This is a genomic window from Modestobacter sp. L9-4 (assembly GCF_019112525.1).
Lineage (GTDB): Bacteria > Actinomycetota > Actinomycetes > Mycobacteriales > Geodermatophilaceae > Modestobacter.
The window spans coordinates 3,593,791-4,051,565 of record NZ_CP077800.1 but is presented as its reverse complement, the minus strand read 5'-3'; the positions used below and the strand labels follow the sequence as shown (position 1 = coordinate 4,051,565).

Annotated in this window: 430 protein-coding genes, 9 tRNA genes, 1 other RNA gene and 3 pseudogenes (1 of these 443 running past the window's edge); 164 read left to right on the top strand and 279 right to left on the bottom strand. The window is 74.6% G+C overall.

What is annotated here, in order from left to right:
- The 18 genes from KUM42_RS19225 to KUM42_RS19140 form a co-directional block, all read right to left on the bottom strand.
- Nucleotides 1-562, bottom strand: the 5' portion of a protein-coding gene (locus KUM42_RS19225) for an adenine phosphoribosyltransferase (protein ID WP_304610774.1). Its footprint begins 2 nt before the window's first position; the window shows 562 of its 564 coding nt (coding positions 1-562); it begins with the start codon at nt 560-562; only part of the stop codon is in view: it crosses the left edge, with 1 base visible at nt 1.
- A 14-nt stretch (nt 563-576) separates the two neighbouring features.
- A complete protein-coding gene (gene secF / locus KUM42_RS19220; RefSeq protein ID WP_237494116.1) occupies nt 577-2,037 on the bottom strand; it encodes a protein translocase subunit SecF in 1,461 nt (486 codons plus the stop codon).
- Nucleotides 2,034-3,746 carry a protein translocase subunit SecD gene (gene secD, locus KUM42_RS19215; protein ID WP_237494115.1) on the bottom strand — a complete coding sequence of 571 codons (1,713 nt, stop codon included), beginning with the start codon at nt 3,744-3,746 and terminating at the stop codon, nt 2,034-2,036. Before secD ends, secF begins: the two co-directional genes overlap by 4 nt.
- A 13-nt stretch (nt 3,747-3,759) precedes the next feature.
- Nucleotides 3,760-4,098 carry a preprotein translocase subunit YajC gene (gene yajC, locus KUM42_RS19210; protein WP_237494114.1) on the bottom strand — a complete coding sequence of 113 codons (339 nt, stop codon included), beginning with the start codon at nt 4,096-4,098 and terminating at the stop codon, nt 3,760-3,762.
- 145 nt (nt 4,099-4,243) lie between these two features.
- Nucleotides 4,244-5,380, bottom strand: a complete 1,137-nt coding sequence (gene ruvB / locus KUM42_RS19205; RefSeq protein WP_237494113.1) for a Holliday junction branch migration DNA helicase RuvB — start codon at nt 5,378-5,380, stop codon at nt 4,244-4,246.
- Entirely contained in the window at nt 5,377-6,006 is a 630-nt protein-coding gene (ruvA, locus tag KUM42_RS19200; protein ID WP_237494112.1) for a Holliday junction branch migration protein RuvA, read from the bottom strand. Before ruvA ends, ruvB begins: the two co-directional genes overlap by 4 nt.
- The gene (gene ruvC, locus KUM42_RS19195) at nt 6,003-6,599 is read right to left on the bottom strand and encodes a crossover junction endodeoxyribonuclease RuvC (protein ID WP_237494111.1); all 597 of its coding nucleotides are present in this window, start codon (nt 6,597-6,599) and stop codon (nt 6,003-6,005) included. Before ruvC ends, ruvA begins: the two co-directional genes overlap by 4 nt.
- Nucleotides 6,600-6,727: 128 nt before the next feature.
- Complete coding sequence (locus KUM42_RS19190; RefSeq protein WP_237494110.1) at nt 6,728-7,480, bottom strand: YebC/PmpR family DNA-binding transcriptional regulator; 753 nt, start codon at nt 7,478-7,480, stop codon at nt 6,728-6,730.
- Nucleotides 7,477-8,139 carry a pyridoxal 5'-phosphate synthase glutaminase subunit PdxT gene (gene pdxT / locus KUM42_RS19185; RefSeq protein ID WP_237494109.1) on the bottom strand — a complete coding sequence of 221 codons (663 nt, stop codon included), beginning with the start codon at nt 8,137-8,139 and terminating at the stop codon, nt 7,477-7,479. The genes KUM42_RS19190 and pdxT overlap by 4 nt, the downstream gene beginning before the upstream one ends.
- Nucleotides 8,136-9,047 carry a pyridoxal 5'-phosphate synthase lyase subunit PdxS gene (gene pdxS / locus KUM42_RS19180; protein ID WP_255557521.1) on the bottom strand — a complete coding sequence of 304 codons (912 nt, stop codon included), beginning with the start codon at nt 9,045-9,047 and terminating at the stop codon, nt 8,136-8,138. Before pdxS ends, pdxT begins: the two co-directional genes overlap by 4 nt.
- Before the next feature lie 52 nt (nt 9,048-9,099).
- Nucleotides 9,100-9,624 (bottom strand): hypothetical protein, encoded by a 525-nt coding sequence (locus tag KUM42_RS19175; RefSeq protein ID WP_237494108.1) that lies wholly within the window; start codon nt 9,622-9,624, stop codon nt 9,100-9,102.
- A 63-nt stretch (nt 9,625-9,687) separates the two neighbouring features.
- Entirely contained in the window at nt 9,688-10,899 is a 1,212-nt protein-coding gene (locus KUM42_RS19170; protein WP_237494107.1) for a glycosyltransferase family 4 protein, read from the bottom strand.
- Nucleotides 10,899-11,828 carry a phosphatidylinositol mannoside acyltransferase gene (locus KUM42_RS19165; RefSeq protein ID WP_237494106.1) on the bottom strand — a complete coding sequence of 310 codons (930 nt, stop codon included), beginning with the start codon at nt 11,826-11,828 and terminating at the stop codon, nt 10,899-10,901. Before KUM42_RS19165 ends, KUM42_RS19170 begins: the two co-directional genes overlap by 1 nt.
- Complete coding sequence (gene pgsA, locus KUM42_RS19160) at nt 11,825-12,478, bottom strand: phosphatidylinositol phosphate synthase (protein ID WP_237494105.1); 654 nt, start codon at nt 12,476-12,478, stop codon at nt 11,825-11,827. Before pgsA ends, KUM42_RS19165 begins: the two co-directional genes overlap by 4 nt.
- Nucleotides 12,479-13,048, bottom strand: a complete 570-nt coding sequence (locus tag KUM42_RS19155; protein WP_237494104.1) for an HIT domain-containing protein — start codon at nt 13,046-13,048, stop codon at nt 12,479-12,481.
- Nucleotides 13,045-15,063 (bottom strand): threonine--tRNA ligase, encoded by a 2,019-nt coding sequence (gene thrS / locus KUM42_RS19150; protein ID WP_237494103.1) that lies wholly within the window; start codon nt 15,061-15,063, stop codon nt 13,045-13,047. Before thrS ends, KUM42_RS19155 begins: the two co-directional genes overlap by 4 nt.
- A gap of 79 nt (nt 15,064-15,142) precedes the next feature.
- A complete protein-coding gene (locus KUM42_RS19145) occupies nt 15,143-16,360 on the bottom strand; it encodes a CapA family protein (RefSeq protein ID WP_237494102.1) in 1,218 nt (405 codons plus the stop codon).
- Nucleotides 16,361-16,404: 44 nt separating this feature from the next.
- Nucleotides 16,405-16,992, bottom strand: a complete 588-nt coding sequence (locus KUM42_RS19140) for an MOSC N-terminal beta barrel domain-containing protein (protein WP_237494101.1) — start codon at nt 16,990-16,992, stop codon at nt 16,405-16,407.
- A gap of 71 nt (nt 16,993-17,063) precedes the next feature.
- Here KUM42_RS19140 and KUM42_RS20465 point away from each other — a divergent pair, with 71 nt between their 5' ends.
- The 3 genes from KUM42_RS20465 (at nt 17,064) to KUM42_RS19130 (ending at nt 19,800) form a co-directional block, all read left to right on the top strand.
- Nucleotides 17,064-17,171 (top strand): putative leader peptide, encoded by a 108-nt coding sequence (locus tag KUM42_RS20465; protein ID WP_370629324.1) that lies wholly within the window; start codon nt 17,064-17,066, stop codon nt 17,169-17,171.
- Nucleotides 17,172-17,263: 92 nt separating this feature from the next.
- Nucleotides 17,264-18,490, top strand: coding sequence for an LLM class flavin-dependent oxidoreductase (locus KUM42_RS19135; protein ID WP_237494100.1), 1,227 nt, complete (start codon nt 17,264-17,266; stop codon nt 18,488-18,490).
- Entirely contained in the window at nt 18,487-19,800 is a 1,314-nt protein-coding gene (locus tag KUM42_RS19130; protein ID WP_237494099.1) for an MFS transporter, read from the top strand. The genes KUM42_RS19135 and KUM42_RS19130 overlap by 4 nt, the downstream gene beginning before the upstream one ends.
- A gap of 3 nt (nt 19,801-19,803) precedes the next feature.
- On the opposite strand, the gene KUM42_RS19125 is transcribed toward KUM42_RS19130, so the two are convergent.
- The 5 genes from KUM42_RS19125 to KUM42_RS19105 all read right to left on the bottom strand — a co-directional run bounded on the left by KUM42_RS19125 (nt 19,804) and on the right by KUM42_RS19105 (nt 22,379).
- Nucleotides 19,804-20,196, bottom strand: a complete 393-nt coding sequence (locus tag KUM42_RS19125; RefSeq protein ID WP_237494098.1) for an HNH endonuclease — start codon at nt 20,194-20,196, stop codon at nt 19,804-19,806.
- A gap of 95 nt (nt 20,197-20,291) precedes the next feature.
- A tRNA-Val gene (locus KUM42_RS19120) sits at nt 20,292-20,363 on the bottom strand.
- Between the two features lie 26 nt (nt 20,364-20,389).
- On the bottom strand, nt 20,390-20,740 hold the full coding sequence (locus tag KUM42_RS19115) for a TIGR02611 family protein (RefSeq protein WP_255557600.1): 351 nt from the start codon (nt 20,738-20,740) through the stop codon (nt 20,390-20,392).
- 128 nt (nt 20,741-20,868) lie between these two features.
- Entirely contained in the window at nt 20,869-21,756 is an 888-nt protein-coding gene (locus tag KUM42_RS19110; RefSeq protein WP_237494096.1) for an anti-sigma factor domain-containing protein, read from the bottom strand.
- The gene (locus tag KUM42_RS19105; RefSeq protein WP_237494095.1) at nt 21,753-22,379 is read right to left on the bottom strand and encodes a sigma-70 family RNA polymerase sigma factor; all 627 of its coding nucleotides are present in this window, start codon (nt 22,377-22,379) and stop codon (nt 21,753-21,755) included. Before KUM42_RS19105 ends, KUM42_RS19110 begins: the two co-directional genes overlap by 4 nt.
- 248 nt (nt 22,380-22,627) lie before the next feature.
- On the opposite strand from KUM42_RS19105, the gene KUM42_RS19100 reads away from it, so the two are divergent.
- From KUM42_RS19100 to KUM42_RS19085, 4 genes are all read left to right on the top strand, one after another.
- Nucleotides 22,628-23,056: an SsgA family sporulation/cell division regulator gene (locus KUM42_RS19100; protein WP_237494094.1), complete on the top strand. Its 429-nt coding sequence runs from the start codon at nt 22,628-22,630 to the stop codon at nt 23,054-23,056.
- A 132-nt stretch (nt 23,057-23,188) separates the two neighbouring features.
- A tRNA-Gly gene (locus KUM42_RS19095) sits at nt 23,189-23,260 on the top strand.
- Nucleotides 23,261-23,301: 41 nt separating this feature from the next.
- Nucleotides 23,302-23,372, top strand: a tRNA-Cys gene (locus tag KUM42_RS19090).
- Nucleotides 23,373-23,426: 54 nt separating this feature from the next.
- A tRNA-Val gene (locus tag KUM42_RS19085) sits at nt 23,427-23,501 on the top strand.
- 232 nt (nt 23,502-23,733) lie between these two features.
- Here the strand turns inward: KUM42_RS19085 and coaE are convergent.
- Nucleotides 23,734-24,330 carry a dephospho-CoA kinase gene (gene coaE / locus KUM42_RS19080; RefSeq protein ID WP_237494093.1) on the bottom strand — a complete coding sequence of 199 codons (597 nt, stop codon included), beginning with the start codon at nt 24,328-24,330 and terminating at the stop codon, nt 23,734-23,736.
- 190 nt (nt 24,331-24,520) lie between these two features.
- Between coaE and KUM42_RS19075 the strand changes: the two genes are divergently transcribed.
- Nucleotides 24,521-24,778: a hypothetical protein gene (locus KUM42_RS19075; RefSeq protein ID WP_237494092.1), complete on the top strand. Its 258-nt coding sequence runs from the start codon at nt 24,521-24,523 to the stop codon at nt 24,776-24,778.
- An 88-nt stretch (nt 24,779-24,866) separates the two neighbouring features.
- Here the strand turns inward: KUM42_RS19075 and KUM42_RS19070 are convergent, their stop codons facing one another.
- Both KUM42_RS19070 and rpsA read right to left on the bottom strand, forming a co-directional pair.
- Nucleotides 24,867-25,565, bottom strand: a complete 699-nt coding sequence (locus KUM42_RS19070; protein WP_237494091.1) for a hypothetical protein — start codon at nt 25,563-25,565, stop codon at nt 24,867-24,869.
- A 24-nt stretch (nt 25,566-25,589) separates the two neighbouring features.
- Nucleotides 25,590-27,062 carry a 30S ribosomal protein S1 gene (rpsA, locus tag KUM42_RS19065; protein ID WP_163612929.1) on the bottom strand — a complete coding sequence of 491 codons (1,473 nt, stop codon included), beginning with the start codon at nt 27,060-27,062 and terminating at the stop codon, nt 25,590-25,592.
- 222 nt (nt 27,063-27,284) lie between these two features.
- On the opposite strand from rpsA, the gene KUM42_RS19060 reads away from it, so the two are divergent.
- Nucleotides 27,285-28,154: a class I SAM-dependent methyltransferase gene (locus KUM42_RS19060; protein ID WP_237494090.1), complete on the top strand. Its 870-nt coding sequence runs from the start codon at nt 27,285-27,287 to the stop codon at nt 28,152-28,154.
- Nucleotides 28,155-28,196: 42 nt separating this feature from the next.
- On the opposite strand, the gene KUM42_RS19055 is transcribed toward KUM42_RS19060, so the two are convergent.
- From KUM42_RS19055 to KUM42_RS19030, 6 genes are read right to left on the bottom strand one after another with little or no spacing between them, the layout of a single operon-like run.
- The gene (locus KUM42_RS19055) at nt 28,197-28,874 is read right to left on the bottom strand and encodes a zinc-binding dehydrogenase (RefSeq protein ID WP_237494089.1); all 678 of its coding nucleotides are present in this window, start codon (nt 28,872-28,874) and stop codon (nt 28,197-28,199) included.
- Nucleotides 28,875-28,880: 6 nt separating this feature from the next.
- Complete coding sequence (locus tag KUM42_RS19050) at nt 28,881-29,201, bottom strand: hypothetical protein (protein WP_237494088.1); 321 nt, start codon at nt 29,199-29,201, stop codon at nt 28,881-28,883.
- Complete coding sequence (locus KUM42_RS19045) at nt 29,201-29,560, bottom strand: hypothetical protein (RefSeq protein WP_237494087.1); 360 nt, start codon at nt 29,558-29,560, stop codon at nt 29,201-29,203. The genes KUM42_RS19050 and KUM42_RS19045 overlap by 1 nt, the downstream gene beginning before the upstream one ends.
- Before the next feature lie 37 nt (nt 29,561-29,597).
- Nucleotides 29,598-30,461 (bottom strand): extradiol ring-cleavage dioxygenase, encoded by an 864-nt coding sequence (locus KUM42_RS19040; protein ID WP_237494086.1) that lies wholly within the window; start codon nt 30,459-30,461, stop codon nt 29,598-29,600.
- A complete protein-coding gene (locus KUM42_RS19035; protein ID WP_237494085.1) occupies nt 30,454-31,287 on the bottom strand; it encodes a citryl-CoA lyase in 834 nt (277 codons plus the stop codon). Before KUM42_RS19035 ends, KUM42_RS19040 begins: the two co-directional genes overlap by 8 nt.
- On the bottom strand, nt 31,284-32,471 hold the full coding sequence (locus tag KUM42_RS19030; protein WP_237494084.1) for a CaiB/BaiF CoA-transferase family protein: 1,188 nt from the start codon (nt 32,469-32,471) through the stop codon (nt 31,284-31,286). The genes KUM42_RS19035 and KUM42_RS19030 overlap by 4 nt, the downstream gene beginning before the upstream one ends.
- 220 nt (nt 32,472-32,691) lie before the next feature.
- On the opposite strand from KUM42_RS19030, the gene KUM42_RS19025 reads away from it, so the two are divergent.
- Nucleotides 32,692-34,182: an amidohydrolase family protein gene (locus KUM42_RS19025; RefSeq protein ID WP_237494083.1), complete on the top strand. Its 1,491-nt coding sequence runs from the start codon at nt 32,692-32,694 to the stop codon at nt 34,180-34,182.
- Between the two features lie 72 nt (nt 34,183-34,254).
- Nucleotides 34,255-35,082 (top strand): IclR family transcriptional regulator C-terminal domain-containing protein, encoded by an 828-nt coding sequence (locus KUM42_RS19020; RefSeq protein ID WP_237494082.1) that lies wholly within the window; start codon nt 34,255-34,257, stop codon nt 35,080-35,082.
- 220 nt (nt 35,083-35,302) lie between these two features.
- Here the strand turns inward: KUM42_RS19020 and polA are convergent, their stop codons facing one another.
- Nucleotides 35,303-38,044: a DNA polymerase I gene (gene polA, locus KUM42_RS19015; protein ID WP_237494081.1), complete on the bottom strand. Its 2,742-nt coding sequence runs from the start codon at nt 38,042-38,044 to the stop codon at nt 35,303-35,305.
- Nucleotides 38,045-38,115: 71 nt separating this feature from the next.
- Here polA and KUM42_RS19010 point away from each other — a divergent pair, with 71 nt between their 5' ends.
- The 5 genes from KUM42_RS19010 to KUM42_RS18990 all read left to right on the top strand — a co-directional run bounded on the left by KUM42_RS19010 (nt 38,116) and on the right by KUM42_RS18990 (nt 42,920).
- Nucleotides 38,116-38,520, top strand: coding sequence for a PaaI family thioesterase (locus KUM42_RS19010; RefSeq protein ID WP_237494080.1), 405 nt, complete (start codon nt 38,116-38,118; stop codon nt 38,518-38,520).
- A 196-nt stretch (nt 38,521-38,716) separates the two neighbouring features.
- Complete coding sequence (locus tag KUM42_RS19005) at nt 38,717-40,021, top strand: branched-chain amino acid ABC transporter permease (RefSeq protein ID WP_237494079.1); 1,305 nt, start codon at nt 38,717-38,719, stop codon at nt 40,019-40,021.
- A 4-nt stretch (nt 40,022-40,025) separates the two neighbouring features.
- Nucleotides 40,026-41,024 carry a branched-chain amino acid ABC transporter permease gene (locus KUM42_RS19000; RefSeq protein WP_237494078.1) on the top strand — a complete coding sequence of 333 codons (999 nt, stop codon included), beginning with the start codon at nt 40,026-40,028 and terminating at the stop codon, nt 41,022-41,024.
- Complete coding sequence (locus tag KUM42_RS18995; RefSeq protein ID WP_237494077.1) at nt 41,014-42,072, top strand: ABC transporter ATP-binding protein; 1,059 nt, start codon at nt 41,014-41,016, stop codon at nt 42,070-42,072. Before KUM42_RS19000 ends, KUM42_RS18995 begins: the two co-directional genes overlap by 11 nt.
- Nucleotides 42,069-42,920, top strand: a complete 852-nt coding sequence (locus KUM42_RS18990) for an ABC transporter ATP-binding protein (protein ID WP_237494076.1) — start codon at nt 42,069-42,071, stop codon at nt 42,918-42,920. Before KUM42_RS18995 ends, KUM42_RS18990 begins: the two co-directional genes overlap by 4 nt.
- Nucleotides 42,921-43,114: 194 nt before the next feature.
- Here KUM42_RS18990 and KUM42_RS18985 read toward each other — a convergent pair whose 3' ends face one another.
- From KUM42_RS18985 to KUM42_RS18970, 4 genes are all read right to left on the bottom strand, one after another.
- Complete coding sequence (locus KUM42_RS18985; RefSeq protein WP_237494075.1) at nt 43,115-43,525, bottom strand: DUF1772 domain-containing protein; 411 nt, start codon at nt 43,523-43,525, stop codon at nt 43,115-43,117.
- Nucleotides 43,526-43,542: 17 nt separating this feature from the next.
- Nucleotides 43,543-43,971 (bottom strand): hypothetical protein, encoded by a 429-nt coding sequence (locus KUM42_RS18980; RefSeq protein WP_237494074.1) that lies wholly within the window; start codon nt 43,969-43,971, stop codon nt 43,543-43,545.
- 83 nt (nt 43,972-44,054) lie between these two features.
- Entirely contained in the window at nt 44,055-45,416 is a 1,362-nt protein-coding gene (locus tag KUM42_RS18975; RefSeq protein ID WP_237494073.1) for an ABC transporter substrate-binding protein, read from the bottom strand.
- A 228-nt stretch (nt 45,417-45,644) separates the two neighbouring features.
- Nucleotides 45,645-46,265 (bottom strand): ANTAR domain-containing response regulator, encoded by a 621-nt coding sequence (locus tag KUM42_RS18970; RefSeq protein ID WP_255557520.1) that lies wholly within the window; start codon nt 46,263-46,265, stop codon nt 45,645-45,647.
- Nucleotides 46,266-46,334: 69 nt separating this feature from the next.
- Between KUM42_RS18970 and KUM42_RS18965 the strand changes: the two genes are divergently transcribed.
- A tRNA-Leu gene (locus KUM42_RS18965) sits at nt 46,335-46,408 on the top strand.
- A 147-nt stretch (nt 46,409-46,555) separates the two neighbouring features.
- Nucleotides 46,556-48,406 (top strand): aminotransferase class V-fold PLP-dependent enzyme, encoded by a 1,851-nt coding sequence (locus KUM42_RS18960; RefSeq protein WP_237494072.1) that lies wholly within the window; start codon nt 46,556-46,558, stop codon nt 48,404-48,406.
- Nucleotides 48,407-48,482: 76 nt separating this feature from the next.
- Here the strand turns inward: KUM42_RS18960 and KUM42_RS18955 are convergent, their stop codons facing one another.
- From KUM42_RS18955 to KUM42_RS18870, 18 genes are all read right to left on the bottom strand, one after another.
- On the bottom strand, nt 48,483-49,382 hold the full coding sequence (locus tag KUM42_RS18955; protein WP_237494071.1) for an acyl-CoA thioesterase II: 900 nt from the start codon (nt 49,380-49,382) through the stop codon (nt 48,483-48,485).
- Nucleotides 49,379-50,794, bottom strand: a complete 1,416-nt coding sequence (gene pyk, locus KUM42_RS18950) for a pyruvate kinase (protein ID WP_237494070.1) — start codon at nt 50,792-50,794, stop codon at nt 49,379-49,381. The genes KUM42_RS18955 and pyk overlap by 4 nt, the downstream gene beginning before the upstream one ends.
- A 159-nt stretch (nt 50,795-50,953) precedes the next feature.
- Nucleotides 50,954-52,441 carry a glutamate synthase subunit beta gene (locus KUM42_RS18945; RefSeq protein ID WP_237494069.1) on the bottom strand — a complete coding sequence of 496 codons (1,488 nt, stop codon included), beginning with the start codon at nt 52,439-52,441 and terminating at the stop codon, nt 50,954-50,956.
- Nucleotides 52,434-57,107, bottom strand: a complete 4,674-nt coding sequence (gene gltB, locus KUM42_RS18940; protein WP_237494068.1) for a glutamate synthase large subunit — start codon at nt 57,105-57,107, stop codon at nt 52,434-52,436. The genes KUM42_RS18945 and gltB overlap by 8 nt, the downstream gene beginning before the upstream one ends.
- 405 nt (nt 57,108-57,512) lie before the next feature.
- Nucleotides 57,513-58,532, bottom strand: a complete 1,020-nt coding sequence (gene lgt / locus KUM42_RS18935) for a prolipoprotein diacylglyceryl transferase (protein WP_237494067.1) — start codon at nt 58,530-58,532, stop codon at nt 57,513-57,515.
- Entirely contained in the window at nt 58,529-59,329 is an 801-nt protein-coding gene (trpA, locus tag KUM42_RS18930) for a tryptophan synthase subunit alpha (protein ID WP_237494066.1), read from the bottom strand. Before trpA ends, lgt begins: the two co-directional genes overlap by 4 nt.
- Entirely contained in the window at nt 59,326-60,717 is a 1,392-nt protein-coding gene (gene trpB / locus KUM42_RS18925) for a tryptophan synthase subunit beta (protein ID WP_237494065.1), read from the bottom strand. The genes trpA and trpB overlap by 4 nt, the downstream gene beginning before the upstream one ends.
- A gap of 119 nt (nt 60,718-60,836) precedes the next feature.
- Nucleotides 60,837-61,646, bottom strand: a complete 810-nt coding sequence (trpC, locus tag KUM42_RS18920) for an indole-3-glycerol phosphate synthase TrpC (protein WP_237494064.1) — start codon at nt 61,644-61,646, stop codon at nt 60,837-60,839.
- A gap of 158 nt (nt 61,647-61,804) precedes the next feature.
- Nucleotides 61,805-62,431: a Trp biosynthesis-associated membrane protein gene (locus KUM42_RS18915; protein WP_237494063.1), complete on the bottom strand. Its 627-nt coding sequence runs from the start codon at nt 62,429-62,431 to the stop codon at nt 61,805-61,807.
- Nucleotides 62,428-63,942, bottom strand: coding sequence for an anthranilate synthase component I (locus KUM42_RS18910; RefSeq protein ID WP_237494062.1), 1,515 nt, complete (start codon nt 63,940-63,942; stop codon nt 62,428-62,430). The genes KUM42_RS18915 and KUM42_RS18910 overlap by 4 nt, the downstream gene beginning before the upstream one ends.
- Complete coding sequence (hisI, locus tag KUM42_RS18905) at nt 63,929-64,294, bottom strand: phosphoribosyl-AMP cyclohydrolase (RefSeq protein WP_237494061.1); 366 nt, start codon at nt 64,292-64,294, stop codon at nt 63,929-63,931. The genes KUM42_RS18910 and hisI overlap by 14 nt, the downstream gene beginning before the upstream one ends.
- Nucleotides 64,295-64,327: 33 nt before the next feature.
- A complete protein-coding gene (locus KUM42_RS18900; protein WP_237494060.1) occupies nt 64,328-65,059 on the bottom strand; it encodes a hypothetical protein in 732 nt (243 codons plus the stop codon).
- Nucleotides 65,056-66,726 (bottom strand): FAD-binding dehydrogenase, encoded by a 1,671-nt coding sequence (locus KUM42_RS18895; RefSeq protein WP_237494059.1) that lies wholly within the window; start codon nt 66,724-66,726, stop codon nt 65,056-65,058. Before KUM42_RS18895 ends, KUM42_RS18900 begins: the two co-directional genes overlap by 4 nt.
- Complete coding sequence (locus tag KUM42_RS18890; RefSeq protein ID WP_237494058.1) at nt 66,695-67,246, bottom strand: hypothetical protein; 552 nt, start codon at nt 67,244-67,246, stop codon at nt 66,695-66,697. The genes KUM42_RS18895 and KUM42_RS18890 overlap by 32 nt, the downstream gene beginning before the upstream one ends.
- A 10-nt stretch (nt 67,247-67,256) precedes the next feature.
- Entirely contained in the window at nt 67,257-67,700 is a 444-nt protein-coding gene (locus KUM42_RS18885) for a hypothetical protein (protein ID WP_237494057.1), read from the bottom strand.
- Nucleotides 67,701-67,797: 97 nt separating this feature from the next.
- The gene (locus KUM42_RS18880; RefSeq protein ID WP_237494056.1) at nt 67,798-68,217 is read right to left on the bottom strand and encodes a hypothetical protein; all 420 of its coding nucleotides are present in this window, start codon (nt 68,215-68,217) and stop codon (nt 67,798-67,800) included.
- A gap of 42 nt (nt 68,218-68,259) precedes the next feature.
- Nucleotides 68,260-70,068 carry an ABC transporter ATP-binding protein gene (locus KUM42_RS18875; protein WP_237494055.1) on the bottom strand — a complete coding sequence of 603 codons (1,809 nt, stop codon included), beginning with the start codon at nt 70,066-70,068 and terminating at the stop codon, nt 68,260-68,262.
- Nucleotides 70,065-71,858 (bottom strand): ABC transporter ATP-binding protein, encoded by a 1,794-nt coding sequence (locus KUM42_RS18870; protein ID WP_237494054.1) that lies wholly within the window; start codon nt 71,856-71,858, stop codon nt 70,065-70,067. The genes KUM42_RS18875 and KUM42_RS18870 overlap by 4 nt, the downstream gene beginning before the upstream one ends.
- Nucleotides 71,859-71,963: 105 nt before the next feature.
- Between KUM42_RS18870 and KUM42_RS18865 the strand changes: the two genes are divergently transcribed.
- Nucleotides 71,964-72,590 (top strand): TIGR03085 family metal-binding protein, encoded by a 627-nt coding sequence (locus KUM42_RS18865; protein ID WP_237494053.1) that lies wholly within the window; start codon nt 71,964-71,966, stop codon nt 72,588-72,590.
- Between the two features lie 172 nt (nt 72,591-72,762).
- The gene (locus KUM42_RS18860; RefSeq protein WP_237494052.1) at nt 72,763-73,374 is read left to right on the top strand and encodes a bifunctional 2-polyprenyl-6-hydroxyphenol methylase/3-demethylubiquinol 3-O-methyltransferase UbiG; all 612 of its coding nucleotides are present in this window, start codon (nt 72,763-72,765) and stop codon (nt 73,372-73,374) included.
- A gap of 53 nt (nt 73,375-73,427) precedes the next feature.
- On the opposite strand, the pseudogene KUM42_RS20460 reads toward KUM42_RS18860, so the two are convergent.
- The 5 genes and pseudogenes from KUM42_RS20460 to KUM42_RS18835 all read right to left on the bottom strand — a co-directional run bounded on the left by KUM42_RS20460 (nt 73,428) and on the right by KUM42_RS18835 (nt 77,072).
- Nucleotides 73,428-74,000: pseudogene (locus KUM42_RS20460) on the bottom strand (DUF4253 domain-containing protein).
- Nucleotides 74,001-74,281: 281 nt separating this feature from the next.
- The gene (hisF, locus tag KUM42_RS18850) at nt 74,282-75,076 is read right to left on the bottom strand and encodes an imidazole glycerol phosphate synthase subunit HisF (RefSeq protein ID WP_237494051.1); all 795 of its coding nucleotides are present in this window, start codon (nt 75,074-75,076) and stop codon (nt 74,282-74,284) included.
- Nucleotides 75,073-75,468 carry a RidA family protein gene (locus tag KUM42_RS18845; RefSeq protein WP_237494050.1) on the bottom strand — a complete coding sequence of 132 codons (396 nt, stop codon included), beginning with the start codon at nt 75,466-75,468 and terminating at the stop codon, nt 75,073-75,075. Before KUM42_RS18845 ends, hisF begins: the two co-directional genes overlap by 4 nt.
- Entirely contained in the window at nt 75,465-76,196 is a 732-nt protein-coding gene (gene priA / locus KUM42_RS18840) for a bifunctional 1-(5-phosphoribosyl)-5-((5-phosphoribosylamino)methylideneamino)imidazole-4-carboxamide isomerase/phosphoribosylanthranilate isomerase PriA (RefSeq protein ID WP_237494049.1), read from the bottom strand. Before priA ends, KUM42_RS18845 begins: the two co-directional genes overlap by 4 nt.
- 36 nt (nt 76,197-76,232) lie before the next feature.
- Entirely contained in the window at nt 76,233-77,072 is an 840-nt protein-coding gene (locus tag KUM42_RS18835; protein ID WP_237494048.1) for an AraC family transcriptional regulator, read from the bottom strand.
- A gap of 37 nt (nt 77,073-77,109) precedes the next feature.
- On the opposite strand from KUM42_RS18835, the gene KUM42_RS18830 reads away from it, so the two are divergent.
- From KUM42_RS18830 to KUM42_RS18820, 3 genes are read left to right on the top strand one after another with little or no spacing between them, the layout of a single operon-like run.
- Complete coding sequence (locus KUM42_RS18830; protein WP_237494047.1) at nt 77,110-77,658, top strand: TIGR03086 family metal-binding protein; 549 nt, start codon at nt 77,110-77,112, stop codon at nt 77,656-77,658.
- Nucleotides 77,659-77,688: 30 nt separating this feature from the next.
- Nucleotides 77,689-78,288 carry a nitroreductase family protein gene (locus KUM42_RS18825; protein ID WP_237494046.1) on the top strand — a complete coding sequence of 200 codons (600 nt, stop codon included), beginning with the start codon at nt 77,689-77,691 and terminating at the stop codon, nt 78,286-78,288.
- 16 nt (nt 78,289-78,304) lie between these two features.
- A complete protein-coding gene (locus KUM42_RS18820) occupies nt 78,305-79,069 on the top strand; it encodes an SDR family NAD(P)-dependent oxidoreductase (protein ID WP_237494045.1) in 765 nt (254 codons plus the stop codon).
- Nucleotides 79,070-79,176: 107 nt separating this feature from the next.
- Here the strand turns inward: KUM42_RS18820 and hisH are convergent, their stop codons facing one another.
- Both hisH and KUM42_RS18810 read right to left on the bottom strand, forming a co-directional pair.
- Nucleotides 79,177-79,815, bottom strand: coding sequence for an imidazole glycerol phosphate synthase subunit HisH (hisH, locus tag KUM42_RS18815; RefSeq protein ID WP_237494044.1), 639 nt, complete (start codon nt 79,813-79,815; stop codon nt 79,177-79,179).
- Nucleotides 79,816-79,832: 17 nt separating this feature from the next.
- On the bottom strand, nt 79,833-80,429 hold the full coding sequence (locus KUM42_RS18810; RefSeq protein WP_237494043.1) for a nucleotidyltransferase family protein: 597 nt from the start codon (nt 80,427-80,429) through the stop codon (nt 79,833-79,835).
- 123 nt (nt 80,430-80,552) lie between these two features.
- Here KUM42_RS18810 and KUM42_RS18805 point away from each other — a divergent pair, with 123 nt between their 5' ends.
- A complete protein-coding gene (locus KUM42_RS18805; protein WP_237494042.1) occupies nt 80,553-82,043 on the top strand; it encodes a SulP family inorganic anion transporter in 1,491 nt (496 codons plus the stop codon).
- Nucleotides 82,040-82,390, top strand: a complete 351-nt coding sequence (locus KUM42_RS18800) for a MerR family transcriptional regulator (protein WP_237494041.1) — start codon at nt 82,040-82,042, stop codon at nt 82,388-82,390. Before KUM42_RS18805 ends, KUM42_RS18800 begins: the two co-directional genes overlap by 4 nt.
- Nucleotides 82,391-82,435: 45 nt before the next feature.
- On the opposite strand, the gene KUM42_RS18795 is transcribed toward KUM42_RS18800, so the two are convergent.
- The 4 genes from KUM42_RS18795 to hisD are packed head-to-tail and all read right to left on the bottom strand — an operon-like array spanning nt 82,436 to nt 85,620.
- Nucleotides 82,436-82,615 (bottom strand): hypothetical protein, encoded by a 180-nt coding sequence (locus tag KUM42_RS18795; RefSeq protein ID WP_237494040.1) that lies wholly within the window; start codon nt 82,613-82,615, stop codon nt 82,436-82,438.
- A complete protein-coding gene (gene hisB / locus KUM42_RS18790) occupies nt 82,612-83,208 on the bottom strand; it encodes an imidazoleglycerol-phosphate dehydratase HisB (protein ID WP_237494039.1) in 597 nt (198 codons plus the stop codon). The genes KUM42_RS18795 and hisB overlap by 4 nt, the downstream gene beginning before the upstream one ends.
- 4 nt (nt 83,209-83,212) lie before the next feature.
- Nucleotides 83,213-84,319, bottom strand: coding sequence for a histidinol-phosphate transaminase (locus tag KUM42_RS18785; protein ID WP_237494038.1), 1,107 nt, complete (start codon nt 84,317-84,319; stop codon nt 83,213-83,215).
- A complete protein-coding gene (hisD, locus tag KUM42_RS18780; RefSeq protein ID WP_237494037.1) occupies nt 84,316-85,620 on the bottom strand; it encodes a histidinol dehydrogenase in 1,305 nt (434 codons plus the stop codon). Before hisD ends, KUM42_RS18785 begins: the two co-directional genes overlap by 4 nt.
- Nucleotides 85,621-85,702: 82 nt before the next feature.
- On the opposite strand from hisD, the gene KUM42_RS18775 reads away from it, so the two are divergent.
- Complete coding sequence (locus tag KUM42_RS18775; protein WP_237494036.1) at nt 85,703-86,614, top strand: LON peptidase substrate-binding domain-containing protein; 912 nt, start codon at nt 85,703-85,705, stop codon at nt 86,612-86,614.
- Nucleotides 86,615-86,698: 84 nt separating this feature from the next.
- Here KUM42_RS18775 and KUM42_RS18770 read toward each other — a convergent pair whose 3' ends face one another.
- The 6 genes from KUM42_RS18770 to lspA form a co-directional block, all read right to left on the bottom strand.
- Nucleotides 86,699-87,733 carry a DUF2567 domain-containing protein gene (locus tag KUM42_RS18770; RefSeq protein WP_237494035.1) on the bottom strand — a complete coding sequence of 345 codons (1,035 nt, stop codon included), beginning with the start codon at nt 87,731-87,733 and terminating at the stop codon, nt 86,699-86,701.
- A 109-nt stretch (nt 87,734-87,842) separates the two neighbouring features.
- A complete protein-coding gene (gene dnaE / locus KUM42_RS18765; protein ID WP_237494034.1) occupies nt 87,843-91,412 on the bottom strand; it encodes a DNA polymerase III subunit alpha in 3,570 nt (1,189 codons plus the stop codon).
- A gap of 267 nt (nt 91,413-91,679) precedes the next feature.
- Entirely contained in the window at nt 91,680-92,129 is a 450-nt protein-coding gene (locus tag KUM42_RS18760) for a GNAT family N-acetyltransferase (RefSeq protein WP_237494033.1), read from the bottom strand.
- 94 nt (nt 92,130-92,223) lie between these two features.
- The gene (locus tag KUM42_RS18755) at nt 92,224-93,027 is read right to left on the bottom strand and encodes a CPBP family intramembrane glutamic endopeptidase (protein ID WP_237494032.1); all 804 of its coding nucleotides are present in this window, start codon (nt 93,025-93,027) and stop codon (nt 92,224-92,226) included.
- A 12-nt stretch (nt 93,028-93,039) separates the two neighbouring features.
- A complete protein-coding gene (locus tag KUM42_RS18750) occupies nt 93,040-94,005 on the bottom strand; it encodes an RluA family pseudouridine synthase (RefSeq protein ID WP_237494031.1) in 966 nt (321 codons plus the stop codon).
- Nucleotides 94,006-94,073: 68 nt separating this feature from the next.
- Entirely contained in the window at nt 94,074-94,700 is a 627-nt protein-coding gene (lspA, locus tag KUM42_RS18745) for a signal peptidase II (protein ID WP_237494030.1), read from the bottom strand.
- 260 nt (nt 94,701-94,960) lie between these two features.
- Between lspA and mqo the strand changes: the two genes are divergently transcribed.
- Nucleotides 94,961-96,445, top strand: a complete 1,485-nt coding sequence (gene mqo, locus KUM42_RS18740; protein ID WP_237494029.1) for a malate dehydrogenase (quinone) — start codon at nt 94,961-94,963, stop codon at nt 96,443-96,445.
- Between the two features lie 94 nt (nt 96,446-96,539).
- Here the strand turns inward: mqo and KUM42_RS18735 are convergent, their stop codons facing one another.
- A complete protein-coding gene (locus tag KUM42_RS18735) occupies nt 96,540-98,051 on the bottom strand; it encodes a potassium/proton antiporter (protein ID WP_237494028.1) in 1,512 nt (503 codons plus the stop codon).
- Nucleotides 98,052-98,148: 97 nt separating this feature from the next.
- On the opposite strand from KUM42_RS18735, the gene ileS reads away from it, so the two are divergent.
- Complete coding sequence (gene ileS / locus KUM42_RS18730) at nt 98,149-101,304, top strand: isoleucine--tRNA ligase (protein WP_237494027.1); 3,156 nt, start codon at nt 98,149-98,151, stop codon at nt 101,302-101,304.
- 72 nt (nt 101,305-101,376) lie between these two features.
- On the opposite strand, the gene KUM42_RS18725 is transcribed toward ileS, so the two are convergent.
- From KUM42_RS18725 to mraZ, 18 genes are all read right to left on the bottom strand, one after another.
- On the bottom strand, nt 101,377-101,928 hold the full coding sequence (locus tag KUM42_RS18725; protein WP_237494026.1) for a hypothetical protein: 552 nt from the start codon (nt 101,926-101,928) through the stop codon (nt 101,377-101,379).
- A 97-nt stretch (nt 101,929-102,025) separates the two neighbouring features.
- A complete protein-coding gene (locus tag KUM42_RS18720; RefSeq protein ID WP_237494025.1) occupies nt 102,026-102,745 on the bottom strand; it encodes a DivIVA domain-containing protein in 720 nt (239 codons plus the stop codon).
- A gap of 103 nt (nt 102,746-102,848) precedes the next feature.
- Nucleotides 102,849-103,145 carry a YggT family protein gene (locus KUM42_RS18715; protein ID WP_237494024.1) on the bottom strand — a complete coding sequence of 99 codons (297 nt, stop codon included), beginning with the start codon at nt 103,143-103,145 and terminating at the stop codon, nt 102,849-102,851.
- 53 nt (nt 103,146-103,198) lie between these two features.
- The gene (locus KUM42_RS20455; RefSeq protein ID WP_370629322.1) at nt 103,199-104,071 is read right to left on the bottom strand and encodes a cell division protein SepF; all 873 of its coding nucleotides are present in this window, start codon (nt 104,069-104,071) and stop codon (nt 103,199-103,201) included.
- Nucleotides 104,072-104,165: 94 nt separating this feature from the next.
- A complete protein-coding gene (locus KUM42_RS18705; protein WP_237494023.1) occupies nt 104,166-105,011 on the bottom strand; it encodes a YggS family pyridoxal phosphate-dependent enzyme in 846 nt (281 codons plus the stop codon).
- On the bottom strand, nt 105,008-105,739 hold the full coding sequence (gene pgeF, locus KUM42_RS18700) for a peptidoglycan editing factor PgeF (protein WP_237494022.1): 732 nt from the start codon (nt 105,737-105,739) through the stop codon (nt 105,008-105,010). The genes KUM42_RS18705 and pgeF overlap by 4 nt, the downstream gene beginning before the upstream one ends.
- A gap of 13 nt (nt 105,740-105,752) precedes the next feature.
- Complete coding sequence (gene ftsZ / locus KUM42_RS18695) at nt 105,753-107,036, bottom strand: cell division protein FtsZ (protein WP_237494021.1); 1,284 nt, start codon at nt 107,034-107,036, stop codon at nt 105,753-105,755.
- Between the two features lie 339 nt (nt 107,037-107,375).
- Nucleotides 107,376-108,119: a cell division protein FtsQ/DivIB gene (locus KUM42_RS18690; RefSeq protein ID WP_237494020.1), complete on the bottom strand. Its 744-nt coding sequence runs from the start codon at nt 108,117-108,119 to the stop codon at nt 107,376-107,378.
- Nucleotides 108,120-108,214: 95 nt separating this feature from the next.
- Nucleotides 108,215-109,672 carry a UDP-N-acetylmuramate--L-alanine ligase gene (murC, locus tag KUM42_RS18685; RefSeq protein ID WP_237494019.1) on the bottom strand — a complete coding sequence of 486 codons (1,458 nt, stop codon included), beginning with the start codon at nt 109,670-109,672 and terminating at the stop codon, nt 108,215-108,217.
- Nucleotides 109,669-110,823 carry an undecaprenyldiphospho-muramoylpentapeptide beta-N-acetylglucosaminyltransferase gene (murG, locus tag KUM42_RS18680; RefSeq protein ID WP_237494018.1) on the bottom strand — a complete coding sequence of 385 codons (1,155 nt, stop codon included), beginning with the start codon at nt 110,821-110,823 and terminating at the stop codon, nt 109,669-109,671. Before murG ends, murC begins: the two co-directional genes overlap by 4 nt.
- Nucleotides 110,820-112,418 (bottom strand): putative lipid II flippase FtsW, encoded by a 1,599-nt coding sequence (gene ftsW, locus KUM42_RS18675; RefSeq protein ID WP_237494017.1) that lies wholly within the window; start codon nt 112,416-112,418, stop codon nt 110,820-110,822. The genes murG and ftsW overlap by 4 nt, the downstream gene beginning before the upstream one ends.
- Before the next feature lie 131 nt (nt 112,419-112,549).
- On the bottom strand, nt 112,550-113,953 hold the full coding sequence (gene murD, locus KUM42_RS18670; protein WP_237494016.1) for a UDP-N-acetylmuramoyl-L-alanine--D-glutamate ligase: 1,404 nt from the start codon (nt 113,951-113,953) through the stop codon (nt 112,550-112,552).
- On the bottom strand, nt 113,953-115,035 hold the full coding sequence (mraY, locus tag KUM42_RS18665) for a phospho-N-acetylmuramoyl-pentapeptide-transferase (protein WP_237494015.1): 1,083 nt from the start codon (nt 115,033-115,035) through the stop codon (nt 113,953-113,955). Before mraY ends, murD begins: the two co-directional genes overlap by 1 nt.
- Complete coding sequence (locus KUM42_RS18660) at nt 115,032-116,588, bottom strand: UDP-N-acetylmuramoyl-L-alanyl-D-glutamate--2,6-diaminopimelate ligase (protein WP_237494014.1); 1,557 nt, start codon at nt 116,586-116,588, stop codon at nt 115,032-115,034. The genes mraY and KUM42_RS18660 overlap by 4 nt, the downstream gene beginning before the upstream one ends.
- 92 nt (nt 116,589-116,680) lie before the next feature.
- Entirely contained in the window at nt 116,681-118,552 is a 1,872-nt protein-coding gene (locus KUM42_RS18655; RefSeq protein ID WP_237494013.1) for a penicillin-binding protein 2, read from the bottom strand.
- Nucleotides 118,553-118,556: 4 nt separating this feature from the next.
- Nucleotides 118,557-119,288: a hypothetical protein gene (locus KUM42_RS18650; protein ID WP_237494012.1), complete on the bottom strand. Its 732-nt coding sequence runs from the start codon at nt 119,286-119,288 to the stop codon at nt 118,557-118,559.
- Between the two features lie 286 nt (nt 119,289-119,574).
- Nucleotides 119,575-120,552 carry a 16S rRNA (cytosine(1402)-N(4))-methyltransferase RsmH gene (gene rsmH, locus KUM42_RS18645; protein ID WP_237494011.1) on the bottom strand — a complete coding sequence of 326 codons (978 nt, stop codon included), beginning with the start codon at nt 120,550-120,552 and terminating at the stop codon, nt 119,575-119,577.
- A 369-nt stretch (nt 120,553-120,921) separates the two neighbouring features.
- Nucleotides 120,922-121,356 carry a division/cell wall cluster transcriptional repressor MraZ gene (mraZ, locus tag KUM42_RS18640; protein WP_237494010.1) on the bottom strand — a complete coding sequence of 145 codons (435 nt, stop codon included), beginning with the start codon at nt 121,354-121,356 and terminating at the stop codon, nt 120,922-120,924.
- Nucleotides 121,357-121,623: 267 nt separating this feature from the next.
- On the opposite strand from mraZ, the gene KUM42_RS18635 reads away from it, so the two are divergent.
- The 4 genes from KUM42_RS18635 to KUM42_RS18620 all read left to right on the top strand — a co-directional run bounded on the left by KUM42_RS18635 (nt 121,624) and on the right by KUM42_RS18620 (nt 127,421).
- A complete protein-coding gene (locus KUM42_RS18635) occupies nt 121,624-122,664 on the top strand; it encodes a MoxR family ATPase (protein WP_237494009.1) in 1,041 nt (346 codons plus the stop codon).
- Nucleotides 122,665-122,681: 17 nt separating this feature from the next.
- On the top strand, nt 122,682-124,046 hold the full coding sequence (locus KUM42_RS18630; RefSeq protein ID WP_237494008.1) for a DUF58 domain-containing protein: 1,365 nt from the start codon (nt 122,682-122,684) through the stop codon (nt 124,044-124,046).
- Nucleotides 124,043-126,394 (top strand): DUF3488 and transglutaminase-like domain-containing protein, encoded by a 2,352-nt coding sequence (locus tag KUM42_RS18625; RefSeq protein ID WP_237494007.1) that lies wholly within the window; start codon nt 124,043-124,045, stop codon nt 126,392-126,394. The genes KUM42_RS18630 and KUM42_RS18625 overlap by 4 nt, the downstream gene beginning before the upstream one ends.
- Nucleotides 126,395-126,470: 76 nt before the next feature.
- Entirely contained in the window at nt 126,471-127,421 is a 951-nt protein-coding gene (locus KUM42_RS18620) for a ribose-phosphate pyrophosphokinase (RefSeq protein WP_237494006.1), read from the top strand.
- Between the two features lie 119 nt (nt 127,422-127,540).
- On the opposite strand, the gene KUM42_RS18615 is transcribed toward KUM42_RS18620, so the two are convergent.
- The 6 genes from KUM42_RS18615 to KUM42_RS20350 form a co-directional block, all read right to left on the bottom strand.
- Nucleotides 127,541-127,990, bottom strand: a complete 450-nt coding sequence (locus KUM42_RS18615; RefSeq protein WP_237494005.1) for a DUF3040 domain-containing protein — start codon at nt 127,988-127,990, stop codon at nt 127,541-127,543.
- A 154-nt stretch (nt 127,991-128,144) separates the two neighbouring features.
- Nucleotides 128,145-129,371 (bottom strand): DNA polymerase IV, encoded by a 1,227-nt coding sequence (dinB, locus tag KUM42_RS18610; protein ID WP_237494004.1) that lies wholly within the window; start codon nt 129,369-129,371, stop codon nt 128,145-128,147.
- Between the two features lie 128 nt (nt 129,372-129,499).
- A complete protein-coding gene (locus KUM42_RS18605; RefSeq protein WP_237494003.1) occupies nt 129,500-130,237 on the bottom strand; it encodes a glycosyltransferase family 2 protein in 738 nt (245 codons plus the stop codon).
- Nucleotides 130,234-130,848, bottom strand: coding sequence for a class I SAM-dependent methyltransferase (locus tag KUM42_RS18600; RefSeq protein WP_237494002.1), 615 nt, complete (start codon nt 130,846-130,848; stop codon nt 130,234-130,236). The genes KUM42_RS18605 and KUM42_RS18600 overlap by 4 nt, the downstream gene beginning before the upstream one ends.
- The gene (locus tag KUM42_RS18595) at nt 130,845-131,588 is read right to left on the bottom strand and encodes a PIG-L deacetylase family protein (protein ID WP_237496704.1); all 744 of its coding nucleotides are present in this window, start codon (nt 131,586-131,588) and stop codon (nt 130,845-130,847) included. The genes KUM42_RS18600 and KUM42_RS18595 overlap by 4 nt, the downstream gene beginning before the upstream one ends.
- Entirely contained in the window at nt 131,585-132,586 is a 1,002-nt protein-coding gene (locus KUM42_RS20350; protein ID WP_304610716.1) for an acyl-CoA dehydrogenase family protein, read from the bottom strand. The genes KUM42_RS18595 and KUM42_RS20350 overlap by 4 nt, the downstream gene beginning before the upstream one ends.
- A 138-nt stretch (nt 132,587-132,724) precedes the next feature.
- On the opposite strand from KUM42_RS20350, the gene KUM42_RS18585 reads away from it, so the two are divergent.
- From KUM42_RS18585 to KUM42_RS18575, 3 genes are read left to right on the top strand one after another with little or no spacing between them, the layout of a single operon-like run.
- Nucleotides 132,725-133,096, top strand: coding sequence for a hypothetical protein (locus KUM42_RS18585; protein WP_237494001.1), 372 nt, complete (start codon nt 132,725-132,727; stop codon nt 133,094-133,096).
- Nucleotides 133,097-133,098: 2 nt separating this feature from the next.
- Nucleotides 133,099-134,427, top strand: coding sequence for a cupin domain-containing protein (locus KUM42_RS18580; RefSeq protein ID WP_237494000.1), 1,329 nt, complete (start codon nt 133,099-133,101; stop codon nt 134,425-134,427).
- Nucleotides 134,396-135,406 (top strand): sucrase ferredoxin, encoded by a 1,011-nt coding sequence (locus KUM42_RS18575; protein ID WP_370629321.1) that lies wholly within the window; start codon nt 134,396-134,398, stop codon nt 135,404-135,406. Before KUM42_RS18580 ends, KUM42_RS18575 begins: the two co-directional genes overlap by 32 nt.
- A gap of 1 nt (nt 135,407) precedes the next feature.
- Here KUM42_RS18575 and KUM42_RS18570 read toward each other — a convergent pair whose 3' ends face one another.
- From KUM42_RS18570 to KUM42_RS18550, 5 genes are all read right to left on the bottom strand, one after another.
- Nucleotides 135,408-136,616, bottom strand: coding sequence for an alkaline phosphatase family protein (locus KUM42_RS18570; RefSeq protein WP_237493998.1), 1,209 nt, complete (start codon nt 136,614-136,616; stop codon nt 135,408-135,410).
- Nucleotides 136,613-137,347: a bifunctional 2-polyprenyl-6-hydroxyphenol methylase/3-demethylubiquinol 3-O-methyltransferase UbiG gene (locus KUM42_RS18565; RefSeq protein ID WP_237493997.1), complete on the bottom strand. Its 735-nt coding sequence runs from the start codon at nt 137,345-137,347 to the stop codon at nt 136,613-136,615. Before KUM42_RS18565 ends, KUM42_RS18570 begins: the two co-directional genes overlap by 4 nt.
- Nucleotides 137,348-137,559: 212 nt before the next feature.
- On the bottom strand, nt 137,560-141,345 hold the full coding sequence (locus KUM42_RS18560; protein ID WP_237493996.1) for a DNA polymerase III subunit alpha: 3,786 nt from the start codon (nt 141,343-141,345) through the stop codon (nt 137,560-137,562).
- On the bottom strand, nt 141,342-141,842 hold the full coding sequence (locus tag KUM42_RS18555) for an SAV_6107 family HEPN domain-containing protein (RefSeq protein ID WP_237493995.1): 501 nt from the start codon (nt 141,840-141,842) through the stop codon (nt 141,342-141,344). The genes KUM42_RS18560 and KUM42_RS18555 overlap by 4 nt, the downstream gene beginning before the upstream one ends.
- The gene (locus KUM42_RS18550; protein ID WP_237493994.1) at nt 141,842-142,165 is read right to left on the bottom strand and encodes a DUF6504 family protein; all 324 of its coding nucleotides are present in this window, start codon (nt 142,163-142,165) and stop codon (nt 141,842-141,844) included. The genes KUM42_RS18555 and KUM42_RS18550 overlap by 1 nt, the downstream gene beginning before the upstream one ends.
- A gap of 267 nt (nt 142,166-142,432) precedes the next feature.
- On the opposite strand from KUM42_RS18550, the gene KUM42_RS18545 reads away from it, so the two are divergent.
- The 7 genes from KUM42_RS18545 to KUM42_RS18515 all read left to right on the top strand — a co-directional run bounded on the left by KUM42_RS18545 (nt 142,433) and on the right by KUM42_RS18515 (nt 149,274).
- Entirely contained in the window at nt 142,433-143,779 is a 1,347-nt protein-coding gene (locus KUM42_RS18545; RefSeq protein WP_237493993.1) for an MFS transporter, read from the top strand.
- A gap of 49 nt (nt 143,780-143,828) precedes the next feature.
- Complete coding sequence (locus tag KUM42_RS18540; RefSeq protein WP_237493992.1) at nt 143,829-144,374, top strand: GNAT family N-acetyltransferase; 546 nt, start codon at nt 143,829-143,831, stop codon at nt 144,372-144,374.
- Nucleotides 144,375-144,523: 149 nt separating this feature from the next.
- Nucleotides 144,524-145,048 (top strand): YbaK/EbsC family protein, encoded by a 525-nt coding sequence (locus KUM42_RS18535; RefSeq protein ID WP_237493991.1) that lies wholly within the window; start codon nt 144,524-144,526, stop codon nt 145,046-145,048.
- The gene (locus tag KUM42_RS18530) at nt 145,045-145,638 is read left to right on the top strand and encodes an N-acetyltransferase (RefSeq protein WP_237493990.1); all 594 of its coding nucleotides are present in this window, start codon (nt 145,045-145,047) and stop codon (nt 145,636-145,638) included. Before KUM42_RS18535 ends, KUM42_RS18530 begins: the two co-directional genes overlap by 4 nt.
- Before the next feature lie 95 nt (nt 145,639-145,733).
- On the top strand, nt 145,734-147,338 hold the full coding sequence (locus KUM42_RS18525) for an NAD(P)/FAD-dependent oxidoreductase (protein WP_237493989.1): 1,605 nt from the start codon (nt 145,734-145,736) through the stop codon (nt 147,336-147,338).
- On the top strand, nt 147,335-148,159 hold the full coding sequence (locus tag KUM42_RS18520) for a carotenoid biosynthesis protein (RefSeq protein WP_237493988.1): 825 nt from the start codon (nt 147,335-147,337) through the stop codon (nt 148,157-148,159). Before KUM42_RS18525 ends, KUM42_RS18520 begins: the two co-directional genes overlap by 4 nt.
- On the top strand, nt 148,156-149,274 hold the full coding sequence (locus tag KUM42_RS18515) for a glycosyltransferase family 2 protein (RefSeq protein ID WP_237493987.1): 1,119 nt from the start codon (nt 148,156-148,158) through the stop codon (nt 149,272-149,274). Before KUM42_RS18520 ends, KUM42_RS18515 begins: the two co-directional genes overlap by 4 nt.
- Here the strand turns inward: KUM42_RS18515 and KUM42_RS18510 are convergent.
- Nucleotides 149,268-149,690, bottom strand: coding sequence for a hypothetical protein (locus tag KUM42_RS18510; RefSeq protein WP_237493986.1), 423 nt, complete (start codon nt 149,688-149,690; stop codon nt 149,268-149,270). The genes KUM42_RS18515 and KUM42_RS18510 overlap by 7 nt on opposite strands.
- 77 nt (nt 149,691-149,767) lie before the next feature.
- Between KUM42_RS18510 and KUM42_RS18505 the strand changes: the two genes are divergently transcribed.
- Both KUM42_RS18505 and KUM42_RS18500 read left to right on the top strand, forming a co-directional pair.
- Nucleotides 149,768-150,412, top strand: coding sequence for a flavin reductase family protein (locus KUM42_RS18505; protein ID WP_237493985.1), 645 nt, complete (start codon nt 149,768-149,770; stop codon nt 150,410-150,412).
- Between the two features lies 1 nt (nt 150,413).
- Nucleotides 150,414-150,929: a putative immunity protein gene (locus KUM42_RS18500; protein WP_237493984.1), complete on the top strand. Its 516-nt coding sequence runs from the start codon at nt 150,414-150,416 to the stop codon at nt 150,927-150,929.
- Between the two features lie 81 nt (nt 150,930-151,010).
- Here the strand turns inward: KUM42_RS18500 and KUM42_RS18495 are convergent, their stop codons facing one another.
- Together KUM42_RS18495 and KUM42_RS18490 are read right to left on the bottom strand one after the other, a co-directional pair.
- Complete coding sequence (locus KUM42_RS18495) at nt 151,011-151,988, bottom strand: carbohydrate kinase family protein (RefSeq protein ID WP_237493983.1); 978 nt, start codon at nt 151,986-151,988, stop codon at nt 151,011-151,013.
- Nucleotides 151,989-152,101: 113 nt separating this feature from the next.
- Nucleotides 152,102-152,794 (bottom strand): CDP-alcohol phosphatidyltransferase family protein, encoded by a 693-nt coding sequence (locus tag KUM42_RS18490; protein WP_237493982.1) that lies wholly within the window; start codon nt 152,792-152,794, stop codon nt 152,102-152,104.
- Nucleotides 152,795-152,850: 56 nt separating this feature from the next.
- On the opposite strand from KUM42_RS18490, the gene KUM42_RS18485 reads away from it, so the two are divergent.
- A complete protein-coding gene (locus KUM42_RS18485) occupies nt 152,851-153,669 on the top strand; it encodes a triacylglycerol lipase (RefSeq protein WP_237493981.1) in 819 nt (272 codons plus the stop codon).
- Nucleotides 153,670-153,671: 2 nt separating this feature from the next.
- Here KUM42_RS18485 and KUM42_RS18480 read toward each other — a convergent pair whose 3' ends face one another.
- On the bottom strand, nt 153,672-154,403 hold the full coding sequence (locus tag KUM42_RS18480) for an SDR family oxidoreductase (RefSeq protein WP_237493980.1): 732 nt from the start codon (nt 154,401-154,403) through the stop codon (nt 153,672-153,674).
- 204 nt (nt 154,404-154,607) lie between these two features.
- On the opposite strand from KUM42_RS18480, the gene KUM42_RS18475 reads away from it, so the two are divergent.
- Nucleotides 154,608-156,278, top strand: coding sequence for a methyl-accepting chemotaxis protein (locus tag KUM42_RS18475; RefSeq protein ID WP_237493979.1), 1,671 nt, complete (start codon nt 154,608-154,610; stop codon nt 156,276-156,278).
- On the opposite strand, the gene KUM42_RS18470 is transcribed toward KUM42_RS18475, so the two are convergent.
- From KUM42_RS18470 to KUM42_RS18460, 3 genes are read right to left on the bottom strand one after another with little or no spacing between them, the layout of a single operon-like run.
- Nucleotides 156,268-157,077 carry an ABC transporter permease gene (locus KUM42_RS18470; RefSeq protein WP_237493978.1) on the bottom strand — a complete coding sequence of 270 codons (810 nt, stop codon included), beginning with the start codon at nt 157,075-157,077 and terminating at the stop codon, nt 156,268-156,270. The genes KUM42_RS18475 and KUM42_RS18470 overlap by 11 nt on opposite strands.
- On the bottom strand, nt 157,074-157,961 hold the full coding sequence (locus KUM42_RS18465; RefSeq protein ID WP_255557597.1) for an ABC transporter ATP-binding protein: 888 nt from the start codon (nt 157,959-157,961) through the stop codon (nt 157,074-157,076). Before KUM42_RS18465 ends, KUM42_RS18470 begins: the two co-directional genes overlap by 4 nt.
- Before the next feature lie 44 nt (nt 157,962-158,005).
- Complete coding sequence (locus tag KUM42_RS18460; RefSeq protein WP_237493976.1) at nt 158,006-159,109, bottom strand: sigma-E factor regulatory protein RseB domain-containing protein; 1,104 nt, start codon at nt 159,107-159,109, stop codon at nt 158,006-158,008.
- Nucleotides 159,110-159,184: 75 nt separating this feature from the next.
- Between KUM42_RS18460 and KUM42_RS18455 the strand changes: the two genes are divergently transcribed.
- Entirely contained in the window at nt 159,185-159,802 is a 618-nt protein-coding gene (locus KUM42_RS18455) for a hypothetical protein (protein ID WP_237493975.1), read from the top strand.
- 1 nt (nt 159,803) lies between these two features.
- On the opposite strand, the gene metF is transcribed toward KUM42_RS18455, so the two are convergent.
- Nucleotides 159,804-160,733 (bottom strand): methylenetetrahydrofolate reductase [NAD(P)H], encoded by a 930-nt coding sequence (metF, locus tag KUM42_RS18450; RefSeq protein WP_237493974.1) that lies wholly within the window; start codon nt 160,731-160,733, stop codon nt 159,804-159,806.
- 92 nt (nt 160,734-160,825) lie between these two features.
- Here metF and KUM42_RS18445 point away from each other — a divergent pair, with 92 nt between their 5' ends.
- The 3 genes from KUM42_RS18445 to KUM42_RS18435 are packed head-to-tail and all read left to right on the top strand — an operon-like array spanning nt 160,826 to nt 164,414.
- Nucleotides 160,826-161,974 (top strand): polyprenyl synthetase family protein, encoded by a 1,149-nt coding sequence (locus KUM42_RS18445; protein ID WP_237493973.1) that lies wholly within the window; start codon nt 160,826-160,828, stop codon nt 161,972-161,974.
- The gene (gene crtI, locus KUM42_RS18440) at nt 161,971-163,488 is read left to right on the top strand and encodes a phytoene desaturase family protein (protein WP_237493972.1); all 1,518 of its coding nucleotides are present in this window, start codon (nt 161,971-161,973) and stop codon (nt 163,486-163,488) included. Before KUM42_RS18445 ends, crtI begins: the two co-directional genes overlap by 4 nt.
- A complete protein-coding gene (locus KUM42_RS18435) occupies nt 163,485-164,414 on the top strand; it encodes a phytoene/squalene synthase family protein (RefSeq protein ID WP_237493971.1) in 930 nt (309 codons plus the stop codon). The genes crtI and KUM42_RS18435 overlap by 4 nt, the downstream gene beginning before the upstream one ends.
- Before the next feature lie 66 nt (nt 164,415-164,480).
- Here KUM42_RS18435 and KUM42_RS18430 read toward each other — a convergent pair whose 3' ends face one another.
- The gene (locus KUM42_RS18430) at nt 164,481-164,804 is read right to left on the bottom strand and encodes an Rv2175c family DNA-binding protein (protein ID WP_237493970.1); all 324 of its coding nucleotides are present in this window, start codon (nt 164,802-164,804) and stop codon (nt 164,481-164,483) included.
- Nucleotides 164,805-165,167: 363 nt separating this feature from the next.
- On the opposite strand from KUM42_RS18430, the gene pknB reads away from it, so the two are divergent.
- The 4 genes from pknB (at nt 165,168) to KUM42_RS18415 (ending at nt 169,256) form a co-directional block, all read left to right on the top strand.
- The gene (pknB, locus tag KUM42_RS18425; protein WP_237493969.1) at nt 165,168-167,186 is read left to right on the top strand and encodes a Stk1 family PASTA domain-containing Ser/Thr kinase; all 2,019 of its coding nucleotides are present in this window, start codon (nt 165,168-165,170) and stop codon (nt 167,184-167,186) included.
- A gap of 193 nt (nt 167,187-167,379) precedes the next feature.
- A complete protein-coding gene (locus KUM42_RS20200; protein ID WP_255557519.1) occupies nt 167,380-167,502 on the top strand; it encodes a hypothetical protein in 123 nt (40 codons plus the stop codon).
- Nucleotides 167,503-167,626: 124 nt separating this feature from the next.
- Nucleotides 167,627-168,784 carry a S8 family peptidase gene (locus KUM42_RS18420; RefSeq protein ID WP_237493968.1) on the top strand — a complete coding sequence of 386 codons (1,158 nt, stop codon included), beginning with the start codon at nt 167,627-167,629 and terminating at the stop codon, nt 168,782-168,784.
- Between the two features lie 178 nt (nt 168,785-168,962).
- Nucleotides 168,963-169,256, top strand: coding sequence for a hypothetical protein (locus KUM42_RS18415; protein ID WP_237493967.1), 294 nt, complete (start codon nt 168,963-168,965; stop codon nt 169,254-169,256).
- On the opposite strand, the gene KUM42_RS18410 is transcribed toward KUM42_RS18415, so the two are convergent.
- Both KUM42_RS18410 and KUM42_RS18405 read right to left on the bottom strand, forming a co-directional pair.
- The gene (locus KUM42_RS18410; RefSeq protein WP_237493966.1) at nt 169,243-170,289 is read right to left on the bottom strand and encodes a low specificity L-threonine aldolase; all 1,047 of its coding nucleotides are present in this window, start codon (nt 170,287-170,289) and stop codon (nt 169,243-169,245) included. The genes KUM42_RS18415 and KUM42_RS18410 overlap by 14 nt on opposite strands.
- Nucleotides 170,286-171,623, bottom strand: a complete 1,338-nt coding sequence (locus tag KUM42_RS18405; RefSeq protein WP_237493965.1) for a class II 3-deoxy-7-phosphoheptulonate synthase — start codon at nt 171,621-171,623, stop codon at nt 170,286-170,288. The genes KUM42_RS18410 and KUM42_RS18405 overlap by 4 nt, the downstream gene beginning before the upstream one ends.
- 172 nt (nt 171,624-171,795) lie before the next feature.
- On the opposite strand from KUM42_RS18405, the gene KUM42_RS20345 reads away from it, so the two are divergent.
- On the top strand, nt 171,796-173,886 hold the full coding sequence (locus KUM42_RS20345) for a methyl-accepting chemotaxis protein (protein ID WP_304610715.1): 2,091 nt from the start codon (nt 171,796-171,798) through the stop codon (nt 173,884-173,886).
- 234 nt (nt 173,887-174,120) lie between these two features.
- On the opposite strand, the gene KUM42_RS18390 is transcribed toward KUM42_RS20345, so the two are convergent.
- On the bottom strand, nt 174,121-174,612 hold the full coding sequence (locus tag KUM42_RS18390) for a polyadenylate-specific 3'-exoribonuclease AS (RefSeq protein ID WP_237493964.1): 492 nt from the start codon (nt 174,610-174,612) through the stop codon (nt 174,121-174,123).
- Nucleotides 174,613-174,814: 202 nt separating this feature from the next.
- On the opposite strand from KUM42_RS18390, the gene KUM42_RS18385 reads away from it, so the two are divergent.
- Entirely contained in the window at nt 174,815-176,104 is a 1,290-nt protein-coding gene (locus tag KUM42_RS18385; RefSeq protein ID WP_237493963.1) for a sodium:proton antiporter, read from the top strand.
- Nucleotides 176,105-176,110: 6 nt separating this feature from the next.
- On the opposite strand, the gene KUM42_RS18380 is transcribed toward KUM42_RS18385, so the two are convergent.
- The gene (locus tag KUM42_RS18380) at nt 176,111-176,893 is read right to left on the bottom strand and encodes a 1-acyl-sn-glycerol-3-phosphate acyltransferase (RefSeq protein ID WP_237493962.1); all 783 of its coding nucleotides are present in this window, start codon (nt 176,891-176,893) and stop codon (nt 176,111-176,113) included.
- A gap of 116 nt (nt 176,894-177,009) precedes the next feature.
- Here KUM42_RS18380 and KUM42_RS18375 point away from each other — a divergent pair, with 116 nt between their 5' ends.
- Both KUM42_RS18375 and KUM42_RS18370 read left to right on the top strand, forming a co-directional pair.
- On the top strand, nt 177,010-177,789 hold the full coding sequence (locus KUM42_RS18375; protein ID WP_237493961.1) for a carboxylesterase: 780 nt from the start codon (nt 177,010-177,012) through the stop codon (nt 177,787-177,789).
- Nucleotides 177,786-178,469 carry a hypothetical protein gene (locus KUM42_RS18370; protein WP_237493960.1) on the top strand — a complete coding sequence of 228 codons (684 nt, stop codon included), beginning with the start codon at nt 177,786-177,788 and terminating at the stop codon, nt 178,467-178,469. Before KUM42_RS18375 ends, KUM42_RS18370 begins: the two co-directional genes overlap by 4 nt.
- Before the next feature lie 104 nt (nt 178,470-178,573).
- On the opposite strand, the gene KUM42_RS18365 is transcribed toward KUM42_RS18370, so the two are convergent.
- From KUM42_RS18365 to KUM42_RS18350, 4 genes are read right to left on the bottom strand one after another with little or no spacing between them, the layout of a single operon-like run.
- Nucleotides 178,574-179,581, bottom strand: coding sequence for an ROK family glucokinase (locus tag KUM42_RS18365; protein WP_237493959.1), 1,008 nt, complete (start codon nt 179,579-179,581; stop codon nt 178,574-178,576).
- Between the two features lie 17 nt (nt 179,582-179,598).
- Nucleotides 179,599-180,009, bottom strand: a complete 411-nt coding sequence (locus KUM42_RS18360) for a hypothetical protein (RefSeq protein ID WP_237493958.1) — start codon at nt 180,007-180,009, stop codon at nt 179,599-179,601.
- Nucleotides 180,006-181,175 (bottom strand): ArsA-related P-loop ATPase, encoded by a 1,170-nt coding sequence (locus tag KUM42_RS18355; RefSeq protein WP_237493957.1) that lies wholly within the window; start codon nt 181,173-181,175, stop codon nt 180,006-180,008. Before KUM42_RS18355 ends, KUM42_RS18360 begins: the two co-directional genes overlap by 4 nt.
- Entirely contained in the window at nt 181,175-181,606 is a 432-nt protein-coding gene (locus tag KUM42_RS18350; RefSeq protein ID WP_237493956.1) for an SRPBCC family protein, read from the bottom strand. The genes KUM42_RS18355 and KUM42_RS18350 overlap by 1 nt, the downstream gene beginning before the upstream one ends.
- Nucleotides 181,607-181,781: 175 nt before the next feature.
- Here KUM42_RS18350 and KUM42_RS18345 point away from each other — a divergent pair, with 175 nt between their 5' ends.
- A complete protein-coding gene (locus KUM42_RS18345; RefSeq protein ID WP_237493955.1) occupies nt 181,782-183,596 on the top strand; it encodes a long-chain fatty acid--CoA ligase in 1,815 nt (604 codons plus the stop codon).
- Nucleotides 183,597-183,661: 65 nt separating this feature from the next.
- Here KUM42_RS18345 and KUM42_RS18340 read toward each other — a convergent pair whose 3' ends face one another.
- The 4 genes from KUM42_RS18340 to KUM42_RS18325 form a co-directional block, all read right to left on the bottom strand.
- On the bottom strand, nt 183,662-184,783 hold the full coding sequence (locus KUM42_RS18340; protein WP_237493954.1) for a glycosyltransferase family 4 protein: 1,122 nt from the start codon (nt 184,781-184,783) through the stop codon (nt 183,662-183,664).
- Nucleotides 184,780-186,069, bottom strand: coding sequence for a M48 family metallopeptidase (locus KUM42_RS18335; protein ID WP_237493953.1), 1,290 nt, complete (start codon nt 186,067-186,069; stop codon nt 184,780-184,782). The genes KUM42_RS18340 and KUM42_RS18335 overlap by 4 nt, the downstream gene beginning before the upstream one ends.
- Before the next feature lie 82 nt (nt 186,070-186,151).
- Entirely contained in the window at nt 186,152-187,303 is a 1,152-nt protein-coding gene (locus KUM42_RS20195) for a C40 family peptidase (RefSeq protein ID WP_255557518.1), read from the bottom strand.
- 347 nt (nt 187,304-187,650) lie between these two features.
- Nucleotides 187,651-187,971 carry a hypothetical protein gene (locus tag KUM42_RS18325; protein ID WP_237496701.1) on the bottom strand — a complete coding sequence of 107 codons (321 nt, stop codon included), beginning with the start codon at nt 187,969-187,971 and terminating at the stop codon, nt 187,651-187,653.
- A gap of 286 nt (nt 187,972-188,257) precedes the next feature.
- On the opposite strand from KUM42_RS18325, the gene KUM42_RS18320 reads away from it, so the two are divergent.
- Complete coding sequence (locus tag KUM42_RS18320; protein ID WP_237493952.1) at nt 188,258-190,165, top strand: DEDD exonuclease domain-containing protein; 1,908 nt, start codon at nt 188,258-188,260, stop codon at nt 190,163-190,165.
- Nucleotides 190,162-190,449 (top strand): Lrp/AsnC ligand binding domain-containing protein, encoded by a 288-nt coding sequence (locus KUM42_RS18315; RefSeq protein ID WP_237493951.1) that lies wholly within the window; start codon nt 190,162-190,164, stop codon nt 190,447-190,449. The genes KUM42_RS18320 and KUM42_RS18315 overlap by 4 nt, the downstream gene beginning before the upstream one ends.
- 487 nt (nt 190,450-190,936) lie before the next feature.
- Here the strand turns inward: KUM42_RS18315 and KUM42_RS18310 are convergent, their stop codons facing one another.
- From KUM42_RS18310 to KUM42_RS18295, 4 genes are all read right to left on the bottom strand, one after another.
- Nucleotides 190,937-192,640, bottom strand: a complete 1,704-nt coding sequence (locus KUM42_RS18310; protein ID WP_237493950.1) for a cytochrome bc complex cytochrome b subunit — start codon at nt 192,638-192,640, stop codon at nt 190,937-190,939.
- Nucleotides 192,640-193,755 (bottom strand): ubiquinol-cytochrome c reductase iron-sulfur subunit, encoded by a 1,116-nt coding sequence (locus KUM42_RS18305; protein WP_237493949.1) that lies wholly within the window; start codon nt 193,753-193,755, stop codon nt 192,640-192,642. Before KUM42_RS18305 ends, KUM42_RS18310 begins: the two co-directional genes overlap by 1 nt.
- Entirely contained in the window at nt 193,752-194,480 is a 729-nt protein-coding gene (locus KUM42_RS18300) for a c-type cytochrome (protein WP_237493948.1), read from the bottom strand. Before KUM42_RS18300 ends, KUM42_RS18305 begins: the two co-directional genes overlap by 4 nt.
- Before the next feature lie 158 nt (nt 194,481-194,638).
- On the bottom strand, nt 194,639-195,253 hold the full coding sequence (locus tag KUM42_RS18295) for a heme-copper oxidase subunit III (RefSeq protein ID WP_370629320.1): 615 nt from the start codon (nt 195,251-195,253) through the stop codon (nt 194,639-194,641).
- Nucleotides 195,254-195,398: 145 nt separating this feature from the next.
- Between KUM42_RS18295 and KUM42_RS18290 the strand changes: the two genes are divergently transcribed.
- Together KUM42_RS18290 and trpD are read left to right on the top strand one after the other, a co-directional pair.
- On the top strand, nt 195,399-195,821 hold the full coding sequence (locus KUM42_RS18290; RefSeq protein ID WP_237493947.1) for a hypothetical protein: 423 nt from the start codon (nt 195,399-195,401) through the stop codon (nt 195,819-195,821).
- Nucleotides 195,822-195,825: 4 nt separating this feature from the next.
- Entirely contained in the window at nt 195,826-196,884 is a 1,059-nt protein-coding gene (gene trpD / locus KUM42_RS18285) for an anthranilate phosphoribosyltransferase (protein WP_237493946.1), read from the top strand.
- A gap of 339 nt (nt 196,885-197,223) precedes the next feature.
- Here the strand turns inward: trpD and KUM42_RS18280 are convergent, their stop codons facing one another.
- Both KUM42_RS18280 and coxB read right to left on the bottom strand, forming a co-directional pair.
- Nucleotides 197,224-197,625: a cytochrome c oxidase subunit 4 gene (locus KUM42_RS18280; RefSeq protein WP_237493945.1), complete on the bottom strand. Its 402-nt coding sequence runs from the start codon at nt 197,623-197,625 to the stop codon at nt 197,224-197,226.
- A gap of 33 nt (nt 197,626-197,658) precedes the next feature.
- A complete protein-coding gene (coxB, locus tag KUM42_RS18275; protein WP_237493944.1) occupies nt 197,659-198,540 on the bottom strand; it encodes a cytochrome c oxidase subunit II in 882 nt (293 codons plus the stop codon).
- A gap of 366 nt (nt 198,541-198,906) precedes the next feature.
- Here coxB and KUM42_RS18270 point away from each other — a divergent pair, with 366 nt between their 5' ends.
- Genes KUM42_RS18270 through KUM42_RS18255 form a run of 4 tightly spaced genes read left to right on the top strand, consistent with a single transcriptional unit; the run spans nt 198,907 to nt 201,907 of the window.
- Nucleotides 198,907-199,272 carry a metalloprotease gene (locus tag KUM42_RS18270; RefSeq protein WP_237493943.1) on the top strand — a complete coding sequence of 122 codons (366 nt, stop codon included), beginning with the start codon at nt 198,907-198,909 and terminating at the stop codon, nt 199,270-199,272.
- On the top strand, nt 199,262-199,600 hold the full coding sequence (locus tag KUM42_RS18265; protein ID WP_237493942.1) for a DUF3817 domain-containing protein: 339 nt from the start codon (nt 199,262-199,264) through the stop codon (nt 199,598-199,600). The genes KUM42_RS18270 and KUM42_RS18265 overlap by 11 nt, the downstream gene beginning before the upstream one ends.
- Nucleotides 199,601-199,643: 43 nt before the next feature.
- Entirely contained in the window at nt 199,644-201,578 is a 1,935-nt protein-coding gene (gene asnB, locus KUM42_RS18260; RefSeq protein WP_237493941.1) for an asparagine synthase (glutamine-hydrolyzing), read from the top strand.
- Nucleotides 201,575-201,907, top strand: a complete 333-nt coding sequence (locus tag KUM42_RS18255) for a hypothetical protein (protein ID WP_237493940.1) — start codon at nt 201,575-201,577, stop codon at nt 201,905-201,907. The genes asnB and KUM42_RS18255 overlap by 4 nt, the downstream gene beginning before the upstream one ends.
- Before the next feature lie 85 nt (nt 201,908-201,992).
- Here KUM42_RS18255 and KUM42_RS18250 read toward each other — a convergent pair whose 3' ends face one another.
- The gene (locus KUM42_RS18250) at nt 201,993-202,355 is read right to left on the bottom strand and encodes an iron-sulfur cluster assembly accessory protein (RefSeq protein ID WP_237493939.1); all 363 of its coding nucleotides are present in this window, start codon (nt 202,353-202,355) and stop codon (nt 201,993-201,995) included.
- Nucleotides 202,356-202,573: 218 nt separating this feature from the next.
- Here KUM42_RS18250 and KUM42_RS18245 point away from each other — a divergent pair, with 218 nt between their 5' ends.
- Nucleotides 202,574-203,182 (top strand): DUF3043 domain-containing protein, encoded by a 609-nt coding sequence (locus tag KUM42_RS18245; RefSeq protein WP_237493938.1) that lies wholly within the window; start codon nt 202,574-202,576, stop codon nt 203,180-203,182.
- 46 nt (nt 203,183-203,228) lie between these two features.
- Here the strand turns inward: KUM42_RS18245 and KUM42_RS18240 are convergent, their stop codons facing one another.
- Nucleotides 203,229-203,441: a hypothetical protein gene (locus tag KUM42_RS18240; protein WP_237493937.1), complete on the bottom strand. Its 213-nt coding sequence runs from the start codon at nt 203,439-203,441 to the stop codon at nt 203,229-203,231.
- A gap of 134 nt (nt 203,442-203,575) precedes the next feature.
- Here KUM42_RS18240 and KUM42_RS18235 point away from each other — a divergent pair, with 134 nt between their 5' ends.
- The 3 genes from KUM42_RS18235 to KUM42_RS18225 are packed head-to-tail and all read left to right on the top strand — an operon-like array spanning nt 203,576 to nt 205,319.
- Entirely contained in the window at nt 203,576-203,830 is a 255-nt protein-coding gene (locus KUM42_RS18235; protein WP_237493936.1) for a DUF3618 domain-containing protein, read from the top strand.
- A complete protein-coding gene (locus KUM42_RS18230; protein ID WP_237493935.1) occupies nt 203,827-204,099 on the top strand; it encodes a DUF4235 domain-containing protein in 273 nt (90 codons plus the stop codon). The genes KUM42_RS18235 and KUM42_RS18230 overlap by 4 nt, the downstream gene beginning before the upstream one ends.
- Before the next feature lie 32 nt (nt 204,100-204,131).
- Nucleotides 204,132-205,319 carry a YihY/virulence factor BrkB family protein gene (locus tag KUM42_RS18225; protein WP_237493934.1) on the top strand — a complete coding sequence of 396 codons (1,188 nt, stop codon included), beginning with the start codon at nt 204,132-204,134 and terminating at the stop codon, nt 205,317-205,319.
- A 59-nt stretch (nt 205,320-205,378) separates the two neighbouring features.
- Here KUM42_RS18225 and gcvT read toward each other — a convergent pair whose 3' ends face one another.
- Complete coding sequence (gcvT, locus tag KUM42_RS18220; RefSeq protein ID WP_237493933.1) at nt 205,379-206,497, bottom strand: glycine cleavage system aminomethyltransferase GcvT; 1,119 nt, start codon at nt 206,495-206,497, stop codon at nt 205,379-205,381.
- Between the two features lie 70 nt (nt 206,498-206,567).
- Here gcvT and KUM42_RS18215 point away from each other — a divergent pair, with 70 nt between their 5' ends.
- Nucleotides 206,568-208,082 carry a leucyl aminopeptidase gene (locus KUM42_RS18215; RefSeq protein WP_237493932.1) on the top strand — a complete coding sequence of 505 codons (1,515 nt, stop codon included), beginning with the start codon at nt 206,568-206,570 and terminating at the stop codon, nt 208,080-208,082.
- A gap of 38 nt (nt 208,083-208,120) precedes the next feature.
- Here the strand turns inward: KUM42_RS18215 and KUM42_RS18210 are convergent, their stop codons facing one another.
- Nucleotides 208,121-208,471: an oxidoreductase gene (locus KUM42_RS18210; RefSeq protein ID WP_237493931.1), complete on the bottom strand. Its 351-nt coding sequence runs from the start codon at nt 208,469-208,471 to the stop codon at nt 208,121-208,123.
- A gap of 157 nt (nt 208,472-208,628) precedes the next feature.
- On the opposite strand from KUM42_RS18210, the gene lpdA reads away from it, so the two are divergent.
- The 3 genes from lpdA to KUM42_RS18195 all read left to right on the top strand — a co-directional run bounded on the left by lpdA (nt 208,629) and on the right by KUM42_RS18195 (nt 212,962).
- Nucleotides 208,629-210,011, top strand: a complete 1,383-nt coding sequence (lpdA, locus tag KUM42_RS18205; protein WP_237493930.1) for a dihydrolipoyl dehydrogenase — start codon at nt 208,629-208,631, stop codon at nt 210,009-210,011.
- Between the two features lie 60 nt (nt 210,012-210,071).
- Nucleotides 210,072-211,928: a 2-oxoglutarate dehydrogenase, E2 component, dihydrolipoamide succinyltransferase gene (gene sucB, locus KUM42_RS18200; RefSeq protein ID WP_237493929.1), complete on the top strand. Its 1,857-nt coding sequence runs from the start codon at nt 210,072-210,074 to the stop codon at nt 211,926-211,928.
- A gap of 128 nt (nt 211,929-212,056) precedes the next feature.
- Nucleotides 212,057-212,962 (top strand): TIGR01777 family oxidoreductase, encoded by a 906-nt coding sequence (locus KUM42_RS18195; RefSeq protein ID WP_237493928.1) that lies wholly within the window; start codon nt 212,057-212,059, stop codon nt 212,960-212,962.
- A gap of 202 nt (nt 212,963-213,164) precedes the next feature.
- On the opposite strand, the gene KUM42_RS18190 is transcribed toward KUM42_RS18195, so the two are convergent.
- Nucleotides 213,165-215,150, bottom strand: coding sequence for a serine/threonine-protein kinase (locus KUM42_RS18190; RefSeq protein WP_237493927.1), 1,986 nt, complete (start codon nt 215,148-215,150; stop codon nt 213,165-213,167).
- Between the two features lie 118 nt (nt 215,151-215,268).
- Here KUM42_RS18190 and KUM42_RS18185 point away from each other — a divergent pair, with 118 nt between their 5' ends.
- From KUM42_RS18185 to lipB, 3 genes are all read left to right on the top strand, one after another.
- Nucleotides 215,269-216,528: an FAD-dependent oxidoreductase gene (locus KUM42_RS18185; RefSeq protein ID WP_237493926.1), complete on the top strand. Its 1,260-nt coding sequence runs from the start codon at nt 215,269-215,271 to the stop codon at nt 216,526-216,528.
- Nucleotides 216,529-216,602: 74 nt separating this feature from the next.
- Entirely contained in the window at nt 216,603-217,337 is a 735-nt protein-coding gene (locus KUM42_RS18180) for a peptidase E (protein ID WP_237493925.1), read from the top strand.
- Nucleotides 217,338-217,358: 21 nt separating this feature from the next.
- Nucleotides 217,359-218,003, top strand: coding sequence for a lipoyl(octanoyl) transferase LipB (lipB, locus tag KUM42_RS18175; protein WP_237493924.1), 645 nt, complete (start codon nt 217,359-217,361; stop codon nt 218,001-218,003).
- A 171-nt stretch (nt 218,004-218,174) separates the two neighbouring features.
- On the opposite strand, the gene leuS is transcribed toward lipB, so the two are convergent.
- On the bottom strand, nt 218,175-221,075 hold the full coding sequence (gene leuS, locus KUM42_RS18170) for a leucine--tRNA ligase (RefSeq protein WP_237493923.1): 2,901 nt from the start codon (nt 221,073-221,075) through the stop codon (nt 218,175-218,177).
- A 519-nt stretch (nt 221,076-221,594) separates the two neighbouring features.
- On the opposite strand from leuS, the gene KUM42_RS18165 reads away from it, so the two are divergent.
- The 7 genes from KUM42_RS18165 to KUM42_RS18135 all read left to right on the top strand — a co-directional run bounded on the left by KUM42_RS18165 (nt 221,595) and on the right by KUM42_RS18135 (nt 229,717).
- A complete protein-coding gene (locus tag KUM42_RS18165) occupies nt 221,595-223,169 on the top strand; it encodes a mannitol dehydrogenase family protein (protein ID WP_237493922.1) in 1,575 nt (524 codons plus the stop codon).
- The gene (locus tag KUM42_RS18160) at nt 223,166-223,978 is read left to right on the top strand and encodes an HAD family phosphatase (protein WP_237493921.1); all 813 of its coding nucleotides are present in this window, start codon (nt 223,166-223,168) and stop codon (nt 223,976-223,978) included. Before KUM42_RS18165 ends, KUM42_RS18160 begins: the two co-directional genes overlap by 4 nt.
- Entirely contained in the window at nt 223,975-225,096 is a 1,122-nt protein-coding gene (locus KUM42_RS18155; protein WP_237493920.1) for a CDP-glycerol glycerophosphotransferase family protein, read from the top strand. Before KUM42_RS18160 ends, KUM42_RS18155 begins: the two co-directional genes overlap by 4 nt.
- Before the next feature lie 2 nt (nt 225,097-225,098).
- Entirely contained in the window at nt 225,099-225,920 is an 822-nt protein-coding gene (locus tag KUM42_RS18150) for an NTP transferase domain-containing protein (protein WP_237493919.1), read from the top strand.
- A 256-nt stretch (nt 225,921-226,176) separates the two neighbouring features.
- Nucleotides 226,177-227,667 carry a hypothetical protein gene (locus KUM42_RS18145; protein ID WP_237493918.1) on the top strand — a complete coding sequence of 497 codons (1,491 nt, stop codon included), beginning with the start codon at nt 226,177-226,179 and terminating at the stop codon, nt 227,665-227,667.
- Between the two features lie 98 nt (nt 227,668-227,765).
- A complete protein-coding gene (gene lipA, locus KUM42_RS18140) occupies nt 227,766-228,764 on the top strand; it encodes a lipoyl synthase (RefSeq protein ID WP_237493917.1) in 999 nt (332 codons plus the stop codon).
- 92 nt (nt 228,765-228,856) lie between these two features.
- Nucleotides 228,857-229,717 carry a DUF4191 domain-containing protein gene (locus KUM42_RS18135; RefSeq protein WP_237493916.1) on the top strand — a complete coding sequence of 287 codons (861 nt, stop codon included), beginning with the start codon at nt 228,857-228,859 and terminating at the stop codon, nt 229,715-229,717.
- Between the two features lie 154 nt (nt 229,718-229,871).
- Here KUM42_RS18135 and KUM42_RS18130 read toward each other — a convergent pair whose 3' ends face one another.
- Nucleotides 229,872-230,297, bottom strand: a complete 426-nt coding sequence (locus tag KUM42_RS18130) for an RDD family protein (protein ID WP_237493915.1) — start codon at nt 230,295-230,297, stop codon at nt 229,872-229,874.
- 166 nt (nt 230,298-230,463) lie between these two features.
- Here KUM42_RS18130 and glnA point away from each other — a divergent pair, with 166 nt between their 5' ends.
- The gene (gene glnA, locus KUM42_RS18125) at nt 230,464-231,897 is read left to right on the top strand and encodes a type I glutamate--ammonia ligase (RefSeq protein ID WP_237493914.1); all 1,434 of its coding nucleotides are present in this window, start codon (nt 230,464-230,466) and stop codon (nt 231,895-231,897) included.
- An 84-nt stretch (nt 231,898-231,981) separates the two neighbouring features.
- On the opposite strand, the gene KUM42_RS18120 is transcribed toward glnA, so the two are convergent.
- Together KUM42_RS18120 and KUM42_RS18115 are read right to left on the bottom strand one after the other, a co-directional pair.
- A complete protein-coding gene (locus KUM42_RS18120; protein ID WP_237493913.1) occupies nt 231,982-232,380 on the bottom strand; it encodes a hypothetical protein in 399 nt (132 codons plus the stop codon).
- 225 nt (nt 232,381-232,605) lie between these two features.
- Complete coding sequence (locus tag KUM42_RS18115) at nt 232,606-234,006, bottom strand: MFS transporter (protein ID WP_237493912.1); 1,401 nt, start codon at nt 234,004-234,006, stop codon at nt 232,606-232,608.
- 299 nt (nt 234,007-234,305) lie between these two features.
- On the opposite strand from KUM42_RS18115, the gene KUM42_RS18110 reads away from it, so the two are divergent.
- Nucleotides 234,306-235,856 carry a methyl-accepting chemotaxis protein gene (locus KUM42_RS18110; protein WP_237493911.1) on the top strand — a complete coding sequence of 517 codons (1,551 nt, stop codon included), beginning with the start codon at nt 234,306-234,308 and terminating at the stop codon, nt 235,854-235,856.
- A gap of 89 nt (nt 235,857-235,945) precedes the next feature.
- The gene (locus tag KUM42_RS18105; RefSeq protein ID WP_237493910.1) at nt 235,946-236,959 is read left to right on the top strand and encodes an iron-containing redox enzyme family protein; all 1,014 of its coding nucleotides are present in this window, start codon (nt 235,946-235,948) and stop codon (nt 236,957-236,959) included.
- A 73-nt stretch (nt 236,960-237,032) separates the two neighbouring features.
- Here KUM42_RS18105 and KUM42_RS18100 read toward each other — a convergent pair whose 3' ends face one another.
- From KUM42_RS18100 to KUM42_RS18085, 4 genes are all read right to left on the bottom strand, one after another.
- A complete protein-coding gene (locus KUM42_RS18100; protein WP_237493909.1) occupies nt 237,033-238,277 on the bottom strand; it encodes a hypothetical protein in 1,245 nt (414 codons plus the stop codon).
- 165 nt (nt 238,278-238,442) lie between these two features.
- A complete protein-coding gene (locus tag KUM42_RS18095) occupies nt 238,443-238,787 on the bottom strand; it encodes a CDGSH iron-sulfur domain-containing protein (RefSeq protein ID WP_237493908.1) in 345 nt (114 codons plus the stop codon).
- Nucleotides 238,788-238,834: 47 nt separating this feature from the next.
- Nucleotides 238,835-241,939, bottom strand: coding sequence for a bifunctional [glutamine synthetase] adenylyltransferase/[glutamine synthetase]-adenylyl-L-tyrosine phosphorylase (locus KUM42_RS18090; protein ID WP_237493907.1), 3,105 nt, complete (start codon nt 241,937-241,939; stop codon nt 238,835-238,837).
- A 3-nt stretch (nt 241,940-241,942) separates the two neighbouring features.
- Entirely contained in the window at nt 241,943-242,674 is a 732-nt protein-coding gene (locus KUM42_RS18085; RefSeq protein WP_237493906.1) for a type 1 glutamine amidotransferase, read from the bottom strand.
- A 124-nt stretch (nt 242,675-242,798) separates the two neighbouring features.
- Here KUM42_RS18085 and KUM42_RS18080 point away from each other — a divergent pair, with 124 nt between their 5' ends.
- Nucleotides 242,799-243,236 carry a hypothetical protein gene (locus KUM42_RS18080; protein WP_237493905.1) on the top strand — a complete coding sequence of 146 codons (438 nt, stop codon included), beginning with the start codon at nt 242,799-242,801 and terminating at the stop codon, nt 243,234-243,236.
- A 4-nt stretch (nt 243,237-243,240) separates the two neighbouring features.
- On the opposite strand, the gene KUM42_RS18075 is transcribed toward KUM42_RS18080, so the two are convergent.
- A complete protein-coding gene (locus KUM42_RS18075; RefSeq protein ID WP_237493904.1) occupies nt 243,241-244,020 on the bottom strand; it encodes an SDR family NAD(P)-dependent oxidoreductase in 780 nt (259 codons plus the stop codon).
- Nucleotides 244,021-244,105: 85 nt separating this feature from the next.
- Between KUM42_RS18075 and KUM42_RS18070 the strand changes: the two genes are divergently transcribed.
- Nucleotides 244,106-244,960 (top strand): helix-turn-helix transcriptional regulator, encoded by an 855-nt coding sequence (locus KUM42_RS18070; protein ID WP_237493903.1) that lies wholly within the window; start codon nt 244,106-244,108, stop codon nt 244,958-244,960.
- Nucleotides 244,961-244,976: 16 nt separating this feature from the next.
- Here the strand turns inward: KUM42_RS18070 and KUM42_RS18065 are convergent, their stop codons facing one another.
- The gene (locus tag KUM42_RS18065) at nt 244,977-246,317 is read right to left on the bottom strand and encodes a glutamine synthetase family protein (RefSeq protein WP_237493902.1); all 1,341 of its coding nucleotides are present in this window, start codon (nt 246,315-246,317) and stop codon (nt 244,977-244,979) included.
- A gap of 148 nt (nt 246,318-246,465) precedes the next feature.
- Between KUM42_RS18065 and KUM42_RS18060 the strand changes: the two genes are divergently transcribed.
- Complete coding sequence (locus tag KUM42_RS18060; RefSeq protein WP_237493901.1) at nt 246,466-248,298, top strand: NAD+ synthase; 1,833 nt, start codon at nt 246,466-246,468, stop codon at nt 248,296-248,298.
- The gene (gene panB, locus KUM42_RS18055) at nt 248,295-249,125 is read left to right on the top strand and encodes a 3-methyl-2-oxobutanoate hydroxymethyltransferase (protein WP_255557517.1); all 831 of its coding nucleotides are present in this window, start codon (nt 248,295-248,297) and stop codon (nt 249,123-249,125) included. Before KUM42_RS18060 ends, panB begins: the two co-directional genes overlap by 4 nt.
- Before the next feature lie 44 nt (nt 249,126-249,169).
- On the opposite strand, the gene KUM42_RS18050 is transcribed toward panB, so the two are convergent.
- From KUM42_RS18050 to KUM42_RS18040, 3 genes are all read right to left on the bottom strand, one after another.
- The gene (locus tag KUM42_RS18050; protein WP_237493900.1) at nt 249,170-249,502 is read right to left on the bottom strand and encodes a DivIVA domain-containing protein; all 333 of its coding nucleotides are present in this window, start codon (nt 249,500-249,502) and stop codon (nt 249,170-249,172) included.
- A complete protein-coding gene (npdG, locus tag KUM42_RS18045; RefSeq protein ID WP_237493899.1) occupies nt 249,502-250,197 on the bottom strand; it encodes an NADPH-dependent F420 reductase in 696 nt (231 codons plus the stop codon). Before npdG ends, KUM42_RS18050 begins: the two co-directional genes overlap by 1 nt.
- Before the next feature lie 88 nt (nt 250,198-250,285).
- Nucleotides 250,286-250,468, bottom strand: coding sequence for a hypothetical protein (locus tag KUM42_RS18040; RefSeq protein WP_237493898.1), 183 nt, complete (start codon nt 250,466-250,468; stop codon nt 250,286-250,288).
- A gap of 140 nt (nt 250,469-250,608) precedes the next feature.
- Between KUM42_RS18040 and KUM42_RS18035 the strand changes: the two genes are divergently transcribed.
- Nucleotides 250,609-251,781 (top strand): diguanylate cyclase, encoded by a 1,173-nt coding sequence (locus KUM42_RS18035; RefSeq protein WP_237493897.1) that lies wholly within the window; start codon nt 250,609-250,611, stop codon nt 251,779-251,781.
- Nucleotides 251,782-251,831: 50 nt separating this feature from the next.
- The gene (locus KUM42_RS18030; protein ID WP_237493896.1) at nt 251,832-253,169 is read left to right on the top strand and encodes a M24 family metallopeptidase; all 1,338 of its coding nucleotides are present in this window, start codon (nt 251,832-251,834) and stop codon (nt 253,167-253,169) included.
- Here the strand turns inward: KUM42_RS18030 and KUM42_RS18025 are convergent.
- From KUM42_RS18025 to KUM42_RS18015, 3 genes are all read right to left on the bottom strand, one after another.
- A complete protein-coding gene (locus KUM42_RS18025; RefSeq protein ID WP_237493895.1) occupies nt 253,153-253,935 on the bottom strand; it encodes a potassium channel family protein in 783 nt (260 codons plus the stop codon). The genes KUM42_RS18030 and KUM42_RS18025 overlap by 17 nt on opposite strands.
- 18 nt (nt 253,936-253,953) lie before the next feature.
- Nucleotides 253,954-254,385 carry a ChaB family protein gene (locus KUM42_RS18020; protein ID WP_237493894.1) on the bottom strand — a complete coding sequence of 144 codons (432 nt, stop codon included), beginning with the start codon at nt 254,383-254,385 and terminating at the stop codon, nt 253,954-253,956.
- A gap of 75 nt (nt 254,386-254,460) precedes the next feature.
- Nucleotides 254,461-255,198, bottom strand: a complete 738-nt coding sequence (locus KUM42_RS18015) for a polysaccharide deacetylase family protein (RefSeq protein WP_237493893.1) — start codon at nt 255,196-255,198, stop codon at nt 254,461-254,463.
- A gap of 246 nt (nt 255,199-255,444) precedes the next feature.
- Here KUM42_RS18015 and KUM42_RS18010 point away from each other — a divergent pair, with 246 nt between their 5' ends.
- Entirely contained in the window at nt 255,445-256,464 is a 1,020-nt protein-coding gene (locus tag KUM42_RS18010) for a LacI family DNA-binding transcriptional regulator (RefSeq protein ID WP_237493892.1), read from the top strand.
- Between the two features lie 27 nt (nt 256,465-256,491).
- Here the strand turns inward: KUM42_RS18010 and KUM42_RS18005 are convergent, their stop codons facing one another.
- The 3 genes from KUM42_RS18005 to KUM42_RS17995 form a co-directional block, all read right to left on the bottom strand.
- Nucleotides 256,492-256,722, bottom strand: coding sequence for a hypothetical protein (locus tag KUM42_RS18005; protein ID WP_237493891.1), 231 nt, complete (start codon nt 256,720-256,722; stop codon nt 256,492-256,494).
- A 159-nt stretch (nt 256,723-256,881) separates the two neighbouring features.
- Nucleotides 256,882-257,139, bottom strand: coding sequence for a DUF2795 domain-containing protein (locus KUM42_RS18000; protein ID WP_237493890.1), 258 nt, complete (start codon nt 257,137-257,139; stop codon nt 256,882-256,884).
- A 54-nt stretch (nt 257,140-257,193) separates the two neighbouring features.
- Entirely contained in the window at nt 257,194-258,321 is a 1,128-nt protein-coding gene (locus KUM42_RS17995) for a Vms1/Ankzf1 family peptidyl-tRNA hydrolase (protein ID WP_237493889.1), read from the bottom strand.
- 184 nt (nt 258,322-258,505) lie between these two features.
- On the opposite strand from KUM42_RS17995, the gene KUM42_RS17990 reads away from it, so the two are divergent.
- Together KUM42_RS17990 and KUM42_RS17985 are read left to right on the top strand one after the other, a co-directional pair.
- On the top strand, nt 258,506-258,841 hold the full coding sequence (locus tag KUM42_RS17990; protein WP_237493888.1) for a hypothetical protein: 336 nt from the start codon (nt 258,506-258,508) through the stop codon (nt 258,839-258,841).
- 114 nt (nt 258,842-258,955) lie between these two features.
- On the top strand, nt 258,956-261,229 hold the full coding sequence (locus tag KUM42_RS17985) for a bifunctional diguanylate cyclase/phosphodiesterase (protein WP_237493887.1): 2,274 nt from the start codon (nt 258,956-258,958) through the stop codon (nt 261,227-261,229).
- 3 nt (nt 261,230-261,232) lie between these two features.
- On the opposite strand, the gene KUM42_RS17980 is transcribed toward KUM42_RS17985, so the two are convergent.
- Nucleotides 261,233-262,393: an AI-2E family transporter gene (locus KUM42_RS17980; RefSeq protein WP_237493886.1), complete on the bottom strand. Its 1,161-nt coding sequence runs from the start codon at nt 262,391-262,393 to the stop codon at nt 261,233-261,235.
- Nucleotides 262,394-262,614: 221 nt separating this feature from the next.
- On the opposite strand from KUM42_RS17980, the gene KUM42_RS17975 reads away from it, so the two are divergent.
- Nucleotides 262,615-262,833, top strand: a complete 219-nt coding sequence (locus KUM42_RS17975; protein ID WP_237493885.1) for a hypothetical protein — start codon at nt 262,615-262,617, stop codon at nt 262,831-262,833.
- Nucleotides 262,834-262,879: 46 nt separating this feature from the next.
- Here KUM42_RS17975 and KUM42_RS17970 read toward each other — a convergent pair whose 3' ends face one another.
- A complete protein-coding gene (locus KUM42_RS17970) occupies nt 262,880-264,646 on the bottom strand; it encodes a hypothetical protein (protein ID WP_237493884.1) in 1,767 nt (588 codons plus the stop codon).
- A gap of 258 nt (nt 264,647-264,904) precedes the next feature.
- On the opposite strand from KUM42_RS17970, the gene KUM42_RS17965 reads away from it, so the two are divergent.
- Nucleotides 264,905-265,183 carry a hypothetical protein gene (locus tag KUM42_RS17965; RefSeq protein WP_237493883.1) on the top strand — a complete coding sequence of 93 codons (279 nt, stop codon included), beginning with the start codon at nt 264,905-264,907 and terminating at the stop codon, nt 265,181-265,183.
- Nucleotides 265,184-265,214: 31 nt separating this feature from the next.
- On the opposite strand, the gene rnpB is transcribed toward KUM42_RS17965, so the two are convergent.
- The 3 genes from rnpB to KUM42_RS17950 all read right to left on the bottom strand — a co-directional run bounded on the left by rnpB (nt 265,215) and on the right by KUM42_RS17950 (nt 267,928).
- Nucleotides 265,215-265,614, bottom strand: an RNA gene (rnpB, locus tag KUM42_RS17960) — RNase P RNA component class A.
- Nucleotides 265,615-265,647: 33 nt separating this feature from the next.
- Nucleotides 265,648-266,370, bottom strand: a complete 723-nt coding sequence (locus KUM42_RS17955; protein WP_237493882.1) for a PIG-L deacetylase family protein — start codon at nt 266,368-266,370, stop codon at nt 265,648-265,650.
- A gap of 31 nt (nt 266,371-266,401) precedes the next feature.
- A complete protein-coding gene (locus KUM42_RS17950; RefSeq protein WP_237493881.1) occupies nt 266,402-267,928 on the bottom strand; it encodes an MFS transporter in 1,527 nt (508 codons plus the stop codon).
- Nucleotides 267,929-268,026: 98 nt separating this feature from the next.
- Between KUM42_RS17950 and KUM42_RS17945 the strand changes: the two genes are divergently transcribed.
- A complete protein-coding gene (locus KUM42_RS17945) occupies nt 268,027-269,025 on the top strand; it encodes an Lrp/AsnC family transcriptional regulator (protein ID WP_237493880.1) in 999 nt (332 codons plus the stop codon).
- Nucleotides 269,026-269,230: 205 nt separating this feature from the next.
- On the top strand, nt 269,231-271,999 hold the full coding sequence (locus KUM42_RS17935; protein WP_304610713.1) for a DUF11 domain-containing protein: 2,769 nt from the start codon (nt 269,231-269,233) through the stop codon (nt 271,997-271,999).
- A 1,039-nt stretch (nt 272,000-273,038) separates the two neighbouring features.
- On the opposite strand, the gene KUM42_RS17930 is transcribed toward KUM42_RS17935, so the two are convergent.
- The 10 genes from KUM42_RS17930 to KUM42_RS17885 form a co-directional block, all read right to left on the bottom strand.
- The gene (locus KUM42_RS17930; protein ID WP_237493879.1) at nt 273,039-273,929 is read right to left on the bottom strand and encodes a type II secretion system F family protein; all 891 of its coding nucleotides are present in this window, start codon (nt 273,927-273,929) and stop codon (nt 273,039-273,041) included.
- On the bottom strand, nt 273,929-274,870 hold the full coding sequence (locus tag KUM42_RS17925) for a type II secretion system F family protein (protein WP_237493878.1): 942 nt from the start codon (nt 274,868-274,870) through the stop codon (nt 273,929-273,931). The genes KUM42_RS17930 and KUM42_RS17925 overlap by 1 nt, the downstream gene beginning before the upstream one ends.
- Nucleotides 274,870-276,339: a CpaF family protein gene (locus tag KUM42_RS17920; protein ID WP_237493877.1), complete on the bottom strand. Its 1,470-nt coding sequence runs from the start codon at nt 276,337-276,339 to the stop codon at nt 274,870-274,872. Before KUM42_RS17920 ends, KUM42_RS17925 begins: the two co-directional genes overlap by 1 nt.
- Nucleotides 276,336-277,508 (bottom strand): AAA family ATPase, encoded by a 1,173-nt coding sequence (locus KUM42_RS17915; protein ID WP_237493876.1) that lies wholly within the window; start codon nt 277,506-277,508, stop codon nt 276,336-276,338. The genes KUM42_RS17920 and KUM42_RS17915 overlap by 4 nt, the downstream gene beginning before the upstream one ends.
- Nucleotides 277,505-278,203, bottom strand: a complete 699-nt coding sequence (locus tag KUM42_RS17910; RefSeq protein ID WP_237493875.1) for a hypothetical protein — start codon at nt 278,201-278,203, stop codon at nt 277,505-277,507. Before KUM42_RS17910 ends, KUM42_RS17915 begins: the two co-directional genes overlap by 4 nt.
- A 62-nt stretch (nt 278,204-278,265) precedes the next feature.
- Nucleotides 278,266-279,240 (bottom strand): pilus assembly protein TadG-related protein, encoded by a 975-nt coding sequence (locus tag KUM42_RS17905; RefSeq protein WP_237493874.1) that lies wholly within the window; start codon nt 279,238-279,240, stop codon nt 278,266-278,268.
- Complete coding sequence (locus KUM42_RS17900; RefSeq protein WP_237493873.1) at nt 279,228-279,713, bottom strand: TadE/TadG family type IV pilus assembly protein; 486 nt, start codon at nt 279,711-279,713, stop codon at nt 279,228-279,230. Before KUM42_RS17900 ends, KUM42_RS17905 begins: the two co-directional genes overlap by 13 nt.
- A 128-nt stretch (nt 279,714-279,841) precedes the next feature.
- Nucleotides 279,842-280,078 carry a Flp family type IVb pilin gene (locus tag KUM42_RS17895; RefSeq protein WP_237493872.1) on the bottom strand — a complete coding sequence of 79 codons (237 nt, stop codon included), beginning with the start codon at nt 280,076-280,078 and terminating at the stop codon, nt 279,842-279,844.
- 190 nt (nt 280,079-280,268) lie between these two features.
- Nucleotides 280,269-280,985: a prepilin peptidase gene (locus KUM42_RS17890; RefSeq protein ID WP_237493871.1), complete on the bottom strand. Its 717-nt coding sequence runs from the start codon at nt 280,983-280,985 to the stop codon at nt 280,269-280,271.
- A gap of 241 nt (nt 280,986-281,226) precedes the next feature.
- Nucleotides 281,227-281,586, bottom strand: coding sequence for a hypothetical protein (locus KUM42_RS17885; RefSeq protein ID WP_237493870.1), 360 nt, complete (start codon nt 281,584-281,586; stop codon nt 281,227-281,229).
- Between the two features lie 26 nt (nt 281,587-281,612).
- On the opposite strand from KUM42_RS17885, the gene KUM42_RS17880 reads away from it, so the two are divergent.
- Together KUM42_RS17880 and KUM42_RS17875 are read left to right on the top strand one after the other, a co-directional pair.
- Nucleotides 281,613-282,368: a sulfite exporter TauE/SafE family protein gene (locus tag KUM42_RS17880; RefSeq protein ID WP_237493869.1), complete on the top strand. Its 756-nt coding sequence runs from the start codon at nt 281,613-281,615 to the stop codon at nt 282,366-282,368.
- 8 nt (nt 282,369-282,376) lie between these two features.
- Nucleotides 282,377-283,615 carry an SLC13 family permease gene (locus KUM42_RS17875; RefSeq protein WP_237493868.1) on the top strand — a complete coding sequence of 413 codons (1,239 nt, stop codon included), beginning with the start codon at nt 282,377-282,379 and terminating at the stop codon, nt 283,613-283,615.
- 60 nt (nt 283,616-283,675) lie between these two features.
- Here KUM42_RS17875 and nadA read toward each other — a convergent pair whose 3' ends face one another.
- The 6 genes from nadA to KUM42_RS17845 form a co-directional block, all read right to left on the bottom strand.
- On the bottom strand, nt 283,676-284,701 hold the full coding sequence (gene nadA / locus KUM42_RS17870) for a quinolinate synthase NadA (RefSeq protein WP_237493867.1): 1,026 nt from the start codon (nt 284,699-284,701) through the stop codon (nt 283,676-283,678).
- Nucleotides 284,702-284,771: 70 nt separating this feature from the next.
- The gene (locus tag KUM42_RS17865; protein ID WP_237493866.1) at nt 284,772-285,866 is read right to left on the bottom strand and encodes a bifunctional RNase H/acid phosphatase; all 1,095 of its coding nucleotides are present in this window, start codon (nt 285,864-285,866) and stop codon (nt 284,772-284,774) included.
- Nucleotides 285,863-286,603 (bottom strand): zinc ribbon domain-containing protein, encoded by a 741-nt coding sequence (locus KUM42_RS17860; RefSeq protein WP_237493865.1) that lies wholly within the window; start codon nt 286,601-286,603, stop codon nt 285,863-285,865. Before KUM42_RS17860 ends, KUM42_RS17865 begins: the two co-directional genes overlap by 4 nt.
- 251 nt (nt 286,604-286,854) lie before the next feature.
- Entirely contained in the window at nt 286,855-288,501 is a 1,647-nt protein-coding gene (mctP, locus tag KUM42_RS17855; RefSeq protein WP_237493864.1) for a monocarboxylate uptake permease MctP, read from the bottom strand.
- Between the two features lie 3 nt (nt 288,502-288,504).
- A complete protein-coding gene (locus KUM42_RS17850; RefSeq protein WP_237493863.1) occupies nt 288,505-288,792 on the bottom strand; it encodes a DUF3311 domain-containing protein in 288 nt (95 codons plus the stop codon).
- Nucleotides 288,793-289,212: 420 nt separating this feature from the next.
- A complete protein-coding gene (locus KUM42_RS17845) occupies nt 289,213-290,334 on the bottom strand; it encodes a major royal jelly family protein (RefSeq protein ID WP_237493862.1) in 1,122 nt (373 codons plus the stop codon).
- Between the two features lie 103 nt (nt 290,335-290,437).
- Between KUM42_RS17845 and KUM42_RS17840 the strand changes: the two genes are divergently transcribed.
- On the top strand, nt 290,438-291,973 hold the full coding sequence (locus tag KUM42_RS17840; protein ID WP_237493861.1) for an MFS transporter: 1,536 nt from the start codon (nt 290,438-290,440) through the stop codon (nt 291,971-291,973).
- Here KUM42_RS17840 and KUM42_RS17835 read toward each other — a convergent pair.
- Together KUM42_RS17835 and KUM42_RS17830 are read right to left on the bottom strand one after the other, a co-directional pair.
- A complete protein-coding gene (locus KUM42_RS17835; protein ID WP_237493860.1) occupies nt 291,966-292,460 on the bottom strand; it encodes a GNAT family N-acetyltransferase in 495 nt (164 codons plus the stop codon). The two genes, KUM42_RS17840 and KUM42_RS17835, sit on opposite strands and share 8 nt — an antisense overlap.
- A gap of 178 nt (nt 292,461-292,638) precedes the next feature.
- On the bottom strand, nt 292,639-296,364 hold the full coding sequence (locus tag KUM42_RS17830; protein WP_237493859.1) for an ABC transporter ATP-binding protein: 3,726 nt from the start codon (nt 296,362-296,364) through the stop codon (nt 292,639-292,641).
- Between the two features lie 86 nt (nt 296,365-296,450).
- On the opposite strand from KUM42_RS17830, the gene KUM42_RS17825 reads away from it, so the two are divergent.
- On the top strand, nt 296,451-298,409 hold the full coding sequence (locus KUM42_RS17825; RefSeq protein WP_237493858.1) for an FUSC family protein: 1,959 nt from the start codon (nt 296,451-296,453) through the stop codon (nt 298,407-298,409).
- 4 nt (nt 298,410-298,413) lie between these two features.
- On the opposite strand, the gene KUM42_RS17820 is transcribed toward KUM42_RS17825, so the two are convergent.
- Nucleotides 298,414-298,809, bottom strand: a complete 396-nt coding sequence (locus KUM42_RS17820) for a rhodanese-like domain-containing protein (RefSeq protein ID WP_237493857.1) — start codon at nt 298,807-298,809, stop codon at nt 298,414-298,416.
- A gap of 98 nt (nt 298,810-298,907) precedes the next feature.
- Between KUM42_RS17820 and KUM42_RS17815 the strand changes: the two genes are divergently transcribed.
- From KUM42_RS17815 to KUM42_RS17805, 3 genes are all read left to right on the top strand, one after another.
- The gene (locus tag KUM42_RS17815) at nt 298,908-299,141 is read left to right on the top strand and encodes a hypothetical protein (protein ID WP_237493856.1); all 234 of its coding nucleotides are present in this window, start codon (nt 298,908-298,910) and stop codon (nt 299,139-299,141) included.
- A 56-nt stretch (nt 299,142-299,197) separates the two neighbouring features.
- On the top strand, nt 299,198-300,241 hold the full coding sequence (locus KUM42_RS17810; protein WP_237493855.1) for a DUF695 domain-containing protein: 1,044 nt from the start codon (nt 299,198-299,200) through the stop codon (nt 300,239-300,241).
- A 280-nt stretch (nt 300,242-300,521) separates the two neighbouring features.
- The gene (locus tag KUM42_RS17805; RefSeq protein ID WP_237493854.1) at nt 300,522-301,196 is read left to right on the top strand and encodes an SPFH domain-containing protein; all 675 of its coding nucleotides are present in this window, start codon (nt 300,522-300,524) and stop codon (nt 301,194-301,196) included.
- A gap of 35 nt (nt 301,197-301,231) precedes the next feature.
- Here KUM42_RS17805 and KUM42_RS20450 read toward each other — a convergent pair whose 3' ends face one another.
- The 4 genes from KUM42_RS20450 to KUM42_RS17775 all read right to left on the bottom strand — a co-directional run bounded on the left by KUM42_RS20450 (nt 301,232) and on the right by KUM42_RS17775 (nt 305,078).
- Nucleotides 301,232-303,883 (bottom strand): putative bifunctional diguanylate cyclase/phosphodiesterase, encoded by a 2,652-nt coding sequence (locus KUM42_RS20450; protein ID WP_370629319.1) that lies wholly within the window; start codon nt 303,881-303,883, stop codon nt 301,232-301,234.
- Between the two features lie 67 nt (nt 303,884-303,950).
- A tRNA-Val gene (locus KUM42_RS17785) sits at nt 303,951-304,022 on the bottom strand.
- 37 nt (nt 304,023-304,059) lie between these two features.
- Nucleotides 304,060-304,527 (bottom strand): peroxiredoxin, encoded by a 468-nt coding sequence (locus KUM42_RS17780; protein ID WP_237493853.1) that lies wholly within the window; start codon nt 304,525-304,527, stop codon nt 304,060-304,062.
- Between the two features lie 125 nt (nt 304,528-304,652).
- The gene (locus KUM42_RS17775) at nt 304,653-305,078 is read right to left on the bottom strand and encodes a DUF3052 domain-containing protein (RefSeq protein WP_237493852.1); all 426 of its coding nucleotides are present in this window, start codon (nt 305,076-305,078) and stop codon (nt 304,653-304,655) included.
- Between the two features lie 371 nt (nt 305,079-305,449).
- On the opposite strand from KUM42_RS17775, the gene aceE reads away from it, so the two are divergent.
- Complete coding sequence (gene aceE, locus KUM42_RS17770) at nt 305,450-308,287, top strand: pyruvate dehydrogenase (acetyl-transferring), homodimeric type (protein WP_237493851.1); 2,838 nt, start codon at nt 305,450-305,452, stop codon at nt 308,285-308,287.
- A gap of 60 nt (nt 308,288-308,347) precedes the next feature.
- On the opposite strand, the gene KUM42_RS17765 is transcribed toward aceE, so the two are convergent.
- Entirely contained in the window at nt 308,348-309,559 is a 1,212-nt protein-coding gene (locus KUM42_RS17765; protein ID WP_237493850.1) for a M20 family metallopeptidase, read from the bottom strand.
- 54 nt (nt 309,560-309,613) lie between these two features.
- On the opposite strand from KUM42_RS17765, the gene KUM42_RS17760 reads away from it, so the two are divergent.
- Complete coding sequence (locus KUM42_RS17760) at nt 309,614-310,213, top strand: maleylpyruvate isomerase N-terminal domain-containing protein (protein WP_237493849.1); 600 nt, start codon at nt 309,614-309,616, stop codon at nt 310,211-310,213.
- Here KUM42_RS17760 and KUM42_RS17755 read toward each other — a convergent pair.
- Both KUM42_RS17755 and KUM42_RS20340 read right to left on the bottom strand, forming a co-directional pair.
- Nucleotides 310,202-310,720, bottom strand: a complete 519-nt coding sequence (locus tag KUM42_RS17755; protein ID WP_237493848.1) for a pirin family protein — start codon at nt 310,718-310,720, stop codon at nt 310,202-310,204. The two genes, KUM42_RS17760 and KUM42_RS17755, sit on opposite strands and share 12 nt — an antisense overlap.
- The gene (locus KUM42_RS20340) at nt 310,717-311,373 is read right to left on the bottom strand and encodes a phosphatase PAP2 family protein (RefSeq protein ID WP_304610712.1); all 657 of its coding nucleotides are present in this window, start codon (nt 311,371-311,373) and stop codon (nt 310,717-310,719) included. Before KUM42_RS20340 ends, KUM42_RS17755 begins: the two co-directional genes overlap by 4 nt.
- Before the next feature lie 45 nt (nt 311,374-311,418).
- On the opposite strand from KUM42_RS20340, the gene KUM42_RS17745 reads away from it, so the two are divergent.
- The 6 genes from KUM42_RS17745 (at nt 311,419) to KUM42_RS17720 (ending at nt 318,112) form a co-directional block, all read left to right on the top strand.
- Nucleotides 311,419-312,606 (top strand): CdaR family transcriptional regulator, encoded by a 1,188-nt coding sequence (locus KUM42_RS17745; RefSeq protein ID WP_237493847.1) that lies wholly within the window; start codon nt 311,419-311,421, stop codon nt 312,604-312,606.
- 139 nt (nt 312,607-312,745) lie between these two features.
- Nucleotides 312,746-313,948: an acyltransferase domain-containing protein gene (locus KUM42_RS17740; protein ID WP_237493846.1), complete on the top strand. Its 1,203-nt coding sequence runs from the start codon at nt 312,746-312,748 to the stop codon at nt 313,946-313,948.
- Nucleotides 313,945-314,913 carry a beta-ketoacyl-ACP synthase III gene (locus KUM42_RS17735; RefSeq protein ID WP_237493845.1) on the top strand — a complete coding sequence of 323 codons (969 nt, stop codon included), beginning with the start codon at nt 313,945-313,947 and terminating at the stop codon, nt 314,911-314,913. Before KUM42_RS17740 ends, KUM42_RS17735 begins: the two co-directional genes overlap by 4 nt.
- A gap of 113 nt (nt 314,914-315,026) precedes the next feature.
- Nucleotides 315,027-315,269, top strand: a complete 243-nt coding sequence (locus KUM42_RS17730) for an acyl carrier protein (RefSeq protein ID WP_237493844.1) — start codon at nt 315,027-315,029, stop codon at nt 315,267-315,269.
- A gap of 112 nt (nt 315,270-315,381) precedes the next feature.
- Nucleotides 315,382-316,623, top strand: coding sequence for a beta-ketoacyl synthase (locus tag KUM42_RS17725; protein WP_237493843.1), 1,242 nt, complete (start codon nt 315,382-315,384; stop codon nt 316,621-316,623).
- A gap of 76 nt (nt 316,624-316,699) precedes the next feature.
- Nucleotides 316,700-318,112 (top strand): acyl-CoA carboxylase subunit beta, encoded by a 1,413-nt coding sequence (locus KUM42_RS17720; protein WP_237493842.1) that lies wholly within the window; start codon nt 316,700-316,702, stop codon nt 318,110-318,112.
- A 171-nt stretch (nt 318,113-318,283) separates the two neighbouring features.
- On the opposite strand, the gene KUM42_RS17715 is transcribed toward KUM42_RS17720, so the two are convergent.
- Complete coding sequence (locus KUM42_RS17715; protein WP_237496695.1) at nt 318,284-318,751, bottom strand: DUF3145 domain-containing protein; 468 nt, start codon at nt 318,749-318,751, stop codon at nt 318,284-318,286.
- 343 nt (nt 318,752-319,094) lie between these two features.
- Here KUM42_RS17715 and KUM42_RS17710 point away from each other — a divergent pair.
- A tRNA-Ile gene (locus tag KUM42_RS17710) sits at nt 319,095-319,168 on the top strand.
- Between the two features lie 314 nt (nt 319,169-319,482).
- Here the strand turns inward: KUM42_RS17710 and KUM42_RS20445 are convergent.
- The 3 genes and pseudogenes from KUM42_RS20445 to KUM42_RS17700 form a co-directional block, all read right to left on the bottom strand.
- A pseudogene (locus tag KUM42_RS20445) lies at nt 319,483-319,806 on the bottom strand (STAS domain-containing protein); the annotation flags it as partial.
- Between the two features lie 127 nt (nt 319,807-319,933).
- Nucleotides 319,934-320,650 (bottom strand): GAF and ANTAR domain-containing protein, encoded by a 717-nt coding sequence (locus tag KUM42_RS17705; protein WP_237493841.1) that lies wholly within the window; start codon nt 320,648-320,650, stop codon nt 319,934-319,936.
- Nucleotides 320,647-321,435: an ANTAR domain-containing protein gene (locus tag KUM42_RS17700; RefSeq protein WP_237493840.1), complete on the bottom strand. Its 789-nt coding sequence runs from the start codon at nt 321,433-321,435 to the stop codon at nt 320,647-320,649. The genes KUM42_RS17705 and KUM42_RS17700 overlap by 4 nt, the downstream gene beginning before the upstream one ends.
- A 250-nt stretch (nt 321,436-321,685) precedes the next feature.
- Between KUM42_RS17700 and KUM42_RS17695 the strand changes: the two genes are divergently transcribed.
- The 4 genes from KUM42_RS17695 to KUM42_RS17680 all read left to right on the top strand — a co-directional run bounded on the left by KUM42_RS17695 (nt 321,686) and on the right by KUM42_RS17680 (nt 323,495).
- On the top strand, nt 321,686-322,201 hold the full coding sequence (locus KUM42_RS17695; RefSeq protein WP_237493839.1) for a hypothetical protein: 516 nt from the start codon (nt 321,686-321,688) through the stop codon (nt 322,199-322,201).
- Between the two features lie 107 nt (nt 322,202-322,308).
- On the top strand, nt 322,309-322,566 hold the full coding sequence (locus KUM42_RS17690; RefSeq protein ID WP_237493838.1) for a hypothetical protein: 258 nt from the start codon (nt 322,309-322,311) through the stop codon (nt 322,564-322,566).
- Nucleotides 322,567-322,602: 36 nt separating this feature from the next.
- Nucleotides 322,603-323,082 (top strand): DUF2505 domain-containing protein, encoded by a 480-nt coding sequence (locus tag KUM42_RS17685; protein WP_237493837.1) that lies wholly within the window; start codon nt 322,603-322,605, stop codon nt 323,080-323,082.
- Nucleotides 323,083-323,117: 35 nt separating this feature from the next.
- A complete protein-coding gene (locus KUM42_RS17680) occupies nt 323,118-323,495 on the top strand; it encodes a hypothetical protein (protein ID WP_237493836.1) in 378 nt (125 codons plus the stop codon).
- A gap of 1 nt (nt 323,496) precedes the next feature.
- On the opposite strand, the gene KUM42_RS17675 is transcribed toward KUM42_RS17680, so the two are convergent.
- Nucleotides 323,497-323,955 carry a DUF5313 family protein gene (locus KUM42_RS17675; protein ID WP_237493835.1) on the bottom strand — a complete coding sequence of 153 codons (459 nt, stop codon included), beginning with the start codon at nt 323,953-323,955 and terminating at the stop codon, nt 323,497-323,499.
- A 94-nt stretch (nt 323,956-324,049) separates the two neighbouring features.
- Here KUM42_RS17675 and KUM42_RS17670 point away from each other — a divergent pair, with 94 nt between their 5' ends.
- Nucleotides 324,050-324,508, top strand: a complete 459-nt coding sequence (locus KUM42_RS17670) for a GAF domain-containing protein (RefSeq protein ID WP_237493834.1) — start codon at nt 324,050-324,052, stop codon at nt 324,506-324,508.
- Nucleotides 324,509-324,511: 3 nt separating this feature from the next.
- Here the strand turns inward: KUM42_RS17670 and KUM42_RS17665 are convergent, their stop codons facing one another.
- Complete coding sequence (locus KUM42_RS17665; RefSeq protein WP_237493833.1) at nt 324,512-325,546, bottom strand: ion channel; 1,035 nt, start codon at nt 325,544-325,546, stop codon at nt 324,512-324,514.
- Between the two features lie 91 nt (nt 325,547-325,637).
- Between KUM42_RS17665 and KUM42_RS17660 the strand changes: the two genes are divergently transcribed.
- Both KUM42_RS17660 and KUM42_RS17655 read left to right on the top strand, forming a co-directional pair.
- Entirely contained in the window at nt 325,638-326,822 is a 1,185-nt protein-coding gene (locus KUM42_RS17660) for a serine/threonine-protein kinase (RefSeq protein WP_237493832.1), read from the top strand.
- Nucleotides 326,823-326,863: 41 nt separating this feature from the next.
- A complete protein-coding gene (locus KUM42_RS17655; protein ID WP_237493831.1) occupies nt 326,864-327,373 on the top strand; it encodes a DUF664 domain-containing protein in 510 nt (169 codons plus the stop codon).
- Between the two features lie 48 nt (nt 327,374-327,421).
- Here the strand turns inward: KUM42_RS17655 and KUM42_RS17650 are convergent, their stop codons facing one another.
- Both KUM42_RS17650 and KUM42_RS17645 read right to left on the bottom strand, forming a co-directional pair.
- Nucleotides 327,422-327,682 (bottom strand): hypothetical protein, encoded by a 261-nt coding sequence (locus KUM42_RS17650; protein WP_237493830.1) that lies wholly within the window; start codon nt 327,680-327,682, stop codon nt 327,422-327,424.
- A gap of 66 nt (nt 327,683-327,748) precedes the next feature.
- Nucleotides 327,749-328,207 (bottom strand): MarR family winged helix-turn-helix transcriptional regulator, encoded by a 459-nt coding sequence (locus KUM42_RS17645; RefSeq protein ID WP_237493829.1) that lies wholly within the window; start codon nt 328,205-328,207, stop codon nt 327,749-327,751.
- A 22-nt stretch (nt 328,208-328,229) separates the two neighbouring features.
- Here KUM42_RS17645 and KUM42_RS17640 point away from each other — a divergent pair, with 22 nt between their 5' ends.
- The 3 genes from KUM42_RS17640 to KUM42_RS17630 all read left to right on the top strand — a co-directional run bounded on the left by KUM42_RS17640 (nt 328,230) and on the right by KUM42_RS17630 (nt 331,813).
- Nucleotides 328,230-329,270, top strand: coding sequence for an ABC transporter substrate-binding protein (locus KUM42_RS17640; protein ID WP_237493828.1), 1,041 nt, complete (start codon nt 328,230-328,232; stop codon nt 329,268-329,270).
- A 90-nt stretch (nt 329,271-329,360) separates the two neighbouring features.
- Nucleotides 329,361-330,791: an APC family permease gene (locus KUM42_RS17635; RefSeq protein WP_237493827.1), complete on the top strand. Its 1,431-nt coding sequence runs from the start codon at nt 329,361-329,363 to the stop codon at nt 330,789-330,791.
- Nucleotides 330,788-331,813: an acetamidase/formamidase family protein gene (locus KUM42_RS17630; RefSeq protein ID WP_237493826.1), complete on the top strand. Its 1,026-nt coding sequence runs from the start codon at nt 330,788-330,790 to the stop codon at nt 331,811-331,813. Before KUM42_RS17635 ends, KUM42_RS17630 begins: the two co-directional genes overlap by 4 nt.
- 36 nt (nt 331,814-331,849) lie before the next feature.
- On the opposite strand, the gene KUM42_RS17625 is transcribed toward KUM42_RS17630, so the two are convergent.
- Nucleotides 331,850-332,011: a hypothetical protein gene (locus KUM42_RS17625; RefSeq protein WP_237493825.1), complete on the bottom strand. Its 162-nt coding sequence runs from the start codon at nt 332,009-332,011 to the stop codon at nt 331,850-331,852.
- A gap of 124 nt (nt 332,012-332,135) precedes the next feature.
- On the opposite strand from KUM42_RS17625, the gene KUM42_RS17620 reads away from it, so the two are divergent.
- Both KUM42_RS17620 and KUM42_RS17615 read left to right on the top strand, forming a co-directional pair.
- Nucleotides 332,136-332,798, top strand: a complete 663-nt coding sequence (locus tag KUM42_RS17620) for a response regulator transcription factor (protein WP_237493824.1) — start codon at nt 332,136-332,138, stop codon at nt 332,796-332,798.
- Between the two features lie 2 nt (nt 332,799-332,800).
- Nucleotides 332,801-333,886, top strand: a complete 1,086-nt coding sequence (locus KUM42_RS17615) for an ATP-binding protein (RefSeq protein ID WP_237493823.1) — start codon at nt 332,801-332,803, stop codon at nt 333,884-333,886.
- 20 nt (nt 333,887-333,906) lie between these two features.
- Here the strand turns inward: KUM42_RS17615 and KUM42_RS17610 are convergent, their stop codons facing one another.
- A complete protein-coding gene (locus KUM42_RS17610; RefSeq protein ID WP_237493822.1) occupies nt 333,907-334,383 on the bottom strand; it encodes a DUF4396 domain-containing protein in 477 nt (158 codons plus the stop codon).
- A gap of 177 nt (nt 334,384-334,560) precedes the next feature.
- On the opposite strand from KUM42_RS17610, the gene KUM42_RS17605 reads away from it, so the two are divergent.
- A complete protein-coding gene (locus KUM42_RS17605; protein WP_237493821.1) occupies nt 334,561-336,171 on the top strand; it encodes a glycoside hydrolase family 13 protein in 1,611 nt (536 codons plus the stop codon).
- A 19-nt stretch (nt 336,172-336,190) separates the two neighbouring features.
- Here KUM42_RS17605 and KUM42_RS17600 read toward each other — a convergent pair whose 3' ends face one another.
- From KUM42_RS17600 to KUM42_RS17570, 7 genes are read right to left on the bottom strand one after another with little or no spacing between them, the layout of a single operon-like run.
- On the bottom strand, nt 336,191-336,967 hold the full coding sequence (locus KUM42_RS17600; RefSeq protein ID WP_237493820.1) for an alpha/beta fold hydrolase: 777 nt from the start codon (nt 336,965-336,967) through the stop codon (nt 336,191-336,193).
- A gap of 28 nt (nt 336,968-336,995) precedes the next feature.
- Nucleotides 336,996-337,640 carry a bifunctional 4-hydroxy-2-oxoglutarate aldolase/2-dehydro-3-deoxy-phosphogluconate aldolase gene (locus KUM42_RS17595; protein ID WP_237493819.1) on the bottom strand — a complete coding sequence of 215 codons (645 nt, stop codon included), beginning with the start codon at nt 337,638-337,640 and terminating at the stop codon, nt 336,996-336,998.
- The gene (locus KUM42_RS17590) at nt 337,637-338,533 is read right to left on the bottom strand and encodes an SMP-30/gluconolactonase/LRE family protein (protein WP_237493818.1); all 897 of its coding nucleotides are present in this window, start codon (nt 338,531-338,533) and stop codon (nt 337,637-337,639) included. The genes KUM42_RS17595 and KUM42_RS17590 overlap by 4 nt, the downstream gene beginning before the upstream one ends.
- On the bottom strand, nt 338,530-339,543 hold the full coding sequence (locus KUM42_RS17585) for an NAD-dependent epimerase/dehydratase family protein (RefSeq protein WP_237493817.1): 1,014 nt from the start codon (nt 339,541-339,543) through the stop codon (nt 338,530-338,532). Before KUM42_RS17585 ends, KUM42_RS17590 begins: the two co-directional genes overlap by 4 nt.
- A 16-nt stretch (nt 339,544-339,559) precedes the next feature.
- Nucleotides 339,560-341,296: an IlvD/Edd family dehydratase gene (locus KUM42_RS17580; protein WP_237493816.1), complete on the bottom strand. Its 1,737-nt coding sequence runs from the start codon at nt 341,294-341,296 to the stop codon at nt 339,560-339,562.
- Between the two features lie 14 nt (nt 341,297-341,310).
- Nucleotides 341,311-342,081 (bottom strand): SDR family NAD(P)-dependent oxidoreductase, encoded by a 771-nt coding sequence (locus tag KUM42_RS17575; protein ID WP_237493815.1) that lies wholly within the window; start codon nt 342,079-342,081, stop codon nt 341,311-341,313.
- Nucleotides 342,078-343,193 (bottom strand): alcohol dehydrogenase catalytic domain-containing protein, encoded by a 1,116-nt coding sequence (locus KUM42_RS17570; protein WP_237493814.1) that lies wholly within the window; start codon nt 343,191-343,193, stop codon nt 342,078-342,080. The genes KUM42_RS17575 and KUM42_RS17570 overlap by 4 nt, the downstream gene beginning before the upstream one ends.
- 277 nt (nt 343,194-343,470) lie before the next feature.
- On the opposite strand from KUM42_RS17570, the gene KUM42_RS17565 reads away from it, so the two are divergent.
- A complete protein-coding gene (locus KUM42_RS17565; RefSeq protein ID WP_237493813.1) occupies nt 343,471-344,511 on the top strand; it encodes a LacI family DNA-binding transcriptional regulator in 1,041 nt (346 codons plus the stop codon).
- 43 nt (nt 344,512-344,554) lie between these two features.
- Here the strand turns inward: KUM42_RS17565 and KUM42_RS17560 are convergent, their stop codons facing one another.
- From KUM42_RS17560 to KUM42_RS17545, 4 genes are read right to left on the bottom strand one after another with little or no spacing between them, the layout of a single operon-like run.
- A complete protein-coding gene (locus KUM42_RS17560) occupies nt 344,555-345,535 on the bottom strand; it encodes an ABC transporter ATP-binding protein (protein WP_237493812.1) in 981 nt (326 codons plus the stop codon).
- A complete protein-coding gene (locus tag KUM42_RS17555) occupies nt 345,532-347,508 on the bottom strand; it encodes a dipeptide/oligopeptide/nickel ABC transporter permease/ATP-binding protein (protein WP_237493811.1) in 1,977 nt (658 codons plus the stop codon). Before KUM42_RS17555 ends, KUM42_RS17560 begins: the two co-directional genes overlap by 4 nt.
- A complete protein-coding gene (locus tag KUM42_RS17550; protein WP_237493810.1) occupies nt 347,505-348,542 on the bottom strand; it encodes an ABC transporter permease in 1,038 nt (345 codons plus the stop codon). The genes KUM42_RS17555 and KUM42_RS17550 overlap by 4 nt, the downstream gene beginning before the upstream one ends.
- A 28-nt stretch (nt 348,543-348,570) precedes the next feature.
- A complete protein-coding gene (locus KUM42_RS17545; RefSeq protein ID WP_237493809.1) occupies nt 348,571-350,079 on the bottom strand; it encodes an ABC transporter substrate-binding protein in 1,509 nt (502 codons plus the stop codon).
- A 595-nt stretch (nt 350,080-350,674) separates the two neighbouring features.
- Here KUM42_RS17545 and KUM42_RS17540 point away from each other — a divergent pair.
- Genes KUM42_RS17540 through KUM42_RS17505 form a run of 8 tightly spaced genes read left to right on the top strand, consistent with a single transcriptional unit; the run spans nt 350,675 to nt 359,032 of the window.
- On the top strand, nt 350,675-351,520 hold the full coding sequence (locus KUM42_RS17540; RefSeq protein ID WP_237493808.1) for a ribonuclease activity regulator RraA: 846 nt from the start codon (nt 350,675-350,677) through the stop codon (nt 351,518-351,520).
- Nucleotides 351,517-352,674 carry a mandelate racemase/muconate lactonizing enzyme family protein gene (locus KUM42_RS17535; RefSeq protein WP_237493807.1) on the top strand — a complete coding sequence of 386 codons (1,158 nt, stop codon included), beginning with the start codon at nt 351,517-351,519 and terminating at the stop codon, nt 352,672-352,674. Before KUM42_RS17540 ends, KUM42_RS17535 begins: the two co-directional genes overlap by 4 nt.
- A 5-nt stretch (nt 352,675-352,679) precedes the next feature.
- Nucleotides 352,680-353,573, top strand: coding sequence for a fumarylacetoacetate hydrolase family protein (locus tag KUM42_RS17530; protein ID WP_237493806.1), 894 nt, complete (start codon nt 352,680-352,682; stop codon nt 353,571-353,573).
- Complete coding sequence (locus KUM42_RS17525; protein ID WP_237493805.1) at nt 353,570-355,084, top strand: aldehyde dehydrogenase (NADP(+)); 1,515 nt, start codon at nt 353,570-353,572, stop codon at nt 355,082-355,084. Before KUM42_RS17530 ends, KUM42_RS17525 begins: the two co-directional genes overlap by 4 nt.
- Before the next feature lie 6 nt (nt 355,085-355,090).
- Nucleotides 355,091-356,047 carry an NAD(P)-dependent oxidoreductase gene (locus tag KUM42_RS17520; protein WP_237493804.1) on the top strand — a complete coding sequence of 319 codons (957 nt, stop codon included), beginning with the start codon at nt 355,091-355,093 and terminating at the stop codon, nt 356,045-356,047.
- Entirely contained in the window at nt 356,044-357,006 is a 963-nt protein-coding gene (locus KUM42_RS17515) for an aldo/keto reductase (RefSeq protein ID WP_237493803.1), read from the top strand. Before KUM42_RS17520 ends, KUM42_RS17515 begins: the two co-directional genes overlap by 4 nt.
- Nucleotides 357,003-358,085, top strand: a complete 1,083-nt coding sequence (locus tag KUM42_RS17510) for a Gfo/Idh/MocA family protein (protein ID WP_237493802.1) — start codon at nt 357,003-357,005, stop codon at nt 358,083-358,085. The genes KUM42_RS17515 and KUM42_RS17510 overlap by 4 nt, the downstream gene beginning before the upstream one ends.
- Nucleotides 358,082-359,032: a sugar kinase gene (locus KUM42_RS17505; protein WP_237493801.1), complete on the top strand. Its 951-nt coding sequence runs from the start codon at nt 358,082-358,084 to the stop codon at nt 359,030-359,032. The genes KUM42_RS17510 and KUM42_RS17505 overlap by 4 nt, the downstream gene beginning before the upstream one ends.
- A gap of 37 nt (nt 359,033-359,069) precedes the next feature.
- On the opposite strand, the gene KUM42_RS17500 is transcribed toward KUM42_RS17505, so the two are convergent.
- The 5 genes from KUM42_RS17500 to KUM42_RS17480 are packed head-to-tail and all read right to left on the bottom strand — an operon-like array spanning nt 359,070 to nt 364,757.
- Nucleotides 359,070-360,395: a hypothetical protein gene (locus tag KUM42_RS17500; protein WP_237493800.1), complete on the bottom strand. Its 1,326-nt coding sequence runs from the start codon at nt 360,393-360,395 to the stop codon at nt 359,070-359,072.
- Nucleotides 360,392-361,597 (bottom strand): mandelate racemase/muconate lactonizing enzyme family protein, encoded by a 1,206-nt coding sequence (locus KUM42_RS17495; protein ID WP_237493799.1) that lies wholly within the window; start codon nt 361,595-361,597, stop codon nt 360,392-360,394. Before KUM42_RS17495 ends, KUM42_RS17500 begins: the two co-directional genes overlap by 4 nt.
- On the bottom strand, nt 361,594-362,982 hold the full coding sequence (locus tag KUM42_RS17490; RefSeq protein WP_237493798.1) for a GH1 family beta-glucosidase: 1,389 nt from the start codon (nt 362,980-362,982) through the stop codon (nt 361,594-361,596). The genes KUM42_RS17495 and KUM42_RS17490 overlap by 4 nt, the downstream gene beginning before the upstream one ends.
- Nucleotides 362,983-362,997: 15 nt before the next feature.
- The gene (locus tag KUM42_RS17485) at nt 362,998-363,951 is read right to left on the bottom strand and encodes an aldo/keto reductase (RefSeq protein WP_237493797.1); all 954 of its coding nucleotides are present in this window, start codon (nt 363,949-363,951) and stop codon (nt 362,998-363,000) included.
- Nucleotides 363,948-364,757, bottom strand: coding sequence for a VOC family protein (locus tag KUM42_RS17480; RefSeq protein ID WP_237493796.1), 810 nt, complete (start codon nt 364,755-364,757; stop codon nt 363,948-363,950). The genes KUM42_RS17485 and KUM42_RS17480 overlap by 4 nt, the downstream gene beginning before the upstream one ends.
- A gap of 185 nt (nt 364,758-364,942) precedes the next feature.
- Here KUM42_RS17480 and KUM42_RS17475 point away from each other — a divergent pair, with 185 nt between their 5' ends.
- On the top strand, nt 364,943-365,743 hold the full coding sequence (locus KUM42_RS17475) for an IclR family transcriptional regulator (RefSeq protein ID WP_237493795.1): 801 nt from the start codon (nt 364,943-364,945) through the stop codon (nt 365,741-365,743).
- Nucleotides 365,744-365,750: 7 nt separating this feature from the next.
- Here the strand turns inward: KUM42_RS17475 and KUM42_RS17470 are convergent, their stop codons facing one another.
- Together KUM42_RS17470 and KUM42_RS17465 are read right to left on the bottom strand one after the other, a co-directional pair.
- The gene (locus tag KUM42_RS17470; RefSeq protein WP_237493794.1) at nt 365,751-368,192 is read right to left on the bottom strand and encodes an excinuclease ABC subunit UvrA; all 2,442 of its coding nucleotides are present in this window, start codon (nt 368,190-368,192) and stop codon (nt 365,751-365,753) included.
- Nucleotides 368,193-368,247: 55 nt separating this feature from the next.
- The gene (locus KUM42_RS17465; RefSeq protein ID WP_237493793.1) at nt 368,248-369,018 is read right to left on the bottom strand and encodes a hypothetical protein; all 771 of its coding nucleotides are present in this window, start codon (nt 369,016-369,018) and stop codon (nt 368,248-368,250) included.
- A gap of 216 nt (nt 369,019-369,234) precedes the next feature.
- On the opposite strand from KUM42_RS17465, the gene KUM42_RS17460 reads away from it, so the two are divergent.
- Nucleotides 369,235-369,690: a VOC family protein gene (locus KUM42_RS17460; protein ID WP_237493792.1), complete on the top strand. Its 456-nt coding sequence runs from the start codon at nt 369,235-369,237 to the stop codon at nt 369,688-369,690.
- A 247-nt stretch (nt 369,691-369,937) separates the two neighbouring features.
- On the top strand, nt 369,938-370,801 hold the full coding sequence (locus KUM42_RS17455) for a GGDEF domain-containing protein (RefSeq protein ID WP_237493791.1): 864 nt from the start codon (nt 369,938-369,940) through the stop codon (nt 370,799-370,801).
- Nucleotides 370,802-370,898: 97 nt separating this feature from the next.
- Here KUM42_RS17455 and KUM42_RS17450 read toward each other — a convergent pair whose 3' ends face one another.
- From KUM42_RS17450 to KUM42_RS17440, 3 genes are all read right to left on the bottom strand, one after another.
- The gene (locus KUM42_RS17450) at nt 370,899-371,300 is read right to left on the bottom strand and encodes a DUF3224 domain-containing protein (protein WP_237493790.1); all 402 of its coding nucleotides are present in this window, start codon (nt 371,298-371,300) and stop codon (nt 370,899-370,901) included.
- 185 nt (nt 371,301-371,485) lie between these two features.
- The gene (locus KUM42_RS17445; RefSeq protein WP_237493789.1) at nt 371,486-371,890 is read right to left on the bottom strand and encodes a hypothetical protein; all 405 of its coding nucleotides are present in this window, start codon (nt 371,888-371,890) and stop codon (nt 371,486-371,488) included.
- A gap of 94 nt (nt 371,891-371,984) precedes the next feature.
- On the bottom strand, nt 371,985-372,839 hold the full coding sequence (locus KUM42_RS17440; RefSeq protein ID WP_237493788.1) for a helix-turn-helix transcriptional regulator: 855 nt from the start codon (nt 372,837-372,839) through the stop codon (nt 371,985-371,987).
- Between the two features lie 103 nt (nt 372,840-372,942).
- Here KUM42_RS17440 and KUM42_RS17435 point away from each other — a divergent pair, with 103 nt between their 5' ends.
- Nucleotides 372,943-374,352 (top strand): MFS transporter, encoded by a 1,410-nt coding sequence (locus KUM42_RS17435; RefSeq protein WP_237493787.1) that lies wholly within the window; start codon nt 372,943-372,945, stop codon nt 374,350-374,352.
- Between the two features lie 15 nt (nt 374,353-374,367).
- Here KUM42_RS17435 and KUM42_RS17430 read toward each other — a convergent pair whose 3' ends face one another.
- Nucleotides 374,368-375,093, bottom strand: a complete 726-nt coding sequence (locus KUM42_RS17430) for a YoaK family protein (protein WP_237493786.1) — start codon at nt 375,091-375,093, stop codon at nt 374,368-374,370.
- Nucleotides 375,094-375,174: 81 nt separating this feature from the next.
- Nucleotides 375,175-376,158 (bottom strand): AAA family ATPase, encoded by a 984-nt coding sequence (locus tag KUM42_RS17425; RefSeq protein ID WP_237493785.1) that lies wholly within the window; start codon nt 376,156-376,158, stop codon nt 375,175-375,177.
- A gap of 508 nt (nt 376,159-376,666) precedes the next feature.
- On the opposite strand from KUM42_RS17425, the gene KUM42_RS17420 reads away from it, so the two are divergent.
- Nucleotides 376,667-377,518, top strand: a complete 852-nt coding sequence (locus tag KUM42_RS17420) for a nuclease-related domain-containing protein (RefSeq protein WP_237493784.1) — start codon at nt 376,667-376,669, stop codon at nt 377,516-377,518.
- Between the two features lie 161 nt (nt 377,519-377,679).
- On the opposite strand, the gene KUM42_RS17415 is transcribed toward KUM42_RS17420, so the two are convergent.
- Nucleotides 377,680-377,755 (bottom strand) — tRNA-Asn (locus tag KUM42_RS17415).
- 135 nt (nt 377,756-377,890) lie between these two features.
- Here KUM42_RS17415 and KUM42_RS17410 point away from each other — a divergent pair.
- Nucleotides 377,891-378,100 (top strand): hypothetical protein, encoded by a 210-nt coding sequence (locus KUM42_RS17410; protein ID WP_163610675.1) that lies wholly within the window; start codon nt 377,891-377,893, stop codon nt 378,098-378,100.
- A gap of 7 nt (nt 378,101-378,107) precedes the next feature.
- Here the strand turns inward: KUM42_RS17410 and KUM42_RS17405 are convergent, their stop codons facing one another.
- The 7 genes from KUM42_RS17405 to KUM42_RS17375 all read right to left on the bottom strand — a co-directional run bounded on the left by KUM42_RS17405 (nt 378,108) and on the right by KUM42_RS17375 (nt 384,920).
- Nucleotides 378,108-378,593, bottom strand: coding sequence for a hypothetical protein (locus KUM42_RS17405; protein WP_237493783.1), 486 nt, complete (start codon nt 378,591-378,593; stop codon nt 378,108-378,110).
- 47 nt (nt 378,594-378,640) lie between these two features.
- A complete protein-coding gene (gene dnaG, locus KUM42_RS17400; protein ID WP_237493782.1) occupies nt 378,641-380,527 on the bottom strand; it encodes a DNA primase in 1,887 nt (628 codons plus the stop codon).
- Nucleotides 380,527-381,003 carry a hypothetical protein gene (locus KUM42_RS17395; RefSeq protein ID WP_237493781.1) on the bottom strand — a complete coding sequence of 159 codons (477 nt, stop codon included), beginning with the start codon at nt 381,001-381,003 and terminating at the stop codon, nt 380,527-380,529. Before KUM42_RS17395 ends, dnaG begins: the two co-directional genes overlap by 1 nt.
- Before the next feature lie 11 nt (nt 381,004-381,014).
- Complete coding sequence (locus KUM42_RS17390) at nt 381,015-381,644, bottom strand: YdcF family protein (protein WP_237493780.1); 630 nt, start codon at nt 381,642-381,644, stop codon at nt 381,015-381,017.
- A gap of 59 nt (nt 381,645-381,703) precedes the next feature.
- Entirely contained in the window at nt 381,704-382,162 is a 459-nt protein-coding gene (locus KUM42_RS17385; RefSeq protein ID WP_237493779.1) for a hypothetical protein, read from the bottom strand.
- A gap of 82 nt (nt 382,163-382,244) precedes the next feature.
- The gene (gene dusB / locus KUM42_RS17380) at nt 382,245-383,405 is read right to left on the bottom strand and encodes a tRNA dihydrouridine synthase DusB (RefSeq protein WP_237493778.1); all 1,161 of its coding nucleotides are present in this window, start codon (nt 383,403-383,405) and stop codon (nt 382,245-382,247) included.
- Between the two features lie 99 nt (nt 383,406-383,504).
- Nucleotides 383,505-384,920: a glycine--tRNA ligase gene (locus KUM42_RS17375; RefSeq protein ID WP_237493777.1), complete on the bottom strand. Its 1,416-nt coding sequence runs from the start codon at nt 384,918-384,920 to the stop codon at nt 383,505-383,507.
- Between the two features lie 147 nt (nt 384,921-385,067).
- On the opposite strand from KUM42_RS17375, the gene KUM42_RS17370 reads away from it, so the two are divergent.
- Together KUM42_RS17370 and KUM42_RS17365 are read left to right on the top strand one after the other, a co-directional pair.
- Nucleotides 385,068-385,589, top strand: coding sequence for a hypothetical protein (locus tag KUM42_RS17370; protein WP_237493776.1), 522 nt, complete (start codon nt 385,068-385,070; stop codon nt 385,587-385,589).
- Nucleotides 385,590-385,738: 149 nt separating this feature from the next.
- Complete coding sequence (locus KUM42_RS17365) at nt 385,739-387,712, top strand: methyl-accepting chemotaxis protein (protein ID WP_237493775.1); 1,974 nt, start codon at nt 385,739-385,741, stop codon at nt 387,710-387,712.
- Between the two features lie 63 nt (nt 387,713-387,775).
- Here the strand turns inward: KUM42_RS17365 and KUM42_RS17360 are convergent, their stop codons facing one another.
- The 5 genes from KUM42_RS17360 to era all read right to left on the bottom strand — a co-directional run bounded on the left by KUM42_RS17360 (nt 387,776) and on the right by era (nt 391,410).
- Nucleotides 387,776-388,531, bottom strand: coding sequence for an isoprenyl transferase (locus KUM42_RS17360; protein WP_237493774.1), 756 nt, complete (start codon nt 388,529-388,531; stop codon nt 387,776-387,778).
- Entirely contained in the window at nt 388,528-389,274 is a 747-nt protein-coding gene (recO, locus tag KUM42_RS17355) for a DNA repair protein RecO (RefSeq protein WP_237493773.1), read from the bottom strand. Before recO ends, KUM42_RS17360 begins: the two co-directional genes overlap by 4 nt.
- 61 nt (nt 389,275-389,335) lie before the next feature.
- On the bottom strand, nt 389,336-389,689 hold the full coding sequence (locus KUM42_RS17350) for a hypothetical protein (RefSeq protein ID WP_237493772.1): 354 nt from the start codon (nt 389,687-389,689) through the stop codon (nt 389,336-389,338).
- Entirely contained in the window at nt 389,686-390,438 is a 753-nt protein-coding gene (locus KUM42_RS17345) for a toll/interleukin-1 receptor domain-containing protein (RefSeq protein WP_237493771.1), read from the bottom strand. Before KUM42_RS17345 ends, KUM42_RS17350 begins: the two co-directional genes overlap by 4 nt.
- A 54-nt stretch (nt 390,439-390,492) precedes the next feature.
- Nucleotides 390,493-391,410, bottom strand: coding sequence for a GTPase Era (gene era / locus KUM42_RS17340; RefSeq protein ID WP_237493770.1), 918 nt, complete (start codon nt 391,408-391,410; stop codon nt 390,493-390,495).
- Between the two features lie 71 nt (nt 391,411-391,481).
- On the opposite strand from era, the gene KUM42_RS17335 reads away from it, so the two are divergent.
- The gene (locus KUM42_RS17335) at nt 391,482-392,078 is read left to right on the top strand and encodes a hypothetical protein (RefSeq protein WP_237493769.1); all 597 of its coding nucleotides are present in this window, start codon (nt 391,482-391,484) and stop codon (nt 392,076-392,078) included.
- Between the two features lie 73 nt (nt 392,079-392,151).
- Here KUM42_RS17335 and KUM42_RS17330 read toward each other — a convergent pair whose 3' ends face one another.
- The 7 genes from KUM42_RS17330 to KUM42_RS17300 all read right to left on the bottom strand — a co-directional run bounded on the left by KUM42_RS17330 (nt 392,152) and on the right by KUM42_RS17300 (nt 398,011).
- A complete protein-coding gene (locus tag KUM42_RS17330; protein WP_237493768.1) occupies nt 392,152-392,811 on the bottom strand; it encodes a response regulator transcription factor in 660 nt (219 codons plus the stop codon).
- Nucleotides 392,808-393,932 (bottom strand): sensor histidine kinase, encoded by a 1,125-nt coding sequence (locus KUM42_RS17325; RefSeq protein ID WP_237493767.1) that lies wholly within the window; start codon nt 393,930-393,932, stop codon nt 392,808-392,810. The genes KUM42_RS17330 and KUM42_RS17325 overlap by 4 nt, the downstream gene beginning before the upstream one ends.
- Nucleotides 393,933-394,162: 230 nt before the next feature.
- On the bottom strand, nt 394,163-394,495 hold the full coding sequence (locus KUM42_RS17320; protein WP_237493766.1) for a cytidine deaminase: 333 nt from the start codon (nt 394,493-394,495) through the stop codon (nt 394,163-394,165).
- An 82-nt stretch (nt 394,496-394,577) separates the two neighbouring features.
- Entirely contained in the window at nt 394,578-395,915 is a 1,338-nt protein-coding gene (locus KUM42_RS17315) for a hemolysin family protein (RefSeq protein WP_237493765.1), read from the bottom strand.
- Nucleotides 395,912-396,409 carry an rRNA maturation RNase YbeY gene (gene ybeY, locus KUM42_RS17310; protein WP_237493764.1) on the bottom strand — a complete coding sequence of 166 codons (498 nt, stop codon included), beginning with the start codon at nt 396,407-396,409 and terminating at the stop codon, nt 395,912-395,914. Before ybeY ends, KUM42_RS17315 begins: the two co-directional genes overlap by 4 nt.
- Nucleotides 396,410-396,414: 5 nt before the next feature.
- The gene (locus KUM42_RS17305) at nt 396,415-397,398 is read right to left on the bottom strand and encodes a PhoH family protein (RefSeq protein WP_370629367.1); all 984 of its coding nucleotides are present in this window, start codon (nt 397,396-397,398) and stop codon (nt 396,415-396,417) included.
- Between the two features lie 241 nt (nt 397,399-397,639).
- Nucleotides 397,640-398,011, bottom strand: a complete 372-nt coding sequence (locus tag KUM42_RS17300) for an HIT domain-containing protein (protein WP_237493762.1) — start codon at nt 398,009-398,011, stop codon at nt 397,640-397,642.
- Between the two features lie 148 nt (nt 398,012-398,159).
- Here KUM42_RS17300 and KUM42_RS20335 point away from each other — a divergent pair, with 148 nt between their 5' ends.
- On the top strand, nt 398,160-399,716 hold the full coding sequence (locus KUM42_RS20335) for a GAF domain-containing protein (RefSeq protein WP_304610711.1): 1,557 nt from the start codon (nt 398,160-398,162) through the stop codon (nt 399,714-399,716).
- Between the two features lie 41 nt (nt 399,717-399,757).
- Here the strand turns inward: KUM42_RS20335 and KUM42_RS17285 are convergent, their stop codons facing one another.
- The gene (locus KUM42_RS17285; protein ID WP_237493761.1) at nt 399,758-400,537 is read right to left on the bottom strand and encodes an SDR family NAD(P)-dependent oxidoreductase; all 780 of its coding nucleotides are present in this window, start codon (nt 400,535-400,537) and stop codon (nt 399,758-399,760) included.
- A 101-nt stretch (nt 400,538-400,638) separates the two neighbouring features.
- Here KUM42_RS17285 and KUM42_RS17280 point away from each other — a divergent pair, with 101 nt between their 5' ends.
- The 4 genes from KUM42_RS17280 (at nt 400,639) to KUM42_RS17265 (ending at nt 404,876) form a co-directional block, all read left to right on the top strand.
- Nucleotides 400,639-401,487 carry a helix-turn-helix domain-containing protein gene (locus tag KUM42_RS17280; RefSeq protein WP_237493760.1) on the top strand — a complete coding sequence of 283 codons (849 nt, stop codon included), beginning with the start codon at nt 400,639-400,641 and terminating at the stop codon, nt 401,485-401,487.
- 112 nt (nt 401,488-401,599) lie between these two features.
- Nucleotides 401,600-402,547: a putative selenate ABC transporter substrate-binding protein gene (locus KUM42_RS17275; protein ID WP_237493759.1), complete on the top strand. Its 948-nt coding sequence runs from the start codon at nt 401,600-401,602 to the stop codon at nt 402,545-402,547.
- Complete coding sequence (locus KUM42_RS17270) at nt 402,544-403,278, top strand: phosphonate ABC transporter ATP-binding protein (protein WP_255557593.1); 735 nt, start codon at nt 402,544-402,546, stop codon at nt 403,276-403,278. The genes KUM42_RS17275 and KUM42_RS17270 overlap by 4 nt, the downstream gene beginning before the upstream one ends.
- Nucleotides 403,279-403,283: 5 nt before the next feature.
- On the top strand, nt 403,284-404,876 hold the full coding sequence (locus tag KUM42_RS17265; protein WP_237493757.1) for an ABC transporter permease: 1,593 nt from the start codon (nt 403,284-403,286) through the stop codon (nt 404,874-404,876).
- Nucleotides 404,877-404,954: 78 nt separating this feature from the next.
- Here the strand turns inward: KUM42_RS17265 and KUM42_RS17260 are convergent, their stop codons facing one another.
- The 3 genes from KUM42_RS17260 to hrcA are packed head-to-tail and all read right to left on the bottom strand — an operon-like array spanning nt 404,955 to nt 407,887.
- Nucleotides 404,955-405,710 (bottom strand): 16S rRNA (uracil(1498)-N(3))-methyltransferase, encoded by a 756-nt coding sequence (locus KUM42_RS17260; protein WP_237493756.1) that lies wholly within the window; start codon nt 405,708-405,710, stop codon nt 404,955-404,957.
- Nucleotides 405,707-406,849, bottom strand: coding sequence for a molecular chaperone DnaJ (gene dnaJ / locus KUM42_RS17255; RefSeq protein ID WP_237493755.1), 1,143 nt, complete (start codon nt 406,847-406,849; stop codon nt 405,707-405,709). The genes KUM42_RS17260 and dnaJ overlap by 4 nt, the downstream gene beginning before the upstream one ends.
- A 15-nt stretch (nt 406,850-406,864) precedes the next feature.
- Nucleotides 406,865-407,887 carry a heat-inducible transcriptional repressor HrcA gene (hrcA, locus tag KUM42_RS17250; RefSeq protein ID WP_237493754.1) on the bottom strand — a complete coding sequence of 341 codons (1,023 nt, stop codon included), beginning with the start codon at nt 407,885-407,887 and terminating at the stop codon, nt 406,865-406,867.
- A gap of 237 nt (nt 407,888-408,124) precedes the next feature.
- Here hrcA and KUM42_RS17245 point away from each other — a divergent pair, with 237 nt between their 5' ends.
- Nucleotides 408,125-408,460 (top strand): type II toxin-antitoxin system VapB family antitoxin, encoded by a 336-nt coding sequence (locus tag KUM42_RS17245; protein ID WP_237496693.1) that lies wholly within the window; start codon nt 408,125-408,127, stop codon nt 408,458-408,460.
- Between the two features lie 125 nt (nt 408,461-408,585).
- On the opposite strand, the gene KUM42_RS17240 is transcribed toward KUM42_RS17245, so the two are convergent.
- From KUM42_RS17240 to KUM42_RS17225, 4 genes are read right to left on the bottom strand one after another with little or no spacing between them, the layout of a single operon-like run.
- Nucleotides 408,586-409,194 carry a DNA-binding response regulator gene (locus tag KUM42_RS17240; protein WP_237493753.1) on the bottom strand — a complete coding sequence of 203 codons (609 nt, stop codon included), beginning with the start codon at nt 409,192-409,194 and terminating at the stop codon, nt 408,586-408,588.
- A gap of 37 nt (nt 409,195-409,231) precedes the next feature.
- Nucleotides 409,232-410,359, bottom strand: a complete 1,128-nt coding sequence (locus tag KUM42_RS17235; RefSeq protein WP_237493752.1) for a sensor histidine kinase — start codon at nt 410,357-410,359, stop codon at nt 409,232-409,234.
- Nucleotides 410,360-410,362: 3 nt separating this feature from the next.
- Nucleotides 410,363-411,103 (bottom strand): ABC transporter permease, encoded by a 741-nt coding sequence (locus tag KUM42_RS17230; RefSeq protein WP_237493751.1) that lies wholly within the window; start codon nt 411,101-411,103, stop codon nt 410,363-410,365.
- On the bottom strand, nt 411,100-412,002 hold the full coding sequence (locus tag KUM42_RS17225) for an ATP-binding cassette domain-containing protein (RefSeq protein ID WP_237493750.1): 903 nt from the start codon (nt 412,000-412,002) through the stop codon (nt 411,100-411,102). The genes KUM42_RS17230 and KUM42_RS17225 overlap by 4 nt, the downstream gene beginning before the upstream one ends.
- 104 nt (nt 412,003-412,106) lie before the next feature.
- On the opposite strand from KUM42_RS17225, the gene recQ reads away from it, so the two are divergent.
- Nucleotides 412,107-413,951: a DNA helicase RecQ gene (gene recQ, locus KUM42_RS17220; RefSeq protein ID WP_237493749.1), complete on the top strand. Its 1,845-nt coding sequence runs from the start codon at nt 412,107-412,109 to the stop codon at nt 413,949-413,951.
- Between the two features lie 87 nt (nt 413,952-414,038).
- Here the strand turns inward: recQ and hemW are convergent, their stop codons facing one another.
- Entirely contained in the window at nt 414,039-415,271 is a 1,233-nt protein-coding gene (gene hemW, locus KUM42_RS17215; protein WP_237493748.1) for a radical SAM family heme chaperone HemW, read from the bottom strand.
- Nucleotides 415,272-415,436: 165 nt separating this feature from the next.
- On the opposite strand from hemW, the gene KUM42_RS17210 reads away from it, so the two are divergent.
- Entirely contained in the window at nt 415,437-415,586 is a 150-nt protein-coding gene (locus KUM42_RS17210; protein ID WP_237493747.1) for a hypothetical protein, read from the top strand.
- 7 nt (nt 415,587-415,593) lie between these two features.
- Here KUM42_RS17210 and KUM42_RS17205 read toward each other — a convergent pair whose 3' ends face one another.
- From KUM42_RS17205 to KUM42_RS17180, 6 genes are all read right to left on the bottom strand, one after another.
- Nucleotides 415,594-415,968 carry a PH domain-containing protein gene (locus tag KUM42_RS17205; RefSeq protein WP_237493746.1) on the bottom strand — a complete coding sequence of 125 codons (375 nt, stop codon included), beginning with the start codon at nt 415,966-415,968 and terminating at the stop codon, nt 415,594-415,596.
- A 48-nt stretch (nt 415,969-416,016) separates the two neighbouring features.
- Nucleotides 416,017-417,762: a selenocysteine-specific translation elongation factor gene (gene selB, locus KUM42_RS17200; RefSeq protein WP_237493745.1), complete on the bottom strand. Its 1,746-nt coding sequence runs from the start codon at nt 417,760-417,762 to the stop codon at nt 416,017-416,019.
- The gene (gene selA / locus KUM42_RS17195; RefSeq protein WP_237493744.1) at nt 417,753-419,063 is read right to left on the bottom strand and encodes an L-seryl-tRNA(Sec) selenium transferase; all 1,311 of its coding nucleotides are present in this window, start codon (nt 419,061-419,063) and stop codon (nt 417,753-417,755) included. The genes selB and selA overlap by 10 nt, the downstream gene beginning before the upstream one ends.
- Nucleotides 419,064-419,123: 60 nt before the next feature.
- Nucleotides 419,124-419,219 (bottom strand) — tRNA-OTHER (locus KUM42_RS17190).
- Nucleotides 419,220-419,274: 55 nt separating this feature from the next.
- A complete protein-coding gene (locus tag KUM42_RS17185) occupies nt 419,275-419,580 on the bottom strand; it encodes a hypothetical protein (protein WP_237493743.1) in 306 nt (101 codons plus the stop codon).
- 51 nt (nt 419,581-419,631) lie between these two features.
- Nucleotides 419,632-419,880, bottom strand: coding sequence for a carboxymuconolactone decarboxylase family protein (locus KUM42_RS17180; RefSeq protein WP_237493742.1), 249 nt, complete (start codon nt 419,878-419,880; stop codon nt 419,632-419,634).
- Between the two features lie 169 nt (nt 419,881-420,049).
- Here KUM42_RS17180 and selD point away from each other — a divergent pair, with 169 nt between their 5' ends.
- The 3 genes from selD to KUM42_RS17165 all read left to right on the top strand — a co-directional run bounded on the left by selD (nt 420,050) and on the right by KUM42_RS17165 (nt 422,831).
- A complete protein-coding gene (gene selD, locus KUM42_RS17175; protein ID WP_237493741.1) occupies nt 420,050-421,051 on the top strand; it encodes a selenide, water dikinase SelD in 1,002 nt (333 codons plus the stop codon).
- Nucleotides 421,052-421,218: 167 nt separating this feature from the next.
- Nucleotides 421,219-421,797, top strand: coding sequence for a hypothetical protein (locus KUM42_RS17170; protein WP_237493740.1), 579 nt, complete (start codon nt 421,219-421,221; stop codon nt 421,795-421,797).
- 68 nt (nt 421,798-421,865) lie between these two features.
- Nucleotides 421,866-422,831, top strand: coding sequence for a zinc-binding dehydrogenase (locus KUM42_RS17165; RefSeq protein WP_237493739.1), 966 nt, complete (start codon nt 421,866-421,868; stop codon nt 422,829-422,831).
- Nucleotide 422,832: 1 nt separating this feature from the next.
- Here KUM42_RS17165 and KUM42_RS17160 read toward each other — a convergent pair whose 3' ends face one another.
- Both KUM42_RS17160 and lepA read right to left on the bottom strand, forming a co-directional pair.
- Nucleotides 422,833-423,486 (bottom strand): MOSC domain-containing protein, encoded by a 654-nt coding sequence (locus tag KUM42_RS17160; protein ID WP_237493738.1) that lies wholly within the window; start codon nt 423,484-423,486, stop codon nt 422,833-422,835.
- On the bottom strand, nt 423,483-425,312 hold the full coding sequence (lepA, locus tag KUM42_RS17155) for a translation elongation factor 4 (protein ID WP_237493737.1): 1,830 nt from the start codon (nt 425,310-425,312) through the stop codon (nt 423,483-423,485). The genes KUM42_RS17160 and lepA overlap by 4 nt, the downstream gene beginning before the upstream one ends.
- A 76-nt stretch (nt 425,313-425,388) precedes the next feature.
- On the opposite strand from lepA, the gene KUM42_RS17150 reads away from it, so the two are divergent.
- Both KUM42_RS17150 and rpsT read left to right on the top strand, forming a co-directional pair.
- Nucleotides 425,389-426,354: a phosphotransferase gene (locus KUM42_RS17150; RefSeq protein ID WP_237493736.1), complete on the top strand. Its 966-nt coding sequence runs from the start codon at nt 425,389-425,391 to the stop codon at nt 426,352-426,354.
- 134 nt (nt 426,355-426,488) lie between these two features.
- The gene (gene rpsT / locus KUM42_RS17145; protein ID WP_237493735.1) at nt 426,489-426,749 is read left to right on the top strand and encodes a 30S ribosomal protein S20; all 261 of its coding nucleotides are present in this window, start codon (nt 426,489-426,491) and stop codon (nt 426,747-426,749) included.
- Between the two features lie 347 nt (nt 426,750-427,096).
- Here the strand turns inward: rpsT and holA are convergent, their stop codons facing one another.
- From holA to ndk, 18 genes and pseudogenes are all read right to left on the bottom strand, one after another.
- Complete coding sequence (holA, locus tag KUM42_RS17140; RefSeq protein WP_237493734.1) at nt 427,097-428,101, bottom strand: DNA polymerase III subunit delta; 1,005 nt, start codon at nt 428,099-428,101, stop codon at nt 427,097-427,099.
- 358 nt (nt 428,102-428,459) lie between these two features.
- Nucleotides 428,460-429,824: pseudogene (locus KUM42_RS17135) on the bottom strand (ComEC/Rec2 family competence protein); the annotation flags it as partial.
- Nucleotides 429,825-430,557: 733 nt separating this feature from the next.
- Complete coding sequence (locus KUM42_RS17130) at nt 430,558-431,433, bottom strand: ComEA family DNA-binding protein (protein WP_237493733.1); 876 nt, start codon at nt 431,431-431,433, stop codon at nt 430,558-430,560.
- A 134-nt stretch (nt 431,434-431,567) separates the two neighbouring features.
- Nucleotides 431,568-432,431: a DegV family protein gene (locus KUM42_RS17125; RefSeq protein ID WP_237493732.1), complete on the bottom strand. Its 864-nt coding sequence runs from the start codon at nt 432,429-432,431 to the stop codon at nt 431,568-431,570.
- 60 nt (nt 432,432-432,491) lie between these two features.
- Nucleotides 432,492-433,247, bottom strand: coding sequence for a histidine phosphatase family protein (locus KUM42_RS17120; RefSeq protein ID WP_237493731.1), 756 nt, complete (start codon nt 433,245-433,247; stop codon nt 432,492-432,494).
- Nucleotides 433,244-433,741, bottom strand: a complete 498-nt coding sequence (gene rsfS, locus KUM42_RS17115) for a ribosome silencing factor (protein WP_237493730.1) — start codon at nt 433,739-433,741, stop codon at nt 433,244-433,246. The genes KUM42_RS17120 and rsfS overlap by 4 nt, the downstream gene beginning before the upstream one ends.
- Nucleotides 433,738-434,484: a nicotinate-nucleotide adenylyltransferase gene (nadD, locus tag KUM42_RS17110; protein ID WP_237493729.1), complete on the bottom strand. Its 747-nt coding sequence runs from the start codon at nt 434,482-434,484 to the stop codon at nt 433,738-433,740. The genes rsfS and nadD overlap by 4 nt, the downstream gene beginning before the upstream one ends.
- Before the next feature lie 261 nt (nt 434,485-434,745).
- Nucleotides 434,746-435,996 carry a glutamate-5-semialdehyde dehydrogenase gene (locus KUM42_RS17105; protein WP_237493728.1) on the bottom strand — a complete coding sequence of 417 codons (1,251 nt, stop codon included), beginning with the start codon at nt 435,994-435,996 and terminating at the stop codon, nt 434,746-434,748.
- A gap of 33 nt (nt 435,997-436,029) precedes the next feature.
- Nucleotides 436,030-436,761, bottom strand: a complete 732-nt coding sequence (locus tag KUM42_RS17100) for an ABC transporter permease (RefSeq protein ID WP_237493727.1) — start codon at nt 436,759-436,761, stop codon at nt 436,030-436,032.
- Nucleotides 436,762-436,799: 38 nt separating this feature from the next.
- A complete protein-coding gene (def, locus tag KUM42_RS17095) occupies nt 436,800-437,279 on the bottom strand; it encodes a peptide deformylase (protein ID WP_237493726.1) in 480 nt (159 codons plus the stop codon).
- Nucleotides 437,280-437,308: 29 nt separating this feature from the next.
- On the bottom strand, nt 437,309-438,415 hold the full coding sequence (proB, locus tag KUM42_RS17090) for a glutamate 5-kinase (protein WP_237493725.1): 1,107 nt from the start codon (nt 438,413-438,415) through the stop codon (nt 437,309-437,311).
- Complete coding sequence (gene obgE, locus KUM42_RS17085; RefSeq protein ID WP_255557516.1) at nt 438,412-439,902, bottom strand: GTPase ObgE; 1,491 nt, start codon at nt 439,900-439,902, stop codon at nt 438,412-438,414. Before obgE ends, proB begins: the two co-directional genes overlap by 4 nt.
- Nucleotides 439,903-440,066: 164 nt before the next feature.
- On the bottom strand, nt 440,067-440,357 hold the full coding sequence (gene rpmA / locus KUM42_RS17080; RefSeq protein WP_237493723.1) for a 50S ribosomal protein L27: 291 nt from the start codon (nt 440,355-440,357) through the stop codon (nt 440,067-440,069).
- Nucleotides 440,358-440,361: 4 nt separating this feature from the next.
- Nucleotides 440,362-440,673: a 50S ribosomal protein L21 gene (gene rplU / locus KUM42_RS17075; protein WP_163610748.1), complete on the bottom strand. Its 312-nt coding sequence runs from the start codon at nt 440,671-440,673 to the stop codon at nt 440,362-440,364.
- A gap of 215 nt (nt 440,674-440,888) precedes the next feature.
- Nucleotides 440,889-444,272: an Rne/Rng family ribonuclease gene (locus KUM42_RS17070; RefSeq protein WP_237493722.1), complete on the bottom strand. Its 3,384-nt coding sequence runs from the start codon at nt 444,270-444,272 to the stop codon at nt 440,889-440,891.
- Between the two features lie 304 nt (nt 444,273-444,576).
- Entirely contained in the window at nt 444,577-445,344 is a 768-nt protein-coding gene (locus tag KUM42_RS17065; protein ID WP_237493721.1) for a TIGR03936 family radical SAM-associated protein, read from the bottom strand.
- Complete coding sequence (locus KUM42_RS17060) at nt 445,344-447,329, bottom strand: TIGR03960 family B12-binding radical SAM protein (RefSeq protein WP_237493720.1); 1,986 nt, start codon at nt 447,327-447,329, stop codon at nt 445,344-445,346. The genes KUM42_RS17065 and KUM42_RS17060 overlap by 1 nt, the downstream gene beginning before the upstream one ends.
- A 101-nt stretch (nt 447,330-447,430) precedes the next feature.
- The gene (ndk, locus tag KUM42_RS17055; RefSeq protein ID WP_237493719.1) at nt 447,431-447,850 is read right to left on the bottom strand and encodes a nucleoside-diphosphate kinase; all 420 of its coding nucleotides are present in this window, start codon (nt 447,848-447,850) and stop codon (nt 447,431-447,433) included.
- 72 nt (nt 447,851-447,922) lie between these two features.
- Between ndk and KUM42_RS17050 the strand changes: the two genes are divergently transcribed.
- Nucleotides 447,923-448,144: a helix-turn-helix domain-containing protein gene (locus tag KUM42_RS17050; RefSeq protein WP_237493718.1), complete on the top strand. Its 222-nt coding sequence runs from the start codon at nt 447,923-447,925 to the stop codon at nt 448,142-448,144.
- 1 nt (nt 448,145) lies between these two features.
- Nucleotides 448,146-448,700, top strand: a complete 555-nt coding sequence (locus KUM42_RS17045; protein ID WP_237493717.1) for a Clp protease N-terminal domain-containing protein — start codon at nt 448,146-448,148, stop codon at nt 448,698-448,700.
- Here the strand turns inward: KUM42_RS17045 and KUM42_RS17040 are convergent.
- From KUM42_RS17040 to KUM42_RS17030, 3 genes are all read right to left on the bottom strand, one after another.
- Nucleotides 448,697-448,894 carry a hypothetical protein gene (locus tag KUM42_RS17040; protein ID WP_237493716.1) on the bottom strand — a complete coding sequence of 66 codons (198 nt, stop codon included), beginning with the start codon at nt 448,892-448,894 and terminating at the stop codon, nt 448,697-448,699. The genes KUM42_RS17045 and KUM42_RS17040 overlap by 4 nt on opposite strands.
- A gap of 201 nt (nt 448,895-449,095) precedes the next feature.
- Nucleotides 449,096-449,485 carry a DUF4233 domain-containing protein gene (locus tag KUM42_RS17035; RefSeq protein ID WP_237493715.1) on the bottom strand — a complete coding sequence of 130 codons (390 nt, stop codon included), beginning with the start codon at nt 449,483-449,485 and terminating at the stop codon, nt 449,096-449,098.
- Nucleotides 449,482-450,870, bottom strand: a complete 1,389-nt coding sequence (locus KUM42_RS17030; protein ID WP_237493714.1) for a folylpolyglutamate synthase/dihydrofolate synthase family protein — start codon at nt 450,868-450,870, stop codon at nt 449,482-449,484. Before KUM42_RS17030 ends, KUM42_RS17035 begins: the two co-directional genes overlap by 4 nt.
- A gap of 19 nt (nt 450,871-450,889) precedes the next feature.
- Between KUM42_RS17030 and valS the strand changes: the two genes are divergently transcribed.
- Nucleotides 450,890-453,481 (top strand): valine--tRNA ligase, encoded by a 2,592-nt coding sequence (valS, locus tag KUM42_RS17025; protein ID WP_237493713.1) that lies wholly within the window; start codon nt 450,890-450,892, stop codon nt 453,479-453,481.
- Nucleotides 453,482-453,614: 133 nt separating this feature from the next.
- Here the strand turns inward: valS and KUM42_RS17020 are convergent, their stop codons facing one another.
- The 4 genes from KUM42_RS17020 to KUM42_RS17005 all read right to left on the bottom strand — a co-directional run bounded on the left by KUM42_RS17020 (nt 453,615) and on the right by KUM42_RS17005 (nt 457,527).
- Nucleotides 453,615-454,325 carry a DUF4230 domain-containing protein gene (locus KUM42_RS17020; protein ID WP_237493712.1) on the bottom strand — a complete coding sequence of 237 codons (711 nt, stop codon included), beginning with the start codon at nt 454,323-454,325 and terminating at the stop codon, nt 453,615-453,617.
- Nucleotides 454,326-454,614: 289 nt separating this feature from the next.
- Nucleotides 454,615-455,889 (bottom strand): ATP-dependent Clp protease ATP-binding subunit ClpX, encoded by a 1,275-nt coding sequence (clpX, locus tag KUM42_RS17015; protein WP_237493711.1) that lies wholly within the window; start codon nt 455,887-455,889, stop codon nt 454,615-454,617.
- Nucleotides 455,890-456,235: 346 nt separating this feature from the next.
- On the bottom strand, nt 456,236-456,874 hold the full coding sequence (locus KUM42_RS17010; RefSeq protein ID WP_237493710.1) for an ATP-dependent Clp protease proteolytic subunit: 639 nt from the start codon (nt 456,872-456,874) through the stop codon (nt 456,236-456,238).
- 2 nt (nt 456,875-456,876) lie between these two features.
- Nucleotides 456,877-457,527 (bottom strand): ATP-dependent Clp protease proteolytic subunit, encoded by a 651-nt coding sequence (locus KUM42_RS17005; RefSeq protein ID WP_370629318.1) that lies wholly within the window; start codon nt 457,525-457,527, stop codon nt 456,877-456,879.
- Between the last annotated feature and the right edge of the window lie 248 nt (nt 457,528-457,775).

The following is a 457,775-nucleotide window of genomic DNA, read 5'->3' as shown; positions in this document are numbered from 1 at the left end:
ACGTCCGCCAGAGCGCGTGGACCGGGTGCGGGGCGACCCGCTGCCGGCCGCCGAGGGCCGCCAGCTCGACGACCACCGCCACCGACGTGACCACACCGCCGAGCCGCTCGACGAGGGCGACCGCCGCCTGCAGCGTGCCGCCGCTGGCCAGCACGTCGTCGACGACCATCACCCGCTGGCCGGGCCGGATCGAGTCGGTGTGCAGCTGCAGCGTGGCGGTGCCGTACTCCAGGTCGTAGTCGGCGGAGACGACCTCGCGGGGCAGCTTGCCGGCCTTGCGCACCGGGACGACGCCGGTGCCGGCGTCCAGCGCCACGGCGGCGGCCAGCAGGAAACCGCGGGCCTCCACGCCGGCGACGACGTCGAACCCGGGACCGCCGCCGGCACCGCTGAGCGCGGCGACCCGGGGATCGACGTCGGCGGGCCGGGTCAGCGCGTCGACGACCCGGCGGAAGGCCCCGGCGTCGGCGAACACCGGGGTCAGGTCACGGAAGACCACCCCGGGCTCGGGGAAGTCCGGGACGTCGACCGACAGCGCCGCGATGAGCTCGTCGACCGGCATCTCGTCCAGCGACGTCACCGGCGCTTCTTGCCCGTCGGGCGGGTGGTGGGACGCTGCCCCGGCCGCGGGGGCGTCGTCCCGCCGCGGGCGGCGCCGCTGTCGCGCTGGACCGACGCCGGGGACTCGATGACCACGTCGGCCTCCGGGCGCTCGGGCAGGGAGTCCGGGCGCTCGGCGACGGCGACGCCGGACCGCCGGACCGCCGTCGCGCCGCCACCACGCCGGGCGCTTGCGACCGGGCCGGCCGGGCGGGCACCACCGGTGCGCGCCTCGGCGGCGCGCCGGGCGAGCACCCGCTTGTGCAGCGCGACGTTCTCCGGCTTGCGCTCCTCGATCTCGGCCAGCACCGGGGTGGCCAGGAAGATCGAGCTGTAGGTGCCGGCCGCCAGGCCGATGAAGAGCACCAGCGCGAGGTCCTTGAGCGTGCCGGCGCCCAGGAGGCCGGCGCCGACGAACAGCAGCCCGGCCACCGGCAGCAGCGCGATGACCGAGGTGTTGATCGAGCGCATCAGCGTCTGGTTGACGGCCAGGTCGGCCGCCTCGCCGTAGGTGGAGCGCGCGCTCTTGGTGAGGTCCTTGGTGTTCTCGTCGACCTTGTCGAAGACCACGACGGTGTCGTAGAGGGAGAACCCGAGGATGGTCAGCAGGCCGATGACCGTGGAGGGGGTGACCTCGAAGCCGATCAGCGCGTAGACCCCGGCGGTGACCACGATGTCGTGGACCAGCGCCACGATCGCGGCGACGGCCATCGAGGGCCGGAAGCGGATCGCCAGGAAGGCCACGACGGCGACGAGGAAGACGACCAGCGCGAGCAGCGCCTTGTTGGTGACGTCACCGCCCCAGTCGGCGCTCACCGCCTGCGGGCTGACCTCGGTCTCCGCGACGCCGGCGGCCTGGGCCACGGCGGTGACCACGGCCTCCTCGGCGGCGGGGTCGAGGGCCTCGGTGCGCAGCAGCACGGAGTTGCCGCCGACGACCTGGGCGCTGGAGACCTGCGCCCCGGCGTCCTCGGCGGCCTGCCGGATGTCGCTGAGCTGCTCGCTGGAGGCCGGCACCCGCAGGCTGTTGCCACCGGCGAACTCGATGCCGAAGTTGAAGCCGCGCACGACCATCAGCAGGACGCACAGCAGGACGACGACCCCGGTCACCTTGAACCACAGCCGGCGCTTGCCGATGACGTCCAGCCCGGCCTCGCCGTTGTAGAGCCGGTGGGCCAGGGACGCGCGCGAGGGCGCCCGGCGGGTGGGCTCCCCCTCGACGGGCAGCCCCGCGTCGGCCAGCGCCTGGTCGCCGGTGCTGTCGTCGGCGGCCTCCTCGCGCACCTCGGCCTCGTCGACGACCTCGTCGGCCTCGGTGCCGACGGGGACGGCGGTCTCCTCGGCCGTGACGTCCTGAGCAGCGGTGTCCGGTGCGGTCCGGTCACCGGCGCCGTGGGCGGTGGACCCGGTCGAGCCGGGCTCGCGGGGGGTGGTCATCGCTTGCTCCCGTTCGTGCTGCTGCCGGTGCCGGCGCCGACCAGCTGGCGGTCACCCCGGGTCGGTGACCCCGGACGACGGCTGTGATCGACCTGTCCCAGGCCGGAGAAGCGGTTGGTGCCGAAGCTCTTGACCCGGCTGAGCACCGCCATGAGCGGGTGGGTGAAGAGGAAGACGACGACGAGGTCGAGCACCGTGGACATGCCCAGGGTGAAGGCGAAGCCCTTGACGTCGCCGATGGCCAGCCAGTACAGGATGGCCGCGGCCAGGAAGCTGACCGCGTCGGCGGAGAGGATCGTGCGCCGTGCCCGCACCCACGCGCGGGGGGTGGCGCTGCGCAGGCTGCGCCCCTCCCGGATCTCGTCCTTGAGCCGCTCGAAGTACACGACGAAGGAGTCGGCGGTGATGCCGATGGACACGATGAACCCGGCGATGCCGGCCAGGCTCAGCGCGAAGCCGATCTGCCGGCCCAGCAGCACCAGGCAGGCGTAGACCACCACCGCCGACAGGATCAGGCTGGCGATCATCACCAGGCCGAGCAGCCGGTAGTAGAGCAGGGCGTAGACGAAGACCAGCGCGACGCCGATGGCACCGGCGATCAGGCCCGCCTTCAGCTGCTCGCTGCCCAGCTCGGTGGAGATCGACTGCGCGGTCGCCTGGCTGAAGGTCAGCGGCAGGGCGCCGTACTTGAGCTGGTTGGCCAGCTCCGTGGCCGACTGCTGGTTGAAGCTGCCCGAGATCTGGGTCGTGCCGCCGTTGATCGCGGAGTTGATCCGCGGTGCGGAGACGACCCGGCCGTCGAGGGTGATCGCCACGTTGTTGCCGACGTTGGCCGCGGTGTAGACCGCCCACGCGGTCTGGCCGCCACCGGTGAAGTCCAGGTTGACGATCCACTCGCCGGTGGCCTGCTCGGTGCCCGCGGTCGCGTCGGCGACGTCGGTGCCCTCGATGACGGACTGGCCGAGCAGGTACTTCGTCGTGCCGTCGTCGGAGCAGGCGGCGATGAAGTCGTCGGGCCGGTCGACCTCGGTGGTGGTGGTGTCGCAGGTCAGCGTCGCGTACTCGGCCTGCGCCTGCTCCTGGGTGACGGCCGGGGCGTTCGGGTCCGGGACGGCGGGGTCGCTGACGGCGGCGGTACCGGTCGCTGCGGCGTCCGTGGGGGCTGCCGACTGGCTGGGGGCCGCCGAGTCCGTCGGCGCAGCAGAGTCAGTGGGCGCAGCCGAGTCGGTCGGCGCAGCAGAGTCCGTCGGGGCGGCGGAGTCCGTCGGCGCAGCGGAGTCGGTGGGTGCGGCCGAGTCGGTGGGCGCGGCCGAGGGGTCGGCGGCCGGCGTCGCCGCCTCGGGGCCGGCCACGACCGGGCGGAAGCGCAGCTGTGCGGTGGCGCCGAGCTCGCGGGCGCGCTCGCCGTTGTCGCCGGGCACCGAGATGACGATGTTGCTGCTGCCCTCGGTGACGACCTCGGCCTCGGCGACGCCGAGGCCGTTGACCCGCTGCTCGATGATCTGGCGGGCCAGCTCCAGGTCCTCGCGGGCCGGTGCCTGGCCGTTGGGCGTGCGGGCGGTGAGCGTGACCGTCGTCCCGCCCTGGAGGTCCAGGCCGAGCTGCGGGGTGCGCCGGTCACCGGTGAGGAAGATCAGCGCGTAGAGGCCGACGACGATGAGGGCGAAGACGGCGAAGTAGCGCCGGGCGGGAGCCTGTCGGGTTGCCATGGGGGTCGCCGGCTCAGTGGGTGCGGTCGGTCGGGTCGCCGTCGCCGTCGACGAAGCCGGTGGCCTTCGTGCTGCCCCCGGTGGTCTCGGCGTCGAGGGGCTTGCGCACCTCGAGCACGGCCGGGCGGGCGACGGTGATGACGACGCCCGGGGCGACCTCGAGGTCGACGGTGCCCTCACCGAGGGCGGCGACGGTGCCGTGGATGCCGCTGGTGAGCATCACCGGGGTGCCCGGGGTGAGCGCGGCCTGCATCGCCGCGGCGTTGGCCTGCATCTTCTTGCGCTGCCGGGCGGGCAGCACGATGAGCAGGCCGAACAGCAGGACGAGCACGAGCAACGGCAGTAGTTCCACGACTGGTGAGCCTCTCTACCGCAGCAGGTCGCGCGGTGGGTGCGACCCGCGATCGGGCCGCTCGGGTACATCGGCGCCGGCGCACGTCCTCGGGCTCCACCGGGGCGGACCCCGGTGCGAGCCGGTCGCGCCAGCGCGGTGGAGTCTAGGCGTCGAAGAGCGTGGCAGCGGAAGACCCGTCCGAGGGAGCGTCACCTGTGCCCCCGCTGAGCGGCACCCCGCCGCGCGGGACGGCGTGCCCCAGGTGGCGGAACGCGGCCTCGGTGGCCACCCGCCCGCGAGGGGTGCGGGCGAGCAGCCCGGCACGGACCAGGAACGGCTCGCACACCTCCTCGACGGTGTGCGGCTCCTCCCCCACGGCGACCGCCAGCGTCGAGACGCCGACCGGCCCGCCGCCGAACTTGGTCACCAGGGCGTCGAGCACCGACCGGTCCAGCCGGTCCAGGCCCAGGTCGTCGACGTCGTAGAGGGTCAGCGCGGCCCGGGCCACCTCCAGGGTGACCCGGCCGTCGGCCTTGACCTCGGCGAAGTCGCGCACCCGGCGCAGCAGCCGGTTGGCGATGCGGGGCGTGCCGCGGGACCGGCCGGCGATCTCGGCCGAGCCGTCGGCGGTCAGCTCGACGCCCAGCAGGCCGGCGCTGCGCGCGAGCACCTTCTGCAGGTCGGCGGTCTCGTAGAACTCCATCTGCCCGACGAAGCCGAACCGGTCGCGCAGCGGGCCGGTGAGCAGCCCGGCGCGGGTGGTGGCACCGACGAGGGTGAACGGGTTGATCTCCAGCGGGATCGCCGTGGCACCGGGGCCCTTGCCCACCACGACGTCGACGCGGAAGTCCTCCATCGCCATGTACAGCAGCTCTTCGGCCGGCCGGGCGATCCGGTGGATCTCGTCGATGAACAGGACGTCACCGGGGGCCAGGTTCGACAGCATCGCGGCGAGGTCGCCGGAGCGCTCGATCGCCGGGCCGCTGGTGATCTTCACGCCGGTGCCCAGCTCGGAGCCGATGATCAGCGCCAGGCTGGTCTTGCCCAGCCCGGGCGGGCCGGACAGCAGCACGTGGTCCGGCGGCCGGCCGCGGCGCTTGGCGCCCTCGAGCACCAGGTCCAGCTGGCGGGCGACCTTCGGCTGGCCGATGAAGTCGGCCAGCGAGTTCGGCCGCAGCGCGGACTCGACGACCCGCTCCTCGTCACCGGCCCGGGGGTCGACGGCGTCGTCCCAGTCGGGTGCGGTGTAGCGGCCGGTGCCCGCGTCGGCGGCGGACAGCCCGCGGTCGAAGGCGCTCATGAGCGGCCCAGCATCCGCAGGGCCTGCCGCAGCAGCACGGCGACCTCGACACCGCCGGTCTCGGCGATCTGCGCGTCGGCGACCGGGACCAGCTCGAGGACGGCGATGTCGGCCTCCCGGGTGCTCCAGCCCAGCCCGACCAGCGCCTGGCCCAGCTGGTCGCGCCACGGGGAGACCGGGGCGATGCCGGGCAGCGCGGGACCGTCGAGGGAGGTGTCGGACGTGGTGACACCGAGGCGGTCGCGCAGCTCCAGCACCAGGCGCTCGGCGCCCTTCTTGCCGATGCCCGGCACCTGCATCAGCGCCTTGAGGTCGCCCATCGACACCGCACGGCGCACCTCGCGCGGCGGGTGGATGGCCAGCACCGCCTGAGCGACCCGCGGGCCGACGCCGTTGGCGGTCTGCAGCAGCTCGAACAGCTGGCGCTCGTCGTCGTCGGCGAAGCCGTAGAGGGTCAGGGAGTCCTCGCGGACCACCAGCGAGGTGGCCAGCCGGGCCTGCTCCCCCACCTGCAGCCGGGCGATGGTGCCCGGGGTGCACTGCACCGCCAGGCCGATGCCCCCGACCTCGACCACCGCGCCGTCGGGCGAGACCGCGGCCACCCGGCCGCTCACCGAGGCGATCACCGGCTGATCCCCTGCCAGCGCGGCAGCGTCCGGGACGCCGGCACGGGTGCGCCGATGCCGCCGGCCAGCGCGGCGACCCGCAGCCGGGCCTGCGCCGGGGCGCGCCACACGTGGCAGACGGCCAGCGCGAGCGCGTCGGCGGCGTCGGCGGGCTTGGGTGCCTCGGTGAGCCCGAGCACGCGGGTGACCATCATCGTCACCTGGTCCTTGTCGGCGCGGCCGTTGCCGGAGATGGCGGCCTTGACCTCGCTCGGGGTGTGCCAGGCGACCGGCAGGTCGGCCTGGGCCGCGGCCAGGGCGGCGACGCCGGCGGCCTGGGCGGTGCCGGTCGCCGTCCCCTTGTTGTTCTGGGTGAAGACGCGCTCGATGGCGACGGCCTCGGGGCGGTGCTCCCGCAGCAGGGCGGTCACGGCGGTGTGCACCTCCAGCAGTCGCAGTTCCAGGTCCAGGTCGGGGTGGGTGCGCACGACGCCGACCCCGATCGCCGTGGGCCGGGCGCCGGGACGCCCCTCGACCACACCCCATCCGCACCGGGTCAGTCCCGGGTCGATGCCGAGCACCCGCATGAGACCTCCACCGATCAGCGCGAACACGTGTTCGAACCAACGCTAACCGGCGTCCCTGACGGAACGAGCCCCGACACGCGGACGACGTGCTGGAACGGCCCCCTTGCAGCGCCCCGCCGCGAGCTCGCTCGTGGCGGGGGCAAGGGGGTCCTTCGTCAGGCGTCGATCTTCTCCATGACCTCGTCGGAGACGTCGTAGTTGGCGTACACGTTCTGCACGTCGTCGAGGTCCTCGAGGGCGTCGATGAGCTTGAAGACCTTCGCGGCGCCGTCCTCGTCGAGCTCGACCTGGACGCTGGGGACGAAGCCCATGTCCGCGGAGTCGTACTCGATGCCGGCCTCCTGCAGGGCGGTGCGCACGGCGACCATGTCGCCGGGCTCGCTGACCACCTCGAAGGTGTCGCCGAGGTCGCGGACCTCCTCGGCCCCGGCGTCCAGGACGGCCATCAGCACGTCGTCCTCGGTGTGGCCGGCGGCCGGTGCGACGACGACGCCCTTGCGGGAGAAGAGGTAGGACACCGAGCCCGGGTCGGCCATGGTGCCGCCGTTGCGGGTCATCGCGGTGCGCACCTCCATCGCCGACCGGTTCTTGTTGTCGGTGAGGCACTCGATGAGCACCGCGACCCCGGCCGCGGCGTAGCCCTCGTAGGTGATGCTCTGGTAGTCGACGCCGCCGGCCTCGGCACCGGACCCGCGCTTGACCGCGCGGTCGATGTTGTCGTTGGGGACCGAGCTCTTCTTCGCCTTCTGGACGGCGTCGTAGAGCGTCGGGTTGCCCGACAGGTCACCGCCGCCGGTGCGGGCCGCGACCTCGATGTTCTTGATCAGCTTGGCGAAGAGCTTGCCCCGCTTGGCGTCGATCCCGGCCTTCTTGTGCTTGGTCGTCGCCCACTTGGAATGGCCGCTCACGACACTCTCCCCTCACTGTCGGCGCCAGCAGTGGCGCCGTCGGAACCCTGGCGGGCGCGGACTGCCCGCACCAGCTCCACGAACACCGCGTGCACCCGGGGGTCGCCGGTGAGCTCGGGGTGGAAGCTGGTGGCCACCAGGGACCCCTGGCGGACGGCGACGATCTTACCGTCGGCCGGCCCGCCCACGACCCGGCCGAGCACCTCGACCCCGGGACCGACCTCCTCCACCCACGGCGCGCGGATGAACACCGCGTGCACCGGGCCGCCGGCGACCCCGGCGATCTCGACCTCGGTCTCGAAGGAGTCGACCTGCCGGCCGAAGGCGTTGCGCCGCACGGTGACGTCGAGACCGCCGATGGTCTGCTGGCCGGGCGGGGCGTCGAGCACCGTGTCGGCCAGCATGATCATCCCCGCGCACGACCCGTAGGTGGGCAGCCCGGCCGCGACGGCGTCGCGCAGCGGCTGCAGGAGGCCGAACCGCTGGGCGAGGTTGGCCATGGTGGTGGACTCACCACCCGGGACCACGAGCCCGTCGACGGCGGCGAGCTCCTCGGGGCGGCGGACGGTGACCGCCGCCGCCCCGAGGCCGCGGAGCACGGCCAGGTGCTCCCGGACGTCGCCCTGCAGCGCGAGCACCCCGATGGTGGGCGCGCTCACCAGCCGCGGGTCGCGTAGCGCTCGGTCTCCGGGAGGGTGCTGACGTTGATGCCGACCATGGCCTCGCCGAGCCCGCGGGAGACCTTGGCGATGACGTCGGCGTCATCGTGGAAGGTGGTCGCCTGCACGATCGCGGCCGCCCGCTGCGCCGGGTCGCCGGCCTTGAAGATGCCCGAGCCGACGAACACGCCCTCGGCGCCGAGCTGCATCATCATCGCGGCGTCGGCCGGGGTGGCGATCCCACCGGCGGTGAAGAGGACGACGGGCAGCTTGCCGGTGCGGGCGACCTCGACGACCAGGTCGTGCGGCGCGCGCAGCTCCTTGGCCGCCACGAACAGCTCGGTGTCGTCGAGGGTGCCCAGCCGCTTGATGCCGGCGCGCAGCGCCCGCATGTGCCGGGTGGCCTCGACGACGTTGCCGGTGCCGGCCTCGCCCTTGGAGCGGATCATCGCCGCGCCCTCGGAGATGCGCCGCAGCGCCTCGCCCAGGTCGGTCGCGCCGCAGACGAAGGGCACGGTGAAGTCGGTCTTGACGATGTGGTGCGCCTCGTCGGCGGGGGTGAGCACCTCGGACTCGTCGATGTAGTCGACACCGAGGGCCTGGAGCACCTGCGCCTCGACGAAGTGCCCGATCCGCGCCTTGGCCATCACCGGGATGGAGACCGCGTCGATGATGCCCTGGACCATGTCGGGGTCGCTCATCCGCGCGATGCCGCCCTGGGCGCGGATGTCGGCGGGCACCCGCTCCAGTGCCATCACCGCGACGGCGCCGGCGTCCTCGGCGATCCTGGCCTGCTCGGGGGTGACGACGTCCATGATGACGCCGCCCTTGAGCTGCTCGGCCATGCCGCGCTTGACCCGCACGGTGCCGGTGGAGGTGTCGCTGGACGCGCTCTGCTGCTGGGTCACGGGGTGCTGCCTCGCTGCTCGTGGTTGGGGAACGCCCCAGCCTACGACCGGCTCAGCCGCCGGCGGCCGGGCCACCGGAGAGGACGGCGTCCTGCCCGTCGTCGATGTCGAAGTAACGGGGCAACGGACGACGGGCGTGCAGGCGCAGCAGCCGGGTCAGCCGGCGGCGGCGCAGCGCGCGGGTGTCGCGGACCGCGTCGTTGTAGAACCGCCGGGCCAGCCCGACCCGCACGGCCGCCTCGTCGAGCTCGGGCACCAGCGCCGGCTGCGGCACCTGTGCCAGCAGCCGCCCCAGCTGGTTCTCCGCGGCCTCGCGGTCGCCGGCCGCCGGGGCGCGGGAGGCCGCCGCCGCGGCGGCCAGCCCGGCGGCGAGCGGTGACCCGAGGACGTCGGCGTGCTCCCGGGCCAGTGCCGCGGCCAGCTCGGCCCGGCGGAGCAGTGCGGCGTCCAGCACCTCACGGGCCCGGCGCACGCGGCCACCGAGCCGGCGCAGCCGGGTCAGCGTCCAGGTGCTCCACAGCACCAGCAGGACGACCAGCACTGCCGCAGCGAGCAGCAGCCAGGCACCGGTGGTCATCACCGACCAGGCTAGCCAGGCCGGTCGCCTGCGTGTGCCACGCCGCCCGTGCGACGGGGTGGGTCAGCGGCGCACGCGCCGGCGGAACGGACCCGCCGTGTCCGGGCCGGCCTCGCCCAGCAGCGCGGCGTCGTCCGCGGCGGAGGCGGTGACCCCGGCGCCACCGGGTGGGGCCACGGTCTCGTACACGGCGAGCACCCGGTGGGCCACCACCGACCAGTCGTACTCGGCGACCGCCTCCCGGCCGGCAGCGGTCAGCTGCGCCCGGCGGTCGGGGTCGGCGAGCAGCCCGGTGAGCGCGGCGGCGAGCGCCCCGGCGTCACCCCGCCGCACCAGCACCCCGGCGGCTCCGTCGGCGAGCACCCGGGCGAAGGCGTCCAGGTCGCTGGCCACGACCGGCGCCCCGGCGGCCATCGCCTCCAGCAGGATCACGCCGAAGGACTCACCCAGCAGGTTCGGCGCACAGTAGACGTCGACCGAGCGCAGGAACGCCGCCTTGTCCGGCTCGCTGAGCTCGCCGAGCAGGGTGACGTGCGGTCGCAGGTCCTCCCCCACCAGCTCGGCCAGCGCGCCCGGGTCGCCGCGCCCGGCCACCAGCAGCCGTACACCGGGGTGCTCACCGACCACCTGGCGCAGCGCCTCCAGCAGCACCGGCAGGCCCTTGCGCGGTTCGTTGTAGCGGCCGAGGAAGCCGATCGTGGGGGCGTCCGCGCTGCGCTCGAACCCGGGGAGCAGGGGCCCCTCGGCGAAGGCCGGCACGTGCACGCCGTTGGGCACGACGACGGCGTCCCCGCCCAGGTGCTCCACCTGCACCCGGCGGGCGAAGTCCGACACCGCGATCCGGCCGCTGATCCGCTCCAGCCACGGACGCACCCACGGCCCCCACGCCGCCAGCCACCGCGAGCGGGTGGTGGCCGCGTGGAAGGTGGCCACGATGGGCCCCTTGGCGATCATGCAGACCAGCAGCGAGACCGACGGCGGCGCGGGCTCGTGCACGTGGACGACGTCGAAGGCCCCCTCGCGCAGCCAGCGGCGCACCCGCGCGGCCGACACCAGGCCGAACTGCACGCTGGCCATCGAGCCGTTGTACGGGATCGGCACCGCCCGGCCGGCCCAGGTGACGTGCTCGGCGGGCAGGTTCTCCTCGTGCTCGGCAGGGGTGAGCACCTCGACGTGGTGGCCGAGCCCGCGCAGGGTCTCGGCCAGGTCGCGCACGTGGTACTGAACGCCGCCGGGCACGTCCCACTGGTAGGGGCAGACCAGGCCGATGCGCATCAGCGCGCTCCCGCCCGGTCGCCGGGGCCGACCTCGGGCCAGATCCGGCCCAGCACGTGCCAGTCCTCGGGCTGCTCGGCGATCGTGGTGGCGAAGGCGTCGGCGACCTGCTGCATCGCCGCGGTGACGCGGTCCCGCAGCCGGCCCGGGCCGTCGACGGGCACCGGCGGGTGGACGACGAAGCGCCAGCCGTCGCCGTCGAACTGGCACACCGCCGGCAGCAGGGCGGCCCCGGTCTGAGCCGCCAGCAGGGCGGGACCGCCGGGCATCGTCGTCCGGCGGCCGAAGAAGGTGACCGGGATGCCGGCGCCGGAGAGGTCCCGGTCGACCAGCAGGCACGTCGTCCCGCCGGCGGACAGCCACTCCTTCAGCATGGTGGAGCTGGGCCGCTCGCCACCGGTCAGCGGCACCACGCGCATGCCCAGCCCCTCGCGGAAGGCCACGAAGCGGCGGAACAGCGACTCCGGCCGCAGCCGCTCGGCGACGGTGAGGAAGGGGCCGCCGAGGAAGTCGACGAGCCACACCCCGGCGGTGTCCCAGTTGCCGCTGTGCGGCAGGGCGAACACGACGCCGCGCCCCTGCGCCAGGGCCTGCTCGAAGTGCTCCTGACCGGGCATGTGCGAGGCGGCGACCAGCCGCTCGGTGCGCATGGACGGCAGCCGGAAGGCCTCCATCCAGTACCGGGCGTAGGACTGCATCGCCCGCCGGGTGAGCTCGGCCAGCGCGTCGTCCTCCAGCCGGCCGGCGGTGACGACGTCGAGGTTGGCCCGCAGCTGCTGCACGCCCCGGCCGCCGCGGCGGGCGGCGAGGGCGCCCCCGGCGGCGAAGGCGGCCCGGGCCACCGGCTCCGGCAGCACCCGGACGGCCCGCCAGCCGGCCGCGTAGCCGCCGTCGGTCAGCCGGTCGCGCAGCTGCCCGGCGCGGCTCACGACGCGGGTCGGCCGGTCGTCCCGCCGGGGATGCGGGAGGGCAGCGCCATGCCCTGCGACTCGCGCCGGACGGCGGCGAACCGCTGCGCGACGGTCACCGCGCTGCCCACCAGCAGCACCCACAGGGCGACGTGCACCGCGTACGGGATGCCCAGGCCGCTGAACCCGGTGCCGACCAGCACCAGGATCAGCCGCTCGGTGCGCTCGACGATGCCCACGTCGGCGGAGAGACCGACGCCCTCGGCACGGGCCTTGATGTAGGAGGTGAGCACGCCGAGCACCAGGCAGAGCAGGGCGAGCAGCACCAGCAGCCGGTTGTCCCCGGCGCCGGAGAACCACCAGACGAGGCCGCCGAAGATCGCGGCGTCGGCGGCGCGGTCACCGGTCGAGTCCAGCACCGCGCCGAACACCGAGCCGCCCCCGCGGGCACGGGCCAGCGCGCCGTCGAGCATGTCCAGCAGCACGAAGACGGTGACCGCGAAGGCGCCCCAGAACAGGTGCCCGGTACCGATGCCGAAGACGGCGGACAGGACGGCCCCGACCGTGCCGGTCAGGGTGACCGCGTTGGCGGTGACCCCGACCTTGAGCAGACCGCCCACGACCGGCGCCCAGAAGCGGGCGACGGCCGGTCGCAGGTTGGCCCCGAGCACTCAGGCCTCCGGACCGGGAGCCGGCCACGCCGCGGCCAGCAGCGCCCGGGTCTCGCTCAGCACCTGGGGCAGCACCCGGGTGAGCCCGACGACCGGCATGAAGTTGGTGTCGCCGCCCCAGCGGGGCACCGCGTGCTGGTGCAGGTGGTCAGCGATGCCGGCGCCGGCCACCGAGCCCTGGTTCATGCCGATGTTGAACCCGTGCGCGCCGGTCACCTGGCGCACCACCCGCATCGCCGTCTGGGTGTACGCGCCCAGCTCGGCGACCTCGGCAACGGTCAGGTCGGTGTAGTCGGGCACGTGCCGGTACGGCACCACCATCAGGTGCCCGGCGTTGTAGGGGTACAGGTTGAGGACGACGAACACCGTCTCCCCGCGGGCCACGATCAGCCCGTCGGTGTCGCTCATCGCCGGGATCAGGCAGAACGGGCAGTCGTGGTCGCCGGTGGGCTTGTTCTCCCCGCGGATGTAGGCCATCCGGTAGGGCGTCCACAGGTGCTCGAACACCGAGGTCGGGCCGCCCTCGTCGTTGACGACGGGCACCCGCACCTCACCCGGCCCCTCGCTCACTGGGCCTGCTCGGCGGTCGGGTCGGTGTTGTGCCGGGCAGCGACCCACGCGGCGACCTGCTCGACGGCCTCGGCCACCGGGACGCCGTTGCGCTGCGAGCCGTCGCGGTAGCGGAAGGACACCGCGCCGGCCTCGGCGTCGGTGGCCCCGGCGATGAGCACGAAGGGCACCTTCTGCTTGCTGGCGGTGCGGATCTTCTTCTGCATGCGGTCGTCGGAGTCGTCGATCTCCACCCGGATGCCCCGCGCCCGCAGCTGCAGGGCGACGTCGGTCAGGTAGGGCACCTGCTCGTCGGTGATCGGGATGCCGACGACCTGGACCGGGGCGAGCCAGGCCGGGAAGGCGCCGGCGTAGTGCTCGGTCAGCACGCCGAAGAACCGCTCCAGCGAGCCGAACTTGGCCGAGTGGATCATCACCGGCTGCTGGCGGGTGCCGTCGGCGGCGCTGAACTCCAGGCCGAAGCGGGCCGGCTGGTTGAAGTCGTACTGGATGGTCGACATCTGCCAGGTGCGGCCGATGGCGTCCCGCGCCTGCACAGAGATCTTCGGGCCGTAGAAGGCCGCGCCGCCGGGGTCGGCGACGAGCTCCAGGCCGGTCTCCCGGGCGGCGTCCTCCAGCACCTGGGTGGCCAGCGCCCACTCCTCGTCGGAGCCGATGAACTTCTCCGACTCCCCGCGGGTGGACAGCTCCAGGTAGTAGTCGTCCAGACCGAAGTCGCGCAGCAGCCCCAGCACGAAGGCCAGCAGGTGCCGGATCTCGCCGGGCGCCTGCTCGGGGGTGACGTAGCTGTGCGAGTCGTCCTGGGTCAGGCCGCGCACCCGGGTCAGGCCGTGCACCACACCGGACTTCTCGTACCGGTAGACCGAGCCGAACTCGAAGAACCGCAGCGGCAGCTCACGGTAGGACCGCCCGCGCGACCGGAAGATCAGGTTGTGCATCGGGCAGTTCATGGCCTTGAGGTAGTACTCCGCGTTCTCCAGCTCCATCGGCGGGAACATGGTGTCGGCGTAGTACGGCAGGTGCCCCGAGGTCTCGAACAGCTGCGCCTTGCTGATGTGCGGGGTCCCGACGTAGTCGAAGCCCTCCTCGATGTGCCGGCGGCGGACGTAGTCCTCCATCTCGCGCTTCACGACCCCGCCCTTGGGGTGGAAGACCACCAGGCCCGAGCCGATCTCGTCGGGGAAGCTGAACAGGTCCAGCTCCGCGCCGAGCTTGCGGTGGTCGCGGCGCTCGGCCTCGGCCTGCTGCTCCTGGTACGCCTTCAGGGCGTCCTTGCTCTCCCACGCGGTGCCGTAGACGCGCTGCAGCTGCGGGTTCTTCTCGCTCCCCCGCCAGTAGGCGGCGGCACTGCGGGTCAGGGCGAAGGCCGGGATGTTCGAGGTGCGCGGCAGGTGCGGCCCGCGGCACAGGTCGGTCCAGACCAGGTCGCCGGAGCGGGCGTCGACGTTGTCGTACATGGTCAGCTGCGCGCCGCCCACCTCGACGTCGGCTCCGTCGGCGGCCTCGCCGGCGCCGCCCTTGAGGCCGATGAGCTCCAGCTTGTACGGCTCGTGGGCCAGCTCGGCCCGCGCGGCGTCGTCGTCGATCTCCCGGCGGCGGAAGTGCTGCCCGGCCCGCACGATCTCGGTCATCTTCTTCTCGAGGGCGCTGAGATCCTCGGGGGTGAAGGGCCGCTCGGGGTCGAAGTCGTAGTAGAAGCCGTTCTCCACCGGCGGGCCGATGCCCAGCCGGGTGCCCGGGAACAGCTCCTGCACGGCCTGGGCGAGCACGTGCGCGGCGGAGTGCCGGATGACCGCGCGGCCGGCCGCGCTGGCGGCGGGCACCAGCTCGACGTCGGTGTCCGCGTCGGGGGTCCAGGCCAGGTCCCTGAGGTCACCGGTGGCCAGCTCACGGACGACGACCGCGCCGTCGGGGCCCTTCAGCGGCAGCCCGGCGTCCTTGAGCGCCTGCAGGGCCGTCGTCCCGGCCGGCACCCGGACGGGGGCGGCGGAGGACGGCTCGGGAGCGCTGGGCATGCGGGGACTCCTTGTCGTACGGCCGGTGGGGCCGCGGGGTTGGTCACCGCAGACTAATGGGCGCCGACGACGGGGCGGGTCAGCCGGGGACGATGCCCAGCCCCGCGGCCACCGCACCCCGGGCGTCCAGCACGGCGGCCACCCGCCCAGCGGTGGCCGGGTCGGCGGGCACCAGCCGGACGGCGTCCTCGCCCAGCTCGATCGCGACCGGGACCGCCTCGGCCCGGGAGACGGTGAACCGGCCGTCGGGGCCCTGGGTGAAGGTGAACCGGGCGATGACCGAGTCCTCGGTGTCGTGGCCGCGGGTCGAGTGCTGGGCCAGCGCGTTGCCCAGGCCGTAGGCGACCCACTCGCCGTCGATGCGCTCGAAGGGCTGCACGACGTGCGCGTGGTGGCCGAGCACCAGGTCGACGTCGGGCGAGGCGAGCAGGGTGCGCACGGCCTGCACCTGGCCGGCGGTGGGCTCGTGGTCGTACTCGGCGCAGCAGTGCACGCTGGCCACCACGACCTCCGCACCCGCGGCCCGGGCGGCGGCCGCGTCGGCTAGCACCCCGCTGACGTCGGGCACCGCGAACGTGTCGACGGCGAACGGCTCCCCCGCCGGCAGCGGGACGCCGTTGAGGGAGAACGTCGCGGCCACGTGCCCGACCCGCACGCCGTTCACGTCGACGATCCGGGGGGTGTCGGCCTCGGCCTGGCTGCGGTACGTGCCGGTGTGCGCGATGCCGGCGGCGTCGAGGGTGCCCAGCGTGCGCACCAGCCCGTCGAACCCGTCGTCCAGGGAGTGGTTGGACGCCGTCGAGCACAGGTCGTACCCGGCACCGGCCAGCGCGCCGACGACCTCGGGCTGGACGGCGAAGCTCGGGTAGCCGGAGTACGGGCCGCCGGCCGGTGCGACCGGGGTCTCCAGGTGGCAGATCGCCAGGTCGGCGGCCCGGACGACCGGTGCGACCCCGGCGAACACGTCCGAGAAGTCGTAGCTGCCGTCGGGACGCCGGGCGCCCTCGGTCAGCGAGGAGCCCTGGTGCACCAGCACGTCCCCGGTGGCCACCAGCGTGAACGAGCGCGGTGCGCCAGCGGCGGACGTCGGTGCGGTGCCTGAGGGGGCCGTGTCCGCCGGCGCCGTGGCCGACGGGGCCGTGCCCGCGGGCGCCGCGGCCGTCGGGGTCGGGCCGGCCGCCGGTGCCGGGTCGCTGCCGCAGCCGGCCAGCACCAGGGCGGCGAGCAGCCCCGCCGCCCGCAGCCGGCGCGGTGTGGGGGTCCGCCGGCCGGTGTACCACGCGGAGGACCCCCACACCGCGGGGCTCGACCCCCCGGCCCGCGTGCCGGCCACGGCGGGGGTCAGCCCAGCAGCCGGACGGCGTCCCCGGCGGCGACCCGGCCGGGGGTGCGCACCTCGGCGTAGACGCCCAGGCAGTGCTTGGGGGTGCGGACGACCTCGAGCTCCGCGCCGCCCACCTGCAGCCGCCGGCCCACCCAGTCGCGCTCGTCGCCGCCGCCGGACAGCTGCAGCAGCAGGTTCGCCCGGGGGTCGTCGGCCGAGCACCCCTCGGGGACGTCGCCGGCGGCCGCCCGGTCGATCGCCCCGCGGGAGACCAGGTGCACCGCCGCGGCGTCGACCTGGGGGCCACCGGCGGAGCGGGCCAGCCGCACCGGGCGGCCCAGCACCTGGGTGACGGTGATCGTGTCGGCCTCGGGATCGCCGGTGGGGACGATCCCGTGCAGCTGCGGGGTGGTCTTCACCGTGACCCGCTCGCCGGAGTCCGCGTCCACCACCGCGTACGCCCGGTCGCCGCGCAGCCCGGCGTCGTCGACCTCGACGGCGGCCAGCGTGCGGCCGGCCAGGGACTTCACCGGGTAGACCGAGATCTCCTCGACCACGCCCACGACGTCCTGTCCTGCCCCGCCCGTGCCTGCGTCCTGGCTCACGCCCGGCACGCTACCGGCAGCGACCCCGAGGGCATCTGCACCAGATCGATCGGGTTTGCGACACTTGCGACGTGACGGGAGCAGGGACGGCCGGCGGCACGCTGACCCGCCGGCTCCACGTCGACCTGCTCCGGGTCGGCAGCGCGGTCTGTCCGCGCCCCCGCACCGCCCTGCGCTGACGCCCCGCGCCCCCTCCCGACCGCACGCCGGTCACCCCCTCCCCCGACGCCCACCTCCCCGGTGGGCGGTCCCCGTCTGCCCTGGAGACGTCATGACCGAAGCCCCTGCCCTCACCTCCCCCGCCGACCCGTTCACCGGCGACGACGCCGGCGCGCGCCCGCCGCTGGTCGCGCACTGGTTCCTGCCCACCTACGGCGACTCCCGCGGCCTGGTCGGCGGCGGCCACGGCATGGCCGCCACGGCCGCCGGCGGCTCCCGGCCGGCGTCGCTGGGCTACCTGACCCAGGTCGTGCGGGCCGCGGAGACCGTGGGCTTCGAGGCCGCACTGACCCCGGCCGGCCTGTGGTGCGAGGACGCGTGGCTGACCACCGCCATGCTCGCCGGGGCCAGCGAGCGGCTGAAGTTCCTCGTCGCCTTCCGCCCCGGCCTGTTGTCCCCCACCCTCGCCGCGCAGATGGCCGCCACCTTCCAGCGGCACTCCGGTGGCCGGCTGCTGCTCAACGTCGTCACCGGCGGCGAGCCGGCCGAGCAGCGCGCCTACGGCGACTTCCTGGGCAAGGACGACCGCTACCGCCGCTGCGGGGAGTTCCTGCAGGTCGTGCGCGGGCTGTGGCGCGGGGAGACCGTCGACCTGGCCGGCGAGCACGTGCAGGTGGAGGGCGCGAAGCTCGAGACCGTGCCGGACCCGGTCCCGCCGGTCTACTTCGGTGGTTCCTCCCCGCTGGCCGGCGAGGTCGCCGCCGAGCACTCCGACGTCTACCTGACCTGGGGCGAGCCGCCGGCGCAGGTGGCGGAGAAGATCGAGTGGATCCGCGGCCTCGCCGCCGCGCGCGGGCGCACCGTGCGCTTCGGCATCCGGCTGCACGTCATCACCCGGGACACCTCCGACGCCGCGTGGGCGCAGGCGGAGACCCTGCTGGCCGGCATCCCGCAGGGGATGATCGACAAGGTGCAGGCGAACCTCGCCCGCAGCGAGTCCGAGGGCCAGCGGCGGATGCGCGCGCTGCACTCCGGCGGCACCGCCCGCGCCGCCGACCTCGAGGTCTCCCCCAACCTGTGGGCCGGCGTCGGCCTGGTCCGCGGCGGTGCCGGGACGGCGCTCGTCGGCAGCCACACCGAGGTCGCCGACCGCATCGCGGAGTACCACGCGCTGGGCATCGACGAGTTCGTGCTGTCGGGCCACCCGCACCTGGAGGAGGCGTACTGGGTCGGCGAGGGCGTGCTGCCCGAGCTCGGCCGCCGCGGCCTGTGGGTGCCCCCGGCCGGGTCGCCGGCCGCCGCGTCCGCACCCGCGTCGATCCCCTTCACCGGCCGATGAGCGCCGCGGCGGTGGCCGCCGACCGGCCGGAGGACCAGCGGCAGGCCGACGGGCGGACGGTGCTCACCGCGTCGCTGATCGGCACCACGATCGAGTGGTACGACTTCTTCCTCTTCGCCACCGCCGCCGGGATCGTCTTCCCGAAGGTCTTCTACGGCGACAACGACCCGACGGTGGCCTCGCTGCTGTCCTTCGCGACCTTCGCGGTGGGCTTCCTGGCCCGCCCGATCGGCGGGCTGGTCTTCGGCCACATCGGCGACCGGGTCGGGCGGCGGACCACGCTGATCGTGACGATGGCCATGACCGGCGTCTCGACCGCGCTGATCGGCCTGCTGCCCAGTCACGACTCGATCGGCATCTGGGCACCGGTGCTGCTCGTGGTGCTGCGGGTCCTGCAGGGCATCGCGGTCGGCGGTGAGTGGGGCGGCGCCGTCCTGCTCGCCGTCGAGTACGCCCCGCCCGGCCGCCGCGGCCTCTACGGCGCCACCCCGCAGGTCGGCCTCGGCCTGGGGCTGGCGCTGGGCACGGGTGCCTTCGCGCTCCTCGGCTCCCTGATGGACGACGACGACTTCCTCCGCTGGGGCTGGCGGATCGCCTTCGTGTCCAGTCTCGTGCTGGTGCTGGTCGGCCTGGTCGTGCGGCTGAAGGTGCTGGAGACCCCGGCCTTCCGGCGGGTCCAGGAGCAGGCCGACGTCGCCCGGGTGCCGGTGGTCGAGGTGTTCCGCGACCGGCCGTCCCGGCGCAACCTCGGCTGGGCGCTGCTGGCCCGCTGGGCGGAGGGCGCGTCGTTCAACTGCTGGGGCGTGTTCGTCCTGACCTACACCGTCACCCGGGTCGGCATGGACCGCAATGACGTGCTGGTCGCGGTGACGGTCGCCGCGCTCGTGGAGGCAGCCGTCGTCCCCCTCGCCGGCGCGTGGAGCGACCGGATCGGCCGGGGACGGGTGTTCGCCGTGGGCTGTGCGCTGCTCGCGGTCGGGGTCTTCCCCGCCTTCGCCGGGCTGCGCACCGGTCACGTGGTGGTGGTCGGGATCGTGCTGGTGGTGATGCTCGGGATCAGCTACGGGCTCACCAGCGGCGCGGAGTCCACCCTGTTCGCCGAGCTGTTCCCCACCCGCACCCGCTACACCGGGATGTCGCTGGCCTTCCAGGGCGGCGGCATCTACGCCAGCGGCTTCACCCCGCTGATCCTCACCGCGCTCATCGCGGCCACCGACGGCGCGCCCTGGCTGGCGGCCGGCTACCTGCTGCTGCTGGCGGTCGTCAGCGGCATCTCAGCGCTGCGGGCCCGCCCGCTCGAGCACCTCTAGGGGTCAGCCCGCCTGCTGCCCGGTCGCGCCGCCCCGGCGGCGCAACCGGCGCAGTTGCGCGTCCAGGTACGGCCGGGCGCGGCGCTGACCGCCGCGCTCGGCGATCGCCGCCTCCAGCGCGGTCAGCACCCGGGCCAGCCGGGGCTCGTCGGGGTGCCAGCCGCGGCGCAGGCACTCCTCCAGCCACTCCACCGGGGCGACGTGCCCGCGGTCGGAGTTGCACCGGCGGCAGGCGGCGACCTCGTTCTCCAGCCACGACGGCCCGCCCTTGACCCGGGGGACGACGTGCTCGGTGCTGGGCTCGACGTGCTCGCCGAACTCCCGGGCGCACCAGATGCAGGTGGGCCCGTCGCGGTCGACGGCGGCCCGCAGGCGGGCGGCGCGGTCCAGTGCCATCGCCGTCCATGGTGCGCCCGTACCGGCCGCCCGGCACGGGAACGCAGAGAGGGCCAGGTCACCCGTTCCCGGGATGACCTGGCCCTCGCGCACGGTGGGCGATACTGGGATCGAACCAGTGACCTCTTCGGTGTGAACGAAGCGCTCTACCGCTGAGCCAATCGCCCGTGCTGACAACGATTGTGCCAGACGCTCAGTGCCACAGCGGCACCCACCCCGGCACCCAGTGCGGGACGCCCGTCACGTGCAGGGTCAGCACCACCACGCCGTAGACGAACGCGGCGGTCAGCACGGCCACCGCCACCCGGACGACGACGGGCTGGCGGCCCAGCCAGTCGGTCCAGCCCTGCACCTGGCGGCGGGCGTACTCCAGGAGCCGCTCGGCCCAGAGGAACTCCGTGGCCAGCACGAACAGACCGGCGAAGACGATCAGCCACCCCGGTCCGGGCAGCGGGATCGCCACGATGCCCACCGCCACGATCAGCCCGCCGACGAGCCCCACGCCCAGCCGGTAGGGCGCCTCGAGGCTCTTGCGGGCCGCGATGCGACGGCGCCAACCGCTGTCGGCGACGCGCTCGCGCAGGCTGCGGTCCTTCTCGTGCCCGGGCCGGTCGTCGTACGGGCGGCCCGAGGGGGCCCGCTCCCCCGACGCCGTCCGGGTGTCCTGTCCGCTCAGCTGGTCACCTGCCCGGTCGCGACGATCTCCGACGGTGTCGTCGGAGCCTGTCGACCGGGCTCGATGCTGATGCCGTAGGCGGAGTAGTCGTCCAGCCCGGTTGCCGCCGAGCCTACGGTCCGCAGGTCCATCTGGGGAGTGACCACGTCGAAGGTGCCGAGGGCCACCGGGGAGTCGGCACGCATCCCCCACACGACGTAGGTCTGGGCGGCGGCGTCGTTGACCGGCAGGCCGTCGGTGAGCACCTGCACCTGACCGTCGCGGGCGACCACGGTGGCGACGGCGCGCCCGTTCTCGGTCATCGGGGCGATGGTGGCCCGGCCCGGCTGCAGCAGGGAGTCGATCACCCGGCTCTGCTCCTCCGCCTGGGTGCGGGCGGTGTCCCGGTCACCGGTGACCACCACGTTCCATGCCCCGAGCGCGAGCACCGCGGCCAGGGCCGCGGCGACGAGGGCCGTCGGCAGCACCCGACGCCAGGCCGGCCGCCGGTCGAGGTGCCGGGGCGGCAGCGGTGCACGGAGGTTGCCGTAGGGGCTGGCCCCCAGCGGGACACGGGTGGGGCGCTCGAGGGCCCGCGGGGTGGCCGGCACCTCGGGAGCGGGTGCGGGGAGCTCGGCGGGCGGCACCTGCTCGGTCTCCTCGACCGCGGCCCGCAGCCGGTCCCGCAGCGCGTCGGAGGGCTCGGCCGGGGGCAGGTCGCCGGCCAGGGCGGCCATCACCTCGGCGGTGTCGGCCACGGTCTGGGCACAGCGGTCACAGGTGCGCAGGTGGGCGGCGAAGAGCGTCTCGTCCTCGGGCTCGAGGGCGTGCAGCGCCCAGCCGACGGCGAGCTCGTCCCAGGTCCGGTGCGCGTCCTCGCGGCCGGGCTGGCCGGGGGCGGTCATCGGGTCGTCCCGTCGGCCGGGGTGATGCCGGGCATGCCGGTGCCGAGCGTGTCCTTCAGCCGGCGCATCCCGGCGAGCATGCGGGTCTTGACGGTGCCCAGTGGGGTGCCGGTCAGCGCCGCCACCTCCCGCTGCGTGTAGCCCCCGTAGTAGGCCAGGGTCAGCGCCTCGCGCTGCGGCTCGGGCAGTGCCCGCAGCGCGCTGCGCACGCGGCCGGCCTCCATCCGCTCCCAGGCGTCGTCCTCGACGTCGCTGGTCTGCACCGGCGCCGACAGCGCCAGGTCGTCCTCGGCGCGCGCGGTGCGGCGGCGGTGGGACTCCTCGCGCCGGACGGCGTCGACGGCCTTGTGGTGCACCATCGTCAGCAGCCAGGAGGCCACGCTGCCGCGGGCGCCGTCGAAGGCCCCCGGGTCGCGCCAGATGCCCAGGAACACGTCCTGCAGCACGTCCTCGGCCAGCACGTCGTCGGCCAGCACCCGGCGCGCCAGCGCGAAGGCCGGACGGCGGAACCGCTGGTACAGGTCGTCGATGGCGCCACGGTCGCCCGCAGCGACCCGCCGCAGCAGTTCGAGGTCGGCAGCGCCGTCCTCGGTGCTGCGCGCAGGTCGAGTCACGAGGCCCATGGTCACACGACACGTTCGGCGCGTGGCCCCGGATCGGTTCACTCACATCGACCGGGCCGGCGACCTCCCACTCCCGGGTGACGGGTGTGCACTCGTGTGACTCGTGAGGCGCCAGGGGCGCGACACGCCGAGAGCATGCGTGACCGGGGCCCGTTCTGGGTCGTTACAGGGACATGGCGCGCTACCCGAGCTCTGGTTGCACTGCACGGACCACCCTCCACCTGGTCGGCCCCCAGTCGTGGACGGCGGTGCCGGCGGCACTGGTCTACGACGCGCAGGACCCCTTCGCCGTCCGGGTCCGCTTCGGCGACGGCGGCGAGGACGAGTTCGACCGCGGGCTGGACGACGGCGCCCTGCACGGCCTGGAGGACGGCCCGGACGAGGACGGCGGCGTCGAGTGGCTGCTGAGCCGCGACCTGCTGCGCTCCGGGCTCACCGGGCCGGCCGGCGAGGGCGACGTGCGGCTGTGGCCGGCCCGCGGTGGGCTCGACGTGCTCTTCCTGCAGCTGCGTGCACCCTCGGGCGAGGCGCTGTTCGAGCTGTCGGCCGCCGTCGTGGGCGATTTCCTGCGCGAGACGGAGCAGCTGGTGGCCGTCGGACAGGAGAGCGAGGCGCTCCGCGTCGACGACGAGCTGCTGGCGCTGCTGCAGGGCGGCTCGGACCCCTCGGGCGCCTGAACCGCCTCCTGCAGGCCCGCGTACGCCGCTGACCTGCAGGAACGCCCTCGGGGACACCCCGGGTACCCCCCCGGTTCAACCCCCAGAACCGGGTCGGTTAGAGTTCTCCACGCACCGCGAGAGCGGGGCACTGCGGATGTGGCTCAGTGGTAGAGCATCACCTTGCCAAGGTGAGGGTCGCGGGTTCGAATCCCGTCATCCGCTCGGAACCCCGGGCGCTGGTCTCAGACCGGCGCCTGGCGTGCGGTGGAGTGGCCGAGAGGCGAGGCAACGGCCTGCAAAGCCGTCTACACGGGTTCAAATCCCGTCTCCACCTCGTCTCCTCCGCGGAGCACGAGCGTGGAGGTGGGTCCGGTCGCGAGACCGGGACGGGCGATTGGCGCAGCGGTAGCGCGCTTCCCTGACACGGAAGAGGTCACTGGTTCGATCCCAGTATCGCCCACCACACGAAGGCCCCCAGGTCACCGACCCGGGGGCCTTCGTCATGCCAGGAGCCGGTCACGGCCACCCGCGCCGCTGAGGCACCGCGCCGCGCCGCACAGCGGCCGCCGCACGACCGAGGCGCACCGCGCCGCACGCCGCCGCTGCCTCGCCCACTGTGCGCTCGGCGGGGTCGGCGGCTTGCGCACGCCCCGCTGAGCGCACAGGCCCCGGGCGCCTGCTGGACCGGACGGCGGTCAGCCGAGGGTCGGGGCCACCCGCTCGTCCCAGAACCGGTCCACCGCCGCGGCCAGCGCCGCCCGGTCGCCGTCGTTGCGCAGCACCACGTCGGCGACGGCCCGCCGCTGCCCGTCGGTCGCCTGGCTGGCCATCCGTGCCCGGGCGTCGTCCGCGGACAGCCCGCGGCCGACCAGCCGCGCCAGCCGGGTGCCGGCGTCGGCCTCCACCACGAGCACCAGGTCGAAGCTGCCCGCCTGCCCGGTCTCCACGAGCAGGGGGACGTCCTGCACCACGACCGCGTCCGCGGGGGCGGCAGCGACCGCCTCAGCGGCCCGGGCACGCACCAGTGGGTGGACGATGCCGTCGAGGCGCGCCCGGGCCGCGGGGTCGCCGAAGACGATCGACGCCAGGGCGGCCCGGTCCAGCGCGCCGTCCGCGCCGATGACCCCGGGCCCGAACTCCGCGACGACTGCCGCCAGCCCCGGTGTGCCGGGCTCCAGCACCTCGCGGGCGATCCGGTCGGCGTCCACCACCTGCGCCCCGCGCCCGGCCAGCAGCGCGGCGACCGTGCTCTTGCCCGACCCGATCCCACCGGTCAACCCGATCCTCAGCACCCGGCGACCGTAGACCGGGCCCGCGCAGGCCCTGCCGCGAGCTCGCGAGAGGTGCGGGCGAGGGGGTCCTCCGTCTCGGTGAGGTCACGGCGCGTCGCGCCCGGCGCGTCGTCGCTCGTCACACCAGTCACAGGACTTACCTTTCGTCCCGGTGGAACTCCCCCGCCACAGCAGAGAGGCAGGACCGACCATGACCCGCTCCACGCTCGAAGGCGCACCGTCGACCGTCGGCACCCTCCCCCGCGGTCGGCACCGCATCGAGAACCCCGCCGGCCTCCGGGTGGCCGACCTGCCCGGCGTGCGTGAGCGCCTGCCGCAGACCCGCCGTGGGACCGCGCTCTTCCGCGCGCTGATGCCGAGTGTCTCCGCCGGCCGGCACACGTGGGACTTCCTTGCCAACGCCGGTGGCCGCCCGCGCACCGCGTTCGCGATCATCCTCAGCCTCTGACCCGTCGCAGGACCCCCGGGACGCCGCCGTGCGGCACCGGGTGGGCCGTCGTCCCGCACGGGCCGCTCACGGCCCGCTGGACGGCGCGTCAGCCCGTCGGTGAGGCCGTGGCCGTGCCGGCCGGGGTGCCCGTGGGCACGGGGGTGTCCGCGGTGAGCACGTCACCCATCAGCTGCTGCAGCGCCGGCAGCGTGCCCGGCCCGTCGAGGATGCCGGGCACGATCGACAGCGAGTAGGTGCGGGACCCGACCGTGGCGATCAGCGTCGCCTCCTCGGGCCCGGTGAGCAGGACGGCGGAGGCGCCGGGCACGACGGCCTCGTCGAACCGCACCCCCTTGGCCTGCTGCGCGTCGACGGTGGCGTCGACCCGGTCGGCAGCGGACTGCTCGTCGGTGTAGGTGAAGACCGACAGCTCCAGCAGCGGGTCACCCGCGCCGGTGTCGGCGGTGGCCGGGACCACGCCGAAGCCGCAGGTGATCCGGCCGGTGCGGCCGATCTCGGGCTGCGGGGTGCCGACCGTGTAGGTGGTCTGCCCGGGCAGCGCCGTCCCGAGGGCCTGGTCGAGCTGGCGGAGCGACAGCAGCCCCGAGCAGGACGTCGGGAGCTGGTACGCCGGCGCCGCCGTCGTGGCGGGGGCCGACGTGGACGGCGGCGGCGCACTGCTGCTGGGCGCGGCGACGTCGGCGCCGTCCGGGCTGCCGGTGCACCCCGCGAGCACCACCAGCCCCACCAGCCCCACGAACGACCGTGCGCCGCCCACCCGGGTGGGTGGACGGCGCACGGTCATGTGCTGATCAGCTCAGCGGTGCGGTCACTCGCCGCCGGCGAGCTTGGCGCGCAGCGCGGCGAGCGCCTCGTCGGAGGCCAGGGTGCCACCGGTCGAGGCACCGCTCTCGTCGTCGTCGACCTCGGCGGCGCTGGAGTAGCTGCCACCGGCAGCTGCCTCGGCGTCGGCCGCCTTGGCCTCGGCGATCTGCTTGCGGTGCGCCTCGAAGCGGGCCTGGGCGTCGGCGTACTGCTTCTCCCAGCGCTCGCGGGCCTCGTCGTAGCCCTCGAGCCACTCGCCGGTCTCCGGGTCGAAGCCCTCCGGGTAGATGTAGTTGCCCTGCTCGTCGTAGGACGCGGACATGCCGTAGGCGGCGGGGTCGAACTGCTCCTCGTCGCCGATGACGCCCTCGTTGGCCTGCTTGAGCGACAGCGAGATGCGGCGGCGGTCCAGGTCGATGTCGATGACCTTGACCAGGATCTCGTCGCCGACCTGCACGACCTGCTCCGGGATCTCCACGTGGCGCTCGGCCAGCTCGGAGATGTGGACCAGGCCCTCGATGCCCTCGTCGACGCGCACGAACGCACCGAAGGGCACCAGCTTGGTGACCTTGCCGGGCACGACCTGCCCGATCTGGTGCGTGCGGGCGAACTGACGCCACGGGTCCTCCTGCGTCGCCTTCAGCGACAGGGAGACCCGCTCACGGTCCAGGTCGACGTCGAGGACCTCGACGGTGACCTCCTGGCCGACCTCGACGACCTCGGACGGGTGGTCGATGTGCTTCCAGGACAGCTCGGAGACGTGCACCAGGCCGTCGACGCCACCCAGGTCCACGAAGGCACCGAAGTTGACGATCGAGGAGACGACGCCCGTGCGGACCTGGCCCTTGGCGAGCTTGTTGAGGAACTCGCTGCGGACCTCGGACTGGGTCTGCTCCAGCCACTGCCGGCGGGAGAGGACGACGTTGTTGCGGTTCTTGTCGAGCTCGATGATCTTGGCCTCGAGCTCGCGGCCCACGTAGGGCTGCAGGTCGCGGACGCGACGCATCTCGACCAGCGAGGCGGGGAGGAACCCGCGCAGGCCGATGTCGAGGATGAGGCCGCCCTTGACGACCTCGATGACGATGCCGGTGACGACCTCGTCGGCCTCCTTCTTGGCCTCGATCGTGCCCCAGGCGCGCTCGTACTGTGCGCGCTTCTTGGACAGGATCAGCCGGCCCTCCTTGTCCTCCTTCTGGAGGACGAGGGCTTCCACCTCGTCGCCGACCTTGACGACCTCGGTGGGGTCGACGTCGTGCTTGATGGACAGCTCACGCGAGGGGATGACGCCCTCGGTCTTGTAGCCGATGTCCAGCAGCACCTCGTCCCGGTCGACCTTGACGATCACGCCTTCGACGATGTCGCCGTCGTTGAAGTACTTGATGGTCTGGTCGATGGCGGCGAGGAAGTCCTCGGCGGTGCCGATGTCGTTCACCGCGACCTGGGGGGTGCTGTCGGGACGGACCTGGGTGGAGGTCATGAAGTCGAGTGCTCCGGACGGGGGATGCGAAGGGACAGGACACCCGCGGCCCAGGTGGACCACGGGGAAGATCACGGGAGAGGGCCGTGCCGAGCACCCCGGACAGGGGGTCGTCGCCACAGACCTCAGGCGTGGTCCTCCATGGTACGTACCTGTGGGAGGCGGGTCCATCCGGGTCCGGCACCGGATCGGCGACACCGGGCGTGCCACCATCGCCGGGTCATGGACCCCACCCCCGGCCCCCGCCCCCCGGCCGTCCTGCCGCTCGCCGAGGACGGCTACCCGGCCGCCGGCGGCGTCACCCGGCGGCCCACCGGCCCGGCCGAGTCGGCCCGCGCCAACCGCGGCTGGTGGGACGCCGCGGCCCCGGCCTATCTCGCCGAGCACGGCTCCGACCTCGGCGACACCGACTTCCTGTGGTGCCCCGAGGGCCTGCGGGAGGCCGACGCGCACCTGCTCGGGGACGTCGCCGGACGCCGGGTGCTGGAGATCGGCTGCGGGTCGGCGCCGTGCTCCCGCTGGCTGCGGCTGGCCGGCGCCTCCCCGGTCGCCCTCGACGTCTCCGGCGGGATGCTCGCCCGGGCCGCGGAGCTCAACGGCAGCACCGGTGTCGCCGTCCCGCTGCTGCAGGCCGACGCCGGGGCGCTGCCGCTGGCCGACGCCAGCGTCGACCTGGCCTGCTCGGCCTTCGGCGGGCTGCCCTTCGTCAGTGACGCCCGGGCGGTGCTCACCGAGGTGGCCCGGGTGCTCGTGCCCGGCGGCCGCCTCGTGGCCTCGGTCAACCACCCGATGCGCTGGCCGATGCCGGACTCCCCCGACCCCGACGACCTGCGCGTGGTGGCCTCCTACTTCGACCGGACGCCGTACGTCGAGACCGACGACCGCGGCCGCACCGTCTACGTGGAGCACCACCGCACGATCGGCGACTGGGTGCGCGCGGTGGTGGGCGCGGGCTTCGTGCTCACCGACCTGGTCGAGCCGGAGTGGACGCCGGGCCGCACGCAGACGTGGGGCCAGTGGTCGCCCGAGCGCGGCGCACTGGTGCCCGGCACGCTCGTCCTGGTCTGCGACCTGCCCGGCCAGACGGTGTGACCTCCTCGTCCACGCAGTCGCACCGCCCAGCCGGACGGGTGCTCAGTCGGGGACGAGGACGAGCCGGTCGCCGGAGCCGGCCGCTGCCCGTTCCCACGCCCGCCGGACGTCGCGCAGCGGCAGCGTCTCGTGGGCGACGGTGAGCTCCCCGGCCGCGGCGCGGGCCAGGACGGCGCGCAGTGCGGTGGCGCGCTCGTCGGGGCCGAGAGCGTTGTTGGTGTACCCGAGCACGGAGGCGCTCCGGCTGCGCAGCAGTGCCGAGGCGAACTCCGCGGTGTCCCCCGCGACGCTGCCCAGGTTGACCAGCCGCCCGCCCGGGGCGAGCACCCGGCTCGCGGCGGTCGCCACGGCACCGAACACCGGGTCGAGCACCACGTCGGCGGCGCCGCCGACGGCCTCGGCCAGCAGCGTGACCAGCTCGTCGGCGTCCGGTCCCAGCTCCACGACGGCGTCGGCACCGGCCTGCCGTGCGCGCGTCACCGCGGCGCCGGGCCGGCACACCGCGACCACCCGGCCGGCCCCCATGGCGCGGGCCGCGCCGATGCCCGCCTGGCCGACCGCTCCCCCAGCACCCAGCACCAGGACGCACTCGCCGGGCTGCAGCTGCGCCCGGCTGCCCAGCGCCGCCCAGGCGGCGACCCCGGAGAGGCCGATCGCGGCGACCGCGGCGTCGGCCAGCCCGTCGTCGGGGTCCAGGACCACGACGTCGGCGTCCGGCACGCTGCATCACTGCGCCTGACTGCCGTCCCCCGGCGCCATCCCCGCGGAGGTGGCGACGAAGACGCGGGCGCCCACCGGGTGGGCCGCGGAGTCCGCGACGACCCCCACGCCCTGCACGCCGGGCACGTACGGGACGGCGGGCCGACCGAAGTACGACGTCCCGGAGGCGCAGAGCAGGTCCAGCGGGACGACGGGGGCGGCCGTCACCCGGACCAGCGTGCGGCCCGGCCGGGGCCCCGGAGCCGGGTGCCGGGCGTGCTCGGGCGGCTGCCCGGGCTCGGTGACCAATGCCGCCCCGGCCAGGTCACCGGCCGCCGGCGGCGTCATCAGGTGGTGATGTCGGGGTAGGGCAGGGTCACGTGGTCCATGGCCCGGGCGTAGGCGAGCTGGTACTCCATCGGCCCGTGGTCGCGCTCGAACATGGCGATGAACAGGGTGAGCGTGAGGAAAGGGTGGGCGCCCATCGCGAACAGCGTGACGTGGTCGTGCTCGGCCAGCGCCCGGCGCTCCTCGTCGGTGAAGGCCAGCCACGTCGTCCGCTCGGCGGTGGTGGAGTTGAGCAGCGTGTTCGCCACCTCCGCCTCCCACCAGGTCACCGTGCCGGCCGGGTCCTCGCGGTAGCGCTCGGTGAGCTCGGGGTCCCGGTCGACGGTGAACAGGAACTTGTCCAGCAGGTACTTGCTCACGAGTCCTCCTCGCCGGCGCTCGTCGCGCATGCCGTGCTCATCGCGGGTCCCCCTGCGGGTACCAGGTGAAGTAGGCCTCCATGGTGTGGAACAGGTCCAGGGTGTCGACGTGGTCGGCCTTCTGCCCCGCCCCGGCCACGCCCATCATCAGCATGAAGTCCATGAACCCGTGGGTGGCGTTGCCCGGGTGGTGGAGGCTGTCGAGCGTCACCTCGGCCAGGCAGCCCTCGATGTCGCCGTTGGCGATCCACTCCACGGCCTTGCGGTCGAAGTCCGGGTCGGGCCCGTGCTCACCGAACTGGCGGGGGCCGCCGAGCTCGAGGGAGAGGTGGCCGGTGCCGATGACCGCCACCCGCTTGTCGCTGGGCCAGGACTCCACCATCTCCCGCAGCGCCGCACCCAGCTGCACGAAGCGCTGGGGCCGGGGCATCGGCGGGGCGAAGATGTTGGTGTAGACCGGCACGATCGGCAGGTCGGCCTCGGGCCGCAGCGTGATGATCGGGCAGGTGATGCTGTGGTCGATCCGCAGCTCGTTGCTGAAGGCCAGGTCGAAGTCCCGGTCCAGCCCGTCGCGCAGGATGTGCGCGGCCAGCTCCTCCTCCCCGCGCAGCGTCATCTTCGGCAGCCCGAACTCGCGCTCCTCGTTGTGCCAGTTGGCGTCGAAGAACGGGGCCTTGCCCACCAGGAACTGGGGCATGTTGTCCAGCCACAGCTGGTGGAAGTGGTCGCTGCCCACCATCACCAGGACGTCGGGCCGCGCGGCGGTCAGCGTCTCCCGGAACCGCTCGATCTTCGCCACCCACTCGTCGGCGAACGGGGGCCGGTCCGCACCGGTCGCGGTGCTGGCGCGGTAGTAGAAGGGGTGGTGGGTGGACGCGACGACCGCGACCAGTTCAGCCATGGGGACCTCCGGTGGTCTCGGCGGGCAGCGCAGGAGGGACGTAGGGGTCCGGGTCGACCGACCGGTTGTTGAGGTCGACGGAGAGGAAGACCTCGTTGGCGACCGGGTGCCGGATCTCCTCGGCGAGCTGGCCGATCAGCCCGGCGGTGCGGGCCAGCAGCGCGAAGCCGCGCAGCAGCTCCAGCGGCAGCCCGAGGTCGGCCAGTGCGGCGCCGCAGACGCCGGCGCCGTTGAGCGGCAGCGTCCGGCCGAGGACCTGCGGGTGCACCCGGCCGATCGCGGCGAACAGCGACAGGTGCGGCCCGACCAGGCCCTCCTCGCCGGCGATCTGGAACAGCCGCGGGGTGCGCGGGTCGCCGTCCTTGTGCACGTGGTGGCCCAGGCCCGGCACGAACCGGCGGGCCGCACGCTGGGCGGTGACGGTCTCCAGGGCCAGGGCGTCCCAGCCGGCGTCGTCGGTGGGCAGGTCGCCCTCGACGCCGGTGAGCACGTCGTGCAGGAACCGGCCGCAGTCCTCGGTGACGCCGAGGAAGCGGCTGCCCCCGCCCAGCAGACCGGCGGCGAGCGCGCCCTGCACCGAGTCCGGTGCCGACAGGTAGGTCAGCCGGGTGACGATCGCGGTCGGGGTGAACCCGTGGTCGGCCAGCGCGGCCAGCACCGACTCGAACACCCGGGTCTCCCCCGGCGTGGGACGGCGCTGCGTGGCCAGCCAGAAGGCGAGCTCGCCGAAGCCGACGGTGCCCATCACGTCCCGGGCGAGGTCGGAGCCCAGCAGGGTGATCGACTCCCGGCTCGAGGCGCCCAGCGCGGTGGGGTACTCGGTCATGCCTGCTCCTCGGTGGCCAACCAGCGGCGGATCTCCGCACCGTGCTCGTCGAGCCCGGGCGGGGGCAGCCGGTAGCCGACCGGCGTCCCGGAGAAGGTGATCGGGTTCCGCACCATCGGGACCCCCGTCCCGCCCTCCCCCACCTCGACCACCGGGTCCAGGCCGATGCCCTCGGCGAAGGCGACGCCCTGGTCGACGGTGTTGATCGGCCCGCAGGGCACGCCCGCGGCGATGATGTCGGTGAACCAGTCGAGCTTGGACCGGGTCTGCAGCCGCTCGACCAGCAGCGGGCGGAGCTGCTCGCGGTTGGCCGTGCGGTCCTCGTTGCGCGCGAAGCGGGGGTCCTCGGCCAGCTCGGGGACGCCGAGCACCTCGGCCAGCTTGCGGAACTGGCCGTTGTTGCCGGCGGTGATGATCAGGTCGCCGTCGGCGCAGGGCAGCGGTTCGTAGGGGAACAGGCTCGGGTGGCTGTTGCCCATCCGGAACGGCACGACGCCTCCGGCGACCACGGCGCTGGCGTGGTTGACCAGCCCGGACAGCGCCGAGGACAGCAGGTTGACCTCGACGTGCTGGCCGCGGCCGGTCTCGTGCCGGGAGCTCAGCGCGGCCAGGACGCCGATGGTGGCGTGCAGCCCGGCCATCACGTCGAACACGGAGATGCCGGCCCGGTAGGGCTCGCCGTGCGGGTCGCCGGTGAGGCTCATCAGCCCGGAGATCGCCTGCACGATGAGGTCGTAGCCGGGGAGCTCCGCGCCGCCGGGCTGGCTGCCGAAGCCGGTGATGGAGGCGTAGACGACGCGGGGGTTGGTCGCGGCGACGGTGTCGAAGTCCAGCCCGAAGCGGGCCAGGCCGCCGCTCTTGAAGTTCTCGATGACGACGTCGGCGCGTCGGGCCAGCTCACGGGCGGCGGCGAGGTCGCCGGCGTCCTTCAGGTCCAGGACGACCGAGCGCTTGTTGCGGTTGACGCCCAGGTAGTAGGTCGAGACGTCGCCGCGGACCGGCGGCTGCCAGCTGCGGGTGTCGTCACCGGCCGGGCCCTCCACCTTGACCACCTCCGCGCCCATGTCGGCCAGCAGCATGGTCGCGTAGGGGCCGGCGAGGATGCGGGAGAAGTCGGCGACCAGCAGGCCGGCCAGCGGTCCCCCGGCGGGCTCGGCGCCCGGCGCGGGTGGTGACTCGGTCACGGGGCTCCTCCTGCTGCGGGCCGCACGACGGACGAGCGTCCGTGGCTGGGTGACCGGGAGTCTCAGCCGCTCCGGTCGGCCGTGTCAAGGCGTTCGAGCCAACTGGGTCACCGCCTCTTCCGCCCTTGACAGAGTGGGACAGGTCACTCCAGGGTGACCCGCGACGGCGACGCGGCCGCCAGACGGACAGTCGTCCGTCACTGTCCCGAGGAGATCCCCGATGTCCCAGTCCGACAACGGCGTCGGCCACCCGGCGCCCGGCCAGGCGGTCGTGCTGCGCAACGGCACCGTGCTGACCATGGACGCTGCGCACACCGTCCTCACCGACGCCGACGTCCTGGTCGTGGGCGACCGCATCGCCGCGGTGGGCCACCGGCTCGACGTCCCCGAGGGCACCGCCGAGATCGACGCGGCCGGCGGCATCGTGATGCCCGGGATGATCGACACCCACCGGCACATGTGGCAGACCACGATGCGCGGCTACGGCGCCGACTGGACCCTGACCCAGTACTTCGTCTGGTACTACCTCGAGCACGGCACGGCCTTCCGCCCCGAGGACGTGCACGCCGGCAACCTGCTCTCGGCCTGGGACGCGCTGGAGGCCGGGGTCACCACCACCGTCGACTGGTCGCACGGGCTGCAGACCGTCGACCACGCCGAGGCCGCCGCCGACGCGCTGCTCGCCGTCCCCGGCCGATTCGTGCTCGCCTACGGCAACATCCAGGCCGGCCCCTGGGAGTGGGCCACCGACCCGGGCGTCCAGGCCTTCCTCCGCCGTCGGCGCGACGAGGGCAAGCTGGGGCTGCAGCTGGCCTTCGACGTCACCGGCGACCCGGCGTTCCCGGAGAAGGCCGCGTTCGAGGCCGCCCGCGAGCTGGACCTGCCGGTCACCACCCACGCCGGCGTGTGGGGCGCGACCAACGACGACGGCATCCGGCTGATGCACGAGCACGGGTTCATGACCCCCGAGACGGTCTACGTGCACGCCGCGACGCTCAGCACCGACTCCTACCACCGGATCGCGGCCACCGGCGGCTCGGTCTCGGTGTCGACGGAGTCCGAGCAGAGCGCCGGGCAGGGCTACCCGCCCACCTGGCAGGTGCGCCGGCACGGCATCCCGGTCTCGCTGTCGATGGACACCAGCGTGTGGTGGAGCAGCGACCTGTTCTCCGCGATGCGGACGACGCTGGGCGCCGACCGGTCCCGCGAGCACCTGGAGGCCCACGTCAAGGGCGAGACCGTCACCTCGGTGCACCTGCGCGCCGAGCAGGTCGTCGACTGGGCCACCCGCGGCGGCGCTGCGGCGCTGGGCCGCGACGACCTGGGCAGCCTGGAGGTCGGCAAGAAGGCCGACGTCGTGCTGGTCAAGAACGACCGCTCACCGGTGTCCTTCCCGCTGCTGAACCCCTACGGCCACATCGCCTTCCAGGCCCAGCGCGGCGACGTGCACACCGTCCTGGTCGACGGCCGGGTGGTGAAGAGCGACCACCAGCTCGTCGGGGTCGACCTGCCCGCCGTGCGCCGCACGGTCGACGCCACCGTCGAGCACCTGCGGTCCACGATGGGCGAGGAGGCGTGGACGGCCGGGATGAACCCGCAGCTGCCCAGCGACGAGCTGCTGGACAACCCGTACTCCTACACCGAGTACAAGTCGGCCAGCACGCACGACGCCCGCGGCAGCCTCTTCGGCGACGAGGTCACCACCAGCTGACCGCGGTGCCGTCCCGCCACCGGGCGGGACGGCACGCAGGCACCGGACGACGGACGGCGGGAGGAGGCGGACATGGCGGGTCGGGGAACCGGGCCGGACTTCGTGGAGGCGCTGGCCCGCGGGCTGGACGTGCTGGCCTGCTTCGACGCCGAGCGGCCGGTGATGTCGCTGTCGGACGTGGCGGCGGCCGCCGACCTGGCCCGGCCGACCGCGCGCCGGCTGCTGCTCACCCTGGAGGAGCTGGGCTTCGTGCGCAGCTCCGGCGGGGAGTTCCGGCTGACCCCCAAGGTGCTCACCCTGGGCATGGCCTACGTCGGGTCGCTGGGCCTGTGGGACATCGCCCGGCCACACCTGGAGTCCCTCGTCGCGCGCAGCGGCGAGTCCTCCTCGATGGCCCAGCTGGACGGCTCGGACATCGTCTACGTCGCCCGGGTCGCGGTGCCGAAGCTGATCGCGCTGCGGGTCGAGATCGGGACGCGGTTCCCGGCCGTGCAGACCTCGCAGGGCAAGGTGCTGCTGGCCGCGCTGTCGGCGGCGGAGCTCGACGCCGCCCTCGCCGAGCCCAGCAGGTCGGGGTTGCCGCCCTACATCGGCCGCTCCAGGGAGCAGCTGGGCACCGAGCTCACCGAGGTGCGAGCTCGCGGGTGGGCGCTGGCCGACGAGGAGCTGGCGCCGGGGGTGCGGTCGGTCGCGGTCCCGGTGCGCGATGCGACCGGTGCGGTGCGGGCGGCGATGAACGTGACCGTGCACGCCGCGGAGACCTCCGTCGAGACCCTGCTCGCCGACCACCTGCCGCTGCTGCTGCGCACCGCCGGCGACGTCAGCGCCGAGTGGGCGCTGTGGCAGTCCCGGCCGTACACCGAGGTGGCCCGCCGCACGGATCGCCCCGCCACCGCCTGAGCCGGCGCGCCGACGTCGACGGACGCCCTCGTCGGACTGCTGACGTCGTCGCCCCGCCGACCGTCGCCCGCCGTCGTCCGACCGCCGACGTCGTCCTCCCGCACCGATGTCCGTCCCACCGCATCAGCACTGCAGCGGTGGGACGGACGGTGGTCAGCCGGAGGACCTCGTCCCCCTCACGAGCCCGGGGCGAGCTGTTCGACGAGGCCGGACGGGTCCGTCAGTGGGCGGCGTCGTTCCAGGTCTTCCCGAAGCCGACGGAGACCTCCATGGCCACCGACAGCTGCGCGGCACCCGCCATCTCGCGGCGGACCAGGGTCTCCAGGGCCTCGTGCTCGCCCTCGGCAACCTCGAGCACCAGTTCGTCGTGGACCTGCAGCAGCATCCGCGACCGGAGCCCCTCGTCCTCGATCGCCTTCTCCACCTTCAGCATGGCGACCTTGATGATGTCGGCGGCCGAGCCCTGGATCGGTGCGTTGAGCGCCATCCGCTCGGCCATCTGCCGCCGCTGCCCGTTGTCGCTGGTCAGGTCGGGCAGGTAGCGCCGCCGCCCCAGCGTCGTCTCGGTGTAGCCGGTCTGCCGGGCGTCGTCGACCACGCCGTCCAGGTAGTCACGGATGCCGCCGAAGCGCTCGAAGTAGGCGTGCATCTGCTCCCGGGCCTCCTCGACGGAGATGTTCAGCTGCCCCGACAGCCCGTAGGCGCTCAGCCCGTAGGCCAGCCCGTAGCTCATCGCCTTGATCCGCCGGCGCATCTCCGGGTCGACCTGCTCGATCGGGATGCCGAATGCCCGCGACGCGACGAAGGAGTGCAGGTCCTCCCCCGAGCTGAAGGCCTCGATCAGGCCGGCGTCCTCGGACAGGTGGGCCATGATCCGCATCTCGATCTGGCTGTAGTCGGCGGTCATCAGCGACTCGTGGCCGGCGCCCACGACGAACGCCTGCCGGATGCGGCGGCCCTCGGCACTGCGGATCGGGATGTTCTGCAGGTTCGGGTCGGTGGAGGACAGCCGCCCGGTCGCCGCGATCGTCTGCTGGAACGTGGTGTGGATGCGGCTGTTGTCGTCGACCATCGGGATGAGCCCGTCGATGACGGTGCGCAGCCGGGTGACGTCGCGGTGCCGCAGCAGGTGCTCGAGGAACGGGTGGCCGGTGGAGGCCAGCAGCGAGGTCAGCGCGTCGGCGTCGGTGGTGTAGCCGGTCTTGTTCTTCTTCGTCTTCGGCAGGCCCAGCTCGTCGAAGAGCACTGCCTGCAGCTGCTTGGGGGAGCCGAGGTTGATCTCCTTGCCGATGACCGCGTAGGCCTCCTGCGCGGCGTCGGCGACCGCGGCGGCGAACTCCTGCTGCAGCTCGTGCAGGAACGCCAGGTCCACGGCGATCCCGCGGTGCTCCATCGACGCGAGCACCCGGGTCAGCGGCAGCTCGATGTCGGTGAGCAGGTGGTCCCCGCCCTTCTGGCCGAGCACCTGCTCCAGGGCGTCGGAGAGGTCGTTGACCGCGACCGCCTTGAGGACGTCGGCGTGCGCGGCCTCCGCGGCCACGTCCTCCTCGGTGGGGCCGAGCCCGTCCAGGGTCAGCTGGGCGGGCTGCGCCTCCTGGTCCCGGATCTCGCGCTTGAGGTAGCGGACGGCGAGGTCGGGGAGGTCGAAGGACCGCTGACCCGGCGCGGCCAGGTAGGCGGCCAGCGCCGTGTCACTGGCGATGCCCTGCAGGTCCCAGCCGCGCTCGAACACCGCCAGCAGCGGGCCCTTGACGTCGTGCACGATCTTCGGCCGGGCCGGGTCCCGCAGCCAGGCGGCCAGCGCCTGCTCGTCGGCGGGGTCCAGTGTCGGCCCCAGGTCGACGAAGGTGGCGTGGTCGTCGGCGGCGGCCAGCGCCAGGCCGGTCAGCTCGCCCACCCCGCGGCCCCACGTGCCGCGGAAGACCACGCCGGTGTGCCCGGTGCGGGCGTGCGCGTCCAGCCACTCCCCCAGCCCGCCGGCGGCCAGCACGTCGGCGGTGACGTCGAAGCCGCCGTCCACCTCCGGCTCCGGGGTGGCCAGGGTGGCGAACAGCCGGTCGCGGAGCACCCGGAACTGCAGGTTGTCGAAGAGGGTGTGCACCTCGTTGCGGTCCCAGGGCTGCACGGCGAGGTCGGCCGGGCCCAGCTCCAGCGGCACTGCTCGGTCCAGCTCGGTGAGCCGGCGGTTCTGCATCACCTGGGACAGGTGCTCGCGCAGCTTCTCCCCGACCTTGCCCTTGACCGTGTCGACCTGGTCGACCAGCGCGTCCAGCGACCCGTACTCCCGGATCCACTTGGCGGCGGTCTTCTCCCCCACGCTCGGGATCGACGGCAGGTTGTCGCTGGGGTCGCCACGCAGCGCGGCGAAGTCCGGGTACTGCGTCGGGGTCAGGCCGTACTTGGTCTCGACCTCCTCCGGGGTGAACCGGGTCAGGTCCGAGACGCCCTTGCGGGGGTAGAGCACGGTGACGTGGTCGTTGACCAGCTGCAGCGCGTCGCGGTCACCGGTGCAGATCGCGACGTCCATGCCCTGCTCGACCGCCTGCACGGTGAGGGTGGCGATGACGTCGTCGGCCTCGTAGTTCTCCGCGGTGATCACCGGGACGTGCAGCGCGCCCAGGACCTCCTGCACCAGGCTGACCTGGCCGCGGAAGTCGGTGGGGCTCTCGGACCGGTTCGCCTTGTACTCCGCGAAGATCTCGCTGCGGAAGGTCTTGCGGCTGACGTCGAAGGCGACCGCGAGGTGCGTGGGCTGCTCGTCGCGCAGCACGTTGATCAGCATCGACGTGAAGCCGTAGACGGCGTTCGTCGGCTGACCGGTGGTGGTCGAGAAGTTCTCCACCGGCAGGGCGAAGAAGGCCCGGTAGGCCAGCGAGTGGCCGTCGAGCAGCAGCAGCCGGGGGCGGGCGCCGTCGGCGCTCGCAGCGGCGGTGGACTGGGGGGCGGCGACCGGAGCTGACATCGCCGTCGATCCTATGTCCGGGGTACGACCGTCCGGACCCCGCGCGCTCCCCCGCTGGCTACGGTGCCCCGGTGACCACACCCCGCCCGGACTGGCTGCCCCCGCTGACCGGCCCGCTGGACGCCAAGCTCGGCATCGAGATCGTCGACTGGGACCCCGACCGCCTGGTCGGCACGATGCCCGTGGCCGGCAACGAGCAGCCCTTCGGCCTCCTGCACGGCGGGGCGACCTGCACCCTGGCGGAGTCCCTCGGGTCGGTGGCCGGCCTGCTGCACGCGGGGCCCGGGGCCGGCGTCGTGGGCATCGAGCTGTCGGCCAGCCACCTGGGCGCGGCGCGGTCGGGCACCGTCACCGCCGTCTGCACCCCGGTGCACCGCGGCCGGACGCTGGCCACCTTCCTGATCGCGGTCTCCGACGACACCGGCCGGCCCACCGCCAGCGTCCGGCTGACCTGCCTGCTGCGCCCCGCCCGCTGAGGGCCGGTCGTGCACGACCGTTCGGTAGCACGTCGGCGTGTCGCAGAAAGGTCACGGTGTGTCCCTGCAGGTCGTTCCGCGTAACAGGCGTGGGTTACTGTCCCGGCTCAATCAACGGCTGGGAGGTCGAGTGACGCACGCGCCACAGCGCGCCCGAGAGCACGGTCAGAGCCGCACGGCAGACCGCGGCCAGGCGGTGGTCCCCACCCGCCGACGTCGGTCCCGGGGCCTCCCCGGCCGCCGTCCACTGGTCCTGACCCTGCTGCTCGCCGCCTTCACCATGGCGCTGGCCATGCTCGTGCCGGGCGTCGCCTCGGCCGCGAACGAGTCGGTCACCGGCACCCTGCAGACGAGCAAGAGCGGGCCCATCGCCGGGGTCCCGGTCACGGTCGAGACCGCCGCCGGCGCCGCGGTCGACACCGCCGAGACCGACGCCAACGGGCGCTTCGCCGTCCCGGTCCCCGGTCCGGGCGACTACAAGGTCTCCATCGACCCGAAGGCCCTGCCCGACGGCGTCGAGCTGGGGTCCAAGGGCGAGACGCTGACCGTCACCGTCGGCCCCAACCGCGCCCAGCCGGTGCTCTTCGGCCTGGCCGACGGCACCTCCAACGGCGGCGGCGGGTCGGTCGAGGCCGTCCAGCTGCTCGTCGACGGCATCCGCTTCGGCCTGCTCATCGCCGTCTGCGCGGTCGGCCTGTCGCTGATCTACGGCACGACGGGCCTGACCAACTTCGCCCACGGTGAGCTCGTCACCATCGGCGCGGTCGTCGCCTGGTACGTCAACGTCAAGGCCGGCGTCCCGCTGATCCCGGCCACGCTGATCGCGATGGTGGTCGGTGCGGCCGTGGGCGCGCTCAACGAGCTGGCCATCTGGCGGCCGCTGCGCCGCCGCGGCACCGGCCTGGTCGCGGCGCTGGTCGTCTCCATCGGCCTGTCGATGCTGCTGCGCTACCTGGTCCAGATCGTCTACGGCGGCTTCTCCAGCCCGTATGCGGACTTCCAGACCCAGCGGGCCGTCGACTACGGCGTCTTCACCATGACCAACCGGTCGCTGGCCTCGATCGTCATCTCGGTCGTCGTCCTGGTGCTCGTGGCCCTGATGCTGCAGCGCACCAAGATCGGCAAGGCCATGCGGGCGGTCGCGGACAACCGCGACCTGGCCGCCTCCTCGGGCATCGACGTGAACCGCGTGATCCTCGTGGTCTGGATGATGGGCGGGGCACTGGCCACCCTCGGTGGCGTGCTGCTCGGCCTGTCCGACCAGGTCCAGTGGGACATGGGCTTCCGCCTGCTGCTCCTCATGTTCGCCGGCGTCACCCTCGGCGGTCTCGGCACCGCCTACGGCGCCCTCGTCGGCAGCCTCATCGTCGGTGTGTTCGTGCAGATGTCCACCCTCGTCATCCCCAGTGACGTGAAGTACGTCGGAGGGCTCCTTCTGTTGATCGTCATCCTCGTTCTGCGGCCCCAGGGCATCCTGGGCAGCCGGGCCCGGATCGGCTGACGCCATGTCCGAGCTCCTCGACGCGTTCGCGATCGCCGGCAAGGCGTTCTTCGGCTTCCAGGCGATCTTCTTCGCCCTGCTGGCCATCGGCATCAACGTGCACTTCGGCTACACCGGGCTGCTGAACTTCGGGCAGATCGCCTTCGCGATGCTCGGCGGCTTCGGCATCGCCATCTCCGTCAGCATGTGGGGCCTGCCCTTCTGGGTCGGCGTCATCGTCGGTGTGGCCGCCGCCGTGGTCCTGGCGCTGCTGCTGGGTCTGCCGACCCTGCGGTTGCGCGCGGACTACCTCAGCATCGTCACCATCGCCGCCGCGGAGGGCCTGCGCCTGCTCTTCCGCTCGGTCTCGGCCACGCCGGTGACCGGTGGCACCCGGGGCCTGTCGGCCTTCAACGCCGACTTCATCAACCTGGCCCCCTGGGACCCGGCCGGCCGCCACCAGATCCTGGGCACGTCCTGGAGCGGTGGCGAGCTGTGGGTGGCGCTGATCGGCTGGATCCTGGTGATCCTCTCCAGCCTGCTGGTCTGGCAGCTCATGCGCAGCCCCTGGGGCCGGGTGGTCAAGGCCATCCGTGAGGACGAGGACGCCGTCCGGGCGCTGGGCAAGAACGTCTACGCCTACAAGATGCAGGCCCTGGTGCTGGGCGGTGTGATCGGCGCCTTCGGCGGCATGGTCTACGCCGTCGCCACCGGGTCGGCGATCCCCGACCAGTACCAGAACGCCAACACGTTCCTGGCCTACGCGGCGCTCATCCTCGGCGGTGCGGCCCGCGTGCTCGGCCCGGTCATCGGGTCGATGCTGCTGCTGTTCATCCTGCAGTTCGCCGACACGGGCCTGCGGGCGCTGATCGACAACGGCGTCATCCCGGAGAGCCTGCTGTCCTCCACCGACGTCGCCCAGATCCGCTTCGTCCTCGTCGGCCTGGGGCTCATGCTGTTGCTGGTGTTCCGACCGCAGGGCATCTTCGGTGACCGACGAGAGGTGATGCTCGATGCCCGCTGACCCGTCCGCACACGGCGCCCACGCAGCGAAGCCCGAGGAGCTGTCCACCGCCCAGGCCGCGGCTGTCGGCGGTGCCACCACGACCGGCCGGCCCGCCCCCCAGCGGCTGGCCCAGGCTGCGCTCGCCGACCTGCCCTGGCAGGTCGGGGTGGCCAAGCCCGACCCGGCGATCGTCGTCGACGGCGTCACCCGCGTCTTCGGTGGCCTCACCGCGGTCTCGGTCGACCACCTCGAGATCCAGCGCGGTGGCATCACCGGCCTGATCGGACCGAACGGCGCCGGCAAGACCACGCTGTTCAACCTGATGACCGGCTTCGACCAGCCCAACACCGGCACGTGGTCCTTCGACGGCAAGGACCTCGGCAAGCTGGCCCCCCACCAGGTGGCCCGGCTCGGCGTGGTGCGCACCTTCCAGCTGACCAAGGCGCTGTCCCGGCTCACCGTGCTGCAGAACATGCTGCTCGGCGCCCAGGGCCAGCGCGGCGAGAGCTTCCTGCGGGCCCTCGTGCCCGGCGGGTGGCGCGCCCAGGAGAGGGAGAACACCGAGAAGGCGATGGACCTGCTCCGGCGGTTCAAGCTCGACGCCAAGAAGGACGACTTCGCCGGCATCCTCTCCGGCGGTCAGCGCAAGCTCCTGGAGATGGCCCGCGCGCTGATGAGCGACCCCAAGGTCGTCATGCTCGACGAGCCGATGGCCGGGGTGAACCCGGCGCTGACCCAGAGCCTGCTCGGGCACGTCAAGGACCTCCGCGAGGAGGGCATGACGGTCATCTTCGTCGAGCACGACATGGACGTCGTCCGCGACATCAGCGACTGGGTCGTGGTCATGGCCGCCGGCAAGGTCATCGCCGAGGGCCCGCCGGAGTCCATCTCGCAGAACCAGGCGGTCGTCGACGCCTACCTGGGCGCGCACCACGACGCCCCGCTCACCGTCGAGGAGGAGGACCGGGTCCTCGCCGAGGTGGAGGCGGAGATCGCCCGCGAGGAGCACGGCGCACCGCACGTCCCGAATGCCGAGCGCAGTGACGAGAAGGGTGGTCTGGTGTGAGCGAGCCGCTGTTCGAGGTCGACGAGACCGGCGAGGACGTCACCCGCGCGCAGACCGTCGCCACCGGCGAGCTGTCCCCCGCGGAGAAGGCCGCCACCCGCGAGGAGCACCTGAAGCTCGCCGAGGGCGCCCTGGTGCGGGCCGACGACCTGGTCGCCGGCTACGTGCCCGGGGTCAACATCCTGCGTGGCTGTGACTTCTACCTGCAGGACGGCGAGCTCGTCGGCATCATCGGGCCCAACGGTGCCGGCAAGTCGACGCTGCTGAAGACGCTGTTCGGGCTCATCCCGGTGCGCTCGGGTGGGGTGACGCTGCGCGGTGAGTCGATCACCGGTGCACCGGCGCACCAGCTGGTGTCGATGGGCGTGGGCTACGTGCCGCAGAACAACAACGTGTTCCCCTCGCTGTCCATCGAGGAGAACATGCAGATGGGCGTGTACCTGCGGCCCAAGTCGTTCAAGGAGCGCTTCGACTACGTCGTCGACCTGTTCCCGCTGCTCGGTGAGCGGCGCAAGGGCAAGGCCGGGTCGCTGTCCGGCGGTGAGCGGCAGATGGTCGCGATGGGCCGCGCGCTGATGATGGACCCGTCGGTGCTGCTGCTCGACGAGCCGTCGGCGGGCCTGTCCCCCGCCTACCAGGACGAGGTGTTCATCCGCTGCCGGCGGATCAACGCCACCGGCGTCTCGATCATCATGGTCGAGCAGAACGCCCGCCGGTGCCTGCAGATCTGCGACCGCGGCTACGTGCTGGACCAGGGCCGCAACGCCTACACCGACACCGGCCAGTCGCTGATGAACGACCCGAAGGTCATCGAGCTGTACCTGGGCACCCTGGCCAAGGCCAAGTAGCTCCACCCGCTCGCTTCGAACGGCGTCGTCCCTGCCCCGGGACGACGCCGTTCGTCGTCCCGGGCCCGACACGAGGCCCGAGCCGGTCCGGCCTCGGCCGGTCGCCTGGCCCGGACGACCTCACCCCGGACGACCTGGGCCCGGACGGCGTCATCCCCACGTCCACAACCCGATCAGCGGCGGCCGGGACGGTCTCAGCCCAGCACGGCCCAGGCGCTGACGGCTGCGTTGGCGGTGGCCGCGGCGACCCGCAGCGAGTCGGCGCGCAGCAGCCCGGCGTAGGCGGCGGCGTCGAAGCCGTCGGTGAGCTGCCGGTGCCGGGGCACGGCCAGCAGCGCGGTGACCGCCAGCACCGCCGCCAGGCAGACCGCGCTGGCCACCACCCCCAGCAGCCGGACTCCCTCGGGCCGGTCGAGCAGCAGCCAGCCGGTGGTGACCAGCTGCCCGGCGAACAGCGGCCCGACCACCCGGGAGATGCGCTGGGAGTGGCTGCGCTCGTAGGCGGCCGAGGCGTCCGCCGGGACCGCGGTGAACTGCGGGTAGACCAGCGCCCGAACGGTCCACTGGAAGCCCGCGTAGGCGCCCACCAGGAGCAGGTGCGCCACCGCGACGACGCTCACCGTCACGGGGCCGGCTCAGCGGCCGTGCCGCGCGAGGCCTGCTCGGCGGCCGTGCCGCGCGGAGTCGCCCCGGCGGCCTTGCCACGCGGGGCCTGCTCGACGGCCGTGCCGCGGGGCGCGGGCTTGGCGGCCTTGCCGCGCCAGCGCAGGCTCTGCGCGTCGAGCTGGCGCAGCAGCGGGTCACCCTCGGCCGAGATCCGCTCGGCCACGTCCACCGCCGCGCGCAGCTGCGCGTCGTCCAGCTGCGTGAAGGCCGGTGAGCGGCCGCGGTCCAGGACGTCGTACCAGCGGCCCCCGACGGCGTGGTCGAGCACGATCCGCCCGAAGCAGTGGTCGGCGGTCACGACCCACCGCTCGGCGCGGGCCCGGCGGGGCAGCTCGTCGAGCACCAGCTCGCGGTAGCGGGCCAGCAGGGGCGCACGGTCGTCCACGGAGACGAGTCTGCCCCCTGGACAGCACTGCGGCCCGGCACCCCGAGGGGTGCCGGGCCGCAGCCAGGAGCGGGTTCAGCGCATCAGCGCTGCGGGCCCACGCCGTTCGTGTTCAGACCCTGGATGATCCGGGAGGACTCCTCGAACCCGATGACGACGATGCCGTCGGGGGCGAAGGTGGTCATCTGCTGGACCTCGGCGTCGTAGTTCGCGGCCTGCGGGTCGTAGATGACCGTCTGGATCGAGTCCTCGGAGAGACCACCGGCGATCAGGTTGTTCTTGGTGTTCTCCGCCAGGCCCGTGCCGTACGGGTCGTTGGTGGCGAGGATGCCGACGGTGTTGTTGCCGTCCTGCAGGATCAGGTCCGACAGGGCGGTGGCCTGCAGGGTGTCCGGGGGCGCGGTGCGGAAGTACAGCCCCTGGTCGGCGTAGTCGGTGAACTGGTCGGACGTGTTCGCCGGGGAGATCTGCATGACGCCGGCCTGCGTGATCGTGTCGATCACGGTCAGGCTGACACCGGAGGACGCGGCACCGACGATCGCGTTGACGCCGGACTGCAGGAGGCGGTCGACGGTCTGGGTGGCGGTGTCGGTGGAGGCGTCACCGGAGTCACCGGTCACCAGCGTGATCGGCTGGCCGAGGACACCGCCCGCGGCGTTGATGTCGTTGATCGCCAGCTGGACGCCGGCGACCTCCGGCGGGCCGAGGAAGGCGAGGTTGCCGGTCTCGGGCAGCAGGGTGCCGATGGTGAGCGGCTTGTCGGTGGTGGCGCCCGCCGCGACCGGCGCAGGGCCGGCCTCGGTGGTGGCGTTGGCCTCGTCACCGGCGATGACGAAGTTGGTCTTGCTGTCGTCGAGGGCGTTGTCGGTGCCGAACTGCAGCAGACCGAAGCTGGCCTGGGCCGGCTCCCCGGCCTCGGCGAAGCTCAGCGGACCGGAGATGCCGTCGTAGTCGACGTTCCCGCCGGCCTTGATGATCTCCACGCAGGCGGCGAAGTCGGAGCACTTGTCGCCACCCACGGTGAGGGCGTTGACGTAGGGCCCGAAGGTGCGCGCGTCCGTGCTGCCGGCCGACTGCGAGGCCATGGCGATCAGCATCACGGCGTCGTAGGACTCACCGGCGTAGTTGAAGTCCTTGAGGTTCGGGTCGACCTTCTTGAGCCGGTCGGTGAAGTCCGGCCCGAGCTTCGTGAGGGGCGTGGTGCCCTTCATGCCGGCCAGTGCGCCCTGGGCCTGGAAGTCCTCGCCGAGGGCGTTGCCCATGTTGCCGTCGGTGCCGTAGACGTTGACCTGCTTGGCCCCGCCGCCGGTGGCAGCGGACGAGCCGCCGGCGGAGGCTCCGGCGGAGCTGCCGGCCGCGTCGTCGCTGCTGCCGCCGCAGGCGCTCAGGGCGAGCAGTGCCGCGCCGGAGAGGGCGGTGGCGCGGGCGATCGTGCCTGTGCGCATCAAGAAACTCCCGAGGGGTGTGAGTACGTCTCCATCGCCCCGCGGCAGGCCAGGTGCGCCTGCCGGGGCCCGATCAGTGGGGAGAAACCTAACCGCCACCGATCGGGTGGAGAGCACTGCTGTGTGCACCGTGATGAGGTCGTGACCTCCGCGTCGCACCGGTGCCACACGGCGGACACGCCGACACATCGGCGCAACACGCCGGGGTCGTCACCCCGGCGTCACCGGTCAGACCCCGGCGGGACCCGTCACCGACGCACTGTCGCCCGCCGGCGTCTCCGTGGCGAGGATCGCCTCGGAGAGCGCGCGCATCGACGTGCGCTCGTTCATGGCGGTGCGCTGGATCCAGCGGAACGCCTCGGCCTCGGTGATGCCGCGCTCGGCCATCAGGCGGCCCTTGGCCTGCTCGACGACCTTGCGCGCCTCCAGCCGCTCCTTGAGGTCGGTGACCTCGGCGTCGAGGGCGTGCATCTCCTGGAAGCGGCCCACGGCGACCTCGATCGCCGGGACGAGGTCGTTCTTGTTGAACGGCTTGACGAGGTAGGCCATCGCGCCGGCGTCGCGGGCGCGCTCCACCAGCTCGCGCTGGCTGAAGGCGGTCAGCACGATCACCGGGGCGATCCGGGCGGAGGCGATCTGCTCGGCGGCGGCGATACCGTCCAGCACGGGCATCTGGACGTCGAGGATGACGAGGTCGGGTCGCAGCTGCTGGGCCTGGTCGACGGCCGCCTGGCCGTCACCGACCTCGGCGACGACGACGTAGCCCTCCTCCTCCAGCATCTCCTTGAGGTCGAGACGGATGAGAGCCTCGTCCTCGGCGATGAGGACCCTGGTCGGTGCGTTGGTCACGCGGTGATCCTATCGGCCGACGAGCCGGGCGCAGGGCCCGATAGGCTGCCAGCTCACCCGGTCGTGCCGGCCCCCGTACCCCAATCGGCAGAGGGAGCGGATTCAAAACCCGCGCAGTGTGCGTTCGAGTCGCACCGGGGGCACCCCAGGACGAGCGCGGTCCGCCGTGGAGCGGCCGCCTCGCACGTGCAGGCCGGGTCGCCCCTGCCGTCGGTGCCGCAGGAGGACGTGGGCCCGCGGCCCGGCGCCCCACCGCCACGACCTCGGCCCCCGGCCAATACCGTGACCGCGTGACCGGACACATGACCCCCGAGGAGTTCCGCCAGCACGGCCACGAGGTCGTCGACTGGATCGCCGACTACTGGGGCCGCGTCGGCGAGTTCCCCGTCCGGTCGCAGGTCTCCCCCGGCGACGTGCGGGCCGCGCTGCCCGACTCCGCGCCGGAGCAGGGCGAGCCGTTCTCGGCGGTCATGGCCGACCTCGACCGGGTCGTGATGCCGGGCATCACCCACTGGCAGCACCCGGGGTTCTTCGGCTACTTCCCGGCCAACACCTCCGGGCCCTCCGTCCTCGGTGACCTGCTGAGCGCGGGCCTGGGCGTGCAGGGCATGTCCTGGGTGACCAGCCCCGCGGCCACCGAGCTCGAGCAGCAGGTCATGGACTGGCTGGCCGAGCTGCTCGACCTGCCCGCGAGCTTCCGTTCCACCGGCACCGGCGGCGGCGTCGTCCAGGACTCCAGCTCCGGGGCGAACCTGATCGCGCTGCTGGCCGCGCTGCACCGGGTGAGCAGGGGCGCCACGCTGCGGCACGGGGTGCGCCCGGAGGACCAGACGGTCTACGTCTCCGCGCAGACCCACAGCTCGATGGAGAAGGCCGCCCGCATCGCGGGCCTGGGCACCGAGGCGATCCGGGTCGTCGAGGTCGACGCCGACCTGGCCATGAGCCCGCGCGCGCTCGCCGCCCGGATCGAGCGCGACGTCGCCCGCGGGTTCACCCCCGTGCTGGTCTGCGCCACGGTCGGCACCACCTCCACCACCGCGATCGACCCGCTGGCCGAGATCGGCCCGATCTGCCAGGAGCACGGCGTGTGGCTGCACGTCGACGCCGCCTACGCCGGGGTCGCGGCCGTGGTGCCGGAGCTGCGGCAGCTGCAGGCCGGCGTCGAGTGGGCCGACAGCTACACCACCGACGCGCACAAGTGGCTGCTCACCGGCTTCGACGCCACGCTGTTCTGGGTGGCAGACCGGGCGGCGCTGACCGGCGCGCTGGCGATCCTCCCCGAGTACCTCCGCAACGCCGCCACCGACGCCGGTGCGGTCGTCGACTACCGCGACTGGCAGATCGAGCTGGGGCGGCGCTTCCGGGCGCTCAAGCTGTGGTTCGTCGTCCGCTGGTACGGGGCCGAGGGCCTGCGCGCGCACATCCGCGAGCACGTCGCGCTGGCCCAGGAGCTGGCCGGCTGGGCCGCGGCGGACGAGCGGTTCGACGTCGCCGCCCCGCACCCGCTGTCGCTGGTCTGCCTGCAGCCGCGCTGGGCACGCGGCGTGGACGCCGACGTGGCCACGATGACGCTGCTGGAGCGGCTCAACGACGGCGGCGAGGTCTTCCTGACCCACACGACCGTCGACGGCGCTGCGGTGCTGCGGGTGGCCATCGGTGCCCCGGCGACCACCCGGGCGCACGTCGAGCGGCTGTGGGCGCTGCTGTGCGAGGGCCACGACTGGCTGGCCAACGACTTCGAGGAGCAGGCGCGCGAGCAGCGGGAGGCCGAGGCCGCCGAGCGCGCCCGGGCCGAGCAGGAGCGGGCGGAGCGCGAGCAGGCCGCACGCGAGCAGGCAGCGCAGGACCAGGCAGCGCAGGAGCAGGCGGCGCAGGAGGGGGCACCGGAGCAGGCAGCGCCGGACGAGGCAGGTCAGGAGCAGCCCGACGAGGTCGCAGATGTCACGCCGGCACCGCAGACCGCGTCGGCCGACCAGCCCGCACCGACGACGGTCACCAGCGAGGTCCCCGTCCCGGCCGCCGAGACCCCGGATCTCGAGACTGCGCACGCCGAGACCCCGCACCTCGAGGCCCCCGCCGTCGAGACCCCCGCCGACTGGGACGAGTCCCGGGCCCAGGCGGAGGCCCAGCAGACGGACTGACGCCCACCGTGCCCTCAGCGGGCTCGCCGGGTCCCGGTGACCCCGCTGGGCGCACACCCGGCGCACTCGGCCGGGCTCACTCCAGGGAGCGGATGAGCCCCTCCTGGACGGCGGTGGCCACGTGGGTCCCATCGGCGGCCCAGATCTGCCCGAAGCACAGCGCCCGGCCGCTGGCGGCCGCGGGGCTGTCGGTCTCGTAGAGGAACCACTCGTCGGCCCGCACCGGCCGGTGGAACCAGACGGCGTGGTCCAGGCTCGCGCCGATCGTCGTCCCGCTCCAGCCGCCACCGATCCGGGCGAGCCCGGCCGACAGCAGCGTCAGGTCGCTGACGAAGGTCAGCGCCGCGGCGTGGACGGCGTCGTCGTCGGGCAGCCGGCCGGCGACCCGGAACCAGACCCGCGAGGCGGTGTTCGGGGGCAGCCGCGGCTGGGGGTCGAACGGGTCGGCCAGGTAGCGCTGCTCCACCGCCCGCTCCAGCACGCGGAGCACCGCACCCTGCTCGGGGTGGGCGGCGGCGACCTCGGCCAGCCCGGGCAGCGACTCCGGTCCGGGCACCTCGGGCATCGGCAGCGAGTGCTCGACCAGCGGCCGCTCACCGGCGGTGAAGTCCGCGGTCAGCGCGAAGATGGCGACGTCGGAGCCCTTGCGGGTCTGGCGGGCCACCACGCGCCGGGTGCTGAACGACCGGCCCTCGCGGATCCGGTCCACCTCGTAGCGGATCTCCTCGTGCGGGTCACCGGGCCGCAGGAAGTAGGAGTGCAGCGAGTGCACCACCCGCTCGGCGGACACCGTGGCGTTGGCCGCGGCCAGTGCCTGCGCCGCGACCTGCCCACCGAAGATCCGCTGCAGGGGCGTGCGGGGCGTGGTGCCGACGTAGAGGTCCGGACCCCGTTCCTCCAGGTCCAGCACCACCATCAGCCCGGCGGCCGGGGTGTCCCCCGGCGCGCCGCCGTCCCGCACGTCCCCGGCGGTCACGCCTCGGAACCCACCTCGTGCACCCGCACCAGGTTGGTGGTACCGGCCATGTTGGGCGGGCTGCCGGCGACGATGACGACCTGGTCGCCCTCGTTGAGCCGGCCGATGGACAGCAGCGAGAAGTCGACCTGACCGACCATGTCGTCGGTGTGGGTGACCTCGGGGACCAGGAAGGTCTCCACGCCCCACGACAGCGCCAGCCGGCTGCGCACCCGCGGGTCGGTGGTGAAGGCGAGGATCGGCAGCCGGGTCTTCACCGACGCCAGGCGCTGCGCGCTGCGGCCGGTGGAGGTGAACGCCGCGAGCGCCGCCACGTTCAGCGCCTCGCCGACGTCCTTGGCCGCGCGGACCATGGCGCCGGGGCGGGAGTGGGTGGCGTGCTTGAGCGGCGGGGCGAGGATCTCGTCGGTCTCGACGGCGGCGATGATGCGCTCCATCGTCTTGACCGCCACGATCGGGAACTTGCCGACCGAGGTCTCCCCGGACAGCATCACCGCGTCGGCACCGTCGAGGACGGCGTTGGCGACGTCGGAGGCCTCGGCGCGGGTCGGCCGGGAGTTCTCGATCATCGACTCGAGCATCTGCGTGGCCACGATGACCGGCTTGTTGCGCTCGCGGGCGGCCTGGACGGCGCGCTTCTGCACCATCGGCACCTGCTCGAGCGGCAGCTCCACGCCCAGGTCGCCGCGGGCGACCATGACGCCGTCGAACGCGTCGCAGATGGCGTCGAGGTTCTCGATGGCCTCGGGCTTCTCCAGCTTGGCGATCACCGGGACCTCGACGTCCTCCTGGCGCATGACCTCGCGCACCAGCTCGACGTCCTTGGCGTGCCGGACGAAGGACAGGGCGATGAAGTCGACGCCGAGGGAGAGCGCGAAGCGCAGGTCGGCGGTGTCCTTGTCGGACATGGCCGGGACGCTGACGGCGACACCGGGCAGCGACAGGCCCTTGTTGTTCGACACCGGCCCGCCCTCGAGGACCAGGCAGAACACGTCGGGCCCGGAGACCTCGACGACGGTGAGGGCGATCTTGCCGTCGTCGACGAGCAGCCGGTCACCGACGCGGGCGTCGTTGGCCAGGTCCTTGTAGGTGGTCGAGACGCGCTCGGCGGTGCCGGGGACGTCCTCGACGGTGACGCAGACCCGGCTGCCGGTCTCCCAGACCACCGGCCCGTTCTCGAAGGTGCCGAGGCGGATCTTGGGGCCCTGCAGGTCGGCGAGGATCGCCACTGCGCGGCCGACCTTGTCGCTGGCCTGGCGCACGAGGCGGTAGGCCGTCTCGTGGTCGGCGTGCTTGCCGTGGCTGAAGTTGAGGCGGGCGACGTCCATGCCGGCCTCGACGAGGGCGGTGATCTGCTCCAGCGAGGCGGTGGCCGGGCCCAGCGTGCAGACGATCTTCGCGCGACGTGACATGGGGCAGAAACTAGTCGCCCCTCCGAGGGAGACGGCGGACCGGGTCCGCCGTGTCCCCCGGAGGGGCGGGAGTCGTTCCAGACGTCCTGAGGGGCGGGGAGGACCCCGCCGCCCGTCGCGGCGTGCGGAGCACGTCACGGGGGGCGGCGGGACCCTGCCTCAGGACAGCGGGGCGGCGGTCGGCGTGACCGGCCGGGGCAGCATCGAGTCGCCGGTCAGCCAGTTGTCGACCGCACCCGCGGCGGCGCGGCCCTCGGCGATCGCCCAGACGATGAGCGACTGGCCGCGGCCCATGTCACCGGCCACGAAGACCCCGGGGACGGTGGACATGTACTCGTCGTCCCGAGCCACCCGGCCGCGCTCGTCGACGCCGCAGCCCAGCTGCTCCACCAGGCCCACGGTCTCCGGGCCGGTGTAGCCCAGCGCCAGCAGCACCAGGTCGGCCGGCAGCTCGCGGGTGCTGCCCGGCCTGGGCTGCCGCTTGCCGTCGACGACCTCGATCTCGACGACCTCCAGCGCGCGGACGTTGCCCTCGCCGTCGTCGAGGAAGCGCTCGGTGTTGACCGCGAAGAGGCGGTCGCCGCCCTCCTCGTGGGCCGGGGAGACCCGCAGGATCATCTCGTAGGTCGGCCACGGGTTGTCCTGCGGACGGCTGCCGGCCGGGGCCGGCTTGTAGTCCAGCTGGGCCACCGTCGCCGCGCCCTGGCGCAGCGCGGTGCCGAGGCAGTCCGCGCCGGTGTCGCCGCCGCCGATGATGACCACGTTCTTGCCGCGGGCGTTGATCGGCGGGTCGTCGAGCTCGCCGAGTGCCTCGAGGTTGCCCCCGGGCAGGAACTCCATGGCGAAGTGGACGCCGGCCAGGTCACGGCCGGGCAGCGGCAGGTCCCGCGCCACCGGCGTGCCGATGGCCAGGACGACGGCGTCGAACTCCTCGCGCAGCTGCTCGGTGGTCACCGCGCCCTCGCCGGTGCCGCCGACGTTGACGTCGGTGACGAAGCGGGTGCCCTCGGCGCGCATCTGGTCCAGCCGCCGGTCCAGGTGGCGCTTCTCCATCTTGAACTCGGGGATGCCGTAGCGGATGAGCCCGCCGATCCGGTCGTCCCGCTCGAAGACGGTGACCTCGTGCCCGGCCCGGGTGAGCTGCTGCGCGGCAGCCAGGCCGGCCGGCCCGGACCCGACGACGGCGACCTTGCGACCGGTGAGCTCCGCCGGCGGCTGCGGGGTGACCCAGCCGTTGACGAAGGCCTGGTCGATGATCTCCCACTCGATGTTCTTGATGGTGACCGGCGCGTTGTCCAGGTTGAGCACGCACGCGGACTCGCAGGGTGCGGGGCAGAGCTTCCCGGTGAACTCCGGGAAGTTGTTCGTCGCGTGCAGCCGCTCGATCGCCTCCCGCCAGTCGTCCCGGCGAGCGAGGTCGTTCCACTCCGGGATCAGGTTGCCCAGCGGGCAGCCGTGGTGGCAGAACGGGATGCCGCAGTCCATGCAGCGCGCCGCCTGCTCGCGGACGGCCTGCACCGGGAAGACGGCGTCCTCCCCGGTGTCGCGGGTGAGGTACACCTCCTTCCAGTCCAGCAGGCGCAGGTCGACCGGGCGCCGCGGCGGCGTCTGCCGGTCGAACTTCAGGAACCCCGTTGCATCAACCACGTGCGGCCTCCATGACAGCTCGGTCCACGTCGTGCCCGGCGGCCTCGGCGGCCCGTCGGGCCTCCAGGGCGCGCCGGTAGTCACGCGGCATGATCACGCTGAACCGCTCGGACCAGCGGCCCCAGTCGGCGAGCAGGCTGCTGGCCACGGTCGAGCCGGTGGCCGCGCGGTAGCGCACCAGCACCTCCCGCAGCCACTGCGACGCCTCGGCGTCGAGCGTCTCGACCTCCACCATCTCCCGGTTGACCCGGTGGTGGGCGAGGTCGAGGACGTAGGCGACGCCACCGGACATGCCGGCGGCGATGTTGCGCCCGGTCTCGCCCAGGATCACCGCGCTCCCGCCGGTCATGTACTCGAGCGCGTGGTCGCCCACGCCCTCGACGACGGCCAGGGCACCGGAGTTGCGGACGCAGAACCGCTCCCCCACCCGGCCGCGCAGGAACAGCTCGCCGGAGGTCGCGCCGTAGCCGATGACGTTGCCGGCGATGACGTTGTCCTCCGCGGCGAAGGTCGCCTCCGGGGCCGGGCGGACGACGATGTGCCCGCCGGACAGCCCCTTGCCGACGTAGTCGTTGGCGTCGCCGACCAGGGTCATGGTGATCCCGCGCGGCAGGAAGGCGCCGAAGGACTGACCGGCCGACCCGGTGAAGGTCAGGTCGATCGTGCCGTCGGGCAGCCCCTCGCCACCGAAGCGGCGGGTGACCATCGAGCCCAGCATCGTGCCGACGGTGCGGTTGACGTTGCGCACCGGCAGCTCCAGGTGCACCGGGCGGGCGTCGAGCAGCGCGCCCTCGCAGAGCTGGATCAACGTCTGGTCCAGGGCGACGTCCAGCCCGTGGTCCTGGTCGCGCACCTTGCGCCGCGGGGTGCCCTCGGGCATGTCCGGGACGGCGACGATCGGGCTCAGGTCGATGCCCGAGGCCTTCCAGTGGTCGACCGCCGGGGCGACGTCGAGCAGCTCGGCGTGCCCGACGGCCTCGTCGATCGAGCGGAAGCCGAGGGCCGCGAGGTACTCGCGCACCTGCTGGGCGATGAACTCGAAGAACGTCACGACGAACTCCGGCTGCCCGGTGAACCGCTTGCGCAGCTCCGGGTTCTGCGTCGCGACGCCGACCGGGCAGGTGTCGAGGTGGCAGACGCGCATCATCACGCAGCCCTCGACCACCAGCGGTGCGGTGGCGAAGCCGAACTCCTCGGCACCCAGCAGCGCGGCGACGATGACGTCGCGGCCGGTCTTCATCTGCCCGTCGACCTGCACCACGATCCGGTCGCGCAGCCCGTTGGCCAGCAGCGTCTGCTGGGTCTCGGCCAGGCCGATCTCCCACGGGGTGCCGGCGTGCTTGAGCGAGGTCAGCGGTGCTGCACCGGTGCCCCCGTCGAAGCCGGAGACCAGGACGACGTCGGCCTTGGCCTTGCTGACCCCGGCCGCCACCGTGCCGATCCCGGACTCCGAGACCAGCTTGACGTGCACCCGCGCCTCGTTGTTGGCGTTCTTGAGGTCGTGGATGAGCTGCTTGAGGTCCTCGATCGAGTAGATGTCGTGGTGCGGCGGCGGGCTGATCAGGCCGACGCCGGGCGTGGAGTGCCGGGTGCGGGCGATCCAGGGGTAGACCTTGCTGCCGGGCAGCTGGCCGCCCTCGCCGGGCTTGGCCCCCTGGGCCATCTTGATCTGGATGTCGTCGGCGTTGACCAGGAACTCGCTGGTCACCCCGAAGCGGCCGCTGGCCACCTGCTTGATGCCCGAGCGCCGCAGGTCGCCGTTGGCGTCGGGGACGAAGCGCGCCGCGTCCTCGCCGCCCTCACCGCTGTTGGACCGCCCACCCAGCCGGTTCATCGCGATGGCCAGCGTCTCGTGTGCCTCGGCGGAGATCGAGCCGTAGCTCATCGCCCCGGTCTGGAAGCGCTTGACGATCTCGCTGATCGGCTGCACCTCCTCGATCGGCAGCGCGGGGCGCTCGCCGGTCTTGAGCGCGAACAGCCCGCGCAGCGTGGCGGCCTTGGCCGACAGCCCGTCGACGGCCTCGGTGTACCGCTGGAAGACGTCGTACTGCCGCGACCGGGTGGCGTGCTGGAGCAGGAACACCGTCTCGGGGTTGAACAGGTGCACCTCGCCCTCGCGGCGCCACTGGTACTCCCCACCGGTCTCCAGCCGGCGGTGGGCGGTCTCGGTGGCGTTCGGCGGCCAGGCCCGGCGGTGGCGCATGGCCACCTCCTCGGCGAGGACGTCGAGCCCGACGCCGTCCAGGGTGGCCGGGGTGCCGGTGAAGTACTCCTCGACGACGGCCTTGCTCAGGCCGACGGTCTCGAAGATCTGCGCCATCGTGTACGAGCCGACGGTGCTGATGCCCATCTTGCTCATCACCTTCAGCACGCCCTTGCCCATGGCCTTGACCACGTTGCGGACGGCCTGCGCCGGCTGCACCCCGGTGAGGGTGCCGGTGCGGATCAGGTCCTCGACGCTCTCGAAGGCCAGGTAGGGGTTGACCGCGGCCGCGCCGTAGCCCAGCAGCAGCGCGACGTGGTGCACCTCGCGGCAGTCGCCGGTCTCCACGACCAGGCCGACCTCCATCCGGGTGCGCTCGCGCACCAGGTGGTGGTGGACGGCGGCGGTCATCAACAGCGACGGGATCGGCGCGCGCTTCTCGTCGCTGTCGCGGTCGGACAGCACGATGACCCGGGCACCGGCGGCGATGGCCTTGCTGACCTTGGTGCGCAGGTCGGTGATCGCCTGGGCCAGCGCCGCTCCCCCACCGGTGACGTCGAAGTGGCCGGTGATCCGCACGGCGGCGAAGCCGGGCAGGTCGCCGTCGTCGTCGATGTGCAGGATCTTGGCCAGCTCGTCGTTGTCGATGACCGGGTAGGGCAGGAACACCTGCCGGCAGGACGCCGGGGTGGCGCCCAGCAGGCTCTGCTCCGGGCCGAAGGTGCGGCCCAGGCTGGTCACCAGCTCCTCGCGGATGGCGTCCAGCGGCGGGTTGGTGACCTGGGCGAAGAGCTGGCTGAAGTAGTCGTAGAGCTGCCGGGAGCGGTCCGACAGCGACGCGATCGGGGTGTCGCTGCCCATCGAGCCGATCGGCTCGGCACCGCTGGCCGCCATCGGCTGCACCAGGATGCGCAGCTCCTCCTCGGTGTAGCCGAAGAGCTGCTGCCGGCGCACGACGGACTCGTGGCTGGGCCGCGCGCGGCGGCGGTCGGGCAGCGTGGGCAGGTGCACCAGGCCGGCGTGCAGCCAGTCCTCGTAGGGCTCGGCGGTGGCCAGGTCGCCCTTGACCTCCTCGTCGCCGACGATCCGCCCGGCGGCGGTGTCGACGAGGAACATCCGGCCCGGCTGCAGCCGGCCCTTGGCCACGACGTCGCCGGCGGGGATGTCGAGCACCCCGGCCTCGCTGGCCAGCACGACCAGGTCGTCCTTGGTGCGCCACCAGCGGCCCGGGCGCAGGCCGTTGCGGTCCAGGACGGCGCCGATCAGCGTGCCGTCGGTGAACGCGACGCAGGCCGGACCGTCCCAGGGCTCCATGATCGAGGAGTGGAAGCGGTAGAACGCGCGGCGGGCGGCGTCCATCTCGGCGTGGTTCTCCCACGCCTCCGGGATCATCATCAGCACCGCGTGCGGCAGTGAACGCCCGGACAGGTGCAGCAGCTCGAGCACCTCGTCGAAGGTGGCCGAGTCGCTGAAGTCGCTGGCGGTGACCGGGAAGATGCGCTCCAGGCCGAGCTCGCTGGCCGGGCCGGCCGGGCCGTCGAACAGCCCGGTCTCCAGCTTCGCCTCACGGGCCCGCATGCGGTTGCGGTTGCCCTTGATGGTGTTGATCTCGCCGTTGTGGGCGATGAACCGGAACGGGTGCGCCAGCGGCCAGCTCGGGAAGGTGTTGGTGGAGAACCGGCTGTGCACCAGGGCGATCGCCGACTCGTAGCGCTCGTCTCGCAGGTCGGGGAAGAACGCCGGCAGCTGGTCGGTGGTCAGCATGCCCTTGTAGGTGAGGGTGCGCGAGGACAGCGAGGCGACGTAGCAGCTGCTGCCGGCCTCGCGGGCGGCCCGCTCGACCCGCTTGCGCAGCACGAACGCCCGGCGCTCCAGCCGGGTGACGCCGTTCGGGGCCGTGGTGCCACCGAAGGCGGCCGCGTCGGCGCGGGCGCCGGTGGTCTCGGCGACGAACAGCTGGGCGAAGTGCGGCATGACCGCGCGCGCGGTGGGGCCGAGGTCGGCACCGTCGGGGTCGACCGGCAGCTCGCGCCAGCCGAGGACGGTGAGCCCCTCCTCCGCGGCGATCGCGGTGACGGTGTCGACGACCGACGCCCGCTCGTCGGCGTCCGTCGGCAGGAACGCGATGCCGACGGCGTACTCGCCGGCCGGGGGCAGGTCGAAGCCGACACTGGCCCGCAGCAGCCCGTCGGGCACCTGGGTGAGGATGCCCGCGCCGTCACCGGAGTTCGGCTCGGAGCCGGCGGCGCCGCGGTGGTCGAGGTTGTGCAGCGCGGTCAGCCCGGCGGCCACGATCGACCGGGAGCGGCGTCCGCGGGCGTCGGCCACGAAGGCGACACCGCAGGCGTCGTGCTCCCGCGCCGGGTCGTAGAGACCCGAGGCGGCCGGGAGGCTGGAGAACGGGACCGGCGAGGGGGCAGCCGGCAGCGGCTGTCCTGCGGTGGGGGCGGCGAGGTCGGACATGTGTCACTCCCGTCGTCGGCTGGCCGCGGCGCCGGGTCCGGACCGTCGGCGAGGACGGCCCGGGGGCGCTGGTGCGGGGGGTCACGTCGACCCCGCCGGGTGGTCAGAGCGGTGGGGTGGTGCAGGGAGGTCGAACGGTGCGGTCCGTCGGGTGGGGCAGCGGGGCCGGTGGCGGAGCCAGGCCTCGTGGTACCGCGCAGCCCACGGCGTGGTGGCCGTGAGGTGGTCGTGCGCGGGGCAGCGCTGGCCCGGTTCCGACGTCGCCGGCCGGCCCAGGATCACTGGTCGGCCGAAAGTCAGCGTACACAGCGAGGACACGTGCGCGACATGTCGCGCACGTCTCAGCGCGGTCTCGGCGGCGCGTCGGCGGCGACTGCCCGGACGCGTGTGCCGGCCACCCGGCCCTCAGCCGTCGGCCGGCCGCTCCCGGTCGGCGGCGGTGCTGCCGGTGCGGGGCGCCTCCGCCGTGTCGACCGGGGTCGCGGGGGCGTCGGGGCCCTCGGCCTCGGTCGACGCGGACACCGACGCGGGTGCCGCCGGACGCTCGGCCGCAGCCGCAGCCGCAGCCGCAGCCGCGTCCCGACCGCGGGTGACCACCTCGCGGGGCCGGCCGCGCTGGGCGATCAGGTAGGCCAGCGCCAGCAGCCCGACGACGACGGAGGTGAATACGTTGAGCCGCAGGCCCAGGAAGTGCTCGGCGGTGTCGATGCGCAGCGCCTCGATCCAGCCGCGGCCGGCGCAGTAGGCCAGGACGTAGAGCGCGAAGGCCCGCCCGTGCGAGAGCTTGAAGCGGCGGTCGGCCCAGATGACCAGCACGGCGACGCCGACGTCCCACAGCAGCTCGTAGAGGAACGTCGGGTGGAAGGTGCCCAGCACCTCGGCGGTGCCGTCGGCGCCGGTGACCGCACGGCCCGCGGAGGAGTCCCAGCGGTGGATCGTCAGCGCCCAGGGCAGGTCGGTGGCCCGCCCGTACAGCTCGTTGTTGAACCAGTTGCCCAGCCGCCCGACGGCCTGGGCGAGCACGATGCCCGGGGCGATCGCGTCGGCGAAGGCCGGCAGCTTGATGCCGCGCCGGCGGCAGCCGATCCAGGCGCCGACCGCACCCAGGGCGATCGCGCCCCAGATGCCGAGCCCGCCCTCCCAGATGGCGAAGGCCCGGACCGGGTCGCCGCCCTTGCCGAAGTACGGCTCGGGGGTGGTGATCACGTGGTAGATGCGGCCGCCGACTATGCCGAAGGGCACCATCCAGACGGCGATGTCGAGCACGTCGCCCTTGGCGCCGCCGCGGGCGACCCAGCGGCGCTCGCCGAGCCAGCAGGCCAGCACGATGCCGGCGATGATGCACAGCGCGTAGCCACGCAGCGGGAAGGGCCCGATCTCCCAGACCCCCTGGGTCGGGCTCGGGAGGGCGGCGAGCACGGTCATGGGAGCACCTTGGCACGCCGGATGCCGGCCGCGAGCTCCTCGGACAGGACACGCACACCCTCGGGGCCGGCGCCGTCGAGCATCAGGCGCACGTAGGCGGAACCGACGATGACCCCGTCGGCGAAGCCGGCGACCTCGGCGGCCTGGTCCCCGGTGGAGACCCCGAGGCCGACGCAGACCGGCAGCTCCCCGGAGACCTCACGCGTCCGCCCGACGAGACGCTCGGCGGCGTCGCCCACGACGGCGCGGGTGCCCGTGACGCCCATCGTGGAGGCGGCGTAGACGAAGCCGCGGCAGGCGTCGACGGTGGCGGCCAGCCGGGTGTCGGTCGAGGACGGCGCGACGAGGAAGACCCGGTCCAGCCCGGTCCGCTCGCTGGCCGACAGCCACGCACCGGCCTCGTCGGGGATCAGGTCGGGGGTGATGGCCCCCGCTCCCCCGGCCGCGGCCAGGTCGTCGGCGAACCGGTCGACGCCGTAGCGCTCGATGGGGTTCCAGTAGCTCATCACCACCGGCACCGCCCCGGCTGCGGCGACGGCGGCGACCGCCTTGAGCACGTCGGGCATGCCGACGCCGGCCTGGACGGCGACCTCGACCGCCTCCTGGATCACCGGCCCGTCCATGCCCGGGTCGGAGTAGGGGACGCCGATCTCGACCACGTCCGCGCCGCCCTCGACCGCGGCGACCATGGCCGCGATGGAGGTGTCGACGTCGGGGTAGCCGACCGGCAGGTAGGCGACCAGCGCGGCCCGCCCCTCGGCGTTGGCGGCGGAGATCGCGGTCTGCAGCGCGCTCACGCCTGCTCCCCCGCGTCCTGGCCGGCGACGGCCTCATGGTTGGTGACCGCACCCTCGGTGGCGTGCTGCTCGTCGTCCAGGCCCGGGCCCGGGTCCGCGCCCCGGCCGGCCTCGACCGCGCGCGCGTCGGAGTCGGTGGGGGCGCCGTGCTCGCCGAGCCCGAACCAGGCGCTGGCGGTCTCGACGTCCTTGTCCCCGCGGCCGGACAGGTTGACCAGCAGCAGCGCGTCCGGGCCCAGCTCCTGGCCGACCTTCATCGCCCCGGCCAGGGCGTGCGCGGACTCGATCGCCGGGATGATGCCCTCGGTGCGGCAGAGCAGCGCGAAGGCCTCCATGGCCTCGGCGTCGGTGATCGGCCGGTACTCCGCGCGCCCCATGTCGTGCAGGTAGGCGTGCTCCGGGCCGACGCCGGGGTAGTCCAGCCCGGCGGAGATCGAGTGCGACTCGATGGTCTGGCCGTTGGCGTCCTGCAGCAGGTAGGACCGGGCGCCGTGCAGCACGCCCGGGTCGCCGCCGGTGATGGAGGAGGCGTGCCGGCCGGTCTCGACGCCGTCGCCGCCGGCCTCCAGGCCGACCAGCCGGACACCGGCGTCGGGCACGAAGGCGGTGAAGATGCCGATCGCGTTCGAGCCACCGCCCACGCAGGCCAGGACGACGTCGGGCAGCCGGCCCTCGCGCTCGAGCACCTGCGCGCGGGCCTCGTCGCCGATCACCCGCTGGAAGTCCCGGACCATCGCCGGGAACGGGTGCGGGCCGGCGACGGTGCCGAAGACGTAGTTGGTGGTCTCGACGTTGGTGACCCAGTCGCGGAAGGCCTCGTTGATGGCGTCCTTGAGGGTGCGCGAGCCGGTGGTCACCGGGATGACCTCGGCGCCCAGCAGCCGCATCCGGGCGACGTTGAGCGCCTGGCGGCGGGTGTCCTCCTCGCCCATGTAGACGGTGCAGGACAACCCCATCAGCGCGGCGGCGGTGGCGGTGGCGACGCCGTGCTGGCCGGCGCCGGTCTCGGCGATGACCCGGGTCTTGCCGATGCGCTTGGTCAGCAGCGCCTGGCCCAGCACGTTGTTGATCTTGTGCGAGCCGGTGTGGTTGAGGTCCTCGCGCTTGAGCAGCACCCGGGCGCCGCCGCAGTGCTCGGCGAACTTGGGCACCTCGGTGACCGGGTTGGGCCGCCCGGTGTAGTCGCGCTGGAGGCGGGCGAACTCGGCGATGAACACCGGGTCGACGCGCATGGCCTCGTAGGCCGCGCTGAGCTCGTCGAGGGCGGCGATCAGCGCCTCGGGCACGAACCGGCCGCCGTAGGGGCCGAAGTGCCCGGTGGCGTCCGGCCACTCCGGACGCGCGGTGAGGTCGCGGACGTCAGGGGCGGCGGGATGGAGAGCGGTCACCCCTACAGGGTAGGGACTCCGGTGCGCTCCCCCGACCCGCAGGTCCCGCCCGTCCCCGGCCCTCCTGCAGGGCCCCCGCCGCGAGCCTGCGAGTGGTGGGGGGCAGGAGGGTCCTTCTGCTAGCGGGAGGTGCGCGGGGTGGCGGGGTGCGAGCCGGCGGTGACCAGGTCGGCGACGGCCTGCCGCGGGTCGCCCGCGGTGACCAGGCCCTCCCCCACCAGCACGGCGTCGGCACCCGCGCCGGCGTAGCTGATCAGGTCGTGCGGGCCACGGACGCCGGACTCGGCGATCTTGACGACCTCGCTGGGCAGCCCCGGGGCGATCCGCTCGAAGGTGCTGCGGTCGACCGACAGGGTGGTGAGGTCGCGGGCGTTGACCCCGATGACGGAGGCGCCGGCGGCCAGGGCGCGGTCGGCCTCGGCCTCGCTGTGCACCTCGACGAGGGCGGTCATGCCCAGGGACTCGATGCGCTCCAGCAGGCCCACGAGCACCGGCTGGTCGAGCGCGGCGACGATGAGCAGCACCAGGTCGGCGCCGTGGGCACGAGCCTCGTGCACCTGGTAGCTGCTGACCACGAAGTCCTTGTTGAGCACCGGGACGTCGACGGCGGCCCGGACGGCGGCCAGGTCGGCGTGCGAGCCGCCGAAGCGGCGGCGCTCGGTGAGCACGCTGATCACGCGGGCGCCACCGGCGGCGTACTGGGCGGCGAGCGCGGCCGGATCGGTGATCTCGGCCAGCGCGCCCTTGCTGGGGCTCTTCCGCTTGACCTCGGCGATCACGCCGACACCGGGGGCGCGGAGCGCGGCGAGGGCGTCCAGCGCCGGGCGGGTGTCGCGGGCGACCGCCTGCACCTCGGCCAGCGGGGTCGCGGCCTGGCGTGCTGCGACGTCCTCCCGGACGCCGGCGACGATGTCGTCGAGGACGCTCATGACCCCTCCTCCGAACCCGAGAGACCGTGCCGCTGGACCGGCCTGGTCGACTGCGGCCACTCTAGAGACGTCCCGGTCCCGTTCCGCCGGGGGGCCGGGGCCGGCCCCGGTGCAGGGGCCCACGACGAGCTCGCGAGTCGTGGAGGGCACCGGGGTCCTTACACTGTCGGGTCGTCCCCGCGGTCGAGGGCCTTCCAGGCGGCCTGGTGCCGGTCCTCGGGCGTCTCCGGCCGGGCCCGGCGGGCGGGCGCGGGCGCCGGGGCGGCACCGGCGACGACCGGGGTCCGCTCGTAGCGGCGGCTCATCCCGGGCCAACGGCGACCGCGGACCACGACCAGCGCACCGGCGAGCACCCCGAGCAGGCCGGCGAGCAGGGCCAGCAGCGGCCAGGTCACCGCGGCGTCGGTGTCCACCCGCGCACCGCCGAGGGCCACCGTGCCGGTGACGTCGGCGAGGTCGACGCCCAGCCGGCCGGTCAGCCCGCGCAGCCCCGACCAGGCGAGCACCCCGCCGGCCACGGCCACCAGCAGGCCGACGACCACCCGCCCGGCGCCGCGCACCGCGATGACCGCCAGCGCCGCGGCCAGCAGCAGCAGCCCGCACGCGCTCACCAGCGGCGCGGCCTGGCCGCCGGTGAGGACCTCCACGGTGGGGGGCAGCGGCGCCTGCCGGGTGATCGTGACGTGCGCCCACGGCGAGGACGACGACGTCAGTGCCAGCCCCCCGGCCGCCGCGCACACCAGGACGGCGACGGTGAGCTCCCGCCGGGCGGAGGCGACGCTCACGGCAGCTCCCGCAGCCCCTCGGCGGTGGCGATGGCCGAGAGCACCGCCCGGGCCTTGTGCCGGGTCTCGGCCTCCTCGCTGGCCGGGTCGCTGTCGGCGACGACCCCCGCACCGGCCTGCACGTAGGCGCGCCCGCCGTGCAGGACGGCGGTGCGGATGGCGATGGCCATGTCCATGTCGCCCCCGGCGTCGAGGTAGCCGACGGTGCCGGCGTACAGCGCGCGCCGGGTGGGCTCGATCGCCTCGATGACCTCCATCGCCCGGGGCTTCGGGGCGCCGGAGACGGTGCCCGCCGGGAACGTCGCGTCGAACACGTCGAGCGCGTCGCGGCCCGGGCTGACCTGCCCGGACACCGTGGAGACCATGTGCATGACGTGGCTGTACCGCTCGATGCGCATGAAGTCGGCGACCTCCACGGTGCCCGGCACGCAGACCCGGCCCAGGTCGTTGCGGGCCAGGTCGACCAGCATCACGTGCTCGGCCCGCTCCTTGGGGTCGGCCAGCAGCTCCTCGGTGAGCCGGACGTCGTCCTCGGGGGTGGCCCCGCGCGGGCGGGTGCCGGCCGGCGGGTGCACCACGGCCCGGTCGCCGGTGACGGTGACCAGCGCCTCGGGCGAGGACCCGACGACGTCGAAGGGCGTCTGCCGCCCGGCGAAGCGCAGCAGGTACATGTACGGCGAGGGGTTGGACGCCCGCAGCACCCGGTAGAGGTCCAGCGCCTCGACGTCGGTGGCCAGCTCGAAGCGCTGGCTGAGCACGGTCTGGAACACGTCGCCCGCGCGTACGTGCTCGCGCACCCGCTCGACGCCGTCCTCGTAGACGCCCGGCGCCATGTTGCTGCTCACCGGCGGCGCGTCGCGGGTCTCCAGGGTGGCCACGCCCGGGGGCACGGCCTTGGTCAGGTCAGCGGCCATCGCGTCGAGGCGGGTGACCGCGTCGTCGTACGCCGCCGGGCTGGAGTCCAGTGCGTTGGCGATGAGCAGCACGGTGCCGTCGGTGTGGTCGAGCACGGCCAGGTCGGTGACCAGCATCAGCGCCAGCTCGGGCATGCCCAGGTCGTCGGTGGCGGTCTGCGGCAGCCGCTCCAGCCGCCGGACGACGTCGTAGCCGAGGTACCCGACCAGCCCACCGGTCAGCGGCGGCAGGCCCTGCGGGTCGGCGAGCGCGCTGCGGGGTGAGCGCAGCCGGCGGGCCAGGGTGCGCACCGCGTCCAGCGGGTCGGCGGGCAGGTCGTCGGTGAGCCCGGGCAGCGGGTCGCCCAGCCACGCCGTCGTGCCGTCGATCTCGGTCAGCACCCCGGCGCTGCGCACGCCGACGAAGCTGTAGCGCGACCACTGCTTGCCCTGCTCGGCGGACTCCAGCAGCACGGTGCCGGGACGGTTGCCGGCGAGCTTGCGGTAGATGCCGACGGCGGTCTCGCTGTCGGCGAGCAGCCGGCGGGTGACCGGCACGACGGGGGCGTCGAGCGCGGCGAACCCCGCCGCCGAGGGGGTCGTCTCACCGAGTCGCACGGGTGGCCTCCAGCGGACGGTGGAAGCAGCTGCGCTCGCCGGTGTGGCAGGCCGGCCCCTCCTGGTCGACGAGCAGCAGCAGGGCGTCGCCGTCGCAGTCCAGCCGGACGTCGCGCACCCACTGCCGGTGCCCCGACGTCTCGCCCTTGACCCAGTACTCCTCGCGGCTGCGCGACCAGTAGGTGGCCCGGCCGCTGGTCAGCGTGCGGTGCAGCGCCTCGTCGTCCATCCAGGCGACCATGAGCACCTCACCGGTGTCGTGCTGCTGGACGACGGCGGCGACCAGGCCGGCCGGGTCGCGGCGCAGCAGCTCGGCGACGGCGGGGTCGAGCGGGGAGACGGGGGCGGACATGCCCCTGATCGTCCCACCCCGCGCCGGTGCGGCTCAGGCCCAGGGCGGCCGGGCGGGCTCGGGCTGCGGCTGCGGTCCCTCCGGCGCCCGGTGGGTGCGCCGCTGCAGCCACCGCCGCACCTCGGGCAGGAACGGCAGCCCACCGGCCAGCAGGGCCAGCCCGCCGAACAGCGCCGGCAGCACGAACACCCCGTCGCTGATCGTGGACGGCGCGATGTCGTCGAGGACGGCGACCCAGTAGAGGCTCAGCGCCAGCTGCAGGGCCGCTGCCCCCAGCAGCCACCACCGGCTGCCCGACAGCACCCGCACCCCGCCGGCCACCAGCAGCCCGGCCAGCGCGAGCTGGAGGAACGCCGTCCACCCGCCGACCCCCGACGAGGGGCCTCGGGCCAGGCTGAGCAGGGCGCTGAACGCCATCGCGTACACGGTCCCGATCAGCACCAGCAGCGTCGAGACGAACGCCAGCACCGCGCCGGCGACGTCCAGTCCGGAGCGCTGCGGCCGGGGCGGCGGACCCCACGGCTGCGGCAGACCCCACGCGGGCTGCCCCCAGGGCGGCTGGCCCCAGGCCGGCGCGGGCGCCCACGGCTGCGGCGGCGGCCACTGCTGCTGACCCCACGGTTGGGGCTGCCCGTACGGCTGGGGCTGCCCGTACGGCGCGGGCTGCCCGTACGGCTGCGCCGGCGGCCAGGACGGCGGGGGCTGCTGCGGGCCGTTGGCCGGCGGCCCGGCGTACGGGACGGCGTCCCAGTCCTGGGTGCTCACAGCGCGGCCGCCACGGCCCGGCCGGCCACGCGGCCGGAGAACAGGCAGCCGCCGAGGAAGGTGCCCTCCAGCGAGCGGTAGCCGTGCATGCCGCCGCCGCCGAACCCGGCGACCTCCCCCGCCGCGTACAGCCCGGGGACGGCCGCACCGCCGTGACGCAGCACCCGGGCGGACAGGTCGGTCTCCAGCCCGCCGAGGCTCTTGCGGGTGAGCAGGTTGAGCCGGACGGCGATCAGCGGGCCGGCGTCGGGGTCCAGCAGCCGGTGCGGGCGGGCGACCCGGATCAGCTTGTCGCCGAGGAAGGTGCGGGCCTGACGCAGCGCGGTGACCTGCTGGTCCTTGCTGAACGTGTGCGCGATCTCGCGGTCGCGGGCGACGACCTCGCGCTCGACGGCGGCCAGCTCCAGGTGCGGTGTGTCGCCGGTGACGCGGTTCATGCCGGCGACGAGCTCGGGCAGGGTGTCGGCGACCACGAAGTCCTCGCCGTCGTCCATGAACCGCTGCACCGGTGCCGCGGCGCCGGAGCGCACGCGGGTGAGCAGCAGCCCGAGGTCCTTGTTCGTCAGGTCGGGGTTCTGCTCGGAGCCCGACAGCGTGAACTCCTTCTCGATGATCTTCTGCGTCAGCACGAACCAGGTGTGCTCGTGGCCGGTCGTGCCGATGTGGGCCAGCGTGCCGAGGGTGTCGAACCCGGGGAACAGCGGGGCGGGCAGCCGGGTGCCGGTCGCGTCCAGCCACAGCGAGGACGGGCCGGGCAGGATCCGGATGCCGTGCCGGGCCCAGACCGGCGAGTGGTTCACGATGCCCTCGGTGTAGTGCCACATCCGGTCGGGGTTGATGACCCGCCCGCCGGCATCGGCGGTGATCTGCAGCATCCGGCCGTCGACGTGCGCCGGGACGCCGGACAGCAGCCGCTGCGGTACGGGGCCGAGCCGGGCGGGCCAGTTCTGCCGCACCAGGTCGTGGTTGCCGCCGATGCCGCCGGCGGTGACGACGACGGCCTGCGCGGAGAGCTCGAAGTCGCCGACCTCCGTGCGGGAGCTGGCCGCCCCCCGCTCGGCGTCGCTGGGCTCGAGGACCGCGCCCCGGACGCCGGTGACCGCACCGTCGGTGACGACCAGTCCGTCGACCCGGTGCCGGTGCCGGACCTCGACCAGACCGGCGTCGACCGCCGCCCGGACCCGGGCGAGGAAGGGGGCGAGCAGGCCGGGGCCGGTGCCCCAGGTGACGTGGAAGCGGGGCACGGAGTTGCCGTGCCCGGTGGCGGTGTAGCCGCCGCGCTCGGCCCAGCCGACGACCGGGAAGAAGCGGACGCCCTGGTCGTGCAGCCAGGCGCGCTTCTCCCCCGCGGCGAACTGCAGGTAGGCCTCGGCCCACTTCCCCGGCCAGTGGTCCTCGGGGCGGTCGAAGCCGGCGGTGCCCGCCCAGTCCTGGCGGGCGAGCTCGAGGGAGTCGTGCACCCGCAGCCGGCGCTGCTCGGGTGAGTCGATGAGGAAGAGCCCGCCGAAGGACCAGAACGCCTGGCCACCCAGCGAGGCGGCCGGTTCCTGGTCCAGCAGCAGGACCCGCCTGCCCGCGTCGGCGAGCTCGGCGGTGGCCACCAGCCCGGCGAGGCCGGCTCCCACCACGACGACGTCAGCGTCCGCGCGCACTCCTGGTCGGCCCACGGCCCGACGCTAGACCGCGCGCGGCCCCCTGGCCCCGCGCCCGGCCGCGGCGGGTCCACTCCCGCACCGGAGCGCGCAGCGCCAGGACCAGTCCGCCGAGCGGGCCGACGAGGAGGACCAGCGACATGGACGCGGACTCGCCGTCGGCGAACGCGGCGAAGAAGACCGCGAGCGCGAGCAGGCCCAGCAACGGCAGCACACAGCTCCAGGCCAGCACCGCCGAACCGCTGACCCGGCCGAGCGACCGCCCGCGCAGCACGAGCACCGCGCCGGCCAGCGCCGCGACGAGGAGCAGCAGCGGGACGAGCAGGTACCAGCTCCAGCTGCGGTCGGCGTCCCAGAGCAGCCAGCCCAGGTAGGCGTCCTCGAGGGCGACGAGCCCGCCGAAGACGGCGGCGAACGGCGCCTGCAGGGGCCGGACCGGCTCGGGGGGCGCGACGGCGAAGCCGCGGCCGAGGGGACGACGGGGACGCTGCTGGGTCGCCGCCGCGCCCGGGCGGCGACTGGAGGTGGACGGCATGCCGGGCAGGTTAGGGGTCCTGGCCAGGGGCCGGCTGGCGAACTGCTGGCAGCCGCCTGGGAGGGCTCCCCCACCGACGCGCACCGGGCTGGGAGGCGAGCGACACGGTGAGGACGGGCCCGGCCAGGAGGAACGCCAGGCTGCCGACGGTCTCGGCCACCGGCTCGCTGCTGCCGGCGGAGGTCGCGACGACGGCCACGGGCACCGCCACCACGACGCCCAGCGACGCGCCCACCAGCACCTGCCAGCTCCGCCGGTCGCGCAGCAGGACCACGCCGGCGACCTGGGCCACGGTCAGCGCGAGGAGCACCACCGCGAGCACCGGGCCGCCGGCGAGCTCACCGGCGTATGCCCAGGCCACCGCGGTGACGAACAGCAGCGGCACCGCACTGGCCCCACCCACCACCAGCGCCAGCACCGCCGACCACGGCAGGGGCTCCTCGTCTCCGGTCACGTCGGCGACCGTAGGGAACCGGCGGCCTCCGCGGTCGTCTGCGCGGGGACCTGTGGACAGGGGCGCAGCGCTCGCCCTCACCGGGGCGGTCGCCGCCTCAGGCGGCCGGGAGGACGACGAACGACGCGCCGTACAGGGCACAGCTGGACGAGTCGTCGCACGGCTCGTCGTACCGGCTGCCGCGGATCGACACCGCCGAGCTCCCGGGGGACGCGGTCGAGGGCACCGTCACGGTCACCGTGAACGAGCCGTCGGCCGCGACGTCGACGTCCCCGACGTCGACCGGCTCGGCGCGGCCCTCGAACCCCATCTGCAGCGAGTACTGCCGCTCGTCGTCGTAGCGGGCGTCGCAGGTGAAGCCGGTGGAGGCGACCGTCACCTCGGCCCCGGCCGCGACGGCGGCCGGCTCGACGGTGGGCAGCTCCGGGAGGCAGTCCCCGCCGGACACCCCGTCACCGCAGCCGCAGAGGCCGGCGACGAGCAGGACGGCAGTGAGGCCGAGGGACCAGGGGCGCATGCGGGCAGAGCATGCCGCCCCCAGGTCACGACCCGGCCTCGGTCACGCCACCGGTTCGGCCTGCCGCCCCGAGCTGCGCCGCCACGAGGCGTGCAGCCGGCCGTAGGGGCCCTCGACGTCGACCAGCTCGGCGTGCGTGCCGCGCTGGACCACCCGGCCCGCGTCGACGACCAGCACCTCGTCGGCCCGCTCCGCGGTGGACAGCCGGTGGGCGATCGTCAGCGTCGTCCGGCCGTCGGTGAGGGCGTCCAGGGCGCGGGTCAGCCGCTGCTCGGTGGCCGGGTCGACCGCACTGGTGGCCTCGTCGAGCACCAGCAGGTCGGGGTCGGCGACGTAGGCGCGGGCCACGGCGACCAGCTGCCGCTCCCCCGCCGACAGCGACTCCCCGCGCTGGCCCACCGGGGTCGCCACGCCGTCGGACAGGCTCTCCAGCCAGTCGCCGAGCCCGAGCTCGTCGAAGGCCGCCGCGACGTGCGCGTCGGTCATGCCGGGCTTGCCGTAGCGGACGTTGTCGGCGACGGAGGCGTCGAAGAGGAAGCCGTCCTGCGGCACCATCACCACCCGCTGGCGCAGCGAGGCGAAGGACACCTCGTCCAGCGGGACGCCCCCGATGAGCACCTGGCCCTCGGTGGGGTCCATCAGCCGGGTGACGAGCTTGGCGAACGTCGTCTTGCCCGAGCCGGTCTCCCCGACGATCGCCACCCGGGTGCGGGCGGCGATGGCCAGGTCGACGTCGGTGAGCGCCTTGCGGCCGCCCGCGGAGTAGGCGAAGCCGACGTGCGAGAAGGCGACGTCGAGCGGGCCGGGCGGGAGGGCGCGGCCGCACGGCGGGTCCTGCACGTCGGGGGCGGTGTCGAGCACGTCGAGCACCCGGCGGAACCCGGCGACGGCGTTCTGTGCCTCGTTGAGCACCTCGCTGGCCGTCTGCACCGGCGCGACGAAGAGCGTGACCAGGAAGAGGAAGGCGACCAGGGTGCCGGCGGAGATGTGCCCACCGATGCCCAGCAGGACGCCGACCACCACGACCGCGGCGTTGGCGATCGCGGCGACCAGCTCACCGCTGACGAAGACCGCCGCGGTGGTGCGCTGGGCCTGCACCGAGGCGCGGTAGTGCCGGTCGATGGCGGTGTCGATGCGCGCCGCCGTCCGTCCGCGGATGCCGTAGGCGCGCACCGTGGAGGCGCCGACGACGGACTCGGCGACCGCGCCCAGGACGTCACCGACCCGCTCGCGGACGACGCCGTAGACGGCGGCGAGCCTGCGGGAGAAGTACTTGACCGCGACCGCGAGCGGGACGAAGCAGACCAGCACCAGCAGGGTGAGCTGCCAGGAGTAGACGGCCATGACGATCGTGGCGACGACGAGCTGGCCGACGCTGATGAGGCCGAGCACCCCGCCCCACTGCATGAAGACCGACAGCTGGTCGACGTCGCTGGTGACCCGGGAGACCAGCGAGCCGCGGCGCTGCCCCTGCTGGTGCAGCACCGACAGGTCGTGCACGTGCCGGAAGGCCCGGACCCGGAGGTTGGCCAGCGCGGTCTCGGTGGTGCGGAACAGCCGGACGTTCATCCGGTAGACGGCGATGCCGGTGACCACGACGATGACGGCGCTGATCGCGATGAGCGTGCGGACGAGCCCGATGTCGGGGCCGCCGGGGGCGCCGAGGCCGCGGTCGAGGGTCTGCTGGACGGCGATCGGGACGACGACCCGGCCGGCGGTGGCGATGAGCGCCAGCAGGAACGTGACGGGCAGGCCCTGGCGGAACTCCGGCATCATCCGCAGTCCCCGGCGCAGGGTCTGCAGCGCGCCCTCCTCCCGCTCGTCGGCGGGCAGCAACGGCTCGTCGGTCACGCCGGCACCTCCACGGGCTCGGCCGCGACGGGTTCCGGGGGCTGGTAGGCCTGCACCAGGCGCCCGTAGCCGGGGACGTCGGCGAGCAGCTCGGCGTGCGTGCCGCGGGCGACGAGGCGGCCCCGCTCGATCCAGACGACCTCGTCGGCCAGCGCGATGGTGGCCTGGCGGTAGGCGACGACGACCACGGTGGCCGGGCGGTCGCTGGCGCGCAGGGCGTCGAGGATGCGGGCCTCCACCGAGGGGTCGACGGCGCTGGTGGCGTCGTCCAGGACGAGGAGGCGGGGGCGCCGGACGACGGCGCGGGCCAGCGCGAGCCGCTGCCGCTGCCCACCGGACAGCGACGCACCGCGCTCACCGACCCGGGTGTCGAGGCCCTCCGGCAGCCGGTCGACGAAGTCGTCGGCGGCGGCCGTGCGCAGGGCCTCGCGCACCTGCTCGTCGCTGAGGTCCGCACCGAGGGTGACGTTGTCGCGGACGGTGTCGTCGAAGAGGAACGTCGACTGCGGGACGAAGGCGACCTGGCTGCTGACCTCGCCCTCGCGCAGGGTGCGCAGGTCGACGCCGTCGAGCAGCACCGAGCCGTCGTGCGGGTCGACCAGGCGCACCAGCAGGCCGGCGAGGGTGGACTTGCCGGCGCCGGTGGGACCGACGACGGCGATCGTGCGCCCGGCGGTGACCTCGAAGGTGACCCCGGAGAGGGTCGGGCGGGCGTCCGCGTCGTGCCGGAAGTCGACGTCCCGGACGGCGACGGCGGCACCGCCGGGTCCCGCGGGGGCGGTGCCGGGTCCGTGCGGGGTCTCCCCCGTGGCCTCCAGGACCGGGGTGACGCGGTCGAAGCCGGCCATCGCCCGCGGCAGGTCGGCGAGCACCCAGCCGATCGCGCGGATGGGCAGCGTCAGCAGGGTGAACAGGTAGGCGATGGAGACCAGGGCACCGGCCTCGGTGGCGCCGGAGGCGACCCGCTCGGCGCCGATCAGCAGCACGGCGAGGGTGCCCAGGTTGGGCAGCGCCTCCATCATCGGGTCGAACAGGCCGCGGACCCGGCCCACCGCGACCAGGCCGTCGCGCAGCTCGTCGGCCTTGACCGCGAAGCGGGTGGTCTCGTCGGTCTCCCGGCCCAGGGTCTTGACCACCAGAGCGGCGTCGAAGCTCTCGTGGGCGATCTCGCTGACCTCGGCGCGCAGCTGCTGCGCCCGCTCCATCCGCGGGCTCATAGCCTGGCTGTAGAAGGCGTTGAGCACGAACACCAGCGGGAAGACGACCACCCCGACGACCGCCAGCAGCGCGTCGGTGAGGAACAGCGCGACGACGGTGATGGCCACCATCACCAGGGCGCCGCAGGCGAAGGGCAGCGGCATGACGAAGAACCAGGCGGACTCGACGTCGCTGTTGGCGTTGGACAGCAGCTGGCCGGTGGGGTGGCGCTGGTGCCAGGACAGCGGGAGGCGCAGGTACTGACCCGTCACCCGGCGGCGGTACTCGGCCTGCAGCCGGTAGGCCATCACACCGGCGAACAGCCGGCGGCCGATGATGCCCAGGATCTTCAGGACGGCGACGCCGATGATCGCCACGGCCGCGAGGGTGAGCGCGGCGGCGGTGGTGGCGCCCCGGTCGAAGGCGGGCAGCAGCACCCGGTCGGTGATGCCGCCGATGACGTAGGCGCTGGCCACGGTCATGCCCGCGTAGAGGCTGCTGCCCAGGAACGCCAGGGTGAACATGCCCGGCTGCTCACGGATGGCCCGGACGACGTGGCGCAGGCCGCGCCGGACGACGGCGTCTCGCGGCACAGCTGTCCTCCAGGTGGTCGTGCGGACGGTGGCCCGAGCGTACCCGCGCTCGTTACCCGCCCTAACGGATCGGCCGGGCACCGCCGGACTGGCTAGCCTCGGGGCATGCCGACCGCCGCCCAGCCCGTGTCGCAGTCGGAGCGAGCGGCGCTGGCCGACCTGCTGGAGCAGCTGGGTCCCGACCAGCCCACCCGCTGCGAGGGCTGGACCACCCGCGACCTGGCCACCCACCTGGTGGTCCGGGACCGCCGCCCCGACACCATGCCCGGCGTCGTGCTGGGCGGCCCGTTCGCCGGGTGGACGGCGAAGGTGTCGGCCCGCACGGCACGGCGGCCGTTCGGCGAGCTGGTCGCCGAGGTGCGCTCGGGCCCGCCGGCGTGGGTGCCCACGTCCTGGCCGGCGGTGGACCGGCTGCTCAACACCGTGGAGATGGTGGTCCACCACGAGGACGTGCGGCGGGCCCAGCCGGACTGGTCGCCGCGCGAGCTGCCGACCGCGGTGCAGGACCAGCTGTGGTCCAGCGTGCCGCTGTTGGCCCGCGGCGGCGGCCTGCCGGAGACCGCCGGAGGGCTGGTCGTGCGGCGCAGCGACGTCCCGGACGGGTCGACCGGCAGCGAGCGCCGGCTGCGGAAGGGCACCCCGGCGACGATCGTGACCGGGGCGCCGCTGGAGGTGCTGCTCTGGGTGAGCGGCCGCCCCGACGTCGCCTGCGTCGACCTCGTCGTCGACTGACCCGGGGCCGGGAGACCGGCTGGGCAGCCGGACCGGGGGCGCCTACGGTCCCCCGCGTGGTGGACCCGATCTACGCCGACCAGCGGCTCGCGGACGTGTACGACCCACTGGACCCCGACCGCTCCGACCTCGACCCCTACGTGGCGCTCGTCGACGAGTCCGGGCGCGGGCGGTGCTCGACATCGGGTGCGGCACCGGCACGCTCGCCTGTCTGCTCGCCGGCCGTGGCGTCGCGGTGACGGCGCTCGACCCGGCGGCGGCGTCGATCGCGGTGGCGCGCCGCAAGGCCGGCGCCGACCTGGTCGACTGGGTGGTCGGCGACGTCGCGGCCCTGCCGGCGCTGGCCGTGGACCTGGTCACCATGACCGCGAACGTGGCCGAGGTGTTCTGCGCCGACGCCGACTGGGACGCGGTGCTGCGGGCGGCCCACGACGCCCTGCGGCCGGGCGGCCGACTCGTGTTCGAGAGCCGTGACCCGGCGCGACGGGCGTGGGAGGAGTGGGACCGGGCGCGATCTGACACGACCGCCGACGTCCCGGGGACCGGCCCGGTGCAGACGTGGGTCGACGTCCTGGACGTGCGCGGGGACCTGGTCACCTTCCGCTGGACGTTCGTCTTCGGCAGCGACGGTGCGGTGCTGACCTCGGACTCGACGCTGAGGTTCCGGAGCCGCGCCGAGCTGGTCGCGTCGGTGACCGCGGCCGGGCTGGTCGTCGAGGAGGTCCGGGACGCCCCCGACCGGCCGGGCCGCGAGCTCGTCGTCCTCGCCCGCCGCCCCGGCTGACCGCCCCGGGCACCGGGTGGCCCCGCTCGCGGGTCAGCGCCCGGCGGGCGGGATCAGTCCCACCAGAACTGCCAGGCCGGCTGGGTCAGGTGCTCGGCGAGCGCGTCGAGGGTCTCGGTCCCCTGCTCGACCGCGTCGGGGCAGTAGACGTAGGCCTCGACCGCCGCCGCGAGCGCCTGCTACGGGGTGACCGGCGGGGTGTGCACCCGCAGGGTGAGCACGTCGAGCTCCAGCGCGAGCAGCTCGGCCTGCCACGCGCCGGCCCAGCGCCGCAGCACCGTGGCGTGCTCGTGGCCCAGCACGTCGTGGTTCACCGCACCGCTCCAGCCCAGCAGCCCGGGCACGAGCCAGCCGGCCGGTGCGGGCACCAGCCACAACCGGTCGAGCCCGCCGGTGAGGGCGGGCAGCAACTCGGCCGGCTCCACCACCGCCCGCTGCACGTACGGCCCGCGGGTGACCCCGGCCGGCGCGAGCTCGGGGTCGGCCGCCCGTGCGGTGAGCCAGGCGGCGCCGTCGGAGGCCAGCGGCGGGTCCGGGGTCTCCTCCAGCGAGGCGGCCACGGTCTCCTCGGTGGACGGCCCGGCGAGCACCGGCCAGAGCCCGGTGGCCGGGTGCGCCGCACGCACGCGGCTCCACAGCTCCAGGGCGGCGGCGCCGGCCACCGGGACGGTCCAGACCGACAGGCCGGGCGCGGGCTGCACGGCGGCACCACTCCCGGGCAGCGCGACACCGGCCGCGGCCAGGGCCGCCACCGGGTCGGCGGGCGCCGGGACGACCGCCGGGGCCGGGACGGGCCGGTCGGGCGCGAACGGCGGGACGGGCAGTGGCCGGGGCGCATCGGGCCGGCGGCGGCGTCCGAGGATCACCGGGCGATCATGCCCGCCCTCGGCGGCCCGCTCCCCGGCACTCAGTCGAGCGGGCGGTCGGCCTCCTGGCGGACCGGGACGCCGGCGGCGGCCAGCCCGGCCTTGACGTCCCCGACGCGCAGCTGCCCGAAGTGGAAGACGCTGGCGGCGAGCACCGCGTCGGCGCCGGCCTCGACCGCGGGCGGGAAGTGGTCGACCGCGCCGGCTCCCCCGCTGGCGATCAGCGGCACGGTGACCTCGCGGCGCACGGCCCGGATCAGCTCGGTGTCGAAGCCGGCCCGCGTGCCGTCGGCGTCCATCGAGTTGAGCAGCACCTCGCCGACGCCGAGCGCGGCGGCCTGCACGACCCACTCGACGGCGTCCCGGCCGGTGCCCTGGCGCCCGCCGTGCGTGGTGATCTCGAAGCCGGAGTCGGTGTGCGCGCCGCCCTGGACCCGGCGGGCGTCGAGGCTCAGCACGAGCACCTGGTTGCCGAACCGGTCGGCGATCTCGGCGATGAGCTCGGGCCGGGCGACGGCGGCGGTGTTGACCGCGACCTTGTCCGCACCGGCGCGGAGCAGCTTGTCGACGTCGGCCACGCTGCGCACGCCGCCGCCGACGGTCAGCGGGATGAACACGCTCTCCGCCGTCCGCCGGACGACGTCGTAGGTGGTCTCCCGGCTGCCCGAGCTCGCGGTGATGTCGAGGAAGGTCAGCTCGTCGGCGCCCTCGGCGTCGTAGACCCGGGCCATCTCCACCGGGTCACCGGCGTCCACGAGGTCGACGAAGTTGACGCCCTTGACGACCCGACCGGCGTCGACGTCCAGGCACGGGATGACCCGCACGGACAGGCTCACGCCCCCGCCCCCCGGACCGCGTCGGCCTCGATCTCCACCAGCATCGTCGGGTCGATCAGGGCCGCCACCTGCACCATCGTCGTGGCCGGCCGGATCTCGCTGAAGACCTCGCCGTGCGCGCGCCCGACCTCCTCCCAGCGGCTGATGTCGGTCACGTAGATGCGCGTGCGCACGACGTCGCCCAGGTCGAACCCGGCGTCGGTCAGGGCCCGCGCGACCGTCTGCAGCGCCACCCGGGTCTGACCCCCGGCGTCCCCGGGGTGCGCGACGGTGCCCTCGACGGTCGCGGCCGTGCAGCCGCTCACCCAGGCCTGCTCGCCGACGGCGACGACCCGGCTGTAGCCGACGATGCCCTCCCAGGGCCCGCCCGAGCCCAGCCGCACGACGCTCACGCGAGCTCCTCGGTGACCTGCAGCGCCTCGGGCAGGGTGAACTGGCCGGCGTAGAGCGCCTTGCCGACGATCGCGCCCTCGACGCCGATGCCGGCCAGCCCGGCCAGCGCCCGGATGTCCTCCAGCGAGCTGACCCCGCCGGAGGCGATCACCGGCCGCGGGGTGGCGGCGCAGACCTCGCGCAGCAGCTCCAGGTTCGGGCCGCGCAGCGTGCCGTCCTTGGTGATGTCGGTGACCACGTAGCGGGCGCAGCCCTCGTCGTCCAGGCGGGCGAGGGTCTCGTAGAGCTCGCCGCCCTCCTTGGTCCAGCCGCGGGCGGCCAGCCGGGTGCCGCGCACGTCCAGGCCGACGGCGATGCGGTCACCGTGCTCGGCGATCGCCCGCGCGCACCACTCCGGCGACTCCAGCGCGGCGGTGCCGAGGTTGACCCGGCGGCAACCGGTGGCCAGCGCGGCGGCCAGCGACTCGTCGTCGCGGATGCCGCCGGACAGCTCCACGTCGACGTCGAGCTGCCCGACCACCTCCGCCAGCAGCTCGCGGTTCGAGCCGCGGCCGAACGCGGCGTCGAGGTCGACCAGGTGCACCCACTCGGCGCCGTCGCGCTGCCAGGCGAGGGCGGCCTCGAGGGGGTCGCCGTAGGAGGTCTCGCTCCCGGCCTCCCCCTGCACCAGGCGGACGGCGAGGCCGTCGGCGACGTCGACGGCGGGGAGCAGCTGCAGCTTCGGCACGCCACCAGCCTAGGGACTGCGTGGGGGCGGCCCGCGTCACGTCCCGGGCGCGTGCCGGTCGGCGAACTGGCGGGGCGTCATGCCGGTCACCTGGCCGAAGTCGCGGGTCAGGTGCGGCTGGTCGGCGTAGCCCAGCTGCACGGCGAGCTCGGCCAGGTCGACCGGGCCGGTCCGCAGCCGTTCGGCGGCCTCCTGCAGCCGCCGGCGCTGGATCAGCCACTTGGGCGTCAGGCCGAGCCGGCGGTGCACCAGCCGCTGCAGCGCCCGCTCGGGCAGGTCGAACTCCGCGCACACCTGGGCCACCCGGACGACGTCCCGGTCGGACTCGACGAACGCCACGACCCGGTTGACCAGCAGCCCCTCCTCGTCCACGGGCAGCAGCGGCCGCAGCGCGTCCTCGAAGGCGGCCATGGCGGCGGCGTGCGCCACCGGGTCGGACGGGGCGGGGGCCATCGCGGAGCGCACCCGGGTGACCAGCTCCTCCCCCGCGGGGCCCAGCACCTCGCGGACGTCGACGTGCCGGTCGGTGTAGCGGGTCATCGAGCCGCGGGCCAGCAGCGTCCCGGCGGCCGGTGCGCACAGCACGCCGACCGCCCACCCGGTGCCGGTCAGCGTGGTCGTCGACAGCCCGGAGACGACGCCGTAGAAGCGGGCGTAGTCGTGGGCGACCACGATCAGCGACACGGGGTACTGCAGGACCCGCTGCGGCGCCTCCTGCCCCGGCGGCAGCGACCACACCGGGATCCAGAAGCGCTGGAGGAGGTCGGCGAACTCCGGGGCGGCCGGATAGCGGTACATCACGTGGGAGGCGTCGCCGGGGTCCTTGAGGTGGGCACGCTCGACCGCGTCGGTCGAGGGGGTGCTGTCGGGTTTCATCAAGACCCAGCCTGCCGCAGGCTCCTACGTTCTGGCCGTGAACCCGACCGCGGAACTGCACGCCACAGCAGATGCTCCCCTGAGCCGGCTCCTGGACGCCGTCCCGCCGTCGGGGTGGGGCGCACCGTCACCCTGCCCGGGCTGGACCGCCGCCGACGTGGTCGCCCACCTGGTCTCGACCCAGCGGGACTTCCTGGGCACCCACGGCGTCGACCTGGGCGAGGCGCCCGACGTCGCCGCCGACCCGGCCGGCGCCTGGCGCGAGCACAGCGCCCGGGTGGCGGCCGCGCTCGCCGACGACGACGTGCCCGCCCGGGCCTTCGACGGCTTCTTCGGGCCGACCACCGTGGGCGAGGCGTTCGCCCGGTTCTACGTCTGGGACATGGTCGTGCACCGGTGGGACCTCGCCCGGGCCGTCGGTGCCGACCCCGCCCTCACCGACGCCGAGCTGGACCTCGTCGAGGCCGGCGCCGACGGCTTCGGACCGGCGCTGCACATGGAGGGCATCTGCGGCCCGGCGCTCGCGGTCCCGGACTCGGCGGCCCGCTCCACCCGCGTGCTCGCCCGGCTCGGCCGCGCCGGCTGACCCGTCGCACCCGGGTGACAGGGTGGCGGGATGGAGTTCCGGGACGTCGTCCGCCGCCGGCGGATGGTGCGCGACTACGACCCCGACCGGCCCGTGCCCGCCGAGGTGCGGGAACGGCTGCTGGAGCACGCGATCCGTGCCCCCTCGGCCGGGTTCAGCCAGGGCTGGGCGTTCCTGGTGCTGGAGACCGCCGAGGAACGCGACCGGTTCTGGGCGGCGACCACCGACGGCGGGACGCCGGACGGCTGGCTCACCCGGATGCGCCGCGCTCCCCTGCTGGTCGTCCCGCTGTCGCACAAGGCCGCCTACCTGGACCGCTACGCCGAGCCCGACAAGGGCTGGACCGACCGCGACGAGGCCCGCTGGCCGGTCCCGTACTGGGACGTCGACACCGGCATGGCCTCGCTGCTGATGCTGCTCACCGCGGTCGACGAGGGGCTGGCCGCGGCGTTCTTCGGCGTCCCGCCCGAGCGGGTCGAGGGGTTCCGGGCGGCGTTCGGCGTCCCGGGGGCCTACCGGCCGGTGGGCTGCCTGTCGATCGGCTACGCCGGCGCGGAGGACCGGAGGTCGCCCTCGCTCAAGCGCGGGCGCCGCGGTGTCGAGGAGGTCGTGCACCGCGGTCGGTGGTGACTGGTTGACTCCCCGCGTGCCCGACGAGAAGACGTCCCGAGCTGTCCTGGTCACCGGTGCCTCCCGCGGGATCGGCCGCGCCATCGCGCTGGCCTTCGCCGCACGTGGTGACCGGGTCGCGGTCCACTTCGGTGGCTCGCGGGAGCGGGCCGAGGCGGTGCTGGCCGAGCTCCCCGGCGCCGGGCACGTGCTCGTTCAGGCCGACCTCGCCGATCCCGAGGCCGTCGGGGCGATGGTCGACGAGGCGGCGGCAGGCCTGGGCGGGCTGGACGTGCTGGTCAACAACGCCGGGGTCTTCACCGCCCACCCGCCGCTGGAGACCGACTACGCCGACTGGCAGGCCGCCTGGCAGCAGACCCTGGCGGTGAACCTGCTCGGCCCGGCCAACGCCACGTTCCGGGCGCTGCCGCACCTCATCGCCGCCGGCGGCGGCGCGGTCGTGAACGTCTCCAGCCGGGGCGCGTTCCGGGGCGAGCCGAACAACCCCGCCTACGGGGCGAGCAAGGCCGGGCTCAACGCCTTCGGGCAGTCGATGGCGCTGGCACTCGCGCCGCACGGCATCTCCGTCGGGACCGTGGCGCCGGGCTTCGTGCAGACCGAGATGGCCCGCGAGGTGCTCGACGGCCCCGGCGGGGACGCCGTCCGCGCGCAGTCGCCCTACGGCCGGGTGGCGCGGCCGGAGGAGGTCGCCGCGGCGGTGCTGTGGCTGGCCTCGCCGGAGGCGGCGTTCTCCACCGGCACGATCATCGACGTCAACGGCGCCAGCTACCTGCGCAGCTGAGGCCCGCGCCGGCCGTGCCGGGGGTACAGCCACCTGGGCGACCGTCAGGCCGCGTCGGGGCACGGCGGGACGGTCGCGGAGGTGGCTGGACCTCGTGACGGAGGTCGTCAGTCCAGGGTGTTGAGCCAGTTGGTGAGCAGCTGGGCACCGGCGTCGCCGCTCTTCTCCGGGTGGAACTGGGTCGCCGACAGCGGCCCGTTCTCGACCCCGGCGACGAAGCGGTCGCCGTGCTCGGCCCAGGTGACCGCCGGCGGGGTGAGCCGTCCGGTCACACCCGGCTCGGCGAGCGGGAACCGGCGCACGCCGTAGGAGTGCACGAAGTAGAAGCGCTGGTCGTCCAGGCCCGCGAACAGCGTCGACCCGGCGGGTGCCTCGACGGTGTTCCAGCCCATGTGCGGCAGCACCGGCGACTCGAGCTTCTCCACCACGCCCGGCCACTCGCCGCAGCCCTCGGTGTCCTGGCCGTGCTCGACGCCGCGCTCGAACAGCACCTGCATGCCCACGCAGATGCCGAGCACCGGGCGCCCGCCGGCCAGCCGCCGTCCGATCACCTTCGGTCCGTCGACGGCGCGCAGCCCGTCCATGCAGGCGGCGTAGGCGCCCACACCGGGGACGACGAGGCCGTCGGCCTCCATCGCGGCGTCGGCGTCCGCGGTGACGGTGACGTCGGCACCCACGCGGGTCAGCGCACGCTCCGCCGACCGCAGGTTGCCCGATCCGTAGTCCAGCACGACGACCTTCTTCACAGCTGCCACGCTACCCATCAGCCGCGCGGGGGCCCGGGGTGTTCCCAGGGCAGGACTGTGAGCTGCGGCCACTCCGAGCGCCAGCGGGCGGCCTTGCCCTCGTAGACGTCCCGGGGGGCCGGGCCGCCGCCCGGCCGCACCACCATGCCGAACAGGTCGGCGTAGCCGTACGGCGCGTAGACCACCGGCTGCCCGTCGGCGCCGGCCGTCACCCCATAGCTGCAGCAGACCGCGGCGAAGGCGTCGATCGCCGCACGGCAGTCCCGGAACGGCGCCGCCGCCGGGACGCCGAAGCGCTCGGCGTACCAGAGGTGGACCCGGGCCTGGTTGCGGATCTCCACCGGCACCGGCAGGTCGGCGAACAGCTCCCCGCCCCGGCGGATGACGGCGTCCTCGGCCTCCCAGGAGGTGTCCGGGTCGACGTAGAAGAGGTCGGCGTCGCGGACGCCGGCACCCGGGTCACGGCCGGTGAGCCCGTTCCAGACCGACTGGAACAGCACGCCGGCGGTCAGCCACCAGTCCGACACCCCCAGGGACGGCGCCCGCTCCAGCACCGCGGCGACCGTCGGGTTGGCCAGGACCAGGTCGAGGAACCGCTGCTCGTCGGTGGGCACGCACCCGAGCCTGCCCGATGCCTGCGACGCCCCCGACGGCCGGCAACCCTCCTCTCACGTGAGGGTAGGGTCGGCGGCGAGCCCGCAGCGTCGCGGTCGGACCACCGCGACCGAACGGCCTCCATGAGCACCGCACTGCCTGCCCGACTCCCCCGCCCGGCCCTGCGCCGGCCCGCCTGGGCATCCCCGCGGGTCGCCCGCGTCGAGGTGCTCGCCGGCCTGGTCACCGCCCTCGCGCTGATCCCCGAGGTCATCTCGTTCTCGATCATCGCCGGTCTCGACCCCCGCGTCGGGCTCTTCACCTCCTTCGTGATGGCCGTGACCATCGCGTTCACCGGTGGCCGCCCGGCCATGGTGTCGGCCGCCGCCGGCGCCGTCGCGCTGGTCATCGCGCCGCTGGTCCGCGACCACGGGCTGCAGCACCTCATCGCCGCCGTGCTGCTGGGCGGGGTGTTCCAGGTGGTCCTCGGGCTGCTCGGGGTCGCGAAGGTCATGCGGTTCGTGCCGCGCAGCGTGATGGTCGGCTTCGTCAACGCGCTGGCGATCCTCATCTTCACCGCGCAGCTGCCGCAGCTCACCGACGTCCCGTGGCCGGTCTACCCGCTGGCCGCCGCCGGCCTGGCGCTGATCGTGCTGCTGCCCCGGCTGACCACCGCCGTCCCGGCGCCGCTCATCGCGATCGTGGTGCTGACCGTGGTGACCGTCGTCGCGCACGTCGACGTCCCCACCGTCGGCGACCAGGGCGAGCTGCCCGACAGCCTCCCCGGCCTGGGCCTGCCCGACGTCCCGTTCACCCTGGAGACGCTGCGCATCATCGCGCCCTACGCCCTGGCCATCGCCTTCGTCGGGCTGATGGAGTCGCTGATGACCGCCAAGCTGGTCGACGAGCTCACCGACTCCCCCTCGGACAAGACCCGCGAGTCGATCGGGCAGGGCGTCGCCAACCTGGCCGCCGGGTTCTTCGGCGGGATGGGCGGCTGCGCCATGATCGGCCAGACGATGATCAACGTCCGGGCCGGCGCCCGCACCCGGCTGTCGACCTTCCTCGCCGGCGTCTTCCTGCTGGTCCTGGTCCTGGTGCTCAGCCCGGTCGTCGCGGCCATCCCGATGGCGGCGCTGGTGGCGGTGATGGTGTTCGTCGCGCTCACCACCTTCGACTGGCACAGCCTGCGCACCGCGCGGTCGATGCCGCGCAGCGAGACCGCCGTCATGGTCGTCACCGTCGTGGTCGTGGTGGTCACCGGCAACCTGGCGATCGGCGTGGGGGTCGGTGTGGTCGTCGCCTGCGTGCTCTTCGCCCGCCGGGTGGCCCACCTGGTCACCCTCACGCCCACCGACGGCCCCGACGGCGAGCGCGTCTACGCCGTCCGCGGGGCGCTGTTCTTCGCCTCGGCCAACGAGCTGGTCGACCGCTTCGACTACGCCGGCGACCCCGACCACGTCGTCCTGGACCTCTCCGCGGCGCACGTGTGGGACGCCTCGTCGGTCGCCGTGCTCGACGCGGTGGGTCAGAAGTACGCCGCCCGCGGCAAGACCCTGGAGATCACCGGGCTCACCGACGTCACCGGCCACTACCACCAGCGGCTCGCCGGCAGGCTCGGCGGCGCGCAGTGACCACCGCCGGGCGGATGCAGATCGGTGAGGTGGCCGAGCGGATCGGGCTGTCGCTGCGCACGATCCGGTACTACGAGGAGGTCGGCCTCGCCGTCCCGTCGGCGCGCTCGGACGGCGGCTTCCGGCTCTACGTCGAGGACGACGTGGAACGGCTGCGGGTGATCATGCAGATGAAGCCGCTGGGGTTCAGCCTCGAGGAGATGCGCGAGCTGCTGGACCTGCTCGACGCCGGCCCGGGGGCCGACCCGGCCCGGCTGGCCGCCTTCCGCGAGCAGGCCGCCGAGCGGGTGGCGACGCTGCGCCGGCAGCTGCGCACCGCCGAGGACTTCGCCGCCCGCCTCGGGTGACCGTCCACGACTCGCACGTCGCTGGTGGACCGTGCGGAGAGGCCGTCAGCCCGCCAGGTAGAGGATGCCGCTGACCGTGGCCAGCAGGGCCGCGACCAGCAGGATGCCGGCGAAGACCAGCTGCGCCGTGGTGCGGCCCTTGGTGTCGGAGTCGGCCCGGAAGATGCTGAAGGCACCGCCGAGGAAGAACCCGCCGACCACCAGCAGGGCGATGCCGAAGTTCACAGCGCGCCCTTGGTGGAGGGGACGTCGGTGACCCGCGGGTCCAGCGCGACGGCGGTGCGCAGCGCCCGGGCGAGCGCCTTGAACTGGCCCTCGACGATGTGGTGGGCGTCGCGGCCGGCGTAGAGCACCCGCACGTGCAGGCTGATCTTGGCGTTGAACGCGAAGGACTCGAGCACGTGCTTGGTCAGCGACGTCGGGTAGTCCGGCCCGATCATCGGCGTCATGTTCTCGGGCTCGGCGTGCACGAAGTAGGGCCGGCCGGACAGGTCGACCGCGGCCTGCACCAGCACCTCGTCCATCGGGATGGTCGCGTCGCCGTAACGGGTGATGCCGCGCTTGTCGCCGAGGGCCTCGGCGAAGGCCTGGCCCAGCGCGATGGCGACGTCCTCGACGGTGTGGTGGGCGTCGATGTGCAGGTCGCCGTCGGCGCGCACGGTGAGGTCGATGCCACTGTGCTTGCTCAGCGCGGTGAGCATGTGGTCGTAGAACCCGACCCCGGTGGCGATGTCCGAGGTGCCCGTGCCGTCCAGGTCGACCTCGACGACGAGGGTGGTCTCCTTGGTGGCCCGCTCGATGCGTGCAGTCCTGCTCATGGCCTCAGTCTCCCAGGCGGTGGCTCGGGGCCACCTCACCCAGGGCGGTGAGGAAGGCGTCGGTCTCCTCCGGCGTGCCGGCGGTCACCCGCAGCCAGCCGGGCAGGCCGACGTCGCGGACCAGGACGCCGCGGTCGAGCAGCGCCTGCCAGGCCGCGGGGGCATCGGCGAAGTGGCCGAACAGCACGAAGTTGGCGTCGCTGGGCACGCTGGTCAGGCCGAGCAAGGGCAGTGCGGCGACGATCCGGTCGCGCTGGGCCTTCACCGCCTCGACGGTGGCCAGCAGCTCGTCGGTGTGTGCCAGCGCGGCCCGGGCGGCGGCCTGGGTGAGCGAGCTCAGGTGGTAGGGCAGGCGCACCAGCTGCACGGCCTGGACCACCGCGGGGTCGGCGGCCAGGTAGCCCAGCCGGAGCCCGGCCATGCCGAACGCCTTGCTCATCGTGCGGCTGACCACCAGGCGCGGACGCCCGGGCAGCAGCGACAGCGCGGACACGGTGCCCGTGCGGGCGAACTCGGTGTAGGCCTCGTCGACCACGAGCACGCCGTCGGTCGCGTCGTAGAGCGCGGCGATGGTGTCCAGGTCGACCGCGGTGCCGGTCGGGTTGTTCGGGCTGGTCACGAAGACGACGTCCGGGCGCACCTCGCGCACCTGGGCGACCGCCGCGGCGGTGTCGATCGTGAAGTCCGCCCGCCGGTGCCCGTCGACCCAGGCGGTGCTCGTGCTGCCGGCGATGATCGGGTGCATCGAGTAGGACGGCGTGAAGCCCAGCGCCGTGCGGTCCGCGCCGCCGAAGGTCTGCAGCAGCTGCTGGAGCACCTCGTTGGAGCCGTTGGCCGCCCACACCTGGTCGACGCCGACCTGCTCCCCGCTGGTGTGGGTCAGGTAGGTGGCGAGGTCGGTGCGCAGCGCGACTGCGTCGCGGTCGGGGTACCGGTTGAGCCCGCGGGAGGCCTCGGCCAGCGCCGTGCCGAGGTCGGCCAGCAGCCCGCCGGGCAGCGGGTAGGGGTTCTCGTTGGTGTTGAGCTGGTGTGCGACCGCCAGCTGGGGCGCCCCGTAGGCGGTCTTGCCCCGCAGCTCCGGGCGCAGCGGCAGCTCCTCCAGGCCGGTCACGGCCGCTGCCGGACGCGGACGGCGGCCGCGTGCCCGGGCAGGTCCTCGGCGTGGGCCAGGGCGTCGATGTGCCCGGCGACCTCGGCGAGGGCCTGCTCGTCGTACTCCACGAGGTGGATGCCGCGCAGGAAGGTCTGCACGCTCAGCCCGCTGGAGTGCCGGGCGCAGCCGCCGGTGGGCAGCACGTGGTTGGACCCGGCGATGTAGTCGCCCAGCGACACCGGCGCCCATGGCCCGACGAAGACCGCACCGGCGTTGCGCACCCGCATCGCCACCTCGCGCGGGTCGCGGGTCTGGATCTCCAGGTGCTCGGCGGCGTAGGCGTCGACCACGGCCAGGCCGGCGTCGAGGTCGTCGACCAGCACGATGCCGGACTGGGTGCCGTTGAGGGCGGTGGTGATCCGCTCGGTGTGCTTGGTGGCCGCGACCTGGGCGGGCACCTGCGCGAGCACGGCGTCGGCGAGCTCCTCGCTGGTGGTGACCAGGACGGCGCCGGCCAGCGGGTCGTGCTCGGCCTGGCTGATCAGGTCCGCGGCCACGTGCCCGGGGTCGGCGGTGTCGTCGGCGAGGACGGCGACCTCGGTCGGGCCGGCCTCGGAGTCGATGCCGATCAGGCCGCGCAGCAGCCGCTTGGCCGCGGTGACGTAGACGTTGCCCGGGCCGGTGACCAGGTCGACCGGCTCGCAGGCACCGGCGCCGTAGCCGAAGACGGCGATCGCCTGCGCACCGCCGACGGCGTAGACCTCGGTGACGCCGAGCAGCGCGCACGCCGCCAGGACGCCGGGGTCGGGCAGGCCGCCGTTGTCGCGCTGCGGCGGGCTGGCCACGGCGATGGACTCCACGCCGGCGATCTGGGCCGGGACGACGTTCATCACCACCGAGCTCAGCAGCGGGGCGAGGCCACCGGGCACGTACAGCCCGACGCGGCGCACCGGGAGCCAGCGCTCGGTGACGGTGCCGCCGCGGGCGACCTGGGTGGTGACGTCGGTGCGGCGCTGGTCGGAGTGCACGATCCGCACCCGGCGGATCGACTCCTCCAGCGCGGCGCGCACGGTCGGGTCGATGCCGGCCAGCGCCTCGTCGAGGGCGGCCTGGGGCACGGCCATGTCGGGGACGTCGACGCGGTCGAGGCGCGCGGTGATCTCCCGGACCGCCTCCGCACCGCGCAGCCGCACGTCCTCGCAGATCGGCCGGACCGTGGCGAGCACCGCGTCGATGTCGGTGCCGGCACGCGGCAGCAGATGGGCGAGCTCACGGGGCCCGGGCAGAGCGGACCCTCGCAGGTCGATGCGGGACAGCACGGAGCACCTCCGGGTACGGGCAGCAGAACGACCAAACGGTAGACGCCCGGTACGACGGTCCTGCTGGCCGTAGGCTCCCGGCGTGACGGCGAGCGGGAACGGTGAGGGCGCAGGCGGCCGCGAGGTCATCCCGCTCTTCCCGCTGGAGACCCCGCTGTTCCCCGGCGTGGTCCTGCCGCTGCAGATCTTCGAGCCCCGCTACCGGCGGCTCGTCGCCGACCTCACCGACCTGCCCGAGGGCCAGCCGCGCCACTTCGGGGTGGTGGCCATCCGGCAGGGCTGGGAGGTCGAGCAGGTCTCCCCCGCCGAGGCGCTGTACGACGTCGGCTGCACCGCGGTGGTGCGGGTGATCGCCCCGCAGCGCGACGGCGGGTACCAGCTGGTCGCCGTCGGCGGTGAGCGGTTCCGGCTGCTCGACGTCCTGGTGCCCTCCGGCCCCGGTGAGCCGCCCTACCTGCAGGCGCTGGTCGAGTGGCTGGGCGAGGAGGAGGCGGCCGAGGACGCCGCCGGGGACGCCGACGGGCTCACCGGCCCGGACACCGGGGCCGGGATCGTGCCGGAGGACGTGCTCAGCGAGGTGGCCCGCGGGTCGCTGGGGGTGCTCGCCGGCAACGTCCGCGAGCTGTTCGCCCGGTACGTCGCCGACGTGGCGATCCGCCAGTCGGGGGACGTCGGCGGGCTGCCGGAGGAGGTGCTCGAGGCGCTCACCCCCGACGAGCTGCTCGGCGACGACGACGAGGACGGCGGGGAGCTCGGCGGCACGGCGGCGCTGCTGCGCGAGGTCGCCGACGACGCCCGGGGGCTGTCCTACCTGGTCGCCTCCGCGGCGCTGCTGACCACCGAGGACCGGCAGGCGCTGCTGGCGGAGTCGGCCACCCGCCGCCGGCTGGCCCTGGAGTCCCGGCTGCTGCGCCGGGAGCTCACGCTGCTGCGCACGCTGGGCGCCGTCCCGGTACCGCTGCGGCAGTTCGCCACCCCGATGACCTCGAACTGAGGAGGGACCCCCTCGCCCCCACCACTCGCGGGCTCGCGGCGGGGCCCTGCGAGGGGGCCGGCAGAGGGGCCAGGGCCTCGGCTGTCAGGTGGCCGGCGGCGGGACCGGCGGGAGCGGGAGACGCAGCGGCTGGTCGTCGGGCTCGGGGCGGCCCAGGTCCTGACGCGAGGTGTAGGTGGCGGCCACCAGGTAGACCACCACCGCCAGGAACGGCCCGACCGCGAGCGCGGCGGTGGCCCGCAGCCCCAGCCCGGTGGTGACCGTGCGGCCCACCTCGGTCAGGTCGGCCTCTGTGGGACCGGCGCCCAGCCACGCGCCCAGCTGCCAGGCGACCACCCCGGCGGCGAGCACCCCGGTGGCCAGCGCGGTCAGCAGCAGTGCGCCCCGCCGGCTGCGCAGCCGCCAGACCACCAGCCCGGCCAGCAGCCCGAGCGCGGCCAGGACGAGCACGAAGACGCCGTCGTCGGACATGAACAGCTCGGAGTTGGGCAGCCCGCTGACCGGGACGACGTCGGTCTCGGTCACCCGGTAGTCCGCCCGCGGCGCCAGCCACAGCCACAGCGCGCCCGCGGGCAGCCCGGACAGGGCGAGCACCAGCACGGTGAGCAGCCCGGTCCGCAGGTCCTGCCGGCTCCCCCGCAGCCCCGGGACGCCCGCCCGGCGGGCCTGCGCCCACGGCGGGACCGGCGGCCCCGGCTCACCGACCGGCTCGACCCCGCCGGGCTGACCGCCCGGGGACTCGGCACCTGACGGAGCACCCGGCAGCGGGACCCCTGACGGGTGGGCACCGAACGGCTCCGCCGAGGCCGGCTGCCCGGGCCCGGACACGGGCTGCGGCCCGGACGCCGGGAACGGCTGCGGACCCGAGGCCGGGAACGGCTGCGGACCCGAGGCCGAGGACGGCTGCGGACCCGAGGCCGAGGACGGCTGCGGACCCGACGCCGGGAACGGCTGCGGACCCGACGCCGGGAACGGCTGCGGACCGGAGGCCGGGAACGGCTGCGGGTCGCCGGTGGGGATCTGCTCGGTGTCGGTCCCCGGAGCGGGGTCCGGACCGCCCGCGGAGCCGGGACGCGCCGGGAAGGGGGGCAGCGGCCCGGCGGATCGGGGGTCGGTCACCGGGCCATTGTCGACACAGCCACCGGGGAACTCCCTGGCAGGTCGCCCGGGCCCCGGTCCGGACGCCCTCGCGAGGCGCCCGGACCGGGCACGGGGACCGGCCGCGGGCTCACAGCAGGGCGACGCTGGTGGGGCCCAGCAGCGCCTTGATGTCGCCCATCAGCGCCGTGCTCGGCCGCACCCGCAGCCCCTGGTCCAGCCGCAGCACCGTCTCCCGGCCGCCGTTGAGCAGCTTGAGCTGCACCTCGGTCGTGCCCGGGTGGCTGCCCAGCACCTCGCGCAGCCGCTCCACCACCGGCGGCGTGCACCGTGCCGCCGGCAGGCTGACCAGCACCGGGCCGCGGGGGCCCTCGGTGATCTCCGGGATGGTGACCTCGGCGGCGAACAGCGACGGGGTGTCGTCGCGGCGGCTGATCCGGCCCTTGACCGCGATGACCTGGTCGCGGACGACCTTCTCCGACACCTCGGCCCACGTCTTGGGGAAGAACAGCACCTCGATGCCGGCCTCGAGGTCCTCGAGCGTGGCGATCGCCCACGGCGCGCCCTGCTTGTTGGTGCGCGGCCCGACCGCGGTGAGGATGCCGGCGATGGTCACGTTGGCGCCGTCCTCCACGCCGCCGGACAGGATCTCGGCCAGCGAGGTGTCGGCGTGCGAGGTGAGGACGTGCTCGATGCCGTGCAGCGGGTGGTCGGAGACGTAGAGGCCGAGCATGTCGCGCTCGAAGACCAGCTTCTCCGACTTCGACCAGTCCGCGGTGGGGATCGGGATGTCCAGCGCGGCGCTGAGCGGGTCACCGATGCCCGCTCCGTCGTCCTCACCGAAGCTGCCGAAGAGGTCGAACTGGCCCTCGGCCTCCCGGCGCTTGAGGCTCATCGCCGAGTCGACGGCCTGCGCGTGGATCGCTGCGATGCCCTGCCGCGAGTGGCCCAGGGAGTCGAAGCCACCGGCCTTGGCCAGCGACTCGATGACCTTCTTGTTGCAGGCCACCGTGTCGATCTTGCGCATGAAGTCGGCGAAGTCCTTGAACGCGCCCTTCTCCTCGCGCGCCTTGACGATCGAGGCGACGACGTTGTGCCCGACGTTGCGCACCGAGGCCAGGCCGAAGCGGATGTCGCCACCGACGGCGGTGAAGTCCCAGGAGGACTGGTTGACGTCGGGCGGGAGGACCTTGATGCCCATCCGGCGGCACTCGGCCAGGTAGACCGGCCGCCGTTCCTTGTCGTCCTGGACGCTGGTGAGCAGCCCGGCCATGTACTCGGCCGGGTAGTTGGCCTTGAGGTAGGCCGTCCAGTAGGAGATCAGGCCGTAGGCCGCCGAGTGCGCCTTGTTGAACGCGTAGTCGGCGAAGGGCACCAGGATGTCCCAGAGCGTCTTGACCGCCGCGGCGGAGAAGCCGTTGGCCTTCATGCCGGCCTCGAAGCCGACGTACTCGGCGTCCAGGACCGACTTCTTCTTCTTGCCCATCGCGCGGCGCAGCAGGTCGGCCTTGCCGAGGGAGTACCCGGCGACCTTCTGCGCGATCGACATGACCTGCTCCTGGTACACGATCAGGCCGTAGGTGCCGCCCAGGATCTCCGCGAGCGGCTCGGCCAGCTCCGGGTGGATCGGGGTGATCTCCTGCTGGCCGTTCTTGCGCAGCGCGTAGTTGGTGTGCGAGTTGGCACCCATCGGGCCGGGCCGGTAGAGGGCACCGACGGCGGAGATGTCCTCGAAGTTGTCCGGGCGCATCAGCCGCAGCAGCGACCGCATCGGGCCGCCGTCGAACTGGAAGACGCCCAGGGTGTCGCCGCGGGAGAGCAGGGCGTACGTGGCCGGGTCGGTGAGGTCCTTGCTGATCTCGTCGAGGTCGACCGGGTCCTTGCCGTTGATCACGATGTTGCGCAGCGCGTCGTCGAGGACGGTGAGGTTGCGCAGGCCCAGGAAGTCCATCTTGAGCAGGCCGAGCGTCTCGCAGGTCGGGTAGTCGAACTGCGTGATGATCGCGCCGTCGGCCTCGCGCCGCATGATCGGGATGCTGTCGATCAGCGGGTAGCGGCCGATGATGACGCCGGCGGCGTGCACGCCCCACTGGCGCTTCAGGCCCTCGAGCTTGCGGGCCTGGTCGACGACCTCGGCGGCACCGGGGTCGGACTCGTAGCGGGCGCGGAACTCCGCGGCCTCCTTGTAGCGGTCGTGCTTGGGGTCGAAGATCCCCGACAGCGGGATGTCCTTGCCCATGACGCCCGGGGGCATGAGCTTGGTCAGCTCGTCACCGACGGAGTAGGGCCGGTCGAGCACCCGGGCGGCGTCCTTGATCGCGGCCTTGGCCTTGATCGTGCCGTAGGTGACGATCTGGCTGACCCGCTCCTCGCCGTACTTCTGCGAGACGTACTGGATGACCTCGCCGCGGCGCCGGTCGTCGAAGTCGATGTCGACGTCGGGCATGGACACGCGCTCGGGGTTGAGGAACCGCTCGAAGAACAGCCCGTGCGCCAGCGGGTCCAGGTCGGTGATGCCCATGGCGTAGGCGGCCATGGAGCCGGCGGCCGAGCCACGGCCGGGGCCGACCCGGATGCCGTTGTCCTTGGCCCAGTTGATGAAGTCCGCGACCACGAGGAAGTACCCCGGGAAGCCCATCTGGGCGATGATCCCGGTCTCGTAGTCGGCCTGCTTGCGCACGGCGTCCGGGATGCCGGCGGGGTACCGCTTGTGCAGCCCGGCCTCGACCTCCTTGATGAACCAGGAGGTCTCGTCCTCCCCCTCGGGCAGCGGGAAGCGCGGCATGAGGTCCGCACCCTCGGTGAACTGGACCTCGCACTGCTCGGCGACGACCAGGGTGTTGTCGCAGGCCTCGGGGAGCTCGCTGAACAGCGCGCGCATCTCGGCCGAGGACTTCAGGTAGTAGCCGTCGCCGTTGAACTTGAAGCGGTTGGGCTCGTTGAGCCGCGACCCGGTCTGGATGCACAGCAGCGCATCATGGGCCTGGGCGTCCTCACGGTGGGTGTAGTGCAGGTCGTTGGTGGCCAGCAGCGGGATGCCGAGGTCCTTGGCGATCTTGAGCAGGTCCGGCCGGGTCTTCTTCTCGATGTTCAGGCCGTGGTCCATGACCTCGGCGTAGAAGTTCTCCTTGCCGAAGATGTCCTGGAAGTCGGCCGCGGCGGCGACGGCCTTGTCGTACTTGCCGGCGCGCAGCCACATGTTCACCTCGCCCGACGGGCAGCCGGTGGTGGCGATCAGGCCCTTGCCGTGCTTCTCCAGCAGGTCGCGGTCGAAGCGCGGCTTGCGGTACTGGCCCTCGAGGCTGGCCATGGAGGAGATGCGGAAGAGGTTGTGCATCCCCTCGGTGGTGCGGGCCAGCATCGTCATGTGCGTGTAGGCGGCCTTGCCGCGGTTGTTGCCGCCGTCGCCCTCTTCGTCGATGAGCTTGTCGCCGAAGTCGTACGGTGCGCGGTCGAAGCGCGAGCCGGGCGTGTAGTAGCCCTCCATGCCGATGATCGGCTTGACCCCGGCGGCGTTCGCCTGCTTGTAGAAGTCGTAGGCGCCGAACACGTTGCCGTGGTCGGTCATCGCCAGCGCCGGCATGCCCTCGGCGGCCGCCGCCTTCGTCACCTCACCCAGCTTCGCCGCCCCGTCGAGCATCGAGTACTCGGTGTGCACGTGCAGGTGTGCGAACGAGTCGGACGAGGGGGTGCTGCTCACGGTGGGTGGTGCTCCTCACGGTCGTGCGGCCGACTGACCACCGGCGGGTGGTCAGGGGCGGCGGGTCGTTCTGGGTGACCGGCGGGGAAGGCCGTTCGGTGCTGGCGCGGTGTGCGGACGCGAGGTCGGCACCTGTCGATCCTCGCACCTGGACAGTCCTACGCCGAGGGTCCGACAGGACGTGTCTCCGCGATCCGGACCACTCCGTCACGGCCCGGTCGCGCCTCCTGGCCGATCGTCACCCCGGTCTCGCGGCCGGCGTGCCCGTCAGCGCGCCGGGAGCTCCTTGACCATCGTCACGTGGGTGATCCCGGCCTCCTCGTACTGCTCCCCCACCGCCGTGTAGCCGGCCCGGTCGTAGAAGCCGCGGGCGCTCACCTGGGCGTGCAGCTCGACCGCCCGCTGCCCCCGAGCGGCGGCCTCGGCCTCCAGGACGGCGAGCACCGCGGACCCGTGCCCACGGCCCCGGACGCTGGCGTCGGCGGCCATCCGTCCCACGATCGCCCGCCCCGGGCCGGCGGCGTCGGGCAGCAGCCGGCCGGTGGCGGCCACCCGACCGGCGTCGTCCCGGCTCAGGGCGTGGACGGCGGCCGCGTCGCGCTCGTCGAGCTCCAGCTCGGCCGGCACGCCCTGCTCGGCGACGAAGACCCGCTGCCGGAGCGCGGACACCTCCGGCCAGTCGGCGGGCGTGGCGAGGCGGGCGGCCGGGGTGCTCACGCGGTCCATTCTCATCGGCGCCGCTCGCGCACCGGCCGTGGGTCGTCGTCCGCGACGTGGTGCACCGCGACGTCCCGGAGCCCGCCCGGCCCGCTCACCGGACCGGGACGACGGAGGCGGACGGCAGCGCGGAGGAGGGGACGAGCAGGAAGCGCAGGTCGATCGCGGCGTGCAGCAGCACCGGCAGCAACAGCGACCCGGTGGACAGGTACACGCCGGCCAGCAGCGCGCCGAGCACGCCGGTGGTCAGCACCCCGGTCGGCCCCTGGTAGGCGTGCGCCAGGCCGAAGGCCACCCCGGCGACCAGCACGAGCACGAGGGCGGGGAGCCCCGGGGCCAGCGCGGCGACCACGGCCAGGAAGAAGCCGCGGTACAGCCACTCCTCGCACACCCCGGCGGTGACGCCGACGAGCGCGAACAGCCGGCGCTCACCGGTGCTGCGCGGCAGCAGCGCGAGCGCGGCGTGGCCGGGCGGCTCGGCGTGCCGGGCGTCACCGGGGCGGGTGCGGCGCAGCGCCTCCGGCGGGGGCCCGGCCAGCGCCCCGGACCGCAGCGCCCGGACCGACAGCACCGCCAGCACCAGCAGCGCGACGACGACGACCGAGGTGAGCGGGCCCGGCAGACCGGTCGGCAGCCGGAGACCCACGTCGGCGGCACCGACGTGGGGGGCGGCCAGCCACACCACCAGCGTCACCGCCGCCAGGCCCCACTCGAGCACCAGCAGCCGCCGGTAGAACGACCGCCGGGCGGCCGGGTCGGACCGCAGCCGCCCCTCGAAGCGCCGGTGCAGGACGTACCCGACGAACGGCTCCCCCACGACCAGGTAGACGGCGATCACCGCCGCGGCCAGCTGCGCCGGACCGAGGTCGGCGAAGGAGGTGAGGTCGGGGGCGGACACGAGGGGCGCGGCTCAGTTCTCGCTGCGCAGCAGCGCCAGGGCACCGGCGAGGTCGGCCGGGTACTCGCTGGTGAACTGCACCCAGCGACCGTCGGCCGGGTGGGCGAACCCGAGCCGGACGGCGTGCAGCCACTGCCGGCCCACGCCCAGCCGGGCGGCCAGCGCCGGGTCGGCGCCGTAGGTCAGGTCGCCGACGCAGGGGTGCTTCAGCGCGGAGAAGTGCACCCGGATCTGGTGGGTGCGCCCGGTCTCCAGGTGGATGTCGACCAGGCTGGCCGACGGGAAGGCCTCCATGACCTCGTAGTGGGTGACCGACGGGCGCCCACCGGTGACGACGGCGAAGCGCCAGTCGTGCTTGGGGTGCCGGTCGATGGGGGCGTCGATGGTGCCCTTGGACGGGTCGGGGTGGCCCTGCACCAGGGCGTGGTAGCCCTTGTCGACGGTGCGCTCCTTGAAGGCGGCCTTGAGCAGCGTGTAGGCGCGCTCGCTCTTGGCCACCACCATCAGCCCGGTGGTGGCGGCGTCCAGCCGGTGCACGATGCCCTGCCGCTCGGCCGCACCGCTGGTGGAGATGCGGTACCCGGCCGCGGCCAGCCCGCCGGTGACGGTGGGCCCGGTCCAGCCCGGGCTGCCGTGCGCGGCGACGCCGACCGGCTTGTCGATCACCACGACGTCGTCGTCGTCGTACACGACGGTCATGCCGGCCACCGGCTGCGGTGCGGCCGGCTCGCCCGGGGGCGGGGGCAGCTCGACCTCCAGCCAGCTGCCGCCGGTCAGCCGGTCGCCCTTGCCGCGCGGCCGGCCGTCGACGACCACGGCCCCGGCGTCGGCGAGGTCGGCGGCCACACCGCGGCTGATGCCGAACATCCGCGCCAGCGCCTGGTCGACCCGCTGGCCCTCCAGGCCGTCGGGCACCGGGACGGAGCGCAGCTCACCGCGCCGTCCGCCGGTGGTGGTCGGTCCAGAGTGGCTCGTCACCGGTTCATTGTGGCCCCTCCGCAGGGGCCCGCCGCGAGCTCCCGACTGGTGGGCAGAGGGGTCCTCCATCAGCCGGCGGCGGTCCCGGCGTCCCGTTCGGCGTCGGCCGCGGCCGTGCGCGCGGCCTCCTTGTCCTTCGTCCGGCCGCCGTCGAACTCGATGCCGCGGAAGGCCAGCAGCGCACCCAGCACGCCGCCGCAGACGATCGCGGAGTCGGCCACGTTGAAGATCGGGTAGTGCTCGCCGTTCGGCCCGAACACCGAGATCCAGTCGACGACGCCGCCGCGCAGGAACCCCGGGTCGCGGAAGACCCGGTCGACCAGGTTGCCGACCGCGCCACCGAGGACCAGGGCCAGCGCGACCGCCCAGCCGGTGGAGAACAGCCGGCGGGCGCTGCGCACGATGACCACCGCCACCGCCAGGGCGATGAGGGTGAACACCACGGTGGCGCCCTCGGCGAAGGCGAACGCCGCGCCGGTGTTGCGCGCCTGGGTCAGGTAGACGGCCCCGCCCAGCGTGCGGATGTTCTCGCCGCGGTCGATGGTGGCGACGACCAGCAGCTTCGTGCCGAGGTCCAGGACGAGCACGGCGAGGGCCAGCCCGAGCAGCAACCGGGCCCGGGAGCGGCGCGGCGGAGGGGTGGCGGCGGAGGACCCGCTCACCGGCCCCGGGGTGGGGTGGGACTGCTCGGACACCGCGCCGTCCTCCTGTCCGCGACCCCGGCGGCCACGTCGGCGACGACGATAGCGGCGAGGGCCGGACGGCCCGTCTGCCACGCTGGAGCCCTCCCGGCTGCCGGGCTGCGCGCGGGCCCGGCGCAGGGCACCCTCGGCAGGAGGTCCGCTGTGAGCCAACTCATCCCCCTGTTCGCCGGAGACCGTCCGGTCCGGGGCGTGCAGCAGGCGGGCGCGGACGACGATGGGACGGGAATCCACTCGATGCACGGAGGAAGATCGTGACCAGCGACGCTCACAACCCCGACGTCGTCCTCGTCGGCGGCGGCATCATGAGCGCCACGCTCGCCGCCCTGCTGGGGATCGTCGCGCCGGACTGGACCGTCCAGGTGTTCGAGTCCGGCACCGCGGTGGCCGGGGAGAGCTCCGGGCCGTGGAACAACGCCGGCACCGGGCACTCCGCGCTGTGCGAGCTGAACTACACCCCGGCCCGCCCCGACGGCACGGTCGACCCGACCAAGGCCATCGGGATCAACGAGCAGTTCCAGGTGTCCCGGCAGTTCTGGTCGCACCTGGTGCGCAGCGGGCTGACCGACTCGCCCAAGTCCTTCATCACCTCCGTGCCGCACATCAGCTTCGTCACCGGCCCCGACGGCCACCGCTACATGCGCAACCGCTACGAGGCGCTGGCACCGCAGCCGCTGTTCGCCGGACTGGAGCACACCGACTCCCCCGGTGAGCTGACCGACTGGGTCCCGCTGATGATGGAGCGCCGCGACCCCACCGAGGCCGTCGCCGCCACCCGGTCCCTCTCCGGCACCGACGTGAACTTCGGCGCGCTCACCGGGCTGCTCGTCGACGCGGCCGTCGCCCGCGGCGTGCAGCTGCACCTGCGGCACCGGGTGGCCAAGGTGCGCCGGGAGACCGACGGGCGCTGGGCCACCACCGTCACCGACCTGGACACCGGCGCCAAGCGGACCGTGCGCAGCAGGTTCTTGTTCGTCGGCGCCGGCGGTGGCGCGCTGCCCCTGCTGCAGGGCTCGGGCATCCCGGAGATCCGCCGGTTCGGTGGCTTCCCGGTCAGTGGCCAGTTCCTGCGCAGCCGCAACCCCGAGCTGGTCGCCCGGCACCAGGCCAAGGTCTACGGCCAGGCCAAGGTCGGGGCGCCGCCGATGTCGGTGCCGCACCTGGACCTGCGGCTCATCGACGGCGAGCAGTCGCTGCTGTTCGGGCCCTACGCCGGCTTCTCGCCCAAGTTCCTGAAGTCCGGGTCGATGTGGGACCTGCCGCGCTCGGTGCGCAGCGGCAACCTCGGCTCGATGCTGGGCGCGGGCATCGCCAACATCCCGCTGACGAGGTACCTGATCGGGCAGGTGCTGCAGTCGACCGGCTCGCGGTTCAAGGCGCTGGAGGAGTTCGTGCCCACCGCCGAGTCCGGCGACTGGGAGCTGATCACCGCCGGCCAGCGCGTGCAGGTCATCAAGCAGGACCCGAACACCAAGCGCGGCGTCCTGCAGTTCGGCACAGAGCTCATCGTGGGTGCCGAGGGCACCATCGCCGGCCTGTTGGGCGCCTCCCCGGGCGCCTCGACCGCGACGGCGGCCATGCTCACGCTGCTGGAGCGGGCCTTCCCCGACCGGATCGACGGCTGGCGCCCGCTGCTGCAGGAGGCCATCCCCTCCTACGGCCACCAGCTCTCGGACAACCCCGAGCTGCTGGCCGAGGTCCGCGCCGACACGACGAAGACCCTGGAACTGCGGGGCTGAGGCCGGGTACAGCCACCTCGGCGACCGTCCGGCCGTGTCCCGCACCGGCTCGACGGTCGCCCCGGTGGCCAGACCGCCGTCGACGCAGGGGGGGTCAGTCGGTCTCGCTGGGCTCGCCGAACTCGCCGCGCCAGGTGGCCAGGCGGCCGCCGCGGCTGACGGCGCGCAGCCGGCGCTCGGCCTCCAGCCGGGAGCCGCGGGCGGTCACCAGCAGCGCCTGGTCCCCGCGCATCAGCCGCGTGGTGCGGTCGGGGACGAACGGCTGGCCGTCGCGGACGACGAGCACCACCGAGGCGTTCTCCGGCAGCCGGAGCTCGGGCAGGTAGACGCCGTGCAGCCGGGAGGTCTCCGGCACCCGCAGCTGCATGAGCTCGGCACCGAGCTCGTCCAGCGGGGCGGACTCCACGTCGATGTCGCGCGGGGTGACCGGGGTGGCGATCCGCAGCCACCGGGCGACGGTGGGCAGGGACCACCCCTGCACCAGGGTGAAGACGACGACGAGCACGAAGACCGTGTCGAACACGCGGGTGGCGCCGGGCACCTGGGCGGCGATCGGGAAGGTCGCCAGCACGATCGGGACCGCACCTCGCAGGCCCGCCCAGGAGACGAACACCTGCTGGGAGACCGGCATCCGGAAGCCGACGAGGCTCACCGCCACCGACAGCGGGCGGGCCAGCAGCAGCAGCGCCCCGCCGATCAGCAGCGCGGGCAGCAGCGCCCCGGGCAGCCGGGACGGCGAGACGAGCAGCCCCAGCAGCACGAACAGCCCGATCTGGGCCAGGCTCGCCATGCCCTCGGCGAAGCCGATCGTGCCGGCCCGGTGCGGGAGCGCGGAGTTGCCCAGCACCAGCCCGCACAGGTAGACGGCCACGAAGCCCGAGGTGTGCGCCAGGTCGGCGGAGGAGAACGCCAGCACACACAGCGCCAGCGTCGCCAGCGGGTAGAAGCCGACCAGGGGCAGCGCGGCCCGGCGCAGCAGCCAGGCGCCGCCGAAGCCCAGGCCGACGCCGATCACCGCTCCCCCGGCCAGCTCGCCGAGCACCTCGGCCAGCACCAGGTACCAGGGGTGGGTGTGCCCGCCGGTGAGCTGTTCGGACAGGGCGAGCACCAGCAGGATCACCGGGGCGTCGTTGAGCCCGGACTCCAGCTCCAGGGTGGCCACCATCCGCCGCGGCAGCGGCAGCCGGCGCAGCGTGGAGAACACCGCGGCGGCGTCGGTGGAGGTCACCACCGCGCCCAGCAGCAGGGCGAAGGCCCAGGAGTAGTCGAGCAGCCAGACCGCGACCACGGCGACCACGGCGACGCTGACCACCACCCCGACCGTGGACAGCGCGATGCCCGGGCCCACCGCCCGGCGGACGTCGGCCCAGCGGGTGGTCAGCCCGCCCTCGGCCAGGATGACCACCAGGGCGGCGACCCCGAGGGTCTGGGTGAGGGCGACGTCCTCGAACTCGACGCCCACGCCGCTCTCGCCCAGGGCGACGCCGAGGGCGAGGTAGAGCAGCAGCGAGGGCAGCCCGATCCGGTCGGCCAGCCGCAGCGCGACGGCGGCGACGAGGACCACCAGGGCGCCGACGGCGAGCGCCGCGGTGACCGTGGTGTTCATCGCCGGGCCCCCATGCGGGGCAGTGTCCCGTACCGGTGTGCCGCCCGGATGACGCCGGTTGCGTCGGGGCGGTGGCGGGGTCGGGGATGATGGGGACGTGAGTGCACCCTCCGGCCCCTTCCAGGCCCTCCCGCCCCAGGTCGACCTGCCGGCCCTCGAGCACGAGGTGCTGGCGCAGTGGGCGACCGACGAGGTCTTCGCCCGCACCCTGGAGGGCTCCACCGACCGCCCCCAGTGGGTGTTCTACGAGGGCCCGCCGACGGCGAACGGGCGGCCGGGCACCCACCACATCGAGGCGCGCGCGTTCAAGGACGTCTTCCCCCGGTTCAAGACGATGCAGGGCTACCACGTGCCCCGCCGCGCCGGCTGGGACTGCCACGGCCTGCCCGTGGAGATCGCCGTCGAGCAGGAGCTGGGCTTCGCCGGCAAGCCCGACATCGAGGCCTACGGCATCGCGGAGTTCAACGCCCGCTGCCGGGAGTCCGTCGAGCGGCACGTCGGTGCCTTCGCCGAGCTCACCGAGCGGATGGGCTACTGGGTCGACATGTCGACCGCCTACCGCACGATGGACGCCAGCTACATCGAGAGCGTCTGGTGGTCGCTGAAGCAGGTGTTCGACAAGGGCCTGCTGGTGGAGTCCCACCGGGTCGCCCCCTACTGCCCGCGCTGCGGCACCGGCCTCTCCGACCACGAGGTGGCCCAGGGCTACGAGACGCTGGTCGACCCCTCGGTCTACGTGCGGATGCCGGTCACCACCGGCGAGTGGGCCGAGAAGGCCGACCTGCTGGTCTGGACGACGACGCCGTGGACGCTGCCGAGCAACACCGCCGTCGCGGTGCACCCCGACGTCACCTACGTCGTGGCCCGCCCGGCCGGTGACGAGCAGGGCCGCCCGCTGGTCGTGGCCGAGCCGCTGCTGACCGCAGCACTCGGCGAGGGCGCGCAGGTCCTGGCCCGCACCACCGGCCGCGACTGGGAGCGCACCCGCTACCAGCGCCCGTTCACCCTCGTCGACTTCCCCGAGGACGTCGAGACGCACTACGTCGTCCTGGCCGAGTACGTCACCACCGAGGACGGCACCGGGCTGGTGCACCAGTCGCCGGCCTTCGGCGCCGACGACTTCGCCGTGGGCCGGGCCTACGGGCTGCCGGTCGTGAACCCGATCGACCCGACCGGGCACTTCACCGCCGACGTCCCGCTGGTGGGCGGCCACTTCTTCAAGGCCGCCGACCCGACGCTCGTGCAGGACATGCAGGACCGGGGCGTGCTGTACCGGGAGCTGCGCTACGAGCACAGCTACCCGCACTGCTGGCGCTGCCACACGCCGCTCATGTACTACGCGCAGCCCTCCTGGTACATCCGCACCAGCGAGGTCAAGGGCCAGCTGCTGGCGCAGAACGAGCGCACGAACTGGTACCCGGAGAACATCAAGGAGGGTCGCTTCGGCGACTGGCTCAACAACAACGTCGACTGGGCGCTCTCGCGCGACCGGTACTGGGGCACGCCGCTGCCGATCTGGCGCAACGACGCCGACCCGTCCCGGATGGTCGTCGTCGGCTCGCTGGCCGAGCTGTCGGAGCTGACCGGCCGCGACCTGTCCGACCTGGACCCGCACCGGCCCTTCATCGACGACGTCACCTTCACCGTGGACGGCGAGGAGGGCACCTACCGCCGGGTCCGGCAGGTCATCGACGCCTGGTACGACTCCGGCTCGATGCCCTTCGCCCAGTGGGGCGCCCCGCACCGCAACAACGCGGAGTTCCAGGCGGCCTACCCGGCGCAGTTCATCGCCGAGGCGATCGACCAGACCCGCGGCTGGTTCTACACGCTGATGGCCGTCGGCACCCTGGTGTTCGAGCAGAGCAGCTACGAGAACGTGCTGTGCCTGGGCCACATCCTGGCCGAGGACGGCCGCAAGATGAGCAAGCACCTGGGCAACATCCTGGAGCCCATGCCGCTGATGGACCGGCACGGCGCCGACGCCGTCCGCTGGTTCATGCTCGCCGGCGGCTCGCCGTGGTCGGCCCGCCGGGTCGGGCACGAGACGCTGTCCGAGGTCGTGCGCAAGGTGCTGCTGACCTACTGGAACACCGCCAGCTTCTTCACCCTCTACGCCTCCACCAACGGCTGGGACCCCGCGACCACCCCCGCGCCCCCGCGCGCGGAACGGCCACTGCTGGACCGCTGGGCGCTGGCCGAGCTCGCCTCCGTCACCGACGGGGTCACCCGCGCGCTGGAGGACTTCGACACCCAGACCGCCGGCCGGCTGATCGCCGAGTTCGTCGACGACCTGTCCAACTGGTACGTCCGGCGCAGCCGCCGCCGCTTCTGGGACGGCGACCCGTCGGCCCTGGGCACGCTGCACGAGGTGCTCGACGGTCTGACCCGGCTGATGGCGCCGTTCACCCCGTTCGTCACCGAGCGGGTGTGGGGCACCGTCGTCGCCCCGGGGCTCACCGGCGCCGCGGACTCGGTCCACCTGGCCAGCTGGCCCACCGTGGACGCCGAGGCCCGCGACGACGAGCTGGTGGCGCAGATGACGCTGGTGCGCCGGCTGGTCGAGCTGGGCCGCTCCGCGCGCACCTCGGCGAAGTCCCGCACCCGCCAGCCGCTGGCCCGGGCCCTGGTCGCGGCCCCCGGGTGGTCGCAGCTCCCCCGCGACCTGGTCGCCGAGGTCGCCGACGAGCTCAACGTCGCCGAGCTGACGGAGCTCGCCGCGGTCGGCGGCTCGCTGGTCGACGTCTCGGTGAAGGTGGACTTCCGCGCGGTGGGCCGCCGGCTGGGCAAGCAGGTGCAGGCCGTCGCCGCGGCCGTCGCCGCCACCGACCCGGCCGAGCTCGTCGCCGCCTACCGCGCCGGCACGGCCACCGTGCCGGTCGAGGGCGCCGACGTCCCGCTGGCCGAGGGCGACCTGATCGTCACCGAGACCCCGCGCGAGGGCTGGACCGTGGCCTCGGCCGGCGGGCTGACCGTCGCGCTGGACCTCACCCTCACTCCCGAGCTGGAGCGCGCCGGGCTGGTGCGCGAGGTGGTCCGGCTGGTGCAGGAGGCCCGCAAGACCACCGGCCTGGCCGTCAGCGACCGCATCCAGCTGTGGTGGACCGGCGAGGACGCCGTGGCCCAGGCGCTGACCGAGCAGGCCGAGCAGGTGGCCGGTGAGGTGCTGGCCAGCTCGGTGCACGCGCAGACGACCGGCGACGGCGAGGCCCTCGAGGGCCCGTCGGGGTCGCGGATCTGGATCGCCCGCGCCTGAGGGAGGGCCCCCGTGCCCCCCACCGCTCGCGAGCTCGCGGCGGGGCCCGGCACGGGGGCCGGGGGGCGGGGCCTAGCCGGTGCGGCGGGACCGCTCGCGGTCGGCGAGGACGTGGTCGGGGGTACAGACCGCGCACGGCGTGAAGCCGTCGGTGCGGGCCTCGACCATCGGGAGCGGGACGGTCGGCACGCCGCGCAGGTGCGGGCAGCCGGGCAGGTGGTAGCGCGGGTGCTCGTCGACGACCAGCACGTCGGTGGTCAGGTCGAGCACCAGCAGCAGGTCGGCGACCGCGACCTCCTCCACACCCGGGTCCCCGCCGGTCACCTCGGCACGGCTCACCACCGCGGCAGCCGGCTCGCGCACGGCGTGGGCGCCGGTCGTCGGCGCTGCTCTGGCGACGTCGGGAGCCGGGACGAGAGGTGCACCCGCCGGGGCCAGGGCCGAGCGGACGGCGGGCCGGTGGGTGCGGGCCGAGCGTCGGGTCACAGCACCCAGTGCCAGCACCGCGGCCGCGGCCAGGCTGCTGGCGAACGAGGCCCACTGCAGGGCGGCCGACCCCTGCGCCAGCCCCGCGGCGAACAACCCGGCGGCACCGAGCACGAGCAGCACGGCGGCCAGGAGCACAGCCGGATGCTAACGGCGCCGCCCCGTCGACCCCCCGGAACACGCACAGCCCCTCCGGACCGGGGTCCGGAGGGGCTGTGCCGAGCGCGGGCGGCGCTTACGCGCTGACGTGCTGGTTCTGCCGGTTGTTCGAGGCGGGCTCGGCGGAGCCGCGGCTGTCGAGGTCGCGCAGGTGCGACTCGAGGTAGGAACGCAGCCGGGTGCGGTACTCGCGCTCGAAGGTGCGGAGCTCGTCGACCTTGCGCTCCAGGCTCGCCCGCTTCTCCTCCAGCGAGCCCATGGCCTCGACGTGCTTGCGCTCGGCGTCCTGGGCGAGGGCGGTGGCCTTGGCGCGGGCCTCGCGCTCCATCGTGTCGGCCCGGGTGCGGGCGTCGCCGAGCATGGCGTCGGCGCGGTTCTTGGCCTCGCCGACCATCTGCTCGCTCTTGGCGCGGGCCTCGCTCATCATCCGGTCGCTGGAGGTCTTGGCGCTGCCGACCATCTGGTCGGCCTGCGCCTTGGCCTCGTTGACGTGCCGCTCGGCGGTCTCGGTGGCCAGGGCGAGCATGCGGGAGGCCCGGATGCTGTCGTCCTCGCGGACCTGGGCGGAGGTCTGGGCCGGCGGGGGCGGCGGGGCGGCCACCGTCATCGGCGCGGACTCGGGCCGGTCGGTGCGCGAGCCGGAGCTGCGCAGGTCGTTGTTCTCCTCGATGAGGCGGGCCAGCTCGGCCTCCACCACGTCCAGGAAGGCATCGACCTCGTCCTCGTCGTAGCCGCGCTTGCCGATCGGCGGCTTCTTGAAGACGACGTTGTGGACGTCGGCGGGAGTCAGTGGCATGCGGCTCACCTCAGGTGGGACGGGACGACAGGGAGGTTCTCAGGACAGCGACCGACCGAGCAGGGTGACCGACCCCCGCCGCGGCCTCAGCGAGGTCCGGCGACTAGACGGACGCAGCGAGGTTCTGCACGATGCTGCGCAGCACCACGACCGCGATCAGGAGCACCATAAACCCCAGGTCGAGCCGGATCGACCCCAGGTTCAACGGCGGCACGACCTTCCGCACCGCCTTGAGCGGCGGGTCGGTGGTCGAGTAGACGACCTCGAGCCCGGCGGCGACGAGACCCTGCGGACGCCAGCTGCGGGCCAGGACCATCACCCAGTCCACGACGAACCGGGCGAACAGCAGGATCAGGAAGACGAGCAGGACCGACGCCACGATGTCCAGCAGTACGTTCACGGTCCTCGATCGTTCAGGGCACGTCGTGCGCGGTGGGCGGGGCGTGCGGTGGATCAGGGCTGCTGGAAGAAACCGCCCTCACGGATGCGGGCCTTGTCCTCAGCCGTCACGTCCACGTCCTGCGGGCTGAGCAGGAAGACCTTGGCCGTGACGCGCTCGATACTACCGTGCAGACCGAAGGTCAGACCGATCGCGAAGTCGACCAGGCGCTTGGCGTCGGCGTGCTCCATCTCGGTGAGGTTCATGATCACCGGCATGCCGTCGCGGAACCGCTCGCCGATCGTGCGCGCCTCGTTGTAGTCCTTGGGGTGCACGGTGGTGATCCGGTAGTTCGGCGTCGGCTTGGGGGCCGGGACGGGGGCCGGGGCCGGCTCCGGTGCGGCCTGCACCGACATCGGCTCGCTCACCGCGAGGCCCGCGGCCCCGGACACGGCGCCGATCCGGCTGCGGGCCGAGCCGCTGCCGCCCAGGCCGGCGCTGCCGGCGCCGATGCCCGACCCACCGGCGAGCCGGGCCGAGGTGCTGCCCAGGGTTGGCGCGGGGGCGAGCCCCAGCGTGCGCGGGGCGGCGGCCGGCCGGCGGCCGAGGGAGACCTCGGGCTCGGGTGCGCGCTCGGGGCCCCGGTCGTCGAAGCGGTCGCCGGCGAAGTGGCTCCCCGGGTGCTCGGTGTCGTACCCGGGCGCGCCGTAGCCGGTGTCGCCGTAACCGGCCTCGGCGAACTGCCCGCCGCCGTAGCGGCTGTCGGCACCGGCGGGGACCGGCTCGCCGTAGGTGTCGTCGTGCTCGGCGGTGTAGCGGTCGTACCCGCCCCGCTCGTAGCCGCGCTCGTCACGGTCGTAGTCGCCCTGCCGCGAGGCGTAGCGGTCGTACCCGCCCCGGGTGTCGTCGTCCTCGACGAGGCCGAGGTAGACCCCCATCTTTCGCATGGCTCCGGCCATCGGACGTCTCCTCAGTTCTCGTCGGCGCCGCCGGCTCGTGCTGCGGCCGGCGGATCGGTGGGTCGCGTGGTGCTGGTGTGACTCAGGACCGCGCACGGGTGCCGTGCGGGTCCTCCGCTCCGGAGGCTAGGGGCCGCACGCCGAACAACGCGGTACCGACACGCACCACAGTGGCACCAGCAGTCACACCGGCCTCCAGGTCGCCGCTCATGCCTGCCGATAGCTCCGAGGCAGCAGGATGGTCGGCCCGCACCCGGGCGGCGAGCGCGGCCAGCCGCTCGAAGGCCGGCGCCGGGTCGGTGCCCCGCGGGGCCACCGCCATCAGGCCGCGCAGCCGGAGACCGGCGGCGTCACCCACGGCGTCGGCGAGCCGGGGCACGTCGTCGGGCGGGGCACCGCCCCGCTCCCCCAGCTGCCCCTCGGGCCCGCCGAGGTCGACCTGGACGAAGACGTCGACGACCCGCTCCTGGGTCTCCGCGGCGCGGGCCAGCGCCTGCAGCAGCGGCTCGCGGTCGACCGACTGCACCGTGGCACCCAGCCGGACGACGGCCGCCGCCTTGTTGCGCTGCAGCTGGCCGACCAGGTGCCACCGCAGCGCGGGGACGCCCCGGTCCTCGGCCAGTGCGGCCGCCTTGCCCGACAGCTCCTGCACCCGGTTCTCGGCGAAGTCGAGCTGGCCGAGCGCGGCCAGGGCCGCCACCGCCTCGGCGGGGTGGGTCTTGCTGACCGCCAGCAGGGCGACCGTGGCCGGGTCGCGGCCGGCGGCCCGGGCAGCGGCGTCGATCCGCTCCCGGACCGCCCGCAGGTTCGCGGCCAGCTGCTCGGCGAGCCGGAGGACCCCGTCCCCCTCCCCCCTCGCGAGCTCGGGGCGGGCCTCGGGACGGGGCCGGGGGCCACGAGCCTGCTGGGCGAGGGGGTCCTCGGTCATCCGAGCCAGACGACCCCGGCCTGGCGGCCGGTGACCCCGTCGCGGCGGTGGCTGAACAACCGCGGGTCCTCGACGGTGCACCGGGGGTCGTGCACGACCTGGCGGACCCCCGCGCCCCGGAGGACCTCGGCGATCCCGGCCCGCAGGTCCAGCCCCGGGGTGCCCTGCCGGGTGCGCACGTCGCTGGCCGGGGCCACCCGGGCGACCTCGGCCTGCATCGCGGCGGGCACCTCGTAGTCCAGCCCGCAGACGGCCGGTCCCAGCAGCGCCTCGACGTCGGCCGGGCGGGCGCCCAGCCGGGTCATCGCCGCGAGCGCTGCCGGGACGACACCGCGACGCACGCCCTCGCGGCCGGCGTGCACCGCCGCGACCACCCCGGCGACCGGGTCGGCCAGCAGCACCGGCACGCAGTCGGCGACCAGGACGCACAGCACCAGGCCCGGCGTCGCCGTCACCAGGGCGTCGACGTCGGCGACCGGGTTCTCCCCGGCGTCCTCGACGATGGCGACCCCGGTGCCGTGCACCTGGGTCATCCACACGACCTGCTCACCGGGGACACCGAGCTCGCCGGCCAGGCGGGCCCGGTTGGCGGCGACGTCGGCCGGGTCGTCCCCGACGTGGACGCCGAGGTTGAAGGAGTCGTAGGGCGCAACGGAACGGCCGCCCCGGCGGTCGGTGACGACCCGTCGGGGTCGCACCGCCGTCGGGACGGCCGGTCCGGAGCTCACTGGTGCGCCACCGTCACTGCGAGCGGAGGAACTCGGGGATGTCGAGCTCCTCCTCGAAGTCCTCGGACCCCAGCGGCCGTCGGGCGTCCTTGTTCGGCCCGGCGATCGGCGGGAGCGGCGGGACGGTGACCCCACCACCCTGCGCCGGGGCGACGGGCTGCACCGGACGCGGGGCGGCAGCAGCCGGCGGAGCGGCGGCCGGCGGCTGGCTGACCAGCCGCTCACCGGTCTGCGCGGGCGCGGCGGCCCGGACAGGTGCCGGTGCGCTGACCGGCGCGCTGGGGACGGCCGGCGCCACGGGGGCGGCGGTCGCGAGCAGCGTGGTGCCGGCGTCCTTGCGGTTGCTGGGCCGGCCGCTGTCGAAGCCGGCGGCGATCACCGTCACCCGCACCTCGTCGCCGAGGGCGTCGTCGATGACGGCCCCGAAGATGATGTTCGCGTCGGGGTGGGCGGCGTCGCTGACCAGCGAGGCGGCCTCGTTGATCTCGAACAGGCCGAGGTCCGAGCCGCCGGAGATCGACAGCAGGACGCCGTGGGCGCCCTCCATCGAGGCCTCCAGCAGCGGGGAGGCGATGGCCTGCTCGGCGGCCAGCAGCGCGCGGTTGTCACCGCGCGCGCTGCCGATGCCCATCAGCGCCGAGCCCGCACCGGACATGACCGACTTGACGTCGGCGAAGTCCAGGTTGATCAGGCCGGGCGTGGTGATGAGGTCGGTGATGCCCTGGACGCCGGACAGCAGCACCTGGTCGGCGGTGCGGAAGGCGTCCATCACGCTCACGTTCCGGTCGCCCAGCTGCAGCAGCCGGTCGTTCGGGATCACGATGAGCGTGTCGCACTCGTTGCGCAGCTCCTCGATGCCCGACTCGGCCTGGACCGCCCGCCGCTTCCCCTCGAAGGAGAACGGACGGGTGACCACGCCGATGGTCAGGGCCCCGAGCTTGCGCGCGATCGAGGCGACGACGGGGGCGCCACCGGTACCGGTGCCACCACCCTCGCCGGCCGTCACGAAGACCATGTCGGCGCCCTTGAGCACCTCTTCGATCTCCTCGCGGTGGTCCTCGGCGGCCTGGCGGCCGACGTCGGGCTGGGCGCCGGCGCCCAGACCACGGGTGAGCTCGCGACCGACGTCGAGCTTGACGTCGGCGTCGCTCATCAGCAGCGCCTGCGCGTCTGTGTTGATCGCGATGAACTCGACGCCCTTGAGGCCGACCTCGATCATCCGATTGACCGCGTTCACGCCGCCGCCGCCGATGCCGACGACCTTGATGACCGCGAGGTAGTTGTGCGGAGGTGTCATGCCGCGCTCCCCAACTGGACCTTCATCCTCAGGTTAAGCCTTATAGTTATGTCAACTGGTGGGTGTGTGGTCGAAGTTAGGTGTGCCCTGGCACGCCAGCAAGCACCCCACCGGGCTCGGCGTGTCCGGACTGTGATCTCCCACCCGGATCAGGCGACCCGCCAGTCACAGACGTCTCACGCCTGGTGACGACCCGCGCGCAATCGTCTCACGTAGAGGTGCAGACGTCCTGCGGGTGGAGGACAGCTCGACGGTCGGAGAGATCTCAGGTCCCTGCGGACCCCGGGCGTGTCGCCCGGCCTCGCCGCAGGGTCCCGGGCGCGCGGGCGCCGGCATCCGTCAGCGCAGGACGACGGCGTCCGGGGTGCTGACGTCCAGCAGCGCGCCGGGCTCGATGGCGCCGGCCTCCACCTGCTGCAGCAGCGCGCCCAGCACCCGGGCCTTGCGGTCGGTGAGGTCGGCGTTGCCCCACCGCACGCTCCGGCCGTCGGTGAGGGTCAGGGTGACGTCGTCGGCGGTGCGCGCCGTGACCCCGGTCAACTGCGCGCGTACCTCGGCGGGCAGCGCGGTAACCGCCCCCAGCGCGGCCCGCGTGGCGGCGTCGTCGGGGCCGGGCGCGGACACCTCGAGGGGGACGACGCCGTCGGGCACCGGACCGGTGACCGTCTCGAACACCACTCCCCCGGCATCGACCAGCTGGCGCCCGCCGGCGGTCTGCACGACCGCGACCGGCACCCGCTCGACGACGGTCACCACCACGGTGCCGGGCCAGCCGCGGGTGACCTCGACCGAGGCCACCTGCGGGAGCCCACCGACGCGGGTCGCGGCGGCGGCGGTGTCGACCCGCGCCAGCGGGGTGCCGACCGCGATGCCGGCCGCGGTGACGACCTCGTCGCCGGCCAGGGCCGAGGCCCCGTCGACCTGCACGGTGCGCACCGACAGCAACGGGCTGGCGAGCACGACCCAGGCCGCGACGGCCACCAGGAGCACGGCCGACCCGATCCCGACGGCCAGCCGGCGGCGCCGGTCCACCGGGCGGCGGGCGCCCCGGCGGCGGGCGCGCCGGGGTCCCGACGGGACCACCGACGGGGCCTGCTCCGCCGCGGCACCGCGCCGGGATGACCCGCTCCGGCGCCGGGGTGCGCCCGCGCGGTCGTTGGTGGTCGTCCCGACCCGGCTCACCGGGACGGCTCCGTCCCGTCCGCCGCGCCGTCGGCCGCCTCCGGGTCGGTGAGCGCCGCGAGCACCTCGGGGCCGACCATCGACACGTCGCCGGCGCCCATGGTGACCACCAGGTCACCGGGGCGGGCCAGCCCGGCCACCCGCGGTGCGGCCGCGGACCAGGACGGTTCGAACCAGACCCGGTCGGCCCCGGGGACCGCCTCGGCCACCAGCCGCCCGGTCACACCGGGCACCGGGTCCTCACGGGCGCCGTAGACGTCCATCACCACCACCAGGTCGGCCAGGCCCAGCGCCTCGCCGAAGCCCTGGGCGAACTGCGCCGTCCGGCTGTAGAGGTGCGGCTGGAAGAGCACGACCAGGCGTCCGGACCCGACCACCGCCCGGGCGGCGCGCAGCTGCGCGGCGACCTCGGTCGGGTGGTGGGCGTAGTCGTCGTACACCCGCACCCCGGCCGCGGTGCCCTTGAGCTCGAACCGCCGGTGGACCCCGCCGAAGCGCTCGAGCCCGGCGATCAGCCCGGCGGCCGGCAGCCCCAGCTCCAGGCCGGCGAGCAGGGCGGCGGCGCTGTTGAGCGCCATGTGCGCACCCGGCAGCTGGATGTGCACCTCGCCGAGCTCACGTCCGTCGAGGACGGCGGTGTAGCGGGTGCCGTCGGCGGCGACCCGCAGGTCGACCAGCCGCAGGTCGGCGTCCGCCCCCTCGCCGTAGGTGCGCACCCGCGCGGTGGACCCCAGGCCGGCCAGCCGGGCGGCGCCCGGGTCGTCGGCGCAGAGCACGAGGAACCCCTCGGCCGGCACGGTGCCCACGAACGTGTCGAAGGCCGCCTCGACCGCGGCGAGGTCGCCGTAGTTGTCCAGGTGGTCGGCCTCGACGTTGGTGACGATCGCGCCGAGCGGGGCCAGCAGCAGGAACGACCGGTCGCTCTCGTCGGCCTCGGCGAGGAAGACGTCGCCCTGGCCGGAGTGCGCGTTGGACCCCGACTCGTTCAGCGTGCCGCCGATGGCGAAGGACGGGTCGACCCCGCAGGCCTGCACGGCGACGGTGAGCATCGAGGTGGTCGAGGTCTTGCCGTGCGTGCCGGCCACCGCGACGCTGCGCCGCCCGGCCATCACCGCGGCCAGCGCGACGGCCCGGGGCAGCACCCGCAGGCCCCGCTCGCGGGCGGAGACCAGCTCCGGGTTGTCGTCGCGGATCGCGGTGGAGACCACCACGGTCGCGGCGTCGCCCAGGTGGGCGCCGTCGTGGCCGACCTCCACCCGGGCGCCCAAGGCGGCCAGGGCGCGCAGGGCCGGGGAGTCGCGGCGGTCGGTGCCGGAGACGCGCACCCCGCGGGCCAGCATGATCCGGGCGATGCCGCTCATGCCGGCCCCGCCGATGCCGACGAAGTGCACCGACCCCAGCTCCTCCAGCGGCGGGATCGGCCCGGTCCAGGCGGCCACGTCGTCGGCGCTCATCGGGTTCCCCTCCGGGTGGCGGCGGCGGCCAGCGCCATGTCGGCCAGCCGCTCGTCGGCGTCCGGCGTGCCCGCGGCGGCCGCGTGTGCGGCCAGCGTGGCCAGCCGGTCGGCGTCGGTGAGCACGGGCACCAGCTGCTCCTGGACCCAGGACGGCGTCAGGTCGGCGTCGGCCACCAGCAGCCCGCCACCGGCCTCGACCACCGGCAGCGCGTTGAGCCGCTGCTCGCCGTTGCCGATGGGCAGCGGGACGAAGGCCGCGGGCAGCCCGACCGCCGACAGCTCGGCCACGCTGACCGCGCCGGACCGGCACAGCGCCAGGTCGGCGGCGGCATAGGCGAGGTCCATCCGCTCCAGGTAGTCGACGACCACGTAGGGCGCCGACCCCGCCGGGCGGGCGGGCACCGTCACGTCGGTGTTCTTGGGCCCGCGGGCGTGCAGCACCTGCACCCCGGCGGCGGTCAGCGCGTCGGCGGCACCGACGGCGGCCCGGTTCAGCGAGGCCGCGCCCTGGGAGCCGCCGAACACCAGCAGCGTCGGCCGGTCGGCGTCCAGGCCGAAGGCGGCGCGGGCCTCGGCACGCAGTCCGGCCCGGTCCAGGCCGGTGATCGCCGAGCGCAGCGGCATGCCCACGTGCTCAGCACCGCGCAGCGGCGTGCCCGCCGTGGTCACCGCGACCCGGGCGGCCAGCCGTGCGCCGACCCGGTTGGCCAGGCCCGGCAGCGGGTTGCCCTCGTGCACGACGACCGGCACGCGGGCACCGCGGGCGGCGAGGTAGGCCGGCAGCGCCACGTAGCCGCCGAACCCGACCACGACGTCGGCTCCGAGCTCGGTGAGCAGGGCGCGCGTCTGGGAGACCGCCTGCCACACCCGCCCGGGCACCCGGAGCAGGTCCGGGGTGGGCTTGCGCGGCAGCGGCACCGGCGGGATGAGCCGCAGGTCGTAACCGCGGGCGGGCACGAGCCGGGTCTCCAGGCCGCGGGAGGTGCCCAGGCAGGTGACCCGCACCGCGGGCTCGCCGGCGGGCGTGCGCCGGCGGGTGAGCGCGTCGGCCAGGGCGAGCATGGGCTCGATGTGCCCGCCGGTGCCGCCACCGGCGAGCACCACGTGCACCTGCCCGGCCGGCCGGGCGTCGTTCGAGGGGTCGGTCACTGCAGGCGTCCTGGCCGTTCCGTTCGCGGGGGGTGGGACCGCGGCGCCGGCCGGGCGCGCGCGGTCGAGGGGTCGCCGGACCAGCTGCGCTCGCGCGGGACGTCGCGGGGGACGTCGCGCGGCACGGGTCCAGCGGCCGACGGGGGCCGGCGGAGCACGGACGGGCGGTCACCGGCGGGCTGCCGGCTCCGGACAGTCTGCCGGTCGGCAGGCGCCCAGCGCTCCTCCGGGGTGGGGCCCCAGCCCGGCGGCCGGGGGGCACGGGCCGGCGCGGGGCCCGGCGTCCGGCGGACGGCGCGCAGGTCGCGGGGGCCGGCCGGGTCGGGACGCACCCCACGCAGCGGCTCACCGCGGCGGTCGAACCGCTCCACCGGCCGGGGGCTGCTGGTCGACCGGGTGCTGCCGCGGCTGCCGGAGCGGCGGCGGGCCGGGATCGGGTCGACCGCGATGGCCGGTGCCGGGGAGAACAGCCGGGCCAGCCGGCCGCGGGGCTGGGACTGCAGGTGGGCCACCGCGGCGGGCTCGGCCCGGGCGAAGCGGGCCAGCAGCCCGACGATGAAGAGGGTGAGCACCAGCGAGGTGCCACCGGCGGAGATGAGCGGCAGGGTGACGCCGGTGACCGGGAGAAGGCCGACGACGTAGCCCATGTTCATGGTGGCCTGGCCGATCAGCCACACGGTGATGGCGATGCTGGCCAGCTGGACGAACCGGTCGGCCGAGCGGCGGGCGATCCGGAACCCGGCCCAGGCCAGCACCGCGTAGAGGCTGATCACCACCAGGCAGCCGAGGAAGCCCATCTCCTCGCCGATGATGGCGAAGATGTAGTCGGACTCGGCGTGCGGCAGCAGGTTCCACTTCATCGCGCTGTTGCCCAGCCCGACGCCGGCGACCCCGCCGGAGGCCAGCGCGTAGAAGCCGTGGATGGCCTGGTACCCGCCGTCGGAGGGGTCGGCGAAGGGGTCGAGGAAGGCGGTGATGCGGGCCGCGCGGTAGGGGGCCACCGCCACCATCAGGGCCACCAGCGCGGCGGCCAGGCCGACCGCACCGGCGATGTAGCGGCGGGACAGCCCACCGGCCCACATCAGCCCGGCGACGACCAGCGACAGGCTGACCACCGCGCCCATGTCGGGCTCGGCCAGCAGCAGCAGGCTCATCAGCGCGAAGGCGGGCAGCACGGGGACCAGCAGCGACCGGGTGGTCAGGTACCGCTCGCGCAGTGCGATGACGTGCGCGCCCCAGAGCGCGAACACCAGCTTGGCCAGCTCGGAGGGCTGGAAGTTCGTGACCTTGAGGTCGAACCAGGCGCGCGAGCCGTTGAGCTCCACCCCGAGGCCGGGCACGAGGACGAGCGTCAGCAGGCCGAAGGCGGCGATCATGCCCCAGCCGGCGAACCGGCGGATCCGGCCGATCGGCAGGTGCATCGCGACCAGCATGGCGACCAGGCCGAGGACGGCGAAGACGATCTGCCGGACGCCGGGCAGCCAGGCCGGCTGGTCGTCCAGCGCCGCCTCGATCGAGGAGGCGGAGAAGACCATGACCAGCCCGATGGCCAGCAGCATCCCGGCCGAGCCGAGCACCATGTGCGAGCTGGTCATCGGCCCCTCGAGCCACGCCGGCCCGCGGAACCGGAACGCCCCGCTGCGCGCGGGGGGCGTGGGGGGCGTGGGGGGCTCGTGGACGACGGCTGCGCTCCGGCGTTCGCGGGTGCTCGCGGTCATCGCCGGGCTCAGCCCAGCGCCCGGACGGCGTCGGCGAAGGCTCGTCCCCGGTGGGCGTAGTCGGTGAACACGTCCATCGAGGCCGCCGCGGGGGCGAGCAGGACGGTGTCACCGGGGCTCGCCAGCGCGGCGGCGGCGGCCACGACCTGCCGCATCACACCGTCCCCGTACGTCACATCGGCACCCATGGCCCCATCGTCGCCGCTGGCCACCACCGTGCGCGGGACCGTCGGGGCGTGTCGCGCGAGCGAGCGGGCCAGCTCCTCCCGGTCCCGGCCCAGCAGCACGACCCCGGCCAGCCGCGGCCCGACCGCGGCGACCAGCGGGTCGACGTCGGCGCCCTTGAGCAGGCCACCGGCGATCCAGACCACGCGCGGGTAGGCGGCCAGCGACGCGGCGGCCGCGTGCGGGTTGGTCGCCTTGCTGTCGTCGACGAAGTCCACTCCCCCGACCGTCCCGACCAGCACGTTGCGGTGGGCACCGCCGGAGAAGGCGGCCAGCCCCCGGCGCACGCCGTCGGCGTCGACCCCCGCGACCCGGGCCAGGGCCGCGGCGGCCATCGCGTTGACCAGGTTGTGCGGCCCGCTGACCTGCAGCTCACCGGTCGACACGAGCACCTCGCCGGCCGGGTCGTCGGCGAAGGCCCGGTCGACCAGGTCGCTCCCCCGCACGCCGAGCTGGCCGGGGGCGGGCTCGGCCAGCGTCACGGTGACCGGGTGCGGGTGGGCGACCACCAGTGAGGCGGCGACCGGGTCGCCGGCGTCGGCGACCGCGACCGGGGCCAGCCGCAGCAGCCGGGCCTTGGCGTCGCGGTAGGCGGTGAACGACCCGTGCCAGTCGACGTGGTCGTCGGCGACGTTGAGCACGCACGCCGCCGCCGGGGCGATCGAGCTCGACCAGTGCAGCTGGAAGCTCGACAGCTCCACGGCGATGGCGTCGAAGCTGGGCCGCCCGTCGGCGTCGGTGGCGGTGACCACCTCGACCAGCGGCCGACCCACGTTGCCCGCGGCCACCGCGCGCAGGCCACCGGCCAGCAGCACCTGCTCGAGCATCGTGACGGTGGTGGTCTTGCCGTTGGTGCCGGTGACGGCGTACCAGGGCGCGGGCTCCCCGCCCGGCGCTGCGACCCGCAGCCGCCAGGCGAGCTCGGGCTCCCCGATGACCTCGATGCCGCGCTCGGCGGCGGCCACCAGCAACGGGGAGTCCGGCCGCCAGCCCGGGGAGGTGACCACCAGGTCGACGTCCTCAGGGGGCGTGGTCAGGGGGCCGAGCCAGCGGCCGCCGGCGGCGACCAGCTCGGCCAGCACCGCGGGCTCCCGGGCGTCGGTGAGCGCCACGTCGTCCCCGCGGGCGAGCAGCACCCGCGCGGCGGCCGCCCCGGAGACGCCGAGCCCGGCGACGAGGACGGCCATCACAGACCTGCGAAGGAGAGCCAGTCGGCGTAGAACAGCCCGAGCCCGAAGGCCACTGCCATCCCGGTGACCAGCCAGAACCGGACGATGACGGTGTTCTCCGCCCACCCGGCGAGCTCGAAGTGGTGGTGCAGCGGCGCCATCCGGAACACCCGGCGGCGGGTGGCCCGGAAGAAGGCCACCTGGATGACCACCGAGAGGGTCACCGCGACGAACAGCCCGCCGAGGACGACCAGCAGCAGCTCGGTGCGGGTGACGATGGCCAGCCCGGCCATCAGCCCGCCCAGGGCCAGCGAGCCGGTGTCGCCCATGAAGATGCGGGCCGGCGAGGTGTTCCACCACAGGAAGCCCAGGCAGGCGCCCATCGCCGACGCCGCGACCAGGGTGACGTCGAGGGGGTCGCGGACGGTGTAGCAACCGTCGAGGGCGAGCGCGGAGCTGCAGTCGTGGCCGAACTGCCAGAACGAGATGACCACGTAGGAGCCGAAGACCATCGCCGAGCAGCCGGCGGCCAGCCCGTCGAGGCCGTCGGTGAGGTTCACCGCGTTGGAGAAGCCGGCGATGAACAGGTAGGCCACCGCGCAGAACAGGAACGCCGGCATGGTCAGCGGCGCGATGTCCCGGACGAAGGAGACCGCCTTGGTCGCCACCGCCGTGCCGTCGTTGCCGTCCTCGACCAGGGCCAGGACGGCGAAGGTGAGCCCGACGACCAGCTGGCCGACCAGCTTGGCCGTCTTGTTCAGCCCCAGGCTGCGCCGGTAGCGGATCTTGAGGAAGTCGTCGAGGAACCCGACGGTGCCCATGCCGATCAGCAGGAACAGCAGCAGCAGGCCGGTGGCGGTGACCCCGCGGCCGTCCTGGTTGATCAGGAACAGGTGGGCGACCAGGTAGCCGAGCACGGTGGCCAGCACGATGACCGTGCCGCCCATCGTGGGCGTGCCCTTCTTGGACAGGTGGCTCTCGGGGCCGTCGTCGCGGATCTCCTGCCCGAAGCCCTGCCGGCGGAACGCCTTGATGGCCAGCGGCGTGAGCAGGATCGACACGATCAGCCCCACCGCGGCGGCGACCAGCACCGACTTCACGCGGTCACCTCCGCGCGGGCGGCGAGCAGCTCGCGGAGCACCGCACGGTCGTCGAAGGGCAGCACGGAACCTCCCACCTCCTGGCCTGTCTCGTGGCCCTTGCCGGCCACCAGCAGCGTGTCACCCGGTCGCGCGAGGGCGACGGCCGCGGCCAGTGCAGCCCGCCGGTCGCCGATCTCGAGCAGCTCGGCCCGCTGCTGGGCCGGCACCTCCTCCGCACCGGCGCGCATCGCGGCCCGGATCGCCTGCGGGTCCTCCGAGCGCGGGTTGTCGTCGGTCACCACCAGCACGTCGCTGCCGGCAGCCGCGGCCGCGCCCATCGCCGGGCGCTTGCCGGCGTCCCGGTCGCCGCCGCAGCCGAGCACGGTGACCAGCCGGCCGGTGGTCGGCCCGCGCAGCGCCGCCAGCGCGGTCGCGACCGCGTCCGGCGTGTGCGCGTAGTCCACGACCGCCATGAACGGCTGGCCGGCGTCCACCGGCTCCATCCGGCCGGGGACGACGGTGTCGGCCAGCCCGGCCAGCGCGGTCTCCACCGGCACGCCCACGGCGTCCAGCAGCGCGACCGCCAGCACGGCGTTGGCCACGTTGAAGTCACCGGGCAGCCGCAGATGGGCCGGCCAGCTGCGCCCACCGGGACCGCGCAGGGTGAAGGTGGAGCCGCCGGCGGCGAGGGTGGTCACGTCGGCGGCCGACCAGTCGGCGTCCCGCCCCGCGGTGCTGACGGTGACCGTGCCGGGGCGGACCAGCCGGCGTCCGTGCTCGTCGTCGACGTCGACGACCTCGACCGCGGCGCGCCCGTCGAACAGCAGCGCCTTGGCCCGGAAGTAGCTCTCGACGTCGCCGTGGAAGTCCAGGTGGTCGCGGGAGAGGTTGGTGAACCCGGCGGCGGCGAAGCCCACCCCGCCCACGCGGCCCTGCACCAGCGCGTGGCTGGACACCTCCATCACCACCGCCTGCACCCCCGACTCGACCATCGTGGCCAGCAGGGCGTGCAGGTCAGGCGCCTCGGGGGTGGTGCGGACGCTGGGCAGCTCGGTGGTGACCGGCTCGCCGTCGGCGCCGCGACCTCGGGTGCGGGTCTGCACGGTGCCGATCAGGCCGCTGGGTCGGCCGGCGGCGGCCAGCCCGGCCTCGACGAGGTAGCTCGTCGTCGTCTTGCCGTTGGTGCCGGTGATGCCCAGCACGGTCAGCTGCTCGCTGGGGCGGCCGTACACGCGGCCGGCGACGGGCCCCAGCACCGCGCGCGGGTCCTCGACGACGCAGACGGGGACGTCGAGGTCGGTGATCGCGGCGCGGCCGGCGGCGTCGGTGAGCACCGCGACCGCACCGCGGGCCAGTGCCTCGGGCACGTACGCGGCGCCGTGCGTGCGGGCGCCGGGGAGCGCGGCGTAGAGGTCGCCGGGCAGGACCGCGCCGGAGGCGAGGGTGACGCCGGAGACGGCGACCGTGGCGGCCCCCTGTACGGGGGCGCCGGTCAGGTCGGCCAGGTCGGTGAGCGGTACAGGTCGGTTCCCCGCAGGTCGGGGAGCCGACCCGGAGGCGGTCGGGGTCACGACGACCCAATCTACCGGCGTGGCACCTCCGCGCCCGGCCACCGGTCCACCTCGTGTCGCCCGGGTCGCCCGGTCCGGCGTCGAGGGGTGGATCAGGGGGCCAGGAGGGTGAAGTCGGGCCGCGGCGAGCCCGAGGGGACGACGCCGCCGGAGGTCAGCGCGAACCGCATGACGTCGGAGAACACCGGGGCGGCGACCTGGCCGCCCTCGGCGTCGCTGGTGGGGCGCTCCAGGTCGACGGCGACGACGTACTGCGGGTCGTCGGCCGGGGCGTAGCCGACGAAGGTCGTGAAGTAGCCACCGCCGGCGTAGCAGCTGCAGGCCGGGTTGGCCCGCTGGGCGGTGCCGGTCTTGCCGACCACCCGGAAGCCGTCGACGGCGCCCAGCGGCGCGGTGCCGCCCTTGCCCACGACCGCCTCCAGCATGTAGGTCAGCTGGCTCGCGGTGTCCTGGCTGACCACCCGCGTGCCGTCGGGGCGCGGCGTGGGGGTGACCGTGCCGTCGGCGGCGGTGACCGAGGAGACGATCCGCGGCGGGATGCGCACTCCCCCGTTGGCCAGGGTCTGGTAGACCGACGCCATCTGCAGGGTGGTCACCGACACGCCCTGCCCGATCGGCACGTTGGCCGCGCGGCTGGCGGTCCAGTCGGCCGAGGGCTCCAGGATGCCGGCGCTCTCCCCGGGCAGCTCGACCCCGGTCTGCAGGCCGATGCCGAAGTCGTGCAGGTACTTCTCCAGGGTCTGGTCGCCGACCTCGCGGGCCAGCATGATCGCCCCGACGTTGCTGGACTTCGCCAGGATCCCGGTGACCGTGTAGTTGCGCGGTGCGTGGTCGGTGGCGTCCTTGACCACCACGTCCCCGGCCTCGATGTGGCCGTTGACGCTGAGCACGGTGTCCTTGGTGGCCTTGCCCTGGTCGATGGCGGCGGCCAGGGTCACCGCCTTCATCACCGAACCGGGCTCGTAGACGTCGGAGACCACCGGGTTGCCCAGCAGCTCGGGATCGGTGTCGCCGTAGTGCGCCGGGTCGTAGCCGGGGCAGGCGGCCATCGCCGCGACCTCACCGGTGTGCACGTCCAGCACGACCGCGGAGCCGGAGGTGGTGGCCCCGTCGGCGCAGGCGGCGTCCAGCCGCTGCTGCACGACGTACTGCAGGTCCTCGTCGATGGTCAGCTGCACCGTGCTGCCGTCGACGGCCGGGGTGGTGTCGTCGATGCCCGAGGGGATCGGGTTGCCGCTGCCGTCGACCTCGGTGCGCTCCTCGCCGTCGGTGCCGGTCAGCTGGTCCTGGAAGGTGCGCTCGATGCCGGCCAGCCCGGCTCCGTCGGTGCCCACGAAGCCCACGACCTGACCGCCCACCGGGCCGGCGGGGTAGAGCCGCACCGGGTCGTCCTCGAAGAGGATGCCGGCGCGGTCGGCCCGCGGCAGCTCGCGGATCTGGTCGGTGACGTCGGTGGGCACCTTGGGCTTGAGCACCACGTAGCGGCTGTCCCGGGACAGCTTCTCGGTGAGCTCCTCGGTCGGGACGCCGAGCAGCGTGGTGAGCGCCAGCGCGGTGCGGGTCGGGTCGGTGACCGCCTTCGGGTCGGCGACCACCCGCTCGGCGTCCACGGAGTAGGCCAGCACCCGCCCGGTGCGGTCGGTGATCTCACCGCGGGCGGCCTCGATCGGCGACACCGACATCCGGTCGGCCTCGGCCGCCTGGGCGTAGGCGGCGCCGTCGACGCCCTGCAGGACCACCAGCTTGCCGACGACCACCACCAGCAGGGTGATCAGCAGGGCCAGACCCCACCGGTTGCGGGTGTCGCGCTGCTGCAGGCCCAGCGTCGGCCGACGGCGCCGCGGACCGGGCTCGCTGCGCGGCCCGGGGGGAGCCGTCCGACGGGCCGGCCCGGGTGCGCGGCCGACGTCCCGGCGCGGGACGGCGGGACGGCGGATCGGCGGCTGCTGGCCTGCTGGGGGCACGGGGTCAGTTCCCGGGGGTCGGCGACGCGAGGTCGGGGGCGGTGCCCCCCGGCGCGGGCTCGGTGGGGACCGGGTCGGTCGGCGCGGGCTCGGTCGGGGCCGGCTCGGTCGGGGCCGGGTCGCCGACGGCGGCGGGCGCCGGGACTGCCGGTGCCGTGCCGGTGGGTGCCGGGGCGGTGGGTGCCGTGCCGGTGGGTGCCGTGCCGGGCGTCTGGGCGGCGGGCGCGTTCGGGTCGGGGGCGTTCGGGTCGGGCGCCGGGACGGCCGTCCCCAGGAGCACCGAGGTGCCGTCGGGCTGCAGCACCAGGTGCGCCGGGGCGCCCGGCTGGACCAGCCCGGCCGCCGCGGCGGCACGGGCCAGCTCGGCCGCGGTGTCGGCGGCCACGACCTGCTGCTGCAGCCGGGAGACCTCCTCGGCCTGCTCGGCGTTGGCCGCGCGCTGCTGGGTGGCCCGCAGCGAGTCGACGGCGATGGCGGTGTTCAGCGCCAGCAGCCCGAGCGTGGTGGCCACCAGCAGGGCCACGAGCAGCGCCACGAACGGTGCGCGGCGGCGCTGCCGCGTGGTGCCACGGCCCGGGGCGCGGGTGGCCGGGGGCACCAGCCGCAGCTGCGGCAGCGGGGCGACCGGGCCGGTGCGCCGCGACGGCGCGCTGCGGGGCACGTGCACCGGGCCGGTGGTGGCCCGCGGCGCCGCGGCCCGGGCGGTGGGCGCGCTGCGCATCGGCGTGCGCGCCACCGGGGTGCGGGGACCGCCGACCCGGGGGGCGGCGGTGCGGGAGGCGGCGGTACCGGACCCGGCCGTGCGGGGCGGGTAGGTGCGGGACGGGTCGGTGCGGGACGGGTCGACTCGCGAGGAACCGGTGCGGGGGGCACCGGTCCGGGACGCCGACGTCCGGGAGGACCCCGTCCGCGGCAGCGGCGGCTGCGGGCCGGTGCCGGGCGTGGTCCGGGCCGGCTGGCTCACGACGCGCCCCGGCCGGCGCGGGCCGGCGTCCACCGGGTGGCCGGGCCGGTGCAGGCGCTCACGAGGCCCGCCGGACGCGCTCGGCGGCGCGCACGCGGGCCGAGGCGGCCCGCGGGTTGACGGCGAGCTCGGCCTCGCCGGGGGCCTCACCGCCGCGGGTGACCAGCCGCAGCACCGGGGCGTGCTCGGGCATCGGGACCGGCATGCCCGGCGGGGTGCGGTCGGTCGCCTCGGCGGCCAGCGTCTGCTTCACGATGCGGTCCTCGAGGGAGTGGAAGCTGATGACGGCGATCCGGCCGCCGACCGCGAGGGCCTCGATGGCCGCCGGCAGGGCCCGGGTCAGCACCCCCAGCTCGTCGTTGACCTCGATGCGCAGCGCCTGGAAGGTCCGCTTGGCGGGGTGCCCACCGGTGCGGCGGGTGGCGGCGGGGATCGCGTCGCGCACCAGCTCGGCCAGCCGGGCGGTGCCGGTGAACGGCTCTCTGCCCCGCTCCCGCTCGATGGCGGAGGCGATCCGGCCGGCGAAGCGCTCCTCGCCGTAGACGCGCAGCACCCGGGCGAGCTCGCCGTGGGAGTAGGTGTTCACCACGTCGGCGGCGGTGCGGGGACCGCTGGGGTCCATCCGCATGTCCAGCGGCGCGTCGGTGGAGTAGCTGAAACCGCGGGTGGGCCGGTCCAGCTGCAGGGAGGAGACGCCCAGGTCGAACAGCACGCCCTGCACCTCGGGCACGCCCAGGCGGTCCAGGACGTCGGGCAGCTCGTCGAAGACGGCGGGCACCAGGGTGGCCCGGTCGGTGTGGCCGGCCGCGGCGATCCGGGCGGCGGCCTCGGCACGGGCGTCGGGGTCGCGGTCCAGGCCGATCAGCCGCAGCCGCGGGTGGGCGTCCAGCAGGGCCAGGGAGTGGCCGGCCAGGCCCAGCGTGCAGTCGACGAACACCGCGCCCGGGGCGCGCAGCGCGGGGCCGAGGAGCTCGGTGACCCGGTCGAGGAGGACGGGGACGTGCAGCGCGGGCCCGGTGGGCTCGGGGCTGCTCATCGACGGGTCCTCTCCGGGCTGCTCGGTGGCGCGGGGCGCTGCTGTCCCGGGGTGGGGTGCAGTGGGGGGTGGGGCGCGGTGGGGACGGTGGTGGGCGGTGGCGCCCGGGTGGGGCGCCCGCCCTGGCCCGCCGCCCCGCAGGGCCCGCCTGGCGCCGGGGAAGCGGTACCAGGAGGTGCCCTGCTGGGGCGGCCGGGCGGATGACGCGGTCGGGCTGTGGGGCGGTGGCGTCGAGCCGGGGGGAAGTCGGCTCGCTGCCGGGTGCCGTCGAGCCGCGGGGAAGCAGGCTCGATGACCGGGGTGCCCTCGAGCCGCGGGGAAGCAGGCTCGATGACGGGTGGTGGTCGGGGGTGGGTGGGGGCCGGTGGCTCAGGAGAGGGTCGGCATCCCCTCGCTCTCCATCGCCGCGAACACGGCCTCCTGCTCGGCCACGTAGGCCTCCCAGGTGGCGGAGTCCCAGATCTCGAAGCGGGTGTCGACGCCGACCACGACGACGTCGCGGTCGAGGCCGGCGTACTCGCGCAGGCTGGCCGGGATGGTGATGCGGCCGGTCTTGTCGGCCTCCACCTCGACCATCGAGCCGAAGCTCATGCGCGCGTGCATGCGGGCGCCGTTGGTGTCCGAGGGCGCCATCGCCTTGAGGGCGGCGCTCTGCTCGGCGACCCGGGCCATGGTGAGCCCGTAGACGCAGCGCTCCTGGCCCTTCTTGATCACCATGCCGTCGGCCACCAGGTCGCGGTACCGGACAGGGAGGGCGAGCCGGCCCTTCTCGTCGAGGCGCAGGGGGTAGCTGCCGACGAACACCGGATCACCCCCTGCATCTGTCCTCCTGTGGTGTCACCGGGCACCATCCGTGGGCCCCGGCCTCCCCATTGCGCGACACAGTAACCCACTGGCCCCCACCAGACACCACTCCGCCACGTGTCGCCCCCCGCCCCCCACCGGGCTCCACGGCTGGTCCACAGCGGCCTCCCGGGCCCCTCCGCCCGGCCCCCTCCCGGCCCCGCAGCCGCAGGTCGCGGGCCGCGCGACCACCCCCCGCGGTTGCGATCTGCACGTACCGTGTGCCGGGTGAGCGAGAGCACGGCAGGGCTGCGTCCGGACCGGGTCACGACGGAGCTGCGCTCCGCGTCCCGGCACGGCGCCGACCCCGATGCCGCACCGGTCCCCGATGTCGACGTCGCGATCGAGGGCGGCCGGCTCGCCGAGGCCATCGGCCGGGTCGTGGAGGGCAAGCCCGACGTCGTCCGGCTGGCACTCGTGGTGCTGCTGGCCGAGGGCCACCTGCTCATCGAGGACGTGCCCGGGGTGGGCAAGACGACGTTGGCCAAGACCCTGGCCCGCACGATCGACGGCACGGTCCGCCGGATCCAGTTCACCCCGGACCTGCTGCCCAGCGACGTGACCGGCGTGGCCGTCTACGACCGCGACTCCCGGGCCTTCGAGTTCAAGCCCGGCGCGGTCTTCGCCAACATCGTGGTGGCCGACGAGATCAACCGGGCCTCACCGAAGACGCAGTCCGCGCTGCTGGAGTGCATGGAGGAGCGGCAGGTCACCGTCGACGGCGTGACCTACGAGCTGGCCCGGCCGTTCATGGTGGTCGCCACGCAGAACCCGCTGGAGATGGAGGGCACCTACCCCCTCCCCGAGGCCCAGCGCGACCGCTTCACCGCGCGGGTGTCGATGGGCTACCCCGACCGGGACGCCGAGCTGGCCATGCTCGACGAGCGCGCCACGGCCGACCCGCTCACCGCCCTGACGCCGGTGGTCGACGCCGCGGGCGTGCGCGCCCTGGTCGCGGCCGTGGGCCGGCTGCACGTCGCCGAGCCGCTCCGCCAGTACGTCGTCTCCCTGGTGGAGGCCACCCGCCGGTCCCCCGACCTGCGCCTGGGCGCCTCCCCGCGGGCCGGGCTGCAGCTGCTGCGGGCCGCCCGCGCCGCCGCCGCCCTGGCCGGGCGCGACCACGTGCTGCCCGACGACGTCCAGGCGATGGCGGTGCCGGTGCTGGCCCACCGGCTGCTGCTCACCCCGGACGCCGCCCTCGCCCGCCGCGACACCGCGCGCGTGGTCACCGACCTGCTGTCCTCCGTCCCCGTCCAGCGCGGGCACTGAGCGACCGCACCGCATCCATGGCCCGTACGCGGCTGGCCGACGCCGCCTCCTCCCTGACCCTCCGCGGTCGCTGCCTGGTCGCCGCAGGTCTCACCCTCGGGCTGCTGGGCGCCGTCCTGGGTGAGCGCGCGCTGGTCCAGCTGGCGCTCTTCGTGCTCGCCCTGCCGCTGGTGTCGGCCGTCGGGGTCGCCCGCCAGCGCTTCCGGGTCGCGACCCGGCGCACCGTGACCCCCGCCCGCCTCCCCCGCGGCGAGACCGCCGAGGTCCTGGTCGAGGTGGCCAACACCGACCGGCGGGCCGGTGGGCTCTGGCTGCTGACCGAGCAGCTGCCGGCCGAGCTGGGCCGGCGTCCGCAGTTCGTCGTCGAGCGGCTGTCCCCCGGGGCGACCGCGCCGCTGCGCTACCGGCTGCACGGCACCCGGCGCGGCCGCTTCACCCTCGGGCCCCTGCGGCTGCGGCTGGTCGACCCCTTCGGCCTGGTGCTGCGCACCGCGGCGGGCAGTGACACCGCCTCGCTGCTGGTCGTCCCCCGGGTGCGGCCGCTGCAGGGCACCGGGGGGCTCAGCGGTGCCGGCGGCAACGGCGGTGAGGGCGGGCGCCGCTCGATCGCGGTGCACGGCGAGGACGACGTCAGCACCCGCGAGTACCGCTACGGCGACGACCTGCGGCTGGTCCACTGGCGGGCCACCGCGCGCACCGGTGAGCTGATGGTGCGGCTGGAGGAGCGCCCCTGGCGGGCGGCGGCCACCCTGTTCCTGGACACCCGGCTCAGCGCCCACCTGACCGGTGGCCGCGGCAGCGCGCAGGCACCGGACACCCTGGAGTGGGCGGTCGAGGCCGCGGCGAGCATCGGCGTCCACCTGCTGCAGCGCGGCGCCGCGCTGCGGGTGGTCACCGACGCCGGCGAGCTCACCGCCCCGCTGGGCCGCGGCACCCTGGGCCCCGACGAGCTGCTCGACCGGTTCGCCGAGCTGGAGGCCTCCCGCTACCCGGGCCTGCAGGTGGGCGTGGAGACGTTGCGCCGCGCGGCCGTCGACGGGCCGGCGATCTGCCTGCTCGGGCTGGTCGGCCCCGAGGACGTCACCGCCCTGGCCCGCGCCCGCTCGGGCCCCGGCAGCGACGTCGCGGTCGTGGTCGATGCGGTGGCCTGGCTGGACGCCGGGGCCACCCGCAGCCGCCGGCCGCTGTCCCCCAGCGCCCGCGCCGAGCTCGTCGGCCGGCAGGAGCAGGCCGTGGCACTGCTGCGGTCGGCCGGCTGGCAGGTGCTCGCCGTCCGGCCCGAGCAGACCGTCGACCAGGTCTGGGGCCGGCTGGGCGCGGCGACGTCGGCCGCCGGACCGGTCACCCCGCCACCCCCTCTCCCCACCGGAGCCCAGGCATGAGCCGCCCCCTCGACGAGCTGGCCCGCCCGACGCAGGGCCGCGCCGGCACCGCGGTCGCCGCCGCCGTCGCCGTCCTGCTGGGCTCCTTCGCCCTGCAACCGGTCTTCGCCACCCTGGGCTGGCTGCCGCCGGTGACCCTCGCGGTGCTCGCGGTGGGGCTCGGTGGGGTGGCGCTGCGCGCCGCGGCGGTGCGGCTGGCCGAGCGGCTGCCGCAGCTGGCGACCCCCGCGCGGGTGCTCGTGCCGGTGGGCCAGCTGCTGCTCGTGCTGGTCGTGCTGACCATGGTCTTCGCGTCGCCGGACGCCTGGTACGGGCTCGTGCCCACCCCCACCAGCCTCGGGGACCTGGGCGGGCTGCTGGCCGACGGGCTCGACGAGGTGCGCGAGCAGGGCACCCCGGCGCTGCCGCTGACCGGGCTGCTCGCGCTGACCACGGTGTTCGTCGCGCTCGTCGCCCTGGCCGTCGACCTGCTGGCCGTGCCCGCCCGCCAGCCCGCGCTCGGCGGCCTGGGGCTGCTGGTCCTCTACTGCGTGCCGGTCAGCACCATCACCGGCGACGTCGCACTGGTCTCCTTCGCCGCTCCCGCCGCCGGCTTCGCGGTGCTGCTGTGGGCCGACCAGCGCAGCCGGCTGGTCGAGAACTCCCGGGCCGGCAGCGGTTCGGCGCTGGGCACCGGCACGCTGCCGGCGCTGCGCACCGGCGTCCTCGCACTGGTGGCCGGCGTCCTGCTGCCGGTGCTCGTGCCCACGCTGTCGGAGGGGTCGCTGGCCGCCGGGCTGGGCGGCTCGGGCACCGGCAACGGCCTCGGGACGGCGCTGGACCCGGTGGCGGAGATGGCCGGGCAGCTCAACCGCCCCGAGCCCATCGACCTGTTCCGTCTCGATGCCTCGGTGGCCGACCCCGGCTACCTGCGGTCGGTCGCGCTGGACGACTACACCGCCGACCGCGGCTGGCGGCTGACCAACCTCGACGGCCAGGAGTCGATCGCCGACGACGCCACCCTCGCCCCGCTGACCGGCGGCCAGAGCGCCCGCCCCGTCGCCGCGACGGTCACCGTCCTCGAGCACGACGACGTCTTCATGCCGGTGCTGTACTCGCCGCTGTCGGTGCAGCTGGAGGACGGCGGCGACGACGCCGACGACTGGCGCTTCGACGCCGACGCCCGCACCGTGTTCGGCCGCGACACGACCACCGCCGGGCTGACCTACCGGATGAGCGCGCAGCAGCCCGAGCCCACCGTCGACCAGCTGGACGCCGCCCCGGACCCGGGCGCCGACAGCGACGCGGTGCAGCGCTACACCCAGCTGCCCCAGCTGGACCCCAGCGTCACCGACCTGGCCGGGGAGCTCACCGACCCGGGCCAGGCGCCCTACGAGCGGGTCCGCGCGATCCAGGACCACTTCACCGACCCGGCCAACGGGTTCAAGTACAGCCTGTCCACCACCCCCGGCACCACCGGCGACGACCTGGTCGACTTCCTGCGGCTGAAGCAGGGCTACTGCGAGCAGTACGCCGGCGCCATGGCGGTGCTGGTGCGCGCTGCCGGCGTGCCGGCCCGGGTGGTGCTGGGCTACACGCCGGGTCAGGTGCAGGACGACGGCACGCGGCTGGTCACCACCGACGACGCGCACGCCTGGGTCGAGGCCTGGTTCGACGGCCTGGGCTGGATCCCGTTCGACCCGACGCCGATCGCGGCCAACCGGGCGGTCGACCTGCCCTGGGCGCCGCGCACCCCGGCCACCGACGACGCCACCGTCGACCCGGTCACCCCGCAGGTCGAGGCCCCGGTGCCGGCCGCGCCGACCGCGGAGCTGGACCGTGACGACGAGCCCGTGCCGAGCGCGGCCCCCCTCGCCCAGCCCCGGACGGACCTGACGCCCTGGCTGGCCGGTGCCGGCGGCACCCTGCTGGTGCTGGGCCTGGCCGCGGTGCCCTTCCTGGTGCGCCGTCGGCAGCGGGCGGGACGGCTGTCCGACGGCAGCCCGGACGCCCTGTGGGGTGAGCTGATGGCGACCGCCACCGACCTGCGGATCGAGGTCCCGGGGACGGTGACGTCCCGGCAGCTCGCCCGGCAGCTGGCCGAGCGGCTCTCCGGCGCCGAACCGGCAGCGGTCGAGGCGGTGCGGTCCCTGGCGCTGGCGCAGGAGCGCGCGGTCTACGGCCCGCCGTCCGCCGGTGCCGCCGGCGACCCGGAGCTGGCCGGGCAGCTGCGCACCGTGCGGCGGGCCCTGTTGCGGACGGTGTCCCGGTCGCAGCGCGTGCAGGCGGCGGTGTGGCCGGCGTCGACGCTGACCGCGGCGGTCCGCTGGGTGGCCGACCACGTGCCCGGGCGGCCGCGACCGGCCTGAGGCCGGCCCGGCCCGGCTGGTTACGGTTGCCCCGTCCAGCCCGTGCCCCGCCCCCGAGCCGCCCTGGAGTGCCCCTGTGCGTGAGATCGCCGTCTTCGCCGGCAGCTCCCATCCCGAGCTCGCGCAGGAGATGTGCGCCCAGCTGGGCGTGCCGCTCCAGCCGGTGCGCACCACGCGGTTCGCCAACGACTGCCTCGAGGTGCAGCTGCAGGCCAACTGCCGCGAGCGCGACGTCTACCTCGTGCAGTCGCTGGCCACACCGGTGCAGGAGAACCTGGTCGAGCTGCTGCTGATGATCGACGCGGCCCGGGGCGCCTCGGCCGCCCGGATCACCGTGGTGCTCCCGCACTACGCCTACGCGCGGTCGGACAAGAAGGACGCCCCGCGGATCTCCATCGGTGGGCGGCTGGTCGCCGACCTCATGGTCGCCGCCGGGGCCAGCCGGGTGCTGGCGATGACGCTGCACTCACCGCAGGTGCACGGGTTCTTCAGCGTGCCGGTCGACCACCTGCACGCGCTGCGCGAGCTGGCCGACCACTTCCGCACGCTGGACCTGTCCCGCACCACCGTGGTCTCCCCCGACCTGGGCAACGCCAAGGAGGCAGCGGCCTTCGCCCGCCGGCTGGGGGTGCCGGTGGCCGCCGGGGCCAAGCAGCGCTACGCCGACGACCGGGTGCAGATCAACGCGATCATCGGCGACGTCGCCGACCGGGACGTGATCGTGCTCGACGACGAGATCGCCAAGGGCAGCACGGTGCTGGAGCTCATCGACCGGCTGCGTGACGCCGGCGCCCGGTCGATCCGGGTGGCGTGCACGCACGGGCTGTTCGCCGCCGGCGCCCTGGAGCGGATCGGCGCCCAGCCCGACGTGCTGGAGATCGTCTGCACCAACACCGTGCCCGCGCCGGCCGACCCCTCGGGGAAGCTGACGGTGCTCTCGGTGGCCCCGGCGCTCGCCCAGGCGGTCCAGCGGATCCACGACGGCGAGTCGGTCAGCGCGCTGTTCGACACCCTGCCCACCGCCTGAGGCGCGTACCGCCGGAGGTGCCCACCGCCTGAGGTCGGGCCCCGGAGCGCCGACAGCCGCCGTCCGGGTGCGGACGGCGGCTGTCGGCGAGGACTGCCCGGGGTGGGACCCCGCAGCGGCTACTGGTCGTAGCGGCGGCGGAAGCGCTCCTCGAGACGGTTCTTCATCGGCTGGCGCCGGGCCTTGCCGACCCGGCTGGAGCCTCCGGCGCCGGGACGGCCGCTGCCGGCGGGGCCGACCTCGACCGCACCGGTGGCGGCCTTGTAGTTGAGCAGCCCCAGTGCGGCGCCACCGAAGGCGATCAGGAAGCCCAGGACCCCGACGACCACCTGGGCCAGCGAGGCCGAGGGGATCGCGACGCCGGCCACGACGAGTGCCAGGCCGACGACGACGAGCAGGATGCCCAGCTGCAGCTTGCGGCGGGCCTTCTGTCGCCGGTCGCCGGTGCGGACCGTCGAGGCGAACTTGGGATCGTCGTCGACGAGGGCGCGCTCGATCTGCTCCAGCAGACGCTGCTCGTGCTCGGAGAGCGGCACGTCGACCTCCAGGTGCGCAGTGCAATCAGCCACCGGCGGCAGTCCGCCCGCGGGACACCGATGTTACGAGGCGTTGGCGCACTGCGAAAGGTGAGTTGTCCGCGACACACCCTGGAGGGCTGTTCTCATCGGCACAGGGCCGACACGCCCGAGCCGGGAACTCGCCCCCGACCGGGGTGCGCAGGGGTCAACGCCCTGCTCCGGGGCGGGGTGGGCGGCCGGTGCCGGGGGTGCGCCCGCGGCCGAGCAGGGTGGCCGGGCGGACGGCACCGGCCCCGAAGCGCCGGGCGGCGGCGTCGGCGGCGAGCTCGGCGTCCCGTCGGCCGTGCTCGCGGGCGCCGAGCTCCAGCTGGCGAGCCGTGGCGTCGGCCTCGACCAGCCCCTCGGCCCGCACCCCCACCAGCCGGATGCGGGCGCGGTCCAGGCCGAGGGCGTCGAACAGCGCGCGGGCGGTGTCGTAGAGCTCCTGACCGACGTCGGTGGGCACCTTCAGGGTGCGCGAGCGGGTGATCGTGGTGAAGTCGGCGAAGCGCACCTTGATGCTCACCGTGCGGGTCAGGTGGCCGGTGGAGCGCAGCCGCCCCGCCGTGCGCTCGGCCAGGTGCAGCAGCTCGCGGTGGATCACCTGCGGGTCGTCGACGTCGGTGCCGAAGGTCTCCTCCGCCCCGGTCGAGCGGTCCGGCTCGTTCGGCACCACCCGCCGCGGGTCCCGGCCCCAGGACAGCTCGTGCAGGTGCGCCCCGGCGGCGGCGCCCACCGCGCGCTGCAGGGTGCGGGCCGGGACGTGCGCCAGGTCGCCGACGGTGCGCAGCCCCAGCCGCAGCAGCACCTCCTCGGTCTTGGCGCCCACGCCCCACAGCGCACCGACCGGCAGCGGGTGCAGGAAGTCCATGACCTCGGCCGGGCGCACCACCAGCAGCCCGTCGGGCTTGGAGCGGGTGGAGGCGAGCTTGGCGACGAACTTGGTGCCGGCGACACCGACCGAGCAGGTGATGCCCTGCTCGTCGAACACCCGGGCCCGGATGTGCTCGCCGATGGCCACCGGGTCGCCCAGCCGCCGGCCGGAGCCGGAGACGTCGAGGAACGCCTCGTCCAGGCTCAGCGGCTCCACCAGCGGGGTGATCGTGCGGAACAGCGCCATCACCGACCGGGAGACCTCGGTGTAGAGCGCGAGGTCGCCGGGGAGCACGGTGGCCGTCGGGCACAGCCGCAGGGCCCGGGAGGTCGGCATGGCGCTGTGCACCCCGTACGCGCGGGCCTCGTAGGTGGCCGAGGTGACCACGCCCCGGTTGCCCACCCCGCCGACGATGACCGGCGTGCCGGCCAGCTCGGGGTGGCGGCGCACCTCGACGCTGGCGAAGAACGCGTCCATGTCGACGTGCAGCACCGTGCAGCCGGCAGCGCGATCGGACACCGGACACCCCTCTCCCGCCGCACCGGCTTCCCCCGGCGCAGCCCCGCTCCCCGTGCCGGCTTCCCCCGGCACGTCCCCTCGTCCCCGACCGTCCCCACGGTCGAACACGTGTTCGAGAGGCTAGCGGGTCAGCTCGACCCGAACTGCACCGACAGGCGCTGCAGGTCGGTGCCGAGACCACCTCGTGACCGGGCCACCCGGCGGGAGGAGGTCAGCACCGGCGCCAGCGGGCTGCGCAGCACGCTCGCCCCGGCGAGGACCAGGGCGTCGACCAGGCCGTGGTCCTCGCTGACGGTCAGCGGCGGGAAGCCACCGGCCCGGGAGTAGGCGCTGCCGCGCACACCGAGGTTGGCGCCGTGCACGTGCGGGTGCACCGCACCCGCACCGCCGTCCCGCCACGCGTCGTAGGCGGCGTCGTAGGCGGCCACCGCCGCGGGGGCCAGGCCGGTCCAGTCGTCGATGGTGACGGTCCCGACGAAGGCGTCGACGCCGGAGGCGGCCGCCGTCCGGTGCACCGCGAGCCAGTCGGCGGGCACCCGGCTGTCGGCGTCGGTGCAGGCCAGCCAGACCTGGTCGGCGGGCACCCAGGCCCGGCCGGCGGCGGCCAGCAGCCAGCGCGCGCCGCGGTGCCGGGCCTGCCCGACGTTGCCGGCCGCGTCGTGGCCCTCCAGCACGGTCACCCCGGCCGCCCGGGCCACCTCGACCGTGCCGTCGGTGCAGCCGTCGGCGACCACCACGACCTCCACCGCCGTGCCCGACAGCTCCGGCGCGCGGGCCGCGGTGGCCAGCGCGGCCAGGCAGGCGGGCAGCAGCTCGGCCTCGTCGCGGGCGGGCACCACCACACCGAGCAGGTCGACCCCGCTCACCAGAGGTCCTCCGCGGCGGCCACCGAGGCCGCCCGGACGTCGTCGGTGTCCGCGGCGACCCAGCAGTCCAGCAGCAGGTCCGGCTCGGTGTGCACTGCGACCCGCGGCCAGGGCAGCGCCGCGCGCAGCGCCTCGTGCACCGCGTCGCCGGTCTGCGGGTAGTCGGCCACCGGGTGCCGCCAGTGCACGGCCAGCAGCGTGCCGCCGGGCCGCACGGCGGTGCGCACCTGGGCCAGGAAGGTCTGCAGGTCGGCGGCGTCGAGGTAGTAGAGGACCTCCGAGAGCACCAGCAGGTCGACGGCGGGCAGCGGTGCGTCCGGGACGGTGGCCTGCTCGACCCGCACGTGGGCCTCCCCGGCGACCCGGGCGGTGGCGCGCTCGACGGCGGCGGCGCTGGCGTCCCAGCCGGTGAGCCGGTCGCAGCGGGCGGCCAGCCGGGCGGTCAGCTCACCGACCGAGCAGCCGACCTCCAGCCCGTCGCCGTACCGCTCCCGTGGGAGCACCGCGGTGGTGAGGGCGTACTTGCGCCGCTCGTACCAGCGGGTGCGCATCGACCAGGGGTCCTCGGCCGCGGCGTACACGGCGTCGAAGTAGGACGGCGGCAGGCTCATCGCAGGAGCACCTCACGGTCGCGGTCGAAGTGGGCCAGCACGTCGGGTGACAGCACCGCCCGGTCGGCGTCGGCCGGGCCCAGCGGGGCGACCTGGGTGACGAACCGGGCCACCGCGGCCCGCTTGGCGGCGCGCACGTCCGGCGGCAGGTCGACCCGGTGCGCGGTGTGCCAGGGCACCCGGGGGTCGTCGGGGGCGGCCCAGTGCCAGGTCCACACCGGGTACTGCCAGACCGGCACGCCGAGGGCCGCTCCCGCCGCGACCGCCGCTCGGCCCACGGCCTCGTGGTCGGGGTGCGCGTCCCCGGTCCACGGCGCCAGGACCGCGTCGCACCCGGTCACCACGGCGGTGAGCCGGTCGGTGAGCTCGTCCTCGCAGTCGGCCAGCCCGGAGTCCGGCAGCCCCAGCCGGGTCGCCGGCGCCCGCACGCCCAGCTCGGCCAGCGCGGCGTCGGTCTCGGCGACCCGGGCCGCGGCCAGCCCGGCCGGGGTGAGCACCGTGCTGCCGGGGTGGCTGCCCTCGCCGTCGGTGGCCGCCACCAGGTGCAGGTGCACACCGGCCGCGGCCAGCAGGGCCATGACCCCGCCCGCGCCGAGCACCTCGTCGTCGGGGTGGGCGGCGCACACCGCCACCCGGGTCCAGGCGGGGTCCGGCGTCCAGGCCGGCCAGTCCTGCTGCGGCAGCCAGCCGGCCCAGGCGGTCTCGGCGGTGCCGGGGGCGGCTATCCGGTCCTCGGTCACCGGGCGGCCCGCTCGCGCACCAGGGCGCCGTGGGCGGCCAGGTCGCGCTCGCCGTGGTGCTGGCGCAGGTAGACGGTCAGGTCCGCGACCCGGGCGGCGTGGGCGGCGTCGTGGGCCAGCGGACCGGCGCCGAGCGTCCGCCCGACGACGCCGAGCACCTCGTCGCCGGTGCGGGCGGCCAGCGCCCGCACCCGCTGGGCCCGCAGCTGCGCCGTCCCGGCGGTGTCCCGCGGGTCGGCGTCCACCTCGGCGGCGGCGGTCTGCAGGGCGGCGTCCAGCCCGGCGAGCAGGACGTCGACCGCGCCCACGGCGGCGTCGCGCAGCGGGTCGGGCCCGCGCTCGACGGCGGTGCGCAGCAGGGTCGCGGCCACGCCCCGGGCGCCCCCGGCCCAGACGGCGGCGACCCCGATGCCGCCGTGCCAGAACCCGGGGCGGTCCAGGTAGGCCCGGGGTGCGCCGACCGGGACCACCGGGACGTCGGTGAGGTGGACGTCGGCGGTGTCGCTGCCGGCCATGCCGGCGTTGGCCCACGGCGAGCTGTCGACCCGCACGCCGACCCGGTCCAGGTCCAGGAGGAACAGCCGCCGGCCGTCCTCGGCGGTGGCGGTGACCAGCGCGGCGGTGAGCACGCCCGCACCGGAGCACCACTGCTTGCGGCCGGACAGCCGCCACCCCGCGGCCGTGCGGGTCGCGGTCACCCGGCCCTGCGGTGGTTCGGCCGCCCACACGCCGAGCCGGGCGCCGGCGGCCGGCTCGGGGCCGCCGACCTCGGCGAGGACGGCGAGGGCGTCGGCGTGGCCCTCGGCCAGCCGGGCGAGCGGGAGGTCGCGCTCCCCCAGGCCCATCAGGGCGCGCCAGCGCTCGAGGGTGGCGCCGGAACCGGGCAGCGGGAGGGACCAACCGGTGCGCAACAGCTCGCGGAAGTCGGCCGAGGCACGCCGGACGGCGTCCTCTCCCGGGTCCCGGCGCTGCTCACCGGTGTCCAGCGTGATGGACATCGATCCCGACCCTGCCACAACCGGTCGTGCACGACCGGTCCACAGGTGACCGGATGTGTGCCGGGTGGATCACTGCGGTAGGAAGTGCCCGACGGCCGCCTCCCGGCGACCGCCACCAGCGACGAGCGGAGCAGCCCCATGGCTTTCGACGACGACGACATGACCAGCGCCGAGGGCCCGGCCGACTCCGGTGCCGGCGAGGGCACCCCGGGTCAGCACGACGGCGGTGCCGACGGTGGCGCCGAGGGCCCGGCCGACTCCGGTGCCGGTGCCGGCACCCCCGGCCAGCACGACGGCGGCGCCGACGGTGGCGCCGAGGGCCCGGACGACTCGGGCGCCGGCGGCGGCTTCCCCGGCCAGCAGGACGGCGGCGCGGACGGCGCTGCCGACGGTGGCGCTGACGGCGGTGCCGACGGCGGTGCCGACGGTGGCGCCGAGGGCCCGGCCGACTCCGGTGCCGGCGGCGGCACCCCCGGCCAGCACGACGGCGGCGCGGACGGCTCGGCCTGACCGTGCCCGACCCTGATCTGCAGGACCGGGCGCCGTCCTCCTCCGAGGACGGCGCCCGTCCGGCGCTGCGCCGCTGCATCCGCGTCGACCCGCAGGTCTTCGCCGACGAGCACTGGTCCCGCACCCCGTTGCTGTCCACCGCCGCAGAGCTGGGCGGCACCTTCACCGACCTGCTGGACCTGGACGCCGTCGACGAGCTGCTGAGCACCCGCGGGCTGCGCACGCCCTTCCTGCGGATCGCCAAGGACGGCGCGGTCGTCGACCCCAAGCGGTTCACCAGCCCGCAGGGCGCCGGTGCCGAGGTGGCCGACCAGGTGTCCTCCGACGCGGTGCTCCGGCTCTTCGCCGAGGGCAGCACCGTGGTCCTGCAGGGCCTGCACCGGCTGTGGCCGCCGCTGATCGCCTTCGCCAACCAGCTCGCCGCCGACCTCGGGCACCCCACGCAGGTCAACGCCTACGTCACCCCGCCGTCCTCGCGCGGGTTCTCCCCGCACTACGACGTGCACGACGTGTTCGTGCTGCAGGTCGCCGGGGAGAAGCACTGGACCATCCACGAGCCGGTGCTCACCGACCCGCTGCGCACCCACCCCTGGACCGACCGCCCCGACGAGGTCGCCGCCGCAGCACGGCGCCCGCCGGTGATCGACACGGTGCTGCGCCCCGGGGACGCCCTCTACCTGCCGCGCGGCTACATCCACTCCGCGGTCGCGCTCGGTGAGATCAGCGCGCACCTGACCATCGGCGTGCACCCGGTCACCCGCTGGGGCGCGGTCGAGTCGGCGTTGGACCTGGTGCGCGTGCTCGCCGCCGAGGACCCGGCGCTGCGCAGCTCCCTGCCGCTGGGCGTCGACCTGGCCGACCCCTCGGCCACCACCGAGGACGTCGCCGCGGTGCTCACCGGCCTGCAGCGCTGGATCGCCGACGTCGACCCGGCCGCGGTCGCCGACTCCCTGCGTTCGCGCGCCTGGGCGCAGGTGCGCCCGGCTCCGGTCTCGCCGTTGGCCCAGTCCACCGCGATCGCCGCCCTGGACGCCGGCACCGTGCTGCAGGTGCGGCCGCTGCTGCGGGCCCAGCTGCGCGAGCCGGTCGGTGAGCGGGTGGCCCTGGTGGCCGGTCGCCGCACCCACGACCTCCCGGCCGACACCCGTCCGGCGCTGGCCGCCCTGCTGTCCGCCGGTGAGCTGCGGGTGGGCGACCTGCCCGGTCTGGACGCCGCCGGCCAGCTCACGCTGGCCCGCCGGCTGGTCACCCAGTCGATCGCGATCGTCCCCGACGCCCGCTCCGGCGGGACGGCGCATCATGGGGACAGTGACGACCGCACCGGAGCCTGAGACCACGGGCGTCGACCCCCAGTTCTGCCAGGACACCGGCGAGCCGGTCCCGCCGCGCTCGACCCCGGCGGGCCGGCTCGACGAGGCGCGCTGCTCGGTGCAGGCGCTGGTGCGTGGCGACTCACCGGTGGCCACCGCTCCCCCGGCGCGGCGCTGGCTGCTGGTGGAGCAGCCCGGGCCGTGGGGGCGCGACGCCCTGCTGGAGTCCCGTTTCGACCGGGCCGTGGCCTCCCGGCTGGCCACCCGCGCCCGGGAGCTGGGCATGCGGATCCAGATGGTGCGGCGCCCCGGTGAGCGGCTGGCGGACTCCGGCATGCGCTGGGCCGTCGCCGACACCACCCCCGGGGTGGAGACCGTGCACTGGTCGACCCGCAGCTCCGACGCCGAGCTGCTGCAGCTGCCCTGGGACGGTTCGGTCGGGGAGGCCAGCACGCTGCCCACCTACCTGGTCTGCACGCACGGGGCGCACGACGCGTGCTGCGCGGTGCGCGGCCGGCCGCTGGCCCGGGCGTTGCCGCTGAGCGGGGCGGCGGTCGACGTCTGGGAGACCAGCCACCTGGGCGGGGACCGGTTCGCCGCCAACGTCGTCGTCCTGCCGTGGGGGTACGTCTACGGCCAGGTGCCGGCCGACGGCGCCGGGCTGGTCGCCGCGCACGCCGCCGGGGAGGTCGCACTGCCGTGGCTGCGCGGCAAGGCCGGGCTGACGCCCGCGGCGCAGGCCGCCCAGCAGCACGCCCGCGAGGAGTTGGGGCTACTGGGAGTCGGGGACCTGCCGCCCCGCGGGGTGCGCACCCTGGAGTCCTCCGCCGCCGGGGTCGAGTGCTTCGAGGTGACGATGACCGGGCCGGACGGCGACGTCGTGGTCACCGTGGAGAGCCGGCTGTCCGACGTCGCCCAGCGGCTCACCTGCGCCGCGGTCCGGCCCGGCCGCTGGCGCACCTGGCACCCGCAGTCCCTGCAGGTCACCGCCCGCGCCTGAGTCAGCGCAGCGCGCGGCCGCGGGCGACCAGCAGCGGGATCTCCAGCTCGGCCGGGGTGAGCGAGCCGTGGAAGGCGCGCAGCTGGGCGCCGTGCGGCTCGGCGTCCAGGTCGAGGAGCGCCCAGCTGCCGCGGGCCAGTGCGAGGACGTCGCCCACCCGGTCGGCCAGGCCTGCGTCGACGTCGCCGAACAGCCCGGCCGCGAACGCCTCGGCCCGGCTCACCACCCACGCGCGGTCACCGAGCACCGCACGCCAGGTGGCCAGCACGTCGTCGGCGGCACCGGGCTCGGCGTGCACGTAGCGGGCCCGTGGCTCGCCGGTGAGCAGCCGGACGGCGGCGCCGAGCTCGGCGACCGTGCCGGTGTCCAGCCGCGTGTCGTCGGGGACGTCGACCATCCCGTGGTCGGCGGTGACCAGCAGTGCGGCGTCCTCGGGCAGGCCGGCGACGAGCTGCTCGACGAGCCGGTCGACCTGGCCGAGCTGGGCGCGCCAGGCGGCCGAGTCGACGCCGCGGACGTGCCCGGTGAGGTCGAGGTCGGCGGTGTAGCCGTAGACCAGGCTGCGCCCGCCCTCGACCAGCCCGGTCAGCATCCCGGCGACCAGGTCACCGCCGCTGAACGCCGGCACGTACGCAGCGCCGCGGTAGGCGGCGCGGGTGAGCCCGGACCCGGCGAAGGTGTGCGGTGCGACCACGCGGCAGGTCACGCCCGCGGCGGCGGCCTGCTCGAAGACGGTGGGCCGAGCCTGCCACTGCTGCGGGTCGGGGTCGTCCCGCCACTGCACGTGGTTGAGCCTGCGGCCGGTGCCGGGCACCTCGGTGACGAAGCCGAGCACCCCGTGGCTGCCCGGCGGCAGGCCGGTGCCCAGCGTGGTGAGGCTGACCGGGGTGGTGCTCGGGAACGGCGCGGACAGCACGCCGGCCGGGGTGTCCAGCGCGGTGAGCACCGGCGCCTCACCGGGGTGGGCGGCGACCAGTTGCGCGCCGAGCCCGTCGACCAGCAGGACGGCGACCCGGCGGGCCCCGGTGAGCGCGGTGACCAGGTCGAGCGGGTCGGCTGGGAGGTCACCTCGGGCGACCGGCACGCCCAGGGCGGCGGCGACGCCGGGCAGGACGTCGGCGAGGGTGGCCGCGCCGTAGGCCGGGACGGCGAACCCGGCCGGGAGGAGGGCCCCGCCGTCCGCGAGCTCGGGACGGGGCCGGGACGTCACGGTCGCGTGGCCAGCACGTGCAGACCGGTGGCGACGTCCCGGTAGGGCGAGGCCTCGGCCAGTGCCAGCTCGAGGGCGCGCAGCGCGGCCTGGTCGGCGCCGGAGGAGGCACCGAGCAGGTCGGCGACCACCGACACCCCGCGCCACTCACCCGGCTCGAGCCCGGCAGCGGCGAGCAGGGAGAGCAGCTCCTCGGGGCTGAACCGCCGGCGGGCCGGGCCGGAGCGGGCGGGAGCCGGGTCGCGGTCGGTGAGCAGCGCGCGGGCCTCCACCGGGTGGCCGCCGACGGCGCGGGCCAGGACGGCGCCGGCCCGGTTGGCCGAGGCGATCGACAGCCGGCCGCCCGGGCGGAGGACCCCGGCGATCTGGGTCAGCGTGCTGGCCGGGTCGTCGACCACCTCGAGCACGAAGTGGCACAGCACCAGGTCGAAGAGGTCGCCCTCGGGCAGCGCGGTGAGCATCCGGTCGCCGTCGCCCTGGATGCCGCGCACCTGGTCGCCGGCGCCGGCAGCCGCAGCCCGGCGGTGCAGCGTGGCCAGGGCGTCGGCGCTGGGGTCGACGACGGTCAGCTGGTGGCCGAGCTGGGCCAGCGGGACGGCGAACATGCCGCTGCCCCCGCCCAGGTCGAGCACCCGCAGGGGTGGGCCGGCGGTGACCAGCGGGTCGAGGGCGGCCCAGATCGCCGCCGTCCGGGCCGGAGCCTGCGCCGCGACGGCGGGAGGGGTCGACACCCCGCGGAGCCTAGTGCCGCCCGCGGTGCGCCCCCAGCCGAACCCGGCGAGCAGCTGCGCCGGGCCCGGCGGCGGGCACGCCTGCGCCCGTACGGCCCTGCACCCGCACAGCCCTGCACCCCCACGGCCCGCACCACCACGGCCCGCACCCCAACGGCCTGCACCCCCACGGCCCAGGAGTCGCCGGGTCCTGGGCCGTGGGGGTGCAGAGCTCAGTGGCCGGAGCTGCCGGGGCTGGAGTGCCAGAGCTTGCGCGGGGGTTCGGCCGCCGCGCGGCGGATCGCGGTCGCGGCGTCGTCGCCGGCGGGCTTGATGTCGGCGTAGGGCGACATGCGGAAGCCGGTCGGGTGGACGAGCACCGGCCGGACCACCACCGGCCGGGGCCCGTAGGAGGCCGCCGCCCCGCTGATCGCCTGCTCGGTGTACTCCCCCGGTGTGGCCATCAGCTCCGCGACCGCGGCCATGCCGCCGGCCTCCCACGCCTCGTGCAGCGCCGGCAGCTCCCAGGCGCCGGTGGCCCGCATCGAGACCCCGCGCGGCCCGGTGCGGCGCATCACCCCGCGGACCACCAGCAGCCAGGAGTGGAAGACGGTCGAGGCGTAGGGGCCCTGCACGTCCTCGAAGAAGGTCGAGTCCGCACACCCGGTGCCGTCGTCGAGGGTCACGAACACCACCCGTTTCCCGGACCGGATCGGCGGGGTCTGGGTGGCCACCTTCACCCCGGCCACCAGCACCTCCGCACCACTCCGGCACTGCAGCAGGTCGGCGGCCGGCACCGCACCGAGCGCGGCCAGGAACGGCCGGTAGAACTCGATGACGTGCCGGCTGGCGTCGAGCCCCAGCACCTCCAGCTCGGCGCGCACCCGTTCGGCGTCGGTGAACTCCGGCAGCCCGGAGCTGACGAACTCCGGCTGGCCGGTGTCCTCCCCGGCCTCGCCGACGTCGAACAGCCCGGGTTCGGCACCGCTGTCGGCGCCGAACAGGTCCAGTCCCAGCTGGCCGGTGCTGCTGGCCCTCGCCCCGCTGCGGCTCCACCGGTCGAGCTCGCCGATCTGCAGCAGCAGGTCGCGCCGGGTGAGCTGCTCGCGGCGCCGGGCCGGCCGCCCGCCCTCGCTGTCGCGCACCCCGAACCCGTAGATCGAGTCGAACCCGCCGGCCAGCACCAGCCGCTCCACCACCGGCCGGGACACCTTCGCCCGGTTCCAGAAGTCGGTGAGGGACCGGTAGGGCTGCCCCTCGACGATCCGGGCGAGCTCCTCGTCGTTGATCCCCTTCACGTCGGCCAGCGACAGCCGGATGCCGTACCGCCCGGGCTCGGGCATCGCCGCGGGCATCCACGGCGGCCGGGGCACGAGCTCCACCCCGCCGTCCTCGTCGGGCTCCGGGTCGGGGTCGGCCGGTCCGTCGTGGGCACCGCCGCCGTCGACCCGTTCGATCCGGTAGCTGCCGGCCGAGGCGTTCACGTCCAGCCCCAGCACGGCCACGCCGAAGTTGCGGGCGTCGTCGAGGATCAGCCGCTTGGGGTACATGCCCGGGTCGTGGGTGAGCACCCCGGCGAGGAACGCCGCCGTGTGGTGGGTCTTGAGCCAGGCCGACTGGTAGGTGGGCAGCGCGAAGGCCGCGGCGTGGGCCTTGCAGAAGCCGAACGAGCCGAAGGCGACCAGCACCTCCCACACCTTCTCGACCACCTCGACGTCGTAGCCCTCCTCCAGCGCCCGGGGGGCGAACCACGCCTTGACCTCGGCGTGGGCGTCCTTCTCCCCGAGCGCACGGCGCACCTCGTCAGCGCTGGCCAGGTCGCAGCCGGTCATCACCGACACGATCTGCAGCACCTGCTCGTGGAAGACCACCACCCCGGCGGTCTCCTCCAGCGCCGGCTGCAGCGCCGGGTGCAGGTAGACCGGGTCGCGCCAGCCGTTCCGGGCCATCAGGAACGGGGTGACCATGTCGCTCTTCACCGGCCCCGGGCGGAACAGCGAGATGTCGACGATGAGGTCCTCGAAGGTCTGCGGACCGAACTTGCCGACCAGCTCCCGCTGCCCCGGTGACTCGATCTGGAACATGCCCAGCGTGCGGGTGCTGCGGATCAGCTCGAAGGTGGTCGGGTCGTCGCGCGGCACCTCGTCGATGACGAGCTCCTCGCCGTCGACGCGCGCCACCTCGTCCATGGCGTGGGCGATCGCCGACTGCATCCGGATGCCGAGCAGGTCGAGCTTGAGCAGCCCCAGCTCCTCGACGTCGTCCTTGTCGAACTGGCTCATCGGGTAGCCCAGGTAGCTGCTCTCGACCGGCGTGCGGTCCAGCAGCGTCGCGTCGGACAGCAGCACCCCGCACGGGTGCAGCGCGATGTGCCGGGGCAGCCCGTCGAGCCGGGCGACCAGGTCGAACATCAGGTCGAGGTCACCGTTGCCGCCACCCCGCTTGGAGCCCATCCGGCTGGCCCGCAGCTCCGGCAGGTCGCGCAGCGCGGCGTGCACCTGGTTGGCCCGGATGTGCGGGAACGCCTTGGCCACCGCGTCGACCTCGGCCGGCGGCAGCCCGAGCGCGGCACCGACGTCGCGGATGGCGTGCCGCACCCGGTAGGTGTCCATCATCGAGATGCAGCTGACCCGGTGCGCCCCGAAGCGGTCGATCACCGCGTCGTAGACCTCCATCCGCCGGGCGGACTCCACGTCGATGTCGATGTCGGGCAGCTGGTGGCGCAGCGGGGAGAGGAAGCGCTCCATCAGCAGGCCGTAGCGGATCGGGTCGACGTCGGAGATGCCCAGCAGGTAGGTGACCAGGCTGCCGGCGCCCGAGCCGCGGGCCGCGGCCCGCACCCGCAGCTCCTTGATCAGGGCGACGACGTCGGCGACGGTGAGGAAGTAGGACGGGTAGCCCAGCTGCTCGATCACCCCCAGCTCGGACTCCAGCCGCTCGCGCACCGCACCCGAGGGGGTCATCCCCCGCCGGCCGAAGCCGGCCTCGCACCGGGCCCGCAGCACCTGTGCGGGGCCCATGCCGCGCTCGGCGGCGGTGGTGACCACGTCGAGCTCGGGGTAGCGCACGGTGCCGATGCCGAGGTCCTCGCGGACGTCGACGGCGCACTGCTCGGCGATCCGGGCGGTGGTCTCCATCAGCCGCAGGGCGACGTCGCGGTCGGGGCCGGCGATGTCCTCGGCGACCTCGGCCATCTCCTTGCCCGACTTCAGGTGGCCCTCGGCGGTGCGCCGGTCGACGTGCCGCTCCCCCAGCGGCACCAGCCGGCGGGCGGCGTCGAGGACGTCGGCGGTGGGCGCGTCGAAGGCGTCGACGTAGCGGACCGCGTTGGTGAGCACCGCCGGCACACCGGCCTCGGTGGCCAGCGCCAACAGCGCCTGCGCGCGGGAGCGGTCGCCCTGCCCGCGGTGGTGCACGATCTCGACCACCAGCTGGCCGGGGCCGAACACCGACCGCCAGGCGGCCAGCCGGGCCCGGGCGAGGTCGGCGCGACCGTCGGCCAGTGCCCGGCCGACCGAGGAGCCGGGCCCGAGCACCGCCAGCAGGCCGGTGGCGTGCTCCCCGGCCAGGGTCAGCGAGCTGACCGGCTCACCGCGGGTGCCGGCGAGGTGGGTGGCGCTGGTCAGCCGGCACAGCGACCGCCAGCCGGCGCCGTCCTTGGCGAGGAAGGTGACCCGGGGCAGCCGCGGGTCGACGCTGGCCCCGCCGCGCGCCGGCGCCCGGCGGCCGGCCGGGTGGCGGGCGCGGTGCAGGTCGGCGGCGCGGGTGCGCCCGGACTCACCGGGCTCGCCGCCGGCCACCGGGTCGACGGCCAGGTCGACGCCGAACAGCGGGCGGATGCCCGCCGAGCGGGCGGCGAGGGCGAACTTGACCGCCCCGTAGAGGCCGTCGCGGTCGGTGAGCGCCAGGGCCCCCATGCCGTGGTCGACCGCCCGGGTGACCAGGTCGGCCGGGTGGTTGGCGCCGTGCCGCATCGAGTAGCCCGAGGCGACGTGCAGGTGGACGAAGGGGTCACTCACGACGCGGAGGGCCGGCGACGGCCGCCGTCCATCGACCGCAGGCGCACCGGCGCCGGGGGCGGCGCCGGCCGGCTGATCGTCGTCTCCACGACACCGAGGAAGGTGCGCACGTCGCGGACCAGGTCGTCGGCCTCCCGCTCGGTGACCGCGTGCGTCAGCCCCGCCTCCGCAGCGGCCCGCTTGGCCGCCCCGGCGGCGAAGAACGCCGCCCACTCGCCCAGCTCGGGGGCGACCTGGCTGATCAGCACCCAGGCGCTGCGGGGGCGGCGCCGGCCGGCGTCGGCGTCGGGCTGGGTGCGGGCGGCCAGCACCGCGGCGGCGGCGCGCAGCGCGGCCAGGTGCGCGGTGGCGTACCGCCAGCCGGCGTCGGGGCTGCCGGTCGCCTCGGCCAGCCCGCGGTGGGCCTGGCCGAGCAGCTGGGCGGCGGCCGAGGGCAGGGCCGGGGGCAACGGGATCTCCTCCTGCTCGGGGGCGGGCAGGACCCGGGCGGCGCCCATCAGTCGTGCGCCCGGACGAGCAGCCACTGGCCGGCCGTCGGCTCCCAGGACAGGTCGAACACCCCGGCGGAGCTCATCCGCGAGCGCCCGGCCCGCGAGGCCTCGACCCGCCAGACCTGCCGGGTGGCGACCAGGTCGAGCGACGCGCCCCGGCCGGCGGGGTCGGGCTGCCACCAGGGGGCGGTCTCCACCCACGAGTCGAGCAGCTCCCCCACCACGTAGCGGGTCTCGCCGCGCCAGAACTGGGCCGGCCCCGTCGACCCCTGCTCGACCTGCACCTCTTCACCGACGCGGCCACCGGCCCCGACGAGCACTCGGCTCATGACAGACTCCCCAACTCCTCGCCCCACCGACCGGCCCACACCCCGGCCCGGCGGGGAAGCGCATGCGGGGAAGGCATGACGGCCCGGGCCGGTGAGCGGACCCACCGGTGTTCGAACACGTGTTCGAACACGTCGAGTAGACCGGAGACGGGTCTCGGACGTCAAGCCGACACGGCCGTGTCCACGACCGTGTCATTACAGCCACTGCACCGACGGTCGACACCAACTCGTTTGCGCCGCGCGCCCGCACCGGTGTCGACTGGACCGGTGCCCGCCCTGCCCCGTGCGCTGACGCCCCTCCGGCGCCCGGCCTACCGCTGGCTGGCCGTCTCGCTGGTGCTGACGCTGACCTCCTCGGGCCTGTACCTGCTGGCCGTGGTCTGGCAGGTGATCGAGCTCGGTGGCGGTCCGGCGGCGCTGTCCCTGGTCAGCGCGGGCACGGCCGTGGGCATGCTGCTGACCACGCTGCTCGGTGGCGCCCTCGCCGACCGGGTGCCGCAACGGCGCCTGCTGCTGGTCGTCGCCGCCGCCGAGCTGGGCGCGACCGGCGTGGTCGCCGCGCTCTCGCTGGCCGGGCTGCTCCAGCTGTGGCACCTGGTGGTGGCCTCGCTGCTCATCGGCCTGGCCCAGGGGCTGTACTACCCGGCCTACTCGGCGTTGGTGCCCGCACTGCTGCCCGCCGACGAGCTGCTGGCCGCCAACGGGCTGGAGGGGGTGCTCCGGCCGCTGCTCACGCAGGCCGCCGGCCCGGCCGCGGCCGGGGCGATCGTCGCGGCCGCCTCCCCCGGCGCGGCCCTGCTCGTCACCGCGGTGGCCGCGCTGGGAGCGGTCCTGGCGCTGCTGCGGCTGCCGGCCACGCCGGTGCGCCGCGACCTGGACGCCGAGGCCGCGGCTGCCGGCGGACCGGCCCGCCACCCGGTCGCCGCACTGCTGCACGACGTCCGGGCCGGCTTCTCCTACATGGTCGCCACCCCGTGGCTGCTCGCCACGCTGGTGTTCGCCTCGCTGATGGTGCTCGTCGTGCTCGGCCCGCTGGAGGTGCTGACCCCCTTCGCGCTGCGCGAGCAGACCGGCGGCGGGCCCTCGGAGCACTCGCTGGTCCTGGCCTCGTTCGGGATCGCCGGGGCGGTGGGGTCCCTCGCCGTCGCCTCCCGGCCGCTGCCGCGCCGCTACCTGACGGTGATGATCATGCTGTGGGGCGCGGGGTGCCTCCCGCTGGCGGTCTTCGGCGTGGCCACCGAGCTGTGGCTGTTCGTGCTCGCCGCCGCCGTCGCCGGGGCGGCCTTCCAGGGCGCCACCGTCATCTGGGGCACCCTGCTGCAGCGCCGCGTGCCCCCGGCGATGCTCGGCCGGGTGTCCAGCCTGGACTTCTTCGTCTCGCTGGCCTTCCTGCCGGTCTCGATGGCGCTGGCCGGTCCGGTGAGCGGGGTGATCGGGGTCCCGGCCACCTTCGCCCTGGCCGGCCTGGTGCCCCCGCTGCTCGCCGTGGCCGCGATCGTGGCGGCCCGGCTGCGCGCCGACGAGGTCGCCCACCCGCTCGACACCACCACTCCCCCGGTCGCCGACGCCGACCCGGTGCCCGTCCTCGACCACCGCGGAGCCGGCACACCGTGAGCCCGGTCCTCCGACTCGGGACGAGCGGTGACCCGGTGCACGATGAGCCGTGGCCGACACGCTGCGGGGAGCACTCCCCACCGAGCTGACCGACGGCCGGGCCGACCTGCGCCTGATGACGCCGGGCGACTGGCCGGTGGAGGTGGCGCTGTCCGCCGTGCCCGACGTGGTGCGCTGGACGAGGTACCCACCCGACCTGGACGAGACCGGCGCCCGCGCGCGCATCGAGACCAGGACCCGGGGAGCCGCGGCCGGTACCGGCGGCCGCTACGTCGTGCGCGACCCCACCGGCCTCGTCGCCGGTACCGCGGGCATCGCCATGAACGGTCAGCGCGACCCCGAGGTCTTCTACGCCCTGCTCCCCGCGGGGCGGGGACGCGGACTCGCCACGGCCGCGACCCGTCAGCTGACCCGCTGGGCGCTCGACGTCGGCCACGACCGCGTGGTGCTCAAGACGATCCTGGGCAACACGGCCAGCGAGGCGGTCGCGCGTCGCTCGGGCTTCACGCCGGCGGGGGTGGAGACGGCGACCGTCCGGGACGCCGAGGTGCAGCTCCGGCGGTGGCAGCACCTGTCCGGCACTGCTGTGCCCTGACCCCGGCCCTCCGAGCACGTCACCGGCGGCGTGGGACGGCGGGTGGACGGCCCGGGACGGCCGCACCACCGCCCGCTGCCGCCGGGCGCGGTGCCGCCGGCCGGTGCCGGGTGCGGCGGGCGACGCCGGCCGGTGGCAGGATCGCGCGCATGACCTCAGCGGAGATCCCGCAGCACCCCCGGGTCGCCGAGGTCGTGCAGCTGCTGCGCGCCGCCGGCGTCCCCGGTGAGGTGCGCGTGCTGCCCGACAGCGCCCGAACGGCCGCCGAGGCCGCCGCCGGGCTCGGCGTGCCGGTCGGCGCCATCGCCAACAGCCTCGTGTTCGACGTGGGCGGCCAGCCGCTGCTGGTCCTGACCAGCGGCGCGCACCGGGTGTCCGAGCCGCAGGTGGCCGAGCTGCTGGGCGTCCCGGCCGTCGTCCGGGCCACCCCGGAGTTCGTCCGGGAGCACACCGGGCAGGCCATCGGCGGTGTCGCCCCGATCGGGCACCCCGAGCCGATCGGCACCCTGGTCGACGTCGAGCTGGCCCGGCACGAGCAGGTGTGGGCCGCCGCCGGGCACCCGCACACCGTCTTCCCCACCAGCTACGCCGAGCTGCTGCAGCTGACCGAGGGCACCCCCGCCGAGGTCGGCCCGGGCCCGTCCGCCGAGCTCGCCACGGCGGGTGCCCGGTGACCGGCACGACCCCGGCCACCCGGGTCGCCGAGCTGCCCACGCCCTGGATGCGCGAGCACCTGCACGAGGCGCTGGCGATCTACGGCGCGGCCATGGGCTACGGCGACTCCGTCGTCGCCGGCCGCTACGGCTACGCCGTCCAGCACACCGAGCGGAACGGCTTCCGCGCGGTCGGTGCCTTCGTCGAGGCTCCCCGGGGGGACGGCACGGCGGGCGAGGAGCTGGTCGGCTTCGGCTACGGCTACCTCGTCGCCCCCGGACAGTGGTGGCACGACCAGGTGCGCAACGCCCTGGACCGGCGCACGGCCAAGCAGTGGCTGCCCGGCGCGTTCGAGGTCTGCGAGCTGCACGTGCACCCCGACCACCAGAGCCGCGGGCTGGGCCGCCAGCTGCTGCACGCGCTGGTCGCCGGCACCGCCGCACCGGTGGCCCTGCTGAGCACCCCGGACACCGACACGAAGGCCTTCCGGCTCTACCACGCCGACGGCTTCGTCGACCTGGCCCGGGGCTACCACTTCCCGGGCGACTCCCGCCCGTTCGCCATCCTGGGTGCCCGGCTGCCGCTGGCCCCGTCTGCTCCGGAGGACTGATCGCCGTTCCCAGCTCGCCGCAGGACACCGCCGTCCCCGCGCCTCCCGCCGACACCGCCGTCGACGCCGTCGTCATCGGCTCCGGCCACAACGGCATGGTCGCCGCCTGCCACCTGGCGAAGGCCGGCCTGCGCGTGGAGGTGGTCGAGTCCGACGACGTCCTCGGCGGCGCGGTCTCCACGGTGGAGCGGTGGCCCGGCGTCCGGGTCGACCGGGGCTCCAGCGCACACGTGATCATCCGGCACAGCGGCGTGGTCGAGGAGCTGGACCTCGAGCGGTTCGGGCTGCGCTACATCGACTGCGACCCGTGGGCCTTCGCCCCCGCCCCGGTGCCCGGCGACCCCGGCCCCGACGGGCAGCCGCTGGTGTTCTCCGTCGACCTCGACGCCACCTGCGCCTCCATCGCCGCGGCCTGCGGTGACGCCGACGCCGCCGCCTACCGCCGGTTCGTGCAGGTGTGGGGCCCGCGCAGCGCCGCCGTCGTCAAGGCCTTCGGCGACCGGCCGGGCGCGGTGCAGCTGGTGCGCCACCTGTGGCCGGTGGGTGCACCCCGCCGCGGCCAGCCGCGCACCCCGGGCGGGGAGATCGCGACCGACTTCATCGGCTCCGGCGACGCCCTGCTCGACCGCTGGTTCACCAGCGAGCGGCTCAAGGCCGCCCTGGCCTGGTTCGGCGCCCAGTCCGGCCCGCCGATGTCCGAGCCCGGCACCGCCGCGATGGTCGGCTGGGTGGCGCTGCTGCACGACGTCCCGCCCGGCCACCCGGTGGGCGGATCCGGCGGGCTCACCCAGGCGCTGGCCGCCCGGCTGGCCGCCGACGGCGGCCGGGTCACCCTCGGCGACGGCGCGGCCCGGCTGCTGGTCGAGGGCCCGGACGGCGCCCGGCGGGTGACCGGCGTGCAGACGGTGTCCGGCCGGCGGGTCACCGCCCCGGTGGTCGTGGCCGCCTGCCACGTGCTGGCCACCAGGGCCCTCGCCGGTGACGACGCCCCGCCGGCGCTGGCCGACGCCGACCCGCCGCTGGGCAACGGGTTCGGCCTGGTGCTGCGCTGCCAGACGAACGCCCTGCCCGACTACCCCGGGGTCGGCGACGAGGCCCTGCAGGGGCTGCAGCTGCTGTGCACCGACCGCGCCCAGCTGGCCCGGGCGCACGGCGACTACCTGGCCGGGGAGCTCCCCCGCGAGCCGGTGCCGCTGGCGATGTCGTTCTCCGCGAGCGACCCGACGCTGGCCCCCGACGGCCAGCACGTTGTCACCATCTGGGGGCAGTGGTACCCCTACGCCCTCGCCGACGGCGGCAACTGGGACGACCTGGCCGAGACCGCCGCCCAGCAGCTGCTCGCCGCGGTCGACCGCTACGCCCCCGGCTTCTCCGACTCGGTGCAGCAGCTGTACGTGCAGACCCCGCTGAAGCTGGAGCAGGAACTGTCGCTGCTGCGTGGCAACGTCATGCACGTGGAGATGAGCCTGGCCAGCATGTTCGGCTTCCGCCCCACCCCGGCGCTGTCCGGTCACCGGGTGCCGGGCCTGGCCGGGCTCTACCTGACCGGCGCCTCCACCCACCCCGGCGGCGGGGTGTCGGGCAACTCCGGGCGCACCGCCGCGCGGATCGTGCTGGCCGACCGCCGCCCCGCGGCGCGGCTGCGCGCCGGACTCCGGGCGGGGGTCGGGAGCCGGCTGGCGGCCAGGGCGGCTCGGTGACCGCCACCGCCGTCCCGGGGCGCACCCGGGCGACCCCGGGCTGGCTGCCCCTGGCGCTCACCGTGGCGCTGCTGGCGACCGCGATCGCCTACCCGCTGTCCGGCGGCTCGGCCCGCACCGCCATCAGCTGGGTGATCGTGCTGCTGGGCTCGGCGGCGGCGATCAGCCACGCGTGGGTGGGCCGCGGCGCGCGCACCGGCCTCGGGGTCCTGGTGCTCGTCGCCGTGGTCGCCGTCGGGTTCGAGGCGCTGGGCCTGTCCACCGGCTTCCCCTACGGCAGCTACACCTACAGCGACGTGCTGGGCCCGACGCTGTTCGGCGTCCCGTTCCTGGTGCCGCTGGCCTGGCTGATGATGGCCTGGCCGAGCTGGGTGCTCGCCCGGCGGCTGGCCCCGCGGTCGCGTCCGTGGCGGGTGCTGGTGGCCGCCTACGTCTTCGCCGCCTGGGACGTCGTGCTCGACCCGCAGCTGGTGCAGGCCGGCTTCTGGCGCTGGGCGCACCCGGCACCGGGGCTGCCCGGCATCGACACGGTGCCGCTGACGAACCTGGGTGGCTGGCTGCTCGCCGGCCTGGTGCTGATGACGCTGCTCGACCTGCTCGTGGCACGCACCGCGACACCGCCGCGGACCGGCGACACCGCTCCGCTGCTCACCCTGGCCTGGATGGTGCTCGGCGGCGCGCTGGCCCACGCCGTGTGGCTCGACCTGCCCGGCTCGGCCGTCTGGGGCCTCGTCCTGGCGCTGCCGGTGGTCCTCGCCCTCGTCCGGCAGACCCTCGTCCGGCAGACCCTCGCGCGGCACGAGCCGGCCCGCCGGACGTGAGGCGCGCCGCCCACCGGGTCGTGCAGGGCTGCGCCGGTCTGTCGGTGCTCGCCGCGGTGCACGCCGCGGTCAACACCGCGCTGCTGCGCCGCCCGCCGGCCGCGCCCCCGGCGGTCGACCGGCCGGTCACCGTGGTGGTTCCGGCCCGCGACGAGGCCGACCAGATCGCCGGCTGTCTGGACGCGGTGCTCGACCAGCGCGGCGTCCCGCACCTGCAGGTGGTGGTCGTCGACGACGGCTCGACCGACGGCACGCCGGAGCGGGTCCCGGCCGACCCGCGGGTGCGGCTGCTCACCGCCCGGCCACCGGCGCCGGGGTGGCTGGGCAAGCCGAACGCCTGTGCCCAGGGCGCCGCCGCGGCCGGCGACGCCGACCTGCTGGTCTTCCTCGACGCCGACGTGCGGCTGATGCCCGACGCCGTGGCCGCCGCCGTGGCCGTGCTCGACGACGCCGGCCTGGACCTGGTCTCCCCTTGGCCGAGGCAGCTCACCGGCTCGGCGGCCGAGCGGCTGGTGCAGCCGCTGCAGCAGTGGCTGTGGGCCACGCTGCTGCCGCTGCGGCTGGCCGAGCGCTCGCCGCGGCCCTCGCTCGCGGCCGCCAACGGGCAGTTCCTCGTGGTGCGGCGGGCGGCGTACGAGCGGGCCGGGGGCCACGCGGCGGTGCGCGGCGAGGTGATCGAGGACATCGCCCTGCTCCGGGCGGTCAAGGCCGCCGGCGGGCGCGGGGTGGTGGTCGACGGGTCGACGCTGGCCACGTGCCGGATGTACGACGGCTGGCCGGCCTTGCGCGAGGGCTACACGAAGTCGTTGTGGTCGGCCCTCGGCGGCCGGCCCACCGCCTCGGCCGCGGCTGCGGCGGCGCTGGGCGCGGTCTGGCTCGTCCCGCCGCTCGCGGCGCTGACCGGGTCGCGGGCCGGGCTGGCCGGGTACGCGGCCGGCGTGGTCAACCGGGCCGTCGTCGCGGCCGGCACCGGGAGCAGGGTCTGGCCCGACGCGCTGGCCCACCCGGTGTCGGTGGCGCTGCTGGACGTGCTGGTGGCCCGCTCGCTGCGCGCGCACCGGCGCGGTGAGCTGCGGTGGCGGGGCCGCACGCTGGTACCCGGGGCCGGTCAGTAGCCGGAGAACCCGCGGAACACCCCGTCGTCCCCGACCCGGTCGGTGAACTCCGCCCAGCCCATGCCGGCCAGCGACAGGTCGTCGGCCACCTCCAGCACCTGGGCCGACGGCACCCGGAAGGACTCCTCCGGGGCGCCGCTGCCGCGCACCGCCAGCACGGGCAGCTCCGGGTGCTGCAGCGTCGTCGCGTCCGCCACGAAGAGGACGGCCACGCGGTCCTGCGCCGGCCCGGCAGCGAGCAGGTCCGCCACCTCCGCGCCGTCGAAGGCGGGGTCGTCGACGACCTCGAGCCCGGACGGGGAGCCCTCGCGGCTGTGCGTCGTCACCGCGGTGCGCAGCGCGGTCCACGCCGCCTCGTCGGAGAAGTCCGTACGGACGAGCAAGGTGGTCCCGGACGCCGATCGCAGTGTCTGCACCGCGACACCGTAGGCGCCGTGACCCGACCCGCCCCGCCCGACCGGGCCCGCCGGTGGCCGCGGACGAGGATGGGGCGGTGACCGAGCCCCGTACGTCGTTCAGCCCCGCGGACATGGACCGTGACGCCTTCTACCGGTTGCTCAACGCGGTGGTCGTGCCCCGCCCGATCGCCTGGGTGGTGACCCGCTCGGCCGAGGGCGTGCACAACCTCGCGCCGCACTCGTACTACACGGTGGCCTGCGTCGAGCCGCCGATCGTGCAGTTCACCTCGGTGGGCCGCAAGGACTCCCTGACCAACGTCGAGGCGACCGGTGACTTCACGGTCAACCTGGCCCCGGAGTCGATGTTCGAACAGGTCAACGCCACCGGCACCGACTTCCCGCCGGACCAGAGCGAGGCCGAGCACACCGGCGTCCGGCTGGAGCCCAGCGAGACCGTCGCGGCCATGCGGGTGGCGCAGTCACCGGTGTCGCTGGAGTGCACGCTGCACTCCACGCTGCGGCTGGGCGACAGCACCGTCGTCCTCGGGCAGGTGCGGCACGTCGCCGTCCACACGACAGCCGTCCGCGACGGCCGGCCGCGGATCGAGCACCTGCGCCCGCTGGCCCGCCTCGGCGGCAGCGAGTGGTCGACGATCGGTGAGGTGAGAGAGCTCCGCCGCATCACCCACGAGACCTGGACCGCCGACCCGTCGATCGGCCGGCAGCTGCGCGGCGAGTGAGGTGATCCTCCCCGCCGTCCCCGACCTGCGCCTGGTGACGGTCCGCCGCGGCGGCACCCTCACCGACCCCGACCACCACCTCCTCGCCCTCTGGGCGGCGACCTGCGCGGAGCACGTCCTGCCGCTGTTCGAGTCCGTGCGCCCCGGTGACCGGCGACCGCGTCAGGCGGTCGAGGCAGCCCGGGCCTGGGTGCGTGGAGAGCTGCCGATGATGCAGGCGCGCGCCGCGGGCGGGCACGCCATGGGCGCGGCCCGGGACCTGCGCGGTGCGGCCCGGCACGCCGCCTACGCCGCGGGCCAGGCCGGGGTCGTCGCGCACGTCGCCGCCCACGACCTCGGTGCCGCCGCCTACGCGATCAAGGCGGTGCGGGCGGCGGCACCCGAGGGCACGGCCGACGCCGCCGGGCGGGCGGAGTGCCGGTGGCAGCGCGACCAGCTGCCGCCCGCCGTCCGCGAGCTGGTGCTCGACGACCAGCGGCTCCGCAACGACATCTGCTGGTCGGTCTTCGACTGCTGACCACACCGAGCCCGCGTCCGTCGGCCCGGCTGCAGGGGCCCGCCGCGAGCTCGCGAGCGGTGGGGGCAGCCGGGTCCTCCCTCAGGCGGGCAGGTGCGGGGCGACCTCGTCGGCGGCGTCGGCGCCGAAGGCGTCGGCGAAGCGGTCCAGGAACAGGTCGCGGGGCAGCGAGTACTCCTGGGTCCCGATGACCTCGACGGCGGCGGTGGCGACGGCGGAGCCGACCTGGGTGGCGCGCTCCAGCCCCAGCCCCCACTGCCGGGCGGCGACGAAGCCGGCGCGCAGCGCGTCCCCACCGCCGGTGGGCTCGACCGGCTTGGTCTCCGGGACGGCGATGACGCGGATCGGCTCGGCACCGGCCTGCTCGACGAGCACGCCGTCCGCGGCCCGGGTGGTGACCCAGGTGCCGACCCGGGCGAGCACCTCGGCGTCGTCCCAGCCGGTCTTCTGCAGCAGCAGGGCGTGCTCGTACTCGTTGGTGAACAGCAGCTCCGCGCCGTGGACCAGCTCGCGGATCATCTCGCCGTCGGCCCAGGCCAGCTGCTGGCTGGGGTCGGCGAGGAAGGGGTAGCCGCGCTCCCGGCACTCGGCGGTGTGCTGCACCATCGCGGTCGGGTCGTTGGGCCCGACGATGACCAGGTCCAGCCCACCGACCCGCTCCTCGACCGGGGCGAGCTCGATCATCGAGGCCTCGCTCATCGCGCCCGAGTAGAACGAGGCGATCTGGTTGTTGGCCACGTCGGTGGTGCAGGTGAACCGGGCGGTGTGCTTGAGCTCGGACCAGCGCACGCTGCCGGTGTCGACGCCGTGCCGGGTCAGCCAGGCGTCGTAGTCGGCGAAGTCGCTGCCCACCGCCCCGACCAGCACCGGGGCCTGGCCGAGCAGCCCCAGGCCGTAGGCCATGTTGGCGCCCGCGCCACCGCGGTGCTGCACCAGGTCGTCGACCAGGAAGGAGAGCGAGACGTTCTCCATCTTGCCCTCGACGAACTGGTCGGTGAACTTCCCGGGGAAGGTCATCAGGTGGTCGGTGGCGATCGAACCGGTCACGACGACGGGCATGGGGGCGACTCTCTCCGGGGGACGGCGGCCACCAGCGGCCAGTCGGGCCCCGGCCGGATCGGGCCCGGGACCGCTCCAGGGTAGGAGCCACCCGGGCCGGCCGCGCGCGCCGGTCACCCCGGCGGGGGCACCTCACCCAGTGCCCGGCGCAGCTGGACCCCCAGCTGGGCGGTGCCCACGACGCCCAGCAGGCAGCCGACGGCGGCCCCGACGGTGACCACCGCGGCCACCACGTCGTGCCCGTCGACGTCGATGCCGAGCAGCGCGACCACCCCGGCGCCGCCGAGCCCGAACCCGGCCATCGCGACGCGGGTGGGCCGCTCCCACACCGAGATCGCCCCGGTCTCGCTGACCCCGGCCTGCCCGGCGCGGGCGCGCAGGTAGTCGGGCAGCCAGCACAGCGCGCCGAAGGCCACCGCCAGCCAGCCCGGTGCGCCGGCCACCCAGAAGGCGATCGCGTAGGCGACCTCGGTGAGCCGGTCGACGGCCGAGTCGAGCACGAACCCCCGCCGGGACGCCCGGCCGCCGGCGATGGCCAGCGCGCCGTCCAGGGAGTCGAGCAGGCCCGACAGCCCGATGAGCAGCCCGGTCGCGATCAGCCAGCCCCCACCGGCGGCTGCCGGTCCGACGGCGGCACCGGCGACGGCCAGGCCCAGCGCGGTGGCCACCAGCGGCGAGAGCCGGGCCAGCGGGACGGCGAGGGTGTAGGCGAGGGTCAGCCAGCCGTGCACCAGCCGGCTGTCGTGCGGGTCGGTGTCGCCGTGCCAGCGCGACCAGGCCGCCAGGTACTCGTCGCGGGTCAGCACCGGCCCAGTCCACCACGCCACGGGCACGCAGCGGTGCGGGCAGGGACAGTGGTGGGGTGTTCGCCGGCCTCTCCCCCGCCCGCCGCCGCCTGGTGCTGGCCGTCCTCGCCGTCCTGGTGGTCGCCGTGGCCGGGATCGCCGCCGCCGTCGTCGTCCCCCGGCTGAACGGCCCGGGCGGGACCCGGACGGCGCCGGCCGCGGAGCAGACCCCGGGCCCGGTGCTGCTGGTGCCCGGCTACGGGGGCTCCACGACCTCGCTGCAGGTGCTCGCCGACCGGCTCACCGCCACCGGCCGCGACGCCACCGTCGTCCCCGTCCCCGACGGCGGCACCGGCGACATCGCAGCGTCCGCCGAGGCGCTGGGCGAGGCGGTGGACGACGCGCTGGCGCGCACCGGCGCCGGCAGCGTGGACGTCGTGGGCTACTCCGCCGGCGGGGTCATCGCCCGGCTGTGGGCCGCCGACGGTGGGGCCGACCAGGCCCGGCGGGTCGTCACCCTGGGCTCACCGCACCACGGGACGACGCTGGCCGACCTCGCCGCCGGGGTCCTGCCGGCGGAGTGTCCGCAGGCCTGCCAGCAGCTCACCACCGGCAGCGAGCTGCTGGCCCGGCTCAACGCCGGCGACGAGACCCCCGACGGGCCGGACTGGGTGTCGGTGTGGAGCACCGTCGACCAGACCGTCACCCCGCCGGACTCCGCCGACCTGGCCGGTGCCCTGGACCTGACCGTGCAGTCGGTGTGCGCGGACTCGACCGTGGCGCACGGCCAGCTGCCCACCGACGCCGTCGTGCAGGGCATCGTGCTCGCCGAATTGGCCGCCGGCCCGCCCGTGCAGCTGGGCCCGGACGACTGCGCGCGGCTCCGCCAGGGCTGAGGTCAGGGAGCGACCTGCAGCACCGGACGCATCAGGACCTCCTGGATGAGCACGTTGCCCGGCTGGGCGAAGGCGAAGACGAGCGCCTGGGCGACGTCGGCGGCCGCCAGCGCGTCCAGGCTCTCCCGCCGGGCCTGGATGGCCTCGCTGACGTTCTCGCCGAACTCGGTCCACACCGCACCCGGCTCGATCACCGACACCCGGATCCGGTCGGGGCCCAGCTCCTTGCGCAGTGCGTCGTGGAAGCCGACGACGGCGAACTTGGTGGCGCTGTAGACCGACCAGTCCGCCGCGCCGTGGCGGCCGCCGACGCTGGAGACCGAGGAGATCATCGCGCCGTCCCGGCCGCGCAGCAGCGGGATCGCGGCCTGGGTGCAGTTCAGGACGCCGTAGAGGTTGGCGTCGATCATCGTCTTCCAGTCGGCCGGGTCGCTGGTCTCGAACGGGGCGTTGATGCCCAGCCCGGCGTTGTTGACCAGCAGGTCCAGGCCCCCGAAGCGGGTCCGGACCTCGGCGAACAGGGCCGCGACGGCAGACGGGTCCGCGACGTCGGTCTCGACCACCGTGGCCTGGTCGCCGAGGTCGGCGGCCAGCGCCTCGAGCCGGTCGCGGCGGCGGGCGGCCAGCACCACGTGCACGCCCTCGCTCACGAGCAGCCGCGCGGTGGCGTCCCCGATGCCGCTGGACGCCCCGGTGATGACCGCTGTCTTGCCGTGCAGGTCCTGCATCTCCATGGTGCCGACGGTACGGCCCGGGGTCTGCGCGCCCACCGGACCGCCCGTCAGCGGCTGACGTCCTCGCTGCGACTGCGCCCGGTCGCGCACGGGCTGACCAGTTGGGATGGGACCGCCGTGATCAGGACATGCCCACCGCCCTCGAGGACATTGCATTGGGCAACGACGTCGACACAACGCGTCACCTAGGCCAGGAGGCCACCCGTGCCCGCCCCCACCACCTCGTCCGCGTTCCACCGGACGGGTGTCACCACCAAGATCACCGCAGTCGTCGGGCTCGCCGCCCTCGTCGCCGTCCTCGTCGGCGTGCTGGGCCTGCGCAGCCTCGGGCACACCGCCCAGGCCACCGACTCGATGTACCGCGACGAGCTGGTCGGCACCGCGGAGGTCGAGTCCATGCGCGCCGACTTCTACGCCATCCGGCTCTCGGGCACCAACTACGCCGTCGCCACCGACCCGGCCGTCCGCGCGACCTACCTGACCAGCCGGAACGCCGCCTACACCGACCTGGCCGCCGCCGCCGACCGCTACCTGGGGACGCACCCCTCGGACGCCGGCCGCGCCCTGGTGCAGCAGGTCCTCGGCGGCATCGACGACTACAAGGCCGGCATGGTGACCCTCGACGCCCTCGCCGACGCCGGTGACCTCTCCGCCTGGTCGGCTGCGCGCGAGGCCACGATCTCCCCGGTCGCCAAGGGCGTCATGGCCCAGCTCGACGAGCTCGCCGCCCAGCGCCGGCAGGCCGCCGCCGACAGCGCGGCCGAGGCGACGGCGCAGTACGGGTCGACCCGGCTGCTGCTGGGCGTGGTCCTCGCCGTGGGCGTCGCCGCCGCCCTGGTCGTCGGCCGGCTGGTGGCCCGCGGCATCACCGGGGGCCTGCGGCGCGTGCAGTGGACCGCCGAGGGGCTGGCCGCCGGCGACCTGACCCGCACCGCCGGGGTGACCTCCCGTGACGAGGTCGGCGCCACCGCCGCGGCACTGGACGACGCCGTGGCCGAGCTGCGCACCGTGCTGACCTCGGTCACCGCCACCGCCGACGCCGTCGCCGCCTCCGCGGAGGAGCTCAGCGCGTCCTCCGCCCAGATCGCCGCCGCCGCGGAGCAGACCGCGACCCGGTCCGAGGTCGTCACCGACGCCGCCGGCGAGGTGTCCCGGAACGTCGCCACGGTCGCCGCGGGTGCCGAGGAGATGGGTGCCTCGATCCGGGAGATCAGCCAGAACGCCTCCGGCGCCGCCCGGGCCGCCGCCGACGCGGTCGCCGAGGCGCGGGCCACGGACGCCACCATCGCCCGGCTGGGCACCTCCAGCGAGGAGATCGGCGCGGTGGTCAAGACCATCACCGCGATCGCCGCCCAGACGAACCTGCTCGCGCTGAACGCCACCATCGAGGCCGCCCGCGCCGGCGAGGCCGGCCGTGGCTTCGCGGTGGTGGCCGGCGAGGTCAAGGAGCTGGCCGCCGAGACCGCCCGGGCCACCGAGGACATCGCCCGCCGGGTCGAGTCCATCCAGACCGACACCTCGGGCGTGGTCGCCGCCATCGACCGCATCCAGACGGTGGTCGGCCAGGTCGACGCCTTCCAGCTGACCATCGCCTCGGCCGTGGAGGAGCAGACCGCCACGACCAACGAGATGGCCCGCTCGGTGCAGCAGGCCGCGGGTGGGTCGACCGAGATCGCCCGCACCATCTCCGGGGTGTCGGCCGCCGCCGGGGACACCACCCAGGCGCTGAGCCAGACCCGCGGCGCGGTCGCCGAGCTGGCCCGCATGTCGGCCGACCTGCGCTCCGACGTCGCCCGCTTCACCCTCTGGTCGAGGACCCCGCCGCCCCCCGCCCCTGCGCCGGGGCCGAGGGGCGGCGGGGCCGCTAGGAGGTGATGTCCTTGGTGGTGAAGTTGGCCCAGGCGGCACCGGTGAGCACCACCACGTACACCGCCTGCAGCGCGACGCCGCGCACGAGGTCCCGCCACAGGACCGGCTCCCGGAACAGGTCGACGAAGGCCAGCCAGTAGCGGGTGGGCAGGTAGGGCGCGAAGGACGACGCCGCGTCCAGGGTGAACAGCAGCGACGAGGCGATGAGCACCGCCAGCGCACCCAGCGCCGCGGCCAGTGGCGAGTCGGTGAGGGTGGAGAAGAAGAGCGCGAACGCGGCCACCCCGAGCATCGAGACGGTGATGTAGCCGATCGCCAGCAGCGTGCGCCCGGTGATGTCCTGGGCGGTGATCGGGGTGCCCGACAGCGTCGTCCCACCGATCGGCTGGACGTCGAAGAGCAGCTGACCGGTGACGTAGCCGACCGCGGCCACGATCACCACGGTGACCAGCACGAAGGCGATCACCGCGACCAGCTTGGCCACCAGCAGCCGGGTGCGCCCGGCCGGGCGGGCCAGCAGGTACCGCAGCGTGCCGGCCTGGGCCTCCCCGGCGATCGACTCACCGGCCACCACGGAGACCGCGATCGGCAGGAACAGCGGCAGCACGATGGCCAGCGCCGCCAGCGGGTAGAGCGTGCCGTTGGTGAGCACGGCGGAGAGGAACACCGGCCCCTCCCCCGGCCGCGGCGCCAGGTCGGTGACCGCCAGCAGCACGGCCACCAGCACGGGGAGGGCGTTGAGCAGGGCGATCGTCACCCAGGTGCGGGGACGGCGGAACAGCTTCCGCAGCTCGACGGCGATCACCGGCGCGACCGCTCGCCCGGGGCGTCGACCCGGTCGGCGCTGGTGCTCGCCGCGGCCAGCACCACCTCCTCCAGGCTCGGCCGTTCCAGCGCCAGCCCGGTCACCGGCACCCCAGCGGCGACCAGCGCGGCGTTGACCTCGGCCGGGTCCGCACCGCGCACCACCGCCCGCCCGTCGGTGGTGCGCAGCACCCGGCCGTCGAGCGCGGCGCGCACCCGGTCGGGGTCGGGGGTCTCGACGATCGTCGCGCCGGTGGGCGCGGTGAGCGTGGCCAGCTGGTCCTGCAGCACCAGCCGCCCGCGGTCGAGCACGCCGACCCGGGTGCACAGCTGCTCGACCTCGGCCAGCAGGTGGCTGGACAGGAAGACCGTCGTCCCGCCGCGGTTGAGGTCCAGCAGCAGGTCGCGGATCTCGTGGATGCCCTGCGGGTCCAGGCCGTTGGTGGGCTCGTCGAGCACCAGCAGCTCGGGCCGCCGCAGCAGCGCCGCACCCAGCCCCAGCCGCTGCCGCATGCCGAGGGAGAAGTCCTTCACCGGCCGCCGGCCCACCCCGGCCAGGCCGACCTGTTCCAGCACCGTGTCGATCCGCGCCGTGCGGGTGCGGCGGGAGCCACCGGGCCCGGCGGCGTCGAACAGCGACAGGTTGGCCCGGGCCGGGAGGTGGCCGTAGTGCGCCGGCCCCTCGATCAGCGCGCCCACCCGGGGCAGCACCTTTCGTGCCCGCTTCGGCATCGGCTCGCCGAGCAGCTGCACCTCCCCCTCGGTGGGCAGCACCAGCCCGAGCAGCATCCGCACGGTGGTCGTCTTGCCCGAGCCGTTCGCGCCGAGGAAGCCGTAGACGTCGCCGGCGCGCACGTCCAGGTCGATGCCGTCGACCGCGCGCAGCCGCCCGTACCGCTTGACCAGGCCGGTGGTGCCGATGACGGTGCTCAGGAGGTTCCTCCGGTCAGTTCGCCGGCCGCGGCGGCCAGCGCGTCGAGGGTGACGGTGCCGGTGAGCAGCACCGTCCCGTCGGGTCCGTCGGCGAGCATCAGCCCCAGCGGGCCGGCGGCGATCCGCACGCCCAGGTCGTCGACCACCGCGCCGGGGGCGTCGGCCAGGGCGCTGCGCAGGCCGGCGGCCGCGCGGCCGGGCAGCGGGCTGACGGTCAGCAGCGTGACGCCGCGGCCGTAGACGCCGACCGTGGCGGGCGCGCCGTCGATCCTGCGGCGGTCCAGCCCGGCCAGGACGTCGGGCAGCGCGAGGACGCCGCGGGTGCCCCGGGTGGCGGCCTGCAGCAGCTGGGGGTCCTGCCCGGCGCGGAGCTCCGCGGCGGGCGGCAGCGTGAAGTCGACGACGTCGGCCGCCGGGGTGCCGAGGTCGAGCTCCAGGAAGGACGTGTCGACCGCGGGCTCACCGCCGGCCTCGCCGAACACCTGCACCCGCAGCGGCACCCCGCTGGCGGCGTCGACCCACACGTCGACCCGGCCGACGGAGGAGGCCTGGTCCGCCGGCACCACCCGGAGCCCCAGCGCGTCGCGGCCGGCGACCCGGTCGGCGCCGAAGCGGCTGAGCTCGCCGTCGCCGGCCTCCGACAGCAGCCGGCGCCCCAGCGCGCTGGGCAGCAGGTCCGGGGCGGTCGGCAGCGCGAGGGCCGTCTGGGGGGTGCGGGTGGCCGCGTTGGCGACGTAGTCCCAGGTCCAGGTGCCACTGGCATCGGCGTGCACCCCGGTCTCCCCGGTGGGCGAGACGACGTCGACCCGCCAGTCGGCCGGACCGCGGTACCAGGTGCGCATCGTCGTCCGGTCGCTCAGCAGGTCCGCGACCCCGGTCAGCTGCTCCCCCACCGGCAGGGCCAGCCCACCGGCGGCCTGGGCGTACCCGGAGAAGGCGACGCCGGTCGAGGCCAGCGCGGCCCGGCGCAGGTCGGCCGCGGGCGTGCCGGCGTCGGAGGCCGGCAGCGCGCCGATCAGCGAGGGCAGCGAGAGCAGGACGGCGACGCCGCTCCCGACGACGGCCCACCGGCGGGCTGCACCGCTCCGCCGTCGTCGCACGCGGCCACCGTACGACGGCCTCCTGTGCGGAGCCCGCCGCGCGGCGGCGCCCGCCTCCCCCTACGGTCGGTCCCCGTGGCCGCACCGATCAGTGACGCCGTCGTCGTCGACGTCCTCCGCCGGGTCGACCGCGGGCTGACCCCGCTGGCCCGGCGCCTGGGCCGCCCGCCGGAGGCGCCCACCGCGCAGCGCGCCGCCTGGTGGGCCGAGACGGTGGGCCGGGTCGCCGCGGGTGTCTCCGCCGCACCCCGGCTGGCCGGGAAGCTCGCCGACCTGCTGCCGCTGCAGAACACGGTCGGCTCGGCGGTGCAGGCCCTCGTCGTCCTCGGGGTGGCCGGCGAGCACGACGTCGACGACCCCGCCGCCCGCATCTCGCTGCTGGCCCGGGTGCTGCTGGACCGCGACCTGCCCGCCGACCGGGTCACCCCGCTGCTGGTCCGCGCCAAGGGCAGCTACGTCGACGAGGCGCTGGGCACCGACCGCTCCGGGGTGGACGGCGTGGCCCGCAGCCTCTGGCGGGCCGCCCGGCTGCTGGGCCGCATCGACGACGCCCTGGACGCCCGCCCCAAGGGCAAGCTCCGGCACCGCGCCCTGGCCCAGCTGCCGGTCATCGGCGTGGCCGGGGGCTACGCCGCCGAGCGGGAGGGCCTGCGCCGGGCGGCGCAGGAGGCCGAGCAGCTGCTCGGCGGCTGACTCAGACGCCGACGGCCGCGGCCGGTGCCCCGGTGTCGACGCCGATCCCGGCCAGGCTCGCGTAGACCTCACGCGTGGCCGTGGAGCGGTTCATGGTGATGAAGTGGATGCCGGGCACGCCCTCGGCCAGCAGCGTCTGGCACATCTGCGTGGCCACCTCGACGCCGAGGGCCCGCATGGCCCGCTTCTGCTCCGGGGTGTCGCCGTCCAGGGCGGCGAAGCGCTCGGCCAGCTCGTCGGGGAACGCCTGCCCGGACAGCTGCACGATGCGCGCGATCTGCCGGGCGTTGGTCACCGGCATCACCCCGGCGATGATCGGCACGTCGCAGCCGCGGGCGGAGACCCGGTCGCGCAGCCGCAGGTAGTCCTCGACCCGGAAGAACATCTGGGTGATCGCGAAGTCGGCACCGGCGCGGCACTTGGCCACGAACATGTCGGTGTCGGAGTCCAGGTCGCGCGAGCGCGGGTGCCGCTCGGGGAAGGCGGCCACGCCCACGGAGAAGTCGCCGATGCCCTTGATCAGCTCGACCAGCTCGGCGGCGTAGCGCAGGCCCTGCGGGTGCGCGGCCCACTCGGCCTGCGGGTCGGCGCCCGGCGGGTCGCCGCGCAGCGCCAGCAGGTTGCGCACCCCGGCCGCGGCCAGCCGGCTGACCACGTGCCGCAGCTCGGCGACGCTGTGGTCGACGGCCGTCAGGTGCGCCAGCGGCAGCATCGTGGTCTCCGCGGCGATCCGCTCGGTGGCCGCGACGGTGCCCTCGCGGGTGGAGCCGCCGGCACCGTAGGTGACCGACACGAAGGAGGGCTGCAGCCGCTCGAGCTGGCGCAGCGCGGTCCACAGCTGGACCTCGGCGGCCTCGTCCCGCGGGGGGAAGAACTCGAAGGACCAGGTGGGCTGCTCGCCTGAGAGCAGATCGCGAACGGTACCGGTCACGGGGGTCGAGACTACGTGCGCGCAGCCCACCCCGGCGGGAGAACGCCACCCGGTGGAGGTCGCGCCACGCCGAGTTGGGCAATACTCGCCTCGTGACAACCGGGACGCAGCAGCGCGAACCCTCCGCCGGGAGCACCACCGAGACGACGGGACGCCCCGCTCTCGCGGTCGCCGACCTGGGCCGGCTGCGCGCCGCGGTCGAGGCGGCGCTCTCCACCTTCCTGACCGAGCAGCGCCAGACGCTGGCGGACATGGCCGCCGAGCTGGTGCCGGTGGCCGACGAGGTGGCCGCCGTCGCCGGCGGCGGGAAGCGGCTGCGCCCGGCGTTCGCCTACTGGGGCTGGCGCGGCTTCGTGGCCGCCTCCGGCGCGCGCGCCGAGGCCGACGACGCGGTGCTGCGGGCGGTGGCCGCCCTGGAGCTGGTGCACAGCTCCGCCCTCGTGCACGACGACGTCATGGACGCCGCCGACACCCGCCGCGGCCGCCCGGCCACCCACGTCGGGTTCGCCGACCGGCACGGCGGTGACGCCCTGGACGGCGACGGGGCGGCCTTCGGCATCGGCGCGGCGATCCTGGTCGGCGACCTGGCGCTGGTCTGGTCCGACGAGCTGCTGCGCCGGTCGGGCATCTCCACCGACGCCCTGGCCCGGGTCCGCCCGGTGTGGGACACGATGCGCACCGAGGTCACCGCCGGGCAGTACCTGGACCTGCTGCGCGCCGCCGGCGGGCTGCCCGGCCCGGCCGGTGCGCTCAAGGTCGCCCGGTTCAAGAGCGCCGGCTACACCGTGCAGCGCCCGCTGCAGCTCGGTGCGGCACTGGCCTGCGCCGGACCCGACGCGATGGAGGTCTGCAGCGCCATCGGCCTCCCGCTGGGCGAGGCCTTCCAGCTGCGCGACGACGTCCTGGGCGTGTTCGGCGACCCTTCGGTCACCGGCAAGTCCGTCGACGACGACCTGCGGGAGGGCAAGCGCACCCTGCTGGTCGCCCTCACCGAGGAGGCCACCGACGACGACGGCCGGGCCCTGCTCGCCGGCACCCTGGGCAACAGCGCCGCCGACCCGTCCGAGCTCGACGGCGTCCGCTCCCTCATGTCCCGCAGCGGCGCCCTGGACCGGGTCGAGGAGCGCATCGCCCAGCAGACCGGCCTGGCCCGGGCCGCCATCGCCCGCGCCCCGATCGCCGCCGACGCCCGACAGGCGCTGGACGCCCTCGCCGTCGCCGCCACCACCCGCGCCGCGTGAACAGCTTCCTGCACCGTCCCGTGCGCACCGTCCCCGGCGCCACCGACCGGGTCGTCGTCATCGGCGCCGGCCTGGCCGGGCTGTCGGCGGCGATGCGGCTGCGCGGCGCGGGCCGCGAGGTCACCGTCGTCGACCGCGTCCCCGGCCCGGGTGGCCGCGCCGGCCGGGTGGAGCGCAGGGGCTACGCGCTGGACACCGGGCCCTCGGTCTTCACCGCCCCCGAGGTGGTCGAGGGCGCCTTCGCCGCCATCGGCGCGCGGATGGCCGACACCCTGACCCTCACGCCCCTGGACACCACCTACCGGGCGCAGTTCGCCGACGGCTCGCACCTGGACGTGCACGCCGACCGCACCGCCTTCGCCGCCGAGGTCGAGGCGCTGTGCGGGCCGGGCGAGGCCGCGGCTCTGCTGCGCTACCTCGACGACCTGGCCGAGCTCTACGAGCTGCAGATGCGCACCTTCATCGACCGCAACCTGGACTCCCCGCTGGACCTGCTCGGGCCCGAGCTGCTCCAGCTGGCCCGCCGGGGCGGCTTCCGCCGGCTCTCCCACCACGTCGCGGGCTTCTTCACCGACGACCGGCTGCGCCGGCTGTTCAGCTTCCAGGCCCTCTACGCCGGGGTGTCGCCGTTCAAGGCGATCGCCGCCTACGCCGTCATCGCCCAGCTCGACATCGGTGCCGGGGTCTGGCACCCGCAGGGCGGGATCGGCGCCGTCCCCCGCGCCATGGCAGCGGCGGCGGCCACGGCCGGCGTCGAGTTCCGCTACGGCACCGAGGTCGACCGGCTGGAGGTCTCCGGCGGCCGGGTGACCGGGGTGGCGCTGGCCGGCGGCGACCTGCTGCCCGCCGACGCCGTGGTGGTCACCGCCGACGCCCCGCACCGGCTGGTGCCCGGGCTCCGGGGTCCGCGCCGGCCGGTCTACTCGCCGTCCTGCGTGGCGCTGCACCTGGGGGTGAAGGCGGAGCTGCCCGGTCAGGCGCACCACACGATCAGCTTCGGGGAGTCCTGGCAGCAGGTGTTCGACGAGCTGACCCGCGACGGGCGGCCGATGAGCGACCCGAGCCTGCTCATCAGCATGCCGTCGGTGACCGACCGCTCGCTGGCCCCCGAGGGCGGGCAGGTGCTCAGCGTCGTCGCCCCCACCCCGAACCTCGACCCGCGCAGCGGTGGCAACCCCGACATCGACTGGCCCCGGCTGCGCGGCCCCTACCGCGACGAGCTGCTGGCCACCCTCGAGGCGCGCGGCTGGACCGGCATCGGCGACGCCATCGAGGTGGAGGAGCTGCTGGACCCCCGCGACTGGGAGGCCCAGGGCATGGTGGCCGGCACGCCGTTCGCCCTCGCGCACACCTTCGGCCAGACCGGCCCGTTCCGACCCTCCACGCTGCCCCGCAGCGGCCCGGAGAACGTCGTCCTGGCCGGGTCGTCGGTGCAGCCGGGGGTCGGCGTGCCCATGGTCGTGATCAGCGGCCGGCTCGCCGCGGAGCGGATCACCGGCCCGGTGCAGGCGTGACCGGTCGGCCCCCCGCGACCCGCGCCGCGCAGCAGGAGCAGCTGGACGCCGCCTACGCGGTGTGCCGGTCGATCGCCGCCGAGCACGGCAAGTCCTACTTCCTGGCCACCCGGCTGCTCACCCCCGACCGCCGGTCAGCGGTACACGCGCTCTACGCCGCCGCCCGGGTGGCCGACGACATCGTCGACGTCGGCGCCGACGAGCTCGGCCGCGACCCCGAGGGCGAGCTGCTGACCTGGTCGCGGGCCGCGCTGGAGGAGGTCGAGGCGGGCTGGTCCGACGACCCGGTGCGGCTGGCCCTGGTGCACACCTACCGCCGGTACGACATCCCGATGGAGCACCTGGTCGACTTCCTGGCCGCGATGACCAGCGACCTCGACGTCACCGGCTACGCCGACATCGCCGCACTGGACCGCTACATGTGGGGCTCGGCGTCGGTCATCGGGCTACAGGTGCTCCCGGTCCTCGGCACCGCGCCCGGGGTGGCCCGCGAGGAGGCCGCGCCGCACGCCATCGCGCTCGGCGAGGCCTTCCAGCTGACCAACTTCCTCCGGGACGTCGCCGAGGACGTCGACCGGGGCCGGGTCTACCTGCCCGAGGACATGATGGCCGCGCACGGGGTCACCCGCGAGCAGCTCGCCGCGCGTCAGCACACCCCGGGCTTCACCGAGCTGATGCGGGAGATGGTGGCCCTCACCCGTCGCCGCTACGACGACGCCGCGCTGGGCACGCCGATGCTGGCCCGGGAGTCGCGGGACTGCGTGCGCGCCGCGACCGACCTCTACGGCGGCATCCTGACCGAGATCGAGCGGGCGGGGTACCGGGTGCTCGACGGCCGGGTGCGGGTGTCGAAGCCGCGCCGGCTGGCCGTCTTCGCCCACCGGCTCACCGCGGCACAGCTCGCCCGGGTGGGCACCGGCCGCTGACGCCCGCGCGCCGGCAGCCAGGCGTCAGCGGCAGGACGTCAGTGGCAGGGCGTCAGCGGGAGGGCGTCAGAGCGCGAGGGCCTGGGCCCGGCGGGTGACCTCGGTGTGCCGGTCACCGCGCAGCGCCTCGACCGGGGTGCCCGGCAGGGAGTCGTCGGCCTCGAACAGCCAGGCGAACGCCTCCTCGTCGCTGAAGCGGCCGTCGTAGAGCACGGTGAGCAGGCCGGGCAGGTGCTTGAGGACGGCGCCGTCCTGGATGAAGTCGGCGGGGATCTTGCTGTTGCCGCTGCCGGGCACCGCCATCAGCTTCCGCTCGGCGATCAGCTGGCGGACCTTGTTGGTCGAGACGCCGAGCTGCGCGGCGACCTCAGCGGGGGTGAGCGTGTCCATGACGGCTGAGCCTATGGCGCCCTCCGGACCCGCGGTCGGGCGGCCCGGACGGCGTGGCGTGCCCTCCTGGTGGGCTGCGCACAGGGTCAGCGCACACCATGGAGCCGTGTGGACCGGACACCTCGCGCACCCCGCGACCAGTCGCCGTCCGCGCACCGGTCCGCACCGGGTGCCCGGGCTGGACGCCCGCGTGGCGCGCCGTCGTCCCCCGGGCGTCCCACTGGCCACTCCCGGCCCGCGGCGACCACGTGGCGTCGTCCCACGCGTCCACCTGGTCACTCCCGTCGACAGGTGTCCGTCCCGTGACCTGACGGCCCGCGTCGTCCCCTCCCGGGCGGGGGTCGCCCTCCTAGACTCGCCGGCGTGGAGACCGTCGTGACCGACCCCGTGGTCGGCCTCGTCCTCGAGGGGCGCTACCGCCTCGAGGAGCGCCTGGCGCGCGGCGGCATGTCCACCGTCTACTCCGCCACCGACCTGCGCCTGCACCGCACGGTCGCGGTGAAGGTGATGGCCGAGCACCTGGCCCACGACCCGGCGTTCGTCGACCGGTTCACCCGTGAGGCGCGGGCCACCGCGATGCTCAGCCACGTCAACGTCGTCTCCGTCAGCGACCAGGGTTCCGACCAGGGGCTGGTCTTCCTGGTCATGGAGCTGGTGCGCGGGCGCACGCTGCGCGACCTGCTGCAGGCCCGCGGCCGGCTGACCGTCGGCGAGGCCTTCGCCGTGCTGGAGCCGGTGCTGGCCGGGCTGACCGCCGCGCACCGCGCGGGCATCGCCCACCGCGACGTCAAGCCCGAGAACGTGCTGATCGCCACCGACGGCCAGGTCAAGGTCGCCGACTTCGGTCTGGCCCGCGCCGTGGCCGGCACCGGCCAGACCAGCCACACCGGCGGCGTGCTCATCGGCACCGTCGCCTACCTGTCCCCCGAGCAGCTCGAGCGCGGCCGCAGCGACGCCCGCAGCGACGTCTACGCCGCCGGCGTGATGTTCTACGAGCTGCTCACCGGCCACCCGCCCTACGTCGGCGACAGCGCGCTGGCCGTGGCCTACCAGCACGTCCACCACGACGTCCCGGCTCCCTCGGCCGAGGTGCCCGGCGTGCCGTGGCAGGTCGACGAGCTGGTCGCGCGCACCACCCGGCGCGACCCGGCCGGCCGGCCGTTGGACGCCGGCGCCTTCCTGGCCGAGCTCACCGACCTGCGCGCCGACCTGGGCCTGGCCCGGGTCCCGGTGCCCACCGGCCGCCCGGCCGGCGACCCCACCGCGACCCTGCGTCCGGTCCCCCGCCCCACTGCACCGCGTCCCCGGCACCCCAGCTCCCCGGGCGCGCGGCACACCTCCCCCGACGGCGACCCGCGCACCGAGGTGATGAACGGCGTGCGGCCCGACCGCAGCCGGGGCACCACCGTCCTGCCGGGCATGGGCGGCGGCCCCACCACCGCGGTGGGCCGCGCGCGCCCCTCCCCGGTGCGCCCCGGCGTGCCGCAGCACATCCGCCGCCGCCGGGCACGCTTCGCCGTCACGCTGGTGCTGCTGCTGGCCGTCACCATCGGCGCGGTCGCCTGGTGGCTGGGCTCGGGGCGCTGGACCGACGTCCCCGACCTGGTGGGCAAGGACCGCGCCACCGCCATCGGCATGCTGCAGGAGGCCGGGCTGGACCCGGAGCTCGGCGATCAGGCCTACAGCGAGGACGTCCCGAAGGACGCCGTCATCTCCGCCGACCCCGCGCAGGGTGAGGCGATCCGCGGCAGCGACGTCCACCTGGTGGTCTCCCTGGGCCCGCAGCGCTTCCGGGTCGCCCCGGAGCTGGTCGGCCAGCCGCTGGACGCGGTGCTGCCCCAGCTGGCCAGCGCGCTGCCCGGCGTGACCGTCGCCCAGGCGCAGGACACCAGCGACCGCGTCCCGGCCGGCAGCGTCATCGGCTTCACCCCGGCGCCGGGCACCGACCTCAAGACCGGCGACACCGTCACCGTGACGGTGTCCTCCGGCCGGGCGCCCGTCGTGGTGCCCAACGTCGTCGGCCAGTCGCCGGACGCCGCCCGGTCGACGTTGGAGCAGCTCGGGTTCACCGTGCAGAGCGCTCCCGGCCGCAGCGCCACGGTCGCGAAGGGCGCGGTCATGGCGGTCAGCCCCGCCCCCGGTGGCGACCCCCAGGCCTACGGCAGCCAGGTCACCATCACCGTCTCCGAGGGCCTGCCCCAGGTGGCCGTGCCCGAGGTGACCGGCCGGAGCCGCGACGACGCCGAGCAGGTGCTGCGCGAGGCCGGTCTGAAGGTCGAGGTGCAGCAGTTCTTCGGCAACAAGGTCATCCGGCAGAACCCCGCCGCCGGCGAGACCGTCGACCTCGGCACCACCGTGACCATCCTGGCGACGTTCGGCTGACCTGCGCCCCGTGACCGGCACGCCACGATCGGCACCGGCTCGATCGCAGCCGGCTCGATCGGTGCCGGCTCGATCGGTGCCGGCTCGGTCGGTGCCGGCTCGGTCGGTGCCGGCTCGGTCGGTGCCGGCTCGGTCGGTGCCGGGGCCCCCGCCGAGCTGCTGGCCCACCCCCGCCGTCCAGGGCGTGCCGGGGGTGGTCGAGACACCCGGCGAGGACGGCGGACACGCCCGCGACATCGCCCTGCCCAGCGCCCTGCGGGACGGTGTCGCCGCAGGTCAGCTCGCCGGGGTGGGCGGACACGCCCAGCTCCGGTGACGCGCCGGGCGCAATCGATCCCACCGGGCCAGGGCTTCCGCCTCCGAGACCGCCGGGTTTCACTCGTCGTGTCCGTTCCGTACCTGAGCGTGCGGACCCCCGGATCGAGGAGAGCTCACCGACCATGCGCACTCGTCTGACCACGCTGGCCCTCGGCGCCGTCGCCGTCCTGGCCGTGAGCGGGGCCGGTGCCGGCACCGCCTCCGCCGCCCCGCAGGCGATGGAGACCTACATCGTGAGCCTCACCCCCGGCTCCCCGGCCGCGACCATCGCGACCCAGGCGGTCGCCCGCCTCGGTGGCGAGGTCGACCACGTCTACACCGCGGCGCTGACCGGCTTCGCCGTCACCCTGCCCACCTCGGTGGCCGGCCGGCTGTCCACGCTGCCCGGCGTCGCGTCGGTGGAGCAGGACCGGCCGGTGCAGCTGGCCGCCACCCAGACCAGCGCCACCTGGGGCCTGGACCGTCTCGACCAGCGCGCCCTGCCGCTGTCGGGCAGCTTCAGCTACGCCGCCACCGGCGCAGGGGTCACCGCCTACGTCATCGACACCGGCATCCGGTTCGGTCACAGCGACCTCGGCGGCCGGGCGGTCTCCGGCTACGACGCCGTGGACGGCGGCAGCGCCGACGACTGCAACGGCCACGGCACCCACGTCGCCGGCACGGTCGGCGGCACCCGCTACGGCGTCGCGAAGGGCGTCCGGCTGGTGGGCGTGCGGGTGCTGGACTGCGCGGGCAGCGGCACCAACGCCGGGGTGATCGCCGGCATCGACTGGGTCACCGCCGACCACACCGCCGGCGCCCCGGCCGTGGCGAACATGAGCCTGGGCGGCGGGGTCAGCACCGCCGTCGACGCCGCCGTCTCCCGGTCGATCGCCGACGGGGTCACCTACGCGGTGGCCGCCGGCAACGGCGACGCCCGCGGGGTCCCGCAGGACGCCTGCGGCGGCTCGCCGTCCCGGGTGCCGTCCGCGCTGACCGTGGGCGCCACCGACCGCACCGACGCCCCGGCCTCCTTCAGCAACTACGGCAGCTGCGTCGACCTGTTCGCCCCCGGCGTGGGCATCACCAGCGACTGGTACACCTCCACCACCGCGACCAACACCATCAGCGGGACGTCGATGGCCACCCCGCACGTGGCCGGCGTGGCCGCCCTCTACCTGCAGGGCCACCCGGCGGCGACCCCGGCGACCGTATCGGCCGCCGTCCTGGGCGCCACCACCAAGGACCGGGTGAACACGACCCGGACGGCCGCCAACGACCTGCTCTTCAGCGCCTACTGAGTCCTGTCACCGGCCGGGGCCGGGTCGTCCGCACCCCGCGGACGGCCCGGCCCCGCAGTCTGCCCGGGCCGGGTTCGACGAGATCTGCGCTCTCGTGGCCACCGGGCCCGGGACGCCACGAGATCGCAGATCCCACCGCACCAGGACGACGATGGGCGCCGACCGACGGAGGGGCGCGATGACCGAGTTCAGCCCGGGTGCCTGGGTGCCCCCGCCGGGCGTGCTGCCGGGCTGGGACTGGCTCCCGCCAGGACACCGCCTGGCGGCCCACCTGGACCGGGTGCCGTGGTGGGTGCGGGCCTGGTACCGGACGCCGCTGCTCGACCGGTACGCCCACGTCTGGATGTGGCACCACGGCGCACTGGAGGTCCTGCCCTCGTGGGAGCCGCCCCCCGACCCGACCGGCGACCGCGAGCCGCGGCGCCCCGTGCCGCCCACCGGCAGCGGAGCGGGGGACGTCAGCGGGCGATGAGCTCGCCGAGCACCTTCGCGGCGCGCTCGACGCCGGCGCGGTCGACGTCCAGGTGGGTGACCAGCCGGATCCGCCGGGCGCTGACGTGCCCCACCAGGACCCCCTGCGCACGGGCGGCGGGCACCACGGTCCCGGCGTCCACGTCGTCGAGCACGACCATGTTGGTGTGCACCCGCGCCGGGTCGGCGCCGAGCAGGTCGGCCAGCAGCCGGGCGTGCTCGTGGTCCTCGGCCAGCCGCTCGAGGTGGTGGTCGAGGGCATAGACACCGGCCGCGGCGAGGACGCCGACCTGCCGCATGCCGCCGCCGAGCCGCTTGCGCCACAGCCGGGCCGCGGCGATCCGCTCCGCGCTGGCCACCAGCACCGAGCCGATCGGGGCGCCGAGGCCCTTGGACAGGCAGACCGAGGCGGTGTCGGCGAGCCGGCCGTAGGTCGACAGCGGCACGCCCGAGGCGATGTGCGCGTTCCAGATCCGGGCGCCGTCCAGGTGCACGTTGACGCCGGCCCCGCGGGACCACTCCCAGAGCTTCTCCAGCTCCGCCAGCGGCTGCACCAGCCCGCCGCCGCGGTTGTGGGTGTTCTCCACGGCCACCGCCGCGGTCGACGTCAGGTGCCAGTCGTCCTTCGGGCGGACCTGGGCGATGAGCTGGTCGGCCGACACGGTGCCGGCGTCGCCGTACCCGCCACCACCGCTGCCGGAGACGACCGTGCGCGAGGACAGCCCGAACAGCGCGGCCGCGGCGCCCATCTCGTAGGTGAAGACGTGCGCGTCGGCGTCGCCGAGGACCTCCTGGCCGGGCTCGCAGACCAGCCGCAGGCCGATCTGGTTGCCCATCGTGCCGCTGGGCACGAACAGCCCCGCCTCGTGGCCGAACAGGTCAGCGACCTGCTCCTCCAGGGCGTTGACCGTCGGGTCCTCGCCGTAGACGTCGTCGCCGACCTCGGCCTCGGCCATCACCGCGCGCATGGCGGGCGTGGGCCGGGTGAGGGTGTCCGAGCGCAGGTCGACCGCGCCGGAGTCGGACGTCGTCACGAGCGCAGCATCTCGGAGACGAGGAACGCCAGCTCCAGCGACTGCCCGGTGTTCAGCCGCGGGTCGCAGGCGGTCTCGTACCGGCTGTTGAGGTCGTCGTCGCTGATCTCCATCGCCCCGCCGAGGCACTCGGTGACGTCCTCACCGGTGAGCTCGACGTGGATGCCGCCGGGCCAGGTGCCCAGCCCGCGGTGGACGTCGAAGAAGCCGAGCACCTCGTCGACCACCCGGTCGAAGTGCCGCGTCTTGTAGCCGCTGGGCGACTCGTGGGTGTTGCCGTGCATCGGGTCGCACTGCCACACGACCTGGTGGCCGCTGGCGGTGACCTTCTCCACGATGGCCGGCAGGACGTCGCGGATCTTCCCGTTGCCCATCCGGCTGATCAGGGTGAGCCGGCCGGGCAGGCCCTCGGGGTCCAGCCGCTCGACCAGCTCGGTGGCCTGCTCCGGCGTGGTGCCCGGGCCGATCTTGACCCCGATCGGGTTGGCCAGCTTCGAGGCGAACTCGATGTGGGCGCCGTCCATCTGGCGGGTGCGCTCCCCCACCCAGACGAAGTGCCCGCTCAGCGCGTAGGGGCGGCCCTCGTGCACGCGCAGCAGGGCGCGCTCGTAGTCCAGGATCAGCGCCTCGTGGCTGCTGAACAGCTCCACCCCGCGCATCGCCTCGGAGTCGATGCCGCAGGCCCGCATGAACGCCAGCGCCCGGTCGATCTCCTTGGCGATGACGTCGTAGCGGACCCCGGCCGGGGAGCTGGCCACGAAGTCGCGGTTCCACTCGTGCACCGCGTTGAGGTCGGCCATGCCACCGCGGGCGTAGGCCCGGATCATGTTCATCGCCGCCGCGGAGTTGGCGTAGGCGCGCACCAGCCGGTTGGGGTCCGGGATCCGCTCCTCGAGCACCGGGTTCAGCGAGTTGACCATGTCGCCGCGGTAGGAGGGCAGCCCGAGCGCGTCGGTGTTCGACGACCGCGGCTTGGCGTACTGCCCGGCCACCCGGCCGACCTTGACCACCGGCACGCTCGCGCCGTAGGTGAGGACGACGGCCATCTGCAGCAGCGTGCGGGTGGTGGCCTGGAGGTGCGGCTCGGTGTTGAGGTCGAAGGTCTCCGCGCAGTCACCGCCCTGCAGCAGGAACGCCTTCCCCTGCGCGACGTCGGCCAGCTGGGCCCGCAGGGTGTCGACCTCGGCCGGCGCCACGATCGGCGGCACGGTCGTCAGGGTGGCCAGCACCGCGTCCAGTGCGGCGCGGTCGGGCCACTCCGGCTGCTGGGCGGCGGGCAGCTCCCGCCACCGGTCCAGGTCCGGCGGCAGCTCAGCGGCTTCGGGGAGGCTCACGACACGAGGGTACCGGCGGCCCGCGCCCCGGCGGGCGGCGTCCACGGGCCGCTCCGGCCGGACCGGTACCGGTGATCGACGCGGCTGCCGAGGAGGGACCCGAGGCGGGATCTCCCGCCCCGGAGGAGCAGTCCAGGGGGCAGCAGTGCGCAGGGGCATCAGGACCAGGGTGGTGGCGCTGGCCGTCGCCAGCATCGCGGTCACCGGCACGGCCATGGTCGGGGTGAGCGCCTGGCAGAGCGGCCGGTTCGCCGACGACGCCCGGGCCGACGTCCAGGACCTGGTCGACCACAGCATCGAGCAGACCGCCGACGGCGTGTACGACGTCGTCGCGACCCAGGGCGAGTCGACCGCGGCCACCGTCGACGCCGACCTGCAGGTCGCGGACTACGTGCTGCAGCAGAACGGCGGGCTGAACCTCGGCCCCGCCAACCGCAACACCGTCGCGTGGGACGCCAAGAACCAGGTGACCAACGAGGTGACCCCGGTCGCGCTGCCCCGCGTCCAGGTCGGCCCGACGTGGCTGGGCCAGAACGCCGACGTCGCGCAGCCGACGCCCGTGGTCGACCAGGTGCAGGCCCTCGTCGGCGGCACCGCAACGGTCTTCCAGCGGATCAACCCCGCCGGCGACATGCTGCGCGTCGCCACGAACGTCGTCAGCGCCACCGGCAGCCGCGCCATCGGCACCTACATCCCCGCGGTCGGCGCCAACAGCGCACCGAACGCCGTCATCTCCGCCGTCCTGGCCGGCCAGACCTACCGCGGGACGGCGTTCGTCGTCGACTCCTGGTACGTCACGGCCTACCAGCCGCTGTTCGACGCCGCCAACCAGGTGATCGGCATGCTCTACGTGGGCGTCAAGCAGGAGAACCTCCCGGCCCTGCGCGAGAGCCTGCAGACCACCACCGCCGGCGAGCACGGCACGGTCTGGGCGCTCGGTGGCACCGGTGACCGGGCCGGCACGGTGCTCATCGGCAAGGACGAGTCCACCGAGGGCAGCAACCTGCTCGACGCGAAGGACGCCGACGGCAAGACCTACGTCGCCGACGTCGTCGCTGCCGCCGTCGGCCTGGAGGACGGCGCGCAGGCCACCGTCCGCTACCGCGACGCCGCCACCGGGGCCCACACCGTCCAGGTCGCCTACTACAAGCCCTGGGACTGGGTGATCGTGGTCGACGCCCAGGACAGCGACTTCGCCGGTCCGGTCACCCGGCTCGGCGAGGGCCGCTCGGCCATGTTCACGGCCCTGGTGGTCGCCGCGCTCCTGATCGGCGTCGCCGGGTTCCTGATCGCCTGGTCGATGGGCCGCCGGCTCACCGCACCGCTGGACGCGCTGCGGCACCGGATGAGCGAGATCGCCGACGGCGAGGGCGACCTCACCCAGCGGGTCGACGACTCCGCCCGCGACGAGGTCGGCGAGCTGGCCGGGGCGTTCAACCGATTCGTGGACAAGGTCGCCGGCACGATCCGGGACATCGGCGCGGCCGCGGGCTCGCTGGCGTCGTCGGCCTCGGGGGTCTCCCTCATCGCCGACGGGCTGGGCGAGCGCGCCACCCGCAGCCGCGACCAGGCCCGGCACGCCCACGCCGCGGCCTCCGACATCAGCTCCGGCGTCTCCTCCGCCGCGGCCGGTGCGGAGCAGATGGGCTCGGCGATCCGCGAGATCGCCCGCAGCGCCAGCGACGCCAGCAACGTGGGCCAGGGCGCGGTGGACCTCGCCGCCCGGACGGAGACCGCGATCGCCGCCCTGGGCGCCAGCTCGCGGGAGATCAGCGACGTCGTCAAGGTCATCTCCGCGGTCGCCGAGCAGACCAACCTGCTGGCGCTCAACGCGACCATCGAGGCCGCCCGCGCCGGGGAGGCCGGCAAGGGCTTCGCCGTCGTGGCCACCGAGGTCAAGGAGCTGGCCCAGGAGTCCTCACGGGCCAGCGAGGAGATCCACCAGCGGGTGCAGTCGATCCAGGCCGACACCAGCGCCGCGGTCGGCTCGATCAGCCAGATCGTGGCGGTCATCCGGGAGATGAACGACCACCAGACCACCATCGCCAGCGCGGTGGAGGAGCAGACGGCGGTCACCAACGAGCTGTCCCGCAGCGTCAGCTCGGTCGCCGACGGCGCCACCTCGGTCACCGAGACGATGAACGACGTCACCACCGACGCCGACCGCACCGCGGCCGACGTCGACCACGCCCGGACCGCGGCCCGGGAGCTGGACCAGCTCTCCGGTGAGCTGACCCGCCTGATCAACGTCTTCACGGTCTAGCGGGCACCGCCCGGGACGGGGCCGTCGGCAGCGCTCAGCTGCCGGCGGCCCCGTCCCCGTTCCCGGCCACGGTGTGCGCTGAGGCCGCCTCCCCGCGCCGTGGACCCGGCCTCAGCGCACGCTGTCGCTCTCGCGGCGCCAGAGGGCGGGTCCGCCGGGTCGGTGCCACGTCGCGGTCGGCGAGGTGGGGTCCAGCGGAGGGCGGCGTGCTGGTGGCGCTCGCCCCCGCCACCGTCAGGACCTGGCGGCCTCGATGACCTGCCAGCGGGTGAGGTTGTAGCGGGCGTCGACCAGCGCGTCGTGGGTGCCGGCCGGCTTGGGGGGCAGGGCCGGCTGGCCGGCGTCGTCCCAGCGCTGGCGCAGCTCGCGGGTGAACCGCGGGATCGACCGCGGCAGCGCCGGCATCGCGCCCCACAGCTGGGCCAGCGCGACGTGGTCGTAGGCGGCGAACCAGGCCCACAGCTCGATCTCCCCGCCCGGCGCGGTGAGGAAGGACAGCAGGTCCTCCTTGATCCGCTGGCGGCTGCGCCACGCCTTGTCGGCCGGGGGCGGCAGCTGGTCCAGGACGTTGCGGCGCACCCACGGGATGGCCCGGTCGGGGTCGAACTCGGTGCTGACGGCGTAGAACTCCCGGCCGGTCTCGTCGACCACCCCGATCGACACCAGGTCGATCGTGGTGCCGTCCTCGATGAACTCGGTGTCGTAGAAGAAGCGCCGCACGGTCACCCGGCCACGGTAGGCGACCGGGTGGTCGTGCCCACCCCGGGCTGGTGGTGGTCACCGCACCCCGGTGACCGCCACCAGCCCGGGGTGATCACCGCGCGACGGCGGCCACGGTGGGCCGGGACGGCGGCGGGCAGGCATCCTGGTGGGCGATGAGCCAGGACGACGCACTGCCGCCCACCCCGTCCCCCGAGAGCTGATCGGCGTGGACCCCACCGGCTCGACCTACGCCCTGGCCGGCGCCGCGGCGCTCCTGGCCGCCCTGCTGCCCCGGCTGCTGCGGCGGCTGCCCGTCTCCGTGCCGATGGTGGTCGTGGCCATCGGCGTGGTCGTGTTCGCGCTGGTCAGCGGACTGCCCGACCCCGACCCGATGGAGCACTCGGCCATCGCGGTGCACCTGACCGAGGCCTGCGTGATCGTCTCGCTGCTGGGCGCCGGGCTCGCCCTGGACCGGCCGCTGGGGTGGCACCGCTGGGCGACGACGTGGCGGCTGCTGGCGATCACCATGCCGCTGACCATCGTGGCGACCGCGCTGCTGGGCGGCTGGCTGCTCGGCCTGGGTGCCGCCGCGGCCGTCCTGCTGGCCGCAGTGCTGGCGCCCACCGACCCGGTGCTGGCCACCGAGGTGCAGGTCGGCGAGCCCACCGAGGACATCGAGAGCGAGGACGAGGCCCGCTTCGCCCTCACCGCGGAGGCCGGGCTCAACGACGGGCTGGCGTTCCCGTTCACCTACGCCGCGATCGCCATGGCCACCGTCGGCGCCGCGCCGTCGGAGTGGCTGGTCGACTGGCTGCTGCTGGACGTGCTGTGGCGGCTGGCCGCCGGGGTGGCCGTCGGGATCGCCGTCGGCTGGGTGCTGCGGCTGCTGTTCTTCTCCACCCGCTCGCAGGAGGCCGGTCTGGCCGAGCGGGCCGAGGGCTTCGTCGCGCTGGCCACGGTGTTCCTCGCCTACGGGGTGACCGAGCTCGCCGAGGGCTACGGCTTCGTGGCGGTCTTCGTGTGCGCCTGCACCATCCGGGCCGCCGAGCGGGCGCACGGCCAGCACAAGACGCTGCACACCTACGTCGAGCAGGTGGAGCGCCTGCTGACCATGGTCCTGCTGGTGCTGCTGGGCGGTGCGGTCGCCCGCGGCGCACTGGCCGACGTCACCTGGGCCGAGGTCGCCCTGGCCGTGCTGGTGCTCTTCGTCGTCCGGCCGCTGACCGGGTGGCTGGGGCTGGCCAGGGGCAAGACGGGACGGCGTGAGCGCGCGGTCATCAGCTTCTTCGGCGTCCGCGGGATCGGCTCGCTGTACTACCTGGCCTACGCGCTGGACAAGGCCGAGTTCACCGGGGCGGAGCAGCTGTGGCGGGTCACGGTGCTGGTCGTGCTGGGCTCGGTCGTCGTCCACGGCATCGCCGCCACCCCGGTGATGGCCCGGCTGGACCGGCGGCGGGAGAAGGCCGCCGTCGCCCTGCACGGCACGACCGACCAGGCGACCACCACCCCGGTCTGACGCCGGTCAGCCGGCGAGGGAGTCCGGGAGGCGGTCGGTGGCCTGGTGCGGCCGCGGCTGGAGCCGGCCGACGGCGTCGGCGGCCGAGGCGCCGGTGGTGTCCATCGACTTCTTCACCTTGGCGCCGTACAGGTCGACGTACTCCTGGCCGGACAGCTCCATGATCTCGTACATGATCTCGTCGGTGATCGACCGCTCGACGAACCGGTCACCGCTGAGCCCGGCGTAGCGGGAGAAGTCCAGCGGCTCCCCGAAGCGCACGGTGACCCGGGCGAAGACGCTGCCCAGCACGCGCCCGGCCCGGCCCGGCAGCGGCACCCGGCGGGGCCGGTAGACCATCGCGACCGGGACGACGGGGGCGCCGGTCTCCAGGGTCATCCGGGCCACCCCCGTCTTGCCGCGGAACAGCCGGCCGTCGGGCGAGCGGGTGCCCTCGGGGTAGATGCCCAGCAGCTTCCCCTCGTTCAGGATGCGCATGCCGGTGCGGATCGCGTCCTCGGCGGCGCTGGCGTTGGTGCGGTCGATCGCCACCTGGCCGCTGCCGGCGAAGAAGGCGCGCTGGGCGGCTCCCTTGACCCCGTGACCGGTGAAGTACTCGGCCTTGGCCAGGAAGGTGACCCGCCGGCGCAGCGACAGCGGCATGAACACCCAGTCGGAGGCGGACAGGTGGTTGCTCGCGATGATCGCCGCACCCTTGACCGGAACGTGCCCGGTGCCCTCGGCGGTCGGCCGCAGCACGAGCTTGACGATCGGCCCCACGGCCACGAACTTGAGGAACCAGTAGAACAACGCGCCTCCCTCAGCGACTGTCAGACTAGGGAGGCACGCAGCCGTCCGACAATCGGCGAGCCGTCCGGGGCCATCGTGCCCCAGCCGCCCCACCCCGAGCCGCCCCCGGAGGACCGATGCCGCAGGCCACACCGGTGATGCCCGGCGCGGAGCCGTTCGACCTGCCGGGTGGGCCGGTCGGGGTGCTGCTCTGCCACGGTTTCACCGGCACCCCGCAGGGCGTGCGCGCCTGGGGCGAGCACCTGGCCGGGGCCGGGTTCACCGTCGTCTGCCCGCTGCTGCCCGGGCACGGCACCCGCTGGCAGGACGCCAACGCCACCACCGAGGACGACTGGTACGGCGCGCTGTCGGCCGCCCTCGACGACCTGCTGACCCGGTGCGACGCCGTGGTCGTGGCCGGCCTGTCGATGGGCGGCACGCTGGCGCTGCGGCTGGCCGAACGGCGCCCGGACGACGTGGCGGGGCTGGTGCTGGTCAACCCCTCGCTGCTCACCGAGCGGCGCGACGCCCGGCTGCTGCCGCTGCTGGCCCGGGTCACCCCGGTGTGGGCCGCCATCGGCGGGGACGTCAAGAAGCCCGGCGTCACCGAGCTCGCCTACCCGCGGCTGCCCACCCGGGCCGCGGTGGCGCTGAGCCGGCTGTGGACGGCGGTGCGGGCGGACCTGGGGGCGGTGCGCGCCCCGCTGCTCGTCTTCCGCAGCGTCACCGACCACGTGGTGGAGCCGGCCTCGACCCGGCTGCTGCTGGAACGGGCCGGCAGCACCGACACCACCGAGGTGCTGCTGCACGACAGCTACCACGTGGCCACCCTCGACAACGACGCCCCGCTGGTCTTCGCCCGGTCCGTGGCCTGGATCCGCGACCGCGTCCTCGCCGCCCGCGGGACGACGGCGTGACGCTCCCCCGCCGCGGTCGCGGCCGCCGCGACAACGGCCTGGACGCCGTCCTGTGGCACCCGCTGCGCGACGTCGACCCGCGGGTCGGTGAGCACCTGCTCGACGTCCTGGCCGCGGCGGGGATCGCCGCCTACCTGGAGCCCTCCACCGACGTCGACCCCTACACCCGGGGTGTCTCGCTGCCCAGCCCGCCGTCGGACCGGCTGTTCGTCGACAGGGCCCGGCGCACCGAGGCCGCCGCGGTGCTCGCCGAGCACGGCGGGCCGACGGTGCCGGCCTCCCCGCCGCCGGTGCCCGCGCGCGACCCGGTCGCCGACGACGCCGCCTTCGCCGCGATCGTGGCCGCGTTCGAGGCCGAGCACGGGCCCACCCCGGCCGCTGGCCCGCCCCGCGAGGACCCGCCCCCGCCGCCGGCCGAGCGCTCGGTGCTCGACCTGCCCGATGAGCACTTCGAGCCGCCGCCGCCCCCGCCGCTGCCGGTGCTGGCGCCCGCGTCGCTCTACGCGCTGATCCTGATCCTGGTCGGCGCGGCGCTGATCATCGCGCCGGGCCGGCTCGGGCTGTCCGTCGACACCGGGCTGGTGCTGGGCGTCGGTGCACTGATCGGCGGTGTCGGGGTGCTGGTCTCCCGGATGCGCGACCGCTCGACCGACGACGGCGACGACGGCGCCGTCGTCTAGGCCCCCGTGCAGGGTCCCGCCGCGAGTGGGAGGACCCCGTCCTCCTCATCCCTCGCACGCTCGGGACGAGCCTCGGGACGGGGCCGGGGCAAGGGGTCCTTCTCCTAGGAGACGCCCTCGCACACGGCGCGGCGGACCAGGTCGGCCGCGCCGACCAGGCCGGCCTGGGCGCCGAGCTCGGCGGCGACGATGCGCGGGCCGGGCCGGAAGCCCCGGCCGGGCAGCGCCCGCTCGAGGCGCTGCCGGGCCGGGCCGAGCACCGTCTCGCCGAGCACGCTCACGCCGCCACCGATGACGACGACCTCGGGGTCCAGGACGGCGGACAGGTCCGCGATCCCCTGCCCGAGCCAGGTGCCCACCTCGGCCAGCAGCTCACCGGCCAGCGGGTCGCCGTCGGCCGCGGCCCGGGCGACGTCCTCACCGGTCAGCCGGTCCGGGTCGCCGTCCACGCGGTCCAGCAGGTGCGCGGCGGCGGCCGGCGAGGAGTGCGCGACCTCGCGGGCGGTGGTGCCCAGGGCGTTGCCGCTGGCGTACTGCTCCCAGCAGCCCCGGTTGCCACAGGCGCAGAGCCGGCCGTCGGGCACGACCCGCATGTGGCCGTACTCCCCTGCCACGCCGTGGGCGCCCCGCTGGAGCCGGCCGTCGATGACCATGCCGCCGCCGATGCCGGTGCCCAGCGTGATCATGAGCATCAGGCTGCTGCCGCGGGCGGCGCCGTAGCGGTACTCGGCCCAGGCTGCGGCGTCGGCGTCGTTGCCCACCCACAGGGGGCGCCCGAGCCGGTCGGCCAGCTCCTTGCGCAGCGGCTGGTTGCGCCAGGCCAGGTGCGGGCTGAACAGCACGGTGTCACCGGTGCGGTCGAACCAGCCGGCGGCGCCGACGCCCACGCCGACCAGCGGCCCGCCGTGCCGCTCGGCCAGCTCGTCGACGACCGCGGCGATCGCGTCCTCGGTGGCCGACACCGACTTGCCGGGCGTGGGGCGGCGGGCGGTGTCGGTGATCGTGCCGTCGGGCAGCACGACGCCGCCGGCGACCTTGGTGCCACCGATGTCGATGCCGAGTGCGGGCAGCGCCGCGGCGTCCTCGGCGCAGCCGTACGGCAGGGCGCTCACGGTGGGGTCCGCGGCGCTCACGCGACGTCGATCCGCTGGACGGGGGCAGGGTGGGGCACGGTCGTCTCCGGAGGGGCGGTCGCGTCGGGTTCGGACGCGGTGGGGTCAGGGGCTGCGGCGTCGCTGCCGCCGGGGTGGGTGCCCTGCGTGCCGGCCTGGGCCCGCAGCGTCGTCGCCGCGGAGGTGAGCACGTCGGCCAGGGCCTCGAGCAGGTCGGGACGGCGGCCGCGCAGCGCGGCCAGCCCGGTGCACAGCGGGCACCAGCGGCACTCCGCCGAGTGGTCGGCGGCCGCGCCCTCCGCGGAGGGAGCGGGGCCGAGCAGCCCACCGAGGACGTCGGACAGCGACGTGCCGGCGGTGTGCTCGGCGGCCAGCCCCGCGGCGAACCGGCGGGCCTGCTCGACCCAGTCGGGTCCGGGGGTGGTCACGCGGGGCTCCGCTCGCTGAGGGTGGTGGCGGACAGCAGCCCGGCCGGCCACTGGGCCGGGTCGGGGGCGAAGCGGACCTCCAGGGTGGCCTGCTCGCTGCCGGGGGCGGTGAGGTGACCGGACACCACGGTGCAGCGCCGCAGCAGCGCGTCCAGCGGGATCGACCGGCGCACCCCGGAGGCGGTGACCACCAGGTCGTCGGCCCAGCGGGTCAGCTCGACCTCGCCGCGGCGGGCGTGCGGCAGCGGCACGTCGAGGGTCCAGCCCTCCGCCGTGCGCCGGGAGGCCGGCGGCGCCGACGGGCCGTGCACGGTCTCCGGGACGGCGGCGTCGAGGGCCAGCAGGTCGGCGACGGTGGCCGGCGCGAGCGCGGACTCGGCGACCTCGGCCACCGGCGCGTGCAGCGCGCGGACCCGGACGAGGGCGTCGTGCTGGGCGGCGGCGCGGGCTGCCCACCACTCCCCCGCCCCGGCCGGCAGCACGCGGGCCACGGTCGCTGACGCGATCCGCTGGCCGAGCACCGCCAGCGCCGCGGCGGTGTGCTGCAGGTGGTCGGCGGCGGCGGGCTCGGGCCGCAGCACCAGGTGCACCGACGTGCGGGCCGGGTCGGCCAGCGGCACGGCGTCCAGCAGCTCCTCGACGGCGGCGGCAGCGGCGAGCAGGCCCGCGGCAGCACCGGGCCGGCCGGGCGTCGCGGCGGCGCGCAGGGTGGCCAGCACCCGCAGCCGGGTCGGGGCGAGCTGGCCCAGCCACCAGCGCAGGGCGCCGGGCAGGGCCAGCAGGGCGCTCGCGTCCGGCAGCGGGCCGGCGTCCACGACCACGACGTCGACGTCCCCGGACTGGGCGTGCCCGGCGAGGGCGGCCAGCAGGGCGAACGCGGCCACACCGGGGACGGGCACCACGGACGTCGCCGGCGGCACTGTGAGCACCGGGACCGCGGCGGCCACCTGGTCGGCGTGCTGCGCCCACAGGGTCTCCAGCGCCGGCAGCGGGGCGACGACGTCGACGGTCACCGCGTCGGCGAGGCCGGGCACCGCGGGCGGCCGGGTGGTGAGGAGCACGACCCGCGCGCCGCCGGCGGCCCGCTGCAGCGCGGTGGCGGCGGCGACGGTGGAGCTGCCGGCCCCACCCGGGCCGGTGACGAGGAGGACCTGCACGGCTCCCATCAGCCCTCGACGCGCTTCTTGAGCTCCTTGAGCGCGGTGTCCAGGATGACCTTCTCCGCCTTGCGCTTGATCAGCCCGAGCATCGGGATCGAGAGGTCGATCGTGATCGAGTAGGTGACGGTCGTGGACCCGCCGGACTCGACGAGGGAGTACGAGCCGTCCTGCTGCTTCTGCATCTGGCCCTGCACCAGCGTCCAGTCGACGCGGTGGTCGCCGTCCCAGGTGTAGGCCAGGACGTAGTCGTCGGTGAACGCGCCGGCGTCCAGCGCGAAGTGCACGCGCGAGGCCCGGCCGTCGGGGCCGGTCTCCAGCACCTCGACCTGCTTGGCCGCGGACACCCACGCGGGGTAGGCCGGGAAGTCGGCGATCACGGCCATGACGTCGGCCGCGGGGGCCTCGACGACGATCGACTGCGTGGACTGGTCGGCCATGGGCCGGAGGGTAGTCGCTCCGTACGTCCCCCCTGGCCGCTGACCGGGGCCTCCCGCCCGTTCGGGGGGTCGCTGGCCTGCTGCCCGGGCGCGCCGCCGGACTAGATTGGGGGTCGACCCACGTCCGGGCCGGGTGCGACGGAGCTCCCGGCAGGGCGGGACAGAGAGGACCGGCGTGCGCGAGCTGAGCGTTCCCCCCACCGCCACCGTGGGCCCCGACGAGGCACTGACCGACATGGTCACCCGGAACGCGGCCGAGCACCCCGACGACGTCGGGCTGCGGCGGCAGCACGACGGGCAGTGGACCGACGTCACGTACGCGCAGTTCGCCGCCGAGGTCGCCGGCGTCGCCAAGGGCCTGGTCGCCGGTGGCGTGCAGGCCGGTGACCGCGTCGCCCTGCTGGCCCGCACCCGCTACGAGTGGACGGTCCTGGACTACGCGATCTGGACCGCCGGTGCGGTCGTCGTCCCGGTCTACGAGACCTCCAGCCCCGACCAGGTCGCCTGGGTGCTCGCCGACTCCGGCGCCCGCGCCATCGTCGTGGAGTCCGCCGCACACGCGGGCGTGGTCGAGTCCATCCGCGGCGAGGTGCCCGAGCTCGACGCCCTCTGGGTCATCGACGAGGGCGCCCTGGACACCCTCACCACCGCCGGCGCCGACGTGCCCGACAGCGTCCTGGCCGAGCGCCGGGCGACGCTGGGCTCGGCGAGCCTGGCCACGCTGATCTACACCAGCGGCACCACCGGGCGGCCCAAGGGCTGCGAGCTCACCCACGCGAACTTCCTCTTCGAGGTCCGCAACGGCATCAGCCTGCTGTCCGGCCACCTCAACGCCGGCGGCTCGCTGCTGCTGTTCATCCCGCTGGCGCACGTGCTGGCCCGGGTTCTGCAGGTCGGCGGCATCGACAACCGCGTGGTGCTCGGTCACACCCCCGACGTCAAGGACCTGGTCGGCGACCTCGGCCGGTTCTCCCCGACCTTCGTCCTCGCCGTCCCCCGGGTGTTCGAGAAGGTCTACAACACCGCGAAGGCCACCGCCGAGGCCGGCGGGAAGGGGAAGGTCTTCGACCGGGCGGCGCAGGTGGCCATCGACTGGTCCCGCGCCCAGGACACCGGCGGCCCCGGCCTCGCCCTCCGCGTCCAGCACGCGCTGTTCGACCGGCTCGTCTACGGCCGGCTGCGCGCGGCGCTGGGCGGCCGCTGCCACGCCGCGATCTCCGGTGGCGCCCCGCTCGGTGCCCGGCTGGGCCACTTCTACCGCGGGCTGGGCGTCACCGTCTTCGAGGGCTACGGGCTCACCGAGACCACCGCCGCCGCCGCGGTCAACCACGACGCGGCGCTGCGCATCGGCACCGTCGGGCGGCCGCTGCCCGGCGTCGACACGATGATCGCCGAGGACGGCGAGGTGCTCGTGCGCGGCGGCATCGTGATGCGCGGGTACTGGCGCAACGAGCAGGCCACCGCCGAGGCGATCGACGCCGACGGCTGGTTCCGCACCGGTGACCTCGGCGAGCTCGACGCCCAGGGCTTCCTGACCATCACCGGCCGCAAGAAGGAGATCCTGGTGACGGCTGCGGGCAAGAACGTCGCCCCCGCGGTGCTGGAGGACCGGCTGCGCGCCCACAAGCTGGTCAGCCAGTGCATCGTGGTCGGAGACCAGCGGCCCTTCATCGGCGCACTGGTCACCCTCGACCCCGAGGCGCTGCCGGCCTGGCTGAAGAGCGTGGGCAAGGACCCCGCTCTGACCGCCGACCAGCTGCGGGAGGACCCCGAGCTGCTGGCCGAGCTCGACCGGGCCGTCGCCGAGGCCAACAAGGCGGTCTCCCACGCCGAGGCGATCAAGAAGATCCGGGTGCTCGGCGAGGACTTCACCGAGGCCAACGGCACGCTGACCCCGAGCATGAAGCTCAAGCGGGCCGTGGTGATGAAGCAGTACGGCGACGAGGTCGAGGCCCTGTACGCGACGGAGGCCACCAGCTCACGCCGGTGACGTCGGCCCCACTGCCGGGTCCCGCCGCGAGCTCGCGAGGGGCGGGCAGTGGGGCCCGTCGTCCCTCAGGCGTCGAGGACGGCGGCGAAGGTGCCGGCGATCGTCGTCCAGGACCAGTGCTGCTCCACCCAGGCCCGGCCGGCCACGCCCATGGCGCGCGCCCGGTCCGGGTCGTCGAGCAGGTCGGCCAGCACGGCGGCCACCGCCGCGGGCGAGCGCGGGTCGACCACGTGCCCGGTGACGCCCTCGACGACGGTCTCCGGCGCCCCGCCGGAGGTGCCGGCGACCACCGGCCGCCCGCAGGCGGCGGCCTCGAGGAAGACCATGCCCAGGCCCTCGACGTCCAGCCCGCCCCGGCGGGTGCGGCAGGGCATGGCGAAGACGTCGCCGGCGGCGTAGTGCTCCGGCAGCTCCCCGGCCGGCACGCCCCCGGTGAGGACGACGGAGTGCTCCAGGCCGCGGGCGGCCACCGTGCGGCGCAGCGCCGGCTCCAGCGGACCGCCGCCCACCAGCAGCAGCCGGGCGCGCGGGTGCCGGGCGAGGACGTCGGCCCACCCGGCGACGAGCACGTCCTGGCCCTTCCGCGGCACCAGCCGGGACACGCAGACCACGACCGGGGCGTCCCCGAGTCCGTACCGGGCGCGCACCGCGGCGCCGTCGACGCCGGGTGCGAACCGGTCGACGTCCACCCCGGGTGACAGCTGCACCAGCTCGGTGCGGTCACCCAGCGCCGGGGCGAGCCGGGACCGCGTGAAGTCGCTGATGTAGGTGACCGTGTCCAGGCCGCCGGCGATCCGGCGCATCGCCTGCCGGGCGCCGGGCAGCGCCACCCAGCCGGTCTCGTGCCCGTGGGTGGCCCCGACCAGGCGCTGGACCCCGGCGCGGCGCAGTGCCGGGGCGAGCAGACCCAGCGGTGCGGCGGCGCCGAAGAACACCGTGGAGCAGTCACGCTCGCGTGCCAGCCGGGCGGCGGCCCGGGCGGCGCCAGGGGTCGGCAGCAGCATCGAGGTGGGCATCCGGACGACCTCGTAGGGCAGCGCGGCGTCGTACGCGGCCGAGCCGGGGTGGTCCGACGCCAGCACCACCAGCGACTCCGGCGGCCGGGTGTCCAGCAGCGCGGCGACGAACGTCTGGATGCCGCCCTGCCGCGGCGGGAAGTCGTTGGTGACGACCAGGGTGCGGCTCACCCGCCGTGCACCGCCGTCCAGTCCTGGGCGAAGGCGATCCGCTGCGCCGTCGTCGGGTGGCTGCCGAACCACCACTGCCAGGCCGCCGGCGGGTCGGGGTCGTTGATGTTGGCCGAGCCCAGCGCGCGCTGCACCGCGATGAAGGACGCCGGGTCGCCGGTGAGGTCCAGGGCGTGCAGGTCGGCGCGGGCCTCGATGTGCCGGGAGACCAGGTTCTGCACCGGCGTGGACACCAGCGTGCCCAGGGCCAGCAGCAGGAGGAGCAGGCCGACGACCTGACCGTCACCGGGGCCGCTCGCCCCCGCCCGCCGCAGCAGCGGGGTGGAGCTGAGCAGCCAGCCCAGCAGCGCCGTCCCCGCACCAGCGCCGAGCGCGCCGATCAACGTGCCGGTGAGGACGTCGTCGTTGGCCACGTGACCCAGCTCGTGGGCGGCGATGGACACGATCTGCTCGTCGGGCACCTGCTCCAGCAGGGTGTCGTAGACGACGATCCGCCGGGTCGAGCCGAAGCCGGAGACGTAGGCGTTCAGCGCGGTCGTGCGGCGGCTGGCGTCGGCGACCAGGACGTCCTCGACGGGGGTGCCGCTGCGGTCGGCCAGCGCGAGCAGCTCGGTGCGCAGCGGGCCGGCCGGCATCGGCTCGAAGCGGTTGAACGCCGGCTCGATGAGCAGCGGGTAGAGGAAGGACCCGATGACCACCAGCGCGGCGGCACCGCCACCCGCCCAGGCCCACCAGGTGCGCGGCGCTCGCCGGGCGAGGCCGACGAGCACGAGCAGGCCCAGGGCGGTGAGTCCGGCGTTGATGCCGGTCGAGGTGGCCACGTCGCGGGCCCACAGCCCCCACCCGCGGGTGGACAGCCCGTAGCGGTGCCGCACCACCTCGGCGTAGGCGGCCAGCGGCAGGGTGGCCAGCCGGCCGACCACCAGGATCACGAGCGTGCCCAGCAGCACCCGCCAGGGCCAGCCACCGCCCAGCGGCCGGGCCACGGCGCGGGCGGTGGCGGAGCCGGCCTGGGTCAGTCCGAACAGCCCCGACACGACCAGCCCCAGCAGCAGCGAGGCCAGCGACGCCGGCCGGAGCGCGCCGGCGAACGCCTCGGCGCGGGCGGCCTGCTCGGGGGTGAACGCCGCGGCCGGATCGACCGGGGTGCGGCCCCCGGGCGGGGTGGGCAGCAGGTGCCACGGGGTGACGACGACGATCACGACCGCCAGCGCCAGCCCCAGCACCGCGGCGACCAGCAGGGCCAGGCGGCGGGTGGTGGGCTGCGCCGCGACTGCAGTGCTCATCCGGCGGCGCCCGGGCAGGTCAGCGTGCACACAGCGGCGAGCTTAGGCAGCCCACCTGTGCCCTCCCCGCTCTCGACGGGGCTCAGCCGACCAGGCGGCGGGCGCCGACGTAGCCCTTCATGTCCACCGAGGAGACGATCACCGGCCGACCGGACGTGGAGGCGTGCACCATCTGGCCGTTGCCGATGTACATGCCCACGTGGCTGACCGGGCTGTAGAAGAAGACCAGGTCGCCGGGCTGGAGAGCGGACCGGTCGACGGGGGTGCCCATCGTGGACTGGGCTCGGCTGGAGTGCGGCAGTGCGATGCCCGCCGCTGCATAGGCGTACTGGGTCAGCCCGGAGCAGTCGAAGGCGTCCGGGCCGGCGGCGGACCACACGTAGGGGTCACCGAGCTGGGCCATCGCGGTGTCCAGCGCGGTCTGCACGGCGTCGGTGGAGGCGGCCTGTGCGGAGCCCGACGGGGCGGTCTGCGCGTCGGCGGAGGCGGTCTGCGCGGGACCGGCGGCGGCGGTCGGGGCGGCGGCGACGACGGCGGCCACCCTGGCCGGGGGCTCGAGCACCGGACCGGCCCGCTCGACCAGGACCTCCTGCTGCTGGGCGGCGGACAGCGCCGCGAACTGCTGGCGGTAGTCGGCGGCCCGGGCGGTGAGCTCCTCCTGGCGGGCGGTGGCGTCGGCGAGGGTCTGCTGGGCGGTGGCGGCGGCGGCCTCGGCGGCCGCGCGGGCCTGCTGAGCCGCGGTGGCGGCGGCGGACACCTGGGTGATCACCTGGTCGGTGTGGCCGGCGATCGCGTCCAGCGTGGTGACCTGGGACAGGAACTCGTCGGCCGAACCGCTGGTCATCAGGGCGTTGAACCGGGAGAGGTTCTCCCCGGTGAAGGCACCGCGGGCGATCCGGCGCATCTGCTCGTCGAGGGCGGCCAGCTGGGCCTGCGTGTCGGCGACCGTCCTCCCGGCGGCGTCGGCGGCCGCCTGCTGCTGCGCCAGCGTCTCCCGGGCGTCGTTGAGCCCCTCGGCGACCACCTCGAGCTGGTGGTCGGCGTCGGCGACGAGCCGGGTCGCCTCCTCGGGGCTGGTGGCCTGGGTGACCGGCTCGGCGGGTGCGGCGGCCGCGCTCGCCGGCAGCAGGGCCAGCGTCAGGCTCGCCGCGACACCTGCCAGGAGCCCGGAGGCCGCCAGCCGACTGCCCCGGCGCCCCGCGGGACGCCGTCCGGTGGTGCTGCCGGTGGGCACCGGCACCTGGACGGGCCGGACTCGGGAGTGAGGGCTGGCCACGGGCGGCGGTGCTCCGTTCCTACGGGTCGACCGCCGGGTGGGTCCGCCACCCCGTCGCGCGTCCTGGACGACGCGGTGTTCGGTGCGGTGCGGACCCGGTCGGGGCCACCCGGTGCTGCAGCGGCTCCCGGTCACCGGCCCGGGTCACGGGCCGACGGTCAGGCGGTGTCCGGCCGAGGTCACCCTCAGTGGTGACGACCTCTCGTACGGACACGACGAACCTACGGCCGTGACCGGATCGAGATGAAGCCCCGTCAAACACCCAACTGGAGCGCAGAGCTGACGAATTACAGTCCTGCGATTTGTCAGCTCACGTGCCGGCGGCCCCGGATGAACGCATCCTGATGACGCAACGGCGGAACCAGGCCGAACTCTGCCAACGCGCGGACCGCCTCCTGCTCGACCTCGTCCAACTCGACGAGCGACCACGGGTCGTCGCCGGGTTCGTCAACGCGAGCCACGTCACCCCCGGTGGCAGCGCGGCCGGGCGCGTCGCCGGCGGCCAGGGCACCGCCCACCTCGGCCGGCACGGTCTCGGGCCCGGCGTCCGGGCGGCGACGGCTCAGCGGCACGACGGCGGGGTCGCTCCCCCGCCACCCCGGGGGTGCCCCCAGCAGGACGGTCACGACGCAGTCGTCGCAGCCGACGCCGCGGACGGTGCAGGTGTCGCAGTCGATGAGCACGGCGGCTCTCCTTCTCTCTCCTGGTCCGGACAGCGCGGACGTTAGGGAGGGGCACCGACAGTTCCGGCCGGACAGCCGGGCCGAGCGGGAACGGTCCGGCCCGGACGGCGTGGGCTGCACGGAACTGTCGGACACCCGACCTAGCGTCCGGTGCGTGCTGTTCCCCCCTGTCCCACCGTCCCCGCCGGACACACCCGGGGCCCCGCCCGTCCGGACGGGGTGGCAGCAGGTGGCCCTGCCGGTCCACGGCGCGGCGGCCGACGACGTCACCGCCCCCGGTCGGCCCCGCTACCAGCAGGCGACGATCGACGACCTCGGCACCGCGTTGGCCGGCGTCACCTTCGTCGTCGTCGACCTGGAGACCACGGGCGGCTCCCCCAAGGACAGCGCGATCACCGAGATCGGCGCGGTCAAGGTCCGCGGTGGTCAGGTGCTCGGGGAGTTCCAGACCCTGGTCGACCCCGGCCACGCGATCCCGCCCTACATCAGCGTGCTCACCGGGATCACCACGATGATGGTGGCCGCGGCGCCACGCATCGGGGCCGTGCTCCCCGGCTTCCTGGAGTTCGCCCGGGGTGCGGTGCTCGTCGCCCACAACGCCCCCTTCGACCTCGGGTTCCTGCGCGCCGCCTGCGAGGAGAACGGCGTGCCGTGGCCGGCGTTCGGCTCGGTCGACACCGCCGTCCTGGCCCGGCGGCTGCTCACCCGCGACGAGGTGCCCAACTGCAAGCTGGGCACCCTCGCGCCCTTCTTCTCCGCCACCACCCAGCCCACCCACCGGGCCCTGGACGACGCCCGGGCCACCGTGGACGTGCTGCACGGGCTCTTCGAGCGCCTGGGGCCGCTGGGCATCACCTCGCTGGAGGAGCTCTCGGGGCTGACCCGTCAGGTCGACCCCCGGCGCCGGCGCAAGCGCCACCTGGCCGAGCACGTGCCGCACGGCCCCGGCGTCTACGTCTTCCGCGGCCCCGGCGACGAGCCGCTGTACGTGGGCACCTCCGGCGACCTCCGCACCCGGGTGCGCAGCTACTTCTCGGCCGGCGAACAGCGCAGCCGGATGACCGAGATGATCACGATCGCCGAGCGGATCGAGGCGCTGCCCTGCGCCCACGACCTCGAGGCCGCCGTCCGGGAGCTGCGGTTGATCGCCGAGCACAAACCCCGCTACAACAAGCGGTCCCGCTTCCCCGAGCGCGCCCTGTGGGTCCGGCTGACCGATGAGCCCTTCCCGCGCCTGTCGGTGGTCCGCCGGGAACGCCCCGGCGACGGCTCCTTCCTCGGCCCGTTCCCCGACCGCCGGGCGGCCGAGGCCGCGATCGCGGCGGTGCACGAGTCGCTGCCGCTGCGCCAGTGCAGCGGCCGGCTGTCGCTCACGGTGCTCGGCAGCGCGTGCGCACTCGCCGGCATGGGGCGCTGCGGGGCGCCGTGCACCGGCGCGCAGAGCCGTGAGGAGTACGCCTCGGTGGCCGAGGTCTTCACCGCCGCCGTCGAGCACGACCCCCGGGGCATCATCGCCCCCCTCCTGGAGCGGGTCGAACGACTCGGCGTCGAGGGCCGCTACGAGGACGCCGCCGAGCTCCGCGACCGGGCTGCCGTCCTGGTGCGTGCGGTCCGCCGCCGCCAGCGGCTCGCCTCCCTGGCCGCGGTCGCCGAGCTGGTGCTGGCCCGCCCTGACGGCGAGGGCGGGTGGCAGTTGTCGGTGGTGCGCAACGGCCGGCTCGTGGCGGCCGGGGTGGCCGAGCGCGGACGGTCGGTCCGCGGGTACCTGGCCGACCTGCGGTCCACCGCGGAGACCACCACGGCGGCCGAGGGAGAACTGGCCGCGTCCGTCGAGGAGACCGAGCTCGTGCTGCGCTGGATGGAGAAGCCGGGGACCCGGCTGGTCGACGTCACCGGCACCCTCGCCAGCCGCACGCCGGGCACCGGGGACTACAGCGGGTTCCTGGCCCTGGTCGAGGCCGGTCGGGCCGAGCGCGACCCGTTCGCCGACAACCGCTCCCTGGGCACCCGCGCCCAGCCCGACCGGGTGTCGACGGGCCGGCCCGCCGAGTCGGGCCGGCGGTCCCGTCCCCGGCCCGACGGCCGCACGCCAGGACGACGCGGACGGTCGGGCACCGGGCTAGCATCCCCGACGTGATCACCGCCATCGTGATGATCGATGCCGCCACCGACTCGATCGCCGAGGTCGCCGAGGCGATCGCGGCCCTGCCCGGCGTCAGCGAGGTGTACTCCGTGGCCGGCGGGGTCGACCTGGTCGCTCTGGTCCGGGTGCACGAGTTCGAGGAGATCGCCCAGGTGATCGCCGGGCGCATCAACAAGGTGCCCGGCGTCCTGGACACCGACACCCACATCGCCTTCCGCGCCTACTCCCGGCACGACCTGGACGCGGCGTTCTCGATCGGCTTCGAGTCCGCCGACTGACGTACGCCCGAACGCCGCACGCCCGGGGCGGAGACCGCCCTGGACTCGACGGGCAGCGCCGCCATCGTCGGCGCACGGGGTCGGGGCGGTCCGGGCACCCTCACGACCGCGGCACGGGTGACAGGCGTCCAGAGCGGCATCGGGAGGCTGAGCCGATGGCGTTGCGGCGTCCCAGTGGGCGCTCCGCAGCCCCTGGAGGTGATCCGCCGCTCCCATGGGCTCCGGGCAGCTCCTGGAGCTGACCCACCCGCTCGTTCAGCCGATCGTGCCTCGTCCGCAGCCGCGAGACACCTACCGGTCCACCCGGGCACTGGCCACGGGACGGTCTGGTCGCTGGGCCACCGTGCTTCCGGCGGCCCTCCCGGAGCTGGCCACTGCATGGCGAGCCGGAGGGCCGACTGCGGACCGGCCTCGGGGTGCAACGCAGCAGGGGCCCCGGCGGACGATGCCGCCGGGGCCCCTGCTGTGTGGTGCGTGTGCCGTTCGGTCAGGCGCGGGGCTCCTGCTGGGGCTTCCCGCCCTCAGAGGGACGACCGCCCTCGGACGGGCGACCGCCCTCGGAGGGACGACCCGAGCCGGTGAGCTGGCGGTGCGCCTGCTCGGACTCGAGGCCGCGGGCCTCCTGCTCGGCCTCGCGCTGCACGGCGGCAGGCTCCTCGATCGGCTTGAAGAAGCCCCGGATCGCGCGGCGGGCGCCACCGACCTGGTTCATCTTCTTGGGCACCGAAGCACCGCCGTAGGCGAGCATGCCGTGGCCGTGCTCGTCGACCGGCCCCAGGGGCTGGTGGACCTCGATGAACTCACCGCTGGGCAGCCGGCGGATGACACCGGTCTCGATGCCGTGCTCGAGCACCTCGCGGTCGTGCTGCTCGAGGCCCAGGCACAGCCGGTAGGTCGCCCAGTAGGCGATGGGGGGCAGCACCAGGAAGCCGATGCGACCGGCCCACGTCATGGCGTTGAGGCTGATGTCGAACTTGTCGGCCACGACGTCGTTGCCACCGGAGATGAAGAGCACCAGGTAGGCGGTGATCGCCATAACGCCCAGCGAGGTGCGGACCGGCGTGTCACGCGGACGCTGGAGCAGGTGGTGGCTGGCGGTGTCACCGGTGAGCTTGCGCTCGATGATCGGGTAGAACGCCAGCAGCGAGAACATGATGCCGGGGATGCCGAGGGCGCCCCAGAGGACCGGCGGGATGTGGTAGCCCCACAGGTCGATCTCCCACGGCGGCATGATGCGCGAGCCACCGTCGACGAAGCCGATGTACCAGTCGGGCTGGGAGCCCGCGGACACCTGCGACGGGTTGTAGGGACCCATCTGCCAGATCGGGTTGATCTGCACCAGGCCACCGAGGGCCGCGAGCACACCGAACACGATGAACAACAGCCCGGTCGCCTTCGCGGCGAACGTCGGGAAGAGCCGGTTGCCGACCACGTTGTGCTCGGTGCGTCCGGCGCCGGGGAACTGGGTGTGCTTCTGCTTGACCAGGATCAGCAGGTGCAGCGCGATGAGCGCCAGCAGGACCGCCGGGATGATCAGCACGTGCAGGATGTAGAGCCGTCCGATGATCAGCTCACCGGGGAAGTCCCCACCGAAGACGGTGAAGTAGATCCACGTGCCGATCACCGGGATGGAGAGGAACACCGCGGAGAAGATGCGGAGCCCGGTACCGGAGAGCAGGTCGTCGGGGAGGGTGTAACCGGCGAAGCCCTCGAGCATGGCCAGGACCAGCAGACCGACACCGATGAACCAGTTGGTCTCGCGCGGCCGGCGGTACGCGCCGGTGAAGAAGATGCGCAGCAGGTGGACCACGATCGAGGCGACGAACAGCAGCGCCGCCCAGTGGTGCAGCTGCCGGATGAACAGACCGCCGCGGACGTCGAAGGAGATGTCCAGCGTCGACTCGTACGCCGCCGACATCTCCACACCACGGAGCGCCGAGTAGGAGCCGCCGTAGACGATCTCCTTCATGGAGGCGTCGTAGAAGAACGTCAGGTACGTGCCAGACAGCAGCAGCATGATGAACGAGTACAGCGCGATCTCGCCCAGCAGGAACGACCAGTGGTCGGGGAAGACCTTGTTCAGCGTGCGACGGACCGGACCCGCGACGATCAGTCGGTCGTCGACCTCGAAGGCCGCCTTACCGACGAGCGTTGCGGGCGCCCCGGGGCCGGGCACTGTGCTGGTGGCCATCAGTTGAGCCTCCCAATGTTCCAGAACGACGGCCCGATCGGCTCGGGGAAGTCTCCTCGTGCCACAAAGTACCCCTCTTCGTCGACCGCGATCGGGAGCTGCGGGAGCGAACGGGTGGCCGGGCCGAAGACCGGCTTGGCGCCCTGCGTCACGTCGAACTGCGACTGGTGGCAGGGGCACAGGATCCGGCTGGTCTCCTGCTCGTACAGCGACACTGGGCAGCCGGCGTGGGTGCAGACCTTGGAGTAGGCGACGTAGTCGCCGGACCCGAAGTCCTCACGACCGGCGGCCGGCCGCAGCGACTGGATCTGCTCCGGACGGAGGCGGATCAGCATGACCGCGGCGTCGTAGGCCTTGTCGCCACCCTCGACGGCGGGGAAGACGGTGGCCAGCGAACCGGGCTGCTGGTCACCCGGGCGGACCGGGGTGCCGTCGTCGCGGACGAGCCGCACGCCCTGGGCCCACGGGGTGGTGCCCAGCGGGTTGCCCTTGTTGGGGTTCTTGATGAAGCCACCCAGCAGGGACACCAGCATCGCGCCGAACGCCAGGCTCATCATGCCCAGGACACCGACGAGCAGCTTGCGACGCGGGAGGCCGGAGTTGTCCAGCCCGCCCATCAGCGTCGCGCCGGTGGTGACCCGGTCGAAGTGCGAGCCGTCGTGCTTGTCCTGCACGGCGGTCTCGTGCGGCAGGAGCTTCTTGACGTAGAGCACCAGGGCGACGCCGACCGCGATCAGCGCGCCGCCCATGGTGGCGCCCAGGAGCGGGGTGTAGAGCGAGCTCCACGTGCCGCTCTCGATCCGCCACTCCCACTCGGGCAGGAACCAGCCCGAGCCGAGGAAGATCACGACGAAGGCCAGGGCGAACAGGCCGGCCAGGCCGAACCAGGCGGTGACCAGCCGGGTGTTCTTCTTGTCCAGCGCCGAGCCGATGGGCGCGACGGGCTCGACGTGCAGGACCTCGACACCGTCGAGCCGCGCGCCCAGCCGGTCGAGCTCCGTGCGGTCCATCGCGGCGAGCTGCTCGGGCGAGTAGTCGTCGTCCGGGCCGCCGTGCAGCTGCCCGGCCTCGTCGGCGCCGCCGCCGGAACCGGGGCGGTGGTCTGTCGTGGTCACGCCTTGGTCCCCATCCAGAAGATCCCGAACAGCAGGGCCCCGATGGCGGCGACCCAGATGACCAGGCCCTCGGCGACCGGGCCGACGCGGCCGGCGCCGTAGCCACCGGGGTCGGCACTGCTCTTCATGGTCTGCACGTAGTCGATGATCGAGCGCTTCTCGTCCGGGCTCAGCTGGTTGTCACCGAACACCGGCATGTTCTCCGGGCCGTGGAGCATGGCCGCGTAGATGGTCATGTCGTTGGCCTCGGCCAGCGAGGGGGCACGCTTGCCCGAGGACAGCGCGCCGCCCTGACCGGTGAAGTTGTGGCACTGGGCGCAGTTGAGCCGGAAGAGCTCGCCGCCCTCGGCCAGGTCGCCGTCGCGCAGGTCGCCGGAGGGCAGCGTCGGGCCGCCACCGTTGGCCTGCACGTAGGCCATCAGCTGGTCGATCTCCTCCTCGGAGAAGAGCGGCGGGCGCTCGGCGGCCTGGGCCTCCTGGCGGACCAGCGGCATGCGGCCGGTGTGCACCTGGAAGTAGACGGCGGCCTCACCCGCCCCGATGAGGGACGGGCCGCGGTCCGTGACGCCCTGCAGGTTGGCGCCGTGGCAGGTGATGCAGCTGCGGGTGTAGATGTCGCGGCCGGCCTCGACGGCGTTGGACGCGTTGCCGGTCGATTCGTCGGCGGCGCTGGCGCCGGGGGCGAGCGCGGAGTAGCCCACCCCGGTCAGCACCAGGGCAGCCATCAGGCCGGCCACGTTGGCCAGGCGGCGACCACGCTTGGAGCGGCGGCGGTCACGCGCAGCGGCAGCCGGGGTGCCGGCTTCGGGGCGGAGACGCAGCCCTCGGCGACGGCCCTCGGCGGGCGCGGCGGATGAGGCGTTGGGAGTGGACACCCGGTTCCCTACTGGATCAGGTAGATGGTGATGAACAGACCGACCCACACGACGTCGACGAAGTGCCAGTAGTAGGACACCACGATGGCCGAGGTCGCCTGGGCAGGCGTGAATCGGCCCATGGTGGACCGTATGAGCACGAAGGCGAAGGCCACGAGGCCGCCGATGACGTGCAACGCGTGGAAGCCGGTGGTCAGGTAGAACGCCGACCCGTACGTCGAGGACGAGATCGTCGTGTCGTGGTTCTGGATCAGGTTGCGGTACTCGTTGGCCTGGCCCAGGACGAACGCCAGGCCCATCACGAAGGTGATGGTGAACCAGCGCCGCAGCCCGTACACGTTCCCGATCTCCGCGGCGAAGACCCCGTACTGACAGGTGACCGAGGAGGCCACCAGGATCAGCGTGAAGACCGTCGCGTAGGGGACGTCGAGCTCGGTGGGCTCGGGAGGCCAACCCTCCAGGCCGCGCGCACGCGCCGTGAAGTAGATGGCGAACAGGCCGGCGAAGAACATCAGCTCACTGGAGAGCCAGACGATCGTGCCGACACTGACCATGTTCGGTCGAGTCAGGGAGTGCACCCGCGAGGTGTCGAAGGTGCTGCTCGCCACGGGGGCCGTTGTCACGGGTCCATCATGGCATCGGGACAGGCATCCCACGACGCGGGGTGGCTGGGCGTGGCGAGTCCTGCGCGACATGCCGGTTGTGCACCACCGGAACGTGGGTGACGGGCCGCACCGCAGGGCCGGGAAGGCCGCTAGGCTCCGCCACGTGAGCGTCGACGCCGCACCGGCCACCGTCCTGGTCTTCAGCCAGCGGGCCGAGGTCCGCGCCGCCGTCCGCACCGCGCTGGGCACCTCCCCGGCTCCCGGTGTGGGCCCGGTGACGTACGTGGAGTGCGCCACCGGTGACGAGGTGGTCGCCGCCGTCGACTCCGGCCGGATCGACCTGTGCCTGCTCGACGGCGAGGCCCAGCCCACCGGCGGCATGGGCATCAGCCGGCAGCTGCGCAACGAGATCGCCGACTGCCCCCAGCTCGTCGTCCTGATCGCCCGGCAGGCCGACCGCTGGCTGGCGCACTGGTCGATGGCGGACGCGACGCTGGCCTACCCGATCGACCCACTGACCGCCGCCGACGTGGTCGCCGGGCTGCTGCGTGCGCGGGCCGCGGCGCGCCCCGTCGCCCGTCGCTGACCCGGTGGCCGATCTCCGCCCGTCGTGGTCCGGGCTGCTCAACCGGTTGATCCGCCGGGAGGACCTCTCCGCCGAGGACACCCGCTGGGCCATGCGCCAGGTGATGACCGGCGAGGCGACCCCGGCGCAGGTCGCGGGCTTCGTCGTCGCCCTGCGCGCCAAGGGCGAGTCCCCGGACGAGGTCGCCGGCATGGCCGCCACGATGCTGGACCAGGCGACGCCGGTCCCGTTGCCGGTGGACTGCGTGGACATCGTGGGCACCGGCGGTGACGGTGCGCAGACGGTGAACATCTCCACCATGGCCGCGCTGGTCACCGCTGCGGCCGGCGTGCCGGTGGCCAAGCACGGCAACCGTGCGGCGTCCTCGGCGTCGGGCACCGCCGACGTGCTCGAGGCCCTCGGCGTGGTCATCGACCTGCCGGCCCCCGCGGTGGCCCACTGCGTGAGCCACGCCGGCATCGGCTTCTTCTTCGCGCCGGTCTTCCACCCCGGGATGCGGCACACCGCGGGCCCCCGCCGCGAGCTGGGCATCGGCACGGTCTTCAACTTCCTGGGGCCGCTGACCAACCCCGCCCGGCCGGTGGCCGGTGCCATCGGCTGCGCCGACACCCGGATGGCCCCGGTGCTCGCGCAGGTCCTGGCCGACCGGGGCACCCGCGCGCTGGTGTTCCGGGGCGACGACGGGCTCGACGAGCTGACCACCACCACGACCTCGGCCGTGTGGGTGGTCCGTGACGGCGAGGTCGTGCACGAACGGTTGGACCCCACGGCCCTGGGGGTGCCCGTGGCAGACGCCGGCGCGCTGCGCGGCGGCGGGCCGGAGGTCAACGCCGAGGTGGTGCGCCGTCTGATGGCCGGCGACCGGGGACCGGTGCGGGACGCGGTGCTGCTCAACGCGGCTGCGGCCCTCGCCGCCTTCGACCCCCACGGCGGCCGGCTGCACGACGGGCTGGCGGCGGGCCTCGAGCGGGCCGCGGCGGCCGTCGACGACGGCCGGGCCGCGGCGAAGCTGGACCAGTGGGTCCAGGTCAGCCGTCAGGCCCGCGCCGCCGTCGGCGCCTGACCGGAGCCGGGTCCGGACCTGCTCCCCCGGTCCAGCGACGCTGACGTGCACCACGGTCGCCCGGACGTGCCCTGACCCTGGTCAGCCGGCCACGCCTGAGGCCGACCCGTCCGTGCGCGACCCGGCACGCGGCGCTCCACCCGTCGGCCTGGTGGCCGGCGTCGGCCGCCCGCGGGCGAGCGGTCCCGCCGGCGGACTGTCCCCGCGGTCTCACCTGCCGCGCTCATGGCGCTCGCCCGCGGCCACGGAGCCGCGCACCTCGGCTGCAGAACGGGGCCTCGACGCATGACGGGCCCCTCCCCGGAGGGAGGGGCCCGTCGTGGACGAGATGAGCGGTGCTCAGCTGTGCGCGTTCTGCCCGACGTAGTACTCGAAGAGCAGACCACCGACGGTGCACAGCAGTGCGATGCCGGCGATGAGGATCAGCCAGGGGTAGTAGAAGGCCAGCGCCAGGCCCATCAGCGCGGCCGAGAGGGCCAGGCCGAAGGGCCAGTAGCTCGCCGGGCTGAAGAAGCCCAGCTCGCCCGCGCCGTCGGCAATCTCGGCGTCCTTGCTGTCCTCGGGCCGGGCGTCGATGCGCCGGCTGACGAACCAGAAGAAGCCACCGATCAGCGCGGTGAGCCCACCGGAGAGGGCCAGCGCCGTGGTGCCGATCGGCTCCCGGGACCAGATCCCGTAGACGAGGGCGGCCACGAGGCAGAATACCGTGATCATGTTGAAGATGAGCGCTTCGACCTTCACGGCCGCTCCTCCTGGTGCTGCGAGGTGATGAGGTCAGTCATTCGAGGCGGCCGCTGACGACTGCTCGCGGTTGAGGTCCAGCGGACGGGTCGACGTCGCGTTGCCGGGCTGGCCGATGCTCTCCAGCGCGTCGTGCGTCGACAGGCCGCTCTCACGGGCAGCGAGGTAGGCCTGGTAGTCGGTCGCGTTGACCGAGCGGACCTCGAAGTTCATGTACGCGTGGTACGTGCCGCACAGCTCGGCACAGCGACCCACGAAGGCACCCTCCTCGCGGACGGTCACCTCGAAGACGTTGTCGCGGCCGTTCTCGTTGCCCGGGATGACGTCGAGCTTGAAGAGGAACTCGGGGACCCAGAACGAGTGGATGACGTCGGCCGAGGCGAGCTCGAACCGGATCTTCTCGTCGGTGGGGACCACCAGGATCGGGACCTCGGTGCTCGACCCGACCGTGGACACCGGCGCGCCGCCGTTGGCCTGGGTCGTGTCCGGGTAGACGAACTGCCAGTTCCACTTGAAGGCGTTGACCGCGATGGTCACGTCCGGGTTGGCGCTGCGCTGCATGACCCGGTTCTGCGTGCTCACGGTGAAGAAGAACAGCACCGCGATGATCAGGAACGGGACGATCGTGTAGACGATCTCCAGCGGGAGGTTGTACGCCGTCTGGCGCGGCACCTCGTCGCCGCGCTTGCGGTAGCGGATCGCGGCGTAGGCGATGAGCGCCCAGACCGCGATGCCGACCACGAGGGCGGCGATGGTGGAGCCGATCCAGAGCGAGTGCATCCGGTGGGCCTCGTCGGTGATGCCCTCGGGCCATCCCCAGCTGAGCCAACTGCCCTGCACGTCACACCCGCTGAGCGTCAGAGCACCCAGGAGACCGAGCCCGGCGACCTTCGCCAGCTTGCTGCGTCGAGCCACTGCTCGCTGCCTCCTCATCCCCCGCGTGGCGGCACCACGCGGTCTCACCGGCGGGGTGTCCTCGGTTGCCCGACAGACCTTGCCCACCCCGACCACAGTCTCCCCGAGACTAGCCGACCCCGCCCGTCGTCCTCGGGGCGGGAGCGGGGCCCCGGCGGGTCGCGCACCGGCACGCCACCGAGCGCCCGGGCAGCTGGGCGGCACGCCCGCCCGACGGGGGCCGCGGGCGCCGTCGGGACCACCGGCCGCGCCCGCTGCGGGAGCCGGACGGCGGACGGGCGCCCGGGCGGCCCGGCCGTCGGGGTGTGCCCTGCACCTCCTTCGCGCAGCGCCTCACGCACAGGGGCGCCGACTACAGTCGGACGCGTGTACTCACGCCTGCTGACCGTGCGGTGGGTGCTGCTGCACCTGCTGGTGCTGGCGCTGTTCGTGGCGACGTTCTTCCTGGGCAACTGGCAGCTGGGCAAGGCCGAGGGCGGCGGTGGCGCGGTCAACTGGAGCTATGCGCTGCAGTGGCCGCTCTACGGCTTCATGGGCCTGGGCTTCTACCTGCGCATGCTCAAGGACGAGCTGAACCGCGACCCCGCGGACGACGAGCCGGGCAACGCCGTCGTCCTCTACCAGCGGCCCCGCATCGACACCACCGGCGACCCGGAGCTGGCCGCCTACAACGCCTACCTGGCCGACCTGAACGCCAAGGCACTCGGACAGGAGCAGCCCCGTGGCCGCTGACACCACCACCCTCCCGCCCCGCGTGGCCGCCGCCCTGGGGCGCTACCGCGTCCTGGCCTACGTGGTCGGCGTGATGCTGTTGATCCTGGTCGCGGTGGCCATCCCGCTGCGGTACGCCGCCGGCATCCCGGAGGTCTCCAAGATCGTCTCGCCGGTCCACGGGTTCCTCTACATCGTCTACCTGGTCACCGCGTTCGACCTCGCCCTGAAGGCCCGCTTCACCGGCAAGGGCACCGTCCTGGTCCTGCTGGCCGGCGTCATCCCGTTCGTGTCGTTCATCGCCGAGCGGCGGGTGACGGCGCGGGTCCGCGCCGGCCAGCCCCTCTGACTCCCCCGGCGTCCCCTCCCCCGACCTCCTGGAGACCTCCCGCATGTGCGGCCTGCTGGCCTACCTGTCCACCGACGCCCCCCGCGTCGACGAGCAGACCGTCTCGGAGGTCGAGCACGCGCTGCAGTGCGTCCGCCACCGCGGGCCCGACGACCGGGAGCTGTGGTCGGACGGGCACGTGGTCCTGGGCTTCAACCGGCTCGCGCTCATCGACATCGAGGGCAGCCCCCAGCCCCTCGCCTACGCCGACGACCGGTACCGGATCGTCTTCAACGGCGAGATCTACAACTACCTCGAGCTCCGCGAGGAGCTGAAGGCCGCCGGCGCCACCTTCGCCACCGAGGGCGACACCGAGGCGATCGTCGCGGGCTGGCACCTGTGGGGTGAGGCCGTCGTCCCACGGCTGCGCGGCATGTTCGCCTTCGTCATCTGGGACACCCACACCGGGACGGCGTTCGGCGCCCGGGACGCCTTCGGCATCAAGCCGCTGTTCACCGCCCGGCTGGCCGACGGCGGCGTGGTCTTCAGCTCGGAGAAGAAGGCCCTGCTGGAGCTGCTCGGCGGCAGCGCCGGTGCCGGCGGCGTCGACGCGACGTCCCTGCAGAACTACCTGACGCTGCAGTACGTGCCCGAGCCGGCGACGCTGCACCGCGGCATCCACCGGATCGAGAGCGGGACCAGCTTCACCGTGGTCGACGGCGAGCTGACCACGAAGCGCTGGTTCCACCCGACCTTCACCCCGCGCCCGGTCCCGGCCGGTGGTGAGCAGGCGCTGTACAACCGCATCGCCGCGGTGCTCGAGGACTCCGTCGCCAAGCACATGCGCGCCGACGTGACCGTCGGGTCGTTCCTGTCCAGCGGCATCGACTCCACCGCGATCGCCGCACTGGCACACCGCTACAACCCCGACCTGGTCACCTTCACCGTCGGCTTCCAGCGGGAGGCGACCTCCGAGGTCGACATCGCAGCCGAGTCCGCCGCCATCCTGGGCGTGGAGCACGTGCCGGTCGAGGTGACCGCGCAGGAGTTCGCCGACGCCATCCCGACGGTCGTCTGGTACCTCGACGACCCGGTCGCCGACCCCGCGCTCGTGCCGCTGTACTTCGTGGCCCGCGAGGCCCGCAAGCACGTCAAGGTCGTGCTGTCCGGTGAGGGCGCCGACGAGCTGTTCGGCGGGTACACGATCTACCGCGAGCCGCTGAGCCTGGCGTGGGCGGACAAGCTGCCCGCCGCTGGCCGCAGCGCCCTGGGCCGGCTGGCCCGCGTCGTGCCCGAGGGCGTGCGCGGCCAGGACCTGCTGCGGCGGGCCTCCATCCCGCTCGAGGAGCGGTACTACGGCAACGCCCGCAACCTCAACGCCGACGAGCTGGCCGAGCTGATGCCCGGCCGGGACCCGGGTCTGTCGCACGTCCAGGTGACGGCGGAGGCCTACCGGCAGGCCCGCGCGGCCGGCTACGACGACGTGACCGCGATGCAGTACGTCGACCTGTTCACCTGGCTGCGCGGCGACATCCTGGTCAAGGCCGACAAGATGACCATGGCCAACTCCCTCGAGCTGCGGGTGCCGTTCCTGGACCCCGAGGTCTTCGCGCTGGCCAGCAGCCTGCCGTTGGAGATGCGCGTGCCGGCCAAGGGCGACGCCACCAAGTACGCGCTGCGCCAGGCCATGGCCCAGATCGTGCCGCCGAAGATCATGAACCGGCGGAAGCTGGGCTTCCCGGTGCCGACCGCGGACTTCCTCGCCGGTCCGCTGCACGGGTGGGCCCGCGGCATCGTCACCGACAGCCAGACCGACGAGTGGCTGGACCGGGAGCACGTGCTGGCGCTCCTGGAGCGGCTGCGCACCGCCGAGGTGCCCAGCAAGCGGATCGCCCGGCAGGTGTGGGAGGTGCTGGTCTTCATGATCTGGCACGGCATCTTCGTCGAGGGGCGGATCCACCCGGAGGTCCCCGAGCCCGTCTACCCGGTCCGGCTGTGACCCCGCCCGTGCTGCGGCGGCTGGCCACCGGGGCGGCCGGTCCCCTGCTGGCCGCCGGACTGCTCGGCGCCTGCTCGGGTGGGGACGACGTCACGCCCGCTCCCGCACCCTCGACCTCGACCTCCACCTCAGGGTCGCCGTCGGGCAGCGCACCGGGCACCCGGACCAGCTCACCGCTGCCGACGACGTCTGCGACCGTGCCGACGACCGGCGCACCGACCACGGCGCCGCCCCGGAGCGGCACCCCGACGCCGGGGCGCAGCACCGTCCCCGCGCCGTCGTCCGGACTGCCGATCCCCGTCCCCACCGCGGCGACGACGGAGAACTGAGCCCGGACAGCACAGTGCCCGGCACCCCTGAGGGGGTGCCGGGCACCGTGCTGAGCAGACCCGCCCGGTACGGGCGGGGGCCACCTCAGTGGAACGAGTCGCCGCAGGCGCAGGAGCCGCCGGCGTTCGGGTTGTCGATCGTGAAGCCCTGCTTCTCGATGGTGTCGACGAAGTCGATCGTCGCGCCGCCCAGGTAGGGGGTGCTCATCCGGTCGACGATGACCTCGACGCCGCCGTACTCGAAGGTCTGGTCACCGTCGAGGAAGCGCTCGTCGAAGAAGAGCTGGTAGCGCAGGCCGGAGCAGCCGCCGGGCTGCACGGCGATGCGCAGCCGCAGGTCGTCGCGACCCTCCTGCTCCAGCAGGGCCTTCACCTTCGACGCGGCCGGGGCGCTGAGGATGACGTCGGTGGTGGTGGTGCCGGGGGCCTGCGTGTCCTGCACGGTCATGTTGTGGTCCTCCCACACTCGAGGGTGTGCTGCTCGGCCCGCCACGGGGACGGACTCCGCCGTCAATGAGCACTGACGGCCAACACCGCCGGAGCGGAGCTGCTTCCCACTGTACGGCGCCGACGGCGGGCGGGACAGCGACCACGACCCACCCCGGCAGGGCAGGACCGTCCGTGGAGGCGGGGGAACGGCGCCGCGGACACGTAGACTCGGCAGCCGTGAAGCTCCGCCTGCCCGGCCGCCGCGCCGACACCACGACGCCGGACACCCCTGTCCTCACCCCGCACGGGTCGACCGCGGTCGGTGTGGGCAAGGGACGCCCCACCCCCAAGCGCAACGAGGCCCAGGGACGGCGCAGCGGTCCGGTGCCGCCGCCGCCCACCACGCGCAAGGAGGCCTACCGGCGTCAGCGCGAGCAGCAGGTGGCCGGTCGCGGCAGTGCCCGCGAGGCCGCGGCCCGCGGCGACGACAGCTCGCTGACCGCCCGCGACCGGGGCCCGGAGCGCCGGCTGGTGCGCGACGTGGTCGACGCCCGCCGCAACCTGGGCAGCTTCTTCCTGGTCATCGCAGCCCTGCTGCTGGTCAGCCTGGTCGTGCCCAGCCAGGCGCTGAAGGTCTACTCGTCCTTCGTGCTGTACGCGTTCTTCCTGGTGCTGGTCGTCGACTCGATCATCCTCAGCCGCAAGATCAAGGCCAAGGTCGCCGAGCGGTTCCCGAACACCACCCAGAAGCCGAACAGCCTGGCCTGGTACGGCGTCAGCCGCGCCACGATGGTCCGCCGCTGGCGCTTCCCCAAGCCGCAGGTGGCCATCGGCGCCGAGGTCTAGCCGCCGGCCCTCCCCTGCTCGTCGGGGAGGTGGCGGCCGGCCCGGCTCAGGACGGGGCGAGGCCCATCGGGCCGTAGACGCGCTCGCCGTCCCGCTGCAGGGTGACCGTGGCGATGCCGCGCTCGAGCAGGTCGCGCCAGGCCTCACCCAGCCAGGACTCCGCGTCTCCCTGGTTGTCGCACTCGGGCACCTCCACCCCGAGCGTGGTGGGGTCCACGGGCGTGCCCGCCGGGTCTTCCAGCTGCCAGGTCCAGCTCATGGCGGCGAGGCTAGCGAGGACCCCGGCCCGGCGCCGGGCCGGTCGGGTCGATCTTGGTTTACCCGGTGAGCCGATCGGGGCATGGCAGACCCGCACCGCCCGCTCCCGGGGCGCCCCGAGACCGCGGAGGACCCATGAGCAAGCCGACCCCTGCGGACATCCAGGCCGAGATCGACGCGGCCCGCGAGCGGCTGGGCGGCACGGTCGACCAGCTCGCCGCCCGGCTCGACGTGCCCGCGCGCACGCGCGCCCGGTTGACCGAGACGGCCCTGCGCACCCGCGACACCGCGGTGGAGACCTATCGCGAGAGCCCACCGACCGTGCTGGGGGCCGCCGCGGCCGTCGTCTCGGCCGTGGTGGGCCTCGTCGTCTGGAGGAGGAAGCGATGAGCAAGACGGCCAAGGTCGTGTACCGCCCGATCGGCCTGATCGGCAGCCTGGTGGCCAGCTCCGTGGCCGCCTCCCTCTTCCAGCTGCTGTGGAAGAAGGTCGCCCGGCGGGACGACGCCCCCACCGCCATGCAGAGCGAGTACCGGCTCCGCGAGATCGTCCTGGCCTCCGCCGTCCGTGGCGCGATCGTCGCCGTGGTCAAGGCCCTGGTCAGCCGGGGCGGTGCCCGCGGCTTCACCAAGCTGACCGGCGCCTGGCCCGGCGACTGACCACTCCCCCTCGAGACGAAGGACCGACCCCGATGGTCGACACCGCGGACAACGCCGTCGAGCGCATCCGTCAGCGCGTCAAGGAGAAGGCCGAGCGCCGGGCGGCGGCCCGGGTCGGCGTCGACCGCACCGCCGACCCGGCGCCGTACACCGGGGCGACCACCGCCACGGTGGTCGCCACCGAGCGCCGTGAGGCCGAGCGGCCCACCCCCGACGTGCCCAGCGAGGCCGAGCTGCCGGGCGTGCACGCGGAGAAGCCCACCGAGATCCCCGCGCGCGGCTGGGTGCAGATCGTCAAGCGCGCCTGGGCGGAGAACGGCGCCGACAACATGCCGATCATCGGCGGTGGCGTGGCCTTCTTCGGCTTCCTGGCGATCTTCCCCGCCCTCATCGCGGCCATCTCGCTCTACGGCCTGATCGCCTCACCGGAGACCGTGGCCCGGCAGATCGAGTCGCTGTCGGACCAGCTGCCCGAGAGCGCACAGTCCCTGCTGGCCGACCAGCTCACCGCCATCACGTCCAACAGCGGCGGCGCGCTCACCCTCAGCCTGATCATCTCGATCCTGGGTGCGCTGTGGAGCGCCTCCGGTGGCGTCGGCAACCTGATCAAGGCCGTCAACATCGCCTACGACGAGGTCGAGACCCGCAACTTCATCAAGCTGCGGTTGCTCTCCCTGGCCCTCACCCTGGGCGCGATCGTCTTCGTCCTGATCACGTTCTCCCTGGTGGCCGTCGTCCCGGCGGTGCTGGACGCCCTGCCGCTGGGCGTGTTCGGCACGATCCTGGCCCAGGTCCTCCGCTGGGCCCTGCTGCTCGGGGTCATGTCCGGGGCCCTGTCTGTCCTCTACCGGGTGGCGCCCGACCGCGACGCCCCGAAGTTCCGCTGGGTCAGCCTCGGCTCCGTCGTCGTCACCGTGATCTGGGCGCTGATCAGCCTGCTGTTCAGCTTCTACGTCGACAACTTCGGGTCCTACGACAAGACCTACGGCGCCATCGCCGGCGTGATCGTGCTGATGCTGTGGCTGCAGCTGACCGTCTTCCTGGTGCTGCTGGGCGCGGAGATCAACTCCGAGACCGAGCACCAGACCGCGGTCGACACCACCAAGGGCGAACCGCAGCCGATGGGCGAGCGCGACGCCACCATGGCCGACGAGGTCGCCGACCCGCCCGTGCCCAGCAAGAAGGACGAGGAGAAGGCGAAGGCCGAGGCCACCGCCTAGGCCCCCTCGCAGGGCCCCACCACGAGCTGGCGAGTGGTGGGGGGCGAGGGGGTCCTTCCTCAGCGCACGTGCGAGGGCACGAACGGGGGCTTGCGGACGACGACCGGCTGCGGACGGCCGCGGACGTCGACGGCCACCTCGTCGCCCTCGGTCAGACCGGCCGCGGTGTCGAGCAGGGCCAGCGCGATCCCGGTGCGCAGCGTCGGGGAGAACGTCCCGCTGGTCACCTCACCGACCTTCGTGCCGTCGGCGGACAGGACCGCCATCCCCGGCCGCGGGATGCCCCGGCCGGGCGCCTGCAGGCCCCACAGCTGGCGGGCCGGGCCGGCGGCCTTCTCCGCCACGAGGGCGTCGCGGCCCCAGAAGGCGTCCTTCTTCCAGCCGACGGCCCATCCGGAGCGGGCCTGGTTGGGGGTGATGTCCAGGGACAGCTCGTGGCCGTGCAGCGGGTAGCCCATCTCGGTGCGCAGGGTGTCGCGGGCACCGAGGCCGCAGGGCCGGATCTGCTCCGGTGCGCCGGCGGCCAGCAGGGCGTCCCACAGCGCGCCGGCCCGCTCGGCGGCGACGAGCAGCTCGTAGCCGTGCTCGCCGGTGTAGCCGGTGCGGCAGACGGTGACCTCGTCGCCACCGGAGCCGGGGGTCTCGGCGAAGGACATGTAGGACAGCTCGCCGGGCAGGCCCACCGCCGCCAGCACCTCCGCAGCGCGCGGCCCCTGCAGGGCGAGGACGGCGACCTCGGTGTGCCGGTCGGTGACGGTGACCCCCGCCGGCGCCGCCGCGGACAGCCGGGCCAGCACGTCGGCGGCGTTCGCGGCGTTGGGCACCAGCAGGACGTCGTCCGGGCCGTGCAGGTAGACGATCAGGTCGTCGACCACGCCGCCGGTCTGCGGGCCGTCCGCGACGCAGCACAGCGTGTACTGCGCCTGCCCCGGGCCGATCCTGGTGAGGTCGTTGGTCAGGCAGGAGTTGACGAACTCCGCCGCACCGGGCCCGCGGACCGTCGCCGTCCCGAGGTGGGAGACGTCGAAGAGGCCGACGCCCTCGCGCACCGCGGTGTGCTCGGCGATCACCCCTCCGCCGGCGTACTCGATCGGCATCGACCAGCCGCCGAAGTCGGCGAACTTCGCGCCGGCGGCGACGTGCCGGTCGTGCAGCGGGGACAGCAGAGGCGTGGTCACGAGCCAGCACGCTAGTGGTCGCCGCACCGCCGCTCGTACGCCGTCCTCAGCGCCTCCCTACGATCGTCCCGTGCCGCCGACGATCTCTGCCACCGACCGCCCGCTCGAGAAGCTGTCCGCCGACGCCGTCGTCGTCGGGGTCGGCCAGGGCCCGAACGGCCTGCTCAGCACCCCCGGTGCCGACGCCGTCGACCGACTGCTCGGCGGCCGGCTGCTGGCCGCGCTGACCGACCTGGGTGCCCGCGGCGCCGAGGGCGAGGTCACGAAGCTCCCGACGTTCGGCCAGGGGCCGTTCCCGGTGGTGGCGGTGGCCGGTCTGGGCGCCCCCGAGGCCGGCGGCAGCTACGCCCCCGAGGCGGTCCGCCGGGCCGCCGGTGCGGCGAGCCGCGCGCTGACCGGGCGGGGCGCGGTGGTGACCCTGCTGGCCGCCGTCGGTGGCGCGCCGGACGCCGAGCGCCTGCACGCCGTCGGCGAGGGGTCCCTGCTGGGCGCCTACGAGTTCACCGCCTACAAGTCCGCACTGCCGGCCGACAGGCCGACGCCGCCTGCGTCCTTCGAGCTGGTGGTGCCCGACGCCGGGGCGGCCAAGGCCCCGCTGACCCGGGTGCGCGCCGTCGTCTCGGCCGTGACGCTCGTGCGCGACCTGGTCAACACCCCGCCCAACGACCTCTACCCGGCCGAGCTCGCCGCCCGCGGCGCCGCCGCCGGCAAGAAGGCCGGCCTGTCGGTCGAGGTGCTCGACGAGAAGGCGCTGACCGCCGGTGGCTACGGCGGCATCCTGGCCGTCGGGAGCGGCTCGTCCCGCGGGCCCCGGCTGCTGCGCCTGGAGTACAAGGGCAAGAAGGCACGGACGAGCGTCGCGCTGGTCGGCAAGGGCATCACCTTCGACAGCGGCGGCATCTCGATCAAGCCGGCCGCCCACATGGAGGACATGAAGAGCGACATGGCCGGCGCCGCGGCGGTCATCGCCACCGTCTGCCTGGTCGCCGAGCTGGGCCTGCCCGTCGACGTCACCGCCACCGTGCCGATCGCGGAGAACATGCCCAGCGGCTCCGCCTACCGCCCGGCCGACGTGGTCACCTTCCGCAACGGGAAGAAGGCCGAGATCACCAACACCGACGCCGAGGGCCGGGTCGTGCTGGCCGACGCCATCTGCCGCGCGGTCGAGGACTCCCCCGCCCACCTGCTGGAGACCTCCACCCTCACCGGCGCGCAGCTGGTGGCCCTGGGCACCCGCACGGCCGGCGTGATGGGCAGCGACGACCTGCGCGACGCGGTCGTGACCGCCAGCCGGCGCAGCGGCGAGCCGATGTGGCCGATGCCGCTGCCGGCGGAGCTGCGCCGCGGGCTGGACTCCTCGGTCGCCGACCTGGTCAACGCCAACCCCGACCGGATGGGCGGGATGCTCGTCGGCGCCCACTTCCTCGCCGAGTTCGTGCCCGCCGGCCTGCCGTGGGCGCACATCGACGTCGCCGGCCCGGCCTACAACACCGGCGCCCCGTGGGGCCACACGCCCAAGGGCGGCACCGGCGTCCCGGTGCGCACCCTCCTGGCCACCATCGAGGACCTCATCAGCCGGGCCTGAAGGGCACGGTCCCCGTCTCCCGGGACGGGGACCGTGTGTCAGCGACGTCCCTGGGGGTGGTCGCGGTTCCAGTCCCGCATCCGCTGCGGGTAGCCGGTCACCTGTGCGTCGTACACCGGGACGGCGAGGTCGCGCGACAGCCTGCGGGCGGTCTCGGGGCCGTCGATGCGCCGGCGCGTCCACTCCCCGTCGGCGGCCACGAGCAGGATCGTCGTCTCGGTGACGGCCGTGCGGGGCTCGACGAAGCCCTCCACGCCCCGCCTCGTCGCCACGAACTCCTCGAGGTGCCGGACGTCGCCGGACCCGGACGCGCGGTCGAGCGTGCCGCGCCGCCCCGGCCCTCCCCCGGGTCCCGCGCGCCGTCCGCGCAACCGGTCGATCAGCCCCATGCCGTGCCCCCGTCCCTGACGACGCGCACTGCCGAGCGACGCGCGCACCGGGAGAACGGAGCACCCGGACGCGCCGTTCCCGGGAGTGGCAGGATGGGCAGGCGCACGATCGTTGTGCCCGGCACCACACCGGGTCACCCAGCACTGAGGAGCACTTGTGAGCGCACCGACCACCCCCGCTGACCTGGTCATCCTCGGTGGTGGCTCCGGTGGCTACGCCGCGGCGCTGCGCGCCTCCGAGCTGGGCATGTCCGTCGTCCTGATCGAGAAGGACAAGGTCGGCGGCACCTGCCTGCACCGCGGCTGCATCCCGACCAAGGCCCTCCTGCACACCGCCGAGGTCGCCGACAACGCCCGCGAGGGCGAGCAGTTCGGCGTCAAGTCGACCCTCTCGGGCATCGACATGGACGGGGTGAACGCCTACAAGGACGGCGTCATCTCCAAGAACTTCAAGGGCCTGCAGGGGCTGATCAAGAGCCGCGGCATCACCACCGTCACCGGTGAGGGCCGGCTGGTCTCCCCGACCGCGGTCGAGGTCGACGGCACGCGCTACGAGGGCAAGCACGTCCTGCTGGCCACCGGCTCCTACGCCCGCTCGCTGCCCGGCATCGAGATCGACGGCACCAAGGTCATCACCAGCGACCACGCGCTGGGCCTGGACCGGGTGCCCAGCTCGGCGATCATCCTCGGCGGCGGCGTCATCGGCTGCGAGTTCGCCAGCGCCTGGAAGTCCTTCGGCGTCGACGTGACCATCGTCGAGGGCCTGCCGCACCTGGTCCCGCTGGAGGACGAGTCCTCCTCCAAGCTCCTCGAGCGCGCCTTCCGCCGCCGCAAGATCAACTTCTCCCTGGGCAGCCGGGTCGCCAAGGTCGAGACCACCGCCGACGGCGTGAAGGTCTCCCTGGAGAACGGCAAGGAGCTCGAGGCCGAGCTGGTGCTCGTCGCCGTCGGCCGCGGGCCGGTCAGCCAGGGTCTGGGCTACGAGGAGGCCGGGGTCGCCATGGACCGCGGCTACGTCCTCGTCGACGAGTATATGCAGACCAGCGTGCCCACCATCTCCGCCGTCGGCGACCTGGTGCCCACCCTGCAGCTGGCCCACGTCGGCTTCGGCGAGGGCATCCTCGTCGCCGAGCGGCTGGCCGGCCTGCCGGTCGTGCCGATCGACTACGCCGGTGTCCCGCGCGTCACCTACTCCGAGCCCGAGGTCGCCTCCGTGGGCCTGACCGAGGCCCAGGCCAAGGAGCGCTACGGCGAGCTCGAGATCGCCACCTACGACCTGGCCGGCAACGGCCGCGCCGCGATCCTCAAGACCGCCGGTGCCGTGAAGCTGATCCGCACCGCCAACGGCGGTCCGGTGGTCGGCGTGCACATGGTCGGCAGCCGGGTGGGCGACCTGATCGCCGAGGCCCAGCTCATCTACAACTGGGAGGCGCTCCCCGAGGAGGTCGCCCAGCTGATCCACCCGCACCCCACGCTCAGCGAGGCCCTCGGCGAGGCCGCGCTCGTGCTGGCGGGCAAGCCGCTGCACGCGCACAGCTGACCCTGCTCGTCCCGCTCCACCCCGCGACACCACCCCCTGACCTGAGGAGACCTGCCTTCGATGCCGACGACCGTCACCATGCCCGCCCTGGGCGAGAGCGTCACCGAGGGCACGGTCACCCGTTGGTTGAAGCAGGAGGGTGACACCGTCGAGGTCGACGAGCCCCTCCTGGAGGTCTCGACCGACAAGGTCGACACGGAGATCCCCTCGCCTGCGGCCGGCGTGCTCAGCAAGATCATCGTGGCCGAGGACGAGACCGTCGAGGTCGGCGCCGACCTCGCGGTCATCGGCGGGGGCGACGACGCCGCCCCGGCGCAGGAGGCTGCTCCGGCGGCGCCCGCGCAGGAGGCCCCGGCACAGGAGGCCCCCGCGGCTCCGGCCGCCGAGGCCCCGGCTGCACCGGCGCCCGCGCAGGAGGCCCAGGGCGGCGACTCCAACGGCGAGGGCACCACGGTGACCATGCCGGCGCTGGGCGAGAGCGTCACCGAGGGCACGGTCACCCGCTGGCTCAAGGCCGTGGGCGACGAGGTCACCGCCGACGAGCCGCTGCTGGAGGTGTCCACCGACAAGGTGGACACCGAGATCCCCGCCCCCGTGTCCGGCACCCTGCTGTCGATCAGCGTCAACGAGGACGAGACCGTCGAGGTCGGCGCTGCGCTGGCCGTGATCGGCTCCGCCGGTGCTGCACCGGCCGCCTCTGCCCCGGCGGCGGCTCCGGCCCCGGCCGCGACCCCCGCCCCGGCCGCCGAGCAGCCGCTGCCGTCGGCGCCGAACACCGACGCCCCGGCGCCGGCCCCGCAGGAGGTCTCCCCGACCCCCGTGCAGGCCAACACCAGCACCGGCCAGCCCGGCGCCGACTACGGCTCCGGCGGCGTCATGCCGACCCAGTCCCCCACCGACAACCCCTCGCCGGCCGAGGCCGTCGCCCCGGCCTCCCGGCCGGCCGCGGCTCCCGCGCCCGAGGGTGCCGGCGCCTACGTGACCCCGCTGGTGCGCCGCCTGGCCGCCGAGCAGGGCGTGGACCTGGCGACGGTCGAGGGCACCGGCGTCGGTGGCCGGATCCGCAAGCAGGACGTGCTCGCCGCCGCCGAGAAGGCCAAGGCCCCCGCCCCGGCCGCGGCTCCCGCGCCGGCCGCTGCCGCACCGTCGGGTGCGCGCACCCCCTCCCCGGCTGCCACGTCCAGCTCTGCGCTGCGCGGGCGCACCGAGAAGCTGTCCCGGCTGCGCACGGTCATCGCCAAGCGGATGCTGGAGTCGCTGCAGGTCAGCGCGCAGCTCACCACCGTGGTCGAGGTCGACGTCACCCGGATCGCGCGGCTGCGTGACCAGGTGAAGAACGACTTCGTCGGCCGCGAGGGCGTCAAGCTGTCGTTCCTGCCGTTCTTCGCCAAGGCCGCGATCGAGGCGCTCAAGGAGCACCCGGTCGTGAACTCCTCGGTCGACCTCGAGGCCGGCACGGTCACCTACCACGACAGCGAGAACCTCGGCATCGCCGTCGACACCGAGCGCGGGCTGCTGGTGCCGGTCGTCCACGGTGCCGGCGACCTCAACATCCCGGGCCTGGCACGCAAGATCGCCGACCTCGCCGAGCGCACCCGGATCAACAAGGTCACCCCCGACGAGCTGGGCGGCGGCACCTTCACGCTGACCAACACCGGCAGCCGGGGCGCCCTGTTCGACACCCCGATCATCAACCAGCCGCAGGTCGCCATCCTGGGCCTCGGTGCGGTGGTCAAGCGCCCCGTGGTGGTCAAGGACGCCGACCTCGGCGAGGTCGTGGCCGTGCGCTCGATGGTCTACCTGGCCCTCAGCTACGACCACCGGATCGTCGACGGCGCCGACGCCGCCCGCTTCCTGGTCACGATGAAGGAGCGCCTCGAGGCCGGCCAGTTCCAGGGCGACCTCGGCCTCGCCTGATGAAGGACCCCGTCCGCCGGCTCGGCTGAGCCGGCGGACGGGGCACGAGGGCCCCGGCACCGCCGGGGCCCTCGGCATCTCTCCGGCCGTTCCGCCGGTCCGTGCGCCGCCACCGCTGGGAGAGCTCGATGAAGATCGCCATGACCGGGTCCTCGGGCCTCATCGGGTCGGCGCTGGTCCCGCTGCTGGTCGCCGACGGGCATGAGGTGCTGCGCCTGGTGCGTCGCACCCCGCGGACCGCCGACGAGCACCGCTGGGAGCCCGCGCACCGCCGGCTGCCGCCGGGGCTGCTCGACGACGTCGACGTGGTCGTCAACCTGGCCGGCGTCGGGGTGGCCGAACACCGCTGGACCGCCGCGCACAAGCAGGCCGTCCTCAGCAGCCGCGTCGACGCCACCACCACCGTCAGCGAGGCGTTCGCCGCCTCGGTCGCGGCCGACCCCGGGCGGGAGCGGGTCCTGCTGTCGGCGTCGGCGGTGGGCTACTACGGCGACACCGGTGACCGCGTGACCGAGGAGAGCTCCCCCGCCGGCTCGGACTTCCTCTCCGACGTGTGCGTGGCCTGGGAGGCGGCCACCGCCCCCGCCGTGGACGCCGGCATCCGGGTGGCCACCCTGCGCACCGGACTGGTGCTCGCCCGCGGTGGCCTGCTGGGCCGGCTGGCCCCGCTGTTCAAGCTCGGGGTGGGCGGCAAGCTGGGCAACGGTCGCCAGTACATGCCGTGGATCAGCCTGGTCGACGAGGTCGACGCGATCCGCTTCCTGCTCACCGCCCCGGTGTCCGGCCCGGTGAACCTCACCGCGCCCACCCCCGTCACCAACGCCGAGTTCACCGCCGCACTGGCCGACGTCGTGCACCGGCCGGCGCTGCTGACCGTGCCGGGCATCGCGCTGCAGCTGGTGCTGGGCGAGTTCGCGAAGGTCGGTGCGCTGGCCGGGCAGCGCGCCGTGCCCGCCGCGCTGGAGGCCGCCGGGTACCAGTTCTCCGTCACGGACCTGCGGGCCGCGCTCGCCCTGGCTCTCGACGCGGGCTGAGCGGCAGGGGTCCAGCAGCACAAGGCCGACAGCCGGTCCGACGGCCGCGGCCCAGCAGCACAGGGCCGACAGCCGTGGTCCGACGGCCGCGGTCCAGCAGCACAGGCCCTACAGCCGCGGTCCGACGGCCCCGGTCCAGCAGCACGGAGCCGACGGCCGCGGTCCGGCAGCGGTCCAGCCGCCCGCGGGTCGCCCCGGCCGGTCACCCGCCGGTAACGAGCCCGCCCTCGGCGATCCGCCAGCCGCCGGGGGTACGGGCGAGCACGAGCGTCACCCGGGCGTCCCCGCGACCGGGGACCTGTTCCGCGTCCTCCGGCAGCGCTCGGGTGCCCGGTGTCAGCACCCCGGTCCGGTAGGTCGGGAGTGCGTCGACCAGGAGCACCCGCACACGCCCGGGCGACTCCTCCGTCGCCGAGACGACCTCGCGCAGCTGCGGGGTGAAGCCCTCCACCACCCTGCCCGCAGTGCGCAGCGCCGTCAGCTGCTCGGTGTCGCGGTCGAGCAGTGGGCTGCCGGGGGCGTACACCCCGGTCAACGCGCCCGGGTCGGCGGCAGCGGTGAAGGCGGCCGCGCGGCGCTGGTACAGCTCCCCGACCACACCGGCCCAGCCGGCTGCGTCGACCGGGGCGTCGGTGCGGTCGGCGGCCGACGGAGGTGCCGGCGGCGACGGCGCAGGAGGGGGTGCCGTCACCGACCCGGTCGTCGGTGACGGAGCCGGCCGGGTGACCGTCACCCCGGGCGCACCGCCGGCGGCACCTCCCGAGGCCTCGCCGACGGCGCCTGCCGGGGTCTCACCGGCGGTGCCTTCCGAGGTCTCGCCGACGGCGTCCACCGAGGTCCTGCTGGCCGTGCCTTCCGGGAGCTCGTCAGCAGCGCCTTCCGGGACCTCGCCGGCAGCGCCTGCCGGGGCACCGCCGGGAGCGCCCGCCGGTGCCTCGACGGTGAGGGCTCCCGTGTCGCTCTGCGCCTCCGGACCCTCCGGGGCCGGCGACTCCGCGAAGCCCGGCTCGGCCGCGGCGGCGGACGTCGTCACCGTGGTCGGAGCGGGCCCGGCCACCGCGGCCGGCACCGGCTCCCCCGAGCGCCCCCAGCTGGACCCCAGCCAGGCCGCACCCCCCAGGGCACCGCCGACCGCCAGCGCGACGGCTGCTCCGGTGGCCGTCCGGCGCACGAGCGTGCGCAGCTGACCGTCTCCCCCGGACCGCTCGGCCAGCCACTCCCTCGCGCGCACCACCCGGCTGTCCGGTGCAGCCGCGGCGTGCGCGGCCCTGGGCCGCTCGCCGGGCACCTGGTGGGTCAGCTCGGTGCGTGGCCCGCGACCGGTGACGGCGAGCTCGCTGTCGGGGACCCCGGCCACGGGCAGCCGCACCGGCTCGGGCCGGCACGCGTGCCGCAGGTCGAGTGCGAAGGCGGCCGCGGAGCCCCGCTCGTGCGGCTCCTCCGCCAGTCCGCGCAGGACCACCCGCACCAGCTCCGCAGGCGCCTCGGGGGCCAGCACCGCCAGGTCGGGCAGCTGGCCGGTGGCCGCGACGGTGAGCGTGCCGGCGGGGTCGGCGGCGTTCCAGGGGGCGATGCCGGTGAGCGCGTGGAAGGCCGCAGCCGCCACGCCGAAGACGTCGGAGGCCGGACCCGGTGCACCCCCGCGCGCGACCACCGGGTCGACGTAGGGCGGGGTGACCTCGGCGCGGGCGACGTCCCCGACCAGCCGCGCCGTGCCCAGGTCGGTGAGCACCGGGCGCCCCTCGGCGGTGAAGACGACGTTGCCCGGTGACAGGTCGCCGTGGACCACGCCCCGCTCGTGCGCGTGCGCCAGCGCCGCTGCCACCGGGGCGACCGTGGTGACCACCTCACCGGGTCGCAGCCGCCCGCGCCGGGCCAGCAACGCCGCCAGGCTGCCGCCCTCGAGCAGGTCGAGCACCAGCGCCACCTGGGCCGGCGCACCGCGCACCTCCCGGCGGACGACCTCGTGGAGGCGGACCAGGTGCGGGTGGTCCAGCTCCCCCAGCAGCGCCGCCTCCCGCTCCTGCCGCTCGGGGTCGCCGCGGACGAGCACCTTCACCGCGACGGAGGGCCCGCCGGACCGCGGACGGGCCCGCCAGACCTGCCCCGAGCCGCCCCGGCCGAGCAGCTCCTCCAGCACGTAGCCGGGGACGACGGGGGCCGCGGTCGGGGCGGGATGCGCAGGCATGCCGGGGACCGTAGGACGAACGGCCGCGGGCGCGCCGGCGCTGTCCACAGGGGGCCGCTCAGTCCACGGACCGGACTCCGGCCGGACACGGCAGGCGGCCAGCGCCTACGTTCGGGGCATGACCCTGCCCGCACGCGCCGAGGTGGTCGTGGTCGGCGCCGGCCTGGCCGGGCTGTCGGCCGCGACCCGGCTGGCCGCCGCCGGCCGCGACGTCCACCTGGTCGACGCAGCCGACCACGCCGGCGGGCGGCTGACCACGACCCGCGTCGACGGGTTCACCGTCGACCGGGGCTTCCAGGTGCTCAACACCGGCTACCCGCGGGTCGCCGACCTCGACCTCGCAGCGCTGGACATGGGCTGGTTCTGGACCGGGGCGGTCGTGCAGGGCGACACCGGGCCGCACCGCGTCGTCGACCCCCGCGAGCACCTGGGCGCGCTGCTGGACACGGTCCGCGCACCGATCGGCGGCCTGCCGCGGAAGGCGGCGCTGGCCGCCTTCTCCGCCCGGGCGGGCTACCTGCCGGTGTCCCGGCTGCTGGCGGCCCCGGAGCGCACCGCCGAACAGGCACTGCGTGCGTCCGGTGTCGGCGAGCAGGCTCTGGAGACGTTCCTGCGCCCCTTCCTGTCCGGGGTGCTGCTGGAGGACCGGCTGGACACCTCCAGCCGCTACCTCGACCTGGTGTGGCGCAGCTTCGTCCGTGGCCGGGTCGGTCTGCCCGCCGCGGGGATGCAGTCGGTCGGACAGCAGCTGGCCGACCGGCTGCCGGCCGGTCAGGTCCACCTGGGGGTCCGCGTCACCGCCGTCGACGGCCGCTCGGTGCGCACCGCCACCGGGACGACGACGGCCGACGCCGTCGTGGTCGCCACCGACCCCGACACTGCCAGCGGGCTGCTCCCCGGCCTCGGGGCCTCCGCACCGCGACAGGTGACCACCCACCTGCACGTGCTGCCGGCCTCCCCCTGGCCGTCACCGCTGATCGTGCTCGGGCGACCCGACGGTCAGCTGGTCAACACCGTCGTCGTCTCCGACGCCCAGCCCGCCTACAGCCCCGACCGACGAGCCCTGGTGGCCAGCTCCACCCTGCAGCCCACCCGGGAGGCCGACGTGCGGGCCGAGATCGCCCGCGCGCACGGCGTGACACCCGCTGAGCTCGACCACCTGACCAGCGTGACCGTGACCGGCGCGCAGCCGGCGGCGACTCCCCCGCTGCAGCACCGCCGACCGGTCGACCTGGGCGAGGGCCTGTTCGTCTGCGGCGACCACCGGGACACCCCGTCCATCCAGGGTGCGATGGCCAGCGGTGCCCGCACCGCCCGCGCGGTCCTGCGCCGGCTGACGGCCGACGGCCGGGCACCGGTCCCGGACGCCGCCACCTGAGGGCTGCGACCGCCTGCCCGACGGACCGCAGCGCACCGGGAGACCCCGGTGGGGGCACGCGTAGGTTCGCCAGCGTGCCCGCCGCCGCGCCCACGATCCTGGCCACCAGCATGAGCCTCGCCCCCCGCCGGGGCGGCCCGTACGACGCCGCAGCCGGGCCGGTCATCGACCTGGCCCTGGAGCTGGCCGGTCGGCCGGACCGGCCACGGATCACCTACCTCGGCACCGCGACCGGCGACGACCCGGTGCGGGTGGCCGGCTTCTACGGTGCCTTCGCCGGCAGCGACGTCCGGACCTCGCACCTGAGCCTGTTCCCCATGCCCACCGTGGCCGACGTCCGGGCGCACCTGCTCGCGCAGGACGTCGTGTGGGTGGGCGGCGGCAGCGTGGCCGCCCTGCTCGCCGTCTGGCGGGTGCACGGCGTGGACGCGGTGTTCCGCGAGGCGTGGCAGGCCGGGGTCGTGCTGGCCGGGGTGTCGGCGGGGTCGCTGTGCTGGCACGCCGGGGGCACCACCGACTCCTTCGGCCCCGACCTGCGCCCGGTCACCGACGGACTCGGGCTGCTGCCCCACTCCAACGGCGTCCACCACGACTCCGAGCCCCAGCGCCGGCCGGTCTACCACCGGCTGGTCGCCGACGGCACGCTGCCGGCCGGGTACGCCACCGACGACGGGGTGGGACTGGTCTACCGCGGCACCGAGCTGGTCGAGGCGGTGTCCGACCGGCCCGGCGCCGGGGCGTACCGCGTCGAGCGGGGACCCGACGGCGGCGCGGTCGAGCGCGTCATCCGGCCCCGCCGGCTCGCCTGACACCGGGCATAGGCTCGGGGCATGAGCGAGCTGTCGGTGGTGCGGGCGGGGCTGGTCCCCTACGAGCAGGCGTGGGCGCAGCAGCGCGAGGTGCACGAGCGGCGGGTGGCGGGCACCGGCCCGGACACCCTGCTGCTGCTGGAGCACCCGCCGGTCTACACCGCCGGCAAGCGCACCCTGCCCAGCGAGCGGCCCTTCGACGGCACGCCGGTCATCGACGTCGACCGCGGCGGGAAGATCACCTGGCACGGCCCCGGCCAGCTGGTCGGCTACCCGATCGTGCAGCTGGCCGACCCGGTGGACGTCGTCGCCCACGTCCGGCGGCTCGAGGCGGCCCTGATGGAGGTCTGCGCCGGCTTCGGCCTGGCCACCTCACAGGTGGAGGGCCGCAGCGGGGTCTGGGTGCTGGCCGACGAGCGCGGGCCCGACCGCAAGGTCGCCGCGATCGGCGTCCGGGTCGCCCGCGGGGTGACCATGCACGGCTTCGCGCTCAACTGCGACCCCGACATGGGCCCGTTCTCCAACATGGTCCCGTGCGGCATCCCCGACGCCGGCGCCACCTCGCTGACGGCCGAGCTCGGCCGCGACGTCACCGTCGCCGAGGCGATCGAGCCGGTCGAGGCCGCCATGCGCCGGGTCCTCACCGGCACCGCCGTCCCCGCCTGACTCCGACTCCCGGCGCGGGCAGCTGCCCGCGCCGGGACCCGAGGCACGGACGACTGTCCCCCCGCACCGGCGTCGGTGCGGGGGGACAGCATGTGTGATCAGGTCACCCGGTCCACGTCAGGCAGCCGGCCCATATCGGAGCCCGCCGCGAACGATGGGTGGCGGCCGTCGTCAGCCGACGACGAAGTTGACCAGCCGGCCCGGGACGGCGATCACGCGGCGCACCGTCTTGCCCTCCAGCTGGGCGATCACCTTCTCGTCGGCGCGGGCCGCCGCCTCCAGGGTGGCGGCGTCCGCGTCGGCCGGGACCGCGACCTGGGCGCGCACCTTGCCGTTGACCTGCACGGCGACCTCGACGGTGTCGTCGACCAGCCAGCGCTCCTCGGCGACCGGGAACTGCGCCCAGGCCACCGAGCCGGGGTGGCCGAGCCGGGACCACAGCTCCTCGGCCAGGTGCGGGGCCAGCGGGGCGACCAGCAGCACCAGCGCCTCGGCGACCGAGCGGGGCACCGCCGTCCCGGGCGCGTACGCCTGGGTCAGGTGGTTGGTCAGCTCGGTGATCCGGGCGATGGCGATGTTGAACCGCAGCGTCGTCATGCCGTCGCGGACGGCCTCGATGGCCCGGTGCAGCGCGCGCAGGGCGTCCTCGTCGGGCTCGACGTCCCCGGCGCGGACCTCACCGGTCTCCTCGTCGACCACCACGCGCCAGATGCGGGCCAGCAGCCGGGCGGAGCCGACGACGGCCTTGGTCTCCCAGGGCCGCGACTGGTCCAGCGGGCCGGTCGACATCTCGTAGACCCGGAAGGTGTCCGCGCCGTACAGCGCGATCATCTCGTCGGGGGTGACGACGTTCTTGAGGCTCTTGCCCATCTTCCCGTACTCACGGTTGACCGGCTGCCCCTCGAAGAACCACTGCCCGTCGCGCTCGGTCACCTCGGCCGCGGGCACGGGGAAGCCGCGCGCGTCGGTGTAGGCGTAGGCGGAGATGTAGCCCTGGTTCACCAGCCGGCGGAAGGGCTCCTCGCTGGACACGTGGCCCAGGTCGAACAGCACCTTGTGCCAGAACCGGGCGTACAGCAGGTGCAGAACGGCGTGCTCGACACCGCCGACGTAGAGGTCGACGCCACCGACGTCGCCGGGCTCGCGCGGGCCCATCCAGTACCGCTCGAGCTCGGGGTCGACGAACTGCTGGTCGTTGGTCGGGTCGGTGTAGCGCAGGTAGTACCAGCACGACCCGGCCCAGTTGGGCATCGTGTTGGTCTCCCGGCGGTACTGCTTCGGACCCTCGCCGAGGTCCAGGGTGACCGTCGTCCACTCGGTGGCGCGCGAGAGCGGCGGCTCGGGCTGGGAGTCGGCGTCGTCGTCGGCGAAGGTCTTCGGCGAGTAGTCGTCGACCTCGGGCAGCAGCACCGGCAGCATCGTGTCCGGGACGGCGACCGGCAGGTCGTCGGCGTCGTAGACGATCGGGAACGGCTCGCCCCAGTAGCGCTGCCGGCTGAACAGCCAGTCGCGCAGCTTGTAGGTGGTCGTCGCCTCACCGCAGCCGTTCGCGACCAGCCACTCGGTGACCGTGGCGATGGCGGTGGCCTTGTCCAGCCCGTCCAGCGACAGCTGCTCGTTGGAGGAGTTGATCATGGGTCCGGTGCCCGTGTAGGCACCGCCGTCGAAGTCCGCGGGCGGCTGGACGGTGCGCACCACGGGCAGTCCGAAGACCTGGGCGAACTCCCAGTCGCGGGTGTCCTCACCGGGCACGGCCATGATCGCGCCGGTGCCGTAGCCGGTGAGCACGTAGTCGGCGATGAACACCGGCAGGTCGGCACCGGTCAGCGGGTTGGTCGCGGTGACGCCCAGCCAGACGCCGGTCTTGTCGCGGCCCTCGGTCTGTCGCTCCAGCTCCGAGCGGCGGGAGGCCTGCAGCTGGTAGGCAGCGACCGCCTCGGCCGGGGTGGCGGCACCGGCGGTCCAGCGCGGGTCGGCGCCGGCCGGCCACGCGTCCGCGGTCAGCGCCTCGACCAGCGGGTGCTCCGGCGCCAGCACCAGGTAGGTGGCGCCGAACAGGGTGTCGGGCCGGGTGGTGAAGACCTCGACGGTCTCCCCCTCGACGGCCGCGTCTCCCCCACCCGTCCCCACCGAGAACCGGATCCGGGCGCCGGTCGAGCGGCCGATCCAGTTGCGCTGCATCTGCTTGAGCGAGTCCGACCAGTCCAGCCGGTCCAGGTCGTCGATCAGCCGCTCGGCGTAGGCGGTGATCCGCATCATCCACTGGGTCAGCGGACGCCGGAAGACGGGGAAGTTGCCGCGCTCGGAGCGCCCGTCGGCGGTGACCTCCTCGTTGGAGAGCACCGTGCCCAGCCCCGGGCACCAGTTGACCGGCGCGGAGTTCCGGTAGGCCAGCCGGTGCGCGTCGACGACCTGCCGGCGCTCGACCGGGGACAGCTCGACCCAGGTCCGCCCCTCCGGCAGCGTGCCGGGCGCGGGCTGCCGGGTGCCGGCGTCCAGCTCGGTGACCAGCTCGGCGATCGGGCGGGCGCGGTTCGTCTCGGGGTCGAACCAGGCCTCGAAGACCTGGCGGAAGATCCACTGGGTCCACTTGTAGTAGCCCGGGTCGATCGTGGCGAAGGTGCGGCGGGTGTCGTGGTCGACGCCCAGGCGGCGCAGCTGCGCGCTGATCGCGGCGATGTTGGCCTCGGTGGTGACGCGGGGGTGCTGCCCGGTCTGCACCGCGAACTGCTCGGCGGGCAGGCCGAAGGCGTCGTAGCCCATCGGGTGCAGCACGTTGCGCCCGTCCATCCGCAGGAAGCGGCTGGTGACGTCGGTGCCCAGGTAGCCCAGCGGGTGCCCGACGTGCAGCCCGGCACCGGAGGGGTACGGGAACATGTCCATCACGAACGCCTTGGGCCGGTCGGCCACGCGGTCGAAGCCCTCGCTCAGCGGCCCGACCGGGTTGGGCGTGTGGAAGGTGCCCTCGGCCTCCCAGCGGTCCTGCCAGGCCAGCTCGATCTGCTGGGCCAGCGCGGGGGTGTAGCGGTGCGGGGGCACCCCGTCGGCGGTGGGCTCGGTGGTCTGGGTCATCGGGGACTCCCGGTGCAGGGGGCGGACATGAAGAGACCCCTCACACAGGAGGGGTCGCCGTGCTGGTCAGCAGAGAGGGATCAGCACGGCCGGGGAAGCAGGAGTCCGCCGGTCACGGGGCCGATCCTAGCGCGCGGCGCCCGCCCGCCCGCCGGACGCGGGCAGCGCTCCACACCCGTCGGGGCCAGTGCGGAGGGTCCAGCGCTGGCCAACGACCGGTCCTGACCCGTATGTTGATGATCACCGCGCGTTTGTCCCCTGTGACCTGGGGGCATCCCACCGATCCGGCGTTGAGCAGCAGCGTCGCCTGAGCACGGTGCGCCGGCAGTGCGCTCCCGGTGGGCACGAGGTCGACGGCAGACACCGCCGTCCGGCCCGAGCCCCCGGTGGAGAGCACCAGCTGACGACAGGGACGGCCGTCCCGCGGCAGGCGACAGCAGACCTGCCGTCGCGGAACCCGGGGAGCCACAGGGCACCAGTGCGCGCGCCGAGCGTTGAACGGCAGAGAGGAGGACGTCGATGGAACAGCTCGCCCAGAACGGCGCCGTCCCCACCGGCGTCCCCACCGCCCCTCCGGCGGTCCCGCTGTCCGAGCAGACCCTCCCCCACCACGCGGCCCGTGTCCGCGTCCCCTCCTACGACCGGGCGTCCCTGACCCCCGCGGTCGTGCACTTCAGCGTCGGCGGGTTCCACCGCGCCCACCAGCTGGTCTACCTCGACGACCTGGCCGAGTCCGGTTGCACCGACTGGGGCGTCGTCGGCGTCGGGCTCCGCTCCCCGCAGATGCGTGACGCCCTGCAGCCACAGGACCACCTCTACACCGTGGTCGAGCGCAGCAGCGCCGGCGAGCGGGCCCGGGTGGTCGGCGCGATGGTCGACTACCTCTTCGCCCCCGACTCCCCCGCGACCGTGCTGGCCGCGCTGACCGACGAGCGCACCCGGCTGGTCACCATGACCATCACCGGCAACGCCTACCGGATCGACGCCGGCACCGGCCGGTTCGTCCCCGACGACGCGGTGCACGCCGACCTGGCCGCCCCCCACGCGCCGCAGACCCTCTTCGGCTACATCGTCGAGGCCCTCGACGTCCGCCGGCGGGCCGGTCTGCCGCCGTTCACCGTGCTGTCCTGCGACAACATGCAGTCCAACGGCGAGGCCGCCCGCGCCGCCGTGGTCGGCTTCGCCCGGCTGCGCGACCCGGAGCTGGCCCGGTGGATCGACGAGCGCGTCGCCTTCCCCGGCAGCATGGTCGACCGGATCACCCCCTCGACCAGCCTGGCCGACCGCGACGAGGTGACCCGGCTGTTCGGCGTCGCCGACCGGTGGCCGGTCATCACCGAGCCGTTCTCCCAGTGGGTCCTGGAGGACTCCTTCTGCAACGGCCGCCCGCCGCTGGACCGGGTCGGCGTGCAGTTCGTCGCCGACGTCGGCCACCACGAGCTGATGAAGACCCGGCTGCTCAACGGCAGCCACTCCGCGATGGGCCACCTCGGTGAGCTGGCCGGCGTCACGCGGGTCGACGAGTTCCTGGCCGACCCGGTGCTCGGGGCGTACGTGGCCACGCTGATGGCGCGGGAGGTCGCCCCCCTGCTGCCCGCACCCGACGGCATCGACCTGGCGGCCTACCAGCGCAGCCTGCTGCGCCGCTTCACCGACCCGGCGATCGGCGACCGGCTGGACCGGCTGTGCCGCCGCGGCTCGTCGAAGATCCCGCTGTACGTGCTGCCCTCGGTCCTCACCGCCCGGGCCCAGGGCCGGCCCTGCGCACTGCTCACCCTCGCCGTCGCCGGCTGGTGCCGGTACCTGCAGGGCACCGACCTCGCCGGCCGCCCGCTGGTGCTGGCCGACGACCGGGCCGAGGAGCTGGGCGTCCTGGCCCGCGCCGGCGGCACCGACCCGCGCCCGCTGCTGGCCGTCGACGCCGTCTTCGGCAACCTCGCCGCCGACGCGGGGTTCGTCGACGGCCTCGCCACCGCGCTGCGCCGCCTCGAGGAGCTCGGCGTCCGGGGTGCGGTGGCGTGCGCGCTCGCCGAGGACGACGCGAGCGCCGTCCCGGTCCACCCCCCGCTGTCCGGCGACCTGCTGCCGGCATGACCACCCGTCCGACCGACCCCACGGAGGAGGCGCCCACCATGCCCCGGCTCACCGACGCGCTCATCGAGCCACTCGAGGCGCTGCTCTGCGACGCGGACGGGAACCTGTTCCCCTCCGAGGAGCCGGCCTTCGTCGCCTCGGCCGACGTCACCAACCGCTTCCTCGCCGCGCACGGCATCGACCGGCGGTTCACCGCCGAGGAGCTCCGCCTGGCCACCACCGGGAAGAACTTCCGGACGACGGCCGCCGAGCTCGCCGCGGACGCCGGCGTCCCGGTCACCGACCTGGACCGCTGGGTCGCCGAGGAGAAGACGGCCGTCACCGCCCACCTGGGTCAGGTGCTGCGCCCCGACGCCGAGGTCACCGCCGCCCTGACCGCACTGGACGCGCACCTCACGCTGGCCGCGGTCAGCTCCAGCGCGCTGACCCGGCTGGCCGCGTGCTTCACCGCCACCGGGCTCGACGAGCTGGTCCCCCCGGCCGACCGGTACAGCGCCGAGGACTCGCTGCCCACGCCCACCAGCAAGCCCGACCCGGCGGTCTACCTGCACGCCTGCACCGCGCTGGGCATCGACCCGGCCCGCGGCCTGGCCGTGGAGGACTCAGTCCCCGGGGCGCTGTCGGCGGTGCGGGCCGGCTGCCCGACCGTGGGCAACCTGCGCTTCGTGGCCCCGGCCGAGCGCGCCGAGCGCGAGGCGCAGCTGCGCGAGGCCGGCGTCGTCGCCGTCGTCTCCTCCTGGGCCGAGCTGACCGACCTGCTCCTGCCGGTGCTCAGCACCCGCCCGGCCCCCGTGGGCGGTGCCGCGTGAACGTCGTCCTGAACAGCTTCCGCGGGATGTTCTCCGACAGCCCGCGTGCCCTCTTCGAGGCCCTGGTGGCCCGCGGCGACGACAACTCCTACACCTGGCTCGCCGCCCCCGACCGGCTCGGGGACTTCCCCGCCGGGACGACGACGGTCGAGTTCGGCAGCGCCGACGCGGTGGCCGCGCTGGAGGCTGCCGACGTGGTGGTCTCCAACGACCACATCGGCTTCGACTGGGACAAGTCTCCGGGCACCACGTACCTGCAGACCTGGCACGGCACGCCGCTCAAGCGGATCCACAACGACGTGCTGTGGGCGCCCGAGGGCCGGCTGGCCTACCTGGACACCGAGATCGCCCGCTGGGACGCGCTGCTGTCACCGAACCCGGTGAGCACCCCGCGCTTCCGCAAGGCGTTCGGGTTCACCGGCCCGGTGCACGAGACCGGCTACCCGCGCAACGACGTCCTCTCCTCCCCCGAGCGCGACGCGCTGCGGGCGCAGGTGCGGGCCGAGCTGGGCATCGCCGAGGACGCCACCGCGGTGCTCTACACCCCGACCTGGCGCGACGACCAGGTGTTCAACGCCGCCGACGGCGGTCCGCAGCACACCTTCCCGCTGGACCTGGACGAGTTCGCCGCAGCACTGGGCTCCGACCACGTGCTGCTGCTGCGGGTGCACCAGATGGTGTCCGAGCGGCTCACCCTCCCCGAGGGCTCGCCGATCCGCGACGTGTCGCGCCACCCCGACGTCCGGTTCCTGTACCTGGCCGCCGACGTCCTGGTGACCGACTACTCCTCGACGATGTTCGACTTCGCCGTGACGGGCAAGCCGATCCTCAACTTCACCTACGACCTGGAGTACTTCTCCGGCGAGCTGCGGGGCTTCTACTTCGACCTCGCCGAGGCCGCCCCGGGTGAGCTGCTGCACACCAGCGACGAGGTCCTGGCCGCCCTGGCCGAGCTCCACCGGACCCCCTGGGTGCCGACCGAGCGGTACAACCGGTTCCGGGAGACCTTCTGCTCGCTGGAGGACGGCCACGCCACCGAGCGGGTCCTCGAGCTGTTCTTCCCGGCCGGCCCTCCTGGGCCGGGCGGCGCACCCACGCACGACGGAAAGAGGAGATGAGCATGCGCACTGCTGACCCGATCCTGACCGGGGGCCGCGATCAGCGGTCGCAGCCGGCAGCTGCCGGCCGTCCCTCCGCGCCCACCCCGACCGCACCCCAGGTCGTCATCCTGGCCGCGGGCATGGGCACCCGCCTGGGCCGCAAGCTCCCCAAGCCGCTGACCCCGCTGATGGACGGCCGCAGCATCATGGGCCAGCAGCTGGACGGCGTCCGCGCGGTCTTCGGCGCCGACACCCCGGTGACCGCCGTCGTCGGCTACCGCGCCAAGGCCGTCATGCGGGCGCAGCCGGACCTGCTGTTCGCCTTCAACCCCGACTTCGCCACCACCAACACCTCGCAGAGCCTGCTGCGCGCGCTGCGCTCCTCGCAGGCCGGCGGCGTGCTCTGGCTCAACGGCGACGTCGTGTTCGACCCGGCCGTGCTCGACCACGCGGCCCCGCTCGTGGCCGCCGACGAGAGCTTCGTCTGCGTCGACACCTCGACCGTGGCCGACGAGGAGGTCAAGTACACCCTCGACGCCGACGGCTTCATCGCCGAGCTGTCCAAGAGCGTGGTCGGTGGGCTCGGTGAGGCGGTGGGCATCAACTACGTGTCCGGTGCCGACAAGTCCGCCCTGGTCGAGGCCCTGTCCACGGTGGGGATGACCGACTACTTCGAGCGCGGCATGGAGCTGGCCGTCCAGCGCGCCGGCGTGCGCTTCCGCCCGCTGGACATCTCCCGGTTCTCCGCGGTCGAGGTCGACTTCGACGACGACCTGCAGCGGGCGAACACCTGGCTGGGCTCCCGCGCCGCCCTCGAGCCGCTGGCCTCCGAGCTCGACTGACCCACCCCGGCACGACAGCGCCCCGTCCCCTCACCGAGGGGACGGGGCGCTGCTGCCTCGGGGCCCGGGTGCGGGGCGACCTCGGCGGCGTCCCGGCCGGCGCACCGCACCGACGACGGGTCGCGGCCGGCGCGGTCTGCACCTCCCCCGCTGCCACCGACGGGCACCGGCGACGGCGGCCGGCACCGGTTGGGGGTGTGCCGGGGGACGGCAGCGGGCAGGATGATCGGGAAGCGATCAACTCGGAGGTGCTGGAGTGTTCCGCAAGAAGAGCCCGACAGAGGTCATCGGGGCCGAGTTGCAGGAAGGGCTGGCGCACCTGGGCGTGGCCGCGACCGAGGCCCGCCGGGCCGCGGCCGAGCAGCTGCGCCCGCAGGTCGACGCCGCGACCAAGGCCGCGACCGCGGCGTACGCCGCCGAGGTGGCCCCCCGCGTGGAGGCCGCCGTCGCCGCGCTCGCCCCGCAGCTGGACGCCGCCCGCGAGGTGCTGGTGCCCCGGCTGGACGCGGCGCAGAAGACCCTGACGCCGCGCATCGACGCCGCGCGGGAGAGCCTGGCCCCCCGCATCGTGGCGGCGCAGAAGGCCTACGAGTCCGACGTCGTCCCGCGCCTGGAGGCCGCCACCAAGGTGGCCCGGGCCAACCTGGAGACCGCGATCGCCGCGGCCACCCCGCGCATCGAGGCCGCCCGCGAGGCCAGCGGCCCCGCACTCGAGGCGGCCGCCGCCACCGCCCGGGCCAACCTGGAGACCGCGATCGCCGCGGCCACCCCGCGCATCGTGGCCGCCCGCGAGGCCACCGGGCCGGCGCTCAGCGCCGCGACCGCGGCCGCCACGGCCTACGCGGCGCCGAAGGTGACGGCCGCACGCGAGGCCGCGGCACCCGCGCTCGACAGCGCCCGGGCGAGCCTGTCCGCGCAGGCCGGGTCCGCCCGGGCACTGCTCGACGCCCGCACCGCCGACCTGACCGCCGGTGCCGCCACCCTCGGTGCCGCCACGGCCAAGCAGACCGACAAGGTCCGCAAGGACGCAGCGGCCGCCGCCGAGACCGCCCGGGCCGAGGCCGGCGCCCGGCTCGCGGCGCTGCGGGCCGTGGCCGACGCCAACGTCGCCGCGGCCGGCAAGAAGGCCGACAAGCTCGGCAAGAAGGCCGAGAAGCTCTCCGAGAAGGCCGCCAAGCGCCGGGTCGAGCTGGAGAAGGCCGTCGGCGAGGCCCGCAAGGAGGCCGGCAAGCGCACCGCGAAGACCGTCACGACGGTCAAGCGGAGCGTCGGCATCGAGCCGCAGCCGCGTCGCTGGCCGTGGGTGGTGGCCGCATTGGCCGCCGTCGCCGGCATCGCCGTGGTCCTGCTGCGCAGGAAGAACACGACCGACCTGTGGAACCCGGCGCCCTCCGGCGACGGGCCCGTGCCCAGCTACCGAGAGGACCCCGTGCCCAGCTCACCGAGCACCGAAGCCGGCGGTACCGAGTCCCCTGAGGCCCAGGGGAAGACCGTCTCCACCGCGATGACCGCGCCGTCGGACTCCGGTCCGGCCGAGGGCGGCATCGGTGCGCTCGAGGCCCAGCCGGCCGCCGGCCGCGACGAGCCCAGCAACCAGGACCGTCCGACGACCGCCACCGGGACCACGAACGACCCCGACAGCCCGGTGGCCACGGCGGCGCCCGACAGCTTCACCGAGTCGCCCGGCAGTGCCGGCAACTCCGCACCCAGCCGGGGCACCCGCCCCGACGAGGACACCGCGGGCTGACCCGCCCCGCACAGCACGCCCCGGAGGGGGCCCGGCCACCGGCCGGGCCCCCTCTGCGCGTGCCGGGCCCCGGGGAGGCCGGGAGTACCGTTCTGCCCATGAGCCTGGGCATGGAGGAGGCCGCTGTGACGGCCGGACCGGCAGCTGCTGCGGCGTCACCGATCGAACCGGCCGGCCGCAAGATGCTGCGCCTGGAGGTCCGCAACAGCCAGACGCCGATCGAGCGCAAGCCCGAGTGGATCAAGACGAAGCTGAAGACCGGCCCGGAGTACACCGCGCTGAAGTCGTTGGTGAAGCGCGAGGGCCTGCACACGGTGTGCGAGGAGGCCGGTTGCCCCAACATCTACGAGTGCTGGGAGGACCGCGAGGCCACCTTCCTCATCGGCGGTGACCAGTGCACCCGGCGGTGCGACTTCTGCCAGATCGACACCGGCAAGCCCGCCGACTACGACACCGACGAGCCGCGCCGGGTCGCCGAGAGCGTGGTCTCCATGGGCCTGCGCTACGCGACCATCACCGGTGTCGCCCGCGACGACCTGCCCGACGGCGGTGCCTGGCTGTACGCCGAGACGGTGCGCCAGATCCACGAGCAGATCCCCGGCTGTGGCGTCGAGCTGCTGATCCCGGACTTCAACGCCGAGCCCGACCAGCTGGCCGAGGTCTTCTCCTCCCGGCCCGAGGTGCTGGCGCACAACGTCGAGACGGTGCCGCGCATCTTCAAGCGGATCCGTCCCGGCTTCCGGTTCGAGCGCTCGCTGTCGGTCATCACCGCCGCCCGTGACGCCGGCCTGGTCACCAAGTCCAACCTGATCCTGGGCATGGGCGAGGAGCCGCAGGAGGTCGTCGAGGCCATGCAGGCGCTGCACGACGCCGGCTGCGACCTGCTCACGATCACCCAGTACCTCCGCCCCAGCGTCCGGCACCACCCGGTGTCGCGGTGGGTCAAGCCCGAGGAGTTCGTCGGGTTCTCCGCCGAGGCCGAGCGGATCGGCTTCGCCGGCGTGCTCTCCGGCCCGCTGGTGCGCAGCTCCTACCGCGCCGGCCGGCTGTACCAGCAGGCCGCCGAGGCCCGCGGGCTGGCCGTCACCACCCGCTGAGCCGCCCCGTCCCGGCGCGCCGCTCACCCGTCCAGACGAGGACGGGCGCGCGGCGCGCAGGACGGGCTCAGCGGGGTCCTATCCTGGAGCGCATGGCTCGCAGCAGGTCCACCGACCCCTCCGCTCCCTCCGGCAAGGCCGGCCGGGGCCCGGCCGGCGGCGCGCCCGGACGCAGCACCGGCGCCACCGCCGTCGGCGCCACCCCCGGCAAGGCCGCCAAGGCCCCGAAGGCCCCGAAGCTGGGCAAGGACGGCAAGCCCAAGGGCTCACGGCTGGCCAAGCTCAAGGGCCAGGCCGGGATGATGCGCCAGGCCTACTCGCTGACGTACAAGAACGACCCCAAGCTGCCCTGGGCGATGCTCATCGCCTTCGTCGTGGTGTTCGCCGTCGTCGAGCTGATCGGCGTGCTGCTCAGCTCGCCGCTCATCTTCCTGCCGATCGCCGTCCTGCTCGGGCTGCTCGCCGCGCTCATCATCTTCGGGCGGCGGGCACAGGGCTCGGCCTACCGGCAGGTCGAGGGGCAGCCCGGCGCCGCCTCCTGGGTGCTCGAGGGCATGCGTGGCGACTGGCGGGTCAGCTCCGGCGTGGCCGGCACCCGCGAGCTCGACGCACTGCACCGGGTGCTCGGCCACCCCGGCATCGTCCTGGTCGGCGAGGGCAACCCGCAGCGCGTGCGGGGGCTGATCGCCGCCGAGAAGCGCCGGATGGCCAAGGTCGTCGGCGACACCCCGATCTACGACGTGGTCGTCGGCGACGGTGAGGGCCAGGTGCCGCTGAAGAAGCTCAGCGCGCACGTCATGAAGCTCCCCCGCAACCTCAACGGCGCCGAGGTCAACTCCCTCGGCAAGCGGATGACCGCCCTGGGCACCCAGCGGCTGCCTATGCCCGGCGGCCCGCTCCCCGGCGGCCGGCAGATGTCGGTCAGCCAGCGTCAGGTCCGCCGCCGCGGCTGACGAAGGGACCTCCGTGCCCCCCAGCGGGACCCTGCACGGGGACCTGGGACGGACGACGCCCCCGACCGCAGCTGCGGTCGGGGGCGTCGTCCGTCCGGCCCCGTCCAGGGGCTCACCCTGAGCTCACGAAGGGCGAGGAGGACGGGGTCCCCTCTCAGGCCCGGTCGCGGATGACGGCGGTGTCGGTGAGCCGGTCGTGCAGGCCGCGGCCGTCGGAGTCGACCACCAGGGCCGGCACGAGCAGCATCAGCAGCGCGGTGCGGACGACGGCGCGCCACAGCGCCAGCCGCTGCCCGGTGTTCGGGTGGGCCAGCCGCAGCCCCAGCAGCCGCATGCCCGGCGTCTGCCCGGTCAGCACCAGGAAGACCACGGTGATCACCCCGAACGCCGGCAGGCTCCACAACCGGGGCAGCTCCGGGGCGGTGACCAGCCCGGCGACGAACCCCGCGGCCAGGGAGTCGACCAGGTACGCGGCGATCCGGCGTCCGAACGGGGCCAGCGAGCCGGGGCCCTCCGCGGGCAGCCCCAGTGCGGCGCCGCGGGCGGGTTGCTGAGAGGGTGGGGCGTCGTCCCTGGCCATGCCGCCAGCGTATGTCCCGTCCCGCGGCAGGCCCGCGGGAGCGGGGCGCCGCGGACAGTGCGACACGCCGGAGGCGTTGTTACCGCCCCGAAACACGAGAGACACCGCAGGGCAACCGCTCGCTCGTAACTTGCGGCTCGGCTGTCCGCCCACTCCCGGAGGATCGATGTTCACCAGTCCCGACGAGGTCTTCGCCTACATCCGCGACAACGACGTGCGCTTCGTCGACGTCCGGTTCTGCGACCTCCCCGGCGTCATGCAGCACTTCACCATCCCCGCGGAGACCTTCGGGCCCGACACGTTCAGCGAGGGCCTGGGCTTCGACGGCTCGTCGATCCGTGGCTTCCAGACGATCAACGAGTCCGACATGCTGCTGCTGCCCGACGCGAGCAGCGCCTACGTCGACCCGTTCCGCATCCACAAGACGCTGAACATCAACTTCTTCATCCACGACCCGATCACGCGCGAGGCCTACAGCCGCGACCCGCGCAACGTGGCGAAGAAGGCCGAGGCCTACCTGGCCAGCTCCGGCATCGCCGACACCGCGTACTTCGGCCCCGAGGCCGAGTTCTACGTGTTCGACTCGGTGCGCCACGACACCTCGATCAACGAGGGCTACTACCACATCGACGCGATCGAGGGTTCCTGGAACTCCGGCTCGCTGACCGGGGAGAACGGCGGCCCGAACCTGGGCTACAAGACCCGGCAGAAGGGCGGGTACTTCCCCGTCGAGCCCGTCGACCACCAGAGCGACCTGCGCGCCCAGATGATGGTCAACCTGGCCGGCGCCGGCCTGGAGCTCGAGCGTGGCCACCACGAGGTGGGCACCGGCGGCCAGGCCGAGATCAACTACAAGTTCGACACCCTGCTGCGCTCGGCCGACAGCCTGATGCTGTTCAAGTACATCATCAAGAACACCGCCTGGGCCGCCGGCAAGACCGCCACGTTCATGCCGAAGCCGCTGTTCGGCGACAACGGCTCGGGCATGCACTGCCACCAGAGCCTCTGGAAGGACGGCCAGCCGCTCTTCCACGCCGAGACCGGCTATGCGGGTCTGTCCGACGTCGCCCGGCACTACATCGGTGGCCTGCTCAAGCACGCCCCGTCGCTGCTGGCCTTCACCAACCCGACGGTGAACAGCTACCACCGCCTGGTGCCCGGCTTCGAGGCCCCGATCAACCTGGTCTACTCCGCGCGCAACCGCTCGGCCTGCACCCGCATCCCGATCTCGGGTGACAACCCGAAGGCCAAGCGCATCGAGTTCCGGGTGCCCGACCCGTCGGCCAACCCCTACCTCGCCTTCTCCGCGATGCTGATGGCCGGCCTGGACGGCGTGAAGAACCGGATCGAGCCCCCGGCCCCGGTCGACAAGGACCTCTACGAGCTGCCGCCCGAGGAGGCCCTGGGCATCGAGAAGGTGCCCGCGTCGCTGGACGCCGTGCTCGACCGCCTCGAGGTCGACCACGACTACCTGCTCGACGGCGGGGTGTTCACCCCCGACCTCATCGAGACGTGGATCGAGTACAAGCGGGAGAACGAGATCACCCCGATCCGCCTCCGCCCGCACCCGCACGAGTTCGCGATGTACTACGACATCTGATCGACGGGGTCGGCCTCGACCCTGACCTGCTCACGCCACAGCCCCCACCGGGTCACCCGGTGGGGGCTGTGGCGCGTCCGCAGCTCAGGCGACGTCCTCCCGGGGGACGTCGACCTCGAGGTCGATGTCGGCCATCGCGGCGTTGGTGTGCAGGCCGAGCAGCCAGGGGCCGGCGACGGCGCCGACCGGCGTCCCGCCCTGCTCGGAGACGGTGCGCAGCTGGGCCGCGATCAGGTGCCGGGCGGCCTGGAAGACCTCGGCGGCGGTCACCGCCACCTCGTGCTCGTCCAGCCAGAGCCGGCCGTCCGGGAGCACCCGGACGTCGGGCTGGGCGCCCCAGCCGAGGTCGGCGGCGCTGGTGCCGACCAGCGCGATGGCGGCCCGCAGCTCGCTGGCCCGCCGGCGCCGGCGGGCCAGCGCGGCTCCCCAGCCGGCTGCGCCGTGTCGTCCGCCGGTGCCGTTCCCGTCTGCCTCTGTCGCCATCGGTCCTCCTCCACGCCGTTCCTGGACGTCCGTGCGGCACAGGGTGACGGCGCGCGAGGCCACGGTGGCGCAGGCGGTGGGGCCGCTGTGCTGCGGGGACGCTCGCGGGACGAGTGGGGCCAACCGTCGCGCGCCGGACCCGCCCCGGGTCGGCCGGCGCAACAGCCGGCCGGCGGGCTGCCCGGTCGACGCGGACGACCCGAGCGCTCGACACCGGCCGGGTGGTCAGCCGGCGGCGACCTGCTCGCTGTCGGCGGCCGCGTTGCGGGCCGCCAGGGGGCTGGCGACGTCCTCCAGCGACCTGCCCTCGGCGTCGACGCCGAGGAACGCGGCCACCAGGCCCCCGGCGATCATGACGCCGGCGCCCAGCAGGTACCCGTAGAACAGCGGGACCGGGTCGGTGCCGTCACCGATGAGGTTGCCGTAGATGATCGGACCGGAGGCACCGAAGGCCTGGGCGATGGCGAAGAAGACCGCGATGGCCTTGGCCCGCACCTCCAGCGGGAAGATCTCGCTCACCGTGAGGTAGGCCGAGCTCGCCCCGGCCGAGGCGAAGAAGAAGATCACCGCCCAGCACACGGTCTGGGTGACCGCGTTCAGCGCACCGGCCCGGAACAGGACCGCGGTGACCGCCAAGAGCGCGCCGGACAGCACGTAGGTGCCGGCGATCATGCGGCGCCGGCCCAGGGTGTCGAACAGGTGCCCGAGGGCGAGCGGGCCGGCGAGGTTGCCCACCGCGATGGCCACGAAGAACAGCGGCACGACCCCGTCGGAGATCCCGAAGATGTTCTTCAGCACCAGCGCGTAGGTGAAGAAGATGGCGTTGAAGAGGAACGACTGGGTGATCATCAGCGAGGCGCCGAGCACGGCCCGACCGGGGAACTCCCGGAAGAGCACCCGCAGCAGGGCCAGGTAGCCGATCGCCTCCGTGGGCTTGATCTCGATGGCCTTGCCCTCGTCCACCGGCGCCAGCTCCCTGCCGCTGTGCTCGACCTCGTGCTCGATGAAGCTGATCGACTCCTCGGCCTCCTTCTCGCGGCCGTGCATGACCTGCCAGCGCGGGCTCTCGGGCAGGTGCCGCCGGATGACCAGGACGACCAGCCCCAGGACCGGCCCGAGCAGGAAGGCCAGCCGCCAGCCCAGCGAGGGCTCCATGACGTTGAGGAAGACGAACGTGCCCAGCGTCCCGATGATCGCCCCGCCCCAGTAGGTGCCGTTGACCGCGATGTCGACCCGCCCCCGGTAGCGGGCCGGGATGAGCTCGTCGATGGCGGAGTTGATCGCCGCGTACTCCCCGCCGATGCCCATGCCCGCGATGAACCGGGTCAGGTACAGGAAGCCGACCCAGGCCGCGCTGTTGCCCAGCGTCAGCGCGGTCAGACCGCTGCCGACCAGGTAGATCGCCAGCGTGACCATGAAGAGGTTGCGCCGGCCCAGCCGGTCGGACAGGTTGCCGAACAGCAGTGCGCCGACGACCTCCCCGCCCAGGTAGACGGTGGCCAGCGCACCGGCCGCGCCGGCGCTGAGGTGCAGGGTGTCCTCGTTGGTGAGCACCCCGGTGACCGAGCTCGCGACGGTGATCTCCAGCCCGTCGAGGACCCAGGCCACCCCGAGCGCGATGACCATCCGGGTGTGGAACGGGGACCACGGCAAGCGGTCGATCCGGGCCGGGATCGAGCTCCTGATGGTGCCGGGCGACGCTGCGGGCGCGCTGGTCATCGATGCCTCCAGTCGGTGAGCGCTGCAACTACCCACCGCCGGGCAGTTGACGCCTGGGAGGACCGGGGCCGCAGACACGGCTCAACTCCGGCCCGTCCCGGCCGATCAGGTAAGGCGACCGGGCTCCCCTGCCGAGAAGGTGGGTGCGTGGTCCAGACAGCCGGCGGGACGGCCCGCGGCACGGGGGCAGGCGGAAGAGGACGAGCATGAGGCGGCGCAGCAGCAGCCACGAGAAGACGGCGGTCTCCCCGGTGGTCATGCCCCGGGACGTCGAGGCGGTCGAGCAGGTGATCGCCGCCCTGGACCACGGGGTCACCGACAACCGGGACGCCCACCAGAAGATCACCGCCGAGCTGGTGGAGCAGCTGGAGCTGTCCTACGGGGCGGTGTGGCTGCCCGGTCCGGACGGCACCTTCCGCCGGCACGGCGAGTACGGCCCGCTCGCCCCGGCCATGGCCGCCTCCGCCTCCGCGCGCCAGACGACGCTCACCTCGGCCGACGGCTACGGCGGCCAGGCGCTGCGCAAGAAGACCGCCGTGCTCGTCGACGAGACCAGCGACCCCGCCACGTGCGTGCGCTGGGGCGGCGCGCAGTCCGCCGGCGCCACCCACGGCTGCATGCTGCCGATGGTCGAGAACGGCACGGTGAACGCCCTCTACGAGTACTACAACATCGGCGAGATGCCGTTCACGAGCGCCCGGCAGAGCAAGTGGGACTCCCTGGGCCGACTGCTCGCGCACGCGCGCCGGGCCGCGCTGGCCCGGGCCGAGCTGCAGGAGACCCTCGACGACCGGGTCGCCGTCACCTCGGTGGTGACCGAGCTCGGCGCGGCCCGCGACCAGGCCGGTGCGCTGCGGATGGCGCTGGACACCGTCCGGGAGGCGTTCGGCTGGGCCTACGGCTCCTACTGGGCGCTGGACGAGTCCGCGAACGTGCTGCGCTTCCAGCAGGAGTCCGGCTCGGCCGGCGAGGAGTTCCGCAAGGTCACCCTGGCCGCGTCCTTCGCCGAGGGCGTGGGGCTGTCCGGGCGCGCCTGGCGCTCCCGCGACCTGTTCTTCGTCAGCGACATCGGTGAGATGACCGACTGCGTGCGCGCCCCCGCCGCCCAGCGCGCCGGGGTCAAGTCCGGCGTGTGCTTCCCGCTCATGGTCGGCGGCCGGGTCATCGGCACGATGGACTTCTTCGTCACCGAGACCATCGAGCTGTCGGACTCCCGCGCCTCGGCACTGCGCAACGTGCAGCAGCTGGTCTCCCAGCGGCTGGACGTGCTGCGCCGCACCGAGGAGTCCGCCGACAACGCCCGCGAGCTGCTCGACACCGTCTCCCGGCTGCGCGAGGCCGCGAACGACGCGGGCCGGGTCGCGGAGAACGCGGTCACCCAGGCGTCGGCCATGACCGGTGAGGTGCTGGCGCTGGACGAGGCGTCGGCCGCCGTCGGGGAGGTCATCCGGATCATCTCCGGCATCGCCGACCAGACCAACCTGCTGGCGCTGAACGCCACCATCGAGGCCGCCCGCGCCGGCGAGCTGGGCAAGGGCTTCGCGGTCGTGGCCAGCGAGGTCAAGGACCTGGCCCGGGAGACCGCCAGCGCCACCAAGAAGGTCTCCGACCAGATCGCCGGCATCCAGGCCAGCAGCAAGGCCGTGGCCAGCGGCATCCACACCACCGCCGAGATCATCGGCCAGCTGGACGTCGTCCAGGCCCGGATCGGTGAGGTGCTGGAGGAGCAGGCCCGGATGGCCTCGGCCTTCGAGTGACCCACCCCGGCCGGAGGGGCACCCCTCCGGCCGGGGACCCACCCGTCCGTGGGGTTCGGGACGGCGCCGGGCTGGGCATGACCTGGCCCATGCGCCTTCCCAAGCCACGGGGTCCCCTGAGCGCCGCGCTGTGCGCGGGCCTCGCCGGTGGGTCGACCCTGAGCACCCGCACGCTCGCCGTCGCCTACGCCCTGGCCGCCGGCACCGAGGACCCGCTCACCGACGAGGACCTCCAGCTCGCCCTGGCCGTCTGCTACGAGCTGCACTACCGCGGCTTCGACGGCGTGCACGACGACTGGGAGTGGAACCCCGAGCTGCTGCGCCTGCGCGCCGTCCTCGAGCAGCGGCACCTCGCCGCGCTGCACTCGCTGGTCAGCCCGGTCGCGGTCACCACCGACCCGGTCGACCAGCAGCTCACCGCCGTCATCGCCGCCGACGACGGCCCGTCGCTGTCGCGGTACATGGCGAAGCACGGCACCGTCGAACAGTGGCGCGAGTACCTGACCGTGCGCAGCGTCTACCACCTCAAGGAGGGCGACCCGCACACCTGGGCGATCCCCCGGCTGAGCGGTCGCGCCAAGGCGGCGATGGTGGAGATCCAGGCCGACGAGTACGGCGGCGGCTCCCCCGAGCGCATGCACAGCCAGCTCTTCGCCGGGCTGATGCGCGACCTGGACCTCGACGACGCCTACGGCGCGCTGTGGGACGACGCCCCCGCGGTCGCCTTCACCTCGGTGAACACCATGTCGCTGTTCGGGCTGCACCGACGGCTGCGCGGCGCCTGCCTGGGCCACCTGACCGCGGTCGAGATGACCTCCTCCGAGCCCAGCCGGCGGTACTCCAGCGGGCTGCGGCGTCTCGGGTACGGCACCGGCACCACGGTCTTCTACGACGAGCACGTGGAGGCCGACGCCGTCCACGAGCAGATCGCCTCGGTCGACATGTGCGGCTCGCTGGTCGCCGAGGACCCGGCGCTGACCGCCGACGTCCTGTTCGGGGCGCAGTGCTCGCTCGCCCTCGACGGGCTCACCGCCCACCACCTGCTCGGCGCCTGGGAGGCCGGCCGCTCCGGCCTGCGCGCGCAGGAGCCGGTCGCCGTCTAGCGGCGACCGGCTCCCGGCCCCGTCCAGAGGCTCGCCCCGAGCTCGCGAGGGGTGAGGAGGACGGGGTCCTTCGTCAGCGCAGGCCGAAGACGGAGATGCTGCCGTCGTCCTCGTTGCTGGTGAGGAAGAGCTGCCGGCCCTCGATGGCCAGCAGGCCCTCGGGTGCGTCACCGGTGGGCAGCACCTGCAGCAGCTGCGGGGCGGCGTCGCGGCCGTGCTCGTAGACCAGGACGGCGTCCCCGCGCTCGGAGCCGATGAAGGTGTAGTCGGTGCCGCTCATCCGGGCCACCTCGGCACCCTCGAACTCCGCGCCCTTGTCGTCGCTGCGGCCGTCGGGGTAGCAGCCGACGGCGGCCAGCGCCTTCTCGGCCGAGCCGCCGCTGGCGTAGAGCACCGTCCCGGCCGGGCTGAACACGGTCCAGCCGCGGCCGCCGCTGGGCTCGGTGGCGAGGTCGCCCTCGTCGGCGGTGACCAGGTCCCCGCGCAGCGTCCACTGCACCGCGTCGGGCTCGCGGGGTGCGACCAGCAGGTCGTCGAAGGCGATGGTCTTGTCCGCGACGGTGTCGGCGTCGGTGCGGGTGACCGTGCCGGCGGAGAACGAGGAGACGACGCGGCGGCGGGCCAGGTCGACCAGGGCGACGGCGTTGTTCTCCTGCAGGGTCACCGCGGCCACGTCGGCGCCGTTGACGTCGACGAACTCCGGCTCGGGGTCGTTCGCGTACAGCGCGCCCGGCAGCCCGGTCAGGGACACCTGGCCCACGGTCCACCGGTCGACGGGCCCGCGCAGGTCCACCACAGACAGGAACCCGGCGGGCAGCTGCGGCAGCCCGCCCTCCACGCCGCCGACCTCGAGCTCCTCGTCCCGCTGGTCCTCGATCGCGATGGCGGCGAAGACACCGCTGGGGCCGATGTCGATGGAGTCGGGCTGGCCGCCCAGGTCGATCGTGCGCACCACGGTGCGCCGCGGCAGGTCGACCACCGCGAGGTGGCCGGCCGGGCGGGTGAGGTCGGTGGTGTCGTCGACGACCACGAGCGCGTACCGGCTGCCCGGGGTCACCGCCACCGAGGTGGGCGAGCCGCCGACGTCGACGGTGCCGAGCTGACGCGGGGCGGTGGGCACGCTGAGGTCGACGATGCCGACCTGGCCCAGCTCGGAGTCGGTGTAGAGCACGGTGCGGCCGTCGGGGGTGGCGGAGAGGATCTCGGCCACCTCACCCTGGACGGCGAAGGTGGCCAGCGGGACGAAGGTGCGCGGCTGGGCCGCGGCGGTCGCCGGGGTGGCGGCGGCCACCAGGGCGAGGGCGCTCAGCGCGAGCACACCGGAGAGGGGACGGGACGGACGACGGGGCACGGGCACCTCACTGGACCGGGACAGGACCGGCACAGCCTCGACCGCCCCGACCAGCCCCCGGTGGCGCACAGGCGAACAGCGGCGGGCCCCGAGGTGACGAGCGTGGTCAGCCCACGGACCCGACGACCGTGGTCAGTCCTCGGACCCGGAGTACAGCTCGGCGGCCGGCCGCGGCCGGGACGGTGCGCTGCCGGCGGAGAAGCCGGACCGCTTGTGCGTGCCGTCGCAGAAGGGCTTGATGCCGGACTTGCCGCAGCGGCACAGCGCCACGGTCCTGCGGCCCGGGTCGATCTCGTTGCCCTCGGTGTCGACGAGCCGGAAGTCCCCGCGCACGAGCAGCGGGCCGTCGCGGTAGGGCGTGATGGTGGCGGTCGGCTCACCGGCGGGGGGCAGGTCGCGGACGGCGTCGTCGGAGACGTCGCCGGAGGTGTCGGCGCCCTCGGCGGCCGGCAGCGGGATCGCGGACTCGGTGCTCACGCCCCCGATCGTCCCCCAGTCCGGTCGTGCACGACCGACCGCCCCGGTCAGCCCTCCTCGGTGCGCCCGTAGAAGACGCGCTCGACGACGGCGTGCGCCCGCCGGGTGGTCCGCCGGTAGTCGTCGAGGAACTGCCCGGCGTCGGTGTCGGCGCCGTAGCCGCAGGCCCGCGCGACACCGTCGAGCTCCAGTCCCGGCCGGGGCAGCTGGTCCCCGGGCCGGCCGCGCACCAGGAACACCGCGTTGCGTGCCCGGCTCGCGAGCTCCCACGCCGAGCGCAGCGCCTCCGTCTGCTCGGCGTCCAGCAGTCCGGCGTCGGCCAGCGCGGCCAGCGCGGTGACCGTGGAGGTGACCTGCAGCGCCGGGTGCACCGCGGCGTGCTCGAGCTGCAGCAGCTGCACGGTCCACTCGACGTCGGCCAGGCCACCGCGGCCCAGCTTGGTGTGCGTGGCCGGGTCGGCGCCGCGGGGCAGCCGCTCGCTCTCCACCCGGGCCTTCATCCGGCGGATCTCCCCCACCTGCTCGCTGGACAGGCCCGCGCCCGGGTAGCGCAGCGGGTCGACCAGGGCCATGAACTCCCGCCCCAGCTGCTCGTCGCCGGCGACCGGCTCGGCGCGCAGCAGCGCCTGCACCTCCCAGGTGGCGACCCAGCGCTGGTAGTACTGCGCGAAGGCCTCCAGGCTCCGTGACAGCGCACCGGAGCGGCCCTCTGGGCGCAGGTCGGCGTCGACCTCGAAGGCGGGGTCGGGCGCGGGCTCACCGAGCAGCCGGCGCAGCGTGTGCGCCACCGCGTTCGCCGTCGACGCCGCCCGCCCCTCGTCGGAGCCGGGACGCACCCGGTGCACGAACAGCACGTCGGCGTCCGAGCCGTAGCCCATCTCCGCCCCGCCCAGCCGGCCCATGCCGATGACGGCGACGTCGACCGGCACGTCGGCGGGGTCGAGCCCGGCGTCGGCGGCCCAGCTGCGCACCGCGGCGTCCAGGCCGGCGCGCAGGGTGGCCACCGCGACGTCGTGCAGCGCCTGGCCCACCCGGAGCACGTCGAGCCGGCCCAGCAGGTCGGCGCAGGCGATCCGCAGCAGCTCCTGGCGGCGCAGCGACCGCAGCACCTGGACGCCGGCGGCGGCGTTGCCGGCCCGGGCCACCGCCTGCCGCCAGGCCGAGGTGAGCGCGTCGGCGCTGCGCGGCTCGAGCTGGGCGTCGTCGGCGAGGATGCGCATCGCCTCCGGGGTGCGGGTGAGCAGCCCGGCGACGTACTGGCTGGAGCCCAGCAGCACGGCCAGCCGCTCGGCGGCCTGGCCCTCGTCGCGCAGCAGCCGCAGGAACCACTGGTCGTTGCCCAGCGCCTCGCTGACCCGGCGGTAGGCCAGCAGCCCGGCGTCGGGGTCGGCGCAGGAGGCGAAGGTCTGCAGCAGGACGGGGAGCAGGTAGCGCTGCATGGACGCCGACCGGCTCAGCCCGCCGGTGAGGGCGGTGAGGTGTCGCAGCGCGCCCTCGGGGTCGGCGAACCCCAGCGCGCGCAGCCACTCCCCCGCCGCCTTCGACCCCAGCGCCAGCTGCTCACCCGGCACCCGGGCCACCGCCGACAGCAGCGGCCGGTAGAACAGCTTCTCGTGCAGCCGGCGCACGACCCGGGTGTGCAGGGCCAGCTCGGCGCGCAGCACGGCGACGGAGTCGCCGCGGTCGTCGGGCTTGTAGCCCAGCGAGCGGGCCAGCCAGCGCAGCTGGTCACCGGCGACCGGCAGCAGGTGGGTGCGGCGCAGCCGGAGCAGCTGCAGCCGGTGCTCCACCGTGCGCAGGAACCGGTAGGAGGCGACCAGCGTGGCGGCGTCGTCCCGGCTGATGTAGCCGCCGACGCCGAGCACCGTCAGCGCCGGGATCGTGCCGCCGACCCGCAGCGTCACGTCGGCCCGGCCGTGCACCAGCTGGAGCAGCTGCACGCTGAACTCGACGTCCCGCAGGCCGCCGCGGCCCAGCTTGAGCTCCCGTTCGGCCTGCCCGGCGGGGATGTTGGCCTCCACCCGGCGGCGCATCGCCTGGATCTCGGCCACGAAGCCGGGCCGGTCGCCGGCCCGCCAGACCAGCGGCTCCAGCGCGTCGACGTGCTCGCGGCCCAGCGCCGGGTCGCCGGCCACCGGGCGCATCTTCAGCAGCGCCTGGAACTCCCAGGTGCTCGCCCACCTCTCGTAGTAGGCCCGCATGCCGGCCACGGTGCGCACCAGCACGCCGGCCTTGCCCTCCGGGCGCAGCGCGGCGTCGACCTCCCACGCGGCCTGGCGGCAGATCCGCATCAGCGCCGCGGCCACCCGGGTCGCCGAGGCCAGGGCGGCCGCCTCGTCCTCGCCGGCGTCCACGGGCTCGGCGACGAAGACGACGTCGACGTCGCTGACGTAGTTGAGCTCCCGGCCACCGCACTTGCCCAGCCCGACGACCGCCAGCCGGCAGGGGGCGCTGCCCGCGGGCTGCTCGGCCACGGCGACGGCCAGGCCGGCGGTGAGCACGGCGGCGGCGATGTCGGCGAGCTCGGCGGCGACCTCGTCGGCCGGCAGCCCGTCACCGAGGTCCCGGCCGGCCAGCGACAGGACCGCCCGCAGGTAGGCGTGGCGCAGGTCGCGCACCCGGGACGGGTCGGCGTCCGGGGCCGGGGTGCCCAGGCCCACGCCCCAGGGCGGGTCGTGCGGGTCGGCCCCGACGGCGAACAGCAGCTGCTGCTCCAGCTCCTGCGGGCTCGGCCGGGAGGTGCGGTCCTCGGTGTCGAGCACCACCCAGTCGGCGGGCTCCGCGGCCAGGTGGTCGGCCAGCCCGGCGGAGGCGCCGAGCACCGACAGCAGCCGGGAGCGCACCGCCGCCGAGCCGCGCAGCCGGGCGAGCAGGGCGGCGGCCAGACCGCCGTCGGGGTCGGTGGCGTCCAGCGCCTCGACCAGCCGGGTCAGCGACCGCAGCGCCAGGTCCGGGTCACCGGCCCGGGCCAGGGCGGAGACGACCGCACCGGCCTCGGGGTCGGCGGGCTCGTTGCGGTCGAGGTCCCACAGCCCCAGCACCGGGTCGGCCAGCAGCCGTGCCGCGGTCGCGCCGTCCTCGAAGCCGAACCGGACCAGCCGGACGACGGCCCGGCGCGGGACGTCGTCGGCGGGTGGAGGTGCCGCGGACACGCCTCAGCCCCGCGCGGCGGCGCGGTCCTGCACGAGTGCGGCGAAGCGGGCGGCGAACGGTGCCCAGACCTCGGCCACGTCGGGGTGCACGGCGGCCGCAGCGGCGCAGACCGTCTCGACGTCGGCCCCGGTGCTGGCCACGCCCACCGCGTCGCCGTCGGCCCACTGGCGCACCAGGTGCTCGTCGGTCTCGATGTGGAACTGCAGGCCGTAGACGTGCTGGCCCACCCGGTAGGCCTGGTGGGGGTAGCGCGGGTTGCTGGCCAGCAGGGTGGCGCCCGCGGGCAGCCGGTCGATCTCGTCGTGGTGCCACTGCACGACGTCGGGCGACAGCGGCAGCGGGGCGAACAGCGGGTCGGCCTCGGCGGCGTCCCGCTTGGCCACCAGCGTCGGGCCCACCTCGGGGCCGTCGACGCCGACCCGGGTGCTGCCGCCGCCGACCTGGGCCAGCAGCTGCGCGCCCAGGCAGATCGCCAGCGTCGGGACGTCGGCGGCGACGGCCTGGCCCAGCAGGTGCCGCACCCCGACCAGCTCCGGGGAGACCGTCTCGTCGTCCAGGGAGGACTGCGGGCCGCCGAGCACCAGCAGGCCGTCGACACCGGTCAGGTCGGCCGGCAGCGGCTGACCGCTGGACAGCCGCCGCTCGTCGAGCTCGAGCCCGGCGTCGGTCAGCCACTCACCCAGCCGGGTGGGCGGGTCGGTGTCGGACGGGACGACGACGAGCAGGCGGGCCACGCCGTCACCCTAGCCGCGCCCGGTCGTGGTCACGGCTCCGTACCAGCGCCCTCGCGACACGTCGCGGACGGCGTTCCGCACGGTCCCGGTCCGGTAGCGTGCCGCCAACTCGAGGGAGGCGACCATGGACCAGGAGCGCACCGCGCTGTCGCGGATCGGCCGGTGGGTCGGCTGGCTGGTGGTGCTCGCGCTGGCCGCCGTCGTGGCCTTCGGCACGGTCACCGTCGTCGGCCAGGTGACCGAGCGCCCGCTCACCCGGGCCGCCACGGTCCCCTCGGCCGCCCCGCCGACGACGGTCCCGGTGGTGGTCACCGACGTGCTGCTGAGCACCCCGGCCTCGTCGATCACCGGCCCGCTGCCCGACGTCGTCGGGCTGCCCGTGCGCGACGCCCAGCCGGCACTGGAGCGGGTCGGCGCTGTCGTGGTGGTGTTCGACGCCCGCTGGGAGCGGCCGGTCGGGCCCGAGTGGGTGGTGTGCACTGCGACGGAGACGTTCAGCGGCGACACCCCCACCGGTGAGGTCCACCTCGCCGCGCTGCCCGCCGGCGACCCCTGCCCCTGAACGCTCAGGCGCCGGCTCCCCCGTCGACGGGCACGATCGCCCCGGTCACCGCCGACGCCCGGTCGCTGAGCAGCCAGCACGCGGCCTCGGCGACCTCCTCCGGACGGGACATCCGGCCCATCGGGCTGCTGGCGTCGATCTGCGCCTTGATGCCCGGCGAGGCCGCCTCCCAGGCGTCGATCATCTCCGTCGCGGTACCGCCCGGGGTCAGCCCGTTGACCCGGATGCCCTCCGGCGCCCAGGTCACCGCCGCCGTCTCGGTCAGGCTGTTGAGCGCCCGCTTCATCGCGCCGTAGGCCGGCAGCGCCGGGTTGGCCCGCCGGCTGCCGATGCTCGAGGTGTTGACGATCGCGCCCCCGCCGCCGGCCCGCATGAGCGCGGCCTCGGCGACCATCGCCGTCCAGTGGCCGCGGAAGTTGACGGCGAACTGCTCCTCGACGTCCTCGTCGCTCGTGGAGTCCAGGGGGCCCGGGTGCTGGATCGCGGCGCCGTTGTTGAACGCCCCGTCCAGCCGGCCGTGCAGGTCGCCGACCCGGTCGACCGCCGCCCGGACGGCGTCCCGGTCGGCGAGGTCGCAGGCGACCGCATCGGCGACACCACCGGAGTGCCGGATCTCCGCGACGAGCCGGTCGAGCGCCTCCACGCCGCGGGAGGCGAGCACGACGCTGGCGCCCTCCCGGGCGAACAGACGCCCAGCGGCCGCGCCGATGCCGCGGCTCGCGCCGGTGATGAACACGACCTTGCCCGCGAGCAGGCCGGTCGGGGTGGTGCGGTCGGTGGTCATGGCACCAGCGTCGGCGGGCTCCGGGTGTCGAGGCAGGCACGATCAGTACCAGGACGTGGCGGCGTCCCGCGGCCAGACTGGGTGCGTGGACAAGCACGAGCTGGGGATGTTCCTGCGCAACCGGCGGGAACGCCTGCGCCCCGAGGACGCCGGGCTGCCGTCAGGGCCGCGGCGGCGCACCCCGGGGCTGCGCCGCGAGGAGGTCGCCGTCCTGGCGCACATGTCCATCGAGTACTACGTGCGGCTCGAGCAGGGCCGGGCACCGCGCCCGTCGGGTGAGGTGCTGGCCGGGATCGCGGCCGCGCTGCGGCTGACCGACACCGAGACCGCGCACCTGCACGTCCTGGCCGGGACGGTGGCCACCGGCCCGACCCGACTGCGCCGGGACGTCCGCCCGAGCATCCTGACCCTGCTGGACCGGCTGCCCGGCACCGCCGCGTTCGTCGTCTCCGCCACGTTCGAGGTGCTGGCGTGGAACGACCTGGCGGCCGCGCTCATGGAGGACTTCGGCCGGCTGGACCCCGACGACCGCAACCTGGCCCGCCGCGCCTTCCTGCGCCCCGATGCCGACGGCGGCCTGTACGGCTCGTCGAGCGCGGCCTCGTTCCGTCAGGCCGTCGTCATGGACCTGCGCGCCACCCTCGCCCGCCACGGCGACGACCCCGCGGTCACCGGGCTGGTCGCCGACCTGCGCGCGGGCAGCACCGAGTTCGCCCGGCTCTGGGAGCAGCGGGACGTGGAGCGGGTGCCGATGCTGACCAAGACGTTCCGGCACCCGGCGGTGGGCAGCGTGACCGTCGACTGCGACTCGATGGCGCTCGAGGACCGCGACCAGCACCTGGTGCTCTACACCGCGCCGCCGGGCTCCCGGGACGCCGACGCCCTCACACTGCTGGGCGTCCTCGGCCCCGGGGCGGCCGTCCCCGGCCGGCGCCCGTGAGCGCCGGCCGGTCCCGCTAGAGGCCGGGCAGGTACCGCTTCAGCTCGAAGGGCGTGACGTTCTGCCGGTAGGAGTTGAACTCCTCCCACTTGTTGCGCAGGAAGAAGTCGAACACGTGCTCGCCGAGGGTCTCGGCGACCAGCTCGCTGCCCTGCATGGCGGTGAGCGCCTCGCCCAGGGAGACCGGCAGGTCCTCGTAGCCGGCCGCGCGCCGCTCGGTGTCGGTGAGCGACCAGACGTCGTCCTCGGCCTCGGGCGGGAGCTCGTAGCCCTTCTCGATGCCGCGCAGCCCGGCGGCGAGCAGGACGGCGAAGGTGAGGTAGGGGTTGCACGCGGAGTCCGGCGACCGCACCTCGACCCGGGCGGAGTTGCCCTTGTTCGGCTTGTAGGAGGGCAGCCGCACCAGCGCCGAGCGGTTGGCCCGACCCCAGGTCGCGGCGGTCGGGGCCTCGGTGCCGGCGAGCAGGCGGCGGTAGGAGTTGACCGTCTGGTTGGTGATCGCGGTCATCTCGCGGGCGTGGGTGAGCAGCCCGGCGATGAACTGCTTGCCCGTGGTCGACAGCCGCATCGGGTCGGCCGGGTCGTGGAAGGCGTTGCGGTCGCCCTCGAACAGCGACAGGTGGGTGTGCATCGCCGAGCCGGCCAGCTCGGTGAACGGCTTGGGCATGAAGGTGGCGTGCACGCCCTGGGCGAGCGCGACCTCACGGACGACGTGCCGCAGCGTCATGATGTTGTCGGCCATCGACAGCGCGTCGGCGTACCGCAGGTCGATCTCCTGCTGGCCCGGCGCGACCTCGTGGTGGCTGAACTCCACCGAGATGCCCATCGCCTCCAGCGCGAACACCGCCTCGCGACGGAAGTCGTGCGCCACGTCGTGCGTGGAGAGGTCGAAGTAGCCGCCGGTGTCGGCGGGCTCGGGCGGACGGCCGTCGGTGGGCAGGTCCTTGAGCAGGAAGAACTCGATCTCGGGGTGCGTGTAGAAGGTGAAGCCCATGTCGGCGGCCTTCGCCAGCGCCCGGCGCAGCACGTGCCGCGGGTCGGCCCAGGCCGGCGAGCCGTCGGGCAGCGTGATGTCGCAGAACATCCGCGCCGTCTCACTGGCCTGGCCGCGCTGGGCCGGCATCACCTGGAAGGTCGCCGGGTCGGGCTTGGCGAGCATGTCGGACTCGTAGACCCGGGCGAAGCCCTCGATCGCCGACCCGTCGAAGCCGATGCCCTCCGCGAACGCGGCCTCGATCTCGGCCGGCGCCACCGCGACGGCCTTGAGGTAGCCCGAGACGTCGGTGAACCACAGCCGCACGAAGCGGATGTCGCGCTCCTCCAGGGTGCGCAGGACGAACTCCTGCTGACGGTCCATGCTCGCCATCGTGGCCTCCGGGCGTGACGGGGGTGTTACGTGCCCCCAGCCTGCCTCCTCCCACCGCCCCACGACAGCAGCACGCGCGAGGGTGTCGCCGCGCGGGCCCGCCTGGCCACCGGGGTGGGACGGCGGCGAGGATGGGGGCGTGACTGCACCGGTACAGCTGCGCGTCGCACTCGCCCAGGTCGACACCCGGGTCGGTGACCTCGCCGGCAACGCGGACCTCGTGGCCGACTGGACGCGGCGGGCGGCGGGCGAGGACGCCCACCTCGTCGTCTTCCCGGAGATGACCCTCACCGGCTACCCGGCCGAGGACCTCGTGCTGCGGGAGTCCTTCGCCCGGGCCAGCGAGCAGACGCTGGTCGACCTGGCCGCCCGGCTGGCCGCCGACGGGCTCGGCGACACCGCTGTCGTCGTGGGCTACCTGGCACACACCGAGGGTGCAGGACCCGCACCGGTCGACAGCACCCCGACGGACGCCGAGGACACCCCCGGTGACGCCAACCCCCGGCATGGTGCCCCGCGCAACGCCGCGGCTCTGCTGCACGGTGGCCGAGTGGTGGCCCGCTACCACAAGCGCCACCTGCCCAACTACGGCGTCTTCGACGAGGCCCGGTACTTCGTGCCCGGCACCGAACTGCCGGTCGTGCGGCTGCACGGCGTCGACGTCGCGCTGACCATCTGCGAGGACCTCTGGGTCGAGGGCGGCCCGTGCGGCGTCGCCGGGCAGGCCGGCGTCGACCTCGTCGTCTCCCCCAACGCCTCCCCCTACGAGCGGGCCAAGGACGACCTGCGGCTGCCGCTGGTGCAGCGCCGCGCCGCGGAGGCGCACGCCCCGATCGTCTACTGCAACCTCGTCGGCGGGCAGGACGAGCTGGTCTTCGACGGCGACTCCCTCGTGGTGGCCGCCGACGGTGGGCTGCTGGCCCGCGCGCCGCAGTTCGTCGAGCACCTGATGACGGTCGACCTGGCGCTGGACACCGCCGCGGTGACCGAACGGCGCGAGGGCCGGATCGGGCCGATGACGGTGACCCGGCACGTGCTGAGCGAGGAGCCGGTCGCCGCGTTCGACGCCCGGCCCGGCACCGTCGCCGACCCGCTCCCCGACGCCGAGGAGGTCTGGCGGGCACTCGTGCTGGGGCTGAAGGACTTCATCGACAAGAACGGCATGCCCTCGGTGGTGCTCGGCATGTCCGGCGGCATCGACTCCGCGCTGGTCGCCGCCCTCGCCGTCGACGCCCTGGGGGCCGAGCGGGTGCACGGCGTGGGTCTGCCCAGCGAGTACTCCAGCGAGGGGTCGCTGACCGACGCCGCGGACTCCGCGCAGCGGCTGGGCATGCACTACTCCGTCGTCCCGATCGCCCCGATGGTCGAGGCCTACCGGAGCTCGGTGGAGCTGTCGGGGGTCGCCGCGGAGAACCTGCAGGCCCGGGTGCGCGGCACGCTGCTCATGGGGCTGTCCAACCAGCACGGGCACCTGCTGCTGGCCACCAGCAACAAGAGCGAGGTGGCCGTGGGCTACTCGACGCTCTACGGCGACGCCGCCGGCGGGTTCGCCCCGATCAAGGACGTGCTCAAGACCCTGGTCTGGGAGCTCGCCCGCTGGCGCAACGCGCACGCCCGCGAGCGCGGCGAGGTCGAGCCGATCCCGCAGAACTCGATCGACAAGCCGCCGTCGGCCGAACTGGCACCGGGCCAGCAGGACAGCGACTCGCTGCCCAGCTACGAGGAGCTCGACGCGGTCATCACCGACTACGTCGACCGTGACCTCGGCATGGCCGAGCTGCTCGAGCGCGGTCACGACCCGGAGATCGTCGCCCGCGTGCTGCGGATGATCGACCTCGCGGAGTTCAAGCGCCGCCAGTCCGCGCCGGGCACCAAGATCTCGCTCAAGGCCTTCGGCCGCGACCGCCGGCTGCCCATCACCAACCGCTGGCGGGAGAGCCTGCCCAGCGTCGTCGAGGGGGCGCAGTCGTGACCGAGTCGGTGCTCTACGGCGGGACGTCGACCGCGCGGGTGCGGGTGCACCACCTGCGGCAGGCCAAGGAGCGGGGCGAGCGGTGGGCGATGCTCACCGCCTACGACACCCACTCGGCGCAGGTCTTCGAGGAGGCCGGCATCCCGGTGCTGCTGGTCGGTGACTCCGCGGGCAACGTCGTCCTCGGCCAGACCTCCACGGTCGCCGTCACCGTCGAGGACATGCTGCTGATGACCCGCGCGGTCACCCGCTCGACGTCCCGCGCGCTGGTGGTGGCCGACCTGCCGTTCGGCAGCTACGAGGCCTCGCCCGAGCAGGCCTTCGCCACCGCGGTGCGGATGATGAAGGAGGGCGGGGCGCAGGCGGTCAAGCTCGAGGGCGGGGTGCGCGTGGCCCCGCAGATCCGGCTGCTCACCCAGGCCGGCATCGCGGTCATGGCCCACATCGGCTTCACCCCGCAGAGCGAGCACGCCCTCGGTGGCTTCCGGGTGCAGGGCCGCGGAGCCGGGGCCGAGCAGCTGCTGGCCGACGCCCGCGCGGTGCAGGAGGCCGGGGCCTTCGCCGTCGTCATGGAGATGGTGCCGGCCGCGATCGCCGCGCAGGTGACGGCCGAGCTGGCCATCCCCACGATCGGCATCGGCGCGGGCCCGGACTGCGACGCCCAGGTGCTGGTCTGGCCGGACATGGCCGGCATGACCTCCGGGCGGGTGCCGCGGTTCGTCAAGCGGTATGCCGACCTGCGCGGGGAGCTGCTGCGGGCCACCCAGGAGTTCGCCACCGAGGTCCGTGACGGCACCTTCCCGACCGCCGAGCACAGCTTCGAGTGACGCGGAGTCGATCCGTCGGCGTCACGCCGACAGGTCCACTCCGCTCAGGGCTGGAAGGGGCGGCCGTTGAGCTCGATGCCGCGTGGCGTCGTGTCGCGTGGTGTCGTGTCGCGCAGCGCCTCGGCGACGGCGTCGAGCAGGTCGTCGACCTGGTCCTCGTCGTAGCCGCGCCCCGACCGGAACCCCGGCTTGGCGAAGACGACGTCCTCCACCTCGTCGGCGCCCAGCGACGGCTCCCGCCCGGCCGCGCGGGCATCCAGCGCCTCGGCCGCGCGGGCGAGGAAGGCGTCGACCTCCTCCGGCCGGTAACCGCGCCTGCCGAGGGGCGGCCGGCCGATCCGGGTGGCGCGCAGCTCGGCGCCGGTGAGGCCGGCCATCACACGTCGGTGATGCGGACGCCGGCGTGGGCGCGGTAGCGGCGGTTGACCGAGACCAGGTTGATGGTGAGCGCCTCGACCTGGCGGGCGTTGCGGAGCCGGCCGGCGTAGACCCCGCGCATGCCCGGCAGCCGCCCGGCCAGCGCCTGCACCAGGTCGGTGGCCTCGCGGACGTCGCCGACGACCATCACGTCGCCCTCGAGCGTGGGCCGGGACAGGTCCTCCAGCGTCACCGCCGACAGGTGGTGGAACGCGCCGACGACGTGGCTGTCGGGGAGCAGCACCGCGGCCTGCTGGCACACGCTGCCCTCGACGACGTCGAGCACGTAGGCGCCGAGCTCGTCCCAGCCCATCGGCACCACGCAGTCGACGACGACCTTGCCGGCCAGCGGGGTGGCCAGCTCGGCGAGGGTGTCGGCGTGACCGGCGTAGGGGACGGCGACGACCACCAGGTCCGCGGCACCCGCGACGTCGACGTTCGACCCGCCGCGCACGGACACCTCACCGGCGCCGGCGACGGCCGCGGCCCGGGTCGCCACCTCGGCCGCGACCTCCTCGGCCCGTGCGGCGTCCCGGGACCCCAGCAGCACGCGCTGCCCGGCCGCGGCCAGCCGCACCGCGAGCCCGCGGCCCTGCGGCCCGGTGCCCCCGAGCACGCCGACGACCAGGTCCTCCACCGCGCGTCCGTCCGTCACGACCCCTCCTGACCTGCGGCGGGCACCCCCGGCCGGGCGCGCCCCTGCGGTCGATCATGCCCCGCGGGGCGACGCCGGGCGCGGCGGGTCAGTCCTCGCGCCAGGCGCGGTCGGCGGCGTCCTCCTGCTCGTTCCGCTCGGCGACCTTCTCCAGCGCGTGCTCGGCCTCGGCCCGGGTCTCGTAGGGGCCGAGGCGGTGGCGCTCGGCGCAGCCGTCCCGGGTCTCGACGGTGTGGTGCTTGAGGCAGAAGTACCAGGGGCCGGTGTCCATCGGTCGTCCTCTCTCGCGGTGCGCGGTCACCCCCAGCCTCGCACCGCGACCGCCGGGCCGCGTGCGGTCCCGGACGTGCGGCCGAGACAGCGCGCCGACGGCGGCGCCGCGGACTCCGGCGCTGCGGCATGCTGCACGCCATGGCAGGGGCGCACACGCCCGCACAGGGGCACCGGCACGGGGCGACCTCCGCCGCGTCCGCCGAGACCCCGCTCACCGGCCGGAACACCGACCGGCGACTGGTCGCCTGGTGCCTGGCCGCTCTGCTGGCCGCCGGCGTCGCGCTCGGCTCGGTCAACCTGCTCGTCCCCGGCGCCCTCCGCGACGGCGCCAGCCGGCCGGTCTACGTGGGCGTGCTCGGCGTCGGCCTGCTGGTGGCCGCCGGTCTGGCCGTCCGGCGGCGGGTGGGCGAGGCGGCGACGGTGGCCCTGGTGCTCTTCGGCGACGTGTCCTACGTCGTCCTGGCCTGGGCGACGACCGACCCGCTGCGCTACGCGCCCCCGTTGATGCTGCTGTCCACCTGCTTCGTGGCGGCCTGGTTCCTGGGCGCCCGCGCGCTGGCCGTGCACATGGTCGCGGTGCTGGTCGCCTGCGCCGTGGTGCTGGCCGACAGCTACGACTCCCTGGGCGCACTCGTGGTGCCGGTGGCGGCCAGTGCCGGGATGCTCGACGTCGTCACGCTGGGGGTCTTCCTGCTGCGCCGCCGGGTGCAGCGGCTGCTGGCGGCCACCCTGGAGCTCTCCTCCACCGACCCGTTGACCGGGCTGGCCAACCGGCGGTCGCTGGTGGACCAGTCGCCCCGCGTCTGGCGGCAGGCGCGCCGCGACGGGCAGCGGGTCGCCGCGCTCGTGCTCGACCTCGACCACTTCAAGCGGCTCAACGACGCCTTCGGGCACGCGGTCGGCGACGAGGTGCTGCGCGGGGCGTCCGCGGCCCTGGCCGCCAGCGTCCGGCCGCCGGACGTGCTGGCCCGCACGGGTGGCGAGGAGCTGGTCGTGCTCGGGCTGGTGTCCGACCCCGACGAGGCCCGGCGGCTGGCCGAGCGGCTGCGCCGGGCGGTGGCCGGCTGCGGAGCCGGCCGGCCGTGGCAGGTGACCGCCTCGATCGGGGTGGCGCTGGCCCACCCGGCCGACGGCGAGGACCCGGTCGACGCGCTCTGGCGCCTCGTCGACCGCGCCGACGCCGCCATGTACGCGGCCAAGGAGTGCGGCCGCGACCGGGTGCACGTGGCCGGGGGCGACGCGCACCCGGTCCCGCGCGCTCCTGAGCGGGGACGGCGCAGCGCCGGCCCGGCCGCCGGGGGCGGGGCCTGAGCCCGACGGCCCGTCCGGCGCTGCGCCGTCCGTTCTGCTTTCCTGCCTGCATGACCGCGACCACCGGCCGACCCGCTCCCGGCCCCGGGACGCCCGACCCGACGCGCACGGTGCCGCTCCCGCTGCGCGAGCAGGCCGACGTCCGCGACCGCTGGCTCACCCAGCGGCTGCTGGACCTGCTGCCGGGCCTGATGGACCGCGCCGGCATCGACCTGTGGGTGGTCCTGGGTCGGGAGTACAACGAGGACCCGGTGCTGGCGACGCTGCTGCCGGCGTCGTGGCTGTCGGCCCGCCGGCGCACCGTCCTGCTGTTCCACCGCAGCGACGACGGGGTGACCGCGGCCGCCGTCTCGCGCTACCCGGTGGGCCAGTTCCAGCCCGCGTGGGAGGCCGACGAGCAGCCGGGGCTGACCGCCGAGCAGTCGCAGTGGGCCTCGGTCCGCCGCTTCGTCGACCAGGCCGCCCCCGCCCGGATCGGCGTCGACGTCTCCGCCACCTTCGCCCATGCCGACGGGCTCTCGCACACCGAGCACGGGCAGCTCATGGCCGCGCTCGGCCCGCACGGCGACCGGGTCGTGTCGGCCGAGGCGCTGGCCGTCGGGTGGCTGGAGACCCGGCTGCCGGAGGAGATCGCGGCGCTGCACGCGATGAACCGGCTCGTGCACGAGGTGATCGACGAGGCGTTCTCCCCCGCGGTGATCACCGTCGGCGAGACCACCGCGCTGGACGTCGCCTGGTGGATCCGGCAGCGCTTCGCCGACCTCGGCGTGGACCCGTGGTTCCAGCCGACCGTCGACCTGCAGCGGGCGGGCAGCCCGCTCGTCGACGCGCAGGGCACGGCGCTGCCCGGCGTGGCCTACGACGCCGCCATCTGCCCCGGCGACCTGGTGCACTGCGACGTGGGCCTGTCCAGCCTCGGGCTGATGACCGACACCCAGCGCAACGCCTACGTGCTGGCCGACGGAGAGACCGCTCCCCCGCCCGGGCTGGTCGCCGCGCACGCGGTGGGCAACCGGATGCAGGACCTGACCACCGCGGCGCTGCGTCCCGGGCGCACCGGGGACGAGGTGCTCGCCGCCGCCCGCGCCGCCGCCGCGCAGGCCGGCGTCGACGGCGACGTCTACTCCCACCCGGTGGGCGTGCACGGCCACGGCGCCGGGCCGGCGATCGGGATGTGGGACGCCCAGGACGGCGTCCCGGGGGCCGGTCGGGCGCCGGTGCACCCGGACACCGTCTGGGCCCTCGAGCTGTGCGTGCGGGTGCCGGTGCCGGAGTGGGGCGGTCAGGTGGTGCGGATGGGCCTGGAGCAGGGCATCGCGCTCACCACGGACGGCGTGGAGTACCTCGACGCCCGGCAGACCGAGCTGATCGTCATCCCCGGTCGGTGAGCCCCGCCCGGTCGGTGAGCTCGGCGCGGTCGGTGAGCTCGGCGCGGAGCCGGCGCACCTCCGCGGTCAGCTCCCGCAGCTCGGCACGCAGGGCCTCGTCGGCCGCGGCGTCGGCGGCGTCGTCCTCGGCGCGGGCCGCGTCGGCGACCCGGCGGACGAACCACGACGCGACGGCTGCGGTCACCGTCCCGAGCAGGGCGATCCCGGCGACCATCAGCAGCCCGGCGACCAGCCGGCCCTCGCCGGTGACCGGGTAGCGGTCGCCGTAGCCGACGGTGGTGATCGTGGTGAACGCCCACCACAGGGCGTCACCGAAGGTGGTGATGGTGGCCTCGGGGTCGCCGCGCTCGGCGTCGAGCTCGGCCAGCGAGGCCATGAAGACGACGAGTGACGCGGTGAGGGTGACGTAGGCGGCCACCCGGCCGTGCAGCGAGGTGGTCAGCCGCCGGTCGATGACCCGGGCGACCCGGACGAGGCTGAGGATGCGCAGCGGCCGCAGGAGCGGGAGGACGACGGCGACCCCGTCGATCCAGTTGTGGCGCACGAACTGCCACCGGTGGTCGGCCAGCGTCAGCCGGAGCACGTAGTCGACGAGGAACACCGGCCAGGCGATGACCGTGACCACGTGCAGCGTCGTGAGCAGCCACCCGGGCAGGTCCGGGCGCAGCACGCCCCAGGCGTAGGCGGCCATGAAGAGGACCGCCAACCCGATGAGCGGCCACTGGCTGGCCTCCTCGTAGCGGCGGCGCAGGTCGTCCTTGGTCACCGGGCCAGTGTCGCGGGCCTACCTCCGGCGGGCCGCGGCGGTGGCCCGGTCGTTGGCCTCCTGCAGCGCGTCGGCCAGCTCGTCCTTGCTCATGGTCGACCGGCCGTCGATGCCGGCGTCCTTCGCCAGGTCGTAGAGGTGGGCCTTGGAGGCATTGGCGTCCACGCCGCCCTTGCTGTCGAGCTGGGTGTCGGCGTCGCCCCGCGCCGACTGGTCGTCGCTGGGGCCCTTGGCACCGCCCGGCTTGGGCTGCCAGTGGTCGCCGACCTTCTCGTGGGTGTGCTTGACCGCGCCCCAGGCGACCCGCGCGGCCCGCTGCTCGTCGCCGTACTCGTCCAGTGCGGAGTCGTGTGCCTTGGCGAACGTCCGCTGCGCCTTCTCGTCCGAGCGCTGCAGCGTGCTGGGCAGCTCCTCGGGCACCGCGTCGCCGTGCTCCGTCGTCCTCGCCACGTCGGCTCCTCTCGTCGGCCGGTGCGGTACCCCGCAGCCGGGAGGGGCACTCCCCCCGGCTGCGGGGTGGGTGGGTCAGCCCCGCTTCGCGGGCTGGCCGAAGCGCCAGCCCTGCGCGCGCAGCTCGGGGATCATCCGGTCGACGGCCTCGACGGTGCCGCTGCGGTCACCGCCTCCGTCGTGCATCAGGGCGACGGCCTCCGGGGTGATCCGGGCACGGATCCGGTCGACGAGGACGTCGGCCCCGGGCTCCTCCCAGTCACCGATGTCGAAGGCCCAGCCCAGCGGCTGCATGCCCAGCTGCGCCGCGACCTGCGCGCTCTGCCCCCAGCTGCCGTACGGCGCCCGGAAGTAGGGGATGTCGGCCCGCGGTGCGGCCTGGTGGATCAGCGCGCTGGTGGCCTCGAGGTCCGCGCGGACCTGCTCCGGCGTCCAGGTCGAGAGGTCGGCGTGGGTCATGGTGTGGTTGCACAGGGTGTGCCCCTCGGCGGCGATCCGGCGCACCAGCTCGGGGTGCTCGCGGACGTGGTCGCCCCACAGGCAGAAGGTGGCCTTCACGTGGTGCTCGCGCAGGACGTCGAGCAGCGCCGGGGTGTCCTCCGGGTCGGGGCCGTCGTCGAAGGTGAGGGCCACCACCCGGCCCTGCTGCTGGGTCGTGGTGACGACCTGGTCGTCGACCCGGCCCCCGTGTCCGTGGCCGTTGCCGTGCCCGGGGCCGCCGGCCTGCGCCGGACCGGCGGCGAGCAGGACGGCGAGGAACCCGATCGCGACCGGGGCGAGGCGGCGGCGGAGTCGTGCGCGTGGGGTGGTCATCGTCGACCTCCAGGGGTGGGCGCCCGCGCGGGGGCGCCGGTGGACCGGGCCCCTGACCGGGGACCCGGGACGGACTCACCGGTCGACCCGACCGGCACGCGCCGAGAACTTCCGGAACGTGACCTGCAACATAGGTGGGGCCACAGCGGGCGTCAAGACGACACCCAGCGGGGTGAGCCGGTCGCCCCGGACCCCCCGCACCGGGGAGCGCGGCCCGTAGGGTTGGACCCCGGACCAGGAGGAACAGTGACCGAGACCCGAGCACAGAACGTCACCATCGCGGCGATCGCCGCGGAGGCCGGCGTCTCGGTGCCGACGGTCTCCCGCGTCCTGAACGGACGCTCGGACGTCGCGCCGCACACCCGCGAGCGGGTGGAGCAGCTGCTGCGCCACCACGGCTACCGCCGCCGCGGTGGGCGGCCCACCACCACCGCCCGGCTGATCGACCTGGTGTTCAACGACCTCGACAGCCCCTGGGCCGTCGAGATCATCCGCGGCGTCGAGGGCGCTGCGCACGCCGAGGGCGTCGGCACCGTGGTCACCGCCATCCACCGCCGGGCCAGCGACACCCGCACCTGGCTGGACAACCTGGCCGGGCGGGCCAGCGACGGCGCGATCCTGGTCAGCAGCCAGCTCGACCCGGCGCTGGGTGCGGAGCTGCAGCGGCTGCACGTGCCCGCGGTGCTCATCGACCCGGCCGGGGTGCCGGCCCTCGACGTCCCGACCATCGGGGCCACCAACTGGTCGGGTGGGCTGAGCGCGACCGAGCACCTCATCGGCCTGGGCCACCGCCGGATCGGCGTGGTGGCCGGGACGCCGACCCTGCTGTGCAGCCGTCCGCGGCTGGACGGGCACCGCGCGGCCCTGGAGTCCGCCGGGCTGACGGTCGCCCCCGAGCTGGTCGTCGTCGGCGACTTCAGCCACGAGTCCGGGTTCCAGGCGGCCAGCACGATGCTGGCGCTGGAGGACCCGCCGACGGCGATCGTCGCGGCCAACGACCAGATGGCCTTCGGGGTCTACGAGGCGGCGCGGCGCCGCGGGCTCCGGGTGCCGGAGGAGCTGAGCGTCGTGGGCTTCGACGACCTCCCCGGTGCCGAGTGGTCGTCGCCGCCGCTGACGACCGTGCACCAGCCGCTGTCGGAGATGGGGGCGCTGGGCGCCCGCACCGTGCTGCGGCTGGTGCGCGGCGAGACGCTGGACGTGCCGCGGCTGGAGCTGGCCACCCGGCTCGTGGTCCGGGAGAGCACGGCCCCACCCGCGCGCTGAGCTGCCCGGGTCGGGGGGCAGGTCGGGTCAGGGCAGGTCGGCGGTCTCCGCGGACTGCCGGTGACCACCGTTGGCGTCGTCGGCGTCCGGGTGGATCGTGCGCTCCTCGGACTCGGCGAGGATCAGCTCGGCCTGCTTCTCCGGGTCGATGCTGCCGCCGGCCGACTGCTCCTCGGGGTACAGCTCGGCCCGGGTCTCGACGTTGTGGGCGGTGACGTTGGCGTGCGCCTCGGGCGACGGTTCCTTCATGTCGGGCATGCCGCCTCCCTACCCGCCTCCCCCGACCCGACACCGGCCGGTGTCACCCACAGCGCTCTTCGCACCTCGGAGGACACCGGCCGGTGACGTGATGGAACGGCCCCCTTGCAGGGACCCGCGCCGCGCGGAGCGTGGCGTGGGGGGCGAGGGGGCCCTTGTTCAGAAGCGGTGCGACTCCGTGCTGATGCCGAGGGACTCGGCGACCTCCTGCACGTTGGCGAACTGGGCGTGCGCGGGCAGCCGGTTGAGGTCGGCGAGCACGCGGTCGGAGGCGTGGGACTCCTGCGCCCTGGCCACCAGCGTGTCCTTGTCGGCCGGCCACACCTCCTTGCCCAGCGCCTCGGCGATGGCGGCGCGGTGCTCGACGTCCGCGGGGGTGGTGCCGGGGGACGTGGCGGCCTGGTGGGGGTCGGTCATGGTGGAGCTCCGTTCTGTCGTCCGGCCGCGGTGCGGCCGAGGGGATCGGGTGGGTCAGTGGGGGGTGGAGTCGTCCGTGTAGCGCAGGACGGCGGCCACCGGGATGTCGCCGGGCATCGCCGACCGCGGGACGACGACGACGGCGGCGCTGCTGCCGATCGCGGCGCGCAGCATCCCCAGGTCGGCCGGGACCTGGTGGGCGTCGGTGACGCCGAGGGCGGCGACGTCCTCGGCGGAGACGCCGAGCTCGAGGGCGCCGGGTCCGGCGTGCAGCTGCTCGTCGTCGGGCCGGTCGGCCAGCACGAGCGTCTCGACCTGGGCCTTGCGGAGTGCCTCGACCACGAGCGCGGTGCCGGTGATGGCCAGGCCGTGGGCGGAGGCGGCCTCGACCTGCTCGAGCACGCGGGTGGTCTCGGCGGCCTCGTTCTCCGCGACCAGCTCGGTGGCCCGGGCGGTGATGACCTCCCGGTCGGCGCCGGCGGCGCGGCCGCCCCCGTCCATGGTCACCAGGACCTCGGACACCTCCTGGCTGGCCTTGTCGGCGATCAGCTGGCGGGCGCGGACGTCACCGGCGAGCAGGACGAAGCGGGAGTGGTCGCGAATGACGACGTCGTGCACGGCGCCGGCCACCTTGCCGGCGTTCTCCTCCCACTGGTTCTCCGCGGTGTGCATGTAGGTGTTGTGCGCCCACCCGCCCACCTGGACCTTGCGCATGTGGAAGGTGCCGCCGTCGACCTGCTCGGTCTCCAGCTGCTGGCCGGTGCCGCTGGCCACGAGGACGTCGGCGCCGACGCGGTCGGCGATCACGATGACGTGCGGGACGCGGCCGGCGAGCTGGCGCAGCACCGGCAGCAGGGCCGGGTCGGGCGACCAGGTGACGACCGGGTCGCGCGGGGAGTCGGCCAGGGCCTCGTCGAGGACCACCGAGCCGTCGGCGGCCACGATGAGCGCCCGCCCCCGCAGGGTGGCCAGCTGGCCACCCTCGTTGGCCTGCAGGAGCTGGCTGCGCACGGCGTCGACCACCGGCCCGGGCGCGCCCCCGGCGGTGAGCTCCTCGGTGATGGCGCGGACCTTCAGCTCGAGCTCGGTGTCCGCGGTCTCGGTGTTGTGGGTGACGTCCGCACAGACCGTGGCGTACGGGCCGGGGGCGGTGAAGACGGCGTCCAGGAAGGTCACGTCCATGGGACGAAGGGCTCCTCGGGTCGTGCGACGTGGGCCGTGGCTGGGCCCCGACTGTGGTCTCACCCGCCTACCCAGCGCCCCCGTCCTCTCACACCCCGTGTGTCAGCAGGCCCGTGCCGGGTAGCCGGGAGGCCCCTGCCCCGGCAGGGACCACGCACGTCCGCCGCGACCGGAAGGAGCTGGGATGCCCGCGCACGACACGCTCCCGCTGCCCGACTACGACCACCTGCCCGTCGGGAGCCTCACCTCCCGCATCCGCACCCTGGACGCCGCCGGGCTGCAGATCCTGCTGACCTACGAGAAGGCGCACGCCAACCGGGTGCAGGTCATCTCGGCGATGGACCACCGGCTGGCCGACCTGCAGGCGGGGAGCCAGCCCTCCGGTGGTGACCCGGCAGCTGCCCAGCCGGAGCACGCCGCTGCCCCGGCCGGCGGCTCCGCGGTCTCGGAGGCGACGTCGGGGCCCCCGGTCAACCCGCCCTCGCACGGCGACCCGACCAACCCGGCGCAGCCCCGCTGACGGGCCGGCCGGCGGTGTCCGGGGGTCACGCCTCCGCACCGCCGGCCCGCCCCGGTGGGGTGACATGCCCCGCGCGGACTCCACCGGAGGGCGCTGCCGGCCGATGACCTCTGCATGTCCCGCCGGCTCCGACTGCTGACCGAGGTCCCCCGCGGGCTCCTCGTCCCCGTCGTCCTGCTCGCCGTCCTGCAGGTGGTGCTGGCCCTGGGGCCGGTGCGGGTGGACCAGGCCGGCCAGCTGGGCGTGGCCCTGGTGCTGCAGCTCGCCGCCTGCCGGGTGCTGACCTGGCGGGCCCGGCTGGCGCCGGCGGAACGCGCGCTCTGGCAGCGGCTGGCATGGGCCGGTGCGCTGCTGGCCGCCGGGTGCGCGGTGGCGGTCGTCGTGGTCACCGTCCGGACCGGCCAGGACACGGACCTCGTCCCGCTGGCGCTGGCGCACGTGGCCGCGTTCCCGCTGGTCTACGGCGGCATGGTGCTGTGGAACCGGGACAGCACGAACATCGCCGACCCCAGCGACACCCTGCTCGGCGCGGCCGCGGTGCTGGCCGTCGTCGCCGTCGTCGACACCGTGCTCGCACACACCGGCAGCCCGTGGGCGACCGCGCCGTGGTGGCAGGTCCAGCCGGTGCTGCTGTCCGGGGCAGCCGGGGCGGTCGTCATCGGCACCTCCGTCGCGGTGCCCTTCATCTCCGGCATGACCCGCGACCCGCGGGCCTGGCTGATCACCGGCGCGCTGACCACCGACCTGCTGGCCGGCATCTGCGCGGTGTACGGCAACCGGCTCGGCTGGGCGCTGGCCACCGCCGGCGTGCTGCTGCTGTGCCTGGCCGCCGTGGTCCGCCCCACACCCGTCCCCCGCACCATGACCGACCCGGGCGCCACGACGGTCGGCGCCTTCGTGGTGATCATCGCCTCGATCGCCGTGCTGGTGGTGACCGCGGTGGGCGCAGCCAGCCCGACGGCGGTCTTCTGCGCCGGCGTGGCCGGTGCCGCGTCCGGCGTCCGCCTGCTGCTCAACGTGCGCGACCTGTCCCAGCTGGCGGTGAGCCGCCGGGAGGCGCTCACCGACGAGCTCACCGGCCTGGCGAACCGCCGGGCCGTGCTGCGCCGGGTGGAGGAGCTCAGCGCCGAGCGGTCACCCCTCGTCCTCGGCGTCCTGGACCTGGACAAGTTCAAGGAGGTCAACGACGGCCTGGGTCACGCGGCCGGGGACGACCTGCTCCGGCTGGTGGCCCAGCGCGTCTCCCGCGGGCTGGGCCCGGGCGACGTCCTCGGCCGCCTCGGTGGCGACGAGTTCGCCCTCGTGGCCGCCGTGGCACCGGGCGGCTGCCCGGAGGAGCGCGCCGCCGAGCTCGGGGCCGCCGTGCAGGAGTGGCTCGCCGAGCCCTTCGCCGTGGGCGGGCTCACCGTGCACGTCGCGGTCAGCCTGGGGCTGACCTGTTCCGCCGGCGGACGCGACGGGGACCCGGTGGCCCCGGCCGCCCTGCTGCGCCAGGCCGACACGGCCATGTACGACGCCAAGCGCGCCGGGACGCGGGTCGTGCGCTACGACGCCGACCGGCACGGGGACAGCAGCGGCCGGCTGGCGCTGGTCGAGGAGCTGCGCGCCGGGATCGCCGGCGGTGAGCTCGTCCTGCACCACCAGCCGCAGCTGTCCGTGGCCGACCGGCGCACCGTGGGGGTCGAGGCGCTGGTGCGCTGGCAGCACCCGACCCGCGGGCTGCTCGCGCCGGCGGACTTCCTGCCGCTGGCCGAGGTGCACGGGCTGATGGGCGTGCTCACCGACGAGGTGCTGGCCCAGGCCGTCGCCCAGGCCGCCGTGTGGCACCGGGCCGGCCGCGGCCTGCGGATGTCGGTCAACCTCTCGGCCAGCAACCTGCTCGACACCGGCCTGCCCGGGCGGGTGGCCGAGCTGCTGGAGCTGCACGCCCTGCCGCCGTCGTCGCTGGTGCTGGAGGTGACCGAGACGGTGCTGCTCAGCGACCCCGACCGCAGCCTGGCCGTCGTGGGCGCGCTGACCGAGCTGGGTGCCGGGGTGAGCATCGACGACTTCGGCACCGGCTACGCCTCGCTCACCTACCTGCACCAGCTGCCGGTCGTCGAGCTCAAGCTCGACCGGTCGTTCACCGCCGACCTGCTCACGGACTCCCGCGCGGCCGCCATTGTGGCCAGCACCATCCGACTGGCCCACCAGCTGGGGCTGCGGGTGGTCGCCGAGGGCGTCGAGGACCCGGCCACCCTGGTCCACCTGCGGGCACTGGACTGCGACGAGAGCCAGGGCTACCTGCACTCCCCGCCGCTGCCCGCCGACGCCCTCGAGCAGTGGCTCACCTGCCAGGACGACAGCCGCGGACGCGACCGCGACGAGGCCCGGCCGGCGCTGCGCTGACCGTCAGCGCGCGGTGGTCGACCCGCTCGTCGCACCGGCGTCGGTGCGCTCGTGCGGGGCCAGCGCGGGGTCCCGCTGCTCCCCCAGCGTCGGCTCGTCCTTGAGCTGACCACGGCGGTGGTCCCAGACGTCGCGCAGCACCACCTGGATGATGCTGGCGGCCGGGATGGCCAGGAGCGCGCCCAGGATGCCGGCCAGCTCGACCGCGACCAGGATCGCGATGATCACCGTCAGCGGGTTGACCTTCACCGTGCGGGCGAAGACCAGCGGCTGCAGCAGGTGGTTCTCCAGCTGCTGGTAGACCAGGAAGAACACCAGGACGGCGATGCCGGCGGGCACCGAGTGGATGAACCCGGCCACCACGGCGACGACGCCGCCGATGGTGGCACCGACCAGCGGGACCAGGTCGACGATGCCGACGAACAGGGCGATCAGCCCGGCGAAGGGGACGCCGGCGATCTCCAGGACGATGAAGGTCAGCACACCGCAGACGACGCTGATCAGCAGGTTGCCCGACAGGTAGCCGGTCACGGACTTGGCGCAGTCGGTGGCGACCCGGCGGATGCGGGTGCCGGTGGCCGGGGCGAACAGGTTGGTGAACCCGTCCACGATCTTCGGGCCCTCGAGCACCATCAGGTAGGCCAGCACGATGATGGTGACCAGACCGGTGACGCCGCTGGCGATGCCGCCGAGGACGCCCTTGGCCGGGGTGGTCAGCCCGCTGGCGAAGTTGCTGATCTTGTCCTGGTTGTCCTGGACCCACTGCAGCGCGTTGGTGCGCTCGAGCAGGTCACCGATCGGGCCGCGGCCGTTGCGGGCGTCGTCGATGATCTGCGGCAGCTGCCCGGCGACCTTCGTCCCCTCCTGGGTCAGCGGGACGGCGAAGGCCGTGACCAGCGCCGCCAGCAGCAGGAACGCCACGAGGAACACCAGCAGGGTGGCCAGCGACCGGCGCTTGCCACCGAAGACCCTGCGCTGCACGAGGCCGACCACCGGGGCGAGCGCGACGGCGAAGAACGCCCCGACGACGCACCAGGTGATGATCTGCCGGGTCTCGACCACGATGTACAGCAGCAGTGCGGTGGCCAGGAGCAGACCGATGGTGGCCAGGATCGTGCGCGTGGGCACGGGCGGCTGGACCCGCGGGGCGATGGGGGAACTCACCGGTGCTGGATGCCCGCGCAGCTTTACGCGGTAAACGCAACCACCCGCCGGGCGCGGTGGACTCGGTCACGTCGCCCCGGCCGGACGGCGCTGCACAACCGCACGCTGCCCTCCCCCGGGCCTGGGACGGGTGGGACGTGGCGGGACGGACGAGGTGGACGCCGGGCGACACGGTGGGAACGCGCCCACGCGACGCTGGACGATCGGCCTACCGTTCGTCCATGCGTGATGCCCGACTCCCCTCGGTCCCCGGCTCCTCCACCTGCTCCCCCGCCCGGCTGCAGCAGCTCAAGCTGATCGCCGCCGCCCGGGTGAGCGCCTGCCGCTCGACGTCCCGCCAGCAGATCACCGACATCGTGCGGGTCACCGTCGACAACGAGGTGGACACCACCACCTTCGCCGCGATCGTGGACGACGTCGCCGGCGACGCCCTGCGCTGACCTCGCGCAGGGAGCCGCCGGCGGTGCCGCCCGGCCGCCGCTGCGGTCAGCCCCGCCCGGTGCTCCGGCGACGCCGTCCGAGGAGCACCAGGGCGATGCCCACGACGAGGGTCAGCACCCCGCCGATCGCCATCACGCCGACGTAGGCGCCGGTGTAGGCCAGCCCACCTCCCGACGGGACGGCGGTGGCGACGGTGGTCGCAGTGGTCGCACGAGCTGCCGGCCCGGCCGTCGTGCCCTGCGCGGTTATCTGCCGGGTGAGCGTCCACGTCTCCCCGTCCGGACCCACCCCGGTCGCGACGAGGGTGTGCTCGCCCGCGGGCAGTCCGGCCGGGAGGGTGACGCTCGTGTCGAAGGACCCGTCGTCCGCGACCAGCGACCCCAGCACCGTCGGCGTCGAGTAGACGACCACGGTCACCGTCGAGCCCGCCAGGTACCCGGCGCCGGCGACGTCCACGGTCTGGCCTGCCGTCACCGGTCCCGCCCCGGGGCCGTCGAGGGCACCCGAGGACGTCGGCACCTGGGCGGGGACCGGGGGTGCGGCGACCACACCGGAGGTCACCGGGGCCGCGCCGCGGCCGCCGGTCGACACCACGACCCGGTAGGACCGACCCGGCTCGGCGGCCAGCACGCAGCTGTGCTCGTCGACGGCGGCCTCGCACAGGGAGAACGGGGTGTTCTCACCGTCCTGGGCGGCGTCGTAGGACTCGGCCACGTACCCGTACACCGGACCCGACGGCGGGCTCCACGAGACCCGCAGCGACGACACCCCGGCGGTGACGCCCACGTCGGTGACGGTGACGGCGGTCGGGGTGCCGATCAGCCGGACGGGACGCACGCCGCCGCTCGGGCTCGGGCCGGCTGCGCTGAGGGCCCGCACCGCCACCGGGTAGTCACCGTTGGGCAGGTCGCGCACGAGCCCCTGCAGGAGCCCCTCGACGGGGGTCGCGAAGAGGTCGGCGGGGGCCGCGGTCACGTCCAGCGGACGCCAGGTGGCCGTGCCGTCCAGGCTGACCTCCCAGCCGGTCACCGGCGCCCAGACCTCGTGCGCGCGGGGGGTCTCCGGCTCGAAGACCAGCCGGATGACGCCCTCCTCCGGGACGGAGCCGGCGAGGACCATGCGCGGGGCACCCGGCGCGGTCGCCGGGCACGGGACGCCCACGCCCCGGACCACCCCGGCACCGCTGCCGGACGCCGCGGCGCCGTCGGCGGTCACCTCGGCGGTGACCGGGCCGCCGGACCCGAGGTCCACCGCGTTCCCGCTCGGGGTCGCCCGGGTCCCCCCGCCGACGCCACCGGTGGCCCCACCGCCGTCGCCACCGTGGGCGAGGAGACGGAGCGTGGTCCCGAAGCGGACCTCGGAACCGCCGCCACCGCCTCCGCCACCACCGGCGCCGTCAGAGGCGCCTGCGACGCCCGCGCCGTCACTGCCGTTGGTGCCCCCGGCGCCGCCGTCGGCCCACGCCCGACCAGCCGTCCCCGGGTACAGGGCGACCGTCGCCCCGGCCGTCCCCCGGGTGGTGACCCGCAGCTCGCCGCCGGTCTCGCCGGCCTGCGCACCGCTCCCGGCGCCACCGGGACCGCCGGTCACCGTCCACTCGACCGAGCAGACGTTCAACGGGACCGACGCCACCCACCCACCGCCACCGAGCGGCAGCAGGCCCGACGGTGCCGAGGTGTCCACCGTCCACACGGCCGCCGGGCTCTCCGCCCACGCCGGAGCACCGCCGGCGGGCACCAGCGCGGCGGCTGCGACGACGGCACCCACGGCCGTGCGACCGAGGACGCGGGACACCGAGGACGTTCGCTGCACGTCGACTCCCTGCTGAGTCCCGGGCACGCCGGGTCGTCGACCCGGGTCCGGATCGACCGGGAGGAGACCACGGCGACGGCGCCGATCCCGGCGGCGCCACGCGGCGTGAGGTGGGTGGGACAGCAGGTGACGCCGCCGTGACCCGGCGGCCGCCCGGGACCCGGTGTCGGCACCGGGCGGTTTACCGCGTAAAGCGGCGGGCAAGTCCGTGATCATGTCCCCCGCGACCGACCTCGAGCCCTCCGTGCCGGGTACCCGGTGAGCGACCGGGACCTGCAGCGGCTGATCTGGCGCCGCCTGTTCGAGCTGGGCCTGACCGCCGAGGAGGCGTCGGCCCGCACCCTGGGCGTCGTGTCCAAGGAGGCGGTGCGTGGGCTGATGGGCGGCCGGGCCTCGGTCTACGTCAACGACCGCGTCGCGCGCGCACTGGCCCGGGCCCTCGACGTCCCGGAGCACCGGGTCCGGGTGAGCGCCGGCCTGCCGGTGGAGGAGCCCACGACGGCCCGCACCGGACCACACCTGCGCATCGTGCGCTGAGCCGGTCGCCCTCCCACGAGCGGGAGGGCGACGGACGAGTCGGCCTGTACGCCGGGTTCTGTCCCCGGGCGCCTCACGGCGTCCCGATGGGCGGCCATCCATCTACGCCTGCCGTTGCCGACAGGCTCCAGCGGTCTACCCGCAGGCTCGGGCGGGCAGCCCTCGAACGCCTGCGCAGGACGACGGCGGACCGTCGTCCCTCTCGACCTTGCTCCGGGTGGGGTTTACCGAGCCACACCGGTCACCCGGTGTGCGGTGGTCTCTTACACCGCCGTTTCACCCTTACCAGTGCGAGCACTGGCGGTCTGTTCTCTGTGGCACTGTCCCGCGGGTCACCCCGGGTCGCTGTTAACGACCACCCTGCCCTGTGGAGCCCGGACGTTCCTCGGTGCCGGGGTCTCCCCCGCCAACGCGACCGCCCAGCCGACTCGTCCGTCGTGCAGGGACCCTACCGCGACCGGACCTCAACCCCAGTAGAGCCGGAACCCGACCCGGCGGTCGCCGTCCTCGGTGAGGGTCGCCATGTCGATCTGTCGACGCGCCTGGTCGGCGACCGGGTCCTCGGACAGCGCCTCCAGGTACCGGCGGTGCTCGGTGAGCGAGGCGACCGCCGCCTCGACCCCGGCGGTGACGTCGACGACGTGCGGCGGCGGGTCCTCGACGGCCTGGACGGCGACGTACCGCACGCCCGACCACGGCTCCCCGGCCAGGTCGGGGAAGATCCACTCGTTGGCCGCGTCGGCGACCGCGTCGAGCACCGAGCGGGTCAGCGCGCGGTGGTCGGGTGAGTTGAGGGCCCCGGGGGTGACCCCGGGCAGCGTCCAGGTGTCCCCGCCGTGCAGGGTGACCACCAGGTCGGGCCGGTGCCGGCGCACCGCCCCGGCGAGGTCGCTGCGCAGCTGGAGATCGGCGACCAGGACGCCGTCGCGGTGGTCGAGGAACTCCACCTCGGTCACCCCCACGACGGCGGCCGACCGGCGCTCCTCCTGCTCGCGCAGCGGGCCCGCCTCGGCCGGCGCCAGGCCGGCGATGCCCGCCTCGCCGCGGGTGGCCAGCAGGTAGTGGACCTCCTTGCCGGCCGCGGTCCAGACCGCGACCGCGGCGGCCAGCCCGTACTCGATGTCGTCGGGGTGCGCGGCGACGACCAGGGCGCGCTGCCAGTCGTCCGGGAAGGGAGCGGAGGTCATGGCGCGATCCTGCCCCCTCCCCGGACGGCGGTCAGTGCGCGTCGGCGGGCGCACCCTGCGGTCGGGCCTGCGGCTGGTGCCCGGCCGACGGCGCCGCGGCACGCACCAGCAGGAGCACCACCAGCGCCCCGAGCAGGCCGAGCCCGCCGCAGACGAGGAACACGTCCCGCAGGCCGCCGGCGTAGGCGGAGGCGAACAGGTCGGTCAGCCCGGCCCGGTCGGGCTCCGGTGCAGCGCCGATGAGCTGCCCGGCCTGCCCGGCGGTCAGCGCCGAGGCGGTGCCGGACGGGTCCGAGGCGCCGGCACCGGAGAGCACCGCACCGGCCCGGGCGGTGAACACGCTGCCCAGCACGGCCACGCCCAGGGCGAAGCCGAGCTGGCGGGCGGTGTTGACCGCCCCGGAGGCCATGCCGCTGCGCTCACGGGGCACCGAGGCCAGGGCGGCCGAGGCCAGCGTCGGGTTGGCCATGCCCACACCGGCACCGAGCACCGCCAGGCCCGGCACCAGCACCCGCCAGGTGGAGTCGCCGTCGACCAGCCCGAGCAGCAGGCTGCCGATCCCCACCAGCAGCAGACCGCCGGCCAGCACCAACCGCGGGGGCCGGTTCTGCAGCGCCCGGCCGGCGAACGCGGCGACGCCGAAGCTCAGCGCGGACAGCGGGATGAACACGCAGCCGGCCTCCAGCGGGGACAGCCCGCCGATCGACTGCAGCCACAGCGACATGTAGATCAGCGCGGCGAAGGCGGCGGCGTTGAGCACCAGCGCCCCGGCCATGATCCCGGTGAAGGAGCGGCTGGCGAACAGCCGGACGTCCAGCATCGGGGCGGGACGGCGCAGCTCGACGAACACCCAGCCGGCGAGGACGACCAGGCCGGCGACCATCGGTGCCCAGGCCTGCGTGCTGCCCCAGCCGTCGGAGGCCGCGCGGACCAGGCCGAACACCAGCCCGCCGGCGCCCAGGCTGAACAGCACGATGCCCGGGACGTCGGGCCGCGGGGCGCCGGGCTGCTTGGCCTCGTGCACGGCAGCCAGGGTCAGCACCACCGCGAGCACGCTGACCGGGAGGTTGACGAAGAAGATCCACCGCCACGACAGCTCGGTGAGCGCACCGCCGAGGATCGGGCCGAGCGCGGCGGAGGCGCCGACGACGGCGCCCCAGATGCCGAACGCCGTCCCCCGGTCGCGGCCCTCGTAGCTGGTGTTGATCAGGGCGATGGTGGTGGCGAACATGATCGCCCCGCCGATGCCCTGCAGGGCACGGGCGACGATCAGGAAGCCGGCGTCGGGGGCCAGCCCGGAGGCCAGCGAGGCGACCGCGAAGAGCACCAGGCCGATCAGGTAGAGCTTCCGCCGGCCGAACAGGTCGGCCAGCGAGCCGGCGCCCAGCACGAGCGCGGCCAGGGCGAGGGCGTAGACGTCGACCACCCACTGCAGCTGGCTGAACGAGGTGCCGAGATCGGTCGCCATGTCGGGGAGGGCGACGTTCACGATGGTGACGTCGATGAGGAGCATGAACGTGCCGGTGCAGATCGCGACCAGCGGCAACCACTTGCGCATGCCGACACTGTGGCGGCCGGTGCCGACAGGAAGTGAGTCGATCCGGTGAGGACGACGCGATCCTCCATCGCTGATGGTCGTGGTGCAGGATCACGCCTGTGATCGACAGCATCGACCGCCAGATCGTGCACGCGATGCAGGTCGACGGACGCGCCCCCTTCAGCCGGGTGGCTACCGTGCTCGGGGTCTCGGAGCAGACGGTCGCCCGGCGCTGGCGGCGACTGCGCGCCGACGGCGTCGTCCGGGTCCTGGGGCTGGCCACCCCGGACGCCACCGAGCCCAGCTGGCACATCCGGGTGCGGGTGCAGCCGGCGGCGGCCGGGGCGGTGGCCGAGGCGCTGGCCCGCCGTCCCGACGTGTCCTGGGTCAGCCTGACCTCCGGCGGGGCCGAGATCACCTGCTCGACCCGGCCGCGCACGCCGCGCCAGCGCGACGCGCTGCTGCTGGACCGGCTCCCCCGCACGGTGCAGGTCATCGACCTCAACGCCTTCTCGGTGCTGCACGCCTACGTGGGCGGGGAGTACGAGTGGACGGCGTTCGAGGACCCGCTGACGGCCGAGCAGATCGCCGCGCTCGACCAGGGGCCGGCACGCCCGGCGACCACCCCGACGGCACTGGACCCCGAGGACGAGGTCCTCCTCGCCGCGCTGGCCACCGACGGGCGGCTGAGCTACGCCGAACTGGCCGGGGTCACCGGCTGGTCGGAGAGCCGGGTCGCCCGGCGGGTGGAGGCCCTGCGCGCCGCCGGCACGCTGTACTTCGACCTGGAGGTCGCCAACGAGCTCCTCGGCCACCCGGTCAGCGCGATGCTCTGGCTGGGCGTCGCCCCCGCCGACCTCGCCCACGTCGGGGAGTCCCTCGCCCGGGAGCCCGAGACCGCCTTCACCGCGGTGGTCACCGGCCCGGCCAACCTGATGGTGGCGGTGGTCTGCCGGGACACCGCGCACCTGTACCGCTTCCTCACCGAGCGGGTCGGGTCGCTGCCGGTGCACACCCTGGAGACCTCCACGGTGCTGCGGCGGGTCAAGCAGGCCGGCAGCCTGATGGACGGCCCGCGGCTGACCGATCCCGAGCCCCCGCCGGTCCGCGGCCGCTGAGGACCGGCGGGGCTGCCGACCTCACCCGGGCGGGTGGGAACCGGTCGCCCACCGGACACCCGGGGCGGGCGTGGGCTCAAGTCGCCGGTCGGGAGGCCGATGACCCGGTCACGGGGTCGGTGACACCGGACGGCGTCCTGCCGGCCGGACCGGCCCCGGACTGACCGCGGGCGAGGTGCCGGCGGCCCCGAGGAGGAGTCCACAGGTGGTCACGATCGTGCCGCGCCGTCCGGTCCGGACCTGGTGGCCCGCCCTGTTGGCCTGCGCCCTCGTCGTCACGGTCGGCGGGGTGGTCGCCACCGCGCCCACCGCGGACGCCGTGCAGACCCCGACGGAGTGCGCCAACGCCGTCGGACTCGTCAACGGTGGCTTCGAGCTGCCGGCCGTGAAGGTCAACGAGCTCTCCTTCTTCGACCAGTCGAAGGTCCCCGGCTGGAAGACCACCGCCTCGGACGGTCAGATCGAGATCTGGCACAACGTGCACGAGGGCGTCACCGCCGCAGGGGGGACCCAGCACGCCGAGCTGAACGCGAACAAGCCCTCGGCGCTCTACCAGGACCTGCCCACCATCCCGGGGACGGTGATGCGCTGGAGCCTGGCCCACCGCGGTCGCACGGGTGCCGACACGATGGCCGTGAGCATCGGCCCGGCCGGCGACACCCTCGTCGAGCAGCGGCAGATCACCGACGACACCAGCGCCTGGGGCAGGTACTCCGGCCTCTACACCGTCCCCGCGGGTCAGACGACCACCCGCTTCTCCTTCGGGGCGGTCAGCACCAACGGCGGCAAGCTCAGCATCGGCAACTTCCTGGACGACATCACCTTCGGCACCAACGGCTGCCTCGTCAGCACGCAGGACGTCACCTCCTCCTCCGGCGGCCCCTACGCCCAGGCCGGCGACGTCCTCACCATCACCGTCCGGGCCACCAGCGGCGGCGGGAACCCGGCCCTCGGGACCAGCCTGTCCAGCCCCCTGCCGGCCGGCACCTCGCTCGTGCCCGGCTCCATCCGGGTGACCGGCCCCGCGGGCGCGGCCACCGTCAGCGACGGGAAGGGGGACGACCTCGGCGAGTACGACCCGGTGACGCGGCAGGTCGTCGTCCGGCTCGGCACCGGCGCCACCTCCACCACCGGCGGCTCCCTCGCCGAGGGCGAGGTGGGCACGGTGACCTACCAGGTCCGCGTCGACCCCTCGACCCAGCCCAGCACCTCCACCTCCGAGTCCGTCGTGACCTACACCGACCCGCTCGCGAACACGGTGAAGACCTCGACGACCAACACGGCGAGCATGGTCCTGAGCCCGGTCGCCGACGTCGCCGTGACGGTCGCCCGGACCAGCACCGGCGCGGTCGTCGCCGGCCTGCCCGTGACGTACACCGCGACGCTGACCAACCTCGGCGGCACGAGCTCGATCTCCGGCCAGGACTACGCCTACGCGACCCGGCTGACCAGTCAGCTGCCCGCCGCGCTGACCGCCGTCACGGGGAGCACGCCCGGTGGCACCTGCACGGTGTCCGGCAGCACCCTCACCTGCGACGTCGGCACCCTGACCAGGAACGCCACGGCCACCGTCACGGTGACCGCGACGGTGCTCTCGGACACCCCGCCGGCCGTCCGCGGGCTGGCCTTCACGGTCACGGGCACCACCGGCAGCCGCGACCTGACCCCGGGCAACGACTCCGCGACCGCGACCGACGACCTGACGGCGGTGGCCGACGTCGGGGTGACGCTGAGCACGAGCTCCGCACCGCCGGTGGCCGGGACCGACGTCACGTACACGGCCGTGCTGACCAACCGCGGCCCCTCGACCGCCCGCTCGGTCGTGCTGAGCGACGTGCTGCCGACCGGCACGTCCAACCCGCGGGGCTCGGTGCCCGGCGGCACCTGCACGGTGCCGCCCGGCAGCCCCGCCAGCCTGCAGTGCACGGTCCCCGCCGTGCAGGCAGGTGCCAGCACGACGGTGACGGTCGTGCTGTTCACCGACCCCAGCCTCACCGGCACCCTGTCGAACACGGTCTCGGTGACCGCCACGACGCCGGACCCGGCCGCTGCGGACAACACGGCCACCGTCAGCCGCACCATGACGGCCGTGGCCGACGTGCGCGCCGTGCTCACCGTGCCGCCCGGCAACGTCCCCCTCGGCGGGTCGACCGCCTACACGCTGACCATCACCAACGCGGGCCCGTCGACGGCGGTCAACGTGGGCATCTCCGGCGGTGCTCCGGCGGGCTTCACCGTGAACCCGCCGTCGAGCCCCTACTGCAGCTACTCGGGGTGCACCATCCCCTCCCTGAGGCCGGGCGCCTCTGCGGTCATCAAGGGCACCGCCCCGGTCGCCAAGTCGACCGCCCCCGGCCGGGCACCCGTGTACGCCTCCGCCTACGCCTCGACGTTCGACCCCAACACGGCCGACAACACCAGCAACACGATCGTGCTGGTGGGCGCACCGTCGCTGCAGGTCTCGGTGCTCGGGGCGATCACCGACACCCGCCGTACCCGCGGTGCCGCCACCGGCGACGACGTCGTCTGGACCTACGTGGTCAGCAACACCGGGGACGTCGACGTGACCGGCCTGAGCGTCCTGCTGGCCAACGGCAACGCCGTCCCGTCGACCTGCCAGGCGGGCACCCTGCCGAAGGGGGCCACCGCCGCCTGCCGCGCCGCCCTGCCGCAGCGGGTCACCGCCGCCGACGTGAGCGGCCTGGCCGTGAAGACCACGGCGCAGGTGACCGGTTCCTGGGTCGGCGGGACCGAGGTGCGCTCGCCGTCGGTCGGTGGGTCCGTGGTGACGGTCCTGCCGTCGGCCGGGGCGCTGCAGGCGTCCGGTGTGTCCACCACGTCCACCCTGCAGCCGTCCCCCTCGTCCATCACGTCCGTGCTGGCGCCGGCCCCGGTCCTGGGCCTGCCGGCCCCCTGGCTGCGGACGGCGTCCGCGAGCTCCGTCGTGGGGGTCCCTGCCTCGACGGGCCGGTGAGCGGGGCGGCGGCACCCGCCGCCCTGCACCGGCCGGGACGGCGTGACCGACCGGCCGGAGCACTGTCACCGCTGACCCGTCGGCGGAGCCCTGTCCGCCGCTGACCCGCCCGCAGCAGCCGGTGCGCGTCCGACCGCCGTTCCGTCGCCCGGAGACGCCACGCCCCTCGACCGGACGGGTGCGGCTCCGCCACCGGTGCCGGAGCGGTGTGCTCGTCCGGCGCCCAGGTCTCCTGCACGGCGCACGGCGCCGCGAACCGGCGTCCGCTGGCGGCCCCTGCGTCAGGCGTCCCGCTCCCTGGTGACGCGCCGGCCGTGGCCAGCGAGCGGGCCACGGCCCGGTGACGTGGCCGGTGCACGTGGCTCGATGGGTCCGCGGCGCTCATCTCGCCCACTCCGGCCTGCCCGGTTCCCGTCGGACCACCGTCCGGACCGCCCGGGCGGTCCCGTGCGAGGCCCTCGACGGTCGGACCGCCGGTCGTCATCGCGCCATGACCCGAGGCCCTCCCCCGCCGTTCCCGCCCCGCCGCACGTCCGGCGACGGGTGCGGTCGGCCCACCTGCCCGACCGGACGGGGTCGGGTGCGGTCGCCTGGGTCCGCCGGGCTGCCCGGGGCTGCCCGGCGGACGCGCCGGCGCAGGCGCGGACCGCGACCAGCCGTTCCTGGGCACCGTCACCTCGGTCTGCCACGTCCTCGAGGCCGCCGACTCCGGCTTCCCGCAGGGGCGGTGGGGTGATGGGCGGGTCGTACAAGGCGACGGCCGTTGCGGCGCCCGAGGCCACGGCCCTCGGGTGGCTGTCAGGCCGTCCGAGGACCCGCGACCCAGGATCTCCCCTCCCTGGGCAAGCGCCCCGAGCCCGGCCCGAGCCGACCGGCACACGACCGCGACAAGCCGCACGTCCTGGGCACGCAGCCGCACCGGCCCGACAGGACAGCGACGGGGCCGGGGCCGGACAGCGCGGACCGCGGACGCACGAGACCCCGCCCACCCTGGAGCGGGTGTGCGGGGCCTCTCGGGTGTGTGGCGCGACCGGTGGCGTCAGCCGAAGACGCCGGACAGGCCCATGACGGCCGGGCCGACCACGATGATGAGCAGGGCCGGCAGGATGCAGACCATGAGCGGGAAGGTGACCTTGACGGGCACCTTCATCGCCGCCTCTTCCGCGCGCTGACGGCGCTTGACGCGCATCTCCTCGGCCTGCACCCGGAGGACGTCGGAGATCGACACCCCGTAGGCGTCGGCCTGGTTGACCGCACCGATGAAGCGCTGGACGTCGGGTACGTGCGACCGGCGGACCAGGCCCTCGTAGGCCTCCCGCCGCGGCCGGCCGACGGCGATGTCCTGCACCGTCCGGGTCAGCTCCGCGGCCAGGGCGCCCGTGCCGTTGGTGGCCGCCCGGGACATCGCGGCCTCGAAACCCAGCCCGGCGGCGACGCAGATGACCATCTGGTCCAGGACGTCGGGCAGCTGACGGGCGATCTGCTCCTGCCGGCTCTTGCCCATCCTCGACAGCAGCAGCTCGGGCAGGTGGTAGGCACCGATCGGCAGCACGACGAGGAACAGGGCCGAGACCAGGCCGGGCGAGGCGGCGAACCACCAGCCGGCGAGGAGGAGGACACCGAGGCCGAGCCAGATCTTGCTCCACAACGTGCGCATCATCGTCCAGCCGCCGGGCCAGCCGGCCACGTCCAGCAGACGGCGCATCCGGCGGGCCGCCGTCTCGGGCGTCAGCGCTCGCAGGAGGGCCCCGGAACCGGTGCCGCGCGACTCGAGCGAGCCGACCTGGGGCAGCTCGGTGGTCTCCAGGCCCCGTGTGAGGTTGCGCCGTGCGATCGACAGGGAACGGCTCGACCGCGACAGCGCCCGGTGCAGCGCCCAGCCGATGGGCAGGACGACCGCCAGGATCGCCAGCAGGAGGACCGGGGTCATCAGAACTCCACCTTCACGGTCTGCCGGATCCAGAGGGAGCCGATGAGCATCAGGACGCCGGCGACCGCGACCGCCGTGATGCCGCCGGAGGAGCTGAAGAGCTGGCCGACGTAGTGCGGGGAGATCACCAGCAGCACGCCCGTGATGACGAAGGGCATCACCAGCAGGACGACGCCGGAGATGCGCCCCTCGGCGGACAGCGCCCGCGCCTGGCGGCGCAGCTGGCCGCGCTCCCGGATCGTGTTGCTGACCCGGTCGAGCACCTCGGCGAGGTTGCCACCGACCTCGCGGTGGATGGCGATCGCCTGCACGACCCAGGCGAAGTCCTCGCTCTGGGTGCGGTCGGCGACCTCGTCCAGGGCGGCGCCGAGGTCCCGACCGACGCGGGTCTCGTTGACCACCCGGGAGAACTCCTCGGAGATCGGCGCCGCGGTGTCGTGACTGACGGTGTCCAGGGCGCGGTGCACGCTGTGCCCGGCCCGCAGGCTGCCGGCCATGAGCTGCAGTGCGTCGTCCAACTGCTCGGCGAAGGCGGTCTGCCTGCGTCGGGTCGCCCGGCCCACCAGCACCTTCGCACCGATCGGGGCGAGGGCGGCGCCGACGAGGGCGAACAGCGGCCCACCGGCGAGCAGGCCCAGCGCCGCCAGACCGAGGGCGGCGCCGCCGGTGATGACGACGACCTCCGAGGGCTTGCTGCGGATGCCGGCGCGCTCCAACGCGACCTCGAGTCGCTCGGTGCGTCCGGTGTGCTGCAGCAGCCGGTCGACCCCCGCCGTGGTGCCCACGGCCGCCGAGGACAACCCGCCCGACGGGGCGGCCTGCCGCCCGGGGGCGAGCCGGGACAGCGGCACCGTGGTGCGCCGCGGTCCGGCGACCACGAGGACGCCGCCGGCGAGGGCCAGTCCGACGAGGGCGACGCCGATCCACACGATGACGGGCATCACGCACGCCCCGGCGAGGTGGTCCGGTGCACGGGAGCCCCGAAGACCCGCGGTGACACGGCGATGCCCAGCTCCTCGAAGCGCTGGGTGAAGCGTGGCCGGACCCCGGTGGGGACGGCCTTGCCGATGATCCGGCCGTTGAGGTCCGTGCCGCCGGAGTAGTCGAAGACGAAGGCGTCCTGCAGGGTCACCGTGTCGCCCTCCATGCCCTGCACCTCGGTCACGTGGGTGATCCGGCGGGTGCCGTCCCGCAGCCGGGAGATCTGCACGATGACGTCGACGGCCGAGGCCACCTGCTCGCGCACGGCGCGCAGCGGCAGGTCCATGCCCGCCATGAGCACCAGGGTCTCCAGGCGGGCGACGGCGTCGCGCGGGGTGTTGGCGTGCACGGTCGACAGCGAGCCGTCATGGCCGGTGTTCATCGCCTGCAGCATGTCCAGGCTCTCGCCGCCGCGGACCTCACCGACCACGATGCGGTCGGGCCGCATGCGCAGCGAGTTGCGCACCAGCTCGCGGATGCCGATGGCGCCCTTTCCCTCGATGTTGGCCGGGCGGGACTCCAGCCGGACGACGTGCTCCTGCTGCAGCTGCAGCTCGACGGCGTCCTCGATGGTGATGATCCGCTCGGTCTCCGGGATGAAGGAGCTGAGCACGTTGAGCAGCGTCGTCTTACCCGTCCCGGTGCCACCGGCGACGATGATGTTGAGCCGCGCCTCCACACAGGCCCGCAGCAGCTCGGCCATCTCCGGGCTCATCGTCCCGAAGGAGATGAGGTCGGCGACCTGCAGCGGGGTGCGGGAGAACTTGCGGATGGTCAGCGAGGAACCGCTGAACGCCAGCGGCGGGATGATCGCGTTGACGCGGGAGCCGTCGGCCAGGCGTGCGTCGACCAGCGGCGAGGACTCGTCGATGCGGCGGCCCACCCGGGAGACGATCCGCTCGGTGACCCGGCGCAGGTGCGCCTCGTCGGCGAAGGAGGTCGTGGTGAGGGTGAGCCGGCCGCGCTTCTCGACGTAGACCCGGTCCGGGCCGTTGACCATGATCTCGGTGATGTCGGTGTCCTCGAGCAGCGGCTGCAGGGGGCCGTAGCCGAGCACCTCGTCGGTGATCTCGCTCATCAGCCGCCGGCGGTCCTCGCCGGACAGCGCGGTCTGCTCGTTGGCGAGCACCCGCTGCAGCTCGGTGCGCACCAGGGCGTGCAGGTGCTCCTCGGGCAGGTCGGGGTCGTTGAGCTTGTTGCCCAGCCGGTCGAAGAGCGCACGGCTGGCGCGGTTCTTGAGCCGGGTCAGCGCGTCCCCCGAGCCCGTCGTGGCCGCGACCTCGTGCCCGGGCTCGACGGTCGTGGCGACCCGGTCGGCGAGGCTCTTGGCCGGGCTGGCCAGCGCGGCGGCCGCACGGGCCACCTGCACCGGCTCGGGGCCGAGCACGTTCTCGCCCCGCGCGGTCGCGATGCGGTCGGTGAGGGTCATCGCGCACCGGCCTTGCGCCGGCCGAACAGGCCGGTGCGCACCGAGGCGGCCAGCGGCAGGAAGCGGTCGAGCAGGGTCTGCAGGCCCTTGGCCACCGGGTCGCGGCCACCGGCCTGCAGCAGCGGGACACCCGTGTTCGTCGAGAGTGGCACCGCCGAGCTGCGCGGCAGGACGAGGTCCAGCGGGGCGCCGATGGTGGTCTCGATGTCCTTCATCGAGAGCGCGCCGTCGGTGTCCCACATGTTGAGCAGCAGGTGACGGCGGTCCGGCACGAGGCCGAGCTCGGTGAGCACGTCGATCTCCTTGCGGAGGCCGCGCACCCCGGGGACGTCACCGCCGCTGAGCAGGACCAGGTCGGTGGCCCTCTCCAGCACGGTGAGGGTGTGGTCGGACAGACCGGGCGCGGTGTCCAGCACGACGTACTGGAACTCCTGCCGGAGCGTGTCGATCAGCCGGGCGACCTGCTCGGAGGTGACCGCGTCGCCGGCGGCCGGGGAGTCGCTGCCGGCGACGACGTAGAGCCCGCTGGGGTGCCGGGTGAGGAAGGTCTTGAGCACCAGCGGGTCGCTGCTGGCCGCGCCGTGCACCGTGTCGGGCAGCGAGTACTCGGGCACCAGGGCCAGCGCGCTCGCCACGTCACCGAACTGCAGGTCCAGGTCGACGATGACGGTCGAGCCGGTGCCCGACCGGGCCAGTCCGACGGCGAGGTTGGTCGACACGGTGGTCTTGCCGACGCCGCCCTTGGCCGAGGCGACCACGATGACGCGGTGGTCGGAGTCCTCCTCCACGGTGGTGGCCAGCGCACGGGCGCGCTCGGCGCAGCGGCGGAGCACGGCCACGACGTCGTCCGGGCCGGCGTCGGGGCTGAGCACGTCGCGCACGCCGGAGCGCATCGCCGCGACCCACAGGTCGGGGTCCGACGGGCCGACGACGACGACGCTGGTGGCGGCGCTGGCGACGTCGACCCATGCCGCCAGGTCCAGCGCACGCTGCAACGGGACGCCGGAACCGAGCACGAGCACCTGGGGGTTCCCGGTCTCCGCGAGACGGGCGGCCAGGCCCCCGTCGGCGTCCAGTCCCTCGACGCCGAGGTGGGTGGCGGTCGTGCTGGCGGCGGTGAACCGCTCGGCGAGCTCGGCCCCGAGGCCGATGGTCAGGACGGTGCTCATGACTGCGCTCCTGCGGACGAGGTGGCGGCGACGGTGGAAGCGGATGTCGTACCCGGGCGGGCCGTCTGCTGGAGGGAGAGCCAGACGGTGCCCTGCTGCATCCCGGCGACGACGGCTGCGCTCTGCGGGCCGTCGAGGGCGAGGGTCACGGTGACCTGCGCACTGGCGTCGGTCGACGAACTGGCACCGGTCGACCGGGTGACGAGCACGCCGTCCAGGCTCTGCGAGGCGGCCGAGGCGTCCTTGCCGAGCAGCAGGACGCCGACCCGGTCGCCGGCCTTCAACGCACCGTCGACCGCCTGCTGCGGCTGCAGGGTCAGGCTGATCTCCTGCGTCCCGGCCGGTGCGGCGACCGTACCGGCCGGCAGCAGGGCGGCCGGGTCCGCGAAGCGGTCGGCGAGCACCTGCTCACCGGGCAGCAGGTCCGCGGTGGTCACGGAGCCGGCCACGGCGGCCAGGGAGGACAGGCTGCCGGGGGCGGCGAGGCGGGCCGGCACCTCCACGGTGCGGACGGACCCGGCGAGGTCGGCGCCACCGGTGCCGGCCGGGACGGTGCTGCCGACCACCAGGACCGGGACCAGCTGCTCGCCGGCCTGGGCCCGTGCATCGGCGGACCGCGCGTAGCTCACGAGGACCACAGCTCCGACGGCGGCGATGAGGAACGCCGCGACGGCGGCGAGGAGGCGGCGTTGCATGATGATCATCCTTGGGTTGGCGGGGTGACGGGGCGGGGCGCGGGCCGGGGGACGTCCACGGGTCAGACCGTCAACCGGACAGAGGAGGGCACCGGGGTGCCCAGTGCGGGGTCGGCCTTGCCCGTGGAGAAGCCCCACAGGCCGCCGTCGGCGGTGACCCCCATGACGTGGAAGCCGAGGTGTTCCCGGACGCGGTACTGGTCGCCGCGCACCTGGTCGTAGACCGGCACGACGATCTGGTAGCCGCCGTAGGGCCAGCTGGTCACGGCACCGAACTGGCTGCTCGCGACGCAGGTGCGGGCCGCGAAGGCGACCGGCTGGAAGACCTGGCCGGTCACGTCCCTGCCCTTGGCCGAGCTGCTGCCGCAGGCGGCACCGGCGTCGGTCGGGGTCATCACGCTGCTGGGGAGGACCAGGGAGCCGTCCGGTCCGCTGCAGGTGTCGTTGCCGACCCAGGCGGCCGGGGTGATCTCCTGCCGGGGCGGCAGGAGCCACAGCCCGTTCGGCTCGCCGGCCGGGTGGGACGGCGTCTGGGCGGGTAGCTGGAGGTAGCGGCACCAGGAGAGGGCGAGGGGGTAGCTGGCCGGGTAGCTGATCGTCGCCGGCGTCCACTCGGCCGTCGAGCTCACCGTCACGGTGCCCGGCCCGATCGGGATGGGCCGCGAGACCGCGGCGCTGACGGTGACCGTCACCTTCCGGCCGACGAGGTCGGTGGTGACCGTGCCGCCGTTGACGGCGTTGTCGGACACCAGGCGGATGGCGGTGTCCGTCGACGCGTCCTTGACGGCGGCCGGGCAGGCGGTGGGCGGCACGGCGTCGGGGACGAAGGGCAGCGCGTGGGCGCAGTCCAGGGCGACGGCGAGGGCCGCGGCGTCGGCGGCGTTGCGCAGGAGCTGCTGGTCCCGGCGCGCGGCCGAGGTGTCGATGGCGATGGCCGCGAAGGCGATCAGCACGGTCATGCTCAGGGCGACGAAGATGGCGATGGCGCCGCGCTCCTCGCGGAGACGACCGCCGAGTGCACCGGTCAGCCGCCGCATCGCATGACCGCCTTGCCGGTGAGGTCCAGGCCGGCAGCACCGAACAGGCCGGCGCCGAAGGACCCGTTGTAGGCGATCGTGACGGTGACGGTCGCTGTCGGGTCGGTCGCTGCGGGACCGGTCGGCGTCGGGGCGGTCGAGGGGCACGACGGCCGGCTGAACGTGATCTGCGAGGCGGAGATGCCGAGGTCGCCTGCGGCCGACTGCACCGCGGCCGTGGCCGCAGCCGTGGCATCGGTCATCGTCGTGGTCGTGGTGCCGCTCAGTGCGACGACCCGGGCGCCCTCACGGGCCGCGGCAGTCAGCCGGGCCTGCGTCTGGAACGCCTGGCTGGCCGCGATGATGCCGAGGAGGATCACCAGCAGCAGCGGGACGACCAGGGCGAACTCGACGGCTGCGGCACCGCGCTCGCCACGCAGCCGGGCAGCGGAACAGCTCCGGCCGGCAGGGCGGGCAGCATGGGTGGCGCGCACGTCGCTTCCTCTCGAGATGGGGTCGGACCTGGTCTGGATGGCGGATCGGATGGGCTGCGGGCGCGGCGGCCGGCTCCGGGGAGGAGCCGGCCGCAGCGCCGCAGGAGCGCCGTCGTACGGCGCTCGACTCAGCCGGCCTTGGGGGTGGCGGCGGGGGCGTTGAGGTCGATGCCGTTGAAGAGGTTGGTGACCTTCTCGCCGAAGAGGACCAGGGCGCCGATGATCACGACCGCCAGGACGCCGACGAGCATCGCGTACTCGACGGCGCTGGCGCCCTTCTCGTCCTTGAGCGAGGTCATGCGGTCGTTGACGCGGCCGCCGGCGACGACGGAGAGGGTGTAGAGCGACTGGAAGAGGGTGACCACGGTGCTTCTCCTGAGGGAGGGGCCGTCGCCTGGTCGGATCGAGTGATCCGGGGTCGCGGCTTCACGAGGGTTGTCGGCGCCGGATCGGGTGACCCCGAGCGGTACACGGCCGGGTTCACCCGCAGGGGGGAGAGACCAGGCGCCACCGGGCCCACCGTCGTCACCCGCTGTGACGACGGCGCCCCGGTGATCACCAGAGCGTGAGCGCCCATGGCCCGGAGAGCAGTGCGGCGACGAGGGCGCCCGCGAGCAGAGCGGGGCCGAAGGGCAGGTCCGTCTTCAACCCCGTGCGCCGAGCCACCAGCAGACAGAGGCCCAGCAGGGCCTGCCCGAGGAAGCCCAGGAAGAGACCGGCGACCACGCTCGGCCACCCGAGCCAGCCCAGGTACAGCCCGGTGAGCCCGACCAGCTTGACGTCGCCCATGCCCAGACCGGACGGGCTGATCAGCGCCATGACCAGCAGCAGTCCGAAGCAGGCCAGGCCGGCGAGCAGTCCCCGCCCCAGGTCGTCCCAACGCCCGGAGACCAGGGCCGCGCCGGCCAGCAGCAGCACGGCCAGCCCGCTCCCCCACAGCAGGACCCGGTTGGGCAACCGGTGCTCCCGGAGGTCGACCACGCCCAGCAGGAGCCCGACCAGCACCAGCCACAGCCAGGCCGGCAGGTCCGCGGACGCCCCGAAACGCAGGACCACGGCGGTCGACGCCACGGCACCCACCACTGCGGCCAGCACGGGGCCCGCTCCCCCGGTGCCGACGGCGGTCACGGGCAGCGTGGCGAGAGCGCCTGCGCCACCGGCGCCGGGCGCGGGGTCCATCGGCCGGGTGAGGGCACCGCCGGAGGCCCGGTGGACAGCACGGCCGGCCAGTGCGCCGAGCAGCGCGACGGCGACGCAGAGCAGCGCGGTCACCGGGCGCTCGCCGGACGGTCGCCGGACGTGCAGGCACCGCGCCGTCGCAGGCAGGTCCGTGCCGTCACCGCTGCCCCCCTCGGACGTCTCGGGGGAGGTCTCGGCGGCGACGGCGACTTGTTGAGCTGGCGGCGGCCGACGTCGCCCCGCTTCGCCGCACTGCGCACCAGCCGTCACTCTGGGCCCGTCCGCACCTCCGCTCCCGGGGGCCGGCGGCGGTGCCCGGGCGCAGCGGGCCGGTTCAGCGGGCGCGGGCGACCTTCAGTGCGCTGGTGACCATCGGCACCTGGAACGGGATACGGGCCAGTGCCACCGCCAGCTTCTCCGGCCGGTGCCGGGACGCCCGCACCGTCTGTGCGTGCGCGGGCAGGACGCCGACCAGCAGCGCGACCGCGGCCCAGCCCCCGGCCCGCCGGGTGGCCGGGACGGCGAGCAGCACGGCGGCGCCCAGCTCGACGACGCCGCTGCCGAGCACCCACGGCCGGGCCGGGCCGAGCTCCGGCGGGATCATCCAGTCGTAGACCTGCGGGCGCACCAGGTGGAAGACCCCGGTCGCGGTCAGCGCCCCGGCCATGGTCAGCGCACGTACGTCGTCCCTCATGACCGGCGACAGTAGGCTCGCCCGTTGTGTCCGCCACCGACCTCCTCATCGCCGCCGGGGTCGCCCTCCTCGCCGGCGGCATCAACTCCATCGCCGGAGGCGGCTCGCTGATCCTCTTCCCGGTGCTGGTCAGCCTGGGCCTGGGCACGGTGGCCGCCAACGTCACCAACTCGGTCGCCCAGTGGCCGGGCTACATCGGCGGCGTGCTCGGCTTCCGCTCGGAGTACGGCGGGCAGCGCAGCCGGCTCATCCGGTTCGCGGTCACCGCGGTGCTCGGCGGCACCGTCGGCTCGGTGCTGCTGCTGACCACCCCGTCGGAGGCCTTCGACACGATCGTCCCGGTGCTGGTGTTCCTGGCCAGCATCCTGCTGGCCTTCCAGCCGCTGATCACCAGGCGCCTCAAGCGAACTGACGGCGACGGCCGCACCGGCGACCCGGCCTGGCTCTACGTCGCACTGTTCCTGGCCACCGTCTACGGCGGCTACTTCGGTGGTGCGCTGGGCGTGATCCTGGTCGGCGTCCTGGGCCTGGGCCTGGGCCGGCTGAAGCTGGCCAACGCGATGAAGAGCGCGATCTCGCTGGTCACCGCATCGGTGACGGTGGTCGTCTTCGGCATCTGGGGCCCGGTCGAGTGGGCCTACGTGGCGGTGTGCGCGCCGGCCGCGCTGCTGGGCGGGTTCCTCGGCGCGAAGGTCGCCACCCGCATCCCGAGCACCCCGCTGCGGGTGATGATCGTCGTCTTCGGCGTCTCGGTCTCGGTCTACCTGTTCCTCCGCGGCTGACGCACCCCGTGCCCGACGCCCTCGCACTCGTCCTCGCCGGCCTGCTGCTGGCCGCCACCCTCGCCGCTGCCGCCGCCGACTCACCCCGGCTGCCCCCGGCGCTGATCGCCGTCCCCGGCGCACTGCTGCTCACCGCCCTCGGGGCCGTCGGGTGGGACGACGCCGGTGCCACGCTGCGGGAGGTCGGGCCCACCGTCGCCTTCCTGGTGGTCATCCTGCTGCTGGCCGACCTGGCCGACCGCGAGGGGCTGTTCAGCTGGTCGGCGGCGGTGACCGCACGGCGGGCCGGCCGCTCGGCGCAGGGGCTGCTGGGCCGGGTGTTCCTGCTCGCCGCGGTGGTCACCGCGGTGCTCAGCCTGGACGCCACCGTCGTGCTGCTCACCCCGGTCGTGGTCGCGCTGGCCCGGCACATGCGGGTCCCGGTCGCGCCGCACGGCTACGCGGTCGGCCACCTGGCGAACTCGGCGTCGCTGCTGCTGCCGGTGTCGAACCTGACGAACCTGCTGGCGGTCGCGGCGACCGGGCTGTCGTTCCTGCACTTCGCCGGGCTGATGGTGCTGCCGCAGCTGGTCGCGCTGGTCGTGGAGTACCTGGTGCTGCGCCGGCTGTTCCGCGACCAGCTGCAGGACACCATCGACGCGCCGGTGTCCGAGGTGCCGCGCACCCCGGTGCTGGCGCTGGTCGTGGTCGGCGCCACGGTTGCGGGCTTTGCGCTGGTCTCGCTGATCGGGGTCGGTCCGGTGTGGCCGGCGGCCGCCGGGGTCGTCGTCCTCGGCGTCCGGCAGCTGGTCACCCGGCAGATCGGCGTCCCTGGCCTGGTGCAGGCGGCCAACCTGCCCTTCGGGCTGTTCGTGCTGGGCCTGGCGGTGCTGGTGCTGGTGCTGCAGCAGCACGGCCTGGAGGCGCTGCTGGCCGACCTGCTGCCCGCCGGACACGACCTGCCGGCGCTGCTGGCCGTCGCCGGCATCGCGGCGCTGCTGGCCAACCTGGTCAACAACCTGCCCGCGACCCTCGCGCTGCTGCCGATCGCGGCGGCCGGTGGTGTGCCGACGGTGCTGGCGGTGCTGATCGGGGTGAACGTCGGCCCGAACCTGACCTACGCCGGGTCGCTGGCCAACCTGCTGTGGCGGCGGGTGCTGGGCACCGACGCCCCCGGCGCGCTGCGGTTCAGCCTGGTGGGCCTGGCCACCGTGCCGCTCACCCTCGCCGGCGCCACCGCCGCGTTGTGGCTCGCCCTCCAGGTCTGATCGGCCCGGCTGCAGGGACCCGCGGCGCGCGGAGCGTGTCGTGGGGGGCAGCCGGGTCCTTCACTCGCCGCCGCGGCCGGGGTCGCCGATGCTGATCATGGCCTCGACCGCGCGGCGGGCGCGGGCGGCGACGTCGGGCGCCACGTCGATCGCGCCGTCGCCGGTCTGCAGGGTCCGCAGCAGCTTCTCCGGCGTGATCATCTTCATGTAGCGGCAGGCGGCCCGGGAGTTCATCGGGATGAAGTCGGTGGTGCTGTTGAGCGCGCGCAGCTGGTGCAGGATGCCGATCTCGGTGGCCACCAGCACCTGCGGCGCCCGGGTCGCCGACGCGGCGTCGGCCATGCCGCCGGTGGACAGCACGCGGGTGCGCTCGGCGGGCAGGTCGCCGTGGCTGACCAGGTCCAGCACCGAGGTGGTGCAGCCGCACTCGGGGTGCACCAGGATCTCCGCGTCGGGGTGCGCGGCGATCTGCGAGCGGACGTCGGCGGGGCTGATGCCGGCGTGCACGTGGCACTCCCCCGCCCAGATCGACATGTTCGTCCGGCCGGTGACCCGCTTGACGTGCGCGCCGAGGAACTGGTCGGGCAGGAACAGGATCTCCCGGTCCTCGGGGATCGACCGGACGACGTCGGCGGCGTTGGAGCTGGTGCAGCAGATGTCGGTCTCGGCCTTCACCGCGGCGGTGGTGTTGACGTAGCTGACGACGACGGCGCCCGGGTGCTCGGCCTTCCACTCGCGCAGCTGCTCGGCGGTGATGCTGTCGGCCAGCGAGCACCCGGCGGCGTGGTCGGGCAGCAGCACCGTCTTGTCCGGGGACAGGATCTTGGCGGTCTCGGCCATGAAGTGGACGCCGCAGAACACGATCTCACGGGCGTCGGTCTCGGCCGCGATCCGGGACAGGTAGAGAGAGTCGCCGGTGAAGTGGGCGACGTCCTGGATCTCTCGCACCTGGTAGTTGTGCGCCAGGACGACGGCGCCGCGTTCGTCGGCGAGCCGGCGGACCTCGGCGGCCCACACCTCGTACTCGGCGGCGCTCATCGAGCGCTCGTCCCCGACGAGGGACGGGGTGGGCATCGTGGCGGTCATGCGTGCTCCAGCTGCTGGCAGGACACCGGTCTGCTCCAGTGTCCTCCGGGTGGACGGGGAGGCGGTGGGCTCAGCCGAGGTGGCTGGTGTCGTTGACCAGCCGGACGCTGGTGCGGCCGTCGGAGGACCAGGTGACCGTCGACAGCGACGCCGCCTCCAGGAACACCCGGTGGACGACGTCGTCACCGACCCCGAGCCCGGCGGCCAGCAGCAGCTTGATCGGCATCATGTGGCTGACCACGAGCACGGTCTTGCCGGCGTGCCGCTCGAGCACGCGGGCGCGGGCCCGGGCGACGCGGGTGGAGACGTCGGTGACCGACTCGCCGCTGGGCGGACGCACGTCGAGCGCCCCGGACCAACGCCGGAAGGCCAGCGGGCTCGTCGACTGCGCCTCGTCGGCGGTCAGGCCCTCCCAGGCGCCGAAGTCCAGCTCGCGCAGGTCGCCGTCGACCTCGACCGGGACGCCGAGCACCTCGGCGGCGGCCTCGGCGGTCTGCCGGGTGCGCTGCAGCGGGGAGCAGACGATGACGTCGATGCCCCGGCCGGCCAGGTGCCGGGCGGCCGCGGCGGCGTCGGCCCGGCCCCCGTCGGACAGCGGCAGGTCGCTGCTGCCGGAGAACCGGCGCTCGGGGGTGTGCTCGGTGCGCCCGTGCCGCAGCAGGTGGGTGACCGTGGTGACCACGGGGGCCGGCTCGGTGACCGGCTGCAGGTCGTCCTCGACCACGACCGGCTCGGTGGCCAGGTCGCGGCGCACCGGCTTCCCGTCCATGGCCGAGTTGGCCAGCGCGTCCGCGGCGCCGTTCTGGGCGCGCGGCACCCACGTGTAGCGCACCGACCCCAGCTGCCTGGCGATGTCGCGGGCGGTGACGGCCAGCTTCTTCATGTCCGGGTGCTTGATCTGCCAGCGGCCCGACATCTGCTCCACGACGAGCTTGGAGTCCATCCGGACCTCGACGTCGGCGGTCGGGTCGAGGTCGAGCACGGCCTGCAGCCCGGCGACCAGGCCGCCGTACTCGGCGACGTTGTTGGTCGCCCGGCCCACCGACTCCGCCCGCTCGGCCAGGACCCGGCCGGTGTCGGCGTCCCGCACCAGCGCGCCGTAACCGGCCGGCCCGGGGTTGCCGCGCGACCCGCCGTCGGCCTCGATGACGAGCCGGCGGCTCACAGCCCGGACTCGGCGGTGCGCACCAGGATCCGGTTGCAGTTCTCGCAGCGCAGCACGGTGTGCGGGTCGGCGTTGCGGTAGGACGCCAGCTCGGTGCCGTAGAACTCGATCCGGCAGCCCTGGCAGCGGCGGGCCTTCAGCTCGGCGGCGCCGGTGCTGCCGGTCTGGGCGGCGACCCGGTCGTAGACCTTGAGCAGGTCGGCCGGGACCGTGCCGGCGATCTCGTCGCGCTTCGCCCGGTGCTGGGTGACGCCCTCGGCGATGACGGCCAGTGCCGCGTCGCGGGCCTGCTCGGCGCGCTCCTGGTCGCCCTGCGCGCCGGCGAGACCGGCCTGCGCGGTGGCGAGCGTGGCGTCAGCGGCCTCGCGGCGCTCCATCAGCTCGAGCACCTGGTCCTCCAGGTCGCCCTGACGGCGCCCCAGCGACTCCAGCTCGTGCTGCAGGTTGGTGATCTCCTTCGGGGTGGCCCCGCCGGAGTCGATCCGCTCCTGGTCGCGGGCGGCGCGCTGCCGCACGGTGTCGACGTCGCCCTCCAGCCGCTTCTGCTCACGGTCGAGGTCCCGGACGACGGTCTGGGCCCGGACGACGTCGTCGGACAGGGTCCGCTGGGCGTCGACGGCGGCCTGGACGGCGGCGAGCTCGGGAAGGGTCCGCTCGCGGTGGGTGAGCTGCGCGAGCGCGACGTCCTCCGCGGCGAGGGCCAGCAGCTTCTGCTGGTCGAAGTGGTCAGCCTGCACGGGGCCAACCTACCCGCGCGCGGACCGGCTGAGGACCACACGCAGGGCGGAGGGCAGGGGGGTCCCTCGATCACCCGCGCGGCGCCGTCCCCCGGACCATGTCCTGCCGTCATCCCGTCCGGCGCGGGGTCTGGCCACCTGGCCGACCGTCCGGCCGCGGCGCACCACGGCCGGACGGTCGGCGAGGTGGCCGGACCCACCACGCCGGACGTACCCGGCCCGGCCCGCGGGTGCGGACCGGGCCGGGTGGTTCAGCGCCGGGGTGCCGAGGCCCCCGGCGGCGGGCCGGCCAGCGGCTCGTCGGACAGCGGGTCGGGCAGGTCGCGGACGCTGGGGTCCTCCCGCTCGGCGGTGTAGTCCGACGGGGAGGTGCCGTCGACGCCGTCGTCGACCTTCATCGCCCGCAGCACGATCGTGCCGACCACCGTGACGACCAGGTTCACCAGGAGCGCGAGGAACCCGGCGTAGACGGTGACCTTCGTGTCGAACCCGAGCTTGCCGAGGCCGAACGCCGACCCGCCCCAGTGCTCGCGGACCACGACACCACCGGGGCCCACGCGCGGGACGTTGTAGAGCATCAGCATGCCGGCGGCCATGCCGGCCACCCAGCCGGCGATGAGCGCACCGCGGTGCAGCCAGCGGGTGTAGAGCCCGATCGCCACCGACGGCAGCGTCTGCAGGATGATCACGCCGCCGATCAGCTGCAGGTCGATGGAGAACTGCGGGTCGATGAGCAGGATCGCCGCGACCGCGCCGAGCTTCACCACCAGCGAGGCGATCTTGGCGACCTTGGCCTCGTTCTGCGGGGTGGCGTCCTTCTTCAGGTACTCCTTGTAGATGTTGCGGGTGAACAGGTTGGCCGCGGCGATCGACATGATCGCGGCCGGCACCAGCGCACCGATGCCCACCGCGGCGAAGGCGATGCCGGCGAACCAGCTGGGGAACATGTCCTGGAACAGCCGGGGCACGATCGTGTTCGCGTCGGTGCCGACCGGCGTCGTCCCGGCCGCGATGGCCATGAAGCCCAGCAGGGCGATGAACCCCAGCGCCAGGCTGTAGACCGGCAGCGCGCTCATGTTCCGCTTGAGCACGTCACGGTTCTTGGCCGCCAGCGCCCCGGTGATGGAGTGCGGGTACAGGAAGAGCGCCAGCGCCGAGCCCAGCGCCAGGGTCGCGTACTGCAGCTGACCGGCCGGTGCCAGCAGCACCCCACCGCTCTTCGCCGCGGTGAACTTGGCGTCGGCGGCACCGAAGATCGCGTCCCAGCCGCCGAGCTTCGAGGGGATGACGATGATCGCCACGATGATCGTCAGGTAGATGAGGATGTCCTTGACGAACGCGATCAGCGCCGGCGCCCGCAGGCCGGAGTTGTACGTGTAGATGGCCAGGATCAGGAACGCGGCCAGGATCGGCCACTGCCCAGTGACGCCCATCGTCTTCAGCACGGCCTCGATGCCGACCAGCTGCAGGGCGATGTAGGGCATCGTCGCGACGATGCCGGTGATGGCGACCAGCAGGGCCATCGTCGGGGAGTCGAAGCGGGAGCGGACGAAGTCCGCCGGGGTCACGAAGCCGCGCACGTGGCTCACCGACCACAGCCGGATGATCACCAGGAAGATCAGCGGGTAGACGACGATCGTGTACGGGACGGCGAAGAACCCGGCCGCCCCCGCCCCGAACACCAGCGCCGGGACGGCGACGAACGTGTAGGCGGTGTAGATGTCCCCGCCGATGAGGAACCAGGTGATCCAGGAGCCGAAGCTCCGCCCGCCCAGCCCCCACTCGTCCAGGTGCATGAGGGTGTCGCCGCGCCGCCAGCGCGAGGCCAGGAAGCCCATCACGGTGACCAGCAGGAAGAAGACGACGAAGACGGCGACCTCGACGGTGTTGACCTCCATGGTTCAGCGCCCCCCGTCGCGCGCCGGGCGGTCCGCCGCGCGGGCGGAGACGGCCTGGTCGGCCTTGCTGCGGCGGGTCATCCGGTAGACGAGCCCGGTGGTGACGACGCCGAGGGCGACGAACACCAGCTGCACCCAGTAGAAGAACGGCCAGCCGAACAGCTCGGGGTCGCGGTGGTTGTACAGCGGCACGAGCAGCGGCACCACGACGGGCACGATCAGCAGCCAGTTCCACGGGCTGCGGTCGCTGCGCCGCGGCGGCGCGGCCGCGGGCGACTCGGGGGTGGACACGGTGTCCTCCTCCCCGGAGGGGACCTCCGGGCTCGGTCGGCCGAGCACGCTCGGCCTGCTGGGTCGACGGGTGGCTGCCGCTGGGGCCGGCGCGGGCCCGACCGGGACGGGGAGTGTGCCACGTCACAGGCGACCCTGCGGGCGTCCGTCCGCGCCGGCAGCGCGTCGTGTCCGGACCGGTACGCGGACGTGCCGACCGGGGGCCACGGAGCTGCGCGCGCACGGGGTGGCGGCCGGCGGGCGGCGAGGTCGCACGGGCTGCTCGGGGTCTCCGGCGCCCGGTGCGGACCTGGCGTGCGAACGGCGTCGTGGCCGCTCGCGGAAGGCGATCCTGCCACTTCCTCCCGACCCGGCGGCGCACCGGCCCCGGGCACGCCGACGGCCCCGGACCGTGGTGGTCCGGGGCCGTCGTCGGTGGGGTCAGCGGGTGAGGCGCACCGGTCCGGCCTCGATCGGCGTCCGGAGCAGCAGGTAGGGGTAGCGGCGCTCGTCGACGCCGCCGGCGTACCGGGCCTGCCGGTGCAGCTGGTTGGCCGTCACGTAGAGGTGCCCGTCGGCGGCCACCGACATGGTGTCGGGCCACAGCAGCCGCTCGTCGTGCACGACGGTCTCGATCGCGCCGTCGGGACGGCGGACGACGATCGCGTTCTGCTCGCCGGCGGTGGCGTAGAGGTTGCCGGCGTCGTCGGTCTCCAGGCCGTCGCCGGCGCTGCCCTTGTCGCCCTCGTCGACGACGGTGGCCGCGACCGCGTCGTCGTCCAGGCTGCGGTCGACCAGGGCGTCGGTCGAGACGCTGTACCAGTGCCGGGCGGCCAGCGGGCAGTACCAGAGCCGGGCGCCGTCGGCGGAGATCGCGATGCCGTCGGAGCCCATGGCCACCGGCTGCGGCTCGGCGTCCGGGCTCTCCTTGGTGAGGAAGGGCCGGCCCTCGACCATCAGCAGCAGGTCCGGCGGCACCTGCGCCTTGGTCGAGGGGTGGTCGCGCAGCCGGCGCCAGGAGTCCCCGGTGGCCAGGTCGACGACGATGATCCCGTTCTCACCGGAGTCCGCGGAGTCGGTGATGTAGGCGATGCCGGCCTCCCCGCGGGACAGGTCGAACCGGACGTCGTTGAGGTAGGTGGTCTCCAGCGCCGTCTCGCGCGGGAAGACGATGGTCTGGACCACCGTGTCGGTGGTCAGGTCGATGCAGACCAGCTTGGGGCCGCCGGGCTTCGTGGGCTGGAACAGCGGGGAGCCGGTGTCGAGCACCCACAGCCGGTCCGCGGGGTCGACCACGATGCTCTGCACGCTGACGAACGCGCTCTCGTCGTCGTCCCCGCTGGGCGAGTTGGTGGCCTGGTCGGGGTAGGCGACGGCCTGCCCGTCGCGGATCTCGGCGACGGTGAACTCGACGTCGTCACCCCACTTGGGGAAGTTCACGAACACGCGGCCGGTGTGCGAGACCGAGACGCCGGTCGGCATCGGGCCGGACGTGAAGGCGTGCACCACCTCCAGCTCGCCGTAGGGGCGGTCGGTCTGCGCGTCAGCTGTGCTGTCGGTCATGCAGGCGGTCCTGCCCAGCGGACCGCCGGATGCAACCTCGTCGCACCCGGCGAGGGCATACAGTTGCAGCGACCAACCACCGTCCTCGCCAGGAGCCCGCCGGATGAGCACCGTCCTCGCCGAACCGGCCACCGCCGCACGCCCGGCCTCCCGCCGCACCCGGCTGCTGCCGCCGGTGCTCGTCTACGTCGGACTGCTCGTCGCGGTCGTCAGCAGCCTGGGCTCTCCCCTGGTCCCGACGATCGCCACCGACTACGGCGTCTCCCTCGGCAGCGCCCAGTGGACCCTCACGGTGACCCTGCTGGTGGGCGCGCTGGCCGCGCCGGTGATCGGCCGGCTGGGCGACGGCCCGTGGCGCCGGACCGTGCTGCTGACCGTGCTGGCCGTGGTCGTCGCCGGCAGCGTGCTGGCCGCCCTGCCGGGACCCTTCGCCCTGCTGCTGCTCGGCCGGGCCGGTCAGGGCACGGGGCTGGCCCTGCTGCCGCTGGCGATGAGCGTGGCCCGCGACCACCTGCCGGCCGAGCAGGCTCGCCGGACGCTGGCCACCCTGTCCGTGACCGCCGTCGTGGGCGTGGGGCTGGGCTACCCGATCACCGGCCTGATCGCCGAGCACCTGGACTTCCACGCCGCCTTCTGGCTGGCCGCGGTGCTCGGCGCCGGCGCCGTCCTCGCCGTGGCGCTGGTCGTGCCCGGCAGCTCCGACCGCGGGCGCGAGCCCTTCGACGGCCTGGGTGCGGTCCTGCTCGGGCTCGGCGTGGGCGGGCTGGTGCTGACGATCAGCGAGGGCGAGACATGGGGCTGGGCCTCCCCGCGACTGGTGGGGACGGCGGTCGCCGCGCTGGTGTTCCTCGCGGCGTGCACCTGGCACGAGCTGCGCACCACCCACCCGCTGGTCGACCTGCGGCTGATGCGGCACCGCACCGTGCTCACCGCCAACGTGACCGGCGCCCTGGCCGGCGTCGGCATGTACATGCTTATGTCGATGGTCATCCGGTTCGTGCAGACGCCGGAGTCCGCCTCGGGCCTCGGCGCCTCGGTGGTCGTCAGCGGGCTGGTGCTGCTGCCGATGTCGGCGGCCAGCTTCGGCGCCAGCCGGCTGGTGACCTGGCTGAGCCGCTGGGTCGACGCGACCCGGATGCTGCCGCTGGGTGCCCTGCTGTTCGCCGCGGCGCTGTTGGTCTTCGCGACCAGCCGCAGCCACCTCTGGGAGATCCTGGTGGTGATGGCCCTCGCCGGCCTGGCCATCGGCAGCTCGTTCTCCGTGCTCCCCCGGCTGATCGTGCGTGCGGTCCCGGGCACGGCGACCAGCAGCGCGCTGGCGCTCAACCAGGTGCTGCGCACGGTCGGCTTCTCCATCGGCAGCGCGCTCAGCGCCACCATCCTCACCGCGCACACCATCGCGCCCTCGCCGTTGCCGACCCCGCGGGGCTACACCGTGGGCGCGGTCGTCGCGATCGCGCTGTGCCTGCTCACCGCCGTGGTCAGCGTCGTCCTCGGCTCCCGGCGGGAGCCCGGGCCGGCTCCGGTGCTGGACGCCGACCAGGAGCTGGCCGTCGAGGAGGACACCGACGCCGCGCTCACCGGGGCCGTGGCCTTCGACCCCGAGGACGTCCGGCCGGCCGCGCGCGGGGTCAACTGACCCGGCGCACCATGGCGACCCGTGCGCCGTGCCGGTCCAGGCCCAGCTCGGCCTCCCGCCGGCGCAGGGCCTGCAGCGCCGGGGTCGGCTCGGTGACCTGCCAGCCGTGCCGGGCGTAGAACGGCGCGTTCCACGGGACGTCGGCGTAGGTGAGCAGCGTGATGCGGTCGGCGCCGTGCGCGCGGGCCGCCTCGACGCCTGCCGCCAGCAGCGCACCGCCGATGCCCCGGCGGCTGTACACGGGGTGCACCGACAGCTGCTCCAGGTGCACCGCGCCGTCGAGCAGCTCGAGGACGGCGAAGCCCTGCACCGACTGCCCGACCACCAGCACCCGCCAGGACCGCGCCCGCTCCTCCGCGCTCGCCGGCGCCGGCAGGTCCGTGATGCCCAGCGGCACGAACAGCTCGTCGGCGGCGGCCTCGACGGCGGGCAGCTGGACGAGGTCGTGCGCGTCGGCGGTGCGCACGACGTGGCGGTCTGTCGACATGCCGGCACGGTGGCACACCGCGCGACCGGGGTCCCGCTGACCGTCCAGTGGGCAGTTGCGGTCGTCGACACGGGCGGACGCGCCGCGACGAACGGCCGCAACTGCCCACTCGGCCCCCGGCCCCGCTGCAGGGTCCCGCCGCGAGCGTGCGAGCGGTGGGGAGCAGCGGGGCCCTTGTTCAGTCCATCAGCGGGTCGGCGTCCTCGTCCTCGGTGTAGGCGGCCCAGAGGGTGGCGTAGGCGCCGCCGCGGGTGAGCAGGTCGGTGTGGGTGCCGACCTCGACCACCCGGCCGCCGTCCATCACCGCGACCCGGTCGGCGCGGGCGGCGGTGGTGAGCCGGTGGGCGACGACCAGCGTCGTGCGGCGGTGGGCCACGGCGTCGGCGGCCCGGGTGACGGCGGCCTCGCTGGCCAGGTCCAGCGACGCGGTCGCCTCGTCCAGCAGCAGGATGTCGGGGTCGACCAGCTCGGCCCGGGCCAGCGCGAGCAGCTGCCGCTGACCGGCCGACAGCGAACGGCCGCGCTCCCCCACCCGCGTCCGGTAGCCCTGCGGCAGCCCGGCGACCATCTCGTGCGCGCCCACCGCGCGGGCCGCGGCCTCCACCTCGGCGTCGGTGGCGTCGGGCCGGCCGTAGGCGATCGCGTCACGCACCGAACCGGAGAACAGGAACGCCTCCTGCGGGACGACGCCGAGCCGGCCGCGGTACTCGAGCAGGTCCAGCGAGCGCAGGTCGGCGCCGTCGACGCACACGGCACCTGACGTCGGGTCGTAGAAGCGGGCGACCAGCTTCACCACCGTCGACTTGCCGGCACCGGTCTCCCCCACCAGCGCCAGCGTCTCCCCCGGCGCGACGGTCAGCGAGACGTCGTGCAGCGCGGGGGCGGGCGCGCCGGTGTAGGCGAACGTGACGTCGGTCAGCTGCACCTCCCCGCGCAGCCGGCCCACCGGGCGGGCGTGGGCAGCGGCGGGCGTGGAGGTGGGCAGCCGCAGCAGGTCGCGCAGCCGGCGCAGTCCCACCGAGGCCTGCTGGTAGCTGTCGAACACCTGCGACAGCTGCTGCACGGGGGCGAAGAACGTGTCGACGTAGAGCACGAAGGCGATCAGAACACCCGCGGTGATGTCGCCGTCGGCCAGCCGGGACGCCCCGACCGCGAGCACCGCGGCCGCCGCCACCTCCGACAAGAACTCCACGAACGGGAAGTAGGTCGCGATGTAGCGCTGGGCCCGCAACCGCACGTCGCGGTAGGCCTTGGCGTAGCCGCGGAACACCTCGGTGGAGTGCTCGGTGCGCTCGAACGCCTGCGTCACCCGGATGCCGGCGACGTCCTCCTGCAGCCGGCCGTTGACCGCGCTGACCCGCTCGCGCGCCTCGGTGTAGGCCGGCACCGAGCGCGACCGGAACCAGACGGTGGTGACCACCAGCACCGGCAGCGTCGCCAGCAGCACCAGGGCCAGCTCGGCGTCGAAGAGGAACAGCGCGACCAGCACCCCGACCAGGGTGAGCACGCTGATCACCGCGGTGGTCAGGCCGGTCTGCAGGAACGCCGACAGCGCGTCGACGTCCGTCGTCATCCGGGTCATGATGCGGCCGCCGAGCTCGCGCTCGTAGTAGTCCAGCCCCAGCCGCTGGAGCTGGGCGAACGTCTTGACCCGCAGCGTGTACAGCAGCCGCTCCCCGGTGCGCCCGGTCAGCCAGGCCGCCCCGCGGGCGACGGCGAAGTCGACCAGCACGACGGCCAGTGCTAGGCCGGCGACCGTGAGCAGCAGGGACGTCGAGCGGGCGGCGATGCCGTTGTCCACGCCCTCGCGCACCAGCGCGGGGATGGCCAGCTGCGCCGCGGTGTCCGCGGCGACCAGCACCAGCGCCGCGGCCAGGGCCCACCGGAACGGCCGGATCAGCCGCCACAGCGTGAAGTCGGTGTCGGCGGCGCGCGCCCGGGCGGCGGGCACCTCGGGCTGGTCGTCGGCCGGGGGCAGCTGCGCCACCAGCGCCCGCAGCGAGGCGGTCGGCGCGGCGGCCGCCATCGCCGAACCGCGGCCGCCGATCGACCCGGCCGCCTCCCGCAGCGGGCCGGCGTCCGCGGCGACCGGCGCCGGGTCGGGCCAGGCCGCGGCGGTGACGCCACCGACCGGGGCCGCGTCGAGCTCGGGCACGTCGCCGGCGCCGGACAGCAGCAGCCGGAACAGCGGCGAGCGCGCCTCCAGCTCCGCCGCCGTCCCGACGTCGACGACCCGGCCGCCGTCGAGGACGGCGACCCGGTCGGCCAGCGCCAGCGTCGAGCGGCGGTGCGCCACGAGCAGCGTCGTCCGGCCGCGGACGGCGGTGCGCAGCGCGGTGTGGATGCGCGCCTCCACGGCGGCGTCGACGGCGGAGGTCGCGTCGTCGAGCACCAGCACGCGGGGGTCGGTGAGCAGCGCGCGGGCCAGTGCGACCCGCTGCCGCTGGCCGCCGGACAGGGTCAGGCCCTGCTCGCCGACGACGGTGTCGTAGCCGTCGGGCAGCTCGCTGATGAACCCGTCGGCCTGCGCGGCACGGGCCGCGGCGCGCACGTCCTCGTCGGAGGCGTCGGGACGGCCGAAGGCGATGTTGGCCCGCACCGAGTCCGAGAACAGGAAGCTGTCCTCGAAGACGACGCCGAGCGCCGCGCGCAGCGACCCGGTGTCCGCGTCCCGGACGTCGACCCCGCCGACGCGCAGCGCGCCGGCAGAGACGTCGTAGAACCGGGGCAGCAGCGACACGACGCTGGACTTGCCCGACCCCGAGGAGCCGACCAGCGCGAGGGTCTCCCCCGGCTCGACCCGCAGCGAGACGCCGGAGAGCACCGGCCGGTCGGGCGTGTAGCCGAAGGTGACGTCGTCCAGCTCGACGGTGAGCGGCCCGGCCGGCAGCGGCGTCGGGCCGGACAGCAGGGTCGGCCGGGCGTCGATGACCTCCAGCACCCGCTCGACCCCGGAGCGGGCCTGCGGGCCGATGGTGAGCAGGGCGGCGAGCTGGCGCACCGGCGACACGAGGGCGGCCAGGTAGGTGGCGAAGGCCAGGAACGTGCCGAGGCTGATCGACCCGCGCAGCGCGAGCCAGCCACCGAGGGCCAGCACGCCCACCTGGCCCAGCGCGGGCACGGCCTGCAGCAGCGGGTTGTAGCGGGCGGTGAACCGCACGACACGCATCCGGGCGCCGTACAGCGTGCGGGCGCCGGCGTCGATCCGGTCGAGCTCGCGGTCCTCCTGACCGAAGCCCTTGACCACCCGGACGCCGGTGACCGCGGCCTCGACGTCACCGGCGACCTCACCGGCCTGCTGCTGGGCGGCCCAGTTGGCCGGGAAGAGGTCCCGCCGCGAGCGCAGCCCGACCCACCACAGCGCCGGGCCGACGGCGAGGGCGACCAGGGTCAGCAGCGGTGAGAGCCAGGCCATCACGCCCAGGGAGACGACGAACAGCAGCGCGTTGCCGGTCAGGTTGGGCAGGAAGGCCAGCAGCCCCTGGACCAGGGTGATGTCGCTGATCGAACGGCTGACCGCCTGCCCGGTCTGCAGCCGGTCCTGCCCGGGGCCGTCGAGGCGGGCCAGCGCGGCGTGGACGTCGTTGCGCAGGTCGTACTGCACGTCCAGCGACAGCCGCCCGGCCAGGTACCGGCGCACGAAGCCGGCGCCGAAGCGCAGCAGCCCGGCCAGCACCAGCGCGACGACGAAGGGCGTGACGTCGACCGCGGTGCCCGAGGTGGCACCGGCCACGACCCGGTCGACGACGGCGCGGGTCAGCAGCGGCGCGATCGCGGCGATCACCGAGCCGACGAGGGCGGCGGCGAAGGCACCGACCAGGTCGCCGCGGTGGCGCAGGCAGTAGCCGACGAGCCGCCGCAGCCAGCCGGGCTCGGCAGTTCCAGCGGTCGTGGTGGCGCTCACGCGGCAGGAGAGGGGGTGAACGGCACGACGTCCAGTGTGCGACTCCCCTGCCGGCCGCGCCGCCGACGGGGTGGCAGGGTGGCGGCGTGGCGGACAGGGGGTTGCACGCACCGGCCTGGCTGGAGGAGCTGGTGCGCACCAGCTCGCCCCCGGTGCCCTGGCGCGACGTCGTCCGCTTCGCCCTCGTCGTCCCCGCCCCGCTGGCCGCGGCGCTGGCCGTCGGCGGGATCGACGGCTCGGCGCTGGGCGCCGGGGTGTTCGCCACGATGGGCTCGCTGGCCGCGACCCTGGCCCCGCAGTCCGGGCCGCTGCGGGTCCGGCTGCGGCGGGTGGCGGCGGCCTCGCTGCTGGGCGGGGGCGGGCTGGTCGTCGGGCAGGCGCTGACCGGGGGCGGCTGGGTGCCGGTCGTGCTGATGGCGCTGGTCGCCGCCCTCGCGGCGCTGCTCAGCTCGGTGAGCGCCGCGTACTCCCTCGGGGCGCTGCAGCTGCTCGTCTACGCCGCGGTCTCCTCCGGGCTCAACACCCCCCTGCCGGCGTCCGCCGAGGTCGGGTGGTTCCTGGCCGGGGCGGCGCTGGGTGCGCTGGCGGTGGTGGTGCAGGCACGCACCGAGCCGCTGGACCCCGACCGGGAGGCCGTCGGCACGGTGTTCGCCCGGGTCGCGGACCTGCTGGAGGCCATCGGCACCGAGGCGACCGAGGAGGCCCGCCGCGCCCTCACCCTGGCGCTCAACGACGGCTACGACCGGGTCATCCACGCCCGCAGCCGCTCGGCCGGGCGCAACCGCGAGCTGGCCGGGCTGGCCGGGGTGCTCAACGCCGCCGCCCCGCTGGTCGAGGGCGCGGTGGCCAGCGCCCGGGCCCGGGTGCCCGCCGACTCCCGCGACGTCGGGGCCGCACGGGCACTGGCCGCGGCGGTCACCGACCGCCGCCCGCTGCTCGGCGAGCGCCCGCCCCGGGTGGAGGACGCCCCGGCTCAGCAGCGCGCCGTCCGGCACGGCCTGCGGCTGGTCTGGGACGTCGTCGGCGACCCCGAGGAGCGCGCCTCGGCCGCCGTCGTGCGGCCGCGGCTGGACCGGCGGGTGCGGCTGCACGACCTCGCCGACCGCACGGTGGGCAACGCCGACTCCCGCGCCTTCGTCGTCCGGCTCACCCTCTGCATGACGGTGGCCGAGATCGCCCGCCAGCTGCTGCCGATCGACCGGCCCTACTGGGTCGTGCTGACGGTGGCGATCGTGCTCAAGCCCGACTACGGCTCGGTGTTCACCCGGGCGGTGCAGCGCGGCGCCGGCACGCTGCTCGGGGTGCTGATCGGCTCGCTGCTGCTGCTCGTCGTCTCCCGCGACGCCTGGGTGCTGGTGCCCCTGGCGCTGGCCGCCGGCGCGCTGCCGTGGGCGCGCAACGGCAACTTCGGGCTGTTCTCGGTGTTCCAGACCCCGCTGATCATCCTGCTGCTGGACCTGGCCACCCCCAGCGGCGCGCAGCTGGTGGGCACCCGGCTGGTCGACACGCTCATCGGCTGCGGCATCGTGCTGGTCTTCGGCTACCTGCTGTGGCCGCAGACCTGGCGGGCCCCGCTGGACGACGCGCTGCGTGCCGCGGCCCTGGCCCTGGACCGGTTCGTCGACGCCGCCTTCAACGAGAGCCCCGAGGACACCCGCCGCGCCCGGCGGGCCAGCTACCGGGCGCTGACCGAGCTGCAGACGCAGCTGCAGCGCCGGCTGGCCGAGCCGCCACCGATCAGCACCCGGGCGGCGGCCTGGTGGCCGGTGATCGTGCAGCTGGAACGCACCTCCGACGCCGTCACCGAGGCGGTGATCGCGATGCGCTCGGGCGAGCCGGCTCCTGAGCCCGGCCAGGTAGCCGTGCTGCGCAAGGCGGTGCGCGAGCTGGAGGCCGACCTGCGCGACCACCGGGTGCCCGACGACGCCGAGATCGACGCCACCGGCGTGCTGGCACCGGTGGCCCGCGAGGTCGACGCGGCCCGGAGGCTGGTGCGGGAGACCACGCCCGGACGGCGGTCCGGCGTCCGCGGCGCCGACGACTGAGCGCTCACTCCCGCACGTCGGCCGGGCCCGCGCTCATCGGGTACCCGGCCGCGGTCCACGCCTCGACGCCGCCGGCCAGGTCGGTCGCCCGGGCCAGCCCGATGGCCCGCAGCGAGGCCGCGGCCAGGCTGGAGCTGTAGCCGTGCCGGCAGACCACGACCACCTCCAGGTCGGGCCCGGTGGCCTCCGGTACGTGCCACGGGCAGGTCGGGTCCAGCCGCCACTCCAGCACCGTGCGGTCGATGACCAGCGCGCCGGGGAACTCCCCCTGCACCCGGCGGTGGGACTCGGTGCGGGTGTCCACGACCAGCGCGCCGCGGGCCACGGCGGCGCCCAGCTCCTGCGGCGTCAGCCGGTGCACGCCCTCCCGGCTGGCGGCCAGCACGTCCTCGATGCCCATGGCCGCAGCCTGCCCGAGCGCGCCGCGACGGCACCACCCGGACCGGACTCCCAGGCGCCTCCCCGTCCGTTCCCAGACCGGCGGCCCACGATCGGGGCATGCTCCCCCGCCGACCTGTCGTCACCCTCGTCACGGCGCTGGCGGTCCTCGCCGGGACCGCGGCGCTCGCCGGGTGCGACGCCGCCCCCGACGCCAACACCGGCACCTCCTCCAGCCACGCGGTGGACCGGGCCGGCAACGACCCCTCGGGCGTGCTGCAGGGCCACCTGCCGGACCTGAGCAACTCCGTGCCCGGCGGCGACGGCCGGTCCACCCACCGGCCGGGCGTCTGACCGATTCGGACGCGGCGGCCGCACGCGGGAGCGCCGCACCGGCAGGATGGGTGCCCATGGGCCTCTTCCGCCGCCGTCCCGCCGACCCCGCCGCCGGCATCGCCGGCTTCTGGTCCTGGTGGGCCACCGACGGCGCGGCTCGCTGCGCCGGGGCCATCGCCGCCGGGCAGGCCGAGTCGCTCGCCGACGTGCTGGGGCCGGCCGTCGAGGGCGTGCACCGGAACCTGTCCTGGGAGCTGGGCCCGGGCGTGGACAGCGAGCACGTCCTGGTCGTCACCGCGGCCGGTGACCCCGGGCTGCGCTCCGTCGCCCGGCGGTGGCTGCTGGCCGCACCGGCTCCCGACGCGGTGTGGGAGTACGCCGACTCGCGCCCCGTGGAGCAGGCGCTGGACTGGGGGCTGTCGGTCGAGGGACGCACGGTCGACGCCGCCGACGTCGTCGCGGTGTGGACCCGCACCGGCCGGGCGCCCGAGCTGGACGTCGCCCTGCACCACCCCGCCCTCGCCGCGCTGCCGGAGGGCACCCGGGGCGAGCTGACCTTCCTGCTGCTCGACCACGCGCTCGGCGAGACGGCCGTCGAGACGTGGGTGGGTGCCATCGACGCGCTGGTGGACCCACCGGCCCCGCAGGACGACGTGCAGGTGGGCGACCTGGCCGCGCTGCGGACCGCCGTGCAGGAGCTGGCCGCCGACGTCGGTGCGGACAGCTGGGCCCTGCTGGAGGCCACCACCGCCGACGGCCAGCCGGTGCTCGCCGTCGCCCGGCAGCCGCTACGCGCCACGACCGCACCGCACCTGGACCGGCACGTGCGGGTCGAGCTGCCCTACACCGACCTCACCGACGCCGGGCTCCCCGGACCGGCCTCGCTGGAGCCGCTGCGGGAGGTGGAGGACGACCTGGGCGCCCGGCTCGGCTCCGCCGGGCGGCTGGTGGCCCACGAGACCAGCGGCGGGGTGCGCACCCTGCACGTCTACGTCGACGCCACCACCGACGCCGCCGACCGGGTGGAGCAGCTGGCGGCGGGCTGGCCGCAGGGACGCCCCCGCACCACCGTCGAGACCGACCCCGGCTGGCGCGCGGTGCGGCACCTGCGGGGCTGAAAACCGCTGGCCAGGTCGGTGGTGGCAGCCTAACGTCCCTCCTCGCCCGGGGTCAGCAGCGGCGACGGCATCGCCGTCGCAGGTCCTGCGTGTCGGCTCCGGGCATGCCATGTCAGGGCAGACGTCTCTGGAACGTCCGGGTTCACCTCCCCAGGCCGTCCGGCGCGCGGTCGTCCGGGCGCGGTCGGTCTGCGACACCCCGGTGTCCCCCGTCCCGTGCCCGACCGCGCGCCGGCCGGTCCCCCGGCAGGCACCCGAGCGAGCAGGAGGAGAGAGCACCGTGCGGATCGTCGTCGAGCAGTGGGAGCGGGTCCTGGGCTACCGGGACGGCCGCTTCGTCGAGGTGCTCGAGCCCGGCCGGCACCGGCGCGCCCGGCGGCGGCACCGGTTCGTGCGGGTCGCCGTCCGGCCGCGCCTGCTCACCGTCGCGAGCCAGGAGGTGCTCACCGCCGACGGGCTCACGGTCAAGGTGAGCCTGCTGGCGACCTGCCGCACCGCCGACCCGCGGCAGTGGCACGAGGCCGTCGAGGACGCCGACGGCTTCGTCTACGCCGCGCTCCAGGTCGCGCTCCGCGAGGCGGTCGCCGGCCGCACCCTCGACGAGCTGCTCACCGCCCGCGAGGCGCTGCCCGGCGTCCTGCGGGAGGCGGTCGCCCAGCGCGCGGAGGCGGTCGGCGTCACGGTCGAGGACGTCGCGGTGCGGGACGTGATGGTCCCGGCGGAGCTGCGGCGGGCCGCGGCCGGCGTCGCCACCGCCCGGGCCGAGGGGCTGGCGGCGCTGGAGCGGGCCAGGTCGGAGGTCGCCGCGACCCGGGCCCTGGCCAACGCGGCGCGGATGGTCGCCGAGCAGCCGGGGCTGCTGCAGCTGCGCACCCTGCAGGCGGTCGAGGCCGGTGGGGCCACCGTCGTCCTGACCACGGGGCCCGGCACCGACGTCGTCCACCCGGCGGGGTGACCGGACGGCGGCGTCCTGCGACGTCGCCGTCCGGGTCAGGCGACGGGGGCGTGCGCCCCGTCGCGGAAGGAGGTGACGGAGGCCGCCGGCAGCGGGCGGGACAGCAGGTAGCCCTGCACCAGGTCGCAGGCGTCGGCGCGCAGCAGCTCCAGCTGGTCGACCTCCTCCACGCCCTCGGCGACCACGGTCAGCCCGAAGGTGTGCGCCGCGCGGATGATCAGCGCCACCAGCTCCCGGTTGCCCGGCTCGGTGGAGGCGATGAAGCTGCGGTCGATCTTCAGGGTGTCCACCGGCATCGAGCGCAGCTGCCCGATCGAGGTGAAGCCGGTGCCGAAGTCGTCGATGGCGATGCCGACCCCGTGCGCCCGCAGCGCGGCCAGGTTGTCGATGGCCGCGGGGTCGTCGACCAGCACGGTCTCGGTCACCTCGACGATGAGCAGCTCGGCCGGGAAGCCGGAGGCGGCCAGCGCGGCCAGCACGTCGTCGACGACGCCGGGCTCGGCGAGGTGCCGGCCGGAGATGTTCACCGCGAGCGTCCGGTCGGCGGCGGTCGGGTCCTCCGCGCGCCACTGCGCCAGCTGCCGGGTGGCCTCGTGCAGCACCCACCGGTCCAGCTCGCAGATCAGCCGGGTGGCCTCGGCGGCCGGGATGAAGGAGTCCGGCGGCACCATCCCGTGGCCGGGCCGGTTCCAGCGGATCAGTGCCTCGTAGCCGGTCAGCCGGCCCGACGCGACGTCGAGCACGGGCTGGTAGTGCAGCTGCATCTCCCCACCCCGGATGCCGGCGGTGATGGCGGCCTCCAGCTCGGCCCGGGCGGTCAGCTCGGCGCGCAGCGCGTCGTCGAACACCTCGGCCCGGCCGCGGCCGTGGCCCTTGGCCCGGTAGGCCGCGGCGTCGGCCTCGGCGAAGAGGACGTCGGCGTCGGTGCCGGCGTCGCGGGCGATCGCCACCCCGACGCTGGCCCCGATCCACATCTGGTCGGCGCCGACGTCGATGGGCCTGGCCGCGACCGCGACGATCCGCTCGGCCAGCTCGACCAGGTCGCGCTCCTCGGCAACCTGCTCGACCAGGACGACGAACTCGTCACCGCCGAGCCGGCAGACGACGTCCCCAGAGCGCACGGTGGCGAGCAGCCGGCGGGCCACCTCCTGCAGGACGGCATCCCCGTGGGCGTGCCCGAAGCCGTCGTTGACGCCCTTGAAGCCGTCGAGGTCGACGAACAGCAGGCCGGTCATCACCCCGGACCGCTGGGCACGGTGCAGCGCCGAGTCGACCAGCACCCGCGCCTGGGCCCGGTTGGACAGGCCGGTCAGCGGGTCGTGGGTGGCCTGGTGGGTCAGGGCGAACTGCAGGCGCTCGCGCTCGCGCACCGACTCCACGATCTGCTGGACCGAGGCGTGCACGACCTCACCGAGCGGGCCGGGGAGCGGCTGCTCGAGGACGGGGCTGGTGAGGTCGCCCTCGGCGACGGCAGCGGCCTGTGCCTGGATGCGGCGCAGGCTGGCGACGGCCGAGCCGAGCGCGGTCGAGACGGTGCGCACTTCGCGCGGCCCACCGCCCTCGACCTCCACCAGCTCACCGCGGCTGACCTGGTCGGCCTGCCCGGCGAGCACGCGGAGGGAGCGGGAGATGCTGCGGCCGGTGAGGGCGGCGCCGAGCGTCGCGGCGAACAGCACGCCCAGCGCGGCGAGCAGCGTCCGGTCGCGGCGGTCGTCGGCGGCCTCGTGGTCGGCGGCCGCGGCGGCCTGGGCACCGTCGACCGCGGTCTGCAGCAGCCCGGTCAGGGCGGCGTCCCGGTCGTTGGTGTGGCTGACCAGTGCGGCCACCTGCAGGATCGAGATCGGGGCGGCCGTCACGTCGTCGGCCTGCGCGGCCAGGACGTCGTCGACCGAGGTCAGCGCGTCCGACGTCCGGACGCCGTCCCAGGCGGCCTGCAGCGCCGGCTGCGCGAGCTCGTCCATCTGGCTGCGCGCGTCGGTGTAGGTGCGCCAGGCGGCGCGCCAGTCCAGGGCGGGACCGTCGGTGCCGGAGAGGGTGGTCTGGGTGCTGAGGAACAGCGGGATCGCGCGGCTCGCCGTGCGGGCCAGCCGGGCGACGAGCTCCACGTCGTGCGTGGCGAGGTTGGTCTCGGCGGAGACCTCCTCCCCGCCGGCCGCCGACGCCGCGTCCCGCTGGGCGGCCATGAGCATGTCGGAGACGGCCAGGTACTGCGTGTAGGTGTCCTGCGGGGAGGCCTGCTGGCCGGCCGAGCCGGCCCGCACGGCGGCGAGCTGCGCGGTGGCGCGCTCGGCGACCTCGGCACCCACGGACCCGGCGGGCAGGGAGGCGAGCGCACCGTCGGTGACCTGCTGCGCCTGCGCGAGCCCCTTCTCGGCGTCGGCCAGCTGCGCCGCGACGAGGAAGGACGGGAGCCCGGTGAGGGCCACCGCGCCGGGGTCGCGCAGGACGGCGATGGACAGCACCGGGATGATCTCGTGCTCGACGCTGCTGCGGGCGGCGTCCAGCTGCGCGACGGCGCGCACCGCGGACTCCGCACCGGTCGCGGTCGCCGCCTCGGTCACGGCGCCCTGCACGAGGACGGTGGTGAGCGCGGCGACGCCGATCGTCGGGACGAGCACCAGGGCCGAGAGGTGTGCCCACAGGGGGGTGCCCCGGCCCGCCGGGCGGGTCGTGGATCGGAGTCGCATGCCCTCCCATCGGCCTGCGACACCTCGGTGTTGAGCGCCCCACCCGGAGGGGTGAGGCGTCAGGGGGTGGGCGCGGAGGGTCTCGAACCCCCGACCACTCGCTTGTAAGGCGAGCGCTCTACCGCTGAGCTACGCGCCCCCGGCCCCCTCGCAGGGCCCTACGAGGGGGTCCTTCCTCAGGCCGCGGCGGACAGGCCGGCGACGGCGTCCTTCCAGCCGGACTGCGCACGGGCGTCACCGGGCTGGTTGACCTCGGCGAAGGCGATCGCCCCCTCGGCGTCGACGAGGAAGGTGCCGCGCAGGGCCATGCCGGCCTTGTCGTTGAACACGTCGTAGGCGCGGGCGGTGTCGCCGTGCGGCCAGAAGTCCGACAGCAGCGGGAACTCGAAGCCCTCCTTCTCGCGGAAGGCCTTGAGGCTGAAGGTCGGGTCGGTGGAGATCGCGACCACCTGGACGCCGGCCTCGGTGTAGGAGCCCAGCTCGTCGCGCAGCTGGCACAGCTCACCGGTGCAGATGCCGGAGAAGGCGAACGGGTAGAACACCACGAGCACCGGCCGGCCCCGCAGGTCGGCCAGCGACACGACCTGCTTGTCCTGGTCGGGGAGGCTGAACTCGGGCGCGACGTCACCGACGGAGAGGCTCATGCCCTCATCGTGCCGCACCCGGTGACGGCCTGGAACGGCCCCCTCGCAGGGGCCCGCGCCGTCGGCCCCGTCGCAGGGGCCCGTCACGAGCGGAGCGAGTGGCGGGGGGCGACGGGGTCTTCGGATCAGCGACGGGTGCGGGCGGCCTTCGGCGTGACCAGCCGGATGCCCGACCAGTCCTTGGCCGCGGAGATGCTGGAGGTCTGCTGCAGTCCGGCGGTGGGGGCGGCCTCGGTGACGTCACCGGGCTCGACGTGGCCGGGCCGCCCGGACTTCGGGACCAGCAGCCACACCACGCCGTCCTCGGCGAGGGAGGCGATGGCGTCCACGAGGGCGTCGATCAGGTCGCCGTCGTCCTCGCGCCACCACAGCAGGACGGCGTCGGCCACCTCGTCGGAGTCCTCGTCGACCATGTCCCCGCCGGAGAGCTCGACGACGGAGTCGCGCAGGTCCTCGTCGACGTCCTCGTCCCAGCCGAGCTCCTGCACGACCATGCCCGGCTTGATCCCCAGCCGGGCAGCCATGCTGGTGCTCCCCGAGTCGACGCTCATCCCTGCTGTTCCTCCATGTGCTCGACTGCCCGGTCTGCTCCGGGCTTCAGCTTCGTGCGGTGCCCGTCGCGTGTGCGCCGGGCGGGTGTCCTGCAGGGATGGTGCCCTGTCCCGGACCGACGTGCCCGGCCGGGACCCTTCCCGGCTCTGCCCGGCGGCTGCCGGGCGTCGCGGGCGGACCTCACCGGGCCACCGTTGCAGCGGAGCGTAGGGCATCGGCGGCACGGCGCAAGGTCTGCGCACGACCGCAGGGGTCACGGGGGCCGGCGGCGGGGTCCCGAAGGCCGTCGGAGGGGTCTCCGGGGACATCCGCAGGGGCCCGATCGCGAGGCAACGTGACGTGCGCCGCCCCGGCAGGAGACGATGGGCACATGAGTGCCACGCAGCAGTCGGACGGAGACCCCGCCCGCATCACCGGCAGCCCCCGCGCGGTCATCACCGACGGGCGGCCGAGCCAGCTCCCCGACACCGACCCGGACGAGACCCAGGAGTGGCTGGAGTCCCTCGACGCGGTCGTCGACAACGCCGGCCGCAACCGCGCCCGCTACCTGATGCTCCGCATGCTGGAGCGCAGCCGCGAGCAGCAGGTCGGCGTCCCCGCGCTGCGGAGCACCGACTACATCAACACGATCGCCCCGGAGCAGGAGCCGTGGTTCCCCGGCGACGAGGACGTCGAGCGCCGGATCCGCGCCTACATCCGGTGGAACGCCGCGATCATGGTCCACCGCGCCCAGCGGCCGGGGATCTCCGTCGGCGGCCACATCTCCTCCTACGCCTCGTCGGCGTCGCTGTACGAGGTGGGCTTCAACCACTTCTTCCGCGGCAAGGACCACCCCGGCGGCGGCGACCAGATCTACTTCCAGGGGCACTCCTCCCCCGGCATCTACGCCCGCGGCTACCTCGAGGGCCGGCTCGACGAGCACCAGCTCGACGGCTTCCGCCAGGAGGTCAGCCACTCCGGCGGCGGGCTCTCGTCCTACCCGCACCCGCGGCTGATGCCCGACTTCTGGGAGTTCCCCACGGTCTCCATGGGCCTGGGCCCGATGAACGCGATCTACCAGGCGCGGTTCAACCGCTACCTGCACGACCGCGGCATCGCCGACACCTCCGACCAGCACGTCTGGGCGTTCCTGGGTGACGGCGAGATGGACGAGGTCGAGTCGATCGGCCCCATCGGGCTGGCCGCCCGCGAGGAGCTGGACAACCTCACCTTCGTCGTCAACTGCAACCTGCAGCGCCTCGACGGCCCGGTCCGCGGCAACGGCAAGGTCATCCAGGAGCTGGAGTCGATCTTCCGCGGCGCCGGCTGGAACGTCATCAAGGTCGTCTGGGGCCGCGGCTGGGACAAGCTGCTGGCCGCCGACCGCGACGGCGCGCTGGTGAACCTGATGAACTCCACGCCCGACGGCGACTACCAGACCTACAAGGCCGAGGACGGCGCCTACGTCCGCGAGCACTTCTTCGGTCGTGACCCACGCACCCGCAAGCTGGTCGAGGGCATGAGCGACAAGGAGGTCTGGGACCTGCAGCGCGGTGGCCACGACTACCGCAAGGTCTACGCCGCCTACAAGGCCGCGATGGAGCACAAGGGCCAGCCCACGGTCATCCTCGCCAAGACCATCAAGGGCTGGACGCTGGGCAGCCACTTCGAGGGCCGCAACTCCACGCACCAGATGAAGAAGCTGACGGCCGAGGACCTGGCCAACTTCCGCGACCGGCTGCACCTGCCGATCCCGGACGAGGCGCTGGACAAGACCCTGCCGCCCTACTACAAGCCCGCCGCCGACTCCGACGAGATGCAGTACATGCTCGAGCGGCGTCAGGCCCTCGGTGGGTCGATCCCCCGCCGCCGGCACACCGCCGCGCAGCTCAAGGCCCCCGACGACAAGGCCTTCGAGGTCGTGCGCCGCGGGTCGGGCAAGCAGGAGGTCGCCACCACCATGGCGTTCGTCCGGCTGCTCAAGGAGCTCATCAAGGACCCCGAGCTCGGCCCGCGCTTCGTACCGGTGATCCCCGACGAGGCCCGCACCTTCGGGCTGGACTCGCTCTTCCCGACGAAGAAGATCTACAACCCGCACGGCCAGAACTACACCTCGGTCGACCGCGAGCTGATGCTGGCCTACAAGGAGTCCACGACCGGGCAGATCCTGCACGAGGGCATCAACGAGGCCGGCTCGTCGGCGTCGTTCATCGCCGCGGGCACCTCGTACGCCACGCACGGCGAGGCCATGATCCCGATCTACATCTTCTACTCGATGTTCGGGTTCCAGCGCACCGCCGACGAGTTCTGGGCGGCCGCCGACCAGATGACCCGCGGCTTCCTGCTCGGCGCCACCGCCGGCCGGACGACGCTGAACGGTGAGGGCCTGCAGCACGAGGACGGCCACTCGCTGCTGCTGGCCGAGACCAACCCCGCCGTCGTGTCCTACGACCCCGCGTTCTCCTACGAGGTCGGGCACATCGTCAAGGACGCCCTCCGCCGGATGTACGGCGAGGACCCGGGCGCGCCGCTGGGCGGCGACCGCGACCCGAACGTCATGTACTACCTGACGATCTACAACGAGCCCTACGTGCAGCCGGCCGAGCCCGCGGACCTGGACGTGACCGGCCTGCTGGCCGGCATGTACCGCTACGCCGAGGGCCCGGCTGTGGAGGGCTCTGCCGACGAGGGCGGGGCCACGGGCACCAAGGCGCAGGTGCTGGCCTCCGGTGTCGCGGTGCCGTGGGCGCTGCGGGCGCAGGAGCTGCTGGCCGAGGACTGGGGCGTCTCGGCGGACGTGTGGTCGGTGACCTCGTGGAACGAGCTGCGCCGCGAGGCCCTGGCCGCCGAGGAGTGGAACCTGCTCAACCCGGCCGAGGAGCCGAAGGTCCCCTATGTCACCGCCCAGCTGGCCGACGCCCCCGGGCCGGTCGTCGCGGTCTCGGACTGGATGAAGGCGGTGCCGGACCTGCTGGCGCCGTTCATGCCGAACGGGATGACGTCGCTGGGCACCGACGGGTTCGGCCTGTCCGACACCCGCCCGGCGCTGCGGCGGCACTTCCGGGTCGACGCCGAGTCGATCGTCGTCCGCACGCTGGCCTCGCTGGCCAACCGCGGCGAGATCGAGCGCGACGTCGTCCGGCAGGCCGTAGACAAGTACCGGATCGGCGACGTCCAGGCCGCCCCGGAGGACACCAGCACCACCCCCGAGCAGCAGCCCGAGGCGTAGCAGTCCCCTGATGGAGTCCCAGCGCATCAAAAACCGAGCGCTGGGACTCCATCAGCACGTTCAGGACAGCGCCTGGACCGCCATGAGGGCGTACATCGCGACGCCGGCGGGGAGCGCCGACTCGTCGAACACGACCAGGTTCGAGTGGTTGCCCGGCGCGGTGGCCGGGTCGAGCTCGGGCAGCCGCGCGCCGAGGAAGGCCATGGCGCCCGGCACCTGCTCGAGCACGTAGGAGAAGTCCTCGGCGCCCATCAGCGGCTGCGCCATCACCGCACTGGCCTCCGCGCCCAGCAGGACGGCGGCGGCCTCGGTCACCTGGGCGGCGACCTCGGCGTCGTTGACGGTCACCGGGTAGCCCTCGACGTGCACGAACTCCCCGCGCAGCTCGTGAGCCGCGGCGACGTGCTCCCCCACCCGCTGCACCGAGGCCAGCACGTCCGCCCGGCGCTCGGGCGACAGGGTGCGGATCGTGCCGTGCACCAGCGCGGTCTCCGGGATGATGTTGTCCGTCCGCCCGGCCTCCAGGTGCCCGACGGTGACGACGGCGGGGTCGAAGACGTCGACGCGGCGGGTGACCATCATCTGCAGCGCCAGGATGATCTCGGCGGCCACCGGCACCGGGTCGGCGGCCATGTGCGGGGTCGAGGCGTGCCCCCCGCGGCCGTGCACGGTGATCGTGAACTGGTCGGCCGAGGCCATCATCGAGCCGGGCCGCACGTTGATCGTGCCGGTGGGGAACGCCGCGGAGATGTGCAGCGCGAACGCACCGCTGACCGGGGCCTCCGGGACGACGTCCAGCAGCCCCTCGTCGAGCATGAACCGGGCGCCGTGGTGGCCCTCCTCCCCCGGCTGGAACATGAACACGACCTGCCCGGCGAGGGACTCCCGGCGCTCGGACAGCAGCCGGGCCGCCCCGACGAGCATCGCCACGTGGGTGTCGTGGCCGCAGGCGTGCATGACGCCGGGGTTCTCGGAGGCGAAGTCCAGGCCGGTGTCCTCGGCCACGGGCAGGGCGTCCATGTCCCCGCGCAGCAGGTAGGTGGGGCCGGGGCGACCGCCGCGCAGGACGCCGACCACCGACGTGGTGCTCGTGCCGGTGGTCACCTCGATCGGCAGGTCGGCCAGCGCCTCGACGACCAGCGCCTGGGTGCGCGGCAGCTGCAGCCCGATCTCCGGGGTGCGGTGCAGGGCGCGGCGGAGCTCGACGGTGCGGTCGGCGTCGGCGCGGGCGGCGGCGAGCAGGTCAGCGGCTACGGATGCATCGGCAGGCATGCCGCACAGTCTGTAGCAACGCTCACGACCGGGGGAACCGCTAGCGTGCCCGGCATGTCCTGGGACGACAGCCGCCGATCGTTCACCGAGGCCGCCGGGTGGTTCCTGTCCACGGTCGACCGGGTCGGCGACCGCTGGACCGAGCCGGGGCTCGGCGAGTGGGACGTGCGCGCCCTCGTCGGCCACACCAGCCGGTCGTTCCTCACGGTGGAGGCCTACCTCGCCCGCCCCGCCGCCACCGCCGAGATCCGCTCCTCGGCCGGGTACTACGCGGCGACCCGCGCGGCGGCGGCCTCCCCCGCGGTCGCCACCCGCGGGCGCGAGGCCGGTGCGGCCCTGGGCGGGGCACCCGCCGCCGCCGTGCACGACATCGCCGCGCGCGTGCTCGCCCTCGTCGGCACCTGCGACGGCACCGAGCTGGTGACCACGATCGCCGGTGGCATGCGCCTGGTGGACTACCTGCCGACCCGCACGTTCGAGCTGGTCGTGCACGGCCTGGACCTCGCGCGGGCACTGGGCGAGCCGCTCGACGTCCCGGCGGCGCCCGCGGCGGAGGCCCTCGCGCTGGTCGCCGAGCTGGCGGTCACCGGCGGGCAGGCCGGCCCGCTGCTGCTGGCCGCGACCGGCCGGACGACGGACCTCTCAGTCCTCTGACGCCCACGCCGGGCGGGCGGCGTCCAGCTGCCAGACCAGCACCCGGTCGCCGTCCGCCGGCTCGGCTCCGGTGAGCACCTCCTCGCCGCGCACGACCACCCGCAGCCCCGCGGGCACGTCCGCCCCGGCCGGCCCGAGCCAGAGCCGGGCGTCGGGGCGGCCGAGGTCGACCCAGCCGGTGGGCCGCAGCAGCACGTCGTGCGCCGGCTGCGCGCCCGGGGCGGCGGCCCGCAGGTACGTCTGGACGACGTGCGCCCCGCTCGCGCCGGCGACCTCGTCGTGCTCGAGCCCACGCCCGGCCCGCAGCACCGCCACGTCGCCGGGACCGAGCACCGCCTCCCGGCCCCAGGCGTGCCGCAGCGACCCGGCGAGCAGGACGGCGACCACGTCGACGTCGGCGTGCGCGTGCCGGCCGTACCCGGTGCCGCCGTCGAGCCGGTCGTCGGCCATCCGCAGCAGCGGGCCCAGCGACCCGTCGTCCGGTTCGAGCAGCACCCGCGAGGTCACGCCGACAGCCTGCCCGGCAGCGCCCGGAACGCAAGCGCCACGAGCAGCGTCCAGGCGACCCCGAGCGCCCACCCGCCGACCACGTCGGACAGGAAGTGCACCCCCAGCCACATCCGCGTGCAGCCCACCAGCAGGGCCAGCGCGACGCCGGCGGCCAGCGCCCCGCGCCGTCCGGCCCGCGACAACCGCGGCCAGGCGAGCAGCAGGCCGACGGTGACCAGGGTGGCGATGCCGGAGGCGTGCCCGCTGGGGAAGCTCAGCGAGTCCAGCCGCGCGCCGCCGTCGGCGAACTGGGGGCGCGCCCGCCCGACCAGCTCCTTGACCGCGGTGGTCAGCGGGCCCACGAGCGCGGTGGCGGTCAGCACCCACCCGGCGGTCCGCCACGCGCGTCGGCGCGCCAGGACGACCAGCACCGGCAGGACGACGACCGCCCGGACGGCGGAGGACCCGGGCGCCGTGGCCACCTGCAGGACCGCCTCGTGCAGCCCCGACCGGTCGTCGCCGGCGTAGAGGGCGGAGCTGACCGCGCGGTCCAGCCGGAGCAGCGGCCCGGCCTGCACCGCCACCGCCCGGCCGAGCAGCGCGACGAGACCCAGGAGGAGAATCGAGACGACGACGACCGCCGCCGGGCGACCCGAACGGGCGGTGTGCACGCACTCCACGATCCCCGACGGTGCGCGCCGTGACAGGCTCGGGGCATGGAACCAGCCGCCCGGGCCGGGGTGAGCCCGCCCTCGGAGGCCACCCTGCGCCGGCTCGAGCGCGCCTCGGGCGCCCTGGCGACGCAGGCGGTGGCCCGGATGGACGAGGAGCTGTCCTGGTTCCGGGCGATGCCGGCGGCCCAGCGGTCGTGGGTGACGCTGGTGGCCCAGGCGGGGATCGCCTCGCTGGTCGAGTGGTGCCGCAACCCCGGCCGGCCGCCGAAGCTCACCGGAGAGGTGTTCGGCGCCGCGCCCCGCGAGCTCATGCACGCCGTCCCGCTCAAGCGCTCGGTCGACCTGATCAAGGTCACCGTCGAGGTGGTCGAGGACCGGGTCGAGCAGGTCGCCGAGCCCGGGGACGCCGACCGGCTGCGGCTGACCGTGCTGCAGTTCAGCCGGGAGATCGCCTTCGCCGCCGCGCACGTCTACGCCAGCTTCGCGGAGAACCGCGGCGCCTGGGACGCCCGGCTGGAGGCCCTCGTCGTCGACGCCCTGGTGCGCGGCGACCGCTCCGAGGAGCTGCCCGGCCGTGCCGCCGCGCTCGGCTGGGCGGAGACCGAGCCGGTGTTCGTGCTGGTGGGTTCCGCGCCGCCGGACGGGCAGGACGCCCGGGCCGCCGTCCGCCGGGCCGCCCGGTCGCTGGGCTGCGAGGTGCTCGTCGGGGTGCACGCCGACGAGCTGGTCGTCGTCCTCGGCGGGGCCGCCGACCCGGCGGCGGTCACCGACCGGGTCTGCCGCGAGTTCGGGCCGGGCCCGGTCGTGCGGGGACCGCGGGTCGACTCGCTCGCCCGCGCCGGGGAGTCCGCGACCGCCGCGCTGGCCGGGCTCCGCGCCGCGGCCGCCTGGCCCGACGCCCCCCGCCCGGTCGACGCCGAGGACCTGCTGCCCGAGCGCGCCCTGGACGGCGACCCACTGGCCCGCGCGGCGCTGTCCGAGCGGATCGCGCTGCCGCTGCAGGGCGCCGGCGGCGAGGTGCTCGAGACGGTGCGCACCGTGCTGGGCACCGGTGGCAACCTGGAGGCCAGCGCCCGCGCCTTGTTCGTGCACACCAACACCGTGCGGTACCGCCTCAAGCGGGCCACCGAGCTCACCGGCTACTCGGCGACCGACCCGCGGGGGGCGTGGACGCTGCAGCTCGCGCTCGCCCTCGCCCACCTGGAGGGCGACCGCTCGCTGTGGCACTGACGTCGTGGGGTTCTTCACCGACACGCGGCCGCGCGGCTGGTTGACCGGGCCCGTCTTGTAGGGATCCTCCAAAGAGTCGTGGGTGTTGTTCGTGGGCGATGCCAGTACGCGCGGGCCGCCGGAATGGCACGGTGAACAGGTGCTCGCCGTCCTCGCCCCTGGTCAGGGGGCCCAGAAGCCCGGGATGCTCACCGAGTGGCTCGACCTCCCGGGCGCCGAGTCCTTCTTCCGCTGGGCCGGTGCCATCGCCGACGCCGACCTCCTCGAGCTCGGCACGACCGGCGACGCGGAGGCCATCCAGGACACCGCGGTGACCCAGCCGCTGGTCGTCGCCATGAGCCTGTTCATCGCCCGCGAGCTGGGCGGTCTGCCCGGCCCGGTCGTGCACTCGCCGCAGACCGGCCGGGACGTCGTCATCGCCGGGCACAGCGTCGGTGAGCTCACCGCCGCCGCGCTGGCCGGGGTGCTGTCGGTGGAGGCCGCGATCGCGCTGACCGCCGTCCGCGGCCGGGCGATGGCCCGCGCCTGCGCGCTGGAGCCCACCGGGATGTCCGCCGTCCTGGGCGGGGACCCCGCCGAGGTGCTGGCCGCGATCGAGGGGCACGGCCTGACGCCGGCCAACATGAACGGCGGCGGGCAGGTCGTCGCCGCCGGTCCCCTCGACGGGCTGGCCGCGCTCAAGGCAGACCCGCCGGCCAAGGCCCGGATCGTGCCGCTGTCGGTCGCCGGTGCCTTCCACACGTCCTACATGGCCCCCGCCCGCGAGGAGCTCGAGGGCCTGGTCGGCGGTCTCCGCCCGGCCGACCCCAGCCGGCTGCTGCTGTCCAACGCCGACGGCGCCGCGGTCGGCAGCGGCGCTGAGGTCGTCTCCCGGCTGGTCAGCCAGGTCACCAGCCCCGTGCGCTTCGACGCGTGCCTGGCCACCCTGCGCGGCCTCGGGGTCGCCGCGGTGCTCGAGCTGCCGCCGGCCGGCGCGCTCGCCGGCCTGGCCAAGCGGGAGTGGAAGGGCGCCGGCATCGAGGTGCTGGCCCTCACCGGTCCCGCCGAGCTCGACCGCGCCCGTGAGCTCATCGCCGCCGAGCGTGGCCGCGCCGAGGCCGAGCACGCCCCGGAGTGGCGCGTGCTCGTCTCCCCCGCCCGCGGCACCGTCGTCCCGGCCGAGGTGCCCGAGGGCACCCGGGTCCCGGCCGGCACGCCGCTGGGCCGCATCCGTGGCCGCCGGGAGGAGGTCGACGTGTCCGCCGGGTACGACGGCGTCCTCGCCGAGTGGCTCGTGCAGGACGGCGACCTCGTCGACGCCGGAGATCCGCTCGTCCGTCTCTACCCGGAGGTTCCCCGATGACCGCCATCACGCTGCGCAAGGGCGCGCCCGGCGCACAGATCCTGGGACTGGGCGCCTACCGGCCGCGCCGCCGGGTCACCAACGACGAGCTGTCCACGATGATGGACACCAACGACGAGTGGATCCAGACCCGCGTCGGCATCGCCGAGCGCCGCTGGGCGTCCGAGGACGAGACGCTGGTCGAGATGGCGGTCGCCGCCGGCGGCAAGGCGCTGGCCGCCAGCGGCCTGGCCCCCGAGGACGTCGACCTGGTCATCGTGGCCAGCGCCAGCCTGACCGCGCCGATCCCGGGCATCGGCCCGCAGGTCGCCCACCGCCTCGGCATCCCCCGCCCCGGCGCCTTCGACCTCAACGCCGGCTGCGCCGGGTTCTGCTACTCCCTCGGCCTGGCCAGCGACGCCATCCGCAGCGGCGATGCCCGCAACGTGCTGGTGGTCGGGGTCGAGCGGCTCACCGACGTCACCGACCTCGCCGACCGCACCACCGCGGTGATCTTCGCCGACGGCGCGGGCGCGGCCGTGGTGGGCGCCTCCGAGGAGCCCGGCATCGGCCCGGCCGTGTGGGGCAGCGACGGCGACCAGTACAACGCCATCGAGATCGCCGCGGGCCGCTCCACGATGACCATGGCCGGCCAGGCGGTCTACCGCTGGGCGACCACGAAGCTCACCGAGACCCTGTTCGAGGCGCTGGACCGGGCCGGCGTGACCGCCGCCGACATCGACGTCTTCGCCCCGCACCAGGCCAACCTGCGGATCGTCGAGTCGATGGCCAAGAAGCTGGGCCTGACCGAGGACACCGTGATCGCCCGCGACATCGTCCAGTCCGGCAACACGTCGGCCGCCTCCATCCCGCTGGCGCTCACCGCGCTGCAGGAGTCCGGCGAGGCGAAGTCCGGCGACCTGGTGCTGGTGCTCGGCTACGGCGCCGGGCTCACCTTCGCCGGTCAGGTGCTCCGCCTCCCCTGAGGCCCCGGTGACCCGCCTCCGGTGAGGCGGGCGCCCCCCACACTCCCGGGACACCCGTCCCGGACGACGGCAGCCACCCAGCCGCCGTCACCCCGCCAGAGAGAGGACCCAGCGTGCCCAGCACCGCAGACATCCAGGCCGGTCTCGCCGAGATCCTGGAGGAGGTGGCCGGGGTCGCCCCCGCCGACGCCACCCCCGAGAAGTCCTTCACCGACGACCTGGACGTCGACTCGCTGTCCATGGTCGAGATCGCCACCGCGGTCGAGGACAAGTTCGGCGTCGCCATCCCCGACGACGAGCTCGCCAACATCAAGACCGTCGGCGACGCGATCTCCTTCATCGAGTCCCACCAGTAGTAGAAGGACCACCTCTCCCCCCACGCCTCGCACGCTCGGCGCGGGCCCCTGAGAGGTGGCCGAAACACCTCACCAGGCCGTCCGGCCAGTCAGTCCCAGGAAGGAACGTCCCATGAGCACGCCCACCGCCGATGTCGTCGTCACCGGGCTCGGCGCCACCACGCCCCTCGGTGGCGACGTGGCCTCCACCTGGGAGGCACTGCTGGCCGGCCGGTCCGGGGTCACCCGGATCACCGACGACTGGGTCAAGGAGTTCCCCGCCCAGCTCGTCGCCCGGCTCTCCAGCGAGCCCGCCGACACCCTCGACCGGGTGCGCATCCGCCGGCTGGACCGCAGCCAGCAGGTCGCGGTGGTCGCCGCCGAGGAGGCCTGGCGCGACGCGGCCGGCGCCGACTCCGGCGTCGCCCCCGAGCGGATCGCCGTGGTCTTCGGCACCGGCATCGGCGGCGCGCTCACCCTGCTCGGCCAGGACGACATCCTGGAGGAGAAGGGGCCCAAGCGCGTCTCCCCCTTCACCATCCCGATGCTCATGCCCAACGGCCCGGCCGCCGCGGTCGGGCTGGCCGTCGGCGCCCGCGCCGGCGTGCACGCCCCGGTCAGCGCCTGCGCCTCGGGTGCGGAGGCCATCCGCTGGGGCCTGGACCTGCTGCGGCTCGGCCGCGCCGACATGGTCGTCGTCGGCGGCACCGAGGCCTGCGTGCACCCGCTGCCCATGGCCGGCTTCGCCGCCATGCGCGCCATGAGCACCCGCAACGACGAGCCCGAGCGCGCCTCCCGCCCCTTCGACAAGGGCCGCGACGGCTTCATCCTGGGTGAGGGGGCGGCCGCGCTCGTGCTCGAGCGCGCCGACGCCGCCCAGGCCCGCGGCGCCAAGGTCTACGCCCGGCTCGCCGGCGCCGGCGGCACCTCCGACGGCTACGACCTGGTCGCCCCGCACCCCGAGGGCGAGGGTGCGGCCCGCGCGATCGGCGCCGCCATCCGGGACGCCGGGCTGACCGCCGCCGACATCGGCCACGTCAACGCCCACGCCACCTCCACGCCGCTGGGCGACACCGCCGAGGCCACCGCCATCCACGACGCGATCGGCGACCACACCCTGGTCACCGCCACCAAGAGCCAGACCGGTCACCTGCTGGGTGCCGCCGGTGCGCTCGAGTCGGTGTTCGCGATCCTCGCGCTGCGCGACCAGGTCGTGCCGGCCACCGCCAACCTCGAGGACCTCGACGACAACCCGGCCGTGCAGGCGCTGGACATCGTCCGCGGCGAGCCCCGCAAGGCCAGCTTCGACGCCGTCCTCAACGACTCGTTCGGCTTCGGCGGCCACAACATGGCCGTGGTCTTCACCAAGGCCTAGCGGCCCCCGACCCACCAGTCCGGTCCGGGCCCCCACCGGGGCCCGGACCGCTCCCTCCCGCTCTGAGGAGCAGTTCATGACCACCGTGCACGCCGATCCGCCCGCTGCGACCGTCGACCCGCGGGACCCCGAGCACCGCCTCGAGCAGTTCTTCGACGCCGGTTCGCTGCAGCTGCTCGCCGCCCGGGACACGTCCGGCGTGCTGGCCGCCCGCGGCACCGTGGCCGGCTCCCCGGCGATCGCCTACTGCACCGACGCCACGATCATGGGCGGGGCGATGGGCCTGGACGGGTGCCGGCACATCGTCGACGCCATCGACGCCGCGCTGCGCGAGCGGGTCCCGGTCGTGGGCATCTGGCACTCCGGCGGTGCCCGGCTGGCCGAGGGCGTCGTCGCCCTGCACGCGGTCGGTGAGGTCTTCGCCGCGATGGTGCGCGCCTCCGGGCGCATCCCGCAGATCTCCGTCGTCCTGGGTGCGGCCGCCGGCGGCGCCGCCTACGGTCCCGCGCTCACCGACCTGGTGATCATGAGCCCCGCCGGGCGGGTCTTCGTGACCGGCCCGGACGTCGTCCGCTCGGTCACCGGCGAGAACGTCGACCAGGAGCAGCTCGGCGGCCCCGACACCCACGGCCGCCGCTCCGGCGTCGTCCACGTGGTGACCGAGAGCGAGGCCGAGGCGCTGGAGACGGCCCGGACGGCGGTCGACCTGCTCGCCGCCCAGGGCAGCTTCTCCCCCGCCGAGGGCGAGCCGACCGCCGACCTGATGAGCCTGCTGCCCGAGCAGCGCAACCGCGCCTACGACGTCAAGCCGCTGGTCGCCGCGGTGCTGGACGGCCCCGGCCTGGAGCTGCACCCGCGCTTCGCCCCCAACGTGATCACCACGCTGGGCCGGATGGCCGGGCGCACCGTGGGCGTCGTGGCCAACAACCCGCTGCGGCTGGGCGGCTGCCTGGACTCCGCGTCGGCGGAGAAGGCGGCCCGGTTCGTGCGGATGTGCGACGCCTTCGGGGTGCCGCTGGTCGTGCTGGTCGACGTCCCGGGCTACCTGCCGGGTGTGGGCCAGGAGTGGGACGGCGTCGTCCGCCGCGGCGCCAAGCTGCTGCACGCCTTCGCCGAGGCCGTGGTGCCGCGGGTGACGCTGGTGACCCGCAAGTCCTACGGCGGCGCCTACATCGCGATGAACGCCCGCTCGCTGGGCGCGACCGCGGTGTTCGCGTGGCCGGGCGCCGAGGTGGCCGTGATGGGCGCCAAGGCCGCCGTGGGCATCCTGCACCGCAAGAAGCTGGCCGCGGCGCAGCCCGGTGAGCGCGAGGCGCTGCACGCGCAGCTGGCCGCCGAGCACGAGCGGATCGCCGGCGGCGTGAACCGGGCGATGGAGATCGGTGTCGTGGACGCCGTCGTCGACCCGTCGGAGACCAAGCGCCGGCTGGTGGCCGCGCTGACCGAGGCGCCGTCCGGGCGCGGGGCACACGGCAACATCCCGCTGTGACACCGGGCCCGGAGAGGGCCCAGAACGCGACGCGGCCCGGCCCCTCTGCGGAGGGGGCCGGGCCGCTGTCCGTGGTGCAGGTCCACCACGGCAGCACGTGGTGGACCTCCGGCCCCGCTGCAGGGACCCGCGCCGCGCGGAGCGTGGCGTGGGGGGCAGTGGGGTCCTTCCTCAGACGACCTGGTGCAGCCAGGTGACGGGGGCGGCGTCGCCGGCGTGGCGGTAGGCCTCGAGGTCCTCGTCCCAGGCGGAGCCCAGCAGGGCGTCGACACCGTGCCGGAAGGCCTCGACCGAGTTCGCGGTGGCGGCCAGGTGGCGGAGCTGCTGCTCGCTGATGACGAGGTCGCCGTTCGCGCTCACCGGGGAGCGGTGCACACCGCGGCCGGGCACGTAGGACATGCGCTCGCCGTCGTTGCCGTGGCTGGCCTCCTCGGTGACCTCGAAGCGCAGCATCGGCCACTGCTTGAGGGCAGCCACCAGCTTCGCCCCGGTCCCGGGGGCGCCCGTCCAGGCGACCTCGGCACGGTAGGCACCGCGCGCCATGGGCTGGTCAGCCCATGACAGGGACACCGGCGCGCCGACGACGCGCTCGAGCGCCCACTCGACATGCTGGCAGAGAGCCTTCGGGCACGAGTGCACGAAGACGACACCCTGGGTTGACCGTCGCTGCACGGCGCACCTCCATCGACTCGACTGACTCCGTCTTCCCCAACGGACCTGTCGTGCGGTGGACTGCTCACGTACCTCGGCGGCTCTCAGAGCGACCAGGGTGAGTCTGCCGGATCATGACCCGGTCGCGCCAGCCCGCACTGGTGTGGATGAGACGACTGGGACGCCAGTGGTCCAGCGAGGCGGGCATTCCCGCAGCTCAGCGACGATCTTGGTGCGACACGTGGACGGATCCACCCGGGATCGTCCACCTGTCGGGCAGCGGCGGAGTCCCTCGACGGCCGCTCCCCCGCCAACGCTAGCGTGGACGCCTGGGGCGGTAGCTCAGCCGGTCAGAGCACGGGACTCATAATCCCTGGGTCGTGGGTTCGAGCCCCACCCGCCCCACTTCTCCTGACCGGCGCTGCTGCCCGGGCGGGGTCAGGGCCCGGGCGGCGGCGCCGGCTCACCGGCCGACGCGCGTCCTCACGGCAGGGGGCGGTCCGGAGCGGCGCCGGGGTGGCCGGCCCGGTCGGACACCGCGACCCCGGTCCGGACCGAGCACAGCCCAGGACGCCGGGCTCCCGCGGTGTCCGCCGTCCCGTCGGCAGCCGGGCGACCAGGTGGAGGGCGCGGTGGGGACCCGGCGGGCCGGCTGCGACGGCGCCGTCCTCGTCGTCCTGCTCGTCCTCGTCACCGGGCTCGAGCCGGCCCGCGAGCCCGACGAGCACCAGCATCCGGGTCACCAGACCGGGCGTGGCCTGCAGGGTGAGCGGCACCCCGCGCAGCTGCGCCGTCCGGCTGGCCAGCAGGAGGGCGCGCAGACCACCGGCGCTGAGGAACCGGGTCTGCCGCACGTCGATCGAGACCGCGCTGGGCCGGGCCTCCCAGGTACGGGTCAGCGCCCCGTCCAGCAGCCCGCACGTGGAGTGGTCGACGTCCCCGACCACCGTGAGGACAACGCGTCCCGGCGTGACGAGTCGCTCCACGACCGTCAGGACGCAGAGGTCCTCGGCGTAGAAGGCGGTGGTGCAACGTCCTGACATGGCGCTTCCCCTCGGTCGTGAGGGTCGCCGGGTCCGGGGCCACCTGGAGTGCGACGTCACGATAGCGCCGCACGCCCGGCGTGGACAGTCCCGGCGCCGATCGAGGACCGGTCCGGGGACGCCGACCTCACCGCCGGGGCGGGCGACCTCGCTGCTCGACGACCGCGGCTGCGACGTCCCGCAGGGGGAGGCCGTTGCGCCGGGCGTGGTCCCGCATCTGCACGAAGGCCTCGTCCACCCCGATGCCGGTGCGCTCGGCGAGCATGCCCTTGGCCTGCTCGATCACGACCCGGCTGTTCAGCGCCTCCTGCAACTGGTCGGCCACCACCGCGCGCGCGGAGATCGTGCGCTCGGCGATCAACGCGACCGACGCCACGTCGGCCAGCGCCCGGGCCAGCTTGAGCTGGCTGCCCACCAGCGCGCCCTCGGTGACCCGGAAGACGTTCATGGCGCCGATCACCTGGTCGCGCAGGCGCATGGGCACGGCCTGGGCCGACCGGTAGCCCGCCGCCTCGGCGCGCGCGCTGAACGCTGGCCAGGAGGCGCGCATCGCCGCCAGGTCCGGCGGCGTCACCGACTCACCGGTGCGGAAGCTGTCCAGGCAGGGACCGGAGTCACCCTGCAGCTCGAAGAGCTCCAGCAGCCGGACGTCGTGCGAGCTGGCCGCCAGCACCTGCAGCTCCCCCTGGGCGTCGGCCAGCATGATGCCGGCCGCGTCGGCGTCGAGCAGCCCCACCGCCCGCAGGACCAGGCGGTCGAGGAAGTCGGTCACCTCGAACCCCGTCACCAGGGAGTCGGCCAGCTCGACGAACGAGTCGGCGATCAGGTCCTCACGCGTGTTCATCCGAGTCGCCTCTCATCGGGGTCTTCTCCCCCGTCGGGCTGGTGCCGGTCACCGTCCGCGCCCTGCCGTGCCGCGTGACCTCGTTCGATGACCCCGGCACCCACCATGCCCAGATCCGTGTCGTCGAAGCGGACGCGGCGGGCCACGACGTCCTCCGCCACGTCCCTCAGCCGGCGGCCGGAGGCGAAGGCGGCGCTCCGCAGCCTGACCAGCGCCGTCCCCAGCGGGACGTCGAGCTGCACGGCGACCATCCCCGCGGCCTGGTGCACCACGGGCCGGACGTCGACCAGCTCGGCGACGTCCGCCGCGGGCCCGGTCACGTCGTCGCCGTCGGCCAGCACCAGGAGGACGGCGACGGCCGCCCCCGCGTGCGCGTGCAGCGTCGCCAGCCCGTCCGGCGACAGGTCCCCCGGCTGCCTGCAGTGGACGTCCAGCACCCCGAGCTGCACGGCCCCCACCTGCAACGGCGCGCTGAACGCCGCCCCGATGCCTAGCGAGGCCGCCTCGCGGCCGTACAGCGCCCAGCGGGCGTCGGATCCCAGGTGCGGGCTGTGCACCACCCGGCCCGTGGCCGAGGCCAGCCGGCCGGGGCCCTCGCCCAGCGTGTACTGGAGGTCCTCCCCCGCCCGGCCCAGGCCCTCGGTCGCCGCCACCACGGCCAGGGCGCCACCGGAGTCGCCCACCGCCAGTCCCACGCCGGCAGCCCCGAGGGCCCGGCTGCAGTCCTCGACGAGTGCGTCCGGCCAGCCGAGCCGGTCGGCGCGCGTCAGGACCAGGCCCAGCACGTCGGCGACCCGCGACGCCGGCCTGCCCCCGACGCTCACGACCGGCGCCGAGCCGGGTGCGGACCCGACGTGCGGTCCGGGTGTCCGGTGTCCATCGCCCACCTCGGTCCCTGGTCGCGTCCCCGACCGGGTCCGGGTCAGGTACCCCGCCGACAGCCCCGCACGGCCCCTGGCGACGCTGCCGTCCCACCCTCCCATCCACCCGACGCCGGGCGGCGTCCCACGTCGACGAGGTGAGAGCCTGCGTGCCATGACCGACGCCATCAACGAGCTCGCCGCCGAGGCTGCAGCTGCCTACCCGGGCGGGACCGTCTACGCCTACGCCGCGCAGGACGCCGTGACCGCTCGCATCCTGGTCGTCGAGGAGGGCGGTCCCGCCTTCCCCGAGGGCCGCAACATCGGGGCACCGGACGACGACGTCACCGGCAAGTGGGCCGGCATCCTCGAGGGAGCCGGCTTCGAGCCCGGGATGTGGTCCTGGTGGAACGCCATCCCCTGCGGCCTGGACCGACCGCTCACCGCGGACGACAAGGCGCGGGGCGCCAAGTACCTCAAGCGCGCCATCGCCCTGCACCCCCACCTGGAGGTCGTCCTCGCGGTCGGGCTCGTCGCGCAGCAGGTCGTCGGGACGGCCCGCCCCAGCGCCCGGGTGCTGAAGACCCGCAGTCCGCTGCGGACCGGCGCCGGTCAGCGCGAGGAGATCCGCGGGATGTTCGAGCGCGCCCGGCTGGACGCCTACCCGTTCGGGTTCCACCGGGAGGACTGAGCACGCCCACGCGCAGTCCCCGTCCGCCGGCGGGACAGCAGGCCGGTGGGGTGCGAGGCGCCGGGCGACCGGAGGTGACCGGGTCGCCGTCGATCTACATTCCGGGCATGGCTGACAAGAACCGTGTCCCCCGCCCGCTCGGGTGGTGCAGCTCCTGCCTGGCCCAGGACGAGGAGCGCCCGGCGGTGACCTCGTACCAGGGCACGTCGCTGTGCCGGGAGCACCACGCCACCGCCCACGGCGAGCAGCAGGCGTCCCTGCGGCTGGGCGACCTGGCCGCGCAGGCGCAGAGCCAGGCCGAGGCCGCCGTCGAGGAGGCCCGCAAGCTCCTGACCCGGGCCTGGAACCTGCGCGAGCAGCGCTGACCGGCAGGCCGGCGCCGTCCGGCCGAGGATGAGCACGTGCCCCTCGACTCCAGCGTCAGCTACCCCGCCTCCCCCGACGCCGTGCTCGCCGTCCTCACCGACGAGCAGTTCCTCCGGGACCGCGCCGCGGCGCTGAACGCCCAGGTGCAGGAGGTGACGGTCACCGGTCACGCCACCACCACCCGGCTGTCGGCGCCCACCGCCGGCATCCCGCCGGTCTTCGCCCGCTTCGTCGGGTCCGCGGTCGCCGTCGTCGAGCGCTCCACCTGGACGTCGGACGGCGAGGGCGGCCACCGCTCGCCGCTGGACGTCGAGTCGGAGGTCTTCGGCCGGGAGGTGCGGGTGACCGGCGAGCGGCGGCTGCGGCCCGAGGCCGGCGGCACCCGCGCGACGATCACCGGTGACGTCCGGGTCGACGCGCCGCTGGTCGGCCGGCAGGCGGAGAACGCCGTCCGCGAGCTGATGGCCGTCGTGCTCCGCAAGGAGGAGGAGCTGCTGCGCGCCCGGCTCGCCTGACCGGACCGTCGGAGGGGCGCGCGAGGATGACGGGCATGGTCGCCTTCTTCCTCCCGCGCGCCAGCGACGACGAGCAGGCCGAACGGCTCTACGACGCCCTGGCCGAGTTCGCCGGCTGCGAGCCGGCCCCGCCCGGGCAGCGGGTCGCCTCGATCACCTTCGACACCGACGGCGCCCAGTGGGTCGCCGCCGTCGGCGAACCGCTGACCGGGCGACGGACGACGTCCCGGCTGCGCCGCGGTGAGCTGGTCGAGCACACCGAGGAGCTGGGCTCCCCCAGCCGGGTGCTGGCGATCTACCCGGGCACGCCGTTCGTGGTGGTCACCGATGCCCAGCCGATCACCCCGGCCGCCTCCGAGTGGGCCAACCCGTTCACCGTCACACCGGGCGCGGTGACGCTGTTCGACCGCTGAGTCAGCGGCCCTGGCGCTGCCGGTAGCGGGCGGCCCGCTTCTCCGCGGCCGTCCGTCGGCGCTCCGACTCCGCCGCGGTGCGGCCCTGCTCGGCCTGGTCGCGCACCGCCTGGGCGGTGCCGGGCGGGAAGCCTGCCTTCTTGACCCGGTTCTCGGTCGTCTCGGGCATGTAGGCGAAGGAGAAGATCAGCCCGAGCAGCAGCCCGCCGAGCGCGGTCATGCCGCGGATCCAGAACGGGCCGGGCACCAGCAGCAGCACCAGCGCGATCGGCACGGCCATCTGCACCAGCGCCCGCGCCAGGTGCCGCTGCCCCCAGGTGCTGGTCGTGGTGTCGTGCAGCACCCAGGCGCGGTGCCGCGCGGGCAGGCCGGCGCCCATCGCGTAGCCGAGCCACCTCAGCGGCCCGGGCCGGTGCAGTCGGGTGCCGTCGTCGGCGGGCGGCAGGTCCTCGACAGGCACCTGTCCTGTGTACCCCAGTGCGACGTGGGACGGGTGTGGCAGGAGTGCACCGCGAGGGCTGCCCCCGCGGCCCCGGGAGGCGCATCATCGGTGCATGGGCACGCTCGTGATCGACGACGTCGCCCCCTTCGAGGACTGGACCACCGCCGCCCGCGCCTCCCTGGGGTTCCTGCACCGCACCATCGGGCTGGACGCCTGGATGGTCACCCACGTACAGCCACCGGACCAGCTGGTGCTGCTCACCCATCCCCGCGACGCGGTGCCCTGCGGCACCGCGGTCCCGTGGGAGCAGTCGTTCTGCCGCTCCATGGTCGGCGGCACCGCCCCCCGGGTGGCCACCGTCGCCGCCGCCGTCCCGGCCTACCGGGACCTGGTCACCCTGCACGGCGACCGGGTCGCCGCCTACCTCGGCGTCCCGCTGGTCACCCGATCCGGCGAGCTGTACGGCACGCTGTGCGGGGTCGCGGGCCGGGCCCAGCCGCGCTCGCTGAGCCGGCACCTGCCGCTGGTGGAGCACACCGCCCGGATGCTGAGCACCCTGCTGCCGGACTGAGCCTCAGCGGGTGGCGGCGCGCAGCTCCCGGACGTCGATCCGCGCGCGGCCGACGTAGTACAGCGTCGTCGCGCCGCCGAGCGGGGTGTCCCACGGCGGGCTGACGGCGAGCCCACCGGAGCTGCGCACGGCGAGCACGGTCGCGCCGAACCGCCGTCCGAGGTGGGTCTGGCAGTCGCCGAACACCGCGAACCCGTGCCCGGCCGGCAGCTGCAGCGAGTAGGTGTTGCCGTGGCCGCCGGCGCTCATCAGGTCGCTGTAGACCTCGGTGATGCCGGGGTCCAGCGCCTCCTCGGTGATCAGCGTGGGCATGTGCCACTGCACGCAGGCGATGCCGGGGTTGACGTAGCGCAGGTTGTCGCGCCGGCCGAGGTCGCGCAGCGCGGCGACGGTGTGCACGCCGGGGTTGGCGTGCTCGACCGCGACGGCGATGGCCAGCGTCTCGTTGTCGTCGCGCCCGTCGACGATCACCGTGCGGGCCGCCTCGACGCAGGCGCGGGTCATCACGTCGTGCCGGGTGAGGTCGCCGCGCACGAAGGAGACCACCGGGTCCTCGGGCACCGGGTTCTCGGGCACGTCGTCCCACGCGCACAGCGCGATCGGTGTCGCGTTCTCCGCGTGCAGCTCGGCGAGCATCCGCTCGGTCCGGCCCGGGAGGTACCCCAGGACGACGACGTGATCGGTGAGCTCCAGTGCTCCCACACCCCTCCGGCGCTTGCCGCGGACCGACTGCAGGTAGTCGGCGAGCCGCGTGAACAGCAGGGTCAGCGTGACGATCCCGCCGACGATGACGTAGGTGCCCACCAGGCGCCCGGCCCCGGAGACGGGGAAGTAGTCGCCGTAGCCGACGGTCGCGGCGGTGACGACGAAGTACCACCAGTAGTTGCCCGGTGCGGTGATCTCGCTGTCGGCCGGCTCGACCAGGTCCATCGCCAGCCAGCTGGTGGCGAACACCAGCACGATCACCGCCAGCGGCAGCCGCCAGCCGTGCAGCCGGCTGCCCAGCAGGCGGGTCAGCCGGGTGATGAGGAGGAACACGGGTCTCCTGCCGGGTCGGACGCTGGAGGCGCAACCTACCGTCCGCGCGTGGGGCGTTTGGCCGCCTCGTGCGCGGAGCACCCACGTGATCATGACGTCCGGGGCCGGAGGGGACGAGCGGCTGGTCGGCGGCCGCTACCTGCTGGTCTCCGAGCTCGGCCGTGGCGGCATGGGCGTGGTCTGGCTGGCCACCGACCAGGTGCTGCAGCGCCAGGTGGCGCTCAAGGAGATCAGCTACCCGGTGCACCTCACCGACGACGAGCGCGCGGTGCTCCGCGAGCGCACGCTGCGCGAGGCGCGGGCCGCGGCCCGGCTCGACGACCCGCACGTGGTCACCGTGCACGACGTCGTCGTGGAGGACGGCCAGCCGTGGCTGGTCATGGAGCACGTGCCCTCCCGCAGCCTGCAGCAGGTCCTGGAGGACGACGGCCCGCTGAGCCCGGCGGCCGCCGCGCGGATCGGGCTCGACGTCCTGTCGGCGCTGGAGGTGGCGCACGCCGCGGGCATCGTGCACCGCGACGTGAAGCCGGGCAACGTGCTGCTCGACGACGGCGACGGGCACGCCTGCCTCACCGACTTCGGCATCGCCACCGTGACCGACGAGTCGTCCCTGACCGCCCAGGGCGCGGTGCTCGGCTCGCCGTCCTACATGGCCCCCGAGCAGGCCCGTGGCGAGCAGTCCTCCGCCGCGGCCGACCTGTGGTCGCTGGGCGCGACGCTCTACACCGCCGTCGAGGGGCGGCCGCCGTTCGACCGCGGCGCCCCCATGGCCACGCTGCTGGCGGTGGTGCGCGAGGAGCCGGCGCCGGGCGAGGCCGCCGGCCCGCTCGCCCCGCTGCTGAGCGGGCTGCTCACCAAGGACCCGGCCCTGCGGACGACGGCGGCGCAGGCGCGGCGCGAGCTGGCGGAGGTCGCCGCCGGGGTCGACGCCGCACCGGCCCGCCCACGCGGTGCCCGGGCGGCGGTCCTCGGCGGGACCGTCGAGCGCTTCGAGCTGGCCGACCTGCTGGCCCTGGCCTCCACGTCCAAGGCCGTGGTGGGCACCGCCGTGCGCGGCGCCCGGCACCAGGTGCGCGACGCGACCGACCGCCGCCGGGCCGACGCGGAGGCCGCACCCACCCGCAGCCGGCACGAGCGACGGCAGGCGGTGAAGCAGCGGCGGCTGCGGTTCAAGCGGCGCTGGGTCGTCGTCCCGATGGTGCTGCTGGTGCTCGTCCTGCTCGTCGTCGTCGCGGCGCTCGCGCTGCTGGTCACCGGGGTCGTCGAGCTGTCCTGAGCCGACGACTGGCGCGGCGGGGCCACGGGTAGGCCGACGACATGGAGAGCCGTGAGCTGCTGCTGACCGCGTTCGACAACATCGAGGAGGTCGTCGCCCGGGCGGTCGAGGGGATCGACCCGGAGCTGCTGAACGCCCGGATCGACCCCGAGGCCAACACGATCGCCTGGCTGGTCTGGCACCTGACCCGGGTCCAGGACGACCACGTGGCCGAGGTCGCCGGCACCGAGCAGGCCTACACGGCCAGCGGCTGGGCCGACCGGTTCACACTGCCCTTCGAGCCCGGCGCGATCGGCTACGGCTTCAGCAGCGAGGACGTCGCGGCCACCGTGGTCACCGACCCGCAGCTGCTCGTCGACTACCACGCCGACGTGCACCGCCGGACCGCCGACTTCCTGCGCACCCTGTCGGCGGCGGACCTGGACCGGGTCGTGGACGAGCGCTGGGACCCGCCGGTCACCCTCGGCGTCCGGCTGCTCAGCGTGATCGGTGACGACCTGCAGCACGCCGGTCAGGCCGCGATCGTGCGCGGCGTCCTCGAGCGGCGCTGAGCCCGGACGACGCCTGCCCGGCACACCGGGCAGGCGTCGGCCGTGGGGTCAGTCGGTCGGGACGGTGAGGCGGCGGCACTCGGCGCAGGTGGACCGGCCGGTGCTGATGCGCTCCCACTGCTGGGAGCCCCACACCTGCACGATGGCGCCGCAGACGGCCAGTTCCACCTCGCCGTCGAGCTCGTCCGTGGGGCGGTGCGCCTCCACGGCGTGCCAGGACATGGGCTGGTCGACGGGCTGGGCCCAGTAACGCCGGTCGGGTCGCGCGAACCCCACCGCGTACGTGCTCGCCCGCTGCACTGTGGTCACCGTCGGGTTGTGCCCTGCACCACGTCGTCCTAATCGTCTACCCGGCGATGGGTTGTGCGGCACCGATCAGCGGTCGGCGGCGCCGGGCTCCTCGACCAGCTCGGTCAGCGCCTGGGCGAGCGCGTCCACCCGGTCCTGCCCCAGCGACCGGGCCAGCGCCGCCTCGCGCGCCTCGACCAGCGACTCCCACCGGGCCAGCCGGGTGCGGCCCGCGGCCGACAGGTGGACGACGACCCGCCGCCGGTCCTCCGGGTCGGGCAGCCGGTGGGCCAGGGTCGCGTCGACCAGCCCGTCGACGACCCGGGTCGCGGTGGGCCCGGGCAGCTGCAGCCGGGCGACCAGCTGGCCCATCGTGACCCCGGGCGCGGCCGCCAGGGCGCGCAGCACGCGGTAGCCCTCCAGCGTCCCGCCGTCCTCGGCGAGCGCGGCCGACACGGCCCGCTCGACCCGCCGGGAGGTGGCGGTGAGCAGCTCGACCAGGTCGGGGCGGCCGGTCGTCACGGCTTCGACGTCCCGCCCCGGCATGCGGCTGACCATACTCAGCGGCGTGCGCGGCACACCGTCTCCGCTGCGGGACCCCTGGGACGTCCTCGTCTCCGGACCCGCGCCCGACGCCGTCCGGATCGGGCTGGCCGTCCCGCTGTCCGGGCCGCTCGCGCTGACCGCGCCGTCCACCCTGGACCTCGCGGTCCTGGCCGCCGAGGAGTGCACCGAGGCCGGCGGGGTGTCCGGACGGCGGGTGGAGCTGGTGCCGGTCGACTCCGGCCGCGCCCCGGAGGTCGTGGTGGCCGAGGCGGTCGCGCTGCGCGACGCCGGGGTCTTCGAGAGCCTGGTCGGCTTCCACACCAGCGACGTGCACCGTGCCCTCGCCCGGGCGTGGGCCGGGCGGGGCAGCTACGTGTTCACCCCGCCGCACGAGGGCGGCCGCGGTCTGCCCGGCGTCCACCGGACCGGGCACGGCCCGACCGCCCAGCACGCCGCGGCGCTGGCCTGGCTCGTCCGGCACCGGCGCGCGACACGGTGGGTGCTGCTGGGCACCGACTACGTCTGGCCCCGCGCGGTCCACCTGGCCGCCCGGCAGAGCCTGGCCGCACTGGGCGCGCAGGTGGTCGGCGAGGCGCTGGTGCCCTTCGGCCCGGGCGACCCCGGGCCGCTGCTGGACCTGGTGGTGCGCAGCCGCGCCGACGCCGTGCTGCTCAGCCTGGTCGGCCGCGACCTCGTCCTGTTCCACCGCGAGTTCGCCCGGGCCGGACTGGACCGCCGGGTGGTGCGGCTGTCGGGCGCGCTGGAGGAGAACGGCCTCTACGCGATGGGCGGGGACGCCACCGGGGAGCTCTACGCGGCGATGCCGTCGTTCGCCGCCTCCCCCGCGTCCACCGACGAGCACCAGCTGGCCCTGCAGGAGCGGCACGCCCAGCGGGCGGGCGCGAGCGCGCCGGTCGTCTGCGCCTACGCCCGCAGCGTCCACGACGGCGTGCGGCTGGCCTGCTCGCTGCTCGCCGGTGGAGGTGGCGGCCGGACGGCCCGCTCGGCGCCGCGGCTGGCCAGGGCGGACGGGCTCACGTTCCACGAGCTGCCCGCCGGCTGACCGACCGGCGCAGATTCGTTTCCACACGGAAACAAAACGCCACTACGGTCCTCCCGTCCGGCCACGGGCCGGCTGAGGAGAGGACCCGCCGTGAGCGACCCACGCACCACCCACCCCGCCGAGGCACCAGCGACGACCGCCGGCGAGGACGGCGTCGAGGCGTTCGGCTACCAGCAGGAGCTCAAGCGCTCGCTGAGCTTCACCGACCTGCTGGTCTACGGCCTGGTCTTCATGGTGCCGATCGCGCCGTTCGGCATCTTCGGCAGCGTCTTCTCCGCCTCCGGCGGCATGATCGCGCTCGTCTACCTCATCGGTGGACTGGCCATGGCGTTCACCGCGGCGTCCTACTCGCAGATGTCGCGGGCCTTCCCGATGGCCGGCTCGGTCTACACCTACGCCGGGCGCGGCATCGCCCAGCCGGTCGGCTTCCTGGCCGGCTGGATGATCCTGCTGGACTACGTGCTCATCCCCGGCCTGCTCTACCTGATCGCCGGCGTCGCCATGAACGCGATCGTCAGCGGCATCCCCGTCGCGGTGTGGGTGGTCGCCTTCGTCGTCCTCAACACCGTCGTCAACTTCCTCGGCATCGAGTTCACCGCCCGCACCAACAAGATCATGCTGATCGGTGAGCTGGTCGTGCTGGCGCTGTTCGTGGTCATCGGCCTGATCGCGCTGCTGAGCAGCAACGGCAACGGCGCCGACGCGTTCTCCCCGATCTACGACAGCGACACCTTCGACGTCAGCCTGGTGTTCGGCGCCGTCTCGATCGCCGTGCTGAGCTTCCTGGGCTTCGACGGCATCTCCACCCTGGCCGAGGAGAACCGGGAGTCCGCCCGCTCGATCGGCAAGTCGATGATCGCCGCGCTCGCACTGGCCGGGACGCTGTTCATCGTCCAGACCTGGATCGCCGCCCTGCTGGTGCCCGCCCCCGCGACCCTGATCGCCGACGGCGACGCCGCGGGCACGTCCTTCTACGACGCCGCCGAGGCCGCCAGCGGGCACTGGCTCTACATCGTCACCGCGGTGGCGACCGCGATCGCCTGGGGCTTCGCCAACTCCCTCGTCGCCCAGGCCGCCACCTCCCGGCTGCTGTTCGCCATGGCCCGCGACCGGCAGCTGCCTGCCTTCCTGCGCAAGGTCCACCCCACGCGCCGGGTGCCGGTCAACGCCACGCTGCTGGTCGCCGCGGTCAGCCTGGTGCTCGGCCTGTACATGACCACCCGCGACGACTACGGCATCGGGACGCTGTCGACGCTGGTCAACTTCGGCGCCCTGTCGGCCTTCCTGGTGCTGCACGTGGCGGTCGTCGTGCACTTCGTCGTCCGCAACGGCAGCCGCGACTGGTGGCGGCACCTCATCGTGCCGGTCATCGGGTTCGCGATCCTGAGCTACGTCGTGGTCAACGCCAACGTGGCGGCCCAGCGGCTGGGCTTCGCCTGGCTCGGCCTCGGCGTGCTGGTGCTGGTCTACCTGCTCGCCACCGGCCGCAAGCCCGTGCTGGCCGAGGAGACGGTGAAGTGAGCGCCGACCTCGAGGTCGTCGGGCTGCACCCGACGCCGGAGCAGTACCGCTACGTCTTCGGCGGCGGCGCCGAGCCGCTGGTCCGGGTGCAGCCCGGCACCGTCGTCGAGCTCACCACCGAGGACTGCTTCGGCGGCCGGGTGCGCACGGCCGAGGACCTGCCCAGCCGGGTGTGCGACCTGGCGCACCTGAACCCGGTCACCGGACCGGTGCACGTCGAGGGCGCCGAGCCCGGCGACACCCTCGCCGTGCACGTCATCGACATCGCCCCGGCCCGCGACTGGGCGGTGTCCACGACGTTCCCGCACTTCGGGGCGCTGACCGCCACCCACGAGACCGCGATGCTGCACGACCCGCTCGAGGAGGTCGTGTGGGTCTACGAGGTCGACCGCGAGCGGGGCACCTGCCTGTTCCGGCCGCGCCGCGGCGGACCGGAGGTCGAGCTGCCGCTGGACCCGATGCACGGCACGCTCGGCGTCGCCCCGGCCGCGGGGCAGGCCTTCATGTCGATCACGCCCGCGGCGCACGGGGGCAACATGGACACCCCCGAGCTGCGCGCCGGGACGACGGTCTACCTGGGGGTCAACGTCCCCGGGGCGCAGCTGTCGCTGGGCGACGGGCACTGCCGGCAGGGTGAGGGCGAGGTGTGCGGCACCGCGGTCGAGGCGGCCATGCGCACGGTGGTCGTGGTCGACCTGGTCAAGGGCGGCGCCCCGGCGTGGCCGCGGCTGGAGAGCGACGAGTTCCTGATGTCGACCGGCTCGGTGCGACCGCTCGAGGACGCCTACCGGGTCAGCCAGCGGGACCTGGTCGGCTGGACCGCCGAGCTCGCCGGCTGGGACCTCCTGGACGCCTACCAGCTGGTCAGCCAGGCCGGGCTGGCGCCGGTGGCCAACGTCGTGGACACCAACTACACGATGGTGGCGAAGCTGGCCAAGCGGTACCTGCCGGGTGCGGCCGCCTTCGACGGCGTGCACGCCCGGCTCCGGGAGACCGGCGCGGCCTACCTCGCCCAGCGCTGATCGCCGCCGGTCCCCGCCGCGTGCGGGGACCGGCGGTCAGCCCTCGACGACCTGCTCGGCTGTGTCGGTCAGGGCGGTCTCCGCCGCGGCCCAGGTGGTGCCCTCCGGGGTGCCGGACCGGCCGACCGTGCCGGTGGGTGGTTCGTCGTGCGGCGGTGGGCGCCGGGGCGGGAGCGCGCAGCACGGGGGCGGGGCCATGCGGAGCAGCTCTCGGGGCGCCGCCCCTGGCGGACGTCGGCGTCCCCTTATGCCGCCCTTATGCCGCGGCTGGGCATCCTGGGGATGCGCGCTGCCGATGTGGGCAGCGCCGGGAGGGGACCTGATGCGCGTGCTGGTGGCCGATGACGAGCGGTTGCTCGCCGAGACCGTGGCCGAGGGGCTGCGCCGGCTGTCGATCGCCGTCGACGTCTGCTACGACGGCGAGGCGGCGCTGGAGCTGGTGTCGGTGCACCGCTACGACGTCGCGGTGCTCGACCGGGACATGCCCGGGCGCACCGGTGACGAGGTGTGCCGGCACATGGTGGCCAGCCGGGACGGCGTGCGGGTGCTGATGCTCACCGCGGCCGGTGGCATCCGGGACCGGGTGGACGGCCTCAGCCTGGGGGCCGATGACTACCTCACCAAGCCCTTCGCCTTCGCCGAGCTGGCCGCCCGGGTGCAGGCGCTGGGACGGCGCTCGGGTGCGGCCACCCCGCCGGTGCTCGACCAGCACGGCATCGTCCTCGACGTCCCGCGGCACACCGCCTCCCGGGACGGCCGGCTGCTGTCGCTGACCCCCAAGGAGTTCGCGGTGCTCACCGTGCTGATGCGCGCCGAGGGCCAGATCGTCACCGCCGAGCAGCTGCTGGAGCAGGCCTGGGACTCCCACACCGACCCCTTTACCAACACCGTCCGGGTCGCGGTGATGACCCTGCGCCGCAAGCTCGGTGACCCGCCGGTGCTGCACACCGTGCCCCGGGTCGGCTACCGGCTGGGGGGCAGCTGACCGTGCGGCTGCCCCTGCGTGCCCGGACCTCCCTCGGCCTGCTGACCTGCCTGCTGCTCGGCGGCCTCTTCGTGCCGTGGGCGTACCAGCACCTGGCCAACATCCGGCGCGCCGTCTTCTACGACTCCCTGTTCCTGCGCTGCTCGGACGACTGGCGGGACGTCGGCGCCAGCGGGTGCGCGCCCTCGGACTACGACCCCCTCGAGGCCGTCGTCCTGCTGGTCCTCGTCAGTGCACTGGTCCTGGCAGCGGTGGTCGGGCTGACCGTGTGGAGCGGGCGGCCACTGCGTCGGCTGAGCGTCACCGTGCAGCGGTTCGGGCCGCAGAACCTCGCCGAGCGCACCGACGTGCCCGCCCGCCGCGGCCAGTTCGGCCAGCTCGCCGGGGGCATCGACGCGATGCTGGACCGGGTCGCGGAGGGCTACGACGCCCAGCGCCGGTTCGCCGCCAACGCCTCGCACGAGCTGCGCACCCCGCTCGCCCTGCAGCGCACCCTGATCGAGGTCGGCCTGTCCGGGGACCCGACACCGGACCAGGTGCAGCTGCTCACCCGGCAGCTGCTGACCACCAACGAGCGCAACGAGGCGCTCATCGAGGGCCTGCTGGTGCTGGCCGAGACCGACCAGGCCGTCGTGACCCGCAGTCCCCAGCGGCTGGACGCCATCGCCGCCGACGTCGCCTCGGTCTACCAGCAGCTGGCCGGGGCGGCCGGCGTCCGGCTGCAGACCGCCCTGGAGCCGGTGGTCGTGGCCGGGGAGGCGGCGCTGCTGGAACGGCTGATCGCCAACCTGGTCCACAACGGCATCAAGTACAACGTCCCGGGCGGCGAGGTGTGTCTGCGCGTGACGCCCGGGCAGCCGGTGCTGCAGGTGACCAACACCGGCCCGCTGGTGCCCGCCGAGTCCGTGCCGCGGTTGTTCGAGCCCTTCCGGCGGGCCCGCGGCGACCGGCTGGACCACAGCGGCGGTGCCGGGCTCGGACTCACCATCGCCCGGTCGATCACCCAGGCGCACGCCGGACACATCGAGGCCACCGCCCAGCCGACCGGCGGGCTCGCGGTGACCGTGGAGCTGCCGCCACGGGGCTGACCGGCGGACTCCCCCCGGGGTCAGTGCAGCTGGTGCACCACCGCGTGGCCCCGGCCGCGGCTCATCAGCCAGCGGTTGACCGGCACGGTGAGCACGAACGCCAGCGCCAGCGCCCCGGCGAGGGACAGCCAGAACAGCGCGCTGCCCAGGCCGGCGTCCATCGCCCCGGGGACGGCGACCATGACCGTGTTGTCGATGACCTCCATGACCGTGATGGACACCGTGTCGGCGGCCAGTGCCACGCCCAGCGCCGCCCGCAGGGGCAGGCCGGCGCGGAGCACACCGCGCATCGTCAGCGCGTAGCCGAAGACGAAGGCCAGCACGATCGACAGGACGACGGTGCCGGCGGCGGGCAGGCCCACCGCCGTCCCGATCGCCATGCCGAGCACCTCACCGATCGCGCAGCCGGTGAGGCAGTGCAGGGTGGCCTGGGCCGCCATGGCCCAGCTGACGGACGGCGTGGAGCCGTGGACCGGGTGGACCGTGCTGTCGTGCATGACGCCTCCTCGGGACGGACGACGTCTGTGTACCCCCCGGGGGTATCCGGCGCAAGGGGTCCGTGCGCAGTCGTTGGCTACTTCTGCCGACGCGGGCTCGGTCATTGGTGAGACCTGCAGCACACAGCGCGCCGGGCGGCTGCCGATGATGGCGACATGTCACGTCGGCTCGCAACGATGCGGACCTCGACCGAGCAGCAGGTCGCGGCCCACCCGTCCCTCTCGCCCTGGTGGCGGTCGGCGGTCGTCTACCAGGTCTACCTGCGGTCCTTCGCCGACAGCAACGGCGACGGCATCGGTGACCTCGCCGGGCTGCGCTCACGGCTGCCCTACCTGTCCTGGCTGGGTGTCGACGCGCTGTGGATCAACCCGCACTACCCCTCCGGCGGCGCCGACGGTGGCTACGACATCGCCGACTACCGGGCCGTCGACCCCGACTACGGCGACGTCGCCGACCTGGAGGCGCTGGTCGCCGACGCCCGACAGCTGGGCCTGAAGGTCGTGCTGGACGTCGTCCCGAACCACACCTCCGACCAGCACCCGTGGTTCCAGGCCGCGCTCGCCGACGCGGACTCCCCCGAGGCCTCCCGCTACCACTTCGCCCCCGCGTCGGAGGAGCCGCCGAACAACTGGCAGTCGCTCTTCGGCGGGCCCGCCTGGTCACGCACCCCGGACGGCCGCTGGTACCTGCACCTGTTCGCCCCCGAGCAGCCCGACCTGAACTGGCGCGACCCCGCCGTCGCCGCGGACTTCGAGAAGACGCTGCGCTTCTGGCTCGACCGCGGGGTCAGCGGCTTCCGCGTCGACGTGGCGTACGGGCTGTTCAAGGACGCCGAGCTGCGGGACAACCCCGGGACGTACTCCCCCACCCTGTTCGGCCACGGGCCGGAACAGGCGATGACCTGGAACCAGCCCGAGGTGCACGACGTGTGGCGCCGGTGGCGGGAGATCTGCGACGAGTACCCGGACACGATGATCGTCGGGGAGGTCTGCCTGGCCGACCCGCAGGAGGTGGCGCTGTACTCGCGCCCCGACGAGATGCACCAGTCGTTCTGCTTCCGGCTGCTGAAGTCCGGCTGGGACACCGAGGCCTTCGCCGACGGCGTGCGCAGCGCCCTGGACGCGTTCGGCTCCGTCGGCGCCCCGGTCTCCTGGGTGCTCGGCAACCACGACAAGGACCGCCAGGTCACCCGCTTCGGCGGTGGCGCGCTCGGCACCGCCCGGGCCCGCGCCGCGGCGCTGCTGATGCTGGCGCTGCCCGGCTCTGCCTACCTCTACGCCGGTGACGAGCTCGGCCTGCCGCAGGCCGTCGTCCCCGACGAGGCCAAGACCGACCCGATCTTCTTCCGCAGCGGGGGCGCCCGCGCCGGGCGCGACGGCTGCCGCATCCCGATGCCGTGGAACGACACCGACGGCGTCGGCTTCTCCCCCGAGGGCGCCGCCGACCCGTGGCTGCCGATCCCGGCCGACTGGAGCGGCTACGCCGTCTCCGCCCAGACCCGCGACGGCGGCTCGATGCTCACCCTCTACCGCCGGGCGCTGGCGCTGCGGGAGGCCCACCCGGCGCTCGGCTCCGGCGAGGCGACGGTCGAGACCACCGGCGACGTCCTCACCGTGCACTGCGCCGGGGACGGCGAGCAGGTGCGCTGCGTGGTCAACATGGGCACCGAGACCGTGCTGGTGCGGACGACGGGCACGGTGCTGCTCGCATCCTCGACCTCGGTGCGCCAGTCGCCGGGCACCGTCGCCCTGCCCGCGAACACCGCCGCCTGGATCAGCGAGGACTGACCGACGGCGCCCGGGTCGGTCAGCCGGCCCGGGCGACCCAGTCAGCGAGGAGCGGGCCGGCGACCTCGGGCCGCTCGTGCAGCAGCGCGTGGCCGGCGCCGTCGACCACGGCGAGCGTCGCGCGGGGGTGCCGCCCGAGCAGCGCGACGGTGTCGGCTGACCCGACGACGGAGTCCTGCCGGCCGGCCAGCAGCAGCGTCGGCACCTCGCTGCCGGTGCCGACGTCGACCGGCCAGCGGGCGAGGACGCGCTCCAGCGCCACCTCGTCCTGGACGGCCATGCCCGGCACGACCGAGTCGCGGTGCCGGCGGGCGGTCGTCCGGGTGCGCACCACGAAGTAGTCGTCGAAGCCCGCGCGCTGGTCGGCGTCCAGCTCGTCGTACGCGTCGTCGTCCTGCCGGACCACCTGCGGGTCGGGGACCTCACCGGTGCGCTCGGCCGCAGGGCACACCAGCGCCAGGCCGCGCACCAGGTGCGGTCGCCGGGCGACCAGGCCGCGGGCGAGGTACCCGCCGTAGGAGTGGCCGAGCAGCAGCACCGGCCCGCCGGCCATCCGCTCGAGGAACGCACCGAGGACGGTGACCACGTCGTCGTTGCCGGTCAGTCCCTCGGCCGTCGTGCGCCCCATGCCGGGCAGGTCGACGTGGATGCGGCGCAGCCCGGAGTCCTGCAGCAGCGGCTCGAGCGCGGCCTCGACGTCCCGGTGGTCGACGCCGGCGCCGTGCAGGGTCACCAGTGGCGGCCCGCTGCCGTGCTCGACGGAGTGGACCGTGACGGCACCGATCCGGGTCTCCATGCCGGGACGGTAGTGCCCCGCAGGCTGCTCAGGCGCCGGTGCGGGCGCCGCTCAGGGCGGCGCTGAACAGCCGGGCGCTGCGCTCGACCGCGGCCCACTCCCCGGCCGCCATCGCCGCCGGGCTGCACAGCTCGCTGCCCACCCCGACCGCCACGGCGCCGGCGGCCAGCCACTCCCCCACGTTGTCCGCGGTCACGCCCCCGGTGGGCATCAGCGGGACGTCGGGGAACGGCCCGCGCAGCGCCCGGAGGTACCCGGCCCCACCGAGCGAGGCGGGGAAGACCTTCACCACGTCGGCGCCGAGCGCGGTGGCCGCCATGACCTCCGTGGGGGTGAGCGCACCCAGCATCACGAGGGCGCCGGTGGCCGTCATGGCCCGGGCCAGCCCGGGCTCGGTGCCGGGGCTGACCAGGAACCGGGCACCGGCGGCCACGGCCCGCGCGGCCTGCTCCGGCCGGGTCAGCGTGCCCGCCCCCAGCAGGACGGCGTCCCCGTGCCGGTCGGCGACCTCGGCGATCGCCCGCTCGGCGTCCGGGGTGGAGTAGGTGACCTCGATGCCGGTCACGCCACCGGCGACGAGCGCATCGGCTGCGCGGACGGCGGCCTCCGCCGAGGGCGCCCGGAGCACCGCGATGACCCCGGTGGCGGACACCTCGGCCACGGTGACGGTCATGCCGCGGGACGGAACGGGGTCGCCGGCCGGCCGTGCTGTCCGGGGCGCAGGTGGAACACCCCGCCGGCGCCCGGCTGGGCCGCCACCTCGGCGGCGTCCATCCCCTCGGTCGACGTGGAGATGAACAGGTCACCGAGGTCCGGGCCACCGAAGCAGCACGAGGTGACCAGCGCGACCGGCAGGTCGACGGTGAGCTCCGGGACGCCGTCGGGGGTGAACCGGACGACGCGCGAGCCGCCGAAGAAGGCCACCCAGACACCGCCGTCGGCGTCCACCGTGAGCCCGTCGGGGATGCCGGGCACGTCGGAGACGTCGGCGAAGCAGCGCCGGCCGGTCAGCGAGCCGTCGGCGACGTCGTAGTCGAACACGTCGACCCGGCGCGTGGGGCTGTCGACGTAGTAGCAGCGCCGGCCGTCCGGGCTCCAGTCCAGCCCGTTGCTGATCGCCGCGTCGGCGATGACGGTGCGCAGCGCGCCGTCCCCGCCCAGCGAGAACAGCGCGCCGCCGCCGGGGCGCTGGTCCAGGGCCATGCTGCCGGCCAGGTAGCGGCCGGCGGGGTCGACGTTGGCGTCGTTCATCCGGCGGTCCGGCTGCCCGGCCAGCGGTGCGGCCAGCCGCTCGGCGACCCGGCCGTCGCGGACCAGCGCGATGCCCTCGCCGTCGGCCACGACCAGGGAGCGGTCGTCGGCCACCGGGTGCACCGCCCCGACGGTCCCGGGCAGGTCGAAGGAGCTCAGCGCACCGGTGGCCGGGCGGAACTCCCACACCCGCCCCGGCGTGACGTCGACGAACAGCAGCGCGTCGTGCCGCTGGTCCCACACGACGCCCTCGCCGTGGTGCGGGCGCACGTGCAGCCAGGGGCTGGTCAGCGCCACCTGTCCCCGGCCGCTCACGGGACCAGCGACCGGAGCAGGTCGGCACTGCGGTGCACGCCGGTGACGAGCCGGTCGAGCACGGCGTCGGTGGCCGGGTCGCGCCGGCACTCCGCGGGGTGCTCCGCGCGCCAGGCCAGCAGCCGGGCGGCGCCCGCGGCCCAGGTGACCACCGGCGCGAAGGCCGGCACCGCACGGCGCACCTTGCTGTTGTCGACCACGGTGCTGTAGCGCAGGTCGCCCACGATCAGCGCCGACCAGCGCCAGTCCGGGGCGGCGACGGGCAGCAGGTCGGCGGGCACGTGCACCAGCCGCGGCACCACCCCGGCCAGGTCGGCGAGGGTCCGGTAGACCTCGTCCCAGGGCAGCACCTCCTCGGAGGTGACGTGGTAGGTCTCCCCCAGCGTGCGCGGGTCGCCGAGCAGCCCGGCCAGCCCCACCGCGAAGTCGCTCGCGTGGGTCAGCGTCCACAGCGAGGTGCCGTCACCGGGGACGACGACCTCCTCCCCGGACAGCAGCCGGTCGACGTCGGTCCAGCCGCCGGGCAGCGGCGGCTTCGCGTCGTCGTAGGTGTGCGAGGGCCGCACGACGGTGACCGGAAAGCCCTCGGCCCGGGCGGCGGCGAAGACGTCCTCGGCGGCCATCTTCGCCCCGGTGTAGCCCGGCGCCTCCCGCCAGCGCGGCGAGGACTCCACCACCGGCAGCCGCGCGCGGGACCGGTCGTAGACCGACGCGGAGCTGATGAAGACGTACTGCCGCACCCGCCCCCGGCAGGCTGCGACCGCGCGGGCGGCGTCCTCGGCGGTGAAACAGAGGAAGTCCACCACCACGTCGAACCCGCCGGCCAGCACGCCCTCCAGCGCGCCGGGCTCGGCGACGTCCGCGGTCACCGTGGTCACGCCGGGCGGCAGCTGCCGGAGTGCGGTGCGGCCGCGGTTGAGCACCGTCACCTCGTCCCCCAGCCGCACGGACTCCGCGACGCACGAGGCGCTGATCGCCCCGGTCCCCCCGATGTACAGCACGCTCGTCATGTCGGCCGCCGTCCGGTCAGTGGGAGTCGCGCGGGACGGCGCTGCCGCGGCCGCCGACGAGGAAGTCGAAGTCCGCGCCCTGCTCGGCCTGCAGCACGTGCTGGCGGTAGAGCCAGCGGTAGCCCGACCGGTCGTCCACCACCGCGGGCACCAGCACGGCAGCGCGGCGTTCCAGCTCCTCGTCGGGGACGTCGACGTCCAGCCGCCGGGCCGGGACGTCGAGGGTGATCCGGTCGCCGGTCTGCACCAGGGCCAGCGGCCCGCCGACGGCGGCCTCCGGCGACACGTGCAGGACGACGGTGCCGAAGCCGGTGCCGCTCATCCGCCCGTCGCTGATCCGCACCATGTCGGTCACCCCGGCGCGCAGCAGCCGCGCCGGCAGCGGCACGTTGGCCACCTCCGGCATGCCCGGGTAGCCGCGCGGTCCGGCACCCCGGACGACGATGACGTCGTCGGCGCTGATGTCGAGGTCCTCGTCGTCGACGACCGCGTGGTAGGCCTCCGGGGAGTCGAAGACGACCGCGCGGCCGGTGTGCACCAGCAGCTCCGGCGAGGCCGCGGACTGCTTGAGCACCGCCCCGGCCGGGCAGAGGTTGCCGCGCAGCACCGCGGTCCCGGTGCCGGCCGGCTGCAGCGGGGCGTCCATGGTGCGGATGACCTCGTCGTTCCAGCACTCGGCGTCGGCGACGTTGGCCCCGATGCTCTCGCCGGTGACCGTGAGGGCGTCGCGGGCGAGCAGCCCCGCCTCGTCCAGCCGGCGCAGCACCACCGGCAGGCCACCGGCGTAGCAGAAGTCCTCCATCAGGAACCGGCCCGAGGGCATCAGGTCCAGCAGCGTGGGGACCGGGAGCGGCAGCTCGTCGAAGTCCTGCAGGGTGAGCTCGACGCCCAGCCGGCCGGCGATGGCCAGCAGGTGCAGGATCGCGTTGGTCGAGCCACCGATCGCGGCGTTGGTGCGGATGGCGTTCTCGAACGCACCGCGGGTCATGACCTGGCTGGGCCGGACGTCGCGCTCGACGAGCTCGACGATCTGCCGGCCGGCCTGCTGGGCGACCTCGAAGCGGCGGGCGTCGACGGCCGGCCAGGTCGCCGACCCGGGCAGCTGCATGCCCAGCGCCTCGGCCATGCAGGCCATCGTGGAGGCGGTGCCCATGGTCATGCAGTGGCCCTTGGAGCGGGCCATGCAGCCCTCGGCGACGTGGCACTCGTCGACGGTCATCCGGCCGGCCTTGACCTCGGCCTCGAACTTCCACACGTGGGTGCCCGAGCCGACGTCCTGGCCGCGGTACTTGCCGTTGAGCATCGGGCCGCCGGTGACCATGATCGCCGGCAGGTCGACGCTGGCGGCGGCCATCAGCAGGCCCGGGGTGGTCTTGTCGCAGCCGGACAGCAGCACGACGCCGTCCAGCGGGTTGGCCCGGATCAGCTCCTCGCCGACCATCGCCAGGAGGTTGCGGTAGAGCATCGCCGTGGGCCGCATGAGGGTCTCCCCGGTGGACATCACCGGGAACACCAGCGGGAACCCACCGGCCTGCCACACCCCGCGCTTGACCGCCTCGGCCACCTCGTCCAGGTGCGCGTTGCACGGGGAGAGCTCCGACCACGTCGAGGCGATGCCGATGACCGGGCGGCCGTCGAAGACCTCCGCGCCGTACCCCTGGTTGCGCATCCAGGACCGGTAGAGCATCCCCGAGCGCCCCTCGGCGCCGAACCACTCCTGACTGCGGCGTCCCGTTCCGTCCGTGCGGTCCATCGTGTGCTCCTCGCTCACAGCCAGCCTCCGTTGACGTGCAGGTTCTGTGCGGTGACGGCCGAGCTGTCGTCGGCGGCGAGCCACAGCAACATCCGGGTCACGTCCGGGGGGACGAGCCGGTCGGGCAGGCACTGGTTGTCCTCGATCATGCGTTCGGCCGCCGGGCCCAGGCGCCCGCGCAGCTGCCGCTCGGTCATCACCCAGCCGGGCAGCAGGCAGTTCACCCGGATCCGGTCGCGGCCGAGCTCGCGGGCCAGGGTGTGGGTGAGCCCCTCGATGCCGGCCTTGGCGGTGATGTAGCCGGGCATGCCGACCAGCTGGGCCCGCGTGGTGACCGAGCCGAGGTTGACGATCGAGCCCCCACCGGCCGCGCGCATGCCCGGGACGACGGCCTGGGCGGCGAAGAAGTGGTGCCGCAGGTTCACCGCCAGGTTGGCGTCCCAGTAGTCGGGCTCCACGGTGGCCAGGTCGTGCCGCTCGTCGTTGGCCGCGTTGTTGACCAGCACGGTGATCGGGCCCAGCCGGTCGGCGACCTCGGCGATCGCCGCCCGCAGCGCGCCGACGTCGCGGACGTCGGCGGGCAGGAAGACCGGGGGCACGGCGGCGCCGGCCAGCTGCGCGGCGAGCGCCTCACCGCCCGGGACGTCGACGTCGACGAACCCGACCGCGGCCCCCTGGGCGGCGAGCTGGGTGACGAAGTCCGCGCCCAGCCCGGTGGCCCCGCCGCTGAGGAACACGACCTTGCCGCGCAGGCTGGGGTAGCTGGCGTACCCGGGCCCGGTCACCCGGCCCACCCCGGCAGCAGGACCCCGCGGCCCACGCCGGCACCGGTGAGGCCGGCGAACGCCTCGTTGACGCCGGTCAGCGGGTACCGGGCGCCGATCAGCTCGTCGACCGGCAGCCGGCCCGACCGGTACAGCTCCAGCAGCTTCGGGACGTCGATGAGCGGGTTGGCCGAGCCGTAGAGGCTGCCGACGACCCGCTTCTCCCGCTGCACCAGGACGTTGACCGGCACCTCGAAGGTGCGGCCCTTCGCCGCCAGCCCGACCGCGACCAGCGTCCCGCCCGGCCGCAGCACGTCGACGGCCGCGGTGAGGGTGTCGGGCCGGCCGATCGCCTCCACGGCCCACTCCAGCCCGCCGGGCCGGATCTCCTCGACCAGGTCGGCGAGGGACTCCGTGCGGGGGTCCACGGTGTGCGTGGCGCCGAGCCGGCGGGCCGCGGCCAGCCGCTCGGGCACGACGTCGACCACCACGATGGGCGAGGCACCCGAGAGCGCGGCGCCCATCACGGCCGACAGGCCCACGCCCCCGGCGCCGAAGACCACGACGCCCTGGCCGGCGCAGGCGCCGATGACGTTGAGCACCGCGCCCACCCCGGTGATGACCGCGCAGCCGGTGATCGCGGCGACCTCGGCCGGCACGTCGGCCGGCACCGGGACGACGGCGCGCTCGGAGACCACCGCGTGCTGGGCGAAGCAGGAGACGCCCAGCAGGTGGAACAGCTCGCCGCCGTCGGCGCGGCGCAGCCGGCTGGTGCCGTCCTGCAGCCCGCCGGTGGCCGCGTGCACCGCGCCGGCCTGGCACAGCTGCGGCCGGCCGGTCACGCAGAACTCGCAGTGCCCGCACCGGGGCCGCCACATCAGGCAGACCGCGTCGCCGGGGCGCACCCGGGTGACCTGGTCACCGACCCGCTCCACCACCCCGGCGCCCTCGTGCCCGGGGACGACCGGGAGGGCGGAGGGGAGGTCGCCGGTCATGTAGTGCCAGTCGCTGTGGCAGACCCCGGCGGCCTCGATCCGCACCAGCACCTCGGTGGGGCCGGGATCGGCGAGGTCGACGTCCTCGACCTGCAGGGGGCTCCCGACTGCCGGGAGGACGGCGGCTCTGGTGCGCATGGACTCGCCTCTTCCAGGCGGCACCACCGCCCACCCCGGCGCGGTGGTGCCGCCGGGGTGGGTGGAGCTGGCTCGCCGTCATTGCCGGGCCGAACGGGGCAGTGCCCCGAGATGTCGAAACACTATTGATCGAACGGATCTGTCGTCAATGTTTCGAGATGTGTTTCGATGGGACCGTTCGATCAGCACCGGGACCGTCCGGATCCGGCCGCCGCGTTCCGCGCGCGGTCGGTCCCGGGGTCGCAGACTGGGCTCCCGCCCGCCGCAGAGGAGACACGTGACCGAGACGAGTGCCGGACGGGTCACCGTCGCCGACATCGCCCGGGTGACCGGGGTGTCGCCGGCGACGGTGTCGAAGGTCCTCAACGACCGGGCCGACGTCGCCCCCGGCACCCGGGCCCTGGTCAAGGCGACCGTCGCCGAGCACGGCTACGTCAAGGACACCACCCGGCGCACCCGGCCCCCGGTCCGCCGGCAGCAGAAGCGCGCGCTGGTCGACCTGGTCTTCAACGACGCCGGCTCCCCCTGGGCCGCCGAGATGATCCGCGGCGTGGGTGCGATCGCCACCGCCGCGCAGGTCTCGCTGGTGGTCTCGGAGGTGCAGCTCGGCAGCGCCGGGATCAGCGCCTGGCTCGACGGTGCCGAGGAGCGCAGCTCCATCGGGGCGATCCTGGCCTTCTCCGACCTCTCCCCCGCCGAGTCCCAGCGTGCCGCGGAGATGGGCACGCCGACCGTGCTGGTCGACCCGGTCGGCGACTTCGACGCCCACCTGCCGTCCTTCGGCGCCGGCAACTGGGGCGGCGGCCTCACCGCCACCGCCCACCTCCTCGAGCTCGGGCACACCCGGATCGGCACGATCACCGGCCCGATGCGCTACCTGTGCAGCCAGGCCCGGCTCGCCGGGCACTCCACGGCGCTGGCCCGCGCCGGCATCGAGACCGACCCGGCGCTGGTCCAGCACGGCGACTTCCACTACGCCTCGGCCGTCACCGCCGCGCTCGCCCTGCTGGACCTCGCCGACCCGCCCACGGCGATCTTCGCCGCGAACGACGAGCAGGCGATGGGCGTCTACGCCGCGGCCCGGCAGCGCGGCCGCAGCGTGCCCGAGGACCTCAGCGTCGTGGGCTTCGACGACGTCCCGATGTCGCAGTGGGTGCTGCCGGGCCTGACCACGGTCCGCCAGCCGATCCGCGAGGTGGCCGCCCTCGCCATCCGCGCACTGCTGAGCGTCCGCGACGGCGGCACGCTCCCCGAGGGCCGCACCGAGCTGCCCACCACGCTGGTGGTCCGGGAGAGCACCGCCGCACCGCGCAGCTGAGCGGGGCCCGGCCCGGGTACAGCGCCCCGGGCCGGGCCGTCCGTCAGCTCCCCGACGTCACCGGTGCCGCGTCGACCAGCCGGGACGCCGCGAAGTGGCAGGCCGCCGCGTGCGCCCGCTGCTGCGCGGCCGCCTGCGGGTCGGTGGTCTCGCAGACCTCGCGGCCGGCCTGCGCGGCCGGCCCCAGCGGGCACCGCAGCCGGTAGTCGCAGCCCGGCCCGGACGCCGGCCCCGCGGTCACCGAGGCCTCGACGTCGTCCTCGGACAGCAGCCGGCGCTGCCCCATCTCCGGGATCGCCCCGATCAGGGAGCGGGTGTAGGGGTGCTCGGGGTGGTCGATGACCTGCTCGACCCGGCCCTGCTCGACGACCTGGCCGTTGAACAGCACCGCGAGGTCGTCGCACATGTAGCGCACGACGGCCAGGTTGTGGCTGATGAACAGCATGGTCAGGTCCAGCTCGTCCTGCAGCCGGCGGAGCAGGTTGAGCACCACCGCCTGCACCGACACGTCGAGGGAGGCGGTGACCTCGTCGGCGATGAGCAGCTCGGGCTCGGCGGCCAGCGCCCGCGCGATGGCCACCCGCTGCCGCTGCCCGCCGGAGAGCTGGTTCGGGCGCGAGTCCACCAGCCCGGGGTCCAGCGACACCAGTTCCAGCAGCTCGCGCACCCGCGGGGACCGGGCGGCGCCGCGGGTGGTGCCGGTCAGCCCCTCGGCGACCGACTGCCCCACGGTGAACCGCGGGTCCAGCGAGCTCCGCGGGTCCTGGAAGACCATCTGCACCTTGCGCCGGGCCGCCCGCGCCTGGCGCGCGGACATCCGGCTGATGTCGACGTCGCCTATCCGGATGGCGCCGGTGGACGGCGCCAGGCCCACGATCGCCCGCGCGGTGGTGCTCTTGCCCGAGCCGGACTCACCGACCAGGCCGAGCACCGACCCGCGCGGGACCTCGAAGGACACGTCGCGGACCACGGTGGCCGCGCCGTACCGCACGGTCAGCCCCTCGACCGCCAGGGCGGCGGTCACCGGAGCACCTCGACCGGGATCCGGGTGGCGCCGGCGGGGACGTCGGTCTCGGGGACCGGGTGCCAGCAGGCGACCCGGTGCCCCTCCCCCCGGTCGGCCGAGGCCAGCGGTGGCCGCGACGTGAGGCAGGTGTCGGTGCTGCGCGGGCACCGGTCGGCGAAGTAGCAGCCGGGCAGCTGCGCCTCGGCCGAGGGCATCCGGCCGTCCAGCGCCGGCAGCGGCGCCTTCTTGTCGATGCCCATGTGCGGGCTGGCCGCCAGCAGCATCGCCGTGTACGGGTGCGCCGGGGAGCTCAGCAGCGTGGCCGTCGGCGCCTCCTCCACCACGAACCCGGCGTACATCACCAGGATGCGGTCGCAGATCTCGCTGACCACCGCGATGTCGTGGGAGATGAACAGCAGGCTGCCGCCGGTGCGGTGGCTGATCCCGGAGATCAGCCGCAGGATCTGCCGCTGCACGGTGACGTCCAGGGCGGTCGTCGGCTCGTCAGCGATGAGCAGCCGCGGCTCCCCCATCAGGCCGATGGCGATGCTCACCCGCTGCTTCATCCCGCCCGACAGCTCGTGCTGGTGCTGGCGGAAGCGGCGCTCGGGGTCGGTGATGGCCACCGCCCGCAACGCCTCCAGGGCCTTGGCCCGGGCGGTCTTCTTCGGCATGTCCAGGTGCAGGACTGCGGGTTCCATCAGGTGGGTGCCGATCTTGATCGCCGGGTTGAGCGACTCCCCCGGGTCCTGGAAGACCATGGACATGGTGCGGCCGAGCACGGCGTCGCTGGCCGCGTCGGGGTGCAGCAGGTCGACGTCGACGAACGTCAGCTCGTCGGCCTCCACGCTGCCGGGCGCCTCGACCAGCTGGGCGACGGCCGCGGTGGTCATGGACTTGCCCGACCCGGACTCCCCGACGATGCCCACCGTCTCCCCCGCCGACAGCGAGAAGGACACGTCGCGCACCGGCATGGAGACCCCGCGCTTCCCGGGGTAGCGGACCCGCAGGTGCCGTACGTCGAGCAGCCGGTCACCCGTGCGGTCGTCGTCGCCGGGGACGTCGGTGACCGAGACGGCCTCCAGCGGCGTGGTGCCCGTGCGGAGCGGGGCACCGCCGCGGCCGCCGATCGCGTCGGACAGCCGCTCGCCCAGCATGTTGAAGGTGAGGCCGGCCAGCACGATCGCGATCGCCGGGGCCAGCGCGGCACCCGGGGAGATGTAGACGCGGGTCAGCCCGTCGCTGAGCAGCCGGCCCCAGTCGTAGGCCGGCGGCTGGACCCCCAGGCCGAGGAAGCTCAGCCCGGACAGCGACAGGATCGCCGTCCCGATGTGGATGGTCGTGTAGAGGATCACCGGCTCGGCGATGTTGGGGAGCACGTGCCGGAGCAGGACGTAGGCCGGGCTCTTGCCCAGCACCTTCGCCGCCTCGACGTACTCCCGGTTGACCGCCGAGGCGGTGAGCGTCTGGGTGATCCGGGCGAAGCCCGGGGTGAAGGCCGCGCCCACCGCCAGCACGCTGCCGACCGACCCGATGCCGAACAGCACCGCGAAGAAGATCGCCAGCAGCAGGGCGGGGAAGGCGATCAGCAGGTTGATGACCGCGCTCAGCACGCGGCCGAGCCGGCGCGAGACGCCGGACAGCAGCCCGAGGGCGATGCCGACCACCGCACCGAGCAGGGTGGCCAGCACCGCGAGCACCAGCGAGGCGCGGGTGGCGACCAGGGTGCGGGCGATGATGTCCCGGCCGAGGTCGTCGGTGCCGGCCCAGTGCGCCCCGCTCATGCCCTGACCGGCGTCGGCGACGTTGCTGACCTCGGCCCGGTCGCCCCAGATGCTGGGGGCTGCGATGCAGAGGAAGACCAGCAGCAGCAGGAGCAGCAGCGGGAGGCCACCGGCGAGCAGCCGCCTCGCCCGGCTCGGCCTGCGCGGGGAGTCCGGCGCGCCCGTCGGGGCCGTCCGGGCCGTCGGGGTCGTGGTCGTGGTGCTCATGACTGCTCACCCACTCGCGATCGGGGGTCCAGGACGCCCAGCAGGACGTCGACGATCATGTTGAGCAGCAGGACGGCGGCACCCAGCACGAGCAGCACGCCCTGCACCGTCGGGTAGTCCTTCTGGATCACGGCCTGGGAGATGACCGTGCCGACACCCGGCCAGCCGAAGACGTTCTCGACGAGCACCGTGCCGGCGACCAGGCCGGACAGGATGAGCGTCCCGAAGGTCAGCGAGGCGGTGAGCATGTTCGGCAGCACGTGCCGCCAGTAGCGCAGCCGCACCGGCAGCCGGCGGGACTTCGCCGCCCGCACGTACTCCGCGTCGAGGACCTTCAGCGCCTCGACCCGCACGATCCGGGCCAGCGACGCGGCGGGACCCACGACGAGTGCGGTCACCGGCAGCACGTAGGAGCCCAGCCCCTCGTCACCGGCGGCCGGGAAGAGCTGGACGCCCACCACGAACAGCACGCTGAGCAGGGTGGCCAGCACGTAGTCGGGCACGGAGTTGAGCAGCCCGGTCACGCCGACGAACACGCTGCGGGTGGTGCGCCCGCGACCGCCCCGGGTGCGCACCGCGGTGGCCAGCCCGATCGGCAGCGCCAGCAGGATGACCAGCACGAACGCCGGCAGCGCCAGCTTGAGCGTGTTGGGGAACCGCTGGGTGATCAGGTCCGACACCGGCGAGGCGGTGACGATCGACCTGCCGAAGTCACCGGTCACCAGGTGCCCGAGGTAGGTCAGGTACTGCTGCAGGAGCGGCTGGTCCAGCCCGAGCTCCTGCCGCCGCTGCTCGATCAGCTGCGGGGTGGCCTCGGCACCCAGGGCGCCGGCGACCGGGTCACCCGGGATCAGGTGGACCATCACGAACGTCGCCGTGACCAGCACCAGCAGGGAGAGCACGAGCCGGACGAGCCGGCGGACGATGAAGGAGGTCCATCGTCCGCCGTCCCGCCGGCGGGCGTGCTCGCCCGCCGGCGGGACGGGGGCCGAGGAGGCCGCGACGGCCCCCTCGACGACCTGGGTGGTGCTCACTGCGCCGCCTCTCTCGACCCCGTCGGCACTACTTGAGCAGCCGGATGCTGGTCGGGACGGCGAACAGGCCGATGGTCTGCAGCGTCGCCTTCGACGTGTAGAAGGGCCGGTTGCCGTTGGAGATCGGGACGACGTCGGCGGCCTCGAACAGCGCCTTGTGCGCCTGGGTGAACAGGTCGCACGCCTCCTCGGCCGGAGCCGCCTTGGCCTGCGCCGAGAGGTCCTCGAACTCCTTGTTCGCGATCGCACCGGAGTTGCGGCCGCCGTCGGCCGGGGTGGCCCCACCGAAGAAGGTGGTGGCCATGTAGGGGAACTCGACGTTGATGGCGCTGTAGAAGATGTCGAAGTCCGCGGTCTCGTAGAGCGTCTGCAAGAACGCGGCGTTGGTGAGCCCGACCAGGTCGGTGCCGATGCCGGCGGCGGCGAACTGCTGACCGATGAGCTCCACGGCCGAGGCGGTCTGCGGTGCGCCGGTCTGGTAGATGATCTTCACCTTGAGCGGCTGGCCGTCCTTGGACCGCATGCCGTCGGGTCCGGCGGTCCAGCCGGCCGCCTCCAGCCCGGACTTGGCCGCCTCGACGTCGAAGTCCGGCAGCGACCCGGTCGTCTCGTCACCGGGGCACTGCACCGGGACCTCGGCGATGAGGTTCTTCGCCGGCTCGCCCTGGTTGGCGGTGCTGACCGGGACCAGGTCGGCCAGGTTCAGCGCAGCGGTCGCCGCGACGCGCACGTCCTGGTCGGCGAACACCCGGCCGGCGGCGTGGTTGTAGTTGACCTCGCCGACGATCACCGGGACGTCGAAGCGCTGGATGCCCTTGGACTTGTCCAGCCGGGCCCGGTCGGGGCCGGTGATCTGGGCGGCGTTGATCTGGTTGCCGACCAGCTGGTTGGCCATCGTCGACTCGTTGGCGGCGAAGTTGACCCGCACGGTCGCCGGGGTGCCGGGCGCAGACGTCGCGGCGCCGTCGGGGCCCCAGGTGTAGTCGGGCCGCACGGCCATCGTGTAGTGGTCACCGGCCACGTACTCGGTGATCGTGTACGGGCCCGAGCCGGCCGAGGCGTGCTCGATCGAGTCGGGGTCGTCGGTGCCGGAGGGGCAGACGATGGGCACCGCGCCCGCACCCTGCAGCAGCGACCCGAAGGGCGTCTCCGAGGTGATCGTGAAGGTCTTCGCGGTGTCGTCGGCCTCGACGCTGTAGTCCACCGGGACCGACAGCGCGACCCACGGCGACAGCGTGTCCTTCTCCTTGATCCGGTTGAAGTCCGCGGCGATCAGGCTGGGCGTGACCGGGGTGCCGTCGGCGCAGGTGACGCCGTCCTTGATCGTGTAGGTCACCGAGGTGGGCGTGACGTCCCACTTGCTGGCGACCTGGGGCACCGCGTTGCCGTCGGCGCCCCGCCCGACGAGCGTGTCGTAGGCGAAGGCGTAGATCTGGCGGTTGAGCCCGCCGGTGCTCTTGTAGGGGTTCACGCTGCCCGGGTCGCTGCCCAGCGCGAGGGTGAACGTGCCCCCGGTCTGGTAGTCGTCGGGGGACACGGCGGCGTCTCCGCCCCCGTTGCCACCGCCACAGGCGGTGACGACCAACGTGGACGCTGCGAGTACCGCGACGACGGGATACTGGCGCTTCACGGGCTTGCCCTTCTCTGGAGGACTCGGACGGTCGGAGCGAGTGGGCTGCGTCCCGCACGGCGCCTGCGGACTGGTCCGCGACCGGCTGCCGGACGTCGAAACTCTGTTGTTTCGATGTTTCGAGACGTGGATCACTTTCGACGGAAGCTAGACCTGTCGACGATCACCCGTCAAGAGCCGCGCGCCCGGCGTTCGACAGCGCGTTTTCGCAGCTCGCGGGGCAGGAGGACGCCCGGTACGGCGGCGTTCCCGCCTCCACCTGCGCCGATGCCGTCGAGCTGGAGCCGCGCGGTCGACCGGTCCGGGCACCGGACCACCGGGACCGAAACAGGTTCGAAATTTCGGTCTTCCACCGAACCGGTCCGGGGGCTAGTGTCGCCGAAAAGAGACCGGGGTCACTGGGGCGTCACCCCCGTGGACCGGCCGACCCACCGGGTGACGACCGGGTCCGAGCGCGCTCACCGCGGCCGGGGCGGCGTCGCAGGAACGAGAGGGACCCACTGTGGAGACTCCGGACATCGTCCGCCCGGACCCGGCGCTGGTGCACGGCCTGTCGCTGATCGGGAGCGCCACGGCCAGCAGCGAGCTCAACCGCCTGGGCATCCGCTCGGCGCACATCAGCGGCCCGGTGTCCCGGACGCCGGGCATCAGCGTCGCCGGGCCCGCGCTGACCCTGCAGTTCATGCCCAAGCGCGAGGACCTCTACCAGGTCGACGAGTACGCCGAGCCGGAGAAGCAGCTGCACCGGCACGTGCTGTACCACACCCAGCCCGGCGACATCGTCGTCGTCGACGCCCGCGGCTCGATGACCAGCGGGGTCTTCGGCGAGATGATGCTGACCTACTTCGCCGGCCGCGGCGGGGTCGGCGTGGTCATCGACGGCTGCATCCGCGACTTCCCCTCCGCCAGCACCCTGGGCCTGGGCATGTGGCTGCGGGGCACCACCCCGAACTTCCACTCCCAGACCGACATCTTCCCCACGGCGGTCAACGTGCCGGTCGCCTGCGGGAACACCGTGGTCGTGCCCGGCGACATCATCATCGCCGACGACGACGGCGCGGTCGTCGTGCCGATCGCGCTGGCCCCCCGGCTGCTCGAGGAGGCCGGCCAGCACGCCGAGTGGGAGGAGTTCTCCCGGATCCGGCTGGCCGAGGGCGGCGACCTGCGCCGCTACTACCCGCTCAGCGACGCCGCCCGCCCCGAGTACGAGCAGTGGCGTGCCGAGCAGGACGGCGCCGGCCGCAACGCCGCCGCCCGGCTCGACGGCAACGGGCACGTCGCGCACCAGCCGATCACCGACGACACCTCGGTGCCGGTGCCGCAGGGGGCCCGGGGGCTGCAGCCGTGAAGATCAGCCGCATCGTGCCCTGGCTGGTGCGGTCGTCGGCCTCCTACTGGGGCGAGTTCCTCTTCGTCGAGGTCCGCACCGACGAGGGCCTGTCCGGGTGGGGCGAGATCACCACCACCACGCGGGCGGCCAACCGGGCGACCGGGGCGCTGCTGCACCAGCTCAACGACCTGCTCGTCGGCGAGGACGCCGCCCGCATCGAGGCGCTGTGGCACAAGACGTTCCGCTCCTTCACCTACAGCGGCAGCCGCGGCCTGGCCTGCACCGTGGTCAGCGCCATCGACATCGCGCTGTGGGACCTGCGCGGCAAGGCGCTCGACCAGCCGGTGTACGAGCTGCTCGGCGGGCCGGTCCGGGAGGACCTGCTGCTCTACACCCACCCCGACCAGAGCCGCTTCGTCGACGAGGACGGCGTGGTCGCCGAGATCCGCCGCATCGTCGACTCCGGGCACACCGCGATCAAGTTCGACCCGTTCCCGCACGCGGCCGACCAGCCCGCCGACAACGACGCCTACCTCGACGGCCGGCTGGACCGGGACGGCGAGCGGGGTGCCCTGGCGCTGACCGCGCTGATCCACGAGGCGGCCGGGCCCGACGTCGAGCTGCTGGTCGACGCGCACGGCCGCTTCGACGTCCCGACCGCGATCCGGCTGGGGAACGCCCTCGCCGACACCACCGACGTCCACTGGTTCGAGGAGCCCGTGCCGCCGGAGAGCCGGGACGCCCTGCGCCAGGTGCGCGAGCGCGTGCCCCTCCCGATCTCGGTCGGGGAACGGCTGCACACCCGGTGGGACTTCGCTCCGGTGCTCAGCGAGCGGCTCACCGACTTCGTCATGCCCGACGTGACCTGGACCGGCGGCATCAGCGAGCTGAAGAAGATCGCCACCATGGCCGAGGCCTGGTACGTGCCGGTCTCCCCGCACGACGCCAGCGGCCCGGTCAACCTCGTCGCCGGCGCCCACGTCATGGTCACCACGCCGAACTTCTACCGGCTGGAGTCCAGCGACACCGACCTCAGCCGCTACGAGGAGTTCCTCGACGCGCCGCTGGAGAACACCGGCGGCCGGCTGCGGCTGCCCACCCGGCCGGGCCTGGGCCTCGGCTTCGACACCGAGCGCATGCGCGCCCACCTCGCCCACGACTTCGGGAGCTGACGCCCGTGACCTCCCCCTCCCCCCGGCAGCTGGTCCGGTTCCGCCGGGCCGGCAGCCCGGACCCCGTCGTCGGTGTGCACGCCGACGGCGCCGTCACCGCGCTGCCCGGCGTCTCCTCGCTGGCCCAGCTGTGGTCGCTGCGGCTCGACGAGCTGCGCGACCGGCTGGCCACCCCACCCGACGGCGAGCCGGTCCCGCTGGCCGACGTCGAGCTGCTCGCCCCCGTCGACGGCCGCACCGAGGTGTGGGCCGCCGGGGTCACCTACGAGACCTCCCGCGAGGCCCGCGTCGAGGAGAGCGAGCAGGCCGCCGACGTCTACGAGCTGGTCTACGACGCCGACCGGCCCGAGCTGTTCTTCAAGTCCGTGGGCTGGCGGGTGCGCGGGCCGGGGCAGACGGTCGGGGTGCGCGCCGACTCCACCGTCGACGTCCCCGAGCCCGAGCTCGCGCTGGTGGTCAACCGCTTCGGCGAGGTCGTCGGCTACACCGTGTGCAACGACGTGTCCTCCCGCAGCATCGAGGGCGAGAACCCGCTCTACCTGCCGCAGGCCAAGGTCTACAGCGGCGGCTGCGCGGTCGGCCCGTGGATCACCCCGGTGTGGGCGGTGCCCGACCCCTACGACCTGGCCATCGCGCTGACCATCACCCGGGACGGCCGGCCGGAGTGGTCGGGCACGGCCAGCACCGCCACCCTGCACCGCAGGCTCGACGACCTGGTCGGGTTCCTGATGCGCGGCGACGTCCACCCCGACGGCGTCGTCCTGTCCACCGGCACCTGCCTGGTGCCGCCCCCGCCGTTCACGCTGACCCCCGGCGACACGGTGCACATCGACATCGACCGGGTCGGCACGCTGACCAACCCGGTCGTCCGCGGACTGGTCGAGGAGGCCCCAGCATGATCGCGAGCATCGACCCACGCACCGGTACGACCGTCGAGGAGCTCGACGTCTCGACCACCACCGACGACCTCGAGCAGCTCTGCGCGCGCGCCCTGGAGGCGGCCGCCGAGCTGTCCGCGCTGGGCCGCGCCGGGCGGGCCACCGTGCTGCGGGCGATGTCGGCCGCCCTGGAGGCGCACCGCGAGGAGCTCGTCGCGGTGGCCGACCGGGAGACCGGGCTCGGCCCGCAGCGGCTCAACGGTGAGCTGACCCGCACCGCCTACCAGCTCGACCTCTTCGCCGAGGTCCTGGAGGACGGCGGCTACCTCGAGGCCACCATCGACCACGCCGGCCCGACGCCGATGGGCCCGCGGCCGGACCTGCGGCGGATGCTGCTGCCGCTCGGGCCGGTGGCGGTGTTCGGGGCCAGCAACTTCCCCTTCGCCTTCTCCGTGCCCGGCGGCGACACCGCATCCGCGCTGGCGGCCGGCTGCCCCGTCATCGCCAAGGTGCACGGTGCCCACCCGGCCACCTCGGTGCTCTGTCGCGACGTGCTCCTGGAGGGCGCCCGCGCCGCCGGGGTGCAGGGCGACGTGGTGGCCCTGGTCTACGGCCGGGAGGCCGCCTCGGCGCTGGTGCAGCACCCGGCGGTCACCGCCGTGGGGTTCACCGGGTCGCTGGAGATCGGCCGGATGCTGGCCGACCTCGCTGCCGCCCGCCCCTCCCCCATCCCGTTCTACGGCGAGCTCGGCGCGCTCAACACCCTGCTCGTCGCCCCCGGGGCCGCCCGCAACCGCGGCGCGGAGATCGGCGCCGGGCTGGCCGCCTCCTTCACCCTCGGTGTCGGCCAGTTCTGCACCAAGCCCGGCGTGGCGCTCATCCCGGCCGGGCCGGACGGCGAGGAGATCCGCCGCGCGCTGATCAGCTACGTGGCCGACGCCGCAGCCGGCGTGATGCTCAGCGAACGCACCGCCGACTCCTTCGCCGAGGGCACCGAGCGGCTCACCTCGCTGCCCGGCGTCGAGGTGCTGGCCCGCGGCGGGCAGCGGCCCGGGCAGGGCTGGTGGGGCGAGCCGCTGCTGCTGCGCGCCGACGTCGACGCCGTGCGGGCCCCGCTCACCGACGAGTGCTTCGGCCCGGTGCTGGTGCTGGTCGAGTACGGCTCGGAGGCCGAGGCGCTGGCCGCGCTCCGCCGGTTCGGCCCCGCGCTCACCGCCACCGTGCACGCCGACGAGGAGGACCACCCGCTGGCCGCCCAGGTCCTGCAGCACGCCATGGGCAGCGTGGGCCGGGTGGTCTGGAACGCCTTCCCCACCGGTGTCGCGGTGTCCTGGGCGATGCACCACGGCGGCCCCTACCCGGCCACCACCAACCCGCTGCACACCAGCGTGGGCACCACCTCGATCCGGCGGTGGCTGCGCCCGGTGAGCCTGCAGGACGTGCCGGCGGACCTGTTGCCCGACGAGCTGCGCGACGAGCCCCGCACCCCGGGTCTCCCCCGCCGCATCGACGGCACGCCGACGCTGGGCTGAGGGCGGGTGACCACCACCGTCTGCGTGCCCGACGCCGGGTTCGCCGACCGGCTGCGCGCCGTCGCCCCCGAGGCAGAGGTCGTCGTCTGGGACGGTCACGCGGAGCCGCCGCCCGGGCTGGACCGGGTGTCGGTCGTCGTCCCGCCGTACCCGAAGGCGGGCTGGACGGCCGAGCAGTTCACCCGGCTGCCGGCGGCCGCCGTGCTGCAGGTGCTCTCGGCCGGCACCGAGGCGTGGCTGCCGCTCGCGCCGCCGGGGCTGACCATCTGCAACGGCCGCGGCGTTCACGGGTCCTCGACCGCCGAGCTGGCCGTCACCGGGCTGCTGTCGCACTGGCACGCGCTGCCCGCGCTGGCCGAGCAGCAGCGGGCGCACCGCTGGGAACCGGTGCAGGCCGAGACCGCCTGGGGCCGGCACGTGGTCGTCGTGGGCGCCGGTGACATCGCCCGCACCGTCGCGGCGGCGCTGCAGGTGTTCGGTGCCCGCACCACGCTGTGCGGCCGCACCGCCCGCGACGGCGTGGCCGCGGTCGCCGACCTGCCGGAGCTGTGCGCGACCGCCGACGCGCTCGTCCTCGCCGTCCCGCTGGACGACGCGACCCGCGGGCTCGTCGACGCCGCGCTGCTGGCCCGGCTGCCCGGCTCCGCGGTGGTGGTCAACGTGGCCCGCGGGCCGATCGTGGACACCGCCGCCCTGCTCGCCGAGCTGGTGTCCGGGCGCCTGCGGGCGGTGCTGGACGTGACCGACCCCGAGCCGCTGCCGGCCGACCACCCGCTGTGGGCGGCGCCGGGGCTCGTGCTCACCCCGCACGTCGGCGGCGGCGCCGTCGGCTGGCGGGACCGCGCCGGGCAGCTGGTCGCCGACCAGGTGTGCCGGTGGCTCGACGGCCGGCCGCTGGAGAACGTCGTCCGGCCCGGCACCGCAACGACCAGCGACGCACCGACCGGAGGAGGGACCCGATGACCCGGGCAGAGGACCAGGTGCTCACCCCCCGCCCGCTGGGCCGCACCGGGCTGTCGGTGCCGCCGCTGTGCATCGGCACCAGCGCCATCGGCAGCATCCCGCGCATCTACGGCTACGAGGTCGCCGACGACCAGGCACTGGAGACGCTGCGGGCGGTGTTCGCCGGCCCGATCCGGTTCATCGACACCTCCAACAGCTACGGCGCCGGGGCCAGCGAGCAGCGCATCGGCGCGGCGCTGCGGGAGATCGGCGGCCTGCCGCCGGGCTTCCTGCTCAGCACCAAGGTCGACCCGGCGCCCGGCAGCGACGACTTCTCCGGCGCGCGCGTGCGGGCCTCGCTGGCCGAGAGCAGCGAGCGGCTAGGGCTGACCGACCTGCCGGTGGTGCACCTGCACGACCCGGAGAAGATCGGCTTCGAGGCGGCGATGGCCCCCGGCGGGCCGGTCGAGGCGCTGGTCGCGCTGCGCGAGGAGGGCCGGATCGGCCACCTCGGCGTGGCCGGCGGGCCGGTGGACATGCTGCGCCGCTTCGTCGACACCGGGCTGTTCGAGGTCGTCATCACGCACAACCGGTGGACCCTGCTGGACCGCTCCGCCGAGCCGCTGCTGGCCGACTGCGCCGCGGCCGGGGTGGCGGTGGTCAACGGTGCCCCGTTCGGCGGCGGCATCCTGGTCAAGGGCCCGGCGGCCGCGCCGCGCTACGCCTACCGCGACGTCAGCGACGCCGTCCGGGACAGCGTGCTGGCCATGCAGGAGGCCTGCGACCGGGCCGGCGTCCCGCTGGCCGCGGCGGCCCTGCAGGCCTCCACGCGCGAGCCGCGGATCACCTCGACGATCGTCGGCATCACCCGGCCCGAGCGGCTCGCGCAGACCCTGGACCTGGCCGCCGTCCCGGTGCCCGGGGCGCTGTGGGCCGAGCTGGACGCGCTCACCCCGCCGTCCCGCACGTGGCTGGGATGACCGCGCCGGTGCGGCTGGCCGTCGTCGGCGGCGGCTGGCGCGCGGAGTTCTTCACCCGGCTGGCCGGGCTGCTCCCGGACCGGTTCACCCTCGTCGGGGCCGCGGCCCGCACGCCGGAGACGGTCGAGCGGCTGGGCCGGCAGTGGGGCGTGCCCGCCTACGGGTCCGCGGCGGAGCTCGTCGACGCGCAGCACCCGGAGCTGGTGGTGAGCAGCGTGCCCCGCACCGAGAACCCGCACGTGCTGGCCGACCTCGTCGGGCGCGGGGTGCACGTGCTCACCGAGACCCCGCCGGCCAGCGACGAGGCCGCGCTGGCCGCGCTGTGGTCGTCGCTCGGCGCCCGCGACCTGGTGCACGTCGCCGAGCAGTACCCGTCGATGCCCACGCACGCCGCGCGCCAGGAGGTGGTGCGCCGCGGGCACATCGGCCGACCCACCTCGGTGCAGGTCTCCTCCACCCACGACTACCACGCGGTCGCGCTCATGCGCCGGCACCTGGGCGTCGGCCTCGGCCCCACCCGGGTGTCGGCCACCTCGCTCACCGCGCCGCTGGTCGACCCGCTGCGCCGCTCGGGCTGGACCGACGACCCGGAGCCGAAGGAGGCCGCCACGGTGCTGGCCACGATCGACTTCGGCGACGGGGCCTCCGGGCTCTACGACTTCACCGACAACCAGTGGCACAACCGGCTGCGCCGGCGCCGCATGGTGGTCCGCGGCAGCTCCGGGGAGATCGTCGACGACACGGTGGTCGGGCTCGTCGCCGAGCGCACCGTGGTGACCGCCACGATCGCCCGCTCCCAGCTGGGGCACGACCTCAACCTCGACGGCGCCGACACCGAGCACCTGTCGCTGGGCATGGAGGTGCTCTGGCGCAACCCGTTCCTGGGCCTGCGGCTGATGGACGAGGAGATCGCCATCGCCTCGGTGATGGTCGACGCGGCCGGGTGGGCCCGGGACGAGGGGCCAGGGCCCTACCCCCTCGCCGACGCCTGCCACGACCACCTGGTGTCGCTGGCCGTGCACCGGTCGCTGGCCACCGGCGCACCGGTCGACACGCCCCTCCCGCCGTGGGCGCGGTGACCCCGCCCGCCCTGGTCTGCCTGGGCGAGACGATGGCGCTGGTGGCCAGCAGCCGCCCCGGGCTGCTGCGGCACCAGCGCGAGCTGCTGCTGGGCACCGGTGGCAGCGAGTCCAACGTGGCGATCGCGGCCAGCCGGCTGGGCACCGCGACGGCGTGGACCGGGCGGGTGGGCGACGACGAGCTGGGTGAGCTGGTGCTGCGCGACCTGCGGGCCGAGCAGGTGCACGTGCAGGCCACCGTCGACCCGCAGCGGCCCACCGGGCTGATGGTCAAGGAGCGGCGCAGCGCCGAGGCCTCCCGGGTCTGGTACCACCGCACCGGCAGCGCCGGCTCCGCCCTCGACGTCGCCGACCTGGACCGCGGCCTGGTCGAGGGGGCCGGCGTGCTGCACGTCAGCGGCATCACCTTCAGCCTGTCCGCGCAGGCCCGCGACACCGCCCGCACGGCCGTGGACTGGGCGCGGGCCGCCGGCGTCGCGGTGTCGCTGGACCTCAACTACCGGAGCCGGCTGTGGGGCGTCGAGGAGTACGCGGCGACGCTGGGCGAGCTGCTGCCCGACGTCGACGTCGTCTTCGGGTCTCCGCACGAGTTCGCCCCGCTCGTGGGCGAGGGTGAGCCGCGCGCGCAGCTGGAGCGGATGACCGCCCGCGGCCCGGCCGAGGTGGTGCTCAAGCTCGGTGCCGAGGGTGCCTGCGCGCTGGTGGACGGTGAGCTCCTCAGCTCCCCCGCCGTGCCCGTGCAGGTCGTCGACACCGTCGGCGCCGGCGACGCCTTCGTCGCCGGCTGGCTGGCCGAGCGGCTGGCCGGGCTCGCCCCGGCCGACCGGCTGCGCACCGCCGTCGGCTGCGGCGCCCTGGCCTGCACCGTCGAGGGCGACTGGGAGGGCTCCCCCACCCGCCGCGAGCTGGCCGCGCTGGGCCGCGGGGACGACGCCGTCCAGCGTTGAGGGGCGGCCGCCCCGGGCGTCCCCGGGGCGGCCGGATTCAGATCCGCTCGACGGCCAGCCCGAGCACCGCGGCGACCACCTCGAAGCGGCGGGTCAGGTCGCCGGTGGCCAGCACCGCGTGGTGCGAGGGCAGCCGCTCGACGAAGCGCGGTCCGTCGGCGACCCGCAGCACGGCGCCGTTGAGGCAGTCGGAGTCGGAGTACTGCGCGTAGTCGTCCAGCCGGGCACTGGCCAGGGTCACGGTGTCCATCGTCGACGCCAGCTTGAGGATGGTGGTGGCCCCGGTGGCGAAGCGGGCGTCGAGGGCGTGGGCGTTCGGGTCGACGATCTCCAGCACCCGCGGGCGCACCGTCCACTCCGTGGCGAACGACTGCGGCACCACCCCGAAGAAGCCGCAGTGCGCAGCCAGCACGCAGTCCTGGGGGTCGGCGACGTCGGGGAAGTACGGGATCCGCTCGTGCTGCAGCGCCGCCCCGCCCATCAGGAACGGGTAGAGGTTGCTCATCATCACCGGCACGCGCAGCGACTCGTAGGTGAGGTACTGGGTGATCATCGAGGTCAGGTCGGCCTCGCACCCCCACATCAGGCCGCGCTCCTCGAACAGCAGGTTCCAGGCCAGGCACGGGGTGGTGTTCGACGTCGCCGACTCGTTGAGGCAGTTGATCCCGGCCGCGATCACACCCGGGGTCTCGTCCAGCTCGTCGGACAGCGCGACGTAGAGCTGCAGCGCCGCGTCCCGCGCCGGCGTGCTCACCCCGACCATCGGCACCGAGCTGCCCAGCCGCGCCACGTGCTCGGCCACCCGGGCCGGGGACACGGCCGCGGCCCGCGCGGCGAGCTCGCGGTAGCTGCGCCGCTCGACGGTGACGCCGAAGGTGTCGGTGAGCGCCTCGACGCAGCTGTCCTCCCACCAGAAGAACCGCTTGAAGATGTCCGGCTGCTTCCCCGCGCCCAGGTCGTCCTGGTAGGCCAGCATCACCCCGCTGGCCAAGTTCTCCTTGGTCTGCAGCGCGCGGCAGACGTCGGTGAACTCCTCCAGCGACGTGGGGGCGACCGTGTCGACGCCGCGGCGGCGCAGGAAGTCGCGGATCTCCCAGTCCCACATGGAGACGGTGCCGAACTCCGACGTCACCAGCAGGACGGGCACCGGGATGCGGCGGAACTCCTCGACCATCCGGTAGGCCCGGCCGTTCATGTCCGGCACCACCACCGCCGCGGCGTCGGCGGGAACGGCGTCCCGCACGTGCTGCCCCGGCAGCCAGGTCACCGCGTCGCCGGCCAGCCGCTGCAGGTGCCGCAGCTGCGTCCAGTAGGCCTCGGCCGGCTCGTCGTCCAGGTGGACCGGGAGCAGGGCCGGGGTCACCGGGTCACCGGGGTGTCGAAGAAGTCGCGGTCGTCCTCGGCGAGGTGCTCCCGTGCTGCCTCCGCGTTGATCGTGACCCCCAGGCCCGGTCGGTCCCACACCTCGATGTGGCCGTCGACCACGATCGGGTCGGGCAGCCCCTCGACCACGTCGTACCACCAGGACGGGCTGGCCACCGGGTACTCGAAGGCGATGAAGTTCGACGGCAGGGTCGCCCCGACCTGCACGTGCGCGGCCAGGCCGATCAGCCCGTCCCAGACGCCGTGCGGGGCGATCGAGATGCCGTGCAGGTCGGCGTGCTCGGCGATCCACTTGAGCTCGGCCAGCCCGCCGACGTCGGCGGGGTCGGGCCCGATCACCCGCACCGCGCGGCGCTCGATGAGCTCCATGAAGTTCTGCCGCAGGTACAGCTGCTCGCCGGTGTGGATCGGGACCGTGGTGCTCATCGTGACGTCCCGGTAGGTGCCGGCGTCGGTGTAGGGCGTGTAGTCACCGGTCAGCAGGTCCTCCAGCCACATCAGGTCCAGGTGCTCCACCTTCCGGGCGAAGCGGACGGCGTCGGCCACGCTCCACCCCGGTCCGCAGTCCAGCGCCAGGCCGATGCCGTCGCCGAGCACCTCCTTGACCGCCTCGACGCAGGCCACGGCGTGCGCCATCCCCCGCTCGGTGAGCACGCCGGCGTCGGGGTGCGGCGGCCCGGTGCGCGGGTCGCCGTAGAAGAAGCCGGGGGTGGAGGCGGCCATCGGCCCGTGGAAGCCGATGCCCTCCTTGACGATGGTGAAGCCCTCGGGCGCGGCCTTCATGTACGCCGCCGCGGCCGCGTAGTCCTCCGGGTCGTAGCCGGTCATCGGCGCGCGGACACCGCCGTTGTAGACCCGCACCCGGTCGCGCACCTTGCCGCCCAGCAGCTTGTACACGGGGAGTCCGGCGGCCTTGCCGGCCAGGTCCCACAGCGCCATCTCGATGGCGCTGACCGCGCTCCCCCACGGCTTGGCCGCGCCCATCCGCCGGATGCGCAGCATGACCCGCTCCACGTCGGTGGGGTCCTGCCCCAGGATGTAGGGCTCGTAGTGCAGCACGATCGGCTTGAGCCACGGCTTGTAGGCCTCGACCTGGCCGAAGCCGTCGATGCCCTCGTCGGTGGTGATCCGCACCGTGGGGTTGGCCCCCAGCAGCGCGCACCTGAGCCCGGTGATCCTCATCGGTCCGCCGGCACGGCGTTGGCGGCGGTGACCCGGGCGTACCCGCGGCCGCTGTCCTTCACGGTGCGCCGCTGGGTGTCGTAGTCGACGTGCACGAGGCCGAAGCGGCGGGTGTACCCGAACGCCCACTCGAAGTTGTCCAGCAGCGACCAGACGAAGTAGCCGCGCAGGTCCACCCCGCAGGCGATGGCGCGCAGAGCGGCGCGGAAGTGGCCGTCCAGGTAGGCGGTGCGCTCGGGGTCGTGCACGGCGCCGTCCTCGCTCACCACGTCGTCGAAGGCCGCACCGTTCTCGGTGACGTACAGCGGCGGGGCGTCGTACCTCGTGGAGACGTACCCCAGGACGTCGACCAGCCCGTCGGGGTCGATCTCCCAGCCCATGTGCGTCCGCGGGCGGCCGGTGCCCACCTTCACCACCTGCTCGGCACCCACCCAGCCGGTGTCGCCGCGGCCCTCGTCGTCCGGGCCGGTGCGGGCCCGCACCACGTGCCGGCTGTAGTAGTTGACGCCCAGCACGTCCAGCGGCTGGGCGATCAGCTCCTCGTCCCCGGCCTGCACGAAGTCCCGTCCGGCCGCCGGCGCCACGTCGTCGAGGACGTCGGCGGGGTAGGCGCCGCGCAGCAGCGGGTCGAGGAAGAGCCGGTTGCAGATGCCGTCGACCCGCCGCGCGGCGTCGGCGTCGGCGGCCGAGTCGGTGGCCGGGTCGGTCGGGTAGAGGTTGAGCGTGATGCCGTAGCGCAGGTCCGGGCGGGCCGCGCGCATCGCCTGCACCGCCATCCCGTGACCCAGCATCAGGTGGTGGGCGGCGTGCACCGCGGCACCGGGCTCGCGGCGGCCGGGGGCGTGCTGGCCGCCGGCGTACCCGCGGAAGGCCGAGCACCAGGGCTCGTTGTGCGTCGTCCAGTCCGGGACCCGGTCGGCGAAGCGGGCGTGCACGGCCACGGCGTAGTCGGCGAACCGGGCGGCGGTGTCGCGGGCCGGCCAGCCACCGGCGTCCTCGAGGGTCTGCGGCAGGTCCCAGTGGTAGAGCGTGGCCCACGGCGCGATGCCCCGGCCGTGCAGCTCGTCGAGCAGCCGGTCGTAGAACGCGACGCCCTCGGGGTTCAGCGCGCCGCTGCCGGTGGGCTGCAGCCGCGGCCAGGCGAAGGAGAAGCGGTAGGTGCCGGTGCCGAGCTCGGCCATCAGGCCGACGTCCTCGGCGTAGCGGTGGTAGTGGTCGTCGGCGACCGCGCCCGACGACCCGTCGGTGATCGTGCCGGGGGTGGCGGCGAAGGTGTCCCAGATGGACACCCCGCGGCCGCCCTCGCCGACGGCGCCCTCGATCTGGTAGCTGGCGGTCGCCGTGCCCCAGCGGAAGCCGGCGGGGAAGGTCAGGGGCTCGCTCACGTCGGTCTCCTCGACTCAGTACAGCCAGTGGGTGCTGCTGGGCACCAGGGCGTCGATCTCGGCCCACAGCTCGTCGGGCACCGGCTGGCTCGCCTGCTCGACGACGTCGGCGACCCGCTCGGGCCGGGAGAAGCCGACGACGGTGGAGGTGACCCGGGGGTCGCGGGTGGAGAACTGCACGGCCGCGGTGGCCAGCGGCACGCCGTGCCGGGCGCAGGCGGCCTCGATCGCGCGGACGGCGTCCACCACCTCGGCGGGCGCCTCCTTGTAGGCGTACCGGGTGGTCGCCGCGGCGCCCCGGGCGAGGATGCCGCCGCCGTAGACCGCGGCGTTGAGCACGCCCAGGCCGCGGTCGGCGGCGACGGTGAGCAGCTCGTCGGCCGAGCGGTCGACGAGGGTGAACCGGTTGTGGGTGATCAGCGCCTCGAACAGCCCGGTCTCCACGTAGCGGCGCATCAGGTCGACCGGCCCGCCGGCCACGCCGATGTGGGCGGCCAGTCCCTCCTCGCGCAGCCGCACGAGCTCCCGCACGGGCCCGCCCTCGGCCATGCCCTCCTCGAAGCTGATGTGCTCGGGGTCGTGCAGGAACAGGAGCTCGATGCGGTCCAGCCCGAGGCGCTCGAGGCTCTCGGCGATCGAGCGGCGGACCCGGGCGGCGGAGAAGTCGTTGCCCGGCCCGCGGTCGATCTTGGTGGCCAGCACGAAGCCCTCGGGCAGACCACCGGCCTGGGCGAGCGCCGCCCCGATCCGGCGCTCGCTGTCGCCGCCGCTGTAGTTGTTGGAGGTGTCCAGGAAGCGGATCGGCCCCTCGAGCACGCGCAGCACGGTGTCGACGCCCTGCTGGGCCGGCACCTCGTAGCCGAAGTTGCCCGGCATGCTGCCCAGCGGACCGCCACCGGCGCAGAGGGCCGAGACGGTGAGCCCGGTGCTGCCCAGCGGGCGCAGCCAGTCGGCGGGCAGGTCGGTCACCGGTCGGCCTGCAGGGAGACGACGAGCCCGTCGGCGTCGACGACGCGGTCTGTGCCCACGGCTGCCGCACCGGCGGTGACGAGCCGGGACGTGAGTCCGGCCGGGTCGTCGTCGGTGAGCCCGATCGACCCGAAGCCGAGCAGGCCGGGCTGGGTGGTGTCCGGGCCGGCGGTGGTGTCGATGCCGTAGGCGAAGAGCTCCAGGACGCTGTCGCCGGCGTGCAGGTAGGTGATCTCGAAGCCGCGGGGGTCGTCGGCGCGGACCAGCTGCCCGGCGACGCCGAAGCCGAGCTGGTCGCGGTAGAGCTGCACCGAGCGGGCGGGGTCGGCGACGGTGATCGCCACGTGGTCGAACCGTGGGGTGGTCGGCGTGGGCCGGGCGTGCTCGGCGTCCACCAGCCCCTGGTCGACGACCCGGTCGTACTGCAGCCGGCCCTGGACGAACTCGAGCAGCGTGCCGTCCGGGTCGAAGAAGAAGGTGATGTGCACCCCGCCCGGGACGTCCTTGGGGCGCTTGTGGAACCGCACCCCGGCGTCGTCGAGGCGGGCGGCCCGCTCGTCGAGGTCACCGACCTTGAACCCGACGTGCCGGAAGCCGCGCGAGGTGTCGTCGGGCGACCAGCCGCTGTCGACCCCCGCCGAGCCGGCCTCGGTCAGCCGCAGGACGCCGGGCCCGGCGGAGAGCCACGCCTGCCCGGGCTCGGCCGTCTCGAGGGGCACCAGGTCCAGGTGGGTGCGGTAGAAGTCGACCGAGCGGGCCAGGTCGCGGACGGTCAGGTCGACGAACTGGATGGGGTGTGGCTGCACGTCGGTGCGTCCTCTCCGGGCCTCGTCCCCGGTCGCGACGGTGCGGCCGGGGCACGGTGCGGGTGCGCGAGGAGCGGGCCCGTCCGCACCGCCGACGCTATGAGCCAGGTCACGGAACTGTCAAGCACCGGCTGGACGCGTCCACGTACGTGGACGGACGACGGACGGCCTGCCATCCTGGGGCGATGGAGACCGCGCCGACGACCGCCCCGACGGAGGACGCTGCTGCCGGGCCGCAGATGGTGAAGTCGGCCGAGCGCTCGGTGCGGCTGCTGGAGATGCTGGCCGCGTCCGAGCACCGGCCCACCCTGGCCGAGCTCGCCGTCAGCAGCGGGATCCCGAAGTCCAGCCTGCACGTGCTGCTGCGCACGCTGACCCAGGCCGGCTGGGTGGAGCAGGCCGGCGCCGGGTTCGGCATCGGCCCGCGGGCGCTGATCTGCGGCACCGCCTACCTCGACCGCGACCCGGCGCTGCCGCTGGGCATCGAGGCGATCGAGTCGCTGCGCACCGAGGTCGGCTACACCTCCCACTACGGCCGGCTCGACGGGTCGAACGTGCTGTACCTGGCCACCCGCGAGGCGACCGCCCCGGCGCGGCTGGTGTCCCGGGTCGGCCGGGTGCTGCCCGCACACCTCACCGCACTGGGCCTGGCACTGCTGGCCGACCGCACGGAGGCCGAGATCGACCGGGTCGTGCCCGCGGAGCTCACCCCGCTGACGCCGCACTCGGTGGTGGACCGGGCCGAGCTGACCGCCGCGGTCGGCCGGGCGCGCACTGCGGGCGTCGCGGTGGAGCGGGAGCAGAACTCCGAGGGCATCTGCTGCGTCGCCCGCGCAGTCGGCTACCGGATCCCGGCCACCGACTCGATCAGCTGCTCGCTGCCCCTGGCGCTGGCCACCGACGAGGAGCTCGGCCGGGTGTCGGCGGTGCTGGAGCGCACCGCCGTCGGCCTGGAGTCCGCACTGCGCCGGGCCGGCGTGCGCTGAGCCGGCCTCAGCGCCCGGGCAGCCGTCCTGCCAGGTAGCCGGCCGTCCGGCTCTCCGGCGCCTCAGCCACCTGCTCGGGCGTGCCGGCCACGACGATCCGCCCACCGGCGTCCCCGGCCCCTGGTCCGAGGTCGAGCACCCGGTCCGCACCCGCGACGACGTCCATGTCGTGCTCGACCACCACGACGGTGTTGCCGGCGTCGACGAGCTGGTGGAGCTGGCGCATCAGGAGCGCCACGTCCGCGGGGTGCAGCCCGGTGGTCGGCTCGTCGAGCAGGTAGAGGGTGTGCCCGCGCCGGGCGCGCTGCAGCTCGCTGGCCAGCTTGACCCGCTGCGCCTCCCCGCCGGACAGCTCGGTCGCCGGCTGCCCCAGGCGCAGGTAGCCCAGCCCCACCTCCTGCAGCGTGCGCAGGCTCATCACCACCGACGGCAGGTCGGCGAGGAACCCGGTGGCAGCCTCGACGGTCAGGTCGAGCACCTCGGCGATGTTCCTGCCGCGGTGGGTGACCTCCAGCGTCTCGGCGTTGTAGCGCGCGCCGTGGCAGGTCGGGCAGGGCGCGGAGGTGCCGGGCAGGAAGAGCAGCTCGACGGCGACGACGCCCTCGCCCTGGCAGGTGGGGCAGCGCCCCTCCGCCACGTTGAAGGAGAACCGGCCGGCGCCGTAGCCGCGTGCCCGGGCCTCGTCGGTGGCGGCGAAGAGCTTGCGGACGGCGTCGAACAGGCCGGTGTAGGTGGCCAGGTTCGACCGCGGGGTGCGCCCGATCGGCTTCTGGTCCACCCGCACCAGCCGGTCGACGGCGTCCAGCCCCTCGGCGCGCACCGGGGCGACCGCGTCGTCGTCCGGGGCGTCGTCGTCGGACTCGGGGTCGGGCTGGGGTCCGACGTGCTGGGCGACGACGTCGGCGAGCACCTGGCTGACCAGCGTCGACTTCCCCGACCCGGAGACGCCGGTGACCGCGGTGAAGACGCCGAGCGGGAAGTCCGCGTCCACGCCGCGCAGGTTGTGCCGGTCGACGCCGAGCAGCCTGATCCAGCCGGTGGGCTCCCGCCGGGTCCGGACGGCGGGCCGCTCGGTGTCGAAGAGGTGCGGCCGGGTCACCGACTCCTCGACCTCGGCGAGCCCGGCGACCGGGCCGCTGTAGAGCACCCTCCCGCCCCGCTCCCCCGCGAGCGGGCCGACGTCGACGATCCAGTCGGCGCGGCGGGCCAGCGCCATGTCGTGCTCGATGACGAACAGCGAGTTGCCGGCCGCGACGAGGGCGTCCAGGACGTCGAGCAGCGGCTCGGCGTCGGCCGGGTGCAGCCCCGCGGACGGTTCGTCGAGGACGTAGACGACGCCGAACAGACCCGACCGCAGCTGGGTGGCGATCCGCAGCCGCTGCAGCTCCCCCGGCGACAGCGTGGGCGTCGTCCGGTCGAGGCTGAGGTAGCCCAGGCCCAGCCGGGTGAGCACCTCGATGCGGGCGACGAGGTCGGTGGTGATCCGGACGGCGACCTCGCCCTCGGCCCCCGATGCCCGGAGGGTCTCGGCCAGCGCGGTCAGCGGCTGGGCGGCGAGCTCGGCGACGTCCCGCCCGGCGAAGGTGACGGCCAGGGACTCCGGCCGCAGCCGGCGCCCGCCGCAGACCGGGCAGGGCGAGGTGCGCACGAACCGCAGCGCCCGCTGGCGCATCGTCGGGCTCTTGGTGTTGGCGAGGGTGTGCAGCACGTAGGCGCGGGCGCCGGTGTAGCGGCCCTGGTAGTCGCGCTGCACCTGGTCGACGCCGCGCACCGGGTGCACGGTGACCTCGGGCTGCTCGTCGGTGAACAGGATCCAGTCGCGCTCGGCCTGCGGCATGTCCCGCCACGGCCGGTCGACGTCGTGGCCGAGCTCCACGAGGATGTCACGCAGGCTCTTGCCGTACCAGGCGCCGGGCCAGGCGGCGATCGCGCCGTCCCGGATGCTGAGCGAGGGGTCGGGCACCAGGGTGTCCTCGGTGACCACGTGCACCCGGCCCAGGCCCGAGCACTCCGGGCAGGCGCCGGCGGCGGTGTTGGGCGAGAAGGCGTCGGAGTCCAGCCGCTCGGCGCCCGGCGGGTAGCTGCCCGCGCGGGAGAGCAGCATCCGCAGCGAGTTCGACAGCGTCGTGACGGTGCCGACGGTGGAGCGGCTGCTGGGCACCCCGCGGCTCTGCTGCAGCGCGACCGCGGGCGGCAGGCCGGTGATCTCGTCGACGACCGGGGCGCCGACCTGCTGGATGAGCCTGCGGGCGTAGGGGGCGACGGACTCGAAGTACCGGCGCTGCGCCTCCGCGTAGATGGTGCCGAAGGCGAGCGAGGACTTCCCCGAGCCGGAGACGCCGGTGAAGACCACCAGGGCGTCGCGCGGGACGTCGACGTCGACGTTGCGCAGGTTGTGCTCCCGGGCCCCGCGGACCCGGACGGAGGAGTCAGCCCGCTCGTCGATCACGGCCCCAGCCTGACCTCCGCCCTCGCGCCGGCAGCACCCGGGCCGTTCCGCGGGATCAGCCCAGCGGGACGCACAGCTGGTCCGTCGTCCCCGGGCAGAGTGAACCGACGGTGAGCGGCCCGAGGGTGACCGGCCGCTTGCCGACCTGGAGACCGGAGACCCGCAGCTGCAGGGTGCGGAACACGTCGCTGCGCCCCTTGGGGGTCGCTGCGGAGAACGCCTGGTCCAGCACGACGTACCCGGTGATGCGGGGCTGTTCGTAGTTCCCGGCCTGGAAGCTGTCCGAGGGCGACCACACGCCCCCAGGGCACGGCGTGCTGGCCCGGCCCGCCTGGAAGAAGAAGCCGAGCCGACCCGGGAGCGGGGGCGTGCCCGCCGTGGGCTCGACGGTGAAGGTGCCGTGCACCGCGGCCACCGGCGCCTCGATCACCACGGGCAGGTACTGCAGCACGGACCCGTCGGCCTGGCAGGTGTCGAAGTGCGGGACCCGGTCCGGCGCCACGGTGCCCTCCAGCGGCTTCGTGTCGACGACCAGGTCGGCGAGCGCCGGGCTGCCGGGCGGGCCCGGGTCGGTCAGCCCCACGTGGACCACCGTCGTGCTCACCGGGGGCGGCGGGGCGGCGTCCACGGTCCGCACTGGGGGCGGCGGCGCGGCTGCGGCCTCGGGTGCCTGGGTGAGGTGGTGCACGCCGATCAGGACGGCGGTCAGTGCGACCACCACCGCGACGGTGCCCGCGCCGACGCCCAGCCACCGGGTCCACCGGGACGGCGGCGCGCTGTCGTCCTCGTGGTCGGCCGCACCGGGCCACCAGTCCTGTGTCGTCATCCCCGCCCCCGTCCGGTCGCCGCGGAGTCGATCACGCGGCGCAGCGGAACGCCAGGACGCCGTCCTGGCGCGGGTCGCCGCCCGGTGCGCGCGCTGGGCGCCGGCTGTGCGCGCGGCGGCCGTCCGTTCCGGGACCCCGGCGGTCACCGATGAGTTCCGTCGTCCGGGAGGGTCCACCCCGACGTACCCACTCGCACCGCTGACGGGAGACCCACCGTGACCACCCCCGCCCATCCCGGGCGCATGTTCTTCGTGACCCTGCCCGTGGCCGACGTCGCGCGCAGCCGGGCGTTCTTCACCGCGCTCGGCTTCACCTTCGACGAGAGGTTCTCCGGCGAGGGCGCCGCCTGCATGCAGGTCGGCGAGCAGGCCAGCGTGATGCTGGGGAGTCACGAGACCTTCGCGCAACACTCGAAGCTGCCGATGGCAGACCCGAGGACGCACGCGCTGGCGCTGTACTCCTTCGACGTCCCGGCCCGGGAGGACGTCGACCGGGTCGTCGACACCGCGCTCGCGGCCGGCGCCGTCGAGGCGGACCCCCTCGAGGACCTCGGCTTCATGGTCTCGCGCAGCTTCTTCGACCTGGACGGCCACGGCTGGCAGGTCATGTGGACGGACCCGGCCGCAGCGCAGCCCGACGCCGAGCCGGCCGCGCAGGGCGCCGGCGTCTGAGTCCGTCCGGCCGGCTCGTGGTGCCACCCGCACCACGAGCCGGCCGGACCCCTCGCGCAGGGCCGTCGTGGCGGTCGTCGTCGTGGTCGGCCGCCCGCGACCGGGCGCCACCCCGGTGACCTGCGCTGCCCGGGACCCCGTGCCGCCGGCCGGAGAGCCGGACCGGTCGATGCGACGCGGTCACCCGGCCGGGTGACCGGACGCGCGAACGAGACCGGTTCGGCCGCTTCCACGCCGATGGATGGGCATGGGAGCAACCGTGACGCCGACCGGGGAGCTGACGCGCGCCATCGTCGACGCGACGACCGCCCTGGTCATGCTGATCGGTGAGGACGGCCGGATCCTGCTCGCCAACCCCGCCATGCAGGCCTTCACCGGCCAGCCGGAGAGCGAGCTGCTCGGCCGCCTGTTCTGGGAGGTCTACGTGACCCCGGAGGACATCCCGCGGGCGCGGCAGGCCGTGGGCGCGGCGCTGATCGGCGGGGCGTCCTTCCTCGACGAGGGCACCTGGTTCCGCGGTGACGGCGTCCGGCGGCGGGTGTCCATGCAGAACAGCGTGGTCACCGACGAGACCGGCCGGCCGCACGGCATCGCCGTGGTGGCCATCGACGTCACCGAGCAGCGCCAGCGCGAGGCCCTCGTGCAGCGCCGGGCCACCACCGACGCCCTCACCGGCACTTGGAACCGCGGCGTCCTGTTCGACGCCCTGCAAAAGCAGCTGGCCCCGGGCATCGGGCCCGGCTGCGCCCTGCTGTTCTGCGACATCGACCACTTCAAGGCGGTCAACGACCAACACGGCCACGCCCGGGGTGACCAGCTGCTCGTGGAGGTCGCCTCCCGGCTGCTCGAGCTCGCCGGACCCGACGACCTGGTCGCGCGCTTCGGCGGCGACGAGTTCGTCGTGCTGGTGCCGGACGTCGCCGCGTCGGAGCTGGCGGCACTGGTCGACCGGGCCCGGGCCGGGATGGGTCTCCCCCTGCAGGGTGCGACCGCCTCGCTGCCCTTCAGCGTCAGCATCGGTGGCGCCCACGGCCGTCCCGGCGACGACCCGGACCACGTCCTGGCGATGGCCGACCAGTCGATGTACCGCCGCAAGCGCCGCCGTACCTGACCCGCTCGCGCGCCGCGTCCTGGCGCTGGGGCCGGACCGCCTGGAGCGATGGTGGCGGGCCGGGGACCTCCACGGGTGCCACGAGGTGCGCCCTCGGTCAGGGCAGCCGGTAGTCCAGGTGCAGGACGGGGCCGGACTCGTCGTGCTCGATCGTCAACGTGCCGCGCAGTCCGGACAGCTGACCGGTCCCCGTGCCGGGGAGCACCACCCCTGACGGCGAGGGAGCGCCGTCGTCGACCACGCCGCTGTGCTGCAGGACGAAGGTGCCGGCACGCCCGTCGAGCGCGCCGGTGACCAGCTCGAGAGCCGAGTAGCCGACCGGCGCCTCGCCCACCCCGGCCGAGGTCATCGACACGACGCTCGTGCCGGCGAGCGCGCCGGTGAACTTCTTGCGCAGCGTGGCCCGGCCGAAGGCCACGGGGCCGGCGTCGCCGAGCTCCAGGGGTGAGGGGTCCGGTTCCCAGCCGGTCACCTCGAAGCGGACCTCCACGAACGGCATGACGCTCTCCTCATCGACCGGGTGAGGGAGGAGTCTGCTCGCTCCCCGCAGTGGACGGCGAGTGCCCGCCCACGAACTGTGGCTGCGCCGCGCAGCCGGTGCATCTCACGGGGGCGTCGTCGCCGGCTCGGAGGTCGGAGCGCTGACCACGCGCGGGGCCGGGCCGCGGCCGCGCCGTCCCTGGGTCAGGGGCCCTGCTGCTGCGAGGCCTCGGCCAGGGCCCGGTCCGCTGTGGCCCAGACCGGCGGGAGCGCGGCTCCCAGCTCGCTCCAGCTGGCGAAGGTGCTGGCGCTCATCCGGTGCCGGGTGGCGTCCACCACCGACGTGTGTGCCGGGCCGCGGACGAAGGCGCGCAGGGCGTCGGCGTCACCCCACACCGACAGGGTCGACAGCGTCGCCCGGACGAGGTCGGCCCGGGCGGTGTGGCCGGCCAGGCCGGCCGAGGCCCCGATCCCCTGCCACAGCTCCTGCGTCGCACGCAGCACCCCAGGGAGGTGGCGGTGGTGCGTCACGGTGAAGCGCGTGGCCAGCACCAGGTACTCGCGGGAGGGGTCGAGCGGGCCGTGGGGAGTCCAGGGGAACGCGGGCATCAGGGCTCTTCTCGCTGGAGGTGGGGTCGTGTGCGACCGGTCGTGGTCGGCGTCGCCGGAGCGACCGCCGACCCGCCGCCTGCCCGCAGGACAGCTAGACCGCGTGCAGTCGCTGGCCCACGTCGTGGGCGACCAGCTGGTGGAGTCGAGCCCGGGTGACCTCGTCCCGGGGCGTGTAGACCATCATCCGCGCGCCACCGGACAGCTCCCCGGCCTGGAACCGCTGCAGCTCCAGGTGCAGGTCGCCGACGGGTGAGCGGAAGTCCTTGGCCGGCATCCCGCGGTCCATGACGTCGTGGCGGCGCCACAGCGTCTCGAACTCCGGCGACGCCTCGCGCAGCCGGCGGACCAGCTCGGTCCACAGCGGGTCGTCGAGGTGCGCGGCGAGCCCCGCGCGGAGGTTGGCGACCAGGTGTGCCCCCGCCTCCGGACGGCGGTTGAGGCAGACGTCGCGCCAGTAGGGGTGGGTGAAGAACAACCAGAGCTGGTTGCGCTGGCCCGGGTCGATCGAGTCGAGGTCGCCGCCGAGCGCGTTGAAGGCGCGGTTGTAGCCGAGGATCTCGTACCGCGGGGAGAGCACCACCGTCGGGAAGGGGTCCAGCTGGTCCAGGACCGCCTGGGCCGCCTCCCCCACGACCTCGCAGTTCTTCGCGGCCGGCGCGACGACGGTGACCCCGGCGAGCTGGAAGAGGTGCCAGCGCTCCTGGGTGTCCATCCGCAGCGTGCGGGCGATCGCCTCGAGCACCTGCACCGAGACGTTGATGTCCCGGCCCTGCTCCAGCCACGTGTACCAGGTGACGCCGACCCCGGCGAGGAGGGCGACCTCCTCCCGGCGCAGGCCCGGCGTGCGCCGCCGTCCACCGCTGGGCAGCCCGACGTCGTCCGGGGTCACCCGCTCCCGGCGGGTGCGCAGGAAGTCGGCGAGCTCGGTGCGCCTGGAGACCGTCACGGGGTGATGATCGCGGCTGCACAGCCGGTCAGCCAGGGGTCTGGCAGTACCAGGATCGACAGGCTCTCACCACCAGCATCCGCGCGGCCCCACGCTGACCCGCATGAGTCAGGACACCTCCCTCCCGACGGTCGCGCCACCGGCTGCGGAGCCCCGCCGGATGCACCCGATCGCCCTCCTCGCCACGCTGGCCGCCGCCGTCGTCCCGGTCATGTCGGTGTTCAGCGTCAACGTCGCGCTGCGCCAGATCGGCGTCGAGCTCGGCGCCTCGGCCGGCACGCTGCAGCTGGTGGTGGCCGCCTACGGCGTGGTCTACGCCGCGCTGGTCGTGATCGGTGGCCGACTGGGCGACTCGTTCGGCCGGAAGCGGATGCTGCTGATCGGCTTGGCCACGTTCGCCGTGACCAGCCTGCTCTGCGCCGTGGCGCAGGACCCCGGCCAGCTCGTCGCCGCCCGGTTCCTGCAGGGCCTGTCGGCCGCTGCGCTGTCCCCGCAGGTGCTGGCGAGCATCCACGCCAACTCCGAGGGCCACCACCGCGCCCGGGCACTGGGCCTGTTCGCCGCCACCGCCGGGCTCTCCAGCTCGCTGGCGTTCCTGGTCGGTGGGAGCCTGGCCGGCTCCGACCTGGGCTGGCGCTCGGTGTTCTGGATCAACACCCCGGTCGCGCTGCTGGTGATGATCGGCGTCGCCCGCTACCTGCCCGAGACCAAGGCCCCCACCCGGACGGCGCTGGACTGGACCGGCGCCGCCCTGCTGGGTGCGGCGATGACCCTGCTGATCTTCCCGCTGACCGAGGGGCGCGCCACCGGCTGGCCGCTGTGGACCTGGATCTGCCTGGTCGCCGCGCCGGTGGCCCTGGCCGCGCTGGTGTGGTGGCAGGTGCGGCTGCAGCGCCGGGGCAGTCTGCCCCTGCTGCCGCCGGAGCTGTTCGCCTTCCGCACGGTGCGGATCGGCCTGCTGGTCGCGGCACCGGTGTTCATCACCTTCGGCGGCTTCATGTTCGTCTACGCGTTCCTGGCCGGCACCCACGGGCTGTCGCCGCTGCGGATCGGCCTGAGCCTGCTGCCGATGTCGATGGGCTTCTTCGCCGCGTCGATGGCCACGAGCCGGCTGATGCAGCGCTTCGGGGTGAGCGTGCTCGCCGCCGGCGGCGTGCTGACCGCCGCCGGACTCGCCTGGATCGGGCTGGTCGTCGACGGGTTCGGCGCGACGGAGGTCTACTCGATGTGGCGGGTGGCGGCACCGATGGTCGTGGTCGGCGTCGGTGTCGCCCTGCTGTGGTCGCCGCTGATGGGCGTCATCCTCAGCCAGGTGCACGGCCACCTCGCCGGCCTCGGCGGCGGACTGCTGCTCACCGTCATGCAGGCGTCGCTCGGCTTCGGCTCGGCGGTGGTGGGCTCGATCTACTTCGGGCTGGGCGCCGAGCACGCGTTCCGCTGGACGGCGTTCATCCTGGCCGCGGTGATGCTCGTGGTCACGCCGCTCACCCAGCTGCTGCGGCCCCGCGCCTGAGCAGGGCGGCTCGGGTCACGGGGCGTGCCAACCCGCCGTGCCCCGAGCCGCCCGCGTCGCCCCGACCAGGACGACGGCCACCAGGCCGCACGCCACCGCGAGGGCGGTCGCCGGACCGGGACCGAGCACCAGCAACGTCCCGACCAGCGCGCCGCCGAGCATCGCGACCACGGCGGCGAGTCGCCGCAGGGCGGTGCGCCAGTCCTTCGTGCGGACGTCGGCGGCGATGCCGGTGAGCGTCATGGTGAGCACCGTCGTGGTCAGGTCCGGGACCGCCAGCGCGCGCACCACCGCGTTCTGCAGCCCGAGTGCGACGGCAGCGCAGGCGACGACGACGTCCACCGGCACCGCCCCGTACGGCTGGTCGCCGACGGCCAGGACGACCGCGCCGGCGACCAGCAGGACCAGTTCCGCCGCGACCGCGTTGCGCAGCAGGACGCCACGGTGGCCCCGGTGTCGGGCGACGAGCGTGCCGCCGACCGCGGCGCCGGAGAGGAAGCCCACCAGCGCGATCACCGACGCCTGGAGGGAGAAGCCCGGCGCCCCACCGAGGGCGAAGCCGATGAAGACGACGTTGCCGGTCATGTTCGCCACGAAGACCCGGCCCAGCGACAGGATGCTGACCGCGTCGACCAGGCCGGTGAAGACGGTGAGCACGAGCAGCAGCGCCGGCAGCGGACCGTGCCGCGGGTGGCTCAGGTAGTCGGCGTACCACCGCCGTCGGCCCCGGTCGTCGGACACAGCTGGCTCCTGGAGGTGGACGGGAACGCCGGACGATCGGTCATCGTCCACCACCGCGGGCGGCTCCCGCTCTCGACGTCCTCAGCTGGGCTGGTCGCCCAGCGCACGGGCGGCCTCGGCGATGTCGCTCGCGGCGAGGGTCGAGACGTCGTCCCGGTCCAGGTCGTCGACGCTCCGGCCCTCGCGGGTCAGCCGGAGGGCCTGCCGGTTGAGCGACTGCTCGAACAGGGTGCGGGCGAAGCGCGCGTTGCCGGACTCCTGGTCCGACGTCAGGCCACCGAGCGTGCGGCGCAGCGTCGCCGCGGCACCGTGCTCCAGGACGTACTCGTGCTGGAGGACGACGCCGGTGAAGATGGCCTCGAGCTCGGCGGTCGAGTAGTCGGGGAACTCGATCTCCCGGGCGAAGCGCGAGCGGAGACCGGGATTGGAGGCCAGGAACGCCTCCATCAGCTGGGGGTAGCCGGCCACGATGACCACCAGGCGGTGCCGGTGGTCCTCCATCCGCTTGAGCAGGACCTCGATCGCCTCCGGGCCGAAGTCCACCCGGCCGTCGGAGTCCGGGGACAGCGAGTAGGCCTCGTCGATGAACAGGACGCCGTCGAGCGCCTTGCGGATGACGCGGTCGGTCTTGATCGCCGTCGACCCGACGTACTGCCCGACCAGGCCGGCCCGGTCCACCTCCACCAGGTGGCCCTTCTGCAGCAGGCCGACCGCCCGGTACATCTCGGCCAGCAGCCGGGCGACCGTGGTCTTGCCCGTGCCCGGGTTGCCGAGGAACACCAGGTGCTGGGACGTCGCCGCCTCGGGCAGGCCGACCTCCTTGCGGCGCGCCTGCACCTGCAGGAAGGCGACCAGCGCCTGCACCTGCTCCTTGACCGCCTCGAGCCCGATGAGGGCGTCGAGGTCGGCTTGGATCTCCGCGAGCGGACGGGCAGGCCCGGGGCGGCCACCGAAGAGGTCGTTCAACAGGTCGTCGACACCGCGGATGCCGGGGCGCGGGAGCTGCTCGCCCAGACGGCCGACGGTCTCGCGGAGGTCGTCCAGCGACTTGCGGTTGGACGGCATCCCACGAGCGTAAGCGCGCCTGGGTCAGCAGGCTGGTCGTGAGCTGCTCCACGCCGGTGCAACCGTGGCGTGGAGCCGCACCGTGGACGCCGGAGCGAGACCTCTCTCCCCTCGCGGACAGCTGATCATCGGGCTCACCGTCCGTGGTCCAGTGGGCGCCTGCCCCCGTCGGGTCAGCACCCCGGCTCAGGTCTGGGCTGTCGCCCGCGGGTCACGAAGACTCCCGCTCATGTACAGCGGGTTGGCGCCGGTCGTGATGACCCTCGACGCGGACTGTCACCGGTGCCCCACCGTCCTGGCGAGCGGGGACCGCGCATGGCGGGTCACTGCCGGGGAGGCCGAACGGGCGTGGCTCTGCACGACGTGCGCGCGTCCTCTCGCGACCAGTCGCCCGGGCCTGTCCGCGGAGCTGGAGGCCATGCGCCGGATGCTGACCGAGCCCGTCGTCCAGACGGCACGGTCGAGGCCGGCGCCCAGGATCCCGGCGGGGGCCCCACTGCCCGTGCAGATGACCACGATGCCGCGGCGGGCAGTCCCGCCCACCGTGCGCAGGTGGCGCTGGTCGCTGGCCCTCAGCCTCGTCATCGTCTTCGCCACGTCAGCACTGAGTGCAGCGGGTCCCGTCGGACGGGCGGTCGCGATCGTCATCGGTCTGCCGGCGGTCGCCGTGTTCTGGGTGTCGGTCATCGGACTCCCGCTCGCGAGCCTCCACGCCCGCTGGACGTCACGGCGCGCGCTCGCACCGGAGCGGTGGCCGGCGCGCGGATCGATGTCCTGGGACGCCGCCCCCACCCTGCGGCGCACCGCTGCCCGCGAGCCCGTCCGCGTCACGGGCGCCGAGGACAACTGGGTGAAGGGAGTCCGCGGCGAGCAGGCGGTCGGGGCAGCACTCATCGCCACCGGCCTGCCGGTCCTGCACGACCGTCGCCTGCGGGTGGGGTCCGCCGCGAACATCGACCACCTGGTCGTGGCCGCCGACGCGGTGTACGTCGTCGATGCCAAGAACCTGGCCGGATCGCTGTCCACGACCAACGGCCGGCTGCGCATCGGCGGCCGTGACGGAGGGAGGCTGCTCGCCGGCGTCCGCCGTCAGGCCCAGGAGGTCACGACGGCCCTGGCCAGACTGGGAGTCAGTGCGCCGGTGCGGCCGGTGCTCTGCCTGACCGGTCCCGCCAGGCCCAGCGGCGTGCAGCTGGTCGAGGGCGTCCTGCTGGGCACACCGGAGTCGGTCCGATCGGTCCTGGAGCTGCCCGGTCTGCTGGAGTCCACGGCCCAGGCGCGGATCGCAGACCTGCTGGCCTGGGCCTTCCCTCCTGCCGCGGAGGACCGGAGGCCGAGTCTGACTCGGCCCGCGACCTGAGACGGTCGGCGCCGTCCCACGCCTGCAACCAGGCGTTGGACAGCGACGACGGCCCAGGCGCCGTGCCGACACGGTGCTGTCCGTCTCCACCGGACACCAGCAGATCGGCCCGGAATGACGATGAGCCCCTGACCAGCGGAGACGCTGACCAGGGGCTCGGGTGGCTCCCTCGATAGGACTTGAACCTATAACCCTGCGATTAACAGTCGCATGCTCTGCCAATTGAGCTACGAGGGATCAGCGGGCCGTGACCCGCGGACTCGTCCAGGTTACTACACCGAAGGCGGGGTTCAGGGGCAGGGGGTTCTCGGCGGGTCGCCTGCGAGACCGGCCGGTACCGTCAACGGCTCCCCCGATCCCAGGAGGTCCCTCGTGGCCAAGCTGTCCTTCCTCGCCGGCTTCGGCGCCGGCTACGTCCTCGGCGCCAAGGCCGGACGTGAGCGCTACGAGCAGATCCGTCGCCTCTACGCCTCGGCCAAGGACGACCCGCGCCTGCAGGCCGCCGCCGGTGTCGCCCAGGCCCGCGCCGACGCCGCCGTCGACTCGGTCAAGACCCGCATGGGCACCGACACCGGCCACTGAGCCCGGTTCAGCGGCTGGGGTCGTCGGCGTCCACGGCGGCCGCCAGCCGCTCCCGCGCGACCTGGCGCGCGGCCGGGTCATCGCGGTCGGCGTCGTCGTCGAACACCACGGTCCACTCCCGCGCTGCCTGACCGGGCAGCCGGCGGGCCACCAGCAGCACCGAACCGCCGCCGGCCAGCGGGTGCCGCTGGCTGGTCGCCACCGTCTGGTCGACGCGGGTGCGCAGCACCGCCGGCAGCTCCCCGGCGGTGCGCAGCACGAACCGCAGCGGCGCCTCCCGCGCCTGCACGCCCGGCTCCACCTCGGCCAGCGGGACGACGGTGAACGTGCCGCCCTCCCCCGCCGCCGCCCAGCGCGCCGTGCCGATCCGGTGCCAGGGCAGGACGTCGCCGTCCCACCGCAGGCCGTGGCTCGTGGCCACCAGCCAGCCGCCCGCCACCAGCTCACCCCAGGCCAGGACCCGCTCGTCCGGGTAGCCCAGCAGCACACGCACCTGCTCGGGCGGGCGCGCCAGACCGCCACGCAGCCGCCCGAGCAGGTTCACAGGCCGCCGGCCGCCCGGTTGCGCAGCGACCGGGCCAGCGCCTCGAGGTCGATCAGCGCCTTGAACAGCTTCGTGTAGCCCTCGGGGTCCTCGACCGGGTTCGTGCGCTGCAGCTTGCTCTTGATCCCGATCAGCTCACGCTCGGTCGCCATCAGCTGCAGCCGGGCCATCAGCGCGTTGACGTAGGTGGGGTCGTTCTCCCCCACCGAGTGCATCGGCTCGACCGCCAGCGCGGTGAGCATCGCCTTCGCCGACTCGCGGTCGCAGTGCTCGGTCACCTCGTCCAGCCAGGCCGCACCGGACGTCGTCGCCCCGGCTGCCCCCCCGGCACCGGACACCGCCGCAGCCACGGCCGCGTAATCCGGGTCGGTGTAAGCCTCGGCCGGGACGGCGTCGAAGTCGGGCCCGGCGAGCTCGGGACACTGCAGCGCCGCCTTCACCGCCTCCCGCTCGACCTCGCGGGCGGCGTCCTCTGGTGAGCGCGCCGGCGCACGACCGCGGGACGGCGGCCGCTTCTCCCCCACCCCGTCGGTCACCGACAGCTGCCGCACCTTCGCGACCACCTCGGACTCGTCGGGCAGGCCGAGCAGACCGGCCAGGCGTCGGGCGTAGGCCGGGCGCAGCGCGTGGTCCTTGATCTGGGCCAGCAGCGGCGCGGTCTTATCCAGTGCGGCGACGCGGCCCTCGACGGTGTCCAGGTCGTACTCGGCCAGCGTCGTCCGCAGCACGAACTCGATCAGCGGCGTGCGCCGGGCGATGAGGTCGCGCACGGCGGCGTCCCCGTGCGCCTGGCGCAGCTCGCAGGGGTCGCGGCCCTCAGACTCGACCGCGACGAAGGTCTGCGCGACGAAGCGCTGGTCCTCCTTGAACGACTTCATCGCCGCCGCCTGGCCGGCCGCGTCGCCGTCGAAGGTGTAGATCACCTCTCCGCGGAACTCGTCCTGGTCCATCAGCAGCCGGCGCAGCACGTTGATGTGCTCAGGCCCGAACGCGGTGCCGCAGGAGGCGACCGCGGTGGTCACGCCGGCCACGTGGCAGGCCATCACGTCGGTGTAGCCCTCGACGACGACGGCCTGGTGGCTGCGGGCGATGTCGCGCTTGGCCCGCTCGACGCCGTAGAGGACGGTGCTCTTCTTGTACAGCGGCGTCTCGGGGGTGTTGAGGTACTTCGGGCCCGGGTCGTCGTCCATCAGCTTGCGGGCACCGAAGCCGATGACGTCGCCGGTGATGTCCCGGATCGGCCAGGTCAGCCGGCGGTGGAACCGGTCGATGAGCGTGCCGCGGGAGGACTCCTTGGCCAGCCCGCCGGTGACCAGCTCCTCCTGCGTGTAGCCCAGCCCGCGCAGGTGCCGGGTCAGGGTGTCCCAGCCGCCGGGGGCGTAGCCGCAGCTGAAGTCCAGCGCGACCTGCCGGTCGAAGCCGCGGTCGGCCAGGAAGCTGCGCGCCGGTGCGGCGTCGGGCGTCATGAGCTGCGCGGCGTAGAACTCCGCGGCCGCGGTGTTCGCCGCGACCAGTCGGGCGCGCTGGCCGGCGTGCGCGCGGTCGGGGCCGGCGGTGGCGCGGCCGCCGTCGTCCTCGTACTGCAGCTGCACGCCGGTACGCCCGGCGAGCAGCTCGACGGCCTCGGAGAACGACAGGTGGTCGATCTCCTGGATGAAGCGGATGACGTCGCCACCCACCCCGCAGCCGAAGCAGTGGTACAGCCCGCGCGAGGGCGTGACCTGGAAGGACGGCGACTTCTCGTCGTGGAACGGGCAGAGCCCCTTGAGGCTGCCGCCGCCGGCGCGCTTGAGCTGCAGGTGCTCCCCGACGATCTCGTCGATCTTCGACCGCTCGCGGACCGTGGCGATGTCGGCGGCCCGGATGCGTCCCCGGCCGGGCATCAGGCGGCCGCCGCGGAGCGCCGACGGCTGAGCACGCGCTCGAACCACAGCAGGAAGACCTGCGCGTCCAGCGTGAGGACCGGGTCGGCCTGCAGCGTCCGGTCGGTGGACCAGAAGCTGACCGTGCCGCTCTCGGCGACCTGCCGCCCGTCCAGGGTGTAGCGGTTGGTGCCCTTCCACGACGACGCGTTCGCCATCTGCACGGCCACCCCCTCCAGGTCCAGTGTCCAGTCGTTCCTCCAGGAGGAGGGACGGTGTGCCCGCATGCGGGCGGTGCCGTCCGGGTCGGCCGCCCACCGGGCCGTCACGTCCCGGCTGCCGGCGCGGCCGAAGACCCAGGACCGACCGCCGACGTCGGCGGTGGCCTGCTCCCGCCAGTTCGAGGCGCGCAGCACCGCCACCGCGACGCCGTCCGCGAGCACGGGGAAGGTGCCCTGCGGCGTGCCGTGCGACCCGCGCCTGCCCAGCTCCAGCACTCCTGTCCTCCTCAGCCGATGCCCGGCGCCCCGGCGACGCTCTCGCCGGTCGCGCGGTAGAGCAGGTAGGCGGCCGTCTCCCGCACGATGTACTTCAGCTGCGTGGTGCGCGTCTGCACGGCCGGCCCCTGCCGGGTCGGCGAGCTGGTCGCCACCATGCCGGCGTCCTCGGCCATCTTCTGCGCGCGCATGGCGTGCCACGGGTCGGTCACCAGGACGGCGGTGCGCCAGCCGCGCTCGTCGAAGGTGCCGGCGACCGCCCGCATGCTCTCCAGGGTGTCCTCGCCCTCCTGGACGGCGAGCAGCGCGTCCGCCGGTATGCCGGCGTCCAGCAGGTACTGCCGGCCGGCCTCGGCCTCGCTGTACTCGTCGCCCTCGGCCCGGCCGCCCACGGTCACCACCACCGGCGCGACACCCTCACGCCACAGCGCCAGCGCGTGCTCCAGCCGGGCCTCGAAGATCGACGACGGGACGCCGTTGTACTGCGCGGAGCCGAGCACCACGAGCGCGTCGGACGGGGGCCGGTCGTCCTGCCGCGCCGTCCACCAGATGGCCAGCCCGGTGGCCCCGGTGAGCAGCAGCACCGACGTCACCGCCGCACCCACCACCCGCACGACCAACCGCCCCGTCAACGCTGCCACGCGTCATGGGTACCACGCGGCGACGACGGACCGGGGAGCCGCTGGGGACGGCCCGCCGGTCAGCTCGCAGCGGTGGTCCCGCAGACCTTGGTGCCACCCTCGGGGACCAGGGTCAGCACGGTCGTGGTGACCGAGCCCGCGTCGTCCCAGCGCACCGTGATGAGCTCGGCAGGTGAGCCCTCGTACTCGCTGGACTCCGCCCCGGTCACCTGCGGGACGCCGGGGTGCAGGTACTGCGCGGCCAGCTGGTCGGGGGGCACCGCGGCCCGCACGTCGTCGCAGATCAGCGCGTAGGAGGTGGTGAGGTCCCCCTGGGACAGCGCGGAGGTGAAGACGGTGGCGACCTGGCGGGACTGGTCGGCGCCGTTGCCGCTCCACAGGGTCATCAGGACGACCATGGCCACGGAGAAGACCACCGTGCCACCGAGCAGGCCGATGATCAGGCCGTTGCGCTGGCGCGGCGCGCCCGTGTGCAGGGGTGCGGGGCCGTCGTCGTAGAGGAACGGTCCGGCGCTCACGTGTCGCCTCCGGTCTCGTTCCGCTCCTCGGTCGCTGGCGCTCCCTGCGATGCTCGCTCGACCGTCGTGGCCGCGACGGGGGTCATCCGCCACCCACCAGGAGCTCGGCGCCGGCCGGCGGGCGGGGGTCGTCGCGGTCGGCCAGCCAGCCTTCGGGCAGCGACACCGGCCGGGCCGACGTCGTCCGTCCGCGGGGCTCGCCGAGCACGGTCTCGGGGTAGGGCTGGTCCTCGATGCCGGCCAGCAGCCCGGCCAGCTCGTCGAGGCTGCTGACCATGGCCAGCGCGCGGCGGGTGTCGGAGCCCACGGCGAAGCCCTTGAGGTACCAGGCGACGTGCTTGCGGAAGTCCGCACAGCCGTAGGGCTCCTCGCCGTGCTCGGCGACCAGCAGCGTGGCGTGCCGGTGCATGACCTCGGCGACCTGCCGGAAGCTCGGCAGCGTGCGCTGCGCCGACCCGGCGAAGGCTGCGGCCAGGTCGGCGAACAGCCACGGCCGGCCCAGGCACCCGCGGCCCACGACCACGCCGGCGCAGCCGGTCTCGGCCACCATCCGCAGCGCGTCGTCGGCCTCCCACAGGTCGCCGTTGCCGAGCACCGGGATGTCGATGGTCTCGACGAGCTTGGCGATGGGCGCCCAGTCGGCGGTGCCGCTGTAGAGCTGGTCGGCGGTGCGCCCGTGCAGGGTGATCGCGGCGGCACCGGCGTCCTGGGCGATCCGGCCGGCGTCGAGGTAGGTGGTGTGCTCGGGGTCGATGCCGATGCGGGTCTTCACCGTCACCGGGACGTCGCCGGCGGCAGCCACCGCGGCCCGGACGATGTTGCCGAACAGCACGCGGCGCCACGGCAGCGCCGAGCCACCGCCCTTGCGGGTCACCTTGGGCACCGGGCAGCCGAAGTTGAGGTCGATGTGCGCCGGGCGGGTGCCGGCCACCTGCTCGTCGACCAGCATCTCCACCGCGCGACCGACGGTGGCCGGGTCGACGCCGTAGAGCTGCACGGAGAACGCGTCGGCCTCGTCGGGGGTGGCCCGCACCATCCGCAGCGTCTTCTCGTTGCGCTCCACCAGCGCGCGGGTGGTGATCATCTCGCAGACGTAGAGGCCAGCCCCGAACTCCCGGCACAGCGTGCGGAACGCCGGCCCGGTGATGCCGGCCATCGGCGCGAGCACCACCGCCGGGTCCACGGTCAGCTTCCCCAGCTGCAGCGCCGGCAGCGCCGTCGTCCGCTCGAGGGTCGTGGTCACGTCGTCCAGGGTAGGTGCCCGGGCTGTGTGCCCGGGACCACAGCCGAGCGGGCGGGTGGAGTGGATCCGTCGCGGTGACCGCGACGGATCCACTCCGCCTCAGCAGCCGGGGAGGCGGGCGGCCAGGTACCCGACGACCTGGTCCAGGCCGACGCGCTCCTGGCTCATGCTGTCGCGCTCGCGCACGGTCACCGCGTTGTCCTCGAGGGTGTCGAAGTCGACGGTGAGGCAGAACGGGGTGCCGACCTCGTCCTGACGGCGGTAGCGGCGGCCGATCGCACCGGCGTCGTCGAAGTCGACGTTCCAGTTCTTGCGCAGGTCGGCGGCCAGGCCGCGGGCCTTCGGCGAGAGGTCGGCGTTGCGCGACAGCGGCAGGACGGCGGCCTTGACCGGGGCCAGCCGGTGGTCCAGGCGCAGCACGGTGCGGGTGTCGACGCCGCCCTTGGCGTTGGGCGCCTCGTCCTCGGTGTACGCGTCGACCAGGAAGGCCATCAGCGAGCGGGTCAGACCGGCCGCCGGCTCGATGACGTAGGGGGTCCAGCGCTCGTTGGTGGCCTGGTCGAAGTAGCTCAGGTCGTTGCCGGAGTGCTCCGAGTGGGTCTTCAGGTCGAAGTCGGTGCGGTTGGCGATGCCCTCGAGCTCGCCCCACTCCGAGCCCTGGAAGCCGAAGCGGTACTCGATGTCGACGGTGCGCGTCGAGTAGTGGCTCAGCTTCTCCTTCGGGTGCTCGAAGTGCCGCAGGTTGTCCGGGTCGATCCCCAGGTCGGTGTACCAGCGGGTGCGCTCGGCGATCCAGTAGTCGTGCCACTCGGCGTCCTCGCCGGGCTTGACGAAGAACTCCATCTCCATCTGCTCGAACTCACGCGTGCGGAAGATGAAGTTCCCCGGCGTGATCTCGTTGCGGAAGGACTTGCCGATCTGGCCGATGCCGAACGGCGGCTTCTTCCGCGAGGCGCCCATGACGTTGGCGAAGCTGACGAAGATGCCCTGGGCGGTCTCCGGGCGCAGGTAGTGCAGCCCCGACTCGTCCTCGACCGGGCCGAGGTACGTCTTCAGCATCATGTTGAAGTCGCGCGGCTCGGTCCACTGGCCGGTGACGCCGCAGTTGGGGCAGGTGATGTCGCTCAGGCCGTTCTCCGGCGCCCGGCCCTTCTTCTCCTCGTACGCCTCCTCCAGGTGGTCGGCCCGGAAGCGCTTGTGGCAGTTCTGGCACTCCGTCAGCGGGTCGGTGAACACACCGACGTGGCCGGAGGCCTCCCACACCTTGCGCGGCAGGATCACCGAGGAGTCCAGGCCGACGACGTCGTCCCGGCTCTGGACGACGGTGCGCCACCACTGCTTCTTGATGTTGTCCTTCAGCTCGACGCCGAGGGGGCCGTAGTCCCAGGCGGAGCGGGTGCCGCCGTAGATCTCACCGGAGGGGAAGACGATCCCCCGGCGCTTGCAGAGGTTGACCACCTTCTCCAGGCGAGCGGGGTCGGCGGTACGGGCGGGGGTGGGGGCGTCGCTGGGCACGGAGGCTCCATCCGGCTGGCGGTCGGCGGGTGAGCTCCTGACGTTAGTCGGCCTCGCCGGGCCGTTCCCCGGCCGACCCCACCGGCCACCACGTGTTCATCCCCGGCCGGTGGAGCACCTCCGGCCTGCGCCCCTACCGTCCGGCGCATGACCGCGTCCGACACGGCCGATGCCCCCACGACCCGCCCGTCGGTCGTCGACCAGCGGCTGGCCCGGGTCACCGCGGGCCTGTGCCGCGACCACCCGGCGAGCGCCCGCGCCGTCCGCGGGGTCCTGGCGCCGCTGCGCGACCGCCTGCGCCGGGTGCACGAGCGCTGCGTGCAGGCCGACGCCGACGCGTGGGCCGCCTACCGCGCCGACCTCGACCGGGGCCTCGACGAGCTGTCGGTGGAGGTCGCGCGCGCGGCCCGGGAGCCGGGCCGGGCCTCGGGCGTGGACGACGTCCTCACGGCCACCGCAGCGCGGCTGGAGGTGCGGGCCTGGGAGCTGCGGCTGCACACCGCCGACGGCGACGACGCCCGGGTCGCCGCGGCCCGGCAGCTCGTGCGCGCCGTCGAGACCTCGCTCGAGCAGCTGGCCGCCACCCCCGCCCGGCCGGCGCTGCGGGCGCAGCTGGACCACGACCTCGAGGCGCTCCGCCGGACAGTCGAGGTCGCCGAGCGGGGCTGACCCGGGCCCGTTCCGGAACACCTCCGGACGGAGAACGCGCAGGTCAGGCAGGAGTACTGGTGCCGATCCGGTCGTGCACTGCCGATCTGTGAGGAGCACACCTGCGCCGGCAGCCCGCCGGGCGCCGTGCCGTCCGAGAGGCCCGACAGATGACCGTCCACCGCCTGACGGCCGCCCTGCACCTGCGCTCGCTGCGCGTCCTGCTGGTGCTGGTCGTGCTCGCCTGCAGCACCCTCCCCCTCGCCGGCCTGGGCGTCTTCGCCTGGCAGCGGAGCGAGGGCGACTGGGTGCGCAACTCCGGCGAGCTGCTGCAGAGCGAGGCCCGGTCCACGATCGACAAGATCGACCGCAATCTCTTCGAGCGCTACGGCGACGTGCAGGCCTTCGCGTTCAACCCCGACGCCGCCGCCCCGCCGGCCACGGTCGCCGAGGCCGCGGACTTCTACAGCAAGAGCTACGTCATCTACGACCTGCTGCTGGTCGTCGACCTCAACGGCCGCGTGGTCGGCGGCAACAGCGTGACCGGGGACGCCGCGGCGGTCGACCCGGGGCAGTACCTCGGCGCCGACCTGTCCACCCGCCCGTGGTTCGCCCAGGCACTCGCCCTGCCGCCCGGGCAGACCTACGTGCAGGACCCGGAGGTCGACCCGCTGGTCAGCGCGGCGACCGGCCGGGACGACGCCACGTTGGTGTTCGCCGCCCCCGTCTACGGCCCCGACGGCCGGGCGCAGCGGCTGTGGGTCAACTGGGCCTCGGTGCCCCGGGTGATCGGTCAGATCATGGACGAGCAGGTCACCGGGCTGCAGACCCGCGGCGTCACCGCCACCGCGCAGATGCTGCGCAAGGACGGCGTCGTCCTGGTCGGCCCGGGCGCGGAGCAGTCACTGGACCTCGCCGCGGCCGGCTCCCCCGCCGCCGCGGCGGTGGCCGCCGGTGGGTCCGGGCACGGCACCGACGAGCTCCCCGACGGCACCGGCGAGGACACGGAGCAGGTGCGCGGCTGGTCGGCGTCCCAGGGCGCGCTGGGCTTCGCCGGCTACGGCTGGGGCATCGTGCTCAGCGAGCACCTCAGCGACGCGGTCGCCCCTGCCTCCTCGCTGCTGCAGGCCGTGCTGCTGGTCGCGGTGGTCGTCGCGGCCGTGGTCGCGGTGATCGCCCTGCTGGTGGCCCGCGCCCTCACCCGCCCGCTCGACCACGCCGTCTCCGCGCTCGAGCAGGTCGCCGACGGGGACCTGCGCCCGCGGCTGCCGGAGTCCGGCACCGACGAGCTGCGCACGCTGGCCGTCGCGCTCAACCGGTCGCTGGAGAACATGGGCGGCGCACTCGGCGGGCTGCGCGACCGCACCGGCGACCTGTCCACGGCGTCGGACCGGCTGCGCGGGCTGTCCGACGACGTGGCGCGGGACGCCACCCGCGGCACCGAGGTGGCCGGTGCCGCCCAGGCCGCCACCGAGCTGGTCAGCGACAACGTGCGCACCGTCGCCGCGGGTGCCGAGCAGATGGGCGTCTCCATCCGGGAGATCGCCCACTCGACGTCCGAGGCCGCCCGGGTGGGCGCCTCCGCGGTGGCCGCCGCGCAGGAGACCACCGCGCAGGTCGCCCGGCTGGGTGAGTCGTCCCGGCAGATCGGGGACGTCGTCGCGGCGATCACCTCGATCGCGGAGCAGACCAACCTGCTGGCGCTCAACGCCACCATCGAGGCCGCCCGCGCCGGCGAGGCGGGCAAGGGCTTCGCCGTCGTGGCCAACGAGGTCAAGGAGCTGGCGCAGGAGACGCAGAAGGCCACCGAGGACATCACCCGCCGGGTCGAGGCCATCCAGGCCGACACCGCCGGGGCGGCCGCCTCGATCGCCGAGATCGCCTCGATCGTCGAGCAGGTCAACAACCACCAGCAGACCATCGCCTCGGCGGTGGAGGAGCAGAGCGCGACGACGGCGGAGATGAGCCGCAACGTGGCCCAGGCGGCCACCGGCACCGAGGGCGTCAGCGCCGACGTCCGCACGGTCACCGCCGCGACCCGCTCCACCGCGCAGGCCACCGAGTCGACCCGGGAGACCGCCGCCGCACTCGCCCAGATCACCGACGAACTGCGCGGCCTGGTCTCCCGCTTCGAGCTCCCCTAGACGAAGGACCCCGTCCCACCTCACCCCTCGCACGCTCGGGGCGAGCCTCTGGGACGGGGCCGTTCAGGCGCTGCCGAACCTCCGCTGGCGGCTGGCGTACTCCTCGCAGGCCTGCCACAGGTGCCGGCGGTCGAAGTCCGGCCACAGCGTGTCCAGGAAGACCAGCTCGGCGTAGGCCGCCTGCCAGATCAGGAAGTTGCTGGTGCGGTTCTCCCCCGAGCTGCGCACGAACAGGTCGACGTCGGGCATGTCGGGCTCGTCGAGGAACCGGGCGACGGTCTCCTCGTCGACCTTGTCCGGCTTGATCCGCCCGGCGGCGACCTCGCGGGCGATGGCCGCGGCGGCGTCAGCGATCTCAGCCCGGCCGCCGTAGTTCACGCACATGGTCAGGGTCAGGACGTCGTTGTCCTTGGTGAGCTCCTCGGCGACCTCGAGCTCCTTGATCACGCTGCCCCACAGCCGCGGACGGCGACCGGCCCAGCGCACCCGCACCCCGAGCTCGTGCATCTCGTCGCGCCGGCGGCGGATGACGTCACGGTTGAAGCCCATCAGGAACCGGACCTCGTCGGGGCTGCGCTTCCAGTTCTCGGTGGAGAAGGCGTAGGCGCTGATCGCCTTCACCCCGAGCTCGATGGCGCCCTCGACGCAGTCGAACAGCGAGGCCTCCCCGGCCGCGTGCCCGGCGGTGCGCGGCAGACCCTGCTGCTTGGCCCAGCGGCCGTTGCCGTCCATCACGATCGCCACGTGGTGCGGCACCTTGTCGGCCGGGATCGCCGGCGGGCGCGCACCGGAGGGGTGCGGCTGGGGTGCGCGGGTCACGTGCGGTCCACCAGCGGCAACGAGCGCAGGCCACGCTCCAGGTGCCACTGCAGCAGGGCCGCGACCAGGCCGCTGCCCTCCTTGCGGTTGACGGTCAGGCTGTTCTCGGCCTGGACCCAGTCGCCGGACAACAGCGCCTCCAACAGTTCGATGGTGACCGGGCTCGGCATCGCCGAGCCGGTGGGCCGGCAGGACGGGCAGACCGTCCCGCCGGCGGGGACGGAGAAGTGCCGGTGCGGGCCGGCCTCGCCGCAGCGGGCGCAGTCGCCCAGCGCGGGCTCCCAGCCGGCCACCGACATCGCCCGCAGCAGGAAGGCGTCGAGCACCAGCGGCGCCGGCTTCTGCCCCTCGGCCAGCGTGCGCAGCGCGCCGACGACGAGCAGGAACATCCGCAGCGACGGCTCCTTCTCCTCCACCGTCAGCCGGTCGGCGGTCTCGAGCACCGCGGTGCCGGCCGTGTAGGCCCGGTAGTCGGAGACGATCTCGGTGCCGTAGGAGCGGATCGACTCCGCCTGGCTGACGATGTCGAGGTTGCGGCCGGTGTACAGCTGCAGGTCGACGTGGCTGAACGGCTCGAGCCGGGCACCGAACTTGCTCTTGGTGCGCCGCACGCCCTTGGCGACGGCCCGGACCTTGCCGGTGCGCCGGGTGAGCACGGTGACGATCCGGTCGGCCTCGCCGAGCTTCTGGGTGCGCAGCACCACGCCCTCGTCGCGGTAGAGCGCCTGCGGGGTGCCGCTCACGCTACCCCCTCGATAGCGACGGGTCGGTCATTTCTCATCCAACAAGAGTTGTCTATGTCAATCACTTCAGCTTCGTCACGGGACCGAGCGGAACGTCTGACCCTGACGAGAGGAGGACCTTATAAATCGAGACAGCGAGTCCCAACACGTCGGTAAGTAGTGCGGCCGCAGCCAGTTGCCGAATCGTGGAATCCTGATCCGCATCAAAGATTAAAATGCAGCAGACAGCAAAGACAGCCGGCAGCATCAGCGCCGCCACGCCACCCATGACAAGACGCAGTTTGAACCACTGCTCAGCCTGCTTCTTGTGCTGTTCAAATGTGGCCTGCTCCTGTCGGAGCTCTTCGAGGGCTCGCTGCAGTTCAACTGCACGGGCCGTCCTGGGTGCAGTCTGAGAAGGCTCAGGCGAACTCAACGCCCCTCTCCCTCCTCGTCGTAACCCTTTTCGACTAGCCGTCGGGTCCTATGAGTCCCATAGGAACCAACCACCAGGCCGAGGACTCCAGAGAGGCCAGTAACCAACGCCTGGAGAAAGCTTGAGTCAAGTGGTACGACGAGAAGAGAACACACCAGGACGGCCAAGAAGAGAGCCGAAACTCCAGCCAAGTAGGCACCCAGCCGACGACGAAGTCGAGATTCCTCAATCAGTGTCCGCTCGCGCTCGCGAACCCACTCTGCGCCGAGCGAACCAGGCACTTCTGGCCAATTCGGCATCTGTCGAACCATCTGACGACCCATGCGTTGAAGCGCGTCGGCCACCTCGACGGCAGCGACGTCCGGTCCAACACCCTGCGAAACGCGCAAATACTGAATGGAGCTGAGGGAGTACGGGGGATCGACGTCGTCCAGCAGAACTGGCAGCAAGTGGAATGAAGCGTCTGAGTAGGCCCGCTCCAGTGCAAGCGATAGTTCTACGCGCTGCCAGTCCGAGTCCAGAGATTTACGGGATACTAGTGCGACCACCACGTCCGCCGACTCGATCCCATTGACGAGTTCGGATTGCCATTCATCGCCAGGACGTATCGAGCTATCCGAAAAAACCGAGGCCCCACGAATTCGCAACACTTCGACGAGACGGTATGCCACGTCCTGATCGACCCTGCTGTAGCTCAAGAAGACGCGACCCAGCGCAGACAGCCCTGCTTGGGGATCCGCCTGAGTCATGAGTCGACCTTAGTCGCCATCAAGCGCACGTACCGTTGTTCCATCGTGTGGCCATCAGTAGCCCAGCCGGTTGAGCTTCTTCGGGTCGTCCTGCCACTCCCCCAGCACCGTGACGTGCAGGTCCAGGTGCACCCGGCCGCCGAGCAGCGTCTCCAGCCCGACCCGGGCCTCGCTGCCGATGGCCTTGATGATGTTGCCGCCCTTGCCCAGCAGCATCGGCTTCTGGCTGGCGCGCTCGACGTGCAGCAGCGCGTGGACCTCGGTGAACACCGCGCTCGCGTCGCGGGGGTCGGGCTTGCGGATGATCTCCTCGACGCTGACGGCCAGGGAGTGCGGGACCTCCTGACGGACCTTCTCCAGCGCCGCCTCGCGCACCAGCTCGGCGATCTGCCGCTCGACGTCCTCGTCGGTGGTCTGCTCCTCCGGGTACAACGGCGGGCCCTCGGGGAGCATCTTGATCAGGATGTCGGCCAGCAGCTCGACCTGGTCGCCGGCCACGGCGCTGACCGGGACGACCTCCACCGCGTCGACCAGCTCGCTGGCCGCGATCAGCTGCTGGGTGATCGCCTTCTTGCCCGCCGCGTCGGTCTTGGTGACCACCAGGACCACCGGGGTCGTGACGTTCTTCAGCTGCCGGGCGATGAAGGCGTCACCGGTGCCCACCGGCTGGTCGGCCGGGATGCAGAACACGATGACGTCGACGTCGGCGAGGGTGTCGCGGACGACGTCGTTGAGCCGCTGCCCGAGCAGGCTCTTGGGCTTGTGCAGACCGGGGGTGTCGACGAGCACGAGCTGACCGGCCGGACGGTGGACGACGCCGCGGATGGCGTGCCGGGTGGTCTGCGGCCGGTTGCTGACGATGCCGACCTTCTCCCCGACCAGGGCGTTGGTGAGCGTGGTCTTCCCGGCGTTGGGACGCCCGACGAGGGCGACGAACCCGCTGCGGTGGACGGGCTGCTCGGGAGGGGTCACGCCGTCCAGTCTCCCACTGCGCACCGACGGTTCCCCCGGTCCGCCCGAGCGGCCCTGCGATCATGGTCGGCATGCCACCCCGGTCCCGACGCAGCGACGGTGAGCCCCTGGCGGTCCAGGCGGCGCGGGCCCGCGAGGAGCACCGCACCCAGACCGGCAGCTACGGCTACCTCGCCGGGCGCGGGCCCAAGCGGCACGTCACGGTGGTGCCGCGGCCGCTGCGGTACTGGCAGTACGACCTGGCCTCCCCGCTGGTGATCGGGCTGACCGTGCTGGCCGTCGCCGTCTGGCTGGGGTTCCTCGGCTGGCGCGACGGCGGCGCGGCGGTCGCCGACGAGGCACCGGTGGCGGTCGGGCTAGGCCTGCTGGTGCTGGTCGTGTCCACCGGGCGGTTCACCGTGGGCGACCGGGCGGTGTCCACCGACATCGCCGGGCTGCGCCAGACGTCGTCCTTCGGCGTCGTCCCGCTCGTGCTGGTCACCGACGTCGTCCTCGGGTCCGCGCCGGCCGGGTGGCCGAAGGCGCGCCACCGGGGCGGCTGGTGGCCGGGCCGGCGGCGGATCAGCGTGGCCCACCTGGCCGACGACGGGGAGACGGCCCGGGCCTTCACCGTCTGGGTCCGCGACCCCTCCGCCGTCGCCGACGCCCTCGGCCACCCGCTCCGCTGAGTCCTCGCCCTCCGGCCTCGCTGCAGGGGCCGGCCGCGAGCTCGCGAGTGGTGGGGGGCAGCGAGGTCCTTCTTCAGTCGTCCTGGAGGCCGGGCGGCAGCAGCCGGGCGCGGGTCGCGCGGCGCACGGCGTCCAGCCGGGACGTCGACCCGAGCTTGCTGTTGATGTTGCTCAGGTGCCGCTTCACGGTGCCCTCGCTGATCCGCAGCTCGGTGGCGATGGCGAGGTTGGAGCAGGCCCGGGCGACCAGGGCGAGCACCTCCACCTCCCGGTCGGACAGCATCGGCGCCACCGGTGAGGTGAGCCCGGCCAGCCCGCTGCGGGACACCGACAGCGTCACCAGGTCCTGCTCGTGCTCGGTGCTGGCCCGGATGGCCGCGACCAGCTCGTGGTGCCCGATGGTCTTGATCAGGTAGGCCGAGGCCCCGCGCAGCAGCAGCTGCCGGGCCAGCGGGGTGTTCTCGTGCATGGTGAGGACGACGACCTTCGTCGACGGCGACGCCCCGCGGATCTCCACCAGCGAGGTGAGCACCGACTGCCCGGGCATCTCGACGTCGAGCAGCACCACGTCGGGGCGGTGCTGGCGGGCCAGCCGCACGGCCTCCTCGCCGTTCGAGCCCTCGGCGACCACCTCGATGCCCTCGTGCACGGCGAGCAGCGCCCCCAGGCTCTCGCGGAAGAGCCGGTGGTCGTCGACGAGGACCACGCTCAGCCGGCGCACCGAGCTGGTCACGACAGGGCCACCGTGAGCGGCACGGTGAGGGTCAGCCGCACACCGCCGGGGCCGGCGTCGATCGCGGCGACGCCGCCCAGCCCCTGCGCCCGCTCGCGCAGCGAGGCCAGCCCCACCGTGCGGGTGGTGTCGACCGTCGCCGGGTCGAAGCCGGCGCCGTCGTCCTCCACCACCGCGGTGAGCAGCGCCTCGGCGACCCGGAGGGTCACCGTCAGCCGGGTCGCCCCGCGGGCGTGGACGAGGGAGTTGCGGATGGCCTCGCGCACGATCAGGTAGCACTCCTCCTTGACGTGCGAGGGCAGCACGACCGCCTCCTCGCCCTCCTCGGTCAGCGTCGCCGCCAGGCCGATGGGCACGGTGAAGTCCAGGTACTCCTGCAGCGCCTGGGCCAGCGTGCGGACGCCGACCATGTCGCGCAGCCGGGTGGCCAGGCTGCGGACGTCGTTGAGGGTCTCCAGCAGCAGCTGCCGGGTCGCCCGCAGCCGGGTGGGGTCCAGCGGCTGGCCGGTCTCGAGCAGGTGCAGCGCCAGGTCCAGGCCCTGCATGGCCGCGCCGATGCCGTGGCTGGTGTGGTCGTGCAGGTCGCGGGCCACCCGGCGGCGCTCGTCGCGGTTCGCGTCGCTGACGCGGGACAGCAGGACGTCGACGTAGGAGATGGCGGCGGGCACCACCAACTCGTCGATGACCTCGTGCAGCGCGACGGCGATCGACTCGGCGGCGGCCGGGTCGCCGGGCACCAGGTCGCGGGCCTGGGCGAGCAGTGGGGTGAGGGCGTGCCGGAACAGCAGGCTCGCCGCCCGCAGCGAGTCGGCCGGGGGCACGTCGGCGCGGGCCCGGGTCGCGCCGACGTCGACCTGGCGCGGGACCGGCGGGGGCAGGCCGCGCAGCCGGGCGCGGGTGGCGTGCAGGACCGCGACCGCACGCCCGGCCAGCATCGTGCGGTGCGCCTGGTCGGCGACCAGCCGGGGCGAGACGACGGCGACCTCGGCGAGGAACGCAGCGACGACCTCGTCGTCGACCGCTGCGTCCGTCGGCGGGCTCCCCGGGGGGTCCCCCTCGGCGGCACCCCCGTGCGCGTCGCCGAGGAGGACGTCGGAGGACCCGTCGCCCGCCGTCGTCACCGGGAGCCGGTGACGGACGGCAGGAGTGCCGGACCCGGACGAGCGGAGGCCGCACCGTCGGTACGGGCCTTCGCCTCCCCGGGCTCGGGACGCAGCACAGCCGTGCTCTCGTCCCGGGTCACGCGCTCAGCCTGTCCCATCGGCGGCGGAAGCTCAGCCCCCGAAAGGTGTATCTGCACTACAACTTTCGACACATCACTCGCGGCCACGGAGTACACCGGAACGCCCGGTCAGGCAGACGGCCGGAGCAGGCCGTCCGGCCCGGCCAGCAGCACCGGCGCGGACGGCGTCAGGTCGCGCACTGCGGCCATCCCGGCCGGCTCGAGCGCCTCCGCGGCGGTCACGACCGCGGCTGCCTCCAGCCCCTCGACCCCGCTGGAGACCGCCGCCGCCACGGCGGCCTGCAGAGCCGACAGCTGCAGCGAGGGCAGCGTCACCGTCGCGGCGAGGTAGGTGCGGCCGTCGGTGTCGCGGACGGCAGCACCCTCCGCGGCCCCGGTGCGCCCGCGGGCGGAGCGGGCCAGCGTGATCAGCTTGGCGTCCTCGGGGTCCAGCTCAGTCACGGGATCGATCTCCAACCGTCGGTCGGCCCTCGGACAGGGACCCACCGCGAGCGCGCTCGCGGTGGGGCGGGAGGGTCCTCCGTCAGCCTTCCACCGACGCCGGCTCGGGCTCACGGGTGGCCGGCTCGGCGTCGTCGGCGCCCGGCTCGGGCAGCCGGCTCACCAGGATGGTGTCGATCTGGTTGCGCCGCCCGCCGGTGCTCTCCGCGACCAGCCGGAGCCCGCCGACCTCGGCCTCGGAGCCCTCGATCGGCACCACGCCGAGCTCGCGGGCCAGCAGCCCACCGACGGTCTCGACGCCGTCGTCCTCGGGCAGCTCGACCTTCAGCAGGTCGGCGAGGTCCTCGACCGGCAGCCGTGCGGTGATCCGCACCGAGCCGTCGGGCAGCTCCTCGACCGGCGGCCGCTGGACGGCGTCGTGCTCGTCGGCGATCTCCCCGACGATCTCCTCGAGGATGTCCTCGATGGTCACCAGTCCGGCGAAGCCGCCGTACTCGTCGACGACGACGGCCATGTGCGTGCGGCTGGCCTGCATCTCCCGCAGCAGCTCGTCGACGGGCTTGGACTCCGGGATGAACGACGCCGGGCGCATCAGCTCCTCGACCCGCGGCTCGCTGACCCGGGAGTCCGAGGAGCCCTGCGAGCGGCGCACGAGGTCCTTGAGGAAGACGACGCCGATGATGTCGTCGACGTTCTCCCCGATCACCGGCAGCCGGCTGAAGCCGCTGCGCAGGCACAGCGCCAGCGCCTGGCGCAGCGTCTTGCCGCGCTCGATCCACACGACGTCGGGGCGGGGCACCATCACCTCGCGGGCGATGGTGTCGCCGAGCTCGAAGACGCCGTGGATCATGTTGCGCTCACCGGACTCGACGACGCCGCGCTCCTCGGCCATGTCGACCAGCTCGCGCAGCTCGACCTCGCTGCTGAACGGCCCGTCGCGGTAGCCCTTGCCGGGGGTGATCGCGTTGCCGATGAGGATCAGCAGCGTGGCGATCGGCCCCAGCATCCGGCCCAGCAGCCGGACCAGCGGCGCTGCGGCCAGCGCGATCGGGTAGGCGTGCTGCCGGCCGACCGTGCGCGGGCCCACGCCCACGAGCACGTAGCTGACGACGGTCATGACCGCAGCGGCCACGACGACCCCCAGCGGGACGGAGTCGAAGAGCCGGAAGAACACCCCGGCGACGAGCACCGCGGCGGTCATCTCGCACACGATCCGCAGCAGCAGGAGCAGCGCCACGTGCCGGGCACGCTCCTCGACGACCTGCAGCAGCGGGCCGGCGCGCTTCGCGCCGTCCCGGCGCAGCTCCTCGACGCGGGCGACGGACAGCCGTTGCAGGGCCGCGTCGAGCGCGCCGAAGACGCCGGCGAGGAGCACGAGCAGGACGGCGATCACGAGCAGGACCACCGCGGTCGGGCTCATCGGTCGCCCGGCTCCACGGGCTCGCCGGTCACCGGTTCCCTCGGCACGGAACGCCAGCCCTCGAGCAGCTTGCCCTGCAGGCCGAACATCTCCTTCTCCTCGTCGGGCTCCATGTGGTCGTAGCCCAGCAGGTGGAGCACGCCGTGGGTGGCCAGCATCAGCAGCTCGTCGTCCATCGAGTGCCCGGCCGCGCGGGCCTGCCGGATCGCGACGGTCGGGCAGAGCACGACGTCACCGAGCAGCGCCGGACCCGGCTCGGGGTCGTCGGGCCGCTTGGTGTCCAGGTCGTCCATCGGGAAGGCGAGGACGTCGGTGGGGCCCTTCTCGCCCATCCACCGCTCGTGCAGCGTGGCCATGTAGTCGGTGTCGACGCACAGCACGGACAGCTCCGCGAGCGGGCTGACCTCCATGGCGTCGAGCACGTAGCGGCAGATCCCGGCCAGCGCGGCCTCGTCGACAGCTGTCTCGGACTCGTTCGCGACCTCGACGGGCACGCCGATCAGCTCCCCTGCTGGCGGGCCGGGCGCGCCGGCCGGGCGGGGTTGCGGGACTGGCCCGTGGGGGCGGGCAGCAGGGTGGCGTCGTAGCGCTCGTAGGCGTCCACGATGTCCCCGACCAGGCGGTGCCGGACGACGTCGGAGCTGGTCAGCGTGGCGAAGTGCACGTCGTCGATGCCCTCGAGGATGTCGCGGACGACCCGCAGGCCGCTCTGCGCTCCCCCGGGCAGGTCGACCTGGGTGACGTCGCCGGTGACGACCATCTTCGAGCCGAAGCCGAGCCGGGTGAGGAACATCTTCATCTGCTCGGCGGTGGTGTTCTGCGCCTCGTCGAGGATCACGAACGCGTCGTTGAGGGTGCGCCCACGCATGTAGGCCAGCGGGGCGACCTCGATCGTGCCGGCCGCCATCAGCCGCGGGATCGACTCGGGGTCGACCATGTCGTGCAGCGCGTCGTAGAGCGGCCGCAGGTAGGGGTCGATCTTGTCCGACAGCGAGCCGGGCAGGAAGCCCAGCCGCTCGCCGGCCTCCACCGCGGGGCGGGTGAGGATGATCCGGTTGACCTGCTTGCTCTGCAGCGCCTGCACGGCCTTGGCCATCGCCAGGTAGGTCTTGCCGGTGCCGGCCGGGCCGATCCCGAAGATCACGCTGTGGGTGTCGATGGCGTCGACGTAGTGCTTCTGGTTCAGCGTCTTGGGCCGGATGGTGCGGCCCCGGCGGCTGATGATGTCGAGGCTGAGCACCTCCGCCGGACGCTCGCCGCCCCCGGCACGCAGCATGCCGACGACGCGGCGCACCGAGTCCGGGCGCAGCGTCTGGCCGGTGGCCAGCAGCGCGATCAGCTCGTCGAACACCCGCACGGCGAAGGCGTTGTCGCCCGGCTGCCCGGTGATCGCGATCTCGTTGCCGCGCACGTGCACGTCGGCGGCGAGCTCGCTCTCGACCAGGCGGAGGAGCTCGTCGCCGGAGCCGAGGAGCGCGACCATGGAGACGGTGGCGGGGACGGTGATGGAGGTGCGGACGGCGGCCGGTACGGCCTGATCGTCCGCGGCACCCTCGTTGATCGCCGCTGCGCGCGCGGAGAGCTCACGCGTCGAGGCGGTACCGGTCGGGGCGCCTGGTGAGGTGTCGGGCAAGAACGCTCGACCCTGCCTTCCGTGACGGGGCTGTGACCTGGGCGAGTCTACGCGCCGGCGGCCGCACCCGGACCCGCTCGCCGCCGACGGGTCAGCCGGGGGGCCACCCCAGGCCGCGGCCGCCGAGGACGTGCAGGTGCACGTGGTGCACCGTCTGTCCGGCGTCCGGGCCGCTGTTGGCCACCAGCCGCCAGCCCGGCTCGGGGGCGCCGTCGGTGGCCAGCCCCTCCTGCACCGCGACGGCCTGGGCCGCCGCGAGCAGCTCCGCGGCCAGCCCGGGGTCGGCGGCGGCGAGCGCACCGATGGTCGCGTGGTGGGCCTTCGGGACCACCAGCACGTGGGTCGGCGCCTGCGGGTTGAGGTCACGGAAGGCCAGCGTGGTGGCGGTCTCGGCGACGACGTCGGGCGTGATGTCCCCGGCGACCATCCGGCAGAACAGGCAGTCGGGCGCGGCCTCGGTCATGCCGCGAGCCTAGATCCGCTGGTCAACGGAACAACAGAGTCCAGTTCGATCGCGCACAACGGAGGCTTTCGGCTTCAGCTGCCCGGCACGGGGCCGAGGTCAGCACAGGAACTGTCGAACACACGGCGGATCCGACCTGGAGGTCTCCGTGCGCATCTCGTCCCGCCGTCCCGTCGTCGACACCTCTGCCGAACTGGCCGAGGCCCGCTCCGACGTCACCGCCGTCACCCGGGTGCTCATGGCCCTCGACGGCGCCGCCACGGAGGAGCAGGTGGCCCGCGCCGCGCTGGACACCGTCCGCGAGTGCTTCGGCTGGGCGTACGGCTCCTACTGGAAGATCGCCGCCGGCGACCACGCGCTGCACTTCGCCGTGGAGTCCGGCGACGCCGGCCGGGAGTTCCGCGAGGTGACGCTGACGGCCTCCTTCGCCGAGGGCGTCGGGCTGTCCGGGCGTGCCTGGAAGTCCCGCGACCTGTTCTTCGTCGCCGACCTGGGCGAGATGACCGACTGCGTCCGCGCACCCGCCGCCCAGCGCGTGGGCGTGCGGTCCGGCGTCTGCTTCCCGATCATGCGCGGCACCGAGGTGCTCGGGACGATGGACTTCTTCGCCACCGAGACCCTCGCCCCGAGCAAGGAGCGGCTGGACGCGCTGCGCGCGGTCGGCAAGCTGGTGTCCCAGGCGTTCAGCCGGGTCGCCACCGCCGCGGACCAGAAGCGCGCCGCCGGTGACGTCGCGGCGATCAACATCCTGCTGCGCGAGCTGGGCAAGGCGACGACCGTCGAGAACGCGGTCAGCACGGCGCTGGACACCATCCGCCGCGAGTTCGACTGGCACTACGGGTCCTACTGGACGATCGACGAGCAGAAGAACGCGCTGACCGTCCAGCTCGAGTCCGGCGACCTCGGCCCGGCGTTCCGCGAGGTCAGCCGGACGGCGTCCTTCGCCGAGGGCGTGGGCGTCGCCGGCCGCACCTGGAAGGCCCGCGACCTGGTCTTCGTCGAGGACCTCGGCGAGGTCAAGGACTGCGTCCGGGCCCCGGCCGCCCAGCAGTCGGGCGTCAGGTCCGGCGTCTGCCTGCCGATCATGATCGACGGCCGGGTCATCGGCACCATGGACTTCTTCGCCAAGCGGACGCTGGTCATGGCCGACAGCCGGCGGGACGCGCTGCGCAACACCGGCTTCCTCATCTCCCAGACCATCCAGCGGATGCGGGCCTCGGAGCGGGTCGCCGGGGCCGCGCGGGAGATGGTCTCCTCCATCGACGAGGTGCAGCGCAACGTCGCCGAGGCCACCAGCGTCGCCGGCGAGGGCCAGCGCGTGGCCGGCCAGGCGGCGGAGTTCGTCGCCCACCTGGGCACCTCCAGCGCGGAGATCGACAAGGTCGTGCGGGTCATCACCGGCATCGCCGAGCAGACGAACCTGCTGGCCCTCAACGCCACGATCGAGGCCGCCCGGGCCGGGGAGTCCGGCAAGGGCTTCGCGGTCGTGGCCGGCGAGGTCAAGGAACTGGCCCGGGAGACCGCCAAGGCCACCGAGGAGGTCAGCAGCCGGGTGACCGCCATCCAGGGCGACGTGCAGCGCGTCGTCGGGGCACTGGACTCCATCCGCGACGTCGTCGACCGGGTCAACGAGACCCAGCACCTGATCGCCGGGGTGCTCACCGAGCAGTCCGCGGTCACCCGCAGCATCGTCGAGATGTCCTGACGTCCCCGGGTCGGCCGCCGCGGCGGCCGACCCGGCACGGTTCAGGCGAGCTTCGTCGCGGTGATGCCGCCGTCGACGTACAGCGTGGCGCCGTGCACCATCGCCGCGTCGTCGGAGGCGAGGAACAGCACCGCCCGGGCGACGTCCTCGGGACGGACCGGGACCCCGGCCGGCGTGGTGGCGGTCATCGCGTCCAGCACCTCACCGGCGGCCGCGTTGCCCTCGGTGCGCGTGACACCGGGGGCCACGGTGTTGACCCGCACGCCCCGCTGCCCGAACTCGGCGGCCCAGGCCCGGGTCAGCTGCTCGGCGGCGGCCTTGGTCGCGGTGTACATCGCGCCGAAGGGGCTGCCGACCGAGGCCATCCAGGACCCGATCGTGACCACGGCGCCGGCACCGCGCCCGGCCATCGCCGGCACGAGCTCACCGACGAGCACGTGCGGAGCGCGCACGTTGACCGCGAGCATCGCGTCCAGGTCGCCGTCGGGCAGGTCGGCGGTGGCCGTGACCGGGTAGATGCCGGCGTTGTTGACCAGGACGTCGACCCGCCCACCGAGCGCCGCGGTGGCCGCGGCGGCGAACGCCCGCAGGTCGGCGTAGCTGCCACCGAGGTCGGCGGGGACGAAGACGGCGTGCCCGCCCGCTGCCGTGATCGCGGCCACGACGGCCCCGCCGCGGACGGCGTCCCGGCCGCTGACCGCGACGGTGGCGCCCTCGGCGGCGAGCAGGCGGGCGGTGGCGGCGCCGATGCCGCTGGTGGAGCCGGTGACGAGTGCGGTGCGGCCGGCCAGGCGGCCGGTGCTGGGGGTCGGTGAGGTCATGGGGCCACTGCACCCGGCGCGGCCGGCCCGGGCCAGGTCGCCCTCAGCCTGGGCACGCCGTGACCAGCCAGGTCCGGTGGTCGCGGCCCTACCGTGGTCACGTGCCGACCGACCGCGCCGCGCTGGGCGCCTTCCTGCGCTCCCGCCGTGACCGGCTGACCCCGGCGCAGGCCGGCATGGCGGCCTTCCCCGGACCGCGCCGGGTGCCGGGACTGCGCAAGGAGGAGCTGGCCCTCTTGGCCGGGCTGAGCCCGGACTACTACTCGCGGCTGGAGCAGGGCCGGCAGGCCAACGTCTCCGACGAGGTGCTCGACGCGCTGGCCCGCGCACTGCGGCTGGACGAGGTCGAGCACGCCCACCTGCGCGACCTCGCCGCGCCCACCCGGCGGCGCCGGGCCACCTCCTCGGTGCCGCAGCGGGCCGACCCGGGGCTGCTGCGGCTGATGACCGGGCTGGACCACCTGCCGGCGCTGGTCCTGGGCCAGCGGGGCGAGGTGCTGGCCGGCAACGCGCTGCTGACCGCCGTGCTCGGCCACGCCTTCGAGCCGGGGTCCTCGCTGCTGCGCTGGCTGTTCCTCGACCCCGGTGCCCGCGAGCGGATCGTCAACTGGCCGCAGTTCGCCATGGCGTCGGTGGGGGCGCTGCGCCGCGACGCCGCCCGCCACCCCGACGACGTCCGGCTGCACACCCTCATCGACGAGCTGCGGGCCGCGGACCCCGACGTCGCCCGCTGGTGGGACGACCAGGGCGTGCGCGACTACGCCTCCGTCCCCAAGCGGATCGCGCACCCGGTCGCCGGCCCGCTGTCCTTCGACATCGAGCTGGTCTCCGCCCCGCACGACCTGGACCAGCGGCTGATCGTCTACACCGCGGAGCCGGGGTCGCGGACCGCCGCTGCGCTGCCGCTGCTGGCCGGCTGGGGCGCGACGGCACCGGCGTCGGCGGGCTGAGCGCCCCGAGCACGACCGGACGGACGGCGTCGGCGACGATGGGCGCCGTCCGTCCCCGCGCCGTCCCCTGGAGGTCCTCTGTGCCCGCTCTGCAGCCCATCGCGAGGACGTAGTGAGCACCCGTCGCACCGTCCGGTCGGGTGGTCGAGTCGAAGCTCTGCTCTCCCGCCGCGAGTTCCTCGCCGGGACCGCGGCCACCGCCGCAGCCGCCGCGCTCGCCGCCTGCGGCCGAACCTCCCCCGTCTCCGCCGCCCCCGCGCCCAGCGGCCGGGGCGCCCTGCGGATCGGGGCCATCCCCGACCAGGACCCCGAGGTCCTCCAGCGCCTGTACGGCACCGTCGCGGACTCGATGTCGGCGGCGCTGGGTCTCGACGTCAGCTACTCCCCGGTGACCGACTACGGCGCCGCGGTCTCCCTCTTCCGCACCGGTGACCTGGACCTGGTCTGGTTCGGTGGGCTCACCGGCGTGCAGGCCCGGCTGCAGACCCCGGGCGCGCAGCCGGTCGCCCAGCGCGACATCGACGAGGACTTCCACTCGGTCTTCGTGGTCAACACCGCCACCGGGCTCGCGCCCGCCGACGACCTCGCCCCGCTGGCGCCGCTGCGCTTCACCTACGGCAGCGAGACCTCGACGTCGGGGCGACTGATGCCCGCGTACTTCCTGCAGCAGGCCGGCGTCGACCCGCAGGGCTTCCCGGGCGGGCCGGGCTTCTCCGGCTCCCACGACGCGACGCTGGCGCTGGTGGCCGCGGGCACCTACCAGGCCGGCGTGCTCAACGAGCAGGTCTGGGAGAGCCGGACGGCGGCCGGCACGGTCGACCCCGCGGTGGTGCAGTACGCCCGCACCCCGGCCTTCCACGACTACCACTGGCTGCTCGGCCCGCAGGCGCCTCAACGGCTCGGCGCCGACCTGGGCGACCGGGTGCGGCAGTACCTCACCGGACTGCCCGCCGGCGACCCGGTGCTCGAGCTGTTCGGCGCCGGGTCGTTCGTGCCCGCCGCGGTGGCCGACTACGACCAGATCGAGGAGATCGGCCGCTCCCTGGGACTGGTCAGCTGACCGCCGTCCTCCGGCTGCACGGCGTCACGGTCACCCACGGCACCACCACCGCGCTGTCCGGCGTCGACCTCACCGTCGACGCCGGCGAGCGGGTGGCCGTGGTCGGGGCGTCGGGCGCCGGCAAGTCGACGCTGCTCGGGGTGGTCAACGGCTCGGTCGCGCCCACCGCGGGCCGCGTCGAGGTGCTCGGCGCCGACCCGGCCGCGCTGTCCGGCCGGGCGCTGCGGCAGCTGCGCGCCCGGGTGGGCACGGTGCACCAGCACCTGGAGCTGGTCGGCCAGCTGCGGGTCGTGCACAACGTCAACGCCGGCCGGCTGTCGGCGTGGCCGGCGTGGCGGGCCGCGGTCTCGCTGCTGCGGCCTCAGGGGCTGCCCGAGGTGCTCGCCGCGCTGTCGGCGGTGGAGCTGGCCGACCGGGTGTACGAGCGCACCGACCGGCTGTCCGGTGGCCAGCGGCAGCGGGTCGCCGTGGCCCGGGTCCTGGTGCAGCGCCCGGAGCTGGTGCTCGCCGACGAGCCGGCGTCCGCGCTGGACCCGGTGCTCGCCGACCGCACGATGGCGCTGCTGACCGGCACCGGCAGCGCACTGCTCGCCTCGCTGCACGACCCGGCGCTGGCGCTGCGGCACTGCACGCGGGTGGTCGGGCTGGCCGGCGGGCGGGTGGTGCTGGACTCCCCCACCGCCGGGCTGTCCCCCGCCGACCTGACCGCCTTCTACGGCGCGTCCCGGTGACGACGGTGCTCGCCCCCGCTGTGCTGCGGCGGGACCGCGGGCGCTGGGCGTGGGGGCTCGGCGCGCTCGTCGTCCTCGCATGGTCGCTGGCCGGCGCGGGGCTCTTCTCCGGCGCGGTGCTGAACGGGGCCGGCACCCGGCAGTTCGGCCGGTTCGCCGCCGGTGCGCTCTCTCCCGCCACCGACGGTGCCTTCCTCGGCGTGCTCGCCTCCTCGGTGCTCGTCACCGTCGCCTACGCGGCGCTGGGGGCCGCGCTGGCGGTCGGGCTCGGCGCGGTCGGGGCGGTCGCGGTCTCCCGCACCGCGTGGGGACGGCGCCGGCTGGGCTGGGCGCTGACCCGCGGCGCGCTCGCCGTCCCGCGCGGCCTGCACGAGGCGGTGTGGGGGCTGCTGCTGGTCAACCTGCTCGGCCTGGACCCGTGGGTGGGCGTGCTGGCGATCGGCGTCCCGTACGGCGCGGTCACCGCCAAGGTGTTCGCCGACCTGCTCGACGAGGTGCCGCGCGGGCCGTACGACGCACTGCTCGCCGCCGGCGCCGGGCGGCTGTCCGCGGCGCTGTACGGGCTGCTGCCGGCGGCGTCGGGCGGGCTGCTGTCCTACTCCTTCTACCGGCTGGAGTGCGCGGTGCGCTCGGCGGTGGTGCTGGGCCTGATCGGCGCCGGCGGGCTGGGCTACCAGCTGTCGCTGTCGTTCAGCTCGCTGCGCTGGCCGCAGGTCTGGTCGTGCGTCTACGCGCTGTCGGCGCTGTGCGTGCTGGCCGTGGTCGCCGGGCGGGCGGTGCGCCGGCGGGTGGCCGACCCCCACCCGGCCGGCGACCGGCTGCGCCGCGACCCGCTGCTGACCACCGCCGTGCTCACGACCCTGGCCGCGGTGGCGTGGTCGTGGTGGTACCTGGCGGTCTCCCCGGCGACCCTGGTCTCCGACCGCACCGGCGCCCAGCTGCGCTACCTGCTCGCCGCCGCCTGGCCGCCGGACGTCGACGGGCCGCTGCTGTCGGCGGTGGCCTCGGCGGCCGTGGACACCGTCCAGATGTCGGTGATCGCGATCGGGTTCGCCACGGTCGGCGCGGTGCTGCTGGCCGGGGTGGCCGCGCACCCGCTGCACCCCTCGGTGGTGCGGCGCCTGGCCGGGGCCGTCGTCCGGTTCGTGCTGCTGGTGCTGCGCGCGGTGCCGCCGCCGGTGTGGGCGCTGGTGCTGCTCTTCGTGCTGCTGCCGGGTGTCCTGCCGGGCGCGCTGGCGCTGGGGGTCTACACCCTGGGTGTGCTCGGCCGGCTGGCCGCGGAGGCCACCGAGGAGGTCGACCCCCGGCCCCGGGCAGCGCTGACCGCGCTGGGCGCGGCGCCGGTGGCGGGCTGGCTGTACGGGGTGCTGCCCGCGGCGACCGGGCCGGTGCTGGCCTTCGCCCTCTACCGCTGGGAGGTCGCGATCCGGGACACCGTGCTCGTCGGGCTGCTCGGCGCCGGCGGACTGGGGGCGCTGCTGGCCTCCCGGCTCGCGGTGTTCGACTGGGGCGCGGTGACCACCGTGCTCGCCGCCCTGGTGCTGCTGACGGCGGCCGTCGACCTCGTCAGCGCCCGCGCGCGGGCCGCGCTGCGCTGACCCGCTGCGGCCGGCCGGTCAGGTGCTGCCAGCGCGCGTCGGCGCGCGCCGCCGCGGGGCAGCACCCGCCCGGGTCGGTCAGGCCCAGCGGGTGCGGGCGCTCAGCGCGGCCAGGGCGGCCGCCCCGGCCGTCGACGCGCGCAGCACCTCGGGGCCCATCCGCACCGACTGCGCGCCGGCCGCGCTGAAGGCGACGACCTCGCCGTCGGTGATGCCCCCCTCGGGGCCGACGATGACCGCGACGGTGCCGCTGGTCGGGACGTCGACCCGGGCCAGCGGACGGCGGGCCTGCTCGTGCAGCACCAGCGCCAGGTCGACGTCGCCCAGCAGGCCGATGACCTGCCGCGTGGTCATCGGGGGCGTCACCTCCGGCACCCGCGGCCGGCGGGCCTGCTTGCTGGCCGCCCGGGCCGCCGACCGCCACTTGGCCAGGCCCTTGTCCACGCGGTCGTCGCGCCACTTGGTGACGCAGCGCGCCGCCGTCCACGGCACGATCCGGTCCACGCCGAGCTCGGTGGCCAGGTCGACGGCGAGGGGACCGTGGTCGCCCTTGGGCAGCGCCTGCACGAGCACGAACTCCGGCGTCGGCGCGGGGACGTCGTGGCGGGCGAGCACGTGCACCTGCAGCGTCGAGCCCTCGGCGGCCAGCACCGAGCCCTCCACCAGCAGGCCGCGGCCGTCGGAGACCCGCACCCGCTCACCGGCGCCCAGCCGCAGGACGTCGACGGCGTGCCGGCCCTCGGCGCCGGCGACGGTCAGCACGTCGCCGGCGGGCACCTCGTCGAGCAGGAAGAGCGGGGCGCCGTCGGCCTCAGGGGCCGCGGCGTCGCTCATCGGCCGTTGAACGCGTCGCGCACCCGGGAGAACAGGCCGCCGTGGTTGGCCTCGGTGCCCTTGGTGAGGTCCTCGTTGCGCAGGCCGGCCAGCTCGCGCAGCAGCTCGGACTGGCGGTCGTCCAGCCGGGTCGGCGTCTGCACGTCCAGGTGCACCAGCAGGTTGCCGCGGCCGGTGCCGCGCAGCCGCGGGGCGCCGTGCGCGCGCAGGGTGAGCACGCTGCCGGACTGCGTGCCCGGGCGGATGTCGAGGTCCTCGGCGCCCTCGAGCGTCTCCAGCTTCAGCGACGTGCCCAGGGCGGCCGCCGTCATCGGCAGGGTGACCCGGCAGTGCAGGTCCTCCCCGTCGCGGGTGAAGACGTCGTGCCGGCGCTCGTGCACCTCGACGTAGAGGTCACCGGCCGGGCCGCCGCCGGGGCCGACCTCGCCGTAGCCGGCCAGCCGGATGCGCATGCCGTCCTCGACGCCGGCGGGGATCTTCACCGGGATGCTGCGGCGGGCGCGGACCCGGCCGTCGCCGGCGCACTGCGGGCAGGGGCTGGGGATGACCTGGCCGGTGCCCGCGCAGGTGGGGCAGGGGCGGGAGGCGATGACCTGGCCGAGGAAGGAGCGCTGCACGCTCTGCACCTCGCCGCGGCCGTTGCAGGTGGAGCAGGTCTCGGGGTGGGTGCCGGGCGCGGTGCCGGCACCGGTGCACACGTCGCAGAGGACGGCGGTGTCGACGGTGATCTCCGTCGTCGTCCCGAAGACGGTCTCGTCGAGGTCGAGGTCGACCCGGATGAGGGCGTCCTCGCCCTCGCGGGTGCGGCTGCGCGGCCCGCGGCCGCCGCCCTGGCCACCGAAGAAGGCGTCCATGATGTCGCCGAGGCCACCGAAGCCCGCGGCGTTGCCGAAGGGGTTGCCCCCGCCGCGGCCACCACCGGCGTCGAAGGGGTCACCGCCGAGGTCGACGATGCGCCGCTTCTCCGGGTCGGTGAGCGCCTCGTAGGCCCGGCTGACCTGCTGGAACTGCTCCTTCGCGCCCTCGTCGGGGTTCACGTCGGGGTGCAGGTCGCGGGCCATCTTGCGGTAGGCGCGCTTGATGTCGGAGTCGCTGGCCCCCTGCTTCAGACCCAGGACGCCGTAGTAGTCGGTTGCCATGCGTGTTCTCAGTCCTCAGCTCTCGGCCAGCAGGTGGCCGACGTAGCGGGCCACGGCTCGTACCGCGGCCATGTTCCCTGCGTAGTCCATCCGGGTGGGGCCCACGACGCCGAGGCCGCCGAGGGCCTCCTCGCCCGAGCCGTACCCGACGGACACGAACGACGCGCCGGTCAGCGCCTCGTGCTGGTTCTCCTCGCCGATGCTCACGATCACCGCGCTGGAGTCCACCTCGGCCATCAACCGCAGGACCACCACCTGTTCTTCCAGCGCCTCCAGCAGCGGCCGGACGGTGCCTGGGAAGTCCAGGGTGCTGCCGTGGGCCAGGTTCGCCGTCCCGCCGATGACCAGCCGGTCCTCCGAGGGCTCGACGAGGGTCTCCAGCAGGGTGGCGCTGACCGCGGCGACCAGCGGGCGCAGGTGCGGCGGGGCGCCCTCGACCAGGCCCGGGGCCTTGTCGCTGGCCTCGGCGAGCTTCGCACCGGTGAAGGTGGCGTTGAGCAGGGTGCGCAGCTCGGCGACGGTCTCGGACTCGGTGTCGACCGGCACCTCCACCACGCGCTGCTCGACCCGGCCGGTGTCGGTGATGAGCACCATGAGCAGCCGGGACGTCGACAGCGGCACCAGCTCCAGGTGCCGGACGGCGCTGCGCGACAGCGTCGGGTACTGGACGACGGCGACCTGACGGGTGAGCTGGGCGAGCAGCCGGACACTGCGGCCCAGGACGTCGTGCAGGTCCACGGCGCCGTCGAGGAACTTCTCGATCGCAGTGCGCTCGGCGGCCGACAGCGGCTTGACCGTGTTGAGCCGGTCGACGAAGAAGCGGTAGCCCTTGTCGGTGGGCACCCGGCCGGCACTGGTGTGCGGCTGGGTGATGTACCCCTCCTCCTCCAGCACCGCCATGTCGTTGCGGATGGTGGCGGGTGAGACGCCCAGGTCGTACCGGGCGGCCAGGGCCTTGCTCCCCACCGGGTCGTTGGTGGAGACGTAGTCCTGGACGATCGCCCGGAGGACGCGCAGGCGGCGGTCGTCGTGCGCCACGGCTGACACCTCCCGTACCGGTCGACGGGCCGCTCTGGCACTCCAGCGGTCCGAGTGCCAGCATACGGCGGCCCGTCCCCGCCGTCCTCCGGCTCGCAGGCCGGGGGCGCCGGGGGGCCGCCGCGGTGGGATCGGTCCCGCGGGAGGGGCCCGGCGACGGTCGGGAGAATCACACTAGTGTGATTCGAAGTCGACGGGCCTCCAGCAGCAGGGGCCCGGGGAGCGGGAGGCTCGGCCCTGATCTTCAAGGCAGTACGGGACGGACGCCCCTACCCCGACCACGGCTTCTCCACCAAGGACTGGGCGATGATCCCGCCCCGGCAGATCCGGCTGGACACCCTGGTCACGACCAAGCGCGAGCTCGCCCTGGACGCGCTGCTGGCCGACGACTCGACCTTCTACGGCGACCTGTTCCCCCACGCGGTGCAGTGGCACGGCGAGACCTACCTCGAGGACGGCGTGCACCGCGCCCTGCGCGCGGCCCTGCAGCAGCGCAACGTCATCCACGTGCGGGTGCTCGACCTCGACGCGCTCATGCCCGCCGACCAGGACACCCCCGCCGACGTCCTCTGACCGCCCCTCGCCCTCCCGGCCCTCTCGCAGGGGCCCGCCGCGAGCGGAGCGAGAGGTGGGGGGCGAGAGGGTCCTTCGTCTCGCAGGGGCCCGGTCCCGAGCAGAGCGAGGGGTCGGGGGGTCCTTCAGAGCCAGCCCTTGTCCGCGGCTACCCGGGCGGCCTCGACCCGGGTGCGCGCACCGGTCTTGCCGATCGCGGCGGACAGGTAGTTGCGCACCGTCCCCTCGCTGAGGAACAGCCGTCCGGCGATGTCGGCGACCGTCGCGCCGTCGGCGGCGGCCCGCAGCACGTCGGCCTCCCGCCCCGACAGCGGTGTCGCGCCGAGGGCCAGCGCCGCGGCAGCCAGCTCGCGGTCGATCACCCGCTCGCCGGCCACCACCGCGCGGATGGCCCGGGCGAGCTCGGCGACGGGTGAGTCCTTCACCAGGAACCCGGCCGCCCCGACCTCCATCGCCCGCCGGAGGAACCCCGGCCGGCCGAAGGTCGTGAGGACGACGGCGCGCACGGCGGGCAGCTGGGCGGCCAGCTCGCGCGCGGCCTCGATGCCGTCCTGGCCGGGCATCTCGATGTCCAGCAGCGCCACGTCGGGCCGGTGCTCGAGCGCGGCGGCCAGCACCAGGTCGCCGCGGCCGACCTCGGCCACCACCTCGATGTCGGGCTCGAGCTCCAGCAGGGCCCGCAGCGCGCCGCGCACCAGCGTCTGGTCCTCGGCCAGGAGCACCCGGATGGTCACGCGTCCACCGTCGCAGACGCCCGCCGCACTCCGGTGGTCACGCCCCCACCGTCGCAGCCGTGCACGGGACGGCAGCGCAGACCCGGTAGCCGCCGCCGTCCACCGGGCCGGCCGTCAGCTCCCCGCCGAGCGCACCGACCCGCTCCCGCAGCCCGGCCAGCCCCGAACCGGACGACGTCCCGAGGACGGTCACCCGCGGGGCTCCCCCGTGACCGTCGTCGGTGACGGTGAGCAGCGCCCGGTCGGCGTCCTCGGTCAGCTCGACGGTGACCTGCTGCGCCCCGCTGTGCCGCAGCACGTTGGTGGTGGCCTCGCGCACCACCCAGCCCAGCGCCACGTCGGCGCTGCCGGGGAGCACCGGCACCCGGTCGGGCAGCCGCACCGTGATGCCCGCACCGGTCAGCGCCGCCCGGGCCTCGGCCAGCGCCTGTCCGCAGGTCACCTGCCGGTAGCCGCTGACCGCCTCGCGCACCTCGGCCAGCGCCTGGCGGGCGGCGTCCTCGACGTCGGCCATCTCGGTGGCCGCCCGGACCGGGTCGACCGGGGCCAGCCGGCGGGCCAGCTCGCTCTTGAGCGCGATCAGCGACAGCGAGTGGCCGAGCAGGTCGTGCAGGTCGCGGGCGAAGCGCTGCCGCTCCTCGGCGACGGCGTGCCGGGCCAGCTCCTCACGGGCCTCCCGCAGCTCGGCGTTGACCGTGAGCAGGTAGCCGGTGCCGCGGATGCCGAAGGCGGTGAGCAGGCAGATGGGCGGCAGGAACAGCAGCCCCGGCTCGTCGTCGGTCACGATGACCGCCAGACACAGCAGGGCGGCGGCGACCACGGTCGGCCACACCCAGCGCCACGGCAGGGCGGCGGCCGAGGCTGCGGAGACGTAGATCATCAGGCCCGACCAGTTGGCGCCGAAGCCCACGGCCAGGACGGCGGCGAGCGCGACCATCGCCACGAAGTCCGGCCGCCAGGCCCGCGGCCGGCCCAGCCGCCCCATCACCCGCAGGTAGACGGCCGTGAAGGCGACCAGCCCGAGCGCGCCGGCCCAGCGGGCGGGCACGGGCCGGTCGGTGGTCACCAGGTCGGCGACCGGGAACCACTGGAACAGCAGCCACGGCAGCGCCCAGACCGCCTGCCCCCACCAGCTCGACCTGTCGACGGCACCACCGGCGGCCACGGTTCAGCCCGCCACGGCGTGCAGCGGACGGCGGCGTGCCACGACCACGGCGAGCGCGGCGAAGACCACGCCGAAGCCGGCCAGCGCCAGCACCGGCGTGAGCGAGGCGGCGCCGTCGGCGACGTCCCGGCCGAGCTCGGCGTACCAGTAGGAGGGCATCGCGTGCGCCAGGCCGACCATGCCCGCAGGGAACACCTCGACCGGGATCCACAGCCCACCGAGCGCGGCGAGCACCGTGCCCAGGATGCCGATGGCGGCGCCGGCGGCCTGGGCGTCCAGCGCCAGCCCGACCGCCACCCCGAGCGCCACGAACACGATCGAGGCGGCCCACAGCGCACCGATGAGCGCCAGCCAGGTGCCCAGGCCGAACTGGACGTCGTTGACGAACCGGCCCACCAGCGCCACGACCACCAGGCTCGGGAGCACGAGCACCGCGCCCACCACCACGTCGACGGCGAGGGTGGCCGCCGGGGGCACCGGCAGCACGCGCAGCTGTCGCAGCCACCCCGACGAGCGGTCGAAGGCCATCCGGATGGTGGCGCCCAGCGCCGCGCCGATCGCCCCGTAGCCCATCATCGAGATCATCGTGGCCCCGGCGAGGTCCTGGTAGTCGGCGGTCGCGGTCTGTGCCCCGAAGATCTTGGTGAAGAAGACCGTGAACAGCGCCGGCAGCAGCACGGTGAAGAACAGGTACTGCTTGTTGCGCCCCACCCGGCGGAGCTGGAAGAGCAGCAGGTCGGTCATCGGGGAGCTCCGTCCGGTGCGGTGGTGAGGGACAGGAAGGCCTGCTCGAGGGTGGCGCCGCGGACCTCCAGCTCGGGCAGCACGGCGCGGCTGCCGAGCAGGGCGCGCAGCGTCGCCTCGACGTCGCCGGTGGCCAGCTCCACGAGGTCGCCGTCCCCGCCGACGGTGCTGACACCGGGGAGCGCGGCGAGCCCGTCCCGGGGGCCGGGGCAGCGGAAGCGCACGGTGCGCCCGGCGATGCGCGACTTGATCGAGGACGCCGTCCCGTCGGCGAGCACCCGGCCCCCGCCGACGACGACCACCCGGTCGGCGACCGCGTCGGCCTCGTCGAGGTGGTGGGTGGCGAAGACGACGGTGTGCCCGCGCCCGGCCAGCGTGCGCATCGTCGACCAGAACGCCTGCCGCCCCTCGACGTCCATCGCCGAGGTGGGCTCGTCGAGCAGCAGCAGTGGTGGAGCGCCGGCCAGTGCCAGGGCGAGCAGCACCCGCTGCCGCTGGCCGCCGGACAGCGCGTCGACCCGGCGGCCGAGCAGCCCGTCGATGCCGGCGGTGGCGACCAGGTCCTCGGCCGGCCACGGGTCGGCGTAGCGGCGGCGGACCAGGGCCAGCACCTCCCCGACCCGGGTCTCGCTGGGCAGGCCGCCGTGCTGCAGCATCGCGCCGACCCCACCGGAGGCGATCGCCTCGGCCGGGGACCGGCCCAGCAGCCGGACCGCCCCGGCGGCCGGGCGGAACAGCCCGAGCGCGGCGTTGACGATGGAGGACTTCCCGGCGCCGTTGGAGCCCAGCAGGGCGACGGTCTCACCGGCCGGGATGCGCAGGTCGACGCCGTCGACGGCGAGCGTGGTGCCGTAGCGGACGGTGAGCCCCTCGACGTCGAGGGCCGGGGTGTCGGGCATGCGTCCAGCCTGTCGCCCCACCGGGGCCGGCGGGAGTGCCGGACGTCGTCCACAGCGTCTGACGGATGTCAGACGGGGGCGCCCGACCCGCTTACCCTCGCCGTGTGGACGTCATCGAGGCCCCCGTGCCGACCGACCCCGCGCTCGAGGTGCTGGAGCGGGTGTTCGGCTACGACGCCTTCCGTGGGCCGCAGCGCGAGGTGGTCGACCACGTCGTGGCCGGCGGTGACGCGCTGGTGCTCATGCCCACCGGTGGCGGCAAGTCGCTGTGCTACCAGGTGCCGTCCCTGCTGCGCGAGGGCGTGGGGGTGGTCGTCTCCCCGCTGATCGCGCTGATGCAGGACCAGGTCGACGCGCTGCAGGCGCTGGGCGTGCGCGCCGGGTTCCTCAACTCCAGCCAGGACCGCGACGAGCGCCGGGCCGTCGAGCAGGCTTTCTTGGCGCAGGAGCTCGACCTGCTCTACGTGGCCCCGGAGTCCCTGGGCGGTGGGTCCTCACCGACCGCGCGGCTGCTGGAGCGCGGGAAGATCGCGCTGTTCGCCATCGACGAAGCGCACTGCGTCGCCCAGTGGGGCCACGACTTCCGGCCCGACTACCTGGCGCTGTCGATGCTGCACGAGCGCTGGCCCGACGTCCCCCGGATCGCGCTGACCGCCACCGCCACCCCGGCCACGCACGCCGAGATCAGCACTCGGCTGCAGCTCGACGACGCCCTGCACGTGGTCGCCGGCTTCGACCGGCCCAACATCCAGTACCGGATCGCGCCGAAGGACTCGCCGAACAAGCAGCTGCTGGACCTGCTGCGCACCGAGCACCCCGGCGACGCCGGCATCGTCTACTGCCTGTCCCGGGCGTCGGTGGAGAAGACCGCAGACCTGCTGGTGCGCGAGGGCATCCCCGCGCTGCCGTACCACGCAGGGCTCGAGCAGCAGGTGCGCGCGCAGAACCAGTCCCGCTTCCTGCGCGAGGACGGCCTGGTGATGGTGGCGACGGTCGCGTTCGGCATGGGCATCGACAAGCCCGACGTCCGCTTCGTCGCCCACCTGGACCTGCCCAAGTCGGTCGAGGGCTACTACCAGGAGACCGGCCGCGCCGGCCGCGACGGGCAGCCGGCCACCGCGTGGCTGGCCTACGGCCTGGCCGACGTCGTGCAGCAGCGCAAGATGATCCAGACCTCGGACGGCGACGCCGCGCACCGCCGGGTGCTGTCGGCACAGCTGGACGCGATGCTGGCGCTCTGCGAGACCGTCGAGTGCCGCCGGGTGCGGCTGCTGGCCCACTTCGGGCAGGAAGCCACCCCCTGCGGCAACTGCGACACCTGCCTGACCCCGCCAGAGTCCTGGGACGCCACCGTGCCGGCGCAGAAGCTGCTGTCGACCGTGCTGCGGCTGCAGCGCGAACGTGGGCAGTCGTTCGGGGCAGGCCAGTCGATCGACATCCTGCTGGGCAAGCGCACCGAGAAGGTCACCCAGCACTCGCACGACGAGCTGACCACCTTCGGCATCGGTACCGACCTCAGCGAGGGCCAGTGGCGCGGTGTCGCCCGCCAGCTGCTGGCGCAGGGGCTGCTCGCGGTGCAGGGCGAGTACGCCACCCTGGCGCTCAGCGAGGCCAGCGGGCCGGTGCTGCGCCGGGAGCAGACCGTGCTGATGCGCCGCGACCCCGACCGCCCGGCGCGCTCGGGCCGGTCGGCGCGGAAGGACCGGGCCACCGCCGCCCCCGAGCTGCCCGCCGCGGCCGCCGGCGCCTTCGAGCGGCTGCGGGCCTGGCGCGGGGCGACGGCCAAGGAGCAGGGCGTGCCGGCCTACGTCGTCTTCCACGACGCGACGCTGCGCCAGATCGCCACCGAGGAACCGACGACGCTGGCGGCGCTGGGCACCGTCAGCGGTGTCGGCGCGGCCAAGCTGGAGCGCTACGGCGAGTCCCTCCTCGCCGCCCTGCACGCCTGAGCTCCTCCGCACCCACGGCACGCTTCCCGGCCTGACTGCAGGGTCCCGCCACGAGCTCGCGAGTGGTGGGGGCAGTCGGGCCCTTCCTCAGTCCGTGAGGTCGCGGACCACGGCGTCGGCGAGCAGCCGGCCGCGGTCGGTGAGGACGGCGAGACCGGCCTCGTGCGGCCCGGCCTCCAACAGCCCGCGGACGACGCTCTCAGCTGCCCGCGCCCGCCCGGCCGGCGACAGCGCGGTCAGCGGCAGTCCGTCGCGCAGCCGCAGGCCGAGCATCACCCGCTCCAGCGCCCGGTCGTCGGCGCTGAGCAGCTCGGTGTCGGCGGCCGGGTGCAGGCCGGCGGCGATCCGGTCGGCGTAGGCGGCGGGGTGCTTCACGTTCCACCAGCGCAACCCGCCGACGTGGGAGTGCGCGCCGGGGCCGATCCCCCACCAGTTCGCGTTGGCCCAGTACAGCTCGTTGTGCCGGCACCGGGCGGCGCGGTCGCGGGCCCAGTTGGACACCTCGTACCAGCCCAGCCCCGCACCGCCGAACGCCCGGTCGGCCATCTCGTAGCGGTCGGCCAGCACGTCGTCGTCGGGCATGGGCAGCTCGCCCTTCGCCACCCGGCGGGCCAGCCGGGTGCCGTGCTCGACGATGAGGGCGTAGGCGCTGACGTGGTCGACGGGTGCGGCCAGCACGGCGTCGATCGAGGCCTGCCAGTCGGCGTCGGACTCCCCCGGTGCCCCGTAGATCAGGTCGAGGTTGACGTGCTCGAACCCGGCCGCCCGCGCCTCGTGCGCAGCCTGCACGGCGCGGCCGGGGGTGTGCCGGCGGTCCAGCACGGCGAGCACGTGCTCGGCGGCGGACTGCATGCCCAGGCTGATCCGGGTGAAGCCACCGGCGCGCAGGGTGGCCAGCGACTCCGGCGTCACCGACTCGGGGTTGGCCTCGGTGGTCATCTCGACGTCGGGGGCGACCGGGAACAGCTCGCGGACGGCGTCCATCACCGCGACCAGGTCGTGCGCCGGCAGCAGCGTGGGCGTGCCGCCGCCGACGAACACCGTCTGCACGGCGGGGAGGTCCGGGCCCAGCACCTGCGCGGCCAGCCGCAGCTCGGCGATCGCCGTCCCGGCGTACTCGCTGCGGTTGGCGCCGGGGCCCAGCTCGTCGGAGGTGTAGGTGTTGAAGTCGCAGTAGCCGCAGCGGGTCGCGCAGAACGGCACGTGCACGTAGAGGCCGAAGGGCGTCGTCTGCAGGCCCGCGCGCGCCGATGCCGGGAGCATCGAGGGGTCGGCCGGCAGGGCGGGGGTCGCGCCGAGGAGCGGCAGGGTGGTGGTCATCGCTGCTCCCAGTGTGACCGCCCCCGGCAACCTCACGACGTCGTGGGCGGGTGACCTCGGCAACGGTGATCTCCAGACGCTCGTGCTCTGCTCCCCCCTGGTGAGCAGAGCACGAGCGTCGGCGAACCCCTTGCCGCCCGCCGGCCGGCGCTCCACGCTGACCGCATGACCGAACCGGAGGACCCGCGGGCGCAGTACCGGCAGCTCCCCGAGCGGGTGCAGCCCGAGGACGTCGTGGAGACCGCGGACGTCCGCCCGGTCGAGCCCGAGCAGGAGCCGGCGCCCGCCTGGCAGCCGCCCTACCTCGGCGGCTGACCGGGGCTCAGAGCACGTAGGTGGCGATCATCTGGCCGAGCTGGCGGATGTCGGCACTGCCCTTGAACTCCAGCCGGACCTTGCCCAGCCCGCTGAACCACAGGTCCAGCTCGGCGTCGAGGTCGAAGGTGCCCGCGGTCTCGATCGAGAACGCCTGGACCTTGCTGTAGGGCAGGGAGGTGAAGTCCCGCTTCTTGCCGGTGATGCCCTGCACGTTGACCGCGATGAGCCGCTTGTCGGTGAAGACGACGAAGTCGCGCACCGCCTTGAAGGTCGCGACGAACTGCTCGCCGTGCACGAGCAGCGGTGCGACGGCCGGCGCGATCTCGTCGGGCTTGCAGGGGCTGAGCTTGAACACGGAGCCGTTCGCGAAGTCGATCACCGCGTCACCGTAGGGACGGCATCGTCCGGAACGGCGCTCCCACGCCGGTCAGCGCAGGCGGCGGGTGTTGTCCGGCTGGCGCACGGTGACGCCGCGGGCGTCGAGCCACTCGGCCAGCGGGACGGCAACGCGGCGGCTGGTGCCCCAGGCCTGCCTGGCCTGGCTCAGCGTGAACGGCTGCGGCAGCGCGGCCAGCCGGACCCGGGCCACCTCGGCGACACCCGGCGCCAGGTAGATGCCGTCGCTGATCCGCACCAGCTGTTCGTCCCGCACGGCTGCGGCGAGCTCGCGCGCGCCGAGCCCGGCGGCCACCAGGTCACCGGCCTCGGGTGCGGCGAACGGCGACTCGGCCAGCCGGGCGCGGATGCCGTCGACCGCGCGCTGCACCTCCGGCGGCAGGGCGGCTGACTCGGCGACCACCCGGCCGTCACGCAGCGACAACGGCGGGCGCACGAACGCCGGCACCAGCTCGACGTCGGGAAGCTCCAGCGCCGAGCGCAGCACGGCCACCGGCGGGCCGGGCTCCAGCGGGCGCAGCTGCCGGTAGCGGGCGACCACCTGCGGCACCCGCGCGGCCAGCTCGTCCGCCAGCGCGGGCGCGACCAGCCACGGCCCGACCGCGGGCACCCCGGCAGGCACCGGCCAGCCCATCGCGACGAAGTCCGCGCGGCGCACGAACCGCCGCCGCGCCAGGTCCGCCAGCGCCCCGGCCTCACCGGTCGGCTGCTCGGCCAGCTCGGCCGCACGGCTGGCGGCGGCACCACGGCGGCGCAGCTCGGGCGGGTCGACGTCCCGCACGTCGGCACCGAACGCGCGGCGGGCGCCGGGGTCGCGCAGCAGCAGCCGGTCGCCGACCCGCAGCGGCAGGGGCTCGGTCAGCCGCAGCCGCAGGGCGCTGCCGTCCAGCGGGCGGACGCGGGCGGCCACCGTCGCCGAGCCGATGTGCACGACCAGCTCGGCCGGCAGCCTGTCCTCCACCGGCGTGACCAGGGAGACGTCGAGGTCGGTGGTGCGGCGGAAGGCGTCCGGGGTCAGCAGCGCGTCGCCCCGGGACAGCTGCTCGACGGCGATGCCGCGCAGGTTGAGCGCCACCCGGGCGGTCGCGGCCGCCGACTCGACCGGCTCGCCGAGGGACTGCAGGCCGCGGACGGTCACGAGCTCCCCGCCGAGGTCCAGCCGGTCACCGGCGGCCACGGTCCCGGCGGCCAGCGTGCCGGTGACGACGGTGCCGGCGCCCCGGATGGTGAACGCGCGGTCGACCCACAGCCGCACCGGCGCGGCCCGGTCCGGGGCGGGCAGGTCGGCGAGCACCTGCTCCAGCAGCGCCGACAGCTCCGGCAGTCCGGCACCGGTGCGGGCGCTGACCGCGACCGCGGACAGCCGGCCCAGCGACGTCCCGGCCAGCCGCTCGCCGGCGTCGGCGAGCACGGGCGCGGGGTCGGCGAGGTCGGACTTGGTGACCGCGAGCAGCCCGTGCCGCACCCCGAGGGCGTCCAGCACCGCGACGTGCTCGGCGGTCTGCGCCGACCAGCCGTCGTCGGCGGCGACCACGACGAGGGCGGCCGGCACCGAACCGACGCCGGCGAGCATGTTGCCCACGAAGCGCTCGTGCCCGGGGACGTCGACCACGGCCAGGCGGCGGCCGGAGGCAAGCGTCGTCCAGGCGAAACCGAGGTCGATGGTGAGGCCGCGACGGCGCTCCTCCTCCCACCGGTCGGGCTCCATGCCGGTGAGCGCGCGGACCAGCGTCGACTTGCCGTGGTCGACGTGCCCGGCGGTGGCGATCACGTCCACGCGGCCGCCACCTCCAGCACGACGCGGGTGAGCTCGGCGTCCTGGGCGGGCTGCAGGCTGCGCACGTCGAGCAGGGTGCGGCCGCTCTCCAGGTAGCCGACCACCGGCGGGGTGGCCGCCCGCAGCGGCTCGGCGAACCGGACGTCGAGGGCGACGGCGGCGCTGGGCAGCTCGAACTCCGGCGCCCCTCCTCCGCCGACCCGGGCCGTGGCCTCGACCGCGACCGCCTCCACCCCGCCGGCCCGCAGCGCCTCGGCGACCGCGGTGGCCCGGGCGTGCAGCTGCGCCGGGTCGGCGTCCAGCATCTGGCGCACCGGCGGGACCGGGCCGCGCAGCGTGGCCTCGAGGGCGGCGAGCGTCGTCTTGTCCACCCGCAGTGCCCGGTAGAGCGGGTGCCAGCGCAGCCGCTGCACCAGGTCGGCGCGGCCGAGCACGATGCCGGCCTGTGGCCCGCCGAGCAGCTTGTCCCCGCTGCACATCACCAGGTCCGCGCCGGCGGCCAGCGTCGTCTGCAGGTCGGGCTCGTCGGGCAGCAGCGGGTGCGGGCGCAGCAGCCCGCTGCCCACGTCGGCGACCAGCGGGACACCCGTGCCGGCCAGCGCCGGGGCCAGCTCGGCGACCTCGACCGAGCGGGTGAAGCCGCGGACGACGAAGTTCGACGGGTGCACCTTGAGCACCGCGCCGGTGTCCGGGCCCAGGGCCGCGGTGTAGTCGGCGACCGAGGCGCGGTTCGTCGTCCCGACCTCGTGCAGCCGGGCACCGGTGGACACCAGCAGGTCGGGGATGCGGAACCCGTCGCCGATCTCGACCAGCTCGCCGCGGGCGATGACCAGTTCCCCGCCCAGCGCGGTGGCGACCAGGGCGAGGGCGGCCGCGCAGTTGTTGACCACGAGCGCGGCCTCGGCGGCCGGGACCGCCTCCAGCAGCGCGCCCAGCGCGCCCTCGCCGCGAGGCCCGCGGCGCCCGGTGCCCAGGTCGAGCTCGACGTCGGTGGTGCCGCTGGCCGCGACGACCGCCTCGACGGCGGCGGCCGACCAGGGGGCGCGACCGAGGTTGGTGTGCACCAGCACGCCGGTCGCGTTGAGCACCGGCGACAGGCTGCCGGCGGTGCCGGGCAGGGCGGCGAGCACGGCCGGGACGACGCCGTCCGGGGTGAGCTCACCGGCGCGGACCTGCTGCTGCGCGGTCTGCACGAGGGCCTTGACCAGCTCGCGGCCCAGCCGCTCGACGGCGGCGGCGACCGGCGGCTCGGCCAGCACGGCGTCGGTGCGGGGTACGGCGCGGCGGGGGTCTCCGGTCATGTCCGGACCAGCCTAGGTCGCCGGCGCGGAGCCGGCCGCGGGGCCGGCTCCGCAGCAGGCTGGCGGAGGCGGACGGGAATCGAACCCGCCTGACCGAGATGCTCGATCACGTCGGCTTTAGAGGCCGCGGGGGCCACCAGACACCCTGACGCCTCCATCGGTGAGCCTAGGGCCGGTCCCGGCCGGCTGCCCGGCCGGGACCGGCGCGGGCTCAGCTCATCGACCCCTCCGGCGCCAGCTGCGGCATCGGCACGGCGCAGGTGTCGCCGATCTCGTCGCTGGTCACCCCGTCCAGGTCCGTGCGCAGCGCGGCGTGCATCCGGCTGATGACCTGGTCCATCCCGACGATGAAGACGATCTCCATGATCGCCCGGGTGTCGAAGTGGGCCGTCAGGTCGGCCCAGGTCCGGTTGTCGATCGGCTCCATCTTCGTCGACAGGCGACTGAACCGGATGATCGCGGCCTCGTCCGGGGCGTACAGGCCCTCCGGGAGGGGGTCGTCGAGGAGGTGGGCCATCTGCTCGTCACTCAATCCGGCGCTCCGACCGAGCACCACGTGAGTGGGGGTCTAGTAGTGGCAGTCGTTCTGCATCGCCGCCGTGAGGTAGGCGAGCTCGCTGCGGGCCGGGCCGATCGAGTTGTCGAAGTAGGCGACCTCGGCCAGGCCGAAGAAGCGCTCCATGATCTGCGGGTGGTTCGCCAGTGCGCGGTGCACGTTGAGCACACCGCTGGGCTGCTCGGCGGCGGCGGTCAGGATCGCCGCCGCGGTCGGGTCGACACCGGGATCGGTGGCGTTGATGAGCGGGACGCGGGCCATGGCCGTCCTCTCGGGAGGTGGGTGGGACCCGGACGTTCCGCGCCTCCCGTCACCGCTGTTCGCTCCTCCCGTGGACTTCGCGTTCCGTTCTGCGCACCGCCGTCCCGCCGCTGCGGTGAGGTCGCCCGCCCGCGTGCCGGGGCGCGCGGAGGCGGCCTAGATTCGGGTCATGACCGCGACCGCTGTCCGTCTGACCCAGTTCGCCCACGGCGGAGGCTGCGCCTGCAAGATCCCGCCCGGTGAGCTCGAGGCGGTCGTCGCCGGTCTCACCCACACCGGTCCGCGCGACCCCTCGGCCGAGCTGGTCGTCGGCCTGGACGACGGGGACGACGCCGCGGTGGTGCGCATCGCGGGCGGGCAGGGCCTGGTCCTCACCACCGACTTCTTCACCCCGGTCGTCGACGACGCCTACGCCTTCGGTCGGATCGCCGCGGCCAACGCGCTGTCCGACGTCTACGCCATGGGCGGCACCCCCGTCGTGGCGGTGAACCTGCTGGGCTGGCCGCGCGACGTGCTGCCCGTCGAGCTCATCGCCGAGGTGCTGCGCGGTGGTCTGGAGGTCGCCCACGAGGCCGGCTGCCACGTGGGCGGCGGGCACTCCATCGACTCCCCCGAGCCCACGTACGGCATGGCCGTGACCGGGCTGGTCGACATCGAGAAGCTGATCCGCAACGACGCCGCGGTGGCCGGCACCCCGCTGTCGCTGACCAAGCCGCTGGGCGTGGGCGTGCTCAACAACCGGATGAAGAACACCGGCGAGCCCTCGGCCGAGGCGATCGCGTCGATGGGCGCACTCAACGCCGAGGCCTCGGTCGCCGCCGTCGCCGCCGGCATCCGTGCGGGCACCGACGTCACCGGCTTCGGCCTGCTCGGGCACCTCTACAAGATGGCCCGGGCCAGCGGGGTGACCGCAGTGGTCGACGCCGCCGCCGTCCCGTACCTGGCCGGTGCCCGGCAGGCCGTGGCCGACGGCTGGGTCTCCGGTGGCACCCGCCGCAACCTGGACTGGGTGCGCCCGCACACCGACCTGTCGCACGTGTCCGACGACGAGGCACTGCTGCTGGCCGACGCCCAGACCTCCGGCGGCCTGCTCCTGGGCGGCGAGGTCCCCGGCGCCCCGGTGATCGGTGAGTTCGTCGCCCAGCAGGAGTTCGCCGTCGTCGTCCGCTGACGGCCCGGCGTCCGCCGGTCGGCATGTCGGCGGCGACGCGCCGGGGTGCCGCTCCCTGGCACGTCGGACGACGCTGCGCGCAGAGCTCCTGCGCTGCCATCCTCCCCGTGGGCCCGCGGCCGCACGAGGCGACCGGCTGATCGACCGGCCCGTCGGGAGGACAGGTCATGCGGACGAGGACACGAACCTGGCTCTGCGGCAGCTCCACAGCCGCGCTGCTCCTGGTCGGGACGGGGACGGCGGCGGCGTCGCCCGCCGGCACGGCCCCCGGGACCGGGACGACCGAGGGCACGATCGGCTACGCCAACGCCCTGCTGTACGGGGAGAACAGGACCGGCGGAGGCGGCGTGGAGAGCATGTTCTCGGCCTACGCCCCGGCCGGTGTGCCGGCGTTCGCCCGCGGCGAGGTGTTCATCGGCGGCTACGAGTGCCTCACCGAGGACTCCGTCCCGGCCCGGGTGGACGGCCTGGAGTCCGCACGGGCCACCGGCCGGCTGCGCTACGAGTGCGGCTCGCCGGAGGGCACGGTCCGCGGGTACGCCGCCGTGCACCTGCGGTGGACCGGGCAGGGCGAGGTCGTCGAGCACTCCTGGGCGGACGAGGAGGGGTGCACCATCACCCTCCAGGTCCGCCCGGCCCGGGTGACCGGCGGCATGCTCGCCGTCGTCCCGGGCGTCGGGTCGGCGACGCTGACCCTGAACGCAGCGGACGACGCCGACATCCGCCAGGAGCGGCGGACCTGTTGAGCCGACCCCGCGAAAGGACGAGGGTGACCTGGGTCGCAACGGCGACGGCGCTCGACTAACGTCCGCTCGTGCTCGCTGCCTTCGTCTCCACCCCGTCCCCGGACGACCCGCTCTCGGTGCTGGAGGTCGGTGAGCGCCCCGAGCCGGAGGCGCCCGAGGGCTGGACGACGGTCACGGTGCGGGCCGCAGCGCTGAACCACCACGACCTGTTCAGCCTGCGCGGGGTCGGGCTGCCGGCCGAGCGGATGCCGATGACCCTGGGCTGCGACGCCGCGGGCACCGACGCCGACGGCAACGAGGTCGTCGTCCACGCGGTGATCAGCAGCCCGGGGTGGACCGGTGACGAGACGCTGGACCCGAAGCGCTCGCTGCTGTCCGAGCGGTACCAGGGGACGCTGGCCGAGCAGGTCGTCGTCCCGGCGCGCAACGTCGTCCCCAAGCCGGCGGCGCTGTCGTTCGCCGAGGCCGCCTGCCTGCCGACGGCGTGGCTGACGGCCTACCGGATGCTCTTCGTCCGGTCCGGGCTGCGGCCGGGGCAGACCGTGCTGGTGCAGGGCGCCAGCGGCGGGGTGGCCACCGCGCTCGTGCAGCTGGGGACGGCCGCCGGCTACCGGATGTGGGTGACCGGACGCACCGAGGAGAAGCGGGCGGCGGCACTCGCGCTGGGTGCGGAACAGGCCTTCGAGCCCGGCGCCCGGCTGCCCGAGCGGGTGGACGGCGTGATGGAGAGCGTCGGGAAGGCCACCTGGGCGCACAGCATCCGGTCGCTGAAGCCGGGCGGCGTCGTCGTCACGTGCGGGGCCACCACCGGCTTCGACCCGAGCGCGGAGCTCAACCGGGTCTTCTTCACCCAGCTGTCGGTGGTCGGCTCGACGATGGGCACCCGCGAGGAGCTGGCGCAGCTGATGCGGATGCTCGAGGTCACCGGCGTGCGGCCGGAGATCGGCGTCGAGCTGGCGCTCACCGAGGCGCGCGAGGGGTTCGCGCACATGCTGGAGGGGCGGACCGCCGGGAAGATCGTCTTCTCGGTCTGAGCTACGCCCGGGCGCGCTGCCGCTCGATCTTGGCGGCGAGCACCGGCTGGTCCTTGAGCGGCATGAACGGCAGCGCCGGCTCCAGCTCGGGCAGCCGCGCGCGCTGGGTCATCACGATCCGGAAGCCGGTGGCCACGGTGATCCCGTGGTCGGGTCGGGAGACGACCTCGACGGCGTCCCCGGCACCGAGCTCGCCGGTCTCCAGCACCCGCAGGTACACGCCGGTCGCCCCGTGCGCGGCGAAGCGCTTGACCAGGTCCGGCACGTCCCAGAAGCGGGCGAAGTTGGCGCAGGGGGTACGCCAGGCGGTGACCTCGAGCAGCGCGGTCCCGACCTGCCAGCGCTCGCCGAAGACGGCGGCGTTCAGGTCGATCCCGGACGTGCGCAGGTTCTCCCCGAAGCGGCCGGGCGGCAGCTCGCGGCCGAGCTCGCCCGCCCAGAAGTCGGCGTCGGCCTGGGCGTAGGCGTAGACCGCCTGGCCCTCGCCGCCGTGGTGCTTCTTGTTGACCTGCACGTCGCCGTCCAGGCCCAGCGGGTGGACGGCGACCCGTCCGGTGACCGGGTGCTTGTCGATGCCGGAGCGGTTCGGGCGCTTGTCCGGCAGCGGCAGGAGGTCGCTCCCCGAGACGCAGACCGCCTCCAGCCGCCCGGTCACTTCTTGGACGCCGTCGACTCGTTGGTGGAGAGCGCGGCCACGAAGGCCTCCTGGGGGACCTCGACGCGGCCGACCATCTTCATCCGCTTCTTGCCCTCCTTCTGCTTCTCCAGCAGCTTGCGCTTGCGGGTGATGTCACCGCCGTAGCACTTGGCCAGCACGTCCTTGCGGATCGCGCGGACGGTCTCGCGGGCGATCACCCGGGCGCCGACGGCGGCCTGGATCGGCACCTCGAACTGCTGGCGCGGGATGAGCTCGCGGAGCTTGCCGGCCATCAGCACGCCGTAGCTGTAGGCCTTGTCCTTGTGCACGATCGCGGAGAACGCGTCGACGGCCTCGCCCTGCAGCAGGATGTCCACCTTCACCAGGTCGGACACCTGCTCGCCAGCCTCCTGGTAGTCCAGGCTCGCGTAGCCGCGGGTGCGGGACTTCAGTGCGTCGAAGAAGTCGAAGATGATCTCGCCCAGGGGCAGCGTGTAGCGCAGCTCGACCCGGGTCTCGGACAGGTAGTCCATCCCGGTCAGCGCGCCGCGGCGGCCCTGGCAGAGCTCCATGATCGCGCCGGTGTAGTCGCTGGGGGCGATGATCGTGGCGTTCACGACCGGCTCGTAGACGGCCTCCATCTTGCCGTGCGGCCAGTCGCTGGGGTTGGTGACGACGACCTCGCTCTTGTCCTCCATCACCACCCGGTAGACGACGTTGGGCGCGGTGGAGATCAGGCTCAGCCCGGCCTCGCGCTCCAGCCGCTCCCGGACGATCTCCAGGTGCAGCAGGCCCAGGAAGCCCACGCGGAAGCCGAAGCCCAGGGCGGCGGAGGTCTCCGGCTCGTAGACCAGCGCGGCGTCGTTGAGCAGCAGCTTGTCCAGCGCCTCGCGCAGCAGCTGGTACTCGCTGCCGTCGATCGGGTAGAGGCCGGAGTAGACCATCGGCTTGGGGTCGCTGTAGCCGCCGATCGGCTCGGTGGCCGGCTTGTGCTGCAGCGTCACGGTGTCACCGACGCGGGACTGGCGGACGTCCTTCACGCCGGTGATGAAGTAGCCGACCTCGCCGACCCCGAGCCCCTCGACCGGCTTGGGCTCCGGGGAGATGACGCCGATCTCCAGCAGCTCGTGGTTCGCGCCGGTGGACATCATCTTGATCCGGTCGCGGCCGCTGATCCGGCCGTCCATGACCCGGACGTAAGTGATGACGCCGCGGTAGATGTCGTAGACCGAGTCGAAGATCATCGCCCGCGCCGGGCCGTCGGCGTCGCCCACCGGGGCCGGGATCTTGGCCACGATCTGGTCCAGCAGCTCCGGGACGCCGACGCCGGTCTTGCCGCTGACCCGCAGGACGTCGCCGGGCTCGCAGCCGATGATGTTGGCGATCTCCGCGGCGAACTTCTCCGGCTGTGCGGCCGGCAGGTCGATCTTGTTGAGCACCGGGATGATCGTCAGGTTGTTCTCGAGCGCCAGGTACAGGTTCGCCAGCGTCTGGGCCTCGATGCCCTGCGCGGCGTCGACCAGCAGCACGGCGCCCTCGCAGGCGGCCAGCGAGCGGGACACCTCGTAGGTGAAGTCGACGTGCCCGGGGGTGTCGATCATGTCGAGGACGAACTCCTCGCCGCCGACGCTCCAGGGCAGCCGCACGTTCTGCGACTTGATGGTGATGCCGCGCTCGCGTTCGATGTCCATCCGGTCGAGGTACTGGGCGCGCATCTGGCGCCCCTCGACGATGCCGGTCACCTCGAGCATCCGGTCGGCCAGCGTCGACTTGCCGTGGTCGATGTGGGCGATGATGCAGAAGTTCCGGATCCGGGCGGGATCGGTGCTGGCAGGAGTCGTCACAGTGCGCCCATCGTCCCACGGACTCGCACCCGGTAAAGCGATTGCCCACCGAGGCGCCGTGGCCCACCGTGGCCCGGTGGTCCTCCCCGGCAGTCCCCGCCTCCCCTACGACCGGCTCCCGGCCGGTCTGCGGACGGCGGTCGACGCCGCGCTCGGGTCGCCGGTGGTGGCCGTCTCCCCGCGCACCGGTGGCTTCTCCCCCGGCCCGGCCACGGTCGTCACCTGCGCGGACGGCTCGCGCGCGTTCGTCAAGGCCGTCGGGACGCCGCTGAACCCGGACACCCCGGACCTGCTGCGCAGCGAGGCACAGATCTCCGCCGCGCTGCCCGCCGGGCTGCCGGTGCCGCGGCTGCGCGCGCACCTGGAGGTCCGCGACGGGGACGACGAGTGGGTGGCCCTGCTCTTCGACGTCATCGAGGGCGCCAACCCGGAGCTGCCCTGGACGGCGGGGACGGCGACCCGGGTGCTCGCCGGCGTGGCCGCGTTCGGCGTCGCGGCGACCCCCTGCCCGGCGCCGGGGCTGCCGTCGCTGATCGACCGGATGACCCGGGAGCTCACCGCCTGGCCGCTGCTGCACGCAGCACCCCCGGCCGACCTCGACCCGTGGGAGACCGAGCGCCTGGCGGAGCTGGCCACCCTCCCTGACCGCCTGGCCTCCCGCGGCGCCCTGACCGGCGACAGCCTGGTGCACCTCGACCTGCGCGCGGACAACCTGCTGCTCACCCCCGCCGGCGAGGTCGTGCTGCTGGACTGGGCGTGGGCGGCCCGCGGCCCGGCCTGGGTCGACCCCGTGCTGCTGGCGCTGGACATGGCCGTGCACGGCGGCCTCGACCCGGCTGCGCTGCTGGCCGGCGTGCCGGCGGTGACCGCTGCGGACCCGGCGGACGTCACCGACCTGCTGCTGGTGCTCGTCGGGATGTGGGCGGTGACCATGCGCCGACCGGCCCCACCGGGACTGCCCACGCTGCGGGCCTTCCAACGGCGGTTCCACGACGTGGCGCTGGCCTGGGTCGTGCAGCGGACGGCGGCCGGGCTGGCCTGACCTGCGACTGTTGGGTCCGCGACGCCGTGCTGGTATCTTGTGAGGCCGGTCCGCTGTGCGCTTCGTTGCGCCGTGGACGCGCGACTCAGCACCAGCACTGACCCAGACTCCCAGCAGACATTCGAGGCTCACGCGTGGCGAACATCAAGTCCCAGATCAAGCGGATCAAGACCAACGAGATCGCGCGCAAGCGCAACGTCGCGGTCAAGTCCTCGCTGAAGACCCAGGTGCGCCGTTTCCGCACCGCCGCCGACGCCGGCGACAAGGACGCGGCCCTCACCGCGCTCCAGATCGCCAGCAAGGCCCTGGACAAGGCCGCCAGCAAGGGCATCATCCACAAGAACCAGGCTGCGAACCGCAAGTCGGCGCTGGCCAAGAAGGTCGCCAGCCTCTGACCTCCCGAGCGCGACCGCCTGCCGGTCGCGCTCGGCCGACGAGCCCCTCTCCCCGCCGGGAGAGGGGCTCGTCGCCGTTCCGGGCCCGGTGTCCGTCCTCGACGCACCTTGGCGGCCGGTACCAGCGTGACCGTCCGGCCCGTCCACTCACCGCGGAGTCGGCTGGTCGGTTCTCGACGCACGCCGGGAGCCAGTACCAGCGTGACCGTCCGCCCGGTCCACCGCTCGCCAGGTCCGCGTGATCGGTCTCGACGCACACCGGGAGCCGGTACGAGCGTGACCGTCCACCCGGTCCACCCCTCGCGAGGTCGGCGGACCGAGCGGCCGGTGGGCTGCCGGCCGGTCGCTCAGCGGAAGGAGCGGGCCCGCTCGCCGGCGCCGGCCGCCCGGATCGCCACCAGCTGACGGATCGCCCGCTCGAGCGCGTAGTCGGCACTGGCCGCTGCGCCCTTGACGTCGGCGTTGAGCGACGCGGCGACCCCGATGGCCTGCTGCAGCGCGTCGATCGTCCAGCCGCGGGCCTGCGACTGGGCCTTCTTCACCTTCCACGGCGGGAGCTTGAGCTGGCGGGCCAGCTCGCCGATGTTGGTCGTGTTCAGCGAGGCGACCCGGGCGGCGGTGCGGACACCGTCGGCCAGCGCGTCGGCGATGAGCACGTGCGCCACCCCGCGGTCGAGCGCCCAGCGCAGCATCTCCACCGAGCCCGCCGTGTCGCCCACCAGCACCCGCTCGGCGACGGTGAAGCCGGTGACCTCGGCCTGCCCGCGGTGGAACTTGGCGACCGCGTCGGCGTCGATCGACCCGCCGAAGTCCGACACCAGCTGGCTGGCGGCGGCCGACAGCCCGCGGAGGTCGTTGCCCACCGCCTCCAGCAGCGCGGTGACGGCGTCCGGGCTGATCCTGCCGCCGGCGTGCCGGACCTCGTTGCGCACGAAGGCGATCCGCTCCCCCGCGGAGCTGATCTTCGGGCACTCGTCGATGGCGGCGCCGGCGGACTTGAACGCCTTGACCAGGGCCTCGTTCCGCTTGCCGCCGTGGTGGACCAGCACCAGCGTCAGCTCGGGGTCGGGGTCGGTGGTGTAGCTGACCAGGGTGTCGGCCAGCGCCGCGGCCGCCTCGTGCACGCCGGTGACCACCACGAGCCGGTGCCCGCCGAACAGCGACGGTGCCAGCGCGTCGGTCAGCTGCCCGAGTGACAGACCGGCAGCGGCGAGCTCGTGCTCCTCGCTGTCGGGGTGGGCCTCGCGCACCGCGACGCGCACGGCGCTGACCGCCCGCGCGCGGAGCAGTTCCTCCTCGCCGACCACGACGCGCAGGCGGGACGTCGGCGCCGGGGGTGCTGCTGCTGCCACGGCCCCATGCTGCCACGCGGTACCGACCGGACCGGGCCGTCCGGGCCACCCCCGGCGCGGGAGCCGGCGCGGACGCCGTCGCCCGCAGCACGGTGTCGGGACCCCGGACCGCCACCCCCCACTCCCCCGCCCGGCCGACCACGGCGACGTCGCCGTCCCGGTCGGTGCGGTAGGTGCGCATGCCGTCGGCCGCGAGCCAGTCCATCAGCCGGTCGGCCGGGTGGCCGTAGGTGTTGTCGGCGCCCACGGACACCAGCGCGACCGCAGCACCGGTGGCGGCCAGGAAGGCCGGGTCGGCGTCGGCGCTGCCGTGGTGCGGCACCTTGAGCACGTCGGCGGTCAGGTCGGCGCCTCCGGCGCGGACCCGCCCCTCGGCCTGTGCGCTGAGGTCGCCGGTGAACAGCACCCGCAGCCCCCGCTGGGTGACCCGCACGACCAGGCTCAGGTCGTTCGGGTCGGCGCCGGGGGTCGCCCGGGCGGGATCGGGGGCCAGCGCCTCGAGCTCCGCGGTGCCGACCGTCCGGCGGTCTCCCGGCACCAGCACGCTCTGCCGGCCGCCCGCCTGCGCGATCACCGCCGCGACCGCCGGCGCACGGTCGTCGGTGGGCGCCAGGGTGCCGGTCACCACCTCGCCCACCTCGCGGCCGGACAGCGCGCCGGGCAGGCCGGTCACGTGGTCGGCGTCCAGGTGGGAGAGCACGACCAGCGGCAGCCGGCGCACGCCCAGCCGGTCCAGGCAGCCGTCGACCAGTGCCTCGTCGGGTCCGGCGTCGACCAGGACGGCCTCACCGGGGGCGGTGGGCAGCACGAGGGCGTCGCCCTGCCCGACGTCGCAGGCGACGACCGCCGGGTCCGGTGGCGGCCAGCCGCGGGTCACCTGCCGCAGGGGCCAGCCGACGAGCACCAGACCGAGCAGCGCCGCCAGGGTGAGCGGCCGCAGCCGCGGCCACCGCACCAGCACCCCGGCGCCGACGGCGAGCAGGAGGGCCAGCAGCACCGCTCCGCGCGTCCCGGCCGGCCAGCCGGTGGCACCGTCGGGCACGTCTGCGGCCCGCTCGGCGACCAGCACCAGCCAGCGCACGGGCCAGCCGGCTAGCCAGGTGAGGCCGTCGGCGGCACCGGGGAGGACGGGTGAGACCACCGCGGCCAGCAGCCCCAGCACGGTCGCCGGGGCGACCGCCGGTGCGGCCAGCAGGTTGGCCGGCAGCGAGACCAGGCTGACCGCGCCGGACAGCGCCGCCACCAGCGGAGCGGTCACCAGCCCGGCCGCGGCGCTCACCGCCAGCGCGTCGGCGACCGGCCGCCACACCCCGCGCCGGCGCAGCGACCGGGACCAGCCCGGTGCCAGGACCACGATCGCCGCGGTGGCGGCCACCGAGAGCGCGAAGCCCCCGTCGGTCGCCAGCGCCGGCCGGACCAGCAGCAGCACCAGCACCGTCGCGGCGAGCGCCGGCACCGCGGCCCGGGAGCGCCCCGACGCCAGGGCCAGCACCCCCACCGCGCCCATCGCCGCGGCCCGCAGCACGCTCGCACCCGGTCGGGCCAGCACCACGAACCCGACGATCGCCAGCGCCGCCACCGCGGCCTGCAGCCGCCGGTCGCTGCCGCGGGCCCGCAGCGGCACCAGGACCAGCGCCACCACGATCGCCACGTTCGCGCCGGAGACCGCCGTCAGGTGCGCCAGCCCGGCCCGCCGGAACTCGGCGGCGAGTGCCGGGTCCATCGCCGTGGTGTCACCCACGACCAGACCCGGGAGCAGCCCGGCCGGCCGGGCGGGCAGAGTGCGGGCCGCGGAGTCGGCGAGGCCGCTGCGGAGGGCACCGGCGGCGCGCTGCACGGGCCCCGGGCCACCGACGGGCTCCGGCGGTGTCCGCGCCGACAGCACCGCCCACACGTCGTCCCCGGGCTCGGCGGGCCGCACGGCGGCGCGCAGCCGCACCGTCTGCCCGGGGAGCAGGCCGGCCCAGTCCTCGGCAGGCCCGAACAGCAGCACCGGGTCACCGCCCAGGGGTCGCCCGCCCACCTCGCTGACGCCGGCCCGCACCAGCACCCGGGGCACTCCGGCGCCGGCCAGCAGCCGCGGGTCGTCGTCCAGCTCGAGCACGACCGGGACGGTGGCCTGCTGCTCGGCCGCCGCGGTCAGCGGGGAGACCGCCCGGGCGTGCCCGCGGACCGCTGCGGCGGCGCCGGTGAGCGTGACCGCGGCGAGGCAGCCCAGCAGGACGGAGGCGACCGCGGCCCGCCGCACGGTGCTCGCCCGCCGGGTGCCGGCCAGCACCGCCGCGCCGCCCAGTGCCCCCACCGCGGCCGTGGTCAGCAGCAGCCGCACCGGCGCGTGCGGGGCCACCAGCGTCAGCAGCCAGACCGTCCCGGCGGCCGGCACCAGCCGCAGGTCCAGCCACGCCCAGGGCTGCTGGGTGCGCCCGCGGCGCACCGCGGCCCGGGGTGGGGGCACGTCAGACCCGCACGCGCTCGGCCAGCGCGGCGAAGATCGCCGGGCCGATGCCGCTGACGTCGTCGAGCTGGTCGACGGAGGTGAACGGACCGTGCGCGGTGCGGTGGTCGACGATGCGCTGGGCCAGGACCGGTCCGATCCCCGGCAGCGCGTCGAGGTCGCCGGCGGTCGCGGCGTTGAGGTCGAGCAGCCCGCCCCCGCCCGCAGCGGTGGCCGGGTCCCCGGCCGCGGCGTCGACCCCGGGTGCGACCGCACCGGGGACACCGATGGCGATCTGCTGGCCGTCGGAGAGCACCGCCGCGGCGTTGACCGACGCGGGGTCGGCCTCGGGCAGCAGCCCACCGGCGGCGTCGAGCGCGTCGGCGACGCGGGACCCGGCCGGCAGGGTCACCAGCCCGGGGACGGCGACCATGCCGACGACGGACACCACGACCGTGCCGGCCGGCGGCAGGGTCGCCGTCGGCGGGGCGGCCGTCGGCTCTGCGGGTGCCGGGTCGCTGGAGCGGCTGTCCGGCTGGGCAGCCGTCGACACCGCTGCGGGCACCGGCTCGACCGCCGGGCGGCCCAGCCAGGTCCAGCCGACCATCGCCGCCCCGGCGACCACCGCCGCGACCCACAGCGCCCAGGAGCCCCGCCGGCCCGGGTCCAGCCGGGCGGTGCGGCCGGGCGACCGGTGCCGCCCCAGCCCGCCCGGCAGTGCCAGGTCCGCCTCGGGCTCCGGGCGCGCAGCGGTCACCGCGGCGTCGTCGTCCCACTCGTCGGGCTCGGGCTCCTCCTCAGGCACCCAGCCACCGCGCGCCTGCCCCTCGGCGAGCAGTGCGCGCAACCGGGCGCGGATGACGTCGGAGTCGTCGCTGCGACGGGCGGAGGGGCGCACCGCAGGGACGCTAGGAGCGCGGCGGGACGGCGGACGGCCCGCGGCGGAGGTTGTGGACGGACCCCGCCGCTGTGGACGGCGGTGCCCGGACCGGCGCCCGCGCCGACACGGTGGGCGGCGTGCCCCCTACGACCTCAGCCCTGTTGCGTGCCGGTGGCCGGGGCGACGACGACGCCGACCGCACCCGGCCCCACGTGGGCGCCCACCGCAGCACCCAGCTCGCTGACGAACAGCTCGGTCACCCGTGGCAGTTGGGCCGACAGCTGGTCGGCCAGCTTCTGCGCGCGCTCGGGGGCGGCCAGGTGGTGCACCGCCACGGCCACCGGGCGCTCACCGGCCACTTCGGCGGCCCGCTGGACGAGCCGGTTGAGCGCCCGGGTCGAGGTGCGCACCTTCTCCAGGGCGACCACCTGCCCGTCGGTCACGTGCAGCACCGGCTTCATCGCCAGCGCGCTGCCCAGCAGGGCGGCGGCCGAGCCGATCCGCCCACCCCGGCGCAGGTGCTCGAGAGTGTCGACGACGAAGAACGTGCGGGTGTCGGCGGCGGCCTCCCGGGCGAGCGCGGCGACCTCCTCGGCCGACCCGCCGTGCTCCGCGGCCCGGGCGGCGGCCAGCACGGCGAACCCGGTGCCCATGGCCGCCGAGCGGGAGTCCAGCACCGTGACCAGGTGCTCCCCGACCTGCGAGGCGGCGACCCGGGCGGCGTCCCAGGTGCCCGACAGCTCACCGGACAGGTGCACCGACACCAGCCGGTCGGCGCCGCCGTCCAGCAGCCGGCGGTAGACGGCCACGAAGTCACCCGGCGTGGGCCGGGAGGTGGTGACCTGCCCACCGCGGGCCCCGAGCGCGCGGGCCACCTCCGCCGACGTCACGTCGCTGCCCTCGCGACCCGACCTGCCGGCCAGCACGACGTAGAGCGGCACGACCTCGATGCCGTACCGGGCGACGAGGTCGGACGGGAGGTAGGCCGTCGAGTCGGTGACCACGGCGACGGACATGGCGCGAGGCTAGCCGCGGAGCCTCCGGCCGTGCCGGGAGGAGCCGTCCCGCGGGCCGGCTCAGCCCGCGGCGTCGGCGTCGGTCGCGGCGGTGTCGGCGGGTGGCTCCCCGGCGTCCGGTGCGTCCGACGCCGACGGCCCGGGGAACGGTCCGCGGTCACCGCTCTCCCGTGCGCGGTGGTCACCGGCCGCCGGCGCGGCCAGGCTGTGCCGCATCAGCCGCCACCCCGAGGCCTGGAAGGACAGCTCGCTCCAGTGGCAGTTGCCCAGCGGCCCGAAGACCCGCCGGTGCTCCGACCCCAGACCCAGCAGGGCCTCGATCAGCCGGCCGGCCGTGCCCCCGTGGGTCACCAGCACCGCCACCGCAGCGGGCGGGAGGTCCGCGACGGCAGCCAGCGCCCGCGCCGCCACGTCGGCCTGGGCTTCGCCGCCCCGACCGGGCACCGGCCGGCCGGCGATCCAGTCGGCGTACTGACCGGGGTGGCGCTCGGCGACCTCGTCGCGGGTCAGCCCCTCCCAGGTCCCGAGCCCGTGCTCGCGCAGCCGGCCGTCGACCTGCACCTGCACGCCCAGCAGCGGGGCGAGCGCCGCGGCGGTGTCCCGGGCCCGCTGCAGGTCGCTGGACACCACCACGGTGTCCTCACCCTGAAGCAGGGCGGCCAGGTGCGGTGCCGTGCGGGCGGCCTGCGCCCGCCCCTCGTCGTCCAGGGGCGGGTCGAGCTGGCCCTGGAAGCGGCCGCCGGCGTTCCACGCGGTGCGCCCGTGCCGCCACACCAGCAGACGCGGCACCGGCGGGGCGGCCGGACCCGAGGTCACCGGTCGCTCTCGCCCAGCTCCGCGTCGGCCGTGCCGTCCGTCAGGTCGTCGTCCAGTTCGTCGTCGTGAGCCTCGTCCTCGGTGGCCACAGCGTCGGTGGCCACAGCGTCGGTGGCCGCAGCGGAGGCGGGGCGGGCGGCGTCGGTGAAGGGGATGACGGGGCAGTCCTTCCACAGCCGCTCGAGGGCGTAGTAGGCGCGCTCCTCGGCGTGCTGCACGTGCACCACGACGTCGACGAAGTCGAGCAGGACCCAGCGGCCCTCGTTCAAGCCCTCACGGCGCACGGGCTTGATGTCGTGCTCGCGCAGCCGCTCCTCGACCGCGTCGACGATCGCCTGCACCTGCCGTTCGTTGGGTGCCGACGTCAGGACGAACGCGTCGGTGATGGCCAGCCGGTCGCTGACGTCGACGATGGACACGTTGGTGGCGAGCTTGTCGGCGGCGGCCTGCGCTGCGATCAGCGCGGTCTCACGTGCCTCGGCTGAGGCGGTCATCTGGGGGTCTCCTGCGGTTCGGGGGACGGGTCGTCCCCAGGGGCTGGGTCGTCGGGCAGGGTGGGGCGGGCGGCGCCGGTGGACCGGGACCCGCCGGGCGGAGGGCCCTCCCGCCGCGGCTGCGTGCCGGGCAGCAGCGCACCGGTGGGGGTGGTGGGCGCCCGGTACAGCCCGCGCTTCTCGATGTACTGGACCACCCCGTCGGGCACCAGGTACCAGACGGGCATCCCGCGCTCGACGCGGTCCCGGCAGTCGGTGGAGCTGATGGCCAGGGCGGGCACCTCGACCAGGCTGACCGCACCCTGGGGCAGGTCGGCGTCGGCGAGCTGGTAACCCGGCCGGGTCACCCCCACGAAGTGTGCCTGCTGGAAGAGCTTGTCGGTCTCGTGCCAGCCCACGATCTGGGCGAGCGCGTCGGCGCCGGTGATGAAGAACAGCTCCGCGTCGGGGTGCAGCCGGCGCAGGTCGGCGAGGGTGTCGATCGTGTAGGTCGGGCCGTCGCGGTCCAGGTCGACCCGGCTCACGGAGAACCGGGGGTTCGACGCGGTCGCGATGACCGTCATCAGGTAGCGGTCCTCGGCCGGGCTCACGCCTCGCTCGGTCTTCTGCCACGGCTGACCGGTCGGCACGAACACGACCTCGTCGAGCCCGAACAGGCCGGCGACCTCGCTGGCGGCCACGAGGTGGCCGTGGTGGACGGGGTCGAACGTCCCGCCCATCACCCCGAGTCGACGTGCTGCCACCGACCGAGACTAGCCCGGTCCCGCCGGTGCCGGTCGTGCGACCACCGGCGGCGGCCCTGCCGGCCGGGCCCGGGAGGGCGGGCGGTGGTCGTCGCCGACCCCCGCCCGCTGACCGGCCCCCCCGTGCAGCCGGTCGCCGGCGGCGTCCCGCGACGGCACCCGGAGGGCGTCACCGCGGGTCGGTGGCCGCCGTCCCGCACTGCTCAACGTGACGAAGCCGTCTCGGTTACGGGTGGAGCTGCAGGAACTGTCGCGGACCGGTCAGCGGACGTGCCCGCTGCCGGTCACGACGTAGGTGGTGGAGGTGAGCTCCGGGAGGCCCAGCGGCCCGCGCGCGTGCAGCTTCTGGGTGGAGATGCCGATCTCGGCGCCGAAGCCGAACTCCCCGCCGTCGGTGAACCGGGTGGAGGCGTTGACCAGGACGGCGGCCGCGTCGACCCCGGCGGTGAAGTCGGCGATGGCCCGGGCGGAGTCGGCCACGATCGCCTCGGAGTGGCCGCTCCCCCACCGGCTGATGTGGTCCAGCGCCTGCGGCAGGTCGTCGACGACCCGGACGGCCATGTCCATCGACAGGTACTCGGTGGCCCAGTCCTCGTCGGTGGCCGGGACGACGCCCGGGTGCGCAGCGCGCGCCGGCTCGTCGCCGTGCAGGGTGACCCCCGCGTCGGACAGCGCGGTGAGCAGCCGCGGCAGGAACGGCACGTCGCGGTGCACCAGCAGGGTCTCCGCGGAGTTGCAGACGCTCACCCGGGAGGTCTTGGCGTTGAGCACGATCGCCTCGGCCATCGCGGCGTCGGCGGAGGCGTCGACGTAGACGTGGCAGTTGCCCACCCCGGTCTCGATCACCGGCACGGTGGCCTCGGCGACCACCCGGGCGATCAGCGACGCCCCGCCGCGCGGGATCACCACGTCGACCAGCCCACGGGCGTGCAGCAGCTCGCCGACCGAGGCGCGGTCGGCCGGCAGCAGCGCGATGCAGCCGGCCGGCAGCCCGGCCTTCTCGGCGGCTTCGGTGAGGACGGCGACCAGCGCGGTGTTGGTGCGGTGCGCCGACGCCGACCCGCGGAGCAGCGCCGCGTTGCCGCTCTTGAGGCACAGGCCCGCGGCGTCCACGGTGACGTTGGGCCGGGCCTCGTAGACGATGCCGACCACGCCGAGGGGCACCCGGACCTGGCGCAGCTGCAGGCCGTTGGCCAGCGTCGAGCCGCGGACGACGTCGCCGACCGGGTCGGGCAGCGAGACCAGGTGGCGCAGTGCGTCGGCGACCCCGGCCAGCCGCTGCGGGTCCAGCCGGAGCCGGTCGAGCACGGACTCCGCGGTGCCCTCGGCGGCGGCGGCCTCGACGTCGGCGGCGTTGGCGGCCAGCACCTCGTCGGCGCGCTCACCCAGCGCGTCGGCCATCGCGGTGAGCGCGGCGTCCTTGGTCTCGGTGGGCAGCGTGCGCAGCACCCGGGCGGCCTCGCGGGCACGGGCCGCAGCGGCCCCGATCAGCGGCAGGTCGGCGTCGGACACGGTGGCCAGGTTACGCGGGACCGACCGGCCCGATCACCGCTGCGGCGTCTCCGGCAGGGTGGTGGGGGCGCCCAGCAGCCAGGCCAGCGAGACGGCGGTGACCGACTCTGCGCACAGCAGCCCGACCAGGACCACCACCTGGAAGCGGGCGGCACCGACGGCCCCGGCCCCGCCGAGCAGCGCGCCCACGAACGCGCCGGGCAGGGTGACCAGGCCGACCGTGCGGGTCTGGTCCAGCGCGGGCACCAGCGCCTCGGCCGCGGCGTCCCGGGCGACGTCCTGCGCCGCCCGGCGCGGGGTGGCACCCAGGGCGAGCCAGCCCTCGACCTCGTCGCGCCGGCGGTGCAGCCCGTCGGTGAGCCGCCGTCCGGTGAGCGTCGCCGCCGTCATGGTGCCGCCGATGACGATCCCGGAGACGGCGACCAGCGTGCGCACCGAGCGGTCGAGCACCGGGAGACCGCAGATCAGGCCGATGGTCACCACGGCACCGGCGCCGCAGGCCAGCGCCACCGCGCGCAGCGCCCCGGGCGTGCCGGCGAGCCGTCGCCCGGCGGTCCAGACGGCGACGGAGAACATCACGGCCAGCACGGCGACGGCGGTCGCGGGTGCGGCGAAGACGCCCCGCAGGGCCAGCGCCACGACGGTCAGCTGCACCACCGCCCGCGCCGAGGCGGTGAGCACGGCGCGGCGGTGCCCGATCCGGCCCAGGGTGAGCGCCGCCAGCGCCACCGCGAGGAGGACCAGCAGCCCCACCGCCAGCCGCACGGGCCCCTCGACGTCGGTCGCGGGCCCGGCGCCCAGGCTCAGGAGCGCAGGGCGCGCAGCACGCGCTTGCGCGCCTCACCGGTCAGCCGGTCGACGAACAGTTTCCCGTCGAGGTGGTCGACCTCGTGCTGCAGGCACCGGGCCAGCAGCCCGCTGCCGGCCAGCCGCAGCGGCTCGCCGCGGACGTCGAGGCCCTCGGCGACGCAGTGCATGGCGCGCACGGTCGGGGCGTAGAGGCCCGGGATCGACAGGCAGCCCTCGTCGTCGTCCTGCGTCTCCTCGGAGCGCTCGACGATCACCGGGTTCACCATGTGCCCGATGACGCCGTCGACGTTGTAGGAGAACGCCCGCAGGCCGACCCCGATCTGGGGGGCCGCCACCCCGGCCCGGCCGGGGTGGTCGACGGTGTCCTCGAGGTCGCGGACCAGCGCGGCGAGGTCCTTGTCGAACGCGCGGACCGGGTCGGCCGGGGTGCGCAGCACCGGGTCACCGATCTCGCGGATGGGGCGCACAGTCACCCGCGCATCCTCTCAGCTCCCCGTCGGGCTCAGCCGACCAGCACCATCTCGTCGCGGTGCACGACCTCGCGGCGGTGCTCGGGGTCCAGGTCGCCGGTCTTGCGGCCCAGCAGCGCCGGCAGCTCCCGGGCGTCGTAGGCGACCAGACCGCGGGCCACGACCACGCCGTCGGGACCGACCAGCTCCACCGGGTCGTCGGCCAGGAAGTCGCCGGACACCCCGGTGACACCCGCGGCCAGCAGGGAGGCGTGCCGCTCGCGCACCGCCCGCACCGCGCCCTCGTCCAGCAGCACCCGGCCGCGGGGCCGGCTGGCGTAGCGCAGCCAGAACTGGCGCGCCGAGGGACGCCGGCCGCTCGCGGCGAACAGCGTGCCCACCTGCTCCCCCGCCAGCGCCGCGGCGGCCTGCGGGGTGGAGGTGACGACGACGGGCACCCCGGCCTGGGCGGCGATGAGCGCCGCCTCGACCTTGGTCGCCATGCCGCCGGTGCCGACCCCGTTGCGGCTGGCCGAGCCCAGCGCGACCGCGGCGAGGTCCTCGGGGCCGTGCACGGTGTCCAGCAGCTGCGCGGGGCCGGTGCGCGGGTCGCCGTCGTAGACGCCGTCGACGTCGGACAGCAGCACCAGCGCGTCGGCGACCGCGACGTGCGCGACCAGCGCGGCCAGCCGGTCGTTGTCACCGAAGCGGATCTCCTCGGTGGCGACCGTGTCGTTCTCGTTCACGATCGGCAGCACGCCCAGGGCCAGCAGCCGCTCGATCGTCTGCTGGGCGTTGCGGTAGTGGCTGCGCCGGGTGAGGTCGTTCGCGGTGAGCAGCACCTGCCCGACGGTGACCCCGTGGCCGGCGAAGGCGTCGGCGTAGGTCTGCACCAGCCGCAGCTGCCCGACGCTGGCCGCGGCCTGGGCCGTGGCCAGGTCACGCGGCCGACCGGTGAGCGACAGCGGCGCCAGCCCGGCCGCGATCGCGCCCGAGGACACCAGCACGACCTGGCGGCCGGCGGCCCGCAGCGCCCCCAGGACGTCGACCAGCGCGCGCAGCCGGTCGACGTCCAGCCCCCCGGGCAGGGTGGTCAGGGACGAGGAACCGACCTTGACCACCACCCGGGAGGCGGCAGCGACGTCTGCGCGCGTGCTCACTTCCCCGCGTCGCCCTGGATCAGGTCGGCGTCGACCCACCCGTCGGCGTCGGCTACCTCGAAGGGCAGCCGGCGGGCCTTCTTGGCCGCCAGCCGCTGGTCGGCGCCCGGGCGGTGGTTGTCCTCGAGCCGCACGTCGGTGCCACGGCCACCCAGGCCCGCGGTCTCCTCGATGGTGAGGGTGCCGGCGGGCAGGGTCGGCTCCCAGTCGAAGGTGACGTCGCCGACGGTGATCGCGTCGCCGGGGACGGCACCGGCCTTGGCCAGCGCCTCCTCGACGCCGAGCCGGTTGAGCCGGTCGGCCAGGTAGCCCACGGCCTCGTCGTTGTTGAAGTCCGTCTGCCGGATCCAGCGCTCGGGCTTGGTGCCCAGCACCAGCCAGCCGTCGGTGCGCGGGTCGGGGGTGACGGTGAAGCCGCCGTCGTCGACCGCGCGCGGGGTGAGCGTGATCGGCGCCGCCTCGACCTCGGGCAGCGAGGCGCGGTGCTCGTCGACGGCGCGGGCCAGCGCGTAGCCCAGCTCGGTGAGCCCCTCGTGGGTGGCCACGCTGATCGGGAAGACCTGCAGGCCGCGCTCCTCCAGCGTGGTGCGGACCAGGTCGACCAGCTCCCGGCCGTCGGGGACGTCGATCTTGTTCAGGACGGCGATGCGCAGCCGGCCCACCAGGTCCAGCTCCTCGCCGCCGTACTCGCGCAGCTCGTGCTCCAGCGCCACGATGTCGCTCTCCGGGTCGCGCCCGGGCTCCATGGTGGCCATGTCGACGACGTGCACCAGCACCGCGCACCGCTCGACGTGCCGCAGGAACTGCAGGCCGAGGCCCTTGCCGGCCGACGCTCCCGGGATCAGCCCGGGGACGTCGGCCATCGTGTAGGTGACGTTGCCGGAGCGGACGACGCCCAGCTGCGGCACGAGCGTGGTGAACGGGTAGTCGGCGATCTTCGGGCGGGCCGCGGACATGGCGGCGACCAGCGAGGACTTGCCGGCCGAGGGGTACCCGACCAGGCCGACGTCGGCGATGCTCTTGAGCTCCAGCACGGCGTCGACGGACTCACCGGGCTCACCGAGCAGGGCGAAGCCGGGGGCCTTGCGGCGGGCGTTGGCCAGCGCGGCGTTGCCGAGGCCGCCCTTGCCGCCCTGGGCGAGGACGAGCCGGGTGCCGGCGCCCACCAGGTCGCCGATGACCTGCCCACCCACGGAGACCACGGTGCCCGGCGGGACCTTGAGCACGCGCTCCTCGCCGCGACCACCGTTCTTGTAGTCACCGGCGGCCTGCCGGCCGTTGCCGGCCTTCTGGTGCGGGGAGTGGTGGAAGTCCAGCAGCGTGTGCACGTTGGGGTCGACCTCGAGGACGACGTCACCGCCGTCGCCACCGTTGCCCCCGTCGGGCCCACCGAGGGGCTTGAACTTCTCGCGGTGCACGGAGCTGACCCCGTGCGCCCCGTTGCCTGCGGTCACGTGGACGGTCACACGGTCGACGAAAGCGGCCATGGTCGCCGCCTCTCTGTTCAGGAGTACCCCGTCCGGGGGCCCGGCCCTCGGAGCTCGGGCCGAGCCTCCGGGACGGGGCCGGAATGGGAAACGGGTGGCGGCGCCGATGTCGGCACCGCCACCCGCTCAGTACTGGATGGCCTCCCTCGCGGGGAGGCCCGGACTCACGCGGAGACGGTCTCGCGGACGGCGGCGACCGGCGCCCCGACAGCGGTGATCGCGATCTCACGACGGCCACGACGGAACCCGAAGGTCACCGCGCCGGGGACGAGGGCGAACAGCGTGTCGTCCTTGCCGCGGCCGACGCCGAGACCCGGGTGGAAGTGGGTGCCGCGCTGGCGGACGATGATCTCGCCGGCCTTGACGACCTGGCCACCGAAGCGCTTGACGCCCAGACGCTGGGCGTTGGAGTCGCGGCCGTTGCGGGACGACGATGCGCCCTTCTTGTGTGCCATGTCGTCAGCCCTTCGTGATGTCGCGGACCACGACGCTGGTCAGGGGCTGACGGTGCCCCTGGCGCTTGTGGTAGCCCGTCTTGTTCTTGAACTTGTGGATGTGGATCTTCGGGCCCTTGCCGTGCTCGACGATCTCGCCGGTCACGGTGACCCCGGCGAGGGTCTGGGCGTCGGCGGTGACGGTGTCGCCGTCCACCAGGAGGATGGCCGGGAGGGTGACGGTGTCACCGGCCACCCCACTCAGGCGGTTGATGGTGAACGTGTCACCGACACCCACCTTGTGCTGCGTTCCACCGGCCTTGACGACTGCGTACACCACTGACTCCTCGATCGGTTCCTGTATCCAGCACTGTGTCCTGCGCACACCCCGGCGCGCGGCCGAGTGCTGGACGGTCGTCCACCGACGCGACGCACCCAGAGGTGGCCTGTCGTGGCGGAGCAACCCGTCCAGCGTACCCGAGCGGCGTCGTCCGGGTCGAACCCCTCCTGCCCGCCGCCCCGGCGTGCGGGGCGGTGGGCAGGAGGGTCAGCTCAGACCGCGGGCGGACCGGCCGGCCGCGAGGCCGCCCGGCGCCGGCGCGGGCGGGCCACCGGCGGCGCGTCGGCGGCCACCGGCTCGGCGACCGCGAACGGCGAGACGACCACGGTGGGCTCCGGCAGCGCGGCCGCCGGCGCCTCGACCGGGGACCCCGCCGGCTCGGCGGGCGTCTCCTCCAGCAGCGTCTCGCTGGTCAGCGACTCGACGTCCACCGGCGGGGCGCCGGGCTCGGTGCTCTCCTCCGACGCGGCCTCGGTCTCGGCGACCACGGCGGCGAGCAGGGTGTCCGGCGTCGCGTGCTCGACGGGCTGCTCGGCCGGGGCACCGGTCTCCTCGGCCGTGCGGGTCTCGGCCGACTGGCCGCGACCGCGACGTCCGCGGCTGCGCCGCCCACCGCGCCCCTCGACGGCCGACTCGGCCGCGGGCTCGTCACCGGCGGGCCCGACCGTCTCGACGACCGGCTCGGGGGCCGGGTTGCCGCCCCCGAGGGCCAGCGCGTCGGCCAGCTCCCAGCCGGCGGCGGGGTCCTCGCGGCGGGACGGCTCACGGCGCGCGCCGCCGCGGCGACGTCCACCCTCCCGGCGCGACCCGTCCTCGGCCGGCTCGGCCGCGACGTCGGCGTCCGACTGCTCGGCCGGGGCCTCAACGACCGCTGCCTCGACGACCGCTGCCGACCCGTCGGTCGCGGACTCCTCGGCTGCGGGCTCGACGGCGGTCGCCACCTCGACCGGGGCCGCGGCGGCCGGGGTCCCGGTCGCGGCTGCCTCGACGGCCGGCGGCGCGGAGACCGGGCCGACGTCCACGGAGTCGACCGGAGCGGTCTCGACGGCGTCCTGCTGGCCGCCGTTGCGCCGGCCGCCCTCGGCCTTGTCCCGGCCCCGGGCCCGGCCGTTGCCGGCGTCCCCGCCGGTGGCGTTGGCGCCACCGTTGGGGGTGCCGCCGCCGTTGGCCTTCTTACCCTCCGGGCTGTCCAGGTGCACCAGCACACCGCGACCGCGGCAGTGCTCGCACGGCTCGGAGAAGACCTCGAGCAGGCCCTGGCCGACCCGCTTGCGGGTCATCTGCACCAGGCCCAGCGAGGTGACCTCGGCGACCTGGTGCTTGGTGCGGTCACGCCCCAGGCACTCGGTGAGCCGCCGCAGCACGAGGTCGCGGTTGCTCTCCAGGACCATGTCGATGAAGTCGATGACGATGATCCCGCCGATGTCGCGCAGCCGGAGCTGGCGGACGATCTCCTCGGCGGCCTCGATGTTGTTGCGGGTGACGGTCTGCTCGAGGTTGCCCCCGGAGCCGACGAACTTGCCGGTGTTGACGTCGACGACCGTCATGGCCTCGGTGCGGTCGATGACCAGCGAGCCACCGGAGGGCAGCCAGACCTTGCGGTCGAGGGCCTTCATCAGCTGCTCGTCGACCCGCAGGTCGCGGAAGACGTCGCCGGTGCCGGTGTAGCGCTCCAGCCGCGGCGACAGCTCCGGGGAGACGTGGGCGACGTAGGCCTCCACGGTGTCCCAGGCGTCGCTGCCCTGCACGACCAGCTTCTTGAAGTCCTCGTTGAAGACGTCGCGGATGACCCGGATGGCCAGGTCGGGCTCGCCGTAGAGCAGCGTCGGGGCGTTCGACGTCGAGGCGGCCTTGGTCTGGATGACCTCCCACTGCGCCTGCAGCCGGGTCACGTCGCGGGTGAGCTCCTCCTCCGAGGCGCCCTCCGCGGCGGTCCGGATGATCACGCCGGCGTCGTCGGGGACGATCTTCTTGAGGATGTCCTTGAGCCGGGTGCGCTCCTTGTCCGGCAGCTTGCGGCTGATGCCGGTCATCGAGCCACCGGGCACGTAGACCAGGAAGCGGCCGGGCAGGTTCACCTGCTGGGTGAGCCGGGCGCCCTTGTGGCCGATCGGGTCCTTGGTGACCTGTACCAGGACCTTGTCGCCGGACTTCAGCGCGGTCTCGATCGACCGGGACTTGCCGGACAGGCCGGCGGCGTCCCAGTTGACCTCACCGGCGTAGAGGACGGCGTTGCGGCCCTTGCCGATGTCGACGAACGCCGCCTCCATGCTGGGCAGCACGTTCTGCACCCGGCCGAGGTAGACGTTGCCGGCGAAGGACGTCGCCTGCGTCTGGGTCACGTAGTGCTCGACCAGGACGTCGTCCTCGAGGACGGCGATCTGGGTGCGCTCCCCCTGCTGGCGGATGACCATGGCGCGGTCGACGGCCTCGCGGCGGGCGAGGAACTCCGACTCGGACAGGATCGGCGCGCGCTTGCGGCCACCGTCGCGGCCCTCGCGGCGGCGCTGGCGCTTGGCCTCCAGGCGGGTGGACCCGGCCACGCCCCGGACGTCGTCGTCGCTGGAGGTGCGGCCGTTGCGGCCGGCCCGCTCCGGGCGGTCGTCGGTGTCCTCGGCGGGCTCGTCGCTGCTGCCCTCCGCGCTGGTGCCCCGGCGACGGCGGCGACGCCGGCGGCGGGTGGTCGAGCCACCGGACTCCGCGGAGTCCTCGTCCTCGGCCTCGTCGGCGTCGGCGGCGTCCTCGGGCTCGTCGGTGGACCCGGAGACGGCCTCGGTGGACTGCTCGGCGTCCTCGTCGGGGTCGGCGTCGGGGTCGCTGTCGGTGTCGACGGCGTCGTCACCGGTGCGGCCGCGGCCGCGGCCACGGCGGCCACGGCGACGGCGGCGGCTGCCGGAGGCGCCACCGTCCTCACCGTCGCGGTCGTCGCGCTCGTCGTCCTCGGCGTCGTCGAGCTCGACCACCTCGAGGTCCTCGACCTCGGGCTCGACGACCTCGACCGGCACCTCCGCGACGGCCTCACGACGGCGACTGCGCGAGCGGCGCGGCGGAGCCGGCTCGTCGTCGCGGTCGTCGACGACGGCGGGAGCCTCGACGGTCTCCTCGACCGGGGACTCGGCCGCGGCGCGGCGGCTGCGGCGGCGGGGTGCGGCGACCTCGGGCTCGGGCGCCACGAAGGTCACGAAGGCGGGCGCGGTCGGTGCGGCCGGCTTCAGCGGCTCGACGGAGTCCGGGTCCGCGGCCAGTGCGGGGCGGGTGGCCCGGCGGCGCGGGCGGGCGGTGACGGTGGTGGGCTCGGGCGAGCTGAACTGCGCACCGAAGCGGGGCAGCTCCGGCTCGTGCTCGGGCTCCGGCCGGCGCACCGGCGGCGCCCAGGCGTCGGGCAGCGCGGTGGTCTCCCCGAGGGCGGGCTCCTCGGCGGTGGGCTCGGCGTCCTCGGCCGGCTCCTCGACAGGGTCCTCCGCGAGCGGGTCCGCGTCGGCCGGCAGCGCCTGCTCGGCGGCGCCGTCCGTGGGGGCGGGGCCGTCCAGTGAGTCGGCGGGTGCCTGCCCCTGTCCGGTCCCTGCGTTGTTCTCGTCGTCGTAGTGGTCGGCCACTGAGGGCTCGCCTCCTGTGCGTCCCCGGGCGCCGATCGTCTCCGACTGGCGGCCGCGCAGGGACGCGGGTTGGGCGGTTCGGGCGGCCGCGGTGTGCGGCGCAGCCCTCCCCGCGAAGTCCTGGTCGCGCCCCGGCCGGTGCGGCTGGGGCCCGGTGGTGCAGCGTGCGGGTGGAGCGGTGGTGCGGAGTGTGGTGCGAAGTCGTGTGGTGCGAGTTCAGGTGGTGCAGAGCTCGGGGTGGTGCGGGTGCGTCACGGCTGGCAGACGTGTCGCGGGCACGACGTCCGGCGTCCGGCTCCGCCGGTCAGACCGGCGTGCTCTCCTCCTGGGGGGAGGAACGCACCGCGCGGTCGGGCCCGAACGGATCGGCGACGTCACCGCTGTCGTCGAGCCGGCCCTGCGCCTCACGCACGGCCCGGGGGGGCAACGGCGGGCGCAGGTCGGCGACGACAGCCAGAGCGGCCATCACGTCGTCCGGTCGAACGGTCGGCGTGAGCTGCCGTACGACCACCGTGAGTATGGCACAACCTGCCTCCTCGGTGACCTCGGCACCGACGACGGCCTCGCGGGCATCGATGTCCTTGAGGCCGTTCTTGGTGCGCTTGGCCACCGTCACGACGTCGCGGGAGAGCAGCTCGCGCACCGCCGCGACCAGCTCGTCGGTGTCGACGCCGGGCAGGTCGATCCGCCAGCGGGTGGCGTCGAGCCGGTCGGCCAGCGACCCGCTCCCCTCGACGGCCTCCACGCACTCCAGCACGTCGATGCCCGGGGGCAGCGAGGCGTCCAGGGCGACCCGCACCGCCTCGGGGTCGCAGCGCGCCGACAGGCCGATCTCGAAGTACTCCGCCTCGGAGGCCGCGCCGGTGGGCGCGGCGCCCATGTAAGAGATCTTCGGGTGCGGGCTGAAGCCGGCCGAGAACGCCATCGGCACCTGGGCCCGGCGCAGGGCACGCTCCAGCGCGCGGGCCAGGTCGCGGTGCGAGGCGAACCGCAGCGGACCGCGCTTGGTGTAGCGCAGCCGCAGCCGCTGCACGGTCGGCGGCGGCGGGGGGCCGTCGGGGGTACGGGCCATCAGTGCGTGTGGACCGGGTCGGCCACCGCTGCGTCGGCGTGCACGTCGACCTGCGGGCGGGCACCCACGACCGCCAGCGGGATGAGGCTGCGTCCGGTGGGGCCGATCTGGATCTCGGTGCCCATGGTCGGGCAGACACCGCAGTCGTAGCAGCCGGTCCAGCGGCAGTCGCCGACCTCGTCCTCGGTGATGGCGTCCTGCCAGTCGTCCCAGAGCCACTCCTTGTCCAGCCCGGAGTCCAGGTGGTCCCAGGGCAGCACCTCGTGCTCGGTGCGCTCGCGGGTCGTGTACCAGGCCAGGTCGACGCCGAAGGGGGCGAGCTCCTCGGCCGCGGCGGTGGCCCACCGGTCGTAGGAGAAGTGCTCGCTCCAGCCGTCGAAGTGCCCGCCGTCTCGCCACACCCGCTCGATGACCCGGCCCACCCGGCGGTCGCCGCGGGAGAGCAGTCCCTCGATCACGCCGGGCTTGCCGTCGTGGTAGCGCAGCCCGATCGAGCGCCCGATCCGGCGGTCGGCGTTGATCGCGTCGCGCAGCACCTTGAGGCGGTGGTCGATGGTCTCCGCACTCGCCTGGGCGGCCCACTGGAACGGGGTGTGCGGCTTGGGCACGAAGCCACCGATGGACACGGTGCAGCGGATGTCCTTGGACCCGCTGGCCTCGCGGCCGGCGCGGATGACCTCGACCGCGAGCTCGGCGATCTCCAGCACGTCCTCGTCGGTCTCGGTGGGCAGACCGCACATGAAGTAGAGCTTCACCTGGCGCCAGCCGTTGGCGTAGGCCGTGGTGACCGTGCGGACCAGGTCCTCCTTGGACACGGTCTTGTTGATCACCCGGCGGATGCGCTCGCTGCCGCCCTCGGGGGCGAAGGTCAACCCGCTGCGGCGCCCGTTGCGCGACAGCTCGTTGGCCAGCGTGACGTTGAAGGCGTCCACGCGGGTGCTCGGGAGGGAGAGACCGGTGTTGGTGCCCTCGTACCGGTCGGCGAGCTCCTTGGCCAGCTGCCCGATCTCGGAGTGGTCGGCGCTGCTCAGCGAGAGCAGGCCCACCTCCTCGTAGCCGGTGGCCTTCAGGCCCGCGTCGACCATCGAGCCGATGCCGGTGATGCTCCGCTCGCGCACCGGGCGGGTGATCATCCCGGCCTGGCAGAAGCGGCAGCCGCGGGTGCAGCCGCGGAAGATCTCCACGCTCATCCGCTCGTGCACGCTCTCGGCCAGCGGGACCAGTGGCTGCTTCGGGTAGGGCCACTCGTCGAGGTCCATGACCGTGCGCTTGCTGATCCGCGGCGGGACGTCGTCCCGGGTGCGCAGCACCTCGGCGATGGAGCCGTCGGCGCCGTAGGTGACGGCGTAGAAGCGGGGCACGTAGACGCCCTCGACCCGGGACAGCCGGGCCAGCAGCTCGACCCGCCCGCCGGGGCGACCCTGCTCCTTCCAGGCGGCGACGACGTCGGTGATGTCGCCGACGACCTGCTCGCCGTCACCGAGGACGGCGCAGTCGATGAAGTCGCTGACCGGCTCGGGGTTGAAGGCGGCGTGCCCGCCGGCGACCACGACCGGGTGGCTCTCGTCGCGGTCGACCGCGTGCAGCGGGACCCCGGCCAGGTCGAGCGCCTCGAGGAGGTTCGTGTAGCCCAGCTCGGTGGCGAAGCTGACGCCGAGCAGGTCGAAGTCGCGGACCGGGCGGTGGGCGTCGACCGTGAACTGGCCGACACCGGCCTCCCGCATCAGCCCGGCGAGGTCGGGCCAGACGGCGTAGGTGCGCTCGGCCAGGGCGTCCGGGCGCTCGTTGAGCACCTCGTACAGGATCATGAGGCCCTGGTTGGGCACCCCGACCTCGTAGGCGTCCGGGTACATCAGCGCCCAGTGGACGGCGACCGAGTCCCAGGGCTTGACCTGGGCGTTCAGCTCACCGCCGACGTACTGGATCGGCTTCTGCACCTGGGCGAGGAGCGGCTCGAGGCGGGGGTAGAGAGACTCGACAGTCATGGCCCGTCCAGGGTAACCGGCACCACCAGGGGCCCTGTCCGCCAACAGCGCCCCCGAGCCCCTCGCAGGCTCGCGCGGCGAGCCCGCGAGGGGGTCCTCCGTCAGAGCTGGGGGAAGAAGAGCGCGATCTCGCGGGCGGCGGACTCGGGCGAGTCCGAGCCGTGCACGATGTTGGACTGCACCTCGAGGGCGAAGTCGCCGCGGATGGTGCCGGGGGCGGCCTTGACCGGGTCGGTGGCGCCGGCGAGCGCGCGGAACGCCTCGATGGCGCGGGGGCCCTCGACGACCAGGGCGAGCAGCGGGGCGCTGGTGATGAACTCGACGAGCGAGCCGAAGAACGGGCGCTCGCGGTGCTCGCCGTAGTGCTCCTCGGCGACCTCGACGGTCAGGGTGCGCAGCTCGGCGGCGACCAGGCGCAGGCCCTTGGCCTCGAGGCGGGCGACGACCTGGCCGACCAGGCCGCGGGCCACGCCGTCGGGCTTGACCAGGACCAGCGAACGCTCAGCAGTGGGTGCAGACACGCCGGGGAGAGTACGGGACGCCGCTCGTCAACCTGGGTTGACAGAGGTGTGGCGTCAACCTATGTTGACGACATGGCCACTCCGACCGACGTCACCACCGCCGCGGCGGCCGACGACCCGGACACCGGGCTGCGGGCCGTCCGCGCGCTCCGCGACCTCGCCGACCGCCTGGAGGTCCTCCAGGTCGGCAGCGCCCGGGCCCGCGGCTGGTCCTGGCAGCAGATCGCCGACGCCCTCGGGGTCAGCAAGCAGGCCGTCCACAAGAAGCACGCCACCTCACGAAGGGACCGCTGACGTGTTCGAACGCTTCACCGACGAGGCACGGCAGGCCGTCGTCCGCGCGCAGGAGGAGGCCCGCACGCTGCACGCGGAGGAGATCGAGCCGGTGCACCTGCTGCTCGCGCTCACCCGGGACACCGGACGCGGCGGCACGGCGCTGGCCGCGGCAGGTGTCGACCACGCGGGCCTGCGCACGGCCCTGGAGCCGGGCGCCCTGGACGCCGACGTGCTCGCCGCCGTGGGCGTGGACCTGGACCAGGTGCGGGCCACCGCCGAGGCCGTCTTCGGGCCCGGCGCGCTCGACCGCGGCCGGCAGGAGGTCAGCGGCCACCTGCCCTTCACGAGTGCCAGCAAGCGGGTGCTGCAGGAGTCGCTGCGGGCCGCGGTGCGGCAGGGGGAACGCCGGCTGGACAGCGGGCACGTGCTGCTCGGCGTCCTGGCGGTGGCCGACCCGACCGTCGTCCGCCTGCTCGACCGGCTGAGCGGCCACGGCGAGGAGCTGCGGGACGGGCTGGGCGACGCGGCTGCGCGTCTGAGTGCCCTGCTCCACCAGCCCCCCGCCGCCGACTAGGGGCGACCGGTGGTCAGGTCCAGGCGGGCCATGTGCCGCCACAGCTCCTGGTCGCGGTCGGACAGGCCGTTCCAGCAGTCGTAGCTGGACCGGGAGTGCAGCTCGCGGGCGTGCCGCTCGACCAGGTCGCCGTGCACCTGGTGCCGGGTACGGGCCGCGAACTCCACGATGGTCTGGCTGACCGGTCCGGCCATGCCGATCGCCGGCTCACCCGGGCCCGGGCGCTTCTTCGTCCCGTCCTGCCCGGTGGCGCTGGCGCAACAACCGCTGTGGTGCCTCATCCCTGCCTCCACTCGCGAGCTCGTCCGTGGGCTCTCCCCCAGCTTCGACCGCGCCCGGCGGCAACCGCAGCGGAGCTCCCCCGACTCCCCCCGAACGGGGGACCCCTGTCGCGGTCAGCCCACCGGCGGTGACGGCGGCGCCGCGGGCGGCGGCCCGAGCGGTGAGCCCAGGAGCTCCTTGCGGGTCTGCAGCAGGTAGGCCCAGATGAGCACGAACAGGCCGCCGACCAGCCACATGGCGGCACCGAAGAAGCCGGTCAGCAGCAGCGGCACCTGCAGCACGGTCCCGATCAGCAGCCCGCGCGGCTTCCGCTGCATGCCGCTGGCCAGGACGAACAGCACCGCCAGCACGATCAGCACGGTGAGCCGGAAGCCGGTCAGCCCGTCGCCGCTCTGCGCGATGCCCCGCGGGACGAACAGGACGGCGATCCCCTCCAGCAGCAGGATCGCCGCGGCCGCCCCGCCGAGCGCCCTCCCCGCGCGGACCGGGTCCGGCGCGGTCACCTCCGCCCCCCGCCCAGCAGCGTGCGGGCCTCCCCCGCGGTGACGACGCTGCCGGTGACCAGCACACCGGAGCCGCCCAGGGCGTCGTCCGGGCCGGCCTCGGCCAGCTCGATCGCGGCCTCCAGGGCGTCGGACAGCTGCGGGTGGACGCTCACCCGGTCGGCGCCGAAGACGTCGACGGCCAGCGCGCCCAGCTCGTCGGCCGGGATGGCCCGCGGCGAGCTGTTCTGGGTGACCACGAGCTCGGCGCACAGGCCCTCGAGCTCGGTGAGCATGCCGGTCACGTCCTTGCCCTGGACGCACCCGACGACCCCGACCAGCCGGGTGAAGTCGAAGGACTCCCGGACGGCGGCCACGGTCGCGGCCATGCCGGCCGGGTTGTGCGCGGCGTCGACCAGCACGGCCGGCGAGGTGCGCAGCCGCTCCAGCCGCCCGGGCGACCGGACGGCGGCGAAGGACTCGCGGACGACGTCCTGCGCGACCGGCCCGGTGGCCTGACCCGCACCGAGGAACGCCTCGACGGCGGCCAGCGCGACGGCGGCGTTCTGCGCCTGGTGTGCGCCGAACAGCGGCAGGAAGACCTCGTCGTACTCCCCGCCCAGGCCCTGCAGGCGCACCTGCTGCCCGCCGACGGCGACCCGCCGCTCCAGCACGCCGAACTCGGTGCCCTCGCGGGCCACGGTCGCGTCGACCTCGATCGCCCGGCGCACCAGCGCCTCCAGCGCACCGGCCGGCTGGTGGGCGAGCACGGCGACGACGTCGACGGCGGGCAGCCCCTCCTCCACGGGCGGCGCGGGCTTGATGATCCCGGCCTTCTCGGTGGCGATGCTGGCCACGTCGGGGCCCAGGTACTCGGCGTGGTCCATCGACACCGGGGTGACGACGGCGACCCGGGCGTCGGCGACGTTGGTCGCGTCCCAGGTGCCGCCCATGCCCACCTCGACCACCGCGACGTCGACCGGGGTCTCGGCGAAGGCGGCGTAGGCCATGGCGACGGTGACCTCGAAGAAGGACATCGGGACGTCGCTGCCGGCGTCGACCATCTGCACGTAGGGGGCGATGTCGTCGAAGACCTCGACGAAGCGCTCGGCGCTGATCGGCTCGCCGTCGAGCACGATCCGCTCCCGCACCTGCTCCAGGTGCGGGCTGGTGAACCGGCCCACGCGCAGGCCGAACCCGCGCAGCAGCTCGTCGATCATCCGCGCCGTCGTGGTCTTGCCGTTGGTGCCGGTGACCTGGACGACGGGGAAGGCGCGGTGCGGGGAGCCCAGCAGGTCCAGCAGCGCGGTGATGCGGGTCAGCGACGGCTCGAGACGGCTCTCCGGCCAGCGGGCGAGGAGCGCCTGCTCGACCCGGGCGAGGTCACGGGGAAGGGAGGTGCTCACCGCTCCTAGGATGCCAGTCATGGCAGCCGACACCTCCCCCCTGGACAGCACGGCCCCGGGAGCGACCGCCGGCGTACCCGACAAGCCCTCCGTCGACGGGCTCGAGGCCACCTGGACCGCCCGCTGGTCGGAGCAGGACACCTACGCCTTCGACCGGGCCGCCGCGCTGGCCGCACCCCGGTCGCAGACCTACGCGATCGACACCCCGCCCCCCACGGCGAGCGGGTCGCTGCACGTCGGGCACGTGTTCAGCTACACCCACACCGACATCGTCGCCCGCTACCAGCGGATGCGCGGCAAGCACGTGTTCTACCCGATGGGCTGGGACGACAACGGCCTGCCGACCGAGCGCCGGGTGCAGAACTACTACGGCGTGCGCTGCGACCCCTCGCTGCCCTACGACGCCGACTTCACCCCGCCGGAGAAGCCGGGCAAGGACCAGCTGCCGATCTCCCGGCGCAACTTCGTCGAGCTCTGCGAGCAGCTGACCGCGGTCGACGAGGAGTCCTTCGCCGAGCTGTGGAAGCGCGTGGGCCTGTCGGTCGACTGGTCGAACGTCTACCGCACGATCTCGGAGACCTCCCGGGCCACCGCGCAGCGGATGTTCCTGCACAACCTGACCCGCGGCGAGGCGTACGCCCAGGAGGCGCCGACCCTCTGGGACGTCACCTTCCGCACCGCCGTCGCCCAGGCCGAGCTGGAGGACCGGGAGCGCCCCGGCGCCTACCACCGCGTCGGCTTCGCCGGCCCCGGCGGCGACCCGGTCTTCATCGAGACCACCCGGCCCGAGCTGCTGCCGGCCTGCGTGGCCCTGGTCGCGCACCCGGACGACGCCCGCTACCAGCCGCTGTTCGGGAAGACCGTCCGGACGCCGCTGTTCGAGGTCGAGGTCCCGGTGCTCGCCCACCGCCTCGCGGAGCCGGACAAGGGCTCGGGCATCGCGATGATCTGCACCTTCGGCGACCTCAACGACGTCACCTGGTGGCGGGAGCTGCAGCTGCCCACCCGCGCCGTCATCGGCTGGGACGGCCGGTTCGTCGCCGACGCCCCCGAGGGCGTGCCCGCCGACGTCTATGCGGAGCTGGCCGGCAAGACGTCGTTCAGCGCCCAGCAGCGGATCGTGGAGCTGCTGCGCGAGAGCGGTGACCTGGCCGGTGACCCGAAGCCGATCACCCACGCGGTGAAGTTCTTCGAGAAGGGCGAGCGCCCGCTGGAGATCGTCACCACCCGCCAGTGGTACATCCGCAACGGCGGCCGGGACGCCGACCTGCGCGCCGCGCTGATCCAGCGCGGCCGGGAGATCCAGTGGGTCCCCGAGCACATGCGGCACCGCTACGAGAACTGGGTCGACGGCCTCAACGGTGACTGGCTGGTCAGCCGTCAACGGTTCTTCGGCGTCCCGTTCCCGATCTGGTACCGGCTGGACGCCGAGGGCCTCCCGCTCTACGACGAGCCGCTGCTGGCGCCGGAGGCCGCACTGCCGGTCGACCCGTCCTCCGACGTCCCCGAGGGGTTCACCGAGGACCAGCGCGGCGTGCCCGGCGGGTTCATGGCCGACCCCGACGTCATGGACACCTGGGCGACGTCCTCGCTGTCGCCGCAGGTGGCCTCGGGCTGGGACACCGACCCGGAGCTGTTCGCGCACGTCTTCCCGATGGACCAGCGGCCGCAGGCGCACGACATCATCCGCACCTGGCTGTTCTCCACCGTCGTCCGGGCGCACTACGAGCACGACTCGGTGCCGTTCACGCACGCCACCATCTCCGGCTTCGTCGTCGACCCCGACCGCAAGAAGATGAGCAAGTCCAAGGGCAACGCCACCACGCCGATCGACGTGCTGGAGCGCTACGGCACCGACGCGGTGCGCTGGCGTGCGGCCGGTGCCCGCCCGGGTGCCGACTCACCCTTCGACGAGGCACAGATGAAGGTCGGCCGCCGGCTGGCCATGAAGATCCTCAACGTCGGCAAGTTCGTCCTCGGCCTGGGCGCCTCCCCGTCGCTGACCGCCGCCGACGTCACCGAGCCGATCGACCTGGGCCTGCTCGCCTCGCTCGCGCAGGTGGTCGACGAGGCCACCGCGGCGATGGACGCCTACAACTACACCCGGGCCCTCGAGGTGGCCGAGACGTTCTTCTGGTCGTTCTGCGACGACTACGTGGAGCTGGTGAAGACCCGGGCGTACCAGACCGACGCCACCGCGGTCTCCGCGCAGGCGACGCTGGCGCTGGCGCTGTCGGTGCAGCTGCGGCTGTTCGCGCCGGTGCTGCCGTTCGTGACCGAGGAGGTCTGGTCGTGGTGGCAGAGCGGGTCGGTGCACCGGGCGCTGTGGCCCACCGCGACGGAGCTGCCGGCCGGCGGTGACACCGCGGTGCCGGTGGTGGCCGCGGAGACCCTGGCCGCGGTGCGCAAGGCGAAGTCGGAGGCCAAGCAGTCGATGCGCGCCGACGTCGCCTCGGCCACGGTGACCGCGCCGGCCGCGCAGGTGCCGCTGGTGGAGGCGGTGCGCCCCGACCTCGTGGCGGCCGGCCGGATCGCCGAGCTCACGATCGTGGCCGGCGAGGGCCCGCTGCGGGTCGACGTCGTCCTCGCCGAGGTCCCCACCGAGGCGTGAGGCGGGTGCGGGGCCGGGACGGCCGGCCCCGCACAGCTCAGCTCCGGGCGTTCGCCGCGGGCACGGTCGGCCGGCCCCGCACGGCTCAGCTCCGGGCGTCCGCCGCGGGCACGGTCGACCGGCCCCGCACGGCTCAGCTCTGGGCGTCCGCCGCGGGCGCGAAGGTCACGGTGACGTCCGGGACGCCGAAGGACCTGCCCAGCCCGGTCAGCATGTCGCGGGTGTTCTCCTCGGCCCGGGCGCGCAGGTCGCTCTCGGCGGCGGCAGCTGCCATCCGCTCCCCCGCCGCGGCGTAGAGCGCGCTGTCGTCGACCGGCTCGTCGGCGATCGCGTCGCCGACCCGGTCGAGCAGGCCGCGGTCGCGGTCGAGGACCCGGCTGTTGGCCACGTCCACCTGCGGGGTGTCCAGGCGCGGGGCCGGCAGGGTCAGGCTGGCCGAGGTTCCGTCGGCGGACAGCTGCACCAGCCCGGTGTCCAGGCCGGTGAAGTCGACGTAGGCGTCGACGCTGCCGGTGGCGAGCAGGCTGGTGCGCTCGCCGCTGATCGCCGAGGGCACGTAGCGGGTGTCGCGCTCCTGGTCGATGACGACCTGGAAGCTGCCGGTCGCTGCGTGGTACTCCTGCAGGTCGTCCAGCGCCAGCAGCAACGGCGGGGTGCTGCGGTCGACCACCTGCTGGTCGAACGGGGTCACCCAGTCGCTGATCCGGTCGTAGGCGACCCCGGCCAGCGGGACGACGACCGCCACACCGATCCCGGCGGCGACCAGCCGGCGGCGGAGCCGGCGTGGGCGGCGGGCGACCACCTGGGCGGCGGAGGTGTCCGGGTGCTGCAGCAGCGTCGGCATCGCGGGGTGTCTCCCTGGCTCGGTGGGCGTACCCGCACAGAGCACGCACAGCCCCGCCCCTCTTCCCCACCCCGGCGTGTCGCGCTCGCCGCGCCGACCACCGTCCCGCGGGACCTCGCCCGGCCCAGGACCGGGCGGGGACCCGGGCGACTCGCGTCCACCCCGGCCCGCGACCGTGTCGCCCCCAGCTCACGGAGGTGCAGGCCCCGTCCCGCGATGAGCGCGGTCGCGGGGACGCAGAACGGCCCGCCCCCCAGCAGGGGGGCGGGCCGTTCGGGAGAGCGACGGATCAGGCGGACTTCTCGCGCGGGGCGCGAGCGGGCTTGCGCGGCACGATCGTCGGGTTCACGTGCTCGAGCACGACGTCCTGCGTGATGACGACGGTGGCGACGTCCTCACGGCTGGGGATGTCGTACATGACCGACTGGAGGACCTCCTCCATGATCGCCCGCAGCCCGCGGGCGCCGGTGCCGCGCAGGATCGCCTGGTCGGCGATGGCCTCGAGGGCGTCGTCGGTGAACTCCAGCTCCACCCCGTCGAGCTCGAACAGCCGGCGGTACTGGCGCACCAGGGCGTTCTTCGGCTCGGTGAGGATGTTGATCAGCGCCTCGCGGTCGAGCTTCTGCACGCTGGTGATCACCGGCAGGCGGCCGATGAACTCCGGGATCATGCCGAACTTCAGCAGGTCCTCGGGCATGACCTGGGTGAAGGCGTTGGCCTCGGCGATCTCGGCCTTGCCGCGCACCTCGCCGCCGAAGCCGATGCCCTGCTTGCCGGTGCGGGCCTCGATGACCTGGTCCAGCCCGGCGAAGGCGCCACCCACGATGAACAGCACGTTGGTGGTGTCGATCTGGATGAACTCCTGGTGCGGGTGCTTGCGGCCACCCTGCGGCGGCACCGAGGCGGTGGTGCCCTCGAGGATCTTCAGCAGCGCCTGCTGCACGCCCTCACCCGAGACGTCACGGGTGATCGACGGGTTCTCGCTCTTGCGGGCGATCTTGTCGACCTCGTCGATGTAGATGATCCCGGTCTCGGCGCGCTTGACGTCGTAGTCGGCGGCCTGGATCAGCTTGAGGAGGATGTTCTCGACGTCCTCGCCGACGTAGCCGGCCTCGGTGAGCGCGGTGGCGTCGGCGATCGCGAAGGGGACGTTCAGCATCCGGGCGAGGGTCTGGGCCAGGTGCGTCTTGCCGCAGCCGGTCGGGCCCATCAGCAGGATGTTGGACTTGGCGAGCTCCACGCCCTCGTCGCGCGAACCGCGGTCGGTGCCGGCCTGGATGCGCTTGTAGTGGTTGTAGACGGCCACCGAGAGCGTGCGCTTGGCCTGTTCCTGGCCGATCACGTACTGCTCGAGGAAGTCGTGGATCTCCTTGGGCTTCGGCAGCTCGTCGAACTTGAGGTCCGAGGACTCCGACAGCTCTTCCTCGATGATCTCGTTGCAGAGGTCGATGCACTCGTCGCAGATGTAGACCCCGGGGCCAGCGATGAGCTTCTTGACCTGCTTCTGGCTCTTCCCGCAGAAGGAGCACTTGAGCAGGTCGCCGCTCTCACCGATACGTGCCACCTGGCTGACCTCCACCTCGAGTGGGACGGCGAGGCCGCCGTCCCGTTGGGTACCTGCGTGTCGTGCCCGTCGACGCCTCAGCGAGCCGGCGTCCGTCGTCCCTGCGGTGCTGACCGGGGAGCCGGGTGTCCGTCGAACCTACCCGGCGGGCACGACCTTCCCGGGCAGGAACTCACCCGGTTCGTCCGGCCCGTAACACCCGCCTCGCACCCCTCCCGTGACCCGGTCGAGTTGCGGAGGGAGGTGCGGGCCGGGAGTGCGACGAGCGCACTCCCGGCCCTGTGCTGCAGCCCCTCGCAGGGTCCCGCCCCGAGGTGCGAGGGGTGGGGGGCGAGGGGGTCCTCGATCAGGCCGGGATGGGGGGCAGTGCGTTGAGCTTGCGGCTCGGGATGACCTGGTCGACGATCCCGTACTCCATGGCCTGCTCGGCCGTGAGGATCTTGTCGCGGTCGATGTCCTTGCGGACCTGCTCCTGGGTCTGGCCGGTGTGCCGGGCCAGGATCTGCTCCATCTGCACGCGCACGCGCTCGATCTCGTTCGCGTGGATCTCCAGGTCGGTCACCTGACCGCCGGCCTCGCCGGAGGGCTGGTGGATGAGGACCCGGGAGTGCGGCAGCGCCAGGCGCTTGCCCTTGGTGCCGGCCGCGAGCAGGACGGCGGCAGCCGAGGCGGCCTGGCCCATGCACACGGTCTGGATGTCGGGGCGGACGAACATCATCGTGTCGTAGATCGCCGTCAGCGCGGTGAACGAGCCACCGGGTGAGTTGATGTACATGGTGATGTCGCGGTCGGGGTCGTTGGACTCCAGCGTGATGAGCTGGGCCATCACGTCGTTGGCCGAGGCGTCGTCCACCTGCACCCCGAGGAAGATGATGCGCTCCTCGAAGAGCTTGTTGTAGGGGTTGGACTCCTTCATGCCGTAGCTGGTGCGCTCGACGAAGGAGGGGAGGATGTACCGGCTCTCCGGCATCTGGAAGTCGCTCATGGTCACTTCTCCGGTCCGTCGGTGACCGGGTTGTCGGTCGAGGTCATGGTCTCCGCACGCGTCACCACGTGGTCGACGAAGCCGTACTCGAGGGCCTCCTGCGCGGTGAACCAGCGGTCGCGGTCGGAGTCCTTCTCGATCTGCTCGACCGTCTGCCCGGTGAACTGAGACTGCAGCTCGTTGAGCTGCCGCTTGGTGCTGCGGAAGAGCTCCGCCTGGATGGCGATGTCGGAGGCGGTGCCGCCGACGCCGGCCGAGGGCTGGTGCATGAGGATCCGCGTGTGCGGCAGCGAGTAGCGCTTGCCCTTGGTGCCCGCGGTGAGCAGGAACTGGCCCATCGAGGCGGCCAGGCCCATCGCGTAGGTGGCCACGTCGCAGTCGATGAACTGCATCGTGTCGAAGATCGCCATGCCGGCGGTCACCGAGCCACCGGGCGAGTTGATGTAGAGGTGGATGTCGCGCGTCGGGTCCTCGGCGGACAGCAGCAGCATCTGCGCGGCGAGCTGGTTGGCGATCACGTCGTCGACCTGGCTGCCCAGGAAGATGATCCGCTCGCGCAGCAGGCGCTCGTAGACCGAGTCGTTGAGGTTCATCATCGACCCACCGCCACGCAGCATCGGCGTGCCGGGGGTGATCAGGGCTGGGTTGCTCACGGGTGCGGTGACCTCCGTAGGACTGCGGTGCAGTCGGTCTCGTGGAACGGGTTGCCGGTGGTCGAGAGGCGGGCGCCGAGGCCGCGGACGGCCGCGCTGGGCGGTCGTCGTCCGTGCGGCCTCGTTGACCGCCTCGATGTCACGACGACCCTAACGCGCACCCCCGACGGGTTCCTCCCGGTGCGGGCCGGTGTTCGCCCTGGGCGCAGCGGGGCCGGGCAGCGACCCGGGACTCCCGGGAACGACAG

Coding starts and splice junctions, on each gene's coding strand:
- secF (WP_237494116.1), bottom strand. CDS start 2,037: ATGACCACCCCCCGCGAGCCCGGCTCGACCGGGTCCACCGCCCACGGC.
- secD (WP_237494115.1), bottom strand. CDS start 3,746: ATGGCAACCCGACAGGCTCCCGCCCGGCGCTACTTCGCCGTCTTCGCC.
- ruvB (WP_237494113.1), bottom strand. CDS start 5,380: ATGAGCGCCTTCGACCGCGGGCTGTCCGCCGCCGACGCGGGCACCGGC.
- KUM42_RS19175 (WP_237494108.1), bottom strand. CDS start 9,624: ATGACCACCGGTGCCTGGCTGCTGCTCGCTGCGGCAGTGCTGGTCGTC.
- KUM42_RS19170 (WP_237494107.1), bottom strand. CDS start 10,899: ATGCGCATCGGCCTGGTCTGCCCCTACCAGTGGGACGTGCCCGGCGGC.
- thrS (WP_237494103.1), bottom strand. CDS start 15,063: ATGCCCAGCGCTCCCGAGCCGTCCTCCGCCGCCCCCGTCCGGGTGCCG.
- KUM42_RS19135 (WP_237494100.1), top strand. CDS start 17,264: ATGACCGAAGCCCCTGCCCTCACCTCCCCCGCCGACCCGTTCACCGGC.
- KUM42_RS19130 (WP_237494099.1), top strand. CDS start 18,487: ATGAGCGCCGCGGCGGTGGCCGCCGACCGGCCGGAGGACCAGCGGCAG.
- KUM42_RS19125 (WP_237494098.1), bottom strand. CDS start 20,196: ATGGCACTGGACCGCGCCGCCCGCCTGCGGGCCGCCGTCGACCGCGAC.
- KUM42_RS19110 (WP_237494096.1), bottom strand. CDS start 21,756: ATGACCGCCCCCGGCCAGCCCGGCCGCGAGGACGCGCACCGGACCTGG.
- KUM42_RS19105 (WP_237494095.1), bottom strand. CDS start 22,379: ATGGGCCTCGTGACTCGACCTGCGCGCAGCACCGAGGACGGCGCTGCC.
- KUM42_RS19075 (WP_237494092.1), top strand. CDS start 24,521: ATGACCCGCTCCACGCTCGAAGGCGCACCGTCGACCGTCGGCACCCTC.
- KUM42_RS19070 (WP_237494091.1), bottom strand. CDS start 25,565: ATGACCGTGCGCCGTCCACCCACCCGGGTGGGCGGCGCACGGTCGTTC.
- rpsA (WP_163612929.1), bottom strand. CDS start 27,062: ATGACCTCCACCCAGGTCCGTCCCGACAGCACCCCCCAGGTCGCGGTG.
- KUM42_RS19060 (WP_237494090.1), top strand. CDS start 27,285: ATGGACCCCACCCCCGGCCCCCGCCCCCCGGCCGTCCTGCCGCTCGCC.
- KUM42_RS19050 (WP_237494088.1), bottom strand. CDS start 29,201: ATGACGCCGCCGGCGGCCGGTGACCTGGCCGGGGCGGCATTGGTCACC.
- KUM42_RS19040 (WP_237494086.1), bottom strand. CDS start 30,461: ATGGCTGAACTGGTCGCGGTCGTCGCGTCCACCCACCACCCCTTCTAC.
- KUM42_RS19035 (WP_237494085.1), bottom strand. CDS start 31,287: ATGACCGAGTACCCCACCGCGCTGGGCGCCTCGAGCCGGGAGTCGATC.
- KUM42_RS19025 (WP_237494083.1), top strand. CDS start 32,692: ATGTCCCAGTCCGACAACGGCGTCGGCCACCCGGCGCCCGGCCAGGCG.
- KUM42_RS19020 (WP_237494082.1), top strand. CDS start 34,255: ATGGCGGGTCGGGGAACCGGGCCGGACTTCGTGGAGGCGCTGGCCCGC.
- polA (WP_237494081.1), bottom strand. CDS start 38,044: ATGTCAGCTCCGGTCGCCGCCCCCCAGTCCACCGCCGCTGCGAGCGCC.
- KUM42_RS19000 (WP_237494078.1), top strand. CDS start 40,026: ATGTCCGAGCTCCTCGACGCGTTCGCGATCGCCGGCAAGGCGTTCTTC.
- KUM42_RS18995 (WP_237494077.1), top strand. CDS start 41,014: ATGCCCGCTGACCCGTCCGCACACGGCGCCCACGCAGCGAAGCCCGAG.
- KUM42_RS18975 (WP_237494073.1), bottom strand. CDS start 45,416: ATGCGCACAGGCACGATCGCCCGCGCCACCGCCCTCTCCGGCGCGGCA.
- pyk (WP_237494070.1), bottom strand. CDS start 50,794: ATGTCACGTCGCGCGAAGATCGTCTGCACGCTGGGCCCGGCCACCGCC.
- gltB (WP_237494068.1), bottom strand. CDS start 57,107: ATGTCCGACCTCGCCGCCCCCACCGCAGGACAGCCGCTGCCGGCTGCC.
- lgt (WP_237494067.1), bottom strand. CDS start 58,532: ATGACCGTGCTCGCCGCCCTCCCGAGCCCGACCCAGGGGGTCTGGGAG.
- trpC (WP_237494064.1), bottom strand. CDS start 61,646: ATGAGCGTCCTCGACGACATCGTCGCCGGCGTCCGGGAGGACGTCGCA.
- hisI (WP_237494061.1), bottom strand. CDS start 64,294: ATGTCCGCCCCCGTCTCCCCGCTCGACCCCGCCGTCGCCGAGCTGCTG.
- KUM42_RS18890 (WP_237494058.1), bottom strand. CDS start 67,246: ATGCCGTCCACCTCCAGTCGCCGCCCGGGCGCGGCGGCGACCCAGCAG.
- KUM42_RS18880 (WP_237494056.1), bottom strand. CDS start 68,217: ATGCGCCCCTGGTCCCTCGGCCTCACTGCCGTCCTGCTCGTCGCCGGC.
- KUM42_RS18865 (WP_237494053.1), top strand. CDS start 71,964: ATGCCGACCGCCGCCCAGCCCGTGTCGCAGTCGGAGCGAGCGGCGCTG.
- KUM42_RS18835 (WP_237494048.1), bottom strand. CDS start 77,072: ATGAAACCCGACAGCACCCCCTCGACCGACGCGGTCGAGCGTGCCCAC.
- KUM42_RS18825 (WP_237494046.1), top strand. CDS start 77,689: ATGGAGTTCCGGGACGTCGTCCGCCGCCGGCGGATGGTGCGCGACTAC.
- KUM42_RS18805 (WP_237494042.1), top strand. CDS start 80,553: ATGAGCACCGCACTGCCTGCCCGACTCCCCCGCCCGGCCCTGCGCCGG.
- hisB (WP_237494039.1), bottom strand. CDS start 83,208: ATGAGCAGGACTGCACGCATCGAGCGGGCCACCAAGGAGACCACCCTC.
- KUM42_RS18735 (WP_237494028.1), bottom strand. CDS start 98,051: ATGAACACCACGGTCACCGCGGCGCTCGCCGTCGGCGCCCTGGTGGTC.
- KUM42_RS18720 (WP_237494025.1), bottom strand. CDS start 102,745: ATGCCACTGACTCCCGCCGACGTCCACAACGTCGTCTTCAAGAAGCCG.
- KUM42_RS20455 (WP_370629322.1), bottom strand. CDS start 104,071: ATGCGAAAGATGGGGGTCTACCTCGGCCTCGTCGAGGACGACGACACC.
- KUM42_RS18705 (WP_237494023.1), bottom strand. CDS start 105,011: ATGACCGAGGACCCCCTCGCCCAGCAGGCTCGTGGCCCCCGGCCCCGT.
- ftsZ (WP_237494021.1), bottom strand. CDS start 107,036: ATGACACCTCCGCACAACTACCTCGCGGTCATCAAGGTCGTCGGCATC.
- murC (WP_237494019.1), bottom strand. CDS start 109,672: ATGAGCGCCGACGACGTGGCCGCCTGGACCGGGCCGATCCCGCCGCTG.
- ftsW (WP_237494017.1), bottom strand. CDS start 112,418: ATGACCAGCTCGCACATGGTGCTCGGCTCGGCCGGGATGCTGCTGGCC.
- murD (WP_237494016.1), bottom strand. CDS start 113,953: ATGGCCGTCCTCGTCGCCGGGCTCGGCGTCTCCGGGGCGGCCGCCGCG.
- rsmH (WP_237494011.1), bottom strand. CDS start 120,552: ATGAGCAGCCCCGAGCCCACCGGGCCCGCGCTGCACGTCCCCGTCCTC.
- KUM42_RS18630 (WP_237494008.1), top strand. CDS start 122,682: ATGGCCCGTACGCGGCTGGCCGACGCCGCCTCCTCCCTGACCCTCCGC.
- KUM42_RS18625 (WP_237494007.1), top strand. CDS start 124,043: ATGAGCCGCCCCCTCGACGAGCTGGCCCGCCCGACGCAGGGCCGCGCC.
- KUM42_RS18600 (WP_237494002.1), bottom strand. CDS start 130,848: ATGAGCCTGCCGCCGTCCTACTTCGACGCCGTGTACGCCGCGGCCGAG.
- KUM42_RS20350 (WP_304610716.1), bottom strand. CDS start 132,586: ATGTCCATCACGCTGGACACCGGTGAGCAGCGCCGGGACCCGGGAGAG.
- KUM42_RS18585 (WP_237494001.1), top strand. CDS start 132,725: ATGGCTTTCGACGACGACGACATGACCAGCGCCGAGGGCCCGGCCGAC.
- KUM42_RS18575 (WP_370629321.1), top strand. CDS start 134,396: ATGGGGACAGTGACGACCGCACCGGAGCCTGAGACCACGGGCGTCGAC.
- KUM42_RS18555 (WP_237493995.1), bottom strand. CDS start 141,842: ATGGGCGCCGCCCGGGTCCTGCCCGCCCCCGAGCAGGAGGAGATCCCG.
- KUM42_RS18550 (WP_237493994.1), bottom strand. CDS start 142,165: ATGAGCCGAGTGCTCGTCGGGGCCGGTGGCCGCGTCGGTGAAGAGGTG.
- KUM42_RS18535 (WP_237493991.1), top strand. CDS start 144,524: ATGACCTCAGCGGAGATCCCGCAGCACCCCCGGGTCGCCGAGGTCGTG.
- KUM42_RS18525 (WP_237493989.1), top strand. CDS start 145,734: ATGGTCGCCGCCTGCCACCTGGCGAAGGCCGGCCTGCGCGTGGAGGTG.
- KUM42_RS18495 (WP_237493983.1), bottom strand. CDS start 151,988: ATGCCCGTCGTCGTGACCGGTTCGATCGCCACCGACCACCTGATGACC.
- KUM42_RS18480 (WP_237493980.1), bottom strand. CDS start 154,403: ATGGAGATGCAGGACCTGCACGGCAAGACAGCGGTCATCACCGGGGCG.
- KUM42_RS18430 (WP_237493970.1), bottom strand. CDS start 164,804: ATGGACACGCTCACCCCCGCTGAGGTCGCCGCGCAGCTCGGCGTCTCG.
- KUM42_RS18420 (WP_237493968.1), top strand. CDS start 167,627: ATGCGCACTCGTCTGACCACGCTGGCCCTCGGCGCCGTCGCCGTCCTG.
- KUM42_RS18415 (WP_237493967.1), top strand. CDS start 168,963: ATGACCGAGTTCAGCCCGGGTGCCTGGGTGCCCCCGCCGGGCGTGCTG.
- KUM42_RS18375 (WP_237493961.1), top strand. CDS start 177,010: ATGCCGCAGGCCACACCGGTGATGCCCGGCGCGGAGCCGTTCGACCTG.
- KUM42_RS18355 (WP_237493957.1), bottom strand. CDS start 181,175: ATGGGAGCCGTGCAGGTCCTCCTCGTCACCGGCCCGGGTGGGGCCGGC.
- KUM42_RS18350 (WP_237493956.1), bottom strand. CDS start 181,606: ATGGCCGACCAGTCCACGCAGTCGATCGTCGTCGAGGCCCCCGCGGCC.
- KUM42_RS18335 (WP_237493953.1), bottom strand. CDS start 186,069: ATGAGCACTGCAGTCGCGGCGCAGCCCACCACCCGCCGCCTGGCCCTG.
- KUM42_RS18310 (WP_237493950.1), bottom strand. CDS start 192,640: ATGGCCACCAGCACAGTGCCCGGCCCCGGGGCGCCCGCAACGCTCGTC.
- KUM42_RS18300 (WP_237493948.1), bottom strand. CDS start 194,480: ATGGCTGCCCTGGTGCTGACCGGGGTGGGCTACTCCGCGCTCGCCCCC.
- asnB (WP_237493941.1), top strand. CDS start 199,644: ATGTGCGGCCTGCTGGCCTACCTGTCCACCGACGCCCCCCGCGTCGAC.
- KUM42_RS18250 (WP_237493939.1), bottom strand. CDS start 202,355: ATGACCGTGCAGGACACGCAGGCCCCCGGCACCACCACCACCGACGTC.
- KUM42_RS18240 (WP_237493937.1), bottom strand. CDS start 203,441: ATGAGCTGGACCTGGCAGCTGGAAGACCCGGCGGGCACGCCCGTGGAC.
- KUM42_RS18235 (WP_237493936.1), top strand. CDS start 203,576: ATGAGCAAGCCGACCCCTGCGGACATCCAGGCCGAGATCGACGCGGCC.
- KUM42_RS18230 (WP_237493935.1), top strand. CDS start 203,827: ATGAGCAAGACGGCCAAGGTCGTGTACCGCCCGATCGGCCTGATCGGC.
- KUM42_RS18225 (WP_237493934.1), top strand. CDS start 204,132: ATGGTCGACACCGCGGACAACGCCGTCGAGCGCATCCGTCAGCGCGTC.
- KUM42_RS18210 (WP_237493931.1), bottom strand. CDS start 208,471: ATGGGGCTGATCGACCGGTTGCGCGGACGGCGCGCGGGACCCGGGGGA.
- sucB (WP_237493929.1), top strand. CDS start 210,072: ATGCCGACGACCGTCACCATGCCCGCCCTGGGCGAGAGCGTCACCGAG.
- KUM42_RS18195 (WP_237493928.1), top strand. CDS start 212,057: ATGAAGATCGCCATGACCGGGTCCTCGGGCCTCATCGGGTCGGCGCTG.
- KUM42_RS18190 (WP_237493927.1), bottom strand. CDS start 215,150: ATGCCTGCGCATCCCGCCCCGACCGCGGCCCCCGTCGTCCCCGGCTAC.
- KUM42_RS18185 (WP_237493926.1), top strand. CDS start 215,269: ATGACCCTGCCCGCACGCGCCGAGGTGGTCGTGGTCGGCGCCGGCCTG.
- lipB (WP_237493924.1), top strand. CDS start 217,359: ATGAGCGAGCTGTCGGTGGTGCGGGCGGGGCTGGTCCCCTACGAGCAG.
- leuS (WP_237493923.1), bottom strand. CDS start 221,075: ATGACCCAGACCACCGAGCCCACCGCCGACGGGGTGCCCCCGCACCGC.
- KUM42_RS18165 (WP_237493922.1), top strand. CDS start 221,595: ATGGAACAGCTCGCCCAGAACGGCGCCGTCCCCACCGGCGTCCCCACC.
- KUM42_RS18160 (WP_237493921.1), top strand. CDS start 223,166: ATGACCACCCGTCCGACCGACCCCACGGAGGAGGCGCCCACCATGCCC.
- KUM42_RS18150 (WP_237493919.1), top strand. CDS start 225,099: ATGCGCACTGCTGACCCGATCCTGACCGGGGGCCGCGATCAGCGGTCG.
- lipA (WP_237493917.1), top strand. CDS start 227,766: ATGAGCCTGGGCATGGAGGAGGCCGCTGTGACGGCCGGACCGGCAGCT.
- KUM42_RS18135 (WP_237493916.1), top strand. CDS start 228,857: ATGGCTCGCAGCAGGTCCACCGACCCCTCCGCTCCCTCCGGCAAGGCC.
- KUM42_RS18130 (WP_237493915.1), bottom strand. CDS start 230,297: ATGGCCAGGGACGACGCCCCACCCTCTCAGCAACCCGCCCGCGGCGCC.
- glnA (WP_237493914.1), top strand. CDS start 230,464: ATGTTCACCAGTCCCGACGAGGTCTTCGCCTACATCCGCGACAACGAC.
- KUM42_RS18120 (WP_237493913.1), bottom strand. CDS start 232,380: ATGGCGACAGAGGCAGACGGGAACGGCACCGGCGGACGACACGGCGCA.
- KUM42_RS18115 (WP_237493912.1), bottom strand. CDS start 234,006: ATGGTCATCGCGCTCGGGGTGGCCTGGGTCCTCGACGGGCTGGAGATC.
- KUM42_RS18110 (WP_237493911.1), top strand. CDS start 234,306: ATGAGGCGGCGCAGCAGCAGCCACGAGAAGACGGCGGTCTCCCCGGTG.
- KUM42_RS18105 (WP_237493910.1), top strand. CDS start 235,946: ATGCGCCTTCCCAAGCCACGGGGTCCCCTGAGCGCCGCGCTGTGCGCG.
- KUM42_RS18080 (WP_237493905.1), top strand. CDS start 242,799: ATGGACCAGGAGCGCACCGCGCTGTCGCGGATCGGCCGGTGGGTCGGC.
- KUM42_RS18075 (WP_237493904.1), bottom strand. CDS start 244,020: ATGACCACCGACCGCACCACCCCGACCGGCCTGCTCGCGGGCAAGGTC.
- KUM42_RS18065 (WP_237493902.1), bottom strand. CDS start 246,317: ATGGACCGTCAGCAGGAGTTCGTCCTGCGCACCCTGGAGGAGCGCGAC.
- KUM42_RS18050 (WP_237493900.1), bottom strand. CDS start 249,502: ATGGCCGGCCTCACCGGCGCCGAGCTGCGCGCCACCCGGATCGGCCGG.
- KUM42_RS18040 (WP_237493898.1), bottom strand. CDS start 250,468: ATGGACACCGGCCCCTGGTACTTCTGCCTCAAGCACCACACCGTCGAG.
- KUM42_RS18035 (WP_237493897.1), top strand. CDS start 250,609: ATGGCAGGGGCGCACACGCCCGCACAGGGGCACCGGCACGGGGCGACC.
- KUM42_RS18030 (WP_237493896.1), top strand. CDS start 251,832: ATGACCGCGACCACCGGCCGACCCGCTCCCGGCCCCGGGACGCCCGAC.
- KUM42_RS18015 (WP_237493893.1), bottom strand. CDS start 255,198: ATGACCACCCCACGCGCACGACTCCGCCGCCGCCTCGCCCCGGTCGCG.
- KUM42_RS18005 (WP_237493891.1), bottom strand. CDS start 256,722: ATGCCCGACATGAAGGAACCGTCGCCCGAGGCGCACGCCAACGTCACC.
- KUM42_RS18000 (WP_237493890.1), bottom strand. CDS start 257,139: ATGACCGACCCCCACCAGGCCGCCACGTCCCCCGGCACCACCCCCGCG.
- KUM42_RS17995 (WP_237493889.1), bottom strand. CDS start 258,321: ATGGACGTGACCTTCCTGGACGCCGTCTTCACCGCCCCCGGCCCGTAC.
- KUM42_RS17990 (WP_237493888.1), top strand. CDS start 258,506: ATGCCCGCGCACGACACGCTCCCGCTGCCCGACTACGACCACCTGCCC.
- KUM42_RS17985 (WP_237493887.1), top strand. CDS start 258,956: ATGTCCCGCCGGCTCCGACTGCTGACCGAGGTCCCCCGCGGGCTCCTC.
- KUM42_RS17975 (WP_237493885.1), top strand. CDS start 262,615: ATGCGTGATGCCCGACTCCCCTCGGTCCCCGGCTCCTCCACCTGCTCC.
- KUM42_RS17955 (WP_237493882.1), bottom strand. CDS start 266,370: ATGACCTCCGCTCCCTTCCCGGACGACTGGCAGCGCGCCCTGGTCGTC.
- KUM42_RS17950 (WP_237493881.1), bottom strand. CDS start 267,928: ATGCGCAAGTGGTTGCCGCTGGTCGCGATCTGCACCGGCACGTTCATG.
- KUM42_RS17930 (WP_237493879.1), bottom strand. CDS start 273,929: ATGACCCCGGTCCTCCTGCTGGCGATCCTGGCGGTCGTCCTGCCCATC.
- KUM42_RS17925 (WP_237493878.1), bottom strand. CDS start 274,870: ATGCCCGTCATCGTGTGGATCGGCGTCGCCCTCGTCGGACTGGCCCTC.
- KUM42_RS17920 (WP_237493877.1), bottom strand. CDS start 276,339: ATGACCCTCACCGACCGCATCGCGACCGCGCGGGGCGAGAACGTGCTC.
- KUM42_RS17915 (WP_237493876.1), bottom strand. CDS start 277,508: ATGAGCACCGTCCTGACCATCGGCCTCGGGGCCGAGCTCGCCGAGCGG.
- KUM42_RS17910 (WP_237493875.1), bottom strand. CDS start 278,203: ATGCAACGCCGCCTCCTCGCCGCCGTCGCGGCGTTCCTCATCGCCGCC.
- KUM42_RS17905 (WP_237493874.1), bottom strand. CDS start 279,240: ATGCGGCGGCTGACCGGTGCACTCGGCGGTCGTCTCCGCGAGGAGCGC.
- KUM42_RS17885 (WP_237493870.1), bottom strand. CDS start 281,586: ATGAGGGACGACGTACGTGCGCTGACCATGGCCGGGGCGCTGACCGCG.
- nadA (WP_237493867.1), bottom strand. CDS start 284,701: ATGACCGCCACGATGCCCACCCCGTCCCTCGTCGGGGACGAGCGCTCG.
- mctP (WP_237493864.1), bottom strand. CDS start 288,501: ATGGAGGTCAACACCGTCGAGGTCGCCGTCTTCGTCGTCTTCTTCCTG.
- KUM42_RS17845 (WP_237493862.1), bottom strand. CDS start 290,334: ATGACCGACAGCACAGCTGACGCGCAGACCGACCGCCCCTACGGCGAG.
- KUM42_RS17840 (WP_237493861.1), top strand. CDS start 290,438: ATGAGCACCGTCCTCGCCGAACCGGCCACCGCCGCACGCCCGGCCTCC.
- KUM42_RS17835 (WP_237493860.1), bottom strand. CDS start 292,460: ATGTCGACAGACCGCCACGTCGTGCGCACCGCCGACGCGCACGACCTC.
- KUM42_RS17820 (WP_237493857.1), bottom strand. CDS start 298,809: ATGGGCATCGAGGACGTGCTGGCCGCCAGCCGGGAGGGCGTGCACCGG.
- KUM42_RS17815 (WP_237493856.1), top strand. CDS start 298,908: ATGCTCCCCCGCCGACCTGTCGTCACCCTCGTCACGGCGCTGGCGGTC.
- KUM42_RS17810 (WP_237493855.1), top strand. CDS start 299,198: ATGGGCCTCTTCCGCCGCCGTCCCGCCGACCCCGCCGCCGGCATCGCC.
- KUM42_RS20450 (WP_370629319.1), bottom strand. CDS start 303,883: ATGCGACTCCGATCCACGACCCGCCCGGCGGGCCGGGGCACCCCCCTG.
- KUM42_RS17780 (WP_237493853.1), bottom strand. CDS start 304,527: ATGAGCCTCTCCGTCGGTGACGTCGCGCCCGAGTTCAGCCTCCCCGAC.
- KUM42_RS17775 (WP_237493852.1), bottom strand. CDS start 305,078: ATGAGCGTCGACTCGGGGAGCACCAGCATGGCTGCCCGGCTGGGGATC.
- aceE (WP_237493851.1), top strand. CDS start 305,450: ATGAGTGCCACGCAGCAGTCGGACGGAGACCCCGCCCGCATCACCGGC.
- KUM42_RS17765 (WP_237493850.1), bottom strand. CDS start 309,559: ATGCCTGCCGATGCATCCGTAGCCGCTGACCTGCTCGCCGCCGCCCGC.
- KUM42_RS17760 (WP_237493849.1), top strand. CDS start 309,614: ATGTCCTGGGACGACAGCCGCCGATCGTTCACCGAGGCCGCCGGGTGG.
- KUM42_RS17745 (WP_237493847.1), top strand. CDS start 311,419: ATGGAACCAGCCGCCCGGGCCGGGGTGAGCCCGCCCTCGGAGGCCACC.
- KUM42_RS17735 (WP_237493845.1), top strand. CDS start 313,945: ATGACCGCCATCACGCTGCGCAAGGGCGCGCCCGGCGCACAGATCCTG.
- KUM42_RS17725 (WP_237493843.1), top strand. CDS start 315,382: ATGAGCACGCCCACCGCCGATGTCGTCGTCACCGGGCTCGGCGCCACC.
- KUM42_RS17720 (WP_237493842.1), top strand. CDS start 316,700: ATGACCACCGTGCACGCCGATCCGCCCGCTGCGACCGTCGACCCGCGG.
- KUM42_RS17705 (WP_237493841.1), bottom strand. CDS start 320,650: ATGAACACGCGTGAGGACCTGATCGCCGACTCGTTCGTCGAGCTGGCC.
- KUM42_RS17695 (WP_237493839.1), top strand. CDS start 321,686: ATGACCGACGCCATCAACGAGCTCGCCGCCGAGGCTGCAGCTGCCTAC.
- KUM42_RS17690 (WP_237493838.1), top strand. CDS start 322,309: ATGGCTGACAAGAACCGTGTCCCCCGCCCGCTCGGGTGGTGCAGCTCC.
- KUM42_RS17680 (WP_237493836.1), top strand. CDS start 323,118: ATGGTCGCCTTCTTCCTCCCGCGCGCCAGCGACGACGAGCAGGCCGAA.
- KUM42_RS17670 (WP_237493834.1), top strand. CDS start 324,050: ATGGGCACGCTCGTGATCGACGACGTCGCCCCCTTCGAGGACTGGACC.
- KUM42_RS17660 (WP_237493832.1), top strand. CDS start 325,638: ATGACGTCCGGGGCCGGAGGGGACGAGCGGCTGGTCGGCGGCCGCTAC.
- KUM42_RS17655 (WP_237493831.1), top strand. CDS start 326,864: ATGGAGAGCCGTGAGCTGCTGCTGACCGCGTTCGACAACATCGAGGAG.
- KUM42_RS17645 (WP_237493829.1), bottom strand. CDS start 328,207: ATGCCGGGGCGGGACGTCGAAGCCGTGACGACCGGCCGCCCCGACCTG.
- KUM42_RS17625 (WP_237493825.1), bottom strand. CDS start 332,011: ATGGCCCCGCCCCCGTGCTGCGCGCTCCCGCCCCGGCGCCCACCGCCG.
- KUM42_RS17620 (WP_237493824.1), top strand. CDS start 332,136: ATGCGCGTGCTGGTGGCCGATGACGAGCGGTTGCTCGCCGAGACCGTG.
- KUM42_RS17610 (WP_237493822.1), bottom strand. CDS start 334,383: ATGCACGACAGCACGGTCCACCCGGTCCACGGCTCCACGCCGTCCGTC.
- KUM42_RS17605 (WP_237493821.1), top strand. CDS start 334,561: ATGCGGACCTCGACCGAGCAGCAGGTCGCGGCCCACCCGTCCCTCTCG.
- KUM42_RS17600 (WP_237493820.1), bottom strand. CDS start 336,967: ATGGAGACCCGGATCGGTGCCGTCACGGTCCACTCCGTCGAGCACGGC.
- KUM42_RS17595 (WP_237493819.1), bottom strand. CDS start 337,640: ATGACCGTCACCGTGGCCGAGGTGTCCGCCACCGGGGTCATCGCGGTG.
- KUM42_RS17585 (WP_237493817.1), bottom strand. CDS start 339,543: ATGACGAGCGTGCTGTACATCGGGGGGACCGGGGCGATCAGCGCCTCG.
- KUM42_RS17580 (WP_237493816.1), bottom strand. CDS start 341,296: ATGGACCGCACGGACGGAACGGGACGCCGCAGTCAGGAGTGGTTCGGC.
- KUM42_RS17570 (WP_237493814.1), bottom strand. CDS start 343,193: ATGCGCACCAGAGCCGCCGTCCTCCCGGCAGTCGGGAGCCCCCTGCAG.
- KUM42_RS17555 (WP_237493811.1), bottom strand. CDS start 347,508: ATGAGCACCACGACCACGACCCCGACGGCCCGGACGGCCCCGACGGGC.
- KUM42_RS17525 (WP_237493805.1), top strand. CDS start 353,570: ATGATCGCGAGCATCGACCCACGCACCGGTACGACCGTCGAGGAGCTC.
- KUM42_RS17515 (WP_237493803.1), top strand. CDS start 356,044: ATGACCCGGGCAGAGGACCAGGTGCTCACCCCCCGCCCGCTGGGCCGC.
- KUM42_RS17510 (WP_237493802.1), top strand. CDS start 357,003: ATGACCGCGCCGGTGCGGCTGGCCGTCGTCGGCGGCGGCTGGCGCGCG.
- KUM42_RS17495 (WP_237493799.1), bottom strand. CDS start 361,597: ATGAGGATCACCGGGCTCAGGTGCGCGCTGCTGGGGGCCAACCCCACG.
- KUM42_RS17475 (WP_237493795.1), top strand. CDS start 364,943: ATGGAGACCGCGCCGACGACCGCCCCGACGGAGGACGCTGCTGCCGGG.
- KUM42_RS17465 (WP_237493793.1), bottom strand. CDS start 369,018: ATGACGACACAGGACTGGTGGCCCGGTGCGGCCGACCACGAGGACGAC.
- KUM42_RS17455 (WP_237493791.1), top strand. CDS start 369,938: ATGGGAGCAACCGTGACGCCGACCGGGGAGCTGACGCGCGCCATCGTC.
- KUM42_RS17450 (WP_237493790.1), bottom strand. CDS start 371,300: ATGCCGTTCGTGGAGGTCCGCTTCGAGGTGACCGGCTGGGAACCGGAC.
- KUM42_RS17445 (WP_237493789.1), bottom strand. CDS start 371,890: ATGCCCGCGTTCCCCTGGACTCCCCACGGCCCGCTCGACCCCTCCCGC.
- KUM42_RS17435 (WP_237493787.1), top strand. CDS start 372,943: ATGAGTCAGGACACCTCCCTCCCGACGGTCGCGCCACCGGCTGCGGAG.
- KUM42_RS17425 (WP_237493785.1), bottom strand. CDS start 376,158: ATGCCGTCCAACCGCAAGTCGCTGGACGACCTCCGCGAGACCGTCGGC.
- KUM42_RS17420 (WP_237493784.1), top strand. CDS start 376,667: ATGACCACGATGCCGCGGCGGGCAGTCCCGCCCACCGTGCGCAGGTGG.
- dnaG (WP_237493782.1), bottom strand. CDS start 380,527: ATGCCCGGCCGGGGACGCATCCGGGCCGCCGACATCGCCACGGTCCGC.
- KUM42_RS17370 (WP_237493776.1), top strand. CDS start 385,068: ATGACCGCGTCCGACACGGCCGATGCCCCCACGACCCGCCCGTCGGTC.
- KUM42_RS17365 (WP_237493775.1), top strand. CDS start 385,739: ATGACCGTCCACCGCCTGACGGCCGCCCTGCACCTGCGCTCGCTGCGC.
- KUM42_RS17345 (WP_237493771.1), bottom strand. CDS start 390,438: ATGACTCAGGCGGATCCCCAAGCAGGGCTGTCTGCGCTGGGTCGCGTC.
- KUM42_RS17335 (WP_237493769.1), top strand. CDS start 391,482: ATGCCACCCCGGTCCCGACGCAGCGACGGTGAGCCCCTGGCGGTCCAG.
- KUM42_RS17315 (WP_237493765.1), bottom strand. CDS start 395,915: ATGAGCCCGACCGCGGTGGTCCTGCTCGTGATCGCCGTCCTGCTCGTG.
- KUM42_RS17305 (WP_370629367.1), bottom strand. CDS start 397,398: ATGGTCGCGCTCCTCGGCTCCGGCGACGAGCTCCTCCGCCTGGTCGAG.
- KUM42_RS17300 (WP_237493762.1), bottom strand. CDS start 398,011: ATGACCGAGGCCGCGCCCGACTGCCTGTTCTGCCGGATGGTCGCCGGG.
- KUM42_RS17285 (WP_237493761.1), bottom strand. CDS start 400,537: ATGACCTCACCGACCCCCAGCACCGGCCGCCTGGCCGGCCGCACCGCA.
- KUM42_RS17260 (WP_237493756.1), bottom strand. CDS start 405,710: ATGAGCGACGCCGCGGCCCCTGAGGCCGACGGCGCCCCGCTCTTCCTG.
- dnaJ (WP_237493755.1), bottom strand. CDS start 406,849: ATGGCAACCGACTACTACGGCGTCCTGGGTCTGAAGCAGGGGGCCAGC.
- KUM42_RS17230 (WP_237493751.1), bottom strand. CDS start 411,103: ATGACCGACCTGCTGCTCTTCCAGCTCCGCCGGGTGGGGCGCAACAAG.
- KUM42_RS17225 (WP_237493750.1), bottom strand. CDS start 412,002: ATGCCCGACACCCCGGCCCTCGACGTCGAGGGGCTCACCGTCCGCTAC.
- hemW (WP_237493748.1), bottom strand. CDS start 415,271: ATGACCACCACCCTGCCGCTCCTCGGCGCGACCCCCGCCCTGCCGGCC.
- KUM42_RS17210 (WP_237493747.1), top strand. CDS start 415,437: ATGACCGAACCGGAGGACCCGCGGGCGCAGTACCGGCAGCTCCCCGAG.
- selA (WP_237493744.1), bottom strand. CDS start 419,063: ATGACCGGAGACCCCCGCCGCGCCGTACCCCGCACCGACGCCGTGCTG.
- KUM42_RS17185 (WP_237493743.1), bottom strand. CDS start 419,580: ATGGCCCACCTCCTCGACGACCCCCTCCCGGAGGGCCTGTACGCCCCG.
- KUM42_RS17180 (WP_237493742.1), bottom strand. CDS start 419,880: ATGGCCCGCGTCCCGCTCATCAACGCCACCGATCCCGGTGTCGACCCG.
- selD (WP_237493741.1), top strand. CDS start 420,050: ATGACCGCGACCGCTGTCCGTCTGACCCAGTTCGCCCACGGCGGAGGC.
- KUM42_RS17170 (WP_237493740.1), top strand. CDS start 421,219: ATGCGGACGAGGACACGAACCTGGCTCTGCGGCAGCTCCACAGCCGCG.
- KUM42_RS17125 (WP_237493732.1), bottom strand. CDS start 432,431: ATGTCCGTCGCCGTGGTCACCGACTCGACGGCCTACCTCCCGTCCGAC.
- rsfS (WP_237493730.1), bottom strand. CDS start 433,741: ATGACCGCCTCAGCCGAGGCACGTGAGACCGCGCTGATCGCAGCGCAG.
- obgE (WP_255557516.1), bottom strand. CDS start 439,902: ATGGCCGCTTTCGTCGACCGTGTGACCGTCCACGTGACCGCAGGCAAC.
- rpmA (WP_237493723.1), bottom strand. CDS start 440,357: ATGGCACACAAGAAGGGCGCATCGTCGTCCCGCAACGGCCGCGACTCC.
- KUM42_RS17065 (WP_237493721.1), bottom strand. CDS start 445,344: ATGGCCCGTACCCCCGACGGCCCCCCGCCGCCGCCGACCGTGCAGCGG.
- KUM42_RS17060 (WP_237493720.1), bottom strand. CDS start 447,329: ATGACTGTCGAGTCTCTCTACCCCCGCCTCGAGCCGCTCCTCGCCCAG.
- KUM42_RS17050 (WP_237493718.1), top strand. CDS start 447,923: ATGGCCACTCCGACCGACGTCACCACCGCCGCGGCGGCCGACGACCCG.
- KUM42_RS17040 (WP_237493716.1), bottom strand. CDS start 448,894: ATGGCCGGACCGGTCAGCCAGACCATCGTGGAGTTCGCGGCCCGTACC.
- valS (WP_237493713.1), top strand. CDS start 450,890: ATGGCAGCCGACACCTCCCCCCTGGACAGCACGGCCCCGGGAGCGACC.
- KUM42_RS17020 (WP_237493712.1), bottom strand. CDS start 454,325: ATGCCGACGCTGCTGCAGCACCCGGACACCTCCGCCGCCCAGGTGGTC.
- KUM42_RS17010 (WP_237493710.1), bottom strand. CDS start 456,874: ATGAGCGACTTCCAGATGCCGGAGAGCCGGTACATCCTCCCCTCCTTC.